Annotated in this window: 430 protein-coding genes, 4 tRNA genes, 6 pseudogenes and 3 riboswitches (1 of these 443 only partly in view); of the genes and pseudogenes, 206 read left to right on the top strand and 234 right to left on the bottom strand. The window is 68.5% G+C overall.

The window, feature by feature from the left end:
• Window positions 1-146 carry the 3' end of a cation:dicarboxylate symporter family transporter gene (locus GPX89_RS33035; RefSeq protein WP_157391573.1) on the top strand. 1210 nt of this gene lie to the left of the window's left edge, so the window shows 146 of its 1356 coding nt (coding positions 1211-1356); its start codon lies beyond the left edge, outside the window; its stop codon occupies window positions 144-146.
• A gap of 80 nt (window positions 147-226) precedes the next feature.
• Here the strand turns inward: GPX89_RS33035 and GPX89_RS33030 are convergent.
• The 4 genes and pseudogenes from GPX89_RS33030 to cofD form a co-directional block, all read right to left on the bottom strand.
• Window positions 227-676, bottom strand: a pseudogene (locus tag GPX89_RS33030) (6,7-dimethyl-8-ribityllumazine synthase); the annotation flags it as partial.
• Window positions 677-750: 74 nt separating this feature from the next.
• A riboswitch (FMN riboswitch) is annotated at window positions 751-919 on the bottom strand.
• Between the two features lie 50 nt (window positions 920-969).
• On the bottom strand, window positions 970-1488 hold the full coding sequence (locus tag GPX89_RS33025; RefSeq protein WP_328602567.1) for an NUDIX hydrolase: 519 nt from the start codon (window positions 1486-1488) through the stop codon (window positions 970-972).
• Complete coding sequence (locus GPX89_RS33020) at window positions 1485-2843, bottom strand: coenzyme F420-0:L-glutamate ligase (RefSeq protein WP_157391682.1); 1359 nt, start codon at window positions 2841-2843, stop codon at window positions 1485-1487. Before GPX89_RS33020 ends, GPX89_RS33025 begins: the two co-directional genes overlap by 4 nt.
• A 2-nt stretch (window positions 2844-2845) precedes the next feature.
• Window positions 2846-3805 carry a 2-phospho-L-lactate transferase gene (cofD, locus tag GPX89_RS33015; protein WP_198347716.1) on the bottom strand — a complete coding sequence of 320 codons (960 nt, stop codon included), beginning with the start codon at window positions 3803-3805 and terminating at the stop codon, window positions 2846-2848.
• A 599-nt stretch (window positions 3806-4404) separates the two neighbouring features.
• Here cofD and GPX89_RS33010 point away from each other — a divergent pair.
• Window positions 4405-4665, top strand: coding sequence for a WhiB family transcriptional regulator (locus GPX89_RS33010; protein ID WP_198347715.1), 261 nt, complete (start codon window positions 4405-4407; stop codon window positions 4663-4665).
• Between the two features lie 48 nt (window positions 4666-4713).
• On the opposite strand, the gene GPX89_RS33005 is transcribed toward GPX89_RS33010, so the two are convergent.
• Window positions 4714-5193, bottom strand: coding sequence for a metallopeptidase family protein (locus GPX89_RS33005; protein ID WP_071812126.1), 480 nt, complete (start codon window positions 5191-5193; stop codon window positions 4714-4716).
• A 95-nt stretch (window positions 5194-5288) separates the two neighbouring features.
• Between GPX89_RS33005 and GPX89_RS33000 the strand changes: the two genes are divergently transcribed.
• The 5 genes from GPX89_RS33000 (at window position 5289) to GPX89_RS32980 (ending at window position 10609) form a co-directional block, all read left to right on the top strand.
• On the top strand, window positions 5289-5678 hold the full coding sequence (locus GPX89_RS33000; protein WP_157391680.1) for a DUF3499 domain-containing protein: 390 nt from the start codon (window positions 5289-5291) through the stop codon (window positions 5676-5678).
• 67 nt (window positions 5679-5745) lie between these two features.
• A complete protein-coding gene (locus tag GPX89_RS32995; protein ID WP_157391570.1) occupies window positions 5746-7122 on the top strand; it encodes a phosphomannomutase/phosphoglucomutase in 1377 nt (458 codons plus the stop codon).
• A 73-nt stretch (window positions 7123-7195) separates the two neighbouring features.
• On the top strand, window positions 7196-8374 hold the full coding sequence (locus tag GPX89_RS32990; RefSeq protein WP_157391569.1) for a tobH protein: 1179 nt from the start codon (window positions 7196-7198) through the stop codon (window positions 8372-8374).
• On the top strand, window positions 8374-9603 hold the full coding sequence (gene manA, locus GPX89_RS32985) for a mannose-6-phosphate isomerase, class I (RefSeq protein ID WP_328602565.1): 1230 nt from the start codon (window positions 8374-8376) through the stop codon (window positions 9601-9603). Before GPX89_RS32990 ends, manA begins: the two co-directional genes overlap by 1 nt.
• Window positions 9604-9682: 79 nt before the next feature.
• Window positions 9683-10609: a cation diffusion facilitator family transporter gene (locus GPX89_RS32980; RefSeq protein WP_157391568.1), complete on the top strand. Its 927-nt coding sequence runs from the start codon at window positions 9683-9685 to the stop codon at window positions 10607-10609.
• Here the strand turns inward: GPX89_RS32980 and GPX89_RS32975 are convergent, their stop codons facing one another.
• The 3 genes from GPX89_RS32975 to GPX89_RS32965 all read right to left on the bottom strand — a co-directional run bounded on the left by GPX89_RS32975 (window position 10610) and on the right by GPX89_RS32965 (window position 13251).
• A complete protein-coding gene (locus GPX89_RS32975; protein ID WP_157391567.1) occupies window positions 10610-11011 on the bottom strand; it encodes a DUF3052 domain-containing protein in 402 nt (133 codons plus the stop codon). It lies immediately after the preceding gene.
• Window positions 11012-11143: 132 nt separating this feature from the next.
• Window positions 11144-12625: a phytoene desaturase family protein gene (locus GPX89_RS32970; protein ID WP_157391566.1), complete on the bottom strand. Its 1482-nt coding sequence runs from the start codon at window positions 12623-12625 to the stop codon at window positions 11144-11146.
• 47 nt (window positions 12626-12672) lie between these two features.
• Window positions 12673-13251, bottom strand: coding sequence for a TetR/AcrR family transcriptional regulator (locus tag GPX89_RS32965; RefSeq protein ID WP_157391565.1), 579 nt, complete (start codon window positions 13249-13251; stop codon window positions 12673-12675).
• A 91-nt stretch (window positions 13252-13342) separates the two neighbouring features.
• Here GPX89_RS32965 and GPX89_RS32960 point away from each other — a divergent pair, with 91 nt between their 5' ends.
• Window positions 13343-13780 (top strand): DUF4267 domain-containing protein, encoded by a 438-nt coding sequence (locus GPX89_RS32960; RefSeq protein ID WP_157391564.1) that lies wholly within the window; start codon window positions 13343-13345, stop codon window positions 13778-13780.
• Between the two features lie 7 nt (window positions 13781-13787).
• Here GPX89_RS32960 and GPX89_RS32955 read toward each other — a convergent pair whose 3' ends face one another.
• The 5 genes from GPX89_RS32955 to rfbD form a co-directional block, all read right to left on the bottom strand.
• Complete coding sequence (locus GPX89_RS32955; RefSeq protein WP_198347705.1) at window positions 13788-14993, bottom strand: MFS transporter; 1206 nt, start codon at window positions 14991-14993, stop codon at window positions 13788-13790.
• A 100-nt stretch (window positions 14994-15093) separates the two neighbouring features.
• Window positions 15094-15711, bottom strand: coding sequence for a Uma2 family endonuclease (locus tag GPX89_RS32950; RefSeq protein WP_157391563.1), 618 nt, complete (start codon window positions 15709-15711; stop codon window positions 15094-15096).
• A gap of 427 nt (window positions 15712-16138) precedes the next feature.
• Window positions 16139-17230, bottom strand: coding sequence for a mannose-1-phosphate guanylyltransferase (manB, locus tag GPX89_RS32945; RefSeq protein WP_157391562.1), 1092 nt, complete (start codon window positions 17228-17230; stop codon window positions 16139-16141).
• A gap of 59 nt (window positions 17231-17289) precedes the next feature.
• On the bottom strand, window positions 17290-18210 hold the full coding sequence (locus GPX89_RS32940; RefSeq protein WP_328602564.1) for a glycosyltransferase family 2 protein: 921 nt from the start codon (window positions 18208-18210) through the stop codon (window positions 17290-17292).
• Complete coding sequence (gene rfbD, locus GPX89_RS32935; protein WP_328602563.1) at window positions 18207-19079, bottom strand: dTDP-4-dehydrorhamnose reductase; 873 nt, start codon at window positions 19077-19079, stop codon at window positions 18207-18209. The genes GPX89_RS32940 and rfbD overlap by 4 nt, the downstream gene beginning before the upstream one ends.
• A gap of 164 nt (window positions 19080-19243) precedes the next feature.
• Between rfbD and GPX89_RS32930 the strand changes: the two genes are divergently transcribed.
• The 3 genes from GPX89_RS32930 (at window position 19244) to GPX89_RS32920 (ending at window position 22821) form a co-directional block, all read left to right on the top strand.
• On the top strand, window positions 19244-20716 hold the full coding sequence (locus GPX89_RS32930) for an LCP family protein (RefSeq protein ID WP_328602579.1): 1473 nt from the start codon (window positions 19244-19246) through the stop codon (window positions 20714-20716).
• Window positions 20704-21420, top strand: coding sequence for a TIGR03089 family protein (locus GPX89_RS32925; RefSeq protein ID WP_157391561.1), 717 nt, complete (start codon window positions 20704-20706; stop codon window positions 21418-21420). The genes GPX89_RS32930 and GPX89_RS32925 overlap by 13 nt, the downstream gene beginning before the upstream one ends.
• A gap of 102 nt (window positions 21421-21522) precedes the next feature.
• Window positions 21523-22821, top strand: coding sequence for a cytochrome P450 (locus GPX89_RS32920; RefSeq protein WP_157391674.1), 1299 nt, complete (start codon window positions 21523-21525; stop codon window positions 22819-22821).
• On the opposite strand, the gene GPX89_RS32915 is transcribed toward GPX89_RS32920, so the two are convergent.
• Window positions 22815-24374, bottom strand: a complete 1560-nt coding sequence (locus tag GPX89_RS32915) for a carboxylesterase/lipase family protein (RefSeq protein WP_407939509.1) — start codon at window positions 24372-24374, stop codon at window positions 22815-22817. The genes GPX89_RS32920 and GPX89_RS32915 overlap by 7 nt on opposite strands.
• Before the next feature lie 102 nt (window positions 24375-24476).
• On the opposite strand from GPX89_RS32915, the gene GPX89_RS32910 reads away from it, so the two are divergent.
• Complete coding sequence (locus GPX89_RS32910) at window positions 24477-24698, top strand: FmdB family zinc ribbon protein (RefSeq protein WP_328602561.1); 222 nt, start codon at window positions 24477-24479, stop codon at window positions 24696-24698.
• A gap of 14 nt (window positions 24699-24712) precedes the next feature.
• Here GPX89_RS32910 and GPX89_RS32905 read toward each other — a convergent pair whose 3' ends face one another.
• Complete coding sequence (locus GPX89_RS32905) at window positions 24713-25009, bottom strand: SelT/SelW/SelH family protein (RefSeq protein WP_157391559.1); 297 nt, start codon at window positions 25007-25009, stop codon at window positions 24713-24715.
• A gap of 322 nt (window positions 25010-25331) precedes the next feature.
• Between GPX89_RS32905 and GPX89_RS44025 the strand changes: the two genes are divergently transcribed.
• The 6 genes from GPX89_RS44025 (at window position 25332) to GPX89_RS32875 (ending at window position 35766) form a co-directional block, all read left to right on the top strand.
• Window positions 25332-28433: an SWIM zinc finger family protein gene (locus GPX89_RS44025; protein WP_198347703.1), complete on the top strand. Its 3102-nt coding sequence runs from the start codon at window positions 25332-25334 to the stop codon at window positions 28431-28433.
• Between the two features lie 2 nt (window positions 28434-28435).
• Window positions 28436-29530, top strand: a complete 1095-nt coding sequence (locus GPX89_RS32895) for an ATP-binding protein (RefSeq protein WP_157391672.1) — start codon at window positions 28436-28438, stop codon at window positions 29528-29530.
• The gene (locus GPX89_RS32890; protein ID WP_235948594.1) at window positions 29527-31875 is read left to right on the top strand and encodes a DUF5682 family protein; all 2349 of its coding nucleotides are present in this window, start codon (window positions 29527-29529) and stop codon (window positions 31873-31875) included. Before GPX89_RS32895 ends, GPX89_RS32890 begins: the two co-directional genes overlap by 4 nt.
• Window positions 31872-33035: a VWA domain-containing protein gene (locus tag GPX89_RS32885; protein WP_157391558.1), complete on the top strand. Its 1164-nt coding sequence runs from the start codon at window positions 31872-31874 to the stop codon at window positions 33033-33035. The genes GPX89_RS32890 and GPX89_RS32885 overlap by 4 nt, the downstream gene beginning before the upstream one ends.
• Window positions 33036-33107: 72 nt before the next feature.
• Window positions 33108-34526: a serine/threonine-protein kinase gene (locus tag GPX89_RS46040; protein WP_328602560.1), complete on the top strand. Its 1419-nt coding sequence runs from the start codon at window positions 33108-33110 to the stop codon at window positions 34524-34526.
• 76 nt (window positions 34527-34602) lie between these two features.
• The gene (locus tag GPX89_RS32875) at window positions 34603-35766 is read left to right on the top strand and encodes a serine hydrolase domain-containing protein (RefSeq protein WP_198347702.1); all 1164 of its coding nucleotides are present in this window, start codon (window positions 34603-34605) and stop codon (window positions 35764-35766) included.
• Between the two features lie 46 nt (window positions 35767-35812).
• Here the strand turns inward: GPX89_RS32875 and GPX89_RS32870 are convergent, their stop codons facing one another.
• The 4 genes from GPX89_RS32870 to GPX89_RS32855 form a co-directional block, all read right to left on the bottom strand.
• Window positions 35813-38341, bottom strand: coding sequence for an ABC transporter permease (locus GPX89_RS32870; protein WP_198347701.1), 2529 nt, complete (start codon window positions 38339-38341; stop codon window positions 35813-35815).
• Window positions 38341-39114: an ABC transporter ATP-binding protein gene (locus GPX89_RS32865; protein WP_157391557.1), complete on the bottom strand. Its 774-nt coding sequence runs from the start codon at window positions 39112-39114 to the stop codon at window positions 38341-38343. Before GPX89_RS32865 ends, GPX89_RS32870 begins: the two co-directional genes overlap by 1 nt.
• Before the next feature lie 100 nt (window positions 39115-39214).
• Window positions 39215-40903 carry a serine/threonine-protein kinase gene (locus tag GPX89_RS32860; protein WP_157391556.1) on the bottom strand — a complete coding sequence of 563 codons (1689 nt, stop codon included), beginning with the start codon at window positions 40901-40903 and terminating at the stop codon, window positions 39215-39217.
• A 79-nt stretch (window positions 40904-40982) separates the two neighbouring features.
• Complete coding sequence (locus GPX89_RS32855; RefSeq protein ID WP_157391555.1) at window positions 40983-42842, bottom strand: serine/threonine protein kinase; 1860 nt, start codon at window positions 42840-42842, stop codon at window positions 40983-40985.
• A 224-nt stretch (window positions 42843-43066) separates the two neighbouring features.
• Between GPX89_RS32855 and GPX89_RS32850 the strand changes: the two genes are divergently transcribed.
• From GPX89_RS32850 to GPX89_RS32835, 4 genes are all read left to right on the top strand, one after another.
• Complete coding sequence (locus tag GPX89_RS32850; protein WP_157391554.1) at window positions 43067-43837, top strand: deoxyribonuclease IV; 771 nt, start codon at window positions 43067-43069, stop codon at window positions 43835-43837.
• Window positions 43838-43941: 104 nt separating this feature from the next.
• Window positions 43942-44892, top strand: coding sequence for a TauD/TfdA dioxygenase family protein (locus tag GPX89_RS32845; protein ID WP_157391553.1), 951 nt, complete (start codon window positions 43942-43944; stop codon window positions 44890-44892).
• Between the two features lie 156 nt (window positions 44893-45048).
• Entirely contained in the window at window positions 45049-46260 is a 1212-nt protein-coding gene (locus tag GPX89_RS32840; RefSeq protein ID WP_157391552.1) for a CaiB/BaiF CoA transferase family protein, read from the top strand.
• Window positions 46257-47183 carry a beta/alpha barrel domain-containing protein gene (locus tag GPX89_RS32835; protein ID WP_157391551.1) on the top strand — a complete coding sequence of 309 codons (927 nt, stop codon included), beginning with the start codon at window positions 46257-46259 and terminating at the stop codon, window positions 47181-47183. Before GPX89_RS32840 ends, GPX89_RS32835 begins: the two co-directional genes overlap by 4 nt.
• 12 nt (window positions 47184-47195) lie before the next feature.
• Here GPX89_RS32835 and GPX89_RS32830 read toward each other — a convergent pair whose 3' ends face one another.
• Window positions 47196-47444 (bottom strand): hypothetical protein, encoded by a 249-nt coding sequence (locus GPX89_RS32830; RefSeq protein WP_157391550.1) that lies wholly within the window; start codon window positions 47442-47444, stop codon window positions 47196-47198.
• Between the two features lie 303 nt (window positions 47445-47747).
• Between GPX89_RS32830 and GPX89_RS32825 the strand changes: the two genes are divergently transcribed.
• The gene (locus GPX89_RS32825; protein WP_157391549.1) at window positions 47748-48251 is read left to right on the top strand and encodes a hypothetical protein; all 504 of its coding nucleotides are present in this window, start codon (window positions 47748-47750) and stop codon (window positions 48249-48251) included.
• Between the two features lie 18 nt (window positions 48252-48269).
• Here GPX89_RS32825 and GPX89_RS32820 read toward each other — a convergent pair whose 3' ends face one another.
• From GPX89_RS32820 to GPX89_RS32810, 3 genes are all read right to left on the bottom strand, one after another.
• The gene (locus GPX89_RS32820) at window positions 48270-49346 is read right to left on the bottom strand and encodes a hypothetical protein (protein WP_157391548.1); all 1077 of its coding nucleotides are present in this window, start codon (window positions 49344-49346) and stop codon (window positions 48270-48272) included.
• 200 nt (window positions 49347-49546) lie between these two features.
• Complete coding sequence (locus tag GPX89_RS32815; RefSeq protein WP_157391547.1) at window positions 49547-50674, bottom strand: acyl-CoA dehydrogenase family protein; 1128 nt, start codon at window positions 50672-50674, stop codon at window positions 49547-49549.
• Between the two features lie 9 nt (window positions 50675-50683).
• Complete coding sequence (locus GPX89_RS32810; RefSeq protein ID WP_157391546.1) at window positions 50684-51853, bottom strand: acyl-CoA dehydrogenase family protein; 1170 nt, start codon at window positions 51851-51853, stop codon at window positions 50684-50686.
• Between the two features lie 160 nt (window positions 51854-52013).
• Between GPX89_RS32810 and GPX89_RS32805 the strand changes: the two genes are divergently transcribed.
• Entirely contained in the window at window positions 52014-52802 is a 789-nt protein-coding gene (locus GPX89_RS32805) for a hypothetical protein (protein ID WP_157391545.1), read from the top strand.
• Window positions 52803-53030: 228 nt separating this feature from the next.
• Here the strand turns inward: GPX89_RS32805 and GPX89_RS32800 are convergent, their stop codons facing one another.
• Entirely contained in the window at window positions 53031-54830 is a 1800-nt protein-coding gene (locus GPX89_RS32800) for a DEAD/DEAH box helicase (protein WP_157391544.1), read from the bottom strand.
• 242 nt (window positions 54831-55072) lie between these two features.
• Here GPX89_RS32800 and GPX89_RS32795 point away from each other — a divergent pair, with 242 nt between their 5' ends.
• Window positions 55073-55906 carry a carbon-nitrogen hydrolase family protein gene (locus GPX89_RS32795; RefSeq protein WP_157391668.1) on the top strand — a complete coding sequence of 278 codons (834 nt, stop codon included), beginning with the start codon at window positions 55073-55075 and terminating at the stop codon, window positions 55904-55906.
• Window positions 55907-56043: 137 nt separating this feature from the next.
• Complete coding sequence (locus GPX89_RS32790; protein ID WP_157391543.1) at window positions 56044-56691, top strand: phosphoribosyltransferase; 648 nt, start codon at window positions 56044-56046, stop codon at window positions 56689-56691.
• On the opposite strand, the gene GPX89_RS32785 is transcribed toward GPX89_RS32790, so the two are convergent.
• The 3 genes from GPX89_RS32785 to GPX89_RS32775 all read right to left on the bottom strand — a co-directional run bounded on the left by GPX89_RS32785 (window position 56685) and on the right by GPX89_RS32775 (window position 58872).
• A complete protein-coding gene (locus GPX89_RS32785) occupies window positions 56685-57212 on the bottom strand; it encodes a gamma carbonic anhydrase family protein (RefSeq protein WP_328602559.1) in 528 nt (175 codons plus the stop codon). The genes GPX89_RS32790 and GPX89_RS32785 overlap by 7 nt on opposite strands.
• A gap of 18 nt (window positions 57213-57230) precedes the next feature.
• The gene (locus GPX89_RS32780) at window positions 57231-57953 is read right to left on the bottom strand and encodes an alpha/beta hydrolase (protein WP_157391542.1); all 723 of its coding nucleotides are present in this window, start codon (window positions 57951-57953) and stop codon (window positions 57231-57233) included.
• A 73-nt stretch (window positions 57954-58026) separates the two neighbouring features.
• Complete coding sequence (locus GPX89_RS32775; protein ID WP_198347700.1) at window positions 58027-58872, bottom strand: class I SAM-dependent methyltransferase; 846 nt, start codon at window positions 58870-58872, stop codon at window positions 58027-58029.
• Window positions 58873-59185: 313 nt separating this feature from the next.
• Between GPX89_RS32775 and GPX89_RS32770 the strand changes: the two genes are divergently transcribed.
• A complete protein-coding gene (locus GPX89_RS32770) occupies window positions 59186-63187 on the top strand; it encodes a bifunctional RecB family nuclease/DEAD/DEAH box helicase (RefSeq protein WP_235948591.1) in 4002 nt (1333 codons plus the stop codon).
• Window positions 63188-63284: 97 nt separating this feature from the next.
• Here the strand turns inward: GPX89_RS32770 and GPX89_RS32765 are convergent, their stop codons facing one another.
• Window positions 63285-64463: an amino acid deaminase/aldolase gene (locus tag GPX89_RS32765; RefSeq protein ID WP_328602558.1), complete on the bottom strand. Its 1179-nt coding sequence runs from the start codon at window positions 64461-64463 to the stop codon at window positions 63285-63287.
• Between the two features lie 50 nt (window positions 64464-64513).
• Window positions 64514-64999 (bottom strand): TetR family transcriptional regulator, encoded by a 486-nt coding sequence (locus tag GPX89_RS32760; protein ID WP_235948587.1) that lies wholly within the window; start codon window positions 64997-64999, stop codon window positions 64514-64516.
• A gap of 384 nt (window positions 65000-65383) precedes the next feature.
• On the opposite strand from GPX89_RS32760, the gene GPX89_RS32755 reads away from it, so the two are divergent.
• Window positions 65384-66118: a tyrosine-protein phosphatase gene (locus GPX89_RS32755; RefSeq protein WP_328602557.1), complete on the top strand. Its 735-nt coding sequence runs from the start codon at window positions 65384-65386 to the stop codon at window positions 66116-66118.
• Between the two features lie 4 nt (window positions 66119-66122).
• Here the strand turns inward: GPX89_RS32755 and GPX89_RS32750 are convergent, their stop codons facing one another.
• Window positions 66123-67400: a class I adenylate-forming enzyme family protein gene (locus GPX89_RS32750; RefSeq protein ID WP_157391541.1), complete on the bottom strand. Its 1278-nt coding sequence runs from the start codon at window positions 67398-67400 to the stop codon at window positions 66123-66125.
• Between the two features lie 332 nt (window positions 67401-67732).
• Complete coding sequence (locus GPX89_RS32745) at window positions 67733-68527, bottom strand: enoyl-CoA hydratase/isomerase family protein (RefSeq protein ID WP_157391540.1); 795 nt, start codon at window positions 68525-68527, stop codon at window positions 67733-67735.
• A gap of 123 nt (window positions 68528-68650) precedes the next feature.
• On the opposite strand from GPX89_RS32745, the gene GPX89_RS32740 reads away from it, so the two are divergent.
• A complete protein-coding gene (locus GPX89_RS32740; protein WP_328602556.1) occupies window positions 68651-69676 on the top strand; it encodes a glutathione S-transferase family protein in 1026 nt (341 codons plus the stop codon).
• A gap of 5 nt (window positions 69677-69681) precedes the next feature.
• On the opposite strand, the gene GPX89_RS32735 is transcribed toward GPX89_RS32740, so the two are convergent.
• Window positions 69682-70101 carry a VOC family protein gene (locus tag GPX89_RS32735; RefSeq protein WP_157391538.1) on the bottom strand — a complete coding sequence of 140 codons (420 nt, stop codon included), beginning with the start codon at window positions 70099-70101 and terminating at the stop codon, window positions 69682-69684.
• Between the two features lie 4 nt (window positions 70102-70105).
• Window positions 70106-70945, bottom strand: coding sequence for an AraC family transcriptional regulator (locus tag GPX89_RS32730; RefSeq protein WP_328602555.1), 840 nt, complete (start codon window positions 70943-70945; stop codon window positions 70106-70108).
• Window positions 70946-71137: 192 nt separating this feature from the next.
• Between GPX89_RS32730 and GPX89_RS32725 the strand changes: the two genes are divergently transcribed.
• The 3 genes from GPX89_RS32725 to GPX89_RS32715 are packed head-to-tail and all read left to right on the top strand — an operon-like array spanning window position 71138 to window position 73639.
• Complete coding sequence (locus tag GPX89_RS32725; protein WP_157391536.1) at window positions 71138-71854, top strand: hypothetical protein; 717 nt, start codon at window positions 71138-71140, stop codon at window positions 71852-71854.
• Window positions 71851-72795, top strand: a complete 945-nt coding sequence (locus tag GPX89_RS32720; protein ID WP_328602554.1) for an ABC transporter ATP-binding protein — start codon at window positions 71851-71853, stop codon at window positions 72793-72795. Before GPX89_RS32725 ends, GPX89_RS32720 begins: the two co-directional genes overlap by 4 nt.
• 55 nt (window positions 72796-72850) lie before the next feature.
• A complete protein-coding gene (locus tag GPX89_RS32715) occupies window positions 72851-73639 on the top strand; it encodes an ABC transporter permease (protein ID WP_157391535.1) in 789 nt (262 codons plus the stop codon).
• A 1-nt stretch (window position 73640) separates the two neighbouring features.
• Here GPX89_RS32715 and GPX89_RS32710 read toward each other — a convergent pair whose 3' ends face one another.
• A complete protein-coding gene (locus tag GPX89_RS32710; RefSeq protein ID WP_157391534.1) occupies window positions 73641-74174 on the bottom strand; it encodes a VOC family protein in 534 nt (177 codons plus the stop codon).
• 183 nt (window positions 74175-74357) lie between these two features.
• On the opposite strand from GPX89_RS32710, the gene GPX89_RS32705 reads away from it, so the two are divergent.
• Together GPX89_RS32705 and GPX89_RS32700 are read left to right on the top strand one after the other, a co-directional pair.
• Entirely contained in the window at window positions 74358-78176 is a 3819-nt protein-coding gene (locus GPX89_RS32705) for an ABC transporter ATP-binding protein (protein ID WP_235948585.1), read from the top strand.
• A gap of 112 nt (window positions 78177-78288) precedes the next feature.
• Window positions 78289-82074: a multifunctional oxoglutarate decarboxylase/oxoglutarate dehydrogenase thiamine pyrophosphate-binding subunit/dihydrolipoyllysine-residue succinyltransferase subunit gene (locus GPX89_RS32700; RefSeq protein ID WP_157391533.1), complete on the top strand. Its 3786-nt coding sequence runs from the start codon at window positions 78289-78291 to the stop codon at window positions 82072-82074.
• A gap of 268 nt (window positions 82075-82342) precedes the next feature.
• Here the strand turns inward: GPX89_RS32700 and GPX89_RS32695 are convergent, their stop codons facing one another.
• Window positions 82343-82969 (bottom strand): Uma2 family endonuclease, encoded by a 627-nt coding sequence (locus tag GPX89_RS32695; protein ID WP_157391532.1) that lies wholly within the window; start codon window positions 82967-82969, stop codon window positions 82343-82345.
• A gap of 153 nt (window positions 82970-83122) precedes the next feature.
• Between GPX89_RS32695 and GPX89_RS32690 the strand changes: the two genes are divergently transcribed.
• Window positions 83123-83815 carry a PadR family transcriptional regulator gene (locus GPX89_RS32690; protein ID WP_157391531.1) on the top strand — a complete coding sequence of 231 codons (693 nt, stop codon included), beginning with the start codon at window positions 83123-83125 and terminating at the stop codon, window positions 83813-83815.
• Window positions 83816-83900: 85 nt separating this feature from the next.
• Window positions 83901-85397, top strand: a complete 1497-nt coding sequence (locus GPX89_RS32685) for a DHA2 family efflux MFS transporter permease subunit (protein ID WP_157391530.1) — start codon at window positions 83901-83903, stop codon at window positions 85395-85397.
• A gap of 78 nt (window positions 85398-85475) precedes the next feature.
• On the opposite strand, the gene GPX89_RS32680 is transcribed toward GPX89_RS32685, so the two are convergent.
• From GPX89_RS32680 to GPX89_RS32670, 3 genes are all read right to left on the bottom strand, one after another.
• Window positions 85476-86096: a Uma2 family endonuclease gene (locus GPX89_RS32680; protein WP_157391529.1), complete on the bottom strand. Its 621-nt coding sequence runs from the start codon at window positions 86094-86096 to the stop codon at window positions 85476-85478.
• 235 nt (window positions 86097-86331) lie between these two features.
• Window positions 86332-87855 (bottom strand): molybdopterin-dependent oxidoreductase, encoded by a 1524-nt coding sequence (locus tag GPX89_RS32675; protein WP_328602553.1) that lies wholly within the window; start codon window positions 87853-87855, stop codon window positions 86332-86334.
• A gap of 69 nt (window positions 87856-87924) precedes the next feature.
• Window positions 87925-89322, bottom strand: a complete 1398-nt coding sequence (locus GPX89_RS32670; RefSeq protein ID WP_157391528.1) for an MFS transporter — start codon at window positions 89320-89322, stop codon at window positions 87925-87927.
• 78 nt (window positions 89323-89400) lie between these two features.
• Here GPX89_RS32670 and GPX89_RS32665 point away from each other — a divergent pair, with 78 nt between their 5' ends.
• Window positions 89401-90294: a LysR family transcriptional regulator gene (locus tag GPX89_RS32665; RefSeq protein WP_157391527.1), complete on the top strand. Its 894-nt coding sequence runs from the start codon at window positions 89401-89403 to the stop codon at window positions 90292-90294.
• A 150-nt stretch (window positions 90295-90444) separates the two neighbouring features.
• Here the strand turns inward: GPX89_RS32665 and GPX89_RS32660 are convergent, their stop codons facing one another.
• A complete protein-coding gene (locus tag GPX89_RS32660; RefSeq protein WP_157391526.1) occupies window positions 90445-90873 on the bottom strand; it encodes a VOC family protein in 429 nt (142 codons plus the stop codon).
• Window positions 90874-90997: 124 nt separating this feature from the next.
• Complete coding sequence (locus GPX89_RS32655; protein WP_328602552.1) at window positions 90998-91558, bottom strand: CGNR zinc finger domain-containing protein; 561 nt, start codon at window positions 91556-91558, stop codon at window positions 90998-91000.
• An 88-nt stretch (window positions 91559-91646) separates the two neighbouring features.
• Here GPX89_RS32655 and GPX89_RS32650 point away from each other — a divergent pair, with 88 nt between their 5' ends.
• On the top strand, window positions 91647-92516 hold the full coding sequence (locus GPX89_RS32650) for an alpha/beta fold hydrolase (RefSeq protein ID WP_157391524.1): 870 nt from the start codon (window positions 91647-91649) through the stop codon (window positions 92514-92516).
• Between the two features lie 36 nt (window positions 92517-92552).
• Here the strand turns inward: GPX89_RS32650 and GPX89_RS32645 are convergent, their stop codons facing one another.
• The 5 genes from GPX89_RS32645 to GPX89_RS32625 all read right to left on the bottom strand — a co-directional run bounded on the left by GPX89_RS32645 (window position 92553) and on the right by GPX89_RS32625 (window position 99164).
• Window positions 92553-93713: an epoxide hydrolase family protein gene (locus GPX89_RS32645; protein ID WP_157391523.1), complete on the bottom strand. Its 1161-nt coding sequence runs from the start codon at window positions 93711-93713 to the stop codon at window positions 92553-92555.
• A gap of 175 nt (window positions 93714-93888) precedes the next feature.
• On the bottom strand, window positions 93889-95685 hold the full coding sequence (locus GPX89_RS32640) for an AMP-dependent synthetase/ligase (protein ID WP_157391522.1): 1797 nt from the start codon (window positions 95683-95685) through the stop codon (window positions 93889-93891).
• Window positions 95686-95797: 112 nt separating this feature from the next.
• The gene (locus tag GPX89_RS32635; protein WP_157391521.1) at window positions 95798-96712 is read right to left on the bottom strand and encodes an alpha/beta hydrolase; all 915 of its coding nucleotides are present in this window, start codon (window positions 96710-96712) and stop codon (window positions 95798-95800) included.
• Window positions 96713-96749: 37 nt separating this feature from the next.
• On the bottom strand, window positions 96750-97580 hold the full coding sequence (locus tag GPX89_RS32630) for an SDR family NAD(P)-dependent oxidoreductase (protein WP_328602551.1): 831 nt from the start codon (window positions 97578-97580) through the stop codon (window positions 96750-96752).
• 33 nt (window positions 97581-97613) lie between these two features.
• Window positions 97614-99164, bottom strand: a complete 1551-nt coding sequence (locus GPX89_RS32625; protein WP_157391520.1) for a flavin-containing monooxygenase — start codon at window positions 99162-99164, stop codon at window positions 97614-97616.
• 86 nt (window positions 99165-99250) lie between these two features.
• Between GPX89_RS32625 and GPX89_RS32620 the strand changes: the two genes are divergently transcribed.
• A complete protein-coding gene (locus GPX89_RS32620) occupies window positions 99251-99880 on the top strand; it encodes a TetR/AcrR family transcriptional regulator (RefSeq protein WP_328602550.1) in 630 nt (209 codons plus the stop codon).
• A gap of 267 nt (window positions 99881-100147) precedes the next feature.
• Here the strand turns inward: GPX89_RS32620 and GPX89_RS32615 are convergent, their stop codons facing one another.
• From GPX89_RS32615 to GPX89_RS32600, 4 genes are all read right to left on the bottom strand, one after another.
• Entirely contained in the window at window positions 100148-100861 is a 714-nt protein-coding gene (locus GPX89_RS32615; protein ID WP_157391519.1) for a Crp/Fnr family transcriptional regulator, read from the bottom strand.
• Window positions 100862-100942: 81 nt separating this feature from the next.
• The gene (locus GPX89_RS32610) at window positions 100943-102493 is read right to left on the bottom strand and encodes an MFS transporter (protein ID WP_157391518.1); all 1551 of its coding nucleotides are present in this window, start codon (window positions 102491-102493) and stop codon (window positions 100943-100945) included.
• Window position 102494: 1 nt separating this feature from the next.
• Window positions 102495-103007 carry a hypothetical protein gene (locus GPX89_RS32605; protein ID WP_157391517.1) on the bottom strand — a complete coding sequence of 171 codons (513 nt, stop codon included), beginning with the start codon at window positions 103005-103007 and terminating at the stop codon, window positions 102495-102497.
• A 110-nt stretch (window positions 103008-103117) separates the two neighbouring features.
• Complete coding sequence (locus GPX89_RS32600) at window positions 103118-104080, bottom strand: glycine betaine ABC transporter substrate-binding protein (RefSeq protein WP_328602549.1); 963 nt, start codon at window positions 104078-104080, stop codon at window positions 103118-103120.
• A 301-nt stretch (window positions 104081-104381) separates the two neighbouring features.
• On the opposite strand from GPX89_RS32600, the gene GPX89_RS32595 reads away from it, so the two are divergent.
• Genes GPX89_RS32595 through GPX89_RS45010 form a run of 7 tightly spaced genes read left to right on the top strand, consistent with a single transcriptional unit; the run spans window position 104382 to window position 110334 of the window.
• A complete protein-coding gene (locus GPX89_RS32595; RefSeq protein WP_157391657.1) occupies window positions 104382-105278 on the top strand; it encodes an ABC transporter substrate-binding protein in 897 nt (298 codons plus the stop codon).
• Window positions 105279-105292: 14 nt separating this feature from the next.
• Window positions 105293-106438: an ABC transporter ATP-binding protein gene (locus GPX89_RS32590; RefSeq protein ID WP_328602548.1), complete on the top strand. Its 1146-nt coding sequence runs from the start codon at window positions 105293-105295 to the stop codon at window positions 106436-106438.
• A complete protein-coding gene (locus GPX89_RS32585; protein ID WP_328602547.1) occupies window positions 106435-107076 on the top strand; it encodes an ABC transporter permease in 642 nt (213 codons plus the stop codon). Before GPX89_RS32590 ends, GPX89_RS32585 begins: the two co-directional genes overlap by 4 nt.
• Window positions 107073-107783, top strand: a complete 711-nt coding sequence (locus tag GPX89_RS32580; RefSeq protein WP_157391515.1) for an ABC transporter permease — start codon at window positions 107073-107075, stop codon at window positions 107781-107783. The genes GPX89_RS32585 and GPX89_RS32580 overlap by 4 nt, the downstream gene beginning before the upstream one ends.
• A 50-nt stretch (window positions 107784-107833) precedes the next feature.
• On the top strand, window positions 107834-108256 hold the full coding sequence (locus tag GPX89_RS32575) for a CBS domain-containing protein (RefSeq protein WP_328602546.1): 423 nt from the start codon (window positions 107834-107836) through the stop codon (window positions 108254-108256).
• Window positions 108257-108316: 60 nt separating this feature from the next.
• Window positions 108317-108988 (top strand): response regulator transcription factor, encoded by a 672-nt coding sequence (locus tag GPX89_RS32570; RefSeq protein WP_328602545.1) that lies wholly within the window; start codon window positions 108317-108319, stop codon window positions 108986-108988.
• The gene (locus GPX89_RS45010; RefSeq protein ID WP_198347699.1) at window positions 108985-110334 is read left to right on the top strand and encodes a sensor histidine kinase; all 1350 of its coding nucleotides are present in this window, start codon (window positions 108985-108987) and stop codon (window positions 110332-110334) included. Before GPX89_RS32570 ends, GPX89_RS45010 begins: the two co-directional genes overlap by 4 nt.
• Window positions 110335-110337: 3 nt before the next feature.
• Here GPX89_RS45010 and GPX89_RS32560 read toward each other — a convergent pair whose 3' ends face one another.
• On the bottom strand, window positions 110338-110781 hold the full coding sequence (locus GPX89_RS32560; protein WP_157391513.1) for a hypothetical protein: 444 nt from the start codon (window positions 110779-110781) through the stop codon (window positions 110338-110340).
• Between the two features lie 220 nt (window positions 110782-111001).
• Between GPX89_RS32560 and GPX89_RS32555 the strand changes: the two genes are divergently transcribed.
• Window positions 111002-111328, top strand: coding sequence for a hemophore-related protein (locus GPX89_RS32555; RefSeq protein WP_157391512.1), 327 nt, complete (start codon window positions 111002-111004; stop codon window positions 111326-111328).
• 191 nt (window positions 111329-111519) lie between these two features.
• On the opposite strand, the gene GPX89_RS32550 is transcribed toward GPX89_RS32555, so the two are convergent.
• Together GPX89_RS32550 and GPX89_RS46035 are read right to left on the bottom strand one after the other, a co-directional pair.
• Window positions 111520-112263, bottom strand: coding sequence for an ABC transporter permease (locus tag GPX89_RS32550; protein WP_157391511.1), 744 nt, complete (start codon window positions 112261-112263; stop codon window positions 111520-111522).
• A gap of 2 nt (window positions 112264-112265) precedes the next feature.
• The gene (locus GPX89_RS46035) at window positions 112266-112490 is read right to left on the bottom strand and encodes a hypothetical protein (RefSeq protein WP_235948583.1); all 225 of its coding nucleotides are present in this window, start codon (window positions 112488-112490) and stop codon (window positions 112266-112268) included.
• On the opposite strand from GPX89_RS46035, the gene GPX89_RS46030 reads away from it, so the two are divergent.
• From GPX89_RS46030 to GPX89_RS32535, 3 genes are all read left to right on the top strand, one after another.
• Window positions 112463-112762 (top strand): response regulator transcription factor, encoded by a 300-nt coding sequence (locus GPX89_RS46030; RefSeq protein ID WP_328602544.1) that lies wholly within the window; start codon window positions 112463-112465, stop codon window positions 112760-112762. The genes GPX89_RS46035 and GPX89_RS46030 overlap by 28 nt on opposite strands.
• A gap of 126 nt (window positions 112763-112888) precedes the next feature.
• Window positions 112889-114208, top strand: a complete 1320-nt coding sequence (gene secY, locus GPX89_RS32540) for a preprotein translocase subunit SecY (protein ID WP_328602543.1) — start codon at window positions 112889-112891, stop codon at window positions 114206-114208.
• Window positions 114209-114222: 14 nt separating this feature from the next.
• Window positions 114223-115023, top strand: a complete 801-nt coding sequence (locus GPX89_RS32535) for a LuxR C-terminal-related transcriptional regulator (RefSeq protein WP_235948581.1) — start codon at window positions 114223-114225, stop codon at window positions 115021-115023.
• Window positions 115024-115078: 55 nt separating this feature from the next.
• On the opposite strand, the gene GPX89_RS32530 is transcribed toward GPX89_RS32535, so the two are convergent.
• Window positions 115079-115291, bottom strand: coding sequence for a DUF397 domain-containing protein (locus tag GPX89_RS32530; protein WP_328602542.1), 213 nt, complete (start codon window positions 115289-115291; stop codon window positions 115079-115081).
• The gene (locus tag GPX89_RS32525; protein WP_157391509.1) at window positions 115288-116169 is read right to left on the bottom strand and encodes a helix-turn-helix domain-containing protein; all 882 of its coding nucleotides are present in this window, start codon (window positions 116167-116169) and stop codon (window positions 115288-115290) included. Before GPX89_RS32525 ends, GPX89_RS32530 begins: the two co-directional genes overlap by 4 nt.
• A 170-nt stretch (window positions 116170-116339) precedes the next feature.
• On the opposite strand from GPX89_RS32525, the gene GPX89_RS32520 reads away from it, so the two are divergent.
• The 3 genes from GPX89_RS32520 to GPX89_RS32510 are packed head-to-tail and all read left to right on the top strand — an operon-like array spanning window position 116340 to window position 117239.
• Complete coding sequence (locus GPX89_RS32520; RefSeq protein ID WP_157391508.1) at window positions 116340-116528, top strand: hypothetical protein; 189 nt, start codon at window positions 116340-116342, stop codon at window positions 116526-116528.
• Complete coding sequence (locus GPX89_RS32515) at window positions 116525-116977, top strand: hypothetical protein (protein WP_157391507.1); 453 nt, start codon at window positions 116525-116527, stop codon at window positions 116975-116977. The genes GPX89_RS32520 and GPX89_RS32515 overlap by 4 nt, the downstream gene beginning before the upstream one ends.
• Window positions 116978-116993: 16 nt before the next feature.
• On the top strand, window positions 116994-117239 hold the full coding sequence (locus tag GPX89_RS32510) for a hypothetical protein (RefSeq protein WP_157391506.1): 246 nt from the start codon (window positions 116994-116996) through the stop codon (window positions 117237-117239).
• Here the strand turns inward: GPX89_RS32510 and GPX89_RS32505 are convergent.
• Window positions 117220-117618 (bottom strand): hypothetical protein, encoded by a 399-nt coding sequence (locus GPX89_RS32505; RefSeq protein WP_157391505.1) that lies wholly within the window; start codon window positions 117616-117618, stop codon window positions 117220-117222. The genes GPX89_RS32510 and GPX89_RS32505 overlap by 20 nt on opposite strands.
• A 395-nt stretch (window positions 117619-118013) precedes the next feature.
• Here GPX89_RS32505 and GPX89_RS32500 point away from each other — a divergent pair.
• Together GPX89_RS32500 and GPX89_RS32495 are read left to right on the top strand one after the other, a co-directional pair.
• A tRNA-Arg gene (locus GPX89_RS32500) sits at window positions 118014-118086 on the top strand.
• A 199-nt stretch (window positions 118087-118285) separates the two neighbouring features.
• The gene (locus GPX89_RS32495; protein ID WP_157391504.1) at window positions 118286-118801 is read left to right on the top strand and encodes a hypothetical protein; all 516 of its coding nucleotides are present in this window, start codon (window positions 118286-118288) and stop codon (window positions 118799-118801) included.
• A gap of 160 nt (window positions 118802-118961) precedes the next feature.
• Here GPX89_RS32495 and GPX89_RS32490 read toward each other — a convergent pair whose 3' ends face one another.
• Entirely contained in the window at window positions 118962-119609 is a 648-nt protein-coding gene (locus GPX89_RS32490; RefSeq protein ID WP_235948684.1) for a maleylpyruvate isomerase family mycothiol-dependent enzyme, read from the bottom strand.
• A 142-nt stretch (window positions 119610-119751) separates the two neighbouring features.
• Here GPX89_RS32490 and GPX89_RS32485 point away from each other — a divergent pair, with 142 nt between their 5' ends.
• From GPX89_RS32485 to merB, 3 genes are read left to right on the top strand one after another with little or no spacing between them, the layout of a single operon-like run.
• Window positions 119752-120303 (top strand): phosphohydrolase, encoded by a 552-nt coding sequence (locus tag GPX89_RS32485; RefSeq protein WP_157391503.1) that lies wholly within the window; start codon window positions 119752-119754, stop codon window positions 120301-120303.
• A 44-nt stretch (window positions 120304-120347) separates the two neighbouring features.
• Entirely contained in the window at window positions 120348-120725 is a 378-nt protein-coding gene (locus tag GPX89_RS32480; RefSeq protein ID WP_157391502.1) for a hypothetical protein, read from the top strand.
• 24 nt (window positions 120726-120749) lie between these two features.
• Window positions 120750-121592: an alkylmercury lyase family protein gene (gene merB, locus GPX89_RS32475; protein ID WP_157391501.1), complete on the top strand. Its 843-nt coding sequence runs from the start codon at window positions 120750-120752 to the stop codon at window positions 121590-121592.
• A gap of 15 nt (window positions 121593-121607) precedes the next feature.
• Here merB and GPX89_RS32470 read toward each other — a convergent pair whose 3' ends face one another.
• The 3 genes from GPX89_RS32470 to GPX89_RS44015 form a co-directional block, all read right to left on the bottom strand.
• Complete coding sequence (locus GPX89_RS32470; RefSeq protein WP_157391500.1) at window positions 121608-122333, bottom strand: TetR/AcrR family transcriptional regulator; 726 nt, start codon at window positions 122331-122333, stop codon at window positions 121608-121610.
• Window positions 122334-122518: 185 nt separating this feature from the next.
• The gene (locus GPX89_RS44020; RefSeq protein WP_235948579.1) at window positions 122519-122872 is read right to left on the bottom strand and encodes a LysR substrate-binding domain-containing protein; all 354 of its coding nucleotides are present in this window, start codon (window positions 122870-122872) and stop codon (window positions 122519-122521) included.
• Complete coding sequence (locus GPX89_RS44015; protein ID WP_328602541.1) at window positions 122872-123369, bottom strand: LysR family transcriptional regulator; 498 nt, start codon at window positions 123367-123369, stop codon at window positions 122872-122874. Before GPX89_RS44015 ends, GPX89_RS44020 begins: the two co-directional genes overlap by 1 nt.
• A 103-nt stretch (window positions 123370-123472) precedes the next feature.
• Between GPX89_RS44015 and GPX89_RS32460 the strand changes: the two genes are divergently transcribed.
• Window positions 123473-124474 (top strand): substrate-binding domain-containing protein, encoded by a 1002-nt coding sequence (locus GPX89_RS32460; protein ID WP_157391499.1) that lies wholly within the window; start codon window positions 123473-123475, stop codon window positions 124472-124474.
• A 192-nt stretch (window positions 124475-124666) separates the two neighbouring features.
• On the opposite strand, the gene GPX89_RS32455 is transcribed toward GPX89_RS32460, so the two are convergent.
• Window positions 124667-124915 (bottom strand): acyl carrier protein, encoded by a 249-nt coding sequence (locus tag GPX89_RS32455; RefSeq protein ID WP_328602540.1) that lies wholly within the window; start codon window positions 124913-124915, stop codon window positions 124667-124669.
• A gap of 441 nt (window positions 124916-125356) precedes the next feature.
• Here GPX89_RS32455 and GPX89_RS32450 point away from each other — a divergent pair, with 441 nt between their 5' ends.
• Window positions 125357-125698, top strand: a complete 342-nt coding sequence (locus tag GPX89_RS32450) for an STAS domain-containing protein (protein WP_157391497.1) — start codon at window positions 125357-125359, stop codon at window positions 125696-125698.
• A gap of 329 nt (window positions 125699-126027) precedes the next feature.
• Here the strand turns inward: GPX89_RS32450 and GPX89_RS32445 are convergent, their stop codons facing one another.
• The gene (locus GPX89_RS32445; RefSeq protein ID WP_198347696.1) at window positions 126028-126363 is read right to left on the bottom strand and encodes a DUF4399 domain-containing protein; all 336 of its coding nucleotides are present in this window, start codon (window positions 126361-126363) and stop codon (window positions 126028-126030) included.
• Window positions 126364-126672: 309 nt separating this feature from the next.
• Here GPX89_RS32445 and GPX89_RS32440 point away from each other — a divergent pair, with 309 nt between their 5' ends.
• Window positions 126673-127038, top strand: a complete 366-nt coding sequence (locus GPX89_RS32440) for a hypothetical protein (protein WP_157391495.1) — start codon at window positions 126673-126675, stop codon at window positions 127036-127038.
• A 293-nt stretch (window positions 127039-127331) separates the two neighbouring features.
• Window positions 127332-127865, top strand: a complete 534-nt coding sequence (locus GPX89_RS32435) for a hypothetical protein (protein ID WP_157391494.1) — start codon at window positions 127332-127334, stop codon at window positions 127863-127865.
• Window positions 127866-127981: 116 nt separating this feature from the next.
• Here the strand turns inward: GPX89_RS32435 and GPX89_RS32430 are convergent.
• Together GPX89_RS32430 and GPX89_RS32425 are read right to left on the bottom strand one after the other, a co-directional pair.
• A pseudogene (locus tag GPX89_RS32430) lies at window positions 127982-128215 on the bottom strand (2-oxo acid dehydrogenase subunit E2); the annotation flags it as partial.
• Entirely contained in the window at window positions 128216-128737 is a 522-nt protein-coding gene (locus GPX89_RS32425) for a P-loop NTPase family protein (RefSeq protein WP_157391492.1), read from the bottom strand.
• A 208-nt stretch (window positions 128738-128945) separates the two neighbouring features.
• Here GPX89_RS32425 and GPX89_RS32420 point away from each other — a divergent pair, with 208 nt between their 5' ends.
• The 4 genes from GPX89_RS32420 (at window position 128946) to GPX89_RS32405 (ending at window position 131755) form a co-directional block, all read left to right on the top strand.
• Complete coding sequence (locus GPX89_RS32420; protein WP_157391491.1) at window positions 128946-129380, top strand: hypothetical protein; 435 nt, start codon at window positions 128946-128948, stop codon at window positions 129378-129380.
• A 182-nt stretch (window positions 129381-129562) separates the two neighbouring features.
• A complete protein-coding gene (locus GPX89_RS32415) occupies window positions 129563-130210 on the top strand; it encodes a GAD-like domain-containing protein (RefSeq protein WP_198347694.1) in 648 nt (215 codons plus the stop codon).
• Between the two features lie 340 nt (window positions 130211-130550).
• On the top strand, window positions 130551-130796 hold the full coding sequence (locus tag GPX89_RS32410; RefSeq protein ID WP_157391489.1) for a hypothetical protein: 246 nt from the start codon (window positions 130551-130553) through the stop codon (window positions 130794-130796).
• 44 nt (window positions 130797-130840) lie between these two features.
• Window positions 130841-131755: a sterol desaturase family protein gene (locus tag GPX89_RS32405; RefSeq protein WP_328602539.1), complete on the top strand. Its 915-nt coding sequence runs from the start codon at window positions 130841-130843 to the stop codon at window positions 131753-131755.
• 59 nt (window positions 131756-131814) lie between these two features.
• Here the strand turns inward: GPX89_RS32405 and GPX89_RS32400 are convergent, their stop codons facing one another.
• Complete coding sequence (locus GPX89_RS32400) at window positions 131815-132021, bottom strand: hypothetical protein (protein WP_157391488.1); 207 nt, start codon at window positions 132019-132021, stop codon at window positions 131815-131817.
• A gap of 221 nt (window positions 132022-132242) precedes the next feature.
• Between GPX89_RS32400 and GPX89_RS32395 the strand changes: the two genes are divergently transcribed.
• Both GPX89_RS32395 and GPX89_RS32390 read left to right on the top strand, forming a co-directional pair.
• Window positions 132243-132716, top strand: coding sequence for an SRPBCC family protein (locus tag GPX89_RS32395; protein WP_157391487.1), 474 nt, complete (start codon window positions 132243-132245; stop codon window positions 132714-132716).
• 200 nt (window positions 132717-132916) lie between these two features.
• Complete coding sequence (locus tag GPX89_RS32390; RefSeq protein WP_328602538.1) at window positions 132917-134086, top strand: FAD-dependent monooxygenase; 1170 nt, start codon at window positions 132917-132919, stop codon at window positions 134084-134086.
• Here GPX89_RS32390 and GPX89_RS32385 read toward each other — a convergent pair whose 3' ends face one another.
• The 8 genes from GPX89_RS32385 to GPX89_RS32350 all read right to left on the bottom strand — a co-directional run bounded on the left by GPX89_RS32385 (window position 134087) and on the right by GPX89_RS32350 (window position 142078).
• Window positions 134087-135082: an ABC transporter permease gene (locus tag GPX89_RS32385; RefSeq protein ID WP_157391486.1), complete on the bottom strand. Its 996-nt coding sequence runs from the start codon at window positions 135080-135082 to the stop codon at window positions 134087-134089.
• Complete coding sequence (locus GPX89_RS32380; RefSeq protein ID WP_157391485.1) at window positions 135079-136599, bottom strand: sugar ABC transporter ATP-binding protein; 1521 nt, start codon at window positions 136597-136599, stop codon at window positions 135079-135081. Before GPX89_RS32380 ends, GPX89_RS32385 begins: the two co-directional genes overlap by 4 nt.
• Window positions 136600-136683: 84 nt before the next feature.
• Entirely contained in the window at window positions 136684-137640 is a 957-nt protein-coding gene (locus GPX89_RS32375; protein WP_157391484.1) for a sugar ABC transporter substrate-binding protein, read from the bottom strand.
• A gap of 54 nt (window positions 137641-137694) precedes the next feature.
• Window positions 137695-138084: a D-ribose pyranase gene (rbsD, locus tag GPX89_RS32370; protein ID WP_157391483.1), complete on the bottom strand. Its 390-nt coding sequence runs from the start codon at window positions 138082-138084 to the stop codon at window positions 137695-137697.
• Complete coding sequence (locus GPX89_RS32365; protein WP_157391482.1) at window positions 138074-139045, bottom strand: ribokinase; 972 nt, start codon at window positions 139043-139045, stop codon at window positions 138074-138076. Before GPX89_RS32365 ends, rbsD begins: the two co-directional genes overlap by 11 nt.
• Window positions 139046-139097: 52 nt before the next feature.
• The gene (locus GPX89_RS32360) at window positions 139098-140129 is read right to left on the bottom strand and encodes a LacI family DNA-binding transcriptional regulator (RefSeq protein WP_157391481.1); all 1032 of its coding nucleotides are present in this window, start codon (window positions 140127-140129) and stop codon (window positions 139098-139100) included.
• Window positions 140130-140255: 126 nt separating this feature from the next.
• Window positions 140256-140915 carry a response regulator gene (locus tag GPX89_RS32355; protein WP_157391480.1) on the bottom strand — a complete coding sequence of 220 codons (660 nt, stop codon included), beginning with the start codon at window positions 140913-140915 and terminating at the stop codon, window positions 140256-140258.
• On the bottom strand, window positions 140912-142078 hold the full coding sequence (locus GPX89_RS32350; RefSeq protein WP_157391479.1) for a sensor histidine kinase: 1167 nt from the start codon (window positions 142076-142078) through the stop codon (window positions 140912-140914). Before GPX89_RS32350 ends, GPX89_RS32355 begins: the two co-directional genes overlap by 4 nt.
• Before the next feature lie 102 nt (window positions 142079-142180).
• Between GPX89_RS32350 and GPX89_RS32345 the strand changes: the two genes are divergently transcribed.
• Window positions 142181-143062 carry a sterol desaturase family protein gene (locus GPX89_RS32345; RefSeq protein ID WP_157391478.1) on the top strand — a complete coding sequence of 294 codons (882 nt, stop codon included), beginning with the start codon at window positions 142181-142183 and terminating at the stop codon, window positions 143060-143062.
• Between the two features lie 63 nt (window positions 143063-143125).
• On the opposite strand, the gene GPX89_RS32340 is transcribed toward GPX89_RS32345, so the two are convergent.
• The 4 genes from GPX89_RS32340 to GPX89_RS32325 form a co-directional block, all read right to left on the bottom strand.
• Window positions 143126-144334 carry an NAD(P)-dependent malic enzyme gene (locus GPX89_RS32340; protein ID WP_328602537.1) on the bottom strand — a complete coding sequence of 403 codons (1209 nt, stop codon included), beginning with the start codon at window positions 144332-144334 and terminating at the stop codon, window positions 143126-143128.
• Window positions 144335-144853: 519 nt separating this feature from the next.
• On the bottom strand, window positions 144854-146410 hold the full coding sequence (locus tag GPX89_RS32335) for an FAD-binding protein (protein WP_157391477.1): 1557 nt from the start codon (window positions 146408-146410) through the stop codon (window positions 144854-144856).
• 51 nt (window positions 146411-146461) lie between these two features.
• Window positions 146462-146728 (bottom strand): hypothetical protein, encoded by a 267-nt coding sequence (locus tag GPX89_RS32330; protein WP_157391476.1) that lies wholly within the window; start codon window positions 146726-146728, stop codon window positions 146462-146464.
• The gene (locus GPX89_RS32325) at window positions 146725-147579 is read right to left on the bottom strand and encodes a PHP domain-containing protein (RefSeq protein ID WP_328602536.1); all 855 of its coding nucleotides are present in this window, start codon (window positions 147577-147579) and stop codon (window positions 146725-146727) included. Before GPX89_RS32325 ends, GPX89_RS32330 begins: the two co-directional genes overlap by 4 nt.
• Window positions 147580-147640: 61 nt before the next feature.
• Between GPX89_RS32325 and corA the strand changes: the two genes are divergently transcribed.
• Both corA and GPX89_RS32315 read left to right on the top strand, forming a co-directional pair.
• Window positions 147641-148717, top strand: coding sequence for a magnesium/cobalt transporter CorA (corA, locus tag GPX89_RS32320; protein ID WP_407939507.1), 1077 nt, complete (start codon window positions 147641-147643; stop codon window positions 148715-148717).
• Window positions 148718-148796: 79 nt separating this feature from the next.
• Window positions 148797-150416, top strand: coding sequence for an alpha/beta hydrolase (locus GPX89_RS32315; protein ID WP_235948577.1), 1620 nt, complete (start codon window positions 148797-148799; stop codon window positions 150414-150416).
• Window positions 150417-150566: 150 nt separating this feature from the next.
• Here GPX89_RS32315 and GPX89_RS32310 read toward each other — a convergent pair whose 3' ends face one another.
• From GPX89_RS32310 to GPX89_RS32300, 3 genes are read right to left on the bottom strand one after another with little or no spacing between them, the layout of a single operon-like run.
• Window positions 150567-151142 (bottom strand): suppressor of fused domain protein, encoded by a 576-nt coding sequence (locus GPX89_RS32310; protein ID WP_157391473.1) that lies wholly within the window; start codon window positions 151140-151142, stop codon window positions 150567-150569.
• 4 nt (window positions 151143-151146) lie between these two features.
• Window positions 151147-151638 (bottom strand): general stress protein, encoded by a 492-nt coding sequence (locus GPX89_RS32305; RefSeq protein WP_157391472.1) that lies wholly within the window; start codon window positions 151636-151638, stop codon window positions 151147-151149.
• A 12-nt stretch (window positions 151639-151650) separates the two neighbouring features.
• The gene (locus GPX89_RS32300) at window positions 151651-152628 is read right to left on the bottom strand and encodes an HpcH/HpaI aldolase/citrate lyase family protein (protein WP_157391471.1); all 978 of its coding nucleotides are present in this window, start codon (window positions 152626-152628) and stop codon (window positions 151651-151653) included.
• A 156-nt stretch (window positions 152629-152784) separates the two neighbouring features.
• On the opposite strand from GPX89_RS32300, the gene GPX89_RS32295 reads away from it, so the two are divergent.
• The 9 genes from GPX89_RS32295 (at window position 152785) to GPX89_RS32255 (ending at window position 161192) form a co-directional block, all read left to right on the top strand.
• Complete coding sequence (locus GPX89_RS32295) at window positions 152785-154110, top strand: magnesium transporter MgtE N-terminal domain-containing protein (protein WP_157391470.1); 1326 nt, start codon at window positions 152785-152787, stop codon at window positions 154108-154110.
• Window positions 154107-154694 carry a DUF1003 domain-containing protein gene (locus GPX89_RS32290; RefSeq protein WP_157391469.1) on the top strand — a complete coding sequence of 196 codons (588 nt, stop codon included), beginning with the start codon at window positions 154107-154109 and terminating at the stop codon, window positions 154692-154694. The genes GPX89_RS32295 and GPX89_RS32290 overlap by 4 nt, the downstream gene beginning before the upstream one ends.
• 156 nt (window positions 154695-154850) lie before the next feature.
• On the top strand, window positions 154851-156287 hold the full coding sequence (locus GPX89_RS32285; RefSeq protein ID WP_328602535.1) for a lytic transglycosylase domain-containing protein: 1437 nt from the start codon (window positions 154851-154853) through the stop codon (window positions 156285-156287).
• Between the two features lie 176 nt (window positions 156288-156463).
• Window positions 156464-157327, top strand: coding sequence for a lytic transglycosylase domain-containing protein (locus GPX89_RS32280; RefSeq protein ID WP_407939512.1), 864 nt, complete (start codon window positions 156464-156466; stop codon window positions 157325-157327).
• A gap of 31 nt (window positions 157328-157358) precedes the next feature.
• Window positions 157359-158495, top strand: a complete 1137-nt coding sequence (locus GPX89_RS32275; RefSeq protein WP_157391467.1) for an Mrp/NBP35 family ATP-binding protein — start codon at window positions 157359-157361, stop codon at window positions 158493-158495.
• A 214-nt stretch (window positions 158496-158709) separates the two neighbouring features.
• On the top strand, window positions 158710-159084 hold the full coding sequence (locus tag GPX89_RS32270) for a DivIVA domain-containing protein (protein ID WP_235948575.1): 375 nt from the start codon (window positions 158710-158712) through the stop codon (window positions 159082-159084).
• Complete coding sequence (locus GPX89_RS32265; protein WP_328602534.1) at window positions 159081-159653, top strand: DNA-3-methyladenine glycosylase I; 573 nt, start codon at window positions 159081-159083, stop codon at window positions 159651-159653. Before GPX89_RS32270 ends, GPX89_RS32265 begins: the two co-directional genes overlap by 4 nt.
• 165 nt (window positions 159654-159818) lie before the next feature.
• Window positions 159819-159986 (top strand): DUF3117 domain-containing protein, encoded by a 168-nt coding sequence (locus GPX89_RS32260; protein ID WP_071343635.1) that lies wholly within the window; start codon window positions 159819-159821, stop codon window positions 159984-159986.
• A 15-nt stretch (window positions 159987-160001) separates the two neighbouring features.
• Complete coding sequence (locus tag GPX89_RS32255; RefSeq protein WP_328602533.1) at window positions 160002-161192, top strand: methyltransferase domain-containing protein; 1191 nt, start codon at window positions 160002-160004, stop codon at window positions 161190-161192.
• Here the strand turns inward: GPX89_RS32255 and GPX89_RS32250 are convergent.
• Entirely contained in the window at window positions 161177-162073 is an 897-nt protein-coding gene (locus GPX89_RS32250; RefSeq protein WP_157391466.1) for a LysR family transcriptional regulator, read from the bottom strand. The two genes, GPX89_RS32255 and GPX89_RS32250, sit on opposite strands and share 16 nt — an antisense overlap.
• A gap of 69 nt (window positions 162074-162142) precedes the next feature.
• Between GPX89_RS32250 and GPX89_RS32245 the strand changes: the two genes are divergently transcribed.
• Complete coding sequence (locus tag GPX89_RS32245; RefSeq protein ID WP_198347693.1) at window positions 162143-162652, top strand: GNAT family N-acetyltransferase; 510 nt, start codon at window positions 162143-162145, stop codon at window positions 162650-162652.
• Window positions 162653-162668: 16 nt separating this feature from the next.
• On the opposite strand, the gene glgA is transcribed toward GPX89_RS32245, so the two are convergent.
• A complete protein-coding gene (gene glgA / locus GPX89_RS32240; RefSeq protein ID WP_157391641.1) occupies window positions 162669-163838 on the bottom strand; it encodes a glycogen synthase in 1170 nt (389 codons plus the stop codon).
• A 237-nt stretch (window positions 163839-164075) separates the two neighbouring features.
• Between glgA and glgC the strand changes: the two genes are divergently transcribed.
• The 3 genes from glgC to GPX89_RS32225 all read left to right on the top strand — a co-directional run bounded on the left by glgC (window position 164076) and on the right by GPX89_RS32225 (window position 167897).
• Window positions 164076-165290 (top strand): glucose-1-phosphate adenylyltransferase, encoded by a 1215-nt coding sequence (gene glgC / locus GPX89_RS32235; RefSeq protein WP_328602532.1) that lies wholly within the window; start codon window positions 164076-164078, stop codon window positions 165288-165290.
• Window positions 165291-165430: 140 nt separating this feature from the next.
• The gene (locus GPX89_RS32230) at window positions 165431-166615 is read left to right on the top strand and encodes a DUF7373 family lipoprotein (RefSeq protein WP_157391464.1); all 1185 of its coding nucleotides are present in this window, start codon (window positions 165431-165433) and stop codon (window positions 166613-166615) included.
• Between the two features lie 70 nt (window positions 166616-166685).
• Window positions 166686-167897, top strand: coding sequence for a DUF7373 family lipoprotein (locus GPX89_RS32225; RefSeq protein WP_157391463.1), 1212 nt, complete (start codon window positions 166686-166688; stop codon window positions 167895-167897).
• A gap of 36 nt (window positions 167898-167933) precedes the next feature.
• On the opposite strand, the gene GPX89_RS32220 is transcribed toward GPX89_RS32225, so the two are convergent.
• The 5 genes from GPX89_RS32220 to GPX89_RS32200 form a co-directional block, all read right to left on the bottom strand.
• Window positions 167934-168428 (bottom strand): hypothetical protein, encoded by a 495-nt coding sequence (locus tag GPX89_RS32220; RefSeq protein ID WP_157391462.1) that lies wholly within the window; start codon window positions 168426-168428, stop codon window positions 167934-167936.
• A gap of 73 nt (window positions 168429-168501) precedes the next feature.
• Window positions 168502-168720: a hypothetical protein gene (locus GPX89_RS32215; protein ID WP_157391461.1), complete on the bottom strand. Its 219-nt coding sequence runs from the start codon at window positions 168718-168720 to the stop codon at window positions 168502-168504.
• Window positions 168721-169123: 403 nt separating this feature from the next.
• A complete protein-coding gene (locus tag GPX89_RS32210) occupies window positions 169124-170785 on the bottom strand; it encodes an ABC transporter permease (protein WP_157391460.1) in 1662 nt (553 codons plus the stop codon).
• Window positions 170782-171738: an ABC transporter ATP-binding protein gene (locus tag GPX89_RS32205; protein WP_157391459.1), complete on the bottom strand. Its 957-nt coding sequence runs from the start codon at window positions 171736-171738 to the stop codon at window positions 170782-170784. The genes GPX89_RS32210 and GPX89_RS32205 overlap by 4 nt, the downstream gene beginning before the upstream one ends.
• Window positions 171739-171771: 33 nt before the next feature.
• Window positions 171772-172425, bottom strand: a complete 654-nt coding sequence (locus GPX89_RS32200) for a TetR/AcrR family transcriptional regulator (protein ID WP_157391458.1) — start codon at window positions 172423-172425, stop codon at window positions 171772-171774.
• A gap of 263 nt (window positions 172426-172688) precedes the next feature.
• Between GPX89_RS32200 and dapE the strand changes: the two genes are divergently transcribed.
• From dapE to GPX89_RS32170, 6 genes are all read left to right on the top strand, one after another.
• Window positions 172689-173798, top strand: a complete 1110-nt coding sequence (gene dapE, locus GPX89_RS32195) for a succinyl-diaminopimelate desuccinylase (RefSeq protein WP_328602531.1) — start codon at window positions 172689-172691, stop codon at window positions 173796-173798.
• Between the two features lie 141 nt (window positions 173799-173939).
• Window positions 173940-174746: an LOG family protein gene (locus GPX89_RS32190; RefSeq protein WP_157391456.1), complete on the top strand. Its 807-nt coding sequence runs from the start codon at window positions 173940-173942 to the stop codon at window positions 174744-174746.
• Window positions 174743-175291 (top strand): LOG family protein, encoded by a 549-nt coding sequence (locus tag GPX89_RS32185; RefSeq protein ID WP_456237941.1) that lies wholly within the window; start codon window positions 174743-174745, stop codon window positions 175289-175291. The genes GPX89_RS32190 and GPX89_RS32185 overlap by 4 nt, the downstream gene beginning before the upstream one ends.
• Before the next feature lie 164 nt (window positions 175292-175455).
• Window positions 175456-177225 (top strand): long-chain-acyl-CoA synthetase, encoded by a 1770-nt coding sequence (locus GPX89_RS32180; protein WP_328602576.1) that lies wholly within the window; start codon window positions 175456-175458, stop codon window positions 177223-177225.
• A 74-nt stretch (window positions 177226-177299) separates the two neighbouring features.
• On the top strand, window positions 177300-178172 hold the full coding sequence (gene folP, locus GPX89_RS32175) for a dihydropteroate synthase (protein WP_157391455.1): 873 nt from the start codon (window positions 177300-177302) through the stop codon (window positions 178170-178172).
• Entirely contained in the window at window positions 178169-179092 is a 924-nt protein-coding gene (locus GPX89_RS32170; protein ID WP_157391454.1) for a glucosyl-3-phosphoglycerate synthase, read from the top strand. The genes folP and GPX89_RS32170 overlap by 4 nt, the downstream gene beginning before the upstream one ends.
• 115 nt (window positions 179093-179207) lie before the next feature.
• Here the strand turns inward: GPX89_RS32170 and GPX89_RS32165 are convergent, their stop codons facing one another.
• The 5 genes from GPX89_RS32165 to sigE all read right to left on the bottom strand — a co-directional run bounded on the left by GPX89_RS32165 (window position 179208) and on the right by sigE (window position 183327).
• Window positions 179208-180044 (bottom strand): hypothetical protein, encoded by an 837-nt coding sequence (locus GPX89_RS32165; protein WP_157391453.1) that lies wholly within the window; start codon window positions 180042-180044, stop codon window positions 179208-179210.
• A gap of 81 nt (window positions 180045-180125) precedes the next feature.
• Window positions 180126-180563 carry a Sec-independent protein translocase protein TatB gene (tatB, locus tag GPX89_RS32160; RefSeq protein WP_328602529.1) on the bottom strand — a complete coding sequence of 146 codons (438 nt, stop codon included), beginning with the start codon at window positions 180561-180563 and terminating at the stop codon, window positions 180126-180128.
• 70 nt (window positions 180564-180633) lie between these two features.
• The gene (locus GPX89_RS32155; protein WP_407939506.1) at window positions 180634-182205 is read right to left on the bottom strand and encodes a S1C family serine protease; all 1572 of its coding nucleotides are present in this window, start codon (window positions 182203-182205) and stop codon (window positions 180634-180636) included.
• A 10-nt stretch (window positions 182206-182215) separates the two neighbouring features.
• Window positions 182216-182554, bottom strand: coding sequence for a hypothetical protein (locus GPX89_RS32150; RefSeq protein ID WP_157391452.1), 339 nt, complete (start codon window positions 182552-182554; stop codon window positions 182216-182218).
• 68 nt (window positions 182555-182622) lie between these two features.
• A complete protein-coding gene (sigE, locus tag GPX89_RS32145) occupies window positions 182623-183327 on the bottom strand; it encodes an RNA polymerase sigma factor SigE (protein WP_235948573.1) in 705 nt (234 codons plus the stop codon).
• A gap of 234 nt (window positions 183328-183561) precedes the next feature.
• Here sigE and GPX89_RS32140 point away from each other — a divergent pair, with 234 nt between their 5' ends.
• Together GPX89_RS32140 and dapD are read left to right on the top strand one after the other, a co-directional pair.
• Entirely contained in the window at window positions 183562-184209 is a 648-nt protein-coding gene (locus GPX89_RS32140; RefSeq protein WP_328602528.1) for an O-methyltransferase, read from the top strand.
• Window positions 184210-184228: 19 nt separating this feature from the next.
• On the top strand, window positions 184229-185185 hold the full coding sequence (gene dapD / locus GPX89_RS32135) for a 2,3,4,5-tetrahydropyridine-2,6-dicarboxylate N-succinyltransferase (protein WP_328602527.1): 957 nt from the start codon (window positions 184229-184231) through the stop codon (window positions 185183-185185).
• 61 nt (window positions 185186-185246) lie between these two features.
• On the opposite strand, the gene GPX89_RS32130 is transcribed toward dapD, so the two are convergent.
• From GPX89_RS32130 to GPX89_RS32120, 3 genes are all read right to left on the bottom strand, one after another.
• The gene (locus tag GPX89_RS32130; RefSeq protein ID WP_157391451.1) at window positions 185247-185555 is read right to left on the bottom strand and encodes a hypothetical protein; all 309 of its coding nucleotides are present in this window, start codon (window positions 185553-185555) and stop codon (window positions 185247-185249) included.
• A gap of 103 nt (window positions 185556-185658) precedes the next feature.
• A complete protein-coding gene (locus tag GPX89_RS32125; RefSeq protein WP_157391450.1) occupies window positions 185659-186027 on the bottom strand; it encodes a PPOX class F420-dependent oxidoreductase in 369 nt (122 codons plus the stop codon).
• A 34-nt stretch (window positions 186028-186061) separates the two neighbouring features.
• On the bottom strand, window positions 186062-187471 hold the full coding sequence (locus tag GPX89_RS32120; protein ID WP_157391634.1) for an acyl-CoA synthetase: 1410 nt from the start codon (window positions 187469-187471) through the stop codon (window positions 186062-186064).
• A gap of 136 nt (window positions 187472-187607) precedes the next feature.
• Here GPX89_RS32120 and GPX89_RS32115 point away from each other — a divergent pair, with 136 nt between their 5' ends.
• Window positions 187608-188462, top strand: coding sequence for an oxygenase MpaB family protein (locus GPX89_RS32115; protein ID WP_157391449.1), 855 nt, complete (start codon window positions 187608-187610; stop codon window positions 188460-188462).
• 13 nt (window positions 188463-188475) lie between these two features.
• On the opposite strand, the gene GPX89_RS32110 is transcribed toward GPX89_RS32115, so the two are convergent.
• Window positions 188476-189108 (bottom strand): TetR/AcrR family transcriptional regulator, encoded by a 633-nt coding sequence (locus tag GPX89_RS32110; protein WP_157391448.1) that lies wholly within the window; start codon window positions 189106-189108, stop codon window positions 188476-188478.
• A 146-nt stretch (window positions 189109-189254) separates the two neighbouring features.
• Between GPX89_RS32110 and GPX89_RS32105 the strand changes: the two genes are divergently transcribed.
• Complete coding sequence (locus tag GPX89_RS32105; RefSeq protein ID WP_157391447.1) at window positions 189255-190118, top strand: oxygenase MpaB family protein; 864 nt, start codon at window positions 189255-189257, stop codon at window positions 190116-190118.
• A 172-nt stretch (window positions 190119-190290) separates the two neighbouring features.
• On the opposite strand, the gene GPX89_RS32100 is transcribed toward GPX89_RS32105, so the two are convergent.
• The 7 genes from GPX89_RS32100 to GPX89_RS32070 all read right to left on the bottom strand — a co-directional run bounded on the left by GPX89_RS32100 (window position 190291) and on the right by GPX89_RS32070 (window position 199178).
• Window positions 190291-191250: a proline dehydrogenase family protein gene (locus tag GPX89_RS32100; RefSeq protein ID WP_157391446.1), complete on the bottom strand. Its 960-nt coding sequence runs from the start codon at window positions 191248-191250 to the stop codon at window positions 190291-190293.
• Window positions 191247-192881, bottom strand: a complete 1635-nt coding sequence (pruA, locus tag GPX89_RS32095; RefSeq protein ID WP_157391445.1) for an L-glutamate gamma-semialdehyde dehydrogenase — start codon at window positions 192879-192881, stop codon at window positions 191247-191249. The genes GPX89_RS32100 and pruA overlap by 4 nt, the downstream gene beginning before the upstream one ends.
• Before the next feature lie 77 nt (window positions 192882-192958).
• Complete coding sequence (locus tag GPX89_RS32090; RefSeq protein ID WP_235948571.1) at window positions 192959-194497, bottom strand: GMC oxidoreductase; 1539 nt, start codon at window positions 194495-194497, stop codon at window positions 192959-192961.
• Between the two features lie 254 nt (window positions 194498-194751).
• Window positions 194752-194825: transfer RNA gene (locus GPX89_RS32085), tRNA-Asp, on the bottom strand.
• A 70-nt stretch (window positions 194826-194895) separates the two neighbouring features.
• Window positions 194896-196002 (bottom strand): succinyldiaminopimelate transaminase, encoded by a 1107-nt coding sequence (dapC, locus tag GPX89_RS32080; RefSeq protein WP_157391443.1) that lies wholly within the window; start codon window positions 196000-196002, stop codon window positions 194896-194898.
• A gap of 8 nt (window positions 196003-196010) precedes the next feature.
• Window positions 196011-196334 carry a ferredoxin gene (gene fdxA, locus GPX89_RS32075; protein WP_040812194.1) on the bottom strand — a complete coding sequence of 108 codons (324 nt, stop codon included), beginning with the start codon at window positions 196332-196334 and terminating at the stop codon, window positions 196011-196013.
• A gap of 228 nt (window positions 196335-196562) precedes the next feature.
• The gene (locus GPX89_RS32070) at window positions 196563-199178 is read right to left on the bottom strand and encodes a bifunctional FO biosynthesis protein CofGH (protein ID WP_157391442.1); all 2616 of its coding nucleotides are present in this window, start codon (window positions 199176-199178) and stop codon (window positions 196563-196565) included.
• Window positions 199179-199361: 183 nt separating this feature from the next.
• On the opposite strand from GPX89_RS32070, the gene GPX89_RS32065 reads away from it, so the two are divergent.
• The 4 genes from GPX89_RS32065 to GPX89_RS32050 all read left to right on the top strand — a co-directional run bounded on the left by GPX89_RS32065 (window position 199362) and on the right by GPX89_RS32050 (window position 205148).
• Window positions 199362-200834: a hypothetical protein gene (locus tag GPX89_RS32065; protein WP_328602526.1), complete on the top strand. Its 1473-nt coding sequence runs from the start codon at window positions 199362-199364 to the stop codon at window positions 200832-200834.
• Between the two features lie 71 nt (window positions 200835-200905).
• The gene (locus GPX89_RS32060) at window positions 200906-201412 is read left to right on the top strand and encodes a PH domain-containing protein (protein WP_235948568.1); all 507 of its coding nucleotides are present in this window, start codon (window positions 200906-200908) and stop codon (window positions 201410-201412) included.
• Window positions 201409-203118: a PH domain-containing protein gene (locus GPX89_RS32055; RefSeq protein WP_157391440.1), complete on the top strand. Its 1710-nt coding sequence runs from the start codon at window positions 201409-201411 to the stop codon at window positions 203116-203118. Before GPX89_RS32060 ends, GPX89_RS32055 begins: the two co-directional genes overlap by 4 nt.
• Window positions 203119-203192: 74 nt before the next feature.
• Window positions 203193-205148, top strand: a complete 1956-nt coding sequence (locus GPX89_RS32050) for a GMC family oxidoreductase N-terminal domain-containing protein (RefSeq protein WP_157391439.1) — start codon at window positions 203193-203195, stop codon at window positions 205146-205148.
• A gap of 19 nt (window positions 205149-205167) precedes the next feature.
• Here GPX89_RS32050 and GPX89_RS32045 read toward each other — a convergent pair whose 3' ends face one another.
• The 9 genes from GPX89_RS32045 to typA form a co-directional block, all read right to left on the bottom strand.
• Complete coding sequence (locus GPX89_RS32045) at window positions 205168-205536, bottom strand: DUF742 domain-containing protein (protein ID WP_157391438.1); 369 nt, start codon at window positions 205534-205536, stop codon at window positions 205168-205170.
• Window positions 205533-205940 (bottom strand): roadblock/LC7 domain-containing protein, encoded by a 408-nt coding sequence (locus tag GPX89_RS32040; protein WP_157391632.1) that lies wholly within the window; start codon window positions 205938-205940, stop codon window positions 205533-205535. The genes GPX89_RS32045 and GPX89_RS32040 overlap by 4 nt, the downstream gene beginning before the upstream one ends.
• A 22-nt stretch (window positions 205941-205962) precedes the next feature.
• Window positions 205963-208290 (bottom strand): sensor histidine kinase, encoded by a 2328-nt coding sequence (locus tag GPX89_RS32035; RefSeq protein ID WP_157391437.1) that lies wholly within the window; start codon window positions 208288-208290, stop codon window positions 205963-205965.
• A gap of 240 nt (window positions 208291-208530) precedes the next feature.
• Window positions 208531-209835, bottom strand: a complete 1305-nt coding sequence (locus GPX89_RS32030) for an FAD-binding oxidoreductase (RefSeq protein WP_157391436.1) — start codon at window positions 209833-209835, stop codon at window positions 208531-208533.
• Between the two features lie 104 nt (window positions 209836-209939).
• Window positions 209940-210431 carry a hypothetical protein gene (locus GPX89_RS32025; RefSeq protein ID WP_198347692.1) on the bottom strand — a complete coding sequence of 164 codons (492 nt, stop codon included), beginning with the start codon at window positions 210429-210431 and terminating at the stop codon, window positions 209940-209942.
• Window positions 210428-210589, bottom strand: a complete 162-nt coding sequence (locus GPX89_RS44010) for a hypothetical protein (protein ID WP_198347691.1) — start codon at window positions 210587-210589, stop codon at window positions 210428-210430. Before GPX89_RS44010 ends, GPX89_RS32025 begins: the two co-directional genes overlap by 4 nt.
• Before the next feature lie 10 nt (window positions 210590-210599).
• Window positions 210600-211493, bottom strand: coding sequence for an N-acetyl-1-D-myo-inositol-2-amino-2-deoxy-alpha-D-glucopyranoside deacetylase (gene mshB, locus GPX89_RS32020; RefSeq protein ID WP_328602525.1), 894 nt, complete (start codon window positions 211491-211493; stop codon window positions 210600-210602).
• On the bottom strand, window positions 211490-213214 hold the full coding sequence (locus tag GPX89_RS32015; protein ID WP_328602524.1) for an ABC transporter family substrate-binding protein: 1725 nt from the start codon (window positions 213212-213214) through the stop codon (window positions 211490-211492). Before GPX89_RS32015 ends, mshB begins: the two co-directional genes overlap by 4 nt.
• Window positions 213215-213405: 191 nt before the next feature.
• Window positions 213406-215301 (bottom strand): translational GTPase TypA, encoded by a 1896-nt coding sequence (typA, locus tag GPX89_RS32010; protein WP_328602523.1) that lies wholly within the window; start codon window positions 215299-215301, stop codon window positions 213406-213408.
• 168 nt (window positions 215302-215469) lie between these two features.
• Between typA and GPX89_RS44005 the strand changes: the two genes are divergently transcribed.
• Together GPX89_RS44005 and GPX89_RS32005 are read left to right on the top strand one after the other, a co-directional pair.
• Complete coding sequence (locus GPX89_RS44005) at window positions 215470-215646, top strand: hypothetical protein (protein WP_198347690.1); 177 nt, start codon at window positions 215470-215472, stop codon at window positions 215644-215646.
• 20 nt (window positions 215647-215666) lie between these two features.
• Window positions 215667-215960 (top strand): 4a-hydroxytetrahydrobiopterin dehydratase, encoded by a 294-nt coding sequence (locus tag GPX89_RS32005; RefSeq protein WP_157391435.1) that lies wholly within the window; start codon window positions 215667-215669, stop codon window positions 215958-215960.
• On the opposite strand, the gene GPX89_RS32000 is transcribed toward GPX89_RS32005, so the two are convergent.
• Window positions 215902-217125, bottom strand: coding sequence for a mannosyltransferase (locus GPX89_RS32000; RefSeq protein ID WP_328602522.1), 1224 nt, complete (start codon window positions 217123-217125; stop codon window positions 215902-215904). The two genes, GPX89_RS32005 and GPX89_RS32000, sit on opposite strands and share 59 nt — an antisense overlap.
• Window positions 217126-217282: 157 nt before the next feature.
• Window positions 217283-218569, bottom strand: a complete 1287-nt coding sequence (locus GPX89_RS31995) for a mannosyltransferase (protein WP_157391434.1) — start codon at window positions 218567-218569, stop codon at window positions 217283-217285.
• 232 nt (window positions 218570-218801) lie between these two features.
• Between GPX89_RS31995 and GPX89_RS31990 the strand changes: the two genes are divergently transcribed.
• Window positions 218802-219587 (top strand): Rv1157c family protein, encoded by a 786-nt coding sequence (locus tag GPX89_RS31990; protein WP_328602520.1) that lies wholly within the window; start codon window positions 218802-218804, stop codon window positions 219585-219587.
• Between the two features lie 131 nt (window positions 219588-219718).
• On the top strand, window positions 219719-220084 hold the full coding sequence (locus GPX89_RS31985) for a hypothetical protein (RefSeq protein ID WP_157391432.1): 366 nt from the start codon (window positions 219719-219721) through the stop codon (window positions 220082-220084).
• A gap of 70 nt (window positions 220085-220154) precedes the next feature.
• On the opposite strand, the gene GPX89_RS31980 is transcribed toward GPX89_RS31985, so the two are convergent.
• From GPX89_RS31980 to GPX89_RS31965, 4 genes are all read right to left on the bottom strand, one after another.
• Entirely contained in the window at window positions 220155-220883 is a 729-nt protein-coding gene (locus tag GPX89_RS31980; RefSeq protein WP_157391431.1) for a DUF1906 domain-containing protein, read from the bottom strand.
• Between the two features lie 232 nt (window positions 220884-221115).
• Window positions 221116-222342 carry a hypothetical protein gene (locus GPX89_RS31975; protein WP_157391430.1) on the bottom strand — a complete coding sequence of 409 codons (1227 nt, stop codon included), beginning with the start codon at window positions 222340-222342 and terminating at the stop codon, window positions 221116-221118.
• Between the two features lie 156 nt (window positions 222343-222498).
• A complete protein-coding gene (locus tag GPX89_RS31970) occupies window positions 222499-223155 on the bottom strand; it encodes a CHAP domain-containing protein (RefSeq protein WP_235948566.1) in 657 nt (218 codons plus the stop codon).
• Window positions 223156-223270: 115 nt separating this feature from the next.
• Window positions 223271-227386 (bottom strand): BTAD domain-containing putative transcriptional regulator, encoded by a 4116-nt coding sequence (locus tag GPX89_RS31965; protein WP_157391429.1) that lies wholly within the window; start codon window positions 227384-227386, stop codon window positions 223271-223273.
• A 148-nt stretch (window positions 227387-227534) separates the two neighbouring features.
• Here GPX89_RS31965 and GPX89_RS31960 point away from each other — a divergent pair, with 148 nt between their 5' ends.
• Window positions 227535-228011, top strand: a complete 477-nt coding sequence (locus tag GPX89_RS31960) for an MmyB family transcriptional regulator (RefSeq protein ID WP_157391428.1) — start codon at window positions 227535-227537, stop codon at window positions 228009-228011.
• A 1-nt stretch (window position 228012) separates the two neighbouring features.
• Here the strand turns inward: GPX89_RS31960 and GPX89_RS31955 are convergent, their stop codons facing one another.
• The 5 genes from GPX89_RS31955 to GPX89_RS31935 form a co-directional block, all read right to left on the bottom strand.
• Complete coding sequence (locus GPX89_RS31955; RefSeq protein WP_157391427.1) at window positions 228013-228537, bottom strand: hypothetical protein; 525 nt, start codon at window positions 228535-228537, stop codon at window positions 228013-228015.
• Window positions 228538-228656: 119 nt separating this feature from the next.
• Window positions 228657-229343 carry a GNAT family N-acetyltransferase gene (locus tag GPX89_RS31950; RefSeq protein WP_328602519.1) on the bottom strand — a complete coding sequence of 229 codons (687 nt, stop codon included), beginning with the start codon at window positions 229341-229343 and terminating at the stop codon, window positions 228657-228659.
• A gap of 316 nt (window positions 229344-229659) precedes the next feature.
• Window positions 229660-230160 carry a nucleoside deaminase gene (locus GPX89_RS31945; RefSeq protein ID WP_157391426.1) on the bottom strand — a complete coding sequence of 167 codons (501 nt, stop codon included), beginning with the start codon at window positions 230158-230160 and terminating at the stop codon, window positions 229660-229662.
• A 100-nt stretch (window positions 230161-230260) separates the two neighbouring features.
• Window positions 230261-231340 (bottom strand): redox-regulated ATPase YchF, encoded by a 1080-nt coding sequence (gene ychF / locus GPX89_RS31940; protein WP_328602518.1) that lies wholly within the window; start codon window positions 231338-231340, stop codon window positions 230261-230263.
• A gap of 73 nt (window positions 231341-231413) precedes the next feature.
• Window positions 231414-232043, bottom strand: a complete 630-nt coding sequence (locus GPX89_RS31935) for a TIGR03086 family metal-binding protein (RefSeq protein ID WP_157391425.1) — start codon at window positions 232041-232043, stop codon at window positions 231414-231416.
• A 100-nt stretch (window positions 232044-232143) separates the two neighbouring features.
• Between GPX89_RS31935 and GPX89_RS31930 the strand changes: the two genes are divergently transcribed.
• A complete protein-coding gene (locus GPX89_RS31930) occupies window positions 232144-233097 on the top strand; it encodes a helix-turn-helix transcriptional regulator (RefSeq protein ID WP_328602517.1) in 954 nt (317 codons plus the stop codon).
• A gap of 22 nt (window positions 233098-233119) precedes the next feature.
• Here the strand turns inward: GPX89_RS31930 and GPX89_RS31925 are convergent, their stop codons facing one another.
• The 5 genes from GPX89_RS31925 to GPX89_RS31905 form a co-directional block, all read right to left on the bottom strand.
• A complete protein-coding gene (locus GPX89_RS31925) occupies window positions 233120-234355 on the bottom strand; it encodes a S1 family peptidase (RefSeq protein ID WP_157391424.1) in 1236 nt (411 codons plus the stop codon).
• A gap of 78 nt (window positions 234356-234433) precedes the next feature.
• On the bottom strand, window positions 234434-235072 hold the full coding sequence (locus GPX89_RS31920; protein WP_328602516.1) for a maleylpyruvate isomerase family mycothiol-dependent enzyme: 639 nt from the start codon (window positions 235070-235072) through the stop codon (window positions 234434-234436).
• An 83-nt stretch (window positions 235073-235155) separates the two neighbouring features.
• Window positions 235156-235980 (bottom strand): carbohydrate ABC transporter permease, encoded by an 825-nt coding sequence (locus GPX89_RS31915; RefSeq protein ID WP_328602515.1) that lies wholly within the window; start codon window positions 235978-235980, stop codon window positions 235156-235158.
• On the bottom strand, window positions 235977-236873 hold the full coding sequence (locus GPX89_RS31910; protein ID WP_157391423.1) for a carbohydrate ABC transporter permease: 897 nt from the start codon (window positions 236871-236873) through the stop codon (window positions 235977-235979). Before GPX89_RS31910 ends, GPX89_RS31915 begins: the two co-directional genes overlap by 4 nt.
• Window positions 236870-238168 carry an ABC transporter substrate-binding protein gene (locus tag GPX89_RS31905; RefSeq protein WP_157391622.1) on the bottom strand — a complete coding sequence of 433 codons (1299 nt, stop codon included), beginning with the start codon at window positions 238166-238168 and terminating at the stop codon, window positions 236870-236872. Before GPX89_RS31905 ends, GPX89_RS31910 begins: the two co-directional genes overlap by 4 nt.
• 328 nt (window positions 238169-238496) lie before the next feature.
• Here GPX89_RS31905 and GPX89_RS31900 point away from each other — a divergent pair, with 328 nt between their 5' ends.
• The 5 genes from GPX89_RS31900 (at window position 238497) to GPX89_RS31880 (ending at window position 243464) form a co-directional block, all read left to right on the top strand.
• Window positions 238497-240779, top strand: coding sequence for a carbon starvation CstA family protein (locus GPX89_RS31900; protein ID WP_157391422.1), 2283 nt, complete (start codon window positions 238497-238499; stop codon window positions 240777-240779).
• A 4-nt stretch (window positions 240780-240783) separates the two neighbouring features.
• Window positions 240784-241023: a YbdD/YjiX family protein gene (locus tag GPX89_RS31895; protein ID WP_157391421.1), complete on the top strand. Its 240-nt coding sequence runs from the start codon at window positions 240784-240786 to the stop codon at window positions 241021-241023.
• A gap of 68 nt (window positions 241024-241091) precedes the next feature.
• Window positions 241092-242627: an Ada metal-binding domain-containing protein gene (locus GPX89_RS31890; protein WP_157391420.1), complete on the top strand. Its 1536-nt coding sequence runs from the start codon at window positions 241092-241094 to the stop codon at window positions 242625-242627.
• Window positions 242624-243142 (top strand): methylated-DNA--[protein]-cysteine S-methyltransferase, encoded by a 519-nt coding sequence (locus tag GPX89_RS31885; RefSeq protein WP_328602514.1) that lies wholly within the window; start codon window positions 242624-242626, stop codon window positions 243140-243142. Before GPX89_RS31890 ends, GPX89_RS31885 begins: the two co-directional genes overlap by 4 nt.
• Before the next feature lie 49 nt (window positions 243143-243191).
• Window positions 243192-243464: a DUF2277 domain-containing protein gene (locus GPX89_RS31880; protein WP_157391418.1), complete on the top strand. Its 273-nt coding sequence runs from the start codon at window positions 243192-243194 to the stop codon at window positions 243462-243464.
• A gap of 45 nt (window positions 243465-243509) precedes the next feature.
• Here GPX89_RS31880 and GPX89_RS31875 read toward each other — a convergent pair whose 3' ends face one another.
• The 3 genes and pseudogenes from GPX89_RS31875 to GPX89_RS31865 all read right to left on the bottom strand — a co-directional run.
• The gene (locus GPX89_RS31875) at window positions 243510-243842 is read right to left on the bottom strand and encodes a hypothetical protein (protein WP_157391417.1); all 333 of its coding nucleotides are present in this window, start codon (window positions 243840-243842) and stop codon (window positions 243510-243512) included.
• Between the two features lie 11 nt (window positions 243843-243853).
• A complete protein-coding gene (locus GPX89_RS45620) occupies window positions 243854-247288 on the bottom strand; it encodes an SMC family ATPase (RefSeq protein ID WP_328602513.1) in 3435 nt (1144 codons plus the stop codon).
• Between the two features lie 280 nt (window positions 247289-247568).
• Window positions 247569-248699: pseudogene (locus GPX89_RS31865) on the bottom strand (exonuclease SbcCD subunit D); the annotation flags it as partial.
• A gap of 280 nt (window positions 248700-248979) precedes the next feature.
• Between GPX89_RS31865 and GPX89_RS31860 the strand changes: the two are divergent.
• Together GPX89_RS31860 and GPX89_RS31855 are read left to right on the top strand one after the other, a co-directional pair.
• Window positions 248980-250116 (top strand): DNA recombination protein RmuC, encoded by a 1137-nt coding sequence (locus GPX89_RS31860; RefSeq protein ID WP_157391416.1) that lies wholly within the window; start codon window positions 248980-248982, stop codon window positions 250114-250116.
• 117 nt (window positions 250117-250233) lie between these two features.
• Window positions 250234-251409 carry a DUF6542 domain-containing protein gene (locus GPX89_RS31855; protein ID WP_157391415.1) on the top strand — a complete coding sequence of 392 codons (1176 nt, stop codon included), beginning with the start codon at window positions 250234-250236 and terminating at the stop codon, window positions 251407-251409.
• 187 nt (window positions 251410-251596) lie between these two features.
• Here GPX89_RS31855 and GPX89_RS31850 read toward each other — a convergent pair whose 3' ends face one another.
• Window positions 251597-252598 carry a 4-hydroxy-3-methylbut-2-enyl diphosphate reductase gene (locus tag GPX89_RS31850; protein ID WP_157391414.1) on the bottom strand — a complete coding sequence of 334 codons (1002 nt, stop codon included), beginning with the start codon at window positions 252596-252598 and terminating at the stop codon, window positions 251597-251599.
• Between the two features lie 114 nt (window positions 252599-252712).
• Here GPX89_RS31850 and GPX89_RS31845 point away from each other — a divergent pair, with 114 nt between their 5' ends.
• Entirely contained in the window at window positions 252713-253384 is a 672-nt protein-coding gene (locus GPX89_RS31845; protein ID WP_157391413.1) for a lipid droplet-associated protein, read from the top strand.
• A gap of 120 nt (window positions 253385-253504) precedes the next feature.
• On the opposite strand, the gene GPX89_RS31840 is transcribed toward GPX89_RS31845, so the two are convergent.
• Together GPX89_RS31840 and GPX89_RS31835 are read right to left on the bottom strand one after the other, a co-directional pair.
• Window positions 253505-253927 (bottom strand): limonene-1,2-epoxide hydrolase family protein, encoded by a 423-nt coding sequence (locus tag GPX89_RS31840; RefSeq protein ID WP_157391412.1) that lies wholly within the window; start codon window positions 253925-253927, stop codon window positions 253505-253507.
• Window positions 253928-254016: 89 nt separating this feature from the next.
• Entirely contained in the window at window positions 254017-254754 is a 738-nt protein-coding gene (locus tag GPX89_RS31835; RefSeq protein WP_157391411.1) for a TetR/AcrR family transcriptional regulator, read from the bottom strand.
• Between the two features lie 106 nt (window positions 254755-254860).
• On the opposite strand from GPX89_RS31835, the gene GPX89_RS31830 reads away from it, so the two are divergent.
• Window positions 254861-256045: an FAD-dependent monooxygenase gene (locus GPX89_RS31830; RefSeq protein WP_157391410.1), complete on the top strand. Its 1185-nt coding sequence runs from the start codon at window positions 254861-254863 to the stop codon at window positions 256043-256045.
• A 284-nt stretch (window positions 256046-256329) separates the two neighbouring features.
• Here the strand turns inward: GPX89_RS31830 and GPX89_RS31825 are convergent, their stop codons facing one another.
• Together GPX89_RS31825 and glpX are read right to left on the bottom strand one after the other, a co-directional pair.
• Entirely contained in the window at window positions 256330-257730 is a 1401-nt protein-coding gene (locus tag GPX89_RS31825) for a class II fumarate hydratase (protein ID WP_157391409.1), read from the bottom strand.
• Between the two features lie 146 nt (window positions 257731-257876).
• Window positions 257877-258908 (bottom strand): class II fructose-bisphosphatase, encoded by a 1032-nt coding sequence (gene glpX / locus GPX89_RS31820; protein ID WP_157391408.1) that lies wholly within the window; start codon window positions 258906-258908, stop codon window positions 257877-257879.
• Window positions 258909-259036: 128 nt separating this feature from the next.
• On the opposite strand from glpX, the gene GPX89_RS31815 reads away from it, so the two are divergent.
• Complete coding sequence (locus GPX89_RS31815) at window positions 259037-259624, top strand: DUF4245 domain-containing protein (RefSeq protein ID WP_328602512.1); 588 nt, start codon at window positions 259037-259039, stop codon at window positions 259622-259624.
• Between the two features lie 7 nt (window positions 259625-259631).
• Here the strand turns inward: GPX89_RS31815 and GPX89_RS31810 are convergent, their stop codons facing one another.
• From GPX89_RS31810 to GPX89_RS31780, 7 genes are all read right to left on the bottom strand, one after another.
• Window positions 259632-259856, bottom strand: coding sequence for an exodeoxyribonuclease VII small subunit (locus tag GPX89_RS31810; protein WP_157391406.1), 225 nt, complete (start codon window positions 259854-259856; stop codon window positions 259632-259634).
• Window positions 259853-261106, bottom strand: coding sequence for an exodeoxyribonuclease VII large subunit (gene xseA, locus GPX89_RS31805; protein ID WP_157391620.1), 1254 nt, complete (start codon window positions 261104-261106; stop codon window positions 259853-259855). Before xseA ends, GPX89_RS31810 begins: the two co-directional genes overlap by 4 nt.
• Before the next feature lie 100 nt (window positions 261107-261206).
• Entirely contained in the window at window positions 261207-261950 is a 744-nt protein-coding gene (locus tag GPX89_RS31800) for an AAA family ATPase (protein ID WP_328602511.1), read from the bottom strand.
• Window positions 261951-262139: 189 nt separating this feature from the next.
• Window positions 262140-262997 carry an acyl-ACP desaturase gene (locus GPX89_RS31795; protein WP_328602510.1) on the bottom strand — a complete coding sequence of 286 codons (858 nt, stop codon included), beginning with the start codon at window positions 262995-262997 and terminating at the stop codon, window positions 262140-262142.
• 114 nt (window positions 262998-263111) lie between these two features.
• The gene (locus GPX89_RS31790) at window positions 263112-263624 is read right to left on the bottom strand and encodes an LGFP repeat-containing protein (protein ID WP_157391405.1); all 513 of its coding nucleotides are present in this window, start codon (window positions 263622-263624) and stop codon (window positions 263112-263114) included.
• Between the two features lie 142 nt (window positions 263625-263766).
• Window positions 263767-265047 (bottom strand): PhoH family protein, encoded by a 1281-nt coding sequence (locus GPX89_RS31785; RefSeq protein WP_328602575.1) that lies wholly within the window; start codon window positions 265045-265047, stop codon window positions 263767-263769.
• 348 nt (window positions 265048-265395) lie between these two features.
• Window positions 265396-265806 (bottom strand): DUF488 domain-containing protein, encoded by a 411-nt coding sequence (locus GPX89_RS31780; RefSeq protein WP_235948564.1) that lies wholly within the window; start codon window positions 265804-265806, stop codon window positions 265396-265398.
• On the opposite strand from GPX89_RS31780, the gene GPX89_RS31775 reads away from it, so the two are divergent.
• Window positions 265805-266077: a hypothetical protein gene (locus tag GPX89_RS31775; protein ID WP_157391404.1), complete on the top strand. Its 273-nt coding sequence runs from the start codon at window positions 265805-265807 to the stop codon at window positions 266075-266077. The genes GPX89_RS31780 and GPX89_RS31775 overlap by 2 nt on opposite strands.
• Window positions 266078-266123: 46 nt before the next feature.
• Window positions 266124-266429 (top strand): glutaredoxin domain-containing protein, encoded by a 306-nt coding sequence (locus tag GPX89_RS31770; RefSeq protein WP_157391403.1) that lies wholly within the window; start codon window positions 266124-266126, stop codon window positions 266427-266429.
• A 46-nt stretch (window positions 266430-266475) separates the two neighbouring features.
• Here GPX89_RS31770 and GPX89_RS31765 read toward each other — a convergent pair whose 3' ends face one another.
• From GPX89_RS31765 to GPX89_RS31755, 3 genes are all read right to left on the bottom strand, one after another.
• Complete coding sequence (locus tag GPX89_RS31765; RefSeq protein WP_235948562.1) at window positions 266476-266853, bottom strand: type II toxin-antitoxin system VapC family toxin; 378 nt, start codon at window positions 266851-266853, stop codon at window positions 266476-266478.
• Window positions 266854-266906: 53 nt separating this feature from the next.
• Entirely contained in the window at window positions 266907-268202 is a 1296-nt protein-coding gene (gene glyA, locus GPX89_RS31760; protein WP_328602574.1) for a serine hydroxymethyltransferase, read from the bottom strand.
• Between the two features lie 104 nt (window positions 268203-268306).
• A riboswitch (ZMP/ZTP riboswitch) is annotated at window positions 268307-268391 on the bottom strand.
• Window positions 268392-268511: 120 nt separating this feature from the next.
• Window positions 268512-269714, bottom strand: a complete 1203-nt coding sequence (locus GPX89_RS31755) for a DUF885 domain-containing protein (RefSeq protein ID WP_198347689.1) — start codon at window positions 269712-269714, stop codon at window positions 268512-268514.
• A gap of 361 nt (window positions 269715-270075) precedes the next feature.
• Between GPX89_RS31755 and coaA the strand changes: the two genes are divergently transcribed.
• Window positions 270076-271008, top strand: coding sequence for a type I pantothenate kinase (coaA, locus tag GPX89_RS31750; RefSeq protein WP_157391401.1), 933 nt, complete (start codon window positions 270076-270078; stop codon window positions 271006-271008).
• Between the two features lie 16 nt (window positions 271009-271024).
• Here coaA and GPX89_RS31745 read toward each other — a convergent pair whose 3' ends face one another.
• Window positions 271025-271630 (bottom strand): hypothetical protein, encoded by a 606-nt coding sequence (locus tag GPX89_RS31745; RefSeq protein ID WP_157391400.1) that lies wholly within the window; start codon window positions 271628-271630, stop codon window positions 271025-271027.
• Between the two features lie 80 nt (window positions 271631-271710).
• A complete protein-coding gene (locus tag GPX89_RS31740) occupies window positions 271711-272490 on the bottom strand; it encodes an isoprenyl transferase (protein WP_328602509.1) in 780 nt (259 codons plus the stop codon).
• 143 nt (window positions 272491-272633) lie between these two features.
• Here GPX89_RS31740 and trhA point away from each other — a divergent pair, with 143 nt between their 5' ends.
• From trhA to GPX89_RS31725, 3 genes are all read left to right on the top strand, one after another.
• Window positions 272634-273341: a PAQR family membrane homeostasis protein TrhA gene (gene trhA / locus GPX89_RS31735; protein ID WP_157391398.1), complete on the top strand. Its 708-nt coding sequence runs from the start codon at window positions 272634-272636 to the stop codon at window positions 273339-273341.
• Window positions 273342-273437: 96 nt separating this feature from the next.
• A complete protein-coding gene (locus GPX89_RS31730) occupies window positions 273438-275009 on the top strand; it encodes an adenylate/guanylate cyclase domain-containing protein (RefSeq protein ID WP_328602508.1) in 1572 nt (523 codons plus the stop codon).
• 212 nt (window positions 275010-275221) lie between these two features.
• A complete protein-coding gene (locus GPX89_RS31725) occupies window positions 275222-275695 on the top strand; it encodes a hypothetical protein (protein WP_157391397.1) in 474 nt (157 codons plus the stop codon).
• Between the two features lie 48 nt (window positions 275696-275743).
• Here the strand turns inward: GPX89_RS31725 and GPX89_RS31720 are convergent, their stop codons facing one another.
• Both GPX89_RS31720 and GPX89_RS31715 read right to left on the bottom strand, forming a co-directional pair.
• A complete protein-coding gene (locus GPX89_RS31720) occupies window positions 275744-277801 on the bottom strand; it encodes a thioredoxin domain-containing protein (RefSeq protein WP_157391396.1) in 2058 nt (685 codons plus the stop codon).
• Window positions 277802-277852: 51 nt separating this feature from the next.
• Complete coding sequence (locus GPX89_RS31715) at window positions 277853-278746, bottom strand: LysR family transcriptional regulator (RefSeq protein ID WP_235948644.1); 894 nt, start codon at window positions 278744-278746, stop codon at window positions 277853-277855.
• 89 nt (window positions 278747-278835) lie between these two features.
• Between GPX89_RS31715 and GPX89_RS31710 the strand changes: the two genes are divergently transcribed.
• A complete protein-coding gene (locus GPX89_RS31710; protein WP_157391394.1) occupies window positions 278836-279222 on the top strand; it encodes a VOC family protein in 387 nt (128 codons plus the stop codon).
• A 293-nt stretch (window positions 279223-279515) separates the two neighbouring features.
• On the opposite strand, the gene GPX89_RS31705 is transcribed toward GPX89_RS31710, so the two are convergent.
• A complete protein-coding gene (locus GPX89_RS31705; protein WP_157391393.1) occupies window positions 279516-280268 on the bottom strand; it encodes an SDR family oxidoreductase in 753 nt (250 codons plus the stop codon).
• Window positions 280269-280368: 100 nt separating this feature from the next.
• Between GPX89_RS31705 and GPX89_RS31700 the strand changes: the two genes are divergently transcribed.
• From GPX89_RS31700 to GPX89_RS31690, 3 genes are all read left to right on the top strand, one after another.
• Window positions 280369-281322: an SGNH/GDSL hydrolase family protein gene (locus GPX89_RS31700; RefSeq protein ID WP_157391392.1), complete on the top strand. Its 954-nt coding sequence runs from the start codon at window positions 280369-280371 to the stop codon at window positions 281320-281322.
• Window positions 281323-281439: 117 nt separating this feature from the next.
• The gene (locus tag GPX89_RS31695; protein WP_157391391.1) at window positions 281440-283203 is read left to right on the top strand and encodes a hypothetical protein; all 1764 of its coding nucleotides are present in this window, start codon (window positions 281440-281442) and stop codon (window positions 283201-283203) included.
• Entirely contained in the window at window positions 283200-285017 is a 1818-nt protein-coding gene (locus GPX89_RS31690; protein ID WP_157391390.1) for a hypothetical protein, read from the top strand. Before GPX89_RS31695 ends, GPX89_RS31690 begins: the two co-directional genes overlap by 4 nt.
• Window positions 285018-285058: 41 nt before the next feature.
• On the opposite strand, the gene GPX89_RS31685 is transcribed toward GPX89_RS31690, so the two are convergent.
• The gene (locus tag GPX89_RS31685; RefSeq protein WP_157391389.1) at window positions 285059-286129 is read right to left on the bottom strand and encodes an AraC family transcriptional regulator; all 1071 of its coding nucleotides are present in this window, start codon (window positions 286127-286129) and stop codon (window positions 285059-285061) included.
• A 190-nt stretch (window positions 286130-286319) separates the two neighbouring features.
• On the opposite strand from GPX89_RS31685, the gene GPX89_RS31680 reads away from it, so the two are divergent.
• Entirely contained in the window at window positions 286320-286724 is a 405-nt protein-coding gene (locus GPX89_RS31680; RefSeq protein WP_157391388.1) for a tautomerase family protein, read from the top strand.
• On the opposite strand, the gene GPX89_RS31675 is transcribed toward GPX89_RS31680, so the two are convergent.
• From GPX89_RS31675 to GPX89_RS31660, 4 genes are all read right to left on the bottom strand, one after another.
• The gene (locus tag GPX89_RS31675; protein ID WP_157391387.1) at window positions 286682-287761 is read right to left on the bottom strand and encodes an LLM class flavin-dependent oxidoreductase; all 1080 of its coding nucleotides are present in this window, start codon (window positions 287759-287761) and stop codon (window positions 286682-286684) included. The two genes, GPX89_RS31680 and GPX89_RS31675, sit on opposite strands and share 43 nt — an antisense overlap.
• Window positions 287758-288792, bottom strand: coding sequence for a helix-turn-helix domain-containing protein (locus GPX89_RS31670; RefSeq protein ID WP_157391386.1), 1035 nt, complete (start codon window positions 288790-288792; stop codon window positions 287758-287760). The genes GPX89_RS31675 and GPX89_RS31670 overlap by 4 nt, the downstream gene beginning before the upstream one ends.
• An 85-nt stretch (window positions 288793-288877) precedes the next feature.
• Window positions 288878-290326, bottom strand: a complete 1449-nt coding sequence (locus GPX89_RS31665) for a flotillin family protein (protein WP_157391385.1) — start codon at window positions 290324-290326, stop codon at window positions 288878-288880.
• A 9-nt stretch (window positions 290327-290335) separates the two neighbouring features.
• Entirely contained in the window at window positions 290336-290545 is a 210-nt protein-coding gene (locus GPX89_RS31660) for a hypothetical protein (RefSeq protein ID WP_157391384.1), read from the bottom strand.
• A 114-nt stretch (window positions 290546-290659) separates the two neighbouring features.
• Here GPX89_RS31660 and GPX89_RS31655 point away from each other — a divergent pair, with 114 nt between their 5' ends.
• Together GPX89_RS31655 and GPX89_RS31650 are read left to right on the top strand one after the other, a co-directional pair.
• Window positions 290660-291604 (top strand): ADP-ribosylglycohydrolase family protein, encoded by a 945-nt coding sequence (locus GPX89_RS31655; RefSeq protein ID WP_235948560.1) that lies wholly within the window; start codon window positions 290660-290662, stop codon window positions 291602-291604.
• 146 nt (window positions 291605-291750) lie between these two features.
• The gene (locus GPX89_RS31650; protein ID WP_157391383.1) at window positions 291751-292641 is read left to right on the top strand and encodes a LysR family transcriptional regulator; all 891 of its coding nucleotides are present in this window, start codon (window positions 291751-291753) and stop codon (window positions 292639-292641) included.
• Between the two features lie 4 nt (window positions 292642-292645).
• On the opposite strand, the gene GPX89_RS31645 is transcribed toward GPX89_RS31650, so the two are convergent.
• Together GPX89_RS31645 and GPX89_RS31640 are read right to left on the bottom strand one after the other, a co-directional pair.
• The gene (locus GPX89_RS31645) at window positions 292646-295372 is read right to left on the bottom strand and encodes a helix-turn-helix transcriptional regulator (RefSeq protein WP_198347687.1); all 2727 of its coding nucleotides are present in this window, start codon (window positions 295370-295372) and stop codon (window positions 292646-292648) included.
• Window positions 295369-296121, bottom strand: coding sequence for a TetR/AcrR family transcriptional regulator (locus GPX89_RS31640; protein ID WP_157391382.1), 753 nt, complete (start codon window positions 296119-296121; stop codon window positions 295369-295371). Before GPX89_RS31640 ends, GPX89_RS31645 begins: the two co-directional genes overlap by 4 nt.
• A 191-nt stretch (window positions 296122-296312) precedes the next feature.
• On the opposite strand from GPX89_RS31640, the gene GPX89_RS31635 reads away from it, so the two are divergent.
• The 3 genes from GPX89_RS31635 to GPX89_RS31625 are packed head-to-tail and all read left to right on the top strand — an operon-like array spanning window position 296313 to window position 300475.
• The gene (locus tag GPX89_RS31635) at window positions 296313-296699 is read left to right on the top strand and encodes a VOC family protein (protein WP_157391381.1); all 387 of its coding nucleotides are present in this window, start codon (window positions 296313-296315) and stop codon (window positions 296697-296699) included.
• Between the two features lie 29 nt (window positions 296700-296728).
• Complete coding sequence (locus tag GPX89_RS31630) at window positions 296729-298309, top strand: MFS transporter (protein WP_157391380.1); 1581 nt, start codon at window positions 296729-296731, stop codon at window positions 298307-298309.
• A gap of 15 nt (window positions 298310-298324) precedes the next feature.
• Window positions 298325-300475, top strand: a complete 2151-nt coding sequence (locus GPX89_RS31625; protein WP_157391379.1) for an MMPL family transporter — start codon at window positions 298325-298327, stop codon at window positions 300473-300475.
• Here the strand turns inward: GPX89_RS31625 and GPX89_RS31620 are convergent.
• Window positions 300472-302304, bottom strand: a complete 1833-nt coding sequence (locus GPX89_RS31620) for a serine/threonine-protein kinase (protein WP_157391378.1) — start codon at window positions 302302-302304, stop codon at window positions 300472-300474. The genes GPX89_RS31625 and GPX89_RS31620 overlap by 4 nt on opposite strands.
• 103 nt (window positions 302305-302407) lie before the next feature.
• Here GPX89_RS31620 and GPX89_RS31615 point away from each other — a divergent pair, with 103 nt between their 5' ends.
• The 3 genes from GPX89_RS31615 (at window position 302408) to GPX89_RS31605 (ending at window position 304858) form a co-directional block, all read left to right on the top strand.
• Complete coding sequence (locus tag GPX89_RS31615; RefSeq protein ID WP_157391377.1) at window positions 302408-303106, top strand: hypothetical protein; 699 nt, start codon at window positions 302408-302410, stop codon at window positions 303104-303106.
• A 109-nt stretch (window positions 303107-303215) separates the two neighbouring features.
• The gene (locus GPX89_RS31610) at window positions 303216-303878 is read left to right on the top strand and encodes an NADPH-dependent F420 reductase (RefSeq protein WP_157391376.1); all 663 of its coding nucleotides are present in this window, start codon (window positions 303216-303218) and stop codon (window positions 303876-303878) included.
• A 41-nt stretch (window positions 303879-303919) separates the two neighbouring features.
• A complete protein-coding gene (locus GPX89_RS31605; protein WP_198347686.1) occupies window positions 303920-304858 on the top strand; it encodes a LysR family transcriptional regulator in 939 nt (312 codons plus the stop codon).
• Here the strand turns inward: GPX89_RS31605 and GPX89_RS31600 are convergent.
• Window positions 304848-306122: a helix-turn-helix domain-containing protein gene (locus tag GPX89_RS31600; RefSeq protein ID WP_328602507.1), complete on the bottom strand. Its 1275-nt coding sequence runs from the start codon at window positions 306120-306122 to the stop codon at window positions 304848-304850. The genes GPX89_RS31605 and GPX89_RS31600 overlap by 11 nt on opposite strands.
• A gap of 238 nt (window positions 306123-306360) precedes the next feature.
• Between GPX89_RS31600 and GPX89_RS31595 the strand changes: the two genes are divergently transcribed.
• The gene (locus tag GPX89_RS31595; RefSeq protein WP_157391374.1) at window positions 306361-307368 is read left to right on the top strand and encodes an AraC family transcriptional regulator ligand-binding domain-containing protein; all 1008 of its coding nucleotides are present in this window, start codon (window positions 306361-306363) and stop codon (window positions 307366-307368) included.
• 6 nt (window positions 307369-307374) lie between these two features.
• On the opposite strand, the gene GPX89_RS31590 is transcribed toward GPX89_RS31595, so the two are convergent.
• From GPX89_RS31590 to mca, 3 genes are all read right to left on the bottom strand, one after another.
• Window positions 307375-308274 (bottom strand): alpha/beta hydrolase, encoded by a 900-nt coding sequence (locus GPX89_RS31590; protein WP_157391373.1) that lies wholly within the window; start codon window positions 308272-308274, stop codon window positions 307375-307377.
• A gap of 132 nt (window positions 308275-308406) precedes the next feature.
• On the bottom strand, window positions 308407-308754 hold the full coding sequence (locus tag GPX89_RS31585; RefSeq protein WP_235948558.1) for a hypothetical protein: 348 nt from the start codon (window positions 308752-308754) through the stop codon (window positions 308407-308409).
• A complete protein-coding gene (gene mca / locus GPX89_RS31580) occupies window positions 308751-309632 on the bottom strand; it encodes a mycothiol conjugate amidase Mca (RefSeq protein WP_157391609.1) in 882 nt (293 codons plus the stop codon). Before mca ends, GPX89_RS31585 begins: the two co-directional genes overlap by 4 nt.
• A 231-nt stretch (window positions 309633-309863) precedes the next feature.
• On the opposite strand from mca, the gene GPX89_RS31575 reads away from it, so the two are divergent.
• Complete coding sequence (locus tag GPX89_RS31575) at window positions 309864-310280, top strand: DUF4307 domain-containing protein (protein ID WP_157391372.1); 417 nt, start codon at window positions 309864-309866, stop codon at window positions 310278-310280.
• 245 nt (window positions 310281-310525) lie between these two features.
• Window positions 310526-311017 carry a transcription elongation factor GreA gene (gene greA / locus GPX89_RS31570; RefSeq protein ID WP_157391371.1) on the top strand — a complete coding sequence of 164 codons (492 nt, stop codon included), beginning with the start codon at window positions 310526-310528 and terminating at the stop codon, window positions 311015-311017.
• Window positions 311018-311464: 447 nt separating this feature from the next.
• Here greA and GPX89_RS31565 read toward each other — a convergent pair whose 3' ends face one another.
• Window positions 311465-312610, bottom strand: coding sequence for a cystathionine gamma-synthase (locus GPX89_RS31565; RefSeq protein WP_157391370.1), 1146 nt, complete (start codon window positions 312608-312610; stop codon window positions 311465-311467).
• Between the two features lie 183 nt (window positions 312611-312793).
• On the opposite strand from GPX89_RS31565, the gene GPX89_RS31560 reads away from it, so the two are divergent.
• Together GPX89_RS31560 and GPX89_RS31555 are read left to right on the top strand one after the other, a co-directional pair.
• Entirely contained in the window at window positions 312794-313969 is a 1176-nt protein-coding gene (locus GPX89_RS31560) for an acyl-CoA dehydrogenase family protein (RefSeq protein WP_157391369.1), read from the top strand.
• A 73-nt stretch (window positions 313970-314042) separates the two neighbouring features.
• Window positions 314043-314387: a DUF6401 family natural product biosynthesis protein gene (locus GPX89_RS31555; RefSeq protein WP_328602506.1), complete on the top strand. Its 345-nt coding sequence runs from the start codon at window positions 314043-314045 to the stop codon at window positions 314385-314387.
• Window positions 314388-314545: 158 nt separating this feature from the next.
• On the opposite strand, the gene GPX89_RS31550 is transcribed toward GPX89_RS31555, so the two are convergent.
• Window positions 314546-315550, bottom strand: a complete 1005-nt coding sequence (locus GPX89_RS31550; protein WP_157391368.1) for a mechanosensitive ion channel family protein — start codon at window positions 315548-315550, stop codon at window positions 314546-314548.
• Between the two features lie 229 nt (window positions 315551-315779).
• The gene (locus GPX89_RS31545; RefSeq protein ID WP_157391367.1) at window positions 315780-316397 is read right to left on the bottom strand and encodes a transglycosylase SLT domain-containing protein; all 618 of its coding nucleotides are present in this window, start codon (window positions 316395-316397) and stop codon (window positions 315780-315782) included.
• 823 nt (window positions 316398-317220) lie between these two features.
• On the opposite strand from GPX89_RS31545, the gene GPX89_RS31540 reads away from it, so the two are divergent.
• Complete coding sequence (locus GPX89_RS31540) at window positions 317221-317781, top strand: DUF6529 family protein (RefSeq protein WP_157391366.1); 561 nt, start codon at window positions 317221-317223, stop codon at window positions 317779-317781.
• On the opposite strand, the gene GPX89_RS31535 is transcribed toward GPX89_RS31540, so the two are convergent.
• Together GPX89_RS31535 and GPX89_RS31530 are read right to left on the bottom strand one after the other, a co-directional pair.
• On the bottom strand, window positions 317711-318844 hold the full coding sequence (locus GPX89_RS31535; RefSeq protein ID WP_157391365.1) for an AbrB family transcriptional regulator: 1134 nt from the start codon (window positions 318842-318844) through the stop codon (window positions 317711-317713). The two genes, GPX89_RS31540 and GPX89_RS31535, sit on opposite strands and share 71 nt — an antisense overlap.
• A gap of 185 nt (window positions 318845-319029) precedes the next feature.
• Complete coding sequence (locus GPX89_RS31530) at window positions 319030-320418, bottom strand: cystathionine beta-synthase (protein ID WP_157391364.1); 1389 nt, start codon at window positions 320416-320418, stop codon at window positions 319030-319032.
• A gap of 81 nt (window positions 320419-320499) precedes the next feature.
• Between GPX89_RS31530 and GPX89_RS31525 the strand changes: the two genes are divergently transcribed.
• Window positions 320500-320964, top strand: a complete 465-nt coding sequence (locus GPX89_RS31525) for a hypothetical protein (RefSeq protein WP_157391363.1) — start codon at window positions 320500-320502, stop codon at window positions 320962-320964.
• 163 nt (window positions 320965-321127) lie between these two features.
• Complete coding sequence (locus tag GPX89_RS31520; RefSeq protein WP_157391362.1) at window positions 321128-322345, top strand: acetyl-CoA C-acetyltransferase; 1218 nt, start codon at window positions 321128-321130, stop codon at window positions 322343-322345.
• Between the two features lie 52 nt (window positions 322346-322397).
• Here the strand turns inward: GPX89_RS31520 and GPX89_RS31515 are convergent, their stop codons facing one another.
• The 6 genes from GPX89_RS31515 to GPX89_RS31490 form a co-directional block, all read right to left on the bottom strand.
• On the bottom strand, window positions 322398-322574 hold the full coding sequence (locus tag GPX89_RS31515) for a hypothetical protein (RefSeq protein WP_157391361.1): 177 nt from the start codon (window positions 322572-322574) through the stop codon (window positions 322398-322400).
• 162 nt (window positions 322575-322736) lie between these two features.
• The gene (locus tag GPX89_RS31510; RefSeq protein WP_235948628.1) at window positions 322737-323921 is read right to left on the bottom strand and encodes an MFS transporter; all 1185 of its coding nucleotides are present in this window, start codon (window positions 323919-323921) and stop codon (window positions 322737-322739) included.
• Between the two features lie 96 nt (window positions 323922-324017).
• The gene (locus GPX89_RS31505) at window positions 324018-324275 is read right to left on the bottom strand and encodes an HPr family phosphocarrier protein (RefSeq protein WP_157391359.1); all 258 of its coding nucleotides are present in this window, start codon (window positions 324273-324275) and stop codon (window positions 324018-324020) included.
• 28 nt (window positions 324276-324303) lie between these two features.
• Window positions 324304-326487 (bottom strand): PTS fructose transporter subunit IIABC, encoded by a 2184-nt coding sequence (locus tag GPX89_RS31500; RefSeq protein ID WP_157391358.1) that lies wholly within the window; start codon window positions 326485-326487, stop codon window positions 324304-324306.
• 10 nt (window positions 326488-326497) lie between these two features.
• Complete coding sequence (locus GPX89_RS31495) at window positions 326498-327460, bottom strand: 1-phosphofructokinase family hexose kinase (RefSeq protein ID WP_157391357.1); 963 nt, start codon at window positions 327458-327460, stop codon at window positions 326498-326500.
• Window positions 327457-328224 (bottom strand): DeoR/GlpR family DNA-binding transcription regulator, encoded by a 768-nt coding sequence (locus GPX89_RS31490; protein WP_157391356.1) that lies wholly within the window; start codon window positions 328222-328224, stop codon window positions 327457-327459. Before GPX89_RS31490 ends, GPX89_RS31495 begins: the two co-directional genes overlap by 4 nt.
• Before the next feature lie 146 nt (window positions 328225-328370).
• On the opposite strand from GPX89_RS31490, the gene GPX89_RS31485 reads away from it, so the two are divergent.
• Window positions 328371-330056, top strand: a complete 1686-nt coding sequence (locus tag GPX89_RS31485; RefSeq protein ID WP_157391355.1) for a phosphoenolpyruvate--protein phosphotransferase — start codon at window positions 328371-328373, stop codon at window positions 330054-330056.
• Here the strand turns inward: GPX89_RS31485 and GPX89_RS31480 are convergent.
• Window positions 330049-331356: an anaerobic C4-dicarboxylate transporter family protein gene (locus GPX89_RS31480; RefSeq protein ID WP_198347685.1), complete on the bottom strand. Its 1308-nt coding sequence runs from the start codon at window positions 331354-331356 to the stop codon at window positions 330049-330051. The two genes, GPX89_RS31485 and GPX89_RS31480, sit on opposite strands and share 8 nt — an antisense overlap.
• 179 nt (window positions 331357-331535) lie before the next feature.
• Between GPX89_RS31480 and GPX89_RS46325 the strand changes: the two are divergent.
• From GPX89_RS46325 to GPX89_RS31455, 6 genes and pseudogenes are all read left to right on the top strand, one after another.
• Window positions 331536-331859, top strand: a pseudogene (locus tag GPX89_RS46325) (cyclic nucleotide-binding domain-containing protein); the annotation flags it as partial.
• Window positions 331860-331985: 126 nt separating this feature from the next.
• Entirely contained in the window at window positions 331986-333392 is a 1407-nt protein-coding gene (aspA, locus tag GPX89_RS31475) for an aspartate ammonia-lyase (protein ID WP_407939511.1), read from the top strand.
• Window positions 333389-334174 (top strand): hypothetical protein, encoded by a 786-nt coding sequence (locus GPX89_RS31470; protein WP_328602504.1) that lies wholly within the window; start codon window positions 333389-333391, stop codon window positions 334172-334174. The genes aspA and GPX89_RS31470 overlap by 4 nt, the downstream gene beginning before the upstream one ends.
• Complete coding sequence (locus tag GPX89_RS31465; protein WP_328602503.1) at window positions 334155-336050, top strand: fumarate reductase/succinate dehydrogenase flavoprotein subunit; 1896 nt, start codon at window positions 334155-334157, stop codon at window positions 336048-336050. Before GPX89_RS31470 ends, GPX89_RS31465 begins: the two co-directional genes overlap by 20 nt.
• On the top strand, window positions 336047-336841 hold the full coding sequence (locus GPX89_RS31460) for a succinate dehydrogenase/fumarate reductase iron-sulfur subunit (protein WP_157391353.1): 795 nt from the start codon (window positions 336047-336049) through the stop codon (window positions 336839-336841). The genes GPX89_RS31465 and GPX89_RS31460 overlap by 4 nt, the downstream gene beginning before the upstream one ends.
• A gap of 66 nt (window positions 336842-336907) precedes the next feature.
• Window positions 336908-337246 (top strand): DUF1330 domain-containing protein, encoded by a 339-nt coding sequence (locus GPX89_RS31455; RefSeq protein ID WP_157391352.1) that lies wholly within the window; start codon window positions 336908-336910, stop codon window positions 337244-337246.
• A gap of 70 nt (window positions 337247-337316) precedes the next feature.
• Here GPX89_RS31455 and GPX89_RS31450 read toward each other — a convergent pair whose 3' ends face one another.
• The 4 genes from GPX89_RS31450 to GPX89_RS31435 all read right to left on the bottom strand — a co-directional run bounded on the left by GPX89_RS31450 (window position 337317) and on the right by GPX89_RS31435 (window position 341998).
• On the bottom strand, window positions 337317-338180 hold the full coding sequence (locus tag GPX89_RS31450) for a Bax inhibitor-1/YccA family protein (protein ID WP_328602502.1): 864 nt from the start codon (window positions 338178-338180) through the stop codon (window positions 337317-337319).
• A gap of 158 nt (window positions 338181-338338) precedes the next feature.
• On the bottom strand, window positions 338339-339265 hold the full coding sequence (locus GPX89_RS31445; RefSeq protein WP_328602572.1) for an LLM class F420-dependent oxidoreductase: 927 nt from the start codon (window positions 339263-339265) through the stop codon (window positions 338339-338341).
• Window positions 339266-339279: 14 nt separating this feature from the next.
• Complete coding sequence (locus GPX89_RS31440; RefSeq protein ID WP_328602501.1) at window positions 339280-340452, bottom strand: class I SAM-dependent methyltransferase; 1173 nt, start codon at window positions 340450-340452, stop codon at window positions 339280-339282.
• A gap of 118 nt (window positions 340453-340570) precedes the next feature.
• Entirely contained in the window at window positions 340571-341998 is a 1428-nt protein-coding gene (locus GPX89_RS31435) for an MDR family MFS transporter (protein WP_407939505.1), read from the bottom strand.
• 215 nt (window positions 341999-342213) lie between these two features.
• On the opposite strand from GPX89_RS31435, the gene GPX89_RS31430 reads away from it, so the two are divergent.
• Window positions 342214-342486 carry an acyl-CoA-binding protein gene (locus tag GPX89_RS31430; RefSeq protein WP_157391350.1) on the top strand — a complete coding sequence of 91 codons (273 nt, stop codon included), beginning with the start codon at window positions 342214-342216 and terminating at the stop codon, window positions 342484-342486.
• Window positions 342487-342499: 13 nt separating this feature from the next.
• Here GPX89_RS31430 and GPX89_RS31425 read toward each other — a convergent pair whose 3' ends face one another.
• A complete protein-coding gene (locus GPX89_RS31425) occupies window positions 342500-344176 on the bottom strand; it encodes a DUF885 domain-containing protein (protein WP_235948556.1) in 1677 nt (558 codons plus the stop codon).
• A 40-nt stretch (window positions 344177-344216) separates the two neighbouring features.
• Window positions 344217-345134, bottom strand: coding sequence for a ribonuclease Z (locus GPX89_RS31420; RefSeq protein ID WP_328602500.1), 918 nt, complete (start codon window positions 345132-345134; stop codon window positions 344217-344219).
• A gap of 96 nt (window positions 345135-345230) precedes the next feature.
• Between GPX89_RS31420 and GPX89_RS44980 the strand changes: the two genes are divergently transcribed.
• The gene (locus tag GPX89_RS44980; protein WP_328602499.1) at window positions 345231-345653 is read left to right on the top strand and encodes a DUF6153 family protein; all 423 of its coding nucleotides are present in this window, start codon (window positions 345231-345233) and stop codon (window positions 345651-345653) included.
• 55 nt (window positions 345654-345708) lie between these two features.
• Window positions 345709-346353, top strand: coding sequence for a DUF305 domain-containing protein (locus tag GPX89_RS31415; RefSeq protein ID WP_157391347.1), 645 nt, complete (start codon window positions 345709-345711; stop codon window positions 346351-346353).
• 109 nt (window positions 346354-346462) lie between these two features.
• On the opposite strand, the gene GPX89_RS31410 is transcribed toward GPX89_RS31415, so the two are convergent.
• On the bottom strand, window positions 346463-346750 hold the full coding sequence (locus tag GPX89_RS31410; RefSeq protein WP_157391602.1) for a hypothetical protein: 288 nt from the start codon (window positions 346748-346750) through the stop codon (window positions 346463-346465).
• 146 nt (window positions 346751-346896) lie between these two features.
• Window positions 346897-348420 carry an amino acid permease gene (locus GPX89_RS31405; RefSeq protein ID WP_328602498.1) on the bottom strand — a complete coding sequence of 508 codons (1524 nt, stop codon included), beginning with the start codon at window positions 348418-348420 and terminating at the stop codon, window positions 346897-346899.
• Window positions 348421-348705: 285 nt separating this feature from the next.
• Here GPX89_RS31405 and GPX89_RS31400 point away from each other — a divergent pair, with 285 nt between their 5' ends.
• Together GPX89_RS31400 and GPX89_RS31395 are read left to right on the top strand one after the other, a co-directional pair.
• Window positions 348706-349575, top strand: coding sequence for a hypothetical protein (locus GPX89_RS31400; RefSeq protein ID WP_157391346.1), 870 nt, complete (start codon window positions 348706-348708; stop codon window positions 349573-349575).
• A gap of 284 nt (window positions 349576-349859) precedes the next feature.
• Complete coding sequence (locus GPX89_RS31395; protein WP_157391345.1) at window positions 349860-350783, top strand: alpha/beta fold hydrolase; 924 nt, start codon at window positions 349860-349862, stop codon at window positions 350781-350783.
• On the opposite strand, the gene GPX89_RS31390 is transcribed toward GPX89_RS31395, so the two are convergent.
• Window positions 350784-351824: an NAD(P)-dependent alcohol dehydrogenase gene (locus tag GPX89_RS31390; RefSeq protein WP_157391344.1), complete on the bottom strand. Its 1041-nt coding sequence runs from the start codon at window positions 351822-351824 to the stop codon at window positions 350784-350786.
• Window positions 351825-351940: 116 nt separating this feature from the next.
• Here GPX89_RS31390 and GPX89_RS31385 point away from each other — a divergent pair, with 116 nt between their 5' ends.
• Window positions 351941-353461 carry a flavin-containing monooxygenase gene (locus tag GPX89_RS31385; protein ID WP_157391343.1) on the top strand — a complete coding sequence of 507 codons (1521 nt, stop codon included), beginning with the start codon at window positions 351941-351943 and terminating at the stop codon, window positions 353459-353461.
• On the opposite strand, the gene GPX89_RS31380 is transcribed toward GPX89_RS31385, so the two are convergent.
• The 8 genes from GPX89_RS31380 to GPX89_RS31345 all read right to left on the bottom strand — a co-directional run bounded on the left by GPX89_RS31380 (window position 353380) and on the right by GPX89_RS31345 (window position 364969).
• Window positions 353380-353754 (bottom strand): chorismate mutase, encoded by a 375-nt coding sequence (locus tag GPX89_RS31380; RefSeq protein ID WP_198347684.1) that lies wholly within the window; start codon window positions 353752-353754, stop codon window positions 353380-353382. The two genes, GPX89_RS31385 and GPX89_RS31380, sit on opposite strands and share 82 nt — an antisense overlap.
• Window positions 353755-353777: 23 nt before the next feature.
• Window positions 353778-354347: a TetR/AcrR family transcriptional regulator gene (locus GPX89_RS31375; RefSeq protein WP_157391342.1), complete on the bottom strand. Its 570-nt coding sequence runs from the start codon at window positions 354345-354347 to the stop codon at window positions 353778-353780.
• 180 nt (window positions 354348-354527) lie between these two features.
• Window positions 354528-355763 carry a cytochrome P450 gene (locus GPX89_RS31370; RefSeq protein WP_157391341.1) on the bottom strand — a complete coding sequence of 412 codons (1236 nt, stop codon included), beginning with the start codon at window positions 355761-355763 and terminating at the stop codon, window positions 354528-354530.
• Between the two features lie 48 nt (window positions 355764-355811).
• A complete protein-coding gene (locus GPX89_RS31365; protein WP_198347683.1) occupies window positions 355812-358400 on the bottom strand; it encodes an alkaline phosphatase family protein in 2589 nt (862 codons plus the stop codon).
• Window positions 358401-358538: 138 nt separating this feature from the next.
• Window positions 358539-359666: a BTAD domain-containing putative transcriptional regulator gene (locus GPX89_RS31360; RefSeq protein WP_157391339.1), complete on the bottom strand. Its 1128-nt coding sequence runs from the start codon at window positions 359664-359666 to the stop codon at window positions 358539-358541.
• 348 nt (window positions 359667-360014) lie between these two features.
• Window positions 360015-362162: an ArnT family glycosyltransferase gene (locus GPX89_RS31355; RefSeq protein ID WP_157391338.1), complete on the bottom strand. Its 2148-nt coding sequence runs from the start codon at window positions 362160-362162 to the stop codon at window positions 360015-360017.
• A 190-nt stretch (window positions 362163-362352) separates the two neighbouring features.
• The gene (locus tag GPX89_RS31350; protein WP_157391337.1) at window positions 362353-363975 is read right to left on the bottom strand and encodes an MFS transporter; all 1623 of its coding nucleotides are present in this window, start codon (window positions 363973-363975) and stop codon (window positions 362353-362355) included.
• Between the two features lie 91 nt (window positions 363976-364066).
• Entirely contained in the window at window positions 364067-364969 is a 903-nt protein-coding gene (locus GPX89_RS31345; RefSeq protein ID WP_157391336.1) for a hypothetical protein, read from the bottom strand.
• 174 nt (window positions 364970-365143) lie between these two features.
• Here GPX89_RS31345 and GPX89_RS31340 point away from each other — a divergent pair, with 174 nt between their 5' ends.
• Window positions 365144-366097 carry an LLM class flavin-dependent oxidoreductase gene (locus GPX89_RS31340; protein ID WP_157391335.1) on the top strand — a complete coding sequence of 318 codons (954 nt, stop codon included), beginning with the start codon at window positions 365144-365146 and terminating at the stop codon, window positions 366095-366097.
• Window positions 366094-367410, top strand: coding sequence for an NtaA/DmoA family FMN-dependent monooxygenase (locus tag GPX89_RS31335; protein WP_157391334.1), 1317 nt, complete (start codon window positions 366094-366096; stop codon window positions 367408-367410). The genes GPX89_RS31340 and GPX89_RS31335 overlap by 4 nt, the downstream gene beginning before the upstream one ends.
• Window positions 367411-367496: 86 nt before the next feature.
• On the opposite strand, the gene GPX89_RS31330 is transcribed toward GPX89_RS31335, so the two are convergent.
• Window positions 367497-367751 (bottom strand): hypothetical protein, encoded by a 255-nt coding sequence (locus GPX89_RS31330; RefSeq protein WP_235948554.1) that lies wholly within the window; start codon window positions 367749-367751, stop codon window positions 367497-367499.
• Between the two features lie 267 nt (window positions 367752-368018).
• Between GPX89_RS31330 and GPX89_RS31325 the strand changes: the two genes are divergently transcribed.
• From GPX89_RS31325 to GPX89_RS31305, 5 genes are all read left to right on the top strand, one after another.
• Window positions 368019-369266, top strand: coding sequence for a hypothetical protein (locus GPX89_RS31325; RefSeq protein ID WP_198347682.1), 1248 nt, complete (start codon window positions 368019-368021; stop codon window positions 369264-369266).
• Entirely contained in the window at window positions 369263-369751 is a 489-nt protein-coding gene (locus tag GPX89_RS31320; RefSeq protein WP_157391332.1) for a hypothetical protein, read from the top strand. The genes GPX89_RS31325 and GPX89_RS31320 overlap by 4 nt, the downstream gene beginning before the upstream one ends.
• Before the next feature lie 197 nt (window positions 369752-369948).
• Window positions 369949-370794 carry a universal stress protein gene (locus GPX89_RS31315; protein WP_198347681.1) on the top strand — a complete coding sequence of 282 codons (846 nt, stop codon included), beginning with the start codon at window positions 369949-369951 and terminating at the stop codon, window positions 370792-370794.
• 69 nt (window positions 370795-370863) lie between these two features.
• Window positions 370864-370937: transfer RNA gene (locus GPX89_RS31310), tRNA-Leu, on the top strand.
• A 319-nt stretch (window positions 370938-371256) separates the two neighbouring features.
• Window positions 371257-372720: an aldehyde dehydrogenase family protein gene (locus GPX89_RS31305; RefSeq protein WP_157391330.1), complete on the top strand. Its 1464-nt coding sequence runs from the start codon at window positions 371257-371259 to the stop codon at window positions 372718-372720.
• A gap of 40 nt (window positions 372721-372760) precedes the next feature.
• On the opposite strand, the gene GPX89_RS31300 is transcribed toward GPX89_RS31305, so the two are convergent.
• The 3 genes from GPX89_RS31300 to GPX89_RS31290 all read right to left on the bottom strand — a co-directional run bounded on the left by GPX89_RS31300 (window position 372761) and on the right by GPX89_RS31290 (window position 376950).
• Complete coding sequence (locus tag GPX89_RS31300; protein ID WP_207710607.1) at window positions 372761-374962, bottom strand: AfsR/SARP family transcriptional regulator; 2202 nt, start codon at window positions 374960-374962, stop codon at window positions 372761-372763.
• 66 nt (window positions 374963-375028) lie between these two features.
• The gene (locus tag GPX89_RS31295; protein ID WP_198347680.1) at window positions 375029-375424 is read right to left on the bottom strand and encodes a nuclear transport factor 2 family protein; all 396 of its coding nucleotides are present in this window, start codon (window positions 375422-375424) and stop codon (window positions 375029-375031) included.
• Window positions 375421-376950 carry an aldehyde dehydrogenase family protein gene (locus GPX89_RS31290; RefSeq protein ID WP_157391328.1) on the bottom strand — a complete coding sequence of 510 codons (1530 nt, stop codon included), beginning with the start codon at window positions 376948-376950 and terminating at the stop codon, window positions 375421-375423. The genes GPX89_RS31295 and GPX89_RS31290 overlap by 4 nt, the downstream gene beginning before the upstream one ends.
• Before the next feature lie 85 nt (window positions 376951-377035).
• On the opposite strand from GPX89_RS31290, the gene GPX89_RS31285 reads away from it, so the two are divergent.
• Window positions 377036-378349, top strand: coding sequence for an MFS transporter (locus GPX89_RS31285; protein ID WP_157391327.1), 1314 nt, complete (start codon window positions 377036-377038; stop codon window positions 378347-378349).
• A gap of 4 nt (window positions 378350-378353) precedes the next feature.
• On the opposite strand, the gene GPX89_RS31280 is transcribed toward GPX89_RS31285, so the two are convergent.
• Window positions 378354-381578, bottom strand: coding sequence for a BTAD domain-containing putative transcriptional regulator (locus GPX89_RS31280; RefSeq protein ID WP_157391326.1), 3225 nt, complete (start codon window positions 381576-381578; stop codon window positions 378354-378356).
• A gap of 148 nt (window positions 381579-381726) precedes the next feature.
• On the opposite strand from GPX89_RS31280, the gene GPX89_RS31275 reads away from it, so the two are divergent.
• A complete protein-coding gene (locus GPX89_RS31275; protein WP_328602497.1) occupies window positions 381727-382269 on the top strand; it encodes a cysteine hydrolase family protein in 543 nt (180 codons plus the stop codon).
• On the opposite strand, the gene GPX89_RS31270 is transcribed toward GPX89_RS31275, so the two are convergent.
• Window positions 382266-383027, bottom strand: coding sequence for a GntR family transcriptional regulator (locus GPX89_RS31270; RefSeq protein ID WP_207710606.1), 762 nt, complete (start codon window positions 383025-383027; stop codon window positions 382266-382268). The genes GPX89_RS31275 and GPX89_RS31270 overlap by 4 nt on opposite strands.
• Window positions 383028-383487: 460 nt before the next feature.
• Here GPX89_RS31270 and GPX89_RS44000 point away from each other — a divergent pair, with 460 nt between their 5' ends.
• Genes GPX89_RS44000 through GPX89_RS31245 form a run of 4 tightly spaced genes read left to right on the top strand, consistent with a single transcriptional unit; the run spans window position 383488 to window position 387742 of the window.
• Window positions 383488-383730 (top strand): hypothetical protein, encoded by a 243-nt coding sequence (locus GPX89_RS44000; RefSeq protein WP_198347678.1) that lies wholly within the window; start codon window positions 383488-383490, stop codon window positions 383728-383730.
• Window positions 383731-383769: 39 nt separating this feature from the next.
• Window positions 383770-384261 (top strand): MarR family winged helix-turn-helix transcriptional regulator, encoded by a 492-nt coding sequence (locus GPX89_RS31255; protein WP_157391325.1) that lies wholly within the window; start codon window positions 383770-383772, stop codon window positions 384259-384261.
• An 11-nt stretch (window positions 384262-384272) separates the two neighbouring features.
• Window positions 384273-386924 carry an MFS transporter gene (locus GPX89_RS31250; RefSeq protein ID WP_157391324.1) on the top strand — a complete coding sequence of 884 codons (2652 nt, stop codon included), beginning with the start codon at window positions 384273-384275 and terminating at the stop codon, window positions 386922-386924.
• Window positions 386921-387742: a YceI family protein gene (locus GPX89_RS31245; RefSeq protein ID WP_328602496.1), complete on the top strand. Its 822-nt coding sequence runs from the start codon at window positions 386921-386923 to the stop codon at window positions 387740-387742. The genes GPX89_RS31250 and GPX89_RS31245 overlap by 4 nt, the downstream gene beginning before the upstream one ends.
• Window positions 387743-387762: 20 nt before the next feature.
• Here GPX89_RS31245 and GPX89_RS31240 read toward each other — a convergent pair whose 3' ends face one another.
• On the bottom strand, window positions 387763-388662 hold the full coding sequence (locus tag GPX89_RS31240) for an alpha/beta hydrolase (protein ID WP_157391323.1): 900 nt from the start codon (window positions 388660-388662) through the stop codon (window positions 387763-387765).
• A gap of 222 nt (window positions 388663-388884) precedes the next feature.
• On the opposite strand from GPX89_RS31240, the gene GPX89_RS31235 reads away from it, so the two are divergent.
• From GPX89_RS31235 to GPX89_RS31220, 4 genes are all read left to right on the top strand, one after another.
• Entirely contained in the window at window positions 388885-389589 is a 705-nt protein-coding gene (locus GPX89_RS31235) for a GbsR/MarR family transcriptional regulator (RefSeq protein WP_157391322.1), read from the top strand.
• 124 nt (window positions 389590-389713) lie between these two features.
• Complete coding sequence (locus GPX89_RS31230; protein WP_235948552.1) at window positions 389714-390082, top strand: hypothetical protein; 369 nt, start codon at window positions 389714-389716, stop codon at window positions 390080-390082.
• A gap of 10 nt (window positions 390083-390092) precedes the next feature.
• Window positions 390093-390620 (top strand): hypothetical protein, encoded by a 528-nt coding sequence (locus GPX89_RS31225; protein ID WP_328602495.1) that lies wholly within the window; start codon window positions 390093-390095, stop codon window positions 390618-390620.
• An 85-nt stretch (window positions 390621-390705) separates the two neighbouring features.
• Complete coding sequence (locus GPX89_RS31220; RefSeq protein WP_157391321.1) at window positions 390706-391665, top strand: Leg1-related protein; 960 nt, start codon at window positions 390706-390708, stop codon at window positions 391663-391665.
• On the opposite strand, the gene GPX89_RS31215 is transcribed toward GPX89_RS31220, so the two are convergent.
• A complete protein-coding gene (locus tag GPX89_RS31215; protein ID WP_198347677.1) occupies window positions 391654-392541 on the bottom strand; it encodes a LysR family transcriptional regulator in 888 nt (295 codons plus the stop codon). The genes GPX89_RS31220 and GPX89_RS31215 overlap by 12 nt on opposite strands.
• Window positions 392542-392652: 111 nt before the next feature.
• On the opposite strand from GPX89_RS31215, the gene GPX89_RS31210 reads away from it, so the two are divergent.
• Complete coding sequence (locus tag GPX89_RS31210) at window positions 392653-393867, top strand: MFS transporter (RefSeq protein WP_157391319.1); 1215 nt, start codon at window positions 392653-392655, stop codon at window positions 393865-393867.
• Window positions 393868-393873: 6 nt separating this feature from the next.
• Here the strand turns inward: GPX89_RS31210 and GPX89_RS31205 are convergent, their stop codons facing one another.
• The 4 genes from GPX89_RS31205 to GPX89_RS31190 all read right to left on the bottom strand — a co-directional run bounded on the left by GPX89_RS31205 (window position 393874) and on the right by GPX89_RS31190 (window position 397057).
• Window positions 393874-394635, bottom strand: a complete 762-nt coding sequence (locus GPX89_RS31205; RefSeq protein WP_157391318.1) for an SDR family NAD(P)-dependent oxidoreductase — start codon at window positions 394633-394635, stop codon at window positions 393874-393876.
• 82 nt (window positions 394636-394717) lie between these two features.
• Window positions 394718-394942 (bottom strand): hypothetical protein, encoded by a 225-nt coding sequence (locus GPX89_RS31200; protein ID WP_157391317.1) that lies wholly within the window; start codon window positions 394940-394942, stop codon window positions 394718-394720.
• A 109-nt stretch (window positions 394943-395051) separates the two neighbouring features.
• Window positions 395052-396212 (bottom strand): acyl-CoA dehydrogenase family protein, encoded by a 1161-nt coding sequence (locus GPX89_RS31195; RefSeq protein ID WP_157391316.1) that lies wholly within the window; start codon window positions 396210-396212, stop codon window positions 395052-395054.
• Window positions 396213-396220: 8 nt separating this feature from the next.
• Entirely contained in the window at window positions 396221-397057 is an 837-nt protein-coding gene (locus GPX89_RS31190) for a CoA transferase (RefSeq protein ID WP_235948551.1), read from the bottom strand.
• Window positions 397058-397186: 129 nt separating this feature from the next.
• Between GPX89_RS31190 and GPX89_RS31185 the strand changes: the two genes are divergently transcribed.
• Together GPX89_RS31185 and GPX89_RS31180 are read left to right on the top strand one after the other, a co-directional pair.
• A complete protein-coding gene (locus GPX89_RS31185) occupies window positions 397187-397774 on the top strand; it encodes a TetR/AcrR family transcriptional regulator (protein WP_157391314.1) in 588 nt (195 codons plus the stop codon).
• Between the two features lie 150 nt (window positions 397775-397924).
• Window positions 397925-398338 (top strand): hypothetical protein, encoded by a 414-nt coding sequence (locus GPX89_RS31180; protein WP_157391313.1) that lies wholly within the window; start codon window positions 397925-397927, stop codon window positions 398336-398338.
• Between the two features lie 7 nt (window positions 398339-398345).
• Here the strand turns inward: GPX89_RS31180 and nicT are convergent, their stop codons facing one another.
• A complete protein-coding gene (gene nicT, locus GPX89_RS31175; protein WP_157391312.1) occupies window positions 398346-399467 on the bottom strand; it encodes a Nickel transporter NicT in 1122 nt (373 codons plus the stop codon).
• Window positions 399468-399730: 263 nt separating this feature from the next.
• On the opposite strand from nicT, the gene GPX89_RS44975 reads away from it, so the two are divergent.
• Together GPX89_RS44975 and GPX89_RS44970 are read left to right on the top strand one after the other, a co-directional pair.
• Window positions 399731-399940: an alpha/beta fold hydrolase gene (locus GPX89_RS44975; protein ID WP_235948549.1), complete on the top strand. Its 210-nt coding sequence runs from the start codon at window positions 399731-399733 to the stop codon at window positions 399938-399940.
• A 2-nt stretch (window positions 399941-399942) separates the two neighbouring features.
• Window positions 399943-400110 (top strand): alpha/beta fold hydrolase, encoded by a 168-nt coding sequence (locus tag GPX89_RS44970; protein WP_235948547.1) that lies wholly within the window; start codon window positions 399943-399945, stop codon window positions 400108-400110.
• A 20-nt stretch (window positions 400111-400130) separates the two neighbouring features.
• On the opposite strand, the gene GPX89_RS31165 is transcribed toward GPX89_RS44970, so the two are convergent.
• Window positions 400131-402872 carry a helix-turn-helix transcriptional regulator gene (locus GPX89_RS31165; protein WP_157391311.1) on the bottom strand — a complete coding sequence of 914 codons (2742 nt, stop codon included), beginning with the start codon at window positions 402870-402872 and terminating at the stop codon, window positions 400131-400133.
• Window positions 402873-403168: 296 nt separating this feature from the next.
• Between GPX89_RS31165 and GPX89_RS31160 the strand changes: the two genes are divergently transcribed.
• The gene (locus tag GPX89_RS31160) at window positions 403169-404677 is read left to right on the top strand and encodes an MDR family MFS transporter (protein WP_157391310.1); all 1509 of its coding nucleotides are present in this window, start codon (window positions 403169-403171) and stop codon (window positions 404675-404677) included.
• Window positions 404678-404748: 71 nt separating this feature from the next.
• Here the strand turns inward: GPX89_RS31160 and GPX89_RS31155 are convergent, their stop codons facing one another.
• Window positions 404749-405504 carry a sulfite exporter TauE/SafE family protein gene (locus GPX89_RS31155; RefSeq protein WP_328602494.1) on the bottom strand — a complete coding sequence of 252 codons (756 nt, stop codon included), beginning with the start codon at window positions 405502-405504 and terminating at the stop codon, window positions 404749-404751.
• A 172-nt stretch (window positions 405505-405676) separates the two neighbouring features.
• Here GPX89_RS31155 and GPX89_RS31150 point away from each other — a divergent pair, with 172 nt between their 5' ends.
• On the top strand, window positions 405677-406093 hold the full coding sequence (locus GPX89_RS31150; RefSeq protein WP_157391309.1) for a nuclear transport factor 2 family protein: 417 nt from the start codon (window positions 405677-405679) through the stop codon (window positions 406091-406093).
• A 31-nt stretch (window positions 406094-406124) separates the two neighbouring features.
• Here GPX89_RS31150 and GPX89_RS31145 read toward each other — a convergent pair whose 3' ends face one another.
• Complete coding sequence (locus tag GPX89_RS31145) at window positions 406125-406943, bottom strand: alpha/beta fold hydrolase (RefSeq protein WP_157391308.1); 819 nt, start codon at window positions 406941-406943, stop codon at window positions 406125-406127.
• A 163-nt stretch (window positions 406944-407106) separates the two neighbouring features.
• Here GPX89_RS31145 and GPX89_RS31140 point away from each other — a divergent pair, with 163 nt between their 5' ends.
• Complete coding sequence (locus GPX89_RS31140; RefSeq protein ID WP_157391307.1) at window positions 407107-407982, top strand: NAD-dependent epimerase/dehydratase family protein; 876 nt, start codon at window positions 407107-407109, stop codon at window positions 407980-407982.
• Window positions 407983-408030: 48 nt separating this feature from the next.
• On the opposite strand, the gene GPX89_RS31135 is transcribed toward GPX89_RS31140, so the two are convergent.
• Both GPX89_RS31135 and GPX89_RS31130 read right to left on the bottom strand, forming a co-directional pair.
• Complete coding sequence (locus GPX89_RS31135; protein WP_157391306.1) at window positions 408031-408399, bottom strand: nuclear transport factor 2 family protein; 369 nt, start codon at window positions 408397-408399, stop codon at window positions 408031-408033.
• A gap of 96 nt (window positions 408400-408495) precedes the next feature.
• Window positions 408496-410058: a phytoene desaturase family protein gene (locus GPX89_RS31130; protein WP_157391305.1), complete on the bottom strand. Its 1563-nt coding sequence runs from the start codon at window positions 410056-410058 to the stop codon at window positions 408496-408498.
• Between the two features lie 124 nt (window positions 410059-410182).
• Here GPX89_RS31130 and GPX89_RS31125 point away from each other — a divergent pair, with 124 nt between their 5' ends.
• Genes GPX89_RS31125 through GPX89_RS31115 form a run of 3 tightly spaced genes read left to right on the top strand, consistent with a single transcriptional unit; the run spans window position 410183 to window position 411632 of the window.
• Window positions 410183-410776, top strand: a complete 594-nt coding sequence (locus GPX89_RS31125) for a TetR/AcrR family transcriptional regulator (protein WP_157391304.1) — start codon at window positions 410183-410185, stop codon at window positions 410774-410776.
• 48 nt (window positions 410777-410824) lie between these two features.
• Window positions 410825-411307 carry a DUF2834 domain-containing protein gene (locus GPX89_RS31120; RefSeq protein WP_157391303.1) on the top strand — a complete coding sequence of 161 codons (483 nt, stop codon included), beginning with the start codon at window positions 410825-410827 and terminating at the stop codon, window positions 411305-411307.
• 13 nt (window positions 411308-411320) lie between these two features.
• On the top strand, window positions 411321-411632 hold the full coding sequence (locus tag GPX89_RS31115) for a YciI family protein (RefSeq protein WP_157391302.1): 312 nt from the start codon (window positions 411321-411323) through the stop codon (window positions 411630-411632).
• A gap of 10 nt (window positions 411633-411642) precedes the next feature.
• Here the strand turns inward: GPX89_RS31115 and GPX89_RS31110 are convergent, their stop codons facing one another.
• The 6 genes from GPX89_RS31110 to GPX89_RS31085 all read right to left on the bottom strand — a co-directional run bounded on the left by GPX89_RS31110 (window position 411643) and on the right by GPX89_RS31085 (window position 418107).
• Complete coding sequence (locus GPX89_RS31110) at window positions 411643-413109, bottom strand: peptide MFS transporter (RefSeq protein WP_157391301.1); 1467 nt, start codon at window positions 413107-413109, stop codon at window positions 411643-411645.
• Window positions 413110-413242: 133 nt separating this feature from the next.
• Complete coding sequence (locus tag GPX89_RS31105; protein WP_157391300.1) at window positions 413243-414256, bottom strand: Ppx/GppA phosphatase family protein; 1014 nt, start codon at window positions 414254-414256, stop codon at window positions 413243-413245.
• 427 nt (window positions 414257-414683) lie between these two features.
• Complete coding sequence (locus GPX89_RS31100; protein ID WP_328602571.1) at window positions 414684-415241, bottom strand: DUF501 domain-containing protein; 558 nt, start codon at window positions 415239-415241, stop codon at window positions 414684-414686.
• On the bottom strand, window positions 415229-415858 hold the full coding sequence (locus GPX89_RS31095; RefSeq protein WP_157391299.1) for an FtsB family cell division protein: 630 nt from the start codon (window positions 415856-415858) through the stop codon (window positions 415229-415231). Before GPX89_RS31095 ends, GPX89_RS31100 begins: the two co-directional genes overlap by 13 nt.
• Before the next feature lie 107 nt (window positions 415859-415965).
• A complete protein-coding gene (gene eno / locus GPX89_RS31090; protein ID WP_328602493.1) occupies window positions 415966-417252 on the bottom strand; it encodes a phosphopyruvate hydratase in 1287 nt (428 codons plus the stop codon).
• A 144-nt stretch (window positions 417253-417396) separates the two neighbouring features.
• Window positions 417397-418107, bottom strand: a complete 711-nt coding sequence (locus GPX89_RS31085; RefSeq protein ID WP_157391589.1) for a lytic transglycosylase domain-containing protein — start codon at window positions 418105-418107, stop codon at window positions 417397-417399.
• Window positions 418108-418317: 210 nt separating this feature from the next.
• Between GPX89_RS31085 and GPX89_RS31080 the strand changes: the two genes are divergently transcribed.
• From GPX89_RS31080 to GPX89_RS31050, 7 genes and pseudogenes are all read left to right on the top strand, one after another.
• The gene (locus tag GPX89_RS31080; RefSeq protein WP_328602492.1) at window positions 418318-419397 is read left to right on the top strand and encodes a TauD/TfdA family dioxygenase; all 1080 of its coding nucleotides are present in this window, start codon (window positions 418318-418320) and stop codon (window positions 419395-419397) included.
• Between the two features lie 23 nt (window positions 419398-419420).
• A complete protein-coding gene (locus GPX89_RS31075; protein WP_328602570.1) occupies window positions 419421-420383 on the top strand; it encodes an ornithine cyclodeaminase family protein in 963 nt (320 codons plus the stop codon).
• Between the two features lie 46 nt (window positions 420384-420429).
• Window positions 420430-421317 carry a type III PLP-dependent enzyme domain-containing protein gene (locus GPX89_RS31070; RefSeq protein ID WP_328602491.1) on the top strand — a complete coding sequence of 296 codons (888 nt, stop codon included), beginning with the start codon at window positions 420430-420432 and terminating at the stop codon, window positions 421315-421317.
• A 176-nt stretch (window positions 421318-421493) separates the two neighbouring features.
• Window positions 421494-422825, top strand: a complete 1332-nt coding sequence (locus tag GPX89_RS31065; protein WP_157391297.1) for an alanine racemase — start codon at window positions 421494-421496, stop codon at window positions 422823-422825.
• Between the two features lie 56 nt (window positions 422826-422881).
• A pseudogene (locus GPX89_RS31060) lies at window positions 422882-423925 on the top strand (PLP-dependent cysteine synthase family protein); the annotation flags it as partial.
• Window positions 423926-424266: 341 nt separating this feature from the next.
• Window positions 424267-425685 carry an MATE family efflux transporter gene (locus GPX89_RS31055; protein WP_157391295.1) on the top strand — a complete coding sequence of 473 codons (1419 nt, stop codon included), beginning with the start codon at window positions 424267-424269 and terminating at the stop codon, window positions 425683-425685.
• A gap of 155 nt (window positions 425686-425840) precedes the next feature.
• Window positions 425841-426794, top strand: a complete 954-nt coding sequence (locus GPX89_RS31050) for a phosphodiesterase (protein ID WP_328602489.1) — start codon at window positions 425841-425843, stop codon at window positions 426792-426794.
• A 58-nt stretch (window positions 426795-426852) separates the two neighbouring features.
• Here GPX89_RS31050 and GPX89_RS31045 read toward each other — a convergent pair whose 3' ends face one another.
• The 4 genes from GPX89_RS31045 to GPX89_RS31030 all read right to left on the bottom strand — a co-directional run bounded on the left by GPX89_RS31045 (window position 426853) and on the right by GPX89_RS31030 (window position 429903).
• Window positions 426853-427710, bottom strand: coding sequence for a glycosyltransferase family 2 protein (locus tag GPX89_RS31045; RefSeq protein ID WP_157391293.1), 858 nt, complete (start codon window positions 427708-427710; stop codon window positions 426853-426855).
• A gap of 99 nt (window positions 427711-427809) precedes the next feature.
• Window positions 427810-428457, bottom strand: coding sequence for a DUF4232 domain-containing protein (locus GPX89_RS31040; protein WP_157391292.1), 648 nt, complete (start codon window positions 428455-428457; stop codon window positions 427810-427812).
• Between the two features lie 173 nt (window positions 428458-428630).
• Window positions 428631-429011 (bottom strand): hypothetical protein, encoded by a 381-nt coding sequence (locus GPX89_RS31035; RefSeq protein WP_157391288.1) that lies wholly within the window; start codon window positions 429009-429011, stop codon window positions 428631-428633.
• 64 nt (window positions 429012-429075) lie between these two features.
• Window positions 429076-429903 carry a DUF4389 domain-containing protein gene (locus tag GPX89_RS31030; RefSeq protein ID WP_157391291.1) on the bottom strand — a complete coding sequence of 276 codons (828 nt, stop codon included), beginning with the start codon at window positions 429901-429903 and terminating at the stop codon, window positions 429076-429078.
• Window positions 429904-430030: 127 nt separating this feature from the next.
• A riboswitch (ZMP/ZTP riboswitch) is annotated at window positions 430031-430110 on the top strand.
• 28 nt (window positions 430111-430138) lie between these two features.
• On the opposite strand from GPX89_RS31030, the gene GPX89_RS31025 reads away from it, so the two are divergent.
• Window positions 430139-431116: a 5-aminoimidazole-4-carboxamide ribonucleotide transformylase gene (locus GPX89_RS31025; RefSeq protein ID WP_157391290.1), complete on the top strand. Its 978-nt coding sequence runs from the start codon at window positions 430139-430141 to the stop codon at window positions 431114-431116.
• 29 nt (window positions 431117-431145) lie between these two features.
• Here the strand turns inward: GPX89_RS31025 and GPX89_RS31020 are convergent, their stop codons facing one another.
• Together GPX89_RS31020 and GPX89_RS31015 are read right to left on the bottom strand one after the other, a co-directional pair.
• Window positions 431146-431598 carry a hypothetical protein gene (locus GPX89_RS31020; protein WP_157391289.1) on the bottom strand — a complete coding sequence of 151 codons (453 nt, stop codon included), beginning with the start codon at window positions 431596-431598 and terminating at the stop codon, window positions 431146-431148.
• A 200-nt stretch (window positions 431599-431798) separates the two neighbouring features.
• Window positions 431799-432179, bottom strand: a complete 381-nt coding sequence (locus GPX89_RS31015) for a hypothetical protein (RefSeq protein ID WP_157391288.1) — start codon at window positions 432177-432179, stop codon at window positions 431799-431801.
• A gap of 214 nt (window positions 432180-432393) precedes the next feature.
• Here GPX89_RS31015 and GPX89_RS31010 point away from each other — a divergent pair, with 214 nt between their 5' ends.
• The gene (locus GPX89_RS31010; RefSeq protein WP_157391287.1) at window positions 432394-433488 is read left to right on the top strand and encodes an esterase/lipase family protein; all 1095 of its coding nucleotides are present in this window, start codon (window positions 432394-432396) and stop codon (window positions 433486-433488) included.
• A gap of 45 nt (window positions 433489-433533) precedes the next feature.
• Here GPX89_RS31010 and GPX89_RS31005 read toward each other — a convergent pair whose 3' ends face one another.
• Window positions 433534-434964, bottom strand: coding sequence for a stealth family protein (locus GPX89_RS31005; protein WP_157391286.1), 1431 nt, complete (start codon window positions 434962-434964; stop codon window positions 433534-433536).
• A 560-nt stretch (window positions 434965-435524) separates the two neighbouring features.
• Here GPX89_RS31005 and GPX89_RS31000 point away from each other — a divergent pair.
• The 3 genes from GPX89_RS31000 to GPX89_RS30990 are packed head-to-tail and all read left to right on the top strand — an operon-like array spanning window position 435525 to window position 436897.
• Entirely contained in the window at window positions 435525-436013 is a 489-nt protein-coding gene (locus GPX89_RS31000; RefSeq protein WP_157391285.1) for a hypothetical protein, read from the top strand.
• A gap of 15 nt (window positions 436014-436028) precedes the next feature.
• A complete protein-coding gene (locus GPX89_RS30995) occupies window positions 436029-436604 on the top strand; it encodes a TerD family protein (protein WP_328602488.1) in 576 nt (191 codons plus the stop codon).
• Window positions 436601-436897, top strand: a complete 297-nt coding sequence (locus GPX89_RS30990) for an MTH1187 family thiamine-binding protein (protein WP_328602487.1) — start codon at window positions 436601-436603, stop codon at window positions 436895-436897. The genes GPX89_RS30995 and GPX89_RS30990 overlap by 4 nt, the downstream gene beginning before the upstream one ends.
• 1 nt (window position 436898) lies before the next feature.
• Here GPX89_RS30990 and GPX89_RS30985 read toward each other — a convergent pair whose 3' ends face one another.
• The 3 genes from GPX89_RS30985 to mfd form a co-directional block, all read right to left on the bottom strand.
• Window positions 436899-437867 (bottom strand): hypothetical protein, encoded by a 969-nt coding sequence (locus GPX89_RS30985; RefSeq protein WP_157391284.1) that lies wholly within the window; start codon window positions 437865-437867, stop codon window positions 436899-436901.
• Window positions 437868-437965: 98 nt separating this feature from the next.
• On the bottom strand, window positions 437966-438652 hold the full coding sequence (locus tag GPX89_RS30980; protein ID WP_157391585.1) for a MazG family protein: 687 nt from the start codon (window positions 438650-438652) through the stop codon (window positions 437966-437968).
• Between the two features lie 163 nt (window positions 438653-438815).
• Window positions 438816-442430: a transcription-repair coupling factor gene (mfd, locus tag GPX89_RS30975; RefSeq protein ID WP_157391283.1), complete on the bottom strand. Its 3615-nt coding sequence runs from the start codon at window positions 442428-442430 to the stop codon at window positions 438816-438818.
• Window positions 442431-442538: 108 nt separating this feature from the next.
• On the opposite strand from mfd, the gene GPX89_RS30970 reads away from it, so the two are divergent.
• Entirely contained in the window at window positions 442539-442931 is a 393-nt protein-coding gene (locus tag GPX89_RS30970; protein ID WP_157391282.1) for a DUF1801 domain-containing protein, read from the top strand.
• A 142-nt stretch (window positions 442932-443073) separates the two neighbouring features.
• Here the strand turns inward: GPX89_RS30970 and GPX89_RS30965 are convergent, their stop codons facing one another.
• A complete protein-coding gene (locus GPX89_RS30965; RefSeq protein WP_157391281.1) occupies window positions 443074-443721 on the bottom strand; it encodes a TetR/AcrR family transcriptional regulator in 648 nt (215 codons plus the stop codon).
• A 214-nt stretch (window positions 443722-443935) separates the two neighbouring features.
• Window positions 443936-444565: a TetR/AcrR family transcriptional regulator gene (locus tag GPX89_RS30960; protein WP_157391584.1), complete on the bottom strand. Its 630-nt coding sequence runs from the start codon at window positions 444563-444565 to the stop codon at window positions 443936-443938.
• A gap of 324 nt (window positions 444566-444889) precedes the next feature.
• On the opposite strand from GPX89_RS30960, the gene GPX89_RS30955 reads away from it, so the two are divergent.
• The 6 genes from GPX89_RS30955 (at window position 444890) to GPX89_RS30930 (ending at window position 449371) form a co-directional block, all read left to right on the top strand.
• A tRNA-Gln gene (locus GPX89_RS30955) sits at window positions 444890-444960 on the top strand.
• 76 nt (window positions 444961-445036) lie between these two features.
• Window positions 445037-446539, top strand: a complete 1503-nt coding sequence (gene glmU / locus GPX89_RS30950) for a bifunctional UDP-N-acetylglucosamine diphosphorylase/glucosamine-1-phosphate N-acetyltransferase GlmU (RefSeq protein WP_157391280.1) — start codon at window positions 445037-445039, stop codon at window positions 446537-446539.
• Window positions 446536-447516 carry a ribose-phosphate diphosphokinase gene (locus tag GPX89_RS30945; protein ID WP_328602486.1) on the top strand — a complete coding sequence of 327 codons (981 nt, stop codon included), beginning with the start codon at window positions 446536-446538 and terminating at the stop codon, window positions 447514-447516. Before glmU ends, GPX89_RS30945 begins: the two co-directional genes overlap by 4 nt.
• A 238-nt stretch (window positions 447517-447754) precedes the next feature.
• Window positions 447755-448087, top strand: a complete 333-nt coding sequence (locus GPX89_RS30940; RefSeq protein WP_235948545.1) for a hypothetical protein — start codon at window positions 447755-447757, stop codon at window positions 448085-448087.
• Window positions 448088-448157: 70 nt separating this feature from the next.
• Window positions 448158-448730: a DUF4190 domain-containing protein gene (locus tag GPX89_RS30935; protein WP_157391279.1), complete on the top strand. Its 573-nt coding sequence runs from the start codon at window positions 448158-448160 to the stop codon at window positions 448728-448730.
• A 2-nt stretch (window positions 448731-448732) separates the two neighbouring features.
• Window positions 448733-449371, top strand: a complete 639-nt coding sequence (locus tag GPX89_RS30930; RefSeq protein ID WP_157391278.1) for a DUF2461 domain-containing protein — start codon at window positions 448733-448735, stop codon at window positions 449369-449371.
• Between the two features lie 3 nt (window positions 449372-449374).
• Here the strand turns inward: GPX89_RS30930 and egtD are convergent, their stop codons facing one another.
• The 4 genes and pseudogenes from egtD to egtA all read right to left on the bottom strand — a co-directional run bounded on the left by egtD (window position 449375) and on the right by egtA (window position 454387).
• The gene (gene egtD / locus GPX89_RS30925) at window positions 449375-450346 is read right to left on the bottom strand and encodes an L-histidine N(alpha)-methyltransferase (protein WP_157391277.1); all 972 of its coding nucleotides are present in this window, start codon (window positions 450344-450346) and stop codon (window positions 449375-449377) included.
• A 1250-nt stretch (window positions 450347-451596) separates the two neighbouring features.
• Window positions 451597-451752, bottom strand: a pseudogene (locus GPX89_RS44960) (ergothioneine biosynthesis protein EgtC); the annotation flags it as partial.
• Window positions 451752-453080, bottom strand: coding sequence for an ergothioneine biosynthesis protein EgtB (egtB, locus tag GPX89_RS30915; RefSeq protein WP_407939510.1), 1329 nt, complete (start codon window positions 453078-453080; stop codon window positions 451752-451754). The gene egtB and the pseudogene GPX89_RS44960, both read right to left, overlap by 1 nt.
• Before the next feature lie 11 nt (window positions 453081-453091).
• Window positions 453092-454387 (bottom strand): ergothioneine biosynthesis glutamate--cysteine ligase EgtA, encoded by a 1296-nt coding sequence (gene egtA, locus GPX89_RS30910; RefSeq protein WP_157391275.1) that lies wholly within the window; start codon window positions 454385-454387, stop codon window positions 453092-453094.
• A 122-nt stretch (window positions 454388-454509) separates the two neighbouring features.
• On the opposite strand from egtA, the gene GPX89_RS30905 reads away from it, so the two are divergent.
• Window positions 454510-455682 (top strand): aminotransferase class V-fold PLP-dependent enzyme, encoded by a 1173-nt coding sequence (locus GPX89_RS30905; protein WP_157391274.1) that lies wholly within the window; start codon window positions 454510-454512, stop codon window positions 455680-455682.
• An 85-nt stretch (window positions 455683-455767) separates the two neighbouring features.
• Window positions 455768-457420 (top strand): fatty acyl-AMP ligase, encoded by a 1653-nt coding sequence (locus tag GPX89_RS30900; protein WP_328602485.1) that lies wholly within the window; start codon window positions 455768-455770, stop codon window positions 457418-457420.
• Window positions 457421-457541: 121 nt separating this feature from the next.
• Here GPX89_RS30900 and pth read toward each other — a convergent pair whose 3' ends face one another.
• Window positions 457542-458123 (bottom strand): aminoacyl-tRNA hydrolase, encoded by a 582-nt coding sequence (gene pth / locus GPX89_RS30895; RefSeq protein ID WP_157391273.1) that lies wholly within the window; start codon window positions 458121-458123, stop codon window positions 457542-457544.
• A gap of 25 nt (window positions 458124-458148) precedes the next feature.
• On the bottom strand, window positions 458149-458745 hold the full coding sequence (locus tag GPX89_RS30890; RefSeq protein WP_157391272.1) for a 50S ribosomal protein L25/general stress protein Ctc: 597 nt from the start codon (window positions 458743-458745) through the stop codon (window positions 458149-458151).
• A gap of 381 nt (window positions 458746-459126) precedes the next feature.
• On the opposite strand from GPX89_RS30890, the gene GPX89_RS30885 reads away from it, so the two are divergent.
• Window positions 459127-459576, top strand: a complete 450-nt coding sequence (locus tag GPX89_RS30885; protein WP_157391271.1) for a hypothetical protein — start codon at window positions 459127-459129, stop codon at window positions 459574-459576.
• Window positions 459577-459638: 62 nt separating this feature from the next.
• Here the strand turns inward: GPX89_RS30885 and GPX89_RS30880 are convergent, their stop codons facing one another.
• Complete coding sequence (locus tag GPX89_RS30880; RefSeq protein ID WP_157391270.1) at window positions 459639-460304, bottom strand: lysophospholipid acyltransferase family protein; 666 nt, start codon at window positions 460302-460304, stop codon at window positions 459639-459641.
• Window positions 460305-460403: 99 nt separating this feature from the next.
• Between GPX89_RS30880 and GPX89_RS30875 the strand changes: the two genes are divergently transcribed.
• Window positions 460404-460976 carry a TetR/AcrR family transcriptional regulator gene (locus GPX89_RS30875; RefSeq protein ID WP_157391269.1) on the top strand — a complete coding sequence of 191 codons (573 nt, stop codon included), beginning with the start codon at window positions 460404-460406 and terminating at the stop codon, window positions 460974-460976.
• 64 nt (window positions 460977-461040) lie between these two features.
• On the top strand, window positions 461041-461355 hold the full coding sequence (locus tag GPX89_RS30870; RefSeq protein WP_157391268.1) for a hypothetical protein: 315 nt from the start codon (window positions 461041-461043) through the stop codon (window positions 461353-461355).
• Window positions 461356-461373 lie beyond the last annotated feature (18 nt).

Here is a 461373-nt window from a genome sequence, read left to right as displayed (position 1 = left end):
TGGGCACCTGGACCAAGACCATCGATCCGGCCCGGGTGACCGCGGTCCTCAACCGCGAGATCCCCTTCGACGAGTCGACCATGGTCGACGACCACGCGGGCGCCGAGACCGGCAAGCCCGCCGACAAAGACCTGGTTCCCGCCTGACCCCAACCCCTGGGCGGAACCGGGACCGCCGGAATATTTTCCCCCCGTATATTCCGGCGGAACCCGCACAGACCCTGGTGCTAGACGTGAACAGCGTCCAGCGCCAGGGTCGCGGCGATGGCATTGGCCAGCTCCGCGCCCTTCACTTCGAAATGCCGGGTGAAGTAGGTCAGATGCTCACCGTGCTCATGGAAGTGATGCGGGGTGAGAACAGCGGAGAACACCGGCACATCGGTCTCGAGCTGGACCCGCATCAGCGCATCGACCACGGTCGAGGCCACGAAATCGTGGCGGTAGATACCGCCGTCCACGACCAGTGCGAGACCGGCGACGGCCGCGTAGCGGCCACTGTTCGCCAATCGCTTGACCTGCAAAGGAATTTCGAAAGCGCCGGGCACCTCGATCACCTCGATCTCGGCGTACCCCCGCTCGGCCAGGCCGGCCTTGGCCGCCTCGACCGCCTTGTCGACGATCTCGCTGTGCCAGCGCGCGGCGACCAGAGCGATGCGATTCGGATTGGGTGACATTGGGGATTCCTCCTGTTCGCGATGTCACCCAGGGCAAAACGCGAACAGGCCCATCCGCGCGAGCGGATACGCCGGTCCCGCGTTCTCTTTCATCCGGACTGTGACCGTCGGCTCCGGGATCACACCGGAATCTGCTCGACCCACTAGATTCTGGGAACCGTGTGGCGCTCGCGGGCTCGTGCGTTCCGGATCGGTCCGGATGCCATTACCGCCGGTGGGGAATTCCACCCCGCCCTGAGAACGTGTACTACCGGACAGTAACACGGGGCCCCAGGGCGGGGAAGGGATGGATTCACTCAGCGCAAAAGGACATCGGCATCGGCGGGCAGCCCGTCCACCGGCCACCAGGCCAGATCCGTGGACTCCGAACTGCGCACCGGCACAGCGCCTTGCGGGGCAACGATTTTGAACAGCAGATCGAGGTGGCGGGTGGGCACGCCGAGCGAGCAGGTGATCGGATGGGCCTGCGCCCCGTACAGCCCGGGCTCGAGCACCAGGCCCTCGATTCCGGACTCCTCGGTGGCCTCCCGCAGCGCGGCCGCCGCGACCGAATCGTCGGATTCCTCGCAGTGCCCGCCCAATTGGATCCACCGGCCGACTCGCGGATGCAAGGTCAGCAGCACCTGGCTCTCGTCATGGGACAGCACGATGGCCGAGGCTGTGATGTGCCCGGCCGCGTGCTCGCGCAGGCACCCGCGCGGCGCGGAACCCAGGAACGCCAGCATGGCCTCCCGGATCGACTGCTCCGGACCCGTTGCCGGATCCCAGGTTTCGAGCAGTTCGGTGGCCGACTTGTGCAGCGACTCCGCGCTCACAGCTCGACCAGCCCGATCCCGGCCTCCCGCGCCTCGCGCGGTGCGATCTCGTCGAGGGGATACCCGATGGCGATGGCGCCCAGCGGATTCCAGTCCGCCTCCAGCCCGAGCACCTCGCGGGTGACCTCCGGCGCGAAGATGGTGGACCCGATCCAGCAGCTGCCCACGCCCCGCACGGCCAGCGACACCAGCAGACCCTGCACGGCCGCGCCGACGGCCACGGTGAACATGGTCTGCTCCGCAGCGTGCCGCGTCTCGTCCGGATAGTCGTGCGCCCCGTCGGGCACACAGAACGGAATGATGATCTCCGGAGCGTCGAAGAGTATGCGCCCGCGGGCGACTCGCTTCTCGATGCTCTCGGCGGACTTCCCGTCCCCGGCCAGATCCACCCGCCACTTCTCGGCCATGGCCTCGAGCAGCTGCTCGCGCAGCCCGCGCTTGCGCACCCAGACGAACCGGACGGGCCGGGTGTGATGCGGCGCGGGAGCGGTGAGCCCGGCGGCCACCGCCTCCCGAATGAGCTCCGGCTCGACGGGGACGTCGGCGAACTGCCGCACCGAACGGCGCAGCGGCACCGCCTGTTTGCGCCCGAGCTCGAGGGACTCCTCGGTCCCCAGCCAGAACAGATCGTCCTCCCCGCGCCGTGGCAGATCCGCCGCGCTGGACCCGTCGTCGGTGTAGTCGAATCCGCGCACCACCGCGATCGGCACCCCGCCCAGCTTGCCCTTCACCAGGTCCGCGGCGGCGGCCAGTTCGTCGGCGATCGCGACCAGCGTGACGTGCAGTTCATTGCCCTGCCCGTCCACCGCGCCGTTGTAGTCGTGCAGCACCCGCAGCCCGGAAGACCCGATGGCGGCGTCGATCTGGCCGTTGCGCCAGGCCCGGCCCATGGTGTCGGTGATGACGACCGCGACCTGCACGCCCAGCCGCTCGGCGAGGGCGGCGCGCAGCGCCTTGGCGGACTCGTCCGGATCCACCGGCAGCAGCACCAGTTCGCCCCGCTCGACATTCGACCCGTCGACGCCCGAGGCCGCCTGCACGATGCCGAGCCGGTTCTCCGTTATCAGGGTGCGGTTCTTGCGCGCCAGCACCCGCACCGATTCCTCCAGCACGAGCTTCCGCCGCGCGGCGTCGCGTTCGTCCGGATCCTCCGGCGCCACGACGATGCGCCCCTCGACCTTCGACACGATCTTGCTGGTCACCACCAGCACATCCCCGTCACGCAGCCAAGACGCCTGCGCCGCAATGGCTTCGGCGAGATCGTCGCCCGGCCGGAACTCGGGCAGGCCGGTGACGGGCAGGATGCGCAGTTCGCCGCCGGCGGCGTGATCGGCGAGCGGGTTCACGGAATCCATTGTCACGGCTTGACTCCCGCGATATCCAACGCCTCGCGAACCATTTCGGCGGTGGTGGCCGGATCGGTCATGAGCAGGGGAACGGCGCGCACCTCGACACCGGGGACATCGGCGGTGTCGCCGGTGTGGATGAGCCAGCCGTCGAGGATGCCGGTGCCCGATCGCGCTCCGTAGTAGTTGCCCACGGCCTCCGCGGTCGTCTCCACGCCGATCACCGACAGGCACTCATCCGCCATGCCCCGCAACGGTTTTCCGCCGATAACGGGCGAAAGCCCCACGATCTTCGCATCCGTTGTGCGCAGTGCGCCGCGAATGCCCGGAACCGACAGGATGGCTCCGACGCTCACTACGGGGTTGGAAGGGGCCAGCAGGATCACGTCCGCCGACTCTATGATTTCCGTCACACCAGGGGCCGGTTTCGCAGCATCTGCCCCAATAGTCACGAATCCATGGGTCTCGACGTTCGCCCGGTACCGAACCCACCACTCTTGGAAATGGATCGCGCGGCGTTCGCCAGGGTTCTCCGGGTCCCCGATAACTACATGTGTTTCACAACGATCGTCGGTTGCCGGAAGCAGTTTCACGCCCGGCTGCCACCGATTGCAGAGCGCCTCGGTGACCGCCGAGAGCGGGTATCCCTGACGCAGCATTTCGGTCCGGATGAGATGGGTGGCGATATCGCGATCCCCCAGCCCGAACCAATCGGGCTGAGCGTTGTATTTCGCCAGCTCCTCCTTGGCGTGCCAGGTCTCGTTCGCGTGCCCCCAGCCGCGTTCGGGATCGATGCCGCCACCCAGGGTGTACATGCAGGTGTCCAGGTCAGGGCAGATGCGGAGCCCGTGCATCCAGACGTCGTCGCCGACATTGACGATGGCCGTGGTGTCGGCTCCGGGCAGCAGCTCGCGCACGCCCATCAGGAACCGCGCGCCGCCGACTCCGCCGACCAGTACGGCGATCCGCAGGCCGGTGCCGGGTGCGGTGTCCGCTTGTTCTCGAGTCACATCCGCACAGCCTATGCGTTCAGCCGGGGATGCCCGATAACAGATCATTTGCTATGAATTTGCTGTTTGATCTGCGGGAACACGGGTAAGAGGGGCCGGAGATGGTAACGGAATTGCTTCGGCAGCTTGACCATCGCCGCTCCCGGCGTGTCTAATCACAGGCATGTCATTCCGGGTCCGCGTGAGAGTGCAAGGCGCGGACGGGTTTTCGAACAACTGTTCGCACCGGGGTGACGCCAAGCTCGGGGATGGCCGCGGGACTACGCCGCGGTGTTGGGCCGTCGGTGGGATCGGCTCCGACGGATTAATCATTCTGCGCTAACACACAGTGAGGAGGCGGAGCGATGGCCGATGAGCTGGCCCCGTCGGGCATTCCGGGCGGTGTATCGCAAACCGATTCCACGACTGGCGCAGCACCTGACTTCTGCGCCGACGAACGGAACGGATACGAGGGGGGTGAACCGATGACGACTGCGCGGCCGGGGGGCGGACAGTGGGCGCGAGCCGCCTACCAGCCCGAACCACCGCGGCTGAGCCTGATCGTCACCGGTGGCGAGGATATGTTCGACGCTTTTTCGCGCGGCGGTCGCCAGATGACCGAAGCCGAGCAATGGCAGGAACGGGCGCTGTGCGCCCAGACCGACCCCGAGGCGTTCTTCCCCGAGAAGGGCGGCTCGACCCGGGAAGCCAAGCGCATCTGCCTGGGCTGCGAGGTCCGCGACGAGTGCCTGGAGTACGCACTCGCCAACGACGAGCGCTTCGGCATCTGGGGCGGCCTCAGCGAGCGTGAGCGCCGTCGCCTCAAGCGCGGCATCATCTGAAAGTTGTTGTAGCCGAGGGTGATTCCGGGCCGTTGCGGGCCCGGATCCTTACTCCGGTTCAGGGTCGATGATGTCGGGATCGACCCCGAGATAGGTCGCGATCTGTTGCACGAGCACCTCGCGCAGCAGGTCGACCAGATCGTCGGGATCCTGCGCCCGCAGCTCCAACGGCTTGCGGAACAACACGACTCGGGCGCGGGTAGCCATGCCGTAACGGTCCACGCCGGCCGGAATCAGCCGGGACAACGGCACCGGCCCGTCGGCCACCACCTCGTCCGGCCACGTCACCGAATCCGGGTGCAGCGGACGGATTTTCGGCACATCGTCGACGGCGATGTCGAGCTTGGTGAGCTGCTCGTGCCAGCGGCTCTCCAGCGGCGCGAACGCCTCCAGCACCAACCGGTCGAACTCCTGGCCGCGAGTGCGCCGGGCCGGGACCGTCGGCGGCAACATCGGCCCGCGCACACCCCGCCCGCGGCGGATGACCGACCGCGCGGTGGGCGGCCGCCTCTTACGTGAACGGGTCATACCTTGAATCTAACCCTTCCGGTGAGACGGGGTTCATTGCGCGTGTCTGTGTCCATGGGAGCGTGAGGGGGGTTACCCTGCATGGCGTGATCCCCATGCGTCGTTGCTGCCGACCAGGCTGCAAAAACCCGGCCGTCGCGACGCTGACCTATGTGTACTCCGACTCGATGGCAGTCGTGGGTCCGCTGGTCACGGTCGCCGAACCGCACTCCTGGGATCTGTGTGAAACGCACGCCTCCCGGATCACGGCGCCCAAGGGATGGGAGTTGGTCCGGCACGAGGGCGGGTTTTCCAGCTCCACCCCCGACGACGACGATCTGACCGCCCTGGCCGAGGCCGTGCGCGAGGCCGGATTGCGCCGCCGCACACCGGAACCCGACCCGCGCGGCTACACCGACTACGCACCGGCCCAGCCCCGCCCGACCCGGCAGGGCCGGACCGGCAGACGCGGCCACCTACGAGTCCTACCCGACCCGCCCAACTGACGTAGCCCCACAAAATATGGGCAGCGCCGAATACAGCGTGAAACGGACAGCTACTAGGGTGGTCCCCATGACAGTCGCCCGGTCCGCCGAGTCAGTTCGAGCAGTTATCAAGGCATACGACGTTCGCGGAGTGGTCGGTGAACAGATCGACGCGGACTTCGTACGGGACGTCGCCGGATCCTTCGCCCGGCTGATGCGCGCCGAAGGCGCGCAGCGCATCGTCATCGGTCACGATATGCGCGACTCCTCCCCGGGCCTGGCCGCCGCCTTCGCCGCGGGTGTGCTCGCCCAGGGCCTCGATGTCATCCACATCGGCCTGGCCTCCACCGACGAGCTCTATTTCGCTTCCGGTCACTTGGATTGCCCCGGCGCCATGTTCACCGCGAGCCACAATCCCGCCAAGTACAACGGCATCAAGCTGTGCCGGGCCAAGGCGCTGCCGGTCGGACAGGACACCGGCCTGGCCACCATCACCGACGAGGTCATCGCCGGCGTCCCCGCCTTCGAGGGCGAGCGCGGCACCGAGACCCGCCAGGACCTGCTGCAGGCCTACGCCGACTTCCTGCACAAGCTGGTCGACCTGTCCACCTCGCGCCCGCTGCGCATCGCGGTCGACGCCGGCAACGGCATGGGCGGCTACACCGTCCCCGCCGTGCTGGGCACCCTGCCCCAGTTCACCATCGAGCCCCTGTACTTCGAACTCGACGGCAGCTTCCCCAATCACGAAGCCAATCCGCTGGATCCGAAGAACCTGGTCGATCTGCAGGACTACGTCCGCAAGACCGGCGCCGACATCGGCCTGGCCTTCGACGGCGACGCCGACCGCTGCTTCGTGGTGGACGAGAAGGGCGACCCGGTCTCCCCGAGCGCCGTCACCGGCCTGGTGGCCGAGCGCGAGCTGGCCAAGGAGCCCGGCGCCACCGTCATCCACAACCTGATCACCTCGAAGGCCGTGCCCGAGTTGGTGGCCGAGCTCGGCGGCACCCCGGTGCGCACCCGCGTCGGCCACTCGTTCATCAAGCAGCAGATGGCCGCCACCGGAGCGATCTTCGGCGGCGAGCACTCGGCGCACTACTACTTCCGCGACTTCTGGGGCGCCGACTCCGGCATGCTCGCGGCCCTGCACGTGCTGGCGGCTCTGGGCGAGAAGGACCGCCCGATGTCGGAATTGGGTTCGGCGTATGCAACATACGCGTCCTCCGGAGAGATCAACTCAACAGTGGCGGATGCCAAGGAACGCACCCAAGCGGTTCTGGAAGCGTTCGGTACCAAGGCGAAATCGGTCGATCGGCTGGACGGCGTGACGGTGCAGCTGGCCGACGGCGCGTGGTTCAACCTGCGCGCCAGCAATACCGAGCCGCTGCTGCGGCTCAATGTCGAAGCACGTTCGCAGGACGAAGTAGACGCACTCGTAACCGAGATCCTGAGCATCGTCCGCGCCTGACTGGAATAGTGGAATCACAGAGCTTGGATTCACCAGCGTCTGGTGACCCGATGAGGGGAGGTGGCAACGCCCGATGATCGCTGGGACACCAATACTCGACCTCGATGACGTCGCCTCGCTGGAGGCGGCCGACGCCGGGGGTGCTTTGCGCTCCGCAGCTTCGGGGGGCGCCCAGGTGCGGGCGACCGCCGCGGCACTGGCGGAGGATGCCTTCGGCCGGCTGACCGACTTGCGGCCGCGCAGCCTGATATTCGTTTCCGGCAGCGGCCGCGCCGCGCGGGCGGCCTCGCTGCTCATCGCCGCTCTCGGAAACAGCACCAGCATGCCGCTGGTGCAGGCGACGTCGATCCCCCCGTGGGTCGGCCCGCTGGACGTCGTGCTCGTCGCGGGCGACGACGCGGGTGACCCGCAGCTGGCGGAATCCGTGGACCGCGCCCTGCGCCGGGGTGCCGCGGTGGTCGTGGCCGCTCCCGACGAGGGCCCGATCCGGGCCGCCGCCGCGGGCCGCGCCACCATCCTCGCTCCCCGGGTGCCCGTCCTCGACCACAACCGCATGCTGCGGTATCTGGCAGCGGGCATAGCCGTGATCACCACCCTCGACCCGCACCGCGTCGGCCCCTTGGTGCCCGAATTGAACGCTCTCGCAGACCTGCTCGACGCCGAGGCGTTGCGCGACGGCCCCCAGAACGAGGTCTTCCACAATCCGGCCAAGACCCTGGCGACCCGCATGCACCAGCGCAAGCGGATGCTGCTGGCCGGTGACTCGCCCGCCGCCGCGATCGTCGCCGAACATGGTGCCGAGGTCCTGCTGGCCGCCGCCGGACAGATCGTCACCGGCGTCACCCTGTCCGAAGCCATTGCCGCACACGGCCGACTCATCGAAGCCGCGGGCGTCGCGGCGCCCGGCTTCGACCCGCTGTTCCACGACGAGGAGCTCGACGGCCCCGCACCGGTGGAACAGATCCGGATCCTGGTGGTGAGCGCCGACTCCGACGAGGTGGTCGCGCGCCGTCGCCTGGCGGTCTTCGGCTCCGACGCCGGACTCGTGGACGCCGACCTGGTGACCCTCGACGCGGAAGTCTCCACTCGCGAGGCGGGCGAAGAGACGCAACCCGCACTCGCGCCGCGGGGCAGTGAGCTCGAAAAGCTTGCGGTACTGGCACTCCGGCTGGAAATGTCCGCCGCGTATCTTCGACTACTCGGTTCCCGCCCGGCCACCGGACCGGGACACTACGACGGGGGCAATTACTAGTGCACGAACTCGTTGGTGCGCTGCGTTCCTACGCATGGGGCTCGCGCACCGCGCTCGCTCAGCTGTGCGGACGACCGGTTCCATCCGCACATCCGGAAGCGGAACTCTGGTTCGGCGCACACCCCGCCGATCCCGCGCGCGTACAGATCAACGGGCACAGCGAATCCCTGCTGGAGCTGGTCCGCGCCGACCCGCAACACGAACTCGGCCCCGTGGCGGGCGAATTCGGCGGCCGGCTGCCGTTCCTGCTGAAGATCCTGGCCGCCGAGGAACCGCTGTCGCTGCAGGCGCACCCCAGCATCGAGCAGGCGCGGGCGGGTTTCGCGCGGGAGAACCAGACCGGAGTCGCCATCGACTCCCCGATGCGCAACTACCGCGACGAGAACCACAAGCCCGAATTGGTCGTGGCGCTGAACCGTTTCGAGGCCCTGGCGGGTTTCCGCGACCCCCGCCGGACCGTGCGCCTGCTCAACGCCCTCGACGTCCCCGAGCTGAGCCAGTACGCCGAACTGCTGGCCGCCCAGCCCGACTCGGCCGGTCTGCGCACCCTGTTCACCACCTGGATCGCACTCCCCCAGGCGAGCCTGAGCACCCTGCTCCCCAAGGTCCTCGACGGCTGCGTGCGCTATCTGTCCGAGGCCCGAACCGGTACCACCGGCAAGGATTTCGTCCCTGAGATCCGCACCGCACTGGAACTCGCCGAGGCCTACCCCGGCGACGCCGGAGTACTCGCGGCGCTGCTGCTCAACCGCATCACCCTGGAGCCCGGCGAGGGCTTGTTCCTGGACGCCGGGAACCTGCACGCGTATCTGCGCGGCGTGGGCGTGGAGATCATGGCCAACTCCGACAATGTGCTCCGCGGCGGCCTGACCCCCAAGCACGTCGATGTCCCCGAGCTGCTGCGCGTCCTGGACTTCGAACCCCTGGATCTGCCGATCGTCACCCCCGAGCAGACCTCCGACAGCGTCTTCCGCTATCACACCCCCGCCCCCGAATTCGCGCTCAGCCGTTTCGAACTGGCCGAGCACGCGGAGCCGGTTCCGGTGGTGCAGACCGGCCCCGTCATCGCCCTGGTGACCCACGGCCGGGTGAAGATGTTCCAGGGCAATCACGACCTGATCGTGGAATGCGGTCACGCGGCCTGGATCTCGGCCGCCGACGGCGGTATCCGGGCCCAGTCCGTCGACGGCCCCGCACAACTGTTCTGCGCCGCGGTAGGCGAGGAGTAGCGACCGAACTGTAGGCTCTCCCGTTCAAGCACGTTTAGGACAAAACGGACATTGATCGATACGGGAAGGGGCGGTTTCTTTGTCTGCGGGCGGCGGTAAGAAGGCCATCCTGGCGGCGCTCAGCGCGAACGCCGGAATCGCGGCGGCCAAATTCGTCGGAGCGGCCATCACCGGCTCGGCCTCCATGCTGGCCGAGGCGGTGCACTCGATGGCCGACACCTCCAACCAGGCGCTGCTCCTGCTGGGTCAGCGCCGAGCCGAGCAGGAAGCCGACCAACTCCACCCCTTCGGCTACGGCCGCAACCGCTACTTCTACTCCTTCGTGGTCGCCCTGGTGATCTTCGCCCTCGGCTCGCTCTACGCGATCTGGGAAGGCATCCACAAGATCCAGCACCCCGAAGAACTCTCCAATCCGATCGTCGCCATCGCCATCCTGGGCCTGGCGATCCTGCTGGAGGGCTACAGCTTCACCACCGCCATGCGCGAATCCACCCCGCTCAAGGGCAATGCCAGCTGGTGGCGCTTCATCCGCAACTCGCGCAACCCCGAACTGCCGGTGGTGCTGCTGGAGGACTCCGGCGCCCTCATCGGCCTGATCTTCGCGTTCGCCGCCATCACCCTGACCATGGTCACCGGCGAACCGATCTGGGACGGCGTGGGCACCCTGGCCATCGGAATCCTGCTGGGCGCCATCGCGGTAATCCTGATCATCGAGATGCAGAGCCTGCTGATCGGCGAGGGCGCGACCCCCGATGAGGATCGCAAGATCCGCGATTCCCTGGTCGACGGCACCCGCATCGACCGGGTCATCCACCTCCGCACCCAGTACCTCGGCCCCGAGGAGATGCTGGTGGCCGCAAAGGTTTCCATCGTCCCCGGCCTCGAGATCACCGATATCGCCACGGCCATCGACGACGCCGAATCCCGCATCCGAACCCAGGTCCCCGCAGCCCGGGTCATCTACATCGAACCGGACCTGTACCGGACCCAGCCCGCCGAACTGTAGTCAGCGATCGGCGCGGCGGACCACGAAGCGCAGTCCCGACCACGAATCGTCGATCGCGGCGACCTTGTTGTCGACCAGGCCCTGCGCCAGCCCGTACTCGCGCACGGCGTTCTCACCGAGATCGGTGGGGACGCCGCTGGATTTCTTCAACCAGGCCAGCCACAGTCCGCCGTCGACGGCCAGGCGCCCGCGCCACCCGGTGAAACGGCGCGCCAGGGTGGCCCGGTCGGGACAGAATCCCAGAATCACGTCGTAGGGACCGGCGGCCGCACGACGGTGCACCTCCGTGCCGGCGGGCAGCTCCCCGAGGTCGAAATCCGCAGGGGCACCGGCCAACAGCACCCGGAACTCGGGCTTGATGCCGAGCTTGCGCGGCAGTGGTGTGCCCGAATAACCGGCCATGCCGGGAGCGTAGCAGCGGCGTGCGGGGCCGATGGGCATGTCCGAACCCCTCCCACCCGCACGCGAGAAGCGCGGGCCGCCGAAGGCCACCGATGTGGCCACCGCGCCCGCGGATTCGGTGACGCGAGGCGCTCAGATGCGCCAGTGGTCGGTGAGGAGTTCGAGCGGTTCGGTCAGGACGCCGAACTCCTTGCGCAGTGCGTGGCGAGCGGCGTAATAGCCGTTCATGCCGTGTACACCCGGTCCCGGCGGCGTCGCGGCGGAACACAGGTACACGCCGGACAACGGAGTCGCGTACGGATTCCAGCGCGGCACCGGACGAAAGACGGTCTGCCGAGCCGTCACCTCGCCCGCCGAGATGTCGCCGCCGATGTAGTTGGGATTGTGGGCGGGCATGGTGGCCGCCGTGCGGACATGGGTGGCCAGGATCAGATCGCGGAAGCCCGGTGCGAAGCGTTCGATCTGGGCGGTGACGGCTTCGGTCATGTCCTCGGTGGAGCCGTTGGGCACGTGGGTGTAGGTGTAGAAGGTGTGCTTGCCCGCGGGCGCACGGGTGGGGTCCACGACGCCGGGCTGGATCGCGAGAACGTAGGGGCTGTCGGCGAGTCTTCCCGCGGCAACGGCCTTTTCGGCGGCGACGGCTTCGGCGCGGCTGCCGATCACGTGCACGGTGCCCGCCCGGTCGACCCCGTGCGCCTGCCAGGGCACCGGTCCCGACAGCGCGAAGTCGACCTTGCAGGCCGCGCCCCCGTACCGGAACCTGTTGAGCGCGAAGTTGTATCGCGCCGGGAGCGTGGCGATGCGCTGCAGTTCGGCCGGTGCGATATCGAGCAGAACCGCTCGGACATCGGCGAAATCGTCCAGCGAATCCACTCGGTGTCCCGTGAAGATACGCCCGCCGTGCGTCTTCAGATCGTCGGCCAGGGCATCGACGATGGCCTGGCTGCCCCCGCGCGGGACCGGCCAGCCGCGCACGTGGGCGAGCGTGCCCAGCAGCAGCGAGACCCCCGCGCCGGGAATGCTGCGCGGCGGACGGATGGCGTGCGCGGCCACACCGGTCAACAGGGCGGGCGCGACGTCCTCGCGAAACCGCATGTCCCACAGCGGTGTCGACTGTTCGATGAGGCGGCGCAGCAGGCGCAGTTCGATGCCGGGGTCCGCGCGCAGCACCCCGGTCGGGTCGATGGGCGGCGGGCGCAGGTCCGACATGATCAGCGCGACCAGGTCCTCCCATTTCCGCACCAGCGGTCCGAACAGCCGGTTCCAGGCCCGGCCGTCGCGGCCCAGCCCGTCGACGGTCTGCCCGAGGTCGCGCCAGGCCAACCCCGCACGCCCGCCATCGAGGGGATGCGCGTAGGACACCTGCGGGGTGAGCAGTTCGACCCCGTGGGCCTTCAGGTCGAAGGCCCGGAAGAACGGCGAGGCCACCGCCATGGGATGCGCCCCCGCGCACAGGTCGTGGTGGAACCCGGGCAGCGTCACCTCCCCCGTGCGGCACCCGCCGCCGACGGTGTCGGCGGCCTCGTACACCTCCACGTCGAGCCCCGCGCGCGCCAGGATCACCGCCGCCGCAAGCCCGTTGGGACCCGATCCGACCACCACAGCGTCAGCCATGGATTCAGAGTAGGCCCGCGCCGCCGCACGGCGGCGCAACCGTGGGATCAGTCACCGCGAACCCATTGGGCGACCAGTACTTCCATTCGCTGGGCGCGAAAGTCGGGCCGCAGCCGACCTCCTCGGTCCAGGGTGGCCAGCCCGTGCAGGGTGCTCCAGGCGACCTCGGTGAAGGTTTCGACATCGTGCGGCGGCGCGAACGGCGCGAAGGTGAGCAGCAGTTCCAGGAACGCGTCCTTCAACTCCTGCGGCGCCTCCGGGCCGAACTTCAGGTCCGTGCGCAGCAGGAACAGGGCGTCGTAGAGCGCGGCGCTGTCGCGGGCGAAGTCGAGATAGCCCTGGATGACCGCCCGCAGCCCCTGTTCGGGCGTGTCCGCGGATTCGCGCAGCTCCCGGATGACCGTGGTCAATTCGGCGGCGGCGACCAGGGCGACGGCCGAGACGATGGCGTCCTTGCCCGCGAAATGGCTGTACAGCACGGGCTGGCTGTATTCGATGCGGTCCGCGAGTTTGCGGACCGTCACCGCGTCCCAGCCGTCGGTCTCGGCGATCTCGCGGGCGGTGTCGACGATGCGCTGCCGGCGTTCGGCGCGCTCTCGTTCCTTACGGGTCTGGATGGCGCTCATGACGAAAACTCTAGCACCGCTAGACAAGCTATCCATGCATGAGTTAGCGTTGCTTCATCAGTTAGCAACGCTAGATTATGGAGTGGAAATCATGGCCACCTCACGCCTCGCCTCCCGCATCGCCACCGGTCTCGCCCTCGCCGGAGCCGGCTTCATCAGCTACATCGGCGTCCGGTACCTGTCCGACCCGCAGGCCATGGCACCCACCTTCGGCTTTCGCGCCTACCCGACCGGCGAAGCCGCCGACTTCCTGAGCGTGAAGGGCGGCCGCGATGTCGCGGCGGGCCTGCTCATCGTGGCCCTGCTCGCCACCCGCCAGCGCTACGCCCTCGGCATCGCCATGCTGGTGCAGTCGGTCATCCCGGCCAACGACATGCTGAGCATCCTGCGCCACCACGGTTCCACCACAACGGCCTTCGGCGTCCACGGCCTCACCGCCGCACTGGTCGCCTTCACCGGACTCCTGCTGATCCGCGAGGGCCGGACCGCCGAAATCACCGCTCCCGCCGCAACTCCCGTCACCGTGTGAGGGATTCTCACGCTGGGAGGTTCCGGACGTCGGGCACCAGCAATGGCACGAGCGACGCCAGGGCGAACGCGATTCCACCGGCCAACGCGACGGGGTACGCACCGAACCGGCCGGACAGCGGGCCCACCGCCAGCTGCCCGGCCGGAATCGCGATGTAGGACAGCAGATCACCGTAGGCGGAGACGCGGGAGAGCATCGCGCGCGGAACGTGCTGTTGCACCGAGACTTCCCAGGCGATATCGAGGGCGGTGAATCCCATCCCCGCCACGAACGCGCATCCCAGCACCGTCGGCAGCCCCGCACCGAATCCCAGGGCCAGCAGCCCGAATCCGCCGAACACACCCAGTAACTGCCCGGCGCGCAACAGGTATCGGAAGGCGAACCGGTACATCAGCGCGCTCATGACGAGTAATCCGACCGCTCGCACCCCGAGCACCAGTCCCCACGCCGCGTCTCCGGACCGCTGCCGGGTCAGGGCCGGGCCCAGGATCTGCCAGATTCCCGTATAGAGCAGGTTGATCAGGCAGAACGCCACCGTGGTCACCCACACCCAGCGGATCCCCCGAAACGTCCGCCACCCGGCTCGCAGCTCCGGCCACAGACCCGGGCCCCGCGAGATCCGCGAGCCCCGGTCCAATCGCAGACCGGCGAGCAGCGCTGCCGCGACGAGAAAACTCGCCGCGTCCACCGCGATCGCCCAGCCCCCGCCGACCGTGGCCACCAGCACCCCCGCCAGGGTCGGCCCGAGAATCTTGGTGGCATTCCGTGTCCCCGCCAGCAGCGAATTCGCCCGCTGCAGGGCAGCTTCCGCGACCAACTCCGGCACGATCCCCCGCAGCGCCGGACCGGCGAACGCACCCGCCGCCCCATTGACGAGTTCCAGCCCGGCGATCACCAACAGCCCGTAATGCCCGCTGATCAACACCCCCGCCACCGCGCCCTGCGTCACCCCCTGAACCAGATTGGCCCCCAACAACACCGCCCGCCGCGACACCCGATCCGCCACCACCCCACCGACCAGCAGCAGCCCGATATGCGGAATCACCTGCGCCGCAAGCACGATCCCGAGATCCCCCGGCCGCCCCGAGGTATCCAGCACGGCAAGCGCCAGCGCCACCGGCGTCATCGCACTCCCTGCCAGCGAGACGGCTCGGATCACGAGGAATCGGCGGAACAGCGGCGGCAAGCGGACAGAGGTGTCGGCCGAAGTCACCGTCTGATCATCCGGACCAAGGACCGTGTTGCCAACCGAGTTCCGCCAGAACGGACCGCGTAGCCGATCCGCTCGTACCCGAGCCTCGAACGATCCGAAGCTACTTGTCGCGACCGCCCTTCGGACGAGCGGCCTCGGTGAGATCCAAGGTGATCGGGAAAGGGACACTGACCTGGAGCCGGTCGTGGAAGATGCCGGCCGGCTCGTACACCTTTGTTGCCGGGTCCAGTTCGTACACGTATACAACGGCCCGACCGTCGCAGTTCTCGATCCGCCAGAAGTGCGGGATTTCTGCCTCGGCGTAAAGCAGGGGCTTCCGCTTCCGGTCGCGCTCAATGGAATCCGGCGATACGACCTCGACGGCGAGCAGCACATCGACAGGCAGAAACGAAGTCTGTTGCGGGCCGTTCACCGAATCGGCCGTGACGATGAGTATGTCGGGTTCGGGCCGCTGCCGGGGGCTCAGCGTGACCGACATTTCCCGGCAGACAAGTAGGTGGTCGGGAGCCTGCGCAGTCAGTTCGCGATCGAGAAATCCGATGACCCACATATGGAACATCGCCTGCGGACTCACGAAAACGAGGCTCCCGTCGATCAACTCGGTGTGCCTGGGCAGATCACGCATATGGTCGAGGTCTTCCGCGAAATACCCGCCCGGGGGTGGCACCGGCCAGTCCGGCACAGGGCGATCACCCCTCGGCATCGGATCGGCGGTCATCTGTCCTCACTCCACGTAGGTGATCGGGTGACGCGACAATTATGGCAGCTCAGCGGACATACCGATTCGATACCACCGACTGCCGTGCTGTCCCGGGCGCTCGCAGCACACAGCCCCGCCCCTGGGCCGATCCGCTCGCTGTGCTGCACAGCGCGAATACACCGGCGAACCCATGGCCTTCCGACACCACGCTCGGCCGGCCACGCTGCTGGACATCTCGCCGGGTACGGTCAGCGCGCACCCGGCCTGTTGCGCGATGCGGGGGATCGTCGCCGGCGCTCGCACGGGCACGAATGTCGTGCCGCCTCACATCGCGCGGCGAATCACTATTGGCGGCACTCGATTACGACACCGTGCTCGATTACCGGTATCGAGCGGACGAAACGGCCGCCCATCCGGAGGGATGAACGGCCGTCTCGAGGGCTGGCTAGACGTCGGTGGAGAAGCGGATGCCGCCGTCCGGGATGTCTACGCCGGGCCAGATGCGGGCGCCGCGTAGTAGTTCGCAGCGGGCGCCGACGTTGGCGCCGTCGCCGATCACGGCGTCGCGGACGAGGGCTCGGGGGCCGATGCGGGCGCCGAAGCCGATGATCGAACGTTCCACGGTGGCACCGGCTTCCACGCGGGCACCGTCGAAGAGGATGGCGCCGTCGAGGCGGGCGCCGGCGCCGACCTCGGCGCCGCGGCCGACGACGGTGCCGCCGATGAGCAGTGCGCCGGGGGCGACACCCGCGCCGGGGTGGACGAGGGATTCGCCGCGTTGGCCGGGCAGGGCCGGGGACGGGGCGATGCCGCGGACCAGGTCCGCGGAGCCGCGCACGAAGTCCTCCGGGGTGCCCATGTCACGCCAGTAGGAGGTGTCGACGTGGCCCTGGATGTGCGCGCCCTCGGCCAGCAGCGACGGGAAGGTCTCCCGTTCGACCGAGACCGCGCGGCCCGCGGGGATCTTCTCGATGTACTCGCGGCGGAAGACGTAGCAGCCCGCGTTGATCTGGTCGGTCGGCGGATCCTGGGTCTTCTCCAGGAACGCGGTGACCCGGCCGTTCTCGTCGGTGGGCACGCAGCCGAAGGCGCGGGGATCGCTGACCCGCACCAGGTGCAGGGTCACGTCCGCGCCGGAGGCGTGGTGGGTCTCGAGGACCCCGCCCAGATCCGTGCCCCCCAGCACATCGCCGTTGAACACCATGACGGTGTCCGCCCGCAGCTTGGGCAGCACGTTGCGGATGCCGCCGCCGGTGCCCAGCGGTTCGGTCTCGGTGACGTACTCGAGCTCGAGTCCGAGTTCGGAGCCGTCACCGAAGTGCTCCTCGAACACCTCGGCCTTGTACGAGGTGCCCAGCACCACGTGCGTGATCCCGGCGTCGGCGATGCGGGCGAGCAGATGCTGCAGGAACGGCAGTCCGGCCGTGGGCAGCATCGGCTTGGGGGCGGACAAGGTCAACGGACGCAGACGGGTGCCCTGGCCTCCTACCAGGATCACCGCGTCCGTAGACCCGGCGGTACTACCGCTGTTCGCCATTTTCTCCCCTGTGTCAGGTTGTCAGGAATGCGCGCCCGCGATGCTAACCGTGCTTGAAGTTAAACACCGTTGTTTCGATCACGTTCGCGCAGTGCGGATCGAACCGCAAGCCTGCAACGAATCGCAAGTCCAGCCTTCAGCGCGACTCGAAGCGGAGCCTGCCACCAGTGCGGATGCCGGTCGGCCTGGAAACGATAGGCGCTGGCGTGATGCGCCGGGAGCATGGTTTCCGGGTGACGACCCGCGGCGTGCCCCTTGGCGTGCGTGACCTCCGCGGACGGCACGAACACATTGTGCCAGCCCGCCCTGCCCATGCGGTCACCGAAGTCCACGTCCTCCATGTACATGAAGTAGCGCGAATCGAATCCCTCGATGGAATCGAAGGCCGCGCGTCGCACCAGCAGGCACGAACCCGACAGCCAGCCCACCGAGCGCTCGGAAACCGCCTCGTTGTCCTGGCGGTAGCGCAGCGTCCACGGGTTCTTGGGCCAGATGGTCCCGAGGATGGCGTGGCCCGCGCCGTCGGCGATGCCCGGCACCGAGCGCGCCGAGGGGTAGCGGCTGCCGTCCGGCTCGAGCACCATCGGGCCCAGCGCGCCCGCGCGCGGCCAGCGGCGGGCGGCGGCCAGCAGTTCGTCGATGGAGTCGGTGCCCCAGCGCACGTCCGGGTTGGCGATCACGATGAATTCGATGTCCGGGTCGATCTCCGCGACCGCGCGGTTGATGGCCCCGCCGTATCCGATATTGCCGCCGGTGCGCAGCAGCCGCACGTGGGCGTTGGCCTCTGCGGCCAGTTCCGGGGTGCCGTCGACCGAGCCGTTGTCGGCCAGGATGACCTGCGGCTTCTCACTGGTCGCGGTGGTCAGCGTGCTGATGAAGTGTTCCAGGTGCTCGCCGGGCGAGTAGGTCACCGTGACGACTGCCAGCTGCGGTTTTTTCGCCGCGGCGGGGGGCTGTCCGACAGAATCCGAGGGGCTCACGGGGGCCCAGGATAGTCGGAGATGGCTATCAGTGCGTCGTTCAGTGCCAGCTTCCAGTGCCGCAGCGGCGACAGGCCCGCGGCGGCCCACGAATTGCCCGAAAGGACCGAATATGCCGGGCGCGGAGCGGGTCTCGGGAAATCCTCGGTGCCGCAAGGCCGTACGCGGGCGGGGTCCGCGCCGAGGCCGGTGAAGACCGCCTGGGCAAGATCGAACCAACTGGCTTGTCCGGCATTGGTGGCGTGCAGGATTCGCGGGGCAGCGGGCTTGGCAGCCAGCTCGAGCAGGCCCGCCGCGAGATCCGGGGCGTAGGTGGGTGAGCCGATCTGATCGTTCACGACGGTGATGGTGTCGCGTTCGCGTTCCAGGCGGCGCATGGTGGCGACGAAGTCGGCGCCCGTTCCGGTGTAGACCCAGGCCGTGCGGACGATGTGCGCGTCCGGGGCGAACTCCAGAACCGCTTGCTCCCCCGCGAGTTTCGAGCGGCCGTAGACCGTCGACGGACCGGTCGGATCGTCCGGTTCGTAGGGCTGGGACGCGGTCCCGGGGAACACATAGTCGGTGGAGACGTGAACGAGCCGCGCGCCCGCCTCCGCGCAGACGCGGGCGAGCACACCCGGCCCGGTGGCATTGATGGCGAAGGCGGCCGCCTCCTCGGTTTCGGCCCGATCGACGGCGGTGTAGGCCGCGCAGTTGATCAGCACGTCCCCCTCGCCCACGACCTTGCGCACACCCTCCGGATCGGTGATGTCGAGATCGGTGTGGGACAGCCCACGTGCCCCCGGCGCCAGCGCCATGACCGCTCGACCGAGCTGGCCGCCGGCTCCGGTCACCAAAAGCCTGGTCGGACTCGTGTTGTCGGCACTCACGGCTGCAAGTGTGGCACGGGTGCGCGGTGGTATCCGGGCGACGTCGCACGACTCACGGAGCCCGCGCTACTGCAACATGCTGGTTAACGCCACTAGCCTGCAGAGTGGGGGAAATCCCGCGCTTTCGAAAGGACGATCGGTTGCCGGACAGTTCCTGGGCATCCGTGCCGCTCTCGTCGCGCCGCTCGCGTTTCCCGGTCACCCCGGGTCGCGTGCTGGCGGCGGCGGTCGCGGCGCTGGTACTGGTGGTGACCGGGCTGGGCTGGCACAGCGTGGATCAGCTGGTGTCCAGTATCGAGCGGATCGGCAATCTCGGGCTGGGCGGCGGCAAGTCCGATGGGGCGACCGACATCCTGATGGTCGGCATCGACTCGCGCACCGACGCGCACGGGAATCCGCTCACCCAGGACGAATTGGCCATGCTGCACGCGGGCGACGACGGCGAGGGCGGGCTCAATACCGACACCATCGTGCTCATCCGGGTGCCCAATGACGGCAGTTCGGCCACGGCGATCTCGATTCCGCGCGACTCGTACGTGGACATTCCGGGGCTGGGGATGGGAAAGATCAATTCGGCCTTCGGTGTCACCAAGTTCACCACCCAGCAGAAGCTGATCGACCAGGGCGTCTCCCCCGCCGAGGCGGACCGCCGCTCGACGCAGGCCGGGCGGCAGGCACTGGTGAAGTCGGTGGCCAACCTCACCGGGATCACCGTCGATCACTACGCCGAGGTCGGGCTGCTGGGCTTCGTGCTGCTCACCGATGCCGTCGGCGGCGTCGAGGTGTGCCTGAACAACCCGGTGGACGAACCGCTGTCGGGCGCGGACTTTCCGGCCGGGCCGCAGAAGCTCAATGGCGCACAGGCTTTGAGCTTCGTGCGCCAGCGCCACGAGCTGCCGCGCGGCGATATCGACCGCATCGTGCGCCAGCAGGTGTACATGGCGCAGCTGGTGCATCAGGTGCTCAGCGCCAAGGTGCTGACCAGCCCGTCCCGGCTGCAGGATCTCAGCAATGCCGTGGGCCGCACGGTGGTGCTCGACGACGGCTGGGACGTGCTCGGCTTCCTGCACGAGCTGCAGGACCTCTCCGGCGGGCAGGTGAAGTTCGAGACCATTCCGGTCAAGGATCTCAACGGCTGGACCGACAACGGCGAATCGGTCGTGCGGGTGGATCCGCCGGCGGTGCAGAAGTTCGTGGCCAAGGCGGTCGGCGACGACGAGGGCGAGGGTGACGGCGGGATCGATCCGTCCATGGTCACCGTCGACGTGTACAACGCCTCGGGTACCGGCGGGCTGGCCGGACAGGCCGCACAAGCGTTGACGGCCAAGGGATTCCGTACCGGGACAGTGGACAACTGGATCGGCGGGCCGGTGCAGAGCAGCCGGGTGCTGGCGGCGTCGGCGGGTTCGGAAAAGGCGCGCGCGGTGGCGCAGGCGCTGGGCGGATTGCCGGTGATGGCCGAGCCGGGACTCCCCGAGGGGGCGGTCCGGGTGGTGCTGGCGAGTGACTATTCTGGTCCGGGTTCGGCGACGGGCAGTAGTACGTTCGACTTCTCCGGAGGTGGTTCGACCGCGACCCCGGTGCCGCCCGCCCCACCCATCGACGCCGGTACGAACGGACCGAAATGCGTGAACTGAACGAGACCCTCACCGAAGCGGTACTCGACCCCATCCTCGCCCGTGATCCCGCGGGACCGCGCATCACCTTCTACGACGACGCCACCGGCGCGCGGATCGAGCTATCCGCGCTGACGCTGGCCAACTGGGCGGCCAAGACCGCCAATATGATTCGCGACGAGTTCGGGCTGTCCTCCGGGGCGCGGGTGGCGGTGCTGCTGCCGGCGCACTGGCAGACCGCGGCCGTGCTGCTGGGCTGCTGGTGGGCGGGCGTCGAGGTGGTGCTGCACGCCGATCCGGACGCGGAGCTGGCGCTGGTGACCGCGGACCGGATCGACGAGGCCGACGGGATCGCGGAGGTGGCGGCGCTGTCGCTGGATCCGATGGGGATGCCGGTGAAGAACCTTCCGGTCGGTATCACTGATTACGCGACCTCGGTGCGAGTGCACGGAGACCAGTTCCGGCCGGGCGGCATCGGCTGCGCGCTGGACGGATCGTCGGTGTCGGAAGTGCTGGAACGCGCCCGTAAATCCGCGGCGCGACAGGGGTTCACCAGCGAGGACCGGGTGCTCTCGACCGGCTCGTGGGACACCCCGGACGAATTGATCGACGGGTTCGTGGCGGTGCTGGCCGCGGGCGCGTCGCTGGTGCAGGTGGCCAATCAGGATCCGGGCGGGCGGGAACGCCGCATCGCCTCGGAAAGGGTCACCGTCCAGCGTTCTTGACTCCTACCCGGGTAGGAGACCGGGTTCCCTCCGCGGGATGTTCCTCCCCCGCAACGGCTTCCGTACCGTGGAAGCATCCGACGACGAGGGAGTCTGGCGATGATGAGTCCACGGTATTGGACACGCTGGGTGGTCGAACAGGGTGGGGCGCGGTGGTTCCTGCGGCTGCAGGCTCGCGGCGACAACCCGTTCGCGCGGTTGATCACCACACCGGAGGCGCTACGGGACCCCTACCCGCAGATCGAGGCGATCCGGGCGCGGGGACGCCTGGTGCACAGCGCCTACTTCTCGGCGACCACGGACTACGATCTCATTCGAACCATGCTGCGCGACAACAGATTCGGTTCGTTCGGCCCCGACGGCCTGGATATGCCGCAGTGGCTGCGCAACAGCATGAAGAAGGCGCCGACCCCACCCAATCCGGTGGAGCCGCCGTCCATGCTGATGATGGATCCGCCCGAGCACACGCGGCTGCGCAAGTCGGTGTCGGCGGCGTTCACCCCGCGCGCCATCGGGCGGCTGCGCGACCGGGTGGAGTCGGTGACCGCCGAACTGCTGAACGCGCTACCGCCGGACGGCTCGGCCGATCTGATCGAGAACTTCGCCCAGCAGGTGCCGATCGCCATCATCGCCGAGATGCTGGGCTTCCCCCAGGACAAGCGCGACGAGTTCCTGGCCTGGGGTGACGCCGGCAGTCCGCTGCTCGATATCGGCATCTCGTGGCGGACCTGGCGCGACGCCTATCTGGCCATGGGCGTCATGGACCGCTATCTGGACGGGCATCTGGCGCAACTGCGGAGCGAGCCGGGCGAGGACATTCTCAGCAGCCTGGTCACCGCGGGCGATCTGGACGACCGGGAGCTGAAGGCCACCGCGAGCCTGCTCATGGGCGCGGGCTTCGAGACCACGGTCAATCTGATCGGCAACGGCATCGTCCAATTGCTGTCGCATCCGGAGCAATTGGCCAAACTGCGCGAGGACCCGGAGCTGTGGCCGCAGGCCGTGGACGAGATCCTGCGCTTCGATCCGCCGGTGACCATGACCGCGCGTATCGCACTGTGCGACGCGGAGATCGGGGGCTTCACGCTACCGGCGGGCACCGTGATCGTGATGTCGCTGGCCGGGGCCAATCGTGATCCCGACAAGTTCGAGGACCCCAACCGGTTCGACATCACGCGGTCGAATGCCAAGGAGCACTTGACGTTCTCCAGCGGCATCCACACCTGCCTGGGCGCGAGCCTGGCGCGGATGGAGGGCGTGTACGCGCTGCGGTCCCTGTTCGACAACTTCCCGAACCTGGCGCTGTCCGGTGCGCCGCAGCGCCGTCCGCTCTACACCCTGCACGGCTACGCGCACATGCCCGCCCGGCTCGGGCAGCGCGCGACCGCGGTCGTTCAGTAGAACCCGACGACGTCGTCGCCCCAGATGCTGTTGCGGTCGTGGTCGGGATCGTCGACCAGGCGGTCCACGGCGTCGATGACCAGGGTGGTCCGGGTGGCGGCGCTGTAGGGGCGCCAGTGCTTGGACCCGTCGATGGCGGCCGGGACGCCGTAGCCGGCGAAGGCCAGCCAGCGGCGCATCATGCGGCCCGAAACCTTCTGCGCCGCGGCGCGTCCGCCGAGCCAGAAGGTCGGGTCGTAGTCGAAGGAGCCGAAATTGCCGAAGACATAAGGCAATTCGGTGGCGTGCCCCGCGCCGACCCGGGCCGCCTTGAGCATCGGGGTGGCGTGGTCGAAGCGGTACATCCAGGTCGGCGAGTGCGCGGAATGGGCGTCGGCCACCCAGTGCGAGGGCATGCGGAAGGCGGCGTCGGTGGACATGGTGAGCGCGCCGCGCGGCGTGCTGGATTCGTAGGCCGCCGCGATCTGGGCCAGCCGCTCCGGCGACAGACCCGGATGCTCGGCCGCCACCCCGCGCAGCATGCCGTTCACCGCGTCGGGGGTGACGGGCATGATGGGCGAACGGAACAGCCGGAACAGCGACGCCTCGTCCTTGTTGGTGCCGATGATCAGCGGCACCCGATGCGAACGGCCTTGCTGGAAGCGCTCACTCGGATAGGCGGGCAGCAGGTTGCCGTCCACCACGGGCGCCGCGGCCAGGCGGCCGGGTTCGCGCAGCGGCACCTCGTCGAGCAGGGTGCCCGCGGCGGTGATCATGCGCTCGACGGGCATGGTGAGCAGCTCGGCCGAGCGGTCGGGGGTGAGTTCGAGCAGTTCCAGGTACCGTTTGGCGACCACGGCGGCGCGTTCGGGGCCGAAAACCGTGGTGGCGGGCGGGGATTGGGCGATAGCGCGGTGGAACAGGCCCGCCGAGAGCGGCGAGGTGAGCAGGGCGGTCACGCAGCCCGCGCCCGAGGATTCGCCGAAGAGCGTGACATTGCCGGGGTCGCCGCCGAAGGCCGCGATATTGTCGCGCACCCACTGCAGCGCGGCGATCTGATCGTGCAAGCCCAGATTCGGGGTGAAATCGTCGCCGAGCGAGGACAAGTCCAGGAAGCCGAGCGCGCCCAGCCGGTAGTTCACGCCGACCACGATCACCTCGCCGACCTCGGCCAGGCGCTTGCCGTCGTAGATGGCCTGGGCGGCGGTGCCCAGGCAGAACGCGCCGCCGTGCAGCCACACCATGACCGGGCGCGGTTCATCGGAGGGGTCGGCGGGAGCCCAGACATTGAGCCAGAGGCAGTCCTCGCCCATCCGCAGGCTGCCGTCCACCGGGGTGAAGCCGGGAGATTGCGGTGCGACATCGCCGAAGTCGTCGCAGGCCCGGACGCCGGTCCAGGATTGCGGGGGCTGCGGCAGCCGGAATCGACCCGGCCCGCCGGTGCTCGCACCGTAGGGAATGCCGCGCCACACGGCGACCCGCCCGTCCATGGAACCGGACACTTCGCCGTACACGGTCCGCGCCACCGGCGCGCCGTCACGTTCCGACAGCGTGTCGAAGAACCGAGTGCTCACTCCAGACCTCCTCGTACTCCGTAAATCGAGGGTACCGAGTGACCGGGGCCCGCCCGCGCGATAGCGGTCAGCGTGCCGTGCCCCGTCGTTTAGGCTGTGGGCGTGCCGAGTTACGCGTATCGGTGCCGCGAGTGCGGCGATACCTTCGAGAAGACCCGCCCGATGGCCGAGGCGTCCGCGCCCACGGCGTGCCCGGCCGGGCATGACGACACGGTCAAGCTGCTGACCACGTTCGGGACGGTGACGCGCGGTGGTTCCGCGCCCGCGGCCGCTCCCGCGCCCTCGGGTGGCGGCGGATGCTGCGGCGGTGGCTGCTGCGGCTAGCCGGGCGGCAGCCGCTACGGACCCTCGGCCGGTGACGCCTCCTGCTTGTCCGCATGCCCCAGGGATCGGCCCGGCGCCACGCGGTCGCGGACGCGTTGCTTGAGGATCGCGATATCGGGGAATCCGCCGTCGGCCTTGCGTTCCCAGACCTGGTCGCCGTCGACGGTGATGCGGAAGACGCCGCCCTCGCCCGGGACCAGCGCCACCTCGGACAGATCGGTGGTGAAGGTGGTGAGCAATTCCTGGGCCATCCAACTCGCACGGAGCAGCCAGCGGCACTGGGTGCAGTACTCGATCGCGACGCGGGGCATGTCCGCGACCTTACCGCCGGCTGCCGCGCGCCTATGAGAACAGTTGGAACAAGCCGATCACATCGCTGCCGAGACCGAGAATGCCCTGGGCGAAGGACGAGCCCAGGCTCAGGGCGTTGAGAATGAAATTCAGCGGGTTGTTCACGTCCAGCTCCTTCGATCGTGTGATGTCCGGGCTACACGCAGTCAACTGTAGGTCGGCAATGAGCTGGTGATCGGCCAGAACGCCAGCGACAGAACGATTTTCACATCACGATTCAGGGTGGGCCGGATGTGTCGGTGCCCTCGGATACAACTTTCCTCAACCGAGGAAGGGGGATGCATGACCACCGCTTGGACCGCCGATCACATCGGCTCGCTCGCGCCGGACGCCGCGTCGCTGACCGCCGCCCGCAAGCTGCGCGGCAAGTGGAGCGGCACCGGGATGCACGAGACCGCGCTGTGGGGGCTGTGCCAGGGCAGCGGCGGCAATCCGTACCAGACCGTGGTGGATCTGACGGGGCCCGCGTACAGGTGCACCTGCCCGAGTCGCAAGTTTCCGTGCAAACACGCGCTGTCATTGCTGTTGTCCTGGAGTGCGGGCGAGGTCGCCGCGGCAGCCGAGGTCGCGGATTTCGCGGCCGACTGGCTGACCGGGCGCGCCACCCGGGCAGCTGAGAAGGCCGAGTCCGGAGCGGAGTCCGCCCGCGCCGCCGAGGCGGCCCGGCCCGAAGCGAGACCGGCCCGGGCCACCGGGGCCACCGCGGACCAGCGCCGCGCCCGCGTCACCGCCGGGCTGGCCGACCTGAGCACCTGGCTCACCGACCAGGTGCGCACCGGCCTCGCGCAGTCGGACCGCTCCGCGCACGCCTTCGAAACCGTGGCCGCCCGCATGGTCGACGCACAGGCCCCCGCCATCGCCTCGACCCTGCGCCGGTTGCCGCTCGCCACCATCCGTTCCGACTGGCCCCGGCTACTGCTGCGCGAGTACGCCCGCCTGCATCTGCTGGCCACCGCCCACACCCGCCTCGACGACCTCTCCCCCGGCCTGCGTGCCAGCGTCCGCACCCACATCGGCTACCCCACCCCGGTGGAGACGGTCCGCGCCGAGCCCGCCGTCCGCGACCGCTGGCAGGTCCTCGGCCTGCGCACCACCTCCGAGGACGGCCTCTACACCCGCCGAGTCTGGTTGCGCGGCCGCACTTCCGGCCGCTGGGCCCTGCTGGTCGACCACCACTACGGCAGCCCCGCGTTTCCCCATGACACTCCGGCCCCGGGATTCCAGGTGGACGCGGACCTCCACTTCTACCCGGCCGCCGCACCCCTGCGCGCCATCTGGGGCAGACGACACGAAGACATCCCGGAGCCCTTCACCACGATTCCGCTGCGCACCACCATTGAGACCGTCGCCCGCGGCGGGAGTGCTGTAGCGGGAGATGTGACAGTCCACACCAGGCACACCGGCAGCGGTGCGGACGAGAACCGCACGGCTGCAACCGGTCCTGCGGGCGGACCGACCGACGTCGGCGGAGCCGCCGCGACAGCCCACTCGTCCGTGCGGGTCGGCGGTGCCGCATCCGCCCGTTCCGACGGCATCGAAGCAGCGCTTGTCGAGCACGCACGGGCTCTTGGTGCCGATCCGTTTCTGCGGTCGTGGCCGGTGCTGCTGGCCGACGTGGTGCCGGTTCGCGGTGAAAAGGGTTGGTATGTGGTGGAATCCGGCGGGGACGCCCTGCCTGTTTCGATCGCCGAGGGCGAGCCGTGGCGATTGCTCGGGCTCTCGGGCGGGCATCCGATCACCGTGATCGGCGAGTGGACCGTGGACGGGCTGGTGCCCGTCGCGGCGCTGGACGCCGGGTCGATGGTGGATGTCGGTGTGGGACAGGGCAGCCCGATTCCGGTGCGCGGCGGCGTCGAGGACGGCGGGAGCGCCGAGCAGGTTTCGGCGGCGCTCGTCGGCACGGCGCGGCGTCCGGCTCATCCGGCCGGGTTGGCCGAGCCGGTCGTCGAAGCCGTCTCCGGTCGGACCGGCGATTCGGCCGCGGTACTGCTGGAATCCATTGCGCTGCAGGACTGTTTCGCGCGCGGTGGCGTGGTCACGACGTCCGCCGAGCGCGGCGAGGTCGCGGCGGACGACGGGCGACCACTGCTGCCGGTCGCGGCCGGCGCCCGGCTGATCGACATGCTGGCCGACAATTCGCCGTTTCTGGACGAGTGGTTCGCGCTCGTCGGGCCACGGAACTTCCGCGCTCCGGACGGCTCGGTCAGTGTGCTGCTGGATCGCGCGAAAGCGCTTGCCTCGCATCGCGAATCGCTGCTTCGGCTGGCCGGGGCGCGCGGCCGGTGGCTGGCCGCGCAGCATCCGGGGTGGAAGTCGCTGGTGCGGGCGGCCGCCGAGGACGAGAGCGTGTGGTCGCACGGTCGAGCGGCGGAGCGGCGTGGGTGGCTGACCCAGCTGCGGCACCGGGATCCGGCGGCGGCCCGGGCGGCGCTGGCCGGTTCGTGGGCGCAGGAGTCCGGACCGGGCAAGGCCGAACTGCTCGCCGTGCTGGCCGATGGCCTCTCGATCGGGGACGAGGCGCTGCTGGAGGCGGCGCTCGACGATCGGCGGGCCGAGGTGCGGCGGCTGGCGGCGGATCTGCTGGGGCGGTTGCCGGATTCGGCGTTCGCGGCGCGGATGGCGCGCCGGGCCGCCGCCTGGTTGAGTTTCGGGCCGCGGCCGGTGCGACCGCAGTTGGTCACCACCGGGCCCGGGGTGCTGGATGACGCGGCTCGGCGCGACGGCGTGGGAGATGCGTTCGGCTACACCGCTTATCGGGCGGACGGTGCGCCGGATCTGGCCACCGAATGGCTGCACCGGGTGGTAGCGGGGACGCCGCTGAGCCATTGGGAGCGCATTCTCGGATCGCCGGAGGAGGCCGTGCGGGTCTCCATGTCGGAGAGCGTGCGCGGCCCCATGTTCGCGGGCTGGACCGACGCCGCGCTGGCGCAACGGAATTCGGAGTGGGCCGCGGCCCTGTTCGGCGTGATGTCGGGCGCCGACGCCCGCGATGCCGACAGCGAGAAGCTGCGCGAACTGTTCGCGTTGCAGCCCGAGACGGCGCAGATCCGCCACCTGCGCGGGCTGGATTCCAGCTGGCTGGCCGAGATCGAATCGCTGCTGCGCGCCATGCCGCATCCGTGGCCCGGGCCGATGGCCGAGCACGTGTTGCGGCTGCTGCTCGAGCGCGCGCAGCTGTGCGCGGACCGGCCGGGCGCGCCCAGCCTGGTGCCCGGCTCGTATCGGACGCTGTTCCGCGCGGCGTCCACCCATTTCCCGCCCCAGGTGGCCGGGATGGTGGCGGGCGTGGCCCGCCGGTGCGGTGACCCCTACTGGGAGCAGGCCTTCGACCAGCTCGCCCATGACCTCATTGAACGCACGACGATGCTCGAGGAGCTGCAGTGACCATGACTCAGGAACGCGACGCCCTGCTGCGCCCGCACGCCGAACAGGCCTTCGCCGACGAGCTGAAGGCGCTGGCCGCCGCCGACGACCGGCCGCGCCCGCCCTCCTGGAAGCTGTCGCCGTGGGCGGTGGTCACCTATCTGCTGGGTGGCACGCTGTCCGACGGAACGGTCATCACGCCCAAGTACGTGGGCCCGCGCCGGCTCATGGAGGTCGCGGTGGCGACGCTGGCCACCGACCGCGCGCTGCTGCTGATCGGCGTTCCGGGCACCGCGAAGACCTGGGTGTCGGAACATCTTTCGGCGGCCGTCGCCGGGCATTCCACGCTGCTGGTGCAGGGCACCTCCGGCACCGCCGAGGAGGCCATCCGCTACGGCTGGAACTACGCGCGACTGCTGGCCGAGGGTCCCAGCGAGGCGGCACTGGTGCCCTCGCCCATCATGACCGCCATGCGCCTGGGCTCGATCGCGCGGCTCGAGGAGCTCACCCGCATCCCCTCGGATGTGCAGGACGCGCTGATCACGGTGCTGTCGGAGAAGACGCTGCCGGTGCCGGAACTCGGCACGGAGGTGCAGGCGGCCAAGGGCTTCAATGTGATCGCCACCGCCAATGACCGCGACCGGGGCGTCAACGAACTGTCCTCGGCGCTGCGACGGCGCTTCAATACCGTGGTGCTGCCGCTGCCGGCGGGCGAGGACGAAGAGGTCGCCATCGTGACCCGCCGCGTCGAACAGCTCGGCACCGCACTGGAATTGCCTTTCGTGCCCGCCGCGGCCGAGGAGATCCGGCGCGTGGTGCGGGTGTTCCGCGAGCTGCGCTCGGGCATGACCGAGGACGGGCGCACCAAGCTCAAGTCCCCGTCGGGCACGCTGTCGACCGCCGAGGCGATCTCGGTGATCACCAATGGCATCGCGCTCGCCGCCCACTTCGGTGACGGGGTGCTGCGCCCCGCCGATATCGCGGGCGCGGTGCTGGGCGCGGTCGTCAAGGATCCGGTTGCCGACCAAGTGGTTTGGACCGAATACCTGGAGGCCGTGGTCCGTCAGCGCCCGGACTGGGCCGACTTCTACCGCGCCTGCCGCGAGGTGCACGAATGACCGAGACCGCGGCCTCCGCCGATCTCGCCGTTCCGTCCGGCATCACCGTCTCGACCGGCACGGCGATCGCACCCGAGACACGGGTGTTCGGGATCCGCCACCACGGGCCGGGTTCGGCGCGGTCGCTGGGACTGGCGCTGGCGCGATTCCAGCCCGACGCCATCTTGATCGAGGGCCCGGCGGATGCCGATCCGCTCGTCGGTTACGTCGCCGCCGAAGGCATGTCACCGCCGGTGGCCCTGCTCGCCTATCAGCCCGACAGCCCGGCCAAGGCCGCCTTCTGGCCCTTCGCGACGTTCTCCCCCGAGTGGGTGGCGCTGCGATATGCGGCCGAGCATGGTGTGGCCGTGGGGTTCTGCGATCTGCCCGCCTCGGTCTGCCTGGCCGTGACGGAGGAGCCGGGTGACCGGACCGACCCGCTGGGCATCCTGGCTTCGGCCGCCGGATATGACGACGCCGAGCGCTGGTGGGACGCCATCGTCGAATCCTCCTCGGACGCCGATATTTTCGCCGCGGTCAACGAGGCCATGGCGGTATTGCGCGAGCATGCCGAGCACCCGGATGACGACGGCCCGGAATCCGAATCCGCTGTCCCGGCCGGGGAGTCCGGGACGGCGGAGACGGAGAGCAGCTCGGCCGCCACGGCGAGGATCGTGGTGGACGCGCACACGCTGCGGCGTGAGGCGCACATGCGGCAGGTGATGCGAAAAGCCTTGAAGGACGGCGCGCGCCGGCTGGCCGTGGTGTGCGGTGCGTGGCACGCGCCGGCGCTGGAGGGCAAGCTGGGCCCGGCCGCCCCGGACGCCCGGCTGCTCAAGGGCATGCCGAAGGGCAAGGCCACGCTCACCTGGGTGCCGTGGACGCATTCGCGGTTGGCGAGCTCCTCCGGCTATGGCGCGGGCGTCACCTCGCCGGGCTGGTACCACCACCTGTTCACCGAGACCGAGCAGCCGATCGCGCGCTGGCTGACCAAGGTGGCGGGCACGCTGCGGACGCACGATCTGCCGGTGTCGAGTGCGCACATCATCGAATCCGTGCGGCTGGCCGAGACTCTCGCGATGCTGCGGGAGCGGCCGCTGGCGGGGTTGTCGGAGGTCACCGAGGCCACGCGGGCGGTGCTGTGCGACGGTGACGAGACCATGCTGCGCCTGGTCAGCACCGAACTCGTGGTGGGCGAGGCGATGGGCTCCGTGCCCGAGGGGACGCCGACCGTGCCGCTCGAGGCGGATCTGCGCGCACAGATCAGGACGCTGCGCTTGAAGCAGCAGGCACTGGAACGCACGCTGGATCTGGATCTGCGGACCGACGGCGGGCTGGCGAGATCGCATCTGCTGCACCGGCTTCGGCTGCTGGATATCGGATGGGGGCGACTGACCGACAGCCAGGTGCGCGGTACCGGCACCTTCCGGGAGACGTGGACGCTGCGGTGGCGGCCGGAGCTCGCCATCGCGATCGTGGAGGCCTCGCGCTGGGGTACGACGCTGCGTTCGGCGGCCGAGGCGAAGGTGCTCGACCTCGCCGCCGACACGAACGCCACGGTCGGCAAGGTGGCGAACATGCTGGAGGAGGCGCTGCTGGCCGATCTCGGCGGAGCCACCGACGGGCTGATCGCGCGGCTGGAATCGGTTGCGGCGCTGGATCACGACGTCACGCATCTGCTGTCGGCGCTACCCGGGCTGCTGCGGATCGCGCGGTACGGCGATGTCCGCGGCACCGACAGCGCGGCCCTGACGCGGGTCGCGGACAGCCTGCTGGTGCGCAGTTGCGCCGGATTGCCCGGCGCGGTCACGGGTTTGGACACCGACTCGGCCACCGCGCTGCGCACACAGATCGACGCCGTGCATCTGGCGCTGTCGGCCCGCGACGACGAATGGGCCACCGGGACGTGGCTGTCCACCCTGCAGACCCTGGCCGACCGGGACGATGTGCACGGTGGAATCGTGGGGCGGGCCGTGCGTCTGCTCTGCGACGCCGAGCGCATCGACGCGGAGGAATCCGGCCGCCGACTATCGGCGGCCCTGTCCGTCGGCCGCACCGCTCCCGACAAGGCAGCCTGGATCGACGGGTTCCTGGGCGGGCGCGGGCTGCTGCTGGTCCACGACCGGAACCTGTTGTCGCTCATCGACGACTGGCTGTGTGGACTCGACGAGGCGCAGTTCGTCGCCACCCTGCCGCTGCTGCGCCGCACCTTCGGCGCGTTCGAATCCGGTGAGCGGCAGGCCATCGGGCAGGCCGTTCGAAACGGCGGGCCGACAACGCCGGCGGGCAGCGGCACCGAATACGACGCCGACCGCGGCACGCTGGCGATGCGGGCGGCCGCGGAGATTCTTGGAGTCTTGCGATGAACGAGATGAACGAGGCGCAGGCGCGGCGCTGGCGGCTGGTGCTCGGGAGCGCGGGTGAGGAGGGGCTCGGCGGCGGCGGGCTCCCGGGTGCCGATGATCAGGCCATGGATCGGGCGTTGGGAGCGCTCTACGACTCCGGTGGGCAGGGTGGATCCGGCCGCCGGTCGGGCGGGCTCGGGGGTTCCGCGCCGCAGGTGTCGCGGTGGCTCGGCGATATTCGCCGCTACTTCCCGTCGACCGTGGTGGAGGTGATGCAGCGCGACGCCGTCGATCGGCTCAACCTCACCGAATTGCTGCTGGAGCCCGAGCTTTTGGAGGCGGTCGAACCGGATGTGCATCTGGTCGGCACGCTGTTGAGCCTGAACCGGGTCATGCCCGAGACCACGAAGGCGACCGCGCGCACGGTGGTGGAGCAGGTGGTCAAGGAGATCGAGCGGCGCATCGCGGCGCAGACGGTCGCGGCCGTGGGCGGGGCGTTGAACCGCGCGGCGCGGGTGTCGCGGCCGAAACTGCGAGATATCGACTGGGACCGGACGATTCGCAAGAACCTGGCGAATTATCTGCCGGAGCATCGGACGGTGGTGCCGGAGCGCCTGGTCGGGTACGGGCGCAAGGCGCAGGCGGTCGAGCGGGATGTGGTGCTGGCCATCGATCAGTCGGGGTCCATGGCGTCCAGCGTCGTTTACGCGTCGGTGTTCGGCGCGGTGCTGGCGTCCATGCGGTCGCTGCGCACCTCGCTGGTGGTCTTCGACACCGCCGTGGTCGATCTGACCGAGAAGCTGGCCGATCCGGTGGAGGTGCTGTTCGGCACGCAACTGGGCGGGGGGACCGATATCAATCGGGCCATCGCCTATTCGCAGTCGCTGATCACGCGGCCGGCCGATTCGCTGTTCGTGCTGATATCGGACCTGTACGAGGGCGGGGTGCGCGCGGAGATGTTGCGTCGCATACGCGCCATGAAGGAGTCCGGGGTTCAGGTGGTGGTGCTGCTGGCGCTGTCCGACGAGGGCGCTCCCGCCTACGACCGGGACAATGCGGCGGCGCTGGCCGCGCTGGGTGTGCCCGCTTTCGCCTGCACGCCCGACCGGTTCCCGGATCTGCTGGCGGTGGCGCTGGACCGCGGTGACGTGCAGGCTTGGGCGCATCTCAACGCGGGGTGACGCCAACTCGGCGACAATTGAGCGTCATCGGGCACTGATAGGCTGCCCTGCGGGTTTTGTCTAGTGGCAGATTTGAGTTTCGGGAAGCGGGTGCTCGGTTTGCGCTCAGGTGATGTGTTCGCCGGCTACGTCATCGAACGCGAGCTCGGCCGCGGCGGCATGGGCTCGGTGTATCTGGCCAAGCATCCGCGCCTGCCGCGCATGACGGCGCTCAAGCTGCTGAATCAGGAGATGTTCTCCGACGACGAGATTCGCGCGCGGTTCATTCGCGAGGCCGATCTGGTCGCCCGGCTGGACCACCCGAATATCGTCACCGTCTACGACCGCGGTGACGAGGGCGAACAGCTGTGGATCTCGATGCAGTACATCGACGGCATCAACGCGTCCTCGATCAGTCCCGGAACCCTGCCGCCGCTACGCGCCGCCCAGATCATCGGCGAGACCGCCAAGGCCCTCGACTACGCCCACGGGCTGGGCGTCCTGCACCGTGACGTCAAGCCCGCCAATATCCTGCTGGCCCGCTCCTCCTCCAAAACCGGCGCGGGCGAACGCGTCTACCTGACCGACTTCGGCATCGCCCGCCTGCGCGACGACACCGGTCACCTCACCCAGACCGGCACGGTCACCGCCACCCTCGCCTACGCCTCCCCCGAGCAGCTCACCGGCGCGTCCCTCGACGGCCGCTCCGACCAGTACTCGCTGGCCTGCACCCTGTTCCAACTCCTCACCGGCGCGGTCCCTTTCGAGGGCACCAGCCCCGCCGCCGTGATCCGCGGCCACCTCCAGCAACCGCCGCCGCCGGCCAGCCCGCTGCGCCAGAACCTTCCCCGCGCCATCGACGCGGTGCTCGCCAAGGCCCTTTCCAAGCGCCCCGCCGACCGCTACCGCTCCTGCGTCGAATTCGCGACGGCCGCCGAACGCGCCCTGCAATCCCCCAACCCGGTCGCCCCGCCCCGCCCGCCGACCCCCGCGCACCCGCAGCCGGTCGTCGCCCCGCGCCCGCCCACCCCGGCCCGCCCGCAGCCGGTGATCCAGCAGCCGCCCACCCCGACGCCCTCGACCCCACGTCCCCTGGTCGGCCCGGGCCCGTCGTATCCGAACCAGGGTCCGGCCTACACCAACCCCGCCCGGCCCGGCCCGGCCTTCCCGAACCAGCCGGTGTCGACCCCCGCGTACCCGAACCAGCCCGCGCCCCAGACCTTCACGAACCAGACGCCGACCTACAGCCCACCCCCCACGTACCCTCCCCGCACCACCCCGCCCCCGACTTACACTCCCCCGCAGAAGAATTCGAACACCACCGCCTGGCTGATCGCCGCCATCGTCGTGGTCCTGGTCATCGTCATCATCGTGGTCGCGGTGATCATCAAGTCCAGCAAGTCCAAGGCCGACTCCCCCCAACACCCCGACACCGTGGTGACCCTCGCCTTCCCGGACTACCTGGCCCCGGGCAACACCGCAGGCGAGAAGCCCTTCACCATCACCCTCTGAATCAGGGAAATCCCCCGGACCGATACCGGGGGTTCGCCGGATTATGCCTGCGGGCGCGGCGAATTAGCGTTCGAGGATGATTTCGAGTCTGCGTGGACGGGTCGCCGTCGCGGTCGGCGTCACCGCGCTGATGGCGGGCGTGGTGGGTTGCGGTGCGGACCGATCCGGCGGGGGCTCGCCCGGGGAGCGGTTGCGGCAGGACGTGGAGAAGCTGCATGCGCTGGGAATCAGCGGAGTGCAGGCTCGCGTCATCGGAGTCGACGGTAGGGAATCGGTGGCCGTCGCGGGGAGCGCGGACTCGAGTACGGGAAGTCCGGTCGATCCGGACGGGTACTTCCGGATGGCCAGTACGTCCAAGACCCTGGTCGCCACCGTGGTGCTGCAACTGGCAGCCGAGGGCAAGCTCGGGTTGGCGGATACGGCCGAGCGGTGGCTGCCGGGTGTGGTGCGGGGGAACGGGAACGACGGTTCGCGGATCAGTATTCGGCAGTTGCTTCAGCACACTGCGGGAATTCACGATGATCTGCCGGGGTACACCACGGCCGAGGAGTACTACCGGCAGCGGTTCGACATCTACGATTCCGAGCAGCTGGTGGCTCGGGCGATGACGCACGAGCCCGACTTCGCGCCCGGAACGGGCTGGGCTTATGCCAATACCGACTATGTCCTGCTCGGCATGATAGTCCGGCAGGTCACCGGGCGCCCGGTCCACCAGGAGATCGAGGAGCGCATCCTGAAACCGATCGGCCTCGAGCAGACCCGGTGGGGCGGCACCTCGCCCGGCCTGCCGGAGCCGCACGCGCGGGCCTATCAGTTCTTCGGACCCGATTCGCAGGTGGATGTCACCGAGCAGGTTCCCGTTGACCCCGAAGTCCTTTCGTGGGTCACGACCACGCACGACGAGAACGTATTCTTCCGCGCCCTGCTCTCGGGTCGACTGCTGCCGGCGCCGCAGCTGACCGAGATGAAGAACACCGTCCCGGTCGCCGGGGGGCTCGAAACGTTCTGGCCCGGTGGACGATACGGGCTCGGCCTCGCCGAACGCCCGCTGAGCTGTGGCGGAAGCTACTGGGGGCACGAGGGCGGCGACGGCGGTTACATCACGCTGAACGGGGTCACCGGTGACGGCCGGCGGAGCGTTGTGGTTTCGATGTCGGAGGCGCTCGGCGATACGCCCGAACACATACTGGCCCAGGAGAACTCGGCGAGCGCGCTGATCGACCACGCGCTGTGCGATTGAGGCCGGGGATCCGGGGCGGGCGGCCGGACGCCCCGGATCATCCGATCTACAGGTCGGCGATGGCCGCCAGTGGGGGTGTGCGGGCGGCCCGCACCGCGGGCCACAGCGCGGCCAGCACGCCGACCACGCCGGAGGCCAGCAGCATCAGCACGATCTGGGTCCACGGGACCGCGATTGTCGCGATACCCAGTTCCGCAAGGGTTTTCAGGAATCCGACGCCCAGGCCGATGCCCAGGATCACGCCGACCACCGCACCGAAGATGGCGATCAGCATGGATTCCAGGTAGATGCTGCGACGCACCTGGGGCCGTTGCATACCCACCGCGCGGAGCATGCCGATCTCGCGGCGGCGTTCCACGACCGAGAGCGCGAGGGTGTTGACGATGCCGAGAATGGCGATCACCACCGCCAGCGCCAGCAGGCCGTAGAGGATGGCCAGCAGGGTGTCGATCTGCTTGCCCTCCGCGCCCTTGAAGTCGTTGTGGTCCTGGACCTGAACGATCACGTACTGCTCGGTGGCCTTCTCCAGACTGGTGCGCATGGCCGGGAGGTCGGCGCCGGGCTGGGCGGCGATCAGGACCAGGAAGCTGCTCTGGTAGCTGACCGGGACGGCCTTCTGGTACAGGGCCATGGAGGTGACCATGTTCTGCAGCAGCTGGGTGTCCTTGTAGATGCCCGCGACGTTCACGGTGTACTTCTTGTAGTCCAGTCCGGTGACCGGGACCGACTCGCCGACCTTCCAACCGTGGTCGGAGGCAAAGGTTTCCGAGACCATGATGTCGTCGTCACCGAGCTGGTCGGTGCCCTGCTCCACGGTGTAGTTCATCACCTTGGACATCTGGCCCTCGGGCGCGGTGCCGATCACCTGCTTGTCGTCGACCTTCAGCGCGACACCGTGAAAGGCCACCACATCCTTGACCTGCGGCACCTGCTTGACGGTGTCGGTGGCCGCCAGCGGGACGCCGATGATCCCGCCGGGCGGGCCCGCCAGGATGTAGTCGGCCTTCACGCCCTTGTCGACCAGATCGCTGACGCTGGCCTTGGCCGAGGAACCGAGCATGCCGATCGCCGAGACCAGCATCAGGCCCAGGGTCAGCGCGAAAGCGGTGGCGGCGGTGCGGCGCGGATTGCGAATCGCGTTGTTGCGCGCCATCTTCCCGACCGGGCCGAACGGCCGCACCAGCACGCTCAGCCCCGCGATCACCGGCCGCGAGAGCGCGGGCGAGGCGAACAGCACCGCGAGAATCAAAGCGGCCGCACCGATTCCGACCACCGCGGCCGCACTGCCGCCGGTACCGCGCGCCCCGAGAACGACCAGGACCACGCCCGCCACCGCCAGCACGGCGCCGATGATGGTGCGCACCCGCAGCGACTCACCCGACGAATTCGATTCCGAGCGCATGGCTTCCACCGGCGGCACCTTGGCGGCCCGCCGCGCGGGCGCGTACGCGCTCAGCACCGTCACGATGGTGCCGACGCCCAGGGCGACCAGCACCGTGCGCGGCTCCAGCGACATGGTGCCGGTGGGCAGACCCAGCTTGAACGCATTGAGCAGCCCGGACAGCCCGAACGCCAGGCCCACACCGGCCGCGAGACCCAGTGCGCTGCCGATCAATCCGACGATCAGCGACTCGCCGACCACCGACCGCGAGATCTGCCGGCGACTCGCGCCGACCGCCCGCAGCAGCGCCAGCTCACGCAGGCGCTGGGCCACCAGCATCGAGAAGGTGTTGTAGATGATGAACGTGCCCACGATCAGCGCGATGGAGCCGAACGCGAGCAGGAAGTAGTTGATGAACTTCAACGCATTGCCCAGCTGCGCCTTGAAATCGTCGCGCACCTGCTCGGCGTCCTGCACCTTGTAGTCGGGCAGCGCGGCCTTGATCTGATCGCGCAGATCATCGGCCTTGATGCCGGGCTGGGCGGCGATGTCGACGTAGGCGACGTGCTGTCCGTCGGTGAACAGCTGCCGCGCCTGGGAATCGTCGAACTGCAATCCGATGAAGCCGCCGGTATTGCCCGCCTGCGGGTCGTAGATGCCCGAGACGGTGACGTCGATATTGCCCTTGGACGGCACCAGCACCTTGGTGTGATCGCCGACCTTCAGACCCGCCCGATCCGCGCCGCCCTTGTTGATGGCGATCTCACCGGGCTTCGAGGGCGGCGCGCCCTCGGCGAACTTGTCCGGCTCGGCCACCGACTTACCCGGCGGCAGATACGACTGCCCCATGGTCGGCGCGCCGCCGGTCTGCACGGCGTGCCCATCCTTCAACAGCACCACCGGGCCGTTGACGCCGGGCGCGACGGTCTTCACACCGTCCATGTGGGAGATCTTGTCCACGATGTCGTTCGGCACGCCGACCGACTGCTGCCCCTTGGTCGTGACGCGCACGTCCACGCCCTTGGCCTGGGTGGCGAAAATGCCGTTGAAGGTGCTCTGCAGCGTGTCGGTGAAGATGAAAGACCCTGAGATGAAGGCGGTTCCGAGCACCACCGACAACACCGTCAAGATCAGGCGCACCTTGTGCGCGGCGAGATTGCGCAAGGCGACCTTGCGCATCGGCGAGGCAGACATCAGAGCGTCTCCAGCGACTTCATCTTGTCGAGCACGGATTCGGCGGTGGGCTCGCGCAATTCGTCGACGATCTTGCCGTCGGCGAGGAACACCACCCGGTCGGCGTAGGACGCCGCGCGCGGATCGTGGGTCACGATGACCACCGTCTGACCGAATTCGTCGACCGCGGCCCGCAGGATGTTGAGCACCTCGCCGGAGGAGTGCGAGTCCAGGTTGCCGGTCGGCTCGTCACCGAAGATGATGTCCGGCTTGCCCGCCAGTGCGCGGGCGCAGGCCACGCGCTGCTGCTGACCGCCGGACAGCTCGCTGGGGCGGTGGGTGAGCCGGTCGCCCAGGCCCAGCCGCTTGACCACGGAGGACAGCCACTCCTCGTCGGGCTTGCGGCCCGCGATGTCCAGCGGCAGCGTGATGTTCTCCAGCGCGGTCAGGGTGGGGACCAGATTGAACGCCTGGAAGACGAAGCCGATGCGGTCGCGGCGCAGCGCGGTGATCTGCTTGTCCGAGAGCCGGGTCAGATCGGTGTCACCGATGTGGACCGATCCCCCGGTGGCCGAGTCCAGACCGGCCAGGCAGTGCATGAGCGTCGACTTGCCCGAGCCGGAGGGGCCCATGATGGCGGTGAACTCGCCCTTCGCGAACTCGGCCGTCACCCCGGCCAGGGCATGGACCTGCGTGTCGCCCGAACCGTAGATCTTCACAAGATCGGTCGCGCGGGCGGCGACCGGGACCGTGCCCTGCTCGAGGGTGACGGATTCCGAGACGTTCGAAGTCATGATGTCCAGTGTGTCGAGGTTCGAGGGGTCGTGCCATCCGGGAAGTCCCTGAAGACTGTCTCCTCACAGACTCCACACAAATCCCCCGCACGGACAGCCCTCAATTGATGGGGGCGGACTTCCACCACTCCAGCAACTGGTCGTCGGTGACCAGGAGCCCTGTGGTGTACATGAGGAAGGCGTGTTTGCCCTCCCGCGCGTGGAACTCCGTCACCAGCCGCGGGCGCAGCAGGGCGCTACCGCTGATCTGGTAGTTCGTGTACTTGGTGCCGTGCAGCTTGATATCGGACTTGGTATAGCCGGACAGGGCGTTGAGCGCCTCCTCGGCGTCGGCGGCCGAGCGGTACATGACGAAACGGTAGGTCGGATGGCCGACCCCGGTGCAGTTCCAGGCGATCTCCCAGGCGCCCAGATCCGGATCGCCGGACCCGGTCTCGGGCGGCGGCGAGGCGGGCTGATAGGTCGTGCACGTCGCACCCTGGTAGCCGACGCCGGTATTGGTGTCGGAGCTCGGGTCGGCCTGGGGCAGCATCTGCGGAAAGCGCTGGCTGAGGATCTGGGCGGCCGCGCCGGAGTTCTCGGGCAGGCCCGCCGCGGGTCCGGTCGTCTCGGTCGGTGTGATCGTGTCCTCGGTGGTCGGGGTGGGCTCCTCGGAGGTGATCGCGGGCGTGTGGGAGGTCCCCTTCTCATCGAGCACGGAGACGATGACGGCGACCGCCGCCAGCGGCAGCACCACCAGGGCCGCCACGCCCAGCAGGCAGCCGCGCAGCTTGGAACGCTTCTTGCGCGGTCGCGGCGGCGCCGTTCGCGGCGCGGCCGCCGCGGGCGCCGGCGCCTGCGCTCGCGCGGTGTAGCGGGAGGTGCCGGAAGGCCGCTGCCCCGGAACGGGATTCGGCTCGAAGCGGGTGGTCGCCGCGGGCGGCGCGAACGGCGCGTGCGGCACCACCTGCGTCACCCCGGCCGGGTTCTCCAGCGCCTGCTGAGCGGCATCGGTGAACTCCGTGCACGAATCGAACCGGCCCTCGGGATGTTTCGCGAGCGCACGGGCCAGGACCGCGTCCAGCGCCTGCGGCAGACCCGCCCGCAACGCGCTGACCGGCGGCGGCGCCTGGTTGAGATGACCGTGGATGATGCCCACCGGATGCTCGGCCGCGAACGGCACATCGCCGGTGAGCAGCCGGAACAGGCTGCACGCCAAGGAGTACTGGTCCGAGCGCGGGTCCAGCGGCTGCCCGGAGAGCTGTTCGGGCGAGGCGTAGGTCAGCGTCGCGGTGAACGAACCGGTCTGGGTGAGCTTGGTGGCGTCGTCGCGCAGTCGGGCAATGCCGAAGTCCGCCAGGAAGACTCGCTCCTCGGCGTCGATGCGCTCGAGCAGGATGTTGGCGGGCTTCACGTCTCGGTGCAGCACGCCGCGGCGGTGCGCGAAATCCAGGGCGCGCGCGGTCTCGGCGATGATCCGGATGGCTTGGCGCGGAGGCAGATTCGCCGCCTCCAACTGCGAGGCGTCGGGACCGTCGATGTAGCGCATGGCGATCCAGGGCTGCGCGTCGTCGATGCCGCGGTCGTAGACGGGCACGATGTTCGGATGCTCGAGCCGCGCGATCAGGTCGCCCTCGCGCTCGAACCGCCGACGTACCTCGATATCGCCGAACAGATCGCGGCTGAGCAGCTTCAGCGCGATGAGCCGGGGTAGGCGGGGATGCCGTGCCAGATACACCGATCCCATGCCGCCACGGCCGAGTTCGCGTTCGATCTCATAACCGGCGAACCTTTCCCCAGCGCGCAGCAAACTAAACCCTTTCGACCCGGACTCCTACGGTTCGCGACCCTACGTGCCCGCCGCGAGGCTGTCATCCGACCAGGTCAGCTCAGGTGAGCGGCGCGTTCTTCCACCACTTCAGGACCGAGTCCATGCTGCCCGCGATGCCGTCGGTGTACATCAGGTACTGGGCCCGGCCGCTGTCGCCGGTGAAGGCGGTCACCATGCGCGGGTGGTCACCGGTGTACTGGTAGTTGGTGTCGGACTTGCCGCCGTTGGAATCCTGCGACTTGGTGTCCGGGGTGAGACCGCTGAGCACCGACTGCACCTTGTCGGCCGAGGTGTAGGCGTAGATCCGGAAGAAGGGGTCCTTGCTGTCGTTGCCGCCGTAGCAGCGCCACTGCACCTTGAAGTCGCCGAAGTCCGGGGTGCCGTCGGTCGAGTCGGAGTCGATCGGCGAACTCGGCACCCAGCAGGTCGCGCCGTTGTAGCCCTTGCCATCCTCGGTGGCGGGCAACAACTTCGGGAATTCCTTCGAGACCGCGGCCTGGTCGATCTGTTTGTTTCCGGCCACGGGAACCTGAGCCGAGGACGTCGCCGCCGCGCCCTTGGTGGTGGCGGACTTGCCCTTGCCCGAGGCGGCCACCACCGCGACGATCACGATGATCAGCACCAGCACCGCGGCGATGATCCCGATGATCAGACCGGTGTTCGATTTGTTCGGCGGTGCGGACCGATGCGCGCCCATGGGCGCCACCGGCGGACGCTGCGGCTGGACCGGAGCCTGGTAGGCGTAGGACGGCGGCTGGGTGTACTGGTTGGTGCCGCGGCCGGTGTAGTTGCCGGTCACCGGCTTCGGCGGGGCCGGATTCACCGGATTGGCCTGCGGCGGAACCGGATACGGCATGGCCGGGCCGGTCTGCGGGCGCGGCGCGGCGGTCGGCATGGGCGCGCCGGTCTGCGGCCTCCCGGTCGGCATAGGCCCGCCGGTCGGCATCGGGCCACCGGTCGGCAGCCGTCCACCCGTGGGCATCGAGCCGCCGCCGGTGTACATCGGCATGCCGCCGCCGGTCATCGGCGGGGCCACCGGCATGGGTGGTGCGGTCCGGCCGACCAGCGGCATGGCGGGCGCGCTCGGGTGCGCGAGCGCACGCCGGGCCGCGGCCGCGAAGTCGCTGCAGCTGGCGAAGCGGTCCTCGGGGCGCTTGGCCATGGCTTTGGCGATCACCATGTCCAGCGCCGGCGGCAGACCGGCGCGCGCACTGCCCAAAGGCGGTGGCGGGCTTTGCAAATGGCCCTGGATGACGGCGGCCGGGTTGGTCGCCGAGAACGGGCCGTTGCCGGTGAACAGCCAGAACAGGGTGCAGGCCAGCGAATACTGGTCGGAGCGGCCGTCCAGCGCGGAGCCGGTCAGCTGCTCGGGCGAGGCGTAGGCCAGGGTCGCGGTGAACGTGCCCGTCTGGGTGAGGTGACCGCTGTCGTCGCGCAGCCGCGCGATGCCGAAGTCGGTCAGGTACACCCGCTCGCCCTTACCGCCGGTGGAGCGGGCCAGCAGGATATTGGCGGGCTTCACGTCCCGGTGCAGCACCTCGTTGCGGTGCGCGTAGTCCAGGGCGTCGGCCATCTCGGCGACGATCTGCACGGCGCGCTCCGGCGGCAGCGACTGCGGATTCACGCTGGCGGCGTCGATCCCGTCGATGTACTGCATGGAGATCCACAGCTGGCCGTCCTCGAGCCCGCGGTCGTAGACGGTGACGATGTTGTGGTGGTCCAGCTGCGCGACCAGGTCGGCCTCGCGCTCGAAGCGGGCGCGGACCTCCTTGTCGAAGACCATCTCCCGATTCAGCAGCTTGAGCGCCGTCATCCGCGGCAGCCGCGGATGCTTGGCCAGGTACACCGAACCCATGCCACCCCGGCCGAGCTGCCGTTCGATGACATACCCAGCAAAAACGTCACCTTCGGACAGCATGACGATCTCCCACTTTCCACTCCGCGGCCGGGACCCACCAGCGCGCGAGGTACAACAGACGATCGGCAGGATCGTGCAGGGCCGATCCGAAAAACACCGAAACCTTAACCGATTCGCGGCCTACCGAACTATCTACGCACGGACCGCTAACGCAACACTGAACGTTTGCTTGTCGTCGCCGCTGACCCGCGGTGCCTGTCGGAGGGCAGGGATAGGCTGGGCCAATGCGTATTGGAGCTCACGTCCGTGAGGACAGCGACCCGATCGGCTTCGGCGAGAAGCTGGGGGCCGATGTCATTCAGATGTTCGTGGTTGATCCGCAGAGCTGGGACAAGCCGAAGCCGCATCCGCTCGCCGAGGAGATCAAGGCCAGCGAGATCGACGTGGTCGTGCACTCGTCCTATCAGATCAATGTGGCCAGTCTGAACAACCGGCTGCGCATGCCGTCGCGCAACGCGGTGGCGCAGCAGGCGAAGGCGGCGGCCGAGCTCGGGGCGTTCGGGCTGGTCGTGCACGGCGGGCACGTGCGCTCCGATGCCGAGATGGTGGAGGGCTTCGTCAACTGGCGCAAGCTGTTCGAACGGCAGCAGGACAAGGGCGGGTTCGCGGTGCCCATCCTGATCGAGAACACCGCCGGCGGAAATCACGCCATGGCACGGTATTTCGACGATATCGGGCGGCTGTGGGACGCGGTCGGCGACTTCGGGGCCGGATTCTGCCTCGACACCTGCCACGCGTGGGCGGGCGGCGAGGAACTGGTCGGGATCGTGGAGCGGATCAAGGCGATCACCGGGCGCATCGATCTGGTGCACCTGAACTCGTCGCGGGACGCCTTCGATTCCGGCGCGGACCGGCACGCGAACTTCTCCGACGGCACCATCGATCCGCAACTGCTGGCGGAGGTGTGCCGCACGGCGGGCGCCCCGGTCATCCTGGAAACGCCCGCCGAGGGCGTCGCCGAGGACCTGGCCTACCTGAGGGAACACGTCGGCTGAGCCGTTTCGATCCGGCTGATCCTGAACCTGTTTCGACGGAAGGTTCGCTGATGTCCTGATGGGGGCCCGAATCCGGGCCCTTCCATCCGGGCGAAAGGCATTGCATGTCCGTCGATTACGCAACTTCCAACATCACTGTCGTGCGGCTGGGCAGCAAGATCGGCGCGCGAATCGACGGCGTCCGACTGGGCGGCGACCTGGACTCGGTGACCGTCCAGGCCATCCAGGACGCGCTGCACGAGCACAAGGTGATCTTCTTCCGCGGCCAGGAGCACCTGACCGAGGACGGCCAGTACGAATTCGCGCAACTGCTGGGCACGCCCACCACTCCGCACCCGACGGTCACCTCCAAGGGCGTCAAGACGCTGCCCATCGACTCCGAGTACGGCCGCGCCAACAGCTGGCACACCGACGTCACCTTCGTGGACCGCATTCCGAAGGCGTCGATCCTGCGCGCGGTGCACCTGCCGCCCTACGGCGGTTCCACCACGTGGGCTTCGACCGTCGCCGCTTACGACTCGCTGCCCGCCCCGCTCGAGGCCCTCGTGGAGAACCTGCGCGCCCGCCACACCAACGCCTACGACTACGCCGCCGACCGCACCGAGGCCGCACGCGGCGAGAACTCGCAGGTGACCGCGAACATCAAGGCGTACCGCGAGGAATTCGAGTCCACCTACTACGAAACCGAACACCCGGTCGTCCGCGTCCACCCCGTCACCGGCGAACGCGCCCTGCTCCTGGGCCATTTCGTGAAGAACTTCGTCGGCTTCTCCGCCGCCGAATCCCAAGCTCTGTTCCAACTCCTCCAGAACCGCGTCACCCGCCTGGAGAACACCACCCGCTGGAACTGGCAACTCGGCGACGTAGCGATCTGGGACAACCGCGCCACCCAGCACTACGCCATCGACGACTACGACGGCCAGCCCCGCCGCCTCACCCGCATCACCCTCGCCGGCGACGTCCCGGTCGGAGTCCGCGGCGACGTCAGCGAGATCATCTCCGGTAACGCCGAGCACTACTCGATCATCGAAGAGGTCGTGACCCGCGCGGCCTGAATCCCAGCGCGAACCAGCGCGATTCGAAACGTGGGCGGGTGTCAGCCACTCACCCGCTCCGGCCGGTGCGACGGACCCTCTCTCGACCGTCGCACCGGCTTTCGTCATTCCGGGAGGGCCATCACGACGCCGGGCCCGGTAGGCCAGACTGGGGGCATGGAGATTCGGCCGCTGGATGGCGTGCGGGTGTTGGAGCTGGGTAACTACGTCGCGGCCCCGACGGCCGGGCGGATACTCGGGGACTTCGGGGCCGAGGTCATCAAGGTGGAGCGGCCGAAGACCGGTGATGAACTGCGGAATTGGCGGTTGTACGGCGGGGACACGTCGATGTTGTACCGGACCATCAACCGGAACAAGAAATCGATCACCCTCGATCTGCGGACCGAGGCCGGGCGCGGGATCGTGCTGGATCTGATCGCGAAGTGCGATGTGCTGCTGGAGAACTTCCGGCCCGGGATGCTCGAGAAGTGGGGGCTGGGTCCGGAGGTCTTGAACGAGGCCAATCCGAATCTGGTGATCACCCGGATCTCCGCATACGGACAGACCGGTCCCCTCTCGCAACGCCCGGGATTCGCGGCAGTGGCCGAGGCGGTCGGCGGACTGCGCGAATTGGTCGGTGATCCGGACCGGCCGCCGGTGCGGGTGGGGGTCTCCATCGGCGACTCGATCGCCGGAATCTACGCCGCCTTCGGCACCGTCATGGCGTTGTTCCAGCGCGAGCGGGTCGAGCGGGTTCCCTTGGAACAGCGCGTCATCGACGTGGCGCTCAACGAATCCATCCTGTCGGTCATGGAATCGCTGGTCCCGGACTACCTGGCCTACGGCATCAACCGCGAACGCGTCGGCGGCCGCATGGAGGGCATCGCGCCGAGCAACGCCTACCCGACCAGCGACGGCTACAGCATCATCATCGGCGGCAACGGCGATGCCATCTTCCAGCGGTACATGCAGGTCATCGAACGCCCCGACCTCGCCGCGGATCCGGAACTCCAGGACAATGCCGGGCGCTGGCGCAATCGCGAACGCCTCGACGCCTCGATCGCGGAGTGGACGCGAACGCACACCCGTGAGGAGGCGTTGAAGGTGCTGGAGGCGGCCGCCATCCCGTGCGGCCCCATCTACACCGCCGCCGACATCGTCGCCGACGAGCAGTACAAGGCGCGCAACATGATCCAGCCGTTCCAGATGGACGTGGGTGAGCCGGAACCCAAGGAGGTCGGTTTCGCCGGCATCGTGCCGGTCATCGGCGGGCAGTCGCTGCCCATCCGCAATGTCGGCCCGGACCTGGGCGAGCACACTCGCGAAGTCCTGTCCGGCCTGCTCGGCCTGACCGACTCCGACATCGATGCGCTGGAGGCGAACTCATGATCCTGCGGGATGTCACGCTGCGCGACGGGCTGCAGCTCACCGGCAAGGTGCTGCCGACCGAGCGCAAAGTTCAGATCGCCAGACAGTTGCTGGCACTGGGCGTCCCCGAGTTGGAGATCGGCTCGATGGCGCGGCCGGACCTGGTGCCGCCCATGGCCAACACCCTCGAACTGGTCGCGCAGCTGACTCCCGAGGAGCTCGAGCGCTGCTGGGTGTGGGTGGCAACGCCGCGGCATGTGGCCAAGGCCGCCGAGGCCGGGGTGCGCAACTTCCAATACTGCTTCTCGGTCTCGGACGCGCACAACAAAGCCAATATCGGGCGCACCACCGAGGACAGCCTGGCCGCCATGCCCGAGGCCGTCCGCTTCGCGCACGAGGCGGGCGGGCGCATTCAGCTGTGCCTGGCAACGGCTTTCACCTGCCCGTTCGACGGGCCCGTCGATCCCGCGCGGGTGCTGGCCATCGCCGCCGACGCGCGCGCCGAGGGGGCGGCGGACATCGTCATCGCCGATACGCTCGGCCAGGCGTACCCGGGTCAGGTCGCGGCGCTGATCGGCGCGGCGGCCGCGACCGGGCGCTGGGGAACGCCCGAGCACCGCATCGTCTTCCACGGGCACGACACTTGGGGCATGGGTGTCGCGAATTCCCTCGCGGCCCTGAACGCGGGTGCGGCGGTGGTGGACGGATCGCTCGGCGGACTGGGTGGCTGCCCGTTCGCTCCGGGGGCATCGGGCAACACCTCGAGCGAGGATCTGCTGTTCGCCACCCGGCCGGAATGGTTTACGCCGCCCGTATTGTCGGACCTGGTAAAAATTTCCGAAGATTTGCTGACAGAACTCGGCGAACCCAACCGTTCACGCACGGCCGAGGGCGCGCACTCCAAAGCCGCGGCCTTCGAATGGGTAATCGGCGCGAGCGAATAAATTCGCGGAATATTAGCCAGCGTGCGCGTCGGCGCGCAGCTTGAGCAAAACCAGGCCCGCGGTGCAGGCGAGAATCAGTCCCGCGACGGTGATTTCGACCCGTAGTTCGGCGATGCCGAGAACCGCGCCGGTGAGTCCTCCCAGGAAGATCAGCCAGGCGACGACGCGGGCCAGGATTGCCGACATCCGCGACGCCCCGGGGGCGGCGGGCTCTCCGGCGCGCAGAGAGGCGCGCAGCGGAGAGGTCGAGAATGCACCCATCATCCACTCCTCGATGACGCCCGCCGGGTCTCGCGATTCTTCGGCGCGTCCCTCGGCAAATTTCGAGCGTCTCACGTGTAACTTTGGACACACATTACGGCTCGGCAACGGAAAGTCCATAGGACACGTATGCAAAACGCGCCGACTTTACTAATTCGTAATCCGAATCATGGCTGTTTGAGATATTTTCGAGGTCTGGGTATTTGCCTGCGCGGAGGCGTTATCGAACCGACCACCCGCCTGGCCCAACCTCTAAGCCTCCGTTAAGGTGAGCCCACTCGACACGAATCAGGAGTGCCACCAATGGATCGCAGCAACGCCGGCGCGGACGAGCGCCCGGTAACCCCGCTGCGTCACCTGCCCAAGCCTGTGCAAGGTGCCGCCGCGGCGATCGGCGCGGTCTCGGCCGGCCTGATCCTGCTCGGCGCCTGCGGCCTCGGCCACAACGACACCTACGTGGCGCCCCCGCCGATCAACGCCGATCTCCAAGCAGCCCCGGAGACTTCGACCAAATCCGGCACCAGCACGCCCGCCGTCGTCATCCCGCCCTCCCCCACCTGGCGAGTAGCCGCGGACCAGCCCTCCCGCCGCGCCCCCATCTCCACCGTCACCGCCACCCCGGACGACCCCGCCGACCCCAGCGCCAGCGGCCGCCCCACCACCTCGCGCCCGACCACCACCACGCGAACCACCGAAAGTCCGCGCCCCACAACCGAACCCCCGGCCACCACCGTCCCCGAGACCACGCTGCCCCCGTCGGCCGCCCCGACCACGGACCACGCGGCCTCGGACAACTCCGACGGCTAGGCCACCGGCCCGGTTCGTCTACCAGTCGCCGTCGTCGACCGGTTTGCCCTTCTTGTCGCCGAGGTGGTGGATCTGGGCGGAGGTCGGGTTCTGCCAGGGGTCGTGGTCGTCGCCGAGCCAGTCGCCTACCGGGGTGACGGTGGCCAGGGAGTCGGCCGGGGCGAGATCGGTTGCGTCCGAGTCGAAGTAGTCGAACCAGGGTAGGCCCGCGGCGGTGTAGGCCGCGCGGTCGACCGGGGACGGGGGTGGGGCCTCGCCGGTGATGCGGCGCCAGTCGGGTGGGGTTACCAGGTGGACGAAGAGGCGGGCGGAGGGCTGGACCGACCAATCATGCAGGGGGCGATCGTCTTTGTAGATCTCCTGGCGCATGGTGCCGCCGACGCCCAGGCCCATGGCGGTGGCTTGCCGTCGGGCCCGCGGCCGTGCGCCGGGTCGCGGGCTGGGCGGGAGACTGCCCGCCGCCGGCGGCGGTGCGCCGAAGACCGGGGACGGGGCGGAGAGCGGCGCGGATACGGTGATGGCGCGGACGCGTTCCGCCTCCGCCCTGCGGCGCTCTTCCTCCGCCTTGCGCCAGCGGGCGAGTTCGGTGTCGTTCAGCGCGAAGTTCTGGAGTTGGATGCCGCCCCAGGTCTCCTCGCCGGTGACCTGTCCTTCGACGGTCGCGCCCAATCCCAGTGGGACCGAGACGAATTGGCGGATGGTGCCCCGGCCGGAGTTGATGCCGTCCAGCCACGGCTGCTTGGGCAGGACCACGTAGTTCTGCGGGTCACGACCGAGCCGATCGCTCCAGGGCTTGCCCGAGACCGCGCAGACCTTGCCCACGCCGATCTGCAGTGCCGCGGGTTCCTTCGTGGCGAACGACAGCCACATCGCCTCCCGCAGATACATGGGCAGCATGACGCCGCCGCGTTTCGCCCATTCTTCCGGGACCGAATCCGCGTAATCCGCGACCCGCCGCACCGGAAACTCACCGAGCCCCGGCGGCAGGGCATGCGTCCCCTGCTCGGGCAGCCGCAGCGTGCGAATGAACCGCACCCCCACCCCGTCGGGAAGCATCAGGGTGTTCCCGTCCAGCCGTACTGTCTCTCCTCCCATCCTTCGACCCTACGCTCGCCAATCACCCTGCCCCCACCCAATTTCTCCCCCGCCTCTCCGCACCTTCAGCGGACAACCGAGTGCCTGGACCGCCGTGCAGCCGTGCCGGCGGTCCAGTGACGAACCTATTTCGGACCTGCCCGGTGAGTTACCCCGGTCGGCACGAGATCAGTCGTCGCGGTGAGATACGAACGGGCTCACTAGAACTCGACGAGGGTGTAGTCCGCGACGCGGTCGGTGAGGACGCGCAGGTGCTCCAGATCGCTGCCCAGGGTGCGGGCGATGGCGGTCAGGCGGGCCACGTAGTGGCTCACCGGATACTCGGTCGTGATGCCGATACCGCCGTGCATCTGGATGGACTCCTGGCCGATGTGGCGCGCCGAGCGGCCCACCTGCAGGCGGGCGCGCGCGGCGGCCACCTGATCGGCCGAGCCGTCGGCCACCGCGGCGGTGGCGTACAGGCTCATGCTGCGGGCCAGTTCCAGCGAGACGTACATGTTCGCGGCCCGCTGCGACAGCGTCTGGAACTTCGACAGCGTGACCCCGAACTGCTTGCGCGTGTTCAGATATTCGGTGGTCAGGCGCAGCGCCTCTGCCATCGCGCCGAGGGACTCCGCGCACAGGCTCGCGTGCGCGGCCAGCGTCACCGCGTCCACCGCAGGCTGGGCGTCGCCGCCGTCGCCGAGGAGTTCGGCTGCGGCGGAGGCGAATTCGATCTGTGCGCCACGGCGCTCGTCGAAGGTCCGGTACGCCGTGCGGGTGACGCCCTCGGCATCGGCCGCGATCAGGAACAGCCCGATCCCACCGCCGGGCAGGGCGGCGCTGACCACGAGCTGGTCGGCGCAGTCGCCGTGCGGGACCGGGTTCTTGACGCCGGTGAGGCGGTAGGCGTCGCCGTCGAGCACCGCAGTGGTGGCCAGTTCGGTTACGGGCCAGCGGCTTCCGGGCTCGGCGTGCGCGAAGGCGAGCAGGGTCTCGCCGCCGACCAGGGCGGGCAGTACCCGCTCCCGCTGCGCGGCGGTCCCGGCCCGCGCGACCAGCCCGCCGGGGATGAGCACGGCGTCCAGGACGGGTTCGGGCGCGTTGCGGCGGCCGATCTCCTCCATGACCACCATGGTCTCGACCGGTCCCGCGCCGACGCCGCCGTCCTCCTCGCTGAAAGCCAGTCCCAGCACGCCCAGTTCGGCGAGCTGCCGCCAGACGTCGCGGCTCCAGCCGAGCTCGGTGTCGGTGACCTTCAGCAGCTTCTCCGGGTCGTAGGCGCGGCCCAGCAGGTCCCGGACCGTGTCACGCAGCATGACCTGTTCATCGGTGAGTTCGAAATCCATGGCGGCGGCTCACAATCCGAGGATGGTGGAGGCGATGATGGTGCGCTGCACCTCGCTGGAGCCTCCGTAGATGGTGGTTTTGCGGTAGTTGAGATAGCCGGGGCCGCTGCGCTGCGCCCAGCCGGGCGAGGCGATATCGTCGGCGTTCACCGGCAGCGCGTCGGGCCCGGCGATGTCCAGCAGCAGTTCGGTGACGGCCTGCTGCAGTTCGGAACCGCGCAGCTTGAGCACCGAGGACGCCGGATTCGGCTTGTCGCCGGTGGAATTGGACACCACGCGCATGAGCGTGAGCTCCAGCGCCAGCAGCTCGTTCTCGATCTCGGCCACCCGCGACGCGAACACCGGATCCTCGAGCAGCGTGCCGCTGCCCGAACGGATCTGCGCCGCATACTCTTTCGCGACGCCCAGCTTCACCTTGGTGCGGCCCACGCCGGTGATGCCGGTGCGCTCGTTGCCGAGCAGGAACTTGGCGTAGGTCCAGCCCATGTTCTCCTCGCCGACCAGCTGGTCGGCGGGCACCCGGACATTCTCGAAGAAGACCTCGTTGACCTCGTGGTGGCCGTCGATGAGCTTGATCGGCCGGATGGTCACGCCGGGGGTCTTCACATCGAAGAGCAGCATCGAGATGCCCGCCTGCTTCTTGGCGGCCGGATCGGTGCGGACCAGGCAGAAGATCCAGTCGGCGTACTGCGCCAGCGTGGTCCAGATCTTCTGGCCGTTGACGATGTAGGAGTCGCCGTCGCGTACCGCGGTGGTGCGCAGCGAGGCCAGGTCCGAACCCGCGTCCGGCTCGGAGAAGCCCTGGCACCACCAGATGTCGAGGTTGGCGGTCGGCGGCAGGAAGCGCTGCTTGAGCTCCTCGGAACCGAACTGGGCGATCACCGGCCCGATCATCTGGGCGTTGAAGGTGAGCGGCTCGGGCACGGAGGCCAGCTGCATCTCGTCTTCCCAGAGGTGGCGCTGCATGGGCGTCCAGTCCTGGCCGCCCCACTGGACCGGCCATTTGGGCACGGCCAGACCGTTCTCGTTGAGGATGCGGTGGGTGGTGACGATGTCATCGCGAGAGAGTTCGAGGCCGTATTTCACGCGGTCGCGGATCTCCGCCGGGATCTTGGTCCGGTAGAACTCGCGCAGTTCATCCCGGAATTTCACCTCATCGGGTGATAGGGCCAGCTTCATTGCTTCTCCCGAGCGTCGCTGTGATGTCGCCAATAAACCTACCCCCCGGTAATGAATCGGGTGTCGGCCGGATCACACCGACCGGACGGCTCGCCGAAGCGGCTCTCGAGCAGAGCTGGTACGTTGCCGGGGAATCCGTATCCGATGAGGAGCAGCACGAGTGAACGGTTGGACCCAGTCCCGGCGCGCCCTCGCGGTCGCGGCCCTTACCGCCACGGCGGCCCTCGGCGCGACCGCCACCGCCACCGCCGATCAGCCGAAGACGCCCGTCGAGATCGGCATCGACCAGCTCACCCAAGCCGTCGGCGACGACGCGGCGGGCAAGACCGCGGTCGCCGACATCGCCCGCGCCGATCAGCTGGTCGCCGCCGCGAAGCTGGAAAATGTTCAGTTCACGTCGTTCTGGTACCAGGCGCCCACCCTCGGCTGCGGCTTCAACATGCCCTTCAGCCTGACCAACGCCATGGCGGTCACCGGCATCTCGGGCGGCACGACGTCGCTGCCGCCCGGCAATGTCAGCTTCCAGGCGATGGCGCAGCAGAACGGTTTCCCGCTCGCCTCCGGCCTGAGCGTGGCCTGGCTGAACGTGAACAACGGCCGCAGCGGCATCACCGCCCTGGACGACCAGACCGAATACAACCTCCCGGCGCTGTCCAAGACCGTCGACACCGGCGCGGGCAATGTCATCGCCTCGCTGTGGGGCACCATCGACTACCCGGCCGCCCGCTGCGTGGTCACGCCGACGGTGGGCCTGTTCACGGTGAGCGACGCCCCGGCCGTCCAGCCGACGATCCCCGCCACGCCGGATCCCAACGCGCCCACCACTTCCGGCGCGCCGACCACCCCGGCCCAGGCTCCCGACAACTCCGGCCAGGGCAGCCCAGCGACCACCACCACGGCCCCCGCCGCTCCGAACCCCGACGCCGGTTCGGTCACCCCGGCCAACTGAGCTCACCCCGTTGTTCCGGCGCGTTCTCGGCCGTAATCCATTCGGCTGCAATGAATCCCGGTCACAATCACGCCCGGATGACAGCGCTCCAGCCCAGATGACGGGCAATCCGGCCGGATAGCGGACGGTCGACCGCGCTACCAGGGCATCAACGACCGACCGCGATCCTCGAAAACACAACGCCCGCATTCCTGGAGGAATGCGGGCGTTGATGCGTCTGCGGCCGGCTCAGGAGCGCGGCTTGCGGCGCTCGTAACGCGGCTTGCTGTCGCGGAACTCGCGGCGGGGGGCACCGCGGCTCATCGAACGTCCTCCGGGCGGGCCCTGATCCAGCTGCAGCTGGATCAGCTGACCGCTGATCCGGGTGCGACTCAGGGCATTCAGCGTCTCGTCCGACAGATCGGCGGGCAGCTCCACCAGCGAGTGGTCGGGCCGGATGCTGATGTGCCCGAAGTCGCTGCGGCGTAGGCCGCCCTCATTGGCGATGGCGCCGACGATGGCGCCGGGCGCGACCTTGTGCCGCTTGCCCACCGCGATCCGGTAGGTGACCAGCTCGGCACCGGTCTGGCGGTGGTGCGACGGTTCGCGGCGCTCGCGCGGACCACGGTCGTCGAAGGCGCGCGGCGCCCGATCGCGATCACGGCGCTCGCGCGGCGTGGGCTCCGGATCGGGTTCCATGAAGAAGGTGTCGCCCTCGTGCCCGCCGACCGCCAGTGCCGCCGCGATATCCACCAGCGGAATATTGTGCTCCCGCTCGTATTCCTCGATGAGCTTGCGGAACAGCGGCACATTGGCCGAGGCCAGGTTCTCGGTGATCATGTCGCCGAACTTCTGCACCCGCTGCGCGTTCACGTCCTCGACGCTGGGCAGCTGCATCTCGGTGACCTGCTGGCGGGTGGCGCGCTCGATCGCGTCGAGCAGGCGGCGCTCGCGCGGGGCCACGAACAGCAGGGCGGTGCCGCTGCGGCCCGCGCGGCCGGTGCGGCCGATGCGGTGCACGTACGACTCGGTGTCGTGCGGGATGTCGTAGTTCACGACGTGCGAGATGCGGTCCACGTCCAGGCCGCGGGCGGCCACGTCGGTGGCGACCAGGATGTCGAGCACGCCCGACTTGAGCTGGCCGATGGTCCGCTCCCGCTGCGCCTGCGCGATGTCGCCGTTGATGGCGGCCGCGGAATACCCACGCGCGCGCAGCTTTTCGGCCAGCTCCTCGGTGGCCTGCTTGGTGCGCACGAACATGATGATGGCCTCGAAGGGCTCCACCTCGAGGATGCGGGTCAGCGCGTCCAGCTTGCGCTGATGCGACACCTGCACCCAGCGCTGGGTGATGTTGGTGTTGGTGGAGGTCTTGGTCTTGACCGTGATCTCGACCGGATCCTTCAGGTACTGCTTGGAGATCTTGCGGATGGCGGTCGGCATGGTGGCCGAGAACAGCGCGACCTGCTTCTGCTCGGGCGTGTCACGCAGGATGCGCTCGACGTCCTCCTGGAAGCCCATCTTGAGCATCTCGTCGGCCTCGTCGAGCACCAGGTACTGCAGCTCCGACAGGTCGAGGGTGCCGCGCTCGAGGTGATCGATGACGCGACCCGGGGTGCCGACCACCACCTGGGCGCCACGCCGCAGACCCGACAGCTGCACCGCGTAGTTCTGGCCGCCGTAGATCGGCAGCACGTGGGTGCCCGGCATGTGGGTGGCGTACCGGCCGAACGCCTCGGCCACCTGGATGGCCAGTTCGCGAGTCGGGGCCAGCACCAAGGCCTTCGGCGCCTTGCCGCCGCCGTGCATGCCCTGCAGCACGGGGATGGCGAACGCGGCGGTCTTACCGGTGCCCGTCTGCGCCAGGCCGACCACGTCGTGGCCGTCCAGCAGCGGCGGAATCGTCGCGGCCTGAATAGGCGACGGCGATTCGTAGCCGACATCGGCGACGGCGCGCAGAATGCGCTCGTCGAGGCCGAGATCGGCGAAGGACGGGCCGGAAACGTCCCTCTCGTCGTCAGTGGGAGCGCTGTCGGCCGGTGAGGTACTCATTGCCAGGGATTTTACTGCCTGCTAGCTGCGGGCTTGACCATCGGGTGAATACCCTGGGAGTCGTGCAATCGGACAACCCGCCCGCGCCCGCCGTCCCGACGCCCCCGAGTTCGATCTCCGGACTCGGAAATTCCGACCCCGCACCCGTCCGCAACTACGTCACCGGAGCCCTGGCCACCGCCGATGCGGGCAGCTCCGGAACGGTCGCGACGGCCGTGCCCGAGGCCGCCACCGCGGCCGAGCTGCCCGCCGGGACCGAGCCGGACGGATCGGTGGATGTGGCGGTGGTGCAGTTCGATCCGTACACCGACACCGTGGCCAATCTCACCGCGCTGCGCGCGGAGGTCAAGGCCGCCAGCGAACTCGGAGCGAAGGTGGTGGTCGCGCCCGAGTATTCGATGTTCGCGACCAAACGCCTCGATGAGCGGGTGCTGGCCGCGGCCGAACCGCTGACCGGTCCGTTCGTCACCGGATTGCGGGGCATCGCAGCCGAATTCGGGGTGCACGTGGTCGCGGGCGTGGTGGAGTCCGGCGGACCGGATCAGCCGGCCGGGCACGTTTACAACACCCTCGTCGCCGCCACCCCCGACGCCGAGTTCGCGGCCGTCTACCGCAAGGTGCACCTCTACGACGCCTTCGGCTCCCGCGAATCCGATCTGCTCATCCCCGGCCCGCTCGACCAGTCCCAGACCTTCACCGTCGATGGCGTGGTGTTCGGCATGCAGACCTGCTTCGATCTGCGCTTCCCCGAGGGCATTCGCCGCCTGGCCGCCGCGGGCGCGCACGTGCTGCTGCTGCCCGCGCAGTGGATTCCCGGTCCCGGCAAGGTCGATCAGTGGACCACGCTGCTGCGCGCGCGGGCCATCGAGAACACCATGTACGTGGCCGCCGCCGACCAGGCCGCCCCGCGCGGCGCGGGCACCTCGATGATCGTCTCCCCCACCGGCGCGGTGCTGGCCGAACTCGGCGACCAGCCGGGCATCGCCACCGCCCACGTGGATCTGCACCACCTCACCGAGGTCCGCACCACCAACCCCAGCCTGGCCCTGCGTAGATACACGATCCGCGGCGAATAGCCACCGGTATCCCGACAAGCGCCCGCTATTTGTCCGGTCACTCCGGCATGCATTTGGCCGGAATCTCCCTTTGATCGGTGGATTCCGGCCAAAAGCGCGCCGGAATGACGAAGGCACGACGCCTAGACTGAAGAGCGATGATCTACCCGGATCGGGGGGCTGCCGGACGCGCACTGGGTGACAAACTCTCGCACCTGCGCGCGGCGGATCCCCTGGTGCTCGGGCTGCCCAGGGGCGGGGTTCCGGTGGCCGCGGAGGTCCGCGACACGATCGGCGGGGATCTGGATGTGCTGTTGGTGCGCAAGCTCGGGGTGCCGTGGCAGCCGGAGCTGGCCATGGGCGCCATCGGCGAGGACGACGTGCGGGTGCTCAACTACGACGTCGTGCGGCATACGGGAGTGACGGCCGAGCAACTGGCCGCCACCGAGGATCTCGAGCGGATCGAGCTGGAACGACGGCGGCGAGTGCTGCGCGCGGAGCCGCCGATTCCCTTGAAGGACCGGACCGTGGTGATCGTGGACGACGGGATGGCCACCGGCGCGACCGTGGCCGCCGCGTGCGAGATCGCGCGCCTGCACGAACCGCGCCGCGTGGTGGTGGCGGTGCCGGTGTCCTCGATCGAAGCGCTGCACCGGATCCGGTCGCTGGCCGACGAGGTGGTGTGCCCGCTGGTGCCGCGCTCGCTGGGCGGGGTCGGCGGGGCCTACCGGGACTTCCATCAGCTCACCGACGCGGAAGTGGTGGAACTGTTGCGCCCCACCGCTTCCCGGGATCCGGATCAGTGAACCTCGGTGATGCCCTTGCGATGCCGCTGCGCGAGTTCGGCGTAGATGCCCGGGTTCATCTTCACCCACATCTCGGCCGCGGTGCCTTCGAGCGGCTTCTTGACCTCGGCGGGTGAGCCCGCGGCCAGCACGCCGTCCGGGATCTCCTGTCCCGGCCCGACCAGCGAGTGCGCGGCGATCATGACGCCGCTGCCGATCTTGGCCAGATCCAGCACCGTGGAGCCGTTGCCCACAATCGATTCCGCGCCCAGCGTGGCCCCGTGGAACACCACCGAGTGCGCGATGGTGGAGCCCGCGCCGATCTCCACGGTGACGTCCTGCGGTACGTGGATCACGGCGTTGTCCTGCACGTTCGCGCGTTCGCGAAGGATGATGGGCGCGAAGTCGGCCCGCAGCACCGCGCCGTACCAGACCGAGGCGCCCGCCTCGACTCGCACATCGCCGATCAGGGTCGCGGTGGGCGCGATGAACGCGGTCGGATCGACCGTGGGGCGCTTACCTTCGAATTCGTAGAGGGGCACGCCCTCCACCGTAAGTGGTCACACCAGGGTGCGGGCGTGCACGAATTCGACGATCTGCGAGGTCACTTCGGCGTGCACGGGCTCGTGCAGCAGATCGTGACCGGCGTTCGGGTAGGTGTGGAACCGCGCCCCGACCTGGGCCGACCACTCTCGCACCGGGTCGAGCGGGGCGCGGCGATCGTCCGCCCCGTGCACGACCAGCACCGGCAGCCCCTCGGGCAGCCGCGGTCCCGGCCAGTCCGAGTCCTGCTCGGTCGCCACGGCCGCACGCGATCGCGAACCGATATGGGCGCGAACACGATTGGAGCCGTCGGCGCCGCGCGCGGACTTCGGGGCCTTGCCCTCGAGGACCGCCTTCGGCGTGCCGGACAGCACCAATCCCGGGTACTCGCCCGGCGTCGCCTCGCGCAGCACGGCCAGCGTGGTGGCCGCACCCAGCGAGTGGCCCATCAGGAACGGGGTGGAATTCGATTGCGCGCGAACCTGACCCAGGAACATCCGGGCATCGTCGGCCAGTTCGTAGATGGTGCCCGGCCGCTCCGGGTCCCCTTCGCTGAGACCGTGCCCGGAGGTGTCCAGGGCCCAGAGTTCGATGCCGTGGGCGGCCAGGGCCCTGGCGAACCGGTGGTAGTGCGCGCTGTGCTGGCCGATTCCGGGTAGCAGAGCCAGAGCAGCCTGCGCGTTGTCGAGCTGCCATCGTCGGTAGTGAAGGCGGCCGCGAGCGCCCGCGAGGTAGAGCATCGGCAGATTGTGACAGACCGGAAGCCCCCGTGGGGGAGCTCCGATCAGGCGACTGGCGAGTAATTGCCGAAAGTCACACGACCTCGGCGCGCAGGATGTGCGGGCCGGGCCGTTCCGGCGCGGTCGGCGTGCCCAGGTAGCGGGCGAAGGTGGCGACCGGGCCGAGATCCTCGACCACCGCGAGGCCCGCTTCCTTCAGCTCGGCGGCGATCTCCTCGGGGGTGAAGCGGCTGATCCAGCTCTCCCCGATGGCGGCCAGTCGACGGTCACGCTCCTCGGCGACGGCGCGCTCCTCGGCGGTCTGCGGGCCGAGCGGTTCGCCGTAGTCGAGGACCAGTTCGCTGCCGGGTGCGAGACGGCCGAGGGTGTTCAGGGTGGCCGCGATGGCGGGGCGGGTCAGATAGATGGTGACACCCAGCCAGATGACGAACGCCGGTTGCGAGGCGTCGAAATCGCCTGCGGCCAGCACGTCTTCGAGGGTGTCGCGCTCGAAGTCCGCGCCCAGATAGGTCACCGACGCCGGAACGCCGATGCCGGTGTCGGCCAGCAGCTGCCGCTTCCAGGACTGGGTGGCCGGGTGGTCGACCTCGAAGACGCGCAGGCTGGAATGCGGATTGCGGTAGGCGAAGGTGTCCAGGCCCGCGCCGAGGATGATCGCCTGCCGGATGCCCGCGCGGTAGGCGTCGGCGAGCGCGTCCTCGGTGTAGCGCGACCGCGCGGCGATGAACAGGCGCAGGCGGCGGCGCGCGGCGTCGTCCTCGCGGGCGGCGGTCGGCGACCGGTCGGCCGACTCGGCGAGGGGTGTGAGGACCGCCACCGCCAACGGGTCGCGGAAGATGCTGGCACCGTCCAGTTTCTGATGGTCGGCGCGGTGGCGGGCAGCGCCGAGAGCGGTTCGGCTCGGTTCACCGTTCTGCACGAAAGGACTCCCTTCAACCCCTCCACACTAGGGGCGACACGCCGGGATGGCGATGCGATTTGCGGCTCACGACCGGCGGCTGAACCGATAACGGTTCACATACCGCGTGCGAGTCGCGTTGTCTCCCAACATCGCCCGCAAACGCGCGCTGACGTGGGCCGGTCACGGCCGCTCCGGCCCGGCGTCGGGGCCGGACCTGGCGACACATCACACCGCCCGCAGTCATTACGCTATGGCGCGACTCGGCCACGCGACCACGCCTGCGGCCGGGTGCGGGTGTCGGCGGAGGAGAGGCACAGGAGGGCCGCGATTGATGCTGTTCGGTGATCGTGTCGTGTGCAGCACCGGTGACCTGGTGACGGCGGCGCGCTGTGAGTTCGCGCTGCTGCGCGCGCTCGACGCCGAACTGGGACTGGTGGCGCCGGTCGACGTCCAGTCACCCGGCGCGCTCACCCGCACCCCGGATCCGGCCGTCGAGCACCGCCTCGCCGATCTGCGCGATCGCTACGCCCCCGCGGTCACCCGCATCCGCCTATCCGCGCCCGCAGCGGCCGCGCTCGGGCGGACGGCGCCGGGTCCGCGCCGCCGCGATCTCGCGACGATCGGACTATCGGGCGAATCCGGCACGGCCGCATCCAATTCCGCGGGTCCGTGGTCCGGTGCGGACGGAGGTCCGCGGATCGGCGCCCCCGGGGCCGGCGCGGACGGATCGGCCGCGGTGCTGCCCGAGGAGTTGCGCGCGGCCGCGCTCGCCGGGCTGCGAGCCGCCCACGAGGAGACCCTGGCGGCACTGCGCTCGGACGCGGAGGCCGTCGCGGGCGCGATCGTGTTCGACGGGGACTTCGTGGCTCGCTGCGAATTCCTGGTCCGCGATCACTCGCCGGAGACACACGACTACGTGGTCACCGGGGTCGCGGGCAAGCGCGACCGGCTGGCGACCCTGATGGGCCTCGCAGCGACGGCCGAAGCCCTGCGGCGCAACGGTTTCCGCGCCGCACCGCACGCGCGAATCTGGGAGGACGGGGTCGCGGTGACCCACCCGCTCGCGGACATGGCGGTGGTCTACCAGGCGCGCCGGGCCCGCCTGAACCTCATCGTCGACGCCAAACTGGGCGAACTATTGCCGGTGCAGTGGGGCGATCGCCGATTCCTGGTCTGCGGCCACTGCCCCACCTGCACCGCCGAACTCGAGGCCCGCCGCGACCTGCTGCTGGTCGCGGGCATGCGCCCCGCAACCCGAGCCCATCTGCGCGACGCGGGCATCACCACCCTCGACCGCCTGGCCGTGGCCGAGGCCACCGTCCCGGGCATCCCCTCCGCCACCCTCACCACCCTCCGCCGCCAGGCCGAGGTCCAGATCCTGCGCGAACGCACCGGCCGCCCGGTCCACGCCCTGCTCGACCCATCCGCTCTCGCCGCCCTGGCAGCGCCCACCCGCGGCGATCTGTTCGTCAGCGTCGGCCCGGCATCCGGCACCGGAACCTCGTGCGCCGCAGGGGACCTGATCGTGCGCGTAGGGTCCGCCGCGCCCACGGATCGCCCTGCCCCGATTCCGCCGCATACCGTCGGCGAGCAGCGACCATCCGCCGGAAACTCCAGTGCGGCAGTGATGCTCGGCGAAGACGGCGTCGCCGAGCCGAGCTCGGCCGCTGTGCCCGAGTTCGCCGCGGACCGCGAAGCCGCCGTCGCGAGCGCGCCCGGCGACGACCCGGGCGAAGCCGATCTCACGGACGACCCGGGTTCCCTTGCGGCAGGACACCTCGTCACCGGGCCCCTTCGAGTCGTATCATCGGCCGCCGAGTTCGCCGTCGAGGCACCCGGCATGGACATCGCATGCGAGGCAGCGGATTTCGTTCCCGGATCGAATATCCCTGCGGCACATCAGGTTGATGGCGCGCCTCGGTCGGCTACCGAGTCCCTGGACAGCACACCCGAAGGTCACGCCGAGCCGGGCCGCCGAGCCGCGGTGGTCGTGGCCGCACCCGGACCGATTCCGGGGGTGAGCACGGTGGCGCTGGGGTTCGTGCCGAGCCCCGCGACGCCGATGCCGGAGCGCACCTTCGTGATTCGCACCGAGGACCGGGACGCGCTGGGACGCGCGGCGTGCCCGCGCCGCCGCGACGACGCCGACGCACTGCTGGAGTTCCTCATCGAACGGCAGCGTGAATGCCCGGACCTGCGGATCCACCACTATCGCGGGGACCTGCGCGAATTGCTGAACGCCGTCGGCGAGCGGGATTCCGAGGGTGAGGATGTGGTGGCGGAACTGCTGCCCGCGCTGGTCGATCTGTATCCGGTGGTGCGGGCGGCGCTGGTCGTGGGCGAGCGTTCCTATGACCTGCATCAGTTGCCGCCGAATCAGGAGGAGAGCGACAGCGGGGCGCAAGCCGTGCTGCGGCTGCGGGATTGGCTGCTGGAGTTGGCGGCCGAGCACGGGGTGCGGCCCGGTCGGCGCTGGACCTACGACTACGCCGAGACCGGGCCCGACGAGATCGAAGCGGCGCTAAGGGAATTCGCCGAGAGCGACGGGGAGCGTCGCGGCGAGGCACAGGAGGCGGCCGGGCTGGCGGCGGCGGCGCTGGGGTATCACCGGCGCGAACGGCGGCCGCTGCGCTGGGCGCACGACGATCGGCTCGATCATCCGGTGGCCGAATGGGCCGATACCGCAGGAGTTCTCGTCGCCGACTCGGGTTCGGTGGACACCGACTGGCACAGCACGGGGCAGCGGCCCATGCGCCGGTATCTGACCCTGAGCGGGCGATTGGGAACCGGCAACGCGCCGCCACCCGGAACGCCGGTACTCACCCTCTACGACCGCCCCGCGCCGGGCATGACCGCCGACCCGGGCGTCCGCGCGATCGCACACGCCACGGTGCTCGGCTGCGCGCTGGACACCACGTTCGAGGACGTCATGCGGGTGGTGGAGATGCTGCCCGAGGGCTGCGAGCCCTACGACGAGCTGCCCACCGCCATCGCGCCCTGCCCGCCCGGCCACGACGTGCACCTGGCGGATGCGTTGGAGGACACCGCGCATCAGCTCCTGGTGACCCTGCCGCAGGTGCCCGAGACCGCCGTTTTCGACATCCTGTGCCGTCGCTCGCCCCGGCTGCGCTCCGGCGCCGCGCTGCCCGAGGTGTTCGGCGATCACGCCGCCGCCGTCACCGCGGCCGTGCTCGCACTCGACGATTCGTATGTGGCCGTGCAGGGCCCGCCCGGCACCGGCAAGACCGACACCACCGCCCGCGCCGTGGAAAGGCTTGTCACCCGGTACAAATGGCGCGTCGGCGTGATCGCGCGCTCGCACCAGGTGGTCGAGCACCTGCTCGACGCCATCGTGGCGGTGGGCGTGCTGCCGGAGCTGGTGGCCAAGGCCGATGCCCGATCGGTGTCCCCCGAATGGCTGCCCATCGAGGCGTCGCGCTATCCCCGGTTCCTCGACAATGCCGTGAACGGCTGTGTGGTGGGCGGACTTTCGAGCGACTTCGCCGATCCGGAGCGCATCGCGCGCGACAGCCTGGACCTGCTGGTCATCGTGGACGCCGGCAAGTTCCCGCTGGCCGAGGCGATGGCCGTGGCGGTGTCGGCCCGCAATCTGCTGCTGGTCGGCGATCCGGCGCCCGCGGCGGGGCGCGGCCTGCACCCCGAGCCCATCGCCGAATCCGTGCTGGGCCGCCTGCTCGGCGCGCACCGCACCCTGCCCGCCGCCTACGGCTACTTCCTGGACCGCACCTGGCGCATGCACCCGCGCATGTGCGGCCCGGTGTCGCGGCTGCGCTACGACAATCGGCTGCGCTCCAACGAAACCGTCACCCTGGCACGGGAACTCGACGGCATCGAGCCGGGCGTGCGCACCGTCTCGGTGGAACATCACGGCAACGGCACCGAGTCCGCCGAGGAGGCACGGGAGATCGTGCGCCAGGTGCGGACGCTGCTCGGATTGCCCTGGCACACCGGCGCGCTCACCCGCCGCCTGCACCCGCACGACATTCTGGTGGTCGCGCCCTATCACGCCCAGGTGGCGCGCATCCGAACCCTGTTATCGCGGGCCCGGATCGAGGACGTCCTGGTCGGCACCCCCGACCACTTCCAGGGCCGGGAGGCGGCGGTGGTGCTGGTCTCCATGACCACCTCCGCCCCCGAGGACGCCCCGCACGGCATCGGCGCGCTGCTGTCACGGCACTGGCTCACCAGCGCGATCTCGCGCGCCATGTGGTCGGCGATCATCGTGCGCTCGCCGCTGCTGACCGAATACCTCCCGGCCACCACGGCCGAGCTGTCCGACCTCGCCGCGGTCCTCCAACTCGACCGGGTGTAGTCGCCCCCGCCATTGATCGTCGTTCCGGCGTGCATGTGGCCGGAAACCACTGCGGCAAGGCAGATCCCGGTCGAAGACGCGCGGAGATGACGGAAAGTCAGCCGAAGCAGTGGCCTTCGCCGCGGTAGGTCGGCACCGTGGTGCGCGAGCCGTCCCCGTCGACGAGGTGGACCTCGTTGAACCGCTCGCAGAGTTCGCCCGCCTTGGCGTGCCGGAACCAGACGCGGTCGCCGATGGCCAGGCCGTCCGCGCCGGTCAGCGGGGTCTGCACCTCGCCCGCGCCCTCGGTGCCGATCAGCTTCAAGCCCCTGGGCCACACCGGCTTCGGGACCCGGGACGCACCGGTGGGCCCGGAGGCGATGTAGCCGCCGGAGAAGACGGTGGCGATGCCCGGCGCGGGCCGGCGCAGCACCGGGGTGGCGAAGTACATGGACGGGCGCGGGGCCAGATTGCGGTAGCCGTCGAACAGCGTCGGCAGGTAGAGGCCCGAGCCCGCGGTCACCTCGGTGACGTCCGGATCGCCGATGCTGACCTCGATGGACCCGGTCCCGCCGCTGTTGACCAGCTCGAGTTCACCGACCTTCGACCGCACCGCGTCCAGCACCGTGCGCCGGCGCTTGCCGATCTCGTCCGCCGAGAGCTTCTTCACCAGGCGCACAGCGGGATTGGTGTCGGGCAGGCCCGCGATCTGCGCCTCGTAGGTCATCATGCCCACGACTCGGAAACCGCGGGAACGGGTTTCGGCGGCCAGCCGGGCGGCCTGCTCGGGCGTGCGGATCGGTGAGCGGCGCACACCCAGGTGCAGCGGTCCGATGCGCAGGGAGGCGTCGACGTCCAGACACACACGGGGAGCGACCTTTTCGCTACCGACGGCGGCGCGGATCAGGTCCAGCTGATCGGTGTCGTCGACCATCAGCGTGATGGAGTCCAGCAGCAGCGGGTCGGCGGCCAGTTCGGCCAGCGCGTGCCGGTCTGCCGTGGGATAGCCGATCAGCACATCGCGCGCACCCTCGCGCACCAGCCAGATGGCTTCGCGCAGTGAGTAACCCATGATGCCCGCGAACCCGCCGGAGGCGGTCAGCTTGGGGCCCAGCACTTCTTCGAGCACCGCGCGGCAGCGCACGGATTTGCTGGCCACCCGGATCGGCACGCCGCGGGCGCGGCTCACCAGATCGGCGGCATTGGCGCGCAGGGCGGTCATGTCGACCGCGGCCAGTGGGGGTTCCAGGTCGGCGGTGGCCGCGTGCAGCCCGCTGATCGGCGACGATTCGATCACCTGACCATTCGACCACGAACCTGGTCACTCGTCCAGCATTTGCGATCGTTTCAGGGTAGGTCGACAGCCTTCGTGGACAGATACGACACCAGATCGTCGAGCACGACGAGGGAGATCTCGTCGTTGCAGTCGGCGAGCCAGCGCAGCACCATGCCCTGGATGACGGCCAGCAGATAGGCGGCGATGGCGTCGACCGGTTCCAGCCACTGGGTGCCCGAGCGGCTGGCACACAGGTCCAGGAACGCGGTGACGTCGGCATCCAGACCCTGGAACATGGCCGAAGCGACCGGGTCCGGGACGCAGGCCGCCTGGTTCTCCCAGCGCTGCCGCAGCACGGCCAGAGTGGATTCGTAGGCGCGAATCTGCCGGTCCGGCGAGGCTTTCAAGATCGGCCACAGCGTGCTGACACCCGCGTGCAGCAGGACGCGCAACGCTCGATTACCGCTGAAGTCGAGCGACCCGGCCGTCTTTTCGATGGCCTCGATCATGGCCGGACGAAGTCCGACCTGGGTGATGATTTCTCCACTTGCGCTCAACGACGACTCCCTTTGGCGAAAGAACTCGCGCAATGCGTCCCGGGACCGAAGTCGCCAGGAGCTTGCACGGCTCGCTCAACGGGTTGCAGATCGGCGCTGATCTCCGCCCAGTACACCGGCGTACCCGTTCAACGGGTATCGATGTTACGTCGTTTTCTGGCTCCGCAACCAGCTTTGATAGCCGATTCCGTACCTCAAGAATGTTTCGTTACCTAATTGGAACGGGCCCGCGATCAGACGGGAATGATCAAATTGAACGATCGCCTGGTAAAGCCGTTGTTAGGACCAATCGGTATATTACGGACGGGTGTGCCGCGAAACATAGCGTGTGTGCGCGAGCCCACACGGCCGGTGCCTTTGCGCGCCGGTCGATAGCCTGTGCGGGTGACTTCTGCGCGCCACGACCAATTCCTGATCTCCGGCACCTTCAATTTCCGCGATCTGGGCGGTGCCCGCACCACCGACGGACGCAAGGTCAGAGAGGGCGTCCTGCTACGGTCGGCCCAGCTCAGCCGTGTCGACGCCGCCGGTCTGAGCACCCTGGCCGCACTCGGGGTCACCGACGTGCACGATCTGCGCGGCTTCGCCGAAATCGACTTCATCGGCCACGACGCGGTGCCCGAGGGCGTTCGCGTGAAGGTCACGCCCTTCGACTCCCGCATGGGCGAGACCCCGCCGCACGAGGCGCGGCGCTCCGCCACCGCCCACGGGCACATGCTCGAGGTCTACCGACTCTTCCCTGCGCTGCCCGAGGCGCACGCCGCCATCAAGTCCCTGGCCGACTCGGTGCTGACCGGCACGGCGCTGGTGCACTGCGCCGCGGGCAAGGACCGCACCGGCTGGGCCATCGCCACCCTGCTGCGCATCGTCGATGTCACCGAAGAGGACATCTACGCCGACTACCTGCTCAGCAATGACGCCGTGCCCGCCCTGCGCGCCCTCATGACCGCCGAGAGCAACGAGGAGCTGTCCGACGACCTGCTCGGGGTGAAGCCCGAATACCTGGAGTCGGCGACCAATTCGATGCTGGCCATGTACGGCGACCTCGAGGGCTACCTCGCCGAGATCGGCGTCACCGCCGAGCTGCGCGACGCGCTGCGGGCCCGCCTGCTCGACTAGCCCGTCAGTCCGCCAGGGCCTGACGGACCAGGCCGTCGCCGTCGATGCTCACCTGGTTCCCGGTGTGGAACCAGGTACCGGTGAAGCGGGACTCGGTGGTCTGCGGATCGTTCCAATAGCGCGAGGCGACATTGGGCCCGCGACAGAGCAGTTCGCCGTGGCCGGTGGCCGCGCCCGGACCCCACAGGGCGAGTTCGGTACCGCCGAAGGCGAATCCGAGGACGTCGCGGCCGGATGCCGTGTCGTCGAAGGCCAGAGCCGTGTCATCGCGCGCCAGGCCGATGCCCGAGGTCTCGGTCGCGCCCCACACCGACCACTGGCGGGCCTCCGGGAACACCTCGCGCAGCCTGACCGAGACCGCCTCGCAGGCGGCCGGATCCGCGGCGGCCAGCTCGGCCCGGTGCCCGGCGCTGCACACCTGCCGCACCCGCTCCACGCGCAGCCCGGCCAGGCCCGGCAGCAGCCCGGCGAAGATGCGCGGGGTCGCCGAGACCATGTCGATGCGTTCGGAGACAAGGGCTTCCGGCACCGCGGCGCGGTCCGGGGCGAGCACCACGGTGCCGCCGACCGCGAAGGTGGGCAGCAGCTGGTCGACGCAGCCGCTGGCGTGCGCGAGCGGCAGCAGCAGCAGATTGCGCAGCCCGTCGGTGGGCAGTTCCAGTGCGCCCACCACGGAACGGATCGCGGAGAGCAGGTTCTCGTTGGTCAGCTCCACACCGCGCGGGCCCGCCTCGGGGCCGGGGCTGGTGTAGCAGAGCAGGGCCAGTTCGCCGAGGGACGCGCCGTCGTCGATGAAGGCCGCGGCGTCGGGCAGGGCCTCGCCGAAGCCGGCCGCGCGGCCGCCGCCGTCGAGGATGAAATCGGCGCTGGCATCGTGGATCACGCGCTCCGCCACCGCGTCCGGGAGGCCGTCGTGCACCAGCACCGGCACCGCGCCGCACAGCAGCGCGCCCAGGAACGCCTGCACCCAGCGCGCGCCGACCGGCATGCGCACCGCCACCCGGTCGCCGTAGCCGATGCCGTGTTCCTGCAGCCCGCCCGCGATGCGCGAGGCCGAGTACCAGAGTTCGCGGTAGGTGAGCCGGGGGCCGCCGATCTCCACCACGGCCTCACGGGCGGCGAAGGTGTGCACCTGGATGTCGAGGAGTTCGGTGAGCGCGGGCGTGAGGTTGCCGTAGCGCAGGATGCCGTCCGCGGCGCGCGCCAGCGGGTTGTCGCACCAGCTGCTCTCGCGCAAACGAGCGGCGTGGGTGTGCGGGTATTCCACGAGTAACTGCGACATCGTCCCTCCGAGTGCCTCGTAAGCCCTGCCAGGCATGAGTGACTATATGATGCAGATCACAGCCATGGGCGGATTGTCGGCAAACGGATGTCAGGGTTTGACGCAACGGAAACAGATCACCGCCCGGTCGAGCCGGTGTTCCCCCTGGCGAGCCTGCGGAAACGTCGGATTCGCGGTGCCTTTCGCATCGGCACACCGGTTTTCGTGGCCGAGCGGTTTCGATTACCCCCCAATCCCCCACTCGTGCAGGTAGCGGCGCTGACACGCCCGAACGCAGCCGACACACCCGGGCGCGGGGCGCGACCGGGCGATCGACTCGCGGGGTTTGCGCGCTACTTGCCTGTGTACGTGGCCTTTCCGGGACCAACCTCGAGGAAGCTCCGCACCGCGTTCTTCAGGTCCTCGCTGCCGAACAGTTGCCCCGACACCTCCGGGGTCACCGAATCCGCGTGCGCCACACCGCCGGAACGCCAGGCCTCGATGATCTGCTTGGTCGCGGCGTGCGCGCGGGTCGGGCCGTCGGCCAGCTTGGCCAGCAGGGCGCGGGCCGCGGTGTCGACATCCTCGTGCACGGCGTTGACCACACCCCAGTCGGCCATGGTCGCGGCGTCGTAGAGATCGGCGGTCATGACGAACTCCCGGGCGCGACCCGATCCGGCGCGCTCGGCCAGCCGCTGCGGTCCGCCCATGGACGGGGTCAGGCCCACCACGGTCTCCACCAGACCGAACTTGGCCTTGGGCGCGGCGAGGATGATGTCGCAGGCCAGCGCCATTTCGAAGGCCGCGGTCAGGGTCAGCGAGTGCGCCGAGAAGATGACCGGGCAGGGCAGCGCCTCGATCGGGTGGATGATCCGGGCGAACAGGGTCTGCCACAGCTGTGCGCCCTCCTGCTCGGACAGACCGTCGAAGACGTGCACGTCCACACCGCCGGAAACCAACTTGCCGTCGGCCCGGATCAGCAGCGCCCGCGGCGGATTCTCCGACAGCTCCTCGAGATCGGCGGACAGCGCGTCGAGCAGAGCCTTGTCGAAGAGGTTCAGCGGCGGGTGGTCGATGGTGAGGATCGCCGCGTCCGCGCCGCCGGCGGTGACGGTGCGTTCCAGGCGGGTGGGCTTCGAGTCAGTCATGGGGCTGAATGTATGCGGCCGCTCACTTTTTCAAAAGGCCGAACACAGGACCATCTGCCCCGGTTGGGGATGGCCCGAAGGTTCGCGGCCAAGCGCGGGGAGGCGGAGGGCAGAATAGATCAGGTGACCACGTCGAAATCCGAGCCGGGTTCCTATGTCGAGCCGGGCGAATTCAAGCGGGACACGAACTACATAGAAACGCGGATAACCGCGGACGGGCGGGACGGATATCCCGTCGAACCCGGGAGGTATCGCCTCGTCGCGGCCCGCGCCTGCCCGTGGGCCAACCGCACGCTGATCGTGCGGCGGCTGCTCGGGCTGGAATCGGCGCTGTCCCTGGGCCTGTGCGGGCCCACCCACGACAAGCGCAGCTGGACCTTCGATCTGGATCCCGGCGAGGTGGATCCGGTGCTGGGCATCCACTTCCTGCAGGACGCGTACTTCAAGCGGTTCCCCGACTATCCGCGCGGTATCACCGTGCCCGCCATCGTGGACGAGCGCACCGGCGCGGTGGTCACCAACGACTACGCGCGGATGACCCTCGACTTCTCCACCGAGTGGACCGAGTTCCACCGGCCGGGCGCGCCGAAGCTGTATCCGGAAGACCTTCGGGCCGAGATCGATTCGGTGAACCGCCGGGTCTACACCGAGGTCAACAACGGCGTGTACCGGTGCGGTTTCGCGGGCGGCCAGGACGCCTACGACGCCGCCTACGATCGGCTGTTCACCGCCCTCGACTGGCTGTCGGAACGGCTGGCCACCCAGCGATACCTGGTCGGGGACACCATCACCGAGGCCGATGTCCGGCTGTTCACCACGCTGGCGCGGTTCGATCCGGTGTATCACGGGCATTTCAAGTGCAATCGGCAGAAGCTGACCGAGATGCCGGTGCTGTGGGCCTACGCCCGCGATCTGTATCAGACCCCGGGCTTCGGCGACACCGTGGACTTCGTGCAGATCAAGCAGCACTACTACATCGTCCACACCGACATCAATCCGACGCGCGTCGTCCCCAAGGGGCCCGAGCTCGGCAACTGGCTGACCCCGCACGGCCGGGAAGCCTTGGGCGGCAGGCCCTTCGGCGACGGCACACCGCCGCCCCCGCCGCTCGAGGCCGAGCGTGTACCCGCCGGGCACACCGCGGCCTGAACGATCTATTCGCCTGCCGTGCCCGCGTATGTGCCGAAGCTCCAGTAGACGCCTTCGGGGTCACGGCAGGTGAAACCCCTTGATTCGTAATCGGTTTCGTCGCGCAGTTCGCGGGTGATGTTCGCGCCCGCGGCCTGCGCGCGGGCGTACAGCGCGTCCGGGTCGTCGACGACGATGTAGGCGGAGCCGACGCCGGGCGGCTGACAGTCCAGCGCCATGCCGTCGCGGGCCTGGCCGAGCATGACGCCGCCGCCTCCGGGCCACGCGAGTTCGGCGTGGTGGACGACGTCGCCCTCGGTGTAGCAGGCTCTGGTCTCGAAGCCGAAAGCCTGCTCCAGGAACGTGATCGCGGCCGTCGCGTCGCGGTAGACCAGGGTCGGCCAGACGACGGTGCCGGTCTTTACGGGTGTGGTCGTTTCGCTCATGCCCTCACCCTTCCGCGTCGGCCCCTTGTCGGTCTTGGACGAATGGGAACTCCTCGCGCTCGCGCCACACCGAGGGCGGCATGCCCGCCAGCTCACGCCACTCGCGGGCCATGTGCGCCTGGTCGTAGTACCCGGCGACGGCGGCCACCTCGGCCAGCGGCGGCAGGATCGCCTCGCGCAGCAGCCGGTGCGAGCGCTCGAAGCGGGACAGGCGGGCGGCGTCCTTGGGGGTGATCCCGAATTCGGCGTTGAAACGATTGCCGAGATGTCTTCGGCTCCAGCCGATCTCGTCGGCCACGGCGGCGACCCGCACGGCCGGGTCGGGACCGGCCAGCAGCGTCCACGCGTGGGCGAGTTCGGCGTCCAGGTGGACCGGGTTCACCTGCCGCAGCAGGATTTCGTCGATGATCGCGAAGCGTTCCGGCCAGGACGACGGCACCGACAGCCGTTCGCGCAGTTCGATCGCGCGGGGCCCGAGCACATCGGCCAGGTCCACGATCCAGGCCCCGAGGGCCGCCGCCGGCACGCCGAACAGGGCCCGGCAGCCCATCGGCGTCAGGCTGAGCTGCACTCCGTGCTGGAACCCGTTGTGCGCGATCACCGCCGGCCGCACGGACAGGCCACTGGCCAGCATGTCCCAGCGCCCGCCGGGCTGGCCGGGGTGCGAGGACACCGGCACGTCGATCGGCTCGTCGATGGTGACGATCACCGTCAGCCCGTTGCCGGGCATGCCGACGTGCTCGCCCGGCGCGAATCCGCGCAGCAGATAGCCCGAGTACCCGTGGACGTACGGGCGCAGTCGCGGATCGGGAACCCCGGACGCGCCTTCGGACACGCCTGCCACGCCGTCCACCCTAATAGGCGCTGTCGGCGTAGCCGTCCTGAATCCGCGCATGGCCGGAGCGAATGCGGAGGTACGCCTAGGCCGATCTCGCGTGGCACGCGCCCTTCCCATCCGGAACCGGTCTATCTCGCGAATCGTTGTCCGAGTGCCATAGAGTTCGGTCCGGAGGACCGCACAAGTAAGGGGTTGTCGATGTTCAAGGCCGGGCTCGAGAAGGCGGTTGTCTCACTGCTCGACAACGGGGCCCAGGTGCAGGCTCCGGCTGTCGCCAAGTACGTGGCCAAGCTGCGCGATTCCCATCCCGGTGAATCGCCCGCGCAGATCATCGCGCGCCTCGAGAAGCTGTATCTCAATACCGTGACCGCCTCGGGCACGGCGGTCGGCGCGACCGCGGCGGTGCCGGGCGTCGGCACGGTCGCGTCGCTGTCGGCCATGACCGCCGAGACCGCGTTCTTCCTGGAGGCGTCCGCGGTCTTCACCCTCGCCGTGGCGGCCGTGCACGGTGTCGCGCCCGACGACAAGGAGCGCCGCCGCGCCCTGGTGCTGGCCGTGGTGCTCGGTGAATCCGGCATGGAGATCGTGCAGAAGGGCGTCGGATCCTCCGCCAAGAACTGGGGCGGACTGCTCGCGGGCAAGATCCCCGGCATCAACGCCATGAACGACTCCCTGCTCAAGAAGTTCCTGGTGCAGTTCATCGCCAAACGCGGCGCACTCATGGTCGGCAAGGTGATTCCGGCCGGAATCGGTGCCGCCATCGGCGGATTCGGCAACCGGGCGCTGGGCCACGGCGTGGTCGACAATGCCCGCAAGGCCTTCGGCGCACCGCCGCTGACCTTCCCCCAGCCGCTGGTCATCGACGCCGACCCGCTGCCCGCGGTCGAGGCCCCGGCCTGGAACCGGCAGCCGTGACGCGGCCGCTCGCCTTCGCCGCCGGAGGGCTGACCAAGACCTTCGAGACCGTGACCGCGGTCGACGACGTGAGTTTCGTGGTGCCCGCGGGCAAGGTGGCCGCGCTGGTCGGGCCGCACGGCGCGGGCAAGACCACGCTGCTGCGCATGCTGCTCGGGCAGCTGACGCCGACGTCGGGGACCGCGAGCGTGGGCGGGCCCGGCACGGGAGTCCGGGCCGGACAGCGGGCCGTGGGCGCCATGCTGACCCCGCGCGGACTGCACCCCGCCCGCAAGGTGTACGCGCAGCTGCGCGTGTTCGCTTCCGCCGCGGGGGTTTCCGACGAGCGGGTGGACGAGCTGCTGGCCCTCACCCGGCTCACCGAGGTCGCCGGCCAGCGCATCGGCACCCTGCCGGAGGGCGTGAGAACCCGGCTGGCCCTGGCCGTCGCGCTGCTCGGCGACCCGCCGCTGCTGGTGCTCGACGACCCCGCCGCCGGACTCGATGTGCGCGAAACCGCCTGGCTCAACGACTATCTGCGCGGCCACGCCCGCCGCGGCGGCACCGCGCTGCTGACCTCGCGGACGCTGAGCACCGTGCTGCCCATCGCCGACGAGCTCATCGTGCTCGAGCGGGGCCGCGTCGCCTACCAGGGCAGCCCGGCCCGGCTGCGGCGCAGCCACCCGGATCGCCTGCTGGTCAAGGCGTCCAGCCCGATCGCCCTGGCCACCACGCTGGCCGCGCAGGGTTTCACCGACGCGGTCATGCGCCCCGACGGCCGGCTGGCGGTCGCGGAAGCCTCACTGACGCAACTGGAATCGGCGGCCTCCACCGCCCGCGTCCAGCTCACCGAGATCACCCAGGAACACATCCACCCCGACCAGGTGCTGGCCGCGCTGACCAATACCGGTTCCCCGGCCCCGGCCTATCCGCAGTCGGCGGTCTACGGGACCTACCGGTGATCTCACCGCGCCGCGACGATGTCCGCGGCACAGCTCGTCATCGAAAGGACGCTGCATGAACCTGACGGTGCCGCCGGTGGTGGCTCGGGCCGCGAATTCCGAAGTGCGCAAGGTGACTTCGGTGCGGTTGAACTGGCTCATCGGCGGCGGGGTGATCGCGGCGGGCGTGGTCGCCTTCGTGGCGCTGGGCCTGGGATTCCAGCCCGGCGGGGAACACCGGGAGGGGTTCAGCACCGGAGCGGGATGGGCGGCGCTGCTGACCACCTGGGTGCTGGTGCTGACCGTCGCCGCGGCGGCCGCGTTCGGGGCGCTGGGCTCGGCCACCGAGTTCAAGTCCGGCTCGATGGCGGTGAGCGTGCTGTTCACCCCCGACCGGACCCTGCTGCTCGGGTCGAAACTGGCGGTGGCGGGCGCGTTCTCGCTGGGCACCGTGCTGGCGATGGAGGTGCTGGGCGGGGCGGCCATGCGGATCGCGGGCGGTTCCCGGGTGCCCATGGACGGCGGCTTCTTCGGGGTGCTCGCCGGGGTGGCGCTGGCGGCGCTGTGCTGGGCCGTGATCGGGACCGCGCTGGGCTTCGTGCTGCGCTCACCGACGCAGGCGCTGGCGGCGGTGCTGGGCTGGGCGGTGCTGGAGCCGCTCATCTGGATCACCGCGCGCGCCATCGGATTCGGCGGGCTGGCGGCCATCCTGCCGGTGTCCGCGACGGTCGGGGCCATCAGCGGCGGGCGCTACGCCAAGAGCGCGCTCATCGCGCCGACACCGGCCGCCATGGCGCTGCTGGTGATCTGGACCGCCGCGGCGGGCGCGGCGGGCTGGTGGTTCTTCACCCGCCGCGACATCTAGGTCAGCCGCGCCCGGCGAACAGCCGACGCCACACCTCGTGATCGGTGCGCGGGCCGCCCAGGGTGTCCGCGCCGTACTTCGCGATGAGACCGGGCAGATCCAGGGGCACGCTGGGCGCGGTCATGGCGGCCATCTCGGACTCGACCGCGGAGTCGGGAACCAGCCAGCAGACCTCGAATTCGATGCCGTCGGGATCGGCGGCGTAGAGGGCCTTGGTGGAGGCGTGGTCGGACGCGCCGGTCAGGGCGTCCGCCGCCACCAGAGCGTCGCGGACGCGCTGCAATTCGCTCAGCGTGTCCACCTCCCAGGCCAGGTGGTAGAGGCCGACGCGGCCGGTGCGGTGCGGGACCGACGGGTCCGGTGACCGGAACAGGCCGAGGTCGTGATCGTTCGCCGACCCCGCGGCCTGCAGGAACACCGCGCCCGGAAACGCGCCGGGCAGTCGCCGGAAGCCCAGCACGTCGCAGTAGAAGGCAGCGGAGCGCTCCTCATCGGAGACGAACAGAACCGCGTGATTGAGACGCTGAATCGGCATGCCTCCAGCCGACCACGCCGCTGTGCAGTGCACAAGGTGTCGTCGTGCGGTGCACAAGGTGTCGTCGTGCGGTGCACAAGGTGTCGTCGTGCGGTGCAGAAGGTGTCGTCCCACCCCGGCACACTGGGTAGACGACACGAAGGCGGGAACAAAGCGGGGGTGGGGAGACTTGTGTTCTCCGGAATGAGTTCGATGGATGTGGAAACCGAACCCGGCTGGCTGCGCCGGCTCTGGCGGCGCTGCGCCGGGCACCCGTGGATGCTGGCCGGAATGGGCCTGGCGATCGTGCTGGGCGCGGTCGTCGAGGTGACCGGGCCGCTGCTGGCCAAGCACGCCCTCGACGGGGCGACCGCCGGGAACACCGGGATCATCGCCGCCATGGCCGGGGCGCTCGGCGTCCTCGCGGTCGGCCGGTTCCTGGCCTCGTTCGGACGGCGCATGCTGGCCGGGCGTCTGGCCCTCGACGTGCAGCACGAATTGCGGGTGGATCTGCTGGGCGCGCTGCAGCGCCTCGACGGTCCCGGACAGGACGCGCTGCGCACCGGGCAGGTGATCTCGCGGTCCATCAGCGACCTGACCCTGGTGCAGGGACTGCTGGCCATGGGCCCCTGGTCGTCGGTGGCGGCGCTGCAGTTCGTGCTGGCCGCGGGCGTGATGCTGTGGCTCTCACCGCCTTTGGCGCTGGCGGCGCTGCTGGTGGTGCCGGTGCTGGCGCTGGTCGTCTACCGGGTGCGGCCGCGGCTGTACGCGGCCACCTGGACAGCGCAGCAGCGGGCCGCCGATCTGGCCCAGCATGTCGAGGAGACCGTCACCGGCGTGCGCGTGGTGAAGGGCTTCGGGCAGGAAGCCCGCATGGTCGATCTGCTGGAGACGCACGGGCGCAAGCTGTACGCCGACCGCATGCGCGCGGCCCGCATCGACGCCCGCTTCAGCCCGACGCTGTCGTCGATTCCGCAGGCCGGTCTGGTCGCGGTGATCGCGGTGGGCGGGCTGCTGGCCTTCCACGGCAGCATCGGGCTCGGCACCTTCCTGGCCTTCGTGGCCTACGTGTCCACCATGACCAACTCGACGCGCATCGTGTCCTACGTGGTGGTGATGGCGCAGCTGACCCGCGCGGCCGCCGAACGCGTCAACCAGGTCATCGACAGCGCGCCCGAACGCATCGATCCGGAGCATCCGGCGGCCGTGCCGGACGGGCCGCTCGGCATCGACATCGAGGGGCTGCGGTTCGGATTCGAGCCCGGGCGACCGGTGCTGAACGACTTCACGCTGCGGGTCGAGCCCGGCGAGACGGTCGCCATCATCGGTCCCGCGGGCTCGGGCAAGTCCACCCTGAGCCTGCTGCTCCCCCGCTTCTACACCCCCGAGTCGGGCCGGATCAGCCTGTACGGCAAGGACTCCCGCACCGACATCGCCGACCTGCGGGCCGCCGACCTGCGCGCGGCCGTCGGCGTGGTCTTCGACGAAGCCTTCCTGCTCTCCGACACCATCGCCGCCAATATCGCGCTGGGCCGCCCCGACGCGAGCGAGGCGGAGATCCACGCGGCGGCGAAGCAGGCCGCGGCCGACGAGTTCATCAACGCCCTGCCCGACGGCTACGACACCGTGGTCGGCGAGCGCGGGCTGACGCTCTCGGGCGGCCAGCGCCAGCGCATCGCCCTGGCCCGCGCCCTGCTGGCGGACCCGCGCATCCTGGTCCTCGACGACGCCACCTCCGCGGTGGACGCCGTCACCGAGGCCGCCATCTTCGCCGCGCTGCCCACCGATTCCGGGCGCACGACACTGATCCTGGCCCACCGCGAGTCCACCCTCGCCCACGCCGACCGCGTGATCCGCCTCCCCGCACCGGGTTCGGACGCCGACCTCGACCTCGCCGCCGACCCCCGTCTTCGGGACGCCGACCTCCGTCATCCCGGCGTGCTTGTGGCCGGGATCCATCCGACGAGTGTGGATTCCGGCCAAACCCGTGCCGGGATGACGAGTGGGACGCCTGCCGGAATGACGAGCGAGTCCGACGAGCCGGATCGGGATACGCCGGAGGAGGTTCGGCGGGTGCTGGGCGATCTGCCGCCGGCCACCGAGCAGCCCCGCCTCGACGCGGCCGAACTGCGCGAACCGGATCCCGGATTCCGCCTGCGGCACGCGCTGCGGCTGGTGAAATGGCTGGTCGCCGGCACCATGCTGCTGCTGGCCACGAATGCGCTTGTCGGCGTGGGCTTCCCGTCCATCGTGCGGTACGCGGTCGACTCCGGCGTCGGCAGGCACGACGGCGCGGCGCTGGTGCGGGCCACCGTGATCGGCACACTGCTGGTCGCGATCGGCTGGCTGGTCGCCGCGACCTCCCTGCTGTGGAGCAACCGGGCCGGCGAGCGGGTGCTGTTCGGGCTGCGGGTGCGCAGCTACGCCCACCTGCAGCGGCTCGGACTCGACTTCTACGAGCGGGAACTGTCCGGCCGCATCATGACCCGGATGACCACCGACATCGACGCGCTGTCCACCTTCATGCAGACCGGACTGCCGGACGCGCTGGTCGCGCTGCTGACGGTCGCCGGTATCGCGGTCGCGCTGGCGGTCATCGACATTCAGCTGGCGCTGGTCGTCTTCGTGACGCTGCCGCCGCTGCTGATCGCCACCTGGTGGTTCCGCAAGGTGTCCGACACCGCCTACAGTGCCGCGCGCGAGCATTCGGCCACCGTGAACGCCGACTTCGCCGAGAACGTCTCGGGACTGCGGGTCGTCCAGGCGAATCGGCACGAGGCCCGGTCCGCCGAACGGTTCGCCGGCTACTCCGACGACTTCCGGGTCAGCCGGATGCGGGCGCAGCGGGCCATCGCCACCTTCTTCGCCTTCGTGGGCATGTGGGCGGATCTGGCGCTGGCGTCGGTGGTGTTCACCGGCGCCTGGGCGGTGGCGCACGGGTCCACGACGGCGGGCACGCTGGTGGCGTTCGTGCTCTACCTGCAGCTGCTGTTCGGCCCGATCATGCAGCTCTCGCAGCTGTTCGACGGATATCAGCAGGCGCGAGTCGGGTTGCGGCGCATCGGGGAACTGCTGCGCACGCCCTCGTCCATCGCGCCCGATCCCGCCGACCCGGCCGTCATCGACGGGCAGCTGCGCGGCGAGGTCGTCTTCGACGACGTGCGCTTCCAGTACCCGAGCGCGGTCCGGCCCGCGCTCGACGGGGTCAGCCTGACCATTCCGGCGGGCGGCAGCCTGGCGCTGGTAGGTGAGACCGGCGCGGGCAAGTCGACCATCGTGAAGCTGCTGGCCCGGCTCTACGACATGCCGCGAGAACCGGTGTCAGGTGACCGGAATCACGAAATTCCGGTGGATGTCGCCGGGGTCGCCATAGCGGAAACACATGGAACCGGCCACAATCCGGGCGGTACCGGCGCAATCCGCGTGGACGGCGTGGATATTCGCGACTATCGCCTCACCGAGTTCCGTTCCCGGCTGGGCGTGGTGCCTCAGGAAGCTCACTTGTTCACCGGCGACATCGCCAGCAACATTGCATTTGGCAAACCTTTTGCGAGTCCCGCGGAGATCGAGGCGGCGGCCGCGGCCGTCGGTGCGTTGGCAACCATCCAGGCAATGCCCGGTGGCATGCGGCAACCGGTCGGGGAACGCGGGCGCGGACTCTCGGCCGGGCAACGTCAGCTCATCGCGCTGGCCCGCGCCGAGCTGGTCCGGCCCGATCTGCTGCTGCTGGATGAGGCCACCGCCGTGCTGGACCCGGCGGCCGAGGCATCGGTGCTGGTCGCGAGCGAATCCGTGACACGCGGGCGGACCTCGGTGATCGTCGCGCACCGGCTCGCCACGGCCGCGCAGGCCGATCGGATCGCCGTCGTCGAGCAGGGGCGCATCAGCGAAATCGGGGCACACGAAGAACTTCTCGCGGCGCGCGGCGCGTACTACCGGCTGTGGGCTGCGGCCCAGGCGATGGAAGGAATATTCTCGGGCGAGGACGAGTCGTCACGAGAGAATGTGTCCGCTCGGTGGTAGCCATGCCCAAAGGCGAACAGGGGTGGGCATATCCTCAGTGGGGGCGCATCGGCGCGCATCCGCCGATTACCCGTGCCGGGCACGTCACAAACGTCGCAGCGCGAAGAACGAAATGAGGCGAACACCTGCTGTGAGCAGCTCAACAGACCAGTTCGGACAGAACCAGTGGCTTGTCGACGAGATGTACCAGAAGTACAAGCAAGACCCCTCGTCCGTCGACGAAAGCTGGCACGAGTTCCTGGCGGATTACACCCCCGCCGAGACCACTGCCGACTCTGGTAACAACAGCCAGGCGGTCACCGCCGTCGCTCCGGCCCCCGCCGCAGTGCCTACGGCCCCCGGACCCGCCCAGTCCCCCGCCGTGAATTCCACCCCTGTAGCTTCCCCCGCTCCGGTCGTCCCCGCGCCCGCCCCGGCTCCCGCTCAGGTTCGAGCCCCCCAGACCACCCCCGCGCCCGCGTCGAACGCGGCCCCGACCTCCGGCGGTCCGAAGCCCGCCACCGAGGACGAGACCAAGGTGCTGCGCGGCCCCGCCGCCGCCATCGTCAAGAACATGTCGGCGTCGCTGGCGATCCCCACCGCCACCTCGGTGCGCGCCATCCCGGCCAAGCTGATGATCGACAACCGTCTGGTCATCAACAACCACCTCGCCCGTACCCGCGGCGGCAAGATCTCCTTCACCCACCTGCTGGGTTACGCGATCGTGCAGGCCATCAAGGTCTTCCCGAACATGAACCGGCACTTCGCCGAGGTCGACGGGAAGCCCAACGCGGTCACTCCGGCGCACACCAACCTCGGCCTGGCCATCGACCTGAAGGGCAAGGACGGCAACCGTTCGCTCGCGGTCGCGGCCATCAAGAACACCGAGGGCATGACCTTCGCGCAGTTCCACACCGCGTACGAGGACGTCGTCCGTCGCGCCCGTGACGGCAAGCTGACCAACGACGACTTCGCCGGTGTCACCATCTCGCTGACCAACCCGGGCACCATCGGCACCAACCACTCGGTGCCGCGCCTGATGCAGGGTCAGGGCGCGATCATCGGCGCGGGCGCCATGGAGTACCCGGCCGAGTTCCAGGGCATGAGCGACGCGCAGCTCGCGGAGCTGGGCATCGGCAAGCTGATGACCCTGACCTCGACCTACGACCACCGCATCATCCAGGGCGCGGAGTCCGGCGACTTCCTGCGCACCGTGCACAACCTGCTGATCTCCGACGAGTTCTACGACGAGATCTTCCACGGCATGGGTGTCCCCTACGAGCCGGTGCGCTGGCGCAAGGACATTCAGGAACGCGGCATCGACAAGTCGACCCGCGTCCAGGAGATGATCAACGCCTACCGCAGCCGCGGCCACCTGATGGCCGACACCGACCCGCTGCGGCTGGTGAAGGACAAGTTCCGCTCGCACCCCGACCTGGATGTCACCCAGCACGGCCTGACCCTGTGGGACTTGGACCGCGAATTCAATGTCGCGGGCTTCCACGGCCAGGAGCGCATGAAGCTGCGCGACGTGCTGTCCATCCTGCGCGACGCCTACGCCCGCCACGTGGGTGTGGAGTACACCCACATCCTGGATCCCGAGCAGCTCAAGTGGATTCAGGAGCGCGTGGAGCAGAAGCACGCGAAGCCGTCCGTCGCCGAGATGAAGTACATCATGTCCCGGCTCAACGCGGCCGAGGCGTTCGAGACCTTCCTGCAGACCAAATACGTCGGCCAGAAGCGCTTCTCGCTCGAGGGCGCCGAGTCGGTCATCCCGATGATGGACGCCGTCATCGACCAGTGCGCCGAGTACGCCCTCGACGAGGTCATCATCGGCATGCCGCACCGCGGCCGCCTGAACGTGCTGGCCAACATCGTCGGCAAGCCCTACTCGAAGATTTTCACCGAGTTCGAGGGCAACATGAACCCGGCCGCCACCCACGGCTCCGGCGACGTGAAGTACCACCTGGGCGCGCGCGGCACCTACCTGCAGATGTTCGGCGACAACGAGATCGAGGTCTCGCTGACCGCCAACCCCTCACACCTCGAGGCCGTGGACCCGGTGCTCGAGGGTCTGGTGCGCGCCAAGCAGGATCTGCTCACCAAGGAAGACATCGTCACCCTGGGTGAGGAGAACCGCTCGTTCTCGGTCGTGCCGCTCATGCTGCACGGTGACGCGGCGTTCGCCGGTCAGGGCATCGTCGCGGAGACGCTGAACCTGTCGGGCCTGCGCGGCTACCGCACCGGCGGCACCGTGCACATCGTGGTGAACAACCAGATCGGCTTCACCACCGCGCCGGAGTACTCGCGCTCCACCGAATACTCCACCGACATCGCGAAGTTCATCGGCGCGCCGATCTTCCACGTGAACGGCGATGACCCGGAAGCCTGTGTGTGGGTGGCCAAGCTGGCCGTCGACTACCGGCAGAAGTTCCAGCGCGACGTCGTGATCGACATGATCTGCTACCGCCGCCGCGGCCACAACGAGGGCGACGACCCGTCGATGACCCAGCCGGGCATGTACGACGTGATCGACACCAAGCGTTCGGTCCGCAAGGCGTACACCGAGTCGCTGATCGGCCGTGGCGACATCTCCATGAAGGAAGCCGAAGACGCCCTGCGCGACTACCAGGGTCAGCTCGAGCGGATCTTCAACGAGGTGCGCGAGCTCGAGAAGTTCCCGCCGGAGGCGTCGGAGTCGATCGAGGAAGAGCAGCAGCTGCCGCCGAACCTCATCACCGCCGTGGACAAGACGGTGCTGCAGCGCATCGGCGACGCGTTCGTGAACGTGCCCGAGGGCTTCACCGTGCACCCGCGTGTCAAGCCGGTGCTGGAGAAGCGCCGCGAGATGGCCTACGAGGGCAAGGTCGACTGGGCCATGGCCGAGCTGCTGGCCTTCGGCACGCTCATCGACGAGGGCAAGGCCGTCCGCCTGACCGGTCAGGACTCGCGCCGCGGCACCTTCTCGCAGCGGCACTCGGTGATCATCGACCGCAAGAACGGCAACGAGTACACCCCGCTGCACAACATCGGGTCCAAGAACCCGGGTTGGTTCGCGGTGCACGACTCGGCGCTGTCCGAATATGCCGCTGTCGGTTTCGAATACGGCTACTCGCTGGGCAACCCGGACGCACTCGTCCTGTGGGAGGCGCAGTTCGGTGACTTCGTCAACGGCGCGCAGTCCATCATCGACGAGTTCATCTCCTCCGGTGAGGCCAAGTGGGGTCAGCTCTCCGAGGTCGTGCTGCTGCTGCCGCACGGTCACGAGGGCCAGGGCCCGGACCACACCTCGGGTCGTATCGAGCGCTTCCTGCAGCTGTGCGCCGAGGGTTCGATGACGGTGGCGGTTCCCTCCACCCCGTCGAACTACTTCCACCTGCTGCGCCGCCACGCCCTGGACGGCATCCGCCGCCCGCTGGTGGTCTTCACCCCGAAGTCCATGCTGCGCAACAAGGCTGTCGTTTCCGAGGTCGAGGACTTCACCGACAACAAGTTCCGCACCGTGCTCGAGGAGCCCACCTACGAGTCGGGCAACGGCGACCGGTCCAAGGTCAAGCGCGTGCTGCTCACCAGCGGCAAGATCTACTACGAGCTGGTGGCCGAGAAGAACAAGAACAACCGCGACGACGTGGCCATCGTGCGCGTCGAGCAGCTGTACCCGATTCCGAAGTTCCGCCTCAACGAGGCCCTGGAGCAGTACCCCAACGCCACCGATCTGGCGTGGGTCCAGGAGGAACCGGCGAACCAGGGCGCCTGGCCGTTCTTCGGCCTGAACCTGCCGGAGATCCTCCCGGGTCGCTTCGGCAAGCTGCGCCGCATCTCCCGTCGCGCCATGTCGGCCCCGTCCTCGGGTTCGTCCAAGGTGCACGCCGTGGAACAGGCGGAGATCGTCAACGAGGCTTTCGCCCCGACCGTCTGATCACCGAATCCCAGTGCGGGGCCGGATCTCTCACCGAGATCCGGCCCCGCGCCGTTTCACCCGAGGCGATAGCTGCTGTAGTCATCCAGCGGCCGGAAGCCGAAGCGCTGATAGAAGGCTGTGCTGGTGCGACGGGCCGGTCCGCGAAGAGCATGATGCGGCTTGCGCCGGTAGCTTGGGCGAGACGGGCAGGTAGAGGTGGTCGCGGCACCGTGAAACCCTTGACGCGCAGCGGTTTCGGGATGCAGACGTGTGCGGACCGTAGCCGTCAGCGCGTCAACACGCTGAGCCGACTCCAATCGATCGTGATCTCCATGGGCAGTTCGACCACAGCCGGCTGCTCCTCCGGAACGAGCTTCCGAAACGGCCGATACTGTTCGAGCACGTGGTCGAGCACATAGATCTCGATCATCTGTACGCGATTGTCGCCGAGTGTGACGATCCAATACCAGGGAATACCAGCCCTGGCGTATTCCGCCTTCTTCACCACGAGATCGACGTTCTCGGTTCCGGGCGAGAGGATTTCGATGGCCAGCTTCACCAGGGACGCGGGGAGTGGACGAAGTTCGTCGGGCGCACAGTCGAAAACAGCCACATCCGGGCGTCTGATCGTAGTTCGCGGCATTTCCCACAGCAGCACATCGAAGTCGGTATTCAAGTCCAGACAATCACCGTGGTACTGGTCGATGTAGGCGGCCACGGCCGCATCGAGCATCTCCGCAAGCCTACGTTGGGCGGTCTGATGCTGCCGGATTGGCGATTCCGCCCGCACTGCCTGGCCGTTCTCGACCTCGACCAAACGACAGAACTCTTCGGGCAGCTTCTTCCAGATCTCGACCGTAATCGGCTCGGGCTGGAGATTTTCCTCCCGCGCCCATTGGAACACTTCAGACATGGTGCGCTCCTCGCCCAGCCCGCTGATGACAGCACGATCCTATAGCGCAAATCCGGCGGCTGGACTGACCGCGGTGATGTGGTCGCGGGGTTGTGCAAGGCATGTTCCGCGTCGTATATTCCACGTGGAATATTTGGCACGGAGGAGGCGGCGATGATCGGAAAGCAGGCGGTACCCACGCTGACGCCCTTGGCGATCGCGGTGCTGGCCCTGCTCGAAGAACGCCCGATGCATCCGTACGAGATGTATCAGGTGGCCCTGCACCGGCACGAGGACGAACTGGTCAAGATCAAACCCGGTTCGCTGTACCACACCGTGGCCCGGCTGGCCGAGCAGCGACTGGTCGTCGCCGAAGGCACCGACCGGGCCGGGAATCGGCCGGAACGAACCACCTATCGGATCGAACCCGCAGGTCGGGAAGCCTTGCGCAGCCGGGTCGCGGAGATCCTGCGGCAGCCGGTGAACGAGTACCCGATTTTTCCGGTGGCCCTGGCCGAGGCGCACAATCTTCCCGTGGACGATGTCGTCGCGCTCGTGCGCGAACGCGTCACCTGGATCGAGAGCCGGATCGCCGAGCTCGACGCGCTCCGCGGGATGGTCCTGTCCCGGCAGGTGCCGCGGCGCTTCTGGATCGAGGTCGAATACATCCGTGCGCTCCAGGCCGCGGAGGCCCAATGGCTGCACGGCTTCATCGCCGAACTGCAGAGCGGTGAGCTGGATTGGGAGGACTTCTGCGCCGACACCGGCGAGCGCCGCATCCGGCCCGCCGAGACGATGGGCTCCGACTGGGCCGCGGGCCTCACCGAAGAGGACATCGCCACCGTCCGGAGGGGTGGTGCCCGATAACTCACCACCGCCCCAGCGGTTCGCCCCTCACATTCTTTCCCGGTAGCCGCCCGCGGCCGCCCTTCCGAGACAGGAATCGGAATTCATGAACACTCAACGCAATCCGTGGCTGGGGCTATACGCCCTGGTCGTCGGGTTCTTCATGATCCTGCTGGATATGACCATCGTCGCGGTGGCCAATCCGGCGATCATGAAGGATCTCAACGCCGATGTCTCCCAGGTCATCTGGGTCACCTCGGCCTACCTGTTGACCTACGCGGTGCCGCTGCTGGTGACCGGCCGGCTCGGAGACCGCTTCGGCCCCAAGAACATCTATCTGATCGGCCTGACCGTCTTCACCCTGGCCTCGCTGTGGTGCGCCGAGTCGACCAGCATCAATATGCTGATCGCGGCCCGCGCCGTGCAGGGCCTGGGCGCGGCGCTCATGACGCCGCAGACCATGGCCGTCATCATGCGGACCTTCCCGCCGGACAAGCGCGGCGCGGCCATGGGCCTGTGGGGCGGCGTGGCCGGACTGGCCACCCTGGTCGGCCCGATCCTGGGCGGCGTGCTGGTGGACTGGCAGGGCTGGCAGTGGATCTTCTACGTGAACGTGCCGATCGGCATCGTCGCCTTCGGGTTGGCGTTCTGGCTGGTCCCGTCGCTGCCCACGCACGAGCACAAGTTCGACCTGGTCGGTGTGGCGCTCTCGGCGATCGGCATGTTCCTGCTGGTCTTCGGTATTCAGGAAGGCAACACCCACCACTGGGACGCCTGGATCTGGGCGATGATCGTCGCCGGTCTGGTGGTGCTGGGGCTGTTCGTGGTCAATCAGGCGCGCAATACCGGTGAGCCGCTGGTGCCGCTGAGCCTGTTCAAGGACCGCAACTTCGCGCTGGGCAATGTGGCCATCGCGTCCATGGGCGCGGCGGTGACGGGCGTGTTCGTGCCCGCCTACTTCTACCTGCAGCAGGTGCACGGGCTGACGCCGACCCGCTCGGCCCTGGTGTTCGCGCCGATGGCCATCCTGACCGGTATCTTCGCGCCGATCATCGGCAAGATCTCGGACAAGACGCCGCCGCGCATCATCCCGACCATCGGCTTCGCACTCTTCTCGGCGACGCTGTTCGGCTTCGCCGCGCTCATGAAGCCGGACGGCTCGATCGCGATCTTCATGATCGTCGGCGGCCTCGCGGGTATCGCCAATGCCTGCATCTGGGCGCCGCTGGGCACCACCGCCACCCACAACCTGCCGGTACAGCAGGCCGGTGCGGGCGCGGGCATCTACAACACCACCCGTCAGGTCGGCTCGGTGCTGGGTTCGGCCGCCATCTCCGCGCTGCTGACGGCGCGCATCTCGGCGCAGGGCCTGCAGAGCGGTCCGATCGGCGAGGGCGCGGGCGGCAAGAGCCTGCACGATCTGCCCGCGCTGGTGCGTGATCCGCTCCTGGAGAAGATCAGCACCGCGCTGAGCCAGTCCATGTATCTGCCCGCGCTGATCCTGTTGATCGGCGTCGTCGCCTCGGCGCTGTTCATCGGGTACGGCAAGTCGGCGGGCGGCCCGGCCAACGATATGGCCAAGGCCGATATCGGGGCGCACTGATCAGAGTCCGATCGGGACGTACTGATCGAAAAGCGCTGTCCGCCGGGCTCTCCCGGTGGGCAGCGCTTCGTCGTTTCGTCAGAGGATCAGGCCGATGAGGCGGGTCCAGTCGATGCGGATCTCGATGGGCATGTCCATCACGGTCTCGCCCACGAAGGGATCCAGGCGGCGGTGCGGCCGATAGTGGCCGAGCACCAGGACGTGGGTCTGGATGGCGTGCACCCGGTCCCGATCCATGTAGACCAGCCAGTACCAAGGGATTCCGGCCAGCGCGTACTCGGCCTGTTTGTCGGCGGTGTCAACGCGTTCGGTGGCCGGGGACACCACCTCGATGGCGATCTTCACCCGCGGGGCCTGCAGGGGCCCGACATCGGCTGGGGCGCAGGCGAACAGGACCACGTCCGGGCGGCGGACGGTGAGCCGCGGGTGTTCCCACAGCAGCACGTCCTGGTCGACGCCCACGTAGAGCCAGCCGTCGTTGTATCGGCTCATGTGGGTTTCGGCGGCCGCCTCGAGCATGGAGGCCAGGCGGCGCGCGGCATTGCGATGCGGTAGCGGTGGCGTTTCGGCGCGCACCACATCGCCGTTCACGACCTCGACGAGTCGGCAGAAGTCGCGGGGCAGCTTCTTCCAGACGTCGAGCGTGATCGGTTCGGGCTGCAGGTTTTCCGCCCGCGCCCATTCGAGTACTCCGGACATGCGCGCTCCCTCGACTCCTGGCTCGGGCGGGCTGGGCGACGACTGCCGCGCCGATACTAAACCGCGCGCGCCGACAAAAAGGCCGTTCGGAACTTTCGCCCGCGCAGCATCGGCGCGCCGCGGCCCGCACCGTCATCCCGGCGTGTTCTCGGCCGGGATCCACGCCAGGGTGGTGGATTCCGGCCGCACGCATGCCGGAATGACGGCGGATGCCTGTGTTCCGGCGGGGCGAGGGTCAGCCGATTCGCACTGTGAGCGAGGGATATCCGGTCGCGCCGTCGGGCACGACGTCCTGATCCTGGTCGGTCTGGGTCTCCCCCGTGCCGTCGGTGGCGCGGGCGCGGATGGTGTGCGGGCCGTTGCCGGTGGCGTCCCAGTCGAAGGCCCACTGCACCCAGGTGTCGATGGAGGGGGCCACGGCCAGCCGCGCGGGCTGCCAGTCCCCTTGGTCGATGCGGACTTCCACGCCCTTGATCCCGCGATGCTGGGCCCAGGCCACGCCCGCGATGGTGATCTTGCCGGGCGCGTGGGTGCCCCCGCGCGGCGTGTCGATGCGGCATTCGGTCTTGATCGGCCCCTTGGCCGACCAGCCGCGCTTGGTCCAGAACGCCTCGGCGCGATCGAATCTGGTGATCTCCAGTTCGGTCACCCACTTGGTGGCCGACACGTAGCCGTAGAGGCCGGGCACCACCAGCCGGGCGGGATAGCCGTGCGCGGTGGGCAGCGGTTCGCCGTTCATGCCGACGGCCAGCATGGCGTCGCGGCCGTCCAGCAGCACGGCCAGCGGGCTGCCCGCGGTGAAGCCGTCGGCGCTGCGGGACAGGACCATGTCGGCGTCGGGATGCGGTCCGGCCGCGTTGATCAGTTCGTCGAGCCGGTACCCGAGCCAGCGGGCGTTGCCGATCAGGTCGCCGCCGACGGGATTGGAGACGCAGCACAGGGTGACCAGGCGCTCGATGGGCGTCTTGGCGGTGAGATCGGCGTAGCTCAAACGGATTTCGCGGTCGACCATGCCGTGGATGCGCAGTGACCAGTCGTCCTTGCTGACCTGCGGAACGGTGAGCGCGGTGTCGATGCGGTAGAAGCCGGAGTTCGAGGTGAGGTAGGGCGTCAGACCCGGAATCTTCAGATCCGCACCGGGTTCCACCGACGGTTCGGGACCGGTCGGCGTCGGCAGTTGCACATCGGCGCGCTCGGCCGAGACATCGCGCGAGCGCAGTCCGATGATGCGTCCGGCCACCCCGCCGACCAGCGCCAGCCCGCCCGCGATGGCCAGACCGCGCATCACCTGGCGGCGTTCGGTCGGAAGGTCGTCGGCGGCCACCTCATCGAGGGCGGTGATCTTCTCGATCAGACTGCGCAGCATCAGGATTCCGGCCACCACGCCGATCAGCGACGGCAGCGCCCAGGTCCACGCGGCATTCGGCCGCCCCAGCGCCGCCACGGTGGACAGCAGACCGAAGACCGCGAACAGCGCCGACCCGAAGGGCCGCCGCACCTGCTCGACCAGTCCGGCCGCTACCGCCAGCGCGACGGCGACCACACCCATCGAGACGAACAGCAACAGCTTGTCGTTCGTCCCGACCAGTCCGATAACCCATTCCCGGAACCCGTCCGGCGTATGGTCGACGATCCATCCGCCCACCGCCTCCAGTGGCGTGCTGTCCGGGCTGACCAGCAACGACACCAATTCGGCCACGCCGAGCGTGACCCCGCCGGCGACCACACCGCCGGCCATCCGTACTCCACGATCGGCCACAAACCGACCCTACTGCGAGGGCCGGCCCGTGAACCGGTTCGAAGAATTACGGAAGCATGACACCCGGTTTCACCGCGCCTCGACCCGCAGGGCGAGCGCCGCGATCACGGCCATGACCAGCAGCGAGCCGCCCGCGACCGCGAAAGCGTGGTGCAGACCGGCCATGCTCAACACGGGCCCGGAGTAGGCCAGCGCCCCCAGCACGGCGACCCCGAGCACCTGGCCGACCTGCCGCAGGGCGTTGTGGATCGAGGACGCCATCCCAGCGCGATGCGGGTGCACGGCGGCGAGCGCGGTCGCTGTCATCGGGGTCAGACACAGTCCGAGGCCGAAGCCGCCCACCGCGAGGATCCACCAGAGGGAGCCGATGCCGGAGTCCGACCGCATACTCAGCAGGCCCACGACGGCCAGACCGCCGAGCGCCAGTCCCGTCACCATGGGCAATCGCGGTCCGCACCGGCCGACGAGTCGCCCGGAGATCGGGGTCGCGAGCGCGAACGCCACACCGACGGAGCAGACGTCGAGTCCGGCTCGGATCGCCGAATGTCCCTGCACCTGCTGAAAATACGCGCTCAGGTAGACGATCAGTCCAACGAAGGCGAAGAAGGCCACGGCCCCGGCCAGATTCGCGGCGGCGAAGGCGCGATTGCCGAACAGAGCAAGGTCCACCAGCGGATCACTGTGCCGCCGTTCCCAACCCACGAAAACCAGCCCGGCAAGGATGGCAAGCGCGAACGCACCCAGAATCGTCGCGGAGGTCCAACCCTGCTCGCGGCCTTCGATCAATCCGAAGGACAGCGCGGCCACCGCCGTCGCGGTCAAAACCGCACCCTGCCAATCGAATCGACCGGCCGCCAGGGTGCGTGGCAAGCGCGGCACTATGTGTGCGGCCACCGTCGCGAACACCGCGACCAGCGGCACATTCAACAGCAGGACCCACCGCCAGCCCAGCCCGGTGACGACAACACCGCCCAGGATCGGTCCCACGGCCAGTGCCAGACCGGACGAGGTCGACCACGCCCCGATCGCGACCGCCCGCTCACGCTCGTTCGGGAAGGCGGAGCGAACGACCGCGAGGCTGGTGGGCACCAGCAACGCAGGGCCGATGCCCTGAATGACGCGGCCCACCAACAGCATCGGGATGTTCGATGCCAAGCCCGCGATCAGTGCGCCGAGGGCGAAGGTCGCCATACCGGTGAGGAAGATGCCCTTGCGGCCGTAACGGTCGCCGAGTCCGCCGCTGAGCATGAGCAGGCTGGCGTAGACCAGGACATAGGAATTGACGATCCACTCGGTGGCCGTGGCATCGGCGTGCAGTTCACGGCCGATGGTCGGCAGCGCCACGCTGATCACCGTGGTGGACAGCACCGCCAGGAATTGGCCGCCTGTGACGGCCACCAGCGTGATCCAGGGATTGCTCGGGGTGGTGGCGGATTCGGGACGGGAAGAAAGGTGCAACGCGGTCATGTCTCGAACGGTAGAACCGTAGACTGATACCTTCCACGACCAAAAGAGCTATACAGAAATGCCTTTGAGGTTATGAGCATGGACCTGCTACAGCTCCGCTACTTCCGGATGGTGGCGCGCACCGAGAACATCAGCCGAGTGGCCGAGGAGCTACGGGTGGCGCAGCCGTCCCTGAGCCGGACCATCACCCGGTTGGAGTCCGATCTGGGTGTGCCGCTCTTCGATCGAGAGGGCAGGCGACTGCGGTTGAACCAGTTCGGGAAGGCGTTCCTCACGCGCGTGGATCGCGCCCTGGACGAACTCGAGGACGGGCGCAGAGAATTGGCGGATCTGGCCGGACTGGAGCGAGGCGGAGTAGCGATCGGAGCGGAGAATCTGAAGCTCCTGCATCCAGTTGTCGCAAATTTCGTAGGGGCGCATCCCGGTGCCCGCGTGCGACTGTTCTCCGGCACCACGGCCGACGTGACCGCCCGGGTGGTCGCCGGAGAGCTCGACCTCGGAGTGATCTCACAATCGCGGAGCACTCCCGGCCTCGGCGGGCAAGAGTTGCTGGACGAGGAAGTACTGCTGGCCGTAGCGCCGAATCACCCACTGGCACAGCGGGGCCGAGTGGCCGTTACCGAGCTGGCAAGCGAACCCTTCATCACGACCTCGCCCGACTATTGGCAGCGCACCGTGCTCGATCGTGTCTTCAGCCGCGCGGGACTGCGCCCGATGATCGTGTGCGAGGGCGATGATCCCACGGCGGTGCGCAGCCTGATCGCCACCGGCTTCGGCATCGGCCTGCTCCCGGCCCTGGCGCGCGACTACCCCGGTCCAGACGTGGCATGGCTTCATCTGGATGAGGTCTACTGCCGTCGCACCCTGCATCTCGTCTGGCGCACAGATGCGTATCTCTCATTGGCCGCCAGGCGCTTTCGTGACCTGACGGCCGAGACATTCGCACACAACATTCCCAGCGTGCCGGAGTGAATCACTGCGACACGGGGTGCCCATTTCCAGTTGACGGTGCGGCGTCCACGTGAACGGCGGCCGGAATGGCCCGCGAGCCCTCGTCGATCGGGCAGGGCCACGGCGTGCTCGAATCGCCTCGGCCGCAGGCTCGAATCGGGCCGTAGTGCCTCACATTTGGGCGTTGCCGGTGTAGTTGATCATCCACGGCACCGAGAACTTGTCGGTGAGCATGCCGAATGCCTCGGCCCACGCGACCGGGCCGAAGGCCATCTCGATCTTGCCGTCGGCGGAGAGTTCGGTGAAGAGGCGCTCGGCTTCGGCGGCGGAGTCGGCCTCGAGCTGGACGGTGAAGCCGGGCTTGGAGTTGTCGATCTCGGCGCCGGGCGGGCAGTCGGAGGCCATGAGGATATTGGTGGCGCTCAGCGGCAGTTGGGCGTTGGCGATCCGGTCGAGGACGTCCTCGGGCATGTCGGGCGGGGTCTCGCCCATGTCACGGAAGCGGGTGATGCTCGCCTCGACGCCGAAGACGGACTGGTAGAAGGTGACGGCTTCACCGGCGTTGCCGTTGAACAGCAGGTACGGGTTCACAGCGGGCATGGGTTCCTCCTGGATCGGTGGTGGCGGGTGCTGGGCACCCACAGGTAGGACGCGGGGGCCGCACGAAAATCATCGGCCGCCACGCGAGAGGTCCGGGGCGGAACACGCGAGAGAGCTTCGCGGATCAGTCGGCCGCCTTGTGGCGGTGGTAGTAGCGGGCCACGCGAACCCGGTTGCCACAGCGCTCGGGTGAGCACCACTGGCGGCGGGGGTGGGCCGGCAGGAACAGCATGACGCAGTCGTCGGCGCCGCACTTCTTGACGCGGCGCACGGCCGGATCGGTGAGCAGGGTCGCGGCGGCGTCGGCCAGGTGCGCGGCCAGCCGAGCCCCGGGTGCCCCGATGCGGGCCGGGGTCTCGGTGACCGTGTCGCCGTTCCAGTCCAGGCGGCGGACGGCGGGGGCGGCCGTCTGGGCGTCGGTGAGTCCGCGCAGCGCCGCGGCCGGGGGCCGACGGCCGCCGAACAGCGCGTCGAGTATCGAGGCGGTGTGCTCGCGCACGGCGTGGACGGCGGCCAGGTCGCCGCCGGTGAGGTGCGACGGGGGCGGTTCGGGCAGCCGGTCGGCCTCGAGGCGCAGCCAATCCGCCAGCCGCTCGGGGGTTTCCAGCAGATCGGCGCCGAGGGGCCTGGTGTTCACCAGGTCCAGGGCGAGGGGCTCGCCGATCAGCGGTTCGAGATCAGCCACGGCACTAATGCTACACCAGGCCATTGACACATTAGTGAGTGCTACCGTAAACCTAATGCAACATCACCACCAGAAAGCATGTGAAGTTATGAGGGAACTTCCCCTGGTACAGCACCGCCGCCTGCAGGTCGACGGCGTCGAGGTCTTCTATCGCGAATCCGTCCCCGCCCGCGCCGATGCGCCGGTCCTGTTGCTGCTGCACGGTTTTCCCACCGCGTCCCACCAGTTCCGCCGCCTCATCGACGCTCTCGGCGACCGGTTCCGGCTGATCGCCCCGGACTATCCGGGCTTCGGAAACACCGTCGCCCCAGCGGATTTCGACTACAGCTTCGATCATCTGGCCGACATCACCGAGGGTTTCGTCCAGCGGCTGGGCCTGACCAGGTTCGCCGTGTACATGTTCGACTTCGGCGCGCCCGTCGGCCTGCGCCTGGCGACCCGGCATCCCGATTGGATCACCGGTCTCGTCGTCCAGAACGGCAATGCCTACGAAGCCGGATTGTCCGAGGCCGCACAGGGTTTCGTCGCGCTGCGTCCCGACCACGAGGGCGACGAGGACGTCGTGCGCGGACTCCTCACCCTCGAGGGCACCCGCGGCCAATACGAGACCGGCGTCGCCGATCCGACGCTGCTCGACCCCGACGCATGGACGCTCGATCAGCACTACCTGGATCTCCCGGGCCGCAAGCAAGCCCAGGTCGCCCTGGCCTTCGATTACAAGTCGAATGTCGCGCGCTACCCCGAATGGCGTTCCTGGCTAAGGAAATACGCTCCGCCGACGCTCATCGCCTGGGGCGCGAACGACCCCTTCTTCCCCGCGTCGGGCGCGCACGCCTATCTGGCGGACCTACCCGAAGCCGAACTGCACCTGTTCGATACCGGCCACTTCGCGCTGGAAACGCATCTGTCCGATATCGCACCGCTCATCGCCGATTTCCTGGATCGGCTGCCCGCATGACGATGGGCCCTGCCGGAGCAGGGCCCATCCGGGCGATCAGTTGTCCAGTGCCGCAAAGAATTCGCGGATGTCACCGGTGAGCAGCTCGGGCACCTCCAGCGCCGGGAAGTGGCCGCCGGAGTAGAACTCCGACCAGTGCACGATGTTGTGGGCCTTCTCCGCGAAGCGGCGGATGGCGAAGTCGGCGGTGGTGAACACCGCGACGCCGGTCGGCACGGTGCCCCGCGGCTTGGGCGCGAACATCGTGTGGTCGTGGAACCGCTCGTAGTAGTAGTCGGCCACGCTGCGCGCGGTTTCGGTGAGCCAGTAGATCGCCACGGTGGTCAGGATCTTGTCGCGGTCGATCGCGTCCTCGGGCAGCTCTCGGCTCGCATCGGTCCATGCCTGGTACTTCTCCACGATCCAACCCAGTTGTCCCGCAGGCGAATCCGCCAGCAGCTGGGCCAGCGTGTTCGGCCGCGAACCGGCCAGGTTCATGTAGGCCGACCCGTCGTCCTGGAACTGCTTCATGGCCGCCAGCCGCGCCCGCTCGGCCTCGGTGAGCGCGGCCATGTCGGCCGGATCGCCGGTCGGGAAGGTGACCAGCGCGTTGACGTGCACGCCCAGCACCCGCTCGGGGAAGTCGCGGCCCAGCCGGGGCGCGACGAACGCGCCGTGGTCGCCGCCGTGCACCCCGAACCGCTCATAGCCCAGGCGGGTCATGAGTTCGGCCAGCGCGGCCGCGACTCTGCCGTCGTGCCAGCCGGTTTCGGTGAGCGGACCGGAAAAGCCGTGGCCGGGCAGGGCCGGGATGACCAGGTGGAAGGCCGGTGCCTCGGGCTCGCCGTGCGCGGCGGGGTCGGTCAGTGGCGCGATCATGTCGAGGAAGTCGGCCGGGGTGCCGGGCCAGCCGTGGATCAGCAGGAGCGGAGTCGCGTCTTCCCGCTCCGAGCGGATGTGCAGGAAGTGCAGGTTCTGCCCGTCGATGGTGGTGGTGAACTGCGGACGGGCGTTGAGCTCGGCTTCGATTGCGCGCCAATCGAACTTCTCGGCCCAGTACCCGGCGAGCTCACGCAGGTAGGTGGTGGGGACCCCGCGCTCCCAGCCGGTGCCGGGGACCTCGTCGATCCAGCGGGTGCGGGTCAGGCGGTTCCGCAGATCGTCCAGGTCGGCCTGCGGGATGTCGATGCGGAAGGGGCGGATCTCGTTGCTGCTCATGAGATAAATGGTTCCGGTAAAGACCGGGCCCCCACATCACGAGGATTCGTTATTTATGGCCTGCACCAGGCCATTACCCGGAAACGGGGGAGGGCCCGCGGATGTCCGCGGGCCCTCCCTATGAACCTATTGGGGGTTCGGGGGCCCGGCCCCCGAACCGACCTGTGCAACTCCGTCAGGAGTTGTAGATCGCGTCCACGTCGGCGGCGTACTTCTTCATCACCACGGCGCGCTTGAGCGACAGCTTCGGCGTCAGCTCCCCGCCCTCTTCGGTCCAGTCGACCGGCAGGATGCGGATCTTCTTGATCGCCTCGGCATGCGAGACCAGCTTGTTGGTGGCCGCGACCGCGTCATTGATCTCGGCGACCAGGGCCGGGTTCTCGATGACGTGCTCGATCGGGGTGTCCGCGCCGATTCCATTGCGCTCCAGCCAACCCGGCAGGGTGTCCTGGTCGAGGGTGATGAGCGCGCCGATGAACGGCTGCCCGTCACCGACCACCATGACCTGGCTGATCAGCGGGTGCTGGCGCAGCGAGTCCTCGAGCATGGTCGGGGAGACGTTCTTGCCGCCCGCGGTGACCAGGATTTCCTTCTTGCGGCCGGTGATGGAGATGAAGCCGTTGTCGTCGATGGCGCCCAGGTCGCCGGTCTTGAACCAGCCGTCGGCGTCGAAGGCGTCCTTGGTGGCGTCGTCGTTCTTCCAGTAGCCCGCGAATACGACCCCGCCGCGAATGAGCAGCTCGCCGTCGTCGGCGACCTTCGCGCCGTGGCCCGGCAGCGGGCGGCCGACCGAGCCGACCTTGATGTGCTTCGGGGTGTTGACGCTGACGGCCGCGGTGGACTCGGTCAGGCCGTAGCCCTCGTAGATGGTGACGCCCGCGCCGCGGAAGTAGTGGCCCAGGCGCGAACCCAGCGGTCCGCCGCCGGAGACGGCCGACTCGCACTGACCGCCCATGGCCTCGCGCAGCTTGCTGAAGACCAGCTTGTCCAGCACGGTGTGCTGCAGCTTGAGCAGCAGGCCGGGGCCGCCGGTCTCGAGCGACTGGCTGTACTGGATGGCGATCTCGGTGGCGTAGTCGAAGATCTTGCCCTTGCCGCCGTCGTGCGCCTTCTGCTTGGCGCCGTTGAACACCTTCTCGAACACGCGCGGCACCGAGAGGATGAAGTTCGGCTTGTACTGCCCGAACTGCTCGACCAGGGTGGACCAGTCGGAGGTGTGGGCGACGGTGACGCCGGCGTCGAAGGCGGCCAGCGCGACCGCGCGGGCGAAGACGTGGGCCAGCGGCAGGAACAGCAGCGACTTGCGGCCGGGGCGCAGGAACTCGCTCATGGCGGAGCGGTCGGCGGCCGACTCGGCGTACAGGTTCGAGTGCGAGAGCATGACGCCCTTGGGGCGGCCGGTGGTACCGGAGGTGTAGATGAGGGTCGCCGGGGAGGCGGCCTTCACCTGGCCGCGGCGCTCGTGCACGAGCGCGTCGTCGAGGTCCGTGCCGCGGGCGATCAGGTCGGCGATCGCGCCCTTGTCGATCTGCAGGGTCTCCTTCAGATCCGGCAGTCCGCCTTCGATTTCCGCGACGGTGGCCCGGTGCTTGTCGTTCTGGACGACGATCAGCTTGGTGCCGGAGTCGGACAGGATCCAGCGCACCTGCTCGGCGGAGGAGCTGTCGAAGATGGCGACGGTGCAGCCGCCGGCGGCCCAGATCGCGAAGTCGAGCACGACCCACTCGTAGCTGGTGGCGGCCATGATGGCGACGCGGTCGCCGAGTTCGATCCCCGAGGCGATGAGGCCCTTGGCAACGTCGGTGACGGCCTTGGCGAATTCGGTCGCCGTGACGTCGTTCCAGCCGCCCTTACCGTCCGGGGTGTTGAAGACGACCAGGTTGGGCGTCTGCTCCGCATGCCGGAACGCACCGTCCGACATGTTGGCGTTTTCCGGAATGGTGTAGGTAGCCGGGACTTCGAACTCTCGCATCGCTGCCCTTCCACAGTGGGTTTACTCGCGGGTAATTTACGCCACGCTCACAGGTAACTCCCGGCGGACCGCCTGAACCGGTTCCCGCACCGTCCCGCGTTGTGTCTTGTCCCTATCCTATTGACCGGCTTTGGGCTGGTCGCAGGGCCTTGCGCAAGAACTCACCGAGCTCGGTGGTCACCTGTGCGGCCGGGCCGACCAGACCGGCCTGCAACTGGGCTACATGCCAGAGACCCTCGGTCTCGCTGAACTCGGTCGGCACGCCCGCGGCCCGCAGTCGCGCGACCAGCCGCGTGCACTGGTCGTGCAGCAGTTCGTCCACGTCGGCCTGGATGTAGGTGGGCGGCAGTCCGCGCAATTCGCCGAGCAGCGGCGCGTAGCCGGTGTCGCGGCCGTCGCCGCCGCCGAGGTAGGCCGCCGCGCAGGCCCGCGACCAGGGCTTGGTGAGCACCAGATCGCTGTCACGGACGGGCACCTCATTGGGATCGCCCCAGGGCGCGATCAGCCCGAGCGCGGCGGGAACCATGCCGTGCACGTCGCGCAGCCGCTGGGCCAGCGCGAGCGAGAGCCCGCCACCGGCCGAATCGCCGGCCACCGCAATGCGTTCCGGCCGATACCCGGAGGCGACCAGTTCCAGGAAGGCCGTCTCGGCGTCGTCCAGGGCCGCCGGGTAGGGGTGTTCGGGGGCCAGCCGATAGTCGGGAACCTGGACGGCGCAACCGGTTTCGCGCGCCAGGTAACCCGCCAGCGGCCGGTGCGTGACCGGCGAGCCGACGGTGTAGCCGCCGCCGTGCAGGTACAGCACGGTGGCGGAGTCGGAGACCGGTCCCACCGTCACGCGTTCGGCCGGGCGGCCGCCCAGCCGGACGCGTTCGGCGTGCAGGCCGCGCGGCCCGGGCTGGGCCACCGCGCCCCAATCCATCAGTGCCCGTTGGACACCGAACGGCAGCCGGCTGTTGAGCATGATCCGGAAGACCGGCTTCAGCGTGGCGCGGACGAGGGGCAACGGCAGTGTCACATCGGGCATGTCCAGGTGTCCTTGATCGGGCGCGGTGTTCGGTTGTCTACGGCAGGAAGCGCTTCTGCACCACGGCGGAGATCCGCTGGTAGTACGAGGCGGTGGTGCGCACGAACAGGTCCAGGGCCTTGGCCTCCCAGCCGATGAGCACCCGACCGTGGCCCTTGCGGACCGCTTCGGTAATGGTCTGCGCGGCCATTTCCGGGGTGTGCATGGCCAGCTTGGCGTCGAAGAGGGCGGCCAGGTTCTTCTGGTCGAGGCCCTCGGCGACGGTGGCGTTGCGGGCCACGGCGGTCTTGATGCCGCCGGGGTGCACGCAGGTGACCTTGACCGGCTTGCCGCTCATCAGCATTTCCTGGCGCAGCGCCTCGGTGAAGCCGCGCACCGCGAATTTGGCGGCGTTGTAGGCGCTCTGGCCGGGGACGGCGATCAGGCCGAAGAGGCTGGAGATGTTCACGACGTGGCCCGCACCGGATTCGATGAGGTAGGGCAGGAACGCCTTGGTGCCGTTGACGACGCCCCAGAAGTCGACGTCCATGATGCGCTCGACGTCCTTGAAGGAGGTCTCGAGCACGTCGCCGTGGTGGGCGATACCGGCATTGTTGTAGATCTGGTTGACCTTGCCGAAGTGCTTGTTCACCTCGTCGGCGTAGAGCAGCACCGACTCGCGCTCGGCCACGTTCAGCCGGTCGGACTTGATCTTGACGCCGAACTTCTCACAGCGCCGGACGGTTTCGGCCAGGCCCTCGGTGTCGATGTCGGACAGCGCCAGGTGCGCGCCGCGCCCGGCCAGGTTCTCCGCGAGCGCCCGGCCGATGCCGGAACCGGCTCCGGTGATCACGCAGACCTTGTCCTTGAAGTAAGCATCGTTGCTCACGGTTACCGCTTTCGGTTGGGTGATGGAGGGTGACTAAACGGCCTGTGCGACAGGCTCGGTGGTCGTGTCGTAGGCCGAGACGTCGAAGTTCTCGAGCAGACTACGGAACCGGAAGGTGAAGTCCGGCCACAGCGTGGTGTTGTTGCCGTGCTTGTCGAGATACCAGGAGGCGCAGCCCCCGGTGCTCCACACCGCGCCCTCCAGCTTGCGCTGCAGCTCGACATTGAACTCGTCCTGCACGTCCTTGCGCACCTCGACGGTGCGCAGGCCCAGCTTGTCGAACTGCGCGACCGCGTCGGCGATGTAGTTGATCTGCGATTCGATCATGAACACCATCGAGGTGTGGCCCAGGCCCACGTTCGGGCCCAGCATGAAGAACATGTTCGGGTAGTTGTGGATGCTCGAGCCCTTGTAACCCTGCTGGCCGATGGCGTCGAAAACCTCTGCCAGGGTACGGCCGTCGCGTCCGGAGACGGTGTCGTAGACCGGCGAGTCTGTGACGTGGAAGCCGGTGGCCACGATGATGGCGTCGACCTCGCGCTCCTCGCCGTCCTTGGTGACGATCGAGTTGGCGCGGATCTCCTTGATGCCGTCGGTGACGACATCGACGTTGTCGCGGCTCAGGGCCGGGTAGTACTCGTTGGAGATCAGCATGCGCTTGCAGCCGATGCGGAAGTTCGGGGTCACCTTGCGGCGCAACTCGGGATCGCGCACCTCGGCGAACAGCTTGGCGCGCGCCACCGCCTCGAGCGCGAGCATGGCGGGCGGGAACTTGGCCAGGCCGACCACCTGGGTCTCGCGCGCGGCGTAGATGCCGGCGCGGTAGAGCGCGCGCAGGGCCGGAATGTGCTTGAGCGCGAACTTCTCCGGGCCGAAGTACTCGCGGTCGCCGCGGGGCAGCAGCCAGGGCGCGGTGCGCTGGTACACGTCCAGCCGCGCGACCTTGGGCGCGATGGCCGGGACGATCTGGATGGCGGAGGCGCCGGTGCCGATGACGGCGACGCGCTTGCCGGTCAGGTCGGAGTCGTGGTCCCAGCGGGCGGAGTGGAAGATCTCGCCCTGGAAGTCGTTGATGCCCTTGATGTCCGGCAGGTTCGGCTCGCAGAGCGCGCCGACGGCGGAGACCAGGATGTCGGCGGTGAACGCGCCCCGGCTGGTCTGGATCTCCCAGCGGGCGTCGGCGGCGTTCCACTGCGCGCCGGTCATCTCGCAGTTGAAGATGTGCTTGTCGCGCACGCCGTACTTGTCGGCGACGCCCTGGATGTAGCGCTGGATCTCCGGCTGCTTGGAGAACGAGCGCGACCACTCCGGGTTGAGCGCGAAGGAGTACGAGTACAGCTGCGAGGGCACGTCGCAGGCCGCGCCCGGGTAGGTGTTGTCGCGCCAGGTGCCGCCGACGTCGTTCCCGCGCTCGAGCACGAGGTAGTCGGCGCGTCCCTGCTGGCTCAGCCGGATGGCGAGCCCGAGGCCCGAGAACCCGCTGCCCACGATGATCACATGGGCGTGCTTGGCCTCTCGAGCAACGCCGTCGGCGTCCCGAGCAGCGCCGTTGCGGACAGCTTTGTCTGTAACCTTGCGACTCATATACGCGAGAGTAGGGTCTTATTGAGCATGAGTCAATACTATTGACTCGTGTTCAGTAAAGTGGACCCGTGACCAAGGAGCGCAGCGTGAGCAGACCGGATACCGGATCCTCGGCCAAGCGCGTGCGCCTGAGTCCGGCCGAGCGCCGCCAACAGCTCATCACGCTCGGGGTGGAGATGCTGCGCGAATGCGATCTCGAGGACATCTCCGTCACCGAGATCGCCGATCGCGCGGGCATCTCCCGCGGCCTGCTGTTCCACTACTTCTCTTCGAAGCAGGATTTCCAGATCGCGATCCTGCGCGAGGCCAATGCCGAGTTCCTGGCCCGCACCGCTCCCGACCGCGATCTGGACCTGTTCTCCATGCTGCGCGACGCGGTCGAGCGCTACATCGACTACGTGAGCGAGAACAGCTCCGCCTATCACGCCCTGCTGCGCGGCCCGGTCAGCGCGCGCCCGGAGATGGCCGAGCTGGTGGCCAACGCCCGCCAGGCCACCGCGGAACGCATCCTCTCCGAGGCGCCCATCCCGGTCGAGGACCCCGACCGCCCCCGCCTGGCCCTGGCCGTGCGCGGCTGGATCGCCTTCGTGGAGGAGGTCGTGCTCACCTGGCTGCGCGAGGAGCCCATCACCCGCGAGGCCCTCGTCGACATGCTGGTCGCATCGCTGCCGGCGCTGGCGCTGAACGCGGATCTGGCAGCGGCGCTGCAGCAGTGACGCTCTCGGCCATGGCGATGTCGTCGAGCGGCCACTCCCCCGTGACCGCGGCCGCGATGAGCGCGGCGGCGAGCGTGCTGTGCGTGCCGATCAGCGTTCGATACAGCTGATCGACCGTCGCGCACCCGGACTGTGGTTCGAATGTGGTCATCGGTCCCTCCCCCGTGGTTCTGCTGGTGGAAGACCCGAGCTTGCCATCGGGAATTTCCGGGAACACCTGAAAAATCAGTGGTCCCGGAAACTTTCAGCCAATCCTTGTGAAAGGTTCTACGCCAGGTCTGCGAAGGCGTGCAGTCCGTCCAGGTCGGTGACGATGAGCTGCCGATGGCGATTGGCCGGCCGGCTCACCAGCTCGAGTTTCCGCAGCCGCGACAGCGCCAGCCCGAGCGCGTCCTCCTTGGCCCCGATGAGATCGCCGAGTTCGGCCACCGACAGCTTCACCGTGATCACCCACCCCTGCTCGGTGCTGCAGCCGTGTGCGGCAACCAGTTCCAGCAGCACCCGGGCGAGCCGGACCGGGACCCCGTAGCCCGCGAAGTCGAGCCGCCGCTGATCCGACCAGGCCAGCCGGGACACGATGGTGCGGCACAGGGCCTGCCAGGCATCGGGGTGATCGTCGAGGAAGTCGAGGAACAGTCCGCCCGGGATCTTGTGCGCCAGGGTCCGCGAGCAGGCGGTGGCGGTGGCCGAGCGCATCGAATTCGGTTCCAGCGCACCCAGTTCGCCCACCACGTCCCCGCTGACCAGGATGGCGAACAGGGTCCGGTCGCCATTGTGATCGCCCGCGGTGATCTTCACGCACGCCGACGTGGTGGCCTCGGCCGCGCGCAGCAGATACACGCTCGAGCCCTCCCGCCCCTGGCGCATCAGCACCTCGCCCGGCTCGTACAGCACCGGACGTCCCAGCTCGAGCAGCCGCGCGCGCGACGCCGGACTCAGCCGCGCCATCAGCGTCCCCGCCGGCCAGTCTTGTTGCACCACGGTCGTATCCAGTCATCGTCGATGGAAAACCGTCCCCGAACGCTCAACAGTAGACCGCGGCGGCGCCGGCGCGGCGGCGGACTAGGTCTCGAACTCGTAGCCGGAGTGGTCGCCGCGGGAGGAGACGGCGGTGATGACCGCGGCCAGCAGGATCATGACGGCCGAAACCGCCAGGGCCACGTCGAGACCGCGATGGAAGGCGGCGTAGGTGGCGTTGATGACATTGTTGACGATGGGGCCGTAGGCGGCCGAGGCCGCGGCGTCGCCGCCGGTGGGTACCTTTCCGGTTTCGATGGCGTCGATGACGATGGTCTGGAAGTTCGCGGGGATGCCGAGCTGGTTCAGGCGGTCGGTGAGATCGGAGTTCAGGAACGAATTCACCAGGGAGCCGAGGGCGGCCACGCCCACCACCGCGCCGACCTGGCGCATGGTGTTGGTGGCCGCGGCGGCCATGCCGGAGTGCTCGGGGGGAACGCCGGACAGCACGGCCGAGGTCAGCGGCACCACGGCGATGCCGAAACCCAGTCCGGCGAGCGCGAGCGCCAAGGCCAGCGCGCCGAATTCCGGTGAGACGCCCAGCATTTCGCGGGTCAGCAGGATTCCGGCGGCGCCGAGGACGCACCCGGTGATCATGGGTGTGCGCGAACCGCGCTGCGCCACCCAGAATCCCGCGTACAGCGCGCCCACGATGATGGCGACGGCCATGGGCGCGAACACTTCCGCGGTGCGCCAGCCCGAATAGCCCACCACCTCTTGCAGATACAGCGCGGTGAAGAAGAAGATCGAGAAGATTCCGAAGTAGACGGCGAAGGCGACGATCAAAGCGCTGCGCACCATCGGCCGCTTCAGGTAGCGGAAGTCGAACATCGGGTTGCGGGCCCGCGCCTCGACGGTCACGAACGCGGCGAGGGCGAGTCCGCCGATGACGAACAGCGTGATCACCGCGGGCGCGTCGTAGCCCGACTCCTCCCCGGCGATGCCCGCGTAGATCACGCAGCCCAGAAACGCGGAGCCGGTGACGAATCCGGCCAGGTCGACCGGACCCGGTTGCGGGTCGGCCGATTCCGGCACGTACCGCAGTGCGGCGGCCAGCACCACCGCGGCGACGGCCAGGTTGAACCAGAACACCGAACGCCAGCCGAAGGCCCCGACCAGCACTCCGCCGAGCACCGGCCCCAGCGCCAGGGCCAGTCCCGACACCGCCGCCCAAGCGCCCAGCGCGCGTGCGCGTTCCGCGCGATCGGGGAACAGCTGCCGGATGACCGACAGCGTGCCGGGCTCGGACGCCGCCGCCCCCAGCCCCATGACCGCGCGCCCCGCGATGAGCACCGCCACCGTGGGCGCGAGCGCCGAAAGCACCGATCCCGCCGCGAAAACCGCGAGCCCGGCCACCATCACACCCTTGCGCCCCCACCGGTCCCCGAGCGATCCGGCGGTCAGCATGAGGCTGGCGAACACCAGCGTGTAGGCGTTCACCACCCACTGCAGTGACACCACGCCCGCGTGCAGATCGGACTGGATGTCCCCGAGGGTGACGCTGACGACCGTGGTGTCCAGGAACGTCACGAACAGCACCGCCGTGACCGTGACCAGGGCGATGCGCGGCCGCGCGGCCGTCCCGAGCGCCCGCATGTCAGCTGGTCGGCGTGACCGACCCGGCCGCACAGGGCGCGGGCGGTTTACCCTGCGTCTCGAGCGAGAGCAGCGCGCAGAAGGTGGCCGCCGCGACCTTCCACGCGCCGGTGACGCGCACCGCGCTGCCCTGCTGATCGACGAGTGCCGGGGTGCCGTTCAGCGACACCGTGAACACCACGTCGGCGTGATCGGCGTCGGCGGGCTTCACGCTCGACACGTCGGCCTTGGTGCCCTTGGCCAGCGGCGAATCCGCTTGTCCCCGAATGGTATCGGCGAAAGCCTGCCCGTTCTCCAGCACCGCGATCTTCTGATCGGCCGACGTGCTCCCGTCGAAGAACTTCTGATAGACGTCGGTGACCGCCTGGGTGAGCGCGGTATCCGAGCCGCCGGCGGTGGTGGCGCTGACGTGCGTGGTGGTGGGTTCCTTGGCCGAGACTCCGCAGGCGGCGAGCACGGCCGCCGTAAGCGCGCACAGCGCAAGGGATTCGAGTACCGGAATCCGATTCGACATGCCTCGGCCTCCTAGGGCGACGGAACGGCATGAACGACAAATCAGACTACTCGTCCCGTCCCGGCGCCGGACCGGGATCGGTCACCGGCGCACAACGCCGGGACATCGATTCACAGCGCGTGCGCGTCGAGCCAGACCCGGGCCACCGATGCGGGGATCGCGCCCTGATCACGCACCTGGTGGATCATGTCGGCCAGATCGGTGGTGGTGAGTTCGCCCGCCACGTAATTGAGTTTGCGGATCTGCTGGTCGGTGAGGGCGGCCTTGCGCATGACCGGCAGCACGCTGGCGGCGCGGAAGGCGTAGTCGGGATCGGCGAGCGCGGCCAGGTCCGCGCCGCCGTCCGGCAGGAACGACGGCGGTCCGGCCAGCACCGCGAGCTGGATCTCCCCGTCGGAGAGCGCCTTTCGCAGCGTGGCGTCCGTCGTGAAGGTCAGCGCGTGCGCGAATTCGCAGTGGTACACGCTGCGCAGGGGATTCAGTACGTCGCGCAGGGGATCGAGCGGCGCGCGCAGTGCGTCCAGTGGCGGGCCGGTGGTGATGCCGATGGTGAGGTCACCGCACCGCGGTCCCAGCTCCTTCAGCGACGAGGGGAAGTCCGCGGGCCGGGTCGCCGCCGCGACCACCGTCTGCCGCAGATCGGTGCCGTCGGCCGGATCGGAGTCGATCACGCCTTCCGGAAGCGCCTTGGACAGCGCCGCATTGACGCCGTCGACCGCGCCGCCGTCGGCGCCGGTGGTCGTCTCCGGCTTGGTGACGGTCGCGGTCGGGTCCAGGGCGCTAAGCAGATCCCCGCTGACATCGCCGTACAACGCGATGGTGTCCGAGTCGAGCCCGGCGAGCAGATCCTTGCGGTCCCCCATTCGCGTCTTGGTCTGCGTGTGCAGCCCGGTCCGCGCCAGTGCGCCCGCGTAGATCTCGGCGATCATCATGGACTCGGCCGAATCCCCCGCGCCGACGGTCAATACCGGCCCGGAGTCATGGCCGCCGCAGGCGACGGCGACCGCCGCGACCACGACGACCAGCAGTGGACGCGAGAGGCGGCGCACGAGGGAGGCTGTTCCGGCGGACACCCGCAACAGTCTGCCGCAGCCTGATCCCAGTGCTTCCGCAGGGTGGAAACAGCCGCGAAGATGGCTCGGCCGCATCCGCCAGATCGCGAAACCGACCCGAGGTAGGCAACGTTCGCGGAACAGAGCGGGCAATATGGACAGTTAGGTCTGTTTCGGGGTGGTTCCTTTCGCCCCGCCCGCCGCAGGCACCCCGCTCGGAAGGACGACAGTGCACTCGCTCATCACCACGCGCGCCGACGGCAGGCGCACCGCCCGGACCGTATTCAGGATTCTCGCCGCCTCGGTGGCGCTGGCCGCGGCCATGGCGTTGTCCGCCTGTGGCGGCAGCAAGTCCAACCCGCTCGGCGGCGGGGGCGACTGCGGCGGCGACACCAACAAGATCACCGTCGGCTCGGCCAACTTCCCGGAGTCCGAGACCGTCGCCGATGTCTACGCGGAAGCCCTGCGCGCCAATGGTTTCAGCATCGACACCAAGCTCAATATCGGCAGCCGCGAAGCGTACGTGCCCGCGCTGAAGGACTGCTCCATCGGCCTCATCCCCGATTACACCGGCAATCTGCTGCAGTACCTGGACAAGTCGAGCACCGCCACCTCGCCCGACGAGGTGAACGCCGCGCTGACCAAGGCGCTGGGCGACAAGCTCGCCATCGGCACCCCCGCGCCCGGTGAGGACTCCGACGCGGTCGTGGTCACCAAGGCCACCGCCGACAAGTGGAATCTGAAGTCCATCGCCGATCTGGCCTCGCACTCGGCGGAGGTGAAACTGGCCGCGCCCGCGGAGTTCTCCGAGCGTCCGGGCGGCCTGCCCGGTCTGAAGAAGAACTACGGCCTGGACATCTCCTCGGCCAACTTCGTGCCGATCGCGGACGGCGGCGGCCCCGCCACCGTGAAGGCGTTGGTCGACGGCCAGGTCACCGCCGCCGACATCTTCACCACCTCCCCGGCCATCACCGCCAACAACCTGGTGGTGCTGACCGATCCCAAGCACAACTTCCCGCCGCAGAACGTGGTGCCGCTCTACAACGCCGCCAAGAAGAGCGACAAGCTGACCAAGGTGCTCGACGCGGTCTCCGCGAAACTGAGCACGGCCGAACTGATCTCGCTGAACACCGCGGTGTCCGGCGCCAGCAAGACCGAGCCCGCCGCGGCCGCCAAGCAGTGGGTCAGCGCGCAGGGGCTCGACAAGCCGGTCTCGTAAGGGAGGGGAACACGGTGTCCGACATCGAATTCAATGCCGTCAGCAAGACGTACCCGGACGGCACCACCGCCGTCCACCACCTCGATCTGCGCATCGAATCCGGGTCGTTCACCGTGTTCGTCGGGCCGTCCGGCTGCGGCAAGACCACCTCCATGCGCATGATCAACCGCATGATCAGCCCGACCGCGGGCTCGATCGTCGTTGACGGGCAGGATATTTCGCGGGCCGACAAGGTCAAACTGCGCCTTCGGATCGGCTATGTGATCCAGAACGCGGGTCTGCTGCCGCACCGCACCGTGGTCGACAATGTGGCCACCGTGCCGGTGCTGCTCGGGCAGTCCCGCCGCGCGGCCCGGCTGGCGGCCCTGGAGGTCATGGACCGCGTCGGGCTGGATCGTGGTCTGGCGCAACGCTATCCGGCGCAACTCTCGGGTGGCCAGCAGCAGCGCGTCGGTGTCGCCCGAGCGCTGGCCGCGGACCCGCCGATCCTGCTCATGGACGAACCCTTCAGCGCCGTCGACCCGGTGGTGCGCACCGAACTGCAGGCCGAGATGCTGCGTCTGCAGGCCGAACTGCACAAGACCATCGTCTTCGTCACCCACGACATCGACGAGGCCATCAAGCTCGGTGACCACATCGCCGTCTTCGGCCCCGGCGGCTACCTGCAGCAGTACGACGTACCGCAGACCGTACTCGCCCAGCCCGCCACCGATTTCGTGGCCGGATTCGTCGGCCGCGACCGCGGCTACCGGGAGCTGTCCTTCCGCCCCGCCGACGCCGTTCCGCTGCACGAGCTTTCGACGGTCACCCCGGAGGAGGTGCCCCGCATCCGCCTCGAGAAGGGCGAATGGCGGCTCGTGGTCGACGAGGCGAAGAAGCCCATGGGCTGGATCGACACCACCGGTGTGGAGGGCGTCCGCGCCGGGCATCCGCTCGCCGACAGCGTGGCCGCGGGCGGCTCGCTGTTCCCGCTGGACGGCGACCTGCGCCAGGCTCTCGACGCCGCCATCTCCTCGCCCTCGGAAATCGGTGTGGCCGTGGATACCTCGGGCGCGGTCCTGGGCGCCATCTATGCCCGGGACGTCCTCGAACAACTGCACCGCCAGCGCACCGACGAGGACGCCGAACGCAACCGGGTCTTCTTCGAGGAGTCGAAGTGAGGTATCTCCTCGACAATTTCGACGAGATCGCCGGGTACGCGCGCACCCATCTGTATCTGGCGCTGGTGCCGCTGCTGCTCGGGCTCGTCATCGCGGTGCCGGTGGGAGCGCTGGTGCATCGGGCGCGCGGGCTGCGGCGGGCGACCACGATTGCCGCCAGCGTCGCCTACACGATTCCGTCGCTGGCGCTGTTCGTGATCCTGCCGCCGCTGCTGAACATCGGGGTCATCGATCCGCTGAATGTGGTGATCGCCCTGACCATCTACTCGGTGGCGCTGCTGGTCACGGCCGTACCGACCGCGCTGGATTCGGTGCCCGCCGACACTCTCGACGCCGCCGACGCCATCGGCTACACCCGGTTGCGCCGGGTGCTGACCGTCGACTTTCCGCTCGCCCTGCCGGTTTTCGTCGCCAACCTGCGCGTCGTGGCGGTCACCAATATCTCGATGGTGACCGTGGGCGCGCTGATCGGGGTCGGCGGCCTGGGCAAGCTGTTCACGCAGGGGTATCAGCGCGACTATCCGGACGAGATCATCGCGGGCATCATCGTGGTGCTGGTACTGGCCCTGGTCGTGGACCGATTGCTGTACGTGCTGGGCAGATTCGCGACGCCCTGGCTGAAAGGGCGTGCGGCATGAGCCTTTTCCTCGACGCCTGGCACTTCCTCACCGACGGCTCGAATTGGTCCGGCCCCACCGGAATCGGGCGGCGGCTGCTCGAGCATCTCTACTACAGCCTGCTGGCCGTGGGGTTCTCGGCGGTGATCGCGGTGCCGATCGGACTGTTGATCGGTCACACCCGGCGCGGTTCGGCGCTCATCGTGGGCTTCGCCAACTCCATGCGCGCGCTGCCGACCCTGGGTGTGCTCACCTTCGTGGTGCTGCTGCTCGGCCTGGGCCTGACACCACCGCTGCTGGCCCTGCTGACCGTCGGGATGCCGCCGCTGCTGGCGGGCGCCTACGCGGGCATCGCGAATGTGGACCCGACCGTGGTGGACGCGTCGCGGGCCATGGGCATGAGCGAGCCCCGGGTGCTGTTCCAGGTGGAGCTGCCCAACTCGCTGCCGGTGCTGTTGAGCGGGCTACGCGCGGCCACCCTGCAGGTGGTGGCGACCGCGACCATTGCCGCCTACGTGAATCTGGGCGGGCTGGGTCGCTACATCTTCGACGGGATCAGCCTCTACCGCTACGACAAGGTGCTGGTCGGCGCGATCCTGGTGGCCGCGCTGGCGCTGGCTCTGGACGGGCTGCTGGCCTTCGCGGTGTGGCTGAGCGTGCCCGGCACCGGCCGGCTGCGCCGGGTCACGGGGCGGGTTCGAAACGCACGCATTGACCTTCCGGTGTGATCGGGGTCACGATGTCTCGTGGCACACCCATCCGAGACAGGAGGCTCGCAGTGAAGGCTCGCGACATCATGCACCGGAGTGCGGAATGCATCCCCGCCGATGAAACCCTCGATCGCGCCGCCCAGCTCATGCGCAATATGGATGTCGGCGCGCTGCCGATCTGCGACGGCGAAAAACTGATCGGCATGCTCACCGACCGCGACATCGTGGTGCACTGCGTCGCCATGGGCCACGACCCCAGCCGGGTCCGCGCCGGTGACCTGGCCCAGGGCCGCTGCTGGTCGGTGGACGTGGACACCGAGATGAATACCGTCCTCGACGTCATGGAGCAGAACCAGATCAAGCGCATGCCGGTGCTCGATATGCGCAAGAACAATCAGCTGGTCGGCATGATCTGCGAGTCCGACCTGGCCAAGAACCTCAGCGACAAGCAGCTGGCCGAATTCATCACCGCCGTCGCGGTACCGCACTAGCGCCGGTCGCGGCGTCCCGGTTCGCAGCGGTTTCACAGGGACGGACCGCATGATTGCCGGGTGCAACCGGGACGCATTCTTGTGATCGAAGACGCCGAGGCCATCCGGGCCGCGGTGGGAGCCGGGCTGTCCGCCGCCGGGCACGAGGTGCTCGCGCGCGCGGACGGCGGCCTCCTCGAACAGGACCTCGCCCAGTTCCGGCCCGACGTCGTGGTCCTCGATGTCATGCTTCCCGGCCGGGACGGGTTCGCGCTGCTGGAGTCGGTGCGGGCGCGCTGCGGGGCGGGTGTGGTCATGCTCACCGCCCGCGACGGCATCGAGGACCGGGTGCGCGGACTGCGCGCCGGGTCCGACGACTATGTGGTCAAACCCTTCGACCTCACCGAACTGGTGGCGCGGGTGGAGGCGCTGCTGCGGCGCATGGGAAAACTGCAGAGCCGCATCGTGATCGGTGATGTCGAGGTGGACCTGGACGCGGGCGGCGCACGCCGGGCCGGGCACGAGCTCACCCTCACCGCGACCGAGTTCAAGCTGCTGGCGTACCTGGCGGCGCAGCGGGACCGGGTGGTCACCAAGACCCAGATCCTCACCGCCGTCTGGGGATACGAGGACTACGACCCGAATCTGGTCGAGGTGCACGTGAGCGCGCTGCGCCGCAAGCTCGAGGAGCGTGGGGAGCGGGTGGTGCACACGGTGCGCGGGCTCGGGTACACGCTGCGGGCGCCACGGTGAAGACGGTGTCGCTGCGCGGCCGGGTGACCCTCACGGCCGCACTGGTTTCCGGGATCACGCTGGTGGTGGTCGCGCTGCTGGTGCACGCGCTGTTCGGGGTGGTGGTGACCCGCAGCGAGAGCACGGTGCTGACCGATCGGGTGCAGCTGGCCAAACAGCTTTCCCAGGAAGGGGTTTCGCCGGAGGATCTGGTGGCCCGGGTCGACACGCATTCGGTGCGGGCGCGGCTGGTGCTCGCCGACGGCCACACCTACGGCAGCCTGGACCACCGCCTCGCCGAGGACAGCACCACCAAGACCCGCTTCGTCCGGCTGAGCGGGCCGGGCACCCTCGACGATGCCCGGCTGACGCTGCAGATCGATACCCCGCTGCTGGCCCGCGTGCAGTCGCGCCTGGGATTGCTGCTGATACTGGCCACGACCGCTGCGCTCGCCGTGATAGTCGTCGGCCTGTGGCTGCTCGTGCGCCGGGCCCTCGCCCCGCTGGACACCATGACCCGCCTGGCCCGGGATATCGCGCACGGCCATCTCGGACGCCGCCTCGAGCCCGACCGCACCGATACCGAATTAGGCCGCACCGCAGCCGCTTTCGACGAAATGCTGGATGCCCTCGAGGGCGCGCTCCGCGACACCGCCGCCGCCGAGGCCCGCGCCCGCGCCTCCGAACAGCAGATCCGCGTCTTCGTCGGCGACGCCGCCCACGAACTGCGCACCCCCATCACCGGTGTCCGCTCGCTGGCCGAGGCCGTCTTCCACCAGCCCGCCGACACCGATCCCGAGGACCGCCAGCGCATGCTGCTGCTGCTGGTCCGCGAAACCCAGCGCGCGGGCCGCCTGGTCGACGACCTGCTCGACCTGGCCCGCATCGACGCCGGACTCCAATTGCGCCGCGAGCCCGTGGATCTCCATGCCCTCGCGTCCACTCATCTCGAGCGCATGCGAATGCTGCACCCGCACACCGAGTTCCAGCTCATAGGCGACCCCGTGACGGTCTCCGCCGACCCGGAGCGCGTCACCCAGATCCTCACCAACCTGCTCACCAACGCCTGCCAGGCCATGAAGGACCACGGCCGGATCACGGTGAGCCTGAACGCCTTCCCCGACGCCGTCGACCTCCTCGTCGCCGACACCGGTCCCGGCATCCCACCCGAAGACCGCGACCGTATCTTCGACCGCCTCGTCCGCCTGGACCACGCCCGCGACACCCGCCCCGACGGCTCGGGTCTGGGCCTGGCCATCGCCCGCGGCCTGGCCCGAGCCCACGGCGGCGACTTGACCTGCGCCGCCCCCGGACCCGGCGAGTCCGGAGCCGTCTTCGTGCTCCGCCTGCCGGTCACGCCACGCTGAAACTCAGCTCGGGCAGACGGCGTCCAGCGCCTTGGCGGTGGTCTGCAGCGGACCGCTCGACAGGGTGACGAGGTTGTCGTCGGGGGCGGTCTTGATCTGGTCCAGGACCTGGACATAGGCGCGCAGGGCGGATTTGACCTTGGGGTCGGTGACCTGGTCGACCATGGGGGTCAGGGTGGCGTCCTGGGTTCCCATGGCGGTGCGGATCTGGTCGGCGGAGGGGTGTTCGTTGCCGTTGAACGGGTCGTCGGGGACGGCGGCCAGGATGTCCTTGCAGCCGACGGCCTTGGCGTTCGCGGCGGCCACCGTGGTGGTCTTCGCGGGCTGCGCGGCATCGCCGCTGCTCTTACCGGAGCTGGATCCACAGCCTGTGACCAGCAAGCCGACGGTCGCCACCAGCGCGACCGGAACGGCGCGCGAAACCGCCCGCGACACATGGAACTTCATGATTCAACCTTCCGAGTTCTCGCCCCCTGCCCGCCGATCATGGTGTGGCCTCGATAACGTCCGCCTCATCGCTGATCATTTCCGCGTCATCGCGCCGCCATCGTCCCTGTTCACGGGACCTGAAGATCGACTGAAGAAGGCCGGTGGATTCAGCCCGTCTTCAGGCGGCGCGGGCAGATTCGGTGGGGACCCATCCCACCGCAGGAAGTTGACAACGAGCATGAAGCGCACCCTCGCCGCCACCCTCGCCGGAGCCGCCGGCATCGCCGCCATCGCCTTCGCCGGAACCGGCATGGCCTCCGCCGACACCCCGGACTGCAGCCCGGCCGCCCGCGTCGCCGCCCACCAGGACGCGAAGCCGAAGGTGCAGGCCTACCTGGCCGCGAATCCCGACCTGAAGGCCGAACTCGTCAAGATCAAGGGCCTGCCCAAGGACCAGCGCAAGGCGGAATGGACCACCTACAAGCAGGCCCACCCCGACCAGATCAAGGGCCTGCGCGACGCCCGCTCCGCGGTGATCGCCTTCCGCCAGGCCTGCCACAAGTAACCCCGGCCCCGCGCATCTCGCCCCGCGAACGCCCGGCCCCGAGCTCACCCCCTCGCCCGCTCGAAGGCCGTGCGACTGCCCTCGCGAGTCGCGCTGCGCGGCCCTGACCGGAGGGCACCGATCCCGCGATCGGTGCCCTCCGGTCGTCTCGTTCCCCTTCCGCAGGGCTCATCGGAACCCATTCCGGAGAATCAGAAATCCTTGCGGCGCAGGATTTCCCATCCAGCCCAGAGCGACGCGGCGGCCCAGAGTGCGGTGACCGCGAGACCGGTCCAGGGGCCGAGGGCTCCGGACGGGTTGTGCACGAGGGCTTGCCTGCCCGCACGGTCGGGGAGGAATTGGACCAGGCCGTTGTGGCGGGTGACATCGCCGAGGGTGAAGGACAGCAGTAGGACGACCGGGACGAGGATTCCCATGGCGGCCATGGCGTTTCGGAAGACCGTGGCCAGGCCCGCCGCGAACAGCGCGATCAGGGACAGGTAGATCGCGCAACCGATGATCGCACGCCAGGCCGCCGGATCGTCGGCCCGTATCCGGTCGGATCCGAGGAGGGGTTGCCCGCCGAAGAAGCACAGAGCAGCGGTCACCAGTCCGGCCGCCATCGTGGCCGCGCCGATCACCGCCAGGTTCGCCCCGTACACCAGGCCCCGGCGCGGCACCGCGGTGAACCAGACACGGGTGCCGCCGTACCGGAATTGCGCTGCCGCGCAGACTGATCCGACGCAGATGGCGGCGAGCTGGCCGAAGTTGATGCCGTAGAACGAGGTCAGCAGCGCGTCGAAGCCGGGTTTGCCCGCATCGTGCCTGCCGATACTCGCCGCACCGGCCAACGAGAATCCCACGGTGGACACGACCAGCAGCGCGAGCAGGCCGCCCAGCACCGGCAGGGACCGGGCCTTGATCCACTCGGAGCGCAGTACCGCTGTGAAACGCATTGTCACATCACCCTTTCCGATGCCGGACCCGCCACGGCGGAGGCGGCGAATTCGGCGGCATCCGCCGTCAGCGCGAGATACGCCTGCTCCAAAGTTCCTGTCTCGTCGGCGAGTTCGAGTACCGGCACCCCGGCGCCCACCAGCAGTGGCCCGATCGATTCGACCCGCGCCCCCGAGACGTACCAGAATCGCCAATACGGTGCGAACCGTCGCGGGCGGGGACTCACTGCTGTACCCCGCCGCGGTCCGTGCGCTCGCCACCGGTCGCGGGAACCCCACCGCCCGTGCGCAACTCGCGCGCGCCGCCCTGACCGACCGCGAGGAAGCCGTTCTGCTGCTGATGGCTCGCGGACTGTCCAATCGGGAGATCGCCCACCAACTCCACATCGGGTCCGAGACCGTCAAGACACATGTCAGCGGTGTCCTCACCAAACTCGGTGCGCGCGACCGCACCCAGGCGGTGATTCTGGCCTACGAATCCGGCTTCCTGGAGCGTTGATTCCCTCTATCGGGGGAGGACGGATTACGTCTCGCGGGCGACGTGGAGGCACGGCCGGGATCCGTAGCGTCTGTGGTCCACGGGGCGGGAGGACCTGGCCCGCAATCACATTCGCCAGGAGGATCGGTGCTCTCCGCCCTTGTTCCGGCTCTGCGGACCCCTGACCTACGACGCAAGATCCTGTTCACGCTCGGGCTGATCGCGTTGTTCCGGCTGGGCACGGCGCTGCCGTCGCCCGGTGTGGATTTCAAGTCCGTCCGGACCTGTGTGGGAGTCGTGTCCGGGGGCGAATCGGCCGGGATCTACCAGCTGATCGATCTGTTCTCCGGCGGCGCGATGCTGCACCTGTCGGTGTTCGCGGTCGGCGTGATGCCCTTCATCACGGCGAGCATCATCACCCAGTTGCTGACCATCGTGATCCCGCGCTTCGAGGAACTCCGAAACGAAGGTCAATCCGGGCAAGCCAAGATCACGCAGTACACCCGGTACGTCGCGATGGCGCTGGCGGTCCTGCAAGCCACCACCCTGGTCGCGCTCGCCGCCCGCAGGCAGCTGCTGCGGGGCTGCGACAAGGACATCCTGGCCGACGCCTCGATCTTCGGGGTGATCATCATCGTGCTGGTCATGACCGCGGGCGCGGCCCTGGTCATGTGGTTCGGCGAGCAGATCACCGAGCGCGGCATCGGTAACGGCATGTCGCTGTTGATCTTCGCGGGTATCGCGGCGCGCATTCCGGCGCAGGGCAGGCAGCTCTACGAGAGCCGCGGCGTGATCGCCACCGTTCTGGTCGGCCTCGCCACAGTGGCGATACTCGTCGGCGTGATCTTCGTCGAGCAGGGCCAGCGCCGGATTCCGGTGCAGTACGCCAAGCGTGTGGTCGGTCGCAAGATGTACGGGGGGTCCTCGACGTATCTGCCGTTGAAGGTGAACCAGGCCGGTGTCATCCCGGTCATCTTCGCCTCGTCGCTGTTGTATCTGCCGAACCTGTTGGCGCAGTTGACCCAGAAGTCCTCGGGGAACCCGGCCAAGTGGCAGGAGTTGATCCAGAAGTATCTGGTCAATCCGTCCAACCCGGTCTATGTGGGCATCTATTTCGCGTTGATCGTGTTCTTCACCTACTTCTATGTCGCGATCACCTTCAACCCGGAGGAGCGCGCGGACGAGATGAAGAAGTTCGGCGGCTTCATCCCCGGCTACCGTCCGGGCAAGCCGACCGCGGACTACCTGAACTTCGTGCTGAGCCGGATCACCCTCCCCGGCTCCATTTACCTCGGTGCCGTGGCCGTGCTGCCGAACCTGCTGCTGCACTCGGGTTCCGGCGGACCCGCCCAGAACCTGGTGTTCGGCGGCACGTCGGTGCTGATCATGGTGAGTGTCGGTCTCGATACCGTGAAACAGATCGAGAGCCAGCTGATGAACAAGAACTACCAGGGTTTCCTACGCTGAAGCAGACTGTGCACATGGCGATCACTCCGAAACACCCGCTGCTGCTGCGGCTCGTGTCCACGCTCGTGCTCGCGATCAGCGCCACCATGCTGTCGGCGGGCACCGCGCACGCCGTCGCCCCGGTCACCGGGCGCAGCGCCACGGTGGGCGTCGACCCGCGCGACTCGACGACCTCGGTGCTGCTCGCCAACGGGCACGCCATCTTCCGTTCGGGCCTGCGCTCGGTCATCGACACCCAGCCGGACCTGCGCTGCGTCGCCGAGGTCGGCGACGGGGCCGCCGCCATCGGCGAAATACGAAGGCTGCGACCCGAAGTCGCCATCCTCGACCTCGACATGCCCGGACTGGGCGACCCGGCCACCATCGAGACGGTCGCGGAACTCGGCGGCACCAGCCGAATCCTCACCCTCGCCGCCGACGACACCGACGAAAACCTCTACCGCGCACTACGCCTGGGCGCGTGCGGCTTCCTCACCAAGTCCATGCCGTCCCAGGACCTCGTCGCCGCCATCCGCACGGCTGCCCACCACGACGCCTTGATCGATCCCCGCCGCACCCGCCGCCTCGTCACCCGCCTCACCCACGGCATCGACCCCTTCCCCGCCGCACCCGAACTCGCCGCCCTCACCCCGCGCGAACATCAGGTCCTACTCCTGATGGCGAAGGCCGCCACCAACCCCGAGATCGCCACCACCCTCGGCGTGGGCGAACAAACAGTCAAAACCCACGTCTCCAACATCCTCGCCAAACTAGGCGTCCGCGACCGCGTCCAAGCCGTCGTCTACGCCCACACCCGCCGCATAGTCCCGCAGTAGCCCCAAACGCCGGAGGGTACCGATTCATCCCGATCGGTACCGCCCGGCCATCCGCTCACCCGCGCGACAGGTCGAACTCCCCCGCAATCACCGCGCCCACGAACGCATCCCACTGACCGGCACTGAAAACATGCGCAGGCCCACCGGGATTCTTCGAATCCCGTACCCCGACCCTGCCCCCACCCAGGAACGCGGCCTCGACACACTCCTTGCTGCCGCCGCTTCTGCTGCTCTTGAACCAATGTGCCCTGTTCAGTTCGTAATTCACGCGTTGTACTCCCTTGCTATCTCGCGCACCAGATCCCTGCTGCTCGACTCATCCAGCGCGGCCCGCTGAAGAAGTCTGTACGCCTCGACGTAGCGGTCGACGACATCATGCTTCTCCGAGTACATGTCGCTCGAGTAGCCCTCGCTGTAGATCGTGGTGGGCGCGACGGGCTGGCCACGTCCGTCCGGTCCGAAATCGATGATCACGAATGGTCCGGTCTGATCTCCGGTCGGCATCCCGGCGGAGAACGGAAGGATGCGGAGGGTCACGTTCGGCAAAGTACTTGCGTCGGCGAGACGTTTGAGTTGATCCGCCATAATTTTCGGCCCGCCGATCACCCTGCGCAACGCAGTTTCTCCGAGCACCATGTTCAGCTGGGGCTTCTTGAGATTGTGCGTGAGGATGCGCTGTCGCCTCGCCTTGAGCTCCAATCGCCCTGCGAGAGCGGCCTCTCCATCTTCGGGGTTTGCGGTGTAGGCCAGCACGCGCGCATAGGAACGAGTCTGAAGCAGGCCCGGGATGAGGTCCGGCTGATAGGTCCTCAGCACCGTGGCCGCGGACTCCATATCCACATAGATACGGAAGTCCTCTGGGAGAACGCCACTGAACTCGTGCCACCAGGATTTCCCGGCCGCGGTCTCCGCCAGACCCCGCAGATGCGCGGCCTGGCGATCGTCGATCTGGTACAGGCGGATCAGGAGGTCCAGATCGGGACGTCGGATCTTCGCCACCTCTCCCGCCTCGTGCCGCTGGAGCTTGCTCTTGCTCCAGTCCATCTGCCTGCCAGCCTGTTCCAGAGTGAACCCGGCTTCCTCGCGGGCCGACTTCAGGTATCGCCCGAGCTGGCGGCGAGTGAGGGTGCTTTCTGTTTCGGACATGTGTCTTCCCGTTCTCGGGTCATCATGTTTCCCGCTCCGCGACGATCGCAATTCCCGGAGCGGGAAAAGTATCCCACGTTCCGAGGGTCGAATGCTGGTGAAACAGTGCAGAAATCCGAATTCCCGCTTTTCGCTTCCCAACTTCCACACCGTCTCGATGCACTGGACCCATGACAACCCAACAGGTAGGCAGCCCAAGGCCGTCCTGGGTCGACGACGACTGTCAGGACGGGTCGATTCACCCCATCACCCACGTGCGCGCCGAAGGCATCCTGGCCATCCACGCCACCTGCGAACCGCCGTGCCCGCGCGCGCAGAGTGCCCGCAGGTATCTCGAGAACAGCGGCACGCGGACATGATCGGCGAGAGCCCGGTCGAACGGCGGGTGTGGCTGTACCGCGAGCTCTACGGTCTCCCCTGCCGGATATCGGGTATCCGAATCATCCTGTCCACCAACGATGTCTGGGCGATCACCGCGCCCCGCGACATGGCGGCCCGGATCGACGATGCGCTGTTCCAGCGCAAACAGGTAGCGCCGATCCTGGACACGGGCACCCCCTACCCCCTGATCCTCCTGGCCGCACCGAGCCCCCTGGACCCCAGCCGCTTCACCACCGATCTACGCCTCCGCTCCCATTGCGAATTCCTCTCGGAGGGAACGCAAATCACCCTCCCCTCCGCCCTACCCACCCCGCAACCGGCCCCGCACTGGTTCAGATACCCCCACACAGAAAAGCTCCCACCCATCACCGCGGTCCTCCGAGCGATCCACATCGCCCTCCGAAACCTCCCCACCCCACCCCGCTGACCCACGAGAGGCAGCCATGCTCACCGCAATCATCGCCACCGCAACAACTCTGCTCTCCCTCCCCTGGCCCAACCGCCTGCTCCCGAACCCCCACCCCTCCCCACATTCGGTCGCCGCCATCCAAGCCCGCATCGCCTGCGAACAACGCATGGCCACCGCCTCCACCCGCGAGGCCACCCGCCTGTCGACCATCGCCGCAAATCTCCGCGCAACCCGATCATGGGCCCAACCGCGCCGCTCGGTCATTTCACCTGCACTGTGACCTTCCACTGCTTGGCGACCGAAGGGCACTCGCGACCTTTGTCGGGCCTGCACTGCGGTTGTGCGGTGATCGTGGTCGTGCCGTCGTTTTCTGCTTGGAGAACAGCTGAGGCGTCGCCGTTCGGTGCCGTGCGGCTCGCGGTCCGGCTCAGTACCGTTGAGTCGCTGGACACCGGAGGCTGCCATGTGTATGTGAGTCCGTTTTCGTGGAAGCTGGTGAGTCGGACCTCGATGTCGTCGCCGAGTGATGCGGTCACCGACCGGCCGTCGTCGGAGTTGGTGAGCGCAATATGCTGCGCCGACGCCGGGGCGGAGACCGCCATCGACGTCAGGGTCAACGCCAGGATCACTGGAGCGGCAAAGTACACGCGAATCTTCACGGTCTCTCCCTCGGTTGTTCCGCCCGGAGGCCAACGGCAGACTCCTCGAGTGATCGCTGGCCGTAGAAGTCGGTGCGCGCTGGTACTGCTGCCTTGCATTCGATACCAGCACCATCTCGAATGGAAGTAACCACGCGGGTGTGTGCCCCACCGGATCGTCAGCGCAGATCCGCCGCGCCTCTCGGGATCAGGAACCAACAGCGAACATCCACTGCTCGGCAGGACGCTGCGTCCAGTCGGCGCCGGAGGCGGTGGGCCGGAGATCAAAATCGGTCGGCCCCAGCGATCTTCAGGGCCGACCGCGTGCCCGCTTCGAACCGCGCGAGAAGCGACAGGAGAGCGGACACCCTCGCCCTGTTCCTCCCCAGAGAAGCAGGTATGTTTCTGATGGGGCTGCCCCCGTAGCTCAGGGGATAGAGCGACGCTCTTCTAAAGCGTTGGCCGCAGGTTCGAATCCTGCCGGGGGCACTGCATGAACAGGCACTCGCTCGAATCGGCTGTTGACCCCGATTCGCAGATTGGCTCGCGCTGCAAGGAATCGCGGGTGCATGCACTCAGATCGCTCGAGCCGCTTGATCTTCCACCACGCTGCCCCGGGCCGTCTCGATCCGCGCGGCATGAGCGTGCGAATCTATTGAGTATCACCCCATGCTCGTCGGAGGTTGACATGTCCGTCGTACCTTCGGTTATCAGTGCAGTGGCAGCATCGCTGGCAGCTGCCTTTGCTGGCGCGACTCTCTACATATCGGGCCGTCGCGAGAACCGAAAGTGGTTGCGAGAGGCACTTATTGATGCCTACGTGGAATACCTCGACGCCAGTTTCGCCAGCCGCGGCGCGTATGCGCGCATCGCCCGAGTCGACGGCTACGACGCCGGCACATGCACGGAGATGCAAGCGCGAACCGATGAGGCGTACTGCGCCCAGGCCGTCGTGCTCACTCGCCTTCGCCTGATCGCACCAGGAAAAGTCGTGTCGGCCGCCGAAGCACTACACCTCGCCGACGGTGCCGTCATGCGCACCACCTTCGAGCGAGAGCGACCACCGATCGACGATGACGAATGGGCCGCGGCCAGAGACAAACAACACGTTGCCCAGGAGCACTTCATCCGCGTGACAAGACAATCATTGCGGCTCGGTCAAGCCAGCCCCGTCATGCGAGGTTTCGAGTTTCCAGGCCCGTGAGATCAGAACCGTCAGCGCACACTTCTCGGCAGGACAAGACGCCCGGCCGACCTCGGACCCACACCGCCACTTGATCTTCCACCCCGAGACGTTGGCCGGTTCGGTCAGCGCGCCTCGCCCGTGGCCGCACCGCGACCGCAGCGGCGACGGCCCCACCTGATCACCTACGGCGCAGCCGCTGACGAATGATAGCGACCCCGGCTCCACTCAGGTCCGCGAGCGCGGCGGCGCGCCCGGCCACGGCCATCATGATGGCCTCGCCGGGGCCATGGATCTGCGGTCCGTCGCCGTGGTCCCAGTCGACATCGGTGGCCGTGAGGCGTAATCCACGCGTGAGCCGCCCGGTCCGCAGGAAAGGGTCGGGGTGACGCAGCACGGTCAGCAGGTGCGGGGCGGGGATCACCCTGGCGAGCCCGAGCGGTCGCCGGATGTCCTGGTGATGAATCATTGTGTCAGCCAGCGCGATTCGCGGTGCGGTCCGCAGCGCGAAGCCTCGCGTGGGGGTGGATTCGTAGGCGATGAGCAGTTCGTCGATCGTCATGGCAGTGCCGCGGCGGACATAGAGTGCGTTGAGCCGGTCGGGTGAGCCACCGACGCGGAGCGTCTCTCGCAGGTACGTCATCGGCGGAGTGGCCTCGTAGAGCAGGTGGGCGACCACGTCCCGGATGCGCCAACCAGCGCACAGTGATTCGGCCTCCCACTGGTCGGGGGTCAGGGTGCGCAGCAGTTCGGCCAGCTCACGCCGCTCGCGCACGACCATCGCACGGGTGGCGAGCTTCGCCGGAGCCGTGCCGACGTGCTCCGGCATCCCCGCAATCCACTCCATTCGCCATCCTCCCTGTCCAGAGCGGGCCGCCCGAGAAGTGCGTCCCGGGATGCTTGACACCACTTACACAAATGCGAACACTGATCACTATACGATCAACGTCCACTATTTGCGAGGTGTGAGCATGAACCGGCAGATCGAGTCGCTGGTCACCGACCGTCTCGACACCTGGGCGGGCGACCTGGGCGAGGATCGCGAGATGTACACCAACCATGTGCTGCGGGTGCTGTCGTTCTGCGACTTGCAGGCCGGGAGCGCCCCGGGCAGCGTGGACGCTCCGAGCTCGCGAGAGGAGTTCCGCACCGCGGCGGTGTTCCACGACCTGGGGGTGTGGACGGCGCATACCTTCGACTATCTCGCGCCCTCGATCTCCCTGGCGTGCGACTGGCTGGTGCGCCACGGACAGCATCGATTGATGCCGATCGTCGCGGCGATGATCGATGACCACCACAAGATTCGACCGATAGACGGCCCTTACCCGGAAGCCGAGGTCTTCCGCCGCGCCGATCTTGTCGACGTCAGCGCGGGACTGATCCGGTTCGGGATCGCGCGCGCCGACTACCGCCAGGTGGTGAACCGGTATCCGGATGCCGGATTTCGACGCCGGCTCGCGCGACTGGGCACACAGCGGCTACGCAGCCACCCGTGGTCGCCACTGCCGATGCTCAAGTGGTAGCCCAGCCCAAGCACTTCACCCGTCCCTCGATCAAGGAGCAAATGATGCCCGAATCCCCTGTTCTCGCGACCGCGCTCGGTGCGACGCGCGTAGCGCTGGGCCTCGGCTACATGTTCGCGCCGAAAGCGGTGAGCCGCGCGACCTTCGGCAACGACATCGACGGTCCGGAGTTGCGCGTCACCAACCGCATGCTGGGCTCCCGCGAAGTGCTTATCGGCGCGGCCACCATCACTGCCGCCCAGACGAATTCGCGCCACCTCGGGCGAATCCTGCTGGGCGCGGCGGCCGGTGACGCCTGGGATGCCTTGGCGGTGCTATCCACCAAGGGCACCACCTCGCACGCCAAGTGGGCCGTGGGCGCGGTCGCGTTGACAGCCGCAGCGGTGGGCGCGTTCACCGGTTCGACCACACGACCCGAATAGACGACCCGCCCCGAGAGGAAAACCATGACAGAGCTCACAACCCGGGCCCGGATACTGCGGCGCCGGATCATGGAACAAGTCCGCGGCGAGGGCACCGCGCCGACAATCGCCGAACTGCGTGGCGAATTCGCGCTGACACCCGAGGAGATCTCGGCGGATCTGCGCGCTCTCGAAGGGGCGATCTGCGTCGCTCTTCAGGATCACGAGCACGCCGACAGTCCGAGCTTCCAGGACGAGCCGCTGGCGGGTGCGCAACCGCCGCTGGGTGAGATCGTCTACGCCCGCCCGTTCGCGACCTTCGCGAATCACTACCGGGTCAGCGTCGACGGCGAACAGAAGTGGTTCGCCGAATGCGCCGTGGAAGCGTGCGCGATCTCCGGCCAGTTCCCCGGTTCCGACGTAGTGGTCGAATCCCGGTGCCGCCAAACCGGTGTGCCGATCCGGCTGGTCGGCCGCGACGGGGTGCTGCTGGACTACTCACCCCGGACGCTGCGCGTGCATCTGGGCTATCCGCTGCGAGAAATGCCTTACCGGGTGGTGGGCTGGTGCGATTACAACAGCTTCTTCGCGTCGGAGGAAGCGGCCGAGGCATGGCGGCGCGAGCACCCGGAGGTGCAGGGCGTGACGCGAGCACCGGAGCAGATGTCGAGGCTGATCACCGAACTCCTCGGGCGCGGCCGACTCGACGACGGCTACCAGCCGGAATTCCCGGTGCTGACACTCGCCCGCAAATTGTCCCGGTTCGGCTTGACGCGCCCGTCCCGCTTCGGTTTTCCCGTGGTCGACCCGTTCTGGCGACCGACGGTCCGCATGGTCGTCGACTGGCGTCGACGCCTCGGCAATTTCCTGCGATTCCGGCTGGGCTGACGAGCGGCTCGGCACTCACCGCCGCGGTGCGAGCTGAAATCCCATGCCGCGCATCACCGTGGTGACGTGCGCTTCGAAGAGCCGATCGGGGTCGGCGACCAGCGTGCACAGACTGCCGAACACCTCGGCGGCCACGAACCCCAGGATCGAGGACCATGCGTTCACGACAATGCCCGGGACAGGGGAATCGGGCAGCTCCCCGGCCCCGTAGATCGCGACGAGCGTCGGGCCTGCCGCGAGCGGCGGCACATCGGAGCGTGCGGGATCGGCGATACCAGCCGCGATCGCCGACACATAGATCGCGGCGACGGCCTGCACGACCCGCCCGGCCGCGACACCGGTGTCCTCGACCTGCGCCTGATACCCCGGAATCGGCGTGCCGTTGATGAGCGCGAAATCCGACGGCTCGGCCAACGCCCAGGCGCGCAATGCGCCGCAGGCGGCCCGCCATTGCGCGGCCGGATCCGACTGGGCGGCTTGCACTGCCACGCCCAGCGCGTCGGCCAGGTCGTCGTAGGCGTCCACGCACAGCGCGGTGATGAGCGCGGACTGGTTGTCGAAATACCGGAACAATGCCGCTGGAGCCATCCGCATGTCCCTGGCGATGCCGCGCAACGACAGTCCCCCGGTGCCGCGCTCGGCCAACTGCCGGCGGGCGAGTGACTTGATCTCGGCCGTCGTCGCCGCACGCCGCTCGGCACGCCTGGTCACCCCGCCACCAGACCCGGACCCGGCGGTCATCGACACCTCTTTCCTCACCCGGCCCCCGCAGAGCACAAAGTGATCGGCGATTACTTCGCGAACACCACGACAATAGCGGGACGGCGAACCGCCGCCGGTTACAGCCCGGGCTGATCATGCGCGTCGAACCGCTGCAGAAGATCGCGCCCGGTGCTCTCGGTCGATGGTGTGACAGGGTGTCGGGCTCAGCTGTGGTCGTTTTCGGCCACCTGGACGAAGCTGCGGATGAGCGGGTTGCGTGCGGTTTTCAGCCATGCCACGACGAGGCGGCTCGGTGGGCGGTCGCGGAACGGGACGGCGACGAGTCCGGAGGGTAGCGGCTGGTAGAGCGGGGCGAGCGCCGACGTTCCGTTCCACAGGACCGCTTGTAGGCATTCCTGGATGGTCCGCATGACCGGTAACGAGCTGTCGTGCGGTCCGCAGGTCCAGTACGCGGTCCACACCGGATCGGTGCCGTCGGGCAGCCGGACCCATCGGCGGCCGGTCAGGTCGGTCGCCGACACCGAAGCGTGCCGCGCGAGCGGGTCGTCGTCGCGCATCACCACACCGACGGGAACCGAGCGCAGCACGCGCATGTCGATCCCAGTGTCGTCGAAGGGGTTCGGGTCAGCGTCACCTCGACCAGTCCGGTGCGCAGCCCGGCCGTCGGATCGCCGAGATCGGCTTCGTGAATGCCGACGTTCACGTGTGGATGGTGTGCCCGGAACAGCGAGACGACCTTGCCACCGACATGCGCGGCCGTGTCCGCCAGCGTTCCGATCGTGAGGGTCGCCACCCCTGCCGCGGTGGCCACCCGGTTGCGGAGCCGGTCGGCTCGTTCCAGCACCGCGGCCGCCTCGTCGTACATCACCGCTCCGGCGGGCGTGAGGGTGACGCCCTTGGGGGTGCGCTCGAACAGGATGACGCCGAGTTCGTCCTCGAGCTCCCGGATCGCCCGGCTCAGCGGCGGTTGCGTCATGTGCAGGCGGCTCGCCGCCCGGCCGATGTGGCGCTCCCGCGCCACTGCCAGGAAGTACCGGAGCGAGCGAAGGTCCACCGCAACACGATACCCGTGGAGTATCGGGTGTGCGGAGACGGTCTTGGACGGCAGGTCCGTGTCGGCGGACGATCGAAAGTAGAAGGCCGACAAGGAGTTCGACATGACCGACCCCGCTCTCACCATCGGATGTTTCCGATACGACACGACAGCAGCGCTGTTCGACGGCAGCGTCACCGTCGACGGTGTCGACGTGACGATGCACACCGCGACCACCCTGCCGGAGATCTTCGACCGGGTGATCCGAGGAAACGAGTTCGACGTCGCCGAACTCGGGCTCACGTTCTATCTGCGACTGCTGGAAACCGGCCTGCCGTATGTGGCGTTGCCGATCTTCCCGAACCGCGTGTTCCGGCACTCCTGCGTTTTCGTCAACGTCCACAGCGGGATCGCGCTGCCGACCGATCTGGCCGGACGGACCATCGGCGAATTCGGTACCTATGGCCAGGACTCCGGCGTGTGGGCCAAGGGGATCCTGACCGACGAGTACGGGTTCGAGCCCGGCAAGAACCGCTGGGTGATCGGCGGACTCGAACATCCCTCGGCCCCTTTCGATTTCATCCCACACCCGCACCCCGCGGACGTCGAGGTGACTGCTGCCCCCGAAGGGGCAACGCTGAGCGCGATGCTCGATGCGGGCGAGATCGACGCCCTGTTCTCGGCGAACGTCCCGCAGTGCGCGCTCGACGGATCCCCGAACGTCGCCCGGTTGTTCCCCGATTTCGAGCCGCTGGAACGCGACTACCACCGGCGAACCGGAGTTTTTCCGATCATGCACACCGTCGTCGTCCGGCGGGACCTGGTCGGCGAACACCCGGACCTTGTGCGTGAGGTCTACCGCGCCTTCACTCGGGCGAAGAACGACGCCGCCGACCGATACCGCCGCAACCGCAGGCTGTACGAGGTCCAGACCATGGTGCCGTGGATGAACGCCTTGGTCGAACGCAATGACGAACAATTCGACCAGGACTGGTGGCCCTACGGCATCGCGGCCAACCGCACCGCCGTCGAGACCTACCTGCGGTACCACTACGAACAGGGCCTGTCCTCCCGCCGTTGGCGGATCGAGGACGTCTTCGCCCCGGAACTGCTCGATGTCACGTAATCGGCAGGGGGTGCGTTCGGGTCGACGCCGAGGGCGGTGGGCTCGAGATCAAAACCGGTAGGCCCCAGCGATCTTCCGGGCCGACCGTTTGGCCGCTTCGAACCGCGCGGCTCGCGGCATTTCCGTGTATTCCCAGTCAGGGGCAGGCCCACTTGACCTTGAAGGCCAGGTGGGTCTGCATATTCCTTGTGGCTATGTCTGGTTCTTAAGGATGTAACCGGCCAGATCGCCTACGGTTTGGAGGGTCTTGACGCTCTCCTCGGGGATTTCGACATCGAAGCGGTCCACCGCTGCCGCAACGACTTCGGCCATGGTGGACTCGTCGATGTCAAGGTCGTAGGTGAAGGATTTGTCGAGCGTGACTTCCTCGATCGGGATGCCCGTTGTCTCGTTGACGATCTCGGCGAGTCCCTTGAGAATTTCCTCTTGTGTTGCCGCCACGGCGCTCTCCTCATTGGTGAAGTGCTGCAAGATATCCCACACATGTTGACCGAGGCGCAGCGCCGACGCACTGGGTCCTGCGGTGCAACGTAGTGAACTGCGCGACACTCGGCATGTGCGGACATCTCAACGGCCCCGGGAGCCCCGGGGCCGTTGATCTTCAGCTAGTCCACGCGACCCACCTCGGACCGCGCACCATGCGGCATGACAGCGCGTTCGGCAGACCGTGCGGCCTGGTCAATCTGAACGATTCGTCATCTGCGGGGCGGAACAAGTAATGATCTTCATCGCCGGTTTGTCGTTTGGCTGCTGCCCTAGCGGGAACTCGAAAGGCAAGGGTTGAGCCCTCCAGCCTGAGTCCGGTGGCGGACTCCGCCGTGGCATCGCGGTCATGGGGTCGAAGCTGCTCCGTCAGCGCCCATGAAAGCCCTGGTTCCCATCATGATCACTTCCCGATCTGCGCGCGACCAGCTCTCGGCCGCCGCGATATCCAGCAACCAACCCCCTCGCTGCGCCTTCACCGGCGAACTCGACATCTGCAACTGCGACAGCTTCCGCGCACAGCTGTCGGACTCGCTGCCCATCGGTGGAGCCTTGGTCGTCGACCTGCACGCGGTCACGTTTTTCAGCCTCAGCTCGCTGCAAGTGCTACTCGAGGTCCAGCGGCTCGCCGAAGTCCGCCAGTGCGATCTGTTGGTCGTCGGCTCACGCTGCGTCGACCGGGTCTTGGACGTGGCGGAAGTGGCAGCCGAGTTCACTCTGCTGCACTACATCCCGAACTGACGGTGGTCGGTGTTGCCCGCCCCGGGCGTTGTGCGGGAGAAGCCGCCAGGCAGGGTGGGCGGGCAACACCCTATCGACGCATCCGGTCTCTGTCCCATCGGCACCGACATCGACCGTCTACCCGCCTTCGCGCTCGATAATCGTTCGCCAGGCGCTGATTTCGAAGGGGCTGAGGGGTATTCAGCCGCGCCGTGCCTTTTCCCCGACCGAGCTCGGTCAGGCGCGACCGGTATGCGGCATTTGCGGATGTTCCGGGCGTGCGAACGCCCCGAGATGCCCTTTCGGGGCGTTGGTCTTCCGCTACGCCGCGCTGGTCGCTGCGGACAGAGCTACTGCACTCTGACGGAGATGGTGTTGCTCAGTTCGGGTCCGAACGAGCGGTGGGCACCGTCGCCGAACTGCAGGGTCAGAGTGTGCTGACCCTGACCGAGCTGGATTTCGGTCGTGGTCTGCATTTTCCCGAAATCCGGTGAAGATTCGGTCGTCGGGATGACGTCCCCCCTGGGGACCGGTTTGCCGTCGATGATGAGGTGAAAATGTCCGGAGTCGGGCGTCATGTCACCGGCTGGCCTGAGCTGCATGCCCTCGAGCCCGAACTTCACGGACACTGGGCTGGCGACCGTGGCACCGTCGGCCGGTTCGATGATATACACGCGCGCGTCCATCTGAATCTCCTCAACTGACGTGACATCAGATTCCGGCCCAAGCCTCACCAGCATGCTGGCTAGATGAATTTTACTCTGCAAGAACATCTTTCACGGAGCAATCCGAATGCTGCTGGCAGGCGTGCTGCTTGCCCTCAGATGTACGCCCGATCGAGGGGCAGACTCATGCGATGTCATCGGCAGTTCAGTGCCTTCGCAGGGTGGACACTCGACGATTGTCGTCCGAGGGGTGAAACCCGTTGTGCGCCGGTAACGTCGGGCGTCATGAGCACGTTCCCCGACCGCGCGTGACTGGTCGCCAGTGTCGCATTGACGAAGTACATGCTGGACGACCTCGACCCCGACGAACCCCGGTGGGAGGAACACTATTCGAGTCTGAGACAAGGGCTTGACGCCAATTTCTCGATGGGTGCCATTACGGGTGTCAATTTCGGCGACGACGACGTTCTCGCCGAGGTGGAGAGGGCGTACAACGCTCTGGTGGCAGAACGAGCCTTTGCTCCCTCGGTGCGCCACACCGACGAGCAGCTCGCCGCCGGCATCGCTCGGGCGCAGGAACTCATAGACGGCCACTGCGGCGCACCCGACTGTGAATCATGGTGTCACCGACTGCGTGGGCGCATCGGGCTGTTGACGGCGTTGCAACGCGTCCGGGCGAATCCGAAAGGCGAGTAACTCGAAAGCCCCCAAACGCCTTGCATGCACCGAGGCCCCGTTCAATCGGCTGGATACAGCGGCCGGCGAGCTAGAACAGCAGGTGTCCGAGATCAATGGCGTAAGCCCCGAGCATCGATCTCTCGGCCCGTCTGCCTTCGCCCCGCCTGCGCTGACCGGTCCGGTCAGCGCGCCATGCGGCATTTCCGGATGCGGCTTTTGTCGCCAGATCTGAGCGTTGCACTCCGAGAACCAGCACGCGAACCCTCCACGGTGATCGGAACACATAACCGCTGGAGCAAGCGGAGGACACCATGACCGACGATCGGCCCGCAGACGCCTTCGTATCAGTTCACGGTGGGGCGTTTCAGGTCTACGACAAGGCTCTCGAGGAGAGTATGTCCGCGCTGATCGCGAGCATCCTGGGCCGACCCGAGATCTACTGCTTCGCGGGTGACTGGCGGGGAGTGCAGTACCTGCTGCCCGATCGTGAATCCAGCAGCGCAGCCGATGCCGTGGTCGAGATGTTCGACGCCTCCTCCATGCGATGCGAATCGTTGACCACGTTCGGGAAGCTGATGGCCGCGGTACACACCGGGCAGATAGCAAAGGCGGTCGGTGCCACCGAGTTCGAACGGTGGCGTGCCGATCACGATGCCGCAGAGCTTGCGCCGGGCACATGTGTCTCGCCCAGGCGGTATGCGTTTCTCGGCGGCGACGGTGAGCTGAGTAGCCGCCCCATGTCTGTGCAGGTACATGTAGGGCTGGCGGCCAAGTTGAGGTGGAAGATGCAACAGCTGGGCTTGAAGCCGGGCGATCGATTACCTGCGGATTTCTTTCAGCCCTGAACCCGAACCGGCTCCGCCCGTCGATCTTTCACGAACTCATCTGGCCGCTTCGAACAGCGCGACCAGCGGCAGAATACTGCGTTCGGCTGAGCCACCGGTGTCGCTGATATCCGCTGCTACAGACCCAGGTCTGCCTCGAACGCAGCTTGCTCAAGCCGATGTTTGATGTCGGCCATGAAGAGATCTGCGTCCGGTCTGCTGATGAATCGACGGTCATAGGTCAGCGGGAGAGAAGCCATGGAGCGGATCCCGATGAACTCGTCTCCGTTTTCGGTGATCACTATGGGCCGCTTGACGATCGCGCCGACACCGAGCATCGCTGCCTGCGGGGGCAGGAGGACGCGAAGGTCTCAACCCTTGACAGCCTCGGCGATCCGGCATGCCGCCTGGGCAGGTGTGAGGTGTGAGGTGTCGACGACCTCGGCCTCACGATGTAGCCACGTGCGGGCTGCCTCGGCGTACGGCTCCAGATATTTGAGCCGGAACGCAGAGGGGCCGAGAAGGGTGTCCCCCTCGATGCGTCCGCGGAGGGTGTCCTGGTCGGCGTGGAGGACGAAATGCCTTACCGGGATCGAGTATTGGGCCAGGCCCGTGCTGATCTCGCGCCAGTACTGCTCGACCAGGACCGTCATCGGCATCACCAGGATGCCGCCGGTGTAGTCGAGTATGCGGCGGGCAGTCTCGACCACAAGCGGCCTCCACGGCGGCCAATGCTGGAAGTTGTCTGTCTCGGGCAGCCCCGGCGTGATGTCCATCAGCGTTTCGCCGACCTTCTCCGCGTCGAACACCCGCGAGTCCGGGATCAGTTGCTGCACAAATGCACTGGTCGTTGTCTTGCCAGCGCCGTGGGTGCCATTAAGCCAAACGATCATGGGCCCAACGTTAATGCCATGACGGCGGTCCACTGTGCGGAGCTGCCGGTTCGTCACCTCACGGCCAAGCACAAGGTTCGCCGTGGAGTGGCTGGATAACCCACTGCACGTTGATCTTCCGAGGCCCGGTACTGGCCGTTCCGAACCGCGCGGGATGCGGCATTTCCGGATGTTGGCGTCTGATCGGTTCCCGATCTAGTTTCGGCACATGGACACCATGGTCGAGTCTGCTCCCTACACGAAGAACTGCATCAAGTGTGGAGCACCGGCCGATGCCACCGTGGTCGAGGTTCTCACGGGCGGGAGGCATCAGTGGGACCTTCACGGAACCTGCCCGAACTGCGGAAATGAGTGGTACGAGTGTGATTTCGAGGCGCCACCGGCGAGTGTTCGCGCGGCGATTCTTGCGGCCAACGGCCCCAGCATGCTCGACCTCATGGCCGGGAGCGCCTCGCCAGCCGTGGTGATGCGCGTGCTGCGCCAGGTCCGGTCACTCTCGCTGTCGCAAGCGCGGGCCATGGCCGATGACCTTCTGCGCATTGGACTTCGAGGGACTTTGGTGGAGATGGAGTCTCTTGCACGCCCGCTTCGCGCGGTCGGTGCTGTCGTCAGTATTCGGGCGAGCAGCGCAGATGACCTCTGAGTCCATGTCTTATCGAGGATATCGCCCGGCTACATGGCCGCTTCGAACCGAGCGATCAGCGGCAGGATGTTGGAGCAGGCGAGTGCAGTCAGCAGCGGGTACAGAGCTACTTGGCTGTTCGGGTTACATTGGGGCGCTGCCTTGTTCGGCAGAACTGAATGCCAGGTGATGCGAGGTAGTTGGTGTCTTTTCCGATCACAGAGGTCACCGAGACGTGGGGACGCCCGACCACGACGACCGCTGTTCCGGCGGAGCGGTTCGAGCAGTACGGGGAGCGCGTTCCTGGTTATCTGCTCGATCTCTGGCGCGAGCTGGGGTTCGCGGGGTTTCGTCATGGGCTGTTGTGGCTCTGTGACCCGGAACAGTGGCAGCCGGTCGTTGATGCTTGGACCGATGACTTGGACCTACCGTTCCGCACGGACACGTGGATCGCGGTGAGCCGCTCCGCGTTCGGTGCGATGTCGCTGTGGGGTCAGCGCACCGGAATGAGTCTGACGATCAGGCCGTGGTACGGCTGGATATCGCCTTTCGACAACTCCGCGGACATGGAAGAGCCGTTCGACCGCGACGTGCAGATTCTGTCGTCGTTGGTGGCAGATGCCTACGATGACGCGCTCGATCTCGACGCAGATGATGACAAACCGCTGTTCAAGCGGGTGCTGAAACGCTTGGGGCCGGTTGGGCCGGACACGATGTACGGATTCGTTCCCGCGATCGGGCTGGGTGGGGCAATGATGCCGGAGCGTGTCGAAATCGTTGATGCTGCGGTGCATTTGCAGCTACTGCGGCAGACGACGCCGAGGACCATCCTGAACAACCCCTACCTCTAGGCGCCCAGCGCGCTGGCGAGGTCGCGCTCATCGGCAGTAGGGGACGTTCTGCGGCGCACCAGGTTCCGGCGGCGTCGACTGCGGTGGCTGTTTCGGTCAGTATGAGCAGCGGCCGGTGTTGATGGTTCGGGCATCAGTGCGGCTACCTCGATCAGTGGCGGAGGATCCGGCTTCGGCACGTGCATTCCACCACTCGGCGCCCCGGGCGGGAGCGCGCCGATCCGGTTCCTGGCGTGGGAATCCGGCGCCCCAGGAATTGTGGGCAGACGATCTGAAACAGACGTAGTTCAGAGTTGTTAGCCTCGAGACCTCGCACCACCCGCCACCAAAGGAGCCTCGAGTGTCCACAGTCGATGCCAGAACCAAGTTCCGTGGAACACTCGCTGTCGCAGCGCTTCTCACCGGATTGGCCGCTGCCAAGGGTGTGGCGCACGCCGTGCCGGCCGCTCCGCAGCCCGTCGCCGCGACCGGCTCGTCCGACCAGGCCACGGGGTCGGCGCAGAGCGGGGTCGGATCCTTGATCTCCATCCTCGAAGCCATCCTCGGGCTTGGATATCCCACGGGTCATGGGTCCGGCGTCCAATAGTCGAATTCCCAACGCTGTCAGATGAATTCGGACTAAGACTCACGGTGGATTTCAGTCGTATCCTCCTCTTCGCGGTGCCCGTGAACCTGCTGGCCATGACCGTCGAATGGGCGGCCTGGCGGCGCAGCGCGGACGGGGATCGGAAGCGTGGGTTCTATGCTCCGGATACCGCGAACAGCTTGGTAATCGGCCTGATCAGCAAAGCGACCGTGCCACTGGAGAACCTGTTCGTCCCGTTCTCCTTCCTCCTGGTGACCGCCGCGCTGACCCCGTTCCACCTCCCCGTCGACCGCTGGTGGACCTGGGTGATCGGCATGCTGGCCACCGATTTCTGCTACTACTGGGGCCACCGCGCCGAACACCGCATCCGCATCCTCTGGACCGCGCACAGCGTGCACCATTCCAGCGAGCAGTTCAATATGTCGACGGCCCTGCGAATGCCCGCGCTGATGCCGTTCGCGACCTTCCTCTACAACGCGGCCTACATCCCCGCCGCCCTGATCGGCGTCCCCCCGCTGATCATCATGTTCGCTCTGGTGGTCACCTCGATGTTCCAGTGGCCCTTGCACACCCAACGCGTCGGCTTCCTCCCCGCGCCCGTCGAATACGTCTTCAACTCCCCCTCCCACCATCGGGTCCATCACGGCGCCGACAACCCTTACCTGGACAAGAACTACGGCGGAATCCTGATCATCTGGGACCGCCTGTTCGGCACCTACGCCCACGAATCCGCGCCCGTCACCTACGGCCTCACCAAGAACATCAACACGTTCAACCCGATCAAAACCAACTTCCACGAATTGCTGGCCATGCTCACCGACATCAGCGGGGCCCGCGGCGCCCGCCCCGTCCTGCGCGCCGTCTTCGGCCCGCCCACCACCTCGGCCGGATTGTCCGCGGCCAAGACGGAACCCGGCGGCAAAGAACGCTGCCGACCTCAGATCGACACCACCACTTGATCTTCCGCCCCAACCGGTCGCCAGTTTCCGCAAATCTCCACTCGGCGTGCAGGTTGCGCTTACGACAGGTGCATCAGGTTGCCGGAGATCGTGAGCAGACTCTTGCCGAGCTTCACGACGGGAATACCGACGGGCGCCAGGATGATGGTGGCGGACAAGATGATCCCCACCAGCCAGACCAGTCCCGCCACGATACCCAGCACCGCGCCGAGCACGGCTCCGAGGATGCCCAACACCGCACCCAATAGTTTGTTCAAAGCTCCCATGATGACCTCCTGAGTCATTCCGGGAATAACCCGCCGAGCGCATCACATGCAGCGAGGTCGGCGTTCCGAGGCCAGACCACGCCAGACAATGCGGGCGGCATGGTCGCGCCGAGAATGCGGAGACCATTTCCACTGTGGACAACACAAGGTGACCGAGCCGATGATTTTCAGCGCCAGCGGCCGTCGAAGATCATAAAGTTACGCGTGGACAGGAGTACGACATGACCGACACCCTCACCCTCGAGCGCACCTACCCGACATCGGCCGAGCGGATCTGGACCCTCTGGACGACCGCCGAGGGGATCCCCGCCTGGTGGGCCCCGGACGGTTTCGAGGTGCATGTCGATGAGATCGACGTACGGATCGGAGGCGGACTGGTCTACACGATGACCGCCACAGGCCCCGAGCAGATCGCATTCATGAACTCCGCGGGTATGCCGCTGTCGACACAATCACGGAAAACCTTCACCGAGGTCGAGCCGATCCGGCGACTGGCCTACACCTCGCACATCGACTTCGTTCCCGGCCATGAGGCCTACGACCACCTCACCGTGGTCGACATCGCCCCGATAACCGGCGGCGTGCAGGTCACCATGACCATCGAGCCGATGCATGACGAGGAATGGACCCAGCGGATCGTTGCCGGCCGCGCCAACGAGCTGGACAATCTCGGCAAAGTCGTTGCCGCTGAATAGTTTCCGCAGGCTTCCGTGACGCAGGGTTGCATCGATCGTCGAGGTCGGGATTCACCGGCGGAGCCGCGTGGGCGTGATCTCGAGCGGACCGATGAATTTCGGGCGGGTTGGGCGTCGACATCTCTGGATGCACCGATAGTGGTGGGTCAGGGTAGACGAATCGGTCCGGGCGGTGGTCCGGCGGGCGAACGGGAGGCGCGGTGAGTGGAACGCGAGTGTTGGTGGTGGGGGCCAGTATTGCGGGGCCGGCGGTGGCGCATTGGTTGCGGCGGTGGGGGGCCGCGGTGACCGTGGTGGAGCGGGCGCCGGGGTTGCGGCCGGGTGGGCAGGCGGTGGATGCGCGGGGGATGACGAAAGAGGTCATTCGGCGGATGGGGTTGGATGCGGCCGTGCGGGCGGAGCGGACGGAGACCGCGGGGGCGTACACCGTGGACTCGGAGGGGAAGGTGCTGGAGACCTTCAGCGTCGAGGACGACGGGGGTGACGGGTATATCGCGGATATCGAGATTTTGCGCGGGGACCTGTCTCGGGTGCTGTACGAGGACACTCGCGAGGAGGTCGAGTACCTCTTCGGGGATCGGATCGCTGAGCTGAGTCAGGACGCGGACGGCGTCGACGTGGTGTTCGAGAGCGGCGGGCGACGGCGGTTCGAGCTGGTGATCGGGGCCGATGGGCTGCATTCGTCCTTGCGGGAGATGGTGTTCGGGCCGCGGGAGAAGTTCATCCGGCATCTCGGGCTGGTGCTGGCCTTCTACACCGTGCCCAACGAATTCGGGCTGGAGCGGTGGCTCATCGACTTCCAGGAGTCCGGGCGGTCGGCCGGGCTGCGACCGCTGCGGGACGCCACCAAGGCGATGGCCATGTTCTCCTTCGCCTCACCCGACGTCGATATCGACTATCGCGACATCGAAGGCCAGAAGCGCCTGCTGCGTGAGCAGATGGCCGGTATGGGCTGGCAGGCCCCGGCCATCCTCGCCCACCTCGACGACACCCCGGACTTCTACCTCGACCAGGTCGCCCAGGTGGTGATGGACCGCTGGTCGAGCGGGCGGGTGGCGCTGCTCGGGGACGCGGCGTTCAGCTCGTCGCCGATGTCCGGTCAGGGCACCGGGCTCGCCCTGGTCGGCGCGTATCTGCTGGCCGGCGAACTGGCCGCCGCCGGGTGGGATCCGGAAGCCGGGTTCGCCGCCTACGAGGCGAAGATGCGTTCGTTCGTCGAGGCCAACCAGGAGATCGGCCGCTTGCACGCACTCAGCAAGGAGGTCCCGGCCCCGGACGCCGAGCCCGCCGCCGAGCCCGAGTGGGACATGGACCTCATCGACCGCGCCCTCAACGGCATCGAGCTGCCCGACTACGCGGACCTGGACTGATCAAGCGGACAATCGGGTCATGAGCTGCTTGCGGTAGGCGTCGAGAACGACGGCGACGATGATCACCGCGCCGGTCACCATGGTCCGCTGGAAATCCGAAACACCCATCAGCAGTAGGCCGTTGGTGAGCACGCCCAAGAGACACGCCCCCAGCAGGGTGCCGATCACCGAGCCGCGGCCGCCCGAGAGGCTGGCGCCGCCGATCACCACGGCGGCGATGGCGTTGAGCTCGTAGCCCTGTCCGAGAATCGGGCTGGCCACGCCGAGCCGGGCCATGTAGATCACCGCGGCCACGCCGACGCACACTCCGCCGATGACGAAGCAGACGACCTTGATGAGGCTGGTGCGATGCCCGGACAATCGCACCGCTTCCTCGTTGTTTCCGGTCGCGTACACGAGACGCCCGAAAACGGTGCGGGACAACACGAACCAAGCCAGCGCGACGATGAGCAACGCCACCACGAACACGGCGGGCACACCCGCGAAGGTCCGGGTTCCGAAGGTGGTCAACCCTTTCGGCAGATCGTAGATCGTGCGCGCGTCGGTGTACTGCTCGGCCGCGCCACGCGCGACATAGAGCATGCCGAGGGTGACGATGAACGACGGCACCTTCCAGCGTTCGGTGACGAAGCCGCTGATCAGCCCGCACAGCGCGCCGATGAGCAAGCTGAGCCCGATGGCGAGCGGAACAGACGACGAGCCGGCGCCTTCCATCGCCTTGCCCGCCACCACCGCGCACAGGGCAATGACCGAGCCGACCGACAGATCGATGCCGCCCACCAGGATCACGAAGGTCATCCCCACGGCGAGAATCGTGTTCAGGGTGATCTGGGTCATGATGTCGCGCAGATTGCCCGAGGTCGCGAAATGCGGTGCGGCGGCGAGGAAGAACCCCGCCAGCGCCACCAGGGCCACGCCGATACCGGCTTCTCCGAGGACCTGACCGGCCACCCGGCCCGCTCGCGAGTCGGCTCGCGCCGTGGTGAGAGATGTCATGCTGCACTGCCGTTCTTCAGATAGCCGGAGTAGGCGAGATTGAGAATGTGTTCGGCGTCGAAATCGGGCCGGGCGACCTCGCCGGTGATCCGCCCGGCCGAGAACACGATGATGCGATCGCAGATGCCGATCAGTTCGGGCAGGTCGGAGGAGACGATCAGCACGCCCTTGCCCGCATCGGCCAGATCCAGCATGAGCTGGTGGATTTCGTAGCGGGCGCCCACGTCGATGCCGCGGGTGGGCTCGTCGACGATCAGCACGTCGGTGTCGGCCGCCAGCCAGCGGCCCAGCACGACCTTCTGCTGATTGCCGCCCGAGAGCGCGCGCACCGCCTGCTCGGGCCCGGTCGCCTTGATCCGCAGCTTCTCGAAAAGACCTGCCGCCAGGGCGGTTTCGGCCCGACGCCGCAGCAGCCCGGCCCGGCTGACCCGGTCCAGACCGGCCAGGCTCACATTGGCGGCGATCGACAGGTCCAGTACCAGCCCCTGGGCCTTGCGGTCCTCGGTGAGGAAGCTGACGCCGCTGCGCACCGCGTCACGCGGACTCGTGATCCGCGCGACCCGGCCGTGCACCGCGACGGTGCCGCCGGCGGGCCGGTCCGCACCGAAGATGGCCCGCATCGCCTCGGTGCGCCCGGAACCCACGAGCCCGGCCACGCCGACGACCTCGCCGGCCCGCACCGTCAGCGAGATCGGCGGCGTGCGCGGGGTGACCCGCAGCTCGCTGACCCGCAGCAGCTCCGCGCCGCGCGGACGCTCGACGACCGGCGGATACTCCGCGGCCAGATCACGCCCGACCATCATCCGGACCAGGCCGGGGATGTCCAGGTCGGCGATCTCGCGGGCGGCGACGCTGGTTCCGTTGCGCAGCACCGTGACCCGATCCCCGATCTCGAAGATCTCGTCGAGGTGATGCGAGATGAAGATGATGGCGACACCGTCTTCCTTGAGCTGCCGCATCACCTTGAACAGGTTCGCCGTCTCGCGCGGCGTCAGCGTGGCGGTCGGCTCGTCCATGATCAGCAGCCGGCATTCGGTGGACAGCGCCTTGGCGATCTCGACCAGCTGCATCTGCGCGATACCGAGGCGGCCGACCACCGTCTCCGGCGATACGTCGAGGCCCACCTGCTCGAGCAGCGCCTTGGCGCGCACCCGCATGCCACGCCGGTCGACGATGCCGAAGCGGCGCGGCAAGTGTTGCAGGAAAAGGTTTTCCGCGACGGTCAACGTCGGCAGCAACGCCAATTCCTGGTGCACCACCTGGATTCCGGCGCGCAGCGCGTCGGCCGCGGCGACGGGCCGGTGCTCGGCGCCGCCGAGGGTCATCCGTCCCGCGTCGGGTTGCTCCACGCCCGCAAGGCATTTGACCAGGGTCGACTTGCCCGCGCCGTTCTCGCCGATCAACACGTGGATCTCACCGGCGGTGACGCTCAGATCCACGCCGTCCAGGGCCGTGACGCCCGGATAACGCTTGGTCAAGCCGCTGACCTCCAGCAGCACACCGGATTCGGGCTTCATATCTGCTCCCACTACTCTCGGGATGTACCGGGGTGGAATCGCTTGGACCGATTCCACCCCGGTCGTCGTATGGGTCGGGGCCCCTCACGCTCCGGCGGTCACGACGTTCATCCGGGTCTTCTGCCAGCCGGTCACCGGCTGCCCGCCGATCAGCTTCATGGCCACATCGATGCCGTCACCGGCCTGCTCGGAGCCGAACTGGTCGAGGGTCGCCAGCATCGGGCCGCTCTGCAGGAACGGCTTCGCGGCCGGAATGTTGTCGACCGAGACGACTTTCACGTTCGCGTGCCGCTCCTGGATCACCTTGATCACGCCCAGCGCCATCGAATCATTGGAGGCCATCACGCCCTGCAGGTCCGGGTGGGCGGTCAGCAGGTTCCCGAAAACCGTGTACGCCTCGTCGGTTTCCCAGTGCGCGGTCTTGGAGTCCAGCAGCGTCAGCTTCGATTCCGCGACGGTGTCGTCGAAACCGTTCTTGCGTTGCTTCGCGTTGTCGGCCCCGGGATTGCCCTCCAGGATCACGACCTTGCCGCCCGCGCCGAGGGATTTGGCCAGCACGTCGCCGACCTGCTTCGCTCCGGCCCGATTGTCCGGGCCGACGAGCGGCACGTCGACACCGGCGGACTTCAAGGCATCGGGATCGAGCGCGACATCGATATTGACGACCTTGATTCCGGCTTTGCTCGCCTTGACCACCGACTGCACCAGCGCCTTCGAATCGGCGGGCGCGATGACGATGGCCTGCACCTGCTGGGTGATGCACTTGTCGACCAGGGCGATCTGCCCGTCGACATCGGTCTCGTTCTGGATGCCCGCGGTCTTCAGATCGAGGTTCCCGAGCTGGTCGGCGTGATCCTTGGCGCCCTTCTGCATCTGCTGGAAGTACTCGTTGGCGAGCGACTTCATGATCAGGCAGACGGCGGGCTTGCCATTGGCGTTCGCGGACGGGCCGGAGGAGCTCTGCTCGGTGCCGCAGGCGCTGAGGGTCACCGTGGTCGCGGCGGCGATGACGGCCAGGACAGTCCTTGTGCTTCTTCGCATTTCGGTGTTCTTTCTATTTTTCCAACTGGAGATCGAAGCTGTCGCCGGTAGCCGTCAAAAGGGGACGCCGGCGTGAAGTACGACATTCGCGTAGGGGGTGTCCGCACCGGTCCGGACGATCACCCGCGCGTGCGCGGTGCGCCGCTTGAGCTCCTCGTGCGTCAGGGCCGTGATCGGGATGCCGGCGAGCGCGGCGGCCATGCCGTCGAGCGTCGCCTCGTCGGTGAGTTCGGTTGCCCGGGTGGCGCTTTCGAAGACCCCCTCGGCGAGAATCAGGCGCAGCACCGGCAGGAATCCCGGCTCACCGCGCCGCCAGAGCAGGTCGATCTGTTCGACACCGGGCGGCACGGGCAGGCCCGCGTCGGCGACCACGATCGTGTCGGTGTGACCCAGACCGGTGAGGATCTGCATGAGCCGCGGATGCCAGAGACCGTCAGCACGCATGGCCGCTCCCCCGGGCAGTCGCGGTGCGCAGCAGGTCGTCGATCTCCGCGCCGGTCGGGGCCGCGGTCTGCGCACCCCGGCGCGTGGTGGCCAAAGCCCCTGCGGCACAGGCATATCTGACCGCCGAACGCAGATCGTCGCGAGTGGTCACCCGATGCACGGTGAGCGCGGCGCAGAAGGCGTCGCCCGCCCCGACCGCATCGACGGCCTCGACCGCGAACCCGGCGAAGGCGTCCGGATCACCGTCCGCGTCGGCGAATACCGCTCCCCGCGAACCGAGGGTGACGACGACCTCGCGCGGCCCCAGGGCACGCAGCGCCGAGGCCAGCGTCGACGGATCGAACCCGCGCCGGGCATCACCCCCGGCCGCCAGCAGGCCCGCCGCCTCGCCCTCGTTGACGATCAGAATATCGGTGCCGCTGATGAGTTCGAGCAGTTCCGGACCGATGTCGGCGGGCAGCGGGGCCGCGTTGAGCACCACGAGGGTGCCCGCGGCACGGGCCGCGCGCGCCGCCGCGAGACAGGCCGCGATCGGCACTTCGAGCTGCAGCAGCAGGGCATCCGCCGCCGCGATCCGCGCCGCCTGCCCGGCGACCTCGTCGGTGTCGAGCAGCCCGTTCGCCCCCGGCGAGATCGTGATCATGTTCTCGCCCGTGGAATCGATGACGATCAGCGCGGAACCGGTAGCCGCGGCACCGATTCCCAGCGCCGAATCGTCGACCCCGGCCCGCCGGAGCGCGGCCCGCAACTCGGCCCCGAACTCGTCGGCGCCGACCCGGCCGATCAATGCCGTTCGCGCGCCCAGCCTTCGAGCCGCCACCGCCTGATTGGCGCCTTTCCCTCCGGACCCACGCCGCAGGTCTCCACCGGAGACCGTCTGGCCCGGCGCGGGCAGACTGCGGACCCGGACCGAAAGATCCATGTTCACACTGCCGACCACGATCACTTCTGGCTCACGCATCGATGCTTTCCTGAAATCCCTTGGCTTTCCCGAAATAACTTGCAGAACAGCGCTATTCGATGGCCGAGTCGCCCCCGAGCGGATCCGGGCAGCCGCACGATCCACGCGCCACGAGCGTCGTCTCGTGCACGATCCGGTCCGGCGCGAGCGCCGGATCGGCGATCTTGGCCAGCAGCCATTCGACCGCCGAGCGGCCCAGACTCTCGAACGGCTGCCGCATGGTGGTGAGCGCCGGAACGGTGTAGGCGCTGCCCTCGATACCGTCGAACGCGCAGATCGCGAGGTCCCGCGGCACGCTCAGGCCGAGCTCGGCGGCGGCGCGCAGCACGCCGAGCGCCTGCTCGTCGCTCGCCACGAACAGCGCCTGCGGCCGATCCGGCCGGGCCAGCAGCTCGCGGCCCGCGCGATACCCGTAGGCCCGCCCGAACGGCGCGTGCACGAGCATGCCGTCCTCCGGGTCGATGCCCGCATCGGCGAGCGCGCGGCGCCATCCCGCGACGCGGTCGGCCGTCGGATGGATGCCCTCGAGGCCCGCGATGCAGCCGATTCGCCGCAATCCGTGCCCCAGTAGATGTTTCGTCGCCGCGTACGCGCCGCCCTCGTTGTCCACCACGACGTGCGTCGCACCGGGCAGTTCCAGTTCGCGGTCCAGTACCAGTCGCGGAACCACGGTCCCGGCCAGCTCGTCCACCCAGCTGCTCGCACCGTGCGCGGGAGCCACGATCAGCCCGTCCACCTGACGGTCGATCAGGATCCGGATGTAGGTGGCTTCGCGCTCGTCGTTGTCCATGGCATTGCCCAGTAGCAGGGTGTAGCCCGCCTCGAACGCGACATCCTCGATGGCCCTTGCCAGTTCGGCGAAGAACGGATTGGAGTTGTCCGGTACCACCAGCCCGAGCGTCATGGTCCGCGCCGTCTTCAGCGATCGCGCCACCGCGTTGGGCCGGTACCCCAACTCGTTGACGGCCGCCAGGATCCGGTCCCGCGTCGCCGGCGCGACCCGCCGGGGTCCGCCGTTGAGCACATAACTGACCATCGCCTCGGACGTGCCCGCCAACCGCGCAACATCGCGCCGCGTAACCATCTCAACCTCAATCAACTCGTGTTGAATCAACTCGTGTTGATTGAGGAGTATGCAGTGGGTCACATTCAACTGACAAGGAAACGTTCGATAACGTTTCGATAACGTCCGGCCGGGCGGCCCGAAGGGTCAGTGCGGCCGATCGAGTGGGGCGAGGCCGTTCTTGTGGGCATAGACCACCGCGTGGATGCGATCTCGCACACCGAGTTTGGCGAGGACACGGGAGACATGGGTCTTGACGGTCTCCTCCCCCACACCCAGGGCGGCGGCGATCTCGCCGTTGCTGCGGGCGTCGGCCAGCAGCAGCAGAACCTCACGTTCGCGCGCGGTCAGCTGGGCCAGTTCGGGCGGCTCGACGGGCGGGGCTATACCGATCGCGAAACGTGCCGCGAGCCTTCGGGTCATGGACGGGTCGATGACGGCGTCACCGCGGACGGCCACCCGGATGGCGGCGACGAGTTCTTCCGGCGGAAGGCTTTTCAGCAGGAAGCCGCTGGCGCCGGCGGACAGCGCGCGATGCAGGTTGGCCTCGCTGTCGTAGGTGGTGAGGACCAGGACCCGGGTGCCGCCCGCCGCCACGATGGCCTCGGTGGCGGCCAGGCCGTCGAGCTTGGGCATGCGGACATCGAGGATCGCCACATCCGGGTGGGTGCGCGCGGCCGCCTCGATGGCGGACCGGCCGTCGCCGACCTCGGCCACGCATTCCAGGTCGGGATGGGCGTCGACCACCGCGCGCAGGCCGGAGCGGAAGACGGTGTGGTCGTCGGCGATCAGGATGGTGATGCTCATACGGCTCCGATCGGCACGGAAACGCTGATCTCCCAGCGGGTTCCGGCGGGATCGGCACCGTATTCCACGGTGCCGTCGAACAATTCGACCCGGCGGCGGATGCCGTCCAGACCGCGGTGCACTTCCCCGCTCGCCGCGCCCGGATCGGCGATCGGATTGGACTCACGGATCTCGACACGGCCCGGCCGGTAACCGATCTCCAGTTCCGCCGGGTTCCGGCCGTGCCGCAGGGCGTTGGTCAGCAGCTCCTGGACCACCCGGTAGAGCATGACGTCCAGCGATTCCGGCAGCACCGGCGCGTCGCCCGAAATCGTCACGCGCACAGTCGATCCGGCGTCCCGCACCCGCTGCACCAGATCCTCGATATCGGCGAGCCCGGGTTGCCGCTGCCCCTCGTCGTCGCGCCCGTGCAGCAGATCCAGCTGCCGGCGCAGATCGACCATGGCGGCCCGGCTGCTCGACTCCACCGCCGTCACCGACTTGGCCGCTGATTCGGAATCACTGCGGGACAATGCCATTCGTGCCACCCCCGCATGAATCCCGATGGCGCTCACGTGATGTGAGATGACGTCGTGCAGATCCCGCGCGATCGCCTCGCGCTCATCGGCCAGCGCCCGGTCCAGCGCCGCCCGATGCTCCTGCCGCCGCAGCCGTTCCCGCTGCTCCAACTCCGCGACATAGGCCCCGCGCGCGGCCGTGTACCGGCCCACCAGCCAGGGCACCACGCCCGCGCCCATCGCCGCGATCACCAGCCGCACCGGATCGCGGCTGCCCGTCATCATCACCGCCATCAGGTTGACCGTCAGCGCACCGCCCGCGAGCAGCAGCATGGTCAGCACCGAGACCAGCCCGCTCAGCCACGCACCCGCCTGATACCCGGCCACCAGGAAGCCGACGTCGAAAACCCTTGTGCTGACCCCGTAGTGGTGGGCGAACAGTGACACCGACACCTTCACCACGACCTGAGCCACCGCGACCGCCGCCGCGGTGGCCGCCGGTGCGGCCAGCGCCAGGTCCGCGGCCACCGTGGCCAGCGTCAGCACGGCGGCCAGCGCGGGTGCGGCGCCGAAGGCCCCGCACAGCACCATCTGTGTACTGTCCAGCGCCGCCGCCACGGCAGCCACCAGCAGCGACTGCCGGGCCAGTGACCTGGTCACATCCATGGCCGCACGGTACCCCGCAGACCCTTCGTCCCCCGTGTGGGGGACGCGAAATCCCTCGTCAGCGCGACGCCGGTGACCCGAGCCGGAACTAGCGTCGAGTTCATGAATGCCGACCTGTTCGTCTACGCCCTACCGGCGTTCGCGGTGCTGATGCTGATCGAGTGGATCGACAACCGGCGCGACCCGGACCGCCCGGCCAATGGCATCGACCGGCGCGACACCACCTCGAACATCGCCACCTTCGTCCTGGGCCGGGTCGCGAAACCGCTTTTGGCGCAGGTGATCCCGTTCTCCGGGGTGGTGCTGGCGGCGCACTTCACCCCGCTGCACCTCTCGCCGAAGCACTGGTGGGTGTGGGTGGCGGGCCTGATCGTCACCGACTTCTGCTACTACTGGGCGCACCGCGCCGATCACCGCATCCGGCTGCTGTGGACCTCGCACAGCGTCCACCACTCCAGCCGGTTCTTCAATTTCTCCACCGCCATCCGCCTGCCCTGGGCGCATCCGGCCGCCAATATCCTGCGCGGGCTGTGCTGGGTGCCCGCGGCGCTGCTCGGCTTCCCGGCGTGGATGGTGTTCGCGCTGCAGTCGCTCGGGTTGCTCTACCAGTTCCCCATCCACACGCAGCGTGTCAAGACCATGTGGCGGCCCGTCGAATACCTGTTCAACACCCCGGCCCACCACCGTGTGCATCACGGCTCCAACCAGCCGTATCTGGACACCAATTACGGTGGCGTCCTGATCATCTGGGACCGCGTGTTCGGCAGCTTCGCCGCCGAATCCGAGCCGATTCGCTACGGATTGACCAAGGACATCGGCACCGACAATCCGATCAAGGTCAATTACACCGAGCTGGTGGATTTGGTCCGCGATGTCCGCGCCGCGAAGACCTGGCGCGGCCGCGTGGGATATATCTTCGGCCCGCCCGGCTGGAGCGAGAATCCGGCCGCACCCGAGCTCGAAAAGGCTTCGGCCGCAGCCTAGTCCGATATGCGAAAGGGGCGCTCCGCCGTAAGACGGAGCGCCCCTTTCCTGCTCAGCGAGCGATTACGCGACACCCTCGGCGCGGGCGGCGTTGCCGACGGCCTCGGCGACGGCCGGGGCCACGCGCGGGTCCAGCGGGCTCGGGATGATCTTGTCCGCGGACAGCTCACCGGCCACCACGTTGAAGATCGCCTCGGCCGCGGCCACCTTCATGCCCTCGGTGATGCGGCGCGCGCCGGCATCCAGCGCGCCCTTGAAGACGCCCGGGAAGGCCAGCACGTTGTTGAGCTGGTTCGGGAAGTCGCTGCGGCCGGTGGCCACGATGGCCGCGTACTTCTTGGCCACGTCCGGGTGGATCTCCGGGTTCGGGTTCGACATGGCGAACACGATCGACTCCGGAGCCATGGACGCGATGAGCTCCTCGGCGATGGTGCCCGCCGACAGACCCAGGAACACGTCCGCGCCCGCGAGCGCCTCGGCGGGACCGCCGGTGACATTGCGCGGGTTGGTGCGCTCGGCCAGCGCGGTCTTGTACTCGTTCAGGTCGCCGCGGTCCTTGCTCACGATGCCCTTGGAGTCGAGCACGATGATGTCGGAAACGCCCGCGGCCAGCAGGATGTCGGTGCACGCGACACCGGCGGCGCCGGCGCCCGACACCACGACCTTCAGACCGGACATGTCACGACCCTGGACCGCGACCGCGCCCTTCAGGCCCGCGAGCACCACGATGGCGGTGCCGTGCTGGTCATCGTGCATGACCGGGCAGTCCAGCGCCTCGATGACGCGCTTCTCGATCTCGAAGCAGCGCGGCGCGGAGATGTCCTCCAGGTTGACCGCGCCGAAGCTCGGGCGCAGGCGGATCAGGGTCTCGACGATCTCGTCGGGGTCCTTGGTGTCCAGCACGAGCGGGATCGAATCCAGCCCGGCGAACTTCTTGAACAGCGCCGCCTTGCCCTCCATCACCGGCAGCGAGGCGCGGGCGCCGATGTCGCCCAGGCCCAGCACCGCGGTGCCGTCGGAGACGACCACGACCAGGCGCTCGGCCCAGGTGTAGGTCTTGGCGAGGGACTCGTCCTCGGCAATGCCGAGGCACACCTTCGCCACACCCGGGGTGTAGGCGATGGAGAGATCGCGCTGGGTCTCCAGCGGAGCGGTGAGTTCGACCGAGAGCTTGCCGCCAAGGTGCCCGGCGAAAATTTCTTCGTTGGTGATGTCGGACAGGTTCGCCCCATTGGACGCGGGGGCCTCGGTGGCATTCACTGCTTCAGTCACGGGTGACACGATTTCACTCCTGATCGGTTCGGACTCAACCGTTTGACGGTTACCGTTCGGTAATAGCTGAATTTATGGTTTCGGTGCTCATATATCTTTTGCCACAGTCGCGTTCAGCGACGTCGACACCACTTCCGAGCCACTTCGCAGAAACCCTGCCACCTCATCGTGGCTTCGAGCACAAAGTATTACGGCATTGCGGGAAGTGTGTCGCGGCAGCGCAGATCGTCGAGCGAGAACCGGAGGGGTGTGTCCGATACAGCGGGGTGTCTCTGTGAACCCACGAGTCGGGGTTCGCGATCACCGAGTGTTCCGGGCCGGGCGGTGGCGGCGGCCAGGATCGGATCATTCTGCCAGTCGCTGCGACGGCCTGCCAAATCGCCCCCGGGTCCGTCGCGTCGCCTCGTCATCGTTGAAGGGTAAGGCAGCCGAATCACACCGGGGTGAACGAAAACTCGCTGGTCGGAACCTGAACTCGGAGAACTGTCACAACGCGGTCGCGGGCGGCGCTGTGAGCTGTCAAGCCGGGCGGGCGCCCACGGTTGTGAGGTCGGGCCGGACCCAGACGTTTTCGAGTCCGCCTGACAGTAGACGTACCCGCCAGTCACTTACCGCGCCGGGGTGGTCGGTGCGCCGGTGCATGCCCCGGGTCTCGGTGCGGGCCAGCGCCGAGTACTTGGTCCAGCGGGCCACCGCCAGCAGCGCGGCGGCCTGACGGGCGCGCAGGCGGTCGGGTCCCTTACCGCCCAGCGCCAATTCGACGCCGGGCCACATGCCGTCCAGTTCACCGATGCTGTCGCGCAGGCTGCCGTCGCTGCGCCAGTAGCTGCGCCGCAGCGGCAGGGTGTGCTCCTGGACCAGGCCGACCACCGCGCGCGGATCGAGCCGGGCCTTGTCGCCCAGCCCCGCGCCCGGCACCGGGCGCGCCTTGCCGATCTTGCGCCGGGCCGCCGCGAACCCGGCCGCGCCCGCGCCCGCCCAGACGCCGGAGGAGATGGCCCAGGCGCCGTTCTGGCCGCCGAAGCCGCTGACCGCTCCGGTGACCGGCTCGCGGGTGGTGACGTCGCCCGCGCCGTAGAGGCCGGGAACCGTGGTGGCGCAATCGGATCCGGTCAGCCGCAGCCCGCCGGTCCCGCGCACCGTGCCCTGCAGCACCGCGCACAGCGGCACCCGCCCGGACACGCCGGGCCCCAGCCGCCGCATCTCCTCCCGCACCGCGTCGGGCAGCTCGTCGAGGGCGGCGTAGACGCGGCGGCCGTCGGCGATGGCGGCGAAAGCCTCTGCCCGCGAACCGCATCCCTGCCCCCACAGCACCGCGCGCGACTCGTCGTAGAGGGTGGCGAAATGCATGACCTGGTCGGAGGCGAAGACCGCGGCCACCGGCCGGCCACCCAACTGGGGCGAATCGGCCACCGGGGCCAGCGAATACGCGTTGGAGAATTCCATGCCCGACAGTTCGGCCCCCGCCTCCGCGCCCATCAGCAGGCCGTCGCCGGTGTCCACATCCGTGCCCGCGCCGCCGGACAGGAAGGCGCAGCCGCCGGTGGCCAGCACCACCGCGCGCGCCCGCACGCTCCAGCCCCGGAACTCGCCGTGCAACGCCACGCCCGACGCGCCGGACACCACGCCGTCGCCGTCGGTCATCAACTGCAGGGCCGGGTGGTGGTCGAGAATCCGCACCCCGGCGACCACCATGCTGCGCCGCAGCCGCCCGAGATATTTCGCGCCGTCGAGATAGACCCGCGCCGGGCGCTCCGCGTGCTCACCCTGGAAGCGGAAACCGCCCTGGACCAATTGGCCGACACGCCGGTGCGTCTCCTCCAGCACCCGGTACATCCAGTCCGGATCACCCAGCCCGCCCCCGTGCGCGAGGGTCTGGCGTACGGCCTCCTCGCGCGCCTCGCCCGCGGGCAGGTTCCACAGGGTGACCCCGCCCCGCGCGGTCGGGCCGCTGGTTCCGCAGCGGGCCTTGTCGGCGACCAGCACCCGCGCGCCCGCGGCGGCCGCGGCAAGGGCGGCCCAGGCTCCGGCCGGGCCACCTCCCAGCACCAGCACATCGGCGTCGAATTCGGTCATATCGACAAATGTTCGACGACAGTTCAACTACTCGCAACCGTTATGCGTATTTCAATTCCACCACTGCGCCCAGAGCAGATATCCGGCTATCCCGAAAACAACCAGGCATCCGAAAAAAGCGGCGAAACCCTGACGCTTATCCGCGTATACCTGGGCGCCGACAACTCCCACGGCCGCCGCCACATGCCATGTCACATCCAGCCATCCGGGGCCCGGAAACCCGCGCTCAACACCCATGATGGCAGCGCCCGCGACCGTGGCCGCCAGCACCGCGGTGCCCCCCGCGACGATTCCGCTCAGACCCCGGAGCACCCTCATACGCTGATCACCGGGACACCGCTGGCTTTGCCCACGATTTCCTCGAATTGCGTTGGGTCGGTGGTGAATTCACCGAGCTGAATGGTCTTGTTGGTACCGTGGTAGTCCGAGGAGCCGGTGGTGAGCAAACCCAGCTCGTCCGCCAGCCGGGCCAGCACCTCGCGGTCGGCGGCACTGTGATCGGGATGGTCGAGTTCCAGACCACCCAGCCCGATCTCGGCCAGCTCCCGAATGTGGTCCAGCGCGAGCAGCCGACCGCGCTTGCGGGCCCGAGCATGCGCTACCACGCTCACCCCGCCCGCCGACGCCACCATCTCGACCGCGCGACGCAGCGGCGTGTCGGCCTTCTCGACGTAGTAGCGGCCGTGCGGGGCGAGCAGATCCTGGAAGGCCGCGTCGACCGTCGGCACGACCCCGGCCTTCACGAGGGCGCGGGCCAGATGCGGACGACCCGCCGAAAGGCCCACCGAGGCCATCACTTCGTCCGGATCGATGGGCAGCCCGTCCGCGGCCATCTGCTCGGCCATGGAGCGCAGCCGCACCACGCGCTCGGCGCGCAGGCGCTCACGCTCCTGCGCGAAGGACTCGTCGGCGGGGTCGAACAGATAGGCCAGCAGGTGCACCGGCACCGGGTACCCGTCCTCCCCGAGCCCCACACACGACATCTCCATGCCGCGCACCAGGGTCAGACCCGGCGGCAACGCGTCGACCGCCTCGGCCCAGCCGGAGGTGGTGTCATGGTCGGTCAGGGCCACCACGTCGAGGCCCGCGGCGGCGGCCTTCGCGATCAGTTCGGCCGGGGTGTCCGTGCCGTCGGACGCGGTGGAATGGGTGTGGAGATCGATGCGCACGCCCCCTATATTGCCTGCGCGGCGGACGATCACCGGGGGCGGGACGATTAACATCGTTGATGTGTCCTCGAATTCGCCGCTGCCGTCCTTCCACTGGCCCGGACGGACCGGCTCCGCACCGGACGCACCCGCGCCCGCGCGGCCGGGCAGGATCGTCGACTGCGCGGTCTACGTCGACGGACAACGACTGTGGGATCAATGCACCTACAAGAACGCGCTGGCCGAGGTGCGGGACCGCAAGGAGGGCTTCGTCTGGCTCGGACTGCTCGAGCCCGGCGTCGAACTGATGTCGGATGTGGCGCGGACCTTCGGCCTGCACGCGCTCGCCGTCGAGGACGCCGTGAAGGCGCACCAGCGCCCCAAACTCGAACGCTACGACGACATCCTGTTCCTGGTGCTGCGCACCGTGCGCTACCACGAGCACGAACTCGACAGCGTCGCCGAGATCGTGGACACCGGCGAGATCATGGTCTTCGCCGGACCGAACTTCGCGATCACCGTGCGACACGGCGACCATACCGAATTGGCCGGTGTCCGAAAGGATCTGGAGGCCGATCCGAAACAGCTGGCGCTGGGACCGGGCGCGGTGCTGCACGCGGTCGCCGACCGGGTGGTCGACACCTACGTGTCCGTCACCGCGGCCATCGAGGAGGACGTGGACGCCATGGAGGAGGCCGTCTTCACCCCCGCGAACAAGCTCCGGATCGAGGCCATCTATCAGCTCAAACGCGAAGTGGTGGAACTGCGCCGGGCGGTCAAGCCGCTGCAGGTGCCGTTGCAGGTGCTCACCCAGGACACGAGTCTGCCGCTGCCCAAGGAGATCCGGCGCTACCTGCGCGACGTCACCGACCATCACACCGCGGTGACCGAGCAGATCCTCGACTTCAACGAATCACTGTCCGCGCTCATCAATGCCGCGCTGGCCAAGGTGAGCGTGCAGCAGAACACCGATATGCGCAAGATCTCCGCCTACGCCGCCATGGCCGCGGTGCCGACCATGATCGCGGGCATCTACGGCATGAATTTCACGCACATGCCCGAACTTTCGTGGACCTACGGCTACCCCGTCGTGATCGCGCTCATGGTGGCGCTGTGCGGAATGCTCTACGCGTTCTTCCATCGCAACGACTGGCTGTGAGCAGCCCATCCCACCAGCGGCGTTGCTGAGCGCCTCGACACGCGCACCACCGGGTTGCTATCAATTCCGAGTGCTCGCGATGAGGAACTCGGCGCTGCGCCGCCGGATGGGTTGGTGGACAGCAATATTCGGGCTGCTGCTAGCCGTGCCGGTGCCCGCCTCGGCCGATCCGATCGACTCCTATGCCGACGCCCTCGCCGACGCCGCACCGGCTCCCGCCCTGCAATGGTCGGACTGCGATTCCGGATTCTCCTGTGCCACAGCGCGAGTGCCGCTGGACTACACGCATCCCGAGGCCCGTTCGATCGACCTGGCGGTGATCAAACTTCCCGCCGCCGATCCGGCCCGCAAGATCGGCACCCTCTTCGTCAACTTCGGCGGCCCCGGCCGCTCCGGCGTGCAGCGCCTGCGGCAGCGGGCACAGTGGCCGTGGCTGTTCTCCGACGCCCTGCGCGAGCGCTTCGACCTGGTGTCCTGGGACGGTCGTGGCGTCGCGAACAGCGCACCGGTGCACTGCTTTCCGGACGCGACCGGACAACAGCAGTTCTTCGCCACCTACCCGGCCATGCCCGGGACACCCGGCACCGAACCGCCGTTCTTCGCCGCCGCGAAGACCCTCGCCGACGGCTGCGCGCAACGCGCCGCCGACCTGCTGCCATACCTGTCCACCGAGAACAGCGCCCGCGATCTGGACCTGCTGCGCCGGGCCGTCGGCGACGACAAGCTGACCTACCACGGCATTTCGTACGGCACCTACCTGGGCGCGCTGTACGCCAACATGTTTCCCGGCCGGGTACGCGCCATCGCCTTGGACGGGTCGATGGACTTCCGTGGCAACGCGTCCGGGCCCGACGGCACCGACCAGCCCCTCGACACCCGCCAGGACGTGGCGACCGGCATCGCGGGCACCTTCGACGCCATGCTCGACGCCTGCGTGGCAGCCGGGCCGGAATGCGCCTTCTCCGAAGGGGATCCGCGCGAGAAGTGGCGACTGATCCTGGAACGGGTACGCCGCGAACCGATCTCCTGGGACGGCAAGCGCTACGACTACGGCACCGTCGTCGCGGCGGCGGGCGAGCTCGCCGATCCGACGGGCTGGTCGTACGTCGCCGCCACCCTGCAACACCTCTACGAGTTGCGGGACACGCCCTACCTGCCGACCGATGCGCTGGCCGAGGCCGCGGCGCTGGTGCGGCAGGTCGGCGAGATCGGCACCGGCAGCGCGGCGGGCCTGGGCGGCACCGGCGCGAACACCTACGACGACAACTACACCGAAGCCTTCTACGGCGTCCAATGCGCCGACAGCCGGGTACCGCGCGAGCCCGCCCGCTACAGCGCACTCGCCGCGAGCGAGGATCAGCGCGTGCCGGTCTTCGGCCGCCTCGGCGTCTTCGACACGCTCGCCTGCGCCTACTGGCCATCGGCGGCGGTGCGGCCCTACACCGGACCGTTGAACCGCAAGACCGCCCCGATCCTGATCATCAACAGCCGCAACGACCCCGCCACGCCGCTGGCCGGAGCCGTCGCCGGCGCGGCGGAACTGGCCGACGCCCACCTGCTGGTGGTCGAAGGCGCCGGACACAGCAGCATGTACGTGCACAGCACCTGCGCCGAGGCCGCCAAACGCGAATACCTCACCGAGGGAACACTTCCGGCCGCCAATGCGACCTGCCCGATCGACGGCAACCCCTTCGGCTGAGTGCACCGCACCCATCGCGGGTCACCCCTTCGTCACCTCGGGGCACGAGCCGGAACGGGGCCACCGCATCGTTGACCACCACCCGGGCCGGTCACCGGCGCCGGAGGCGCATCGGGTGTTCGCGAGCAGGCCGAACGGTTCGGCGGACGGCTACAGCTGGGCGGCAGCGCGTTCGGGATCGCGCACATCGATCCCCGCCTCGGTCCAGGCGTCGCGCAGCGCGGCCGCACCGCGAATGCGGACCCACGCCGCCTCGGTAGCGGTGATCGGCACGACCGCCAGGAATCTCACGGGCTCGGCGGGTTCCGGGAGTTTCACTTCCGGAATCTCACTCTCACCCAGCAGCACCGCAGTGAAGGGCGCGTTGGCCCACAACGGTTCTCCCAGGTCCAGCAGCGCATCCGCCTGCAGCACAACACCTTCCACCGACGGAGCCGCCACCAGCACGCCCAGGGTGCGGGTCAGCCCCGAACCGGCCCCCGCGCCGCCGCGCAGCGTGAGCACCAGCTCCGCGCGCGGCCCGCGCACCGGGTCGGCCAGCGCGGCCGCCGGATCCGTCATCGGATGCCGGGAGCCGCCCAGCGTGGCGTAGTGCACGAACTCGCCGTCCGGGATGCGCAGGATGTCGATGGGCTCCAAGCCCAGGAACGTCACCGACGCCGCGTCCGCGGACTCCACCCCGAAATGACCGAGCACCCCGGCTCGGACGTTGTCCAGAACATCCATGGATCTAGATGGCCAGCCTGGCGAGCATGTCCCGCGCCTGCTCGGCGGTCTTGGGATCGCACAGCACGTCGTAGCGCCCGGCCACGAGCTGCATGGTGGAGGCGAAGTCGCGCTGGCCGCGGGTGGCCGCGTACGGGATGGTCGCGGAGATCAGACCGAAGATGATGCCGCCGACCAGGCCCACCGCCAGCGGGCCGAGGGCCCCGCCCGAGGTGAACATGCTCAGCAGCAGACCCAGGAACAGACCCAGCCAGGCGCCCGAAACCATGCCGCCGCCAATGACTTTGCCCCAGGTCAACCGGTACAGCACGCGCTCGACCTGCATGAGGTCCACGCCGACGATGGTCACGCCCTCGACCGGGAACTGATTGTCGGCCAGATAGTCGACCGCCCGCTGCGCCTCCGCATAGGTCGGGTAGGAGCCGATCGGCCAGCCCGACGGTGGCGTCGGGAGGCCCGGGCGGCCCCGGTTCGCATTCCCCATGGGATTTGTCATGACTCCATCATGCTATTTCGCGTCCACCTTCGGTGCTTCGAAACGCGTGGTACGCGCCATTCCCGCAGCTCGGCCCTTATCGGCTATGACCTGCGCCATCTTCGCGCTGGCCTCGTCGATCATCTCGTCGCCGAGCATGACCGCACCGCGCGCCCCGCCCTCGACCGAGGTGTGGAAGGCGTACGCGTCCAGGATCTCCTCGGCCCGGTCGTAATCGGCCTGACGTGGGCTGAAGATCTCGTTGCAGGCGGTGATCTGATCCGGGTGCAGCACCCATTTGCCGTCGAAACCCAGTGCGGCCGTGCGGGATGCGTTGCGGCGGAAACCGTCGATATCGCGGACCGCCAGGTAGGGCCCGTCGATGGCCTGCAGCCCGTGAGCCCGCGCGGCCAGCAAGATCGTCATATAGATGTGGTGATACGCGTCACCCGGCTCGTAGCCCTCGGGCTGCTCCCCGACGACCAGCGTGCGCATGTTGATCGACGCCATGAAGTCGGCGGGCCCGAACACCAGCGTCTGTACCCGGGGACTCGCGGTGGCGATGGCGTCGATATTGCGCAGCCCGAGCGCGTTCTCGATCTGCGGCTCGATGCCGATCCGCCCGACCCCGAGGCCGTTGGCCTTCTCCAGCTGGGTCAGCAGCAGGTCCAGGGCCTGCACCTGGCCCGCGTCCACGACCTTGGGCAGCAGGATGGCGTCGATCTCCGAGCCCGCGCCCTCCACCACCGTGATGACATCGGCGTAGGTGTACTCGGTGCTCCAATCGTTGACCCGCACAACGCGAATCTGACCGTTCCAGCCGCCGGAGTTCAGCGCCGCCACGATATTGGCCCGCGCCGCCGCCTTGGCCGCGGGCGCGACCGCGTCCTCGAGGTCCAGGAACACCTCGTCGGCGGCCAGCCCCTTGGCTTTCTCGATCATGCGCGGGTTGCTGCCGGGCACGGCCAGCACCGATCGGCGCACAGTCTTGGTGGACCCGGCGGATGTCATGGCTCACTCCTCGTCATATTCAGCGTGCTCGGGGCATATTCAGCGTGCTCGGGGCCGCTACGTGGTTACGCAAGGTGCCTCCTTCGGGGCCTGACCGATCACACTGGCACGTGGCGCGACAATTCGGACGCGCTCCACCCACTAGCCTTACCAAACATGGCAGCGACGAAGGTTTTCGCCGCCCGGTTGGCGGGCTTGGTAGTACTGGGACCGGACGGCGAGTCTATCGGCCGCGTCCGCGACATCGTGATCTCTATTCGCTATGACCGCCAGCAGCCGCGGGTCCTGGGGGTGCTGGTCGAACTGCCCACCCGGAAGCGGATTTTCGTGCCCATGCTGCGGGTGCAGTCCATCGAGCCGGGCGCGGTCACGCTCACCACCGGCACCATCAGCGTGCGCCGCTTCGAGCAGCGGCCGGGCGAGTTGCTGGCCGTCGCGCAGATTCTCGACTCCACGGTCCGGGTCAACGACCCGGAACTGTCGCATCTGATCGACGCCGACGTGGTGGTGGTCGACCTGGGTATCGAGCAGGGACGCACCCGGGACTGGGTGGTCTCGCGGGTCGCGGTGCGCGAACGCCGCCGCCTCAGCGTCGGTTTCGGCCGGCGCGGCGCGGTGCACGTGGTCGACTGGGCGCAGGTGCGCGGCCTGACCCAGACCGAGCTCAATATGCCCGGCCAGGACGTCACCCAGCTGCTCGGCCAGTTCGAGGGCATGCGGCCCGCGGACGTCGCCCACATGCTGCGCGAGCTGCCGGTCAAGCGCCGCATCGAGGTCGCCGCCGCCTTCGACGACGAACGGCTGGCCGACGTGGTCCAGGAGCTGCCCGAGAACGACCAGGTGGAACTGCTCGAGCAGCTGGGCGTGGAACGCGCCGCCGACCTGCTCGAGGCCATGGACCCCGACGACGCGGCCGACCTGCTGGGCGAGCTGCCCGAGGGCGAGGCGGAATCGCTGCTGGCGCTGATGGATCCGGAGGACTCCGAGCCGGTGCGCCGCCTGCTCGAGCACGCCCCCTACACCGCCGGTGGTCTGATGACCCCGGACGCGATCGTGCTGACCGCCTCCACCACGGTCGCCGAGGCGCTCGCCCGCATCCGCGACCCCGAGCTCACCCCGGCTCTGGCCTCGATGGCGTTCGTGGTGCGCCCGCCCACCGCCACACCGACCGGTCGCTACCTCGGTTGTGTGCATTTCCAACAATTGCTGCGCGAGCCGCCCGCGAACCTGGTCGGCGGCATCGTCGACACCGATCTGGTGCAGTTGCGCCCCGAGGCCCCGCTCACCGCGGTGACCCGCTATTTCGCCACCTACAACCTGGTGTGCGGACCGGTGGTCGACGCGGAGAATCATCTATTGGGCGCGGTCACCGTCGATGACGTGCTCGACCACCTGCTGCCCGAGGATTGGCGCGAGCAGGACGAAGACCATCACGACGTGCACGGCTTGCCCGTGATCGAGGGGACGGGAGGCCGCTCATGAGCGAACGGCTCGAGAAACTCAGCGCCCGCCAGCGTTTGGAGACGCCGGTCGAGAGCCGCTTCCGCAAGCTGGATTTCGATCCCGAGGCCATGGCGCGCACCAGCGAGAACATCGCGCGCTTCCTGGGCACGGGCCGCTACCTGGTGATCCAGACCGTCATCGTGGTGGTGTGGATCCTGCTCAACGTCTTCGCGCTGCGCCTGCAGTGGGATCCCTACCCGTTCATCCTGCTCAACCTGGCGTTCTCCACCCAGGCCGCCTACGCCGCACCGCTGATCCTGCTGGCGCAGAACCGGCAGGACAACCGCGACCGGGTCTCGCTGGAGGAGGACCGCACGCGGGCGGCCCAGACGAAAGCCGACACCGAATTCCTGGCGCGTGAACTCGCCGCGCTGCGGCTGGCCGTGGGCGAGGTCGCCACGCGCGACTACGTGCGCCGGGAACTGGACGACATCAAGGAATCCCTGCTCAGATTGGAGAAACTGGCTGTCGACGGCGAGGTCGTCCGGGCCAAGAAAGCAAAGAAGGGTACCGATCGGAAGGGGCCCGAGGTCGCGATTTCGGCACAAAAAGATGGCGACTGACCACAGAAGTTGTACCGAAGAAGCTGACTCATGGGTAACCTGGATCACGTTGTTCCGAGCGACCGACCCAGACACTGCCGCAGTATGAGTGTCACCCCCGGGAACCGGCCGCACGACTGAGGGGATTGTGTGGTGGCGAAGAGAATATCTGCTCCGGTGACAGCGTCGGCCCTGTTGATAGCGAGCCTGGTCACCGCCGGTTCGGCCACCAATACGACCGTTCACGTCGCCGCCCCGAAGGCCGCGCCGGACGCGTTGCTGGCGGCCGCCTCCGCACGCGACGCGAGCATGAGCACGCCCACGGATACGCCCGCGGATCAGGCCGTCGGCCTGGTTCCGGCGGCTCCGGAGGCTCCCCGCAAACTCAGCGCAATGACCCCGCCCGCGGACGGCAATCCACTCTTCGCCGGCACCGTCCCCCTGCACGACATCGCGCTGCCCGGCGGCAGCGGCGTGCTGGGCATTCCGGAGATCGTGCTGGCCGCCTACCGCAATGCCGAACTGGCACTGCAGTCCTCGGACCCCAACTGCCACCTGCCTTGGTATCTGCTGGCCGGCATCGGGCGCATCGAGTCCAACCACGCCGACAACGGCCGCACCGACGCGGCGGGCACCACCGTCACGCCCATCTACGGTCCGGCACTCGACGGGACACTGCCGGGCAACGAGATCATCAAGGCCGCCGACGGCAATTTCGTGCGCGCCGTCGGGCCCATGCAGTTCCTGCCCAGCACCTGGTCGGTGTACGCGGCCAACGGAAAGGGCAGCGGCACACCGGATCCCAACAATGTCTTCGATGCCGCGCTGGCGGCGGGCAAGTACCTGTGCTCGGGCGGCATGGATCTGTCCGATCCGCAGCAGCAGCTGCGCGCGGTGCTGCGCTACAACAATTCGGTCTCCTACGCGGCCAATGTGCTCAGCTGGGCCAACGCGTACAAGACCGGCGGCACGCCGCAGCAGGTGAGCATCTCGCCGGATCTGGTTGGCAACAACTATGTTCCGGTCAGCGGGCCCGATATCACGGTGGCCTCCACCACGATTCCGGCCACCACCGAGAACGACGCCACCCAGCAGACCACCACGACCACGTCGCCGACGCCGACCCAGGTGATGATCACCATTCCGGGTCTGCCGCCGATCCCGTGCGGCATCTTCTGCCCGGCTCCGGCCCAGCCCGCGAATCCCTGTGAGCAGGTGTCGGTTCCGGGCCATCCGGATCAGAAGCTGCCGGAGAGCGGTCAGCCCGGCGAGCAGGTGTTCGGGTCCGACGGCCAGCCGATCCTGAACTCCGACGGCACGCCCGTCCTCTTCGGCCCCGACGGCAAGCCGGCGGTCAAGGATCTGACGGTCGCCGGGTGCAATACGCAGGCGGGACAACAGGATCAGCAGCCGCAGGATCAGGCCCAGCCCGCCGTCCAGCAACCGCAGGATCAGCAAACCGTCACGCCCACCAAGACGCCCGAGGCGCAGCCGATGGCGCCGGCGGACGACACTCCCGCCACCGCCGACACCACCACTCCGGCACCGGGTATCACGCTGCCGTTCGGCATCACGATTCCGCTTCCCGCGCCGGCTCCAGCGCCCGCCCCGTAACGAATGTGTGATTCGCGAGTTTCGGGGCGACGCTCCGGAACTCGCGTTTGACTAGGCATTCCTTCAAAACCTGAGAGTTGGTCACGAAGGGGTAACAAGAAGGTCTCGGATGAGGTAACGTGGCCTTACTGCATCACCCCCGGTAACAACCGATGGCAATGGAGGGTCACCACACAGTGGGTCGTCACCGTAAACCCCCGGTCCTGAAAGTTCGTCGTGGATCGGTCATCGCGTTAACCGGGCTGGTGCCCGCGGGTCTGGCCACAGTTACCGGAGCGGGCGACGGCAGCATCGTCGACAAGCTCACGGCCACCGTTCAGCAACACTCGAACGACGCCGAGGAACAACTACCCAGACCCGAGGCGGTCGCCCCGGCCGCCGCCCCGGAACCCCTGTTGCACGAGGCCAAACAGGTTGCGCCCGTTGGCCCTCCGGAAGTGAAGAGCGTCGCGCAGCCCGATGGCCGGGTGCCCTCGGCGCGCCCCGCCGGACCGCTCGGCATGCCGGGCGTGGCGTTCGACGCCTACCAGAACGCGGAAAAGGTTCTGGCCGTGGAGAATCCGACCTGCAATATGCCGTGGAACATGCTGGCCGGAATCGGCCGCGTCGAATCCACCCATGGCTTCGGCAAGATCGACGACAACGGCTACCCGCTGCAGAACGTCTACGGTCCGGTCCTGGACGGAAGCCTGTACGGCAACAACGTGGTCGCGACCTCCGACGGCGGCGACCTCGACGGCCTGTCCGGAAGTTACCGCCGCGCCGTGGGTCCCATGCAGTTCCTGCCCGAGACCTGGCGCAAGTACGCGGCCGACGGCAACGGCGACGGCATCGCCGATCCGCAGAACATGTACGACGCCGCGCTGACCGCGGGCAAGTACCTCTGCTCGGGCGGCCTCGACATGCGCGATCCGGGCCAGCAGACCCGGGCCATCCTCCGCTACAACAACTCCATGGCCTACGTCGCGAACGTGATGGCGTGGGAGACCGCCTACGGCTCCGGCGTCTCGCCCGCGGCGGCCGCTCTCCCCCGCATCTGAACCGCGCCGAGCGCGCTCCTAGACTGGCCGCATGCCAGTGGTAACGGAATCGGATGTGCGGGGCGCGCTCGCGAAGGTGAACGACCCGGAGATCCGGAAGCCGATCACCGAGCTGGGCATGGTGAAGAGCGTCGAGGTCGACGCGGATAGCGGTGTCCACGTTGTGATCTACCTGACGACGTCGGCCTGCCCGATGAAAACCGCCATCCAGGAACGGGTCACGAAGGCCGTGGCCGACGTGCCCGGGGTCGGCGCGATCACGGTCGAGCTGGACGTCATGAACGACGAGCAGCGCACCGAACTGCGCCGCAAGCTGCGCGGCGACGCCGCCGAACCGGTCATCCCCTTCGCCCAGCCCGGCTCCCTGACCCGCGTCTACGCGGTCGCCTCCGGCAAGGGCGGGGTCGGAAAGTCTTCCGTCACCGTGAATCTCGCGGCCGCCATGGCCGCCAAGGGCCTCTCGGTCGGCGTTCTCGACGCCGACATCTACGGCCACTCCGTGCCCCGCATGCTGGGCACCGACCAGCGGCCCACCCAGGTCGAGCGCATGATCATGCCGCCCATCGCGCACGACGTGAAGGTCATCTCGATCTCCATGTTCACCCAGGGCAACACCCCGGTGGTGTGGCGCGGCCCGATGCTGCACCGCGCGCTGCAGCAGTTCCTGGCCGACGTCTTCTGGGGCGACCTCGACATCCTGCTGCTGGACCTGCCGCCGGGCACCGGCGACGTGGCCATCTCGCTGGCCCAGCTGATCCCGAACGCGGAGATCCTGGTCGTCACCACCCCGCAGCTGGCCGCGGCCGAGGTGGCCGAGCGCGCGGGCTCCATCGCTCTGCAGACCCGCCAGCGCATCGCCGGTGTCATCGAGAACATGTCGTGGCTGGACCTGCCCGACGGCTCCCGTATGGAGCTCTACGGCTCCGGTGGCGGGCAGACCGTGGCCGAGAACCTGACCCGCGCGATCGGTGCGAATGTGCCGCTGCTGGGCCAGATCCCGATCGAGCAGGGACTGCGCGAGGCGGGCGACGAGGGCACCCCGATCGTCCTGCGCGCCCCGGAGAGCGCCTCCGGCAAGGCCCTGCTCGACATCGCCGACAAGCTGGCGGTCCGCCGCCGCGGCCTCGCGGGCATGTCCCTGTCCATCGACACCACCCGCCACCTGTAAGAGACATAAAAGGCGACAACTGATTTCGAACCCGAGGGGGTAACTCGCCGGGTACGTCCAAAATCGGGTCGGCTCCCACCCGCCGGCACGGGTTGCCCACGGGCGACGGCTCTCTGCCGCCCGCCAAAGGCTCGGGGAGGCGGGTCGATTCGAGGGCCGGTTTCCGCCAGGGTGCGGGAGGACCCGAAGGCCCGCTCCACCTAAGCTCGACGGCATGCTCACGATGCTGCTGTACGTGCTGATCGTCGGATTGGTCGCCGCGCTGCTGTTCCTGGTGGCCAGTGCGATCTTCGGGCGGTCCGAGGAGCTCGGGCCGCTACCGGAGGGGACGACCGTCACCGTGCTGCCCGCGGCCGGGATCAGCGGCGGCGATGTGCGCGCGCTGCGCTTCCAGCAGGTGTTCCGCGGCTACAAGGCGGGCGAGGTGGACTGGGCGCTGACCCGGCTCGCCGCCCGCATCGACGAACTCGAGACACAGCTGGCCGCCGTGACCGCCGTGCAGCCCGATGGCGAGGCTCCCATTCCGGCGGTGCTGCCCGGAGAATCCGCCACCCCGGCCGCGGCCGGCGACGAACCGGCCGCGCGGTGACCGCCGAATCCGACGGCGACGGCCGTATTCGGTGCGGATGGTCGGAGGGCTCCCAGCTTTATCGGGATTACCACGATCAGGAGTGGGGACAGCCGCTGCACGGCGATGACGCGCTATTCGAGCGAATGTGCCTGGAGGCGTTTCAGTCGGGTTTGGCGTGGATCACGATTTTGCGCAAGCGGCCCGCCTTCCGCGCGGCATTCGAGGGCTTCGCGATCGAGCGCGTCGCGCAGTTCGGCGACGACGATGTGGAACGCCTCATGGCGGATTCGGGCATTGTTCGCAATCGTGCCAAAATACTGGCCAGCGTCCACAATGCGCGGGTTGCCCGGGACCTCGGGGAGAGCCTCGACACACTGCTCTGGACCTATGCTCCCGCGCCGCGCAAGCGGCCCCGGAGCATGTCCGATGTGCCCGCTGTCACAGCCGAATCCACCGCTCTCGCAAAAGAACTCAAGCGGCGCGGGTTCAAATTCGTGGGACCCACGACCGCCTACGCACTCATGCAGGCGACAGGGATGGTAGACGATCACATCGCCGATTGCTGGGTGAATGTGCGTACTCGCTGAACGCCACGACGGTCGGTTTTTGGAACTCAGGTACCCGCCCCGATCCGCGATAGGGAAGAATGGGCTAGGTGTAGCCCGCCACATACCGGCGGGCTGCCTGGTTGGTGACAACTGGAGTTCCATGAAAGTGCGCAGCAGACCGCGCAGATCTGGAGGGAGCAGAGGATGGCGGCCATGAAGCCCCGCACCGGGGACGGTCCCCTCGAGGCAACCAAGGAAGGGCGTGGAATCGTCATGCGGGTTCCACTCGAGGGTGGCGGGCGTCTGGTCGTCGAGCTCACGCCGGAAGAGGCCGCGGCACTCGGCAAAGAGCTCACCGAAGTCACCGCTTAGTACCCTGACCTGCCCGTGCCGGTGAGCCGCCGCACCGAACCGGTGAACCGGCTCACCGGCGCCTCGGTGAATACCCGTACTCCTCCCTTCGGCCAGGCCGAGCCCTCCCCCGCGGAGCGACTCCTCGCCTGCGCCGATCTTTTGGCCTGCCCGCAGTGCGGCCACCCCCTCGCGGCTCCCGCCGCCGACCCCGCCATCGGCGACCCTCCCGGGCCCACCCGAACCTTGTGCTGCCCGCGAGGCCACGCCTTCGACCTGGCCAAACAGGGCTACGTCAGCCTCCTCACCGGCGCCTCGACCAAGATGACCGGCGACACCCCGCCCATGCTCGACGCCCGCGCCGCCTTCCAAGCCGCCGGCCACTTCGCCCCGATCGCCGAGGCCCTGGCTCGCGCCGTCGCCGCCTCCCTCCCCGGACACTCCCGCACCACAACCGACCTCCCTACAGCGGTATTCGGAGCGGACCCCACCCCGGCTGCCACCCCCGTCGCCCAGGTCCCCCACCATTTCCCGGCGCGCGCCGGAGTCATCGCGCCCGGTTCCTCCGTATCGGCGTCCTCGTCGACTCGACTCACCGCCACGCTGCTCTCGTCGACCGCCCGGGCTCGCGCGGTGGCCGACCGATCGGCGTCCGCGGGCGCGGCGGTGCTCGAGATCGGTGCGGGGACCGGGTACTACCTGGCGGCGGTGCTCGATGCCGTGCCAGCGGTGAGGGGGATCGCGCTGGATGTGTCCAAAGCGGCGGCGCGGCGGGCGGCTCGCGCGCACAGCCGGGCCGGGTCGGTGCTGGCGGACGCGTGGCGGGGACTGCCCGTGCGGGATGCGGCGGTGGATGCGGTGGTGTGCGTGTTCGCGCCGCGCAATGCCGAGGAGGTCGCGCGGGTACTGACGCCGGGCGGGCGGTTCGTGGTGGTGACGCCGACCTCGCGGCATCTGGCGGAACTGATCGGACCGCTCGACATGGTGAGCGTGGACGAAGCGAAAGAGGATCGGCTGGCCGAATCGCTCGGAGGGCGGTTCGACTTGGTGGCGCGGGAGCGGGTCGAGTACGCGATGGGTCTCTCGCGCGCGGACGTGGCGAATGTGGTGGCCATGGGGCCGTCGGCGTTTCATGACGCCGAGCGGCGGGCCGAGCGGATTGCGGGACTGCCGGATTCGATGCCGGTGACCGCGTCGGTGAGCGTGGCGACCTACCGGGTGCGCTGATTCGGGAGCAGTTCGAGCAGGTTGCGGACCAGGGGGCGGTCCTCGCCTTCCCGGGTCGCGATATAGATCGTGGTGTCGGCGTCGGTGCCCGCGACGGGGATGATGCGGGCCGAGGCGGGGGCGGTGAAGGTGGCGCTGCGCGGGGCGATGGTGACGCCGAGGCCCGCGGCCACCAGGTAGAGGATGATCGTCCAGTTGGTGGCTTCCTGGACTATGCGGGGGCGGCGGCCGGATTCCAGGAGTGGGGCGAGGTTCTTCTCGTGGGCCAATTCGCCCGCGGTGCGGGGGAAGAAGACCAGGGGGTGGTCGGCCAGTTCGGCGCCGGTGATGGAGTCCCGGTCGGCCAGCGGGTGGTCGGCGGGGAGGATCGCCATGAAGGGCTCGGTCATCAGCGGGACCGTGACCGTGCCGGGCCGGGCGTCGGGGTCGCGGACGATGGCCATGTCGAGGGTGCCGTTGGCGAGGCGTTCCATGAGGTGGCTGGTGAAGCCCTCGACCAGGTCGACGTCGACGAGGGGGAAGCGGTCGCGGAATTCGCGGACGCCGCGCAGGGGTTCGAGGGGCAGCACCGAGGGGACGAAGCCGAGGTGGAGGGTGCCCTGGCTGCCCTGGCCGATGCGGGAGACCTCGGCGAGGTCGCGTTCGGCGTGGCCGAGCAGGGCGGTGGCGCGCTCGCGCAGCACGACCCCGGCGGGGGTGAGCGCGACGGTGCGCGAGGTGCGGTCGAAGAGCCGGGTGCCGAGCAGCGTTTCGAGGCGCTGGATCTGCTGGGTGAGGGCGGGCTGGGCGATGTGCAGGCGGGCGGCGGCGCGGCCGAAGTGCAGTTCGTCGGCCACGGCCAGGAAATAGCGCAGGTGCCGTAGCTCCACACCGGGGTTCATAAGTCGATCATATCGATCGCAGATATCAAGTATTGGACGTTATGATTCGATGTCCGAGATGCTTTCAGGGTGACTCAGCAGACGGAAGCCCGCGCACCCGAAGCCAATTCGATCGTGGTCGCGCCGATGTCCTCGCCCGCCGACGCCCGCGCATTCCGGGACCTCAATCTGGAGTGGATCGAGAAGTTCTTCTCGGTCGAGCCCGCCGACCTCGCCACCCTCGACAACCCGCAGGCCATTGTGGACGGCGGCGGCGAGGTGCTGATCGCGCGTCTCGGCGATGTCCCCGTCGGCTGTGTCGCGCTGGTGCAGGAGCATCCGGGCGTCTTCGAACTGTCGAAAATGGCCGTGTCGCCGCGCTTTCAGGGCCACGGCATCGGCCGCAAGCTGCTGGAGACGGCCATCGAGCGGGTGCCCGCGCTGGGTGCGAAGGAATTCTTCCTGGCCAGCAATGCCCGCCTGGCCAGCGCCGTGCACCTCTACGAGTCCCTGGGCTTCGTGCACGTCCCGCCGTCGGAGCTGCCGCCCAGCCCCTACGACCGGGCCGACGTGTTCATGCGGTACCCCCTGACCGCGTGAACCCGACCGTGTTCGGCTATCCCTTGCGGACCCGGTCGTAGACGGCCGCCGTCTCGGCGGCGATCCGGTTCCAGTCGAACGCGCCGATGGCCCGGTCGCGGCCCGCCACACCCATCGCGGCGGCCGTGACCGGGTCTGCGGCAACGGTGTTGACCGCGCGGGCCAGGGCGCGCTCGTACTCGTGGGGCGCGGTCTCGTCGTAGTGGACCAGGCGACCGGTCTCACCGTGCACGACGACCTCCGGAATCCCGCCCACATCCGAGGCCACCACCGCGGTCCCGCAGGCCATGGCCTCCAGATTCACGATGCCCAGCGGCTCGTACACCGACGGGCACACGAAAACCGTTGCGGCGGCGAGCACCTGGCGCACCAGCTCGGTAGGCAGCATCTCCTTGATCCAGAAGACGCCGTCGCGTTCGGCCCGCAGCACCCGGACGGCGCGCGCCACCTCTTCCTCCATGGCGGGGGTGTCGGCGGCTCCGGCCAGCAGCACCAGCTGGATGTCCGGATCCAGGTGGCGGGCGGCGGCCAGCAGATGCGAGACGCCCTTCTGCCGGGTGATGCGTCCGACGAACGCCGCCACCGGCCGCTCCTGCGACACCCCGAGTTCGCCGAGCACATCGCGCGATCCGAGCGCCGGGCCGCCGGGGTGCCAGACCGAGGCGTCGATCCCGTTGTGCACCACATGGACTTTCGCCGGATCGATATCCGGATAGGCGGCCACGACATCCGCGCGCATGCCCTCGCTCACCGCGATCACGGCGTCGGCGTGGGTCATCGCATTGTGTTCCGACCAGGACGAGAGCCGGTATCCCCCGCCCAGCTGCTCGGCCTTCCACGGCCGCCGCGGTTCCAGCGAATGCGCGGTCAGCACATGCGGAATCCCGTACAGCTCCGCCGCGAGATGCCCGGCCAGCCCGGTGTACCAGGTATGCGAGTGCACCACGTCCGCGAAGCTCGCCGCATCGGCCATCCGCAGCTGCGCCGACATCATCTGCAGCGCGGAATTGGCGGCGTAGAGCATCGGATCCGGTTGGTGCACCACGGCATCCGCGCGCGGCACACCCATGCAGTGCACGGTCACATCGCACAGCGCGCGCAACCTGGGCACCAGTTCGGTGACGTGCACACCCGCCCCGCCGTACACCTCCGGCGGGTATTCGCGGGTCATCATGGCCACTCGCAGTCCGCGAGCTGCTGTGTCCAACTTGCCTCCGCTTCGCTCCGGCTGGTTCGCGGCCCCGCAAGCTCGGGCCGCGAACGATCGGGGTTTGCACCCAAGGTCGTTCACCGCGATGCAGGCACCGGATCCAAGGTAGACGTTTGCTGCGGAGCCAACCAATCGGCGTGGCCCGCAAGATCGCGATGAACACGGCACATGCTGGACATTCGAGGTTCTCCTGCACCCGGTAGTTTCAGGGGTGTGAGGAGCCAGCCGCACGTACTAGGGATCGTGCTCGCCGGTGGCGAGGGCAAGCGACTCTTTCCGCTGACGAAGGACCGCGCCAAGCCCGCGGTGCCCTTCGGGGGCGCGTACCGGCTCGTCGATTTCGTGCTGTCCAACCTGGTGAATGCCGGATATCTCAAGATTTGTGTGCTGACGCAGTACAAGTCGCATTCGCTGGACCGCCACATCTCGCAGACCTGGCGGCTGTCGGGGTTCGGCGGCGAATACATCACCCCGGTGCCGGCGCAGCAGCGGCTGGGCCCGCGCTGGTACACCGGCAGCGCGGACGCGATCATGCAGTCGCTGAACCTGATCTACGACGAGGACCCCGAGTACATCGTGGTGTTCGGCGCGGACCACGTGTACCGAATGGATCCGGAACAGATGGTGCAGGCGCACATCGAGTCCGGGGCGGGCGTGACGGTGGCGGGCATCCGGGTGCCGCGCAGCAGCGCGAGCGCCTTCGGCTGCATCGATTCCGACGAATCCGGCCGCATCGTCGGCTTTCTGGAGAAGCCCGTGCACCCGCCGGGCACTCCCGACGACCCGAACGTCACCTTCGCCTCCATGGGCAACTACGTGTTCACCACCAAGGTGCTGGTGGACGCCATCCGCGCCGACGCCGACGACAACGACTCCGACCACGACATGGGCGGCGACATCATCCCGGGCCTGGTGCGCGGCGGCGCGGCGGCGGTCTACGACTTCTCCACCAATATCGTCCCCGGCGCGACCGAGCGCAGCCGCGGATACTGGCGTGACGTGGGGACCATCGACGCCTTCTACGAGGCGCACATGGACCTGGTCTCGGTGGACCCGGTGTTCGACCTCTACAACAAGCACTGGCCGATTCGCGGTGCGGCCGAGAACCTTCCGCCTGCCAAGTTCGGCCGCGGCGGACTGGCCCAGGAGTCCATCGTGGGCGCGGGCAGCATCCTGTCGGCGGCGACCGTGCGCAATTCGGTGCTGTTCTCGAACGTTCTGGTCGAGGACGGCGCGACGGTGGAGGGCAGCGTGCTCATGCCGGGCGCCCGCATCGGCCGCGGCGCCGTCGTCCGGCACGCCATCCTGGACAAGAACGTGGTGGTGTCGGAGGGCGAGATCATCGGCGTCGATCTCGAACGCGACCGGGAGCGCTTCGCGGTCAGCAACGGCGGCGTGGTGACCGTGGGCAAGGGCATCTGGGTGTAGCCGGGGCACGCCGTCCCGCCCGGCGACACGGGCGAAGGGTGGACAGTCGGCTCACCTCGGCCGGAAAATCTGTGGTGCATCTGGAGCGCCGCCGGAGCCCGATCAGAAGATCGGAGTCGGCCGCGCGGGGAGGGAGCATCATGGGCCGCCCGGCACGTGTCGTCACCGTCATCAGCTGTCTGGCCCTGACCGCGCTCTCGGCGGGCTGCGGCAGGTCGGGCACCGCGGTTCCCGGCGAGATGGATGTCCGTGGCCTGGACACCGGGTCCTATCCGGTGAGCCGCTACGCCTACGACGACAACAACGGCGGCAAGGGCAACACCCTCGAGGGCATCCGCATGACCGCGGCCGTCGCGCCCACCGTGCGGATCGACCCGAGCCTGAAGGTCGGCCGCGGCGGTGAACCGCTGACCAGCGTCGACGATGTGGTGAACCAGAGCCACCTGGCGGCCGTGTCCAGGACCGTGCTGAACAATCGCGGCTTCGTGGCCGGTTTCGCGGCCAGCGGCTCGGACCGTGAGGACATCGGCAACAATCCCGATCCCGCGGGCACCACCATCACCACCCGGGTGCTGCGCTTCCCCTCGGCCGACAATGCCAAGCTGGCGGCCCGGGAACTCGAGGACGCCGATTTCAATGTCGCGTTGAACGTGAACAAGAAGCTCACGCTGCCCGACTATCCCGACGCCTACGCGCACTGGCGGCCGGGCGTCGCGAATGTCGGTATCACCATGGCGCGCAAGGACTTCGTGGTCTCGCTGTTCATCATTCGCCCGCGCGCCGACCAGCAGGATCTGCTGACCTGGGCCAAGAAGAGCCTCGACGCCGAGATCCCGGTGCTGGACGCCTTCGCCGAGACCCCGAGCGACCGGATCGCCCAGCTGCCGGTCGATCCCGATCGGCTGCTGGCCCGCACCCTGGTGGCCGACCGCGCCGGCAAGGGCGTCGATCCGGACAATTTCGCCGTCTATCCGGGCATCTGGCTGGTCCTGCCCGCCGAGGACATGGGGATCTTCACCAAGCTGGTGGCCGACCACGGCGTCGACGAAATGTCGGTCGCCGACGCCAATTTCGTGATCCGCCTGCGCGACGGGAGCACCGGCGGCGATTTCGTGAACAGCATGATCAGCAACCTGCGGGAGACACCGGCCGCCGCGCCGGACAAGGTGCCCGACGTCAAGTGCGTGCATCGCACCTCGAACCAGGCGCCCAACCGCTGCTATGTCCGATATAAGCGGTATGTCGGCGTGGTGAGTGGCACCAGCGACGCCGAAGTGCAGAATAAAGCGGTTGCGCAGTACGCACTGCTGGCCAATAGCCTATAGCTCGAAACCTGGACAGTTCGGCCGTACACGGCCGAAAATTCAAGGGTTCGACTGTGCGGGAGGGAACACCATGGGCCGGAGAGCCAGGGGCACAACGATTGTCGCGGCCAGCTGCCTGGCGGTCGCCGGACTGTTGAGCGGTTGCGGGCAGTCCGGGCATGCCGTCGCGGGTGAGCTGGATGTCCGCACACTGGATGTCGGCGGCAACTCGGTCGATCGCTTCCAGTACGACACCTCCTCGGGCGGGCACGGCGACGTCCTCGAAGGCATCCGGATGTCGGCGGCGGTCGCGCCGAGCATGAAGATCGATCCGAGCCTGAATGTCGGCCGCGGCAGCTTCGTGCACACCAAGATCTCGGATCTGGTCAAGTACGACGGCCTGCCGGATGTGGCCAAGCCGATCCTGGAGAAGCGCGGTTTCATCGTCGACTACGCGACCAGTGGATCCGACCGCCCGGACCCCAAGGGCAGCAATCAGGCCGACCCGAACTCCAACTCGGTGACCATGGTCCTGATGCGCTTCCCGTCCAATGACGCCGCCAAGCTCGCCGCGCGCGAGATGGAGGACGCCGATTTCGCGGTGGCGCTGCAGCAGAACCAGAAGGTGACCCTGCCCGAGTATCCCGACGCGCTGGCCCACTATCGGCCGGGTGTGAACAATATCGGCGTGCGCATGGCGCGCAAGGATTTCGTGCTCTCCATCTTCGCCGGGCGGCCCAGCGCAGATCAACGCGATCTGCAGAGCCTGGTGAAGAAGACCCTGGACGCGGAGGTGCCCGCCATCGACGCCTTCCAGGAAACCCCCGCCGACAAACTGGACACCCTGAAACCGGATCCCGACGGCATGCTCGCGCGCGTGCTGGTCGACAAGCGGGACGCGAGCCGCGCACCCGATCCCGACAATTTCGTGGCCTGGGACGCGAATTGGATCCTCGACACCTCGCCCGACCAGGCCACCCGCAAGGCCCTGCTCGACAAGACCGGCACCGACGCCTTCGGCTACGTCGACTCCAACGAGATCTACCGGGCCCGTGACGCCGCCGCCGGGCAGGATCTGATCAGCGGGCTCATCACGATTCTGGGCAGCGACTTCGCCACCGATTCCGCGCCGGACAAGGTGCCCGGCACCAAGTGCGGTCACTGGACCGATTCCAAGGCCGACGACGCCTATCGCTGCTATGTCGGCTATCGGCGGTACGTCGGTGTCGTCTATGCCGCCGATCTCGCGGGCGCGCAGCGCAAGGCGACGGCGCAGTACGCCCTGCTGGCCAACAGCATGTAGCGAAGCCCCTGCGGCACAGCGGAATTCGCAGCGCCGTCAGAATCTGACGGCGTCCGCGTCCAGCAGTCGCCACGCGGCCGGTCGAGCGGCCGGCCGGTGCGCGGGCTCCCCGCACACCACGTCGTCCTCGGCGCAGCGGCGGCATTCGGAATCCGCTGCCGCCCATCGGCTTTCGTCGGCACCCCGCCGGGCGGCGGGCGCGCTCCGCGACACCGCGTGCGGCGCCCGGGTGAGCCCGCTGCGCGGCGAGCTGTCGTCCCGGAACCAGTAGTCGCGAAAACCGAACGGCTGCAACAGCGCCCGCAGGAATTCGGCGCCGTCGGCGGGCAGCACGGTGCGGTTCTCACCCGGCAGGTCGACGCCCTGGTGGTACCAGACCCGCGCGACCAGTCCTTCCACCGGGTCGACCGCCCGGAACGTGGCGTGACCGTCGGCGGCCAGCCGGAATTCGGCGATGCGCCGCCACTGCCCGGCATCGCGGAAGTACAACCCGACCACGGCCGGGATCCGCTGCCCCATGGGAACCCCCACTCGTCGAACTATTCTCGTGGAGTATCCGCACGCACGCCCCGGAAACCTCGCGGTATCGATTACCGGGAACCGATCAGTTCGGATATCCGGGAACCGGATGACGCGCACCGCAGAACGGTTCACAGGTGCTGGTGGTCGTCGGCACGTAATGCGACGCCCTGTCATCGAATCGGGCCCCGCTGACCAGTAGCAATACCAGCAACGCCGCAAAGATGATGAGGCCGAAGAAGATCAGCGTCGGCCACAGCCATCCCGCGGGCAGATGAATCCCGAGGGCAAGCCCCTCGTACATATCCCCCACCTCCTGGTGAAAATCGATTCCCTTACTGGGTTACCACCCCCGCACACCCGAATCCACCCCTCACCACTGCCCCTCCACCGCCCTCCCGGCCCGACCACCGCACCCCCGCCGGCAACTCGCAATTCGCTCCGCCACCACCGAATTCACTCCCGCACCACCCGTATCGGTTGCACCGCGGGCCGAACGGCCGGAGCCGCCACCCGGCGAATGCCCACCGCCGACCGCCGACCGGAATCAGCCCATCACGTGATTCGCAGCATCATCGGCGGTTTCCGCCACCGGCAAGATCACGAAGCCGACTGCCTCACAGCGCTTTCGGAGCCCCGGACCGCGCCTCACACCCGCGAACGGCCGCCCCGGATGATCCGGGGCGGCCGTTCGCCGAGGTTTCGCCTCAGGCGGAGTGGAGATCGCGGCGGCGGAATGCGATGAGCCCCACCGTGAGCAAGGCCACGTCCACCACCAGCAGGATGATCAGCGGGGTCGCGGTGAACGCCGCGCCCGGCACCTTCGGCGCGTGCTCGAAGGGGTTCAGGTCGCGGAACCATTGGGGGGAACCGGCGAGCGAACCGAGCAGGAAGACGGCGACCGCGGCGGACAGCAGACCCCATGCGACGTTGGTGAAGCGCGGCAGCAGGCCGAACAGTACGACGGTGAGCCCCACGAAGGTCCACACCGCGGGCACCTGGACCAGCGCGGCACCCATCGTCCACCCCACCTTGCCGCCGACGTCACCCGCCGCGCGCCCGTAGATCAGGCCCGCGAGCAGACCCGAAACCGCCAGCGCCAGTACCGGTCCGAGCAGCGCGAAGGTCAGATGCGAAGCCGCCCAGCGGATTCGGGAGACCTTGCCGGTGAGCACCGCCTCCGCGTGCGCGGTGCTCTCCTCGGTGTGCAGCCGCAGCGCCGCCGACACCGCGTAAGCCGCCGCACCCACCGCGACCATGGTGAACGCATAACTGATCAGCGACTTCTCCAGCGATGCCGAACCGCCCATGCGGGTGATCAGATCCCGGATGGTCTGGCTGCTGCCCAGCTGATCGCCGACACCGTGGGTGATACTGCCGATCATCAACCCGTACAACCCGAGTCCGACGGTCCAGGTCAGCAGCGTCCCGCGCTGCAGCCGCCAGGCCAGCCCCAGCGGACCGCCCAGCGTGCGCCCGGCGACCAGCGCGCCGGGTCGCTCGGCGATCAGACCGGCACCGGTATCACGGTGCGCCAGTAGGTAGTACGCGACGACGGTGAGCACGGTGGCCGTGAGCACGTGCAGCCCCAGCACCGCGAAGCGGTCGCCCGCGAACGGCCGTACCTGCAGCGACCAGCCCTGCGGGGCCATCCAGGTGAGCGGGCTGGTCGGCCCCGCCCCGGAGCGCACGTCACCGACGGCGCGCAGGGTGTAGGTCACGCCCAGCACCGCGAAGGCGATCACGCGCGCGGTGCGCGCATTGGCGGACAGCTGTGCGGCGACCGCCGCCACCGAGGCGAACACGATGCCCGACCCGGCCAGCGCCAGCCCGAAGGCCAGCGATCCCGCCTTCGGCACGGAAGTGCTCGCGATGTCGGCGTATCCGATCAATCCGGTGAGCAGGGCCCCACCGTAGGCCACGATCAGCGCCGCGGTCAGTCCGGCGAACCGCCCGACCCGGGTGGAGGCCAGCAGCTCGGTGCGCCCTGTCTCCTCGTCGGCGCGGGTGTGCCGGACGACGGTGAGAATGGTGGCCATGGCGATGAGCGTGTAGAACATCCCCGCCTTCCAGATGCCCGCCGCGCCCAGGCTGTTGTCGTTGTAGACCGGCCCGTACATGGCCAGCTCGGCCGGATTGGACAGCACTCCGGCGGCGAAGTCGTGGTAGTCGGAGGGCTGGTGGTAGAGCTTCTGGATACTCTTGACGTACACGCTGCCCAGCGGCAATGACAGCACCAGGATCCACAGCGGCAGCACGATCCGGTCACGCCGCAGATACAGCCGCAGCAGCTTCCAGGTTCCGGTGAAATCCGCCGCGAATGCCGGTGTTTCGAAGGTGCGCGGTGCGGCGGCGGTGACGGCGGTCATTTCGACACCTTCTCCCGCCGGGGAGCCTGCGCGGCGCCGTCGCCGGCCGGTGATCCGCCGTCGAGTGAATAGTGGCGCAGGAACAGCTCTTCCAGCGTCGGCGGCTGGCTGACCAGGCTGCGCACCCCGGCGTCGCCGAGTACCCGGATGAGCTCGCCGAGGTGTTCGCTGTCCACCTGGCAGTGCAGGGTGCGGCCGTCGACGCTGACGTCCTCCACGCCGGGAATCCGGCTGAGATCCCCTGGGCTGCCGATCATCTCGGCCGTGATGGAGGTGCGTGACAGGTGCCGCATCTCGGCCAGGGTGCCGGTCTCGACGGTCCTGCCCTCCCGGATGATGGTGACCCGTTTGCACAGTCTTTCCACCTCGGACAGAATGTGGCTGGACAGCAGCACCGTGGTGCCGCGCGCCACCGCCTCGGCGACGCATTCGTTGAATACCTGCTCCATCAGCGGATCCAGCCCGGAGGTCGGCTCGTCCAGCAGCAGCAGTCGCGCGTTCGACGAGAACGCCGACACCAGAGCGACTTTCTGCCGATTGCCCTTGGAGTAGGTGCGCGCCTTCTTGCTCGGATCCAGTTCGAAGCGCTGGATCAGCTCCGCGCGGCGCTCCTGGTCGATGCCGCCGCGCATGCGCGCCAGCAAGTCGATGGTCTCGCCGCCGGACAGCGACGGCCACAGCGTGACATCGCCGGGGACATAGGCGATGTCACGGTGCAACTCGACCGCGTCGGTCCATGGATCCCGGCCCAGCACCACGGCTTCGCCCGAGGTGCGCGACAGGATGCCCAGCAGGATGCGGATGGTGGTGGACTTTCCGGCCCCGTTCGGGCCGAGGAAGCCGTGCACCTCGCCCTCGGCGACCTCGAGGTCGAGGCCGTCCAGGGCATGCACCTGCCCGAAGTTCTTGTGCAGATCCCGGACTTCGATCACCGGGTTGGCAGGGACGTTCATCGAATCTCCTTGGAGGAAAACGACGTTGGTGGGTTATTGCTCGGTCTGTGCTGTCTGTGCCGTCTGTGCGGCCAGCGTGTCCAGCGCGGTGGAATCGGTGAGCAGTCCGTTGGTGTAGATCTCCAACGCGGGCAGCATCATCCGTTCGGCGTATTCGCGCAGTGCCTTGCGGAAGTCCAGGGGCTCGGCCTGTTCGGTGGCGTAGAGCTGCAGGAACATCATCATGCCGCCGCCGTTGTTGGTGGCGATGTAGCGCGCCATGGCGGGCACGTCGCGCATCGGTTTGATGCTGCCGCCCGCGATGCCGGCCCGCAGGTACTGCTCGGTGTCGTCGACCATGTGCTCGAAGAAGGTCCGCATCAACGGCCCGCCCGCCTGGAAGCTGCGCACGATGTAGGCCATGACGGGCGCGAACGCCTCGATCTCGCCCAGTTGCCGCATGAGTCCGCCCGGCGTGGGGTTGTCGATGTACTCCATCTTCGCGGTCCACACGATCTCCCGGACCCGGTCGTCGCACGCCTCCCGCAGCCCTTCCTTGGAGCCGAAGTGGTGGTTGACCAGACCGGGCGAGACGCCCGCCGCGGCCGCGATGGCGCGCACGCCGACCCCGAAGCCTTGCTCCCCGAACACGGTGATCGCGGCATCGCGAATCCGGGCCCGGGTCGTCAGATCGTCGGTTGAACGCATGTTTAATAGATTAAACACACGTTCAAGCACGGGGCAAGGGCCCTACGGCACGAGGCTCGAGGATTTACGGAATCGCGACCTCGGGACCTTCGAACCCGGCAACCGTCCGCGCGCGGAAAGCCGACCGGCGACAACTATCCCCACGCGGACCATCCGCGCGTGGAGCAGTTGCCGGGTGATTTCAGACCGCACCCGGTGCCGATTTGTGCCAACGCAACCACCGTGCCGAGAACGGAGGCCGTCCCTCCTTTAGGGTGGATCAAGTGACCCCTCTCGATCTGAGTGCCGACCCCATTTCACTCACCGCCGCGCTCGTGGACATTCCGAGCGTGTCCAAGGACGAGAAGGTCATCGCGGACATCGTCGAACGGGCCCTGCGCGAGCAGACCACCGGCTTCGAGATCCTGCGGCACGGCAATACCGTGCTGGCGCGCACCAATCGCGGCCTGCCCACCCGGGTCATCCTCGCCGGGCACCTGGACACCGTGCCGATCGCCGAGAATGTGCCCAGCCGCTTCCAGACGACCGCGGACGGCGAACGGCAGCTGTGGGGTTGCGGCACCGTCGATATGAAGTCCGGCGACGCGGTCTTCCTGCACCTGGCCGCCACCGTGGCCGACCCCGTGCACGATCTGACGCTCATCTTCTACGACTGCGAGGAGATCGCCGCCGAGTTCAACGGCCTGGGCCGCATCGAACGCGAACTGCCGCAATGGCTCGAGGGCGACCTCGCCATTCTCGGCGAGCCGTCGGGGGGCTGGATCGAGGCGGGCTGCCAGGGCACCCTGCGGGTGCGCCTGACCACCGCCGGCGTGCGCGCCCACACCGCGCGAGCCTGGCTGGGCGACAACGCGATTCACCGCCTCGCCCCGATCCTGGAACGGCTGGCCGACTATCGGGCGCGCGAGGTCGAGATCGACGGCTGCACCTACCGCGAGGGCCTCTCGGCCGTGCGCGTCGAGGGCGGCGTCGCCGGCAATGTGGTGCCGGACGTGGCCTCGGTGGACGTGAACTTCCGCTTCGCCCCCGACCGCACCCTGGACCAGGCCACCGAGCACGTGCGCGAGGTATTCGCCGGTCTGGAACTGGATTTCGAGCGCACCGACGGCGCGCCCGGCGCCCTGCCCGGCCTGTCCAACCCGGCCGCCAAGGACCTCATCGAGATCGTGCACGCGCACGGCTCCGGCGGCGTCCGCGCCAAGTACGGCTGGACCGATGTCTCGCGATTCGCCGCGCGCGGCATCCCGGCCGTCAACTTCGGCCCCGGCGACCCGAATCTGGCCCACAAGCGCGACGAGCACCTGCCGGTGGATCAGATCACCCAGGTGACGTCGATGCTCCGTAGCTATCTGACCGGCAACAAATCTGATTAGCCCGAAGGTTCGCGGCGCGTCTCGTTCTGGACCGAGCGGAGCGGGGGAGCGCAGCGGAGGAGCGGAGGGAGGGAAGAACGAGACCTCCAGCGCCGCGAACCCGCCCGGAGCGAAGCGGAGGGCAGAAGGGATACTGCCTGCATGTCTGCTGAATCCGATTACGACGAGGCGCGTTCGCCCAAGACGCCACGATTTCGCGGACCGATCATGCTGCGGCGTGATCGCAAGAAGGGGATAGGGACCACCGATCAGCATCTGCTCGACGAGCGCGGTCCGGTGGACTGGGTGCACACCGACCCTTGGCGCGTGCTGCGCATCCAGGCCGAATTCATCGAGGGCTTCGGCGCTTTGGCGGAGGTGCCGCGCGCGGTCTCGGTCTTCGGCTCGGCCCGCACCCCCGCCGACTCGGCCGAGTACCACGCCGGGATGGCGATCGGAAGCGCCTTGGCCAAGGCGGGTTTCTCGGTGATCACCGGCGGCGGGCCGGGAGCCATGGAGGCCGCCAACCGGGGCGCGTCCGAGGCGGGCGGCTATTCGATCGGCCTGGGCATCGAGCTGCCGTTCGAGCAGCACCTCAACGAGTGGGTCGATCTCGGCATCAACTTCCGGTACTTCTTCGCGCGCAAGACCATGTTCGTCAAGTACTCCCAGGCCTTCGTCTGCATGCCGGGCGGCTTCGGCACCCTCGACGAGCTCTTCGAGGCGCTGACCCTGGTGCAGACCCACAAGATCACCCGATTCCCGATCATTCTGTTCGGCACCAAATACTGGGCGGGACTGATGGATTGGATCCGAGACTCGCTGCTCGGCTCGGCCAAGATCGCGCCCGGTGACATGGGCCTGCTGCACGTCACCGACAGCGTGGACGAGGTGGTGCGGATCGTGACCGAGGCCGCGCGAGCCCGCCAGGAATCCGACGACGACGGCGTGGTGGAGGACCAGTGGTGAGCGAACCGTATGCGGTCTGCGTGTATTGCTCTGCCTCCGTGGACGATCCGCGAGCACTGGAGCTGGCCGCCCGGGTCGGCACCGAGATCGGCCGTCGCGGTTGGCATTTGGTCTCCGGCGGCGGCAATGTCTCCATGATGGGCGCGGTCGCGCACGCCGCCCGCGCGGCCGGGGCCAAGACCATCGGCGTGATCCCGAAGAAGCTGGTGCACCGCGAGGTCGCCGACACCGACGCCGACGAGCTGATCGTCACCGACTCCATGCGCGAGCGCAAACAGATCATGGACGACCGGGCCGACGCCTTCCTGACCCTGCCCGGCGGCATCGGCACCCTCGAGGAGCTCTTCGAAACCTGGACCGGCGCCTACCTGGGCGTGCACGAGAAGCCGGTGGTGGTGCTCGATCCCCAGGACCATTACGCGGGCCTGTTCGCGTGGGTCGGGGAGCTGCGCAAGCGCGGCTACGCGGGCCCCGAGGCGCTGGAGAAGGTGCTCGTGACCGCGGATTTCGAGGCCGCGTTCGCGGCGCTGCGCCCGAGTTTCTGAACCGCCGGGGCGGGTATATCCGCCCCGACCCTTGACCGATCGCGCCGACCTCGCCATGATTCCAGGCGAGATAAGTGATACCAGCTGGTTTCACTCGACAAGATGCGGCCGATCGGCAAGGGTGGGCGTACGGCGTGAGCAAGACCCGTGAGGAGCACAGCGAAGTGAATACGGATGCCCGTTCGACCGTGAGCCTGTTCGATCTGGCCCGCAGTCTGCCCGGCATGGCCACGCAGGCCCCCGGCATGATCCGCAATGCCGTGCACATGCTGGTGCGCTCCGGCGACAAGGCGTCCATCGGACTGTTCTTCCAACGCGGCGCGGCCAAGCACCCCGACCGGCCCTTCCTGAGATTCGAAGGCCGCCAGTACACCTGGGGCGAGGCCAATGCCGAGGTCAACCGGTACGCGAATGTGCTTGCGGCACACGGCGTCGAGCGCGGCGACGTGGTCGGCATCCTGCTGTCCAACCGCCCTGAGGCGCTGTTCACCGTGCTCGCCACCGTGAAACTCGGCGCCACCGCGGGCCTGCTCAACCACAATCAGCGAGATGCGGTGCTGCAGCACAGCTTCGGGCTGCTGAACTCGGTGCTCGACGTGATCGGCGAGGAGTGCGCCGAGGGCTTCGGGACGCTCACCGAGCCCCGGCCCGCCGTCCTGTGGTCCGAGGACCTGGCCGCCCGGGCCCGCACCATGGAGTCCGCCGATCCGGTTGTAACGGAGGAGATCACGGCCAGGGAACGCGCCTACCTGATCTTCACCTCCGGCACCACCGGCCTGCCCAAGGCCAGCGTCATGACCCACCAGCGCTGGACCAAGTCCATGGCCGGAATCGGCGGGCTGGGCGTGCGGCTCACCGGCAAGGACACCCTGTACTGCTGCCTGCCGCTGTACCACAACAACGCCCTCACCGTGGCGCTGTCCTCGGTCATCGCCGGCGGCGCGACATTCGCTCTGGGGCGCAAATTCTCGGCCACCCGCTTCTGGGACGAGGCGATCGACAACCGGGCCACCGCCTTCGTCTATATCGGCGAGCTGTGCCGCTACCTGCTCAACCAGCCCGCCAAGCGCACCGACCGCTCCCACACCGTCCGGCTGTGCGTCGGCAACGGACTGCGGCCCGAGCTGTGGGACGAGTTCCAGAGCCGCTTCGGCATTAAGCGAATCGTCGAGTTCTACGGCGCCAGTGAGGGAAACGTCGCCTTCATCAACGCGTTCGGCCTCGACAAGACCGCGGGCTTCACCCCGCTGCCCTTCGCGATCGTCGAGTACGACGACGCCACCGGCAAGGCGCTGCGCCACCCGGACGGCCGGCTGCGCCGGGTCCGGCCCGGCGGGATCGGCCTGCTGCTGGCCAAGGTCACCAACAGCTCCCCCTTCGACGGCTACACCGACGCCGCGGCCACCGAATCCAAGCTCGTCCGTGACGGTTTCAAGCCGGGCGACTGCTGGTTCGACACCGGCGACCTGGTGCGCGACCAGCGCTTCGGCCACATCGCCTTCGTCGACCGCCTCGGCGACACCTTCCGCTGGAAGGGTGAGAACGTGGCCACCACCGAGGTCGAGGGCGCCTTCGGCGGCATCGACTCCGTCACGCAGGCGGTCGTTTTCGGCGTCGACATCCCCGGCGCCGACGGCAAGGCCGGCATGGCCGCGGTGACCCTGCACGAGGGCGCGGCCTTCGACGGCAAGGTCGCCGCCAAGGCCCTCTACGACCGCCTCCCGACCTACGCCGTCCCGCTGTTCATCCGCGTGGTCCCCGAACTCGAGCAGACCTCCACCTTCAAGAGCCGCAAGGTCGAACTCCGCAAGCAGGGCTACACGCCGGACGACCACAGCGCCCTCTACGTCCTCGCGGGCCGCGCCGACGGCTACGTCCCCGCCTATCCCGACTACGCCGCCGAGGTGGCCGCCGGGCGGGCTCCCGGCAACTGAACAGCAGCCGGTCGGGACACAGTTCCGGTCGGCTGCCCAGCAGCCTCGCCACAGCCCTCGGTACAGTCGAGGGCATGTGTGCGCCGTTGCCGACATTGTGCGGAAAGCCGGTGGCGACGGATCGGGCGCTCGTCATGGCGATCGTGAACCGGACGCCGGACTCCTTCTATGACAAGGGCGCGACGTTCAGCGACGAAGCCGCCATGAACGCCGTGGACCGGGCGGTCGCCGAGGGCGCGGATCTGGTCGATATCGGCGGGGTGAAGGCGGGGCCGGGTTCGGAGGTGGACGCCGCCGAGGAGTCCCGGCGAGTGGTCCCGTTCGTCGCGGCCATCCGCGAGCGCCATCCGGACCTGCTCATCAGCGTGGACACCTGGCGGGCCGACGTGGCCCGGGCCGCGGTCGCCGAGGGCGCGGATCTGATCAACGACACCTGGGCGGGAGCAGATCCGGAGCTAGTCGGCGTGGCCGCCGAATTGGGCGTAGGAATCGTGTGCTCCCACACCGGGGGTGCGATTCCGCGCACCCGTCCGCACCGGGTCCGGTACGCCGATGTGGTGGCACAGGTCACAGAGACGGTGGTGGCCGCCGCCGAAAATGCTGCGGCGGCAGGGGTGGCCAAGGACTCGATTTTGATCGACCCGACCCATGATTTCGGCAAAAACACCTATCACGGGCTCGAATTGTTGCGTGCGATAGACGTTCTTGTGAAAAGCGGATGGCCCGTCTTGATGGCGCTGAGTAATAAGGATTTCATCGGAGAGACCCTTGGTGTCGAGCTGACCGAACGATTGGAGGGCACATTGGCAGCGACTGCATGGTCGGCCGCCGCGGGTGCCCGCGTCTTCCGAGTGCACGAGGTGGCTCACACGCGCCGGGTGGTGGACATGATCGCCGCCATCCAGGGTCTCCGCCCGCCAGCCCGTACTTTGCGAGGTCTCGCATGAAAACAGACTGGGTGACAACCAACACCTTCGACCGCCCCGAGTGGACCATCGACGAACTGATCGCGGCCAAGGGTGACCGCACGGTTTCGGTGGTACTGCCGGCGCTGAACGAACAGGACACGGTGGCCGCGGTGGTGGCCAGCATCCGGCCCCTGCTCGGCACGCTGGTGGACGAACTCGTGGTCCTGGACTCCGGGTCCACCGACGCCACCGCCGCCCGCGCACAGGCCGCCGGAGCGCGCGTGGTGAGCCGCGAGCAAGCCGTCCCCGAACTCGACCCCGTCCCGGGCAAGGGCGAGTGCCTGTGGCGCTCGCTGGCCGTCACCACCGGCGACATCATCGCCTTCGTGGACTCCGACCTCATCGACCCGGACCCGAGCTTCGTGCCCAAGCTGCTGGGCCCGCTGCTCACCGTGGACGGCATGCATCTGGTCAAGGCCTACTACCGCCGCCCGCTGCGCACCGGCGAGGCCGTCGAGCACCACGGCGGCGGCCGCGTCACCGAGCTGGTGGCCCGCCCGCTGCTGGCCGCCCTGCGCCCGGAACTCTCGAATGTGCTGCAGCCCTTGGGCGGCGAGTACGCGGGCACCCGGGAGCTGCTCACCGCGGTGCCCTTCGCCCCCGGCTACGGCGTCGAAATCGGTCTGCTGCTCGACACTTACGACATGCTGGGCCTGCCCAGCATCGGCCAGGTCAACCTCGGCGTCCGCCAGCACCGCAACCGCCCGCTGGCCGACCTCGGCGTCATGAGCCGCCAGATCCTGGGCACCGTCCTGGGCCGCAGCGGCATTCAGGACTCCGGCGCGGCCCTGACCCAATTCCCGATGGTCGCAGGCGAATTCATCGCGCACGCCACCGAGGTCTCGCTCGCGGACCGCCCGCCCATGAACACCCTGCGCCCGGAGGAAGCGGCGGCCTGACCGCTCACCGCGGCCGGGCCTCCTCGCGAGGCCCACTCGTCATTCCGGCGTGCTTTGGCCGGAATCCACTGCGGTGGTGTGGATCCCGGCCAAGAACATGCCGGGACGACGAGGGCTAGCGATCGTGGCGGTAAATGGGCGTGAGCAGGTCCGCCTCGATCGGTTCGCCCGTGGACCGGTCGTAGCGGACGCCCACGACGGCCGAGAACGGGTGGGTGCCCGCGCGCTCGTGCAGGGTCGCCAGTCTCGTTGCCAGCAACCGGATCGCGCCCAGCGAGGCGGGCGGGTGCAGGCCGTCGATGACCAGGACGCTGCCCTTGCCGTCGGGGCGGGGCAGGCGGGCCAGGTAGGCGATGTCGTAGGGCTCGGTGCCGCCCGGCCGGTAGACGCGGCGGGCGGCACGGTCCTCGATGCCGCGGCGCACCCGGCCCGCACGGGCCACGGTGCGACGCAGGCGCGGGTCCGCGGCCACCAAATAGCGCAGGCTGGGCGACAATTCGGGCCCGCCGAGCACGATCAGCCCGTCGCGGTCGAGGTCCAGCGGGCGGCCGGGTAGGAACCGCTGGACATTGGCGGTGAAGCCCAGTTCACGCAGCAGCTCGACCAGCCGGTGCGGCGCGGCCGGGTCCGGTGCGCCCACCAGGGCGATCGAACGGGTCGTGCTGCGGACATCCGGGGTGAGGATGGTGAGCGGGCCATGACCGAAGAACAAACCCTCCGGTACCGGTCCCTGTGTGCTCACCTGGTGAATGCGGGCGCGGGAAAGTCCCGCGGCCGCACCGATTCTCGCGAACGTCCAGCCCTCGGCATGTAGTTCACGGATGACGGCGCGGCGGATGCGAGTCAGCTCATTGATCTGCTGCTGCGCAGCGGCCACGCCTTCGGTGGCGGCTTTCAGGCGTTCGACCTTGTCCTCGATCGCGAATACCCGGGCCACCTCGTCGGCCGACATGTGCGCAGTCTAGATAGCTGGACAGCATCATGCGTCAAGTCCGCTCGACAGATTTGATCTCGGGTCGCGCCCGGACCGTTGCTAAGTGGCGTCGGGGTCCACCGGCGGACGCTCGTTGCGCTCCAGCGGTTTTTGTTCCTTCGGCATCGAAATCGGGCCGGATCCGGTGTTGACGGAACCGTTTCCGCTGTTCGCGGAGCTGACCGGCTTGTCGAAATTGGTCAGGTCATTGAAGCTGTTCAGGATCGAGTCGTCCCCGTCGAGCAGATGTTTCGTGACCATCGACCGAGGATTCATACTGCGCAGTTCGTTCAACTGCTCCAACGGTTTCCGGATCTCGTCGAATTCCGGCCCCAGCTCATTGCGCAATTGCTGAGTTGCGCCAGTGGCGTAATCGCGCGCCTGCTTCAACGCGTGAGCAGTCCAGCGAACGGCGCCGGGCAGTCGCTCCGGGCCGAGAATGACAAGTGCGGCGACGAGCAGAATCAACATCTCGCCCCAGCCGATATTGCTGAACACGGATCCAGGTTACCTTCGTCCGATTCCGGCGTTTTCGCCGCCGCACCTGCGTTGAATCACTGTTTACCGATTAGTCGGATTCCAGCGTGACGGGTACATCCACCTCACGCCCGTCGCGAATCAGGCGCACGGTCACCGTCTGCCCGATCTCGTGCGACTGCACCGCGACCGTCAACTCCTCCGGCCCCGACACATCCCGATCGCCGACCTTCACGATGACATCGCCCTCGACGATGCCCGCCTTGGCCGCCGGGCTCCCGGCCTGCACATCGGCCACCGCCGCACCGCTCATCACGTCATTGGCGACGATCTTGGTCTTGGCGCTCACGCCCAGCCGCGGATGATGCACCGACCCGTCGCGGATCAGCGCCTGCGAGATGCGCTTGACCTGATCCACCGGAATCGCGAAGCCCAGACCCACCGAACCGCCGCTCTCGGACTTGATGGCCGAGTTGATGCCGATCAGCCGGCCCTGCATATCCACCAGCGCGCCACCGGAGTTGCCGTGGTTGATGGCGGCGTCGGTCTGCACGGCATCGAGGGTGGCGTCGGTGTCGGTGCCCTCGCCGCCCACCTTCACCGGCCGGTGCAGCGCGGACACGATGCCGGAGGTGACCGTCTTCTCCAGGCCCAGCGGCGAACCCAGCGCCACCACGTCGTCACCGACCTGCACATCGCCGGAGTTGCCGAGCTGGATCACCGCCAGGTTCTTCACATCGACCTTGAGCACCGCCAGGTCCGATTTGGTGTCGCGGCCCACGATCTGGGTCGGCACCCGCTGACCGTCGGAGAAGACCACGTCCAGCTTGGCCTTGCCAGACTTGTCGTTGGCGGCAAGGGAGATCACGTGATTGTTGGTGACGATGTAGCCCGCCCCGTCGATCACCACGCCCGAACCCGTGGACCCGGTGTCGCCCAGCCACGCGCGCACGGTGACCACCGCGGGCATGACGGCGTTGACCACCTTGGTGAGCTGGTTGTGCGGCTGGCCGCCCGAGGGCGCCGACTGCAGCGCCACCTTGCGCGAGGTCAGCGCGGAGGCCGACGAGCCGGTGAACGCCCCGACGAACCCGCCGATCAGGCCGATGACCGCCGCGATGACCGCCAGCAGGGTCAGCGCCTTCCAGGACACCCGGCCGCCGAAGAGCACCTCGCGCGCACCGAGCTTGGGTCCGGTGACGAGCGGCTGCGGCCGGGCCTGGGCCACGGCCGGAGTACCGAGGCGTGCGGCCGAATTCGGGTCCCGCCACGGATCGGCGGGCGCGGCCGGGGCAGCCGACTCGGCGCCGGCCTCCGGATCCCGCTGCAGCAGTTCGGCCGAACCCTCCGGACGGCCGAACGCCTCCGCCAGCACCGCGTCCGGCGGGCGATTCTGAATCTCGGACTCCCCCTGCACCGCCGCGGCCACGGATCCGGCCGGTCGCGCGGCGAACGATCCGCGCTGCCCGTTCGGGCGACGGAAGGCGCGTGCGGTGTGATTGTCGACATGCGGGCGCAGGACCGGGCGCGGCCCCAGCACCGGTGCGTCCGACGGCCTCAGGTTCCCCCGATCGGCCGCCGAATCGGATTCCCCTGACAACGGTGAATTCGCCGCGGGCCCGCCATCTTCGGCCGGGCCCGTGTTCTTCGATTCGGTGGTCACGCTATGGACTCTACTTGCGCCACCACGAGGTCCACCGCCTGCTGTCGAACGAATCCTGATGGTTGCTCGCGCATTCCTGAATGAGCGAACGCGGAATCCGGCTCAGGGTGTCGTGCAGACTCAGCGGTGCGGAGATCTGATCCGAGGACTGCCGCAGCGCGATTCGTGCCTGCTGCTGGGCGTCGACTTCGGCCGCGCACTCGCGGCACACGGAAATGTGGTGGGCGGCACGCAGATATGCGTTCATCCGCAATTCGCCGTCCACGTAGGCGGCGATGGCCTCACTGGCCAAATGCTCGGTGGGGGCGAAACGCGGGGGACGACGGTGCTGTCGGTCCTCGCCACTCATACGCTGCACACCCTTCCGGACGAATCGAGCTGTTCGGGCGCACGGCCCGCGAGCACAGAGCTCGCGGGTCACCCGACCTTTTCGGTGGCGGCGAAACGCCGCTCCACACCATTATGCTCGAGGTGTTCACGCAGTGCCTGGCGTCCACGATGGATGCGGCTGCGCACGGTGCCCAGTTTGACGCCCAGCGTCGCGCCGATCTCCTCGTACGACAGACCTTCGATGTCACAGAGCACGACCGCGGCACGGAACTCCGGGGCCAGCGAATCCAGCGCGGACTGCAGGTCCGGATCCAGATTGGCGTCGTGATAGGCCTGCTCGGGGCCGGGGCCCTCGGACGGGACGCGGTCGTAGTCCTCCGGCAGCGCCTCCATGCGGATGCGGTTGCGCCGGCGGACCATGTCCAGGAACAGGTTGGTGGTGATGCGGTGCAGCCAGCCCTCGAAGGTGCCGGGCTGGTAGTTCTGCAGGGAGCGGAAGACCCGGATGAAGGTTTCCTGGGTCAGATCCTCGGCGTCCTGCGGATCACCGGTGAGGCGGTAGGCCAGCCGGTACACGCGGTCGGCGTGCTCGCGGACCAGTTCGTCCCAGGTCGGCATGACCGAGCGGTCACCGGTGGCGTCGAAGGCGGCGGTCCCGGTCAGGGCCTCCTCCTCGGCGGAAGTCGGGGTGAAGTCACCGTCCAGCGGGGTGCTCTGTGGAGTCACAGTGCTGTCCAGCGACTTGATCTGCGGGTGCAGAGTGTTGGCGTGTTCACGCGCCGCGTCGACCATGTGGATGGGATTACCTCCTACTCGGGACCGAGAGCGTCGTTATCGGTGACAACCAATCGGTTGATTCGGCTGTTCCCGATCCCCGGCTCGCGGTCGCTGGCCTGGCGTGAGGCTTACTCTCGTCGGTCGTGATGAGGCATCCGTATGCGGAGGCTGAGGGACACCTGAGAAAAATCGCCACACCGGCCGGTCGACGCCACGCCTTACCGGTGTATCGCCGTTAGCCTCTACTTCGTGAGCCAGACTCCCGCGGCACCGAACCTGCAGCGCAACCTCGCCTACGTGGAGGAATCCGTCGCCGAGGACGACATCCTCGTCGGCGCGCGCGAACGCGCCCTCGAACTCGGCGCGGCCCCGGTCGCGCCCGCGGTCGGCGCGCTGCTCAGCATGTACGCCCAATTGCTCGGGGCGCGGGCCGTGGTCGAGGTCGGCACCGGGGCCGGGGTGAGCGGGCTGTGGCTGCTGGACGGCATGCGCGAGGACGGCACGCTGACCACCATCGACTCCGAGCCCGAGCATCAGCGCGCGGCCCGGGAGGCGTTCCGGTCGGCCGAGATCGCGCCGGCGCGGACCCGGCTCATCAACGGACGGGCCCTGGATGTGTTGCCGCGCTTGGCCGATGGGGCCTACGACCTGGTGTTCATCGATGCCGCGCCGCTCGAGCATCCGCAGTACGTGATGCAGGCCGTGCGCCTGCTACGCGAGGGCGGGGCGATCCTGTTGCACAACGCGCTGCTCGGCGGGCGGGTCCCCGATCCGGCGCAGCGTGATCCGCAGACCATGGCGGTGCGGGCCGCGACCCGGGCCATCGCCGAGGACCCCGACCTCACCAGCGTGTTGATCCCGGTCGGCGACGGGCTGCTGTGCGCGGCCCGCGGCTGAGTCGGTAACGTAAGGGCACGTGAGTACTCAGGGAGCTTCAGCAGTCGGCCTCGCCACCATCACCGCGAACGGGACGGTGCTCGACACCTGGTATCCCTACCCGGAACTGGGTGAATTCAGCGATACCGGCTCCAAGCGGCTGGATCCCTCCGACGTCGAGTACGCCAAGTTCGCCGATTCCGTCGGCGTCGACGAGGCCCGCCGGGTCGAGGTGGTCGTGGTCCGCACCACCATCGCCGACCTGTCCGCCGCGCCGGTCGACACCCACGACGTCTGGCTGCGCCTGCAGTTGCTCTCGCACCGCCTGGTCCGCCCGCACGGTCTGAGCCTGGACGGGCAGTTCGGTCTGCTCGCCAATGTGGTGTGGACCAACCATGGCCCGTGCTCGGGCGAGGAGTTCGAACTCACCCGCATGAAGCTGCGTGCCCGCGGCCCGGTCACCGTCTACGGCGTGGACAAGTTCCCGCGCATGGTCGACTATGTGCTGCCGTCGGGCGTGCGCATCGCCGACGCCGACCGCGTGCGCCTGGGCGCGCACCTGGCCCCGGGCACCACGGTCATGCACGAGGGCTTCGTCAACTTCAATGCCGGCACGCTCGGCAATTCCATGGTGGAAGGCCGTATTTCGGCCGGCGTGGTGGTCGGTGACGGCTCCGACGTCGGCGGCGGCGCGTCCATCATGGGCACCCTGTCCGGCGGCGGCAAGCAGGTCATCTCACTGGGCGAGCGCTGCCTGCTGGGCGCGAACTCGGGCCTGGGCATCTCGCTGGGCGATGACTGCGTGGTCGAGGCGGGCCTGTACGTGACCGCGGGCACCAAGGTGACCGGGCCGGACGGCACGGTCGTCAAGGCCGGCGAGCTGTCGGGGCAGTCCAACCTGCTGTTCATCCGCAACTCGGTGACCGGCGCGGTCGAGGTCAAGGCCCGCAAGGGCACCGGCGTCGAGCTCAACGCGGCGCTGCACGCGAACGACTGAACCCCGAAACCACGAAAACCCCTGTCGGCCTTGCGCCGCAGGGGTTTTCGCCACTTCGGGCTCAGTGGTACAGCGAGCACAACGGATTGGCGGATCCGTCGTAGACCGGGAACGTCGGCGTGTTGCACTGGCCCGACCCGGTCTGGAACGCCTTGATCAGATTCGACGAACCGGCCGCCGACGGGTCGAAGGACCCGAACGCCCCGGTGTTCACCGACCCGGTGCCGGTGGTGTTGGGCGCCGCGACCGGATCGGCGTTCTGCCCCATCGGGGTGAGGGGCAGCGCGTCGGCGCTCGCCACGGCGGCGGGCGCGAGCAGACCGGCGAAGACGGCGGCAGCCGCCACGGTGTTACGCAGAGCGGTAGGCATCGAGCGAATCTCCTTGGAAGCACTGAACTTTCGTCTCCAAGAAACTAGAGGTTCGCTGGACCCACCACGAGACCCCGAAACCTCCGGCACCGGAACTCCGGTGTCAGATGCCGAAGGCGATGATCCGCTCGGGGGTGATTCGGATGAGCTCCGGGGACAGGCCGGGGTAGAAGGGTTCGACGTCACGCAATGCCTGTGCGGTGCCCCGGATTTCGAGCATGCGCACCTCCCATGGCTGGACGGATTTGATGTCGTCCACCACGAAGGAGACCCGTTCCTCCTTGACGAGGTTGCGGAACTTCTGGCTCGCGCCCAGATCGCGGCCACCGATGTCGATGGTGCCCAGCGCCGCGTTGAAGCGGAACCCGACGGGGTTGTTCTGGGGCGAGCCGTCGGGGCGGATGGTGGCCAGCCGCCCCAGTCGCTGGCTGTTCAGGTACTCGATCTGGGCGGGCGACAGAGATGCGGTCATGACCACCACGCTAGGACCTCGACCGCACTCGAGGTCAAGCCAGCAGTTTCTTCTGGACCTTGCCCATGGCGTTGCGGGGCAGGGATTCGACCACGCGCACCTCGCGCGGGCGCTTGTGCGCCGAGAGTTCGCCCGCCACATGGGCGATGAGCGATTCGGTGACCGACTCCCCCGCACCCGCCCGGAGCACGACGTAGGCGACGATGCGCTGGCCGAGGTCCTCGTCGGGCACGCCGATCACCGCGGTCTCGGCCACCGCCGGATGCCCGAGCAGCGAGGTCTCGATCTCGCCCGCGCCGATGCGGTAGCCACCGGACTTGATCAGGTCCACCGATTCCCGGCCCACGATGCGGTGGAAGCCCTCGGCGTCGATGACGGCCACGTCACCGGTCTTGAACCAGCCGTCGGCGGTGAAGTTCTCGGCGGTGACCTCCGGCTTGCCCAGATAGCCGTCGAACAGCATGGGGCCGCGAACCTGCAGGCCGCCGACACTTTCCCCGTCGTGCGGCACCGGCGCGCCGGACTCGTCGCGCAGCCTGGTCTCGACGCCGGCGACCGGCAGCCCGACCCAGCCGGGGCGGCGCTCGCCGTCGGGCCGGGTGGAAAGGGTGATCATGGTTTCGCTCATGCCGTAGCGCTCGATCGGGGCGTGCCCGGTGAGCTCGGCCAGCCGCTCGAAGGCCGGCACGGGCAGCGGCGCGCTGCCGGAGATCAGGATCCGCGCCTTCGCCAGTTCCCTTGCGGCCGAGGGCTCTTCGACGACCCGCGACCAGACGGTCGGCACGCCGAAGTACATGGTGCCGTGAGCCGCGGCGTACGCCTTCGGGGTCGGCTTGCCGGTGTGCACGAGCGGGCTGCCGACCCGCAGCGGACCGAGCACACCGAGGATCAGGCCGTGCACGTGGAACAGCGGAAGACCGTGCACCAGAACGTCTTTGTGGGTCCACTGCCACGCCTGCGCCAGGGCGTCCAGGCCCGCGGCGATGGCGTCGCGGCTGAGCATCACGCCCTTCGGCGCACCGGTGGTCCCGGAGGTGTAGAGAACGAAAGCCGTTGACTTGCCGGATGGTTCGGCGTACCGATGCCAGGACCGCGCATGCTTGCGCACCGGGATCACCGGCAGCTCGGAGCCCTCCGCGGCCTGGCCCAGCCAGGCCTGCGCGCCCGAATCCTTCAGGATGTGAGCCAGTTCCGCGCTGCCGGCGTCCGGCGGGACCGGGACCACGGTCACCCCGGCGAGGAGGCAGCCGACCACCGCGAGCACGGTGGTGACGGTCGGTTCGGCCAGCACCGCCACCCGCCGGGCCTGCGCGACGCGTTCGGCGACGGAGGTGGCCGCGCCGAGCAGATCGCTGCGCGACAGCGTCTCCCCGTCGATGGTGACGGCATTCGGGATATCGTCTCCGGCGGCAATGGCGGCCGGGTTCAGCGAGCTCAGCAACAGCGGCGACACGCGCGTCACGCTACCCGAGGCCCCGGGACAACGAATCGGGTGCGAACCCGCCAAGTCGGTTGACAGGCGACCCGAGTGGGTAAGAAAGTTTCTGTATAACCTTCTCACTCAGAGGATGTGGTCGACGATGACCAGGCCGCTTCACGATCCGTTCGACATCGGCGCTCCCGAACCCGAGATCGATATCCGGCAGTACCTCGACGGCGCGGCCGGATTCTTCGGCGCGGCGGCCAATGTGATCATGCAACTATCCAACCGTCCGGTCGGCTACGGCGTGGTGGAGAGCCCGGTGGAGTCCGGGAACGTCATGATCCATCCGATCAAGCGGCTGCGCACCACCCTCACCTATCTGGCCGTCGCGCTGCTCGGCACCGAGGAGGACCGCGCCGCCTACCGCGAAGCCGTCGATTCCGTGCACAAGTACGTCCGCTCACGCGCGGGAAGCACGGTGAAGTACAACGCCTTCGACCCCAAACTCCAGCTGTGGGTGGCGGCCTGCCTCTACTGGGGCGCACGCGACCTCTACGAGCGCATGCACGGCCCGATGGACGAGTACGACGCCGACGCCTTCTACCGGCATGCCGCCCGCATGGGCACCACCCTGCAAGTGCGCCCGGACATGTGGCCGACGGATCGCGTTGCCTTCGACCGCTATTGGGAGGAGAACCTCGCCCGCACCCGCATCGATCCGAAGATCAAGGCGTACTTCGAGGATCTCATCGACCTGAGGATGCTGCCCCGGCCGCTGCAGCTGACCTTCGGCCCCCTGCATCGCTTCTTCGTGACCGGCCTGCTGCCGCAGCACCTTCGGGACGAGATGGGCATGACCTGGACGCCACGTCAGGACCGGCTGCTCGCCCGCATGCTGCGGGTGGTCGGCGCGGCGGAGAGCGTGGTGCCCGCGCCGGTGCGCGCCTTCCCGCTCAATGTCTATCTGATGGACATGCGGCTGCGCCGCAGGCTCGGCCTGCGGTTGGTGTGAGAAGCCCTGCCGCTCAGTGGATTCGGAAGCCGGGGACGACGTGATCGCGGGCGAACTGCCGCAGTGCGACCGGATCGTCGAGCGGGATGACCGTCTGCGGAGTCAGCGCCAGGGACAGCGCGGCGCGGGCGATCATCTCGGCCAGCGGTAGCGGGTCGTACTGCGGCACTTTGCCTTCGGCCTGCAACCGGGCGATGAACTCGGCGAGATAGTCACGGCCGAGCTCGATGACCGGCGCGCCCTGCACGGTCAGGTAAGGCAGCACGATCTCCGGTTCGGTCTTGAGCAGCCGTCCCAGCAGCTGGTTTCCGCGCAGTCCCTCGATGAAGGCGATGAACAGCGCGATGATCTGGTCCTCGGCGCTGGCATCGGCTTCGATGGGCCCCTGCACGGCGGCATCGATCTCGTCGACGAGCTGGCGAGCCTGCCGCAGCCCGACGGCCTGGATGAGATCGTTCTTGCCGGCGAAGCGCCGGTAGAGGGTGGCCAGCGAGAGCCCGCCGCGCCGGGCGACCTCGACCATGCTGGTGCGTTTGATGCCGAAGTCCAGGAAGGCCATGAGCGCGGCGTCGAGAACCTTGGCCTGATTACGGTCCTCAGGGCCGGATCCGCGGACGAGCGGCAGCAGTTTGGCCAGTTTGGCCATGGTCCGAGCCCTTTCCGGTGAGATCGAGAGACTGAGGCACTAATCTTCGCACATTGACAGCCGCATGCCACGATGAGAAGGTGATCGTAAATCTTTCTCACACTCTCCTCATCGGCGAGGAGTGACGACGAGGAGCCGAGTCAACGATGACCGCACCGCTTCGCAAGTTCGAGTACGAGCCAGTCGGCCCCGAGCCGATGACCACCGAGCAAGTTCGCGAGTATATCGACGGAATCGGGGCGTTCCTCGGCGGTGCGGCCAACGTGATCATGCAGCTGTCGCTGACCCCGGTCGCCTACGGCGTGATGGAATCCGACGTGCACAGCGGCTCGATCATGGTGCGCCCCATCAAGCGGCTGCGCACCACCCTCACCTATCTGGCCGTCGCCATGATCGGCGACGAGGACGACCGCCGCGACTACCGCGAGGCCGTCAACGGCTCGCACCGCACCATTCACACCAAGCCCGGCAGCCCGGTCAAGTACAACGCCTTCGACCCGAAACTCCAGCTGTGGGTGGCGGCCTGCATCTACTGGGGCTTCGACGACATCCTCCACCGCATGCGCGGGCCGATGGATCCCGCGGTGGCCGAGGCCTTCTACCGCCACTGCGCGCGCCTGGGCACCACCCTGCAGATGCGCGCGGAGATGTGGCCCGCGACCCGCGACGAGTTCTACGTCTACTGGGAAGAGAACCTCGCCACCAAGACCATCGACGAGGCCACCCGCACCTACTTCAACGCCCTCACCGATCTGAAGATGCTGCCCTGGCCGCTGCAGGTCACCCTCGGCGGCCTGCACCGCTTCATCGTGACGGCGCTGCTGCCGCCGCATCTGCGCGCCCAGATGGGCATGTCCTGGACCGCCCGCGACGAGCGCGTCTTCGGCGGCTTCCTGCGCCTCATCTCCGCCGTGTGGACCCGCATGCCCACCCCGATCCGCCTGTTCCCCTTCAATTTCTACCTCGCCGACATGCGCCTGCGCCGCCGCCTCGGCCGCCCGCTGGTCTGACCGAACTCTCGAACCTTCAGGGGTCACACCCCTGAAACCCTTGAGCGGCGGGCGAGGACTCCCGGCCCGCCGCACGACCTTCGATCGCGGCCGACCAGGGTGCGACCAACCCCCAAGGTCTCGCCTCTGAACCCCGGTGGGCGGGGTGGGCTCTCGGTCCGCCGCACGAGCTTCAGGCGCGGTCCGTGAGGGCTCGGAGGAAGAAGGCCAGGTTGGCGGGGCGTTCGGCGAGGCGGCGCATGAGGTAGCCGTACCACTGGGTGCCGTAGGGGATGTAGACGCGCAGGGCATGGCCTTCGGAGACCAGGCGGCGTTGTTCGTCGTCGCGGATGCCGTAGAGCATCTGGAACTCGTAATCGCCCGGGCTGTGGTTGTTCTCGGAGGCCAGGGTCAAGGCGGCGGCGATCATGGCCGGGTCGTGGGAGGCGATCATCGGGTACCAGGCGTCGCGCATGAGGACGTCCAGGCAGCGCAGGTAGGAGGCGTCGACCTCGGCGCGGCGGCGGTAGGCGACGGTCGCGGGTTCCTGATACGCGCCCTTGCACAGGCGGATTCGGGTGCCGTCGGTGGCCAGGTCGCGGGCATTGTCCTCGGCCTGGCGCAGGTAGGTCTGCAAAGCCACCGCGAGCCAAGGGAATTCGGCGCGCGCCAGCCGGACCGCGTCCAGGGTGTCCTCGGTGGTGGTGTGGTCCTCGGCGTCGACGGTCACCCAGACGTGGCGTTCGACGGCCTTGGTGCACAGCTTGTGCAGATTCTCCGCGGCGATGGCCGGGCCGTCCTGCCCCAGCGACTGGCCCAGCGCCGACAGCTTGAGCGAGACCTCCACCCGGGGGATCTCGGAGTGCGCGCCGGGTACCGCGTGGTCGACCTCGGCGAGGTCGTCGATGAGCGAAAGATATTCCGTCACCGCGGCATCGGCCTGGGCGCGGTCGGTGGTGTACTCGCCGAGGAAGTCGACGCTGACCGAGCGGCCGCTCTCCAGCAGCGCGGTCGCCACCGGGACCAGGTCGGCGCGGGCCTCCCCGGCCACGAAGCGCCGGACCACGGCCGCGGTGACCGGGACCCGGGTGATGGCGTCCTTCAGCTTGGACGATCCGGCCGCCGCCAGGATCGCCGGACGTAGCGGGTTCATCGCACCTCCATGTGGGGGTAGCGGTAATCGGTGGGGGGAACGAAGGTTTCCTTCAAGGTCCGGGGCGCGACCCAGCGCAGCAGGTTGAGGTAGGAGCCCGCCTTGTCGTCGGTTCCGGAGGCGCGCGCGCCGCCGAAGGGCTGCTGGCCGACGACCGCGCCGGTGGGCTTGTCATTGATGTAGAAGTTGCCGGCGGCGAATCGCAGTGCGGTCGAGGCGGATTCCACGGCCTGGCGGTCGCGGGCGAAGATCGCGCCGGTCAGGGCGTAGGGCGAGGTGGAGTCCACGATGTCGAGGATGTCGGCGAAGGAGTCCGGGGCGCTGTCGTCGTAGACGTAGACCGACAGGATCGGGCCGAAGTACTCGGTGGCGAAGGCCTCGTCGCCGGGGTCGTCACCGAGCAGGACCGTGGGGCGCACGAACCAGCCCTCGCTGTCGTCGCACCCGCCGCCCACGATGTCGATTCCGGCGCCCTTGGCCCGATCGATGGCCGCCTCGCATTTCAGGTAGGCGCGGCTGTCGATCACGGCCCCACCGAAATTCGACAGGTCGGCGACGTCACCGTAGGTCAGCGACTCCACTTCGGACAGGAAGTCCTCCCCCATCCGCTGCCACACCGACTTGGCGATGTAGGCCCGCGACGCGGCCGAGCACTTCTGCCCCTGATACTCGTAGGCCCCGCGAATCATGGCCGTACGCAAGGCATCCGGATCGGCGGAGGGGTGAGCGAGAATGAAGTCCTTGCCGCCGGTCTCCCCTACCAGTCGCGGATATCCGTGGTAGCGGCCGATATTCGAGCCCACGCTCTGCCACAGGTACTGGAAGGTGCGGGTGGATCCGGTGAAGTGGATGCCCGCCAGCTTCGGATCGGCCAGCACGACCTCCGAGAGCTTCGCGCCGTCGCCGGTCACCATATTGATGACGCCGGGCGGCAGGCCCGCCTCTTCCAGCAACAGCATCGTGTAGTACGCCGAAAGCTGCTGTGTCGGCGAAGGTTTCCAGACCACGGTATTGCCCATCAGGGCGGGTGCGGTCGGCAGGTTCCCGGCGATGGCGGTGAAGTTGAACGGCGTGATGGCGTAGACGAAGCCTTCCAGCGGCCGGTAGTCCATCCGATTCCACACCCCCGCAGCCGATTCCGGCTGTTCCCGCAGAATCCGCCGGGCGAACGCGACATTGAACCGCCAGAAGTCGACCAGTTCGCAGGGCGCGTCGATTTCGGCCTGCTGCACCGTCTTCGACTGCCCGAGCATGGTGGCGGCGGCGATGGTCTCGCGCCAGGGCCCGGCGAGCAGGTCGGCGGCCCGCAGCAGGACCGCGGCCCGTTCCTCGAAGGGCAGGGCCCGCCAGCCGGGCGCGGCGGCCGTGGCGGCGGCGACGGCCGCGCGCGCTTCGTCGTGAGTGGTATTGGTGTAGGTCCCGAGTACGTGCCGATGCCGGTGCGGCATCGTGATGTTGAGCCGTTCGCCGCCGCCGGGCTGATGCTTGCCGCCGATCACGAGCGGCACGTCGACGGATTCGGCGGAGAGATCGGCGAGCTTGCCGGTCAGCAGCTCGCGTTCGCGGCTGCCCGGAGCGTAGGTGTGCACCGGTTCATTGGCGGGAGCAGGGACAACCGTGACAGCGTCCATATCCCAGGCTAACGCGATAGCCCGGGCCGGGCCGGAACGAACACGCTCCGACCCCGCCCTTCATCGGAAAATCTCCGTCACTTGAAGTCGTTGGCGATGATGTTCTCGATATTGCGTTCGGCCAACGCGGTGATGGTGACGAACGGGTTGACGGTGGTGAGACCCGGGATCAGCGAGCCGTCGATGACGTACAGGCCCGGGTACGGGGTGAGCCGCCCGTAGTTGTCGGTGGACACGTTGATCACGCAGCCGCCCAGCGGGTGGTAGGCGAAATCGTCACCCCAGGTCTTGTATTCGCCGAACAGGTCGGTCCGGTAGATGGTGGCCTGTTTGGTGTTGATCGGGTCGAAGATGCGCTTGGCGCAGTCGATACTGGGCTGGTTCCAGGCGGTCTGCCAGTTCAGGTCCACGCCACCGGAACCCGAGTTGTAGGAGAAGGTGCCGCGGTTCGGGTTCTTGGTGATGGCCAGGTACAGGCTGGCGAAGGTCTCGATGCCCGCCGGGAACGGCGAGATCTCCGCGAACGCCGGACCGCCGCTGTCGGCCCAGTTGTCGATGCCGAGGGTCGGAATGCAGGACTGCAGGCTGCCGGTGGCGTCCCAGGCCTGGTTCTGCCGGGCCACCATGACATTGCCGTTGTTGCCCCAGCCGGTGCCGACCGAGTCGGGCAGGTTGGGCAGCTTGCCGGTGGCCTTCTGGGTGACCAGCAATTTGCTGGTGCCCACGCTGCCCGCCGCGAAGAAGACCTTCTGCGCCGTAACGGTTTTCGTCTTGACGGTATTGCCGCTGGTGTCTATCTGGTTCATGACCACCGAGAACCCGCCGCCATTGGCGGGCGAGACCGCGGTGACGTTGTGCTGCGGCACGATGGTCACCTTGCCGGTGCCCGAGGCCGCCGCCAGATACGTCTTGTCGAGGGAGTTCTTGCCGTAGTTGTTGCCGTAGATGACCTCGGCGTTGAGCGCCGATCGCGTCGCGGTGCCGGCCTGCTCCTGCTTCATGTAGTTGAAGTCGTAGACGTTCGGCACGAAAGTCGTCGAAAACCCGGAAGCCTCGGCCGTTTTCTTCCCGACCCGTGCGAACTGGTAGCAGTCGGCGGACTGCCACCAGGTCTGGTCGACGTTGTTCACCTTCAGCCCGGCATTGGCCCGCGGATAGTAGGTGCTGTACATCGAGGCCGCGTCCACCGACGGCAGGATGCTCGCGAAGTTCTCCTGCTTGGGCGTCACCGCCATGCCGCCGTTGACCAGCGAGCCGCCGCCGACGCCGCGGCCCTGGTAGATCCGAATCCCGCTGAACTGCTCGGCGTCCAGGACGCCGGTGTAGTTGGAGATGGCCTTGTCGTAGGGCGCGCCCATGAAGTGGTTGATGGGCTGGACGGTCTCGGTGCGCAGCCAGAAGGACCGGCCGTCCGGGTTGAGCATGTTGCAGAAGACCTTGCCGTCCGAGCCGGGCTGGGTCCAGGACATGCCCTTCTCGACCATGACGACGCTCTGCCCGGCCTGGGCCAGCCGCAGGGCCGCGACCGCGCCGCCGTAGCCGGTGCCGATGACCAGGATCGGCATGGTGTCGCCGTCATTGATCGAGCCGGTGGGTAGGGCCCGCGCCGATGGCATCTTCGGTAGTAGCGCAGCCGCCCCCAGAATGACACCTGTTGCAGCTAGGAACCCGCGTCGGCTGACATTACTGCCGAAGACACTCTTACCGGGGGTTTCATAAGATGGACCACGCACTGAAAGACTCCTCATCGAGTTGCGATGAGAACCTGTTATAGGCGTTGTGAAAGACCTACGGGTCAGTTTCGGGAAAGATCGAGTTCAGAAAAAGAAAAAGCCCTCCGAGAGGAGGGCTTGAACTTCGATACAGAGAGCGACCCTGACGGGACTCGAACCCGCGACCTCCGCCGTGACAGGGCGGCGCGCTAACCAACTGCGCCACAGGGCCTTGCATGGAACCAGGCCACCGGGCCTCGCAACGTCGTAGACGGTATCACGGGCCCGGTGGTAACGGAAAATCAGCTGGTCAGGCGATCAGCGGCCGCGGCGATGCGCTCGTCGGTGGCGGTAAGGGCAATGCGCACATGCTGATTGCCGCGCGGGCCGTAGAACTCGCCCGGGGCCGCCAGGATGCCGCGCTCGGCCAGCCAATCCAGGGTCGTGCGACACGGCTCGCCGCGCGTGGACCAGAGGTACAGGCCCGCGTCGGAGTCGTCGATACGGAAACCCGCACGCTCCAGGGCATCTCGCAGCACCACCCGCCGCGCGCGGTAGCGGTCCTTTTGCTCGACCTCGTGGGTGTCGTCGCCGAGGGCCGCGGTCATGGCCGCCTGGATCGGGTACGGCAGCATCATGCCCGAGTGCTTGCGCACCTCGAGCAACTCCGCCACCAGCTCCGGGTCACCGGTCACGAAACCGGCCCGGTAGCTCGCCAGATTCGAGGTCTTGGACAGCGAATGGATGGCCAGCAAGCCGGTGTGGTCGCGACCGCACACCTCGGGATCGAGGATGGACACCGCGTCGCGGCCCCAGTCCAGGCCGAGGTAGCACTCGTCGGAGGCGACGATGGCCCCGCGTTCGCGGGCGAAGCGCACCACCTTGCGCAGGTGGTCGACGCCCAGCACCTTGCCGGTCGGGTTGGACGGCGAGTTGAGGAAGATCAGCGCCGGCCGCTCGGGACCGAGCTGGACCGTCGAGTCGGCACGCAGGTAGCGCGCGCCGGCGAGCAGCGCGCCCACCTCGTAGGTCGGGTAGGCGACCTCCGGGATGACGACCAGATCCGAGGCCCCCAGGCCCAGCAGCCGCGGCAGCCCCGCGATCAGCTCCTTGGTGCCGATGGCGGGCAGCACGGCGGCCGGGTCCACCCCGGTGATCCCGAATCGCCGCTTCAGCGCCGCGACAACGGCTTCGCGCAATTCGGGCGTGCCGTGCGTGGTCGGATACCCGGGCACCTCCGCCACCGACGAGAGTGCCTCGCGGATCAGCGGATCCACCGGATCGACCGGTGTCCCGACCGAGAGGTCGACGATGCCGTCCGGATGCGAAGCGGCCTTCGCCTTCACGGAAGCGATGGTGTCCCAGGGGAAATCGGGTAGCAGAGCGCTGACCCGGCCACGCGCGGTCAAATCTCGTCCTACTCGCTGGCCATCGGCGGTAGCGCGGCGATGAACGGCGGGTCGTAGTCGACCTTGCCGACCTTGGTGGCGCCGCCCGGGGAGCCCAGGTCGTCGAAGAAGTCGACGTTGGCGTTCACGTAACCGGCCCACTGATCCGGGGTGTCGTCTTCGTAGAAGATGGCTTCCACCGGGCAGACCGGTTCACACGCACCACAGTCCACGCACTCGTCCGGTTGGATGTACAGCATGCGGCCGCCCTCGTAGATGCAGTCCACGGGGCATTCCTCGATGCACGCCTTGTCCTTCACGTCAACGCACGGTTCAGCGATGATGTACGGCACTGCCGCTCTCCTAGTCTGTCCTCACATGCGGGATGAACTCCGCCCGGCGAAAACCCTATACTCCCCCGCCTCCCCGAGACTTCAGCGGGCGGCTCGGAGCCGCTCACCGTTGGCAACCCGTACAGGCGGCGGGGAGCCGAACCGATTTTGGACGTACCCGGTGAGGTACCCCCGGCGCAGCGAAATCAGTTGTCACGTTCCGAACGCTGCGAGTTGGTTCGGCATCCCTCAGCTTCCCAGCAGCGTCGCTGAGAGCTGGGAGCGTACCCGGTTCGGCGCCACACCGTAGGTGGTGGTGCGCTGCCTTACCGGGCGGCCGATACCCGACGCGATCTCCGTCAGTTCCTCGACCGTTTTGGCGGAGCCGTGCTCGGATCCGGCCATGCGGGAGATGGTCTCCTCCATGAGCGTGCCGCCGAGGTCGTTGGCACCACCATTCAGCATCAACTGGGTTCCCTTGATACCAAGTTTGACCCAGCTGGTCTGAATATTCTCGATTCGGCCGTGCAACATGATTCGGGCCAGGGCGTGCGCGGCGCGGTTGTCGCGCACGGTCGGGCCCGGGCGGGAGGCGCCGGCGAGGTAGAGCGGGGCGGACTGGTGCACGAAGGGCAGCAGCACGAATTCGGTGAAACCGCCCGTCTCGTCCTGGATTCCGCGCAGCACGTTCAGGTGGCCGACCCAGTGCTTCGGGTTGTCCACGTGCCCGTACATCATGGTCGAGCTGGAGCGGATGCCCAGCTTGTGCGCGGTGGTGATGACGTCGATCCAGGCCGAGGTGGGCAGCTTGCCCTTGGTGAGCACCCAGCGCACCTCGTCGTCGAGGATCTCGGCGGCCGTGCCCGGAATCGAGCCCAGCCCGGCCTCTTTCAGCGCCGCGAGCCAGTCGTGCACGGACTGGCCGCCGCGGGACGCGCCGTTCACGATCTCCATCGGGCTGAAGGCGTGCACGTGCATCTCGGGCACGCGCTCCTTGATGGCCCGCACCAGATCCGCATAGCCGGTGACCGGTAGCTCGGGGTCGATGCCGCCCTGCATGCAGATCTCCGTCGCGCCCTCGACCCACGCCTCCCAGGCGCGGTCGGCGACCTCGGACGGGCTCAGGCTGAAGGCGTCGGCGTCGCCCTTGCGCTGTGCGAACGCGCAGAAGCGGCAGCCGGTGTAGCAGATATTGGTGAAGTTGATGTTCCGGTTGACGATGTAGGTGACGTCGTCGCCCACGGTGTCGCGGCGCAGCTGATCGGCCAGCGCGGTGATGGCCTCGAGCGCGGGGCCGTCGGCGGTGGCCAGCGCCAGGTACTGGTCGTCGGACAGCCCGGCCGGGTTCTTCTCGGCCGCGCGCAGCGCGGCCATCACGTCGGCGTCGAAGCGCTCGGGCGCGGCGGCGGCCAGCTCGTGCACCTGCTCGCGAATGCTCTCCCAGTCGCCGAAGGCTCCCAGCGAATCATCGGCAATGCCGGAGTCGCTGCGGGATTCGGTGAGCCGGCCCTCGGAGTCGATGGCGGTGTTGAGATCGATGCGGCCGACGGATTCCCAGTCGTGGTCGGGCTCCTGCCAGGGCAGGCCGGACGGCTTCACGTCGGCGGCCAGGCCGGTCTTCGGATCCATCAGGGCGGCAACGTGTTTGGAGACACGCGGATCGATCCACGGATGCCCGGCCAGCACGTACTTCGGGTGTGCGGTGATGCGCTCGGTGAGCACGTAACCGGCCTCGGCGGTGACCTGCGCGAGGGTCTCCAGATTCGGCCAGGGCCGTTCCGGATTCACGTGGTCGGGGGTCAGCGGGGACACCCCGCCCCAGTCGTCGATGCCCGCCGCGATGAGCGCCCGGCATTCGTCCAGCGACACCAGGTTCGGCGGGGCCTGGATGCGCATCTTCGGTCCGAGCAGCAATCGGGCCACCGCGATGGTGGCCCGGAACTCCTCCAGATCGGCGTCCGGGGTGTCGCGCATGGCGGTGTTCTGCTTGGCCAGGAAGTTCTGCACGATGACTTCCTGCACGTGGCCGAACGCCTTGTGCACCTTGCGGATCGCGAGGATGGACTCGGCGCGCTCGGTCAGGTTCTCGCCGATCCCGACCAGGATGCCGGTGGTGAACGGCACCGATAGCCGACCGGCATCGGTCAGCGCGCGCAGGCGCACGGCCGGGTCCTTGTCCGGCGAACCGTAGTGCGCCTGACCGGGTTCGGTGAACAGCCGGGTCGAGGTGGTCTCGAGCATCATGCCCATGGACGGCGCGACCGGCTTGAGCCGCGAGAGCTCCTCCCAGCTCATCACGCCCGGATTCAGGTGCGGCAGCAGGCCCGTCTCCTCCAGCACGCGAATCGCCATGGCGCGCACGTAGTCCAGGGTGGAGTCGTAGCCGCGCTCGTCGAGCCACTGCCGGGCCTCGGGCCAGCGCTCCTCCGGGCGGTCGCCGAGGGTGAAAAGCGCTTCCTTGCAACCGAGTTCGGCGCCCTGACGGGCGACCTCGAGAATCTCGTCGGGCTCCATGTACATGCCCTTGCCCTGCGCCCGCAGCTTGCCGGGCACGGTGACGAAGGTGCAGTAGTGGCACTTGTCGCGACACAGATGCGTAATGGGGATGAACACTTTGCGGGAGTAGGTGATCGGGAGCGTCTCCCCCGCGTACCCTGTTTCGCGCAGCCCGGCGTCGCGCACCCGCGCGGCCGAGGCGGTCAGATCCTCGAGCTGCGCGCCCCGCGCGTGGAGCAGCACCACGGCCTCGTCGAGGTTGAGCGTCGCGCCGTCCCGAGCCCGGCGCAGCGCCCGGCGCATGGCCGAGTCACTCGGCGGGGCGGGCGGCACGCTCGGGTTCGCTAGATCCGTCACGCCATCGATCATGCGCCATCCATCCGACTTATCCGACTCGGGTGCCATGGAACGGGCAAACCGTCCTCCCCGTGCCGTTATTCCGAGCCCACGATGCGAGTATTCGTACTCACTGAGATCAACTGTTCAAATTTCAGTCGCGGTGAAATAGCCTCGCGGGCGTTCGCTTCACAGAAGAAGTAGGGAGAGACCTTCGTGCTCGCGAGAATCCGCCGCGCCGCCGTCGTCGCGGGGCTGTCCGCCACCGCCCTGCTGACCATCGCCACCAGCACCGCAGCCGCGTTCGGGCCCCTGCCGCCGGCCAATCCGTATCTGGGACCGGTGGGCACCGCGACCATGCACGGCGACTCCGAGGCCTCCGACACCACCCCGCTGCCCGGTGTCGGCACCGGCGGCGTCGATGCCGACTTCCACGAGCAGGGCGCGGCCTGCCCGACCATCCTGCAAGGGGCCGACGGCTTCCCGCAGGCGCTGTGCACCAAGATCACCGACCGCGCGCCGGAAGTGCTGCTGCTGGACCCGGGCAGCGGCAATACCCTCGCCAAACTCGACCTCACCAAGGGCAGCCTGCTCGGCGGGGTCTACGCCTACCTCGACAACAACGACCGGATGGTCACCGTCGACGGCTCCGGCAGCCTGCTGCGCATCGGGCACCAGCGCGGCGCGGACGGCTCGTGGTCGCTGTCGATCGCCTCGAAAACCGATGTGACGCAGGCGGTTGCCGGGCACTGCGGCGGCGGCACCTGCGACGAGGTCAGTTCGGTCTCCCCCGACTACCAGGGCCGGGTGTGGTTCGCCACCGACAATGCCGCGGCCGGGTTCGTGAACCCCGACGGCTCCGCGCGCTCGATCGTGCTCGCGCCCGGCGAGCTGGTGGCCAACAGCATCGCCACCGCGCCCGAGGGCATGGCGGTGGCCACCGACCACGCGCTGTACCTGCTGAACGTGGATGCGAGCGGCAACCCGCAGATCGTGTGGCGGCAGGGCTACGACCGCGGGCCGGCCCGCAAGCCCGGCCAACTGAGCTGGGGCACCGGGGCGACGCCGACCTTCTTCGGCCCCGGCGACGGCACCGAGTACCTGGCCATCACCGACAACGCGTCGCCCAAGGAGAACCTGCTCGTCTACAACTCCGCCACCGGTCAGCAGATCTGCTCGGTGCCCGCGATCGACGGGACCGAGAACTCGCCCATCGGCTCGGGCAACAGCGTGTTCGTGGCCAGCAGCTACGGCTACCCGTATCCGGCGCTGCCCGCCGACGCCGGGCCCAGTCAGCCCGCGAGCGCGCCGATTTCGGGCGGCATGACCCGCATCGACGTGACGGGCTCGGGCTGCACCGTGGTCTGGACCAATACCGTGCCGTCCTCGGCGGTGCCGCGGCTGTCCGTCCCGGACGGCAAGATCTACACCTTCACCCGGCACTCCCTGCTGGGCAGCGGCAGCGGTGCGCTGGGCAGCGGCAGCAGCAGTCTCGGCAGCGGCAGCGCGGGCGTGACCGACAACTACTCCTTCGCGGTGATCGACGCCAACACCGGTCACCTCGACACCGAGCAGTTCGTCGGCGCGACAACTGTGAACGACACTCTGCAGATGGTCGGCACCATCGCGCCGGGCCGAATCCAGTACCAGGGCACCACGACCGGCCTGTACCGCATCACGCCCAAGTAGTGGAACCGGGGCGTCCAGTCCTGGTCCATATCAACCGCCTCCGGGGGCGGATTCGTGCAAGCATGGGCAGCATGTCCCAGCCCCTCGCCCCCGGCGGCATCCTGGCCGACCCGTCGCGGCGTCCCAGCCCGCGCGCCAAACTGCTGTGGGCGCTCAGCGCCGCATTGTCCTGGGTGGTGCCGGTCGCGGGGCTGGGGATCTGGGCGCTGTTCGACAGCAATCGGCGCGGTGTCCAGGCACTCGTACTCGGGATCGTGCTGCTGGCAGCGGTATTCAGCATCGCGGTGATACCGCTGTGGCGGTACGCGGTCCACCGCTGGGAGATCACCGACGAGGCCGTCTACACCCGCACCGGCTGGTTCACCCAGGAGAGCCGGGTCGCGCCCATCACCCGCGTGCAGACCGTGGACACCTACCGGGGACCGCTGGAGCGGCTGCTGGGGCTGGCCACCGTCACCGTCACCACCGCCTCCTCGGCGGGGGCGGTGCACATCAGCGCGCTGGCGCTGGCCGACGCGCGCGACACCGTCGCGCAGCTGACCGCGATCGCCGCACAGCATCGGGGGGATGCCACATGAGCCAGGCCAACGATCCGGACACGTTCCCGGATTCGTATCCGACCGAAGTGCTTTCGCCGGTCACGCCGGGACCGATCGGACCGGCCGCCGCGAGCTGGCAGCGGCTCGACAAACGCATGCTGCTGGTCCACCCGGTCACCGAGCTCGTCCGCTACATCCCGGTACTGATCGCCACCCTGGTCGCGGGCGCGCGCAGCGACAACCCCATGTGGAGCCTGGCCGTGGTGGCGGTCATCGTGGCGTTCGCGCTCACCCGCTGGTTCACCACCACCTACCGGATCACCCCCGAGAACGTCGAGCTGCGCACGGGACTGCTGCAGCGCAAGCGACTCTCGGTGCCGCGCAACCGGGTTCGCTCGGTCGATGTCCAGGCCGACCTGCTGCACCGGGCGCTCGGACTGGCCGTGCTGTCCATCGGCACCGGGCAGCACGCGGACAAGAAGGACCAGTTCAAACTGGACTCGCTCGACGCCAAGCTGGTGCCGGACCTGCGGCTGGCCCTGCTCGCGCATACCGGGGCGAGCGCGGAATCGGTCGAGTCTCGGGCCCTGACGCCCGACAGCACCGCGTCCGACGCCGAGGCGAGTCGCCCGGCGGCGGAAATCGCGCACTGGCAACCGGATTGGGTGCGCTACGCGCCGCTGTCGCTGACCGGCTTCGCGATCGTCGCGCCCGTCGTGGGTCTGGCCTTCCAGTACGGCTTCGCCCAGGTCTTCCTGAAATCCGGGACCGTCCAGGATGTCGGGCATCGCGGTGCCACCGTCATCGCCGGGGTGATCGCCCTGCTGGTCGTGATCCTGGTCGTGGTCGTCAGCCTCGCCGCCTGCGCCCGCTACCTGATGACCTGGTTCGGTCTGAACGTCCACGACGACGGCAAGACGCTGACCGTCCGGCACGGCCTGTTCACCACGCGTCAAACGACTCTCGACCTCGCCCGCCTGCGCGGCGCGACCGTCAACGAGCCGCTGCTGCTGCGCCTGGCCGGGGCCGCCGAGCTCGAAGCCATCATGGTGGGCACCAGTCCCCGCCAGAAGATACTGCCGCAGGCCCCGCGCGCCGCGGTCGATGAGACGCTGGCCCATCTCCTGGACGCCACCCCTCGTCATTCGGGCGCGCTTGCGCCCGGAATCCACCCCGCCCCTGCGGATTCCGGCCGGAAGCCGGCCTGGATGGCGGAGGGAATCGCCACCCCGCCGCCGGTCACCGTGCCGTTGGTTACCCACGGGCGGGCCGCCCTGCGCCGCCGCTTCACCCGCACGCTCGGACCGCTGGCGGCCATCGCCGTCGTCCTGCTCGCGATATCCCTTGCGGGCGCGGATATTCCGTCCTGGGTCTGGATCGTGCTCGCCCTCGCCGTGCCGATCGCGGCGGCGCTGGCGTGGGACCGGTATCGCGGACTCGGCCATGCCGTGCTCGCGGCGGCGAACGGCCATCCCGCGTGGCTGGTCACCCGCCACGGCTGCCTCGACCGCGACCGCGACTGCCTCGAGGCCCCCGGCATCATCGGCTGGACCGTGCGGCAGACCTTCTTCCAGCGCCGGGCGGGCGTGGCCACCGTCGTCGCCGCCTCGGCCGCGGGCAAGAAGCGGTACGCGGTGATCGACCTGCCGGTCGAGCGGGCCTGGGAACTGATCGAGGCGGTTACCCCGGGGCAGCTGGGATGTAATCGCGAATTCCGCAGCGAATCACAAACTTCCACCAGCTAGTGGCCACATAAAGTAAGCGCAGATTCGGTTCGCCGTGGTAAAAATCACCGAGCATTACGAAGGGTGGATTCGGCATGGAACCAACAGCCGGGCATTGCGCGGCCCTGGGCATGATCTGCGATACGTTCGTTCCCGGCGACGGGCTGACGCTGCCGGCGGCGAGCGAGCTCGGCGCGGTCGACACGATCTTCCAGATCCTGGGCCGCAACCCGCGCGAGGCCGACAAGAAGCAGCTGGCAATGCTGCTGGGACTGTGGGACTCCCGCCTCACCGGGCTGCTGACCGGCAGCGGGCTCCGCCGCTTCTCGACGCTGACCCAGCAGCAGCGCGAGGCCGCGCTGGTCCGGCTCGGCGATTCCCGCCTCGCACCCGTGCGGGCCATCTTCCAGGCGCTGAAAGGCGCTGCGCTGCTGGCCTACAACGTCACGCCCGGCCCCTCCGGCGCCAACCCGCTGTGGAAGGAGATCGGCTACCCGGGCCCGACCGGACCGCTGGCCACCGCGCCGAAACCGGCGCTGCAGCCCCTGCGCTTCACCGAATCGACCACGCTCACTTGCGATGTGGTGATCGTCGGCTCGGGCGCGGGCGGTGGAACGGCCGCCACGGTGCTGGCCGCGGCCGGGCTCGACGTGGTGGTGCTGGAGCGCGGAAACTATTACGACGACCAGGATTTCGGCACGGGTGAGCTGGCCGGGCTGACGAGCCTGTACGCCCCCGGCCCGGCCGGTTCGGCCGAGGGCCAGATCACGCTGGTCTCCGGCACCTGCCTGGGCGGCGGCACCGTCGTCAACTGGAGCACCTCGCTGCCGACCCCCGACGCGGTCCGGCAGGAGTGGGCCGAGCTGGGCACACCCCAGTTCGCGACGGACGAATACGGCGACGCGCTGCGCGTCGTCTCGCAACGCCTCGGGGTCAATGACCGGCACTCGCCGCTGTCCCCGCGCGACGAGATCCTCGACCGCGGCGCGCGGGCGCTGGGCTGGGACGTGGACACGCTGCCCCGCAATGTCAGCGATGCCTGCGACGCCGGAATCGAGTGCGGGCGTTGCGGTTACGGCTGCCGCCTGGGGGCCAAGCAGTCGGTCACCAAGACCTGGCTGGCCGATGCCGCCGCCAAGGGCGCGCGGCTGGTGGTGGACGCGAACGTCCGGCGCATCGAAGTGAAGAACGGACGGGCCGAGGCGGTTTCGGCGCTCACCTCCGACGGCACGGAGATCACGGTCCGGGCCAAGGCGGTCGTGGTCGCCGCGGGCGCCATCCAGACGCCCGCCCTGCTGCGGCGATCGGGCCTGCGCAACAAGAACATCGGCCGCTACCTGCGGTTGCATCCGGCCGCCGCGGTCTTCGGCGTCTTCGACGAGGAGATCCGGCCCTGGGAGGGCGCGCTGCAGTCCCGCATCAGCCGCCACCACGCGAACCTGGACGGCAAGGGCTACGGCGTCATCTACGAGACCGGGCCCACCCATCCCGGCCTGGCCACCGGCTTCATGAGCTGGCGGGGCGCGGACGCCCACCGGGCCGCCATGCTCGACTTCGCGCGGTCCAACGCCATCGGCATCATCACCCGCGACCGCGACCCGGGCACCGTGAGCATCGACGGCAGCGGTGAGCCGATCGTGAAGTACCGGCTCTCCGACTACGACGCCGCCCACCTGCACACCGGAATCGTCGGCGCGGCACGGATTCTCGAGGCCGCCGGGGCGCGGCGCATCTTCTCCGGGCATCAGGCCGGGGTGTCCTACGAGCCGGGCGTGCGCGGCTCGGTCGCGGAGTTCGACGCCGCCGCGAAGGCGGCCGGTTACGGGCCGGGACAGTGCGCGATGGGCGCGCTGCACATCATGGGCTCGGCGCGCATGGGCGGATCGGCGGAGCTGTCGGCCACCAACCCCGACGGCGCGACCTGGGACGTGGCCAATATCGTCGTCGCGGACGGTTCCAGCTTCCCCACCGCCCCCGGCGTCAATCCGATGGTGTCCATCGAGGCCATCGCCTACATGAACGCGACAAGGCTTGCGGCCCAGCTGAGTTGAGACCCGCGGGTATCCGGTCTCAGAGCGACCGGATACCCGCCAGCACGGCCTGCAGCACGCCCAGATCGGAGCCGCCGGAGGCGACGGGCAGATGACGGAAGGCCAGCCGCCCGTCGTCGATGAGGTCGCCGATCAGCACCTTGGTCACGGTCAGCGGCAGCCGCAGGTGGGCCGATATCTCCGCCACCGACAAGGGATTTCGGCACAGTCGCACGATCACGGCGTACTCCGGCTCGGTCCGCCGCAGACCGATGCCGCGCCCGGAATCCACCACCATGGTGTCCAGCTGCAATTCGGGGCGGTCGGCTCCGCGGCCGCGGGTCACGGCATAGAGACGGACCAGCGGACCCGCGTCCTCCTCGTACCAGTGTTCGCGCGGACCGGTCATGGTTGTTGCGCACCGCCGCGCGCGTCGACGCCCAGGTGGGTGCCGACGCGCTGCACGGTCTGGTTCATCTCGTAGGCCACCAGCCCCAGATCCGCGGTGTCCGACGCCAGGAGCGCCAGGCAGGCATTGGTGCCCGCGGCGGTGATGAACAGCACCGCCTCGTCGAGCTCCACCACCGTCTGGTGCACGCCGCCGGCCCGGAAATGCTGACCGGCGCTGCGGGCGAGGCTGTGCAGGGCCGAGGCCATCGCGCCGAAACGCTCCGCGTCCGAACGCTCCTGCCCGGAGGAGGCGCCGAGCAGCAGGCCGTCGGTGGACAGCAGCACCGCCGACCGCGCCCGAGGCAGCCCGTTGATCAGATCGTCGAGGAGCCAGCCGAGGTCGATTCGCTGGGAAGTGGTCATCATCGCCTTCTCGTCGAGCGGGTTATTGCGGGGGGTTCGAATCGGATTCGGGGACCGGGCGGCGACCCTGGCGGGTGCCCTCCGAGATCGCGCTCATCCGGCTGCGCGCCTCGTCGGCGCTGCGCGGACGGGCCGCGGCGGCGGGCACGTCGGCCGCGGGCATCGGCTCGACCGGCGACGGCTCGATCGAAACCCGCTGGCGGCGAGGCAGATCCGGACGGACGCCATTGCCCTGGGGCGCGAACAAGCGGCCGGGTGTCCGGATTTCGGTGACGGGGATGCTCGGCTCCCGGATCACGCCCTGCGGCGCGAACCGCCGGACCGCCGGTTCCGGCTCCGCATCGGCCGGGCGGACCAGCGGCCGCCCGAACAGCTCGGGTTCGGGCTCCTCCCCGGGTTCGGCCGTCCCCGCGAATTCGACCGTGCCCGCCGTGACCAGCAGCGCGGTCGGGATCAGCACCACGGCCTGTGTCCCGCCGAACACCGATTCCGACAGCCGCACCGAGATGCCGTGCCGCCCGGACAGTTTCGCGACCACGAACAGCCCGAGCCGGGCATCCCCGGACAGGGCCGCGACACTGAAATCGGGCGGCGCGGCCAGCAGCGCGTTGCGCTTCGCGTACTCGTCCTCCGACATGCCGAGCCCCTGGTCGGTGATCTCCACCGCCACCCCGCGGCCGACCACCACGGCCGACACGGTGACCGGCGACTCCGGCGGCGAGCAGGCCGTCGCATTGTCCATCAGCTCGGCCAGCAGGTGGATCACGTCGGCGACGGCATGGCTGGCGACGTACTGCTCGGGCATGCGGCCGGTTTCGATCCGGGTGTAGTCCAGGCTCTCCGCGACCGAACCGCGGACCAGATCCACCAGCGCCACCGGATTGCGCCAGCGGCGACCCGGCTGCTCGCCGCCCAGAATGACCAGGTTCTCGGCGCTGCGCCGGGCCCGGGTCGCGAGATGGTCCAGCTGGAACAGCAATTCGAGCTGATCGGCATTGCGTTCCTCGCGCTCGGCGCGATCGAGCAGGGCCAGCTGGCGGTGCACCACCACCTGGCTGCGATGCGCGATATTGAGGAAGACCGCATTGATGCCGGCGTGCGTGCGCGCCTCGGCCGCCGCGGCGGTGAGCGCCGCCGAATGCGCGCGGTTGAACGCCGCCGCCACCTGACCCAGCTCGTCGGTGCCGAAGTCGAGTCGAGAGACCTCGGCCGGGTCCACGGTCTCGCCGGTGCCCATCCGGGTGATCAGCGCGGGGAGGCGCTCATCGGCCAATTCCAAAGTGTCGCGCCGCAATCGGCGCATGCGGCCGATGAAGCGATTGGCCAGTACCAGCGCCGCCAGGAAGGCGATGGTCGCGATCGCGGCGACGGCCGCACCGCCCATGATCGAGTTGCGGGTGGCGTCCTCGCCCTGCTGGCGCGCGATGACGTGGGCGTCGCGGCTCTGGTCCTCCCACAGCTTCTGCAGCGCGCCGCCCACCTGCGCGGACGAAAGCTGCCAGGCGCCGAGGGAGACGGGCAGCGACGCCGGTTTCGACCGGGAATCGCGCGACTTGCTCGTACCGTCGTCGCCGTCGGACACCGGACCGCGCACTTCGATCGCGTCCTGCATGGCGGTGACCTGCTGCCAGTCCGCGCCCGAGGTGATCGCGGTCAGCTGGGCCAGCCGCCGGCCCTTCAATACGGTTGCGGCATAGGCCACCTGGCCGCGGAACTCGCCGACCCGGTGCCCGAACTCCAGCAGCTGCGCCGGGGACAGCTCGCCCGTGGTCAGGGCCACCGCGCCCAGGGTGTCGGCCTGCGAGAGCGCCTCGGCGGCCCGCAACGGCTCCACGCCGTAACCCAGTTCGATGCCGATCCTGGCCTCCGGCGCGACCCGGGCCGCCAGCATGGACGCCGAGATGATGGTGCCGATCACCTGGGTGAAGAAGCCGAAGGCCTGATCGGCGGGCAGCTGGCGCGAATCCACCCCGGCGCGCATGGTGGTCACCATGCCGAAAAGCTTGTTGTAGCCCTCGATATCGGCCGCGGACCCGTCCGGATTGAGGGCGCGGGCCGCATCACCCTTGGCGATCACCGCGGCCAGCGCCGCATCCGACTGCTTGCGCGCGCCGGCCAGCGCGTCGCCCGCGTCCGCGTCGCCCGCCAGCGCCAGCACCGAGAGCCGCCGCTCCTCCTGGAAGGCCGACACCATGAGGATGGCCGGGGTGGTGGTGCTGCTGGCCAGTTCGGCCCACTGTTTCGCGGCCCGAGCGGATTTCACCAGATAGACGGCCGCACCACCGCCGATCAACAGCAGGGTGACGCTGGAGATGAGCACGATCGAGAGCAGTCGGGCCCGGACGCTCAACCAGCCACGGACCCCACCCCCACCCGAACCAGGCTGCCACCCAACCGATTCGCGGAGATTCCGCCAACTACTCACTGCAAATCTTCCCGCTACTGAACGCCGGGGCGCCCCACCTCGTGGCGTAGTACCGAAATGAGCGCTACGCCACGTTTACTCCCTCCGGAGAATAACGGAAAGATCCCGAACGAACTACAGGTTGACAACGCCTGGCGGAAAGTGCGGCACGAGAACCGCTGCGGCTCAGCCCAGCACCGGGTAGTTGGAGCGAATCACGGTGCGCGGGTCACGGTCCCGCTTGATCGCGCGCAGCCGGTCGAGGGTCGCCGCGTCGAACGCGTCGGCCGCCGACTCTCCGGGAGCCAGGAAGGTGAACGGCTTCTTTCCGGTGATGTGATCGCCGAGCTCGGCGGTGAGGCCGGTCAGCTTGGCCTGCACCGCCTCCCGCAGCTGCGGCAGGCCGATACCCAGCGTGGACACGAGGTAGGACTCGGACAGGGCGCCGCGCGCACCGGCCGCGGGACGGGCCAGCGCGCCGCCGAGGTGGCGGACCTGAATGCTGGTGATCGGGGCCAGGGTGGTATCGAGAATGATCTTCTCGGCCGCGGGGGTCAGCTCGGCCAGCAGCTCACCGCGGGTCATGGCCAGGCTGGGATCGGTGGGCTCGGTGGTGATGTCGCCGAGATCGGCCACCGACATGACGGTCCGCTTGTCGGCGACCGCGCCGCCGATGGCGTCCAGCACGGATACCAGCGCCCGGCCCCGCTCGGGATCACCCAGGTAGGCGAGATCCAGGCCGACCATCTCCGGGGCCTGCGGGAACTGGAAGCGGCTGAACCACACCGAGAGCTCTTCGGGAGCCTGAGAAGTCAACTCGCGGAAGGCATCCCACACCTGCGGCAAACGGTCAGCGGTCCACATGACGCGGCCGCCGTAGAGGCCGGGCGCGGGGAACAGCTCGAACTCGAGGCCCGTCACGACCGCGAAATCGCCACCGCCGCCGGACAATGCCCAGAACAGATCCGGATCGCTGTCCGCGGTCACCCGCGCCGGACGGCCCTGCGCGTCCACGATCTCGAAGGCGCGCACCGCATTCGAGGCCCAGCCGTACTTGCGGCCGAACCAGCTCTTGCCGCCGCCCAGCGTGTATCCGGCCACGCCGACCACCGGATTGCTGCCCGCCAGACCGGTCAGCCCGTACTCGGCCGCGGCCGCCTGCACCCGACCCCAGCGCACCCCCGCGCCGACCCGCGCCACCCGCGCCACCGGATCGATCTCGAGCCGATCCAACGCCCCGGTGCGCAGCAGGATCGCGTTCTCCACCCCGCCGGAAGCACCGTGCCCGGTCGGCTGGGTCACCACCGATCGGCCCTGATCCCCCGCGAAGCGCACCGCGGCCGCCACGTCCTCGACCTCCGCGGCCTCGACCACGGCCGCCACCGGCTGCGTCACCGCGATGCTCCACGGCCGCGCCGCCTGCTCGAAGTCCGCGTCGCCGGACTCCAGGACGCGGCCCCGGACGGTGTTGCGCAGTTCGTCGAATCCCATCGTGTCCCTCGCTCCTGATCGTGATTGCTGTTCAGCAAGGGGACGAGACAGGACCGCGAAGTGTGACACCGCTGCGGGAGATCAATTCTCGGGGGCGGCGCGGATCACGCGCCGGCGAGCCTCGCGGTGGCGCGGTAGTAGAGGTACATGCCCGACGGCAGCAGGCCGCAGATGAGCAGCAGCATGGTCGGCCAGTCGCCCATCAGCAGGGCGTAACCGCTGGGGCTGAAGCCGGCGCAGACCAGGAAGCCGACGGCCCACACCAGAATCGGCAGCGCCATCACCCCGATCCGCTTGGTCACCACACCCATGCCGGCCACCAGCAGCACGTTCACCACCGCGGCGGCCAGGACCGTGAAGGGCAGCGGGATCGCGCCGGCCGTCATGGTCGACGCCAGCGGTCCGGAGGCCATCACCGGCGTCGGTTCCGGCAGGTGGGCTTGCCCGGCGTAGAGGGGCAGGAACAGCACCTCGAGCCCGAGCGTGATCACGGCGTCGATCAGCAACAGCCCGGCGATCACCGCGTTGAGCACGGTGCGGGCCGGTCCGGTCGCCGCGATCGCATCGCCCACCCGGGCGCCGACGGCCGCCGTCACGGCACCGGCGGGAATCCGAGCAGCGTCAGCAGCTGACTCTGCATGTCCACGAACCCGTACAGCACCGACAGGTACAGCTCGTGCTGCCACTCGAAGTACGGGCGCTGGCTCTCCACGAACGCCGCTATCGCATTCTGCAGGTCCCAGTTGTAGTTCATGACTCAGTCCTCATTCCAGCCCGGCGAAGAGATCGTGTTCACGGCCGTCGGGGCCCAGCGGGCCACGCTCACCGCGCACCAAAATGTAATGCTCTTCCGGTAATACCGGCTGGGCAATGTCGTTGGAAAGCGCGAATTCGCGCCCCGAGGGCGCCACCGTCACCTGGGTGGCGTGCGCCCGCAGCGCGGCGCGCTTGGCGGCCAGCGCATCCGAGACATCCACCGTGGTGGTCACGGATTCGGCCGGGACACAAGCCAATTCGCCCGCATGCGGCAGCCGCCAGCCCCGCGGCAGCGCGCCGGGCAACTGGTCGACGGTGCGGCGCTTGAGCGCCTCGGTGTGCATGGCCAGCACCGCGCCGTCGGTGACCGTCCAGTACACCTTGGGCACCGTCCAGCCCCAGTCCGCGGCGGCGTGGACCGCGGCCATGGTGATCTCGTGCGCGCGAATGTGATCCGGATGCCCGTAACCGCCGTGCGGGTCGTAACCGACCACCACGCGCGGGCGCAGCTCCAGGATCACCTGCACCAGCGCGTCGGTCGCGGCGTCACCGGAATTGACGAAGGCCCGGGGATTGCGCGCCGACGGCGTCCCGGCCATCCCCGAGTCGCGCCAGCGGCCCGCCCCGCCCAGGAAGTGCGGCGGATCGGCGTCCAATTCGGCCAGGGCCCTGGTCAATTCGAGAATCCGGTAGCCGCCCAGCTGATCGGCCTGCCCGGCCACCAGGTGCGCGTACTCGTCCCCGATGACCTCGCCCTCCTCGCCGAGCGTGCAGGTCACCACGGTGACCGGGACGCCCCGCTTGCGGTAGTGGGCGATGGTGCCGCCGGTGGTGATGGACTCGTCGTCCGGATGCGCGTGCACCAGCAGCAGACCGTGTGTCCGAACGCCCGCGGGAATCACGGCAACCTCCGCCAGTTCGCGGCATCGGCGAAGATGCCGACCTGGATGGCCCCGCTCAGCGACGCCCCGTCCACCCGCGGACCGGCCGCGGCGACCTGGGTGTCCTGCATGATCGGCAGCACCGTGGCCAGGTCCCACAGCTTGGGTTCGGCGTCACCGATCACCTTGCCCACATCGATGCCGCGCAGAGCGGTGTCGATGGCGGGCTGCAGCGTCGGATCACACACGCCCGACAGATTGGACGGTGACTTCTTCGCACCGTCCACCACCGTCGAGTCGTTGCCGTCGCCGGGCAGCGGCAGCGGCGCGCAGCCGTAGCGCGACGCCAGCACGGTCGCCGGGTCCTGGCCGGTGCGCTCCCAGCCGACCACGGCGTCCACGCCCGCGTCGGTCAGTTCCTTGCTGTAGAGCTGCGAGGCCGGCACGCTGCGCACGATCACATCGATTCCGGCGCTGCGCAATTGGTCCGCGGCGGTATTGGCCACCGCCAGCGCGGTGGTGTCGCCGTCCACCGCGCCCAGCCGAACGGTCAGCGACTTGCCGTTCTTGGCCAGCGGACGCGGTTGCGGCGCGGGCGAAGTCGCCGACTGGGTGGCGGGAGCCTCTGCCGCCCGGGCGAATCCGGCCTCGGCCAGCAACCCGAACGCCTCCTCCTGGTTCGGACGCGGCGGCTCGGTCGCGACATAGCCCGGGTCGGAGGGCGCGAGCACCTGCGCCCGCGCGGGCTCCACCCAGCTGCCGGTCTGCGCGCCGACCGTGGCCAGCAGCACGGGATCCAGCAGGGCCAGCACCGCACGGCGCACCCGCACATCGGCGAGATCCCCGCTGCGGCCGTTGAGCACCAGCTGCATTTCCCGGGCCTGCGCCATCACGGCCGTGCGCACCGAGGGAATCGCCCCCAGCTGCGCCTGCAGCGCCACCCCGCCGTGCACCAGCGCCATCTGCGCGTCCCCGGTCCGCAGCGACTCGGCCACCTGCGCGGGAGTTCCGCCGCGCCGCAACAGGATCTGATCCGGCACCGCCGGCTGACCCCAGTAGCGGTCATTGCGCTCGAGCAGGATCTCCTCGCGGCCGCGATCGGTCTGCTTGATCTTGAACTGGCCGCCCGAGATCCGGATCGTGTCGATGAGGCCCTGCTCGAAACCGGAGTCCTTCATCAGATGCTGGGGCAGCAGATCCGAGAACAGTTGCCGCCAGGCCGGATACGGCTCGGTCATGGTGACCGTCACCGTCTTGCCGCCCGTCGACGAACTGATATCGGAGATCAGCCGATAGCCCGCGGGATCCACCACGCCGGGCTGCGTGATCATCTGCTGCCAGAGGTACTTGAAGTCCTCCGCCGCGATGGGCACGCCGTCGGACCAGTTGGCGTCCTTGTTGATCTGGTAGGTGATGGTGAACGGTTCCTGCGACGTCACGTCCGCCGACACCATCAGCGTCGGATCCAGATTCCAATCGGTGCCGCCCGGCACGCCCGGAGTCGGAAACGGCCGGAACGGGCTCGGCAGCACCATCGACGCCACCGCGGCGGTCGCGGGCGACTGCTGCGACCGCAGATGCGGATTGAACCCGATCCCGATGTCGTCCACCGCCACCGTGACCGAGTTCTTGCCCGGCTTGGCGGGCTGGGTCTTCGGACTGTCCGTGGACTCGATGGGCGGCGGCGGATTCGCGGTGCAGCCGGTCGCGACCGTCAAGAGGGCCGCCACCAACACAAACACCGCGCGCCACGATGCGCGCTTCCGCGCCCCCGTTCTCACTGTGCGCACTCTACTGGATCCCCTTCGCGCGACCCGGCGACCGCCGCACGGCCGCCCGCAGAGACTGAACCGCCCACCCGGCAGGGCCGGGTGGGCGGTTGGGGATTCAGGGGTGAAACCCCCTGAGAGCCCCGAGAGTTGGGGATTGCCCCTTACTGGGCAGCCCGGTCCCGCGCCTTGCGGCGGGAGATCTCGCGCTGGCGGTCGTTGGCGTTCAGGGTGACCTTGCGCACGCGCACGATCTCCGGGGTGACCTCGACGCACTCGTCGTCGGTGCAGAACTCCATCGCGCCCTCGAGATCCAGCTGCAGCGGCTTGGCCAGGGTCTCGAGCACGTCACCGGTGGCCGACCGCATGTTGGTCAGCTTCTTCTCACGGGTGACGTTGATGTCGAGGTCCTCGGCACGCGGGTTGATGCCGACCACGTGGCCCTCGTAGGTGTCGGCGCCCGGCTCCACGAAGAACTGGCCGCGGTCGGCCAGCTGGATCATGGCGAACGGGGTGACCGAACCGGCACGGTCGGAGACCAGCGAACCGGTGTGGCGGGCGCGGATCTCGCCCGCCCACGGGGCGTAGCCGTCGAACACGGCGTTGGCGATGCCGGTGCCGCGGGTCTCGGTGAGGAAGTCGGTGCGGAAACCGATCAGACCGCGCGAGGGGACGATGAACTCCATGCGCACCCACCCGGCGGAGTGGTTGCTCATCTGGACCATCTTGCCCTTGCGGGCGGCCAGCAGCTGGGTCACGGCGCCGAGGTACTCGTCGGGGCAGTCGATGGTCAGCTCTTCGAACGGCTCGTGGGTCTTGCCGTCGACCATCTTGGTGACCACCTGCGGCTTGCCGACGGTCAGCTCGAAGCCCTCGCGGCGCATCTGCTCGACCAGGATGGCCAGCGCCAGCTCACCACGGCCCTGCACCTCCCAGGCGTCCGGGCGGCCGATGTCGAGCACGCGCAGCGACACGTTGCCGACCAGTTCCTGGTCCAGGCGCGACTTCACCATGCGGGCGGTCAGCTTGTGGCCCGAGACCCGGCCGACCAGCGGCGAGGTGTTGGTGCCGATGGTGACCGAGATGGCGGGCTCGTCGACGGTGATGCGCGGCAGCGCGACCGGGTTGTCGACGTCGGCGAGGGTGTCGCCGATCATGATGTCCGGGATGCCCGCGATGGCGGCGATGTCACCGGCCACGGCATCCTCGGCGGGCTGACGCTCGACGCCGATGGTCTTGAGCAGCTCGGTGATGCGCACGCTCTTGACGCCGTCACCGTGCATCCACGCGACGGTCTGACCCTTCTTCAGGGTGCCGTTGTGGATGCGCACCAGGCCGATACGACCCAGGAACGGGGAGGCGTCGAGGTTGGTGACATGGGCCTGCAGGGTGGCGTTCGGGTCGCCCTTGGGAGCCGGGACGTACTTCATGAGGACCTCGAACAGCTCGTCGAGGTTCTCGGCGGCGGGCACCTGGCCGTTCTCGGGGCGGCTGGTCGAGGCGACGCCCGCGCGGCCGGAGGCGTAGAGCACCGGCAGGTCCAGGGCCAGCTCGGCGGCCTCGGAGGCCTCGTCGTCGAGGTCGGAGGCCAGGTCCAGCAGCAGGTCGTGCGACTCCTCGACGACCTCCTCGATGCGGGCGTCCGGGCGGTCGGTCTTGTTGACCACCAGGATGACCGGCAGCGAGGCCGCGAGGGCCTTGCGCAGCACGAAGCGGGTCTGCGGCAGCGGACCCTCGGACGCGTCGACGAGCAGCACGACGCCGTCCACCATGGACAGACCGCGCTCGACCTCACCACCGAAGTCGGCGTGGCCGGGGGTGTCGATGACATTGATGACGGTGACCGAACCATCGGCGTTGTGCCGGTGAACAGCGGTGTTCTTGGCGAGAATGGTGATGCCCTTCTCGCGCTCGAGGTCACCGGAGTCCATCACTCGGTCGACGAGTTCGGCGCGTTCGGCGAACGCGCCGGATTGCCGGAGCATGGCGTCGACCAGTGTTGTCTTGCCGTGGTCGACGTGCGCCACGATGGCGACGTTGCGGAACTCGACAGACGACACGTTTGATTCCTCCTGGTGAAAAGTCTGATGCCGACCCGGGTGGGTCTCATGCGTGGGTAGGCCAACTTCGAGACATGGCGAACTCCACCGGGCATGCGGCGAGCTACACATTACCGTCCGGCCGAAATCACACGTTGAATGGGCTGAGGTTAGGTTAAGCTAACCAACATGGGCAAGGTGAAGGCGAAGGACGTCTCGGGTCTCGAGCCGAAGAAGAAGTGCTGCCGCAAGAAGACGCGGTGCGTGAAATGCCCTGTCGTGATCATGCGCATGAAAAAGGCCGAGGCCCAGGGCTGTCGCGGCAAGGAGCTCAAGAAGTGCCTCAAACTCGCGCGGGCGGCCTGAATCCGGAGTAGACCGGGTCTATGAGTCCCGCGAAGCTCTCCGACGACGACATCGCCAAGGCCCTCACCGAACTGCCCGAATGGACCCGCGAGGGCGACACCATCACCCGCACCATCGAGGCCGCCTCTTTCCTTTCCGGCATCGAACTGGTGCGCCGGGTGGCCAGCGCGGCCGAAGCCGCCAACCACCATCCCGACATCGATATCCGCTGGCGGCGGGTCACTTTCACACTGTCGACCCACGACGCCGGCGGCCTCACGCCACTGGATACGGCTCTCGCTCGAGAGATCGATCGGCTGCACGCACAGGGCTGACCCGGCGACCCACCACGATCATCCAGCCGAACAGCACCAGCACCCCGATCGAGTTCGCCGCACCCAACCAGGACAGGAACCACGGACGCGAGATATCCCACATCGATTTCTGAATCGTGCCGAGCACGAACGGAATCCCGATGACGGTATTGAACATCCAGTACGCGAACATCAGGCGCGCGCCGAACGCCTCGCGCAGGGGGCCGTAGCGCAGCCACAGCACCAGCGGCACCAGGCAGATCCAGTGGTGTGACCAGGAGATCGGGGCCACCATCATGCCGAACAGCTGCACGATGAGCAGCAGACCCAGCCGGTCGCCGGAACGCAGCGCGCGCCAGGCGAAGAAGGCCAGCACGGCCGTGACCAGCACCGCCGACTTCCACAGCAGCCCGGAGCCGATGTCGTGTCCGGCGATGCGGCTGAGCGCGCCGCGCAGCGATTGATTGATCACCGAGCCGACCGGGCCGATGCGATGCGGGTCGTTGATCAGCTCCCCGTAGAACCGGTGGGTCTCCTTGGGCGTGAGCAGATACGTCAGGCCCATGGTTCCGAAGAAGGCCGCCGCCGAGGCGACCACCGCGAACCACTGCCGGCGTGCCACGAAATACAGCCCGGTCACCGCCGGCGTCAGCTTGATGCCCGCGCCCAGGCCGACCAGCAGACCCGACACCCACCATCGGGTGCTGCGCGCCGCCAGCATGGCCAGCAGCACGATGAAGACGTTGACCTGGCCGTAGTCGAGCGTCGATCGCACCGGTTCCAGCCACATGCCGCCCGCGGTCCAGGCCACCGCGGCCGTGCGCCAGGACTGTTCGCGCATGGCCGCGCGGCCCACGATCATCTCGAACGCGATCCACACGATGCCGAACAGTGCGGCCGTGGTCGCGAGGATCCAGCCGACGGCCACGAGATCGAACGGCAGGAAGTGCAGCGGATACAGCAGCAGCGCCGCGAACGGTGGATAGGTGAACGGCAGCGGAAATTGTGGGGAACGACTGGAATCGGTCCAGTCGTAGAGGGTTCCGTCGAACAGGTGCGCGGAACCTTCCACATAGACGTGCAGGTCCACCAGGATCAACTTGCTGGGGAAGAACAGCGCCCATGCCAGGCGACCCAGTACCGAGATGCCCAATGCTGCGGCAGCCAGGTAGAAACGACGATTCACGGCACGAACTTTCGGTCGGATGGATCTCACCGACCGGAAAATCTCGGCTGGCGAAGCGGCTTGCGGAGTGTCGACAAGCGTAGCCACACAATGGAATATCCCGCGCTACCCCAATATTCAGGGCACCCCCGCGGCACTACTTATATCACCGGTCGAATCACCGGCCGGACGGCACATGGTCACGTGACCGATTCACCGACCGATCCGTCGCGGGCCGCCCGGCCCGAATGATCCAGACGAACAGGGCGAGCACGCCGAACACGTCGACCGCGCCCAGCCAGGACAGGATGCCCGGCCGCGAGATGGTCCAGATCGAGCTCTGGAAGAAGCCCAGCACCCAGGGCACGCCGATGAGCGTCACCGCGAGCCAGTAACCGGCCAGCACACGCGCACCCGCGGCCTCCCGCAGCGGGCCGTAGAGCAGCCACAGAATGACCGGGAGCAACCAGATCCAGTGGTGCGACCAGGAGATCGGCGAGACCATCAGCCCGAACAGCTCGACGATGATCAGCGTGCCGAGCCGGTCGTCGGAAGCCAGTGCGCGCCACGCGAAGAACGCGAGCACGGCCGTCAGCAGGGCCGCCGCCATCCAGATCGGCCCGGACACCACGTCGTAGCCGAGCAGGCGGCTGAGTGCGCCGCGCAGCGACTGATTGCTCGACGAGGCCACCGGTCCGATGCGATGCGCGTCGCCGAGCAACTCCCGGAAGTACTTGTTGGTCTCGCCGGGGGTCAGCAGATAGGTCAGGCCGATGGTTCCGAAGAAGACCAGCGCCGACCAGATCGCCGTGATCCAGCGCTTGCGCGCCGCGAAGTACAGCCCGGTCACGGCCGGCGTCAGCTTGACGCCCGCGGCCACGCCGACCAGCGTGCCCGAGACCCACCAGGGGGTGCTGCGCACCGCGAGCATGGCCAGCAGCACCAGGAACACATTGACCTGGCCGTAGTCGAAGGTGGACCGCACCGGCTCGAGCCACATGCCGACGGCCGTCCACGCGAGCGCGGCCGTGCGCCAGGACTGTTCGCGCATGGCCGCGCGGCCCGCGATCATCTCCAGCGCGCACCACACCACGCCGAACAGGGCCGCCACCGTGGCCAGCAGCCAACCGATGGCGACCACGCCGAAGGGCAGGAAGTGCAGCGGGTAGAAGACCAGCGCCGCGAAGGGCGGGTAGGTGAAGGGCAGCGGAAAGTCCGGGGTCTTACTGGAATCGGTGTAGTCGTAGAGGTGCCCGCTGCCGAAGTTCGCGGACCCGTCCACGTAGACGTGCAGGTCCACGAAGTTCATGCCGTTGGGCAGCAACAGGACCCACGCCAGCCGGGCCAGCACCGAAATACCCAGTGCCGCGACGGCGAGTTGACGGTGTCTGTTCACGAGACGTGTCGATTCACGGCACTGTCTTTCGGCTCGGGGCGGGCTACAACGGCACGACGGCCGCGACAAGCCTAGTCGCCACGGCGAATCTGCCGCACCGCCAGGACCTTCAGCTGTAACATTTGCATCACTGACCACATCAGTAACACATGATCTGGTCGCTCGTTCGGATACCGTCAGCTGATCTAGTTCGCCAAGATCGCGCCGTGGCTGTACAACAAGGCAGCCCGGTCCCTAGAGTGGCGCGGAGCGATGGCTCCATCGCCGCTAGATGTCCCTGAAGGTAAGGACGGCTACACCAGTGCTTCGCACCCGAGGATCGCGATTCGCTCTGTCCGCGCTGGCCGTGGCGGCCTGCGCCACCGTCGTCGTGCCGACGGCCTACGCCAAGCCCGCGCCGGTTTCGCAGACGACCACGACGATTCCGATGATCCCCGAAGGGGTTCCGGTCGATGCCCTCGCCTCGCTGGTGCCCGCCATCATCGGCGCCGCCACCGGCCCGGCCGACATCGCCGATCCCGGCCCGAAGAACGCCATCCTCGCCCAGGCCAAGCAGCTGCTGGAGAACAGCAACCTGCCCGATCAGGTGAAGACCACCCTGCTCGCGGTCATCACCTTCCTCGACGGCAGCGGCGGTGGCGGCCCGGACATCCCGAAGGACGGCCCGGTCATCGCCCAGTTCCTGTGGCCGACCATCGGCAAGGGCTGCATCTCCTCCTCCGCCGACTCGGTGGGCACCGCGCTGGCCGTCCCCGGCCCCGCCCAGCTGCCCCCGCCCGGACCCGCGCAGGGCCAGGCCGGTTTCGTGTTCACCGCGCTGGGCACCAAGCAGCCCACCGACATTCAGACCACCCCGATGACGGTGCAGTGGCTGAACCTGGACACCCGCGCCACCGGCACCATGAACCTGACCAACGAGCAGCACATCAACCCGGACGGCCCGGCCACCCTGTCGGCCATCGCCAACACCGGCACCGGTCGCGTGGTCGCCGTCGTCTCGGGCTCGCTGACGACGCAGGCCGACCCGGAGTCGCAGCCGATCACCTGCTCGTTCCTGCCCACGATCGGTTTCTTCACCGTCACGTAGGCGACCACCCGCGTTCTCGAAGGGCTCCCCGGCTTCCGGGGAGCCCTTCGTCATTCCGGCAGGTAGTGGATTCCGGCCAAGGACACGCCGGAATGACGGGTCGGTCCGCGTCGCTGTGGTAGACCGAGGACATGGCCGCTGTGACTCACCCTGTGCGGGGACTGCATTCGCGCCGATCGATCCTCTCGATTCGCTCGGAGGGATCGATCCTGTCGATCGGCTCGGCCTATTCGATCCTGTCCATCGGCAGCGTGGGTTCGGTGCTGTCGATCGGGTCGGTGGGCTCCTTCGGCTCCATCATTTCCTCGGCCTCCTTCGGAAGCCTCGGCTCCGCCTTCTCGGGCGTATCCCGCTGGTCCCTGTTCTCCTGGGCCGGGGATCGTCAGGCGTTCGGCGACGGCCGCGACGAGGACAAGGCCGATCCGCATTTCACGCTGCGAGTGGTCCCGGAAGAACCCGACCTGGCCCTCGACCCGACCTGCCACTGCCAGACCTGACCCGCTCCCCCTTCATCATCGTGCCGCGCTGCCGGAGGCAGCGGGGCACGAGAGCTTCGAGAGTCGGGACTTACCACCATTGGCCGTACTGCGCGGCCAGGACATTGTTGACGTCCACCGAGATGCCACCCACCTCGCGCTTGTCGATTTCGAACTGGTGCAGGTGGGCGGAGGGGTGGACGTAGCCCTTCGGCGTGCCCCAATTGTGTTGCCAGTAGAACGAACCCAGCCCGGCGTCGCGAATGTTGTCGATGGTCGGTGAATTGGCGTAGACACCTACCCGGTCGCGCCCCAGCACCGTTTCCCAGCCGCGCAGATACGGCTCGATCATGGACTCGAAGTCCTCATCGCTGGGGTTGTCGTCGATCGAGGCATAGATCGGCGCGCTGTCGGGGCCACCGGCGGCCTTGTGCAGGATCAATCCCCGTGCGGCGTGCTTCAATCCGGCCTCGAGACCACCGCGCCAGTCGGCGGTCGGGCCCTTGCCGAACTGGTAGCAGGAGACCACGGACAGGCCCGCGGCGCGCAGGGCGTCGACCTCGCGGGCCAGCAGCGGTTTGCCCGCCATCCATTCCGCGCCGGGCCGCCGGTCCGAGACGTAGCGGATCACGCCGATATGGCCGTCGTCGCTGATGGATTGGGCGGAGGGAACACCGCCGGCGTAGTCGAGCAGGGTGCCGAGCGCCTGCTTCTTCGCCTGCGCGGTGGCGGGAGGGAGGGTCAGTCCGGCGGTGATTCCGGCGGCGAGAACCGTTGCGCCGGATAGGAAGTTCCGTCGATTGACATGGACAGGACGCATCTCTGGGCTCCTTCACGCGCACTCACTGGTCGAACATGTCGATCACAAAAGCGGCGTGCCCGGCGCACCTTCCCCGATGAACAACAAGATCATCCGTGCGCCGGGAGCCCTGAACGTGCCCTCATTTCACCATATTCACATTGGAATCGCCAGGCTCATCGAGCACAGCGGCACCATATGTCACATGCAGGCGAAACCGGGCAGTGCCGGGAAAAGAGCGAACCTGCAGCTATCAGACCCGCGTGGCGTTCAGTCGCGCGCCCACATCGATGGTCCGGCGCGACACGTCGGCCACCTCGGTGCGCACGACACGCGCCACCTGTGACGCGATCTGCTTGCGCATACCGGCGATCTTGCCGAGCGCGGCCGCCCGCCAGCCCTCGGCCGTCATGTCCAGGTCGATGTCGCCGGCCCGCGGCGGCACCGCGTCGATCACGATCAGCAGGGGTTCCGCGGCGCGCGCGGTGAGCGCCACCGGCACCTGGACCTCGGCGCGGTAGCGGTTGGTCTTGAGCACGTCGACCGAGATGTCCAGGCTCACCGGAATGGTCAGGTCGAAGCGGACCAGCGCGGGATCGTGGTTGCCCGATTCCGCCGCGGCCGCGAGGGCCGCCGCCGATTCGGCTGCGGTCTTGGGCAATTCGGCGATCCGCGGCTCGGGCGGCGGCGTGGCCGTCACCGGCCCGGCCTCGGCCACCTTGGGCAGGCGCACACTGCCCTGCACCATGACCTCGGCCTTGTTGCCCGGCCCTGTGCGCATGGGCCCGACCTCGATGGTCTTGCCCGCCATGGACTCCACCACCTCCCGCACCCGTTCCGCGGTGACGATGCGGGCGAAGAAGCGCCGCCCGAACTCGTCGTAGCCGATCCAGTCGTGGGTGGGCCGGCCCGTGTAGGGCGAGCGGGTGTTGTTGAGAATCGCCTCGACGTCGAAGGTGCGGGCCCGCTGCGAATCCGGGTCGGCCAGAATGCCGTTGATGCGGCTCGCGACCTCGCGCTGCACCAGCTGCGCGATCGGGTTCAACAGCAGTTCCCACGCCGTGCCGATGGCCTGCGCGCGCATGACGAAGCTGACGTCGCGGCCGGTGACCGGGGGAATGTCGATGACGATGAGCAGTGGGTCGGCGGTGCGGGCGTGCATGGTGAGGTCGATCTCCACGACCGCTTCCAGCCGCAGGCGCTGCCCGCCGAGGGTGACGTCGACCCGCAGTTTCACCGGGAGCATGACGTCGAAGTGCACGTGCGGCCCGCGCCGGATGACGGTCGGTTTGCCGATGCTGCCCTTGGCCACGAAGCGGGCGAGTCCGGCGGGCCCGATTCCGAAGGGGCCGATGGTGATACCGCGCCCGGCCACACTGGAGACCGCGGATTCGATCCGGGATTCCGTCACCGCCGCCGCCACGAAACGTTCGCCGAATTCGGCGTAATCGATCCAGGTCGGTTCGTCGGACGACGTCATCCAGCTTCTTTCGTCGGGCGGGGACCCCTGTCCTGCCGATGAGGGGGCAGCAGGACAGGGATCAATCGACGACGCTGCCGGGCGCCGTCGAAACCATCGTAAGCGGAAGATGCGCCCTGGAGTACACCCCGCCCCGCGTGTTTCCAGAATGTGGAATCAGCGTGTTCCCAATCGCCCGAATCCGACCAGCCCCGATGTGCCGGATGGGCGGAATTTGTGGATGGCGACACCACCGGATTCTCCGGCCTCATTGCCACCCACCGTGGTGATGGTATCGGAATCTACGGCGATCACAATATTCGTGTGCTGATGGAAGACACTGGAATCCGCGTACATCACCACGTCGCCGACCCGCGGTAGATATCCGTTGTTCGCCTGCTCGAAACGGTGCTGTCCCCGGAAGTACTCCTCCAACGTGTACACGCCGGGAATCCGCCAGGATCCGGAATTCGGATTGCTGAAAGGTTGTTCGGCCTCGCGCATGACCCAGCTGACGAAGTCGGCGCACCACGGTTCGGCAATGCCCTCGGAGTATTTGTCCCGACCGCTCTGTTCGTCGAATTGCTGTCGCAGCACGTCCACCACCTTGGACTGCTCCGAGCTCAACGCCGTGGAATCGACGTCCGGAAAATCGTGCAGCAGATGCCCATCCATCGCTCGCGGGCCGTAGGGCTCCTCGTGCCGATGTTGCCACCAGCGCACGCCGAACAATCCCCCGACGCTCAGCGCCGAAATCACCACCAGCGCAACGACTCCCACCAGCATCCGACGGCGGCGTCGGGTCCGTGGTCTGCGCTCCGGCTCGCCTGTCATCCGGTCCTCCCCTTCCGGCCGTCCATCGGCCCTATCAGGTAGGACGTCGCCGCGGACCGGACAGTTCCGATCGCCGGAGATCTTCACAATATCTCCACGATCGGCGCCGGAACCTTCACGATCTGCGCACCAACCGGCTGCGGCCGGCCGGACCCAATCGGCTGGCCTGCATGAGGCCGACGCCCGGGGGCGCGAGTTCGACCAGTTCGGACTGCACCCGGGCCTGCAGGGCCTCGGCCGCGGCGCGGTGCGCGGCAGCCTGCGGGTGGTCTCCGAGATAGCCGGCCAGCTCGGCGAGCACGTAGTCCATGGGTCCGAAGACCGAGGCGCCGGTCTCGAGCCCGCAGATGGTGCCGGCGTAGGGCAGCAGCTGCCGATAGACGGTCACCGCCATGACGGGATCGTCGAAGGCGATGGCGAGGCGGGCCTTGACCGCGGTGAAGGTGGACCAGAACTGCGGGGCGGGCGTGGGCGCGGCGGCCAGCACGCGGCGGGCCTCCTCCACGCGGCCCGAATGCACCAGGGCCAGCGCGTACCCGTGCACGAACAGCTCGGGTTTGAGGGCGGTGCGCTCGCGCAGATCGTTCACGTATTCGGACATGTCGTTGCGCAGCCAGCCGATGGAGACCGCGACGCCCACGTGCAGCGCGTTGGGATCGCGGGTCGGTTCGGCCGCGCCCTCGCCGGAGTGCGCCACCAGCTCGTCGAGATCCGCCGAGCCCTCGCCGAGCAGGCGCTGCACCTCGTCCATGTTGCCGCGCAACAGTTCCAGCACCATGCCGAAGGGCGCGATGGCGTCGAGCAGATGCCGTAGCTGTCCGTCGGTGGCGTATTCGCTGGCACTGCGAGCGTGTTCGGCGGCGGCGACCAGATCGGCGTCGGCCAGGGTGGCGCGGAACAGCAGATAGTGCGCGAGCGCGCGGAATTCGGTGAGCTCGGCCTCGGTCGACACCCGGAGCAGTTGCGCCGCATATCTTCTCAGGTCATGGGCGCGCAGGAATCCGCCGGCCGCGAAGGCCGCGAACGCCTGGGCGTTGAGGACCGTGCACACCAGATCCGGATCGCCGAGCGGCTCGGCCAGCGCCATGGCCGCCGCCGCGATGATCCGCGCCACCGAGGGATCCTCGATGGCCCGATCGAAAACGGCGGTGACCTGCAACTGAATCCGAGTCCGCACCGGCAGCCCGGTATCGGCCGAGGCGGTCCGCAGCGGTTCCCGAATCCGCGGATCCGGCGTGTGCCAATCGTGCACCGACCAGATCAACGGCGTCGGCCAGCAGGTCGCCGCATGCGCTAACAGCCCTGTCCCCCCGAGGGATTCGGCCAGATCCAACGCCTGTTCCCGCGCGGCCCGCGCCGCGATGTGCTGTCCGTCGTAGGCCAGCGCCACCACCAGCTCGCACCGCGCCTCCAGCACGGCCAGCCGATCCGCGAGCGCGGCCCCGGCCTCCGAATGCCCGGCCAGCTCGTGCAGCGCCAGCACCGACCGCCACCGCCGCACGGCATCGGCCCGCATCCGCCGCTCCACGCACCGCCGGGCGGCCGCCCGCACGTAAGGCAATGCCACGGTGGCGTTTTCGGTATCGGCCCCCAGGGCCGCATGATGCGCCAGCGCGTCGATGTCCCGCCCCCGCGGCACCACGACGTCGCCACGCCCGGATTCGGTTCCCGAGAAAGCGAACCGGGGCTGCCACCCCGCCGAGGAGCCGCCCGTCCCCCGGCCTGTCGCACCCGCGGCAGCCCGCGCGCCCACCACACCCGAAGCCCTCACGCCTGCACTGCCCGAAGCAACCGCGCCTATTGTGCCCGTCGCACCCACGTCCGTCGCGCCCGAAGCCGTCGCACCGGCGGCTGTCGCGCCCGCCGCTGTCGCGCTCGTCATCCCGGCATGCTTCTGGCTGGGATCCCTACCAGCGCCGTGGATTCCGACCGGGGGCGCGCCGGTATGACGAGGAGCGGCCCCCGCAGCGCCGTCGCCGGCGGGGGCGTCGGCGCGGTCGAGCGGTTGGGCGGTCGCGTCCGGGCCACGGTGGGTCGGCGGATCACCGCCTTCCGGTTCAGGCGGGGCCACTTTGCCGGAAGCGACGATCTCGTCGGCCGCGACGTCCGACCTGGTCCGCCCGGTCTGCGGTTCGGCGGCGACCTCGTCGGCCCCGCGCAGGGCGGCCAGCGCGCGGTCGGCGCGCTGCGGGACCCCCGGCCGCGGCGATCCGAGCAGTGCCGCGACCAGGTAGTCGGCTCCCCACAGGGCGTCGAGCGTCCGATTCCCCACGCCCGCAGCGGCTTCCACCGCTGCCGAGGGAGTGCCGCCCGCGCGGGTTCCGGGTCGTTCGGCGTCGTGCGCCGGGTGGCTCGCACCCGGCGTGCGGCGGTCGGCGTCCGGGTCGCGGCGCAGGTATTCGAAAGCGGCCCAGTGCATTCGGGTGCGGCGCAGGGTGGGGAGGTCGAGGTAGACGGCTTCGCGGACCAGGGCGTGGTCGAAGATGACCCGGCCGGCGCGGTCGGTGCGGAGCAGGCGGGCCGACTCGGCGGTGGCGATGAGGTCGATGACGGCATCGGCGGGTCGGTCCACCGAGGCGGCGAGGGTGGCCATGTCGCTGTCCTCGCCCCAGACCGAGAGGTGGCGCAGCAGGTCGACCACATCCGGCGGGAGCTGGGCGATCCGGCGGCCCAGCAGATCGCGGACGCTGTCGGGCAGGGCGTCGGTGGTGCCCTGGGTGGCAACGAGTTTGGCCAGTTCGCGCACGAACAGCGGGTTGCCGCCGGTGCGGCGGCGCAGCAGTTCGACGGTGCGGTCGTCGAGATCGGTGAGCCCGGCGGCGGCCGCGGCGCGGCGCGTGCCGGCCATGTCGAGGCCGTCGAGGTCGATGCGGTCGGCGGTGAACAGCGCCAGGGCCGCGGCGGTGTCGCGGACGCCGGGGCCCGCCTCGGTGCCGCGCAGGGTCGCGACGATCAGAATCGGGCTGTCGCGCAGCCAGTTCACGACCTGGCGCAGCACCTGCAGCGTGGCGGTGTCCGCGCCGTGCACGTCCTCGAGCACGATGGCGATGGGCGACCCGGCCGAGCGTTCCCGGCAGGACCGGACCACGCGCCGCGCCAGCGTGAAAGCGTCAGCGGCGGTGAAGGTTTCGGGATCGGCGGCGTCGAGGCCGGTCAGCACCTCGGCCCAGGCCCAGGCGGGCGGCGCGGACTCGACCTCCGGGCAGCGGCCGAAGACGGTGGTCCAGCCGCGATCGCCCAGGTGCCCGGTGATCGCGGTGGCGAGGGTGGTCTTGCCGGCTCCGGCCTCACCGGAGAGCCACACCAGCCGCGCGTGCCCGGCGAGCGCGGATTCGGCGGCGGCCAGCAGGGCCTCGCGCTGCGGCGCGTATCCGGTGTCCGGCAAGGGTTCCGGGTCCGGTCGCGGTGCGGGCTCGGGGGGCCGCACAGGTGCGGGCGGGGCCGCGGTCTCGGTGTCCACCGAATGGGTGAGGATGGCGGTCTCCAGATCCCGCAGTCCCGGACCGGGATCCACGCCGAATTCCAGGGTCAGGAATTCGCGGCTGCGGCGCACGGTGGCGAGCGCGTCCAGCGACTGTCCCAGTCGGTACTGCGCGACGGCCAGCAGCCGCGCGCACTCCTCCCGCCCCGGATGCTCCTCCAGAATGGGACGCAACTCCAGCACCACCTCGGCGGGCCGGTTCATCTCCAGCGCCGCCTGGGCGCGCAGTTCCGCCGCGGTCAGGCGCAGGGCCTGCAGGCGGGCGGCCTCCTGTGCCGCCCAGGGCATTCCGGGAAAGGATTCGAAGGCCCCGCCGTGCCAGCAGCCCAGCGCGGCGTCCAGTACCCGCACCTGCTCGAGCGGTTCGGGCCGCCCGGCGGGGTCGCGCATGGCGGCCTCGTGCCCGTGCAGCAACTGTTCGAAGTGCCAGGAATCCACTTGGGACGGCTCGAGATTGAGCGCATAACCGTGCGATTCGGAGACGATGATCCGCGACTGCGCCCGCCGCGGCCGGTCCGGCTCGAAGACCCGGCGCAGATTGTGGATGTACACCTGCAGCGCGGCAACGGCTTTGGCGGGCGGGTCACCGTGCCAGAGATCGTCGATGAGCCGTTCGGTCGGCACCACCCGGCCGCCCGCCGCGACCAGCCGTCCCAGCACCGCGCACTGCATGGGCGCGCCCGGAGGCACGCGTGATCCGTCGATGCTGATGTGCAGTGGGCCCAGCACCCCGATGCGTATGAGCGCCATGTCGCTGTGCGACCCCCGTACCCACTTCGAATAAAACCAAACAGGATCCTCTCAATATGACAGAAATTCTGTGGGAGTACCCAGTCTTGTGATCCGGCTTAACTCGATACGAAGACGCTCCGAAGAGTTGTCCCGCACACTGCCCAGGGTGTTCGACTCCACTCCGCCGCCGGACGCCGATCTCACGGTGTTGCACAGCCTTCCGCATCCGGCCTGCCTGCACGACGGCGGCTACGACGTGGTCGCCGCGAACGAGACCTTCGCGAAGCTGTTCCCCGGCACCGGCCCGGGCGCGAATCTCATGACCGCGATCCTGCTGGAACCCATGGCCCGCTACCGACTCGGCGACTGGGAAGCCGAAGCGCAGGTGATGGTTTCGACCTTCCGGGCCGCCACTCCGGAGTTGAACCCGGAGCGGGTCGAGGAGATCGTCAATCTGGCCCGGCGCTCCCCGGACTGGGATCGGCTGTGGGCCGCCGAGGCGCCGCCGCTGGATCCGCGCGAGCGCACGGTGCTGATGAACGATCCGGTGACGCGCAAGGAGCGCCGGATGTATGTGCAGACCTTCGAGTTCCGCTCACCACGGCGGCCGTGGTGGCTGCTGACCGTGGTGCCGTTCGACTGATTCAGGCCTGGGCGGCGGGCACTTCGAACCAGCCGTCCTCCGGTTCGGCGTAACCGTGGTACATGAGCGGGATGCGCCGGTCCACGCCGAAGTGGCGGTACACCGCGAGCATGGCCGCGCGCACGGCATGGTCGTGGAAGTCGTCGATGCGCCGCGGGCCCAGCCAGTGTTCGGGGAGCAGGGCCAGGCGGGTCATCTCGTCCGGGTCGTCCAGGTCCAGTCCGATCGGACCGGGGTCGGCGATGAAGTGATCGTGCAGCACCGCGTGGGTGACGTGCGGATCGTGCCGTCCGGGTCCGAAGGCGAGGAAGCGGGTGCGGATGGCGGGTGAGCCGTGCGCCTGCAACCAGTCCACGAGATGCGGGTTGGGGCGCGGAATCGACCTGGCGGACAGGGGAGTCTGCTCGACGAGGTGCAGGACGCTGGCGCCGCGGACGCGGGGTTCGGGCACGAGGAAGAGGCTGAGCACAGGAGATCCGGATACTCGGTCCGAGAGGCAGACCTTCGTGCGCATGGGGTCGGGCATGCGCCGCTCCTTACGAGGGAGGGGTGGCTGGCTTCGTGCACCGAATTATAGTCGCGAAACATCAATCGGACCGACCGGTCTTCCGGTCGATCCGATTGCGGCGCCGCGGGTCAGCTCGCTCAGGCCCCGACCAGTCGGCTGCGGTTGCGCTGCCGGGTGGGCTGCGCCGCCAGCTGACCCTCGATGGTGGCCCGGACAGTCGGCCACTCCTCGTCCAGGATCGAGTAGAAGGCGGTGCTGCGCACCTCGCCGTCGAGCCCGCGCGAATGCGCCCGCCGCACCCCGTCGCTGGTGGCGCCGAGCCGCTCGATCGCCATGCGGGAGCGCAGGTTTCGCACATCCGCCCGCATGGCGATGCGCTTGACCCGCCACACCTCGAAGGCGTGCTGCAACAACAGCAGCTTGGACTCCAGGTTGATGCCCGCGCCGCGCGCCTCCCGGGACAGCCAGGTGTTCCCGATCTCGGCGGCATCGGGCACCGCGAGCAGCGGATCCCCGGTGGGCGTGCCGTGCACCAGCGGCCAGACCACCGGACCCTGCCAATAGTCGAAGCGCGTGAACCGGGTCGAGCCCAACAATCGGCCACTGGCGACGGCGATGATGGCGAACGCCAGCGAGGTGCCCGAGGCATGCCCGGACAACGCTTGGGCGACATATTCCAGCGACTCGTCCACACCGTGTGGGACAGGCGTGAACGCATAGTCATCACGGTTCCCCGCAGCAGCCTCCGCAAGCCCCGTGGCATGCTGCGGCGCAAGGGGTTCCAGCCGTACCAGACGGCCGGTCAGAGTTACGGGTACGGGCACGTTCCCTCGATCTTTCAAGTCGGTCGGGGGCTCGCGTCAGGCAGTGGCCGCCCCGGTCAGACGCTCCGGAATCGACGAACCAGCCCTGGCGCGCCAGTAGCAGCATCGGATAGTGGGATGAACGATAGCGGAACACCAGCGCACCGCGCCGCAGGCGGCATGTAAATTTCGTGCGCATTACCGCGCGTCGCACGGGCGTTTCACAGGTGTCGTTCAGCCGTTATCCGGTGGGGCATCCGCTACCACCCGGCGACCCCTCCCGGGAATGGCCGGAAATGCGAATACCTATGCGCTGGAAGGTATTACTACGCCGCTCTCAGTCCCAGAAGCCGTCGTGCACCGCACGGGCCTGGGCGAGCTCCACCGGACCGACGACCGCCGTCGCGCGCTGCCCCGCGGCGAACACCTCGCGGCACGGCAGCGCCATGGTCGGGTTCTCGGGATTCGCGCCGGTCAAGGCCAGCAGCTGGTCCTCGCCGAGGGCGTACACCACCCGCCCGATATTCCCCCAGTAGATCGCCCCGGCGCACATCGCACAGGGCTCGGTACTCGTGTAAAGCGTGCAGCCACGCAGAAACTCGGGCTCATAGGCGGCCGTCGCCGCCCGCACCAGATTCGTCTCCGCGTGACCGGTCGCGTCGCGCCCCTTGGTCACCGTGTTCTCGGCCTCCAGCAACACCGCCCCGTCGGGCCCGGCGAGCAGCGCGCCGAAAGGATGATTCCCGCCTTCTCTCGACCGCCGCGCAATGGCCACGGCCGCCAGCAGATTCCGGCGATCGAGGTCGCTCACGCCACCCGCCTCCTGCCCGATGCTCATGGCGGAATCATCCCCCGACTCAGACGCCGACGCGAACCCGCCCGCGAAACGCGTGAGACCCACCCGGATCCGGGTGGGTCTCACGCATTTACGCCTCGAATCAGACGTTGAAGCGGAACTCGACGACGTCGCCGTCGGCCATCACGTAGTCCTTGCCTTCCATGCGGACCTTGCCCGCGGCCTTGGCGGCGGCCATGGAGCCGGCCTCGACGAGGTCGGTGAAGGCGACGATCTCGGCCTTGATGAAGCCGCGCTCGAAGTCGGTGTGGATGACGCCTGCCGCCTTGGGGGCGGTGTCGCCCTGGTGGATGGTCCAGGCGCGGGCTTCCTTCGGGCCGGCGGTGAGGTAGGTCTGCAGGCCGAGGGTGTGGAAGCCGGCGCGGGCCAGGGCGTGCAGGCCGGGCTCGGTCTGGCCGATGGACTCGAGGAGTTCGAGGGCGGATTCGTCGTCGAGCTCGAGGAGTTCGGCCTCGACCTTGGCGTCGAGGAAGACGGCGTCGGCCGGGGCGACGGCGGCCTTCAACTCGGCCTTCTTGGCCTCGTCGGTGAGGATCGACTCGTCGGCGTTGAAGACATAGAGGAACGGCTTGATGGTGAGCAGCGAGAGTTCCTTCAGCAGCTCGGTGTCCACCTGCGTACGGGCGGCGAAGAGGGTCTTGCCGCTGTTGAGGATCTCCTGCGCCTGCTTGGCGGCGTCGGCGACCGGCTTGCGGTCCTTCTTGACCTTGGCTTCCTTCTCGAGCCGGACCACGGCCTTCTCGAGGGTCTGCAGGTCGGCGAGGATGAGCTCGGTCTCGATGACCTCGATATCGGACAGCGGATCGACCTTGCCGTCGACGTGGATCACGTCGTCATCGGCGAAGACGCGCACGACCTGGCAGATGGCGTCGGCCTCACGGATATTGGCGAGGAACTTGTTGCCCAGGCCCGCGCCCTCGGACGCGCCCTTCACGATGCCCGCGATATCGACGAACGACACCACCGCGGGCACCAGGCGCTCGGACCCGAAGATCTCGGCCAGCTTGTTCAACCTCGGGTCCGGCAGCGGCACCACGCCGACATTCGGCTCGATGGTGGCGAACGGGTAGTTCGCGGCCAGCACGTCATTGCGCGTCAAGGCGTTGAACAGCGTCGACTTTCCGACGTTGGGCAGGCCGACGATTCCGAGGGTGAGACTCACGAGAGAGGGAGTCTACCCGGACCGCCGACCCGCCCCGTAACCCCAGGTCCGGGGGTCGGGTTCGGTGTGCCCGTCAGGCGCGGGGGTCGCGGCCGAGGTAGGTGAGCAGTTCGTCGGCGACCGGGGTGTCGCTTGCGGGGACGCCCGCCACGACCGCGGCGAATACGCCGTAGTCGCGCAGCGGTTCGATGCTGCCGCGGGCGGCGGTGAGCAGGTGCCCGGCGAGCTCCTCGGTGAGCGGCGAGGGCTGACCGGTGCCGATGGCGATGTCCCAGGCGTGCGCGGCGGCGTCGAGCGCGCACAGGACCGCGGCCACCGGGGTGGGAAGCTCGCCGTGCGGCAGCGGGGTCGGGACGGATTCGGTGTCGTCGGAGACGGTGGCCCAGGCCGTGGCGGTGGGTTCGATTGCGGCGGAGACGAACTCGGCCACCGAGCCGTCGATGCCGCCGGACGGCTCGAACGGGTTGTAGGCCGGGCCGTCGCCGATGCCGAGGAACTTGGCGTACGCGAGCTGGTCGCCTGCCGCGTGCTGGATCACCTGCGCCACAGTCCATTCCGAGCAGGGAGTGGAGTTGTCCAACTGGTCCGCTCGGACCGCCGCGACCGCCTCGGTGAGGGCCCGGTGCGAGGCGGCGAGCACATCGCGCCAGACCGGGGCGAGGGCGGCGGCGGGGGTGATGTCGGTCTGCGGGTTGGTGCTCATTGTTCTTACCTCTCAGGTCGTTTCGATCCGTTGAGACAAAGGTATGACCCGATTAGGCTAGATTCCTTCCTAATAATCCGGCCGACGGAAAGGGTGCGGTGTGACCTCGACCACAACCCGCCTGCTGCGCCTGCTGTCCCTGCTCCAGGACCGCACCCACACCGGCCGTGAACTGGCCGAACGCCTCTCGGTCACCGACCGCACCCTGCGCCAGGACGTCGCCCGACTGCGCGAACTCGGCTATCCCGTGCACGCCGAGCGCGGCCCGATCGGCGGCTATCGCCTCGGCCAGGGCGCGACCATGCCCCCGTTGCTGCTCGACGACGACGAAGCCGTAGCGGTCGCGGTGGCCATGAACATCGCCGCCGACGGCAGCACCGGGATCGCGGACATCCAGGCGAATCTCGAACGCGCCCAGTCGAAGATGGACCGCATCCTCCCGAAACGCCTGCACCGCAAGGTGACCGCCCTGCGCGCGGTCACCGACATCGGCCCCGCCGTCACCGGCTCCCGCGAACCCGACGCCCCCGTCCCCGCCGAAACCCTCGCCACCCTGGCCACCGCCATCCGCGCCACCACCACGATCCGCGCCGGCACCCGCGACCTCGAGCCCTACCGCCTGATCAGCTGGCAGCGCCGCTGGTACCTGGTCGCCTACTCCCTCGAAACCCACACCTGGCAAGCCCTTCCCGTCGCCTCGCTACCCGAGATCCGCCCGGCCGACCGCCATTTCGCCCCGCGCCCCCTCCCGGACTCCGACCTGGTCGCCTTCGTGCTGCGCGAAATAGCCTCCACCGGTTGGCAAGTCCACGCCCGGGTCACCATCCTGGCCCCCGCCGAAACCGTCATATCCCGCATCAACCCCACCGTCGGTGTGGTGGAACCGGTGGACGATTCCAGCTGCCTGCTCCTGACCGGCGCCGACCGCCTGGAAACCATCGCCGTCTACCTGAGCATGCTCATGATGGACTTCCGCGTGGACGATCCCCCCGAACTGGTCGCCCACATCCGCACCCTGGCCCGCCGCTACGCGGCCGCCACGCCGCACGACTGATCCTGGTGGATTCCGGGTGATCTCAATTGGTTCGGATCTGGAGGCCGGGGTTCTCGGCGACCACGTCGGCCATCGATTGGGCGATCATCGTGAGTTGGGGGTGTGCTCGGAATATGGTGTCGGCGAGGGGTGAGATCCGCTCGAAATCGGCGCGGCTGCCGCCGGCGAGGATGCGGCGCACGATCTCCTTCAAAGGTGAGGGCAGGGGTGGCGTCTGCACTGCGTCGGGCTTGTCGGTGGGGAATCGGGTTGGGTCGTCGGTGTAGCCGCCCCGGCTGACTATGCCCATCGCGAGGGTGCCCGAGACCAGGGCGCCGCCGCTGTCGCCGGGCAGGGACAGTGCGGTGTGGGTGAAGCGGATGGGTGGGCGTTGCGGGTCGGGCTGGTCGACTTCGAGGATGACGCCGCAGGTGAATCCGGTGGTCGCCCCGGACTTGCAGACGGGTTCACCGACCACGGGAACACCCACGCCGGTTATCGGAAGCGTCCCGCTCGACGTGCGAACCAGGTTGTTGCGGAAGGAATCCCGAGCGTCATCGGCGATCCGCACGACGGCGTAGTCCCGCACCCCGTCCATCACCGATTCCTCGAACGAACCGTTCTGCGCGCCGATCTTCAGATCCGACGTGAGCTCATGGGTTCCCCGATCCCCACCGGCCGGACGATCCTCCTGCCCGGTGGCGGCATCGCAATGGCCCGCGGTCACCGCTGCCGGATTCCCCTCGGCATCAAGGGCATTGAACGCCCACGAACAAGCCGACCCGTTGTCGACCACATAGCGGTCACCCCCGGTGACCTGTGGCGCGAACGAATTCGCGACCGGCCCCGCGACGAGGGAAATGTCGCCCGGCTCAACGCCACCGGCGTCCTCACCGCCCACGTCCTCACCACCCGCGTCGGCGAGGGTGAAGCCCGCCGCGCGAACCGCGGCACGGGCACCGTCGTCCCCGGGCTGGACCGCGACCTCCGCAGTCCCCCGCCCATCCAGCCATGACCCCCTCACCGCGCCGGGGTGGCGATCTCGCATCTCCGCCGCGAACACCGACAACCGCTGTGCCGAATCCACCCGCCGCAGATACTCCCCCGCGTCCAGCCCCAGATCCCGCCCGATCGCCGCGACCAGCCCAGCGGGCAGCTCGGCCGTGTTCTCGACGCGACCATCTGCCGCGCGCCCGGTCACCGGCACCACCGACATCAACCCGACAACCGCCGCAACGAGCAGGCACGCCCGCCCGGCCTGCCACCGCAAGTTGGCCATACGAACAAGTTAGCGGCCCGCGACCCCGAAAAGTGCTATCCCGCAATCAAAGGCGCGTTGAGCCCGGGACCGGACCGCCTACAGGCGATCCCGGAGGGTGGACAGGCCGGTGCCGGTGAGGTCGTCGCAATAGGCGGATCGTCCGGCCATGGCCATGACCAGGGCCACGGTGGGACCACTGACGAGGGGCCCGCTGCCGGTGCTGAACGGGCCATCGTTCGCTTCGAGGCGCAAGCCTTCGATCACGGTGTGACTCGCGACGGTGAAATCTCGGCTCGCATAGAAGTGCGCGACTGCCGTCTGAGCCTCGATGGAAGGCGTGCGCGCGATCCCCAAAGGCCGCCGAATATCTTGGCCATGCACGATCACCTCGCCGAGCCAGGCCGCCGTGTGACCGGAGGGTGCGACGGTGCCGGGAATGATCGCCCGGAACCGAGCCAGGGTTTCGGCGGGGTTCGCGCCGCGATGGCGGGCTACCTGACGGGCGTTGTGTTCGTCGAAGTCGAAGCGGGCCCGCAGGACGCTGAGCAGCCAGCGCATACGGCCGTTGCTCGCGCCCGCGGTGAGGTGCGCGACCGCCTCTTCCACTGTCCAATTTCCGCACAGCGACTGTTCGGACCATTGACCGTCGGTCAGGTCGGCGAGATCGTCGGCCAATGCCGCGCGTTCAGCCTGGATCATCGTCCACAGCTCATCGCGGGAAACAACGTCCGGCACTCGAAAACCTCCCAGCTCGACGGCACGGCAGCACGGCCGTTCATGTCGGTAGACGGCAACGGTCGGCGAAACTCATCGGTCGGTCAACGGCCGCCGAGGCCGGAGAGGGCGATGCCTCGGATGAAGGCGCGTTGGGCGACGGCGTAGATGAGGAGGAGCGGGAGGAGGATTATCGTCGCGGCGGCCATGAGGAGGGGCCAGTTGGTGGTGTATTGGCCTTGGAGGCGGACCAGGCCGAGGGTGGCGGTGGCGTAGTCGTTGCGTTGGATCATGATCAGGGGCCAGAGGAAGTCGTTCCAGACCGTGATCCAGGTGAGGACCGCCAGGACCATGATGGCGGGGCGGGTGTGGGGTAGCAGGACTCGCCAATAGGTCTGCCAGGGGGTGCAGCCGTCGAGGATGGCGGCTTCCTCCAGTTCCATTGGGAGGGTGCGGAAGAACTGGCGCATGAGGTAGGTGCCGAAGGCGCTGCCGAAGAGGCCGGGGACGATCATGGACCAGGGGGTGTCCATCCAGCCGAAGGCTCGCATCAACAGGAACTGGGGGATGACGGTGACGGTCAGGGGGACCATGAGGGTGGCGAGGTAGCCGAGGAAGAGGGCCTCGCGGCCGGGGAAGCGGAGGCGGGCGAAGGCGTAGCCCGCCAAGGAACAGAAGAAGACTTGACCGGCGGTGACACACGCCGCGTAGACGACGGTGTTCAGGAGCATGCGGCCGAGGGGGATGACGTCGAAAGCCTCACGGTAGTTGGACCATTGGGGGTGGGCGGGAACAGGCGCGGCGTCGAGCACTTCGCCCTCGGACTTCAGGGAGGCCGACACCGACCACAGGATCGGGGTCAGGGCACACCAGGCCACCAGGATCAGGGCCAGGTAGGTCAGCAGGCCGGCGGTCAGGCGTTTGCTCACAGGTCGGCCTCCGCACGGCGGGACAGCCACTGCTGGATCAGGGTGAAGGCCAGCAGGATCGCGAAGATCACCCAGGCCAGGGCGGACGCGTAGCCGACCTCGTAGAAGCGGAAGGCATTCTGGAACAGCATGATTCCGAGCACGTAGGTGCCGGTCTCGGGGCCGCCGTTGCTGCCGGTGAGAGCGTAGGCCTGGTCGAAGACCTGGACCGAATTGATGACGGTGATGACCAGGACGAAGGACAGCGCGCCGCGGATCAGGGGAACGGTGATCGACAGCAAGCGGCGGAAGGAGCCCGCACCGTCGATTTTCGCTGCCTCGTACAGGTTTTCGGGGACACCCTGCATGGCGGCGAGGAGGATGACGGTGGCGAAGGGAACGGACTTCCACACCGTGACCAGGCTCAGGGACACCATGGCCCACTGCGGGTCGGTCAGCCACGGCACCGGCCCGAGCCCGACCCAGCCCAGCAGGATGTTGGCCAGGCCGTCGTCGCTGGCGAAGATGAAGCGGAAGACCACCGCCATCGCCACTGTCGACGCCACCAGCGGGAGGAAGGCCAGCGTCCGGAAAATGCCGATGCCACGCAGTTTCCGGTTCAGCAGCGCCGCCACCGCGAGGCTGATCACCACCGTCGGCACGAGCGTGAGCACGGTGAACACCGCCGTATTGCGCAGCGCGATATAGAACAACGGATCATCGGAGAACAGCCGCCGATAGTTCGCGATCCCCACGAATCGGGGTGGACTGAACAGATCCCAGGAATGGAAGCTCAGATACAGCGAAAACCCCAGCGGGAACAGCAGAAACACCAGGATCGCCGCCAGATTCGGTGCTACGAACAGCTTTCCGGCGCGCGCCCGCCGCCGCTCCAACGCCGACCCGCCGCTCATACCGCCGCCCGCAGCAGCCGATCGATATCGGAAGTGGTCTGCCCGCCCAGCGATTCCGCCGTGGCCGCCCCACGCAGCACCCGATTGCATCCGCGTTCCAGCAGCGCCTCGACCTTGCCCCACACCGGGGTGACGGCGAGCTGCCGCGAATGCTCCGGTCCCTCGGTGAACACCTCGAGATTGCGCAGTCCGGGATGCGCCGCGGCGAATCCGGCCGAGCGCATGGCCGACCGCAGCACCGGCACGAACAGCCCGGACTCCGCGATGATGGCCTGCCCCTCGGGGCCGGTCGCGAATTTCACGAATTCCCACGCCTGTTCGCGTCGCGGACTCGCCGCCGCGATGGCCAGTCCGGTGCTCCCGATATCGGTGATCGCCCCGGGCCCGCCGTGCGGCCCGACCGGCAGCACCGTCACATCGACGTCGAGATCCTCGCGTCCGGCGAATTCCGAGTACAGCCAGTGCCCGCCCATGAGCATGGCCGCCCGCCCGCTCCGGAACAGGTCCTGCGCCGAAACCGACTGCCGGTCACCGACACTGGGCGCGACCCGATGCCGCACAGCGAGGTCGGCATAGAACTGCAGACCGGCCGCGAACCGCGGGTCCCCCAGATTGGTGCGCGTGGGCCGCACCGGCGGGCTGAACCATTCCGAACCGTTGTTCATGCCGAAGCAGGCGGCGGAGAAGTACGGCACCCACGCGTCGACGAACCCCCACTGCCGCGTGCGCCCCTCGGAGTCGCGATGGGTCAGGGCCTGGGCCGCCGCGAGGAACTCGTCGAACGACCAGGCCCGCGACCAGCTCGCGGGCGCCCGAATCCCCGCCTCGGCGAACAGCTTCCGGTTGTAGTAGAGAAACACCCCCGACCACTGCTCGGGCAGCGCGTACTGCCCGCCGTCCCAGACGAAGGTGTCGCGCAGCGCGGCATACCCGTCGGCCCGCAGCGCGGTCGCGTAATCCGGTTCCCGATCCAGGAATTCGCGCAGGTCGACCAGCACACCCCGATCCGCGAGCCCGGCGTACAGCAGCTCCCACGCCATCAGCACGTCCGGACATTTCCCGCCCGCACAGTAGGTCAGCATCTGCTGCAACGGATCCGGCCCCGACATGATGGTGCGGATCCTGATATCCGGCCGCCGCCGCTGGAATTCGTCGATGATGCGCAGCCGCGCCCGCGCCTCCTCGGGCCGTGCCTGGAAGAAGAAGGTGACCGCGTCGTCGTCCCGGTCCGCACAGGCCCCCGCGGTCAGCAGCGTGGCCAAGGCGGCCGAGCGCAGCAGGGTACGCCGATCCATTCCGCCGGGCCGGGCCGCCGATTCGCTCGCCAAAGATATATCTCCGTGAACTAAACGAACTTAAAGACCGCAGTGATCTAGATCTCGAACCAGCATGGCAGCATACGGGGAGCAACCTGCGAGACGTGGAGAACACGCGCACTCGCGGCACGACGCCGGACCCGCACCACCCCCGCCACGCCCGGCTCAGCGTCCTCCGGGCCACCCGTACCCGGCGGTATGGCACATGAATGAACGCCCGGTCAAAGGCGGTTCAGATGCGTACCGGTTGGGCTACGTTGAGACCAGTTCAGTGAGAAACCGCAGTACCGCACGGGAGAGTAGTCGCATGGCGACCATCGAATATCTCCGGACGGACCCCGACCTGCCTCCGGTAGGCGTCGTGGACCGGACGCCCATGTCGCCCTTGAAGAAGGGCATCTTCCTCGCCATCGCCGTTGTCGGTGCGATCGCCTGGGCCATTCTCGCTTTCATGCGCGGGGAGAACGTCAACGCGGTGTGGATCGTGGTGGCCGCGATCTGCACCTATGTGCTCGCCTACCAGTTCTACTCCAGGCTGATCGAGCACAAGATCACCAAACCGCGTGACGACGTCGCCACTCCGGCCGAGGCCATGGAGAACGGCCGCGACTACATGCCGATGGACCGCCGCGTCCTGTTCGGCCACCACTTCGCCGCCATCGCGGGCGCGGGCCCGCTGGTCGGACCGGTGCTGGCCGCCCAGATGGGCTACCTGCCCGGCACGATCTGGATCATCGTCGGCGTGGTGCTGGCCGGTGCGGTGCAGGACTACCTGGTGCTGTGGGCGTCGGTGAAGCGCCGCGGCCGCACCCTCGGCCAGATGGCGCGTGAGGAACTGGGCGTGGTCGGCGGTATCGCGGCCATCGTCGCGGTGCTGGTGATCATGATGATCCTGCTCGCCGTGCTCGGCATCGTGGTCGTGAACGCCCTTGCGGCGACGACGAATCCGAAGACGGGCGTGCTCGAGGGCGGCAGCCCGTGGGGCGTGTTCTCCATCGCGATGACCATCCCGATCGCCCTGTTCATGGGCCTGTACCTGCGCTTCATCCGCCCCGGCAAGGTCGGCGAGGTGTCGGTCATCGGCTTCGCGCTGCTGCTGCTCGCCATCCTGCTCGGCAATCCGGTGTCCCACTCCGGTTGGGGCCAGGACTGGTTCACGCTCTCGGCGACCACCATCTCCTGGATGCTGATCATCTACGGCTTCGTCGCCTCGGTGCTGCCGGTGTGGATGCTGCTCGCCCCGCGCGACTACCTGTCCACCTTCATGAAGATCGGCACCATCGCCCTGCTGGCGGTCGGCGTGCTGGTGACCATGCCGGTGCTGCGGGCCCCCGCGGTCTCCCAGTTCGCGCACAGCAGCAATGGCCCGGCCTTCCCGGGCAGCCTGTTCCCGTTCCTGTTCATCACCATCGCCTGTGGAGCGCTGTCCGGATTCCACGCGCTGGTGTCCTCGGGCACCACCCCGAAGCTGCTCGAGAAGCAGGCGCAGGCCCGGATGATCGGCTACGGCGGCATGCTGATGGAGTCGTTCGTGGCGGTCATGGCGATCATCGCGGCGTCGATCCTGGACCAGCACCTGTACTTCGCCGTCAACAGCGGCGGGCTCACCAGCGCGGGCGCGGCGGCCGACAAGGTCAACGGCCTCGGCCTGGGCGGCACCCCGATCGACGCGAAGTTCCTGAACGACACCGCGCAGAGCGTCGGTGAGACCAAGGTCTACTCCCGAGCCGGTGGCGCTCCCACCCTCGCGCTCGGCATGACCGAGATCATGCACAAGTTCATCGGCGGCAACAGCCTCAAGGCGTTCTGGTACCACTTCGCCATCATGTTCGAGGCGCTGTTCATCCTCACCACCATCGACGCGGGCACCCGGGTCGCGCGGTTCATGGTCTCCGACGCCCTCGGAAACCTGCCCGGCGCCAAGAAGTTCAAGGACCCGTCGTGGTGGCCGGGCGTGTTCATCTGCTCCGCCATCGTGGTCGCCGCATGGGGTTCGGTGCTGCTCATGGGCGTCACCGATCCGCTGGGCGGCATCAACACCCTCTACCCGCTGTTCGGCATCTCCAACCAGCTGCTGGCCGCCATCGCACTGACCGTCGTGCTGGTGATCGTGGTGAAGAAGGGCCTGCTGAAGTGGGCGTGGATCCCCGCGCTGCCGCTGGCCTGGGATCTCATCGTGACCATGACCGCGTCGTTCCAGAAGATCTTCTCCGGCGACAAGAACATCGGTTACTGGACACAGCACCACAACTTCGTCGTCGCCCGCGACGCCGGGAAGGTGCTGCCGCCGGCCAAGAACATGGCCGACATGAACAAGGTCGTCCACAACACCTTCATCCAGGGCACGCTGTCGATCGTGTTCGCGGTGCTGGTGCTGATCGTGGCGCTGGTGGCGGTGTGGGTGATCGTGAAGGCCATCCGCGACGGCGGCGGCGAGACCACCGAATCGCCGGAGGAGCCCTCGAAGATCTTCGGCCCCAGCGGGTTCCTCCCCAGCAAGGCGGAGAAGGAAGTCCAGCAGGAATGGGACACCTTGATCGCCGAGGGCAAGATCCGCGCGCCCGGCGCGGCGGGCGTGCTGAGTCACTGACGCCATGAGTACCCACGATGCCCCGCCGACCGCAGGACCCCTGCGGTCGGCGGGGCTCGCCCTTCTCCAGGCCCTCAAAGCCATTGTCTGGTGGTTCAACTCGATCCTCGGGGGCAACGACTACCGGCGCTACGTTCAGCACCTCGAACTGCACCACCCGGGCTGCGAGATCCCGACCGAACGGGATTACTGGCGCGACCGCCACGCCGCCGCGACCCGGAATCCGGGCAATCGCTGCTGCTAGACCGGGGTGGCGGTTTTCCGCCGACGGTCATGGCGGATTTCCGCTAGCGGCCGGAGCTCACGACTGACATGGTGGACAGCGTGAGTGCGAACGACTTGGATTTCGAGCGTTGCTATCGCGCCGTCGCGACCCGGGACGCCCGGTTCGACGGGCATTTCGTGACCGCGGTGCGCACTACCGGGATCTATTGCCGCCCTTCCTGTCCGGCGATCACGCCCAAACGGACCAACGTCACCTTCCTGCCGACCGCGGCCGCCGCGCAGCAGCACGGCTTCCGCGCCTGCCGGCGTTGCCTGCCCGACGCCGCGCCCGGATCGCCGCTGTGGAACACCCGCGCCGACCTGGCCTCCCGGGCCATGCGATTGATCGGCGACGGCGTCATCGAACGCGGCGGCGTGCCCGCGCTGGCCGACGCCCTCGGCTACTCCCAGCGGCAGCTGACCCGGGTGCTGACCAGTGAACTCGGCGCGGGCCCACTGGCTTTGGCGCGGGCGCACCGCGCGCACACCGCGCGACTGCTCATCCAGACCACCCGGCTGTCCATGTCCGACATCGCCTTCGCGGCCGGATTCGCCAGCATCCGGCAGTTCAACGACACCGTGCGCGAGGTGTTCGCGGTCAGCCCGACGACCCTGCGCGAGGAATCCCGCCGCCGCAACGGCGACACACTCCCGGCCGGCAACGGGCTGCTCACGCTGCGACTCCCCTACCGTGAGCCGCTCGACCAGTCGTGGCTGGAATGGTTCCTGGCCTCGCACACCGTCCCCGGGCTCGAGCTGTGGGAGAACGGCGTCTACACGCGCAGCCTGCGAACTCCGCACGGCCACACCACCGTTCGGCTGTCCATCCAGCCCGGCCACGTGCGCGCCTCGCTGAACCTGCAGGACATGCGCGATCTCGCGCCCACCGTGGCGCGACTACGCCACTTCCTGGATCTGGACGCCGATCCCGTCGGCATCGACGAGGCGCTGACCGCGGGCATGGCGGGAAGCCCACTGCACCCGCATGTTTCGGGCGACGACCCCGGCATCACCCTGCCTCCCGGGATCCGGGTACCAGGGTGCCTCGACGGTCCGGAACTGTTGCTGCGCACCATGATCGGGCAGCAGATCTCGGTGGCGGCCGCGAACACCCACACCGCGCGGCTGGTACAGGGCCTGGGCGAGGCCATCGCCGGGCCGATCCCGCACCTGTTCCCGACCGCCGAGGCCATTGCCGAGCGCGGTTCGGAGGTGCTGACCGGGCCCTCGCGGCGCGTGGACGCCATTGTCGGCGCGGCCAAGGCGCTGGCCGGCGGCGATCTCGTGCTGCACTCCGGCCGCACCGCGGGCGATCTGCGCCGCGACCTGCTCGCCCTGGACGGGGTCGGGCCCTGGACCGCCGACTACGTCACCATGCGCCTGCTCGCCGACCCGGACGTGCTCCTGCACTCCGACCTGGTCGTCCGCCGCGGCGCGGGACTGCTGGGCATCGACCTCGCCGACGCCGAACGCTTCTCGCCATGGCGCTCCTACCTCACCATGCACCTGTGGAAATACGCCCTCGCCCATCCGGCCGAGGGTGGCCCCAAGACATCCGCCCCGACCCGGAGGACACCGCAGTGAGCTCCGAAAACCACACCACCACCGCGGATTTCGCCACCACGGACACGCCCGCGGGTCCGTTCACCGCCCTCGTGGACGCCGACGGCGCGGTCCTGGCCTCCGGCTGGATCGCCGACCCGGAGGCCCTGCGGGCCCTCGTCCACCCCAGCCTCCGGCCCGGCGGCCTGCGCGAACGCGACACGCTGGGGCCGGTGTCGCGGGCGATCGCCGCCTATCACGAGGGCGATCTCACCGCGATCGACGCCATCGCCGTCCGCCAGGTCTCGGGACCGTTCCTCACCCAGGCCTGGGAGACGCTGCGCAAGGTCCCGGCCGGGACCCCGATCACCTACACCGAGTTCGCGGCCCTCTCCGGGCGCCCGGCCGCGACCCGCGCCGCCGCCAATGCCTGCGCCCGCAACGCGGCCGCCCTGTTCATCCCCTGCCACCGCGTCCTGCGCACCGACGGCGCCCTCGGCGGCTTCCGCTACGGCCTGCCGATCAAACGCTGGCTCCTGGACCACGAGACCGCCTGAGCGCGGTTCCCGCCCGACCGCGTCGGTGCCCGGGCGTACCGTGGCAGCCATGTGCCGCAATATCCACACCCTGCACAACTTCGAGCCGCCGGCCACCCCGGACGAGGTGCACGCGGCCGCCCTGCAATACGTCCGCAAGATCAGCGGAACCACCAAGCCCTCCCAGGCCAACCAGCCCGCCTTCGACCTGGCGGTGGAAGAGATCGCCGCCGCGACCACCCGCCTGCTGGCGGGCCTCACCACCAACGCCCCGCCCAAGGACCGCGAGGTCGAGGCCGCCAAGGCCCGAGCCCGCGCCCAGATCCGCTATACCCCGCGCTGACCAGTGCCTGACCGAGCCTGCGGTGCCCGCCGCCATGATGCGGCGTCACTCAGGGTGCGGGCTCGTAAGAAGGTTCGCCACGTCCGCGAGCACGAAGGCGATGAAGGTCCCGATCACGACGATCCCCAGCGCTGTCACGGTCTTCGTCACGATGATGACCACCCACCGTTCCACGGCCGTGAGATCGGCGCGCTCCAGCTTCGGCATCGGTGCGAGCACCGCGGCGAGGGCCACCGACGCGAACCCGAGCGGAACCGGCAGGAATGCCCGGAGCGAATTCGTGTTCCACGCGGCGACGAAGCCGACGAGCACCAGCAGCCAACCGCCGCGGCCGAGCAGCTTCCGGGCCTTGTCGCCGCGGCCCCCGACCGAGTTCACAGTACGAAATTCTATGCGCTGACCGAGGTTTCGAGGCGGGAGCCGGTGCGGCCGCGGATGACGTGGAGGCGGCTGGGGATGCGCTGGCGCATTTCGTCGACGTGGCTGACGACGCCGACGACGCGGCCGCCGGAGCGGAGTTCGTCGAGGACGCCCATGACGGCGTCGAGGGTGTCGGCGTCGAGGCTGCCGAAACCCTCGTCGATGAACAGGGTGTCCATGACCAGGCCGCCGGATTCGGCCGAGACCACGTCGGCCAGACCGAGCGCCAGGGCCAGGGAGGCCATGAAGGTCTCGCCGCCGGAGAGGGTCTTGGCGGGCCGGACCGCGCCGGTGTAGTCGTCACGGATGTCGAGACCCAGGCCGCCACGGCGGCCGCGCGGGCCCGCGACATCGGTGTGGACGAATTCGTAACGGCCGCCGGACATTCGGCGCAGGCGCACCGAACCGGCCAGGGCCACCTCCTCGAGGCGGGCCGCCAGCACGTAGGAGCGCAGGGACATGCGGCGGCTGTTCTCGCCGCGACCGGCCACCACCTCGGCGAGGCGCGCCAACTCGTCGTGGGCGCGCTGCAGCGGAGCGATATGGTCCACGGCCGCCCAGAGCTGGGAGCAGAGCTTCTCGAGATCGTCGACCCGGCGAGTGGCCTCGGCGTGCGCGGCGACCGCCCGGTTCAGCTCCGATTCCGCCTGTGCCACGGCACTTTCCAGCTGACCGAGATCAACCGGTTCGGTCTCACCGGCCGCCTGGATCTCCGGCTCGGCCAGGACCGCCTCGGCGTGCGCCCGCGCCCGGTCGGCGGCCACGAGCTCCTCCTCGATGGCCGACTGCTGCGCGGCGGTCCGCGACGCGGCGTCGACCGCGCGGGCGTATTCCCCGAGCACACCGTAGTCGGGGCCGGACTCCCCCATCACCGGCGGCGCGGACTGCACCAATCCCGCGTCATAGGAAAGCTTCTCGACCCGCACCGCGGCCGCCGCGACCTGCTCGCGCGCGGTGGCGGCCTCGACTCGTGCGGCACGAACGGCCGTGGCTTCCTCGATCAGCGCCGCCAGCCGGGCCCGCCGCCGCTCGACGGTCCCGTCCGCCCCGGCCGCCGCCAGCAGCCGCTCGGTGAGCTCGGCCAGCCGCCGATCCGTGGCGACGATCCGCTCCAGCGTCGCGCTGCCCCGGCTCTCGCACTCGCGCACCTCGTCCTGCACCCGCGCCTGTTCGGCCCGCAGCGCGTTCAGCTCGGCGGTCAACCCGTCGACGAGCCCCGCGACCCGCTTGGCCTCGGCGAACCTGCGAGTCGAATCATCCAGCGCGACAGCCAGTTCCGCCTTGTCGGCATCACCACCCCGCTCGACCAGCACCTCGATGGCCCGCTCCAGCTCGGCCACCGCCTGCCCGGCATGCTCCCGTTCCGCCTCCGCCTTGCGCTCGGCGGCCAGCGCCTTGTCCTCGTCCTGCTTGGACACCGCGTGGTCGGTCGGCCGCGCCGGATCCGGATGCGCCACGGACCCGCACACCGAGCACGGCTTCCCGTCCTCCAGCGCCCCCGCCAGCTCCGCCGCCATCCCGGCCATGCGCTGCTCGCGCAGCGCCTGCGTCCGCTTCCACGCCTCGGCGTGCGCGACCCGCTTGCGCTCGAAGTCGGCCCCCGCCCGCGTCAGCTCCCCACGCCGCTGTTCCAACTCCACCGCCGCCTGAGCCGACGTCCGCAGCCGTAGACACTCGGCCTCGAGTCCCGGCAGCGCGGCCGCCGCATCCGCGGCCCCGCGCAACCGAACTTCAACCCCGGCAACCGCTTCCGGCAGCTCCGCGAGCCGCACGGCCAGCTTCGCCGCCCGCCCGTCCAGATCCCGCTGCTCGGCCCGCAACCCGGCCAGCTCCCGAGTCAACCGGGTCGCCGACTCCGCGTCGGCTCGCACCTCATCGAGCGCGCCCATCTGCGCACTCCAGCCCCGCACCGCGCCTTCGAGGCCGGGCGTGCCCGCCGACGGCGAGCACTGGACCCACGAATTACCCTCGGCGGCAGGAGAACCGCTCGTCCGGTGACCGGTCGGGTACGACGCGAGTCCCGCCCCGCCCCGGGGCGCACCGTCTGCGGCGACATCCCCGCGCCGCTGTGCTCCCTCGGTGGCGCTCGGGTCGTCGGAGCCGCCGTCCGGCCTGCTCGAGCCCATTCCGACAGGACCGTCCGCTCGCTCCGGCGCATCATTCGGGTCGCGGTCGTCGTCGAGGCCCCCGGAGCTGCCCGCATCCGCCATACCGCCCGGCTCGGCCATCGGCTCGGCGCGGTTGATCCCGGCGTCGACGATGTCGGCGAGGTCCGCGGCCAGGTCGGTGCCCGCCAGTTCGGCCGCTGCGAGATCGGCTGCCGCCCAGAGCGTTCCGGGGAGTTCGGCGCTGGCGGGTTCGAGGAGGCGGTCGGCGAGTTGTTCGGCGGTGCGGGTGGCGTCGTCGGTTCGGCGGCGGAGGGTGACGGCGGCGGCGCGGGCCTCGGCGAGGGCGGTGGCGACCGGCTCGGCGCGACGGGACCGGTCGAGCTCGGTCTGGCGGGCGGCGCGGTGGTCGGCGGTGGCGGTGAAGTCGGCCAGTTGGGCGCGGGCCGCGGTGCGGCGGCGGTGCAGGTCGTGGCGACGGCGTTCGGCCTCGGCGGCGGTGCGGAGCCGGGACGAGTCCTTTTGGCGCTGAGCGAGTTCGGTGGCGGTGTCCGCGGTGTGGGTGCGGGCGGCGGCCAGCAACGACTGCGACCAGCCGACCGATTCGAGGGAACTCGCGGTTTCGGTGACGGGCAGGCCCGCCGCGGTGCCGACCTGGGCGATGAGGCGGTCGATCCCGTGGCGGCGGGTGTCGAGGTCGGCGGTGCTCGCCCGGCGCTTGTCGGTCAGCCACTGTTCGGCGGTACCGAAACGTTCGGTGTCGAAGAGCTTTTCGAGGAGCTTCTCGCGATCCTCGTTGTCGGCCCGCAGGAATCGCGCGAAGTCACCCTGCGGCAGCAACACCACCTGGAAGAACTGGTCGGCGCTCATGCCGAGCAGACGCAGCACCTCGTCCCCGATGTCGGGGATGCGGGACAGGTGCTGGCCGCGCCCGTCGAGCCACTCCAGGGTGGCGGACGCGTTCTCCTTCACCCAGCCCGATTTGGCGCGCTTGCTGGGCCGCTGGAACTCCGGCGACCGGATCAACCGCAGCCGCCGGCCACCCACCGTGGCCTCCAGCAGCACCCGCGGCGCAGTCTGCTCGTCGGCGTGATCGGAGTGCAGCCTCTTGCCCTCCTCGCGCGCGCCGGGCACCTTCCCGTACAGCGCGAACGCGATGGCGTCGAGCACCGTGGTCTTCCCGGCCCCGGTCTGCCCGTGCAGCAGGAACAGCCCATCCGCCCCGAGCTCGTCGAAATCCACCACGGCCGTCTCGGCGAACGGCCCGAACGCCGTCAGCTCCAGCCGATGCAGCCGCACCCCGCGCCCCCTTCCCTCAACGCCGCACTCACGCGGTCATCCCGCCGACCGCTCCATCCGATTCACCTGGTTCCAAGCCGAACTCGGCCACGTCGAACAGCCCCAGCGCCGCATCGGCCTCCGCCGCGTCCGCGCCGCGCACCGAACCGTCGAATCCGGCCGCACTGACGACTCGCGCCGCCTCCGAAGCGGCCGCGGGTAGTTCCTCCACGGAATCGCCGCCGGTCGGCACGATGGCCGCCTCGGCATCGCGGTGCGCGGAAATCCGCTGTGGACCGTCCTTTTCGCGGGTGGCGACCGAGAGCGCGCGTTCGAGCCAGGTCATCTCGCCGGCCGTGGGCGTGCCGCGGACATCGGTGAGGAAGCTCTGGGCGATCTCGGTGTCGCGGCGGCCGTGCACGCGCTCGCGGTAGCGCAGTTCCGGGTTGCCCTCGGGGCGTTGCCATTCCACGTGAACGGCATGCGGGAAGCGCTCGCGCAGGCGGCGCAGCGCGTCCACCGGTCGCGCCTGATCGGTGAGGGTGGCGGAGACGTAGTCGGATTCGGCCCCGGCGTGATCCGGCGACTCCAGAAGGTCTTCCAGGGGGCCGACGAGTTGGGACAGGCCACGGACCACCGGCAGCTCATGGCGCTGGACTCCCGCCAGACCCGTGGCATCCAGGTCGATGATCCACACCGCCTTGCGGTGCGAGCGCTCGCCGAACGAATACGGCAGGGGCGAGCCGGAATACCGGACCGAATCCGAGAGGGTCTGCGGCGAGTGCAGGTGGCCGAGCGCCACGTAGTCGATGCCGTCGAAGGCCGACTGCGGCACGGTCTCCACACCGCCGACCGAGATGGACCGCTCCGAGCCGGTGGCTTCCCCGCCCACCACGAAGGCGTGCGCCAGGACCACCGACCGCGCCCCCGGGCGCTGCGCCAGTTCGGCACGCACCCGGCTCATGGCGGCATCCAGGATCTCGGCGTGTGAACGCGCCTGCGGCACGCCCAATTCCACCCGCGTGATCTCGGGCTCCAGGTATGGAATGCCGTAAAAGGCAATTTCACCGAACTCGTCCGACAGCACCACCGGCCGCGCCACATCAGCGATCCGGCAGCGCAAATGCAATCCGCCCGCCGCCGCGAAACTCCCGAGCGCCCCGAGCCGGGTCGGCGAGTCGTGATTGCCGGACGTGGCGACAATCACCGCGCCCGCTGCCCGAATTGCCTCGAATCCCCGATTGCACACCGCAATCGCATCCGCACTGGGAATGGAACGGTCGTACACATCCCCCGGCAGCACGACCACGTCCGCCCCCTCGGCCGCCACCAATTCCGCGATGGCCCGCAACGAGCACTCCTGATCGGCCAACAGGTCGACACCATGAAAGGTGCGCCCGATATGCCAGTCGGAGGTGTGCAGGATCCGCATGCCGAAGAACGCTAGGCGATTGCCCCGACAGCTTTCCCGATGCCCCGGCGAGTCGTCTCAAACCCGCCGATGTATATCGGGTCTGCCCAGGTGTCGTTCGCGTATGCCAGCGCGACAACTGATCTCGTGACGTTCGGGGTGACTCCCCGGGTACGCCCGAAATCGGTTCGGCACCCAACCGCCGGCACGGATGCGAACCCGGCTACGGCTCTCAGTCGTCCGCTGAAGTTTCGGAGAGGCGGCACAGTTTTGTCGGTGGGGTACGGCACTATCTCGTGCCATGACCGCACCGATGCTGTTCGCGCTGCTGTTGGTGTTCGTTTCGGGGCTGGCCCTGGGCTGGCTGGGGCATGCCGCGCGGGCGGGGCAGCGGGCGGCGGTGGCCGAAGCGAGATTGGCGGCCATGCGGGACAACGAGCGGTTGTTGCGGCAGTCGCTCGGGGCGGCCAGTGAGGATGCGGCGCGGCGGCAGTCGCATGCGATCGGGACCTTGGTCGAGCCGCTGCGGGAGGCGGTGGGCAATTTGAACCGCCATATCCAGGAGGTCGAGCACAACCGCATCAACGCGTATTCCGGCCTGCGCGAACAGGTCGCGGGGATGCAGCGGACCTCGCATCAGTTGTCCACGCAGACCGGTCAATTGGTGGCCGCGCTACGGGCGCCGCAGGTGCGCGGCCGCTGGGGCGAGATCCAGCTGGAGCGGGTGGTGGAGCTGGCGGGCATGGCCCGGCACTGCGATTTCGACACCCAGGTGACCCGGCGCGGCGACACCGTCGTCCGCCCGGACATGGTGGTGCGGCTGTCCGGCGGCCGCACGATCGTGGTGGACGCAAAGGTGCCCTGCACCGCCTATCTGGACGCCGCCGCCACCGAGGACCCGCGCGAGCGCGAGGGCCACCTGACCCGGCACGCCCGGCATCTGCGCACTCATGTGGATCAGCTCTCCGCCAAGGAGTACTGGGCGGCCTTCGATCCGTCCCCGGAGTTCGTGGTGCTGTTCGTGCCCGGCGATCCGTTCCTGGACGCGGCGCTGACCACCGATGCCGGCTTGCTCGAATACGCCTTCGGTCGCAATGTGGTCCTGGCGACGCCCACCACACTCATGGCCCTGCTGCGCACGGTCGCGCTGGGCTGGCGGCAGGAGGCGATCTCGCAGGACATGGCCGTGGTCCAGCAGCTGGGTCGTGAGCTCTACACCCGGCTCGGCACGACGGGCCGCCATCTGGACCGGCTCGGCGCACAGCTCGGCAAGGCGGTCGACGCGTTCAATCACACGGTCTCCTCGGTGGAGTCCCGGGTGATGGTGACCGCGCGCAAGCTGCACGATCTGGAGATCGCCGATGCGCCGGTCCCGGATATCCAACGGGTCGAGTCGTGGCCGCGAGCGGTGGGGTTCGCCGACGGGGGTGATGCCTGAGCAACCACTTGGTACTAAGGCCCCGATGCCATAGCTATCGTCGAGTTCATGCGATTCCGCATACCCGCGTGATGTCGCCTGCCTCGCGAAACACCGGCATGCCTTAGTGTGCTTGACGTGGCAGTTACCCAACGCGAGCGAACCGAGGTGCCCCCGTCGCACCGTTCGATCCTGCCGTCGGTTCCCGGCGTCCCCGCCGGAGCCGCCGTCTTGATCGCTGTGACGTGCAGCTTCATCGGGTTCCTGATCGACGCGCACGGCGGTGACGACCTCACGGGCACCTTCGCGACCTGCTACGTGATCGGCTGCGTCCTGGCCGTCCTGATCGTCCGCTACCGCGGACTGTTCACCACCCTGGTGCTGCCGCCGCTGCTGTTGTTCCTCGCGGTGCCGCTGTTCTACCAACTCCTATTGGGGTCCGCCGGCAGTCTCAAGCTGAAGGACATCCTGCTGAATCTGGCCATCCCCCTGGTGAACCGATTCCCCACCATGGCCTTGGCCACCGTGCTGGTGCTGATCATCGGCGCGGTCCGCATCGCACTGCACCGCCGCGAGTCCAAGGCCGACGCGAGCGGTGAACCGGGCCGGGCCCGTGCCCGCGCCACCCGCGCGGGCAGCGCTCGCGCCCAGCGCACCCGCCCCGCCGATCCCAAGGACCCGGCCAGACGCCGCTCCCGTTCCTCCGCGGACACCGCCGAGGCCGACGCCACACCCGAATCCGACGCCGCCCGCCCGGGCCGCCGCGCCGCCGGCCGGGTCGCCTCCGGACCGCCCCGCGTGGGCGCGAACCGGCAACCGGGCGAGGGTCGCCGCCGACGCGCCCAGGAGCCGGATCAGGCCGCCGCGGAGCGCACTTCGGCCGCGCCCGAGGGCGGCCGCCGCCGACGCGCCCAGAACCCCGAGCAGACCGCCGCCCCGGAGGGTCGCCGCCGCGCCCAGTACGGCGAGAACCCCCGCGCGGGCGAGCGCCGCGCCGCGTCGGGCGAGCAGCAGCCGCGCACCGGTGAACGTCGTGCCGTCCCGACCGGCGAGCGCCGAGCCGTCCCGGCCGACCGTCGCACGCCGCCGCCCGCGGCGGAGGCCGCGCCCGAGGGCGGCCGCCGCCGACGCGCCCAGAGCCCCGAGCAGGCCGCCGGTCGCGGCACCGAGCGGCACGCCGCCCCCGAGCGCAATCCGGCCCAGGCCCCGGCCGAGGGCGGCCGTCGGCGCCGTCCCCAGCCGAGTGAACTGCCGCCGCATCCCCGCCCGAATGTGCGCTATCGCGAACGCGACTCGGGCCGCATCGAGCGCTGAGCGCGCCAGTGAGAACCGCTGATTCGGGGTATTGACAGAAACGGCCGGGAATCCGGCTCGGCGACATGCGAGCGACATGAGCCGTAGATTTCCGGCAATCCCTACATTCAGTGCGAAATAACCGCATCCGAATAGCAATTCGCGCCCTCCACAACGAATGCGGAGGGCGCGAATGCGTTTCGGAAGTTTATGCCCGCGCGGCGCGCAGCTCTCGCGGCAGCGAGAAGACCAGCGTCTCATTGGCCGTGGTGACGGGCACCACCGAGCCGAAACCGTGCTCGGCCAACAGTTCCAGCACACCCTCCACGAGGATCTCCGGAACCGACGCGCCCGAGGTGACGCCGACCGTGCGCACGCCCTCCAGCCACGCGGTGTCGACCTCGCGGGCGAAGTCGACCAGGTGCGCGGCCCGCGCCCCCGCGCTGAGCGCGACCTCGACCAGCCGCACCGAGTTCGAGGAGTTGCGCGAACCGACCACGATCACCAGGTCGCATTCGGGCGCCATCGCCTTCACCGCGGTCTGGCGGTTGGAGGTGGCATAGCAGATGTCGTCGCTCGGCGGATCCTGCAGCTTCGGGAAGCGCTGACGCAGGCGGTTGACCGTCTCCATGGTCTCGTCCACCGACAGCGTGGTCTGCGAGAGCCAGATCACCTTGTTCTCATCGCGCACGGTGACGTTGTCGACGGCGTCCGGGCCGTCCACCAGCTGCACGTGCTCGGGGGCCTCACCGGCGGTGCCCTCGACCTCCTCGTGGCCCTCGTGGCCGATGAGCAGGATGTCGAAGTCGTCGCGGGCGAAGCGCTTGGCCTCCTGGTGCACCTTGGTCACCAGCGGGCAGGTGGCGTCGATGGTGTGCAGGTTCCGTTCGGCGGCGGACTCGTGCACCGCGGGCGAGACGCCGTGCGCGGAGAACACCACGAGCGCGCCCTCGGGCACCTCGTCGGTCTCGTCGACGAAGATCACACCGCGCTCGCGCAGCGTTTCCACCACGTGCCGGTTGTGCACGATTTCCTTGCGGACATAGATAGGGGCGCCGTGCTTTTCGAGCGCCTTCTCCACTGTTTCAACCGCCCGGTCCACACCGGCGCAGTAGCCGCGCGGTTCGGCGAGGAGCACTCGCTTGGGCGCGTCGACATCACCCGCCGCGGACCGGACGATTCCGACGTTCAAAGGGATAGCCGAGGACATGACGCCAAGAATACTTGTGGCCCTCGGCCCGCATTCGCGCGGAGGCTAGGGTCACAATCACTTTTTGTGCGCTCTCACCTTTGCATCACACGGCGTTTCGGGCAGGCTAGGGGCATGTTCCGACCTCCGTTCCTGGCCCGGGTCGCCGCCGGGGCTGCCGTCTATGCCCTCGAGGAAACTCGTCGGCTACCGACCACCGCAATCAATTTCCCGATCACCGCGATCAGCCAGATGCTGCAGACCACCATGCACCTCCAGCAGTTCGTGACCAGCCTCGCCCTCAAGGGCGACGAGGTCTTCGACCGGCTGATCAACCAGCCCGAAGAGCAGCCCGCGTGGGCCACCTTCGACGAAGACGAAACCGACGAGCAAACGCCGAGCTTCGCCTCCGAATCGGTACGGCAGAGCCGTTTCGACCTCTTCACCGACCCGGAACCGGTCATCGAGGAGCCCGAGCCGGTCGTGGCCGAAGCGGCCGAGCCGGTCGCCACCGAGTCGGCCGCGCAGGAGGCAGCCGAACCGGAGGCCACCGAAACCCCGGCCCCCGCACCGGTTTCCAAGGCCGCGACCAACGGTCACAACGGAAACGGCAGCGCGATCGCCGAGCCCGAGGTCGCGACCCGCTTCGGCTACTCCGACCTGAGCATCGCCCAGCTGCGCGCGCGCCTGCGCCAGCTGTCGCTCGAGGATCTGGCGGCCCTGCTCGCCTACGAGCAGGAGACCCAGGACCGCGCCCCGTTCGTCACCATGCTGACGAACCGCATCGCGACGGTTCGGGCCAAGTAGCGAGACCTCACGACCAATGCCGGTCGCCCGGGTCTCGACCCGGTCGGCCGGCGTATCTCGTTTCACGGGATTCGCGCGCGTGGGCGCCGTGCGAGTCCCGTGCCACGGGCCGGGTGGGGGTCAGCGGGGCAGGACCGCGCGGAACAGACCGGTCACGGTGCCGCGCAGGAAGTTCTCCCAGCTGAAGTGGTCGTGCCACAGGGTGATTCGGCCGTCACGGAATTCGAAGGTGCCGCACACCCAGAAGGAGATCTCGATCGGGCCCATGCGGAGGTAGTCGGTGCGTTCGGTGAGGACCGTGCCGTCCTCGGCGGCGGCGATGTGGTGCATGTCGGCGCGGAAACCGAAGCGCGGGTTGTTGAGCTGGGTGAGGACCCAGCGGACGCGGTCCACGCCGCGGATGTCGGGGAGCGAGGTGTTCTTCCAGACGATGCCCGGATCGACCAGATCCAGGGCCTCGTCCACGATTTTCATCTCCATGGCCGCGAAGAACTCGCGCACGGTGGTGACCGGATCCTGCTTCAGCTCGGGTAGTTCGGACATGAGCCGAGCGTATTCGAATTGCATCGCGTAGCGATTCCGAATCGGGGCGGTGGTGGGGCGACGGGTGGGCCCGGCCCGCCGAGAAGGGATCAGGCGGACTCGCGGCGGGTGGCGATGAGGGCGGCCAGGCCGTCGAGGATGCGGTCGATGCCGTAGGTGAGGGCATCGCCGTCCTCTGGGTCGGGCTTGGCGCCCATGGTCGCCGCGAGGGCCGCGATCGCGTGCGGGAAACGCTCGGCCTGGGCGGTGAGCACCGCGCCGAGTTCCCGGGCGAGCTGTTCCTCGGCGGGATCGTCGCCGACGAAGGTCGTGGTCTGCTGTGCCACCGCGCGGGCGTGACTGAGCAGCAGCACGACGGTGTCGAACTGTTCGGGCCCGCTCAGCCCCGTGTCGGCGAGCACGCTCAAGGCCCGGTCCAGCCAGGCCAGTTCGTTGGGTCCCATCGGGCGGATGCCGATCGCCACCTCGTTGGACCACGGGTGCGCCCGCACCCGCTCGTAGAAGGTCTCGGCCCAGGGGCGCAGGTAGGACCGCCACGGCTCCGGCGAATCAGCTTGGGCGGCACCGATTTCCGGTGGCACGCCGAGTGCGCTGTCGAGCATGAGCGCGGTGAGCTCGGTCCGGCCCGGGATATAGCGGTAGAGCGCCATCTTGGCGCAGCCGACGCGTTCGGCCAGCCGCGCCATGGACAGGTTGCCCAGTCCTTCGGCGTCGGCGAGGTCGATGGCCTCGCCGACGATGCGCTCCAGCGTGAGCGACGGTTTCGGCCCACGCTTCGGGCGGTCGGGCGTGCCCCAGAGCAGTTCGAGAGTGGTCGGTGCCGGCATGGTCGCCATCCTTCCGGATTTCAGGGTTGACATGAAACTGCGTCCACCATACGCTCTTAATCATCAACAGCGTCCGATGGACGCAGTTACCGAAGGGGTTATCGAAATGCGCAACACCACCGTCCTCATCTCCGGAGCCAGCGTCGCCGGACCCGCCCTCGCCTACTGGCTGAACCGCTACGGCTTCCAGGTCACCGTGGTCGAGAAGGCGCCCGCGCTGCGCACCGGCGGCCAGGCCGTCGACTTCACCGGCGAGACCCATATGACCGTGCTCGAGCGCATGGGCGTACTCGAGGACATCAAGCGCCGCCAGACCGGCAAGACCGACTGGGTCTTCGTCGACGAGAGCGGCACCGAACAGGCCGTCATGGCCGGCGAATTCCTCGGCGGCGACATCGAGATCCTGCGCGGCGACCTGGCCGAGATCCTCGTCGGCCGGACCGCCCGGGAGTGCGAATACCTCTTCGGCGACACCGTCACCGGGCTGCGGGAGACCGCCGACGGGGTGGTCGTGGACTTCCAGCACGGACCGACCCGCGTCTTCGATCTGGTCTTCGGCTGCGACGGCATCCACTCACGGGTACGGAAGCTGGCCTTCGGCCCGGAATCGGACTACGTGACGCACGACGGCTACTACTACGCCATCGCGGGCAAGTCGGTCTGGGCGGACATGCCGGAGGGCGATCGGGGACGTGCGCGCTCCCTGGGACACAACACCCCCGGACACCTCGCGATGACGGGCGGAAACAAGGCCGCGCAGTTCTACCTGTTCAGCTCGCCCGAACTCGATTACTCCCGCGACGATTTCGATCAGCAGCGCGCGATCGTGGCCGAGCACTTCACCGGAATGGGCTGGGAGGTGCCGCGCATGCTGGCCGAACTCCCCCACCAGGACGACTTCTACCTGGACGCCATCGCGAAGGTGAAGATGAAGAACTTCACGAACGGGCGCGTGGCGCTGGTGGGCGACGCGGCTCACGGGCACACGCTCAACGGCTTCGGCACGGGATCGGCGATTATCGGCGCGTACGTGCTGGCCGGTGAACTGGCCGCGGCCGACGGTGACTACACCGTGGCGTTCGCTCGCTACGAGGAGATCATGAAGCGGCTGCTGCGCAAGACCGACGAAGCGGCCCCGGGTCGATTCCTCGCACCGCGCACGGCACGTGGCCTGCGGATGCGCAACTGGTTCGTGCGCTCACGCGGCTTCAAGATGATGGCGAAGTGGGCCGAGAACGCGAAGAACGATATCGATCTGAAGAACTACCCGGAATTGGTGGGTTCGAACTGAATCGCGGGCAGTGCTGGATGCGGACGTGGGTATGACGGCCAGTTGCCGTCATACCCACCGACCACATTATTCAAACGATGACGCCCAGCGTTGTCAGAGCGGCGACCAGACCCGTGAAACCAAGGGCGGCGAGTGTGATTGCAAGACCGATCAACATTGTTCTTTCCTTCCTGGATATCCGCGATGTGCGGACACTCAGGTAATCGACCAGCAACCGTGATCCGTTTCACAGCCTGTTTGGAAAAGAAAAAATTGGCAGCTGACCGGCGCTCCGCCGATTATTACTACTTCGAGTCGTCGACTTTCGCCATGGAGAGGACGTCGAGTCGGCGATCGAGCTCCTCGATCGACAGATTGTCGCTGATCAGCCCGCGATCGATGACCGTCTGCCGGATTGTCTTCTTCTCCTTCAGAGCCTGCTTGGCCACGGCCGCGGCCTCCTCGTAACCGATCGCCGAATTCAACGGCGTCACGATGGACGGGGACGATTCAGCCAGCTGCCGCAGGTGCTCGACATTCGCGACCAGCCCCACGACGCACTTATCGGCGAACAATCGGGAAACATTGGCCAGCAGTCGAATCGACTCCAGCACATTCCGGGCCATAACCGGGATATAGACATTCAATTCGAAAGCGCCGTTGCCGCCGCCCCAGGCAATGGCCGCGTCATTTCCGATAACCTGCGCGGCCACCTGGGTAACCGCCTCCGGGAGAACGGGATTCACTTTCCCCGGCATGATGGAAGAACCGGGTTGCAGATCGGGCAGCTGCAATTCGCCCAATCCGGTGAGCGGGCCCGAGCCCATCCATCGAATATCGTTGGCAATCTTGGTGAGACTGATGGCCACCGTGCGCAGCGCGCCGGACAGCTCGACCAAGCCGTCACGGGCCGCCTGCGCCTCGAAATGGTCGCGCGCCTCGGACAAATGGTCCAGGCCGGTCGCGTTGGCAAGCTCCGCAACGACTTTCGCGCCGAAGCCGGTGGGCGCGTTGAGGCCGGTGCCGACCGCGGTGCCGCCGATGGCCAGCTCGCCCACCCGCGGCAGCGTGGCCAGCAGGCGTTCGATGCCCGCGCTCACCTGCCGGGTGTAGCCGCCGAACTCCTGGCCCAGGGTCACCGGGACCGCGTCCATCAGGTGGGTGCGGCCGGACTTGACCACCGTGCGCCACTCCTGGGACTTGTCCAGCAGCGCCAGCCGCAGGTGATCCAGCGCGGGGATCAGATCCTTGACCACGGCCTCGGTGGCCGCGAGATGCGTTGCGGTGGGGAAGGTGTCGTTGGACGACTGTGACATGTTCACGTCGTCGTTGGGGTGCACGGTGACGCCGTCGCGGGCGGCGATGCTGGCGATCACCTCGTTGGCGTTCATGTTCGAGCTGGTGCCGGAACCGGTCTGGAAGACGTCGATCGGGAACTGGTCGTCGTGGCGGCCGTCGGCGATCTCCTCGGCCGCGGCGATGATGGCCTCCGCCTTGGCCTTGTCCAGCAGTCCCAGGTCCCGGTTCACCGCGGCGGTGGCCGCCTTCAACAGGCCGAGCGCGCGGATCTGCGCGCGCTCCAGGCCCCGTCCGCTGATCGGGAAGTTCTCCACGGCGCGTTGCGTCTGCGCTCGCCACAGGGCATCGACGGGGACGCGAACCTCACCCATCGTGTCGTGCTCGATCCGGTACTCGGTGTCGGTCATGAAATCGACCCTATGCCCGTACCGGACCCTGCGGGGGTGCCACGCCTGAGGGAATCAGCACACCGCGCACCGGGAATAGGAGTCCGCGATAAGCAACCGCCCCGGCGGATGTATCCACCGGGGCGGCAGTCTGTTTCGCCTTACCGTCAGGGCAGCGGCGGGGTGGCGTGCTCGTCGCCGACGAAGTCGACCGAGGCGTATTCCTTCAGCTTGGTCAGGCGGTGGTACGCGTCGATCATGCGCACGGTGCCGGACTTGGCGCGCATGACGATCGACTGGGTGTAGGCGCCGCCGCCGTAGTAGCGGACGCCCTTGAGCAGGTCACCGTCGGTGACGCCGGTGGCGCTGAAGAAGACGTCGTCGCCCGAGACCAGGTCGTTGGTGCCGAGGATGCGGTCCAGGTCGTGGCCGGCGTCGATGGCCTTCTGCTTCTCTTCGTCGTCCTTGGGGGCGAGCTTGCCCTGCAGCGCGCCGCCCAGGCAGCGCATGGCGGCCGCCGCGATGATGCCCTCGGGGGTGCCGCCGATACCGATGAGCATGTCGACGCCGGATTCCGGACGGGCGCAGGCGATGGCGCCGGCGACGTCACCGTCGGAGATGAGGCGGATGCGGGCGCCCGCGTCACGCACCTGCTTCATGTGCTCGGCGTGCCGGGGGCGGTCCAGGATGCAGACCGTGAGGTCGGAGACCGCGGAGTTCTTGGCCTTGGCGACGCGGCGTAGGTTCTCCGCGATCGGGGCCGATAGGTCGATGACGTCGGCGGCGTCCGGGCCGACGGCGATCTTCTCCATGTAGAACACGGCCGAGGGATCGAACATGGCGCCGCGCTCGGCGACCGCCAGCACGGAGATCGCGCCCGGGGAGCCCTTCGACATCAGGGTGGTGCCGTCGATCGGGTCGACCGCGAAATCCAGTTCCGCGCCGGTGCCGTCGCCGACCAGCTCACCGTTGTAGAGCATGGGCGCTTCGTCCTTCTCGCCCTCACCGATCACCACGATGCCGCGCATGGACACGGTCGCCACCAGCTGCCGCATGGCATCCACGGCCGCGCCGTCGCCGCCCTCTTTGTCACCCCGGCCGACCCAGCGGCCCGCGGCCATGGCCCCTGCCTCGGTGACGCGGACCAACTCGAGAGCTAGGTTGCGGTCCGGCGCCTCTCGGCGGCTGGATGCGGTCATGACGGGAGCCTCCTTGGTTGTTTACTGCTGCGTGAATTGTCGCATTGCGCCCGAGGGGTCCCGGCACGTACTTACGTTTCCCGCGACCGTGAGCTCGGTCGCACCTGTGCCCCATGGATACTGGGTGCGTGTCGTACCAAAAGCCGCGCAGTCAGAACGACTACAAGGACCTGATCTGGTCTCTTGCTCCGCTGGTGCTGATCTGCCTGGTCATCGCGGGCATCGCGAGTCAGTGTTCGTTCTCGACGGGCGGCCCCAAGCAGGGCAAGATCCCGGATTTCAACGCGAAGGCCGCGCTCACCGACGACGCGCACCTGATGAGCTTCCCGATCCGGCTGCCCGCGCTGCCGGATACCGATCCGAACAAGTGGACCCCGAACTCGGGCAGTCACGACACCATCACCGGCAACGGCGGCGGCGACACCAGCACCGTCGGGTACATCACCCCCGAGGGCACCTACATGCAGCTGACGCAGTCGAACGCGACCGTCGAAGCGCTCGCCAAGAAGTACGCGCCCTCGCACAGCAGCACCGCGACCGGCACCCAGCAGCACGGCGGCCACATGTGGAGCATCTACGCCGAGCAGGGCGCCGAACCCGCCTGGATCACCGACTTCGGCGATGTGCGGGTTCTCATCAAGGGTGCGGGCAACGGCGCGGCCTTCGACACCCTGGCCACCGCGGTCGGCCAGGCCCAGCCGCTGCCCCGCGACTGATTCCGGGTCATTCCTCCGAGGTGCGGTGCGCCAGAGCGTCTTCGACGCGCTTGCGAGCGCCGGCCAGATGCTGTTCGCAGCGGGTGGCCAACGCCTCGCCGCGCTCCCACAGGGCCAGCGAGTCGTCCAGGTCCATGCCGCCCTGCTCGAGCATCTTGACGACATTGACCAGTTCGTCGCGAGCGCGCTCGTAACCCAGGGTGGCGATCTCGGAGCGGTCGTCGTCGTTCATTCGGAGTCCTCTCGGGTGGGGCGGGGGGCCTGAGATCGGGTGGGGCGGGGAACCAGGGATTGGGCGCCGAGGGCGGCGGCGGAGATCGCACCGTCGGCCACTCGGATGCGGAGCTGGGTGCCGGGCGGGGAGTCCTCGATGGCGCGAACCACCTCGCGCTCCTTGCCGTTGACCCGTTGCACCACCGCGTAACCGCGGGCCAGGGTGGCGGCCGGGCCTACGGCGGAGAGCTTTTCGCGCAGGTGGCGGGTGGTGGTGGATTCATTGGTGAGCAGATGGGTGACCGCGCGCTCAGCCGAGGTGCGCAGGCGCTCGATCTCGTCGTGGCGCTGGTCCAGCAGGCGCAGCGGGTCGGCGAGGACCGGGCGCGACCGCAGCTGCGCCAGGGCGCGGGATTCGCGGTCGACCCAGCCGCGCAGGGCCGCGGCGGCGCGGGACCGGAGTTCCTGCAGCAGCGCGGTTTCGGCGGCGGCGTCGGGAACGATGCGCTTGGCGGCATCGGTGGGGGTGGCCGCGCGCAGGTCCGCGACATAGTCCGAGATCGGATTGTCGGGTTCGTGGCCGATGGCGCTGACGATCGGGGTGGTGGCGGAAACGATCGCGCGGCACAGGGTCTCGTCGGAGAACGGCAGCAGATCCTCGACGCTGCCGCCGCCGCGCGCCAGCACGATCACGTCCACGTCCGGATTCGCGTCCAGGGCGGCGATGGCCTCCAGGATCTGCGGCACCGCGGTCGGACCCTGCACGGCGGTATTGCGGATCTCGAAGCGCACCGCGGGCCAGCGCTGGGTCGCGACGGTGACCACGTCGTGTTCGGCGGCGCTGGCGCGGCCGGTGATCAGGCCGATCCGATTGGGCAGGAACGGGATCGGCCGCTTGAGCCGCGGATCGAACAGGCCCTCGGCGGACAGCAGCGCCTTCAACCGCTCGATGCGGGCCAGCAGCTCGCCGATGCCCACCGGCCGAATCTCGGTGACCCGCAACGACACGGTGCCGCGCCCGGTGAAGAACGAGAGCTTGCCGTACACGACGACCCGGCTGCCCTCCTGCAGCGGCACCGCCGAATTGCGTAGCAGCTCCGGATCACACGTCACCGACAGCGACATGTCCGCCGCGGTGTCCCGCAGCACCAGGAACGCCGTCCGCGTTCCCGGCCGCACGTTCATCTGGGTGATCTGCCCCTCCACCCACACCGCGCCGAGCCGGTCGATCCACTGCGCCACCTTCACGGCGATGGTCCGCACCGGCATCGGATTCTCGGCGGTCGAGCTCGGCGGCCGCGCGGGCGTATCGGTGGTCACCACACCGATTCTTGCAGTGCCCACCGACGCCGCTCGGTCGGTGGTCGGATTAGTCGAGCAGTTCGTCGAGGTATCGGCCGGGATTGTCGAGGAAGGCGCGGGTGATGCGGTAGTGCTCGGTGTCCTCGTATTCGACGAGTTCGTAACCGTCCGGGCCGATTTGATAGATCCAGGCGTCCGGGTAGGACATGAGGATCGGTGAGTGGGTGGCGATCAGGAATTGGGATCGGGCGCGCACGAGTTCGTGCATGCGGGCGATCATCGCCAGCTGACGGCTCGGCGACAGCGCGGCTTCGGGCTCGTCGAGGACGTAGAAGCCGTGCCCGCCGAAGCGGTGCATCATCAACGCGAAGAACGACTCGCCGTGTGACTGTTCGTGGAGCGAGACGCCGCCGTAGGAGTTGATCACGGGCGGGCCGAAGCTCGGCGCCCGGTCCATCTCCTCGATATTGGTGGCGACGTTGAAGAAGCTCTCCGCGCGCAGGAAGAAGCCGTCGCGCGGCTTGTCCGTGGACTTCACCAGGCGCAGATGATCGTGGAGGGCCGAGTGCGAGCCGCGGGTCGAGAAGTTGAAGTTCTTGGTGCCGCCTTCCGGGTTGAAGCCCCAGTTCGTGGCGATGGCTTCGAGCAATGTCGACTTGCCGCTGCCGTTCTCGCCGACGAGGAAGGTCACCCGCGGATGCAGCTCCAGCTCCGACAGCCCGCTCACCACCGGCAGTGAGAACGGATATTCGTCGAAGGACGGCACGCTGCGCCGGTCGAGGACGGCCCGCCGGACATAGGTCGCGCTCACCGGCGCGGCCTGTCCGCCGGGTGCTCTGTGCTCATGCGGCCAGTGTGCCCGAAGGTAGCCGACGCCCGCCTCCGGGTTTCCCCCGATCGCGGTCCGGACAGCACGACGCCCGCCGCGTATTCGCGGCGGGCGTCGGCATCGAACCACGCACGGGGGCCCGGGTATGGGCTCGAGAGCGCGGGGTTTGGTTCAGGGCTTCAGGTGAGCGAGTTCGGCTCGGGCCGCCTCGCCCGCCTCACCGAAGTCGGTGCGGGTGAAGATGTTCCACCGCTCGAGCAGCGGGGTGAAGACGAGTTCGGGTTCGCGGGCCGGATCGTAGATGCCGGCTTCGGCGAGGACCTCGTCGCTGGTGCGGCCGTCGGCGAGCTCGACCGTGGGGACGTGGAAGTCCGCGATGCGGTCGGCGATGGCGCGCACGGTCTGGTCGGGGGCCAGGTCGAGGGCGGCCGCGATCAGGTTGGCGAAGAAGACGGTCTGGAGTTCGTCGTCCGCGGCGAGGCGGTCGGCGATGGTGGCGACGATCACGTTGTCGGCCAGGCGCGCGGTGCTGCGGTGCCGGACCGCGGCGGCGGCCTCTTCGAAGGCGGCCGCGGCGAGCACGTCGAGCAGGTGCATGGGCGGGCGGCGGAAGCCGGCGGTCATGTGCGCCATGCGCATCCGCTCCAGCGCGATCGGGTCGACGGCGCGGGTCACCATGAGGTAGTTGCGGATGAGGATCTCGTGCCGGTTCTCCTCCGCGGTCCAGCGGCCGACCCAGCGCCACCACTGGCCGGTGCGCAGGTACTTGCCGAGTTCGCGGTGGTAGGCGGGCAGATTGTCGGCGATCAGCACGCTCACCGTGAGCGCGGTCTTGGTGACCTCGCTGAGCTCGGATTGCGCCGGGTCCCAATCGGTTCCGCCGAGGAACGCGAAGTTGCGGCCGTCGTCCCACGGCACATAGTCGTGGGGCTGCCACTCCGGGGCGGCGGCGATATGCCGCGTGAGGTTCGCCTCCACCTCGCCCTCGAGCGATTCCAGCAAATCCCGATCGGCCAAAACGTTCTGCACGCGAACAACCTAGCGGCATTCGAGCAAATGTGGGGACCTTCGCACGCTATTCGAATCCGCTATCACGCGGGGAGGGCCCGGGGCGCACGGACAGAGCGCCCCGGACCGCTCGAGCTACTTCTCGGTGACGGTGGTCTTGCCGTCGACCCAGGTGATGGTGCCGCCGCTGAACTCGCTCTGCTTGCCACCGGTGATGTCGGTCTCGTCGGAGGTCGGGTAGCCGAGCTTGCCGCTCGCGCCGCCCTGTTCCTCCCAGGCCTTGCGGATCTCGCCCCACACCACGTGGGTGCCGTGGGTCGGGCTGGAGTAGATCGCCCCGCCGTCGAATTCCTGAACCGAGCCGCCGTCGGGCGCGTCCTTGGCCGCGCCGGTGGGCATGCCGAGCGGGCTGGCGGCCCCGCCCATCTGGTTGTACTTGTCCAGAATCCCTCCGGCGACGGCGATTTCACCGTTCGGGGTGGAGATCTTGGTTTCCGGGGTGTGGGTTTCGGTGACCTGAGCGGTCGTCGTCGTGGACGAGGCTGAGTCCTTGTCCTTGTCCTTGTTCTTGTCGCAACCCGCGCCGAGTGCGGTCACGACCGCGAGCGCCGCGATGATGCCGGCCGTGCGTCGAACGAAGTGGTGCATTTTCCATCCTCCCGAGATAGCGGTCGAGCTGGAAATTTCACCGAAAACTACCCCGCCCCCTGCGCGTTGAAACACACGCCGAGCAAACGCCCGGCCGGAGGGCGAGTCGCTCTCCGGCCGGGCGGGTCCTACCTGATGGGCCTCAGGAGTTGGGCCCGAACTCCTCCAGCATCTCGGTGACCAGTGCCGCGATCGGCGACCGCTCGCTACGGGTGAGCGTCACGTGGGCGAACAACGGGTGCCCCTTGAGCTTTTCGATCACGGCCGCCACGCCGTCGTGCCGTCCGACCCGCAGGTTGTCGCGCTGGGCGACATCGTGGGTGAGCACCACCCGCGACCCGCTGCCCAGACGGCTGAGCACCGTGAGCAGCACATTGCGTTCCAGCGACTGCGCCTCGTCCACGATCACGAAGGAGTCGTGCAGCGAACGTCCGCGAATGTGGGTGAGCGGCAACACTTCCAGCATGCCGCGCGCCTGCACCTCCTCCATCACCTCCGGGCTGGCGAGCCCTTCGAGGGTGTCGAAGACGGCCTGCGCCCACGGTCCCATCTTCTCGGATTCGGAGCCCGGCAGATAGCCGAGCTCCTGTCCGCCCACCGCGTAGAGCGGCCGGAACACCACCACCTTCCGATGCGTGCGCCGTTCGAGGACGGCCTCGAGTCCGGCGGTCAGCGCGAGCGCCGACTTGCCGGTGCCGGCCCGTCCACCGAGGGAGATGATGCCGACGCTCTCGTCCAGCAGCAGATCCAGCGCGATGCGCTGTTCGGCCGAGCGCCCGTGCAGCCCGAAGGCCTCCCGGTCGCCGCGGACCAGCTGCACCCGCTTGTCCGGCGTCACCCGGGCGAGTGCGCTGCCGCGTGGGCTGAGCATGCGGATTCCGGTGTGGCAGAGCATGTCCCGGGCCTCGTCGAGATCGATGATCGATTCGGCGTAGAGCTTGTCGACCGTCGCGGTGGATACTTCGAGCTCCACCATGCCGGTCCACCCGGAGGTGACCACGTCCTGCGCGTGGTACTCCTCGGCCCGCAGGCCCACCGCGCTCGCCTTGACGCGCAGCGGAATGTCCTTGGACACCAGGACGACCCGCTGTCCTTCGGCGGCCAGGTTGAGCGCGCAGGCCAGGATGCGGGAATCGTTGCTGTCCGTGCGGAATCCGGCGGGCAGAACGGTGGGGTCGGTGTGGTTCAACTCCACCTGGAGTGTCCCGCCCTGGGTGCCGACCGACACCCGCTGATCGAGCCGACCGTGTGCCAGACGCATGTCGTCCAGCATGCGCAGTGCCTCGCGAGCGAACCAGCCGAGTTCGTGGTGATGGCGTTTGGCCTCGAGTTCGCTGATGACCACCAGCGGCAGCACCACATGGTGCTCGCCGAAGCGGATCAGCGCCCAAGGATCGGACAGCAACACCGACGTGTCGACCACAAATGTTTTCGGTCCGGAATCGGACGACTGCGAGGCGCGAACTCCCCGTGTCGTGGGCCGCGGGCTCTGGTCGGAGTCCGCGTCCCTGCTGGGAGCGTTGACGGAGCGTGCATCAGTCACGGTGGGCTCCTTTGCCACTCGCGCGACACCGCGCGAGCGTTCTCGCTGGGCCGGTCAGCCTTGGGGTCGTACGACCCGAGGGCCGGGTGCCGGCCCCCTCGCACTGAGTTGCTCAGTCACGATCAGGACCTCCCGTACGAACCACACCTACGCGGCCCGCACCCCCGACGCTACCGCCGAAATCGCGAATCGGCTTCCGGACTGTCGGGCACGTTGGTGAAGATCGCGTTAACGCCTGTCCGCCTTGGGTGTTTCGCGCAATTCTTCGAGGAGTACCGGGACATGGCTGTACTCGGGTTCCTTCGTGGCCGTGACCAGCGTCAACGGTCCTTCGGCGGCCTCACGGCGCAGGCGCGCCAAACCCTGCTGATGCTCGTCGTCTCCGAGTTCGATTCGATACTTCCGTTCGAACTCCGCGCGGCGTGTCCGCGGGTCCGCGTGATACCACTTCCGAAGATCGTTCGAGGGCGTCACGTCCTTGGCCCACTCGTCGATGCCCGCCGCCTGTTTGCTGACGCCGCGCGGCCAGAGCCGATCGACCAGCACCCGGCGGCCGTCGGCCGCGTCGGGGGCGTCGTACACGCGCTTGACCCGGTACCTCGGTTGCTGTGCCACGCCCTCCATTACAGTCGAGACCATGGCCGAAACCACGGATCTCGAGAGCCTGCCCACCAAGGATCTGCACGATCGTGCGGTGAAACTGGCGGCCCGGCACGGCGACATCAAGTTCCTCTGGGAGCTGCTCAAGGCGATCCCGGGCGCCGAGGTCGCGGCGGGCAATCAGGGCGAGGGCGAGGTCGACATCTGGAACACCGCGGCCCTGCTCGACGACTACGTCCACGCCGGTGAGGGCAAGGTCGGCGAGGCGCTGCGCCCGATGTACGTGGACTACCTGCACAAGCACGCCTGATTCGCCTATCCGGCACGGGGTTTCGCCGCGGACGTAAACTCCCGACATGACCGACGCCGTGCCGGAACTGGTCGTCTATCGACGCCCCGGCTGCCCTTACTGCATGCGCCTGCGCAATTCGCTCAACCGGCACGGCATCGTGCACCGGGAAGTGAACATCTGGGAGAACCCCGACGCCGCGGCCTTCGTCCGCTCGGTCGCCGACGGGAACGAGACGGTGCCGACCGTCGTGCTGCGCGACGGCTCGACCGAACGCAACTGGGTCAACCCCGACCCGAAACAGTTGATCGCCACCGTGTCCGCCGACACACCACAGCTCACCGGTGGCCCTCGCAAGCTCTGGTCCTTCTAACTCTGGGAATACCGTCCTACCGACCCGCCGCCGCGGTGGATGGACCTCACACCGGTACGACCGTCAGCAGTGGTTCCAGACCTTTGAAATCGTCGGCATTACGGGTGAACAGGGGTAGGTCGTTCGCAGAGGCGATGGCGGCGATCATCAAGTCCATCTTGCGCGGTTGGGGGCTACGGCCCAATGCGACAACGAGTTTCGACATCGACGTGAATCGCCGAGCGGACGCGGTGCAGAAAGGCAGCGCGTCGAAGCTGTGCTCGATCGCTGGTAGCCGCTCCGTACGCAGGGCGAGCAACTGGGGTGTGCCCGCCACAGCTATCCCCAAACCGAGCTCGGCCAGGGTCACGGTGCTGATGCGCGGCCGCACGGGCAGTGCCGAATCCTCGACGCGGTCGATATCGATGAGAACGCACCTATCCAACAGGCCCGCCGCGATCGTGAGATCGCGGCGGGCCTGTTGGGGTTTCGGGTGGATCAGCCCAGCAGGCGCCAGTCCTCGAGGCCGTCGTAGAGCGGGAAGTCCTGGGCCAGGGTGGAGACCCGCTGGCGCAGGGAGTCCAGGTCGGCGGAGCCGGTGAGGGCGGCGGCGATGATGTCGGCGACCTCGGTGAACTGCTCGTCGCCGAAGCCGCGGGTGGCCAGCGCCGGGGTGCCGATGCGCAGGCCGGAGGTGACCATCGGCGGGCGCGGGTCGAACGGAACGGCGTTGCGGTTCACCGTGATTCCGATTTCGTGCAGGAGGTCCTCGCCCTGCTGGCCGTCGAGCTGCGAGTTGCGCAGGTCGACCAAGACCAGGTGCACATCGGTGCCGCCGGTGAGGACGGTGATGCCCTTGGCCTTGGCGTCGGGCTGGGTCAGGCGCTCGGCGAGGATCTTGGCGCCGGAGATGGTGCGCGCCTGCCGCTCGGCGAACTCGGCGCCGGCGGCGATCTTGAAGGCCACGGCCTTGGCGGCGATGGCGTGCATGAGCGGACCGCCCTGCTGGCCCGGGAACACCGCGGAGTTCAGCTTCTTGGCGAACTCCTCCTTGGCCAGGATCAGGCCGGAGCGGGGACCGCCCAGGGTCTTGTGCACGGTGGAGGACACGACGTGCGCGTGCGGGACCGGCGACGGGTGCAGGCCGGCGGCGACGAGTCCGGCGAAGTGCGCCATGTCGACCCACAGGTACGCGCCGACCTCGTCGGCGATCTCACGGAAGGCCGCGAAGTCCAGCTGCCGCGGGTACGCCGACCAACCGGCGACGATCACCTTCGGGCGGGTGTCGCGGGCGATCTTGCGGACCTCTTCCATGTCCACGCGGTGGTCTTCCTTGGACACGCCGTAGGCGTGCACCTCGTACAGCTTGCCCGAGAAGTTCAGGCGCATGCCGTGAGTCAGGTGGCCGCCGTGCGCGAGGTCCAGGCCGAGCAGCTTCTCGCCGGGGCTCATCAGCGCCGACAGCACCGCGGCATTGGCCTGCGCGCCGGAATGCGGCTGGACATTGGCGAATTCGGCGCCGAACAGCTCCTTGACGCGGGCGCGCGCCAGATCCTCGACGATGTCGACGTTTTCGCAACCGCCGTAGTAGCGGCGACCCGGGTAGCCCTCGGCGTACTTGTTGGTGAGCACGCTGCCCTGCGCCTGCAGCACCGCGCGCGGCACGAAGTTCTCCGAGGCGATCATCTCGAGGGTGTCGCGCTGGCGAGCGAGCTCCCCTCCCATCGCGGCGGCGACCTCGGGATCGAGTTCGGCGAGGGACTGGCTGTTCACAGAGGCGCTCGTCTGGGTCACGCCGCCGAGTCTATTGGCCGAAGCGGCCGCACCGAACTGGGGGTTAGATGTGTCGCTCATGGCGCACCTCCGTCTTCCGGGTACCCCGAATGATGTCGGGGATCGCCAGGCACCCAGGCGCGCGGTGCCGGACTTCGGTGCTTCCCGGTGGTTGCTTCCACCTCGAGTGCGCCAGTCGCGGTCCGGTCATCCTATCGTGCACTGCCGGCGTAGCCGCCCGCAGTCTGCGCATGGCCGGAGCGAATGCGGAGGTTCCGCGTATCCCGGAAAAGTATCGACGGGACCACCGGCGGTCCGGAGTGGACCGGGTCACATGCGCCGGATCGCGCCCGGGGTCAAGGGTTCGTCCAGCAGACGACGGAAACGCTCGGACCGATCCGCGGCATCCACCGCTTTGTCCAGCCATCCGCCGAGCAGCCGGTAGCCCTCCACATACGTGGAGATATAGGCCCGCCACAACGACGAGGACAGGAAGCGCAGTGACTGCACGGCCCGCTCCGGCGTGATCAGACTCCAGCGCTGCAGGAACTCCGCCACCTCGGTGGAGTCGCGCCGGCGGTCGTGCAGCAGCAGCGCGGCGTCCTGGCGCACGCTCAGCAGGTTCGCGGACGCGGTCGAAATCTTCTCGGCGCGTTCACCATCGAAGCGCAGCCCGAGGTCGGCGTAGATCTCCTGCGCCCAGCGCCCCCAGCCCGGACCCACGATCGACTTCAGGGCCAGGTCGGCCAGCCCCTCCGCCATCAGGCACTGCGGCGTATTCACCACGAACAGCGTCTGCTCGTCCTGCCCGGCCCCCACCAGCCCGGCCTCCTTGCGGCAGTGCTCGGTGTGATGGCCCGGGTACGACTCGTGCGCGATCAGGTGCGGCAACTGCGACATGTGCTGCTTGAGATCGGAGTTGATGGCCACCCGGGACTGGTAGTTGCCCAGGTAGTAGTTGAAGCCCGACCACGGCTTGTCGCCCACCACTTCGTATTCCACGTGCTCGTTGTCGGGCAGCGGATAGCGGTCGCGGACGAGTTCGCGCAGGGCGCTGGAGAACGCGGCCACGCATTCCTTCAGACGCTCGGGCGGAATCTCGTCGTTGCGGCGGTGCGCGGTGATGCGGTCGAGGAGTTCGCCGTCTCCGGGCAGCACCTCGTCCAGCTGCCGGTGCGCCTCGCGGTAGTCCTCGGTGTCGCCGGGCGCGATGTCCACGTCGAAGTACGCGCGCACCTCGTCGATGAAGTTGATGTCCTCCCCGGCGAATTTGCGACCGGAGCATTCGAGGGCGCGCAGGTGCGCCTCCAGGAATTCGACTCGCTCGGCCGAGAGCCCGGCGTCGGGAAGTTCCTTGCGCAGCGCGGCGGCCCGGTGCGCGAGATCGCGCGGGTCCGGCGCGGGCGCGTTCTCGACCTCGCGCCGCAGGGCCGGGTCACCGGTGAAGGCGTCCACGAATCCCTCTTCGAGCCGGTCGAATGCCAGCCCGAGCCGCAGATATTCGGTGACCAGAGGATGCGCTGCTCTGCTCAATTTGCCCTCCGCTTCGCTCCGGGCGGGTTCGCGGCCCTGGAGGTCTCGATTCTTCCCTCCCTCCGCTCCTCCGCTTCGCTCGCCCGCTCCACTCAGTCCAGAATCGAGACGGGCCGCGAACCATTATGGCCTCATCGGCGGGGATCAGCCTGGCGCACAGCCTCACTGGCCACCCCTGGGTGCTGTGATGTGGCCTATCCCACTCTGGTTACTCGCGAGTAGCAATACCTGGTGTTCACCCGGATGTTGAGGCCGAGCACAATTCGGCTATGCGTGGAGTGTTGGCCGGATCGCCGGGCACGGCGACGATGCGGCTTTCCGAGAGCTGTTGTCGCGGCGCGCGAATGTGGGGACACGAGTAATGGCACGAATGAGCGAGCCCAGCCCCTACGTGGAATTCGACCGCAAGCAGTGGCGCACCCTGCGCAAGTCGACTCCCCTGGTGCTCACCGAGGAAGAACTGATCGGGCTGCGCGGCCTGGGTGAGCAGATCGACCTCGAGGAGGTCGCCGAGGTCTACCTGCCGCTGGCGCGTCTCATTCATCTGCAGGTAGCCGCCAGGCAGCGCCTGTTCGCCGCCACCGCCACCTTCCTCGGCGAGACCCATCCCGACCGTCAGGTGCCGTTCGTCATCGGCGTGGCGGGCTCGGTCGCGGTCGGCAAGTCCACCACCGCCCGTGTGCTGCAGGCGCTGCTGGCGCGCTGGGACCACCATCCGCGGGTGGATCTGGTCACCACCGACGGATTCCTGTATCCGACAGCCGAACTCACCCGGCGCGGGATCATGCACCGCAAGGGCTTCCCGGAGTCCTACGACCGGCGCAAGTTGCTGCGCTTCGTCACCGAGGTGAAATCCGGTGCGCACGAGGTGTGCGCGCCCGTGTACTCGCACATCGCCTACGACATCGTGCCCGGCGAGCACCACTGCGTGCGCCAGCCCGACATTCTCATCGTCGAGGGCCTGAACGTGCTGCAGACCGGTCCCCGGCTGATGGTCTCGGACCTGTTCGACTTCTCGGTCTACGTCGACGCCCGCATCGAGGACATCGAGAACTGGTACGTGCAGCGCTTCCTGTCCCTGCAGAAGACCGCCTTCCAGGACCCGAATTCGCACTTCCACCACTACGCGAACTTCAACGAGCAGGAAGCCGTCAACCAGGCCAAGGAAATCTGGCACAACATCAACCGGCCGAACCTGGTGGAGAACATCCTGCCGACCCGCCCGCGCGCGACCCTGGTGCTGCGCAAGGACTCCGACCACTCCATCAACCGGCTGCGGCTCAGAAAACTCTGAATCCCGATCGAGTGGGTCAGAGCTTCCAGGCCGCGTCCAATCGGCCCGCCACATCGATATCGGTGGCCGCCTGGATATGGGGTTTGCAGATCTCGGTCGCGATGTAGCGCGAGACGAAGCGGCGGATCTCGTGGTCGACGCTGGCCAGGATGCGCAGGAGTTCACCGCGCCGGGTCGCGCTGGCGACATTGATGCGCACATTGCTGGGTTGCGGCTCGTCGATTTCGATGAGCACCCGGAGTGGTTCGGCGGTGCGGACAGTCAGATGCAGGTGAATGGTGCCGTCCACGCGGAAGGGATAGCGATCGACCGCGAGATCGATGAGCAGATCGACCTTGAGCGGGATCACCAGGTCGAAGGAAATGATGTCCTCGACTTCACGATTCAGCCTCGGCTGCCCCAGCCGCACGGTGGCCGAGAGTTTCGCGAGCTTGCCCGGCCCGGCCCCGATCGGCCCGAATTCGAAGGCCTCCCCGGTGAGTTTCTCGAACGCCCCGGCTATCCGTTCGGTGGAGGCCGCGTACTCGAGAAAACGGCGGCCGAACTCCTCGTAACTGACGTACGGCACCGCCGCGACCTGGGTTTCCGCGGGGCCACCCTGCCCCTCGTACAGCTCGCTCATGCAATCCGACGGTACGCGAGCAAGGTTACGGCGAACCCGGAACACATTGCACTGCAACGGAACCGTTGGTTCGCCGTGTTCTAGACCCCGAAGCGGCGATGCCGGGCCGCGTAATCACGCAGCGCCCGCAGGAAATCCACGCGCCGGAATTCCGGCCAATAGGCTTCGGTGAACCAGATCTCGGAATAGGCGCTCTGCCACAACAGGAATCCGGAGAGCCGCTGCTCGCCGGAGGTGCGGATGACGAGGTCGGGATCGGGCTGCCCGGAGGTGTAGAGGTGCTGGCCGATGGCGTCCACGGTGATGGACTGGACCAGGTCCTCGCCGGTCTCCCCGGCGTCCATCTCCTGGCGGACCAGCGAGCGCACCGCGTCGGCGATCTCCTGGCGGCCGCCGTAGCCGATGGCGACATTGACGTGCACGCCGGTGCGGCCCTCGGTGGACTTGGCGGCCTCGCTGAGCCGGCGCGCCATCTCCGGCGGCAGCTGGTCGAGCGCGCCGACGATGCGGACGCTCCAATTCTGTTCCGGCGCAGACAGTTCGTCGACGACGTCGGTGATCACCTCGAAGAGGGTCTCCAGCTCGTCGGAGTCGCGCCGCAGGTTCTCGGTGGAGAGCAGATAGAGGGTCACCATCTCGATGCCCGCTTCGCCGCACCAGCCGACCAGTTCGGCGATCTTCAGCGCACCGACCCGATGGCCGTGGCTGATATCGCTGAAACCGTTCTCCCGCGCCCAGCGCCGGTTGCCATCACACATCACCGCGACGTGCCGGGGATGTTGTTTGCCCGCCAGCTGCTGGGCCAGCCGCTTCTCGTATATGCGATATGGGAGCCCACGCACCTGACTCGCAACCTTCACGGCCGCAACCCTACGCCCCCGCAAGGATCAGCGGAGCGACCGGGACAGAAGACCGAAACGCCGGAGCCGGTTGGTGACGACACCCACTCGACGGGTGCACCCACGCCAACCTACGGTACCGTAGGTTACTGAGGAGGAAAGTTATGGCCGAGGCAGTACAGCCCGTCGATCCGGCGGTGGGTCTGATCGAAACCGTCCGGGAAGAGCTGACGCTCATCAAGCCCCGCATGCGCGGGTGGATCCACGCCTGGGCGGTCGGCGTGGCCGCGATCGCGGTGGTGGTGCTGGTCTCGGTCGCGGCCACGGTGTCGGCGACCGCGGCCTGGTCGACCCTCGTCTACGGCATCACCGTGTGCGGGGTGTTCGGCGTCAGCGCGACCTACCACCGGGTGAACTGGCGAACCGCTCGCGCCCGCATGTGGATGAAGCGGGCGGACCACTCGATGATCTTCCTGTTCATCGCGGGCAGCTACACGCCGTTCGCGCTGCTCGGCGTGCGCGGCAATGCCGGAACCGTCCTGCTGTCGATCGTCTGGGCGGGCGCGCTGGCCGGTGTCGCGCTGAAGATGCTGTGGCCCACCGCTCCTCGCTGGGTCGGGGTGCCGCTGTATCTGCTGCTGGGCTGGGCCATCGTCCCGGTGGCCGGAACCCTCATCGGCAATGTCGGCTGGACGCCGGTGATCCTGCTGCTCGCGGGCGGCATCGCCTACAGCGTGGGCGGGATCCTCTACGCCTCGCGCTGGCCGGACCCGTGGCCGGAGGTCTTCGGGCATCACGAGTTCTTCCACGCCGCAACGGTGGTCGCGGCGTTGTGCCACTACGTCGCGATCTGGTTCGTGCTGTTGAGTTGATCCGCTTGTTGATCCGCTTGTTGATCCGCTTGTTGATCTCCGAGTAATTACCCACAAACGTGCAATCCCGGCCGAAAGGTCTCTAGAGTCTGCGACGTGACCAGCAGACTCATCCTGTGGGCGCTGCGTGCGCGTGGGGGTCTGTCGGCTGTCGTCATGGCGTGCAACCTCGGCGGTCTCGCGGTGATCACCACCGAACTGTTCCTGAGCGGCTTCCTGAGCCGGCTCGGATCGGATTGGATGCGCACGTTCGTCTACGTGTCGATCTATCCGACGATCGGCGCGCTGGTCGGCATCGCCCTCGCGGTGCGGGACCGCCGGCACTACTTCGGCTGGCTGGACCAGCGCCGCCCGCCCACCGAGCGCGAGGCGAAACGGCTGCTGCAGCTGCCGCTCTCGATCACCGCGCGGGCGCTGGCGATCTGGCTGCCCGGTGTGTTCATCGCGGCGGCGATCTTCTCGCACGCCACCGAGGAACGCAGCTTTCCGGTCGTGCTGTCGATGTTCACCCTCGGTGGGCTGGAGTCGGCGGCGCTGACCTTCCTGATCGTGGACCGGCTCATCCGGCCGACCATTCCGGTCGTGGCCGAGGTGCTCGACGAGACCGCGCACTGGAGCAATACGGTGCTGGCGCGGGTGCTGGTCACCTTCGCGGTGGCCGGCGCGGTGCCGCTGTTCATGTTGATCACCGTGCTGGCGGATCCGTCGACCGACAGCCAGGACCGGATCCGGACCGGCATCTACATGGCCATCGTCGGGCTGTCGGCGGGTGTGGTGGCGACCGCTGCGCTGGCCCGGGCGGTGGCCACGCCCATGCACACGCTGCGCGACGCCCTGGACCGGATCGCGCACGGCGATCTCGACGCCCGCGTGACCATCAACAGCACCAGCGAGATCGGGCGGCTCGAGCATTCGGTGAACGAGCTGGCCGCCAATCTCAGTGAGCGCGAGCGCATGCGCACGGTGTTCGGTCGGCACGTCGGGACCGAGGTGGCCGAGCGGGCGCTGTCGGGCAGCCCCAGCCTCACCGGCGACATGCGGGTGGTGACAGCGCTTTTCGTGGATGTGACCGGGTCGGTCGCGATGGCCACCGAGCTAGCGCCGCACGACTTCGTGGCCAAGCTGAACCGGCTGCTGTCCACGGTGGTGGCGGCCACCGAGGACAACCACGGCCTGGTCAACAAGTTCGAAGGCGATGCGGCGCTGTGCATTTTCGGCGCGCCCATCGCACTGGACGACAATGCGACGCCCGCCCTGATCGCCGCTCGGCGCATCCGGGACGAGGTGGAAATCCTCGGCGAACTCGAGGTCGGCATCGGCATCGCGCGCGGGCTGGTGTTCGCCGGTGACGTCGGCACCGACACCCGGCTGGAGTTCACCGTCATCGGTGACGCGGTGAACGAGGCGGCGCGCCTCACCACCGAGGCCAAACAGGTGCCGCGGCGAATCCTGGCCAGTCAGGCCGTCATAGACGCCGCCTGCGACGCCGAGCGCACGCGCTGGACCCACTTCGACACTCTCCAGCTCCGCGGCCGCAAAGAGCCCACTCCCTGCTGGACCGACGTCCCGTCGCCAGCCCACCGCAACGGCAGTGCCCCGCGGGCCGACCGGCCGTCGGCCGCACCCCTACCCCAGGAACCCGCGGCCGACCGGGCCGCCGATCGCTAATCATCAAGCCGCTCGAAAATGGTTCGCGCACCCGGCGAGACCTGCGGATATTTCGACGGAAAAGGTGAACTGAACACCTCCCGGACTGTAAGACCACCCGCCCCCGGCAGCAACGCATTAACCACTCACTTCCCGGTGTAGTACCTGAGGACCGGTGCGATGTCGTACTCGCGGGTGATCCGGAATCGGGCGCGGAGCCGGACAGTAAGGGCATGACGGAAATCGGGGCGTTCGAACGGACTTCGGCGGCGGTGTGGGCGCGACCGGAGCGGGCGGTGCTGGCGTACCGGGCGGTGGTGATCGCACTGATCGCCGGAGTGGCCGAGACCTTGGGACGCGCGGCGATCGCCCTGGACGACTCCGGCGTGACGGTGTCCGGGCTGGCGATCGGCTTGGCGGTCCGGGCGGCGATCTACGTGGCGGTATTCGCGCTCGCGGCCCGAATGCTGGCCGGAAGCCTATGGGCGCGAGGGATTCTCGTGGTCGGGCTGAGCACCGTGGGCCTGGCCTCGCTGGTGCTCGAACCGATGGGCGCGATGCTGGCGGCCCGGCACCTCAGCGACGTCTTCTCGGGCTGGACCCCGAATGCGGTGCTACTCGGCCTGTTTCGAGCAGTCCACGTCATCGCGGTCCTGATCGCCGTCCCCGCCGCCATCCTGGCCGGGCCCCGCACAGATCGCCCGTGACGCGGTCGCCCGGCAGACCGGCGGCGGATCTGCCGAGCGCACCGGAGGTCAGGCCGAGGGCGGCGGGAGCAGACCGGCGCGGACGTCCTCGATGGTGGTGACGGGGAGGTCGCAGACCGAGCCTCGGCAGATGTAGGCGGCGGAGGTGTTTCGGACCGGCGGGCGGTCGGCCAGCAGGGGCTGGGAGTCGGTGGGGCCGGACACGACGACGGAGCCGCCGGGTGCGGCGACGCGGGCGGCGGCCGCCAGCGTTGCCGCCCAACCGGATTCACCGTCCGGGCCGTCGGAGACGGCCACCTGGATCGGGCCGCGGATCGCGGCCTCGGCGACGGCGAGCCAGTGTCCCGCCGAGCGCGGTGCGCGGGCCAGCACGACCGCGCCGCGGGACAGGGTCAGGTCGGCCAGTTCCCGGTAGCGGGCTGCCTGTCCGGTGTCGCTGATCGCGGCGGCGGTGAGCAGTGCTTCGGCGAGGACCGAAGTGCCGGAAGGGGTTGCGCCGTCGAGCGGGTCGCGGGGGCGGGTGAGCAGGGTTTCGGCGTCGTCGGCGGTGTCGAACCAGCTGCCGGGGGTTTCCGGGTCGGCGAAATGGGTGATCGCCGCGTCGAGCAGGCGCTGCGCCTCGGCCAGCCAGTCGCCGGGCGCGGTCTGGTGCAGGGCGAGCAGCCCGAGCGCGAGCCAGGCGTAATCCTCGAGCACGCCGGGGGCCGAGCCGGGCGCGCCACCCAGCGAGGCGCGGCAGACCCGGCCGTCGGCGACATGGGTGTCGATCAGGAAGCGCGCGCAGGATACGGCGGCGGCGATCCATTCCGGATGACCGTGCGCGGCACCGGCTTCCACGAGTGCGACGATGGCCATCCCGTTCCAGGCGGTGACGACCTTGTCGTCGCGCTCCGGCTGCGGCCGGCGAGAACGAGCCTCGGAGAGGCGGGCCCGAATCCGCTCGAACCGTTCATCGTCGGCCGGGTTCGGATCGGCATACCTGGTCAGCACCGACGTGCCGTGTTCGAACGTGCCGGCCGTGGTGACGCCGAAAAGCTCTGCGGCCCAGGCACCGTCGATCGCGCCCAGTTCACCGTTCAGTTCGCCGGGATTCCACACGTACGTCGCGCCTTCCACGCCGGGCTGCCCCGGTTCCAGGTGCGTGTCGGCATCCAGCGCCGACGCGAACGCTCCCTGCGCGGTCCCCAGATCCGTGAGCAGGAATTCCACGGTCTCCCGAGTCACCCTCCGCGCCAGCGCTTCCGCGCTCGACCCGCGCCGGGCGAGGTGCGCATAGACCCGCAGCAACTGCGCGTTGTCATAGAGCATCTTCTCGAAGTGCGGCACCACCCACGCGGCATCCACCGAGTACCGAGCGAACCCACCCCGCAACTGGTCGTAGATCCCGCCCCTGGCCATGGCCTCGCAGGTGAACGAAACAGCCTGCAACACACCGAGATCCCCGGTCAGCTCATAATGCCGCAGCAGCCCCTCCAGCAACGCCGACGGCGGGAACTTCGGCGCACCCCCGAACCCCCCGTGCTGCGCGTCCACATCCTTCAACACCGCACTGACCGCATGCTGAACCAATTCCGCCCCGACCGGGATCTCCCCGTCCGGCAACCCCGCGGTCTGCTGCCGCAACGCCTCCCCCACCTGCGCCGCCGCGGTATTCACCTCATCCCGCCGATTCCGCCACGTCTCGTTCACCGCCGTCAACAACTGCGTGAACGACGGCATCCCGTGCCGAGGCGTCTTCGGGTAATACGTCCCGCAATAGAACGGCTCCCCCTCCGGCGTCAGGAAACAGGTCATGGGCCACCCGCCCTGCCCCGTCATCGCCACCGTCGCATTCATGTACACCGCATCCAGATCGGGCCGCTCCTCCCGATCCACCTTGATGCACACAAAGTTCGCGTTCATCACCTCCGCGGTCGCCGCATCCTCGAACGACTCGTGCGCCATCACATGACACCAGTGGCAACTCGCGTACCCGATCGACAACAAGATCGGCACATCCCGCGCCGCCGCCTCCGCCAGCGCCTCGGCATCCCACTCCCGCCAATGCACCGGGTTATCGGCATGTTGACGCAGGTAAGGCGATGTCGCAGCGGCCAATCGGTTCATGAACCCAGCCTTGCACACGACGCAGCCCGCCGCACGAGCCCACGCCCGGGGTCAGTTCTCGTCGGTGATCTCGCGGATGCCGATGTCGCGGGCGGTGTCGGCGAAGGCTCGGACGGCGGCGGTCTCGGTGTCGGTGAGCCAGATGAGGGTCCACTCCGTGACGGGGGCGTCGGTGATGGGGATGTAGGTGATGTTGGGCGGGGTGTAGGTCCAGGCGACGTGAGCGTTCATCGGGGAGACCACGGCGCCGGACATGATCAGGGGCAGGATTTCGAAGAAGGAGGCGGCTTCGGGGCCGCGGGCGATGGGGATGCCGCCGGGGGTGGCGGCGGGGAGCATGCCTTCGATCCAGTACTGCGGCACATTGCCCACGCTGGGGAAGACGCACTCGGCCAGGTCTTCCATGGTGAGTGCTGAGCGGGTGGCGATTTCGGCGGTGGCGGCCGCGGCCAACACGCGGCCCTCGGTCATCACCACCGGTCCCACGGTGAGGTCGGGTTCGCGGACGGGCAGCCAGATCAGGGCGAGGTCGACGGCCTTGGCGCGCAGCGCGGTGAAGGGTTCGCTGTGCGGGAAGTCGACCAATTCGACTGTGCAGTCGGGGTATCGGTCGTTGAAGGCCTCGATCACGGGGTTCAGATACAGGCCCAGGATGCTCATGACGGCCACCCGGAGGGTGCCCTGAACGCTGCGGCTCGCGGCGCGGGCCCGGGTGATGCCGCTGTCGATGAGATCTTGCGCCTGCTTGAGGTCTTCGTAGAGCCGGCGGCCGATGGGCGTCAAAGAGACCGAGCGAGACGTGCGTTCGAAGAGCGTGGCCTGGACCCGCCGCTCCTGCTTCTTGATCGCCTGGCTGACCCGCGCCGGCGTGATCTGGAGCTTTTCGGCCGTCCGGCCGAAATGCAGCTCCTCGGCCAAGGTTATGAAGATCTCGATGTCCCGCATTTCCACGCCGTGATCGTAAACCTCTGGGTTAACGAGCGTTTCGATCTTGATCATTGATCCGGCACCCGCGAGCTTCGAAGCTTGAGGTCATGAGGATTCTCGGCGCGTCGATCACCCTGGCCGTTTCCGATCCGGCGGCATCGAGCGGGTTCTTCTGCACCCATCTGGGATTTCGCGCGACCGTGATCGACGAGGTGTCGATCTGCCTCGAACGCGACGACCTGGATGTGGAAATCGTCTTGCGCCGATCGGAATCGAAAGCGCAGGCCGATCCGGAGGGCGGTGAGACGCCCGGGGTGCGGATGGGGTTCGAGGTCACCGACCTCGCCGTCGAGCAGGACCGGTTGTTCGAAGAGGGCGCGTCGATCAGCACCCCGCTGCACCGCGAGGCGGGAGGACTGCTGCGACTACGGCTGACGGACCCGAACCGGGTCGACGTCGAACTGACCCAATGGACTCCTCCGGCGGGCTGCTGAACGCCGGGCCCGCCTCGGGGTTTATTGCCGGCCCCGGGAACGGGGCCGACGCACACTCCCCGTCAGCGGTGCTCGGTCCTCAGGAAGGACGATCCGGTGCTCGCGATATTGAAGCCCTGCGAGAAGAGATTGAAGAGCACGCCGATGATCCCACCCATTTTGACCTGTGTTCCTAACCTTCGATGTATGGTCGGAAGTTTTCCGACGACAAACCGATATCACACAGACGAGTCGGCCTGCACCCAGGTATTCACCCTGTGACCGATCGGATGACCGATCCGAGCCGCCTCCGGCTAGCCCTGGACCGTGGGCAGCACAACGAGATCGGCGATATTCACCCGGCGCGGCAGGGCCGTGCTGAAGGCGATGATGTCGGCGATGTCGGTGGCGGGCAGGCTCTGATTCCGTTCGCGCCATTCGGCCAGCGCCTCGAACTGCCCGCGGTCCTCCATGGTGTCGCCGAGTTCGGTTGTCACCAGGCCGGGTTCGAGGTTGTGGACGCGCAGGCCGCGGGGTCCGAACTCGGCGCGCAGAATGCGGCTCAGGTGGGAGACGGCCGCCTTGGTCGCGCCGTAGACGCCGTAGTTGGCGAAGACGACGTGCGCGCCGATGGAACTGACGTGCACCAGATCGGCGGTCCGGCCCTCGGCGGCGGCCGCCAGCAGATCGTCGGCGAAGGCGCGGCTGGTGTAGAGCAGGCCGTTGACGTTGGTGGAGATCATCTGATCCCACTCGGCGGTGTCGGAGGTGTCGAAGGGAGCTGGCAGCATCACCCCGGCATTGGCCACGACCAGGTCGGGGCGGCCGAGTTCGCCGCGCACGGTCCGCGCGGCGGCCAGCACCGAATCCTGCAGGCGCACATCGGCTTCGACGGCGAGTCCGGAGATCTCGGCCGCCAGTTCCTTGATCCGGTCGACCCGGCGGGCCAGCAGGGCCACCCGGGCGCCGTCGGCGGCCAGACGGCGGGCGGTGGCGGCGCCGATGCCGCTGGAGGCTCCGGTAACCACGGCAATGCGATCGGCCAGTGGGGCGTTCACGACAGTCATGCGGGCGATGGTCGGCGATCGCACTGTCAATCGGCTGTCACCCGACTGTCAGCTGAGCTACGCTCTGCCGACCCACCCGGTTGACGCACCGTCATTTCACATGAGAACGAGGACAATGAGCCGCCTGCTATCCGCCGTCGCGATGGTCTTCGGAGGGGCGGTGGTCCTGGGCGGTCTCACCGCCCCGGTCGCCGGTGCCGACACCGATCCGGGGCAATCGGATTCCGGCAGGTCGCTGGTCGTCATGGGCGACTCGAACACCGCGAACGCCACCCTGGCCACCATGCAGGCGCAGCCGACCGGAGTGGCCTGCACGCATCTGCCCACCTCCTGGCCGACCCAGCTGGCGCAGCGAATGGGCTTGTCCCGGAACAACGATGTCGAGGACGTGTCCTGCGTCGGCGCCTACATGTGGCGACACGGCGAAGACCACTACTGGACCGCCCTGACCGAGGCCCGGCAGGCCGCCGCGGACGGCGCGTTCGGACCCCGGACCAAAGCCGTGCTGCTGCAGTTCGGTTTGAACGATGCCTGGGGCGCCGACCACGGCGCGCAGGGTGCGCTGGTGCCGTGCATGCTGAACGTCCTGCACGGCTGCAGCACCGACGACGCGGCCTCCGACGGCAACCCGCCGACCCTGCTCACCGGCCAGGACTACGTCGACCACCTGCGCGACATCGTCACCTACATCCGCTATTACGCCCCCAACGCGCGCATCGTCCTGGTCGGATACCAAGAACTGCACACCCCCGGAGACCAGGCGGTCTGCATGGGCGTGCTGGGCGTCCCGGTCACCATTCCCCGGGCGGGCGCCATCACCGACGTCTTCGACAGTCTCCGCGAAGCCCCGCGCGCGGCCGCCGCCCGGCTCGGCGTCGAGTACTTCGACACCGCCGCGGTGACCGCGGGCCATGGATTGTGTTCGCCCGAGCCGTGGTTGAACGGCGTCTTCACCCCGGGCCCGGATTTCCTGGGCCAGCCCGGCCACCCGACCCTGCAGGGCGACACCGCCGTATCCCAAGCCCTGCAACAGTTCCTGAGCACCCCCCGCTAGACCGGGCCGGCACCGCGACCCCCTCGGCGTACAGCGACATTTGCCCAAATGACGCCGGCGAATATCGGTGATTTGTGAATGGATCACCCGGCCACCACGCTGGAAGGCTCCCTTCCCATGAACAGTGTGGTTCGGTCGGCGGCCCTGCGCCGACGTGGTTCGACGGCGATGCTTGCCTCAGCGTTGCTGACTGCGGGGATGATGCATTCCGGGGTGGCCGCGGCCGATCCCGAACCGGTGAGCGCGGCGACCGACCGCCAGGAACAGGCCCTGTCGACCCGCGACGGGATCGCGGTGTCGTACGTCAGCTTCGCGCTGCCGCTGCCCGCGGACGCGCCACCGCACCCTGCGAATTGCGACCGCGTCGGATTCCTGCGGTACCGCCCGGTGGACGGGCCCGAAACCTCCGCGGACGCCGACCATATCGTCATTCAGGAACAGGGCCTCGGCGGCGGGGCGATGAATTCCGACAGCGTCGCCTTCAATACCGTGCACTCGGCGCGGGCGCTGGGGCAGCGGATCGAGTTCTGGGCGCTGGCGCGGCGCAGCGCCTGCCTCGACGAGAACGAGGGCTTCGACTACGCGTTGCGCAGCGGCGACTATCTCGACGCCGTCGATTACTACTTCAATGGAAAACCGCTCGACGGCAAGGTCTTTCCCGGCTTCCGAACCTCCGCCGATCTCGCGGTGCTGGATTCGATGGGCCTCGAGCGCATCGTGCGCGACCAGTACGAGATCATGCTCCACGAGGTGCCCGAGCAGGCGCAGCGGCAGCGACGCTTCGTCTGCACCGGAATCTCGCTGGGCGGCTTGGTGACCGGCTTCTTCTCCGACTGGGACTTCGACGGCCGCCCGGGAGCCGACCAGTGCGCCGCCTTCGCCGCCCAGGACTCGATGATCACCTCCGACGCGGCCGCCATCCAGAACACGCCGATTCTGCACGACATCACCAATGCCGTTGTCGGCCCGGCGGATACGGTGGTGCAGGCCGGATTCCGCGCGGGCGTCATGCCGCGCGTCTTCGGACCGGTCCCGGTCCTGGGCACCCGATCGTTCATGCTGCTGCGCCTGGCCGGGCTGGCCGCGCACCTGGATCCGGACGGCGAGAGCCACCTGCTCGCCCACCTCCCCCACGACCTCGAGCTGGACACGACGCTGAACTACCTGTTCGCGCCGACCTGGTCCGCGTTCGCCACCAACGGCGACGACGGCACCGGCACCATCCGTGATTTCCGGTTCACCAATACCGCGCTGCTGGGCGTGCTCATCGACAACAACTCCACGAATTTCACGCTGTTCCAACAGGGTGTGGGCGCGCTGAGCGGCGGTCCGGTGCAGGAGAAGACCTTCCCCAATCCCGGATCCCTCACGCAGCTACCGCTTTTCGGCAGCTTCCTGAAGTTCGGGGCGGGCACCCAGACCCGCGTCGCGCCGACCGATCACACCGTGCTCTACGGCTGGCGCAACTACGACGACACCGCCGGTGTCCCGTTCACCGCGCCCGGCCACGAGGTCGCCGACATCCGCGACGCCGCCCGGCAATTGGCCGCCGGAGCGCCGTATGCCTACTGGGAGACCTACTTCCCGCTGCGCGCGGTCGTCGACATCGGCGCCGGGTACGGCGGTGCGCGCAGCGGTGAGATGGCCGGTCTCCGCTATCACGGCATGAGCCGCACCAAGCCCAATTACGTTGCCTGGGCGGGCGACAGCGGCGTGCAGGCCACCGCCGGGACCTTCTTCCCGCCGCCCGCCACGGCGACGGTGGTCGCACTGCCCGGATACAACCACGTCGACACCATCGCGGCCGCGGCCGTGCAGAACGACGGAACCCCCGACCACAGCGGCGAAACCCTCGCCCGGTTCATCGGGACCCTGCGATGAGGCGGGCCGCGCTCGCCGCGCTGACCTGTTGCACCGCAATGGTTCTGGCCGCCGCCGTGCTACCTGTCGCGACGGCCGAGCCCGTCCGGCTCCCGGTCCCCGACCGCGAGATCTCCACCCCTGTCACCGGGGATCCCGGCCTGGGCGACGACGTCGAGGCGACCTACGTGCGGCTGCACTATCCCAGCCCGTATTCGACCATGGCCCACCCGGAAGCCTGCGACTGGATCGGCTACGTGCGCTACCGCTCCAAGCAGGGCCCGGCCGACAGCGCCGACGCCGACGCGGTGCTGACCGTGCAGCCCGGAACCTATTCCGGCGCGGGCAATCTCGACATCCAGGGTCCGCAGGTGGTGCGCAAGGCCGCCGCGCAGGGCAAGCACGTCGAATACATTTCCCTGGACCGGCGCTCCAACTGCGCCGAGGACCGCACCGGCTGGCAGGCCGCCCAGGCCGCCGGGGACTATCACGTGGCCGCGGACTACTACTTCCACGGCGCGCGGATCGACGGGCACACGTACCAGTACCAAACTCCCGAATCCCTCAGCTACTTGGGCGAATACGGGCTCTCGCTCACCCTCGACGACTGGCGCGCGGTCATCGAGCACCTGATGCCGGACCCGGCGCGGCGCACCCGCAGCTTCTGCGGCGGCCACTCGCTGGGCGCGTTCCTCACCGGTCCGATGATGGCGTGGAACTTCGCCGGTGATCCGGCGGCCGCCGACTACGCCGGGTTCAACCTGTGCGGCGGCGGGCTCATCCCCGAGGACGGTTTCGCCATGACCGATCCGGCCGGATTCTCGGGCACCGGCGTGCTGGATCAGGTGCTCTCGGCCGCGGGCGGGCTGGTGAAGAACGCCGTGAACACGCTCATGACCAACGGCTTGGGAGTGGGCCAGCTGCCGGTCATCTCGGCCTCGGAGGTGATGAACACCTACTACCTGGCGGCCATGGCGGCCGATCAGCGGCCCGACGACGAGAGCGACCTGAGGAACCTCGTCCCGCGCGACCTGCGCACCGAACCGTGGATGCGGCTGTTCTACGGCAAGGACTACCTCGACCTGTTCACCGGCGCGAACCTGCCCGACGACTTCCGGGTCACCAACACCACCCGGCTGGGCATGTACTTCGACCAGAACTCCGCCGAATACGTGCTGCAGGCCGGACTCGGGTTCTACGACTGCCCGGTCCAGGGCAAGACGTATCCGATCCCCAACGGTCTGGCCTCGGTGCCGATCCTCGGGCCGACGCTGTTCGTGATCCCGCTGCGCGTCGGCTACGGCCAGAACTACACCCCCGCCGATCACGGAACCCTGTGCGGCTGGCGGAATTACGATCAGGTGCCGCCGTCGAGCATCGACGGTCCGGTCCTGGGCCACGGCCCGGCTACCGATCAGGACCACGAGGTCACCGATATCCGGCAGTTCGCGCACGCCATGAATCCGGGCTGGCAGCAGGTCGGCTACTTCGAGGAGTACACGCCGCTGCGCCTGATCACCGACACCGTGTTCGCGCTCGGCCTGGGCCGGGACGGGGACCTGGCGAAACTCACCTATCGCTCGGGCGGCATCCTGAACTTCCTGCTGCACGGCGACCGCTGGCAGAGCACGCCCGCCGGGCAACGCAATCTGACTCTGCTCAGCGGTGATTCGCCGGTGCAGAACGCGGGCCTGGCCGGATTGCTGCCCTACAACGCGAAATTCATCCCGGGGTACCGGCACTACGACGTGGTGACCGCCGCGGAGAAGCAGAACAGCGGCCTGCCCGAGCCCGCGAGCTCCTACATCGCGAACTTCATGATCCAGGGATTGTGACGGGTCGTCTCCCCGGCCGTCGGGGGACCGGGGAGACGTCCTCAGTTCGCGATGGCCCGGCGGAAACCGGCCGGGGACTGGCCGGTCCAGCGGCGGAAGGCGCGAGCCAGGACCCGGTGGTCGCGGTAGCCGAGCTGCAGGGCGATCGACTGGATCGAGTCGCTGCCGTTGCGCAGCAGGGCGATGGCCAGGTCGCGGCGGACGGTCTCCAGTTCGACGCGCCAGGTCGTGCGGTGGTCGGCGAGGCGTCGCTGCAGGGTGCGCTCGCTGACGCCGAGCCGCTTGGCGACCTCGTCCAGCCGCGCGCCGCCGGTGGCGCGATCCGAGAGCCGGGCGCGCAGCACTCGCCGGAAGGCTTCCAGCCACGGCGGCTCGGGATCGCCCGACTCGAGCATCCGTTCGGCGTGCTCGCGCAGAATGCCCTGCAGCAGCGGATCGTTCGGGCGGACGGGGGCGCCGGTGCCGAGGAAGGTGATGGCGTCGCGGGGCTGGTCGAAGTGGATGTTCCCGGTGCCGAGGGCGCGCACCAGGTAGCCGCGGTCCGCCGGTGCGGAGTGCGAGAACTCCACCCGCACCGGGATACCCGCGTCGCCGAAGCCCGCCACGGCGCGGCGCGCGGTCACCACCGCGGCGAACTCCCGCACCAGCGCGTCGAGCGGCTCCCGGTGCGGCAGATCGAAATACCGTGCGGTGAGCAGTGATCCGTCTTCGATCACCTCGAGACCGACCTTGGGATCGCAGATGGTGGTGTTGAATCGCGCGGCCTCGCGCAGGCCGTCGGCCAGGGTCGGCGCATTGCTGATCAGGTAGTCCCAGACATAGAGGCGACCGTGTTCGGCCCGGTCGGCGGCCAGCACTCCGGCCCGGGGCCCGGCCAGGGTGTACAGCAGACCCCAGAGCCTGGACACGTCCCCGACCGGTATCCGGAAGGAGCGGTCCCGCAGCAGTTCGGGATCCCAGCCCAGCAACTGCGCGATCCGATCCGTACCCGCCCCCGCCGACAGCGCCGCGTCCACCAGGATTCCCGCGATATGCGACGAGACGGTGCTCGCTGAAGTCGAGACGGTGCTGACCGGAGTCGAGACAGTGCTCGCTGGAGTCGAAACGGACATCTCATCACCTCTATAAGGGAAAGTTCCTCGTTCGCCCGTTAACTCGAACCGTTCAGTCCGTATTCCGCACCGGCTTTCCGCGATGGCGTCTTAAGTCCCCCACCCGTCGGATTTCGTCCCATCCGAGGTGGCGCCGGCTCCGTAGATTCGGAACCGTCACCCGTTCCTCCGTCGAAATGGACACCCTGCCATGCCCTTCGCGCGAATCACCGTCGCGGCCGCGGACCTCCCGACCGAGACCGGCGCCCGGCTCGCCACCGAGATCACCGAGCTGCTCGACAAGGTCCTGCTGAAGGACGCCGCGCACGCGGTGGTCCACCTCAACCTGACCGCCCCGGACCGCTGGTTCGTCGGCGGGGAACGGCTCGCGGACGCCACCGGCGCCCACCTCGAGGTGAGCATCACGGCCGGCACCAACACCACCGCGGAGAAGACCGAATTCGTCGAGCGCGCATACGAAGTGCTGGCCCGCAACCTCGGCCTGCTGCCCGCGGCGGTATACGTCGCCCTCTACGAACTCGACGGCGAGAGCTACGGCTACAACGGCGTCACTCAGCTGGCGCGATTGCGCGCCAACCCCTCCGGCCGGGACTGAAGGCCGCGCACGGCGGGCGCGATCTCCTCGCCGAGCCGGTGCACGGATTCCTCGACCGCGGCCCGGGGCAGCCCGCCCCAATCGACGAGCGCCTGCACCCGGTCGAATCCCACGGCATCGTGCAGATCGGCCAGTTTGGCCGCGACGTACTCGCTGGTCCCGATCATCAGATGGCCTCCGGCCCGCATCCCGTCCTGGAATCGCTGCGGCGACACGACGAATCCGCCGCCGCCGGGATGCTTGGGCCGCAGGAAGTCGTGGTAGTAGGGGTAGGTCTCGGCGGCGGCCGTCATGGTCGGCGCGCCGAAATAGTGCAGCGCCACACCCAATCGCAGCGAGTCGGTGTGGCCCGCCTGCTCCCCGGCCTCGCGATAGATCTGCGCCATCGCCCGCAGCCGGTCGGGCGAGCCGCCGATGTAGCCGAGAATCATCGGCAGGCCCAGGGTTCCGGCCCGCGCGGCGCTGGCCGGTGTGCCGCCGACGCCGAGCCACACGGGCAGCGGTTCCTGCACCGCGCGCGGGGTGACCGCGGCGTCGTTCAGTTCGGGCCGGAACTCGCCCTTCCAGGAGATCACCGGCTCGGCGCGGAGCCGCAGCAGCAGTTCCAGTTTCTCGGTGAAGAGCTCGTCGTAGCGGTTCATGTCCGCGCCGAACAGCGTGAACGGTTCGGGATAGGCGCTGCGGCCCGCGGTGATCTCGGCGCGGCCCGCGCTCAGCAGGTCGAGCGTGGCGAAGTCCTGATAGACCCGGACCGGGTCGAGCGCGCCGAGCGTGGTGACCGAACTGGTCAGGCGAATCCGGCTGGTACGGGACGCGATCGCGGCCAGCACGACGGCGGGCGACGACACCGCGAAATCCTGATTGTGATGCTCGCCCAACCCGAAGTGGTCGAACCCCAGCCGATCCGCGAGCACGCCGAGCCCCACGATCTGTTCGGTCCGTTCGGCGGCCGTGCGCGCACTGCCGTCCACGGTGACCGGCTGCAGGTCGGCCAGCGAGGCTATGCCGATGTCGATCCCGCTCGTCTCGGTGGTCATGGTCGTTCCTTCTCTGTGTAGGCGGTCCGCGACTGCCGACGGAACTCGTCGGGTCCCAGTCCGGTCCAGCGTTGAAAGGCGCGGCGCAGAGCGCGCGCGTCGGCGTATCCCAGTCGCGGGGCGATCGATTGGACCGACAGCCCGGTATCGCGGATCAGCGCCACGGCCTGCTCGTGCCGCACCGACTCCACCTCCGCGCGCCAGCCGGTACCCAGTTCCTCCAGACGGCGCTGCAGCGTGCGGGGACTCATCGCCAATCGCCGGGCCGCACCGTCGAGGCTGAGGTCCCCGTCGCGCAGGCAGGCGGCGATGACGGCACGCATCGACTCCTGTTCGCTCGGAACGGCGCGGGAGCCGGCCAGCACCAGTTCGGCGTAGTGCCGCAACATGTTTCCCACATGCGGGTCCGCCCCGGTCGGCAGGGCGGCCGCGTCGAGAAAGGTGATCTGCGCGTGGTCGGCGCCGAAATCTATGCGGCGGGTGCCGAATTCGTCGATCAGGTGCGGATAGCGCGCCGACTCGCGGTGGGTGAAGGCGACCCGCACCGGGACCAGCGGCGTGCGCGTGGCCTCGCGGATCCGGCGCAGCATCATCGAGAGCATGAACTCCTCGATGGGAGCCAGCACCGCCACCGGCTCGATCGGCGCGGATTCCCGAACCGTCAGCAGCCCACCGCTTTCCACCACCTCCCAGCCCACGCCCGGATCGGTCACCACCCCGCGCAGCGCGACCACGGTGCGCAGGCTCTCGGCCAGGGTCGGCGCGCTGGTGAACAGGTAGTCCCACACGTGCAGCCCGCCCCGGTCCGCGGCGGCGGTGGCCAGCAGTCCCGACCCGGGGCCGACCACCGTGTCGATCAATTCCCAAGCCCGCCAGGCCCAGATCGTCGGCACCCGCAGCAGCTCCTCGTGCAGCATGGCCGGATCGATCGCCGGATCCAGCGCCGCCAGCTGGGCCGGTGTGACGCCGACGCGCACCGCGGTGGCCCGGATCAGCCCCGCGATGCGCGTCGGAATGGTGCCTTCGATCACCAGATCGAGCCTAGGGCTCGAAAAACCCTGGAAATCAGTCGATGTGGCGGGAATTGTCCCCCTACGGCGGACTCGGTCCCCCGGGCTACGGGGTGTGCGCCACCTCGCCGTTGGTCGCGGCCTCGGCCTTGAGCGCGGGCATCAGGGATTCACGCGCCATCGAGGTGAGGGTGCCTGCCTGCTGGATGATCTCCGCCAGCGCCGAGGTCACGCCCTGGGCGCCGTTGAGCACGGTGAACGAGCCGATGTGCTCGAACGGCTTGGCCGCGGCGGCAACGATTTCCGGCAGGTTCTCGGCGACCTGCTGGGCGATCACCGCCTCCTGGTTCTTGCTCATGGCCTCGGCCCGCTGCTGGATACCGGCCGCCTCGGCCGCCATCCGGGCACGCACCGATTCGGCTTCGGCCAGACCGCGCGCCTGGATGGCGTCGGCCTCGGCCTGACCGTTGAGCCGGGTCGCCTCGGCCTGCGCGGCGGCCCGCACCTTGATCGCCTCGGCCTCGGCCAGGGCCTGCATCTTCGTCTGTGCCGCCGCGGCTTCCGCGCGCAGGCGGGTTTCCTGCGCGTCGGCCTCGGCCTGGCTGATGCGGGCGTCGCGGGTCGCGGTGGCCAAGGTGGTCTGCCGGTACGCCTCGGCGTCGGCCGGCTTGCGGACCTCGACCTGCAGCTGCTGTTCCTTCTGCTGGGCCTCGAGCTGGGCGACCTTGGTCGCGACCTCGACCACCGCCTGGCGGGCGGTCGCCTCGGCCAGCGGGCCCTGCTGCTGCGATTCCTTGGTGGCCCGGTCCACCTCGGCCTGGTACCCGGCCTTCTTGATCTGGGTGTCGCGCACCGCCAGCGCGACCTGCGCCTGGGCGGCCTGCTCCTGCGCGATGGCCTCGCGTTCGGCATTGGCGCGGGCGATGCGAGCGTGCTGCTCGACCTCCACCTGATGCGGAACCGCCAGGTTGGCAATGTAATTCGACTCGCTGGCGATGGACTGGATCTGGAAGGAGTCGATCACCAGGCCGAAGGACTCCATCTCGTGCGAGCAGCGGTCCCGCACCTGTTCGGAGAACTTGTCCTGGTCACTGATCATGTCCTCGACGGTCATCGAGCCCGCGATGGCGCGCAGGTGACCGATGAACACGTTCTGGACCTTGGTCTCGAGCTCGTCGGCGGGCCGGTCCAGGAAGCGGCGCGCGGCATTGGCGATCGAGGCGTAATCGTCGCCGACCTTGTACATCACCACACCGGTGAGCGCGAGGTTGATCTTCTGGCGGCTCACACAGGGCACCACGATCTGGGATTCGTGCGCCTCCAGCGAGATTCGCCGCACCTTGGTCAAGCCGGGGGCTACCAGGCAGCCGCGGCCGGTGACGATGCGGAATCCCATGCTGTCCCCGGACCCGCCCGGTCCGGATCCGGCGCGGAAGCCGGAGATGATCAGCGCCTCATCGGGTTCGGCGACCCGCCACGACATTCGGAACAGGGTCACCAGCAATGCCGGCAAAAGGACTGCGGCCCCGACCACGACAAAGACCAGGACGTCCACGATGCACCTTCATTTCACGAGAACGACTTCGACGGTTCGACCGCCCAGGCTGTCCACGACCAGCACCTGAGCGTGTTTGGGAATCGTCGTTTCACCGTCGGCGGCGCGGGCCAGGAACCGTTCGGTCCCGAACCGCACCTCGATCACGACCTCACCGAGGTGGCCCGGCGTGATCGCGGCCGTCACCCGCGCGTATTTGCCGATCACGTCCGCCGCCATCACTTCCACCCCCGCTACCGCAGATCTTCGACATTCCCACGCTAACCCTGGTCAGGGGCCCTGACGATTCCCTTACGAAATACTTGCGGGGTCCGCTGGCTACGATCGGACCCGATGCATACCGACCTGATGCTCGACGCGCTGAACGGGCTGTCCGTAGGGGACGCGGTGGGAGCGGAGTTCCCCGTCCTGCGCCGCCCGCTCGCCGACCTGGCCGCCGGTGACCTCCCGCCCGGCCGGTGGGAGTGGACCGACGACACCGAGATGGCCTGCTCGGTCGCCGCCGAACTGCTCGAATACGGTGCGATAGACCAGGATCGGCTGGTCGCCGCCTTCGCCGAACGGATCGACCAGCGCCGCGACTACGGCTTCATGACCGTCGACTCCCTCGGGCGCATCCGCCGGGGCATGCCCTGGCGCGAGGTGGCGACCGCCGCGTTCGGTGGCCAGGGTTCCTGCGGCAACGGCGCGGCCATGCGGGTCGCGCCGCTCGGGGCCTATTTCGCCGGAGACCCGGAAAAGGCTGCCGCCCAAGCGATCCTGTCGGCCCAGGTGACGCATGCGCATCCGGAAGGCGTCATCGGCGCGGTCGCGGTGGCACTCGCGGCCGCCGAGGCCGCCCGGGCCCGGCTCACCGGAATCCGGCCCGCGCCCCAGCAGTTCCTCGACACTGTCCTCGACCGCCTCGACGGCGGCGAGACGACCCGCCTGATCCACCGCGCCCGCGCACTGCTCGGCGCCTCCGCCGAACAGGCCGCCCACGAACTCGGCAACGGCGTGGCGGTCACCGCGCAGGACACCGTCCCGTTCGCACTCTGGACCGCCGCAACACATCTCGGCGATTACCGGGCCGCCGTGGCCACCTGCATCTCCGTGGGCGGCGACACCGACACCACCGCGGCGATCACCGGCGGCATCGTCGCCACCTTCACCGCCGGCCCGCCACCATCCTGGCTGACCACACGAGAAGCCCTGCCCGCCTGGGTCGAACAGGCCCGGCAGCGACAGCACACGCCCGCCACCCCCAGCCGCCTGCGACGCTGGCTGTCCCGCTCGTAGCGACCCGGCGTCGGTGCGCCGCACCAGCGCCCAATGCAGCAGCGAGCCCAGCGGATAGGGGAACTGGTCCGATATCGAAGGGCGTCCCGAATCGGTAGGGTCGAATCCCGCTGTGCGTTCGGGCATGTGCGCGGGAAGGGGATCTCATGGAGCTACGAGACATCGAGATCTTTCTCGTTCTCGCCGAGGAGCTGCATTTCAGCCGCACGGCCGAACGATTGCATGTCTCTCCGGCCCGCATCAGCCAGGCGATCAAGAAGCAGGAGCGGATGATCGGGGCCGACCTGTTCGAACGCACCAGCCGCAGTGTGCGATTGACGGAGGTGGGCAGGGAGCTCCAGAAGAATCTGCACCCAGCCTATCGCGACCTGCACGAGAGCATCGCCAAGGCGCGGCTGTCGGTACAGGGGAAGACGAGCGTGCTGCGGATCGGGACCATGAACGCCAACGGTTATGAGCTGCGGGCGTTCTGGGAGGAATTCCGGAAACGGCATCCGCGCTGGGGATTGCAGCTGCGGCACGCGGAATTCATTCACCCGTTCGCGACATTGCGCAGCGGTGCGATCGACGGCCTGATCGCCTGGCTTCCCATCGAGGAACCCGATCTCACCGTCGGCCCGGTGCTCTTCACCGAGGGGCGCGATCTGTTGGTGCCCGTCGAACATCCTTTGGCACAGGAGAGCACGGCCACCTTCGAGGCGCTCTCGGGAACCCCGGTCGCCACCTCGGGGACCTTCGTGCCCGAATACTGGGAAAACGAAATGACCCCCTTCTACACCCCGCGCGGACACCGCCTCGACAAAGTCGTCACCGTCACCACCTCCGAGCAGGTCCTCTCCGAGATCGCCCATGGCGTCATGATCCACGCCATGCCCATGCACCGCCGCCACTTCATGAGCCGCCCCGACCTCGCTTCCGTCCCCATCACCGATCTGCCGCTGCTGCGCTGGGCGCTGATCTGGCGTTCCGACGCCGAGGACGACCGCATCCGGGCGCTGGCCGCGGTCATCCGCGACCTCGGCCCGGCCGCCCTGTAGGACGTCAGTCGACCGTCGCGTCCCGGGCGAAGCGGGACAGCTCCATGCGGCTGGTGACGCCGAGCTTGGGAAAGGCCCGATACAAGTGGTGGCCAACGGTTTTGGGGCTCAGGAACAGGCGGGCGGCGATTTCCTTGTTGGTGGCGCCCGCGGCGGCCAGGCGCACGACCTGAAGTTCCTGCGGGGTGAGGGTGGCGGTCAGGTCGGTGATCGGGGCGGCGTCGATGCTCTCGCCGGTGGCGCGCAGTTCGGCGCGAGCGCGGTCGGCCCACAGGGTCGCGCCCAGCCGGTCGAAGATCTCGACCGCCCGGCGCAATTGGGTGCGCGCGTCGGCCCGCCGCCGTTCGCGGCGCAGCCATTCGCCGTAGAGCAGGGCGGTGCGCGCGTAGTCGTACCAGAGCGCCTCTGCCGCTTGCAGTTTCAGAGCTCGCTCATAGTCCCCACCGTCGCCGTGCAGTGCGGCCCGGCCGCGCAGCGCGATCGCCTCGGCGAACGGGGTGCCCAGGGCGCGCGCCCACCGCTCGATCTCGTCCATGGCGGCCGCCGCGCGTTCGGGACGGCGCAGGCGCGCGGCGGCTTCGACCAGGTCGCGCAGCAGGTGAATCCAGTGGCCGCGCACCCGATCCGGGGTTCGATACAGCGCCTCGAGCCGCTCGAGGGCCGTCTCGTAGCGGCCCAGCCCGAGATCCAGCAGGCCCAGCGCCCACTGGCAATGGGTGATGTCGATGAAGTTGAAATCGCCCGACGCGGAACGCAATCCACGCTCGGCCAGCTCCCGGCAGGTCTGCTCGTCGCCGCGAATCGCCGCCAGCACGGCGAGCAGGCACTCGGCGTGGGTGGCCCGGCTCTGCTGATCGATATCGCGCGCGATGCGCACCCCCTCGTTCAGGGCCGTCTCGGCTTCGCGCAGCCGCCCCAGCATGAGCTCGGCATTGCCCAGGAACACCGTCGCGACCGGGAACCAGCCGATCATTCCGCGCGACCGCACCTCCTCCACCAGCCGGAAGGTGATTTCGCGGGCATCGGCGGTGTCACCGATGAGCAGGGCCTGCCCGGCCAGCGTCATGAGCAGCGACGGTTCGTCCACACCCATGGTGCGGCTCACCGCGACATTGGACCGGATGAGCGCGATGCCGGTCTCGTGATCGCCCGAGGACAGCGACAGCGGCCCGTCCATGGCGCCCTCCAGCCACGGCCGCGCCTCCTCGGGAAGTGTCAACTCGCCCAACCGGATTCGCGCCTGCCGTATCCCGCGCAGGTCGCCCTGGGTGAACGAGGCCCGACCGGCCTGGATCAGCATGATGGCCGCCCGCTCGGGATCGGCCGCACCGGCTCCCGCGGCGGCCGCCATCCACAGGTCGTGGGCGCGGCCCAGCGCACCGTCATCGAAGGCCATGAGGGCGCGCGCCGCGTCGAGCCGGGCGCGCGAAATCGGTGCCAGCGGCAATCGTTCGGCGGCCTGTGCGAGTCGCACGGCCCGCTCGGACCGGCCCGCCTCGGCCGCCCATTCGGCGGCCAGGACCAGCCGGCCGGCGCGGCGCTCCGGATCGGGAGTGAGTTGCGCCGCGCGCTCCATGGCCGCCGCGGCGGCGGAGTACCCGGCGCGTTCCCGCGCGTGCTCGGCCGCGGTTTCCATTGCGGCCGCGGTGTTCTCGTCGGCGCCGGTGGCGATCGCGGCCAGATGCCAGGCGCGCCGGTCGGGCTCGTTCCGCAGGGCCGCGCCGAGCGCGGCGTGGACCGCGCGCCGGGCGGTGAAACCGGCGCTGTGGTAGGCGGCGGCGCGCTGCAGCGGGTGCCGGAAGCGGACACCGGCGTGGTCGACCACGACCATGCCCGAGCATTCCGCGTCCGCGAGCGCCTCCTCGGTGAGTTCCAGTTCGGCGAGGGCGCGCAGTACCAGGCCGAGATCGCCGGTCTCCTCCGCCGCGACGACCAGCAGCGCCCGGCGGACCGCCTCGGGCAATCCGGCGATGCGCTGTTCGAATCCGGCGCGCAGGCGGTCCGGCAGCGGCAGCGGGCCCACATGCGGGGCGTCCGGGGCCATGCGCGGAAGCTCCCGCAGCGCCAGCGGATTCCCCATGGCCTCGGCCAGCACCCGTTCCAGCGCTTCGGTTTCCAGCTCCGGCCAGCTGTCACGCAGCAGCAGCCGCGCGGCGGCATCGGTCAGCGGCTCGGGATGCAGGGTGGGAACGCCGGGGACGGTGAATCCGCCGCGCGTGCCGAACAGCAGCACCACGCCCTCCGCCCCGAGCCGCCGGGCGGCGAAGCGCAGGGCGTCGGCCGTCGCCTGGTCGAGCCAGTGCGCGTCGTCGATCAGGCACAGCACGGGTCCCGCCGCGGACAGCTCGGACAGCAGCGACAAGGTGGCCAGCCCCACCTGGAATCGATCCACCGGCCCGGACGGCGGTGACAGTCCGATCGCGGTGCGCAGCGCGTCCGCCTGCGGATCCGGCAGGGTGTCGATCGGCAATCCGGCCGTGCCGCCGGGTACCGAGCCGAGCAGGCATTGCAGTCCCGCGAACAGCAATTCGGACTCGGTTTCGACTCCGGCGCAGCGCAGCACCTGCCAGCCCGTGCCCGTCAGGCGGGCGGCCCGGTCGAGCAGCGCGGTCTTGCCCTCCCCCGCGTCGCCGGTCAGCACCAGCGCGCCGCTGAGCCCGGTCTCGGCCTTCCGGAGCAGCGTGTCGATCCGCCCGAGCTCGAGTTCGCGCCCGTACAGCGGGCCGCTCACCGCGCCGGACCCGTCAGCCTGGTCTGCAGGCCGTCCAGCAGGCGGTCCAGCCCGTACCGGAACTTGGCGTCGCGCACCGCGCACAGATCGGTCTCGGCCCGCGCCTCGATCGATTCCGACCGTGCCGCAATGGATTCCGCGACCCGGGGGTGCGCGCTGATCGCGCGCTCGAACACCGGCCACAGCTCGTCCACCAATTCCTGCTCGGATTTGCCGCAGCGCGCGACCTTGGTGAGCCAGGACGCCTCGGCGGCGCTCATCCCGACCACGTAACCGAGCACCGTCGAGATCCCGATATTGATCTCCGCCATCGGGAAACCGGCGGCGAGGAAGACCTCGACCAGACTGTTGTTGAGCCGCAGCATATTCGGCCCCAGGTAGTACAGCCCCACCCCGGGCAGGGCGGCGGCGATCCAGCCGTGCCGCACCACCATCGACCGCATGCTCTGCGCGTAACCGGTCAGCGCCGCCCGCCAGCCTTCCGGGTTGTCGCATTGCGGCACTTCGATTTCGGCGTAGACCAGGTCCACCGCCAGTTCGAGCAGCTCGTCGCGATTGGCGACGTGCCGGTACATCGATGTCGCGCCCGCGCCCAGCCGCGCGCCCAGGGCGCGCATGGTCAGCGCCTCGATCCCCTCGGCGTCCATGAGCGAAACCGCCTCGGCCACAATGCGTTCCACCGACAGCCCGGGCCGCTCACGACGCGGCCGCCGGGCCCACACCGTGGGAGCGGGCGATGTCTCGGTCATCCGGGTCCTCCTCCCTCCGAGCCAGGGTAGTGCACAGTGTTCGCATATGCGAACGCTGTGCGCATCAGCGGATCGTAAACACCTGGGTTAACCGATCTTTCGATCTTCGTCATTGTTCCCACCTGCGAAAACTCCGATTCTGAGTGAGCCGCCCGAACCGGGCGCCACACCACACAGGAGGGCACGATGACATGAAGATCCTCGGCGCGGAGATCACTCTGACGGTCACGGACCCCCGCGAATCCAGCCGGTTCTTCTGCACCCACCTCGGCTTCCGCGAGTCGATCTCGGATGCGGACTTCGCCTGCCTCGAACGCGATGACGCCGACGTGGCGATCGTGCTGGTGCGCCGCGACCCGGAAGCACCGCCCCCGGCGACGGGCCCCGGGCCGACCGGGGTGCTGGTCTCGTTCGACGTCGCCGACATCGCCGCCGAAAGCGACCGGCTCAGCGAGGAAGGCGCACCCGTCACCGCACCCCTGCACCGCGCACCCGCCGGCCGCTGGCTGCTGCGCCTCACCGACCCCAACCGGGTCGACGTGCAACTGACGCAATGGGCGCCGCCCGCGGGCGCCTGACGAAACCCACTGCTCGAAAAGAGAATTCGATGGAAACCCGAACAACTCCGGGCGCGGCCGCCGACGCGGCCGCCCCGGAACGCAATCCCAGACGCTGGTGGATCCTGCTGGCACTGTGCCTGGCCACCCTCATCCTGGTCATCGACAATATGGCGCTGTCGGTGGCCGTCCCCGCCCTGGCCTCGGATCTGAACGCGAGCGCCCAGGACATCCAGTGGATCCTGGACTCCTACATGCTGGTGTTCGCGGGCCTGCTGCTCACCACCGGAAGTCTCGCGGATCGTTTCGGGCGCAAGCGGATCATGACCATCGGGCTGGCGCTGTTCGGGGCGGCCTCGGTGGTGGCGACCGTGGCCGCGAATCCACTGGAGCTCGTCGCGGCGCGGATCGTCATGGGTATCGGTGGCGCGCTCATCATGCCCGCGGGCCTGTCGATCCTGCTCAACCTCTTCGACGACGAGGAACGACACCAGGCCATGTCCGCCGCGGGCGGGGTGAGCATGCTCGGGCTCATCGGCAGCCCGGTGCTCGGCGGCGTGCTGATCGATCAATTCTGGTGGGGCGCGGTCTTTCTCATCAATATCCCGATCGTCGTGATCGCGCTGATCGCCACGGTGGTCCTGGTGCCCGAGTCGCGCGGTCCGTGGCAGCGGCCCGATCCGCTCGGCGCGGTGCTGTCCGCGGTCGGCATGGCGGCGCTGGTGTGGACGATCATCGAACTGCCCGACGGCGGGCTGGGCCGCGCGAGCACCGTCGCGGCGCTGATCGTCGCGATCGTCAGCCTGGTCGCGTTCCTGGTGTGGGAATCGCGGATCGAGCATCCGATGGTGCCGTTGAAGCTGTTCCGCGATCGCGACTTCGCCGGTGGCAGTGTGTCGCTCACGCTGGTGCAGATCGGCAACGGCGGCCTGCTGCTGGTGCTCACGCAGTATCTGCAGTTCGGGCTGGGTTATTCGCCCTTGAAGGCGGGAATCGCGTTCCTGCCCATGGCGGTCGCCGCGCTGGTGGCCAGCGGTGCGGGCGCGGGCCTGGGCCCGAAGCTCGGCAATCGCGCGCTGGCGGTGATCGGTCTGCTGATCATGGCGGCCGGGGCGCTGGTCCTGACCTCGCTCACCGCCGACAGCGGCTTCGGCATGGTCGCGGTGGCGCTGGTCGTGTTCGGCCTCGGCGGCGGCCTGGCCATGCCCGCGGCGATCTCGGCCATCCTCGGCTCGGTCCCGCCGGAGCAGGCCGGTGTCGGCTCGGCGCTCAACGACACCATCCAGCAGGCCGGCGCCGCGCTGGGGGTCGCGGTGCTGGGCAGCATTCTGGCCACGGCCTATTCGCACAAGATGCCGGATTCGGCGTCGGCGACGGCCCGCAACTCGATCGGCGACGCGCTCGCCGAGGCGGCGCGGACCGGCGACACCGGTCTGGTGCACGCCGCGCGGACGGCCTTCGCGGGAGCCATGTCGGTCACCTTCGGCGTGAGCGCGCTGGGTGTGCTGGCCGCCGCGATCCTCACCCTCGTCGCCCTGCGCGGCCGACCGGCCGAGCCGGTGTCAGCGGCGTGTCAGGCCGATATCAGCGCGGCCGAAGACAGTCATCCCCAGTCGGTAGTCGAAGTCTAGAAAAGGAAGATCCCAATGTTCGCTCTACTCGGGCGCATTGCCGTCAACCACCCGTGGAAGGTGATAGCCCTCTGGGTGCTCGCCGCCATCGCGGTGGTGGGGCTCGCGCCGAAACTCTCCCCCACGACAGACCAATCCGCCTTCCTGCCTTCGCATTACGAGTCCATTCAGGCGATGGATCTGCAACAGAGGGCATTTCCCGCCGACTCGACCCCCGCCGCGCTGATCGTGGTGGAGCGCACCGACGGCGCGGCGCTGACCGCGGCCGACACGGCCACCACCGCCGCCGTCGCGGGTGATCTCACCGGGCTGAACGTCAAGGGCGTCACCGGCATTCAGGTCACGCCCCCGTCGGACAACCGTCTGATCCAGGTCATCGCGGTGCAGATGACCAAGGTGACCGATCCCAACGACAAATTGCAGACCGATGCGGTGAAGGCGCTGCGCGACGAGCTGAAGAAGAAGGTCGACGGCACCGAGCTGAAGGCCGGCATCACCGGTACCGCGGCCCAGACGCTGGACCAGACCGAATCCGCCACCAAGGGCATGGCCATCATCGGCATCGCCACGGTGGTCCTGATCCTGGTGCTGCTGCTGATCATCTTCCGCAGCCCGGTCATCGCGCTGCTGCCGATCATCACCATCGGCGCGGTCTCGAGCACCGTCGGCGGCCTGATCGCCATGGTGGCCAAGGCGTTCGACCTGAAGGTCGACAGCTCGGTCAGCTCGCTGCTCACCGTCGTATTGTTCGGTGTCGGAACCGATTACATCCTGTTCCTGATGTTCCGCTACCGGGAGCGCCTGCGCGCCGGTGAGGACCCCAAGACCGCCATGATCAGCGCGGTGACCCGGGTGGGCGAGGCCATCACCTCCGCCGCGGGCGCGGTGATCATCGCCTTCATGGCGCTCACGCTGTCCACCCTCGGCATGTTCCGGGCCCTGGGCCCGGCGCTGGCCATCGCCGTCGCGGTGACCGCGCTCGCCGGTCTGACCCTGGTCCCGGCCATCGTCTCCAAGCTGGGCACCAAGGTGTTCTGGCCCTCCAAGGCGTGGCAGCGCGAGCCCAAGAGCCTGCTGTTCGCCGCGCTCGGACGCGGTCTCGGGAAGCGCCCCGGCCTGTTCGCCCTTGCCTCCGGCGCGGTGCTGGTGGCCCTGACCGTCGCCGGGCTCGGCTTCCACCCCACCTTCGACATGAGCTCCGGCTCCACCACCGACACGGCCGAATCCTCGGTCTACGGCAAGGAACTGCTGAAGGGCATGCCCGCCGGTGCGACCCAGCCGTCGCTGGTCTACCTGCGCTCGGACGCTCCGCTGGGCCAGGCGCAGCTGGGCACGTACCGCGCCGCGCTCGCGGGCACGCACGGTGTCGGTCAGGTCGGGGATCCGCGCCTGTCCGAGGACGGCACCGTGGCCGAATTCCAGGTGACGCTGTCCGATCAGCCGGAATCCGACTCGGCCCTCGCGACGGTGCGCGGCCCGCTGCGCGATGTGGCGCACACCGCGGCCCCGCCCGGTTCGGTCGCCTACGTCGGCGGATTGACCTCCGTCTTCGTCGATTTCAAGGCCGCGATGGAGCACGACTACAAGGTCGTCTTCCCGGTGGCGGCCCTGCTCATCGCCCTGGTGCTCGCCCTGCTGCTGCGCAGCGTCGTCGCACCCTGGTACCTGATGGCGTCGGTCGGCCTCGGCTTCGGAGCCACCCTCGGCGCGGCGGTCCTGGTCTTCCAGCACGCCCAGCACAATTCGGGTCTGATCTTCACCCTGCCGATCATCATGTACATGTTCGTCGTCGCCCTGGGCACCGACTACAACATCCTCATGGTCGCCCGGTTGCGTGAAGAGTCCAAGCAGGGCAACGATCCCCGCACCGCCGCGGCCCTGAGCCTGCGTCACACCGGCCCCACCATCGCCGCCGCCGGCGTCATCCTCGCGGGCACCTTCGCCTCGATGATGCTCGCCGGCAACACGATCATGTCCCAGATGGGCTTCGCCATCTCGGTCGGCATCGCCATCTCGGCCTTCGTCATGGCGATGTTCTTCACCCCGGCCGTCACCGCCCTGCTGGGCCGCGCGGCCTGGTGGCCGAGCCGCACCGGCCGCCGCGACGATTCGCAGTGGTACGACGAATCCGAGTGGCGGACAGAGCAGTACAGCTACCGGGCCTAGTCCCGCAGCCGTCCGGATCTGGCCAGCGCGACGGCGTTGACCACGATCGAGCCGAGCAGGCTGACGGCGAAGACGACAGCCGGTGTGGAAGCGGAGTTGGTCACCGCTGCCACACCGGCATCGTCGATGTTCTGCCCCTGGGAGTAGAGGAAGAAGCAGATGGCCAGGCCGCCGAGCGCCCAGCCCAGGGTGAGAGCGCGGAAGACGGTGCGCGGGTGCAGGAACGAGGTGAGGGCGGGCAGGGCCGTCAGGGCGACGGCCGAACCGATGAGCCAGGTGTAGTCGTTGCGCAGGAAGTGCCAGACGTCCTCCGCGGGCAGCCGCACGAAACCCAGGGACACGCAGCCGAGCAGCGAGAGCAGCAGGGTGACGATCGAGAACGGGTCGCGCGGGAAATGGAATTCGAGATGCAGCGAGTCGCCGAGCATGAGCGCGACGGCCGCGAGCACCCCGGCCAGCACCAGCGCTCCGCATCCGAGCACCGTCAGCCGTTCCCCCGACGCACCCCGGATCGTGTCCCCGACCAAGGTGTAGCCATCGCGGGTCCAGATGCTGTTCAGCCGCATCAGCACCGCGGCGCTCCACGCGCCGGCCAGCGACACCCCGATGATCAGGAATGCGCAGATCTCGCGCGGCAATCCGGGGCACAAGACCCGCACACCCGCGAGCGAACCCACGAACCAGCCCGCCACTGCCAGGCACACCGGGAACAAATAGCCTTTGTAGAGCATCGGATCGATGGCTCGGTCGACCTCGTTGTAGTGCACGAACGGCGCCATGAGAGCGGCTATGAGCAGGACCGCGCCGATGATCGACGCCAATCCGGCCAGCAGCGTGACGAAGTCCATGATCCGCTCGCGCAATCCGCCGGGCGGTGGCTTCGGAGGCCGTGCCCGCGTCGGCGGCTCCGAGCGAACCGTGGGCTCCGAGTGGACATTCCGGGCGAGGCCGCCACCGGCCGACGGTGCGGGCGCGGCGAGTGCGGAGCGGGCGGCGTTCGCGAAGGCGGTGCAATCGGGATAACGATCATCGGGCTCTTTGGCCATGGCCCTGGCGACCACGTCGTCCAGGGCCGGCGGCAGCTCCGGCACCAGCTCGGAGGGCCGCGGCGGCGGTGCGGTGAGGTGGGCCGAGATGACGGCGGCCTGATCCGAGCGCGGGAACGGCGTTCGGCCCGTGAGGATCTCGAAGAACGTGCAGCCCAGCGAATAGATGTCGGCCCGGTGGTCGGCCGGGGTCTCGCCGAATCGCTCCGGCGCGGCATAGGCGACCGTCGCGGTGGTGCCGGTGAGGGTCAGGGTGTCGTCGAAGGCGCGGGCGATGCCGAAATCGGTGAGCACCGCGCGCCCGCCCTCCCGATCGGACAGATCGACCAGGATGTTCGCCGGCTTCACATCGCGATGCAGCACGCCCTCGCGATGGGCGTAGTCCAGCGCGTTGCCCGCGTCGGCGATCAACCGCACCGCATCCGGTGCGGGCAGCCGCCCGCCCGCCTCCTCCATCAGCGCGGTGACATCCCCGCCGTTGATGTATCGCATGCACAGCCAGGGGATTTCGTCCTCGGGCGCACTGCGGTCGTAGATCGGCACGATGTCGGGATGCTCCAGGCGCGCCGCCAGCGCGGCCTCCCGGTCGAAGCGCGCGCGGCCCCGCGAATCCAGCGGCCCCGCGGCCATGCCGCCGAACACCTTCAAGGCGACATCCCGTTCCAGGCGCGGATGCCGGGCCAGGTACACCACCCCCATGCCGCCCGCCCCGAGGACCCGCTCGATCCTGAATCCAGCGAAATCCGCCCCCGGATCGAGCCGTACCACCGATGCCCCTGTCACTTCGTGTCATCCGACAAGCCGAATTCCCGTATACCAGCCCATCATCCGTCACGCCACCGGACCGTCCCGCCGCGCCTCTTGCGCGGGCGCGCATGATTGACGGATGCTCCCCACCGACCACCTGGACCGGGCCGACCGCCGACCGGCCGTGATCGACACGCCGCTGGGCATTGTCGGGTTCTCCGTCGCGCTCGGCTCCGAGGTGCTGCCGGCGGCGCCGGATACCGTGTGGCGCTTGCCGAACGGCTCGCAGCTGCACCGCTGGCGGCGCCCCAGCGCCACGGTCGATCTGCTGATCGGCAGCGTGGATCTGCCCGCCTGGGACGGCGGTGCGGCGGTTCCGATGTGGGCCACCGTCTGGCAGGTGTCGGCGCAGAGCGCGGTCCCCGGACTGGTGCTCGCGGCGGATATGAGCGATCTGCCCGCCGGCGCGCGCGGCGGCCCCGACACCGGCGAATGCCTCGCCGCCGTGAGCGTCGAGAACGAGCACTTCATGGTGTCGGTCGGCGGCGCGGACACCGAACTCCTGGCCATGCAGGCCGCGGACGGCCGCCTGCTGCCCGCCGATTGGGCGGACGTGCTGCCCACCGACGGGAACGACCTCGGCGAATACGGTGTGCGCTACCAGGATCCGGCCGGCATCGCCTGGCACCTGCCCGGCCTGGCCACCGGGGAGGTGGCACGACTGTGCGTCGCGACCGCCTGGTGCCCCCGCGACGACGACCGGCCCGCCGCCTGGTTCGCCGTCGATATCCCCCTCGACACCGCCTACCTGCACCTGACCTCCGATCACCGCCCCTGATCCGCGAGGGCGGCGCTGACACATTCGGTTCCCTCATTGACACGGAAGGGCCTCGCGCCCGGCGCGGGATTCGGCGAAGCTGAACGAAGTCGTCAGTCAGGAGGCATTCGTGAAGATCGGAATCATCGGAGCCGGGCATATCGGGGGAAATGTCGCGCGGCAGGCGGTGCGGGCCGGACACGAGGTGGTCGTCAGCTTCTCGCGTGATCCGGAAACCTTGCGGGCCTTCGCCGCCGAGCTGGGCGGGCAGGCCGTCGCGGGCACCCCGCGCGAGGCGGTGACCGGGGCGGAGCTCACGGTGCTGTCGGTGCCGTGGAGCATCGTCGATATCGCGCTGGAACAGGCGGGATCCCTCGACGGCACACTGATGGTGGACACCACCAACCACTTCGGCCCCGGTCCCGGCCCCGTCGCGGGGCAGACCTCGGCGGCGTTCAACGCCGCCCGCATGCCCGGCGCCCGCTACACCAAGTCCTTCAACACGCTCACCGCCGGATTCCAGGCGCAGGTGGTGGATCGACCCGTGGAAGACCGTGTCGTGCAATGGATCTGCGGCGACGACCCGTCCGCCAAGGAGCTGCTCGCCGCGTTCATCGACAGCCTGGGCTACCTGCCGATCGATCTGGGCGGCCTCGCCGACTGCGCGGTCATGGAATCGCCGCGGCGGCCCGGCTCGGTGTACGGCGAGGAATACCGCCGCGCCGACGCCGAGGCCGTGGTGGCGGCCGTACGCGCCGGGCAGCCCATTCCCCCGACCCCGTCCTACAGCTGAAAACCGCTGTGCAGAACGCGAATTCCGGTCCGGCGGGCAGCTTGCGCACCGTAGTGCCGGACGCGGGCGCGTGGCGGGACGCGCCGCTGGACTTCACCGCGCTGCGCGCGTTCCTCACCTTGTCCGAGGAATTGCATTTCGGGCGGACCGCGCAGCGGCTGTCGCTGTCACAGCCGCGCGTGAGCCAGCTGATCCGCGAGATGGAGCGGCAGATCGGCGGCGCGCTGTTCGTGCGCACCAGCCGCCGCGTGCGACTCACCACGCTCGGTGACGATCTGCTGCGCGACATCATGCCCGCCGTGGACCGCATCGACCGCGCGCTGGTCGCGGCCCGCGCCACCACCCGCGGGCTGCGCATCGGATTCCTCGGCCAGTTCGCCAGCACCCTCGACGCGGCGATCGCCGAATCACGCAGGCGGGAGCCGGATTTCGCGATCACCATGACACAGCTGCAGTGCCAGGACCTCTTCGGCGCGCTGCGGCGGCGCGAGCTCGACATGCAGGTGTCCCTGTGTCCGGTGCGGCAGGACGACCTCGTGGCGGGCCCCGTGGTCGGGGAGTATCCGCGGGCGGTCGCCATCGCCCGCGCTCACCCGCTGGCGACGCGACGCGAACTGACGCTCGAGGATCTCGGCGACATCGCGGCGGTGGCCCCGGCGCCCGATACGCCGCCGGAGCTGGTCCGGTCCTACTGGCCGCCCGAGCGCACCCCCTCGGGTCGGCGCATCCATTTCGCCGGACCGGCGCGCACCGAGGCGGAAATGCTGGGCACGGTCGCGCAGGGCGGGGCGGTGTACCTCACCTCGACCGCCATGGCCACCCACTTCACCCATCCGGCGGTGACCTATCTGCCGTTCGCCGGTCTGCCGCCGGTGCGCGCGATCCTGGTGTGGCACCAGGACACTCGTTGCGCCAAGGTGCGGGAGTTCGCGACGCTGGCCGAACACGCCTACCACGCGAATCGGCCCGTCACCCCGTGACCCGGGAGTCCGTCCCGGCCAGCGCGCGCACGGCCGGACTCGCCGCGCTGCGCACGAATTCGCAGTCGGCGAAGCGCTCCGCGCCGAGGGTGACGGTGAGTTCCACGGTGTCGAGGATCCGGTAGGGCCGGTTGTCGATGAGCGAGCCCAGCACCCGGCGCAGTCGCGACACCTCGGCCCGCACCGTGACCGCGTGATCGGCATCCCCGTAGAGCGCCTCGCTCAACTCGGTGACCGACATGCCCGCGCGTCCGGCCCGGTGCAACAGCAGCAGGATCTCGGCATGCCGGGCCGACAACCCGGTGCGCCAACCGGATTCGGGTCCGGTCACGATGACCGTCGGCACTCCCGAGAGCTCGAGCTCCAGCCGGATGCACGAGGAGTCGGCGCGCTGGCGGACCAGCCAGCCGTCGCCGAAGCGTTCCGGAACACACAGCCCGACACCGGGCACGTGCAGGGCGCGTTCACCGCGCGGGGCGGCAATGCGCCGGGTCGGCGCCACCCCCGAGGCGTGCGCGACCCACCCGTGCTCGTCGACCAGCAGCACCGGGCCGGTGCTCGAGGCGATGGCGGGTCCGGCGGCGGTGCGCAGCCGCTCCAGCTGATCCCGGTGCAGCGACTGCAGTTTCGATTCCGCCAACCGCGCGACCGTGGTGACCAGCGCCGTGATCGCCGGATGCAGGGTCAGCGCCGGACCACTGAGATCGATCACGCCGAGCAGCTCGCCGGTGCGCGGATCGTGGATCGGCGCGGCCGTGCAGTACCAGCCGTGCTGGGACTGCTCGTAGTGCTCGCCCGAGAACAGTTGCACGGGAGCCGCCTCCGCGAGCGCGGTGCCGATGCCATTGGTGCCCACCGTGGCCTCGGTCCAGACCGCGCCCTCCCGGAACCCGACGGCATCGGCCTGCAGCTTCACCCGCGTCGACCCCGACCGCCACAACACCACGCCCTCGGCGTCGGTCAGCACCACGATGAGCTGCGGATCCTCGGTGATCGACCGCAGCACCTGCACGATCTCCTCGAACACCGCCGCCAGCGGCGACCGCCGCCGCCGCTCGATCTCCTCGATCGACAACAGCATCCGGCTGTTCACCAGATCCGCGGTAAGCCCCGCCTCCCGCATCCGCGACCACGAGCGGGCGACCATCGGCCGCGGGCGCAGCGGGGTCTGACTCCCGCTGAGCACCGCGTCGTGCATGCGAATCAGCTCGCGAGCGTAGGTGGGTAGATCCGTCCCAGGCCGGATCGCACTGAAATCACCCACGGTTGTCCATTTTGCCCTCGAATTACGAACCAATTAGTCCATTTTGCTGGCCCGGGCCACGCATGTCGAATGCAACGCGATGCAACCCTTGCACCGCACATCGCCGCGCGGTTCGCTTGGAGGCCCCGACGACCTCCCCCGCGGCCCCCTCCCCCACTCTCGCTCCACCTCTAGGATTTCCAATGTCTGGCTCCCTCACCGGTATACAAGCCATGGACGACATCTCCGGAGATTCGCGATGACCCGGCCCGAGAACGAGTGCGGTCCGGCGGTTACCGCGCACCTGCCGGCGTACGTTCTGGACAACTCCGGGGTTTGCGACCAGACTCGGCATCGGCTGGCCATCGCCTCCGACCTGCCGAATTGGACGCTCTCCGAACCGGAGTCGATGGTGCCCAGCGACCGCTACCTGCGGTTGTGGGAACTGGTCGAGCACGAGACCGGCGATGCCGCGATCGCGGTCCGGGCGGCTCGCGCATACACGCCCGGCCAGCTCGGCATCATCGATTATCTGCTGCTCACCGCGCCGACCCTCGGTGCGGGACTGGCATTGTCGAGCCGGTTCATGGAGGCGTGCTCGACGAACTTCGAACTCACCGCCAGCGCGGACGAGGACCCCGACGGCAACACCACGATCGACACCGTGCTCAAACACGGCGGCGGTCGCGGCTGCGAGCTGACCATGCAGACCGGGTTGGGCGGACTCATCGTGAAAATGCGCAAAGCCACCGGGCGGCACGTGGTTCCGCAGGAGGTGCATCTGCGGCAGCGGCCCGCGTGCGGCGCCGAGCTGACCGAGCTCATCGAACTGTTCGGCACCCGCCGCATCGAATTCGGCGCGGCGACCAACCGCGTCGTCGTCCCCAACGCGGACCTGGCCGCGCCGCTGCTGCGCGCGGACCCGGTCCTCAACGGCATCCTCACCCAGCGCGCGGAGATGATGGCCCCGCCCCGGGTCCTCACCTGGTCCGACCGTCTGCAGCAGGAACTTTCGCAGATGCTCGACGACGACGGCCCGATCACCATCGACACCGTCGCCCGCCGCCTGCTGACCGGCCGCCGCACCCTGCAACGGCGCCTGGCCGAGGAGGACACCTCATGGCGCAACGAACTCGAACGCGCCCGCCGCCGCCAGATCACCGACCAGCCCGCCGACATCACCCAAGCCGAACGCGCCCGCCGCATCGGCTACGCGGACGCCCGCTCGCTACGCCGCGCCCAGGTCCGCTGGCGCACCGTCAGCTGATCGCCGTCAGCCGAGGTGCTTGCGCAGGAACTCGGCGATCTCATCGGTGGCCGCGGCGGCCTCGGGGGTCTCACGCATGCTCACATAGAAATGCGGCAGCCCGTCACCGACATTCAGCGTCACCTCTACGCCCGCGGTCCGTGCCGAGGCGGCGAATCGCTCGGAGTCGCTGAGCACGAGCTCCGCCGAGCCGACCTGGACGAGCAGCGGCGGCAGACCGGTGAGATCGCCGAAAAGCGGTGAGGCGGCCGGGTTTCGGGGATCCGCGCCCGCCAGGTATTCCGCGCTTATGCCATTGATCATGGCCGGGGTGAAGATCGGGTCCTGCCCATCCCGCTCGGTCATCGACGCACCGGAGCCGGTCAAGTCCGTCACAGCCGACAGCAGCACCGCCGCCGCGGGCAGCTCCGCACCCGCGTCACGCAGGGCGAGCAGCAGGCTCGCGATCAGGTTGGCGCCCGCCGAATCACCGGCCAGCGCAATCGAACTCGCGGGCAGCCCCTGCTCCTCGCGGAGCCAGCGCCACAGCGCGCCGATGTCCTCCCCCGCCGCCGGGAACGGATGCTCGGGAACCAGCCGGTATTCCGGGAACAACACCCGCACCCCGGCCGCCCGGCCCAGCCGCGCCGCGAGCTCACCGTGGCTGGCCAGCGAGCCGAGGGTGAACCCACCGCCGTGCACGTACACCAGCACCCGATCCGTCGCGACGCCCGGCGCGTCCACCCAGTACGCGGGCACCCCCGCGGCCGAAACCTCGCTCACCCGGACATCTTCGGGAAGGTCGTAGCGTTTGCCCGCGGGCAGGAAATTCGCCCGCATCTCCTCGATGGACGGCCGCGTCGCCGGCCGGTTCGCCCGCCGCCGTTCGAAACCCGCGATGAACTCCTGCATTTCCCGGCTCGGCATGGGACTCTCCTTCGGCTCCACCGTCTTTGATCTCGAGGTCGAGAACCGGCTGTCCCGCATTCCTATTCCGCCTGCCGTCACATACGACACGACCCCGATCCAACGGACCGGGGTCGTGAAATGCCGAGGAGCTCAGACGTTGCCGTTGGCGGCCTCGGGTTTGGAGCCGTTGGCGGCCTCGGGTTTGGAGCCGTTGGCGGCCTCGGGTTTGGAGCCGCTGGCGGCCTCGGGACCGTCCCCGTCCTCGTCCCCGCGGGAGGCCACGCCGTGCTCGGTGCCCTCGTCGGCCTCCTGATCCGGCTCCGGATGCTCCGGGTCGAAGCTGGCGGGCAGCTTCTTGATGTGCTTGTTCATATTGATGATGAGCACGATCGTGCCCGCCAGCAGCACCAGCACGATGACCAGACCCAGCGGCGAGGCCTTGCCGAATTCGGGGCCGGTGGGCGAATTGGTGCCCTGGGCGAGCAGCGTCATGATCATCGGTCGGCGTCCTCGGTGTCTACATCGTCGATACCCGCGAACAGGTCGGTCTCCGGGATCGCGGTCTTGACCCGCGTCTTGGCCAGCTCGAATTCCTCGGTGGGCCACAGCCGCTGCTGCATCTCCAGCGGCACCGCGAAGAACGCGCCATTGGGGTCGATCTGGGTGGCGTGAGCGCGCAGGGCGTCGTCACGCTGGGCGAAGTACTTGGCGCACTCGACCTGGGTGGTGACCCGGCCCATGATGTCGCCGCGCTCGGCCGCGTACTTGCGCATGCGGTCCATCCACTCCTGCATGGGGAAGGGCTCGCCGATGCGCTCGTACTCGTCGGCGAAGACCTCCAGGCGGGCGAGGCTGAAGCCGTGGTTGTAGTACAGCTTCAGCGGCTGCCAGGGCTCGCCCGCGTCGGGGAAGCGCTCCGGATCGCCGGCGGCCTCGAAGGCCGCGACCGAAACCTTGTGGCACATGATGTGATCGGGATGGGGGTAGCCGCCCATCTCGTCGTAGGTGGTCATGACGTGCGGCCGGAACTCGCGCACCACGCGCACCAGCGCCTCGGTGGCCTCCTCCAGGGGCACCAGCGCGAAGCAGCCCTCGGGCAGCGGCGGCAGCGGATCACCCTCGGGCAGACCGGAATCCACGTATCCGAGCCAGGTCTGTGAGACGCCCAGCGCCTCGGCGGCGGCCGCCATCTCCTCGCGGCGGACCTCGGCGATGCGGTCCTTGACGCCGGGGGTGTCCATGGCGGGGTTCAGAATGTCGCCGCGTTCCCCGCCGGTGAGGGTGACGACCAGCACCTCGTTGCCTTCGGCGGCGTAGCGCGCGGTGGTGGCCGCGCCCTTGCTGGATTCGTCGTCGGGATGCGCGTGCACCGCCATGAGGCGAAGACCACTCACTTCTCGTTCACCTCACCGATCACGTTTTTCACCTCGTAGCTGTTCAGCTGCATCCAACTCGGCACGTGCAGGGGCCCTGCGTGGTTACGCAAGCTGCCTCCTTCGGACCCTGACCGCCCGTGCCAGGTCCAGGCACGGGCGTCAGATATGCATTCCCTATAGTTCCATCCGATCGTTGTTTGTTCCGACCTACCCCCCGGGAGCGTCCCCGACATGAGTGAAAGACCGGCCGACCGGTACGGGATCGCGCCTCGGAAGCAGCGCCGCTGGCTGCCCTGGGCCCTCGGGGCGGTCGTCATCCTCGCCGGACTCGGGGTCTCCTACCTGGGGTATCGCACCTACGGGCCGCAGGCCATCGAACCGGATCGGATCGGCTACACGATCGTCGACGACTCCACGGTCAGCGTGGATTTCAAAGTGACGCGCAAGGATCCGGGCACCCCGGTCGTCTGCTTCGTGCGCGCCATGGACGGCGACACCGACGAGGTCGGCCGCCGCGAGATCCTGGTCCCCGGCTCCGACTCCGGCACCGTCCGCGTCGTCACCGAGATCAAGACCACCCGCCGCGCGGGCGCGGGCAATGTCTACGGCTGCACCGACCATGTGCCGGCCTACCTGCGCGCCGGGTGAAAAGTCCGGTCCGCGACCCGCTTTGACGCTTCTACCTGCGCCTTTCCGAATCGTGCTAAAATGACGCGATACACGGTTCCGGAGTTCGGAGCCGTGTTTGCTGCATTGACGGCCGGCGCTGTCGGGACTCTCCCCAGGGATCGCTCTGGCTGTCCACGTTGCCGCGTGCCCATCTCCGGATGGCCGCGGTAGCGGGAATCAGGGAATCCCGGCTTGCCGGGGACAACTACTAGGGAGTGATCGAGATGACTGAGACCGTGACTTGGCTGACCCCGGAGTCGCACGAGAGGCTCACGAGCGAACTCGGCGCGCTCATCGCCAACCGTCCCGTCATCGCGGCCGAAATCAACGAGCGGCGTGAAGAGGGCGACCTCAAGGAAAACGGCGGTTACCATGCGGCGCGTGAGGAGCAGGGCCAGCAGGAGGCGCGCATTCGCCAGCTGCAGGAACTGCTGAACAACGCCAAGGTCGGCGTCGCACCCACCAAGTCCGGCATCGCCCTGCCCGGCTCGGTCGTCAAGGTCTATTACGACGGCGACGAGACCGACACCGAAACCTTCCTCATCGCCACCCGCGAAGAGGGCCTCGGCAGCGCGGACCTCGAGACCTACTCCCCCAACTCCCCGTTGGGCGGCGCGCTCATCGACGCCAAGGTCGGCGACACCCGCGAATACACCCTTCCCAATGGCAAGACCATGAAGGTGACCCTCGTCTCCGCGGAGCCGTACCACAGCTAGCAAGGACCTCCCGTCACGCAGCGGCCCCGGTCCTGAAGGACTCGGGGCCGAATTCCTTGACGGGGACCAACCGGTCGCGAATACAAACGAAGCGCCGCATTGCTCCGCCTCTCCGCCGTTTCAGCGGACGGCAAAGGGCCGTAGACGGTCCCACATCCGTGCCGGCGGTGGGGAGCCACACCGATTTTGGCCGCACCCGGCGAGTTACCCGGGACCTTGCGAGATCAGTTGTCGCGTTCCGATCAACGAAGAAGCGCCGCACCAATTCTGGTGCGGCGCTTCTTTTTCGCTGGGGCCCGATCGGGCTCGACGCCCAGAACAATGGCATCGAGCCCCGCACCCTGGGGCCAACGGCGAAGCCCTGGCACACCTGGGTGTTTGGGGGCGAGGCCCCCAAGATTGCTCCTGGGGGTTCGGGTGCGAAGCCCCTGAGAGAGCTCCTGCGAGTCAGGAAAGCGCTTGCTCGATGTCGGCCAGCAGGTCGCTGATGTCCTCGATGCCGACCGAGAGGCGGACCAGGTCGGCGGGGACCTCGAGGGCCGAGCCCGCGGTGGAGGCGTGGGTCATCGCGCCCGGGTGCTCGATCAGGGATTCCACGCCGCCGAGGGATTCGGCCAGGGTGAAGATCTTGGTCTTGGAGCAGAACTCCAGCGCCTCTTCCTTGCCGCCGTGGACGCGGACCGAGATCATGCCGCCGAAGCGGCGCATCTGCTTCTGGGCGACGGTGTGGCCCGGGTGCTCGGGCAGGCCGGGGTAGATGACCTGCGCGATCTTCGGGTGGTTGGTCAGGAACTCGGCGATGGTCTCGGCGTTGTCGCAGTGCCGGTCCATGCGCAGGGCCAGGGTCTTGATGCCGCGCATGGTGAGGAAGGCGTCCATCGGGCCGGGGACCGCGCCCGCGCCGTTCTGCAGGAACGCGAACTTGGTGTCCAGCTCCTGGTCGTTGGTGATGAGCGCGCCGCCCACCACGTCGGAGTGCCCGCCCAGGTACTTGGTGGTCGAGTGCAGCACGATGTCCGCGCCCAGCAGCAGCGGCTGCTGCAGGTAGGGCGAGGCGAAGGTGTTGTCCACCACCAGCTTCGCGCCACCGGCGTGCGCGACCTGCGCGAGCGCCGCGATATCGCCGACGTTCAGCAGCGGGTTGGTGGGCGTCTCGACCCAGACCAGCTTGGTGTTCGGGCGCATGGCCGCGGCGACCGCGTCCACGTCCGACACCGGAGCGACCGAGTACTCGATCCCCCACTGGGTGAACACCTTGTCGATGAGCCGGAAGGTGCCGCCGTAGGCGTCGTTCGGAATCACCATGTGGTCACCGGGACGCAGGTTCGCGCGGATCGCACAGTCGGTGGCCGCCATACCCGAGGCGAAAGCCCGCCCGTAGGTGCCGGATTCGAGCGCCGCCAGGTTCGCCTCCAGCGCGGTCCGGGTCGGATTCCCGGTGCGCGCGTACTCGTACCCGCCGCGCATCCCGCCGACGCCGTCCTGCGCGAAGGTCGAACTCGCGTAGATCGGCACGTTCACCGCACCGGTCTGAGGGTCCGGATCGAACCCGGCGTGCACCGCCCGTGTGGAGAAACCCAGCTGCTCGCTCATGCGAACAGCCTAAGTAGGCTGCCGCTTCGCCCCCGCCCCGGGGGCAGCGGTCCACCCGCGGCGCACCGATGCTCCCGAGCTGCGAGCCCGCCGCCGCCGAGCTCCCGCACCCGTGAAGAACTGGTCAGCCCCGTTCGGCGCGGGCGTTGTCCGAGCACCGAGAGCGGTCCTATCGTGGGGCGCATGGTCACCGCAGATGAGCTCTTCGCCATCGATTCACTCCTGAACGACGAGGAGCGCGCGATCCGGGACACGGTGCGTGCGTTCGCGGCGGAACGATTGCGGCCGCACGTGGCGGAATGGTTCGAGGCGGGCACGTTCCCCGCGCGGGAATTGGCTCCGGAGTTGGGCAAACTCGGCCTGCTCGGCATGCATCTGGAGGGCTACGGCTGCGCGGGTACCTCCGCGACCGCCTACGGACTGGCCTGTCTCGAACTCGAGGCCGTGGATTCCGGTGTGCGGAGCATGGTTTCGGTGCAGGGGTCGCTGGCGATGACCGCGATCCACAAGTACGGGTCGGAGGAACAGAAGCTGCGCTGGCTGCCGGAGATGGCGGCCGGACGGGTGATCGGCTGCTTCGGGCTGACCGAACCGGACTTCGGTTCGAACCCCGGCGGGATGCGGACCCGCGCCCGGCGCGACGGGGACGACTGGGTGCTCGACGGGTCGAAGATGTGGATCACCAACGGGTCCGTGGCCGATGTCGCCATCGTCTGGGCACAGTCGCGCGAGGGTGAGCGGGACGTGATCCGCGGCTTCGTGGTGCCCACGGACACACCGGGATTCAGCGCCCGCGAGATGAAGCACAAACTCTCCCTGCGCGCCTCGATCACCGCGGAACTGTCTCTGGACGGCGTCCGCCTGCCCGCCGACGCCCAGCTCCCCGAGGCCCGCGGCCTGGCCGCGCCCCTGGGCTGCCTGTCCGAGGCCAGGTTCGGCATCATCTTCGGCGCTCTCGGCGCGGCCCGCGACTGCCTTTCCGCCGCAATCGATTACGCCCGCACCCGCGAGGTATTCGACAAACCGCTGGCGGCCTATCAGCTCACCCAGGCCAAGCTCGCGGACATGGCGCTGGAACTCGGCAAGGGGCAACTGCTGGCCGTGCACCTCGGACGGTTGAAGGACCGCCACGAGATCACCAACGAGCAGATCAGCTCGGGCAAGCTGAACAGCACCCGCGAGGCAATCAAGATCGCCCGCGAGTGCCGGACCATCCTGGGCGCGAACGGGATCACCCTCGAGTACCCGGTCTTGCGGCACGCCAACAATCTGGAATCGGTGCTGACCTACGAGGGCACCGCCGAGGTGCATCAACTGGTCCTCGGCGAAGCCCTCACCGGCTCCAAAGCCTTCCGCTGACCAGCACTTCCGACAATTGCGTGATATGTCACAGCGGGTCCGCCGGGCACCGGTCGATTGCTAGCATCGCCACGTGTTTGTGCCCGGCTCCGCGTTGCTCGTCGTCTCGGCGCGTAAGACCCTGAATCGCCTGCAGCGCACCCACGGAGCCCCCGCCGCCGAAGCGGCCGCGGTCTTCCCGGGCGTGGCCGCCGCGATAGACCAGCATGCCGCCGCCGTCCGCGACATTCTCGACCTGGGAGTGGAGAACTCCAGCCTGGTCCCGGCCAGCGTCCTGCTCGCCGGCTACGCCCGAGGCATCCTCGACGACCTCCGCGACGCCGAAGCCGAACTCCCCTTCTCCCTCCTCGACTGGCAAGACGCCGGCTGGCTCCACCTCCGCCTGGCCGCCGTCTGCTCCCTGGCCCGCCCCTCCTGATCACATCGAGATCAACATGCACTCAGGTGCGCGAAGCGGACAAAACCCGCCCCTCATTGCATGTTGATCTTGAAAACCCATGAGAACAGCCCCGGGATGGGAATCCACGGGGCTGTTCTTGTCTCTTTTTCCAGGCACGCCGGGACACATGAGCGGTACTAGATCATCCCTCCCGGAGCCCCGGGCTCCTGCCCACCGGGCCGCGAAGGATGCTGACCGGGAGGCATGGGCTGCCCACCCTGCGGAGGCGTCTGCCCACCTTGCTGCGGCATCTGCCCGTACCCGCCCTGCTGCCCGTAACCCCTTTGTCCATAACCCATCTGCTGCCCGCCCTCCGGCTCCGCCCACTTCCCCGGAGGCATCTGCCCGGCCATCATCGGCTGCCCCATCATGGCCGCCCGCTGCGCCATCATCGCTTCCTGCTGCTGCCGCTGCCGCGCGGCGTCCTCCCGCCCGCGCTGATACGCCTGCGCATGCCCCTTCACCTCGGGCATCTCCCCTTCGATGGTGTCCAGCCACCCTTCCCAGCGCTGCTGCATGGGCCGGATCAACCCGCCACCGAACCCGACGATGAGCACGCCGCCGATGGTCGCCAGCACCGTGATCAGAATCGGCATGGTGACCGACGTCCCGACCCCGATCTGATTGAGCGCCGCGATGATGCCGATCCCCCAGATGAACACGGCCGCAACACGTCCCAGCATCCGCCCGTATTCCAGCCCCGCCAGCATGTTCGACACCATGTCCTGCACGACCCGCGCGATCGCCCCCGCGATGCACACGATGACGATGCCCACCGCCAGCCGCGGCAGCCAGGCCACGATCCCGTTCAGCATGGTGGACACCGGATTCGGCCCGAATACCCCGAACCCGAGCTGCAGGGTGATCAACAGGACCGCGTAGTAGGCCAGTTTGGCGATGATTCCCGTGGCGTCGTAGCGCCCGCGGGCGAGCATGTCCTTGATCCCGCCGCGCTCGACGAGCCGATCGAACCCGACCCGGTTCAGGATCCTGGTCACCAGCCGGGCCACGATCTTGGCCACGAACCAGCCGATGAGCAGAATGACAAGGAAGCCAACGAACTTCGGCACCCAGGTGGCGACGGAGCTCCACGCGTCGGAGAGCCCCTTCTGGATATCGATAGCCAATACCGAGGTGTGCATGACCCCGTCCCTTCGCTATCCGTTCCGGCCGAGTTGCCGAAACTGCTCCAAGGGGTCGTTATACGCCTTGTTGATCTTCGAGTTGGAAAGTTTGCGAAAGTGTTGCCAAATCGAGTGCCAGTGATTAGCCGAACATTCGCAAATGCGCGATGGCCCACCCCTCATCAGGTAGGCCATCGCAATATTCATCCGGTTCTCACCGGCGCGTCCGTTCGAGTGCCGCAGCGACTCAGTAAGCGCTGGAGACGTTGTCCATCGAGCCGTAGCGGTGCGCCGCATAGTTGCACGCGGCCACGATGTTGGCGACCGGGTCCCAGATGTTCGTGGAGGTGCCCTCGACGTGGTACGCGTTGAAGGTCGGGTCGATCACCTGGAGCAGGCCCTTGGACGGGATGCCCATGGCCGCGTTGGAGTCGTACAGGTTGATCGCCTGCGGGTTGCCGCTGGATTCGCGCTGAATGTTGCGCATGATGCCGTCGTAGCTACCCGGGATGCCGTGCTGGGCCATGATGTCCAGCGCCTGGCGGATCCAGCCGTCGAGGTTGTCGGCGTAGACCGGCGCGGGCGCGGGAGCCGGCATGGGCGCCGGAGCCGGGGCGACGACGGCGGGGGCGGGCTGCTCGTTGGCGGGCACCGCCGGTGCGGCCGGTGCGGCCTGGACAGCCGGAGCGGCCCGGACGGCAGCCGCGATGGTCTGCTGCAGCGAAGTCGGCTTCACGTCGCCGCTGGCGGCGCCGGCGGCGGTGATGAGGGAGCCGAAGACTCCGAGAGCCAGAGCGGCGGTGCCGGCCGTACGAGCGGCGGCAACCACCCTGCTACGTCTGGCAGGGTCACTGAGAGCAGTCATAACATTCGTGGGCATGGCGAATTTGGATTCCTGTTCGGTTTCGGGCTCGCAGGCCTGAAGAAGGCAGCGCGCGGCTACGCGGGCGTCTCACGACGCCCACTCGCCCGCTGCGGGCTGTTGTGGTTGCTGTTGTGAAACCCGGTACGGGTCAATGGAATTGGCGCGCTCCGCGGAGAGCGGCGTGGACATTCGCGGCCTCCCGGCCGCGGTGCCTCATCGCACCGATGTGGTGATCACGTTCCGCATGTGTGTTCACATCTCCTTGCGCCATTCAGACTCACGGTCTGTTTCCGACAAGGTCACAGCTTGATTGCGCATTGTTAACACAGCCTGAATCAAAGGTGAACAGACGGTGAACTGACCCGAGGGGCAACTTCGGGACCTGCATTAATACAAGCGCTGACCTGGCCATTCAATTCGAAACACAAAGTGTTTCAGATCACAGAGAAATTTAGCCTCAAGATCGCGATATGTCGTGATTTGCCCGATTTCCCGACGATTCATCGGCGTTTCGCATTTCAAAAGTAACGCTGCAGCTAATCACATTTATTCACTCAAATCTCAAAAATCACATTAGTCACATTAGCCACAGACGTTGATCATATTGCTGTGTAACGCACCCGGAAAACGCGTTGGCCTGCAGCTATGCCACAAATTGAGGCCCCTCTCCGAGGGCCGGGGAGGACACCAGCCCGGCAGACTCGGCCCGCCCGCGACTCCATGGCAGCGGCAACCCCCTTCGCACCTGTAACCCCTTGCCGTATCTCCAGCGTCCCCCTCCGCCGATATCACTCACGCGCGATGACCAGAAAACCGAGTCGAAATGTCCTTGCTGACAGACGTTGTCACCGTTTCTCGGCGCAACCTGATCGTGGTGCCGGTGCTGCTCGCCGGCGCCGCGGTCGCGGTGGCGCTCGGGATGGCCGGAACCCACTTCTGGCCCGGCACCCAGCCCCTGCCCACCTGGGGCTTCTCCGCCCCGCAGACCTTCAAGGCCTATCTCAGCAGTGCCGTGCTGGTACTGATCGTCGGCCAATTGCTCACGGCCGTATGGATTTACCGATTCCACGCACCGAAGCCGGTGCACGTGTTCCATCGATTGTCCGGCGCGCTGGCGTTCCTGCTCAGTCTGCCCGTGGCCTTCTACTGCCTCTACAGCTTCGGCTTCCAGTTCGGCACCGGCGCGACCAGGCGGGTCATGGCGCATTCCCTTGCGGGCGTGGTCTTCTACGGCGCCTTCGCCTCGAAAATGCTGACGCTGCGGCTGAAGCGGACGCCGGGCTGGCTGCTGCCGGTGCTGGGCGGGCTGGTGTTCACGAGCTTCGTGCTGGCGTGGGCGCTGGCGGCGCTGTGGTGGTTCCGTACCGTCGGATTCGCGAGATGAGCAGCGGCAGCAGGGCCATCATGACCAGCAGGCGGATGGTCTGGACGCCGGTGATGAGCGGCAGGTCGGCGTTCATCGTGTCGGCCGTCGCGAGAACCGCGTTGATGCCGCCGGGCGTGGTCGCCAGGTACAGGTCCGACATCTCCAGATCCACCAGACAGGCCAGCCCCAAAGCCATTCCGGCCACTACCGCCGAGAGCGCCAGCACCGCGGCGGTCATGGCGGGCAGCATGCGCGCCATCTCCTTGACCACCTCACGGCTGAACCGGGTGCCGACCTCGAATCCGATGAGCACGAACAGCAGATCCTTGAACAGGTGCGTCGGCGCATAGCCGTGGCTGAGGCCGAGCGCGGTCACCACCGCCGTGATCAGCATCGGTCCCAGCAGCGCGGCGTTCGGCAGGCGCAGCCATCTACCGGCGCGAATCCCGATGAGGCACAACACGATCGCTATCGACAGTCCGGCGAGCTGGTCGCCGCGGCCGACGATCATCCAGTACGGGAGCGTGGGATCGGTGACCGAGCCGCCGAGAGTGGCTGGGCCGTAACGGATTCCCTCCTCGTCGTCGAGCAGCGCCGCGACGGCCGGTGCGCTGAGCGCGACCAGCGCCACCCGCAGATACTGCATGAAGGCGACCCGGCGCGGATCCGCGTCCAGTTCGTCGGCCGCCGCCACCACCGCCGCCGAACCACCGGCCAGCAGGCCCAGCGTCGCGGTCGGGATGTCCACCTTGGTGGCCCGCGAGAAGACCAGTGCGACACCGATACTCACGATCACGGTCGCGGCGGTCACGGCCAGGACCGGCAGCAGACCCCAACCGATCGAGGTCAGCAGGGAGACCTGCAGATAGCTGCCCATCAGCACGCCCAGCATGCCCTGCACACCGAGATTCACCCCGCGCGGCAGCGGGGCGGGCAGTCGGCCCGCGATCGCCAGTCCGGCGCCGACCACGATGGCGAGAATCATTTGGGGTGCGGGGAATCCGATCCGGTCCAGCAGCGCGGCGCCACCGAGCACCGCGCCCAGCAGGGCGATCCACACGGCCACCTGTCTCGGATTCATACACATCGATGGTGCCCGGCGCGGATGAACCTCCGGTAACACGCCAGTTATCCCAGGTCTCTCGGCGCTGTGATGTGGGATTCAGTACCAGATGCGCTTGTCGCAGGCCATAGATCACATCGGTGAAAGCACACCGCCCGCCGGATCCGGATCGGATCCGACGGGCGGCAACTATGTGGCTCGGGTCAGGCCAGGACGCCCGTGCTCAGATGGCCGAGCAGGTCGTGGCGGGTGATGACGCCGACCGGCTTGCCGTCCTCGACGACCATGAGGGCGTCGGTGGACTCGAGCAGCTTGGTGGCCGCCGAAACCGGCTCGCCCGCGCCGATGAGCGGGAAGGCGGGGCTCATGTGCTTGGAGACCGGGTCGGTGAGCTTGGCGCGGCCCTCGAAGATGGCCGAGAGCAGATCGCGCTCGTTGACCGAACCGGCGACCTCGCCCGCCATGACCGGAGGCTCCGCGCCGACGACCGGCATCTGCGAGACGCCGTACTCGTGCAGGATCTCGATGGCGTCGCGCAGGGTCTCCTGCGGGTGGGTGTGCACCAGATCGGGCAGCTCACCGGACTTGCCGCGCAGCACCTCTCCCACGTGAACCTCGTCGGTCTTGCCGTCCAGGCGCGAGCGCAGGAAGCCGTAGGAGCTCATCCACTGGTCGTTGAAGATCTTGGACAGGTAGCCGCGGCCGCCGTCGGGCAGCAGCACGACCACCACGGCGTCGGGGTCGCGCTCGGCGACCTTGAGCGCCGCGACCACGGCCATGCCGCAGGAGCCGCCGACCAGCAGGCCCTCCTCGCGGGCCAGGCGGCGGGTCATCTCGAAGGAGTCCGCGTCGGACACGGCGATGATCTCGTCGGGGATGGCCGGGTCGTAGGCGGTGGGCCAGAAGTCCTCGCCGACGCCCTCGACCAGATACGGGCGGCCGGTGCCGCCGGAGTAGACCGAGCCCTCCGGGTCCGCACCGACGATCTTGACCTTGCCGCCGGAGATCTCCTTGAGGTAGCGGCCGGTGCCGGTGATGGTGCCGCCGGTGCCGACGCCCGCCACGAAGTGGGTGATCTTGCCTTCGGTGTCGCGCCAGATCTCGGGACCGGTGGTCTCGTAATGGGATTCGGGGCCGCCCGGGTTGGAGTACTGGTCCGGCTTCCACGCGCCCGGGATCTCGCGCACCAGGCGGTCGGAGACGTTGTAGTAGCTGTCCGGGTCCTCGGGCGCGACGGCGGTCGGGCAGACCACGACCTCGGCGCCGTAGGCGCGCAGCACGTTCCGCTTGTCCTCACTGACCTTGTCCGGGCAGACGAACACGCACTTGTAGCCGCGCTGCTGCGCGACCAGGGCGAGGCCCACACCGGTATTGCCGGAGGTCGGTTCGACGATCGTGCCGCCGGGCTTCAGCAGCCCGGCCTTCTCGGCGGCGTCGATCATCTTGACGGCGATGCGGTCCTTCGAGCTGCCGCCCGGGTTGAGGTACTCGACCTTCGCCGCCACCAGTCCCGAGTTCGGACCCACCACGGAGTTCAACCGAACGAGCGGGGTGTTTCCGATCAGATCGACGACATGGTTAGCGATGCGCATACCCCTCATCGTTGCAGAAAGGTGACACGCGGCTTCGCCCACGTCGGACATATCACGATTGCCGGAAATTACCATCGGCCCATGAGGATGCCGCCGAGCCTGTCCGCCGCCTCCCTACTACTCCCCTTCGGCACCGCGACCATGATCGTCGCCGCCGCGCCCGCCGACGCCGCGACGGTCGAATTTCCGCAGGTCCAGAGCATGTATCACGATGCGGCACTGTGCGGCGGCAATATTCGCTCCTGGGCCGACACCGATCCGAGGTGGCCGGGGCGGGCCATCATCAGCGTGCAGGCGCTGCCGGTCGGCGGGTTCGATCCGGGCGAGTACAGCTTCGCCCCGATGTGCGAGACCACCGCCACGGTCGCCTGGCGCAACACCGATACCGGTGCGGCGGGCGAATATCGAGTAGACATCCTCGCGGGGTTCTACGGCAGTGAGCACTACGCCCTGTTCCAGGACACCGGGCCGGGGCACATCGTGGTCAACGTGTTCACGGACATGCCGAACATCCCCGCGCAGAGCGCATTCGACGTCCCCGCCTGATTCCCGACTCGTGCCGCGTTGCCACAGGCAGCGCGGCACGAGAGCTGCGAGAGGTGCGAAATCCCACAGTTCAGTAGATGGGATGCGGGCATACCGGGTGTTTGACCGAAAACACACCCGTCGTAAATTCGAAGAGGATCACCCCAGCAAAAAAGGAGTCCTCATGGCTGAGGCCGTCATCGTTTCGTACGCCCGCTCGCCCATCGGCCGCGCAGGCAAGGGTTCTCTGGTGAGCATGCGCCCGGACGACCTGGCCGCCCAGATGGTGCAGGCCGCCCTGGACAAGGTTCCGGGTCTCGCCGTGAGCGATGTCAACGACCTGCTGCTCGGCTGCGGCCAGCCCGCCGGTGAGGGCGGCTTCAATATGGCTCGCGCCGTGGCGGTTCAGCTGGGCTACGACTACCTGCCCGGCGTCACCGTCAACCGCTACTGCTCCTCGTCGCTGATGACCACCCGCATGGCGTTCCACGCCATCAAGGCGGGCGAGGGCGACGTGTTCATCTCGGCCGGTGTCGAGACCGTCTCGCGCTTCCCGAAGGGCACCGCCGACGGCTGGCCCGACACCCACAACCCGCTCTTCGCCGAGGCCGAGGCCCGCACCGCGGCGACCAAGGCGTCCAACGCGACCTGGACCGACCCGCGCGAGAACGACATCCTCCCCGACGTCTACATCGCCATGGGCGAGACCGCGGAGAACGTCGCCACCTTCACCGGCATCTCCCGCGAGGACCAGGACCGCTGGGGCGTGCGCTCGCAGAACCGCGCCGAGGAGGCCATCAAGTCCGGCTTCTTCGAGCGGGAGATCACCCCGGTCACCTTGCCCGACGGCACCATCGTCACCACCGACGACGGCCCGCGCGCCGGCACCACCTACGAGAAGATCTCGCAGCTGAAGCCGGTCTTCCGCGAGAACGGCACCATCACCGCCGGCAACGCCTGTCCGCTGAACGACGGCGCGGCCGCCCTGGTCGTCATGTCCGACACCAAGGCTCGCGAACTCGGCCTGACCCCGCTGGCCCGCATCGTGGCCACCGGCGTCTCCGGCCTCTCCCCCGAGATCATGGGCCTCGGCCCGATCCAGGCCGTCCGCAACACCCTGCAGACCGCGGGCATGACCATCGACGACCTCGACCTGTACGAGATCAACGAGGCCTTCGCCGTCCAGGTCCTGGGCTCCGCCCGCGAACTGAACATGGACGAGGACAAGCTGAACGTCTCCGGCGGCGCCATCGCCCTCGGCCACCCCTTCGGCATGACCGGCGCCCGCATCACCGCCACCCTCATCAACAACCTCCAGACCCACGACAAGCAGTTCGGTCTGGAGACCATGTGCGTCGGTGGCGGCCAGGGCATGGCGATGATCATCGAGCGCCTCAGCTGACAGCTCGAAACCGATTGGGCCGCACGACCTTCACGGTCGTGCGGCCCTTTCTTTACATGGGATCCGGCTGGCACTCACCGCAGCCCGGGAGCGGCTGATCCTGCCCGGCGGTGGTGTGCGCGGCAATCGGCGTGCTGCCGACGGCGGCTTGGGCGACCGGGGCGAGAACCACGCCGCCGCTGACGGCAGCGACCGCGACGGCGTACGCGGTGGCCTTCGAGAACTTCACAGGGACTCCTTTCACCGGACCGCGATCGCGATCCGACAGCGAGAATCCCTCCGCGAGGCAGCCGGCAACCACCCTCCTTCACAAGTTGCCAACGCTCTCCACATCGATCTTTACAGCTTCTATTCCCTACTGGCACAACATGATTGGGAAATGATGAGATAATTATCGGCCAGTGGCCACCGAGAACACCCACGCGACGGTGGCGATGACGGCCAGGGCGCTGCCGCCGAGGATGAAGCCGAGCGCGGGGGCGGACGCTATCAGCACGGGAATGATTGCCATGCCCGCGGTTCCGGCCGCGCGCATAACGGTGTTGTTGACGGTGAGCAGGCGCAACCGTGCGGCTTGGGGATACGCGGCGAACTGGGTTCCCAGTGTGATCGCGATGAACGGCGTGATGATCCCGGACAGGGCCGCGAACAGCAGCACCAGCGCGAGGGTATGGGACGCCCCGGTCGCGATCAGCGCGAGTCCGGCTGCGGCCCAGGACAGGCAGAATCGCCGAAGAAAGGCCGGGGTGGGCCGAATTCTGGCGGTGATGAGGTTGCCCGCGAGTCCGGCCGCGCCGGTCGTGGTGAGCACCCAGCCGTATGCCGAAGGGCCCGCGCCGATCTGGTGCACCAGCAGCAGGGGCAGGCCGATCGCCGGTAACGCGTTCAGGAACAGTCCCGCGGCATGAACGACGAAAGCGACTCCGAGAGTCGGCTGTTCACGCACGAGCACGCGCACCGACGCCGGTTGCGCCGACGGCTGTGAGGCCGCCGTCGTGGGTCGACGCGCACCGGTGACGGTCGCCAGATACAGCAATGCGGCCACCGAGATCGCGAATGTCATAGCGTCCACGATGAACAACGTTGGTACCGGCACCACCAGGAGTAAGACACCGGCGAGGGCCGGACCCGCAATGCGGGCGATGCGGCCGTTGAGGTCCATGGCCGCGACCAGGGTGGGGCGCTCTGCCTCGTCAACCAGATCCGGCACCAACGCGCCGAGGGAGGGATCGAATATCGCGGCCAGCGCACCGAGCAGTGCGGCGGTGGCGAGCATCGCCACCGTGCCGCCCAGCGTCCACAGCAGCGGTATCGCGGCGACGAGCAGGATTCGCCCGCCGTCGATGGTGGCGAGAGTGCGGAATTCGGCGCAGCGTTGGAGTAGGTGTGCGCCGAAGGCGCCGATCACGATGAATGGCACCGATTCCGCGATCGCGACCGCGCCCATGGCAATGGGGCCGGATCGTTCGAGGGCCAGCCACATGACGGCCAGGCCGTAAAACCGGTCGCCCAGGACGGACAGCAGTTGCGCCGACCAGATCGCGAGGATTCGAGGACGGCGCAACAGCGTGAGCATCGGCACAGCGCGGCACGGTATCTCGAGGGTGTGACAAGGAGTGCCTGGGCTGAGGGCTGAATCCGGTTGGGCCGCGGGGATTTCCGCGGCGTCGGGTCAGGCGTCCAGGTCGGAGCGGACCAGGTCGGCGATTTTGTCCAGGGCGGCCTGATCGTCGCTGGTGACGATGACTTCGGTGCCCTTGGTGGCGCCCAGGGTCATGAGCATGAGGGCGGAGGCGGCATTGACCGGGGTACCGCCGACGAGGGACAGGGTCACGGGGACGCCTGCGGCGGCGGCCGCTTCGGCGATGAGGGCGGCGGGGCGGGCGTGCAGGCCGACGGATGAACCGACAACTGCGGTGGTGCTGGGCATATCGACTCCTTGGTGTGGGAGGGGTTGGTTAAACGGTGGCGAGCGAGGCGGTGGATTCGGTAGGGACGGATGTCCTGCGGAGTTGCTTCGCGGCGGTGACGCAGAGCGCACCGACCGCGGTGCCCGCGGCGAGGGCGAGGAGGAATCCGGCGATACCGCCGACGGCGAAGAAGACGAAGATGCCACCGTGCGGTGCGCTCAGGGTGGTGCCGAAGGCCATGACCAGGGCCCCGGTGACCGCACCGCCCGCCATCATCGAGGGGATGACGCGCAGCGGGTCGGCCGCGGCGAAGGGGATCGCGCCCTCGGAGATGAACGAGGCACCGAGCAGCCAGGCGGCCTTGCCGTTCTCGCGTTCCGCCGTGGTGAACAGCTTCGGCCGCACCGTCGTCGCGAGCGCCATGGCCAGCGGCGGCACCATGCCCGCCGCCATGACCGCGGCCATGATTTTCAGGGAGGCCGTGTCATTGACGTTGAGTCCGGCGACGGCGAAGGCGTAGGCGGCCTTGTTGACCGGTCCGCCCAGGTCGAAGCACATCATGAGGCCGAGGATGATGCCGAGCAGGATGGCCGAGGTGCCCGAGAGGCTGTTGAGCCAGTGGGTGAGCCCACTGGTGACGGCCGCGAGCGGCTTGCCCAGGAAGATGAACATGATCAGGCCGACGACCAGCGACGCGAACAGCGGGATGACCACTACCGGCATGAGGCCCCGAGCCCATTGCGGCACACCGAGTTTGGCGATCCACAAGGCCGCGAAGCCCGCGATGAGACCGCCGACCAGACCGCCGAGGAAGCCCGCGCCGACGAACACCGCGACCGCACCCGCCGTGAAACCCGGTGCGAGACCGGGCCGGTCGGCGATGGCGTAGGCGATGTATCCGGCCAGTGCAGGCACCAGGAAACTGAAAGCGAGCGAACCGATCTGGAACAGCACCGCGCCCAGGTAGGTGGCCAGGCCGCCCGCCGGGAGGTCGGTGAGCGAGTTGTCCAGCACAATGGTTTTCGCGCTGCCCGCGATCTCGTACCCGCCGAACAGGAACCCGAGCGCGATGAGCAGGCCACCCGCCGCGACGAACGGAATCATGTAGCTGACGCCGGTCAGCAGGATCTGCCGTAGTCGCGTGCCCCAGCCCAGTGATCCGGAATCCGCTGTGGCGAAAGAGCTCTCGGTGCGTCCAGCACCGGCCACGCGGGGTGCGGCGGGATCGTCCGCCGCCCGCAGCGCCTCGGCGACCATCACATCGGGCTCATTGATGGCCCGCTTGACCCCGGATTCGACGACGGGCTTGCCGGCGAACCGCTCTCGCCCCTTCACCCCGACATCGGTGGCGAAAATGACCGCGTCCGCGAGATCGATCTCGGCGGCGCTCAACGGCGTGCTGCCGCTGGATCCCTGCGTCTCGACCCGCACCGTGATCCCGGCCCGGTCCCCGGCGGCGACCAGCGAATCCGCTGCCATATAGGTGTGTGCGATCCCCGTGGGGCACGCGGTCACCGCGACGACCGTCCGCCGTAGTCCGGATGCGGCAGCGCCAGATTCGGACGGCAAGCCGGCATCGGGAGCGGCCGGGCCGGAACTGGACGCTGATGCGGCGGCGCCGGCCGCGAATACCGCGCTCGCTCCAGGTGCGGAGGTCGCCCCGGGCCTCGAGGCCGCCTCCGGCGTCGGCGTCGCGCCGGACGCAGCAGTCGACGCAGGCGCGGAGATCGGCGTGGTCTTCTCTGGCGCGCGGCTCCCGGCGGGCGTGGAGGTCTGTGCGGGATCGACGACATGCTGGACCAGGCCGACAATTTCGGCGGGGGTGGTGGCGGAGCGGAGCGCGGCCAGGAACTCGGGCTTGACGAGCGCACGGGCCAGGGCCGAGAGCAGTTTCATGTGTTCCGCGCCCGCGCCCTCGGGGGCGGCGATGAGGAAGACGAGATCGGCCGGGCCGTCCGGCGCCCCGAAGTCGACCTTGCGTTCGAGACGGGCGAAGCCCAGCGAAGGCGTGAGGGCGGAGCCACTGCGGCAGTGCGGGATGGCGATGCCGCCGGGAAGTCCGGTGGCGGACTGGCTTTCGCGGGTCAGGGCCGCGTCACGCAGCGCCACCGCGGAGGTGGCGCGCCCCGCGTCGGCGAGACGCTGGGCCAGCGCCTCGATCACGTCGGATTTCTCGGCGCCGAGGTCGGCGTCGAGGGCTACCAGGTCGCTGGTGATGATCGGGTCGGACATCGCGGGTCCTTCAGTGGTGGGGCTGGAAATCCAGGGCCGTGATCCGCACGGCGGTCGGGTCGGTGTGGTGCGGGCCGGGCAATCCCGTCCCCGGCAGAGCGGCGGCGGCGCTGCCGTAGGCGACGGCGTGGCGCAAGCGGTCCTGCGGTGTGGCTCGATCCAGGTCGGCGAGCAGGTATCCGGCGAGCGCGGAATCGCCCGCGCCCACGGTGCTGCGCGCCTTGATGGCCGGTGCGGTGGCGTGCCATGCCCCGTCGGCGGTGACCAGCACCGCCCCGGCCGCGCCGAGGGTGGCGAGCACGGTCTCGACGCCGCGCGCCACGAGCACCGCCGCCGCCCGGGCCGCCGCGTTGGGATCGTGCAGTTCGTCCGGGTCGCCCCCGGTGAGCTGGGCGAGCTCTTCGGCATTGGGCTTGATCAAATGCGGTGCGGCGGAGTCGAAATGCTCGGCCAGCGCCAGCAGCGGGCCGTCGGAGGTATCGACCGCGACCCTGATCCCGCCGTCCGGGCCACGCAGCCCGCGCACCAGCTCCACATACCAGTCCGTCGGCACCGCGGGCGGCAGCGAGCCGGACAGCACCACCCAGGAGGCGTCGCGCGAGAGCTCGACCAGCAAGTCCGCCAATGCGTTTCGTTCGACGGCCGTCAGCGGCGTACCGGGTTCGTTGATCTTCGTGGTGGTGCCGTCGGCCTCGGTGAGCGTCAGGTTGGTGCGCGCCGGACCACCGCACGGCACCGCCCGGTAGTCGAGGCCCGTCTCGGTGAGCGCGCGCAGCAAGGGGTCACCCGGGCTGCCGGGCAGCACCGCGACCGTCCGCGCGCCCGAGCCCGCCACGACACGAGAAACATTGACGCCCTTGCCCCCCGGATAGGAGGTAGCCGCGCGAGCGCGCTGCAGGTCGCCGCGTCGCAGCGGTTCGGACAGCGCCACGGTGTGGTCGATGCTGGGATTGGCCGTCAACGTCACGATCATGCGGTCACCACCTCGATGCCGTACTCGGACAGTTCATTTCGCACTGCGGGCAGTAGTTCGTCATCACTAACCAGGACGTCGATGTCCGCGATCTCCGCGAACCGGACCAGGTCCTCGCGCCCGATCTTGGTGGAGTCGGCGACCACCACGACGCGATGCGCGCCCGCGACCATCGCCCGCTTGACCGCCGCCTCATCGGGGTCCGGCGTGGACAGCCCGTGCCCGACGGTGAGCGCGTTGGTGCCGATGAAGGCCACATCGACGCGCAGATCGCCGAGCACGCGCAGGGTGTCCGCGCCGACGGCGGCCTGGGTGACACCGCGGACGCGCCCGCCCAGCAGGTGCAGCCGGACTCCGGCGGTACCGCTGAGCCGGGTCGCGATGGGGAGCGAGTTGGTCACGGCCACCAGTTCGCGATCGGCGGGCAGCTGCGCCGCGATCCGGCCCGTGGTGGTCCCGGCGTCGAAGACCACGCTGCCGCCGGTCGGCGGCAGAAATGCCAAGGCGGCCTTGGCGATCCGATCCTTTTCCGTGGCCCGCGTGTGCTCGCGTTCGCCGGTGCCGAGCTCGATGGCGGTGAGGGCGGCGGCGGGTACCGCGCCGCCGTGCACCCGGCGGACCAGGCCCATGCGGTCGAGGGCGGCCAGGTCGCGGCGCACGGTCTCGGTGGTCACCTCGAACTGTTCGGCCAGATCGATCACCGATACGCGGCCGCGTTGCCCGATCAGCGAGGCGATGGACTGCTGCCGCTCCTCGGCGTACATCCGAACCTCCGTGTTCGTTGTTGGCTTATGTTGTTTTATGCCCGAATGTGTTGCTTTGTCAAGGTCTGCGCGTAGCCTGGATCACAGTGCGCAGGTCAACGGCATGGTGTCGATCGGGCGCGACAAAGGCGTGAAGGAGAGGTCTCATGACGCGATCGCTGCAGGAAAACGTGGATTCCATCGTGCTCACCGGCACCCCGGCGGTACCCGGGGTGGTCGCGGCTCCCGCGATTCGGCCGGTGCCGAGGATCCGCATCCAGGACGAGACGGCGAGAGTCCCGGAGTCCGATCGGGCATCGCAGTCCGAGGCACTCCGGCACGCGGCGGCGACGGTCGCGCAGCGTTTGCGAGAGCGCGCCGCGAGGGCGACCGGCGCGGCCGCGGAGGTGCTGTCGGCGAATGCCGCCATGGCCGCCGATCCGGGCTGGCGGCAAGCCGCCGAGGCTTTCCTCGCCGAGGGCCGATCCGCCGCCGCGGCGGCGGTGGGCGCGACCGAGCAGTTCGCGGCGATGTTCGCCGGGCTGGGTGGCCTGATGGCCGAGCGGGTCACCGATCTGCGGGATGTGTGCGACCGGATCGTGGCCGAGCTGACGGGCGCGCCCGAGCCCGGAATACCCACTCCGGCAGGCCCTTCCATCCTGCTCGCCGACGACCTCGCACCCGCCGATACCGCCGGTCTGGACCCGGATCTCATTGTCGGGCTTGCCATGTCGCTCGGCGGACCGACCAGCCACACCGCCATCATCGCCCGTCAGCTCGGAATCCCGTGCGTGGTCGCGGTCGGCGGGCTCGACGAGGTGCCCGCCGGAACCGACGTCCTGCTCGACGGCGGCGCGGGCCGGGTGCTGACCCACCCGGCGCCCGAGGCCGCGGCCGCCGCCGTCGCGGGCTATCGCGCCGTGGCCGAGCGGGCCGCCCGCTGGACCGGGCCGGGCGCCACCGCCGACGGCCATCGCGTCGAGGTGCTCGCCAATGTGCAGGATGGGGCCGGGGCGCGCGCCGCACGCGAGCGCTCCGCGGAGGGCATCGGCCTGTTCCGCACCGAATTGTGTTTCCTGGACCGCGAATCCGAGCCGACGATCGCCGAGCAGGCCGCGCTGTACGGCGCGGTGCTCGACGCCTACCCGGCGGGCAAGGTCGTGATCCGTACGCTCGACGCGGGTTCGGACAAGCCGCTGCGCTTCGCGGCGCACGCGGAGGAGGCCAATCCCGCGCTGGGCGTGCGCGGCATCCGGATCACCGAGCAGGACACCGGCATCCTGGACCGCCAGCTGGACGCCGTGGTCGCGGCGGCGAACGGCTGCCGTCACGCCCCCTGGGTCATGGCGCCCATGATTTCCACGGTGGCGGAGGCGAAGTCGTTCGCGGCGCGGGTCCGCGCCCGGGGCCTGACACCCGGCGTCATGATCGAAGTTCCCGCTGCCGCGCTGATGGCGGCGGAGATCCTGCGATACGTCGACTTCGTCTCGATCGGCACCAACGACCTGGCGCAGTACACCATGGCCGCCGACCGCATGTCCGCGCGGCTGGCCGCCTTCACCGATCCCTGGCAGCCCGCCGTGCTGCGGCTGGTGGCCGCCACCGCCGCGGCCGGTCGGACGCTCGGGAAGCCGGTGGGCGTCTGCGGCGAAGCCGCCGCCGAACCCCTGTTGGCCTGTGTGCTGGCCGGTTTCGGCGTCACGTCGCTGTCCGCGGCCGCTTCGGCGGTGAGCGCGGTCGGCGCACAGCTGGCCGCCGTCACCATGGCCGATTGCCGCCGCGCCGCCGAGGCCGTGCTGTCCGCCACAGACCCGCGATCGGCCCGTCGCGCAGCCGCCGACATACTCAACTGACAAGGGCCGCAAGCGGATACCCGACTGCGACGGCCACGGCGGTGGTGACGATGCCCGGCAGCATGAAGCTGTGGTTCAGCACCAGCTTCCCGAATCTCGTTGTGCCGGAGTGGTCGAAGTTCACCGCGGCGATGCTGGTCGGGTAGACGGGCAGGATGAACAGCGCGCACAGCGCCGGAAGCATGGCGACCAGGTGCGGGGCCGAGATGCCCAGGGCCAGGCCGAGCGGAAGCATGATCTTGGTCGCCGACGCCTGGCTCAGCACCAGGGCCGAGACCAGAGCGAGGACGACCGCGAACAGCCAGGTGTGCTGTTTGGCCAGGTCGCCGAGGCTACCGACGATGAGGTCCTGGTTGGATTTGATGAAACTGTCGCCGAGCCAGGCCAATCCGAAGACGCCGACCAGCGCGACCAGGCCCGCCTTGGCGACCGGGGTCCCGGGAATCTTGGGAGCCGAGACCTTGCACACCAGCATGATGACCGCTGCGGTCGAAAGCATCAGAACCTCGATGGTCTCGGGCATGCTCAGGGCCTTGCCGTCCGCGCCCGGGGGCCGCAGATCCGGGAACGCGCCCGAGATGACCACGGCGATCACGCCGATGAGGAAGATCAGCGCGGAAAGCTTTGCACCGCGCGGAAGTACGGGCCGATCGGCCGGATTCGCATTGACGGGCTGGATCTCTCCGGCCGCGAGCCGACGCTGGTACTCGGGATCGTCGGCGAGGTCCTTGCCGCGGCGCCACACCGACAGCGACCCCGCGACCAGGCCGATCAGCACCGACGGAACCGTGACGGCCAGGATCTTGACCATGCTCCACCCGTCCGGACCGAGGACCACGACCGCGGCGGCCATGGCGGCCGAGACCGGGCTGGACACAATGGCCGACTGACTCGCGATGGCGGCCATGGAGATCGGGCGCTCCGGCCGGATCCCGCCCTCGCGCGCCACCTCGTGGATGACGGGCAGCAGCGGATAGAGCAGGTGGCCCGTGCCCGCGCCGATCGTGAACAGGAACACCACCACCGGCGCGACGAACGTGATGCGCTTGGGATTCTTGCGAATCATGCGTTCGGCGATGCGGACCATGTAGTCGACACCGCCGGCCGCCTCCATGGTGGCCGCCGCGACGACCACCGCCAGGATGATGAGCAGCACGTCCACCGGCGGGGACGTGGGTGCGACCCGGAACACGGTGGCGAGGGCGACCACGCCGACCGCACCCCATACGCCGAGCCCGATGCCGCCCACGCGCGATCCGATCAGGATCGCGGCGAGTACCACCGCTAACTCGAGAAGCATCTGAATCATCGAATGAACCGCCTCAAACTTTATCTCTATCTGTCATGAGTCGCGGGACAAACGCCCTGACTATAGGCTTCGACTCGAAATGACAGATCGATTTGATCAATAATTTTGCTGACGGTTTGCTCCCGTTGAAAGAGATTAGCCCCATCGAATCAGGAGTCAACGTGGACACCATGTCCGACATGATCGAGACCACATCGATCGCCACCGGGATCGACGTCGCGGATCTACAGGCCCTCACGGCGGTCGCTCAATACCGCGAATACCCTGCGGGAGCAGTGGTTTTCCACGAGTCCACGCCGCGCGACTGGTTCGGCATCGTGCTGCGCGGGCGGATCGAGATGGTCACCGGACTCACCGGGCACGAGACCGAGCTCGGCACAGTCCGTGCGGGCGGGATGATTTCGGAGATGACGCTGCTCGACGGCGGCACCCACATGGCCACCGCGCGCACCGCGGGCGGCGCGGTAATCCTCATCGTCACCCGCGAGGCCATCGAGGAGCTGTCGGCCCACGAGCCCGAGCGCTACCACCGCATCGTGGCCCGCGTCGCCCAGTTGGTGGCCGCTCGCCTGCAGTCGGTGTCGAGTCGACTGGCGGAGGCGGCGCTCGCGCAGCACGCGGTGGGCGGCATTCGGCGCGAACATGATTCGCTCGGCGAGCGGGAGATCCCCGCCGAGGCGTACTACGGCGTGCAGACCCTGCGCGCCATCGAGAACTTCCAGATCTCGGGCATCAAGCTGCGCAAGTTCGGGCACCTGGTGAATGCGCTGGCTTATGTGAAAAAGGCTGCCGCACTGGCCAATTACGAGCTCGGCGCGCTGGATGTCGAGAAGGCCGAGGCCATCACCCTGGCCTGCGACGAGATCCTGACCGGAAAGCTGCACGGCGACTTCGTCGTCGACATGGTGCAAGGCGGCGCGGGCACCTCGACCAATATGAACGCCAACGAGGTCATCGCCAACCGCGGCCTCGAGCTCATGGGACACGGCAAGGGCCAGTATCAGTTCCTGCACCCCAACGACGATGTGAACTGCTCGCAGTCGACCAATGACGTGTACCCGACCGCGGTCAAGCTGGGCGTGTACCTGTCGCTGAACGACGCCGCCGAGGCGATGGCCGAACTGCAGAAGGCGTTGCAGGCCAAGGCCGCCGAGTTCAGCGACGTCCTCAAGATGGGCCGCACCCAGCTGCAGGACGCGGTCCCCATGACCCTGGGCCAGGAGTTCGGGGCGTACGGCGTCATGGTGGGTGAGGCCATCGCGCATCTGCGGCGCATCTCCGAGGACCTGCTGGTGACGAACATGGGCGCGACCGCCATCGGGACCGGCATCACCTCACCGCCCGGTTACGCCGAACTGTGCGCGGCCAAGCTGGCCGACGTCACCGGCCTGCCGATCCGCTCGGCCGACAATCTCGTCGAGGCGACCCAGGATTCGGGCGACTTCGTGGCTGTCTCGGCGACCATGAAGCGCGCCGCGGTGCAGCTGTCGAAGATCTGCAACGATCTGCGGCTGCTGTCCATGGGTCCGCGCGCGGGCCTGGCGGAGATCAATCTGCCCGCCATGCAACCGGGTTCGTCGATCATGCCCGGCAAGGTCAACCCGGTCATCCCGGAGGTCGTCAGCCAGGTCTGCTTCCAGCTCATCGGCTACGACATGACCGTCACCATGGCCGCCGAGGCCAGCCAGCTCGAGCTGAACATGGCCGAGCCGATCATGGCCTACGACCTGCTCATGGGCACCCTCATGCTGCGCAATGCCGCCGTGACGCTGACCAACCGGTGCATCACCGGCATCACCGCCAATCGCGAGCGCTGCCAGGAGCTGGTCAACAACAGCATCGGCCTGGTGACCGCGCTGGTGCCCGCGCTCGGCTACGAGGTGGCGGCCGCGATTGCCAAGGAAGCCTTGAAAACCGGCGGCAGCGTCTACGACCTGGTGCTCGAGCGCGGTGTGCTGACCAAGGCCGCCCTGGACGAGCTGCTGAGCCCCGAGAAGATGACCGCACCCCGGGCCCGCACGCTGTGACCACCACCCCCGAGCGTGAACGCACACGCGCGCAGATCCCGCAACGCACACTGCGACTGGACAATTGGCTGGCGCAGCCGATCGTGACGGCGTCCATCCTGACGGCGTTCATCGTCTACGCGGCGTACGTCATCCTGGCCAACGACCATTACGCGTCCGGCCCGTACCTCTCGCCGTTCTACTCCCCCAACCTGACCGATGTCGGCATGCACGGCTGGGGCTGGGTGAGCTGGCCGGCCTGGATCACCCCCTCGATCCTGATCATCTGGATTCCCATGGGATTCCGGTTCACCTGCTACTACTACCGCAAGGCCTACTACCGGGCCTTCTGGCAGTCGCCGACCGCGTGCGCGGTGAGCGAACCGCACAAGAAGTACACCGGTGAGTCGCGCTTCCCGCTCGTGTTCATCCAGAACATGCACCGCTATTTCTTCTGGCTGGCAGCGCTTTTGAACGTGGTGCTGACCTATGACGCCGTGATCGCCTTCCGCGACTACGACGGCCGTTGGGGCCACATGGGACTGGGTACGGTCGTGCTGATCGTCAATGCGGCGCTGCTGTGGATGTACACCCTGTCCTGTCACGCCTGCCGGCATGCCATCGGCGGCCGGCTCAAGCACTTCTCGAACCATCCGATCCGGTACCGGCTGTGGACCTGGGTGAGCCTGATCAACCCGCACCACCAGCGCATGGCGTGGATCTCGCTGATCTGGGTGGCGTTCACGGACGTCTACGTCCGCCTGCTCTCGATGGGAGTCATCAGTGACATCAGATTCTTTTGACCGGTACGAGTACGACGTGGTCGTGATCGGCGCGGGCGGCGCGGGACTGCGTGCGGCCATCGAGGCCCGCAGTCGCGGCCTGCGCACCGCCGTCATCACCAAAACCCTGCTCGGCAAGGCGCATACGGTCATGGCCGAGGGCGGCGCGGCCGCGGCCATGGGCAATGGCAACCCGAAGGACAACTGGCAGGTGCACTTCCGAGACACCATGCGCGGCGGCAAGTTCCTCAACGACTGGCGCATGGCCGAGCTGCACGCCAAGGAGGCCCCCACCCGCATCTGGGAGCTCGAGCACTGGGGCGCGCTGTTTGACCGCACCGCGGAGGGCCTGATCTCCCAGCGCAACTTCGGCGGGCACGAGTACCCGCGCCTGGCGCATGTCGGCGACCGCACCGGACTCGAGGTGATCCGCACCCTGCAGCAGCGCCTGGTCGCCCTCCAGCGTGCCGACGCCGAGGAGTTCGGCGACCCCGAGGCCAGGCTGAAGGTCTTCGACGAGACCACCATCACCCGCCTGCTCACCGACGACGGCCGGGTGTCCGGCGCGTTCGGATACGTCAGGCAGACCGGCGAATTCGTGGTGCTCGCCGCCCCGACCGTCATTCTCGCGACCGGCGGTCTGGGCAAGATGTACACCGTCACCTCCAACTCCTGGGATTACACCGCCGACGGCCACGCCCTGGCCCTGCGCGCGGGTGCGGAGCTGGTGAACATGGAGTTCATCCAGTTCCACCCCACCGGCATGGTGTGGCCGCCGTCGGTGCGCGGCGTGCTGGTCACCGAGGGCGTGCGCGGCGATGGCGGCGTGCTGCGCAACAGCGAGAGCCGCCGCTTCATGTTCGACTACGTGCCCGAGGTGTTCCGGTCCATCTACGCCGAGACCGAGGCCGAGGCCGATCGCTGGTACGCCGATCCCGAGAACAACAGGCGGCCACCGGAACTGCTGCCCCGCGACGAGGTGGCCCGCGCCATCAACTCCGAGGTGAAGGCCGGACGGGGTTCACCGCACGGTGGCGTGTTCCTCGACGTCTCGACCCGCATGTCACCGGAGGAGATCCGCCGGCGACTGCCCGCCATGCACCACCAGTTCGCCGAACTGGCCGGGGTGGACATCACGCGGGAGCCGATGGAGGTCGGTCCGACCGCGCACTACGTCATGGGCGGCATGCGCGTCGACGCCGACACCACGGCCACCACCCTGCCCGGCCTGTTCGCCGCGGGCGAGTGCGCCAGCGGCATGCACGGCTCCAACCGCCTCGGCGGCAACTCGCTGTCGGACCTGTTCATCTTCGGGGCGCGCGCCGGGGCCGGAGCGGCCGAATATCTTGCGCTGCTGGGCGATTCCAGGCCGGCCGTGCACGAGACCGCGGTCGCGGACGCGCTGGCCGAGGCTCTCGCACCCTATGACCGCGAGGACGGCGAGAACCCGTACGAGGTGCATCAGGCGCTGCAGCGGGTGATGACCGAGCTGGTCGGCATCGTCCGCGACGGCGACGAGCTGGCCAAGGCGCTCGGCGAGCTCGAGCTGCTGCGCGAGCGCGCGGAACACGTTCGGGTGGAGGGCGATCGGCTGTACCACACCGGCTGGCACCTCACCTTCGACCTGCGCAATATGGCCCTCATCGCCGAATGCGTGGCGCGATCGGCGCTGGAGCGCAACGAATCTCGCGGCGGACACACGCGCGGCGACTTCCCCGCCATGGATCCGTCCTGGCGTGGCGTGGTGCTGACCTGCCGCGATCACGACGGCCGGGTACACCTGTCGCGACGCGTCATGCCGCCCATGCGCGCGGACCTGGTGGCCCTGTTCGAGCCGGACGAGCTGCGCAAGTACTTCACCGAATCCGAACTGGCCCAGCTGGGAGTGGCCCGATGAAAAAGACAGTGACCGTGCGGGTCTGGCGCGGGGACGGCGGCCGCGGCGCGCTCGAGGACTATCGGGTCGAGGTGAGCGAGGGCGAGGTCGTACTCGATGTCGTGCACCGTCTGCAGGCCACCCAGTGTCCCGACCTGTCGGTGCGCTGGAACTGCAAGGCCGGCAAGTGCGGCTCGTGCTCGGCCGAGATCAACGGCTTTCCGAAGCTCATGTGCATGAGCCAGGCCGCGCAGGCCGTGGTCGGCGACGCCATCACCATCACCCCGCTGCGGGCCTTCCCGGTCATCCGCGACCTGGTCACCGATGTGTCGTTCAACTACATCAAGGCCCGCGAGGTGCCGCCTTTCCAACCCGCGGCGGGCACGCGACCCGGCGAGTACCGGATGATGCAGGAGGACGTGCAGCGCAGCCAGGAATTCCGCAAATGCATCGAATGCTTCCTGTGCCAGAACACCTGTCACGCCATTCGAGACCATGAGGAGAACATGACCGCCTTCGCGGGTCCGCGTTTCCTCATGCGGGTGGCGGAATTGCAGATGCATCCCGCCGACGTGCTGGACCGGCGCGCACTGGCGCAGGACGAGCTGGGCCTGGGCTACTGCAATATCACCAAATGCTGCACCGAGGTCTGCCCCGAATATATCAAGATCACCGACAATGCCCTGATTCCACTGAAGGAGCAGGTGATTTCGCGCAAGTACGATCCGCTGGTCTGGCTGGGCAGCAAGCTGCTGCGCCGGGAACACCTGGAGGCCAGGCATATTCCGGGCACCGCTTTACCCGACAGGTAATCGCTTTCGTTCCCGAGACCGGGAAATATCGAGGGCACCAAGGAAAAACAAGGTCTGGAGCCCGAAATGCCTGCCTACGCCACCGCCATCCTGTGGAACGTGGATGTCAATGCCGAGATCGTCGAGTACCTCGAGCGCATCGACGGCACCCTCGCGCCCTTCGGCGGCAAGTTCATCGTCCACGGCGGCGCGCAGCACGTGTTCGAGGGGCCGAAGGACGCGAACATCATCGTCATCGAATTCCCGGACTACGAGGCGGCTTCGGACTGGTACCACTCCCCCGCCTACCAGGAGATCGTGCACCTGCGGACCGACAATGCCGCGGGCATCGGAATTCTCGCCCCGCACTGTGGCGAGGACCATGTGGCAACCGACGTTTTGAAGGGAGTCGCTATCGAACGATGAGCTCTCAGGCTTGGCTACAAAAAAGTGGGCGGGCACCGGAATCCGGTGCCCGCCCACTCTGTACGAATTACTACCGGTCCTGGAAGTAGCTCAGCAGGCGCAGGATCTCGAGGTACAGCCAGACCAGGGTGACGGTCAGGCCGAACGCCACGCCCCAGGCCGCCTTCTCCGGAGCCTGGGCCCGGATGAGCTGGTCGGCGGCGTCGAAGTCGAGCAGGAAGCTGAAGGCCGCGACGCCGATCACGACGAGGCTGAAGATGATCGACAGGGTGCCGCCGTCACGCAGGCCGAAACCGCCCGGGGTGAAGAAGGCCGCGATCAGGTTGCCGAGCATCAGCACCAGGATGCCGATCATGGCGCCGACGATCATGCGGGTGAAGCGCGGGGTGACGCGGATCGCACCGGTCTTGTAGACCACGAGCATGCCGAAGAACACACCGAAGGTGCCGAGCACCGCCTGCGCGATCAGGCCGGAACCGCCCACGCCGCCGAAGGCGACATTGGTGAACAGGAACGAGAACGCGCCCAGGAACAGGCCCTCCAGCGCGGCGTAGCTGAGCACCAGCGCCGGGTTGTCCTGCTTGCGGCCGAAGCTGATGACCATGGCCAGCGCGAAGCCGCCCAGACCGCCGAGCGCGACGAACAGCATCGCCAGGCTGTGGTTGGAGGCGGTGAGCGCGTAGGAGAGGATCGCGCCCAGCGCGGTGACACCGAGGGTGATGCCGGTCTTCTGCACCACGTCGTCGATGGTCATCGGGCGGGTGGTGGGGACCGCGGGCTGGTAGGGCTGCTGATAGCCGCCCGGGTACTGCGGGGGCTGCTGACCATACGGGTTGTTCGGGAACTGACCGGCTCCAGGTGCCTGGCCGAAGCCAGCGTAGCCGCCCTGCTGCGGCTGCAAGTTCCGGAAGACCGGGTTGGATGTGGAGCGCACTGTGCGTCCCTTTCTGGAGTCGCGGCTCACGTAGGTCGTGGCCTGTGAAGCTACTCGTCCAACGCGTTCCGGGGGTTCGGAGTTCCCGAACCCCCATAGATCGGACTAACTGGACTTTACCTGAGCTTTACTGAACGCGCCGCCCCGTTCCGGGCGCGTCAGCCCAGCTGACTCATCACGCGCTGGGCGATCAACTCCAGGTGATCCAGGTCCGAAAGGTCCAGCATCTGCAGGTAGATGCGGCTCGTACCAGCGATTTCCGCGTAGCGGCCGATCTTGTCGACCACCTCGTCCGGGCTGCCCGCCAGACCGTTGGCCTTCAGCTCGTCCACCTCGCGGCCGATCGCCGCCGCGCGCTTCGCCACCTCGGCGTCCGACGCGCCGACACACGCGACCAGGGCGTTGGAGAAGGTGATGTCGAGCGGATCGCGCCCGGCGTCCTTGGCGGCCACGCGGACTCGCTCGAACTGCTCGGCACTGGCCTCGGCGGACTGGAAAGGGGCATTGAACTCGGTGGCGTACCGGGCGGCCAGGCGCGGGGTGCGCTTGGCGCCCATGCCGCCCATGATCAGCGGCATGCGCGCCTGGGCGGGCTTGGGCAGCGCCGGGGAATCGGTGAGCGTGTAGTGCTCGCCGGAGAAGGAGAACGTCTCGCCGACCGGCGTCGACCACAGGCCGGTGACGATGGCCAGCTGCTCCTCGAAGCGGGGGAACTTCGCGGCCGGGAACGGAATGCCGTACGCCTTGTGCTCGGCCTCGAACCAGCCCGCGCCGAAGCCGAATTCGACGCGGCCGCCGGACATGGCGTCGACCTGCGCCACCTCGATGGCCAGCACGCCCGGATGACGGAAGGTCGCCGAGGTGACCAGGGTGCCCAGCCGGATGCGGCGGGTCTCGCGGGCCAGCCCGGCCAGGGTGATCCAGGCGTCGGTGGGGCCGGGCAGGCCGTCGGCGTCGCCCATCTTCAGGTAGTGGTCGGAGCGGAAGAAGGCGTCGTAGCCGAGGTCCTCGGCGGTCTTGGCGACGGTGCGCAGGGTGTCGTAGGACGCGCCCTGCTGGGGTTCGGTGAAGACTCGAAGATCGATTCGTCCCATGAGCCCTATTGTTCGGCGTCGTGCAGACCGCGCACCGACCGGGTCACGGTGAACTTGCGATTGCGGCCCATCACATCGGTTTTGCCGACCATGCGCTCCATGACGCCCCGATAGTTGAGGTGCGTGTTGTAGACGGTCCACAGCTCGCCGCCGGGTCGCAGCACGCGACCGGTCTGCTGGAACATCTTGATGGCCGAGCCGGTGTGCACGGCCGCGCCGACGTGGAAGGGCGGATTGCACAGCACCAGATCGGCGCTGTTGTCCGGGGCGCTGGACATGGCGTCGTCCTGCAGCACCGTAATGCGGTCGGCCACACCGTTGGCGGCGGCGGTGGCGCGGGTGGAGGCCACCGCGGCGGCGGACTGGTCGGTCGCGGTCACCCGGATGCCGGGGCGCGCCTTGGCCAGGGCCGCCGCGAGAATGCCGGTGCCGCAACCGAGATCGATGGCGTCACGGGCGTCGGGCTTCATGCGCTCGAGGTAGTCGAGCAGGAAACGGGTGCCGATGTCCAGGCGCGGGCCCGAGAAGGCCGCGCCGTGCGCGACCACGTCCAGGTCGCGGTCGTCGAGCCGGTTGCGCACCGGGAAGCGCGGCTCGCCAATCGATTTCGGGTCCGAGGCCAGCAGGATCCGGGACTTCTGGCGGCCGCGGCTGGCGCGCACCGAGCCGAAGGACTCGGCGAGCACCTCGTTCATGGCGGGGGTCAGGTATTTGTCGCGGCCGCCCGCGAAGACCTCGACCTCGGGCGCGGCGAAGCGGGCGATGGCCTCGGCGGTCTCGGCCAGGCCGGACAGGGCGCGCGGCAGCCGCCACAGCACCACCCGCACGTCACCGAGTAATTCCGGGCCCAATTCGTGCGTGGTGAAGCGATCAGTAAATCCGACAATTCGGGCATTGTTGGCGAGCGCCAATTCGCCCGTTAGCAAATCCTGATGCACTCGCACGCCGTGCAGGTCGTGCGCGGCGATCGCGCCCAGGGTCAGCGCGCCGTAACCGTCGTCGATCACGGCGACCCGGCCACCGCGGCCGAGCCGCGAATCGATACCGCCGGCCGCGGTCAGCGAATCGGCGGCGACATCCAGCATGAGCCGGTCCGCGGCATCGACCGCGAACAGGTTCACCGCTTCTACATCCGGATACCGCCGCAATCGGCGCAAGACGTCCTCGACCTCAACCACACCTACAGTGTGCTAGATCATTGCCGCGCTATTCCATTCGGCTCCTCGCCACGGATATTCCGGAATTGAATGAGCCCGGCGATAATCAGCGATCCCGCAAAACATATGCGGACAGCCTTCACGCCGAAGCGTTTACCGGATTGCCCTCGCTTCGCCGGGGCATGACCGCGGCGGCGCCGATGAGCACCACCGCCATGGCGGCCACCCCGAGGAAGACCAGGTGCACCGCGGGCGCGAGCGCGGCCGCCGCCGGATGCTCGACCTTGCCCAGCCGGGCATTGACCAGCGCACCGAACACCGCGACACCGACCGCGCTGCCGATCGACCGCGCGAAGATGTTCGTCGCGGTCACCACGCCGCGCTCGGACCACTCGGCACTGGCCTGCGCGGCGATCAAGGTCGGACTGGCGACCAGGCCCATTCCCATGCCGACGACGAAACAGCCGATCGCCACCTGCAGCAGGGTCGAATCCTCGTCCACCAGCAGCAGCGAGGCCGCGCCCAGCACCGCGAGCACGCTGCCGATCAGTGCCGTGGACCGAAAGCCTATCCGCAGGTACACCTTTCCGGCCTGCGAGGCCGTCACCGGCCAGCCCAGCGTCAACGCCCCGGCGGTGAGACCGGCCAGCAGTGCCCCGCTGCCCAGCACGCCCTGCGCGAAGGTCGGCACATAGGAGGTCAGGCCCAGCAGAATCGCGCCGACCAGCAGCGAGGCCAGACTGCTCGCCACCACGATCCGGCGATGGAAAACCCACAGCGGCAGAATCGGATTCGCCGCCCGCCGTTCCACCAGCGCGAACCCCGCCAGCACGATCGCGCCGCCGGCGAACAGCGCCAGACTCGCCGGCGAGTTCCAGGCCCACGCCTGCCCGCCCTCGAGCAGCGCCAGAATCAGCGCGCCCGCACCGACGGTGAGCAGTCCCGCACCGAGATAGTCGATCCGATGGCTCTGCCGCGGAGCGCTTTCGGTGAACTTGCGCAGGATCATCCACGCCGCCAACGCCGCCAACGGCAGGTTGATCAGGAAAATCCACCGCCAGCTGATGTATTCGGAGAACACCCCGCCCAGCAGCGGCCCGAGCACCGACGACGCCGCCCACACGCTCGCCAGATACGCCTGCACCTTGGCCCGCTCCTGCACGGTGTAGATATCCCCCGCGATGGTCATCGAGATCGGGCTCACCGCCCCCGCCCCGATCCCCTGCACCGCCCGAAACGCGATCAGCCCGATCATGCTGGTGGCCAGCCCGCACAACAGCGACCCCACCGCGAACACCCCGATCCCGAACAGCATCACCGGCTTCCGCCCCACCATGTCGGCGAGCTTGCCGTAGATCGGCACGGTCACCGCCTGCGCCAGCAGATAGATGCTGAAAAGCCAAGGGAACTGCGCAAACCCACCGAGCTGATCGGTGATCGTCAGCACCGCCGTCGCAATGATGGTGGAATCCAAGGCCACCAACGACGTCGACAACATGATCGCCGCGAGAATCGGCCCCCGCTCCGACCGGAGCCCGATCGACAACTTCACATCCGTAGCCGTCACCCGCGACCCCTCCCGTTAGCCCAACTCACTATCTGAGTCGAACACACGGGAGGAGCGGCTATTCCCGTGACCTCGAGCCGGAGGCCAACTGGCGTATCCCGTCCGATTCCGGCTGGTTGCGTGAAATTGTCTGTCGCCGAGGCATCCTCGTGCCACCATCATGAGGTTCTTCGACGTGTAGCGCAGGATCCACCCTCACAAGGAGCTGATCAGCGATGACGACGGGTCTCGACAATGCTGAATTCGGACAGTTGGCGGAACGGGTCAAGAACCTCGGGACCAATCCGGGCAACGACCGGCTGTTGCAGTTGTACTCGCACTTCAAGCAGGCGACCGTGGGCGACAACACCACCGACTCGCCCGGGATGTTCGACTTCACCGCCAAGGCGAAGTGGCACGCGTGGAACGACTTGAAGGGGATGTCGAAGGAAGCGGCCACCACCGAGTACATCCGGATCGCGAAAGACACGCTCGCCAACTGCTCGTGATGTGCGCGAAAGGCTAGAGTGAGGCGGCCAGGTCGCGCAGGACGGGGAGGCTGACCGAGCCGGAGCCCAGGATCTTGTCGTGGAAGGCCTTGATGTCGAAGGCGTTTCCGAGGCGGGTGGTGACTTCGGCGCGCTGACGGCGGATTTCGAGTTGGCCGACCTTGTAGGCGACGGCCTGGCCGGGCATGGCTATGTAGCGGTCGATTTCGGCGCGGATCTCGTCGATGCCGACCGGGACGGTGGCGTGCATGAAGTCGATGGCTTGTTGGCGGGTCCAGCCCTTGGCGTGCAGGCCGGTGTCGACGACCAGGCGGCAGGAGCGCCAGGAGTCGGCGGCGAGCATGCCGATGCGGGTGAGATCGTCGGGGTACAAGCCCATTTCGTCGGCGAGGCGTTCGGTGTAGAGCGCCCAGCCTTCGACGAAGGCGGTGTTGGAGAAGGACATTCGCTGGAAGCTCGGGAGATGGTCGAGTTCGGTGGCGATGGTGAGCTGGAGATGGTGGCCGGGGATGGCCTCGTGGTACGCGACAGCCGCAGTCTCGTAGCGGTTGCGGGTCTTGGGTTCTCGCAGATTGACGTAGTACGCGCCCGGGCGTGACCCGTCGGCGGCGGGGGTGAAGTAGTAGGCCGCCGGGGCATCGGCCGCCAGGAAGTCCGGGACCGGGTAGATCTCGCATTCCTGCCGCGGCAACCGGCCGAACCAGTTGCCCATTTCCGCCTTGGCCGCGGCCAGGCAGGCACGGGCGTCGGCCATGATCTCCTCGCCGTCGCTGTAGCGCAGCGCGGTGTCCTCACGCAGGCGGGCGAAGACGGCGGCCTGCTCGGCAGGCCCGAACAGGCGGCCGCCGACCTCCTCGTATTCGGCTCGCAGCCGGTCCAATTCGTCCAGGCCGAGCTGATGGATCTCGTCCGCGCCGAGGTCGGGCAGCGTGGTGTGGCGGTGCAGCAGACGGCGGTAGATATCCGCACCGTCGTCGCCGAGCCAGCACAGGCCGGGCTTGTCGTCGGGGCGGGCGGCGGGCTCGAGTTCGGTGGCGAGCACCTCCCGGTAGGCGGCGAAGGCGGGACGGATGACATCCCGGGTGACCTCGGTCAGCTCTGCGCGCCAAGCGGTTTCACCGTCCCAGCCTTCCGGGCCCGCCATCGTGACGAACGGATCGGAGGCCAGGTCGGAGGCCAGATACCCGTCGAGCTGGTTGAGCGAGCGCTCGATGGTGATGTGCGTGGGCGTGCGCCCGGCCGCCAGCCCCGCCCGGAACCGCTCCACGGCCTGGCTCATCAGCGTCCCGAACTGCCGGTAGCGCTGCACGAGCCGCCGCGCGTTCTCCGGTTCGGGCGCGTTGACCTGGGGAGCCGCCGTCAACATGTCGGCGTGCACGCCGGTCATCTGGTCCGAGGCCATCTCGACCGGACGCCATTCCAGATGCGCGACGGCCGAGGCCAATTCGGTGCGCAGCAGGCTGCGGGTGGTCCGATCCTCGACGTTCAACCGCGCCGGATCGAGGGCGTCCACCTCGGCGAGCAGCCCCCGCCACGTGCCCAGTAGCCGTTCCTCGGCCCCGGCGGACAGGTCCTCGATCCGATCATCGAAGCGCCTGTCCCCCAACAGCGTTGCCGAACTGGGAGAGGACTCCAGCATGGCATCCCAATAGCGGTCGGCGAGTCCGGTGAGTTCCTCGTGGGCATCCATGCCGACCATCATGCCGAGCGGCCGGCCATCGTGCCGGGAATCAGCGGCGCGGCGGCAGCGGAATGCGCATGAGGTCCTCGGCCACCACGATCTCGCCGTCGAACTGAGCGCGGGCGTCGGCCAGGTGCTGGTCCAGGGTGCGGTAGCGCTGGGAGTAGTGGGTCAGGACCAGGGTCCGCACACCGGATTCGGCCGCGACCCGGGCGGCCTGACCGGCGGTGAGGTGTCCGTATTCGACGGCCAGCTGCTCGTCGGCGTCGACGAAGGTGGACTCGATGACGAGCATGTCGACATCGCGGGCCAGGTCGTAGACGCCGTCGCAGAGGCGGGTGTCCATGACGAAGGCGAAGCTCTGGCCGGGGCGGTCCTCACTGACCTCGTCGAGAGTGATGGTGCGCCCGCCGATCTCGACCTCGCCGCGGCGCTGCAACTCGCCGACCACCGGGCCCGACAGGCCCAGCTCGCGCAGTCGCTCGGGCACGAAGCGGCGGCTGTCCGGCTCGTCGAGGCGGTAGCCGAAGGTCTCCACCGGATGCGAGAGGCGGGCCGCCCGCAGGGTGAATCCGGCTCCGGGCGGCGGCAATTCACCATTGTCGGTGATCGGATGCGGTTCCAGTTCGACCTGGCGGTTGTGCGCGGACGAATCGATGAGCCGCTCGTAGAAGACCTCACCCGAGGCCGGGAAGTACACGCCCACCGGGTGCAGCGCGCCGTCGAGGCTGATGCGGCCCAGCACCCCGGGCAGGCCGAAGCAGTGGTCGCCGTGGAAGTGGGTGATGCAGATGCGGGTGATCCCGCTGGCGGCCACGCCCGCGAAGCTCATCTGTCGCTGGGTGCCCTCCCCCGGGTCGAACAGCAGCCCCTCCCGGTCCCAGCGCAGCAGGTAGCCGTTGTGATTGCGCTGCTTGGTCGGTACTTGGCTGGCCGTTCCAAGGATGACCAGTTCGCGCTGTGACACGGCCGCCAGGCTACCGTCCGGGTCGGTGATCCTCGCGGTGGCAAGCCGGGCGCGTCCCCTCGGATACGGATAGGGGGTATTCGGTAGGATGGCCGCGTGATCGAACAGCAGTCGCGAGGCACCCGGTTCATCCGGGCCTTCGGGCTGCTCGCGCTGATGGCCGGGATCGTGGCCATGCACGCGCTCGTGCTGGGCATGAGCCACGGGGACGCCGAGCACGCGATGGCCTCCCCGTCGCACGCGATGAGCGCTTCGGCCGCGATGGCCTCGGACCCGAGCCACCACATGTCCGCGCCCGGCTGCGGCGGCGACTGCGGGAACGGCCACGCCGGCATGCACGGCTGCCTGTTCGTGCTCTCGGCACTGCTGCTCGGACTCGGGTTGGCCCTGCTGGCCTGGGTCGGGATCGGATCGCGCGACGCCCGCACCGCGGCGATGCGCCGACCGCGCACGCATCACGCGCGCCCACCACCGTGGACGGTGCTGTCCCTGGCCGAATTGGCGATTCTGCGGATCTGATGGGCGGCCGCATGCCCATTTCCCGATTCGTCAGCAATTCCCAAGGAGTTCAACCATGTTCAGCACCCGTGCCAAGCTCGCCCTGATCGCCGGTTCCGCTGCCGCCGCCCTGCTGGTCGCAGGCTGTTCGAGCAGCAGCGACACCTCGAAGGCCGCGACGACGTCCACCACCATGTCCATGGATCACGGCAGCATGCCCAGCATGGATCACGGCGCCACCACCTCGGCGCAGGCCGCCACCCGCACCGATTTCAACGACGCCGACGTGACCTTCCTGGACATGATGTACCCGCATCACGCCCAGGCGGTCGAGATGGCGAAGCTGGTGCCGACCCGCTCGCAGAACCAGCAGCTGATCACCCTGGCCAAGGCCGTGGAGCAGGCGCAGTCCCCGGAGATGCAGCAGATCACCACGCTGCTGGGGAGTTTCGGCAAGCCCGCGCCCGCGGCGGAGATGAACCACGATATGCCGGGCATCATGACGAAGGACCAGATGGCCAAGCTGGAGGCGGCGTCCGGCGCCGAGTTCGACAAGATGTGGATGCAGATGATGATCGAGCATCACAAGGGCGCCATCGACATGGCGAATACCGAACTGGCGCAGGGCGCCAACGCCGACTCCAAGGCTCTGGCGCAGTCCATCGTGACCGCGCAGCAGAAGGAGATCGACCAGATGAACGGCATGCTCGGCCAGAGCTGACCCCGAGCCGCGAGCGGGCGCGCCGCTTCCGGCGCGCCCGCGCGCGATCTGGGGTTCCGGGGCGAAGCCCGGCCGCGGGGAGGCGGAGGCCCGAGTTACGAGAGTTGTCTCAGCTCCCGATCACAGAATTCATGATCGTTCCGGCGCTGGTGGCGGTGGCGCCGCCGATCATGGCTCCGGCCACCATCTTCGGTGATTCGAGCCCGCCGCCGCTCCACTTCTCCCACGCGAACCGGCCGCCGCCGTAGGTGATGGCGGTGACGCCGGACAGCATGACGAACCAGTCGAAGTAGCGGACCAGCTTCATCAGCTTGTCCGCCACCGGCGGCGTCTCCGGGGTGGGGTTGCCGATCTGCGCGACAACCGTGTTGTAGGCGTCATGCACTGCGAGGAGCATGCTCACGATCGGTTCCTCTCGGGATGCTGAATCGGTGCTGGTGGCGCGGATCTTGTGGCACAACTCTCACTATTCAGAGCAATTGAACCGCATTCGCGGGGTGTCATAGCGACGACACACCACCGGCACCGAACTCGAGCAGCCGATCAGCTACTGGTTTTGTCTCCACGCAGCGCCAGCAGCGAGTGCCGGCGGCCGTAGGCGAAGTACACGACCATGCCGATCGCCATCCAGATGACGAACCGCAGCCAGGTCTCCACCGACAGGTTGAACATCAGCCACGCGCACGCGATCACCGACAGGATCGGGACGAACGGCACCAGCGGAACCCGGAAGCCGCGCTTCAGGTCCGGGCGCGACTTGCGCAGCACGACCACGCCGATGGACACCAGCACGAACGCGAACAGCGTGCCGATATTGACCATTTCTTCGAGGGTGCCGAAGTCCACGAAACCGGCCAGCACCGCGCAGATGACGCCGACGATGGCGGTGATCCGCACCGGGGTGCCCTTGGGCCCGGTGTGGGCCAGCTTGCGCGGCATCAGGCCGTCGCGGGACATGGCGAACAGCACGCGGGTCTGGCCCAGGAACAGCACCATGACGACCGTGGTCAGACCGGCCAGCGCGCCGATGGAGATGAGGTTCTTGGCCCAGGTGACGCCGTGCAGCGCGAAAGCCGTTGCGAGCGTGGCATCGTCGCCCTGCAGGTCCTTGTAGGAGACCATGCCGGTGAGCACCAGCGAGACCGCCACGTACAGCACGGTCACGATGGCGAGCGAACCCAGGATGCCGCGCGGAACGTTGCGCTGCGGGTCCTTGGTCTCCTCGGCGGCGGTGGCGACCACGTCGAAGCCGATGAAGGCGAAGAACACGATCGAGGCCGCGGCCAGCAGGCCGTACCAGCCGAAGTGGCTGTTGCCGCCGCCGGTGACCAGCTGGAACAGGGTCTGCTGCAGCGTGTGCGAGCCGCCGGTATCGGTGTTGGGCACCGATGCCGGGACGAACGGCTTCAGGTTCGAGGCCTTGAAGTAGGTCGCGCCGACCACGACCACCAGCGCGATGACGGCCAGCTTGATGGCGACCGCCACGGCCGAGACGCGCGAGGACAGCTTGGTGCCCGCGGCCAGCAGCACGCCGAGGATGGCGATCAGCAGCACCGCGCCCCAATCGAATTTGACCGACCCGAAGTGCCAGATGGGCTGATGCCCGCCCATGACCGTGCCCAGGTACTGCGACCAGCCCTTGGCCACGACCGAAGTGCCGAGCGCGAATTCGAGGATGAGGTCCCAGCCGATGATCCAGGCGACGAGCTCGCCGAAGGTGGCGTAGGAGAAGGTGTACGCGCTACCGGCGACCGGCACGGTCGAGGCGAATTCGGCGTAGCAGAGCGCGGCCAGGCCGCAGGCCACGGCGGCGAACACGAAGGCCAGCGAGACCGCGGGGCCGGCCATGTTGCCCGCGGTGCGCGCGGTGAGGGTGAAGATACCCGCGCCGACCACGACCGCGACGCCGAAGACCGTGAGGTCCCACGAGGTCAGGTCCTTGCGCAGCTTGGCATCGGGATCGTCGGTGTCCCGGATGGACTGTTCGACGCTCTTGGTGCGGAACAGTCCGGTGGTGCGGCCGGCGGCGGGACCGGTAGCGCCCCGCTGGGAGTCCGAAATCGCCACTGTCTCTCCTATATTTGGCTTCTCGGCAACAATGCAGTTCTCACCGGTCAGCCACAGTTCAGCTCCCGGTCGGTGCACTTTCGCTGGTGGCCTGCAGAAAGACTCGCTGGGTCCAGCCCCGTCACTGCGATCGGACCCCGGTCGGGGTCCGAGTTATCGGCGTCACACGAAACCGTATCACCAGCTGGTACGTACCAGTTCAGCAACCGTCTGGACAATGTTCACCGGCCCGCGTGCCGCGTCGACGCCACGCCGAGGACCGGCGGGTCGGATTAATGTTTCGGTATGGCTTTCGGGGGAGCACCCACCGGTGATCCGGGTGCGCTCGATCAGGTGCTCGCGCGAGCGCACGGTGTGCGGGTCCGGGAGATGCCCGGGGATTCGGTGCCGCTGCTGGTGGAACGCGATCCGGTTGCCGTCCAGGCGCTGCGCGAGGCCCTGCACATCGCCGACTTGCCCGGATTCGTCTGCATGTGCCAGGGCTCGGTCGCCCTGGACTTCCTCGACGCCGCCGACCGCCAGCTCACCACCGTGACCCTGCACCACGGCTATTCGGTCCGCTGGGAGGGCTGGCGTGAGGACGCCCTGCTGGCCGACGGCGTTCGCTCGCTGGAATGGCTCGCGGTGCGCGGCGTTTCGGCGCCCCTGCGCGAATTCCGCGCCGACGAACAACGCCGCGCCGAAAGCGACCGCATCGCCCGCGAATGGGCGGCCGAAATCCCCGAGGCCCTCGCACCCCACACCGAGTTGTTCCTCGAAACCTCCCGCACCGGCCACGACCTGACCGAGCCCCAGATCCTCGAACTCCGCACCGTGCTCCTCGCCGCCCACCCCGACCCCGTCGACCGCATCCTCCGCCTGTGCGCCTGGTTCGGCGCGGGCACCGGCGCCTATTCGGGTTACCCGATGCACGAAGACATCCCCCAACACTTCCTCGACCTCGAAACCCCCACCGATTTCGCCGCCGCGATAGAACTCTCCGACACCCCCGCCACCACCGGCGCAGTCCGCTACCTCCTCAGCTGGGACACCCGAAAACGCCTCCCCCGCCTACTCTCCGCCCTCTCCCCCACTTCCCGCCGCAAGATCATCCTCCACGCCCGAGACGCCGAATCCCGCCGCTGGCTCCAACGCAGAATCGCCGGGCTGCAGTGAGATTCACCCGACGGGCTTTGCGGGAATCAACTCCTCACCACAGAATCGCCGCACCACTTCGCCATCACTGAGGCCGGAATTGTCATGGTCGCCTTCATCATCGGCCTTCATCATCGGCCCGGCAGGTGGGGTCGCCGGTATTCCTCGACGTCTTGATGATTCCGGCGATCGCGTGCAACCTCGTCCAGCCGAATCCTCCCCATGGGAGTCGCGATAGCGGTCATCACACGGCTTCGGCTTCCACGGTCTTCATGGCACCCCATGGGGGAGATTAGCCTGGGGGCATGGTCGAGTTTCCCGAGAGCAACGTGGGGCCGAAGTTCAAGGGCAAGCGGGTCGGGTACTTCCGTGAGACGGCGGGGTATCGGCGGTATGCGGGGGCGTATCGGGATGGGTTCGGGATGCTGCCGAGCGTGCGCGAGACGATCAATGTGCCAACCAGTTTCGGGGATGTGCGGGCTTATCGGTTCGGGGAGGGCGGGGCGACGCCGCTGCTGCTGTTGCCGGGGCGGCAGGCTGCGACGCCGATGTGGGCGGCGAATCTGCCGGGGTTGATGGCGGTGCGGCCGGTGATCACGGTGGATCTGCTCGGCGAGCCGGGGTTGAGTGTGCAGAGCAAGCCGCTGACCGATGAGGTGGATCAGGCGGCGTGGCTGTCGGAGGCGTTGGCGGAGTTGGAATCTCGGCCGGTGCATCTGCTGGGCGTGTCGATCGGCGGGTGGGCGGCGGTGAATCTGGCGGTGCACCATCCGGATCGGGTGGCGTCGTTGAGCATTCTGGATTCGCCGTTCGTGTTCGGCGGGGTGACCTGGAAGATGATCACAGTGTCGCTGGGGTCGGTGCTGCCCGGGATGCCGGACGCCTGGCGCAACAAGTTGTTGAGCTGGATCTCCGGCGGGGTGTCGGCACCGGAGGAGCTGCCCGAGGGGCGGCTGATCGCCTCCGGCATGAAGGATTTCGCGGCGTACCTGCCGATGACGAAAAAGCCGACCAAGGAACAGCTTTCGACGCTCGGGATGCCGATCCTCGGCATCTACGGCGGGCGCAGCATCGTGCAGAACGCGCGCAGGACCGTGGACAAGGCGCGAAAGCTGTTGCCCGGCGGGCAGTTCGAGGTGTGGCCGGAAGCCTCGCACGCCATCAACGGCGAGTTCCCGGACGAGATCGCCGCCCGGGTCGCGAAGTTCCTGGGCGAGATCGACGCCTGATCAGGGCACCAGCACCGCGCGGCCGCGGATGTGGCCCGCGTCCAGGCGGCGCAGGGCCTCGGGCCCGTCGGCCAGGTCGAAGCGTTCGACCTCCATGTGCAGCTTGCCCGCCTGCGCCAGGGCGACACAGGCGTGCAGGTCACTTCGCGTGCCGCCCAGCGACTTTCGCACCGTCGCACCCCACGGCCAGCCGGGCCCACCCGCGGGCCCGGCGGTGATCTCCGGCGCGCCGCCGCCGAGTCCGACCATGCGGTAGGCCCCGTTGGGAGCCACGGTCTCACAGGCCAGCCTGGCGGTGGCGTCCACTCCCGCGAAGTCGAAGACGGCGTCCGCGCCGCGGCCGTCGGTGAGATCGAGGATCTCCTTGGCGGCGTCGGGCCCGGACAGGATGCCCAGTGCCGCACCGCAATCCGCGGCCAGGTCCAGCTTCTCCTGCGCCTGGTCCACCGCGATCACCCGCACCCCGGAGATGGCGTTGAGGATCTGCACGCCCACGTGCCCGAGCCCGCCGATGCCGATGGCCACGGCGGTTCCGCCGGGCCGCAAGGCTTCTCGCGCGCCGTTGATGGCGTGGTAGGCGGTCAGCGCCGCATCGGCGACCGGCGCGGCCTGCAGGAAGTCGAGATCGCCGATCGGCACGAAAGCGCTCGCCGGGATGCGCACGTACTCCGACATGCCGCCGTCCATGGTGAGCCCCGGGCAGGGCGGCATGGCGACGCGGCCGGCGGCCAGGCAGACGTTCTCGTTGCCGCTCACGCATTCGCGGCAGACGCCGCAGGTCCAGAACAGGTAGACCACGCCGCGCTCGCCGATCTCGCGGCCGTTCACGTCCGAGCCGATGGCCTCGACGGTGCCCGCGATCTCGTGGCCGAGGGTGAGCGGTTCCTCGCGCAGCTGGATCGGGAAGTTGACCAGGGTCAGATCGGAGTGGCAGACACCCGCGGCGCCGACCTTGACGAGCAGGTCGGTGGGGCCGATGTCCGGGACGGGAATGTCGTTGATCTGCACCTTCTCCGGACCGATCCACTGCAGTGCGCGCATCGTGCTTCCTTGCCTTCTGCCTCTGATCTGACGTGCCACGAGCTTGTGACCTGGCGCACACGGTAGCACTCGCTTTACACTGCGTCTAGCGAATGACGGAGGGTCTAGCGATAAATATGAACACACCTCGGATCGCCATCGTGGGTGCCGGAATCTCCGGAATCTGCCTCGGAGTCGCCCTGCGGCAGGCCGGGTTCACCGACTTCGTCCTCTTCGAGAAGGCCCACGATTACGGCGGCACCTGGCGGGACAACAGCTATCCGGGGCTGGTCTGCGATGTGCCCTCGCGGTACTACCAGTTCACCTTCGCCAGGAATCCCGCCTGGACACGGCTGTATTCGGCGGGACCGGAGATCAAGGACTATCTGGTCCGGGTGGCGCACGAGCACCGGCTGCCCGCGCGCACCCGATTCGGCACCGAGGTGACGGGCGCGGAGTTCGAGGGGACCGGCTGGCGCGTCAGCACCTCGGACGGCAAGACCGAGCGCTTCGACTTCCTCATGTGCGCAACGGGATTCCTGCACCACCCGAATCGGCCCGACATCGCGGGCCTGGACGAGTTCGGCGGCACGCTCATGCACTCGTCGCGCTGGCGGCACGATGTCGAGCTGACCGGCAAGCGGGTCGGGGTGATCGGCACCGGATCCACCGGCACCCAGCTGGTGAGCGCGCTGGCGGGTGCGGTGCCCGAAGTCGTGCTGTTCCAACGGACTCCGCAGTGGATCCTGCCGACGGTCAACCGGGCCTACACTCCGGTGGCGAAAACGCTGTACCGGCTGGCCCCGGCACTGGGCGTGCTGCCTTACTCGGGCAATCGCGCCGCCTTCGCGGTGTTCTCGCAGGGGCTGGTGCATCCCGGCCGGGTGCGGCGGCTCATCCAGTGGGTGGTGGAGCGAAACCTGCGCTCGGTCAAGGACCCCGAGCTGCGCCGCAAACTGACGCCGGACTATCAGGCCATGTGCAAGCGGCTGGTGGTGTCGGACCGCTTCTACCAGGCCGTGCAGCGCCCCGACGTCACGCTGGAGACCGACGGCATCGACCACGTCGAGAAGCGCGGCGTGGTCACCGTCTCGGGCCGCCTGCACGAACTCGACATCCTGGTGCTGGCAACGGGATTCGACTCACAGGCGTTCATGCGCCCGATGGCGATCACCGGCGCGGGCGGCCGCACCCTGGATCGGGCCTGGGCACAGGGTCCGCGCGCCTTCGAGGGCGTGATGATGCCGGACTTTCCGAATCTGTTCATGCTCGTCGGCCCGCACAGTCCCTTCGCCAACCATCCCCTGACCGCGGTCGCCGAGGCACAGTCCGCGCGCATCGTCGGCTGGTTGCGACGGTGGCGGGCAGGCGAATTCGCGACCGTAGCGCCGACCCACGCCGCCACCGACCGCTACAACGCGCGCATGCGGGCCGCCGCCCCGAGCACGGTGTGGACCACCGGTTGCACCAGCTGGTATCTGGGCAAGGACGGACTGCCCGCCTTGTGGCCGTGGACCCCGGGCCGCTACGAGAAGCTGATCCGCAGCGCCCCGGATCCGGTCGATTACGACCTGGGTCAGCGCGCCGAGAGCCGAACCGAGCCCGTGGAATCGCCGTCGAGACCGGTCGACTCGGCGGCATCCCCGCCGGAACCCTGACTCCCCCGTTGCCGGGTGGCGTGCTCGTCCAGCTCCAGATTGATGAAGGCACCGATCATGGCCCGCCACACCGCTTCGGCGACAGCGGGTTCGAGACCCGCCGCGGTGGCGCGATCCCGGGCCAGCTCCACCACCTGCTCCACACGGCCGGGGGCGCGGACGGCCTGTTCGTCGGTTTTGAAGATCGCGGCGGTGCGGACCAACCGCTGCCGGTCGGCCAGCAGCCTGATCAACTCGTCGTCGAGGGCATCGATGCGGGCGCGAACTTCGGTGAGCGACTGCGGAGCTGACACGATCGTCGACCCTAGCCGCAGACTCACACGACGGCGCGGGTGACCACCGGGACGACGAATTCCTCGAGCATGGCGCGCTCTTCGGCGTCGTCGCGGCCGGGCGCGGCGAGGAAGGAGACGATGATGCGGGTGAGCCAGCGGGCCAGGCGGCTGCGTTCGGGGTCGGTGAGGGCGTCGGTCGTGAACAGGCCCCCCGCAATGGATTCGATGACGTCGGAGTCCTGGCTGATGCGACCGGCCGGGCCGGATTCGCCGGGCCGGAACCAGGCGATGAGCATGGGGTCGGCGCGGACCGCGTGAATCGCGCCGAGCATGGCGGTGACGACCCGCTCGCCCGGATCCTCGATCGACCCGACCTGTTGGAAGATGCCCGCGGCGATGCGGCGGGTGGCGCGGTGCACGAAGGCCAGCCGGACGGCCTGCCGGTTCTCGAAGTACCGATACAGGGTGGCCCGCGAGCACCCCGCCGCCTTGGCGATGTCGCCCATGCCGACGGCGGTCACGCCCCGCTCTGCGAACAGGCGCGCGGCCGCGTCCAAAATGCGCTCGGCGGCCAGATCGGCGCGATCATCGGCCAGCCAGTCTCGGCTCATGCTGCGTCCTTTCGCTATCCACCGACCACACTCTGCCCGCGCACCATGCGGGTGTCGCAACCGGGCCGACATCAGGTGGCCGAGCGACCGCCCGCCCGCGTCGACCCACGGATCGGGCGGTGACTCCCGTACCGTCCTGCCCGCTCGCCGGGAGACCAGCCGCGGCCCCTCGGGCGCAACTCAGCCCTGCGCGCGGAACGGCACCGAGACCGGCCAGCGGACGTAGTTGCCGTGGGACCACTGGACGTTGTCGAGGTCGACGGTGAAATCGGGGCAGCGGGAGAGCAATTCCTCGAGGGCTACGCGGGCCTGCATGCGGGCGGCGGCCGCGCCGAGGCAGTGGTGGTGGCCGTGGCTGAAGGTCATGATGCGCTTGGGATTGCGACGCACGTCGAGTTCGGCGGCGGTGGGGCCGAATTCGCGTTCGTCGCGGTTGGCCGAGCCGTAGAGGAGCAGCACCTTGCGGCCCGCGGGGATGGTGACGCCGTGCAGTTCCACGTCGCGGGTCGTAGCCCGCGCCAGGCCCTGCACCGGGGAGGTCATGCGGAGGAATTCCTCGATGGCGTCGGGGATGAGGGCCGGATTCTCCACCAGGATGCGGTGCTGGTCCGGGTTGGCGGTGAGCAATTGCACCGCGCCGCCGAGGTTTCCGGTGGTGGTGTCGTTACCGCCGGTGATCATGGTGAACGCGAAGCCGAGGATCGCCACGATGCCCTCGTTGTCGCCGTCCGCGCCGAGGCCGGAGGCGAGCAGGTGGGAGATGGTGTCGTCGCCGGGTTCGGCGCGCCGCCGCTCGATGAGCTCGGCGAAGTAGGCGGCCAGTTCACCGACCGCGGTGAAACCGTCCTGCCCGCCCGCGGCCAGGCCCGCGCCCTCGACCGCGCCGCCCACGATGCGCTCGGTCCAGCCGTCGAACTTGCCCCAATCCTGTTCTGGCACACCGAGATAGTGGGCCACGACCATGGTGGGCAGCGGCTTGAACAGGTCCTTGACGATGTCGCCCGCGCCCTCGGCGCGCAACCGCTCGATGCGCTCGACGATGAACTTGCGCACCGCGGGCTCCACCGAATTCACCTGGCGTGGCGTGAATCCCGGCGATACTCGCCGGCGGAAGTCGGTGTGCTCGGGCGGATCCATGAAGACGAACGGCTTCACCGGCCCGAGGATCGCGGACACCAGGTCGGCGTAGTCGACGGTCAGCCCGGAGGCTGAGGAGAAGGTTTCGGGGTCCCGCGCGGCCGCGTATACGTCCGCGTGACGGGAGAGCACGTAGAAGTCGTCGGATTCGTGGCCGTCCGGGATCACCCGGTGGACCGGATCATGGTCGCGCAGTTGGGAATACATGGGATAGGGATCGCGCCAGGTCTCCCCGGACCGCAGCTCGAATCGCACCGCATGAGACGCCGTTGAACTCATGAATCGACGGTAAGACAAAATGCCAATTCTGTCTAGAACGGGTTTCAGCTACAGCACGCGGAACCGCACGGGACGAGCCAGCGGGCGACCCGCGTCATCGAGGTGCTGCAGCAGGTAGGTCCCACTGGTCAGCCCGGTCGACGGGAAGATCACCTGGTCGCGTGCGACCCCCTGGGACAACGGCAGGGTGCCCGCCGCCGAGGTCGCCGCCACGGTCCGGATGTGCCCGCCCGGGTCCGGACGGACCTCGAGCCGGTGCGCGGCCACCGCGCCGGCCAGGCTGTAGCTGACGACCAGATCCCGGCCGGGCTCGTACATGGATCGATCCAGCAGCAGGCGATCGAAGGGGGCGGCGTCGTCGGCTGTCATCCCCGGCGCGCCCGTCTCCACGAATCCTCTTGTTCTGCACAGGAATCCCGCATCAGCGTCGGCCGTCACGCTGAAGTCGTACCAGCCCCCACCTTCGGCGTCACTGTCGCAGGCCATGTCTCGCCGCTCGGTCGCGCCCGCACCGACCTCGATGATCCAGGGGCCATCGGCGCGGTAGGCGTTGGACACGACCAGTATCGAAACCGGTTGCACCCCACCGTTCTCGAACGACCAGCCGAGTGCTCGTTTACCCGAGGTCGCCGCCGTGGCGGTGACTCGCAGTGCGCCGCAGGGGCCTTGGAGATCACCGGCGAAGCGCCGCTGGAAGCCGTCGGGACCGTAGACGCTGTAGTCGTAGCGCCCGTTCACCGCGGGCAGGTCGCGCGCGACCGTGCCGCCCCCGGCCACGTCGACCAGGGTCGGCGTGTAGTCGGCGACGAAGGCGTTCGGATGAATCCGGCAGTGCACGGCCCCGATGCCGCCGTTCTCGAGGGTGAGCGTGACCCCGCCCCGGTCATTGGGCGCGCACCGTGCCTGCGGCCGATACGGCAGCGGCACCCGCGCCTTGCGCCCGGTCTGCTGCTTCGGCATCCGTGCCACGAACGGAAGTGGTTGCGGCGCACCGGTCATCGACTGTTCGGCGCGCGGCGCGGCGGCGGGCACGATGAGCGTGCGCCGCGCGCCGAAGTCGAACAGCGAGGACAGATCGCCGCACATCTGCCGCCGCCAGGGGCTGATATTCGGTTCGGCCACACCGGTGACGCGCTCGAGGAACTTCAATACCGAGGTGTGGTCGAACAATTCGGAGCAGACCGCCTGCTTGCTCCACGGCGACACGATGATCGCCGGTGTCCGCGCCCCGAGGCCGACATTGTGGCCGCCGAAGTACTCACCGGCCGTGCCGGGCGGTGGGGTCGGCGCGGGAACGTGGTCGAAATAGCCGTCGTTCTCGTCGTAATTGAGGATGAAGACGGTCTTGGCGAAGACCTCGGGATGTTCGGCCAGCGCCTCCAGCACCCCGTGGACCAGGGCCTGGCCATTGCGCGGCCCCATGACCGGGTGTTCGCAGTCGACATAGGGCGCGACGATCCACGACACCCTGGGTAGCCGGCCCGTCGCGACGTCGGTGCGGAAGGACTCGACCAGCGTTCCGGTCCGCGCCCGCAGCAAGCCCTTCTCCACCAGTGCCCGCTGCCGCGGCGTCAGCTCGTCCATGCCGCGCTTCAGCGCGGCGGCGTAGGCGGGCTCGCGGCTCGGATCCCGTTGCAGGTCATCGTAATAACGGAAGAAGTTCTCGAAGGCGAGCGTGCCGCCGCCATTGGTGTACTTCAACGCCGCGCGCGCGGCCTCGCGGAAGGACGCGAAGAAGTCCAGCGCGTTGTCGGTGTAGTTGTCCCACTCCTGATAGACGCGCCAGCCGATGCCGCGCTCCTCGAGCCGCTCGGCGTAGGTGGTCCAGGGCAGGCCGAAGATCACCTCGTTGACGTAGCGCCCGGCGTCGGGGCCGAGCAACGCGTCGTAGAGGAAGAGGTTGCCGGTGGGCGGGGCGATGAGCCCGGCCAGCGCCTGGTCGAGCGCCCGCGGCAGGGCGCTGGTCAGGCCGTGCACCATGCCCAGCACGGCGTCCACGATGCCGGTGACCGGCAGGCTGCGCATCCAGCGCAGCTTCATGTCGTCGGCGAACAGCGAGGTCTGCAGGGATTCCGCGTAGTTGTCCAGGGCCAGCGGGTTTTTCACGGTGCCGCTGAACAGGTACATGCGGTTGGGGTCGGTGGGCCCGTTGACCGAGCAGTGGTAGCCGTCGCAGAGCGTGAACGCCTCGGCGAGCTGGTAGTAGAAGGCGAGGCTGTCGCGGTCGTAGCCGACCATGGTGCCCTCGCCCTTGGCGGCGATCCAGCGGTCGTGCCGCCCGGACGCGAAAGCCTCATGGCCGGTACCGGTTCCGTGATCGGTGCCGTCGATGTTCTGCAGCGTGGTGAGGTAAGGCAGCACGGTGCGCCCGCCGTCGGGCTGGTGGAAGACCGAGCGTCCGGTGGACAGTTGGAGCGCGTTGAGGTCGGCGTAGCCGCGCACTCCGGCCATGCCGCCGTAGTAGTGGTCGAAGGATCGGTTCTCCTGCATGAGGATCACCACATGCTCGATGCGGTCCCACCCGCCGGGTGGGGCCGGTTCGGCCCAGGCCTGGACCAGGCTCGGCGGGAGCATCGACATGGCTCCGGCCGCACCACCCAGCTGCGCGGCGTGCTTCAGAAAGCGCCTCCGATCCATGATCTCCCCTGTGAGCATAGGAACGGCTATCACTGAGGATCGCCGACCGAGCTTGGGGGTCCGTGGCGGTGAGGGGGTTCACTGATGAAGGGTCAGTTAATCATTGGCTCCGGACGTCGCGGATCGGTCACGCGGGGTTCACTCCTGTTCACGTACAAGAACGAATACCAGCTCGGTGTCGCCGATGCGGAGCAGCGCGCCGTCGGAGAGCAGACCGCTGTCGAGCACGCGCGCGCCATTGATGTAGACGCCGTTGGAAGAGTTCAGATCCTTGAGCACCCAGGTGTGGCCATTGTCGATGATGAGCGCGTGGTGGCGGCTGACCCGGCCGTCGGGCAGCGCGACATCGTTGTCGGACAGGCGTCCGATGCGGGTGGTGGAGCCGACCACCGGGTAGATGTGGCCGAAGCGGTCGCGCAGCAGGGCCTGGGGTTCGTGCCAGCTGCGGTCCACGATGGTGGTGGCGCGGGTGGCCGAGGCCGCGCCGACCGCGCGCACGCTGAGCGGATCCTGGCGCAGGATGCGCGATTCCAGCTCCCGGATGCGGTGGCCCGGATCGATGCCGAGTTCGTCGGCGAGGATGGCGCGCAGGCGGCGGGCCGCCTCCAGGGCGTCGGATTGGCGGCCGGTCATGTAGAGCGCGGTGATCAACTGCTCCCAGAGTGATTCCCGCAGTGGATGATCGCGGACCAGCAGGTTCAGTTCGGAGACCACGTTCTCGGCGCGACCCTGGGCGATATCGGCCTCGGCGCGGGCCTCGATGACGCCGATGCGCTCGTCGTCGAGGGCGACCGCGTAGGCGTCGGCGAAGCCGAGCCCGCGCAGGTCCGAGAGGACCGGGCCGCGCCACTGGGCCAGCGCGTCGGACAGGACCTCGGTGGCGGCGGCGAAGCGTCCGGCGGCGAGGGCGCGCAGGCCGTTCTCGCGGCGGGCGCGGAAGCGGAAGACGTCGCAGGCGGCGTCCTCGACCACGATCCGGTAGCCGGTGCCCATGTGCTGGAGCATGTTCCGGGCGTCGATGCCGCCGTCGCGCAGGGGCTTGCGGAGGTTGGAGACGATCGCGTGGAGGCTGACGCGGACGTCGGGCGGCGGATTGTCCTCCCAGACGGCGCTCGCGAGCGACTCGACCGATACCGGCCGGTTGGCATTGATCGTGAGATACGCCAGTACCGCACGCTGCTTGGGACCGCCCAGCTGCTGCTCCACCCCACCGATGGTCAGCTGTACCGGCCCGAGCACCCCCACCTGCGCCCGCACCTCACCCATCGCCGACCTCCCGCCGAGCTCCGGCCCACTCGACCGCGATCCACCCGGCCGCGGTTGCCGCCCGTCACTGTAACTATCCACGGCCATCGCGCCCCTCGCATCCGACGATTCCTCCACCGAACTGGTCGGTCCCCGATCCGCTTTCGTTGCACCCGCCCCGAATCCCGGTGAGCGTGCGCTGGTGAACGCGATGGGCAACGGCCCGGTGGGGGCGCGGTCATCCCGGCGGGTTCCGGCCGGAATCCGCCGCGGGGCGATGGATTCCGGCCGAAGTCATGCCGAGGTGATGAGCGGAAGCATGCCGATACGTCCGGTGCGGGCGGCCTGCCGCGCGGGTCCTTGCGGCGGTTAGGGATTCAGGTTGTAGACCTCGACGGTGCCGATCTTGGCGGCGGGGTAGTTGGCCTTGACCCAGGCGGCGATCTGGGATGAGGAGGACTGGGGGTCGGAGTTGTTCCAGCCGCCGTTCTGTTGCGGGGCGCCGCCCTGATCCTGCGGGGCGTTGCCACCGCCCTGTTGCGGGGTGCGGCCCTCGCCCGAGCGGGGGGTGCGGCCCGGCTGCGGAGTGCCGGACTGGGTGTTGTGCGGTTCGCCGGATTGCGGGGTGTTGTTCTGGCGGTCGCGGATCAGGTAGTAGCCGATCTGGTGGTCGGCGACGTACTGCTGGAATTGGGCAAGGCTCGGCGAGGGGTCGCGGCCGCTGAAGCCGCCGACGGCGAGCAGCGCCTTGCCGGTGGTCAATTCGAGGGTGCTGACATCCTGCGCGCCCTGCGCGGCGGCGGCCCAGCGGGCGTCGCTGCCATTGATCAGATCGATGATCGCGGGGTCGACCGCGCTGCCGCCGTCACGGCCGCCACCGCCGCCGCGACCGCTGCGGGACGGACCGGCGGTCGGACTGCCGCCATTGTGCGGCTGGGCGACGGTCTCGAGGGTGTACGCGGTCGGGCCGAGCAGACCGGCGACGAGCGCGAAAACGCCGATGGCGAGCGAGAATCGGGGCAGTTTCGGCGCGATCAGCAGCGCCGCGGCCGCGAGCACGGCCAGCGCCACCAGGGTCCAGCGCAGCCACGGGAGCCACTCGGGGGTGCGGTGCAGCAGCGCGAAGGACCAGACGCCGGTGGCCAGGGACATCACCGCGAGGGTGACGCGCGCCGCCGGATGTGCACGACGCCACCACAACTGGGTCGCGCCGATGCCGATCAGCGCCGCCATCGCGGGTACCAGCTCCATGGAGTAGTAGGAGTGGAAGCTGCGGCTCATGGTGCTGAGCACGACGCCGGTCACCAGCAGCCAGCCGCCGAACAGCAGCAGTCCGGCGCGGACGCGGTCGGTGCGCGGAAGCCGGCGGGTCAGCCAGAGCCCGGCGAGGAGCGCGATCAGGGCGGCGGGCAGCAGCCACGAGAATTCGGTCGCGAGCTCGCCGCTGAACAGCCGGGTGAGGCCCGGCTGGGATCCGAAGCCGCCGAAGCCGCCGCGGGGCATCTGGTCGGCGGCGTGCTGGACCGGGTCGGGCACGGCCGTAGGATTCGGCCGGGGCCCACCGCCACTGTGATTGCCGAAGACGCGGCCGAGGCCGTTGTAGTCGACGGCCAGTTCCCACAGGCTGTTGCTGGTGGAACCGCCGATGTAGGGCCGGGATCCGGCGGGCCACAGCGCGACCAGCGCCACGTACCAGCCCGAGGACACCACCAGCGCGACGCCCGCGGCCGCCAATTGCCCGATGCGCGTGCGCCATCCGGCCGCGCCCGCCACCAGCACCACCAGCGCGAGGCCCGGCAGCACCAGGAAGGCCTGCATCATCTTGGCGAGGAAGCCGAAGCCCATGAGCACGCCCGCGCCGACCAGCCAGCCGGTGCTCGACGACCAGAAGCGTTCCCCGCCCGCGTCAAGGGACCGGACCGTGCAATACGCGGCGGCCACCAGGAGCAGGAGCATGAGGGCGTCGGGGTTGTTGAAGCGGAACATCATGGCCGCCACCGGAGTCACGGCCAGCGCCGCGCCCGCGATGAGACCCGCGGCCGGTCCGGCCCAGCGCCGCACCGCGGCGATGAGCAGCGCCACCGAGGCCACACCCATCAGTGCTTGCGGCGCGAACATGGACCACGCGTCGAATCCGAAGATCCGGCCCGACAGGCCCATTACCCACATGGCGGCGGGCGGCTTGTCGACGGTGATGGAGTTCTGCGGATCCAGCGAGGCGAACAGCAGCGCCTTCCAGCTCTGCGTGCCGGACTGGACGGCGGCGGCGTAATAGCCGTTGCCCCAGCCCGCGCCGCCGAGGCCCCACAGGTAGACGACGGCGGTGGCGATCAGCAGCGAGAGGGTGAGCGGCCGCTCCCAGCGCGGTTGCCCGGGTGGTACGAGCAGCGTCGACCACCGGGATACGCGGTTCGTCTCCGACGAAGCCGCGTCGGTGCCCACGGACGTGTTGCCGTTGGCGTCCCCGGACGCGTTGCCGCTGGCCGCATCGCCCGCGACGCCGGTGATGGTCGACATGCCACCCGCCTTTCCTGTGTCCCCAACCAATTCCCACTTGACTCTGCGGAGCCTAGGAGCCGGGATTCCCACCGAGCTTCACGTGCGCTGGGAGTTGTCTGTGAGAGACCGGTTCATGCCTCTGAACTGGGAGAACAGCAGATAGGGCACCCGCCCGGGGTGCCCTATCGGAGTGTCGGCCGGAGCCGTTTCAGTGCTGGTGTGCCAGCTGGACCGGGCCGCCCTCGAACGGTTCGGGAGCGATGACCCGGTCCAGTCCGAGCGAGATCAGAGTGAGCGCCAGGCCCGCCACGGCGATGCTGCCGCCCACCCAGTTCACCGAGGTCACGCCCAGCCCGCCGTCGATGGCCGCGCCACCGAGCCAGATTCCCAGCGCCGACCCGAGGGTGAAGGCCGAGATATTGGCGGCCGACGCGATATCCGGCGCGTCCCCGGCCTTCTGCATGACCCGCAGCTGCAGCGGCGCCACCACCGAGAACGCGGCCACTCCGTAGGCGAGCAGACCCAGCGCCGCGGTGACCGGATTGTGGATGAGCAGGGTCAGCGCGAACAGCGTCACCGCCAGCGACCCGACCGAAACCACCAGTGCCAGGCGCAGATTCCGATCCGCCAGCTTCCCGCCGAGCTGATTGCCCGCGAACAGGCCCGCGCCGAAGATCAGGAACATCGGTGTCACCCACTGCTTTCCGAGGCCGGTGGCCTCGGTCAGCTGCGGCGCGAGATACACGTAGCTCGTGAATACCCCGCCGTACCCCAGCAAGGTGGTCAGCAACCCGATCCACACCGCGGGCCGCCGCAACGCCCGCAGCTGGTCCGGCAACGGCGCGCTGCCTCCCCCTGCCATGTGCATCCGAGCGTGCGCATCCAATTCCGTCTCGTCAGCCGACCCGGCGCCGTGCGAGTGACCGTGGACGTTCGAGTCCGCCGCGGCCACCCCGGCCGAATGATCATGACCCGCACCGCTTCCCGGCTGGGCGTGCATGTGTTGTCCGAAGTCCGCCGCCGCGTGACCGACAGCCTCGGCGGTGGCATGAGAGTGGTTGTGGGCGTGCGACTCCACCGAAGCCTGTGAGGGAGCATGGGCCACGCCTGCCACACCACTCCCCGACTCGGCGTGCGAGTATCCGCCCGGGGTCGCCGCCACCACCGCGATGGCGGCGTGAGCGTGGCCGTGCGATTCCGCCGCCGCTGCGGCGTGGCCGTCGGCGTGGGCATGATCGTGCGTGCCGTCGGCTACCGTGCGGGCGCGTTCGCGGCCGATTGTCCTGGGGATCAGCAGGATCAGGCCGAGGGCGGCGAGGAGGCCGAAGAGGACCAGGGTGCCGAAGGTGGCTCGCCAGCCGAGGGCCCTGCCGACGGCCGCGCCGATGGGGGCGCCGAGAATGGTTGCGGCGGTGGAGCCCGCGAAGACCGTTGCGATCGCGCGGCCCTGTTTGCCCTTCGAGACCAGTTCGGCGGCGAAGAGGGCCGCGATGCCAAAGAAGGCGCCGTGGGCGAGGGCCGCGATGACGCGGCCGCTGAGGATCACGTCGTAGGTGGGGCCGAGCAGGGAGAGGGTGTTGCCGACCAGGAAGACGCCGGTGGTGGCCAGGAGCATGAAGCGGCGGCTGACGCGGCCGCCGATGGCGGTGAACAGGGGCGCGCCGATCGCGACGCCCAGAGCGTAGGCGCTCTCGAATCGGCCTACGGCGCCGAGGGATACATGGAGGGAGTCGGCTATCTCCTCCACCACGCCGGCGACGACGAATTCGTCGGCGCCCATGGCGAAGGCGGCGATGACCAGGGCCCAGACGGCCAGGGGCAGGGTGCGCACGGTAAACACTTCCTTGGATTTGTCGAGGGTGGATCACGGCTGCGGTGACATCGACAGGCGCACATGGCGTCTCCGTTCGGTCGGGGTGGAATCAGTTGGCGGGCAGGGTGAAAGCGGCGGTGCGGACCCGGTCGCCGTGCTCGAAGTCCAGGAACAGGCGGTAGGTGCCGCGGCCGGGAACCGCGGTGTGGAAGGCGACCTCGGGGCCGGGCGCGGTGACGCCGTCGCCGGGCTCGCCGTTCGGGTGCACGTGGACGTAGGCCAGATCGCCGGCGCGGATGATCACCAGGTGGCCGTAGGCGGCCAGGTAGGGCTGCAGGTCGGTGACGAGTTCGCCGTCCTTGCGCACGGTGAGGGTGAGCAGGCTGCCGTCGCCCTGCACCAGATCGCCGTCCAGGGCGACCTCGTAGCCGTCGACGGTGAAGGTGCGCGCCGGGGCGGGAGCGGCCTGGGGCCGGTAGTCGCCCGCGATGGCGAAATCCGCACCGAGAGTGATGGTCTTGCCGAGGGCGGTCGGCGCGATGTCGGTGAAGGCCCGGTATGCGCCCGCCTCGGGGAGGTTGAGCCGTACCGACCAGGTGCCGTCGGCGGCCCGCTCCGGGTGGACGTGCCAGAAGCCGGTCAGCTCGCGCCCCACGACGATCAGGTGCAGTTCCTTGTCGTGGATGCCGTCGAAGTCGGTGACGGCCGCGCCGTCCGGGCCCACGATGCGGAAGCGGAACTCGGTTTCGCCTGCGGCCACGACATTCTCGGCGAGTTCGAGGGTGTAGCCGTCCTGGGTGATCTGCAGGCCGCCCGGCAGACCGCCGCCGTGCGCGTGACCGCCGTGCGCCGCGTGCGCGCCATGAGCGTCGTGCCCGCCATGAGCGGCGTGCCCGGCGTGGGCGTCGTGCCCGGCATGCGCCGCGTGTGCGGCGTGATCCGCGTGCGCGTGGTGAGCGTGATCTCCGTGAGCGGCGTGGTTCTCGTGTCCGGTGTGCGCCTGGGTGGTCATTTTCTCGTCCCTCTCAACTGCTTTCGGTGCCTTACGGAAGATCAAGTTAATACCCCCCAGGGGTATCTACAAGGGGCGAAGTAGTGAACTGGGTCACTGCGCCGTTCCCCCGGATTCGGATCACCGTGACGGCAACGGTGGCCCGCCGGAAGCGGTTCGACGATCGTCCAACCTATGGCGAGCGAGACAGACTATCGAACGGGCCTGTTCGCGTTGGGAATCGAACTCGACGACACAGGTCTGCCACCGGTCGAATGGCGGGCGCGAGTACACGCGGCCGAGAACGCGGGCTTCACCTTCGCGACCGTCGGCGATTCCCTCGATCCACCGGGCCCCGGCTCGGGCGGACGGCTGGACGCCACCGTCCGCGCCGGTTTCGTCGCGGCCACCACCAGCACCCTCGGACTGGTCCCGGCGATCGCGGCGACCTACGCCGAGCCGTTCCACCTGTCGTCCCAGCTGGCCACGCTGGACTACGCCTCGCGCGGGCGGGCGGGCTGGCTGGCCGTCGACGATCCCGATGCGGCGCGCGCCTGGGGAGCCACCCCGCGCACCACCGCGGCCGAGCTCCGGCGCGAGCGCACCGATGCCATCGAAGTCGCACGGCGACTGTGGGATTCGTGGGAAGACGACGCGGTGATCCGCGACTACGCCGCCGGGAAGTTCCTCGACCGCGACAAGCTGCACCACATCGACTTCATCGGTGAGACCTTCTCCGTGAAGGGTCCGTCCATCGTGCCCAGGCCCCCGCAGGGTCAGATTGTCGTCTTCGGCTACGACGCGGAATCCGAGGGCCTCGATGTGGCCCTGGTCCGGGACCGGGCCGACATCGAAACCGCACGGGCGGCGGGTGTTCCACGCGTACTGCTGGATCTCGACATCACCCTCGACAGCCCCGCCACGATCACCGACCTGATCGCGCTGCTCACCGATCTCGCCCCGATCGCCGACGGTGTCCGCCTGCGCCCGGCCGCCCTCGACGAGGACCTTCCCGTCCTCTCTCGCCACGTCCTGCCCGCCCTGCTGCGTGCCGGACTCGCCCATCGCCCGGTCCCGGGTTCGACGCTGCGCGCGAATCTGGGCCTGCCCCGCCCCGCCAACCGCTACGCCAAGGAGCCGACCCGATGACCGAGGTCCCCTTCCCCGACGCCCAGGTGCATTTCGGCGTCTTCTTCCAGGGCGTCAATCACCACACCATCTGGTCGGATCCCAGCAGCGGTTCGCAGATCGACTTCGAGACCTTCCGGCACGTCGCCACCACCGCCGAGCGCGGACTGTTCGACGCCTTCTTCCTGGGCGAGGGCCTGCGGCTGCGGGAACAGGACGGGCAGCTACTGGACACCGATATCGCCGGAAGACCCGACGCCATCACGCAATTGGCGGCGCTGGCCGGGATCACCCGCCGAATCGGGCTGGTGGCGACACAGAACGCCACCTACAACGAACCCGCCGATCTGGCACGGCGGCTGGCGAGCCTGGATGTGCTCTCGGGCGGGCGCGCGGGCTGGAACGTGGTGACCACCGACAATGCCTGGACCGGTGAGAATTTCCGGCGCGGCGGCTATCTCGAGCACGCGTTGCGATACGAGCGCGCGGCCGACTTCCTGAGTCTGGCCCGCGAAATCTGGGATGCCTGGTCCGACACCGAGGTGCGCACGGTCGAACGCGAGAGCGCGCAGTTCCGGGTGGCGATCACGCCGACGGTGCCGCGCAGCGCGCAGGGACACCCGGTGATCTTCCAGGCCGGCGTCTCCCCCGCCGGACGCGATTTCGCGGCGGCGCAGGCCGAGGTCATCTTCTCCCCCTTCGGAACTCATTTCGATCCGGCGCTCGAGTTCGCGAACGATATCCGCGCCCGCCTGGTCGCGGCGGGCCGTCCGGCCGACGATATTCGTATCCTGCCGGGAACCCAGATCGTGCTGGCCGAGCACGCGTCCGAGGTCGAGGAGAAGCGGCGCTGGGTGCTGGGTCAGCAGATCACCGGCGCGACGGCGCTCTCGCTGGCGGGTCAGGTATGGGGTCGGGACCTGTCGCATCTGGATCCGGACGGCCCGCTGCCCGCGGAAGATCCTGAGCCGTCGGTGATCTCGTCCACGCGCGGCTCCCAGCGTGACGGGCAGGACCGCTCGGCGATCGTGGCGCAGTGGCGCGCGCTCGCGGACACCGAGCGGCTGACGCTGCGGCAGGTGGCCATCGAGACCACGGCCCGTTTCGGTTTCGCCGGGACGCCGGGGCAGGTGGCCGACGAACTGACCCGTTGGGTGCGGCACGGCGCGAGCGACGGCTTCAATATCACCCCGTACCAAGTGCCGACCGGTCTGGACGACATCGTGAATCTGCTGATTCCCGAACTCCAGGAACGCGGTTCGTACCGGTCCACCTATACAGGGACGACACTGCGCGAACATCTCGGACTGCGCGCACCGCTGACCCGCCGCTGAGCCGCGCGCCCGACCGAGTGTTTCCCGGCTGATTCACTGCCCGCACCCCTCGCGGCGGGTGGCGGATCGCCCCGGGCAATCTCCCGCTACGCCTGGAACCGCTCCGGCAGGTTTCCCGCGGCGTAGCGGGCGTAGGTGTTCTCCGGTGTCACCGTGATGATGTCGGTGACCTCCACCAATTCCGCCGGTACGCAGCCTCCTTCGAAGTGATCGACGCTGGGCACGATGACCGCCTCCAGTGCGAGCCGCGAGACCAGCACCCGCAGCCGATGGACCGGTCGGTCGGTCCAAGGGCCGAAGACCACGGTCCGGCGCAGGTCATAGCCTAGACGCTGGGCCAATATTCGAATCCGGGCCTCATCCCATTGCTGACGTTCGCCGGATATGTCGCTCCGCAACCATCCGATCGCATGGGGTTCCGATGTCATGGCTATCCCTCGAGGGTTTCCGCTGCCGGCGACTGTGCCGACTTCAACGTTGGTCCGCGGGGCCCGATTGATCGACGGCGTGCAATGGGGAAAGTATGGGGCAAATCGGGGTCACGACGGCGCGGCAAATCCGTGGAAAGCCTATTCTCGGAAGGAGGTCCAGCAGAGAGGCCGCATGCCGTGACCGGACGGAACGAGCTGCTCATCGAGGCTCGGCTGCGCATGGAATCCCCCGGAGCGCCGGGTCAATCGATGACCCGCAGAGAGTTGGCGGACGCCGTCAACGACCACGTCTTCCGAGCCACCAGCAAGCGGGGGGCCGTCGACGAACGACACGTCGGCAAGTGGGAGCGAGGCGAAACGACATGGCCCAGAAAGCATTACCGGGCCGCGCTACGGGCGGTCCTGAATGTGGCGACGGATGCCGAACTCGGCTTCCGCACGCCGCATCGCGCGGTGGATGACGAGGCCGTGAACCGCAAGCAGTTTCTTTCCAGCGCACTCGTGGTGAGCGCGAGTGTGGTGCTGTCGAATTCCGCGCCAACCGAATCCGAGCTCATCGACACCATGGCCGGTCCGACCTCGAACTACCGGCGGATGGAATCCTCGGTGCCCTCCGACCGCCTGGCGCCGGTGGTGGACGCGCACCTGACCCTGGTCGCGGGTGTGGTCCGGGACCGGCTGCGCACCTCCGGAGGATTCCGGGCGCTGTCCGAAATCGCCGGGCTGGCAGCGTGGTTGGCCGCCGACCGCGGGGACGATGCGGCGGCGCGGCGGCGCTACGTGGAGGCCATCCGGCACGCGGAGCGAACGCACCATCCGCTGCTGGTGTCGTACATGACGGCCAGCCTCGGGCACTACGCGGTCGAAATGGGCGACGGCCGAGCGGGTTTGACCTTGCTGCGCACCGCCGCCTCGCAACTGGGACCCGAGACTCCCGACAGCGCCGGGGCGTGGATGTCCTCCCTGCTGGCCGTCGCCTACGCGGCCACCGGGGACCGCGCCGGTGCGCTCGGGGCGCTGCGCCGGGCCGAGCGGCTGGTGGACCGGCAGCGCGGAGAACCGCAGTGGCCGTGGGTGTTCGTCTTCGACGGGCCCAAGGCGGCGCGGTATCAGGCCAGCGCCCTCACCCGGCTGGGCGACAATCGCGCGGCGCACGTCGCCTTCGAGAACGCGGACGCCTCGCTGACGGCCGAGAAGCCGCGCGCGCTGGCCAAGGTCGAGCACGCCCAGGTGCTGGCCCGCTCCGGCGACATCGAGGGCGGCTGCGCGCTCGCGGCCGAGGCGCTGCTGGTCGGGCTCACCTATCACAGCGAGCGAATAACCCGGCTGGCCAGGGCATTCCGCGCCGACCTGCCCGCGCGTACCGTCGAGGCCAGGGCACTCGACGAGGCCCTCGCGACCCTCTACGGACGAGACGATCAATGACGAGCGTCGCCATCACCGGGCATCGGGGGCTGCCCGCGCAGACGCTCGCCCAGGTGGATCGGGCGCTGCGCCTCGAGGTCGCCCTGCGTATCCGCCCGGGAGGGCCGATCCCGATCGGCGTGAGTTGCCTTGCCGACGGCCCGGATTCACTGTTCGCCCAGGCGATCCTGGATGCCGGCGGCCGCTTGATCGCGGTGGTTCCGGCCCGCCGCTACCGGGCCAGCCTGCCCGCCGCCCACCACCCGGTCTACGACCGCCTGGTCGCGGCGGCCGACCGGGTCATCGAGCTGAACCGCGAGCAGTCCGACCCGCAGGCGCATCAGGCCGGAAGCCTGCGCATGCTCGACGAGGCCGACGAACTGCTGGCGGTCTGGGACGGTCTGCCCGCCCGCGGCTTCGGCGGCACCGCCGACGTGGTGGCCACCGCCCGCGAGCGCGGAATGCCGGTGACGGTGATCTGGCCGGAGGGGGCCGAGCGGCCCTGAACTTGACCTCAACCTTGATTCAGGTACCAGGATGTGTCGTGCGGGCTGGCGACAGCCCCTGCCGCGGCCCCGCCGAGTCCCGTACACCCCTCGGCGAGGCCGCGGGCGTTTTCGCGCCACCGGGGCGTAGGGTCGGTAGCGACCGCTCAGCTATCCCGCAGCCGCACCGCATGATTCACGGTGGGAGAGGACTCAGCATGTCGATCGGGGAAGCCGTCGTCGTGGCCGTGGACGAATCGGCCGGTTCCGCGGTGGCCTGGGCCGCCCACACCGCCGCCCTGCACCGCGCGCCCCTGCACCTGCTGCGGATTCTCGAGGTCACGCCCGATCAGGGCCTGGGCCTCGGCACCACGATCACCACCGAGGACTACTCGCGCTTCGAGGAACACGGCAACTGGCTGCTGGAAACCGCGGCCGCGGAGGCCGCGAAATCCGACCCGGGCCTGACCATCACCACCGAACTGGCGACCGGCGCGGTCATCCCCGCCCTGCTCGAACGCACCCACGAGGCCCGCATGCTGGTCGGCGGCGCGCGCGGCGGCGGCGCCCTGCGCCGGGCCCTGCTCGGCTCGGTCAGCTCCGTGCTCGCCCGCCGCTCCCACTGCCCGTTCGTCGTGGTCCGCGACGGCGTCCCGCTACCTCCCGATCTCGCGACCCGACCCATCCTGGTCGGCGTGGACGGCACCAAGATCAGCGAGCCCGCCATCGCGGCGGCCCTGGACGAGGCGTCGGCACGCGGCGTCGACGTCATCGCCCTGCACGCCGAAGGCTCCTCCGACGACCCCGAAATGGACGCCCTCGACGACTACGTCCTCGCCGAGAGCCTCGCCGGCTGGCAGGAGCGCTACCCCAACGTCCGCATCGACCGCGAAACCACCCACGACCGCCCCGAACGCTCCCTGCTCGAACTCTCCACCGCCACCCAGCTTCTCGTGGTCGGCACCCGAGGCCGAGGCGGCTTCACCTCGAAGGTCTTCGGCTCCACCAGCCAATCCCTGCTGCTCTCCGTCCAGACCCCCATCATGATCGCCCCCACCCCCTGACCACCATGAACCCCCCACCCAAATACCTGCTACCAGCACGACCGTACGGCTCGGTAGTCTGACCCAGACGCCCCCGTAGCCCAATTGGCAGAGGCAGCGGACTTAAAATCCGCCCAGTGTCGGTTCGAACCCGACCGGGGGCACTAGGAAACTGCTGGTAAATCAACCTCGGGCGTGTCCTTCGGCTCACCGCATCGCCGGGCGAAGCCGAGCCGCATCGATGTCGGACACGTCAGTCGGCACTTGGCGGACAGCCGAGTCATCGTGCGCATCGCGGGTGTCACCGGTGTCGGTCTCGTCCCAGACCGGCTCAGCACCGGCACCAATCCTCGCCGCCCGGCCCCGGGGCGGCGCTGTCGGGCGCTGACAGCGCGGTATCAGCGAGGGTGGCGATCCTTGGCCCAGCTGGGCTGGCCGAGCAATACACGATGCCGACAAGTACTGCGACACACAAGGATTGCCATGACAACATCTATCAGCACCGCCGAGGCGTATGTCGACGGCCGTTGGATCACGGGTGCGGGTGAGCCGATAACCACGATCAATCCGGCGACCGGACGCCAGGTGGCAGTGACCCCGGCGGCGGCGCCTGCCCAGGTCGGCGCCGCGGTCGCCGCGGCTCGGCGCGCTTTTGACGGGGGCGAGTGGAGTCGGCTCGGCCCCGCCGACCGCGGCAGGCTGCTGCATCGTCTCGCGGACCTGCTCGAGGAGCACCGCGACGAACTGGTCCGGCTGGCGGCCACCGAGCTCGGTACCCCGGTGAGCAGCGGGCCTGTCCAGCACGTGGATCTGCCGGTGAAGTACTTGCGCTGGTTCGCGGCGGCCGCGGCACAGGGCCCGCGGGACGGATACGAACAGCCATTGCCGCTGGACCACGATCCGGTCACCAATAGCAGCATGCTGCTTCGAGAACCGGCCGGGGTCGTGGCCGCCATCGTCGCCTACAACGCGCCGATCACGATGTCCGCCTTGAAGATCGGCGGCGCCTTGGCCGCCGGCTGCTCCACGGTTCTGGTCACGTCGCCGAAGGCGATCCTGCTGACCTCGGCGTTCGTGCGTTTGGTCGAGCAGGCCGGATTCCCCCGTGGCGCAGTCAATTTGGTCTTCGGCCCACCGGAGGTCACCACCGGGGTCGTGCAGGCGCCCGAGGTCGACATGGTGAGTTTCACCGGTTCCCCCGCCGTCGGCAGCATCATCATGACGCTGGCCGCGCCGACCCTGAAAAAGGTAGTCCTCGAACTCGGCGGCAAGTCGCCCAATATCGTGCTGCCCGGCACCGATCTGAGCCGGGCGGTACCGGCCTCGGCCCTGCGGTTCACCCGCAACAGCGGGCAGGCGTGCGGCGCCACCACTCGAACCCTGGTGCCGCAGGCCGATTTCGACGAATACGTCGAGCGATCGGGCCAGTTCCTGCGGAGCCTGACAGTCGGCGACCCGCTGTCGCACGACACGGTGCTCGGACCGCTGATCACCGACGAGCACCGCGTCGACGTGGAGGGCTTCCTCGCCCGCGCTCGCGCGGCCGGTGCGCAGATCCCCGTCGGCGGCGGCCGCCCGGCCGGGCTCGAGGACGGCTTCTACCTCGAAGCGACGCTGGTGACCGGCGTGCCCAATACGGCGGAGATCGCCCAGGAGGAGCTCTTCGCGCCGGTGGGCGTGGTGATGCCGTACGCCGACATCGACGAGGCGGTCCGTATGGCGAACGACGTCAAATACGCTCTCAATGCCAATGTCTGGGGACCGACGGCCGAGGCGATCGCCTTCGGCCGCCGGATCCGTTCGGGCACCGTCACCGTCAACGGCGGCGCCGGTATGCGGGCCGACGCCCCGTGGGGCGGGCCGGGCTACAGCGGCATCGGCCGGGAGGGCGGCGAAGAGGGATTCCGCGAATTCTTCGAGGTCAAGCACATGCAGTGGCCCTTGTGATCGATGATGCGACGCCGGCACCCGGCGACGGCGTGCCGGTTCAGGACCCGCGCGGACAGGGCGCGAATCTGATCGCCAGCAGCGCCAGCACCCGGGGTTGCCGGGTCAGCGCCTCGTTGCGCAGCCCGCACAGCAGCCAATGCCGGGCGAGGCCGGCGTACAGACCGAGCGCGCGCTCGCGATCGCCGGCGCGCAGTGTCCATTCCAGGGCGGCTTGACAATTGGCGTATTCGACGGTGAGCAGGTCCGCGGCTCCCCGGTGCCGCTCGTCGAGCGACAGCGGTGCCGCGTCCCGCATGAGAGCGAGGAAATGGTCTGCGTGCGCGGCCGCCATGCGTCGGCTCTCGCCGGCCGCCTCCAGTTCCGCCGCCGCGTAAGCGCGGATCGTTTCCACCATCCGGTATCGCCTGCCGTCGAACTCGACAAGGGATTTGGCGACCAGCGCGGTGAGAACTTGCACGGTGTCCTCGCCTCCGCATACCGCACCGATGGCGTCGAGTTCGGCACCATCGGCGAAAACCGCCAGCCTGCGCGCCAATTCGGCCTCCGCGTCGCTGAGCAGGTTCCAGCTCCAGGACACCGCGGCGTGCAGCGTGCGATGGCGAGGTGCCCCATTCCGGCCGAGCGAGTCCAGCAGGCGGAACCGGTGGGGCAGCCGCTCGGCCAGCTGCCGGACCGGCAGGGCGTGCAGGCGGGCCGCGGCGAGTTCGATCGCCAGCGGCAGTCCGTCGAGGCGGCGCACGACGGTGACGACATCGGCGCACTCGGCGTCGGTCAGCAAAAAATCCGGCCGCACCGCGCGGGTGCGGTCCACGAACAATCGGACCGCGGCTGACTCGGCGGCCGTCTCCACCGGTGCTCCGGGCTCCGGAAGCGCCAAAGTCTTGACCGGGTACAACTTCTCACCGTCGATGCCGAGCGGCTCGCGACTGGTGGCGAGCACGGTCAGCAGGGGGAAGTGCCGCAGCAGGAAGGCGGTCAACTCGGCGGCCGCGTCGATTACGTGCTCACAGTTGTCCAGGATCAGCAGCATCCGAGCGTGCCCCATGGATCGGTGCAGTACCGCGCGCCAGTCGGCGGCATCGCCGGATCCGCCGAGCCCCAGAGCGGACAGCAGGGCGGCGGGAACCGAGGACGGTGTCGACGCGTCTTCCTCGCGCTGGGGCGCGACGCTCGCGAGGTCGGCGAAAACGCAGCCATCGGGCCAATCCGACTGCGCCGCAGCGAGTTCGGTCGCGAGCCGGGTCTTGCCAACGCCGCCGGTCCCGGTCAGCGTAACCAGCGCGGAACAGCGGAGCATCCGGGTCAGCCGGTCCAGATCACGTTCCCGGTCGACGAAGCTGGTCCACCGGCGTGGCACCGCCTGCGCCCCCGCGCGGGACACCGGCCCCGCCGCGGCCCGCGATTCAACCGCGGACTCCGGTACTGGCCGAGCCGAATCCTGTTGTATCCGTAGCGAATCCCGCGGGAGCCGCTGCGGTCCGGGCGGCTCCGGCGGGGACGACGGAGTCGCTTCGTCGGTGTCGATCGAGGTCAGCGCCGCGTGCAGGGCCGGGCCGGGTTGGACGCCGAGTTCCCGGCGCACCAGTTCGGCCGTGTGCCGGTAGACGTCGAAGGCCTCCGATTTCCGGCCCGACGCCGCGAGCGCGGTGATGCGGCGAGCCGCCAGCGTCTCCCGGAAAGGGTGCGCCATCGAGTGCTGTGCCAGGTCGGACAGCGCCTCCTCGGCCCGCCCGAGCGCCGAGAGCAGATCGGCGCGCAGCTCGATCGCCGCCAGCCGCCGCTCGGTCAGCTCGGCGACCAGCGAGCGCATGGCGGCCGAGGCGACCACCCCGGTGAGCGCGTCCGAACGCCATTGCGCCAGAGCCAGTTCCACGGCCCGGACGGCGGGCTCGGCCTGCCCGGCCGATCCCAGCCGCCGAGCCTCGACGACCAGTTGCTCGAATCGGCATACATCGACCGCGGCCGGCTCGACCGCCAGCAGATAGCCCGCTCCGTCCTTGACCACGCGATCCGCGCCGACCGCCGCGCGCAGTCGGCTCACCAGAGCCTGTACCGCGTTCTCGACTCCCGTCGGCGGGTCCACGTCCCAGATCCCGTCGATCAGCGGCCCGGTCGGCACCACCGCCCCGGCGCGAAGAGCGAGCAGCGCCAGCAAGGTTCGCAATCGCGGCCCGGTGATCGCGAGCTCGCGCCCGTCATCCGTGCTCACCGAAACCGGGCCGAGCACCCTCACCTGCACCACATGACACCTCCACGTGACCTTCCGCCCATGATGGCCGGAACGAACGGTCGCCGTCGAACGAATTCACACCACCGGGTGGCCGCCGACGGCCACGGCGGGCACCCGTTCGCGCACCTGCCAATGCTCGACGATCAGGTCCCCGAGGACGCGGAACACATCCACGACCGCCGTGCCGCGATCCTCGGGTCCGGTGGTGAACAGACTGTGCGCGAACACCAGATCCCCGGCGGCGGCGATGCGACGCAGCTCCCACCGCGCGCGCGGGAACCGCTGCCGCACACCGCGGATCAGCTCGACCAAGGCCCGCCGACCGTCGGGCAGACTCGGATTGTGCTCGACCAGACCACCGGCGACGAAGCGATCGGCCAGATCGACACGCCCCTGGTTCCACACCAGTTCGAGATAGTCGACGACGAGCGCGTCCATCCCGGCGCGACCGAGCCCCGGTCGGGTGATCAAGCGCCGGTCTCGATCATGACGGTCTTCTGCTCGGTGTAGGCCTCGAGCGCGGTGCGTCCGCCCTCCCGGCCCAGGCCAGAGGTCTTGTATCCGCCGATCGGGGCATTGGGCATGAAGGTGTAGCCGTTGATGCCGATCGCTCCGGCGCGGATGCGCCGCGCCAGCCGGAAGGCCCGTGCGATGTCCGTGGTGTAAATGCCCGCGGCGAGGCCGTATTCGGTGTCGTTGGCGAGCCGGGCCGCCTCGTCCTCGTCGGTGAACGGGATGACGGCCAGCACCGGGCCGAAGATCTCCTCCTGCGCCAGCCGGATGCGATTGTCGACCTGGGTGAAGATGGTCGGGTTCAGATAGTTGCCGGCGCTCAGCGCATCGCCGGGCCGGTCCCCGCCGAGCAGCAGGTGCGCGCCGTCCGCGGTGCCGGATTCGACGTAGTCCAGGACCTTCACCAGCTGCTGCTTGTTGATCAGCGGTGAGGCGTTGGTGGCCGGGTCGAACGGGTCGCCGTAGCGCACCGATGCGGCGATCTCCCGTGCGCCGTCGAGGAATTCGTCATAACAGTCGACATGCACGAGGGCCCGGGTCTGGGCGGTGCACTGTTGTCCGGACATGCCCAGCGCGATCATGCGCATCACCGCCTTCCCGGCTTCGCGGACGTCCGCGTCGGGGAAGACCAGGCTGGGGCTCTTGCCGCCGAGTTCGAGGGTGACCCGTTTGATGTCGCGCCCGCTGGCCTCGAGAATGCGCCCGCCGACCCCGCGGCTGCCGGTGAAACTGATCTTGTCGACGCCGGGATGGGTGATCAGCGCCTGTCCGGACGTGGCCCCGACACCGGTGACGAGATTGAAAACGCCCGGCGGCAAGTCCAATTGATCGATCAGTTCGGTGATCGCGAGACTGCTCAGGCTGGCGTATTCGGAGGGTTTGAGCACGACCGTGCACCCGGCGGCCAGCGCGGGCGCGACCTTGTTGGCCAACTGCAGCACCGGCGCGTTCCAGGGCACGATGGCCCCGACCACGCCGACCGGTTCGCGGAAACTCAGGTACTGCAGGTCACTTCGCTCGGTGTACTGCGGGTAGGTCTCCCCGCCGAGCTTGTCGATCCAGCCGAGATGATGGTCGAACACGTCCGCGGCGACCCCGGCCGAGAGCCGGTACTGGCTGGTGAAGGAGATCGGCATGCCGTTCTCGAGCGTCTGGATCCGGCTCAGCCGCGGTGCGGCCTCGCGCAGCAATCCGATCAGGGGTTCGAGGATCGCCTTGCGTTCCTTGGCCCGCAGCCGCGGCCACGGGCCCTCGTCGAAGGCTTGCCGCGCCGCGCTGACAGCCCGGTCGACATCGGTGGCCGAGGCGTCGGCGATGGTGGTGACCTCTTCGTTGGTCACCGGGCTGAGGTGCTGCCAGCGCGCGTCGGAATCCGAATCGCACCACCGGCCTCCGATGTAGAGGCGTCCCGGGTTGACCTCCAGGACATCCCGGTACGGAAGGACGGACAGCGTGAACCGGCTGGCATTGTCGGTATTCGTCATACCGAACACACTCATCGGCCCCGCGGACACCGCACTGGTACGCGGCGACAGTCCGATATCAGCAGCCGCGATCAGTCTTGCGCGCATGGTGAACAATTCGATCCGTCCCGGCCCCGGCGGCGCCGCCCATCCGGCGAGCTACCACCTGCCGCGCCCAGCGGCGTTCTGGCTCTTGGTGGCCGCACTGGCCCTGATGCTGTTCGCTTCCTCGGCGCCGTCCCCGCTGTATCCCGTCTATCAGCAGCAGTGGCATTACTCCGCACTGGTCTCGACGGGCGTGTACGCGACCAATGTGCTCGCGCTGCTGGTCACCTTGCTGGTCGCCGGGTCGCTGTCCGATCATGTCGGGCGGCGGCCGGTACTGTTCACGGCCGCGGTGGCCGCGCTGGCGGGAACGCTGATCTTCGCCGAAGCGCGCTCGGTGACATGGCTTTTCCTCGCCCGCGGGATTCAGGGCATCGCGGCCGGGCTGTCCACCGGAGCGATCAGCGCGGCACTGATCGACTTGCAGCCGTCGGGCTCGCGGCTGGGGGTGCTGATGTCCAGCATCGCCGCCGGGGCCGGCTCGGCAGCGGGCGCGATGTCGTGCGGACTGCTGGTGGCGTTCGCGCCCGCGCCCACGCACTTGGTGTTCTGGCTGTTGGCCGCCGCCTACGCCGTCCTGATCATGGGCGTCACCGTGATGCCCGAGACGGTCGCGCCCGACGGCCGAGCCTTGGGCTCGCTGATACCGAAAGTGTCGGTACCGCAATCGGTCCGGTCGGTCTTCCAGACGCTGCTGCCGTCCATTGTCGCTACCTGGGCGCTGGGCGGCCTGTACCTGTCGCTCGGCGGGGCGCTCATGCGCACGCAATTCCAGCTGACCAGTCCGCTGGCCGGCGGCCTGGTGATCCTCGCGCTGCAGGGCGCTTCGCTGACCGCCGCCGTACTGACCCGAGAATGGACCATCGACCGGTTGCTGCGCGGCGGCCCGACCTTCCTGATCACCGGTGTCGCCGTTGCTCTGACCGGCGTCGCCACCCGTGAGGTGTGGCTGTTCCTCATCGGCAGCAGTATCGCCGGAATCGGCTGCGGGCCAACCTTTACCGGCATTCTGCGGATGCTCACCGGGTTGACCGAGGCCGACCGCCGCGCGGAGGTGATCACGGCGACCTATGTCGCGGCCTATCTCGCGTTCAGCCTGCCCGCCGTGCTGGCCGGACTGTGCCTGAGCCGATTCGACCTGCCCACCACCGCGTTCGGCTACGGAGTGATCGTGCTCGTCCTCGAACTCGTCGCCGTCCTCAGCAGCCGCCGCCACCACGGCGCGCTGAACACCCTCACCGCGGCCCCGCCGTGTCCCGCGCCGTGTCCGGGCACGGTCGCGGCCAACCCGCGCGTCGTCGCCGCGCACGCCTGATCGGTTATGCGGCAGGTGATCTCGAGACGGCCAGCGCGGTGTGCTCGACCTCGACCAGCAGCGGCTCCAGCACGGCGTCCTCGTACTCCCCCGCGATCGCCTCGAACACGTCGTCGCCGAGCGCATTCCGAGTCGCCGCGAGCGCACGCGAGATGTCGGGCCCGAGCACGGTGCGGCCCTCCTCCCGATACCCCCGCAGCACCACCCCGAGTACGCGCGCGGCGTTTTCGGGCAGGCCGGCCGCCAGCGCCGTCAGGACATGCGCGAACGCCACATCCAACAGCATCAGCGGGGACGCGTAGGCGGCGTATTCGCGGGAGATCCTCAGCTGTCGCACGGCATCGTCGAGCCGTTGCGCCTCGGCCAGCACGGCCGCGAAGATGGCACGCCATCGCGCCGGCACATACATTCTCGGGACACGTTGATGAGTTCCGATCACCGGTTCGGGGATCACAGCCCGCTCGAAGAGCTCGACCGCACGGTCGACTCGCCCCTCCCGCCACGCCAGATAGCCCTGGTTCACATACCGGATGCTCATCGATTCGTCGGTCAGTTCCATCGGGTCGAACTGCTCGGCGCACGCGAGATAGCCGACGGCGCCCGCGATATCACCGTCCTCGAGATGCAGGTTCGCGGCGCCGAGCAAGAAGTTGTGCCGGGTGTCGGGACTGAGCTCGTCGGCCACCAGTTCCAGTCCACGGCTGATCAACGTTGTGGCGCAGCCGATTCCATGCCATTTGCTGCGCATGAGCGCGAGTTCGAACAGGGCCCCGCACAGCGTGCGCGGGTCGCCCGCGCTGCTCAGACAATCCACGGCCGCTTCCAGATCGGTGAAGATGCTCTCGATCGGCTTGGCATCGACGTCCTCGTAGGCCCGCAGAACCAGCACTTGGCCGCGCAATGCACCGTCCTCGGCGGTCGCACAGCGCTCGAGCAGGCTCCGATCGCCGCGGTAGTACTCCCGCAGGGCCAATGTCAGAACGAAGAACGGATGGACGCCACGCGGTTCGGTCATCGCCGCCCGGATCAGCCGTTCGAATTCCGCGGAGGTGTCGGCGATCCACTCCGGCAGGACGGTCACCGCTCGCGACTGGATTTGCTCGACGTAGCGGCATGTCAGAAACGATCCCGTGCAGCCGGACGGTATCTCACCGCCGGTGACGTCGAGCACCGCGGATTGCCAGGTCGACAGGTGGGTTCGCTGGCCGCGCAACAGCCAGTACCAGGCCAGCTCACCGAACAGCCGCACCGCGAATTCCGGCACCCGATGCCGGACCGACCAATCCAGTGCCGCTTCACAATTGCCGTGTTCGGTGGCGAATCGATGCATCCACTCGGACTGGGCGGGTCCGCGCAACTCTCGCGCGCCGACCTCGATGAAGTCGGCGAACCATGCCGCGTGTGCGCGCTCCCACCGCTCCGCCTCGCCCATACGCGCCAACTCCTCCGCCGCGTAGGCGCGAATGGTGTCGAGCATCCGATAGCGCCGACCGTCGAATTCCACCAATGACATCGCGACCAATTCGGCCAGCCGCCCGGCGACGGTCTCGAGGTCGTCGATGTCGATTCCGCACACACCGATGACCGCCTCCAGGGTCGCACCACCGGCGAAAACCGAAAAGCGGCGCGCCAGCTCGGCTTCCGCGGCGGACAGCAGTTCCCAGCTCCAGGCGACCATCGCCCGCAGCGAGCGATGCCGGGCGGGCGCCTGGCGGGATCCGTTGGCCAGCAGGCCGAAACGATCGTCGAGCCAGCCGGAGAGTGTTTGCGGTGACAGACCGTGCAACCGGGCCGCGGCGAGCTCGAGCGCCAGCGGCACCCCGTCGAGACTGCGCACGATGGCCGCGACAGCACGGCAATTGTCCTCGGACAGTTCGAAATCCGGGCGCACCGCGGTCGCGCGATCCAGGAACAGTCGAACGGCGGCGCAGGTGGAGGCATCGTCGACGGCCGCCTCCGTCGCGGGTACCGGCAGCGCGGGCACGGGATGGAGCTGCTCGCAATCCAGCGCCAGCAGCTGACGACTGGTCGCGAGGACCGTCAGCAGGGGAAGCCGATCGAGCAGACCGACCACCACATCGGCCACCGCGGTGATCACATGCTCGCAGTTGTCCAGGATGAGCAGCATCCGTTGCTGCCGGAGCGTCCGCACCAGCAGATCGATCCAGTTCCCGCCGGGCTCCTCGCTGATCACGCCCGGTGCGACGGCGGCGAAAACCGCTGCCGCGACGGCATTCCGGACCATGGCGCCCGAGCGGTCCGGCGTGACCGCCGACAGATCCGCGAATCCATAGCCATCCGGCCACTGTTCGCGAGCCGCGAGCACCAGTTCGGCGGCAAGCCTGGTCTTGCCGATCCCGCCGGGTCCGACCAGCGTCACCAGCCGGTGCCGCTGGAGCAATGCCGCGACCTCGGAGACCTCCGTGTCACGTCCGACGAAGCTGGTCAGCCGCCGCGGCGGCGCCTGCGCATGCCGGGCGACACGCTGCGGTTCGGACGGCGGGTCGAGTTCCGCGACCGCACGGCGCAGGATTGCCGACGGTTCGACGCCGCGCTCGGTGCACAGCAGCCGCTCGGTGCGACGGAACGCCTGCAGCGCATCGGAGGTGCGCCCGGCCGCGCCGAGCGCGGTCACCAGGCGCGCCGCCAGCGACTCCCGGAACGGGTGCGCGGCCGCCTCGGCGGCGAGGGCTCGCACCACCTCCGCGGCCCGCCCGAGTTCGACGCAGGCGTCGGCGTGCAATTCGACCGCCGTCAGTCGCTGCTCCGCCAGCACTTCGGCCGCGGCCCACAGCGTTTCGGTCTCCGCGACCTCACGCAGCGCCGGTCCGCGCCACAGTCCGAGCATCCGATCCAGCGCCGCCACGGCATCGTCCGGCCGCCCCTGCGACAGCGCCAGGCGCCCTATGTCGAGCAATCGCGCGAACCGGATCGCATCCACCGCCTCGGGCTCGACCGCCAGCACATAACCCGGCTCCGCCCATTCGACGACATCCCGCCCGGTGATCGCCCGCAACCGCCTCACCAAGGTGTGCAACGAGTTCTCTGGCGAAGCGGGCATCTTCTCCCCCCACACCGCATCGATCAGCCGTGAGACGGGGACCACCTTCCCGGCATCGAGCGCGAGCACCGCCAGCAGAGCCGCCAGCCGCCTCCCCCGCACCCCGGCGAACTCCCCATCGCCGGAGACCACCTCCACCTCTTCCCCCAGGAGCCTTATCCGAATCAAGCTGGGCCACCCCTCTGTTCCCGTTCGCCGAAGGTCGTGATGATCATTCGGGGAGTTGATATCTCAATTGGCCAGTGTTGCAGTCTTAGCTGTCATACGACTGTCATCGCTGTGACGACGGTCGCTTCACCTCTTGACGGGAGACTTCGTGACCACGGCATTGCTCATCGGCGACCTCCAGCGGGGGATCACGAGCGGTTACCCCTTCGCACGCGAGGTCGTGCCGCCGCTCGCCGCCATGCTTCCCCGCGCTCGTGCGGCCGGCGTCCTCGTGGTGTTCGTGCACTTCGCCGTTCGCCGCAACGGGGCCGACTTACCGCCAGGCAACGCGCTTTTCAGGACCTTCTACGAGGCCGGGGACACCTTCCACGAGGGCTCGGACGGCACCGAACTCGAATTGCCCGTCGCCACCACGGACGTCGTCGTGCTGAAGCGCCGGGCCAGCGCGTTCGCGGGCACGGATCTCGACCTCGTACTCCGCGCCGGCGGCGTCGACAGTGTCGCGGTCGCCGGCGTCGCGACCAGCGCCATGGTCGCCGCGACCTGCTACGACGCGGCGGATCGCGGCTATCGGGTGACGGTGCTGCGGGACGGCTGCGCCGACGGCGACCCGGAAATGCACGACTTCTTCGTCGACAAGGTCTTCCCCAGCCGGGGATTCGAGGTCGTGTCCTGCGCGGAGTGGCGCTAAGGCCGTGCCGGTAGTTCGATGGGCGCCCGGCTCACCGACGAACTCCTCGACAACACCTGCAGGATGTCGAGACGCACACGCTCGCAACGCTCGTGCGTCGTGTCGTAGGCGCCGTCGGCGTCCCGCTCGCGGATCCGTTCGACGATGGATTTCAGTTCGCCGGGCGGGCTGGCGATATCGGGGGCGATCAGGGTGGCCATCCGCAGCACTCGCTCCAGCTCGTCGATCACCTCGACGATCGCCTTGGCGAGCCGATCGTTGCCGCCGGCATTGGCGATGATGCCCTCGAACTCGATCCCGGCGCGCAGCGAATCCTCCAGTCCCGCTTCGCCCGCCGCGCGCGCGAAGGGCACCTCGGCCAGAGCGTCGAGCCGCTCCAGCGCCGCCGCGCCGACCCCGGTGCGGGCCGCCACGCGGGCCGCCGCGCTGGACAGCACCGTCCGCAGGGCGCAGAGATCGTCGGTGTCCTGCAGCGTGATCGGGCTGACCACGTAGCCCGCGCGCGGCAGCGCGGTCACCAGCCCGTCCCGGCGCAACCGCGCCAGCGCCTCGCGCACCGGCGTCTTGCTGGTCTGCCGCTGCTGGGTGAGCGACGCCTCGGTGAACCCGCTGCCGGGCGGCAGGGTCAGATCGATGATCTGGCGTCTGATGCCCCGGTACGCCTGGCCGGTCCGGTCGAGGCCGGTCTCGTCCTGGCCGACCAGAAGCAATGCGGGGATATGCGGCGTCCCCGCGATCACGCTGTGAATATCCGACACCGGGCAAGTATGTCAGTGCGAGTCATTGATATGGCAGGAGATGCCCTACCGGTGGCCGGGCCGGTGGCGCCGTGCGGCGCGACGACCACGTCGCCGCCATCATCGCGGACAGTAGGCGCAGATCACATTCGACCGCCGATGTGAGTCGGTGTCGGGAGGATGTGCCGTCGATCCCATCGCATTGTCGGCCGGAGGTAGGCGAACCTACGCTCGATATTGGCCTTTTCACTTCCGAACGACGAAGGGCGGAACATCATGACAACGCTCATTCTCGTGGGCATCGTGACAGTGGGCGTCTTCGCGTACTTCCACACCGACGACAATATGGACTTCCGCGCCCGCGAAATCGCCGAATACCGCAGCCGCAAGTAGCGGGCGAAAGCGCCTCGGCGCGTGAAGGTGCTGAGCATGACAGCGGGCACGCCGGTGGGACCATCACCAGCGTGCCCGCTGTCGCGTCGTGGTCGGTGTCGCCGACGATGAAACGCACAGTGCCGGAGATGATGTAGAAGCCTTCGTCGTACCGGGCGGTGCCGCCGACCCCGGCATCGAGCGGCTGGCCACCGCCTACCGCCGCACACATCCCGAGGTCGACATCCGCATCCGCGACACCGACCCCCTTGATCCGATCCTTCGCCGGGGCGGCAACGCCCGCATACCGCGATCCCTCACCCGCGCATGTATAGTTGGCCACAGCAAGTAGTTGTATGCGCTAATTAAATAGTTCGTAAAGGAATCGATCATGGCGGCCGCAGCCCGTGATCCCAGTGCCACAACCGAACTCGACGACGCCGACCGACTCGGCACCCAATTGGTTCGACTGCTTCGAGCTGTCGGGCGGGCAAAGCATCGCGTCATCAAGCACGGACCGGAAGGTCTGGACCAGCTCGCTTACGCCATGCTGTTCTGCCTCGTCCACGACGGCCCGCAACGCACCGGGAAACTCGCAGAGACACTGCATGCCGAGATCTCGAGCATCAGCAGACAGACCCGCAGCCTGGTGGGTCACGGTCTGGTGGAGCGCGGGGCCGACCCGATCGACGGCCGCGCGTGCGTCCTGCACGCGACACCCGAGGGTGAGCGGATCTTCACGGAGAACCGCAGGCTACGCAATCTCTGGCTGGCACAGTTGCTCGCCGGTTGGTCACCGGCCGATCGCGAGACGCTGACCCGGCTGCTCGAGCGCCTGGCGGGCGACATCGAGCACACGACCGCAGCAACCGATACGAAATAAGGCTTCCAGACATGACTTCTGCGACCATCGAGGCACCACCGGGCTCGGCAGGCGAGGCACCGGCGAGGCTGTCCCACCGGCAGATCCTCACCATCCTGTCCGGCCTGTTGCTCGGCATGTTCCTCGCCGCGCTCGACCAGAACATCGTCAGCGTCGCGATCGTGCGAATCGCCAACAGCCTGCACGGATTCGATCAGCAGGCCTGGGCCACCACGGCGTATCTGATCACCGCCACGATCAGCACCCCGCTCTACGGAAAATTGGCGGACATCTACGGGCGCAAGTACTTCTACCTCACCGCCATCGCGCTGTTCGTCATCGGCTCCGCGGCGTGCACCTTCGCCACCTCGATGTACGAACTGGCCGGGTTCCGCGCCTTCCAGGGACTCGGCGCGGGCGGTCTGATGTCGCTGGCCATGACCATCATCGGCGATATCGTGCCGCCCCGCGAAAGGTCGCGCTACCAGGGCTATTTCATGATGGTCTTCGGCATCGCCACGGTGCTGGGACCCGTCCTGGGCGGCTGGTTCTCCGGCTTCGACCACCTGTGGGGCCTCGAGGGCTGGCGCTGGGTGTTCCTGGTCAACGTGCCGATCGGCATCGTCGCGCTGGGCGTCGTCGCCCGCGTGCTCAACCTGCCGCACCACCGGCAGCAGGTCCGCGTCGACTGGGGCGGCGCCGTGGCGCTGGCCGTCTGCGTGGTGCCGCTGCTCATCGTCGCCGAACAGGGCCGCGGCTGGGGCTGGGGTTCGGGCAAGGCGATCCTCTGCTACGCCATCGGCGCGGTCGGGCTCGTGCTGTTCATCGGCATCGAATACCTGATGAAGGACGCCGCGCTGATTCCGTTGCGGCTGTTCAGGAATTCCACCTTCACGGTGTGCATCGTGGGCGGGTTCATCGTCGGTATCGCCATGTTCGGCGCCATCTCCATGGTTCCGCTGTACATGCAGGTGGTGCGCGGGTTCTCCCCCACCAAGGCGGGTCTGCTGATGCTGCCGCTGGTGGCGGGCATCATGACCGGATCGCTGATCTCGGGCCAGGTCACCAAGCGCACCGGGCGCTACAAGATCCTGCCGGTCCTCGGCACCTTCGTGATCGCCTGCGGCGCAGCGCTGTACGCGACCGTGCACTACGACGCCCCGCTGTGGCAGCCGCTGGTGTACGCGGGCATCATCGGCCTCGGGCTCGGCGGCTGCATGCAGACGCTGATCATCGCGGTCCAGAATGCCGGTCCCCGTTCGGATATGGGCGTGTCGACCGCGGCCGCGACCTTCTTCCGGCAGGTCGGCGGCACCCTGGGTGTCGCGGTGTTCCTGACGATCCTGTTCAACCTGCTGCCGCACAAGATCACCGACGCCTTCGGCGGGCACCTGCCGCCCGGACTCAGCGCCGGCGCGCTCGACACCCTGCAATCGAATACCGCCGGGATCGCGGCCCTTCCGCAGCAGGTGCGCGACCCCATCCTGATCGGATTCACCAACTCGATGCAGGCCGTGTTCTGGGCCGCCGCGGGTGTGGCGCTGGTGGCGTTCGTGGTGCTGCTGTTCATGAAGGAGATTCCGCTGCAGGACATCGCGGCGCCGAAGCCCGAAGCCGCGAAGGCTCCGGCCGATGACGCCGACTGGGGCGAGGAACAGGTGTGGGAGGGCGCCGCGGAGGCGATCTCGCAGCCCGTTCCCGTGCTGGCCGCCGCCGCGGCCGGACGCCATGCCGCGGCGGCCAACGGCCACATCGCGACCAACGGTCATCTCGGCGCGGTCGAGGGACTCCCGGCCGAGGGGCCGAGCGGGTCGACCAACGGTAATGGCATGCAAGGAGTTTCGGCAGCAGGAGGGGCGATGATCGCGGCATCGGACGACGCGCACGGCGGGCCCGCCATCGAGGGCCGGATCATCCAGGAGGACGGGCGGCCGGTGCCCGGCGTGGCGCTGACGCTCATCGACCAGCGCGGGCACCAGGTTTCGCGGGCGCTGGGCGGCGAGGGCGGCGACTTTCGCATCGAAATGCCCACTGCCGGAAAGTATGTGCTGATCGCCTCGGCGAGCGGGCACCTGCCCGCGGCGGTGAACGTCACCGTCGACGAGCGCGCGCAGCGGCTGGACCTCACGCTGGAGGGTTCGGGCGAGTTGTCGGGCACCGTGCGCGCCGCCGGTCGCGGTGAACCGCTGGCCGGCGTCACCATCACGCTGACCGACACACGGGGCGAGGTCGTCGGCGCGGCCGTCACCGGAACCGACGGCGGCTACGTGTGCCACGGCGTGGTGTCGGGCACCTACACGCTCGTCGCCGCGGCCGAGCATCTGCGGCCCACCGCCGCCACCCTGGTGGTACCGGACAGCGGGCTGCTGCGCTACGACCTCGAACTGACGGCCATGGCCATGCTCACCGGAACCGTTGTCGCCGAGGGGCAGTCGGTGCCGAACGCGCTCGTCACCGTGCTCGACGCGACCGGGACAGCGGTCGGCACCGTGCACACCGACGCGGACGGTCGCTACGCGCTGACCGACCTCGTCGAGGGCGAGTACACGATCGTCGCCCGCGGCTATCCGCCGGTGGCCGGCCGGGTCGCGGTCAGCGCCGGACAGGTCGACCACGACATCGAACTCGGTTACGACCTCGACGACGCGACGGCCGAGCTCGAACAGTCCACGGACCGGCCGTGAACGGGCTCACCGCCGATATTCGCAGCGCCGAGGGCTGGCCCATTCCCGGAGCCGTCCTGACGGTCACGGATCTGCGGGGTCAGCAGCTCGCCCACACGACCTCGGACCAGACCGGGGCGGCGGCCACCGCGCCGCTGCCCGCGGGCACGCACACCGCGGTGGTGACCGCTCCCGGCCACCACCCGGTGGCCCGGGTCGTGCGCGTCTCCGCCGCGGGCGCGGGCGCGCTCGGCGAGATCCGGCTGGAACGGGAGGCGGGCGCGGTGCCGGCACCGCCGCCCGGCCCGTGGACCATCGACCCGATGCATTCCACGGTGCAGGCCACCGCGCGGCACCTCGGCATCGCCAGCATCAAGGCCCGCTTCGCCGAGGTCGGCGGCCGCCTCGACGTCGGCGAGATCTTCGAGCAATCAACAGGATTCGCCGAGATCAAGGCGGCCACCGTCGACACCGGCATCGGCATGCGCGACGACCACCTCCGCTCCGCCGACTTCCTCGATGTCGACCGCTACCCGTTGATCACCTTCACCGGCAGCGGTTTCCGCCGCACCGGCGGCGACACCTGGCTCATGCCCGGCGATCTCACCCTGCACGGCCAGACCCGCCGCATCGACCTCACCGTCACCTACGGCGGCTACGGCCCCGACCCCTGGGGCGGGGTCCGCGCCGCCTTCCACGCCGAAACCCTGCTGCACCGCGACGATTTCGCGATCGACTACAACGCGGTGGTCCGAGCCGGCATCGCCGCCGTCGGCACCACGGTGAAGATCGAACTCGACATGGAACTCGTCCAGGGCGACCGGCTACCGGCGATGTAGCCCGAGCAGTCGTCGCGGGTTCATACCAGGCGGTCGAGGATGGCTGCCAGGGCGCGAGGTTGCAGGATCACGCCGACGTGGCCGGCCGCCAGGTCGTGGACGTCGAAGGGGTTGTTCGGGGTGAGGCGGTCGGCGTCGTCGATCATTTTGGTCGCCAGCGCCGGAGGGATGACGTTGTCGCGGGTGAGCCGGATATAGGTGCGGGGTATTCGTCCCCAGGTGTCGGCTTCGACTCGGGCGTCGGCGAGGCTGGTGTGGGCGCTGTCTTCGGGTTGCATGCCGTAGTTGATGACCGTCAAGGTCTGTTCCAGGGTGGCCTCGGGCATGTTGGTCTGCCGAAAGTCCTCCAATGCCAGGGGATCCGAGGAACGGAGGTTGAATCGGATCAGGCCGCGGGTTACCGGTTCCATTCCCAGGAACAGCGAGTGCTCGGGGTTCGGGATCGGCACGTCTTTCAGGGCCTCGGGTGTCCGGCTCAGTGCCGTCGCGCTGGGTGCGTCCGGCGTGGATGGGCAGAACGCGGAGAGGTAGACGAGGCGGTGGATGGCATCGGGTATGGCGTTGCCCACCAGACCGATGGTCACGCCGCCGAGGCTGTGTCCCACCAGGATGACGGGTCCGTGTCGACGTACCTTCTGCACCACCTCGATCACGTGGGATACGTTGTCTTGCACGGTGATTGCTGACATCGGAGATGATGAGGCGACGAAGGCCGCGATGCCCTGGGCCTGGTAGGTCAGCGGTATCGAGGCGTCGAGTCCGTGCCCGGGTAGATCGACCGGCAGGCTGCGATGGCCGAGCAAGGCGAGCTCACGAACGACGGGTGCCCAATAGAAGCTATTGCCGTTCAGGCCGTGTACGAACACGAATGTCGGAGTGGCGGTTGCTGTTTCGGCATCGTGGCGGGCGAGATCGGGCATCGGGTTCCTCCCAGAGTGCAACGTTCAGTCTGAGCCGAACGGTAGATACCTTTCGCCGATGTTCAATGGAAGTATTTGCGGAAACGACGATTTGCACAGCTAGAGTCGATATCGACAATGCAATGACCGTGCCGTGAAATGCAAGGGCGAGCAGTCGATTTGCAATGAGATGCCGCCGAATGCATGCCGGCGCGGAACGATGATGCCGAAGGGGAGCCACCCATGCCGGGAGCCCGACTCACCCTGCAGGAGCGGGAATGCATCGCCGCCGGACTGGCCGAAGGGCTGGGATACACCGATATCGCACGCCAGCTCGCGCGCCCGGCCTCGACGGTCAGTCGCGAGGTGACCCGCAACGGTGGCCCGAATCGGTATCGCGCCGACCGGGCACACCGGGCTACGGCTACGCGATCGCGACGCGGCAAACCGACCACGCCCCCGCGATCGACGCCGACCACCGGGTCCGACCATGACGATGCCGTGCGCGCCTTCACAACCCGGTTCACCGAACTGTTCGTATTCGACGGGATGCCGCGAATGCAGGCGCGAGTGCTAACCTGCTTGCACCTCACCGACTCCGGCAGCCTTACCGCCGCCGAATTGGTGCATCGCCTCGGCGTGAGCCCGGCGTCGATCTCGACGGCCATCCGCGCACTCGAACAGCGGGATCTCGTTCGGCGGGAGCGTGATTCGCCGCGCCGTGACCGCTACTACATCGATGATCGAACCTGGTATCGCACCACGCTCAACCTTGCCCGCGCCTCCGAGGCGAAGGTCGAGGCGGCGCGCAGTGGGGCCGCAATCCTCGGGGCGACGACCCCCGCGGGTCTCCGCCTGACCGAAATCGGGCGATACCTCGATTACCTCGGCCACGAGATGGTTCAGGCGGTCGAGCGGTGGCACGCAGATCAACGGCACCCGGGCTGAACCGCACTCGTCACCCGACAGATCCCTGCATGTCTCAGACAGCCCGAGACCTCCTTCAGCTCTTATGGCAGACTGACCCAGACGTGAAATGCCCGAGCGCGACGGAGTCAGACAGGAGCGGGACATGGGTGTGAGGAAGCGGAAGCGGCAGGCCGCGCAGGCGCTGGTCGCCGGCAAGACGCCGAAGAATCCGGTGGTCATCAATGCCCGCACGCCCGACAGCACCACGGCCAGGTTGTTCGGACTCGGATTGGCCGGGACGGGGGCGGCGCACTTCACCGCACCGCGGGCGTTCGATCAATTGACCGCGACCGCGTTTCCGCGATCGACACGCAGTTGGACCTATCGCAACGGCGCCACCGAACTGTTCCTCGGCCTGGCCATCACCTTCCGCCGCACCCGAGTACTCGGTGCGGTCGGCCTGCTGGCCTACGTGGGTTTCCTCGGTAGCCGGTTGGCCACGAACATCGGGGCATCGAACGACCGGACATAAGGAAACCGCAGTGCGACATGTCATCACGGCGCATCCGATCGTCGACACCGTCCTCGACCGATACCGCGATCAACTCGGCCCGCAACTGCCCGCCTATCGACATCACGTTCTGCGCGGGCTCAACTACCAGCGAGACCTGTTGGGCGCGAACACGGTTCCGGACACCGCGGCCTTGGCGTGGGCGGTGCACGATCTCGGGGTCTGGACAGCGAACACCTTCGACTACCTCGAGCCCTCCGCGGCGCTCGCCGCGGAGTTCACCGGCGAATTCGGTATCACGGACCTGGATACCGTTCAGCGGCTGGTCATGGACCACCACCGCCTCCGGCCCGTCGACGACCCGCTCATCGAGACCTTCCGGCGGGCCGACCGCACCGACGCCTCCCGCGGTCTGATCCGCGGCGGGGTCAGCCGCGCCATGATCCGCGCCACGGTCGACGCGCTCCCCTACGCCGGATTCCATTCGATCCTGCTCCGCCGCGGCACGTCCCACGCACTCGCCCACCCGACCAATCCGCTCCCGATGCTCCGCTGGTAGGTCCGGAGCCGATAACGGGTAGCGGCCGCGACCGAGGTGACATGCTGATGCGACGAAGGCCCGCGGTACCGGAAGGAGCGCAGGAATGCCCGCACACGTCGACCACCCGGCCGAATTGGCCGAATTGGATCTGTATGCCGTCTGGACCGCGGCTCCGCCGCTGGAATCCAGCTTCGACCCGTTCGGTTTCGATCAGCGCATGGCCGCGTACCGGCAACTGATCGACGCGACCAACCGGAGCGGGTTGTTCGGACCCGACAATCGCGGAAATCTGCTGTGGGGACTGATGTTTCAGCTGCAGTGGCAGTTCCGCACCGGCCGACTCGGCGCGGAGGGCCGCCGTATCGACCCGGATGCCGCGTGGGGATACGGCAACTACGCGCTCAGTGTCGTGCCGTGGCTGGGCGCCGTGGACGCCGGTACGGTCGCGGACCTGGAACTGATCGGCCCACCCCAGCCCAGCCGCTTCGACTACGCGCACGGCATGGGACCCGCCCGCGTCGTCCCGCCGGAATTCCGAGCGGGCGTGCGTGATTGGCGCGACTACTTCCGCCTGCTGGCGTCGTCGCAGCCCGGCTCCGACGACGAGCCGCTGCGGCTGGCGCTCTGGAAAGCCCACAAAAGCTGCCTGGACGCGGTGGCCCGCCGCCTCGCCGATATCGACCCCGGCGCGTATTCCACCGACGAACTGACGTTCCTCCGCGGCTGGTGCCGAATGGTCGACTACCTGTGGGCCGCCGCATGGCACACCGACTTCGACTTCATGGTCACCCACGGCCTGGACGTCCTCCCGGAACGCCTCCTCCACAACGCCGACGATCTGACAGATCTCCCGGACACCGTGCGCCGCAATGTCTCCAACGTCCGCAAACTGGCCGACACCCCCACCTGGCGCTACACGATCGACCTCTTCCTGTGGCGCCGCGTAATGCGCACCCGCCCGGCACGCGAAGAGGTACTGGCCATGCTCGACGTCGTATTCAATCCCTCCGCCACCACCGGAGCGGACCGCCTCCGCGCCCTGCGCTACCTCTTACAGCCGTGAATCGAATCGGTCCCAGTGGGCGAGGAATGCGGAGAGCGCCCTGGAGCGGACATGGCGGTGCCAGACAAGCACTTTCGCCAGATCCAGGGGCGGATCGAATCCACGCACGGTGAGGTCGTCGCCGCTGGACAGGCCGTGATCCGAGGCCGCGGTGATCGCGACACCGAGCCCTTGGCGGGCCAGGGCGCGATGGAGCGCGGGATCGTTTGTGGCGCAGATAGTACGGGTCGTGGCGCCGTGGTCATCGAGGTAGCGGGTGATGTGCGGCAGGACCCCACTGGTCTCGTTGTAGGTGATGATCGCGGCACCGGCCAGTTCGGAAACCGGCCGACGGTCCGGCAATAAGTCTGCGTCCGTCCGCTTCTCGAGGGTGACGATCTCCTCCCGGTGTACGACCCGGTGGGACAGGTGACCGGGCAAACCGTCGACCGGTATGGCGATGACCGCGGCGTCGAGCTGTCGCTCCGATACGCGCGCGCCGAGTTCGGTGCTGGTGCCTCCCAGGATGGTGAGGACGACATCCGGATGGGCGGTGGCGAAGTCGGTGAGCACCCGGGCGGTCGCGTTCGTATCGATGCCGTCGACCAGACCGATGCGCATCTCGCCGGTGAGACTCCCTGCACGGTAGGCGAATTCATCCTTGGCCGCCGCCACGGCGGCCAGGGCCGCGCGGGCGTGCGGCAACAATGCGTACCCGGCCGCGGTGAGCCGGACCTGACGCGGTCGCCTTTCGAACAGCGCCTCCCCCAATTCTCTTTCCAGCCCTTGGATCTGCTGACTCAGGGACGGCTGCGCGACATGGCAGCGTTCCGCTGCCCGGGTGAACGATGCCGTCTCGGCAACCGCGACGAAATAGCCGAGGGTCCTGATATCCATCGGCCCACTATAGGTTGATCCTATGACACCGAGTTGATCTAGATCTTGGACCGATTCCCGATGATGGACGAGGGTTGACAACATTCAGCCACGCAACCGAAGGAATCAGCGATGTCCTCAGCGCTGCAGCCACTTTCACCGGTCGGGGATCCGAACGAGCCCACTGCGCACGGGATCGGTCAGTCGACCTTGCGAGCGATCGGCTTCCTGTCGTTCTACGACCGCTTCGCCACGGCGCCGATGATCGTGTCGATCGCGAGTCAGCGGCACATCGAATTCGCCAGTGCGGCAATGCTGGTGACGGTCTATGCCCTCTGCTACGCCATCGGGCAGCCCGTGTGGGGAATCGTCAGCGACCGGGTCGGACGGCTGCGCGTCATCCGCATCGCCCTGATCGGAGCTATCGCTTTCAGCCTGGCGACCGTCGCGAGTCCCACTTTCACCGTGCTGCTGGTCAGCCGAGCCGGCTGTGGACTGTTCGTCGGCGCACTGTTTCCCGCCGTTCTCACGCTGATCGGCGACCGGCACGTTGGAGTCGCGCGTGTGCGCGAGGTGTCAGCGGTGCAGACCTTCACCGCGTTGGGAACCACGCTGGCGACCCTGACCGCGGGTGCACTCTGCACGTGGACCGACTGGCGGATCCCGTTCGCGGCCACCGCCGTCGGAGCGCTCGTACTGTTGCGGATCTCGAAAGGCATGCCGGAACCGGTGGCACGCGACCTGGGTGGTGGCCGTGACCTTCGTGCGGCCTTCGGGTACCGGCCGGTTCTGCTCTACGTCCTCGGGATCGTTGAGGGCGCGCTGCTGCTGGGCATCTTCACCTTCATCGCCCCCGCGATCGAGCACACCGGTAGGTCAACGGTGGCCGCGGGTGCGTTGGCCGCCACCTACGGGGTCGGGATCATTGCGGGATCGCGGCTCGTGCGCGCGGTGTCGACCCGCATCGCTCTCTCCGGCCTCATCGCCGTCGGCGGTTGCCTGCTCGTGCTCGCCCTGCTCGTCGCCGCGGCCGGAGCGGCCTCCGCCCTTGCCCTCACCGTCGCGGCGATCATGATCGGGTTGTCGAATTCGTTTCTGCACGGCTCGTTGCAGACGTGGGCGACCTCGGTGGCGCCGGCGGCCCGGGCCACCACGGTGTCGTTCTTCGTCGGCTCGGTCTTCCTGGGCAGCTCCCTCGCCACCAGCCTGGCGAGCCCCTTCGTGAGCCGGGATCTGCCGGCGGTGTTCCTGGTTTCCGCCGGCCTCGCGGCCGTTCTGACCGTCATCGCCGCACCGTTGCGGGCTCGATGGGCAACGGTCCGTGTCCGTACCCGAGCCGCTCGGTGACGTCGCTCAGGTTCGTAGGTAGGAGGCGCCGTTGAGGTCGAGGATGGCGCCGGAGGCCCAGGTGGAGTGCGGGGAGGCGAGGTAGAGGACGGCGGCGGCGATTTCGGCGGGGGTGCCGACGCGGCCGAACGGGCTCTGGGCTCGGACCGAATCGCCCTCGGGGGAGGCGAGTTTGGCGTCCTGGCGTTCGGTGCCGACGAAGCCGGGGGCGACCGAGGTGACGCTGATGCCGTGCGGGGCGAGCGCGATGGCCATGGATTGGCCGAACGCCTGCAATGCCGCCTTGCTCGCGCCGTAGGCGGGGAAGTCGGGTTCGCCTCGGAAGGCGCCGCGCGAGCCGATATTGACGATCCGGCCGGGTGCGCCGCGCTCGATCAGGTGATGGGCGACGGCGTAGGTCAGATGGACCGGGCCGAGCAGGTTGATGTCGAGCATGCGCCGCCAAACCTGTTGCCACTGCGCCGCTTCCACCTCGGCGATGCGGTGGACGGTGTCGCCGGAGGTGGCCAGTGCCGCATTGTTGACCAGCACGTCGACCCCGCCCAGCGCCGCCACGGCCTCGTCGACGATCCGCTGGGCCGCATCGGGATCGGCGAGATCACCGCCCACGATCGCGTGCCCGCTCCCGGGCAGCGCTCGCACGGTCTGCTCCGCCGCACCCCGGTCGTGCCCGTAATGCACCGCCACCCGATCCCCGGCTTCGGCGAACGCCGCCGCGACCGCCCGGCCGATCCCACGCGAGCCTCCGGTCACCAGCACCCCACGCATGACGAAACTCCTCACTCGGTTCCCTGTCCGCTCCCCTCCCATCCTTACAGTGCGGGCACCGATGTCCGGCGGGGAAGGTGGGTCAGCGGCGGGTGCGGCGGGTGAGCAGGCCGATGATCCATCCGATCAGGAGGGTGGCCGAGAGGACCACCCACATCGGCGAGGTGACCGTGATGAGCAGGAATTCGATATCGACCTTGTGACGGTTCTCGATGATGAACGCGAGTACCAGCACGGTCAGCGCGATCGCCAGCCATTGCTTGGGTGAGATGCGGGCCAGTACCGATGGTTTCGACGGTTCGGTCATGGTTCGACCCTCTCAGCCGATCCCGCCGCTGCCGGGTATTGAATGTCGGCGAATCCGCGGTCTTTGCCCGTTCGTTATTCAGCGGCGGATCGGCACGATCGGGCCCGCGTCACAGCGAGCGGGAGATGATCTCCTTCATGATCTCGCTGGTGCCGCCGTAGATGCGGTTCACCCGCGAGCCCGTGTACATCTGCGCGATCGGGTATTCCATCATGTAGCCGTAGCCGCCGAACAGCTGCAGGCACTTGTCGACCACCTTGTCGGCGGTCTCGGCCGCGAACAGCTTGGCCATGGACGCGGTGGACGGATCGTTCTTGCCGTCGATGTACTGCTGAATCGCGTAGTCGACAAGGGTTTTGATGGCCAGCGCCTCGGTCTTGACCTCGGCGAGGGTGAAGGCATTGTGCTGGAACTTGCCGATCGGACGCCCGAACGCCTCCCGCTCCTTGGAGTAGCGCAGCGCCTCGAGCACCGCCGACTCGGCCAGCGCCGAGCACAGGCTGGCGATGATCAGCCGCTCGCGCGCCAACTGCTCCATGAGCTGGTAGAAGCCCAGGCCCTCCTGCGGACCGAGCAGATTCGCGACCGGCACCCGCATGTCGGAGAAGAAGAGCTCACGGGTGTCCTGACCGTGCTGGCCCATCTTCTCGAGCACCCGCCCGCGTTCGAAGCCCGCCAGCTCCTTGGTCTCGGCCACGATGAGCGAGACGCCCGCCGCGCCCTTGCTCGGGTCGGTCTTGGCCACGATCACCAGCAGATCGCAGTGAGTTCCGTTGGAGATGAACGTCTTCGAGCCGTTGATGACGTAGTGGTCGCCCTCGCGCACCGCCGTCGTGCGCACCGACTGCAGATCGGATCCGGTGCCCGGCTCGGTCATGGCGATGGCCAGCACCAGCTCACCGCTGATGATGCCCGGCAGCCACTTCGCCCGCTGCTGCTCGTTGCCGTAGTGGTACACGTAGTGCGACACGATCGGCGAGTGCACCGAGAAGCCGAAGGCATTGTCGTGCGCGTAGATCAACTCTTCCTGCACCACCGCCTGCATACCGAAATCGCCTGCCGCGCCGCCGAATTCCTCCGGCAGATCCAGGCCGAGCAGCCCGGCGTCACCGGCCTTGTTCCAGAACTCGCGATCGACCATGTGCTGCTTGCTCCAGCGCTCGCGGTTCGGCGGGATCTCCTTGCGGAAGAACTCCGCGGCGTGCTTGCGCAGCTCGCGGTGCTCGTCGGTCTCCCAGGTGGGGCGGTAGTCGGGGAAGAGTTCGGACATCGTTGTTCCTACTTTCCGGTGGAGGGGGTGCGCACCCCGTTGAGCGGGAGGTCGTGTGCCGCGGCGAGGGCCTCGAGTTCGGCAACGGTCTTGTCGGCGAAGGCTTTCCGGAACGCGTCGTGGGTGCCGTCGGCCCCGAAGACCGCCAGGGCGCCCATGAAGAAGTGCGGTTCCACGGCGCCCAGCGCGACATACCCGTCCGCGCATTCGTAGATGCCGTAGCCGGGAAACGCGCCGCCCAGAATCGCGTCCGGACCCATGAGCCGGTAGCGAACCGCGTCACCGGCGCGTTCGGCGGCCTCTTCCAGCGCGACGCGATACGGCTGCCCCACACCGGTTCTCGACCGGGCGACCAGCGCGGCGAGAGCGGTGGAGACCGCACGCTCCGCACCGAGCATGTCGGCGACCGGCACCGTGGGCATGTGCGGCGGCGTGAGCGTGGCGTGCACGGCCTGATAGTTCAGGTCGTGACCGGGTACCTCGGGATCATCCGCGTGCCCGACGATTTCGACGAGCGAGAGCCGCGGAAAGCGTTCCTGCGGTTGCGCCAGGCCGAGTTTCGCGAGCGCGCTCGGCCGCATCGAGGTGATCAGCAGGTCCGCCGTCTCCAGCAACTCGTCGAGCTTGCCGCGATCGGCGTCCTGCTTGATGTCCAGCGTGACGACGGTCTGGGCGGCGACGAGCGCCCCGTACCAGTCGGCCGCGGCCGCGGCGAGCGGGTCACCGGCGGGCGGCTCGACCTTGGTGACCGTAGCGCCGAGCTCGGCCAACCGTGCCGCGGCCAGCGGGCCGGGCAGGTTGACGGCCAGCGACACCACCTCGACACCGTCCAGGGGGCGCGTCATTGAAACCTCCATGCCAGCGAACGGTACAGATGTATTGTTACTGGGTCAATCGTAACCCTTCCTAGGCATACGACCAGCAATTACTACGCGACGTAGACTGACCCGACACCACCGACAAGTCGAGGGGCGATGCTGAATCCACGGGCGACCAATGACGACCTGACCGCGAAGGCGCGCATCCGCAACGCGGCCATGGACCTGTTCGCCCAATACGGCGAGTCCCGGGTCTCGTTGCGCGCGGTCGCCGCCGAGGCGGGTGTCACCCTGGGCCTGGTCCAACATCACTTCAAGACCAAGGCGGGCCTGCGCGACGCGGTCGACCAACTGGTGAGCGAGTACTTCTACCAGGCCGTGCACTCGGTGCCGAACACCGGAACGTCCGGCGAAGTGGCCGCCGCCCGCGACGAAGCCGTCCGCGAAATGCTGCGCGAGAACCCCGCCGTCGTGAACTACATCCGCCGCGCCATCCTCGAGCCCGACCCCGCCCAGTCCCAATTCCTCGAGCGCCTGGTCGAACTCGTCCGCAGCGAAGTCCTGTTCCTCCGCGAAGCCGGCCTGGCCTCCACCACTCGCCGCGAATCCACCCAGGTGGTATCGGTCCTGGTCCGCCAACTCGGCGAACTCCTCCTCGCCCCCATGATCGATTCCGTCTGGGAAATGGTCGACCGAGGCGGCGACACCCCCAAGCCCCGATTGACCATCACCGTCGAGGAGTGAGCGGCACCGAAATCGCTGGGCTGATCACAGATTTGTGACGGTTTGCGAAAGTTCGTTGCGGTTGGTTTTTATCGGCTACTGTCGCTCCCGATGCACCGTTGATCTCTGAAAACTGTGCAGGCCAACGGCATTGAAGGCGCAGGAGACACCGTGCGGACACGCGATCTCATCACCACCCTCGGCGCGCTCGCCGCTGCCGCGGTTCTCGCCACCGGGACGGCGAATGCCGCACCCGCGCTCACCGTCGAGAGCGCCATGGAATCCAATGGCAATGCCGTGATCGGGGTTTCGTATGCGTGCACCGCGGGCATGGGTGCGGAACTCTCGGTGACGGTGCGGGAGAACCGGTATCTCGGTTCCGGGGTGAACGGGACCGCGCTCGCCCCGGCGATCTGCATCGGGCAGCCCCAATTGGCCACCGTCACCGTGAATCCCGTGCAGCTGTTCGGCGAATTGGCCGAGTTCCAGTCCGGGTCGCTCACCGACATCACCGTCACGGTGCTGGACCTGGCGCTGAAATCGCCTGTCACGACCACGAAGAAGCGATTCGACCACCTCGGCTGAGGCAGGTTCACTCCGTCGGGCCGGTGGCCCAGCGTTGTTCGAGCTTGGCCCAGCGCCAGTAGGCGATGGCGATGATCCAGGCGAGAACGAACAGGCCCACGATGCCGAAACCGACATTGTTCAAGTTGATTCCGGCGATCCAGTCGGTGACCGGGTTGACGAAGTCGGCGTCGTTGTGGAGCACCGTGATCAATTCGATGGAGCCGACGACGAGGGCGACCGCGATCGACAGCGCCGTGATGGTGAGGTTGTAGTAGATCTTGCGGATCGGTTCGGAGAACGCCCAGTCGTAGGCCACGTTCATGAACAGGCCGTCGAGGGTGTCCATCAGGCTCATACCGGCGGCGAACAGCAAGGGCAGCACCACGATCGCATACCAGGGCAGTCCGGCGGCGGCGCCGGAACCGGCGAGCGCCAGCAGCGCGACCTCGGTGGCGGTGTCGAAGCCCAGACCGAACAGGATGCCCACCGGGTAGACCTGGGCCGGCCGCCGCACCGCCCGCATGACCGGCCCGAGCATCCGGGCCAGCACGCCGCGCGCCTGCAGGGCGGCCTCCAGCTCCTCGGCGTCGAACTCGCCCCGGCGGGTACGCCGGAACACCCGCCAGATGCCGATCAGCGCAACCACATTGAGCAGGCCGATCAGATACAGGAACGAGCCCGAGGCGATCGTGGACACCATGCCCAGGGTCTTGCGGGTCGGCGAATCGTCGTCGACCAGTTCCCCCACCACCCGCGCCCCGGCCACCACCAGCGCCGCCAGCACGAACACGATCGTCGCGTGGCCCATGGCGAACCAGAAGCCCACCGATTTGGGCCGCTGCCCGTCGGCCATCAGCTTGCGGGTCGTATTGTCGATGGCCGCAATGTGATCGGCGTCGAAGGCGTGCCGCAGCCCGAACGCGTAGGCGGTGAATCCCAGCCCGACCCCGAACACCTGGGAACCGAGCTGATAGCTGTGCGGGGCCACCGCGCCGAACAGCAGCCCGAACGCCGTCACGTGAATGGCCGCGACCACCCCCAGCAGCACCCCCGCCTCGATCCAGTCCTTGCGGGTCCAATCGTGGAGCACATGCCGCAGGCGGCGACGGGCCGGGACGGCGGAATCGGGGCGGGGATCCACAGACATGTGTGCGAAGACCTTCTCGGGGAAACCGCGTCCCCGCGCGTAGGGCTGTGGCGAGGCGAGGTCTGACTCCCCGACCGCGGTGAGCGGCCCGGACACAGTGGCGCGACCGTCCCGGATTTGCACCGGATTCCCAACATCGTCACAAGATGTTCGCCCGACTATACAGAGACCGGTCGACGGTACTCGAGCACGACGGAATCCGGGGACTGCCGAGCTCAACAACGTTCTTCTCATCGAGTTCGGAACAGCGAAAGAAGCCTCCGATGTTCTTCACCGCCCCCACCGACGGCACCCAGCTCGCATACGAGGACTATGGCACCGGCCCGGTCATCGTGTTCGTCGCGGGCGCCATGCTGCCCTCCGACATGTGGGAGTACCAGATCCCCTTCTTCGCCGACCGCGGCTACCGCTGCGTCGCCCTGGACCGGCGCGGGCACGGCCGCTCGGCGGCGGCATCACCGTTCCCACCCTGATCGTGCACGGCGACGCCGACTTCTCCGCGCCGATCGACATCACCGGACGCCGCACCGTCGAGCTGGTGCCGGGCGCGACCTACCGCGAGTACCCCACGGCCGGGCACGGCCTGTACGCCACGCACGCCGAGCAGCTCAACAACGACCTGCTCGACTTCATCAAGGCGTGAGCGGACGCCGGACAGGGCTGTCAGAGCTGGGCGACAACGTCTTTCAGCTCCCCCCGCGAGGTGACACCGAGCTTCGGATACGCCTTGTAGAGGTGATAGCCCACCGTGCGGTGACTCAGGAACAACTGCGCGGCGATGTCCCGGTTGGACAAACCCCGGGCGGCCAGCCGGACGATCTGCAATTCCTGCGGGGTCAGTCCGGTGCCATCGCCGCGGGCCGGAGCGGGATCGGTCTCGGGCGCACCGGCGGCGCTCAGCTCGTGGCGGGCGCGCCGCGCCCACGGATCCAGCCCCAGGCGCTCGAAGATCTCGAGGGCCTCGTGCAGGTGGGTGCGGGCCTCGGACTTGCGCCGGGCGCGACGCAGCCATTCGCCGTAGAGCAGTGCGGTGCGGGCGAATTCGATGGGGCGGGTCTCGCGATCGTGGATCTCGAGCGCCCGCGCGTAGAACTCTTCGGCCCGCGTGTCGTCCAGCAGCGCCCGGCACCGCAGCACCAGGGCATCGGCCCACGGCTGTGCCACCGACTCGGCCCACCCCTCGAAATTGGCGAAGGGCTCCGCGGCACGGTCCGCGGCTCCGATGCGGACCGCGGCCTCGACCAGATCGGGGATCGAACGGGTAGCGCAAATGTGGTGGTTGAACGGTGATTTCGTCAATCGCTCGAAGCGTGACAGCGCAGCTTCCGCGCGACCGGTCCCCAGCTCGAGCAAGCCCAGCGACCAGTGCGCCCACGGTGCGCCCGGCGCGGTCGCTCCCGGGGTGTCACCGGTGAGTCCGAGTTCGGCGTGCGCGCGGCACTCGTCCTCATCACCTCGGAGCGCGTCCAAATGCGCCAGGACACTGCTGAGTTGACGCACCCACTGCTGCTGACCGGTGTCGCGGGCCAGATCGCGGGCCTCGACGGTGGCCGCGCGCGCGTCACGCAGCCGGCCCGTGAAGATGTCGGCTTCGGCCGCGAAGAACAGCACCGTCGGCAGCCGCCCCGCCGCACCGGCCGTTCGATGCCCGGCCGCCAGGGACAGCGCCAGATCGAAGGCCGGGCCGTCCTGTCCGCGAGCGAGGGCCAAGCCGCACAGGATGGATCGAACCTGATCGGAAGCCTCCCCCCGGGAACGGATTTCGCCGAGGATGTCGGCCAGCGCCAAGGGCCGTCCCGGACCCCGGTCGAAGAGTTGGCCGATGAACCGCACGACCGGCGATACCGGCAACTCCTCCGAGAGTTTCAGGTTCGCAAGGTTTTTCAGCACCTCCCGCAGCTCGGCCTCGCCGAGGTACCACCCGGTGTGCACGGCCTGCACCAGCATGTCGGCCGCCTGCGCCGGTTCCGTGGACGCGATGGTCGCGGCGGCGTCGATCAACAGCCGATGCGCCTCGGGGAACTCGCCCCGCCAGAAGCGGGCCAGCGCCTGCACCTGGGACAGGCTGGCGCGCAACGACTCCGAGTCCACCTCGCGAGCCGTGCGGCGGGCCAGGTCCGCGGCCCGATCCAGATCACCGGACTCCAGCGCCGCCTGCGCCGCCAGCGCGCTGCGGTGCAACCGATCCTCCGGACCGGTGCTGAGCCGGGCCGCCCGATCATAGGCCGCGGCGGCCGCCTTGAACCCGCCGCGCTCGCGCGCGCGAACGGCATTGCGCTCCAGGGCATCCGCCAACTCGGCGTCGGGACCGACGGCCGCCGCCGCGCGATGCCAGGCCCGGCGATCCGCCTGCTCGGGCGAGTCCAGCGCCTCGGCCAGCGCCCGATGCACGGCCATCCGCGCGGCCAGCGGGGCACGCTGGTAGACCGCCGCCCGAATCAGCGGGTGGCGGAAGGTGATCGGCAGCTCGGTCCCCGCGCCGGCCTGCAGCAGGCCGGCCGCTTCCGCGGGCCCGAGGTCGTCGACCCCCACGCCCAGCGCGGCGGCGGCGCGCAGGATGACGGCGGGGTCGCAGCTCTCGTCGATGGCCATCACCGTCAGCAGGGTTCTGGTCGGTTCGGGCAGTCGGCTGATCCGGCCATGGAAGGCCAGGCGCAGCCGATCGGTCAGCGGTAGCGCGCCGGTGGACAGGTCGGCGGTGGGTTCGGCCGCCATGGCCAGTGGCAGCTCGCGCAGGGCCAGCGGGTTGCCGCGCGCCTCGGCCAGCAGCCGGTAGCGCACGGCGGGGGTGAGCGCGTGCTCGTCGAGCAGGGCCGCCGAGGCTTCGGGTGTCAATCCGGTCAGCGGTACCTCGGGCAGACCGGTCGCTTCGAACGAGCCCTCGCCATCCCGAACGCCGAAGAGCAGGGCGACGCCCTCGGCGTGCAGCCGCCGGGCCGCGAACAGCAGTGCGTCCTGCGAGGCGCGGTCCAGCCACTGCGCGTCGTCGACGACCACCAGCAGCCCGGTCCCGTCGGCGTAGTCGGTGAGCAGCGACAGCACGGCCAGACCGGTCAGCATGGGCTCACCGCCGCCCGCACCCAGACCCAGCGCACCGCTCAGCGCCACGCGCTGCGGTTCGGGCAGCCCGGCGAGGCGATCCAACGCGGGGCGCAGCAACATCTGCAGTCCGGCGAACGGCAATTCGGCCTCGACCTCGATGCCGGTGCCGCGCAGCAGCCGCAGCCCGCCCACCCGCGCGGCGGCGAAATCCAGCAGCGCGGTCTTGCCGATGCCGGGCTCACCCCGCAGCACCAGCGCCCCGCTGCGGCCCTCGCGCGCGCCCTCGATCAATCCGCTGAGTGTTTCCTGCTCCCGCTCGCGACCCCGGAGCGGCGGAACCTGTTCGGCCACGGTCGTTCTCATACCTTCCATCGGTGTCCATCATGGCCGGTGCCGGATACCTCTCGAGTGACCTGGCTCACCAAACGATCTTCATGACTGTGATAAGTGCTGGTGAGAGCGCATTTTCGCGAGTTCTTTCCAGCCTGAAGTACCGGTTAATGGGATGAAATCTGTCGGACCCCGCCGGAATACTGATTCGCGACCGATGAGTTGTGCGTTCTGTCCCCGTCTCTACCGATGTGGCTCCGGTACAGCGCAGTCGCCGACCATCGAGCCCGCTCAACCCCTCGATCTCGAATTACACCGGAGGTTTTCCGATGCCCGACCTATCCGCTAGCTCCACCAAGCAGCGGACGCCAACCGTCATCCGGTTGCTGGTGCTCGCGACCTTCACGGTGATCCTCAACGAGACCATCATGATCAACGCGATCCCACGGCTGAAGACGGATCTGAACGTGTCCGCCGAGACCGCGCCCTGGGTGTCCACCGTCTTCATGCTGACCATGGCGGCGGTCATCCCCGTCACCGGCTGGTTCCTGCAGCGGGTCACCACCCGCCAGGCGTATGCCCTCGCCATGGGCGTCTTCCTCGTCGGTACCGCGATCGCCGCGATCGCGCCGACTTTCGCGGTTCTGCTGATCAGCCGCGTCGTCCAGGCCGGCGGCACCGCCGTCATGATGCCGCTGCTGATGACGACTCTGATGACGGTCGTCTCCGAAGAGGACCGCGGCCGGGTCATGGGCAATGTCACCCTGGCCATCTCGGTGGCTCCGGCCATGGGCCCGGTCATCTCCGGCCTGGTGCTCCAGATCGGTTCCTGGCGTTGGCTGTTCGCGCTGGTGCTGCCCATCGCCGGTGCGGTGACCGTGTTCGGCCTGCGCAAGCTGGAGAATGTCGGTGACCCGCAAGCGGGTTCGATCGACTGGTTCAGTGTGGCGTTCGCGGCCTTCGGTTTCGGTGGCCTGGTGTACGGGCTGAGCAAGTTCGGCGAGGGCAGCGCGACCACTCCCGCGCTGATCATCGCCGGTGGCGTCGCCCTGATCGCGATCTTCGTGTTCCGCCAGCTGTCCCTGCAGCGCAAGGGCTCCCCGCTGATGGACCTGCGAATCCTGTTGGCCCCCACCTACACCAAGTCGCTGGTGCTGATGGCGGTGGCCTTCCTGGCCATGATGGGTTCGATGATCCTGCTGCCGCTGTACCTGCAGAACCTGCGTGGGCTGAGCCCGCTGCAGACCGGTCTGCTGGTGATGCCCGGCGGTCTGGCCATGGGTCTGCTCGGTCCGACCGTCGGCAAGATCTTCGACCGGTTCGGCGGCCGGGTCCTGGTGATTCCGGGCGCGATCGGCATTACCGCCGCCCTGGCGGGCTTCACCCAGCTGTCGCTGACCTCGCCGTACGTGGTGCTGGTCGCGCTGCACGTGCTGCTCATGGTGTCGCTGGCCGGGGCTTTCACGCCGGTCTTCACCCTGGGTCTGGGCGCGCTGCCGATGCATCTGTACTCCTACGGCAGTTCGATGCTGGCGACGCTGCAGCAGGTGGCCGCCGCCTTCGGCACGGCGCTGGTGGTGACGGTCATGACCTCTCGGACCAACCACCTGGTCGGGAGCGGTTCCAACCCGCTGGACGCCTCGCTGTCCGGTATGCGGCTGGCCTTCCTGGTCTCCGCGGGCCTGTCGGTCGTGGTGATCCTGATGGCGGTGCTGCTGCCCAACCGCTCGGCCGCGACCGCGCACGGGGCCGAGATCCCCGACGTGGTGCACGACGCCGAGATCCCGGATGTGGTGGACGAAGCCGAGTTCTCCGATGTGGAGCTGGTCAAGGACTGACCATCCCGCAGTCGAAAGCGCCCGTGGCCCAAGGCCATGGGCGCTTTCGCGTGCTCGGGCGGTTCCGGTTCTCAGACCGCGAATTTCACCGCGAGCGCGATGCCGCACCCGGCGGCGATGACCCGCAGGCTGTTGCTGGGCAGCCGCCTCGCCACCACCGGTCCGACTCGCCCGCCCAGCAGGAAGCCCAGGGCGAGCGGTACCACGAAGGCCCAGTGCACCGGGCCGTAGAACGCGAATCCGATTGCCGCCGCGCCGTTCGCGCACATGGAGGTGACGCTCTTGACCGCATTGGCGCGCTGCGGCGACCACTCCGGGTACATGGCCGAGATGATGGCGAGGATCAGGATCCCGCCCGCCGCACCGAAATACCCGGCGTAGACGGCGGACGCGAACAGCAGCGTCCCCAACAGTCCGGTCCGCCAGGCTTTTCCGGCGTCGCTCGTGTGCTGCCACCGCCGGGTCAGGGTCGGCTGCGCCAGGAGGAACACCGAGGCCCCGCCGATCAGGAACGGCACCACGACCTGAAAGGTCGATGCGGGCGCGACCAGCAACAGCACCGCGCCGATGGCACCGCCGACGGCCGCGAGCGCCCCGAGCCGCAGCACCGTGCGCCGCGTCCCCGCCAGCTCCTGCCGCGATCCCGCCGCCGCCCCGACCCCGGTGAAGATGAGGGCCACCGTATTGGTGACATTCGCCGCGACCGGCATCAACCCCATGCCGAGCAGCGCCGGATAGGACACCAGCGACGCCAGACTGACCAGCACACTGACCAATCCGGCCGCGAAACCGACAGCAATCAGCTCGACCGCCTCGACGACGGTCACCGCCGCTCACCGGGCCGGAGACAACAAAACCCAGCGCTCACCCGGACATCCTACGAATTCGCCCGACGCCGCCCCGCAGGCCACCCCTCCCGGCGAGCGATAACGCTTCCTTATCGCTGTGTGCGCCGACTGCTCATTGGTCGGCCCCGCGATTTCCGGTGAACTGAATCCCATGAGCACCACAGCCGAAACCCGCACCGTCATCGAGAACTACATCCGCGCCCTGCAGGCCGGTGAGGCGGTCGACCGCCGCACCGAATTCTTCACCCCCGACGCCACCTGGACCCTGGCCGGCGACCTCCCCACCTCGGGTACCTGGGTCGGCCCCGACCAGATCTTCCACGGCTTCCTCCCCGCCATGCTCGAGCGCTTCGACCTCACCGAGCCCATCAGCCAGGAGGTCCGCACCGTCCTCGCCGACGGCGACCACGCCGTCGCCGAATGGACCACCCGGGCCACCACCACCGCGGGCGAGCCCTACGTCAACGATGTGATCATCGCCTTCCGAGTGGAGAAGGGCCGCATCGCCGAGGCCCGCGAACAATTCGACACCGCCTACGCCCGCCGACTCCTGTTCCCCGCCAACTGAATCGGCCGCCCCACCGGCCCGGCGTCCGCGGTCAGGACTTGATGAAGTCGAGGATGTCGGCGTTCACCTGGGCGGCGTGGCTGGAGTACAGGCCGTGGCCCGCGTCGAGGTACTCCTTCAGCACGGCGTTCGGGGTCATTTCGACGGTCCGGCGGCTGGTGAGGTCGATCGGCATCTGCTGGTCCTGCACGCCGTGCAGCAGTAGGACGGGGACCGTCAGGGCGGCGAGGTCGGCGCGGCAGTCGGTGTGGGCGGTCTCGCGCTGGACCTCGATGGTGGAGACGATGGAGGTGCTCAAGGAGCGCCGGATCTCGGTGTCGATGGTCGCCGGGGTCACCCGGGTGCCCATGTGAGTGGCGAAGTAGCTCTGCGACAGGTCGGTGAACCACCGCGCGCGATCGGTTTTCAGGTCGGTGAGCGTGGCCTCGATGAGTTCGCCGGGGATCCCGATCGGGTTGTCCTCGGTCTGGAGCAGGAACGGAACCGTGGCCGCCAGCATGGCGACTCGCTGCACCCGGTCCGCGCCGTGGCGCGCGAGGTAGCGGACCACCTCGGCGCCGCCGCCGGAATGCGAGACCAGGATGACGTCACGCAGATCGAGGTGCTCGATCAGGCCGGCGAGATCGTCTGCGCGGGTGTCGGTGTCGTAGCCGGAGGTGGGGCGGTCCGAGCGGCCGTGGCCGCGGCGGTCGAGCAGGACGCAGCGGTAGCCGTGGTCGAGAAAGAACGGGACCTGGCGCTCCCACATGTCGGAGGGCAGGCTCCAGCCGGCCACGAAGACGATCGGGGTGCCGGTGCCGTAGTCCTCATAGGCGAGGGTGGTGCCGTCGGTGGGGGTTGTGAAATACATCGTGATTCCCTTTGTTGCTTACTGTCGACCGCTGGCCGCCAAGTGAATTCGGCGCGCCGGGCAGTCCGGTGGCAATCGGCTGCCAGCGGGATGCCAGCGCGTCGTGGAACGGTCCAGTGCCGGAGGTTCCGGCCGTCGCGGCCGGCGGGTAGAAGGAGATGTCATGCGAGTACTGGTTCTCGGAGCAGCGGGCTATGTGGGTTCCGTTGTCGCCGAGCGTCTTTCCGATCGCGGGCACCAGGTCGTCGCGCTCGTCAGGCCGGGCCGGGAGGCGACGGCGGGTGAATACGAGTCGCGCACCGGGGATCTCACCGATCCCGCGTCGCTGACCGCCGCGGTCACCGCCGATATCGATGCCGTGGTCGATCTGGCCACGCCGACCGGTGACGCGTCCGTGGACGCCGCCGCCATCACCGCGCTCACCGATCCGCTGCGCGGCACCGGCAAGCCCTTCGTGTACACGAGTGGCGTCTGGGTGCTCGGCGCGACGAACGGCACCGTCGCCGACGAGACGACCCCGACGAATCCGATTCCGATCGTCGGCTACCGCCCCGATATCGAACGGCAGGTCCTCGGCCTGGCAGAGGCGGGCGTCCGCGCCGCGGTGGTCCGGCCCGGCATCGTGCACGGCCGCAATGGCGGAATCCCCGCGCTGCTGGTCGATCTCGCCCGCAAGCAGGAGGCGCCCGTGGTCGTCGCCGATCCCGCGGTGGTGTGGCCCACCGTTCACATCGACGATCTGGCCGATCTTTTCGTGAAGGTCGTGGAGCAGGCCCAGGCCGGGACGGTCTGGCACGGCATCGGCGAGGCCGCGGTCTCGGTCCGGGACCTGGCTGCCGCCGCCGCGCAGGCCGCCGGGGTCTCCGGTGACCCGAAGGTCTGGCCGCTGGCCGAGGCTCGGGCCGAACTGGGTGCCCCGTTCGCCGACGCCCTCGCCCTCAGCCAGTCCGTCACCGGCGACGCGGCCCGCGCGCGGTTGCGGTGGGAGCCCAAGGGCCCCAGCGCGATCGACGATCTCGCCACCGGCTCGTACCGCTGACCCCCGGGCGGGAACCGGTCCACCGGTTCCCGCCCGCATGAGGGCGATTCAGAGTCCGGCCGGGACCTGGTCGAGGAACCCGTAGACGCGCTGGATGCGTCCGTCCTCGGCGAGGGCGGCGACATCGAAGCCGATGACCAGCGGTTCCGCGCCCGGAGCACCCAGGTGCCAGGTGAATCGGACAATGTGGTGGTTGGTGTCGACCGGTGCGCCGAGGCTGAATTCCAGGCCCGCGAACTGCCCCTGGACGGCGGCGATGGTGGCGTCGAGTCCGGCGTGGCCGGTGACCGACACCAGCGGGTCGGTGTACTCGGCATCCTCGGTGAAGAGCTCGGCCACCAGGTCCGCGCGGGTGTTCGCGTCGGTGGTGTTCCAGGCGGTCAGGTAGCGCTGGACCAGCTCGTTCATGTCGCTCATGGTGTTCTCCTCGGTGGTTCGAACTTGATGAGAAGAACGTTATTGAGCCGGGCGCGGCCCGGAATCTGTCGTGCTTAAGTACTGACGACCGGTCCGCTACGCACGGTCGCCGAGGGCCTGGTGGGCGGCGTTGTAGCCGGGGATGAACGACACCGCCGGACCACCGTGGCAGCCCGCGCTGCCGAGATACAGTCCCGTCACCGGCAACGGCTGGTCACGAAATCCGCCGGGGCCGGGCCGATTCGGTCCCATCTGCTCGGGGTGGACCAGACCGTGGCAGTAGTCGCCCCCGGGCGCGCCGAACATGAGCCGCATGTGGCGCGGGGTGAAGACGATGTGCCGGGAGATGAGGCTGCGGAAATTCGGTGCGAGGCCGGCGATTCGGTCGATGACCCGCTCGGCCATATCGTGCTCCGGCCCGCCGCGACGCGAGCGGTCCCCGGCGATGGGCAGCCACAGCGCGAACACGGAAGCGACGTGTTTGCCCTCCGGCGCGACCTGCGGATCATTGACCGAGGGCAGCTGCAGGACCAGCGCGGGCTCCTCGGGCACGATCCCGCGGCGACAGTCCTCCCATTGCCGCTGCAACTGCTCGGGCGTGCTGAACAGGCCGATCGCCGACTGCATGGTCGGATCATTGAGCAGCCCATAGGGTTCGGCGAATTCCGGCAGACCGTCGAGCGCGAAGTGCACCTGCAGATAGCTGGCGCGGTGATCCACCCGGGCGAATCGGGTCCGCAGGTCCTCGGGCACCACGGCCGGATCCAGCAGCCGTCCCACGGTCAGGTCCGGCGCGAGGCTCGACACCACGATCGGCGCGGTGATCGTCTCGCCGCCCTCGGTGGTCACCCCGCTGACCCGTCCGCCGGCGGCATCGATCCGGGCTACCGGCGTTCTCAGGCGTACCAGACCGCCCGCGGCTTCGAAGCCGTCGCGCAGATGCGCTGTCAGAGCGCCGATTCCACCGTTGATCTTGCGCATGAGAGTGCCGTTGCCTTCCGGGGTGGCGAGGCCGAAGGCCAATGACATTGCGCTGCCCGGTATTTCGGGACCACGGAAAGTCATGTTCAGCCCCAGGAAAGCCATCATGCCCCGGAGCGCCCCGTTCTTGTCGGTCGCAGGCAGGAACCGGTCCAGCACGTCCGACAGCGACCCGAACAGCATGTCGGAGATGGCCTGCCGTTCGAATTCATTTGTCGCGCAGGCATACATCTCGTCGATGGTGGGCGGTGGACGGCGCACCTCGAAGCGCCCGAGCGCGCGGCCGGGCGCCTGCGCCCAGGCGAGCAGCCCGGCCATCCCGGTCAGCACATCGCCGCCGTGCACCGAGGACACGTGGTCCATCAGCTTCATCGGGTCGGTGTAGTAGACGAACGGGGCGTCGCCCTTGCCGAGGGTCGATACCGACATCACCTCCAGGGGCACGGTCGGCACCCGGTCGAGTTCCAGTTCGGCGCTGAGCCGCGCCGAGGTGGGGAACTGCTCGGATCCAGCGATCTCGAAGCGGTAGCCGTCGATGAGCTCGACCGTGGCGGCCATGCCGCCCGAATAGTGCTTGGCCTCCAGGCACACGGTGCGTAATCCGGCCCGCTGCAACACCATTGCGGCCGTCAGCCCGTTGTGCCCGGCTCCGATCACGATCGCGTCATAGTCCGACATGAGGCGAGAGTCCCACCGGTTCAAAGGAATGTCAATGTTGACGAAATCGACTACATTTCTGGCTTGATTGACCTAAAGTGCAGCCTTATGAAGCCGACCTGACGCCCTGACCTAGGATGCGCGCATGCCTGTCACCCCGAAGCCGTCGAAGGCCGAGCGCACCCGCACCGCACTGCAGCATGCCGCCCTCGCCCGGTTTCTCGAGCAGGGTGTCGAGGCGACATCGGTGGCCGAGATCGCCGCTGACGCCGGGGTGACCGAGCGCACCTTCTACCGGCACTATCCGTCCAAACAACACATCCTGTTCTCCGACTACGACGCCCGACTCGACTGGTTCCGCCGGGCGCTGTCGGTGCGGCCGCCAGGTGAATCCATCGCCACCTCCGTGCGGATCGCCGTCGAATCCTTCCCGTACGACGATGCGCTGCAACAGATCGCGGTGCTGCGCGGCAAGCAGCTCGAACGCGACCTGGTCCGCGCCCACATCAAGACCGTGCAGGGCGAGTTCGCCCACGAGATCGAGCAGCACCTGCGCACCCGCGGCGCGGCCGATCCCGCGCCCGACACCGACTACCTGATCGCCGTTACCGCGCAGTGCATCAGCGCGGTCATGTTCACCGCCACCGAAACCTGGTTCGCCAGAGGCAATCTCGATACCGACGAGCTCTCACACCTGGTCGATCTCGGACTGCGCACCCTCAGGAACGGCATCTCCTGAGGGCGTGAAAAGAGGTCGCGGGCCGCTCACGATCCCCCCAGGACCGCCATGTACCTCATCAGCCTGATCGTCCACGCCATCCTGGGCCTCGCCATCACCGCCTGGATACTGTGGGAGAACCGTGCGCTCTACCGCGCGAAGCCGGACGGAAAACGCACCGGCGCGGTCGAAATCGCATACTGGACCATCGACATCGCCTCGGTGCTGCTCGGCTGGTACTTCAATATCCGCTTCGTGCTGGAGTATCACTCCGATGATTCGAATTCGCTGTGGGGCAACGGTTCCAGCTGGTCGCACTACATCGAGCTGATGTTCGGCAATTGGGCGGCGGACTCGGCGAGCCAGGACTACACGCTCCTCAATGTCGCGATCCTGCCCCTGATGTCGATCAGCGGCGGATTGCGCAAGGGCCTACCCAAACCCTGGCTCTTCTTTGTCGACAGCCTGTTCACGAGTGCGGTCTTCGGGTTCGTTCTCTACCTCATCACGGCCGATCGGCATACGATGAGCAATCCACGTCGGGGACGATAGTCAGGAGCTCCCCATGACCAAATTCCTGGTGCTCTACAAGGCCGGACGGTCCGCCCGTGAGCAAATGGACGAATCCACACCCGAAGCGCAAACCGCCGGCATGCAGGCTTGGATGGACTGGGCCGCCCGCGCGGAATCGGCCATCGTCGACCTGGGTTCGCCACTGGGACCGGCGTCCATGAGCGCCGACGGCGGCATCGGCGGCTTCTCGATCCTGCAGGCCGACTCCACCGAGGCGCTGAAGGACGTACTGAAGGGCCACCCGCACACCGAATCGGGTGGCACCCTCGATATCTACGAGTTCCTGGCCATGCCGGGCATGTGACCGACCGCGATCAGTGCACGCCCTCCATGTGGCGGCTGATCCACGGTGCGATCAGCCAGACGACCGCGCCGACCACCATGGTCACCAGGCCGGTGATGCCGAAGTAGGCGAGCTCATGGGAGGGGTCGTAGTACTTGGAGAGCACGCCCGACATCGAGGTGCCGATGGCGACCGAGAAGAAGTAGAGCGCCATCATCTGCGAGCGGAAGACCCTGGGGGCCAGCTTGGTCGTGACCGACAGGCCGATCGGGGACAGCATCAGCTCCGAGATCGCGAACGCGCCGAGGATGAAGAACACCAGCAGCGCCGGCACCGACTTGCCGTGCGAGCCCGAGAACAGGGTGAACAGCAGGAAGGCCGCGCCCATGCCGATCACGCCGAGCGAGAACTTGCGCGGGGTGCTCGGGGACCGGCGGCCCAGGCGGGTCCACATGATGGCGAACAGCGGAGACAGCGCGATGACCCACACCGGTTCCATGGAGCCGATCCAGTTCGAGGGCGCGTCCCACCCGAAGACGTTCCAGTCCATGCGCTCGTCGGAGTAGACCGCGAGCACGGTGAAGATCTGCTGGAACAGCGACCAGAACACCGCGTTCGCGATGAACAGCGGAATGTAGGCGCGCACCCGGGTGCGTTCGACCGCGTCGACCTTCGGGCTGGTGAGCATGAGTGCGAAGTAGGCGATCGAGGCCACCGAGACGACGACGGTGACCGAATCGGGCAGGTTCGACAGGGTGACCAGCTTGATCGCCCAGGCGATCGCGACCACCGCGACGATCGCGACGAGGGCCGCGACGGCCTTCGGAATCGCGGTGCGCGGCAACGGGTTCGGAACATCCCGGCCGTGCTCGCCGAGGTTTCGGCGGAAGACCACGTACTGGGTCAGACCGATAGCCATACCGATGGCCGCCGCACCGAAGCCGTAGTGGAAGCCCACATGGGATTGCAGCAGACCGGTGATCAGCGGACCCGCGAAGGCACCGACGTTGATGCCCAGGTAGAACAGCGTGAAGCCGCCGTCCGCGCGCGGATCGTCCTTGTCGTACAGGGTGCCGAGCAGGGCGGAGGCATTCGCCTTCAGACCGCCCGAGCCGAGCGCCACCAGCGCCAGACCCACGCCGACACCGGTGAGGCCGGGCAGAATCGCCAGTGCGATATGGCCGGCCATGACGATCACACCGCCGTAGAAGACGGTCCGCTCCGAACCGATCAGCCGGTCCGCCACCCACGCACCGAGAATCGTCGCCAGGTAGACCAGACCGCCGTACGCGCCGACGATGCCGGTGGCGGTGGCCTTCGACATCCCGAGGCCGCCGTCGGTGGCCGTGTAGTACAGGTAGTAGCCGAGAATCGTGAGCATGCCGTAGAACGAGAACCGTTCCCACAACTCGACGCCGAACAGATTCGCGATACCGATGGGGTGGCCGAACAGGGTGCGTTCGGTGGTCGGTTTCGCTGGGTTGGCTACTCCTGACATACCCGAGACCCTCCCATATTGGGCAATCTGACAGCAACCTCAGGTGTTAACCTACGTCACAATTGCTCAGGGAATGCTCAGGATGAGCTGCACGAAGGACATTCGTCCCCAATGCCGTTGCCGAGCCCTCTGATCAGGCAATGGACAGTGCGATGCCGTCCAGGATGTCGTGTTCGCTGACGATCAGTTCGCTGATGCCCGCCCGCCGCGCAAGCTCATCGGCAAGCACTTCGGCTATTACCGCGCCGCCGCCGATCACATCCACCCGGCCCGGGTGCATGGGCCCGAGCGCGGCCCGCTCGTCGTGGTTCATGCCCACCAGGCGATCACAGACCTGGCGCAGCTCGGCCAGCGGCAATCGGGTGAGATGCACCTTCTCCGAATCGTATTCGGGCAGATCCAGCGATACCGCCGCGATCGTGGTCATGGTCCCGGCCACACCCACCCAGGTGTGCGCCCGCTCGACCGGCACCACCCCGAACGCCTGCGCCAGCCGCTCCGAGGCGAAGAACCGCGCCGAGGCGACCTCCTCGCGGGTGGGCGGATTGCCGTGCAGGCACCGCTCGGTGATCCGCACGCAGCCGATATCCGCCGAGTACGCCGCCTGCACCCCGTCGGCGTCCCCGAGCACCACCTCGGTGGACCCGCCGCCCAGATCGACCACCACGAAAGGCCCTGCGGCACTGGACAGTTCACCGACCGCCCCGGCGAAGGACAGCCGCGCCTCCTCGTCGCCGGTGATCACCTCGGCCTGCGCCCCGGCCACCACCCGGCCGAGTTCGACGCCGGTCATGGTGAAGAAGTCCTCGCGGTTCGAGGCATCGCGGGTGGCGGAGGTCGCCACCATCCGCACCCGGGTGACCCCGAACTTCAGCATGAGCTCCACATAGTCGTGCAGCGCGACCCGAGTCCGTTCGATCGCCTCGGGATTCAGCGCCCCGGTGGCGTCCACGCCCTGCCCGAGCCGCACGATCCGCATCTCCCGATGCACATCGCTCAGCTGCGGCTTGCCGTCCTCGCCCCGGGTGACATCGGCGATCAGCAGTCGAATGGAATTCGTCCCGCAGTCGACCGCCGCGATCCGCTCGTGGCCTTCGGTCGGTGCGCCCGGGACCGCCGCACTCTGGGCGAACTCCGCCTCGCTCATGACTGACCTCTGAATTCGACTAGTTCTGAACACATTCCGCCGGCCTGCCGCGCTCGCCGACGAATTCGGCCGCCCGCGATCCCGGAACTCGGCCCACCGCACCGATCACGACCCCGTCATCTCGGACATCCGGCAGCCTACAGACTCCGGCGCGCCCGCGACCCTTCGCGTGGACGGATCCACCGCACCCCGGAGTCCATACCGGGCGGCCGGATCGGCCCGCGTCCTTCCCGCGCATCACCGCTGCGGGGGAACTACCGCGGTCGACGGATCCGCCTCGCTCCGGGGTCCGTACCTCGCGGCCGGGATCGGACCGCGTCCCTCGCCCATCACCGTCGCGGGGAAGATGACGCCGCGATTGTCGTTCCGAAACCATCGGCGGCGGCGCACCCTGATGCCATCGGCCACGGGTGCGAGCGGCCGCGACTCACGCGTCGGCGGCGGGTGAATCGGTGCGGTATTCCTCGGACTTGGGCCAGTCCGCCGGAATCGCGGTGCCGCGCAAGCCGTGGTCGGCGGCCAGCGCGACGGCCTCGTCGCCGAGGATGTTCAGGCCCGGGCCCTTGGCCAGGGAGTGGGCGATCAGGACGTGCAGGCACTTCACGCGGTCGGGCATGCCGCCGCCGGCGAAATCGGTGCCGAGGTCCTCGATCGCGTTGCGCTCGGACAGGTAGCTCTCGTACGCCTTGCGGTAGGAGGCGGCGAGTTCCGGGTCGCGGGTGAGGCGTTCGGACATCTCGCGCATGAGGCCCGTGGTCTCCAGGCGGCTCGCCTCGGCGGTGAGGCGCGGGTCGGTCAGGTAGTACAGGGTCGGGAAGGGGGTGCCGTCGGGCAGCTTGGGCGCGGTCTTCACGACCGCGGGCAGGCCGTCGGGGGTGTGGTACGCGATGGCCAGCACGCCGCGCGGAGTCCGCCCCAGTTGCTCGGCGACGATGGCGAGATCGCGGTCGCTGGGTTCGTGCTCGGCTGCGGTCACCTGGGTGATCCTTCCTGGGTGGGTAGTGCGGGCGGCGGTGGCGGCGGGGTGGCGGGGCCCGGTTGCGGCGACGAGATGCTGTGCCACACCTGCGTGTACCAGGGGTCGGGCGCCTTCGGCTTGGCGGCCTGGGTCGGGATGGCCGGCTGCTCCATATCGGGCAGCTGCACGATGTAGGGCGTCTCCCCCGGCATCACCAGGCGCAGGCGGTCGCGCGCCTCGGCCTTGATGTAGTTCGGATCCTGTTGCTGGGCACGGCGATCGCGCAGGGTCGCGACGTCGTCCTCCAGCTGGCGATGCTGCGCGGCCAGCTCCCGGGCGTCGGCGCGCTGGGTGAAGTAGGTGCGCAGCGGCACCGCCAGCGTGAGCGCCAGGGCGCACAGGACCGCGGCCAAGAGGACCGCGCGGCCCGTGGACAGGCCGAAGATCTTGCGTTCGTGCCGTTCGGATTTCGCCGTCGAACGGGCCGGAGTGCGGCGCTTGGCCGACTTGGTCGTGGATTTCTTTGTTGCGGTACCGGATTCACTCCGCTTACCGCCCGAGGTGCTCCGCGACCGTGCAGACGGCGACGGGCGGCGGTCGTTTCGTCCTGCCGGACTCTTGCCGCGCGCCCGTCGCTCCGTCATCTCTGCACCTCGAAATTCAGTAGAAAAGTCCCAAGCTCTCGGGGGCTCTCAGGGGGCCTGGCCCCCTGAAACCCCATGAGGTGATCGGGCTTCGACCTACCGATTATTCAGCCTTCGAACGCGAAACGCGGGAACGCCACGTCACCGGCGTAGCGAGCCGAGTCGCCCAGGGCGTCCTCGATGCGCAGCAGCTGGTTGTACTTGGCGACGCGCTCCGAGCGGGCCGGGGCGCCGGTCTTGATCTGACCGGAGCCGACGGCCACGGCCAGGTCGGCGATGGTGGTGTCCTCGGTCTCGCCGGACCGGTGCGACATCATCGTCTTGTAGCCGTTGCGGTGGGCCAGGTCGACCGCGTCCAGGGTCTCGGTCAGGGTGCCGATCTGGTTGACCTTCACCAGGAGTGCGTTGGCCGCGCCCTTGGCGATGCCCTCCTCCAGGCGCTCCGGGTTGGTGACGAACAGGTCGTCGCCGACCAGCTGCACCTTGTCGCCGATGGCGTCGGTCAGCGAGACCCAGCCGTCCCAGTCGTCCTCGGACAGCGGGTCCTCGATCGACACGATCGGGTAGTTGCCGAGCAGGCCGGCGTAGAACTCGCTCATCTCGGCGGCCGAAACCACCTTGCCCTCGAACTTGTAACCCTCACCGGTGGTGTAGAACTCGGTGGCGGCCACGTCCAGGGCCAGGGCGATCTCGCTGCCCAGCTTGAAGCCGGCCTTCTCGATCGCGGAGGCGATCAGGTCCAGGGCGGCACGGGTGTTGGCGACCGACGGCGCGAAACCGCCCTCGTCGCCCAGGCCGGTGGACAGGCCCTGAGCCTTCAGCACCGACTTCAGCGTGTGGTAGACCTCCGCACCCCAGCGCAGCGACTCCTTGAAGGTCGGCGCGCCGATGGGGGCGATCATGAACTCCTGGACGTCGACGCCGGAGTCGGCGTGCGCGCCACCGTTGAGGATGTTCATCATCGGGACCGGCAGGACGTGGGCGTTCGGGCCGCCGACGTAGCGGAACAGCTCGAGGCCCGAGGATTCGGCGGCGGCACGCGCCACCGCGAGGGAAACGCCCAGCAGGGCGTTCGCGCCCAGACGCGACTTGTCCGGGGTGCCGTCCAGATCCAGCAGGGTCTGGTCGACGGTGCGCTGCTCGACGGCGTCGAGACCGATCACGGCCGGGGCGATCTCGTCGAGGACGCCCTCGACGGCCTTCTGCACGCCCTTGCCCTGGTAGCGATCGCCACCGTCACGCAGCTCGACGGCCTCGTGCTCACCGGTGGACGCGCCGGACGGGACCGCCGCGCGGGTGAGGGTGCCGTCGTCGAGAGCGATCTCGACCTCGACAGTGGGATTGCCACGCGAATCCAGGATCTCGCGAGCTCCGACCTGTTCGATGATGGCCACGAAACGACACTCCTTCGGCTGCTGACTCGGCAGGTCGCACGGCGAACCCGTGCGTGAACGAGCCTAACGTGCCGGGATCGGGCTGACACATCCCCCCGTCGGCGTGGCCGCAAGATATAAACCTGCCCCAGCGCACGGACCGGATCAGACCTTTCGCCCCACGCTGTAGGCGGCGGCGCGGTAGCGGACGGTCTGCATATAGGTGGTCGACTGGTTGTAGGTCAGCAGCGCCTTCTGCCAACCGTCGACGGTGGTCAGATTCCCGCCCATCGCGCAGAGATAGCGAGCGGCCGTCAATGCCGCGTCGTCGATATTGTCGGCATCGATCCTGCCGTCGCCATTGGCGTCGACTCCCCAGCGCTGCCAGGTCTCCGGAATGAACTGGAACGGGCCCATCGCCTGCACGTAGACCGGATTCGCTTCCGTGGAGCCGACATCCAGGATCCGCGCCCGCCCCGGCGAACCGTCCAGCGGCAGGCCGCGAATCGGCGGCGCGACGGTGCCGTCGTCGTTCAGGCGCGACCCACCGTGCGAACCGTGGTGGCTCTCCACGCTCGCGATGCCCGCGAGAGTCGTCCATCCGATACCGCATTCGGGCTCGGACCGCGCCATGACGGCCGCCGCGTACCCGTACGCCTCCAGCGCGACCACCGGAATCCCCGTGGCCGCGTGCTGTTCCTGCGCCCACGAGTCGAGTTGAATCGCGCTGCGCCCCGGCGCATCCAGATCGATCGCCGGGGTCGGCGCGCCCGCCGGCGGCGGCATGTCGTCGGGCACGGGCGTGAGATGGTCTGCGCCGCAACCCGTCAGCAGCACGAGAGCGGCCGCCGTGCCCACCAGGCCGGCGCGGGTCATCAGGGCCCGGACAGCGGCCGTTCGGTTTCGCACCCTTCCATCTTCCAGATAATTCCGGTCGGCTAGTCTCCCGGCTGTCGTCTGATGCCGAACAGCTATCTCTCGAACACACCTTTAGGTAAGCCTTGCCAAAATTACTAGGGCAGAATACGGTCTGTGGCCGAGGCAAGATCACCATGTCACCAGCGAGCCAGGAAGGCCCTTCCTTTGGTGAAAAGCGTTCTCTCCGAACGTCAGACGCTTCACCCCTCGGACATCGAACGACGCGACCTGCCGGAATCCGCCGCCCGCGCGGTGCGACACCTCGCTGCTGAGATCGCCGTCACAGTCGGACCTTGCGCGGAGATAGCCACCACGCTCGCGCACCCGGTCCTGCTGCGCCACATCGACGCCAAGTACGGGCGGCTGCCCGACGCCGTGCACGAGGCCATGCGCGCGCCCGCCACCGACGCGGGTGTCACCGTCATCCGCCCGCTTCCGATCAGCGACGAGGAACTCGGACGCACGCCCCGCGACTGGAGCGAGGCCGCGGCCCGGGCCGGGGATCGCACACAGCACTCGGCCTCCTTCGAGCTCGACATCGCCATGCTGTTGCTGGCCCGCTGCGCCGGTGAGCCTTTCGGCTGGGAGGGGCAGCAGGGCGGGCGACTGGTCAACAACATCGTTCCGACGCCCGGGCACGAGCACGAGCAGTCGGGGGCCAGCAGCGCCACACTGCTCAGCCCGCACACCGAGGACGCCTTCCATCCCGGCCGCGCCAATCTGCTCATGCTGGGCTGCCTGCGCAATCCCGACCGGGTGGGGACCACGGTGTCCTCGGTGCGGTGCACCGAACTCGATGCGGCACAACGGGAAACACTGTCCCGCCCCACCCTGCCGATCCTGCCCGACGTCTCCTACGGCAGCGGTTTCGACGACGCGCCCGCGCCCGCGGTCGCCACCCTGGGCGACGACGGCGGGCGGCTGACGCTGCGCTTCGATCCGGCGTACACCCCGCTCGACCGCGCCGACCCCGAATTCCGGTCCGCGTACCGGCATTTGGCGGCGGAGCTCGAAAGGGTCTGCATGACCTCCGCTTTGGCCCCCGGAGAACTCCTGCTGGTGGACAATGACGTTGTGGTGCACGGGCGGGTGCCGTTCACCCCCCGCTACGACGGCACCGACCGCTGGCTCAAGCGGGTGAACATCCGGTTGCCGGAGCGTCGGCGCGATGCGGCCGAGGCCGCCGAAGACGGGTACGGCCAGCGTGTGGTGGCACCGTTCCGCACGAGCCGAGGGATCAACACGTGAATGCCCGACCTACCCCGCTGCGGGTGCTGTCCCGCAGCGACCTAGCCGACGTCCCGATCTCCCCCGCCGAGGTGGTGCGCGCCGTGGAGGACGCGTATCTCGCCTTCGCGGGCGGCGATTCGGACAATCCTCGCAAGTTGAGCGTGGCCCATCCGGACGGGTGGTCGGTGGCCTACGCCATGCTGGGCCGCGACGGCAGACGCCGGGTGGTGGCCATGAAGACCAGCTACAAGTTCGACCCGCATCACGATCGGTCGAACAAGCGGTACTTCACCACCATCTCGCTCTACGACGACGCCACGGGGTCGCCGATCGCACTGATGGACTGCGCCCGCGTCGGGGCACTGCGCACGCCGGCGGTGTCGTCGTTACTCGTGCGGGAGTGCGCGCGGCCGGGTTCGCGCAGTGTGCTGCTGATCGGCACCGGCACCCAGGGCCGCAACGCGCTCCCGCACCTGCTCGCCGCGAATCCGCATCTGAACCGGCTGATGCTGTACGGGACCCATCCGGAGGGCCTGGAGGCGGTGTATCAGCAACTGCTGCACCATCATCCGCAGGCCGAACTGGAGATCGTGAGCGACCCGCACACGGCCGCGCGCGAGGCCGATGTCATCCTCGCCACCGCGGGGCCGGGGACCCGGGTGGCCATCGAGGCCAAGGATCTCGCGCCCGGCGCGACCGTCGTCCTGGTCGGCTACGGCCTGGCCCCCTCCACGCTCACCGAGGCCGATCGGGTGGTCGCCACCAGCGCCGAGCAGATGGCCCTGACCGGCACCGACATGGCCGGTCCCGACGGCCGATTACGCCGGGTGGACGCCGAACTGCCCCAGATTCTCGACCACCGCGCGGTCGGCCGGATCACCGACGACGAGCGCATTTTCGTCTACAACAGCGGGCTGGTCCTCACCGATATCGCCGTCGCGCACGCGCTCGCCACGCGCGCCATCGCCGAGGGCCGCGGCACGGAGGTGTCGCTATGGGACTGAGGCGCGCACCTTCCGCCGGCGAAGGGAGAGCACGCTGACCGACACCGTGCAGCCACTCACCGTGCCGCCCGGCATCTCCGATATCACCGCCACCCCGATGCCCGCGCAGCGCGACAGCTGGGAACAGCAACTGCTGGATGACCCGGATCTGTTGCGCGACATGGCCGGACAGCTCGGCCGACCCTTCCACATCATGTACCCGGCTCGGGTCACGCGAAATATTCGAGGCTTCCAGCAGGTCTTCGCGCAGTCCGGCGTCACGGGCGACATCTACTACGGCAAGAAGGCCAACAAGTCGCCGAGCGTGGTCCGTGCCCGCGCCGAAACCGGTGTGGGCGTTGATGTCTCCAGCTGCGAGGAGTTCCGCGCCGCGCTGCGCGGCGGTATTCGCGGCATGGATCCGATGGTGACCGGTCCCACCAAATCCGATGAGCTGCTGCGCATGTCGGCGACCTACGGCCATCGCCTGCGGACCTCCGGCATCCGCCTGTCGATCGAGCCCGGTCGTGCGCTACTGGACCGGGTGGGCTGCACGGTCTTTCGCATCCAGGGCGTGAAAGTCCGTCTCGCACACGAGATCCCCTACATCATCCTCACCGTCGACGGCACCAGCCCGAGCCTGTCCGAGCAGTGGTTCGACAGCGAATACCTCCCGGACCCGGCATTGTGGCCGCCCTACCCCAGCACCGTCACCCCCACCTGCGTCGGCGGCTCCTCCTGCCTGGAGACCGACATGCTCTCCCGCCGCCGCATCCCCCTCCCCCGCGCCGCCATAACGGACGATCTACTCATTTACCCCAATACGGGCGGGTATCAGATGGATTCGAACGAATCGCGAGCGCACGGCCTGCCACTGCCGCCCAAGATAATCCTGCGCCATTCCACCTCGGACGGGCTATTCGACCGGGAAATCGAAGAACCCTGCGAAACGTGATCTAACACACGCATCGAAGTTACCCACCCGTACAGACACTTCCGATGATCACATAGACAAGACTCGAGTATGCCTATGCGCCCTGGAGCGCGAATCCAACGAAAGGAACTCCCCTGTCCAGCACCGGGAAAGCCTCGGCCGTTTCATGCGATTTGTCCAAAATAACCGCTCGGCCCATGCCCGCGGAGCTCATCGAGTGGGAGAAACGGCTACTGGCCGATGACGGCCCATTGCGGACCATTGCCCAATCGGTCGGAGGCCCCTTCCACGTCATGTTTCCCGACCGGATCGTCGAGAACATCAGCAAATTCAAGGACGCCTTCGAGGCCAGCGGCGTAACGGGTTTCATTTACTACGGAAAGAAGGCCAATAAATCCGCGTGTGTGATAGAAGCCTGCGCTACCGCCGGTGCGGGGGTCGATGTCGCCAGCGCCCGTGAGCTCAGCGCCGCCCTGCGCGGCGGGATCGACGGTTCCAACCTCATGGTCACCGGACCGGCCAAGTCGGACGAACTGCTCATGCTGGCCACGGAGAAGAATGCCCTGATCGCCATCGACAGCCCGAGCGAACTCGATCGGCTGAGCGAGCTCTCACACCGTCGCGGAGCCGATACTCGGGCGCGAATCGTCCTGCGGGTGCTGCCGAAGGACTCCACCAGCCGGTTCGGCATGACCGACGCGGAGCTCGACAATATTTGGGATCAGCTGGACGACGCCCCGGTTCGATTGGAGGGCTTCAGTTTCCATCTCAGCGGCTACGAGGTGGCTCCGCGCGCCGAACTGGCGCAAACACTGATCGACTGGTGCCTCAAGGCCCGCGTCAATGGACACGCTGCCAATCTCATCTCCATCGGGGGCGGTTTCAGTGTGAAGTACATTGCCGCCGAATACTGGAATTCCTTTCTCGAGCATGCCACTCCCTCCTGGTTCCACGGCGGACGCGCCCCGAGCTTGGACTCCTACTATCCCTACTACTGCAAGGCTCCCGGCCCGCAGATGCTGACCGCTATTCTCGAGCACAATGATTTGGGAGATCGCCTGCGGAAGAACGACATTCGCCTCGCGATCGAACCCGGCCGCGCACTGCTGGATCGCGCGGGCAGCACGGTGTTCCGGGTTCAGGGCACCAAAACCCGAGAGGCGCACGGCCTCCCATATGAGATCCTGACGGTCGACGGCACCAGCCTCAGCCTTTCGGAGCAGTGGTTCGATACCGAATATCTTCCGGACCCGGTTCTCTGGCCGGAGAGCGTCGGCACAATGACCCCGACCTGTATCGGCGGCGCCTCCTGCCTCGAGTCCGATATGCTCAGCTGGCGGCGTATCCCATTGCAGCGCGCCGCTGTGGTGAATGATCTTCTCGTCTACCCGAATACGGCTGGATACCAGATGGACTCCAACGAGTCGGAGTTTCACGAATTGCCAATACCGCCGAAGATCATATTGCGTGATTCGACGGCGGGGCCACAATTCGAATGGACCCCCGAGATCGACCCGCGCAAGACCTGACAGCAGCGTCACAACCCGCCCCGCGCTCCACGACGTTTCCTAAGGAGAAGCTCTCGATGCCGGTTATCGCCAGGCGCATGTCTGAGCTGATCGGACAGACCCCGCTTTTCGAGCTAGCGGTCGACCAATGTACCGGGACTCGGCTGTTCCTCAAGCTCGAGACCATGAACCCGACAGGTGCCGCCAAGATCAGGATGGCGCAGTCGATGGTGCTGGATGCCGAGCGGCGGGGGTTGTTGCGGCCGGGCGGGCACATTATCGAATCGACCTCGGGGAATACCGGTTTGGGGCTTGCCGTGGTGGCGCGGGAGCGCGGGTATCGGTTCACGGCGGTGGTGGATCATCACGCGTCCAGCGCGAAACTGAATGCCATGAGGGCCATGGGGGCCGAGTTGGAATTCGTCTCGGACGAAGGGGACGGTCTCTCGACGTCCGTTCGCGAGGAACGGGCGGCGGAGATGGCGGCGCTTGAAGGGGAGAACGCGTATTTTCCGGCGCAGCACGACAATCTGGCCAATGGGGTCGGCTATCACACGATGGCGGCGGAACTGCTGGCCGATCTGGAGCGGGTCGACATTCTGATCGGGGCGGTGGGCACCGGCGGGTCGCTGTTCGGGACCGCGCGCGGATTGCGCGATCTGGAATGCCATCCGCGGCTGGTCGGCGTCGAGCCCGAGGGATCGATCGCGTTCGGCGGTCCCGCGCACGACTATTGGCAATCCGGAACCGGTACGCCCGAGGGCGCGGTGCCCGGTGTGCACGTCGATCAGGATCTGCACCGGATCGAGGAGCGGGACCGGATCAAGGTGTCCGACGCGGACGCCTTCGCGACCGCGCGCACCCTGGCCGCGCAGCTCGGGCTGATGATCGGCGGATCCTCGGGCGGCTCGGTGTACGCCGCGCTCACCCGGCTGCACGAGTACCCGGCCCATTCGACCGTGGTCGTGATCGTCAACGACGACGGTGAGAAGTACCTCGACACCGTCTTCGACGACGAATGGATGAGCGACCGCGACCTGATCGACCAGCAACACGAGGCCGAGATCGCCGCGCTGCTGGCGCGCTACCGGCCGCCGAGCCGCCCGGATCCGCGCGAGATCGAGGTGTTGCGGCAGCTGCACTACGCGCTGCCCGACACCTTCGCCATCGAGAACGGTCTCACCGGCGCGACGCTGCACGACTACGTGGACGCGAAAGTGCCGCAGGCCAGGCTCATCCATCTGCTGCATCTGGTGGACATGCCGGTGCACGAGATCGCCTACCTGCTGGCGACGAAGAACGAGGATGACGTCTACCTGGCGCTGGAGAAGCACCGGCAGCGGCTGACGGATCTGGCGAGCATGGTCGGTCAGGTCATCGCGGGCATGCGGGCGCCGGATCAGACCCACACCATTCACGTGCCGGACACGGCCGCGCGGGAGATCGACGGGACTGCCGCGAAATGATCGGAGCGCCTCGGGTATCCGGCCGCGGGCACCGGCAATCCGATGGGCGGCAGCTGACTTCGCTGGCCACGCCGATCGCGTTGACCCAGCTTGCCCAGGTCGCGGTGTCCACCACCAATATCGCGCTGATGGGGACGCTCGGGGTGCGGCAGGTGGCGGCGGGTGGCCTGGCGCTGGTGCTGTTCAACCAGATTCGGACCATGTGCGTCGGATTGATCACCGGCACCGGCAATCAGGTGGCGACCGTGGTGAGCCGGGCCGAGAAGCAGGGGCGGCGGGCCCAGGGCGAAGTGCGTGACGTGGTGCGGTCCAGCTTTCTGATCGCGACGCTGGCCGGAGTGCTCGGCGGCGCGCTGCTCATCGGGCTCGGCTGGGCACTGCGGTGGCTGGGGCAGGATGCCGCGGTGCTGGCGGAGGCGCGGCCGATGATGGTGGCGCTCGCACCCGGTCTGGTGCCCTGCCTGTGGTTCCAGGTATTGCGGCAGTACACGGTCGGGATGCAGCGGCCGCAGGCGCTGCTGCTGGTGACGGTGGGTTCGGTCGCGCTGAATCTGGTGCTCGCGCTGGCCTTCATCCACGGCTGGGCGGGGCTGCCCGCGCTGGGATTGACCGGTGTCGGCGTGGCCACCTCGCTGGTCTTCCTGATCACCTTCGGGATGTTCTGGGCCATGGTGCGGCGCGACGCGAAACTCGGTGCGACGCTGCCGCTCCGGATGTGGCCGGTGCACGCGGCGACGGTGCGGGAGGAGCTGCGGCTGGGGACGCCGATCGCGCTCACCTACGGGTCCGAGGCGGGCATGTTCTCGGTGCTGGCGCTGGTGATGGGCGGGATCGGGGCGGCGGCCCTGGCGGCGCACAACGTGGTCTATCAGATCGTGTACATCGTGTTCCAGGTGGCGATCGGGCTCTCGCACGGAGCGTCGATCCTGGTCAGCCGGGCGATGGCACGGGACGAGTTCGGGCATGCCCGGTCGGTGGCGTGGCTGGCGCTGCGGTGCGCGGGATTGGTCGCGGGCATCACCGGTATCGCCTACGTGGTGGCGCCGGATTGGGTGCTGAAGCCGTTCCTGGCCGACAGCGACGCGGCGACCGTGGCGCTCGCGCACCGGCTGCTGTTGATCGCGATCGTGCTGCAGTTCTTCGACGCGGCCCAGAACATCGGGGTCGGTCTGCTGCGCGGGCTCAAGGACACCAAGGCCGGATTCCGGCTGTCACTGGTGGGGTACTGGATTGTGGGATTGCCCACTGCGCTGCTGCTCGCCTTCCCGGTTCATCTGGGCGCGACGGGCGTCTGGTGGGGGCTGACAGCCGGATTGGCGACCACCGCTGCCCTGATGCTGCGCCGCTACTTCACCCTGCTGCATGTGCGTGAACAGGAACATCCGCGAGTGCTGGCCGGTAGCCTCGGCCGCTAGCCCGACACCCAAAACTCACCTTCCCGCAAGCATGTCGTCACTGCACGCGGGCAACCTGAAAGAAACGGCTTTCGCTATTCTGGCGACGGAATCGGCAAAGCCCTATCGACGAGTTGGCAAGCAAGGGCGCACCACCAACGCCGGGGAGGATGTCCGTGTACATCACGCGAGTCGCCGAGTATCCCAAGCCGGACCATGTCCTGTTCCATTTCAGCGACACCCATCTGATCGCCGCCGACACCGAGCTCTACGGCGCCGTCGACGCCGAGGCGCGGCTGTCCAGCCTGCTCGGCCAGGCCGAGGCCAGCGCGATCGCGCCGACCGCCATCGTCTTCACCGGTGACCTCACCGACAAGGGCGAGCCCGGCGCGTACCGCAAGCTGCGGGATCTGGTGGAGCCGTGGGCCGAACGGATCGGCGCACCGGTCGTCTGGGTCGCGGGCAACCACGATGAGCGGGGCTCCCTACGCGAGCACCTGCTCGGCGAAAAGCCGTCCAGCGCACCGTTCGACGCCGTCCACATGTACGACGGCCTACGCATCATCGCCCTCGACACCACGGTCCCCGGCCACCATTGGGGCGAGATCACCGACGCCCAACTGTCCTGGCTGCGTGAGGTTCTCGCCGAACCGGCGCCCTTCGGCACCATCCTGGCCATGCACCACCCGCCCATCCCCTGCGTCCAGGACCTGGCCGTCCTGGTCGAACTCCGCGATCAGCGCCGCCTCGCCGACGTCCTCGACGGCACCGACGTCCGCGCCATCCTCGCCGGCCACCTGCACCTGTCGAGCACGGCCACCTTCGCGGGCATCCCCGTCTCGGTGGCCTCGGCCACCTGCTACAGCCAGGACATGGCCGCCGCCGAAGGCGGCCAGCGCGGCCGCGACGGCGCTCAGGCCTTCAACTACGTCCACATCTACCCGGACACCATCGTCCACTCGGTGGTGCCCATCGGCGCGGGCCCTACCGTGGGCAACCCCGCCGACCCTGAACAGGCCGCCAACCGCCTCGCCGACGCGGGCATCGTCATCCCCCCGGCGGCCCGCATCCCACACGTCTTGCGCCGCCGGACCGAGGCCCCCGAGTCCGACGGCGAAACAGTCCTCTGAGCGAGGCCGGGACTACTGCGACGGGAGCCGAATCCGGTTCCGCCGCATTCGAAATCGATCATGGTTCGCCCGCTGACGGCGCTCGGTCCGACGAGGTCAACGGGTAGAGGCGTTCCCGGCCCGGGTGCAGGGTGAAGCGGCGGCGCTCGAAATCCCAGAATCGGTAGATGGGCCACTGCGCGGTGTGGGTCGCCCACGCTCCCACGATGATCAGGCGATGGTAGGGCAGCACGGTGTAGCCCTGGTTGGTGATCGTGCGGAGGCCGCTCTGTTGGAATCGCCACCATTTCGCGGGGCTGGTTCTGCGGCGGCGGGCGGAAGTCCGTGCGCGCATGGTCGTCAGCTGCTCGATGGCCAGACCGGCTTTGGTCAGGCACAGGGCGAGGTCCAGATCGTCGACGATGTCGGGCCGGGTGGCGGTGGCGTCGCGCACCTGTTTCCACGCCGTGGCCCGGATGGCCATGTTCGGGCCGTGCATATTGCCCACCCGGCCGCCGAGCCGGCCGCGCCGGGCCTGCAGCCGATAGCCGAATTCGAGGAAGAAGCCCACGGGGGAATCGAAATACGTGGTGATTCCGGTGAGCGCCGCGGTTTCCGGGTGTGCGGTGAAATGACGCCGGATCACCTCCGCCCAGTCGGAATCGACAATGGTGTCGGCGTCGGTGCGGGCGATGAATTCTCCACGGGCCCGGTCGAATCCGGTGTTGCGAGCCCGCGCCACACCCCGCACGGGCTCGTCGACCACCGTCACCTTCGGGTTGGTGAGCGCGTACGCGCCGAGAATGTCACGAGTGCCGTCGGTGCTGCCATTGTCGACGACAACGATCTCGTCGACGGCGTCCTGCGCCGAGAGTCGATCGAGGGTGCGTCGAATGCATTGCGACTCGTTCAAAACCGGGATGACGACCGACAGCATGCCGATGATCCTGCGATCGCCCACCCGGGCCGACAAGCCGCGACTACTGCGGGCACACCTTCTGGTGCCCCGAGTATCAGGTTGGCGGAAAGCGCTGGGCTACTGGGTGATCGGATGGATCACCACCGAGCAGGGGTGGACGGCTCCGGTTTCCACCGGTTGGGTGGCGGTCATGTCGGGCGGGGTGACGTTGAGGGTGTGGGAGATCGGGCAGGGTCGGCCGTTGTCGGTGACGGTGTTCTCCAGGACGGCGTGGGCGGGTTGGCCGGGTTTGACGGTGATCTGTTGCGGGGTTACCCAGCTGTGGTCGGGGTTCTGGCCGAAGACCGCGCTGTACTGGGTGCGGCTGGCGTGGACGTATTTGTCACCGGGGGACCACATGTCGACGCCCGGGTAACCGACCAGCCAGCACGAGGCGTCGCCGGTGGTCTCGAAGATCAGCAGGGTGCCGTTGTAGTTCTTGTTTCCGCCGTCCAGATTCTCCGCGCGAACGTGGATCTGGCCGTTGGTGCATTCCGAGACGGGTGCGGCCGTGGGAGCCGGTGTTCCGGTCGAAGCGCCGCCGTCCCCGGCCTGCGCGCCACCATCGCCCGACTGGCCACCGCCGGTGGGTGTGCCGGTCGAGGCCGCACCTGTGGTCGGCGCCGGCGAAACCGTCACCGACACACTGCCATCCGGGGTGCATCCGGTGGTCACCGCCGTCAGGGCACCCGCGAACAACACCGCACCAAGGAATCTCTTCTTCATGCCTTGAAGCTTCGTTCGACCCACTAACCATCGACCAACAGCCGACTATCGACCCAGCTCGAGGTGCATCTCCACCCGAACGCACAGCAACGAGATCAGGGAGCTCTCGGTGAGGAAATCGGGCGGATTTCCTCGGTGAGAGCTCCCTGATGTTGGTTGGGAGATGGTGGGCGTCAGTCGATTTTGACGCTCATGCCGTAGTCGATGGTCTGGTGGCTGGGCGAGGACACCCGCAGCTGGTAGGAACCGTTGCAGGGCAGCACGACTCGCGACCACTGGCGGTCGTAGGACAGCGTGCCGGTCGGCCCGGAGATGGTGACCACCGCATCGGACCAGTTGGGGCTGGCCTCCACGATCATGACCTGACCACCGCGAGCGTCGACCTGATAGGTGTCGTGACTGAAGCCCTGCAGGTGGCCGTTCACGTACCCGTTGTCGGTGTTGTAGGCGAAATAGATCTGGTGGACGTCGTCGGCAGAGGCCGAACCCGCACCGAGAACGGTGGCGGTCGAAGCGGCGGCGAGAAGGGCGGCGGCGAGGAACTTCTTGGTCATGCGACAAGAGTCGCGGGCACCACCAATCGGATTCCAACAGCCGACTATTCGCGCATGCCAGGCGCTAGGGAGTCCCCCATTCGACGTGGTTGGTCCGGGTGGGCTCGTTGTGGTGGGAGTAGTTCGGGGAGGGGTTGAAGAAGCTCCAGAGGATGCCGACGACGAGGATCACCCATAGCAGGACGCGACCGGCCTTCGAGGTCAACAGGGGGCGCGTCGGCGAAGCGGGAGTGTAGGGCAGCGGCGGCGCGACGGCACTGGGTTCGGGCAGCGGGCCGTCGCCGAAGACCTGGGACAGATAGGTGGGTGTGAGCATCAGCCAGTAGGCGTCGACCCGGACCTGGCAGCGGAAGACGGCGGCGGTGGCCTGGAAGACCGCGGCGGGCATGCGGCCGGTGATGAGCATGATCAGCCAGATGATCGGGGAGATGACCATCCAGCCGCTGGACAGCCAGCTGGTGAGGACCAGGATCGGGAAGGCCAGGATGAAGCGGAAGAACACGGCCCAGCGGTTCAGGCGGGTCGGGGCCGGGTACAGGACCTGCACCGGATAGTTCGCGTTCACCTCGAAACTGAACGGCGGGTAGACATCCACCAGCAGGTACAGATAGGCCGTGACGCGGAAGGTGTAGGCGAGAGCGCCCCGCAGGAAGTCACCTGCCCAGGCCGGGAGCGCACCGGTGAACAGCGCCCCGAACCAGCCGAGGAAGGCGACGACCGCCAGGGCTATGCCCACGAGGGCCAGGACCACGAAGTGCGGGATGGCGAGGATGACGCGCAGCAGCACGGTCCACCGCCGATGCTGTTGCGGCGGAAACACGTCGACGCCGACGATCGGCTCGGGCATCGGCGGGTACATCGGCTGCTGCGCAGGCGGCGGGTATTCGACCATGACGCACACTCGCTTCCAGGTCCGAAAAGACGGAAAAGTGCCGTTTCCCGGCCAGCGTCCCACACGAATCGAGCAGCCCGCCGACGGCGCGCTGAACAATCCACCCCCGCGCAGCCTCGGATAGGCTGAACCCGATCGCGACTGGCGTTGCGTGGGCCAACCACGAGGAAGCGCAGTATCGGAGCGTCGTACGCCTGGGTGCTCCCCATCTCGAGACCAGAGACGGGGTACCGCAATGACCTTGCGCTACGGCATGAATCCGCACCAATCCGCCCGGGTGGCGGCCGGCGGCGACCACCTTCGAGTGCTGCACGGCTCCGCATCGATGATCAACTACCTCGACGCGCTCAATGCCTGGCAACTCGTCGCCGAGGCGAGCCGCGCCACGGGCAAGGCGTCCGCGGCGTCGTTCAAACACGTCTCCCCGGCGGGCGCGGCACTGGACGGCGAGCTCGACGAAACCATGCGTGCGAGTTGGCGATTGGGCGACGGCCCGGTCGGCCCGGTCACCGCGGCCTACGCACGGGCACGTGACGCCGACCCGCGCTCGTCCTACGGCGACATGATCGCGGTCTCGGAACCGGTCGATCACGAGCTCGCCGACCTGCTCTCCGGCGTGGTCTCCGACGGCATCATCGCCCCGGGTTACGCCCCCGGAACCGTTGCGGCGCTGGGCCGCAAGAAAGGCGGCCGATTCCTCGTCCTCGAGATCGATCCCGCCTTCCGGCCGCCCGTCCTCGAGTCCCGGACGGTCTTCGGCATCACCCTCGAACAGGACCGGGACAGTCTGCCGATCTCCGCGGATCTACTGCGCGTGGCAGACGGCGAAGCGCTCGGCGAATGCGCGACCGTCGACGCGCTGCTGGGACTGATCACCGCTCGCTACACCCAGTCCAACACCGTCGTCTTCGTCCGTGACGGTATGACCATCGGCGTGGGCGCGGGACAGCAATCCCGCATCGACTGCACCGTGCTCGCGGGGAGCAAGGCGCGTACGTGGTGGGCACGACGGCACTCCGACGCGCCTTCGGGCATCACCCTCGTCTCCGACGGGTATCTCCCGTTCCGCGACAATGTCGACGCCGCCGCCGAACTCGGGGTCGAGACGATCGTCGAGCCGGGCGGTTCCCTCCGGTCCGAGGAGGTCGCCGCGGCCTGCCGTGAGCATGGGATTACCCTCGCCCGCACCGGGGTTCGGCTCTTCCATCACTGAAAAGTGCGGTGGCCCTTCCGGTCTGGTGGTCAGTCCGGGAGGGTCGGGGCGGCGTTCTGGTGCTGGGTGGAACCGTTCTCGTCGCCGGAGTGGGATCGGCCGACCATGACTTCGCCGTCGCGGGCGACGAGTTGGCTTGCGGATTCGGGTACGGATTCCGACCAGCCGGTGTCGGTGAAGGCGACGGGGCGATCGTCGACGGAGACGGTGCCGACGAGGTATCTGGTCACGCCGGATTCGTCGCCTTGGTGTTCGCGTCCGATCAGGACTTCGCCGCGGTTGGCCACGAACCTGCTCTTGGACTCGCGGATCGGGCTGCTCCATTCGCCTTGGGACACCGCGGCGGTGAGTGCGTCCTCGCCCTCACCGAGAACCAGGCGGGCGTACCGGTATCTGGTGGTGCCGTTCTCGTCCCCTCGGTGTTCCCGCCCGACCAGCACTCGGTCGGTCGGGCACTTCCACAGGCTGTCTTTCTCCCTCATCCAATCCGACCACTGGGGGTCGACTGTCGAAAGTCGCTGGGCCATCTCGTCTTCTCCTTCGTCGCCGCCGATGGGCGGGCATTCTGTCGATAGACTGCCCAATCGAATGGCGCGATACCGCCTGCCGCCGAAAGGATCGGCGGAACGCAGAAACGTGGAGCGTGCCGGGCACGCTCCACGGTGGTTGGATCCTGGGAAATTCAGTCGATTTTGACGCTCATGCCGTAGTCGATGGTCTGGTGGCTCGGGGACGAGACCCGCAGCTGGTAGGAACCGTTGCAGGGCAGCACGACTCGCGACCACTGGCGGTCGTAGGACAGCGTGCCGGTCGGCCCGGAGATGGTGACCACCGCATCGGACCAGTTGGGGCTGGCCTCCACGATCATGACCTGACCACCGCGAGCGTCGACCTGATAGGTGTCGTGACTGAAGCCCTGCAGGTGGCCGTTCACGTACCCGTTGTCGGTGTTGTAGGCGAAATAGATCTGGTGGACGTCGTCGGCAGAGGCCGAACCCGCACCGAGAACGGTGGCGGTCGAAGCGGCGGCGAGAAGGGCGGCGGCGAGGAACTTCTTGGTCATGCCGTAAGAGTCGCGGGCACCACCAATCGGATTCCAACAGCCGACTATTGGGGCACCTCACAAGCGACATTGACGCTTTTCACACCGAGGTGATCCCGCTGTTGTAGGAACCCGGAACCTCGCCCCAAGCGCGACGAACGGCCCCGGTCAGCCCTCTACCTTCTGCATCCAGGTTCGGGCAGTGCAGCCCGGCACCTGCAGGAAGGACATCCAGATGATCATTCGCAACCGGATGCGCGTCGCCGCGGCGATCATGGGGGCGACCGCCCTCGCCCTCATGGCCGGGACCCAGACCCCCGACGCCCGAGCCGACACCCAGCCCACGATCCAGAATCTCGTCTCCGCCATCAATTCCGGCCTGACCACCGCCGGCAAGGCCCTCGCGGATACCGGCGTCTCCAGCGCACCGCACTCGACCATCCCGACCGGCAACGGCCCCGAAATGACCGACGCCATAGCCGCTTTCACCTTCTCCCTCGCCAACGAGAACATGGCCCCCGCCGGCGCCAACGACTGGAATTGCAAGCCGAGCGCCGCGCATCCCGAGCCGGTGGTATTACTGCACGGCTCCTGGATGAATGCCTACGACGGCTTCGCCCGCTTCTCCCCCGAGATCAAGAAGGCCGGATTCTGTGTCTACGCACTGAATTACGGCCAGGAGGGCCTGCTGCAACAGGGCGGCCTGGGCGCGCTGATCCCGGGCGTGAACGGCGTTGCCCCCATGGAGGACGCGGCCCAGGAGGTCGCCACCTTCATCGACAAGGTGCTGACGTCGACCGGTGCGAAGAAGGTCGACATCGTCGGACACTCCCAGGGCGGCCCGGTGGCCGATCAGTACCTGAAGTTCGACGGCGGCGCGGGCAAGGTCGATCAGCTGATCACCTTCGGAGCCACCCACCACGGCACCACTCTCGACGGCATCGCCACCCTGGGCCGACGGATCACCGACATGGGTTTCAACACACTGGGATTCAGCCAGCTGCTGGTCGGTCAGGGCCTGATCGAACAAGTCGCGGGATCCAGCTTCTACGCGACCCTCGACGCGGCCGGTGACACCGTCTCCGGCGTGCACTACACCAGCGTCGCCACCGACCACGACGAGATCTCGACCCCGTACGACGCCACCTTCCTGAAGGCCGGCTCCGGCGCGACGGTCGACAATGTGACCCTGCAGGACGGCTGCGGCATCGACCTGTCCGACCACCTGTCGATGATGTACTCCCCGCGCGCGGTATCCATCGCCCTGCACGCCCTGGACCCGGCCGGCCACCCGGACCTGGTCTGCGAATTCAACCCGTACGTGCTGTGACCCGTCCGGGTTCGGCGCGCGAGCTGCGCCGAACCCGGATCCGGTTCAGGCCGCGCCCGATTCGAAGGCCGTCATGCCCGCGATGACATCCGGCTTCTCCCACGGCGCGGGTTCCGGGAAATAGGTGTCCAGGAACTCCGAGACGGCGCGCACCCGTTCGGCCTCCGGGACCTCCGGGAAACTGCCGTCGTTGAGACAGAAGAAATCCACATTGCGACGCTTGGCCAGGCCGTCGAGCAGGGCCAGACCGGTGTACATGGTGGTGTCCACGTACCGCATCTTCGCAGCCTCCTGCGGCACCGCGCGGCCGGTGAGCAGGGCGTAGTAGTGGTACAGCGAATTCGTCACCGAGATATCGGTGGCGGCGCGGAAGCGACTCGCCCGGGTCCGCGCGAAATCGTCGGCGAAGACCTGCTCCATTTCCAGCAGCACACTGCGGCGCAAGGGCACCGGCGTGTGCTCGAGATGCCGGGTGATGACATGGCCGAAGCGCTGAGCCAGCAGTGCCCGATTGACCCGCGCCGCGTTCTCGAAGCCGCTGCGGCGTTCATTGTTGGCGCCCGGGCCGATTCGGGTGCCCGCCTCGATATAGCGGCTGATGCCCGCGGGCGTGAAGAACATGGACGGCCGCACCGGACGCGCGAAGAACATGTCGTCATTGGAGTACAGGAAATGCTCCGACAATCCCTCGATGTGCTGCAGCTGGCATTCGATCGCATGGGAATTGAACACCGGCAGGCCGCTGACATCGGAGAAATGATCCACCGCCCGGACGATGGTCACCTTCGGATCCTCGGCCAGCCAGTCCGGCACCCGGGAATCGGTGGCGATGAAGATGCGGCGAATCCACGGCGCGTTCTTGTGCACCGACCGCAGGGCATAGCGCAGCTCGTCGATCTGGCGGATGCGGGCATCGGCCTCATCGCCCTCGCCGACCACCACCTGCGCCATCATTCCCGCACGGCGAGCACGGAATTCGGGATCGCTGCCGTCCACCCAGGAGAACACGATGTCGATGTCGAAGCCGACATCGGTCGGGTGCGGGGTGAACATGCCCGCCAGGGTCGGCCAGCTGGCGTCGTAGAGCAGCACGGTCGTGGGTTCCACGTCGGCGACGTCGAACACCATGCGGGTCAAGGCATTCGGGCGCGGGCATTCGACGGTGTCACCGTGATACTCCCACAGCTCGATCTCCACGTGATGCGCCGGATCCAGATCCCGTCCGAGGCGGAAGACATTGTGCTGCTTCTCATTACAGGAGAATCCGGCTACCACCGCGGCCCCGAGCACCCGTCTGAGCGCGGCCCGATGACCGCTGTCCACGGCCAGCACCAGCCGGTGCGCGGCATCCCGCACCAGCAGGTACGGCACCTCGGCCGCGGCCAATTCGCCACGCAGATGGCGCAGATCGTCGATCACCGCGGCCGATACCACCAGGTTCGCCACGGTCGCCCGGCCCACCAACTCATCCACCATCACCGTCTCCGCTCTGTTCGCACTTCACCTCACGTCCGCCCCGCGCGCCGACACGGCCTCGCGCCGGCCCGGGCGGGGATCCCGGGGGCTGGCGCATGCCGTGAAAACTGTTGCGCAGTCAGAAGAATGGAGCGGACAGGGCAGTGCGGGGCGTGGTCCACGGTCGTCGCTGATACGGCCGGAAGCCCATTCGCACTCACCTCACTCGTTCACGTGGCGCCTGTCGCGCCGGGGTAAAAGCTGTTCGCGTTCGCCGTCGCCACGGCAGGGTCCAGGAAGCTGCTGTGGGCGGACGAGCTTCACCGGGCGGTCATCGGCCGGTTACTCGCATGACCTCGTTCAGACGAGGGACTGTAACGAATGATGCAACCGTTATCGCTTCTCGTCAATCTGTTTCCGCGCAGGTCCGGCTGTGTTTTCACAGTCGTAACCGACAAATAGGGCACAGCGCGCACACGCGGGGCGCGCCGCGGACGCCAGCGAGCCAGCGCGGCAACGGCATACACTTGCTGCAGCACAGTCCAGCCCGCTGTGCGCGACCCGATGGTGAGGTGACGCGGATGGTAGCCGACGCGCGGGAACGTCAGGAGCCCTCGACAGTGACCGAGCAGGATCACCCCGAATTGGATGTCCTACCCGACTGGCCGCTCGACACCATCGCGGTGCTGGTGACCACCGACCCCGCACCGCACGCCATCCCGGTCTCCTGGCCGGTGCGCGCCGGAGATCACCGAATTCTGCTCAGCCTCAAGTCCGATCGCGGGTCGCTGGCGCGGCTGCGGGAACGGCCGGAGGTGGCGTTGCTGATCCTCGGCGGCGGCAATGTGGCGCTGTGCGCCCGCGGCAAGGCGCGGGTGATCGCCGACCCCATGCCCGGCGCGGACGATTACGTGGCGGTCGAACTGACCGTCGAGGTGATCGACGACCATCGGCAGTCGGCCTTCGCGGTGGCCACCGGAATTCAGCGCACCGTCCTCGACGGCACCGAACTACGCTATCTGGAGAAGCGGGTCGCCGCGCTCGAAGCCATGGCGGCCGATCGAAACTGAGTCGAAGGAGACCGTGTGTCTGTCAGCCTGGCCAAGGGTGGAAATGTCTCACTGTCCAAACAAGCCCCGAACTTGACCAAGGTGGCGGTCGCGCTGGGCTGGGACGTGCGCACCACCACGGGCGCCGACTACGACCTGGATGCCAGCGCCCTGGCCTGCGGTGAGAACCAGCGGGTCCTGTCCGACGCGCACTTCATCTTCTACAACAACCTGCGCTCCCCCGAGGGCACCATCGAGCACACCGGCGACAACCTCACCGGCGCGGGCGACGGCGACGACGAGGTGATCAATGTCGACCTGGCCGCCATGCCGCCGACCATCACCAATATCTTCTTCCCGGTCTCCATCCACGAGGCCGACACCCGCCGCCAGTCCTTCGGCCAGGTCCGCAACGCCTACATCCGCGTGATCGACGCCGTCACCGGCTCCGAGCTGGCCCGCTTCGACCTCACCGAGGACGCCTCCACCGAAACCGCCATGGTCTTCGGCGAGCTCTACCGCCACGGCCCCGAGTGGAAGTTCCGCGCCATCGGCCAGGGCTACGCCTCCGGCCTGGCCGGCATCGCCCGCGACTACGGCGTGAACGTGTGATCGTCGCATTCTCCGTGACGCCCCTCGGCGTCGGCGCGGACGTCGGCCGCGCCGTCGCCGAGGCGGTCCGCATCGTCCGAGCCAGCGGCCTCCCCAACGAGACCAACGCCATGTTCACCACTCTCGAGGGCGAATGGGACGAGGTCATGGCCGTCGTCAAACAGGCCACCGACGCGGTGATGGCCGCCGCGCCCCGCTGCAGCCTCGTCATCAAGGCCGACATCCGCCCGGGCGTCACCGACGGCATGACGTCGAAGGTCGAGACCGTCGAAAGATATTTGGCCGAGGACTGATTCAGCTGATGCGCTGGCGGAGCCAGGTGGGGATCTCGTCGCCGGCGCGGGGGTAGGTGGCGAGTTCGCGGCGGCAGTCGGTGGGTTCGGGGATGGGGAGCCAGTCGGGGATTTCCTTGAACGACAAGGTGAAATCGGCTCGGGTGGAGTCGGCGCGCAGGACCACTTGGCCGCTGAGCCAGGTGCCGGTCATCTGGTCGTAGCAGACTTCCTTGAGGCGGTTGAGGAGCATGAGGACCTCCTCGGAAGGCTGGAGGTCCTCCTCGGTGGCGGCCGGGTCGAGTTGGATGCCGGCGTGGCCGTCGTCGCCGACCAGGGAGAACCAGAGGACGGCCACGCGCCAGTCCGCGGGAAGATCGTCGGCGAGGGCGCTGACCAAGGCGCTTTCGACCATGTCGCGGTCGGCGGAGGGCGGGATGGCGGAGGTCTGGGCCGGTTCGTCCGCGAGGGCCGCGACCACCAGGTCGGGATGGTGTGCGCGCATGGCCTCCACCGCGGCGGTCACCGGCACGGGTAGGCGGTCGGGGACGATGAACAGCGGGCGGTCCACGTTCTTGCGGGCCATGACATCGCCGAGCGCGTGCACACGGTCGCGGAAGGCGGCGGGATCACGCAGCACCACCTCGGCGAACCGGTCGGCCCGACCGCCCTTGCGCAGGCGGCCGATGCCAAGCAGCAGCCGCTCCACCTCCGACCACGCCACATGCGGGTAACCGCGATAGGTGAAGCCCTCCTCGGTGATCACCAGCGTGGGCTGCGGGCGAATCAGATCGTCGAGCATGGCGTACGCCCCGAACCCGAACACCCCCATGACAACACCGGCCAGTACCCGCATGACCATGTGTTCGTCGCCGTTGAACACCACGAAGCCGGGCAGCACGATCATGACCACGAAGAAGACCAGCGCGCCGATCGCACCCGCTTTCCGCGGGTAGTACTCGGTGATCGATTCGCGCCCCGAAGCATGCACCCCACAGACGCTAGCCGAAACGAGCCGAAGGCAACACCGCCGTTATCGCCCGGCATCGCTTCCGCTATGCCCGTTTCGGCCACTGCAATGGATTTCGCTCAGCCGCGCGGCCAGTACTCGCGCCAGTCCACCGCACCCAGCGCCCGCCGCTCTCCCCGCGCGATTTCGGCGGCGTCCTCGGCGGCGCGAATCCGTCCGGCGAACACGAGAGTCGCCTTCCGCAACCGTTCTTCGGCGCTGTCCGGCCCGCCGAGTTCGACCGCCCGCAGCTCGTCCGGCACCAAATCCTCCGGTAAACCAGCCTTGATACCTCGCGAGCGAACCTTCTCCGCCAACGCCAGCGCGGGCTGCGCCATCGCGATACCGTCCAGGCAGGAGCGCCGCGCCTTCTCGGCCGATTTCCGCTCCTCCCAAGCCTTTTCCTGCGCCGCGATCTTCTCGGCGACGGCGGCGTCGGGATCGATGTCGTACGCGCCGGAATCATCGTGCCCGATCAGATGCGGACTGCGATGCACCAGCTTCGCCACCAGCGCCGCGGCCACGTCGGCGACCGTGAATTCCCCTGCGGCCTCGGCGATCCGGGAGTGGAACAAGACCTGCAACAGCAGGTCCCCCAACTCCTCCTTGATCGTCCCGGCATCCCGCTCCTGAATGGCGTCCAACAGCTCGTAGGTCTCCTCGAGCAGATAGGGCCGCAGCGAATCATGCGTCTGCGTCACCTCCCACCCCCCGAAGTTCCACAGCCGATCCATGACATCGACCGCCTCGCCCAGCGCCGCCGTCATCCGCGCCGTATCCGCCGCCGCACCGGACTCTCCCGCCACCCGCCGATCCGATTCCACGCCTGCGCTGTTCCTTTCGGAGTTCGAAGTACTCACCGCGTCACGGGTGCCGCGGGCCGGGTACACACCGCCGCGGCAAGACGACGGGACACGCACCCGATCCTCATCACGGGGCCAGGGCCTCCGGTGCCACCTTGACATCCACTGCGCCCGGGGCCTTTCCGTCGAGGGCGAGGAGCAGGTCCGCGACGAACTGGATCACCTGGACATCGCGGACGCGCGCCGCGCCGACGCTGTCCTCGACACGCGGGAGGGGTAGTTGGACGATGCCGGTGGCCGCGCGGTAGGTGGCGTTCGGGTACAGGCGCTTGAGGCGCAGTTGCTTCGAGTCCGGGAGCTGGAGGGGCGACACCTTGAGAGTGGTTCCGGTGACGCCGATCTCGGCGATCGCGTATTCGCGGGCCAGCAGGCGGAGCTTGGCGACCGAGACCAGGCGGCCGACCTCGACCGGCAGCGGGCCGTAGCGGTCGACGAGTTCCTCGACCACGGCCGAGAGCGCCGAATCGTCCTGGGCCGCCGCGAGTTTGCGGTAGGCCTCGAGGCGTAGGCGGTCCGAGGCGATGTAGTCGGGCGGGATGTGGGCGTCGACCGGGAGGTCGATGCGGACCTCCTTGACCTCCTCGTCCACGGTGATGGGGCGGCCGTCGGCGGCCGCGCGATAGGCCTCGACCGCCTCGCCGACCAACCGCACGTACAGGTCGAAGCCGACACCGGCGACGTGGCCGGACTGCTCCGCGCCGAGCACGTTGCCCGCGCCGCGAATCTCCAAGTCCTTCATGGCCACCGCCATGCCCGCGCCCAGGTCGGAGTTCTGGGAGATGGTGGCGAGGCGGTCGTAGGCGGTCTCGGTGAGGGGCTTCTCCGGCGGATACAGGAAATAGGCGTAACCGCGCTCCCGGGAGCGGCCGACACGCCCGCGCAGCTGGTGCAGCTGAGAAAGGCCCAGGGCGTCGGCGCGTTCCACGATCAGGGTGTTGGCATTGGAGATGTCCAGACCGGTCTCGATGATGGTGGTGCAGACCAGCACATCGAATTCCCGCTCCCAGAAGCCCTGCACGGTCTTCTCGAGCATGTCCTCGTTCATCTGCCCGTGCGCGACCACCACCCGCGCCTCCGGCACCAGGTCGCGAATCCGCTTGGCCGCCTTGTCGATCGAGGCCACCCGGTTGTGCACGTAGAACACCTGGCCGTCGCGCAGCAGCTCACGGCGGACGGCCGCGGCCACCTGCTTGTCGTTGTACGCGCCCACATAGGTGAGCACCGGATGCCGTTCCTCGGGCGGGGTCAGGATGGTCGACATCTCGCGGATGCCCGCCAGCGACATCTCCAGGGTGCGCGGAATCGGCGTGGCGGACATGGTCAGCACGTCCACGTGCGTGCGCAGCGCCTTGATGTGCTCCTTGTGCTCGACGCCGAAGCGCTGCTCCTCGTCGATGATGACCAGTCCCAGGTCCTTCCACCGGACCCCGGTCTGCAGCAGGCGGTGCGTGCCCACCACGATGTCGACGTCCTTGGTGGTCATCCCCTCGAGGATCTCGCGCGATTCGGCCGGATCGGTGAAGCGGGACAGCCCCTTCACCACCACCGGGAATCCGGCCATGCGCTCGGTGAAGGTCTGCAGATGCTGCTGCGCCAGCAGCGTGGTCGGCACCAGCACGGCCACCTGCTTGCCGTCCTGCACCGCCTTGAAGGCCGCGCGCACCGCGATCTCGGTCTTGCCGTAGCCGACGTCACCGCAGACCACCCGGTCCATCGGCACCGTCTTCTCCATGTCCGCCTTCACCTCGGCGATGGCGGTCAGCTGATCGACGGTCTCGGTGAACGCGAACGCGTCCTCCATCTCCTGCTGCCAGGGCGTATCCGGGCCGAAGGCGTGGCCGGGCGCGGCCTGGCGCACCGCGTAGAGCTGCACCAGTTCGGTCGCGATCTCGCGAACCGCCTTGCGCGCCTTGCGTTTCGTGTTCTGCCAGTCGGATCCGCCCAGTTTGGACAGGCTCGGTAGCTCGCCGCCCACGTACCGCGACAGCTGATCGAGCGAGTCCATGGGCACGAACAGGCGGTCGCCCGGCTGGCCGCGCTTGCTGGGCGCGTACTCGATGACCAGGTATTCACGCCGCGCACCCGCCACGGTCCGCTCGATCATCTCCACGAAGCGCCCGATCCCGTGCTGATCGTGCACGACCATGTCCCCGGCGGTCAGGGCCAGCGGATCGACCTGGTTGCGGCGCTTCGCGGGCAGCCGCTTGCCCTCGCCGGGTGCGGTGACCCGGTTGCCGGTGAGGTCGGATTCCGCGATCACCACCAGCTTGGACTCGTCGAACACGATGCCGTCGTGCAGCGAACCGCACAGCACGCCGACCACGCCCGAGACCGGTTCCGCCCCGGATTCCAGCGCCCCGGCGGGCACCTCGGCATCGGCGAGGCGCTCCAGAATGCGTTGCGCCGTACCGTGTCCGGCCACCACGATGACCGCGCGCCCGCCGGTGGCGACATGCGCCCGCAGCGAGGCGAAGATGGTGGCGACCAGTTCCTCGGACCCGCGCGCGGACGCGGCGGCCAGCACCGGCAGCGCGATCTCGTCGGGATGGTCGGCGGCCAGCGGGCTCAGCGTCCACCACGGCAGCCCGCGCCGCTCGGCGTCGGCGTGCACCACGTCCAGACCCCGATAGCCGGAGGCCGCCAGATCCAGTCCGTGCGCGCCCAGCGGCGCGGCCCCGCCGAAGGAGGCCGCCGTCCACGACGCCTCCAGGAACTCCTCACCGGTGCGCACCAGGTCGGCCGCGCGGGTGCGGACCTTCTCCGGATCGCACAGCAGCACATGGGTTTCGGCGGGCAACACGTCCACCAGCAGCTGCAGCTCGCCCGGCTGCAACACCGGTAGCAGCGCCTCCATGCCGTCCACCGGGATGCCCTGCGAGATCTTCTCCAGCATCTCCACCAGGGCGGCGTCGGCCGCGTTCTCGGCGGCCACCTGGGCGGCGCGCTCGCGAAGCGCGGTGGTGAGCAACAGTTCCCGGCACGGCGGCGCGACCACCAGGTCGATGGGCACCTCGTGGATGGACCGCTGGTCCTGCACCGAGAAGGCCCGCAGTTCGGCGACCTCGTCGCCCCAGAACTCCACGCGCACCGGATGATCCGCCGTCGGCGGGAAGAGGTCCAGGATGCCGCCGCGCACCGCGAACTCGCCGCGCTTGCCGACCATGTCGACCCGCTCGTAGGCGAATTCCACCAGCCGCGACAGCAATTCGTCGAAGTCGAACTCCGCGCCCTTGGTCAGCACGATGGGCTGGATCTCCCCCAGCCCCGCCGCCATCGGCTGCATGAGCGAGCGCACCGTGGTGACCACCACCCGCAGCGGCCCCGCGAAACCCGGATCCTCCGGATGCGCCAGCCGCCGCAGCACCTGCAGCCGCCGACCGACGGTGTCCGCACCCGGCGAGAGCCGCTCGTGCGGCAGGGTCTCCCACGACGGGAACAGCGCGACGGTGTCCCCCAGGATCTCGCCGAGCTCGACGGCCAGATCATCGGCCTCGCGCCCGGTCGCGGTCACCACCAGCAGCGGCCGTTGCTCGGCGATCGTCGACGCCACGAACGGCCGCACCGCCGAGGGCGCGACCAGCATCGCCGACTCCCGCCCGATCAGGCTCCTGACCTGCTCCAAGGCTGCGTCGGCACCCGCCACCGCAGCCAGGCCAGCCAGAGGTGGACGATGGGTGGTCATGGGGCAGACTCCTCGGCGCAGATCAGCGTTTCAGACGGCCAGTCGAGTCTAGTCACCCGCAATGACAGCTTCAGCACGCAGACGTCCCGCGCGTGCTTGGATGGCGGGATGTCCTATGCGACCGATCCGCGGGTGGACTCGTACATCGACGCCCTGCCCGGCTGGCAACAGGAGATCTGCCGTCAGGTCCGCGACCTCGTGCACGAGGCGGACCCCGAGGTCGAGGAGACCATCAAGCGCACCGTCCGCCCCTACTTCGTGCTCGACGGCAATATCTGCGCCCTGCTCGCCACCAAGACGGCGGTCGACATCTTCCTCTACGACGGCGCGATCGTGCCCGACCCGGAGAGCATCATCACCGGCGGCCACGACAACAAGACCGCCCGCATGATCGCCGTCGCGGAGGGCGAAACCCTCAACGCCCCAGCCCTTCTCGCCATGTTCCGGCAGATCGTCGCCAACAACCGCGCGGGCGGCTGGCGAAAACTGAAGGGCAAGTGAACGGTAGCGGATCCCGGGCTGTCGGGGACACAAGCCCCCGACGGTCACGACACCAGTGCCCCTACACGTCCCGACACCATGCCCACGCGTCACGAGACCATGCCCCGGGCGAGGCTCGAGCCCCCGCCCTCCCAGGAGTGGGCTACTGCACGTAGCGGCGCAAGCGGCGGGCGGCGAATTCCCGGAAGTACGCGACCTTCTCCTCCGGCACGATGCTCGGCAGCAGGAAGTACCACGCCCGCTCCATGCGGGTCGCCATCTGGTCGATGGATTCGGTGCTGACGGCGACGATGTGGACGCCGGTCGTCATCTCCTGCAGGAGCAGGCCGATGGTCTCCGGGTCGAGATCCGCCTTCAGATCCCCTTGGGCGATGGCGCGTTCGGCGAGCAAACGGTGCGTCTCGCCCCAAGTCTTGGCGATATTGTCGCCGGTCGCGCCGCGGTAATCACCGATCTGATGGGTGAGTTTGAGCATCGCCCCGACCATCGGATCGTTCATCGTGAGATCGGCGACCACATAGGTGATCCCGATGCACGCCTCCAACGCCGGCACCCGCGGATCGAAGAATCCCTGGCAGGCGCTGACCAGTCGCTCGTTGCCCTGATCGACGACGGCGCGGGCCAGTTCTTCCTTGGAGCCGAAGTGAAAGTACAAGGCGCCCTTGGTTACATTGGACTGCGCGATGATCTCGGACAGGGACGCGTTCGCGTAGCCCAGTCGAAGAAAGACATCGGCCGCGCCCGCGAGCACGGAATCGCGAGTGATCTCCGCACGCGCTTGCCTAGCCATCAGATCCGCCTGTCATCAAACCAGCCATCCTGAAGTAGACCGATATCCCGAAGTTGACCGACATCACAGTTCGAACAGCACTCGAAGGATGGGTGAACCGTACCATCCGGCTGCGCGCTGCCAGCCGATTCGAGCATTCGGCCCGTCCTCCTTCGCAATTCGCTGGTTAACTGTCCAGTTCTGCCCCGCTTAGACAGACATATCAGACCAAAATTCAGACCGCAGGGTTCGATAACCCCTTGCCGCTCGGCCATTCCGACTTCAACACCGGTTCGGCCTCCAAATGGGTGAGCCCGTTCCAGCACAGATTGACCAGGTGCGCGGCCACCACTTCCTTGGACGGCTGGCGCTCGTCCAGCCACCAGGTCGCCGCCGTCGCAACCATTCCCACCAGCGCCTGCCCGTACAGCGTCGCCAAGGTCGGGTCCAGGCCGCGGCGTTCGAAATCCCCCGCCAGAATGTGCGCCACCTGATTCACGGCCTCGTTCAGCAGACTCGAGTACGTGCCCTCCGCCGCCGACACCGGCTGGTCCCGCATGAGAATCCGGAAACCGTCGGTGCGCTCCTCCATATAGGTGAGCAACGCCAGCGCCACCTGCTCGAGCCGCACCCGCGACCGGTTCTGGGTGAGCGAGGAGGTGATCATCTCCAGCAAGGTCGACATCTCGCGATCGACCACGACCGCGTACAACCCTTCCTTGCCGCCGAAGTGCTCGTACACCACCGGTTTCGACACCTGCGCCCGCGCCGCGATCTCCTCGATCGAGGTGGCGTCGTACCCGCGCTCCGCAAACAGCGCCCGCCCGATCTCGATGAGCTGCTGACGGCGCTGAGTGCCGGTCATGCGCGCCCGCGCCGGTCTGGCCCCCTCGCCCGCCGTCATCGATTCCGCCTCCCTGCTACGCCGTCAGATGCGCTACAACTGTCCCAGACTTCGCGCCGCCCAGCGGCATGGGGACCACATCTGCCCCGTTTCGCCGACGCGACAACTGATCTAGCACGATCGGGGTAACTCCTGGGGTACCGGCTGACTCGGCCGTGTCGCGAACCGCCGGTCCGCAGCGTAAGGCAATGCGTGACTAGCTGGTCGGCAAAAAACGCGGAGAGGCGGGACAGTTCGACGTAAGGCACTAGTTCATGCGAGGATCAGACCCGCATGACGCTGCAATCCGCCGTGGTGTAATGGCAGCACAACTGATTTTGGTTCAGTTTGTCCAGGTTCGAGTCCTGGCGGCGGAGCTCGCGAGCAGGGCCGATATGGTTGGCCCCGCATATTGCTTTCCAGCACACGATGACCGGCAGCCGAGGGAGATCCATGCCACAGCAGACCGCCGTCGTCGTTCTCGCCGCCGGAGCCGGAACCCGAATGCGGTCCAAGACACCCAAGGTGTTGCACCCGCTCGCCGGTCGGAGCATGCTCGCCCACGCGTTGCATGCCGCGCACGAGATCGACCCGACGTCGCTCATCACCGTGATCGGCCACGACCGCGAAGCGGTGGGCGACGCGGTCGGCAAGGTGGGTGCGGAACTGGGCCGCCAGATCACCTTGGCGGTACAGGAGGAGCAGCGCGGCACCGGGCACGCCGTGCAGTGCGCGCTCGCGGTCATGCCCGACGATTTCACCGGCGACGTCCTGGTCACCTACGCCGACGTGCCGCTGCTGGACGGGCACACCCTCAACGCGCTGCTCGACGAGCACCGCAGCTACTCCGACGGATCCGCCGTCACCGTGCTGACTTTCGAGCCCGACGACCCCAACGGCTACGGCCGCATCGTGCGCGACGCCGAGGGCCGGATGATGGAGATCGTCGAGCACGCCGACGCCACTCCGCAGCAGGCGGCCATCACCGAGGTCAACTCCGGCGTCTATGTCTTCGACGCGGCTGTGCTGCGAATCATGATCTCCCGCATCGATACCGCCAACGCGCGCCACGAGCTCTACCTCACCGATGTGCTCAAGCTGGCCCGCGAGGCCGGACACCCGGTGCACGGCGCACGGTTGCTCGATCACGCCAAGGTCACCGGCGTGAACGACCGGGTGCAGCTGGCCGGGGCCGCCCGCACCCTCAACCGCTACATCCTGGAACGGCACATGCGCGCCGGGGTCACCATCATCGATCCGGCCACCACCTGGATCGACGGCAATGTGGTGATCGGCCGCGACGCGGTCATCCGCCCGGGCGTACAACTGTTGGGCGACACCGTGATCGGTGAGGACGCCGAGATCGGACCGGACTGCACGCTGACCGACGTCACCGTCGGCGACGGCGCGAAGGTGGTCCGCACGCACGGCGAGAAGTCCAGCATCGGCCCGGGCGCGAACGTCGGACCCTTCGCCTATCTGCGGCCCGGCACCTCGCTCGGCGAGAAGGGCAAGATCGGCACCTTCGTGGAGACGAAGAACGCGACGATCGGCACCGGCTCCAAGGTCCCGCACCTCACCTATGTGGGCGACGCCACCATCGGCGAGCACAGCAATATCGGGGCATCCAGCGTTTTCGTCAATTACGACGGGGTCAAGAAGCACCACACCACGATCGGCTCGCATGTGCGCACGGGCAGCGACAATATGTTCGTCGCCCCGGTCACCGTGGGTGACGGCGCGTACTCGGGGGCGGGTACTGTACTGCGCAGAAATGTTCCACCGGGAGCGCTCGCGGTCTCGGGTGGTGCACAGCGCAACCTCGAAGGCTGGGTGCAGCGCAATCGCCCCGGCACCGATGCAGCCCGCGCGGCCGAAGTGGCCCTCGCGGAGCTCCCGGATCAACCGGGAACCACCGAGATATCCGACGAGAAAAAGGATGGCGAACGTCAGTGACCGCGTTCTCTACCGATAACCAGAAGAACCTGATGCTGTTCTCTGGGCGCGCTCATCCCGAGCTCGCCGAGGCGGTGGCCAAGGAACTCAACGTTCATGTCACCCCCCAGACCGCGCGCGACTTCGCGAACGGTGAGACCTTCGTCCGGTTCGAGGAATCGGTCCGCGGCTCCGACGCCTTCGTGCTGCAGAGCTTCCCGGCCCCGCTGAACCAGTGGGTCATGGAACACCTGATCATGATCGACGCGCTCAAGCGCGGTTCGGCCAAGCGCATCACCTCGGTGCTGCCGTTCTACCCCTACGCCCGCCAGGACAAGAAGCACCGCGGCCGCGAGCCCATCTCCGCTCGCCTGATCGCGGACCTGCTCAAGACCGCGGGCGCGGACCGCATCATCACCATCGACCTGCACACCGATCAGATCCAGGGCTTCTTCGACGGCCCGGTCGATCACATGCACGCCCAGGTGCAGCTGGCCGAGCACATCCGCAACAACTACGACCTGTCCAACATCACCGTCGTCTCCCCCGACGCCGGTCGTGTGAAGGTCGCGGAGAAGTGGGCCAACTCGCTGGCCGACGCGCCGATGGCGTTCATCCACAAGACCCGCGACCCGCTGGTCCCCAACCAGACCGTCTCCAACCGCGTGGTCGGTGAGGTCGAGGGCCGCACCTGCATCCTGATCGACGACATGATCGACACCGGTGGCACCATCGCCGGCGCGGTCAAGGTGCTCAAGGAGGCCGGTGCGGGCGACGTGGTCATCGCCGCCACCCACGGCATCCTGTCGGCCCCCGCCGCCGAGCGTCTCGCCAACTGCGGGGCCAAGGAGGTCGTGGTGACCAACACCCTGCCGATCGACGAGTCGAAGAAGTTCCCGACGCTGACCGTGCTCTCGATCGCCCCGCTGCTGGCCCAGACCATCCGCGAGGTCTTCGAAAACGGTTCCGTGACCGGCCTTTTCAACGGGAACGCATAACTGGAACTCTCGTAGGCTCTCAGGGGCTCCGCCCCTGAACCCCAGCCACGGACACCACATCTCCGACCCCGTACCACCCGAGCGCCCCTCCCGCATCAGCGGGAGGGGCGCTCGTTGTCATTGCTCCCGCGTGAAATGGGGGTGGCATTGGATGTCCGTTTCATACGACACGCGGTAGCGTTGGACGCGACTCGCGGTTTGCTACTGGTGCGCTGATTGCGCGGAGAGGTGGTGCCGAATGGCCGACCGGCCCGACCAAGACGACGCCCGGATCATGGACGAGGTCTTCGACACCGATCAGGTCTTCGACAGCGATGTCGACAATCTCGACTACGACCTCGGCGACGACGACCAGGAAGACGACATCCGCGAGTACGAGCGGTACATCGCCGATCCGCCCGAGGACCTCGTCATCCGCAATCGCGAGAACGACGACACCGGCCGCCTCGGGATAGGAGCCGAGCTGGACCAGGAGTGGACGCGGCGGCGACGGCGCGACGAGTTCGTGGCCGAGGACGACCGGCCCGCCGAGGTCGCCGCCATGGACATCGTCGACGAACCCGGCGACTGAGACTGTTTCCGCCCGCTCGGCACGGCAATACCTCTGTAGGCGTTCGAACCACCCACGAGGAGGACGCAGCATGAGCACGCCGCACGAACCCGGCCCCGGCGAATCACCCAAGCCGCCCGAGGACGGCCCCGACACACCGGATCTCACCAAACGATTCGATGGGGGCGGCGCGAGGCCGCCGGAACCCACGCGGTTCGATTCCCCACCGCCGCCTCATCCGACCGGCGGAGACTACGGGTATCAGCAGTCGCCGGTGGATCCGGGCTATCCGGCGCAGTCCGGCTATCCCACCTATCCGCAGGGCGGGGGCCAACCCTACGAACAGCAGCCCTACGAACAGCAGCCCTACGGACAGCAGCCCTATGGACAACAGCCGTACGGACAGCCCTATCCGGGCGGTCCTTATGGCGCGCCGCAGCAGTCCGGGACCCAGACCTATTCGATCATCGGTTTCGTCTGTGCGGGCATCGCGTTGCTGCTGTGCCCGCTGCTCGGCATCGTCGGCATCGTGCTGGGCATCATCGGCAACAACAAGGGCGAACCGCTGGGCAAGTGGGCCGCGATCGCCGCGGGCGTGTGCATGGTCATCGGGTTCGGAATAGGGCTGGCGGTCTACGGTTCGAACATGATGAACAATAGTTAGCCATGACCGCGTTCACCGGATTCCCGCTCGCCGGACTCGATTTCTACGAGGACCTGGAAGCCGACAACTCCAAGGCCTTCTGGAATGCCCACAAGCAGGTGTGGGAGGAGTCCGTCCGGGATCCGATGAAAGCCCTTGTCGCCGAACTGGAACCGGACTTCGGCACGGCCAAGATCTTCCGGCCGTACCGGGACGTACGGTTCGCCAAGGACAAGTCGCCCTACAAGAACCACCAGGGCGCGGTGGTGTACAGCGCCCAGTATTCGGGCTGGTACGTGCAGATCGGCGCGGCCGGGCTGCGGGTGGCGGGCGGCATGTACGCCGCCTCGCCCGCGCAGCTGACGGCGCTGCGGGTGGCCATCGACGACGAGGTGCGCGGCACCGAGCTGGAAGGGCTGATCGCGCAGCTGGTTTCGGCCGGATACGCCATCGGCGGGGACAAGCTGGCGACCAAGCCCAAGGGCTACGACATCGAGCACCCGCGCATCGAGCTGTTGCGGCACAAGTCCATTACCGCCGGACGGGACTTCGGTGCGCCCGACTGGCTGAGCACCCCGAAGGCCGCCCGGGAGATCCGGGCGGCCTGGGAGCAGATGCGGCCGCTCATCGAGTGGCTGGCGGCCGTGACGGCGCAGAAGTAGCCGCTACCTGCGTTCGGCCAGCACCAGGGCGAACCGATCGTCCGGGTCGGTCCAGATCCGCTCGGTGCTGAAACCCGCGGCGTCCAGCTCGTTTTCGAGCACCTCGCGCCGGAACTTGGCCGAGATCTCGGTGCGCAGCTGCTCGCCGGAGGCGAACTCGACGGTGAGGTCGAGTTCCGGGATGCGGACCGTCATGGCCTCGGTGGCCTCCAGCCGCATCTCGATCCACTCGTTCTCGGCATCCCAGATCGCCACGTGCGCGAACTTCTCCGGCTCGAAGTTCGCGCCCAGGCGGGTGTTGAGCACGTGCAGCACATTGCGATTGAACTCCGCGGTGACGCCGGCGGCGTCGTCGTAGGCGGGCACCAGCACCGCCGGATCGATGACCAGACCCGCGCCGAGCAGCAGCTGCTCGCCCGGTTCCAGCACATCCCGGATGCCGCGCAGGAATTCGGCGCGCTCGCTCGGCACCAGGTTCCCGATGGTGCCGCCCAGGAAGGCGACCATGCGCCGCCCGCCGCCGGGCAGGTTGTCCAGCGTGGCGGTGAAGTCGCTCACCACCCCGTGCACACCCACCCCCGGGAACTCCGACGCCACCTCGTCCGCCGCCATCCGCAGCGCCGAGACCGAGACATCCTGCGGCACATAGCTCTTCAGCGGCCCCGCGGACCGCAGCGCGTTCAACAGCAGCCGGGTCTTGGCCGCCGATCCCGCACCCAGCTCCACCAGCACCTCGGCCTGCGCGATCCGCGCGATCTCGCCGACCACCCGTTCCAGCAGCGCCCGCTCGGTCCGGGTCGGGTAGTACTCCGGCAACTCGGTGATCTTCTCGAACAGCTCGCTCCCGCGAGCGTCGTAGAACCACTTGGGCGGCAGCCACTTCGGCTCCGCCGTCAACCCGCTCCGCACGTCCTCGCGCAGCGCGGTGGTCAAATCCTCGTCGGTCAGGTGAATCTCCACCGTAGGCGTATTCATGAACCAGCCCTTCCAATCTCGATATCCAGTGGCTCCACCGAAACCCGTCCGCCCCGCACACTCACCAGCTGCCGATCCCCGATCGGCCGCCAGCGCGGGTCGTCATCGAACGGTTCCGAGGCCACCACCACGAACGCGCCGGTCTCCAGAACCGACAAAGAGTGATGCCACGTAGTGGCCCAAACCCCCACCCCATCCCCCACCAACAAGTTCAACCGCGCCTTGGGCGACCGCCGCAGCACTGCGGCCATCACCAGCCGCAACGCCTCCCCCGGAGTCATCGCCCCGGCGGCCGAAGCGCCTGCGCCCCGGCCCGATTCGCGCACGCGACCCGATCCGCCACTCCCGGCCGCCGCCGAATCGCCCGCCCCAGAGCCGGACTCGCTGCCTTCGGCGGTAGTAGCCCAACCCCAGGCCCGAATCTCCGGCGGCTCCCCCGAGCTCGAGGTGACACTCACGGTCGAGCCGAACGCCACAGCCGCACCGAACGTGTAGCTGCCGCCGGTCGCCGATCCGGCCGCCGCCGAGGTGGCACCCTCTCCGGTCGTGCCGACGCCATGCTCGCCCGCCACCTCCGAACCACGAGAGCTCGACCTGGCGCCCCGATCGTTCCCGAGATCTGCGCCTTGTCCAGGCCCGGCTGCGGCGGAATCGCCTTCGCCCGCGACCTTTTCACGCGCGCTCGCCTCCGAGGAGCGGCCGGTGCCCTCGAAAAGGCCGCGCAGAATCACCCACAGGGCGGCCGAATCCGTCAGCGATTCGGCGTCGAGCAACGGGGGCGAGCCGAATTCGGCTGCGACGTCGGTCAGGACTCGCCGCCAGTCGGGGATGGCACCGTTGTGGCTGAAGGCCCAGCGGCCGTGGGTGAACGGTGCGCAGGCCGCACGCTCCACCGGCATTCCCACTGTGGCGGAACGGATCGCGGCCAGGGCCGCGGTGGAGCGGATCTGCGGGAGCACCTCGTCCACCGCCGGGTCCGTCCAGATCGGCGACGCATTGCGGTATCTGCTGACCACCAGATCCCCTGGGTCGCCGACTGTTCCGGCCGGGTCGACCGTTGCTCCGGTGGCCAAGGGGCCTGGTCCACTGGCCGATTCCGCATGGGGCGCGGATTCCGTCCGGCTATCCGTGGACGTCGATCCCCAGGCGGACGAACCCACGGACGCCGCCGAGGGGTCGCGGGTGTCCGGTGACGCGCCGCCGTGCCAGATGACGCCAGCTCCGTGGTCCGGGTACGCGGCGTCGGGGTGGTGCCACCAGGCGACGCCGAAGCCGTCGGCGTTGATCGTTCCGCCGCCGCGCATTTCGCGGGGCGCCCAGGACTGGGTGCGCAGCGAGTGCGGGCCTCGGGTGAGGAGTTCTCCTATCGGGGTGGGTGGACCCAGGTAGGCGAGGTGGCGGCACATCAGAGGTCGTCCGCGGTGAGGGATCTGGCCAGGCGGAAGCCGGAGAAGATCTGGCGGCGGATGGGGTGATCCCAGTTGCGGAAGGTGCCCCGGGCGGCCACCTGGTCGGCGCCGAAGGAGCCGCCGCGCAGGACCTTGTAGTCGCCGCCGTAGAAGACCTCGGAGTATTCGCGGTAGGGGAAGGCCCGGAAGCCGGGGTAGGGGTCGAAACCCGAAGCGGTCCATTCCCAGACGTCGCCGATCAGCTGATGGACGCCCAGGGGCGACGCACCGGCTGGGTACGCGCCGATGTCGGCCGGTTCCAGGTGGTGCTGGCCGAGATTCGCGAGGGCCGCCGTGGGATCGCCGTCGCCCCAGGGGTATCGGCGGGAGCGCCCGGTGGCGGGGTCGAAGCGGGCGGCCTTCTCCCACTCGGCTTCGGTGGGCAGGCGTTTGCCCGCCCAGTTGGCGTAGGCCTCGGCCTCGAACCAGCAGACGTGGACCACCGGCTGGTGGGTGCGCAGGGGCTGCATGGCGCCGAAAGTCCGCCGCCACCAACGGCCTCCGCCGTCCTGTTCCCAGAACTGGGGTGCGGTCAGTCCGGCTTCGACGCGATGCGCCCAGCCGCGCTCGGACCACAGCTCGGGCCGCTCGTAGCCGCCGTCGTCGAGGAAGGCCAGGAACTGTTCGTTGGTGACGGGGGCCGCGTCGATGGCGAAGGCGTCGACGTGCACCGGGTGCGCCGGGCGCTCGTTGTCCAGCGCCCACGGATCGGTGTCGGTGCCCATGCTGAATTCCCCTGCGGGAACGACGACTTCACCGGTCACGGTCGCCGTCGCGGCCGGAGTCGGCGGCGCGGACAGCACCGCCTCGCCGGTGCGCAGCTGGTGGGTGGCCAGCATGGTCTCGTCGTGCTGCTGCTCGTGCTGGGCGATCATGCCGAAGGCGAACCCGCCCTCGACCAGGTCACCGCCGCGTAATGGGCTGCGCTCCAGCACATCCCACACCTTCTCGCGCACGGTGCCGACGTAGTCCCGCGCCTGGGCCGGGTCCAGCAGCGGCAGCGCGGGCCGGTCGGCGCGCGCGTGCTTGAAGGCGTCGTAGAGGTGATCGATGTCCTGCCGCACGGGTTCCCGCCCGCCGACGTCACGCACCAGCCACAGTTCTTCCTGGTTGCCGATGTGCGCGAGATCCCAGACCAGCGGACTCATGATCCGCGAGTGCTGGGCGACCAGTTCGGCCTCGTCCACGCACTCGGTCAAGCCGATGGTCCGGCGCCGGGCCCGTTCGAGCGTGTCCGCGATCCGCCCGCGCAACCGCTCGGTCTCCGCCCGGTCCGTGCCGGGCATCTGCTGAATTGTCATGAGAGAACTCCCGATTCGTCTTCGCCCTGCGCGGGCGGCGAGCCGCGGCGACATCGATCGGCGGCGGCGACCAGTTCCTTGGCGGCCTCCGGTGTCGCGGCGTGCGCGGTGGCCAGCTCGAGCAGCGCGACGGCGGCGGCGCGCAACTCCGGATCGTCCAGTCCGTGGCGCGCGGCCTCGGACCAGACGGCGGCGGTGGGCGCGGCCAGTGCCGTCGCCTCAGCGATCGTCCGGGGATCCGACAGCAGCGCGTCGATGGCGTGGACCGGCACCGACCACCCGTCGCCCGGCTGCGCGTCGAGGTAGCGGACCTCGAGGTGCCCGGCCGCGCGGACCGGCGGGAACAGGGTGGTGAGGTGATAGTCCAGATCCGAGCGATCCGGCCGCCGCCCGATCTCCTCGTCCAGGGCCCCGCACAGCCAATCGGCGAAGGTGGCTCCTGGCGGGGCCGCCCAGTCGGGGGTGTGGGACCGCACGCACAGCAGCGGCACGTCCAGGGCCCAGCGCGCGTACCCGGCGATGGGATCGGCCCAGTCGTGCACGGGCGGGCGGGTCCGCGGCTGGTCGAGCCGCTGCCAGGCCCGCATGCGCTGGGACGCCCAGGCACCGGGCGGGGCGGCATGCAGGTCGGGTGAGCAGGCGAAAGCAGCCAGCAGGGCGGGACCCATGACATACAGCGCGTTCCACCGGCTCGCGATCTCGGCGGGGTCGGCCCCCGCGTCGACGCTGACCTGGGTGGCGGCGGTATTGCACATCATGAGCGCGCCGAAGGGCCCGATACCGGCAAAGGATTGCTCCATGGCCCGGTAGCGCGGCAACCGCAGCACACGCGAAGGCCGCCGATTCGCATCGGCGGCCGCGGAAAAGGTTCGGATGGAGCGGGATTCGAGTAGTTCCCGCAGGCGGATCGCGTCTGATCGCAAGCGCTCGCACAGTTCGGCGGCGGAGCCGAACGGGGCACTGGACAGTTCGATCTGACCGCCGGGCTCGAGAGTGACCCGGCTGCCTCCCGGCAACGGAACGGCCGGGGAATCGGGGGAGATGGACCGCGGCGCATGCGGTCCGAGTGCGTCCGCGAGAACCGTGAGGTCCGGACGCGAGTTGGATGCCGAAGGTTCACCTTGCGCGGTGAGCCATTCGAGTTCGGCACCGATGAGCAGCGGTGGGCCCTGTTTGAAACAGACTTTCCCGACATAAGCCTCGGCGGCCGCACGCGAGGAGAACTCGCGGCCGGGCTCGGTTTCGGTCAGGCCACTTCGCAGCACATCGGTAGGTGACGCCGTGACAGCCATTGCCAACCTCCGTCTGATGCGGTCACCGCCAGGGGTCCGACGGCGACCCAAACCAGAGTAGCGAGGGAGTGTGACAAGAAATCTGACGAAATGGAGAACACCGCAACCGATATGGTCGTTTCATGCTGGACATCGCGGGGTTACGGGCGGATACGCCAGGTTGTGAAAATCAAGTATTTCTCGATAGTGCGGGCTCCTCACTGCCCCCACGGATCGTCGTCGACACCACCATCGATCACCTGCGGCGCGAGGCCGAGATCGGTGGTTACCGCGCCGCGAACGAGCGCATCGACGACCTGCACGACGTCCGGACCGCCATCGCGGAGTTGATCAACGCCGATCCCGCGGCGCTGGCCCTCAGCGACAGCGCCAGCCGTTCGTGGAGCGACTTCTTCTACTCGGTCCCGCTCTCCCCCGGCGACCGCGTCCTGATCTCCGGCGCGGACTACGGCAGCAATGCCATCGCCGCCCTGCAACGCGCCCGCCAGAGCGGCGCGACCGTGGAGGCAATTCCCAGCGACTCCAGCGGTCAGCTCGACCTCGACGCGCTCGAGGACATGCTCGACGAACGCGTGAAACTGGTGTCACTGGTTCATGTTCCGACCAACGGCGGTCTGGTGAATCCGGTCGCCGAGGCCGCCCGGCTCGCGCACCGGGTGGGCGCGCTGGTGCTGCTGGACGCCTGCCAGTCGGCCGGTCAACTGCCGCTGGACGTCGCCGAGCTCGATGTGGACGCGCTGTCCGCGACGGGGCGCAAATGGCTGCGCGGGCCGCGCGGCACCGGCTTCCTCTACGTCCGGCCGGACCTGGCGCTGAGCCTCGAACCCACCCGCCTGGACCTGCACAGCGCCGAATGGACCGCGCCCGACGACTACGTGCTGTCCCCCGACGCCAGCCGCTTCGAATTCTGGGAGCACGCCGTGGCGGCCCGCCTGGGCCTGGGCGCGGCCGTGCGCTACCTGCTCGACCTGGGCCCGGCCGCGGTCTACGCGGCCGTCGCCGAGCGCGCCGAGTACCTGCGCAAGGCCCTGCAGGAGATCCCGGGCGTGGACGTGCGCGACCGCGGCACCCAGCACGCGGGCCTCGTCTCCTTCACCGTCGACGGCCTGGAACCGGTGCAGGTGCGCGACCGCCTGGCCGCCGAGGCCATCACGGTCACGGTCAGCTTCCGCGGCTCGACCCTGCTGGATATGTCCGCGCGCGAACTGAACTCGGTGGTCCGGGCCTCCCCGCACTGCTTCGTGAGCTTCGAGGATCTGGATCGCTTCATCGGAGCGGTCCGAACCCTCGCATAACCGGCCGCATACCCCGAAAACCGTTAACAGCCTTCACTCGGCGCGGGATATTGGTGGTGCTGGTTACGCGTTTGAGGAGTCGATCGTGAGCCGCTTCACCGAGGAAATGTATGCCACCGCCCGCGTCTCGAACCGGGGGCTGGTGACCGGGGAACCGGCTGCGCCGGTGCGCCACGGCTGGGGAGAGATCCACGAGATCGCCCGTCACATGGCGGGCGGTCTGGCGGCCGCCGGGATCGGCCCGGGCGACGCGGTGGGCGTGCTGGCCGGCATGCCGGTCGACATCGCCCCGGCCTGCCAGGCGGTGTGGATGCGCGGGGCCTCGATCACCATGCTGCACCAGCCGACCCCGCGCACCGACTTGCAGGTGTGGACCCGCGACACCGAGACCGTGCTCGGCATGATCGAGGCGCGGGCGGTGATTCTGGGCGCGCCGTTCGAGATCGCGGAACCGCTGCTGCGCGAGCGCGGCATCGCGGTGATCACCATCGACGCGATGCGCGCGGGCCCACCCACGGACCCGGTGGAGACGGACGATGACGCTATCGCCCTGCAACAGTTGACGTCCGGCTCCACCGGCTCCCCCAAGGCCGTGCGGATCACGCACGGCAATTTCTACGTCAACGCCTACGCCATGTTCGACCGGGTGAAATTCCAGCTCGACGACGACGTGATGATCAGCTGGCTGCCGCTGTTCCACGACATGGGCATGGTCGGATTCCTCAGCGTGCCGATGCAATTCGGCGCGGAGGTGGTGTGCGTGACGCCGCTGGACTTCCTGACCCGCCCCATCCTGTGGGCCGAACTCATCTCGAAGTATCGGGGAACCGTCACCGCCGCACCGAATTTCGCCTATTCGCTGCTGGCCCGCCGGCTGCGCAACGCCGAGGACGGCGCGGTCGATCTGAGCAGTGTCCGCTACATGTGGAACGGCGCGGAACCCGTCGACGCCGACACCATGGACGCGCTCGCCGACGCCGGAAAACGCTTCGGCCTCAACCCGATGGCTCTGACCCCGGTCTACGGGATGGCCGAGACCACCCTGGCCGTCTCCATCCCCGACCCCGGCCTGGGTCAGGTGCTCGACGTCGTCGACGCCGATCTGCTGGAGGCGCTCGGCAAGGCGGTCCCCGTCCGGCACCCCGAAAGCCATCACGGCAATACCCGCCGCCTGCCCACCCTCGGGTACCTGGTCGACAACCTGGAGGGCCGCGTGGTCGACGCCGAACATCAGCCGCTGCCCATCCGCAGCGTCGGCGTGATCGAATTACGCGGTCCGGCAGTCACTTCCGGCTATGTCACCGTGGACGGCTTCCGCCCCGCCCAGGACGCCGAGGGCTGGCTCGACACCGGCGATATCGGCTACTTCACCGAGAACGGCCTGATCGTGGTGTGCGGCCGCATCAAGGACGTCATCATCATGGCGGGCCGCAATATCTTCCCCACCGACATCGAGCGAGCGGCCTTGCGCGTCAAGGGCGTTCGGCCCGGCAACGCGGTGGCCGTACGTCTGGACGCGGGCCAGAAACGCGAAAGCTTCGCCGTCGTGGTCGAATCCAACGATCATCAGAATCCGGACGAAGTGCGCCGCATCGAGCACGACATCGTGCACGCGGTGTTCTCGGAGGTAGGGGTCCGTCCGCGCAGCGTGACGGTATTGGGTCCGGGCGCTCTGCCCAAGACGTCCTCGGGCAAACTGCGCCGATCCGCCACGGCCGTATCCCTGCGCGACAACTGATTTCGCGCCGACCGGGGTAACTCACGGGGTACGCCCGAAATCGGTTCGGCACCAAACCGCCGGCACGGGTCAGGAACGGGCGACGGCACTGCGCCGCCCGCTGAAGTTCCGGGGAGGCGGGTCAGTGCAATTGGTTCTGCGCGGTTTCGAGACCCACGCGCAGCAATAGCTCCACCGCGTCCGCGGCCTGCTCGACGATCACCGGAACCTCTTTGCGCTCCGGCGCGGAGAAGGGCTTGAGGACGTAGTCCGCGGGGTCCTGGCGGCCCGGCGGGCGGCCGATGCCGAAGCGGACGCGCAGATAGTCCTTGGTGGTGAGGGCCTGCGAAATAGACCGCAGCCCATTGTGCCCACCCTCGCCGCCACCGCGCTTGAGGCGGATGACACCGAAATCGAGGTCGAGTTCGTCGTGGACGACGATCACCTCGGTGGCGGGGACGGAGAAGAATTTGGCCAGTGCCGCGACGGGCCGCCCGGACAGGTTCATGTAGGTGCGCGGCTTGGCCAGCAGCACCTTGCGCCCGTCCAGGCGGGCCTCGAGCAGATCCGCGCCGGACTTCTTGTGCACGGTGAAACGGCCGCCGACGCGCTCCGCGAGCACATCGGCGACCATGAAACCGACATTGTGCCGGGTGCGCTCGTATTCGGATCCGGGGTTACCCAGACCGACCACGAGCACGGGCCCGGCAGTTGCCTCGGTCATCGAGAACCGTTACAGGAGTAGGGAGTTACTCCGCGGCGGCTTCCTCGGCGGCCTCTTCGCCCGCTTCCGCGGCGGCGGCCGGGGCGGCGATGATGTTGACGATCAGGGCCTCGGGGTCGCCGGCCAGGGTGGCGCCCTTCGGCAGCGCGATCTGGCCCGCGAGGATCTGGGTGCCGGCCTCGACGCCCTCGATGGAGATCTCGATGGACTCGGGGATGTTCAGGGCGTCGGCCTCGATGGACAGCACGATGGTGTCCTGCTGGACCAGGGTGCCGGAGGCGGCGTCGCCGACCAGGGCGATGCTCACGTCGGCGGTGACCTTCTCGCCACGACGCACGATCAGCAGGTCGGCGTGCTCGATGTAGCGGCGGATCGGGTGGACGACGACCGACTTGGTCAGCGCCAGCTGCTTCTTGCCGGCGATGTCCAGGTTCAGCACGGCGTTGGTGCCGTGCTCACGCAGGATGGCCGCGAACGCCTGGGCGTTCACCGACAGGTGCTGCGGCTCCTCGTTGTGGCCGTAGAGCACGGCGGGAACATTGCCGTCGCGGCGGGTACGGCGGGCAGCGCCCTTGCCGAACTCGGTGCGTACGGTGGCTGCGAGAAGGTTGGCGTCGGACATGACTGTGTCTACTCCCTACGGCTCGTCCGGGCTGTAATGTCAGCTGGTCGCCAGGCGACGGGGCCGCCCTGGCTGTAAGTGGTCTGCTCGTCGGCGAAAGACCAACATGGACGGCCGAAATGGCCGAGCCGCGTCGATCACGGTGGACAACTGGGTGCCACACCCTCGCCGAGACAACCTGACGACTCTAACATGCGGCCGGAGGGGGCTTTCACCACCCCTCGCCACGCGCAGCTCGCGCATTGCCAGAAATTATCCAGCTATTTCCCGGCCCGCTTGTCGAAAATCTGACATACTAGCGTTTCGCATGGCTTCCTCGGGGGGAATGCCTTGCATCGTAAGGAAATACGAGTGCAAAAACCGCCAGTTGGGAAAAGATTGATGAAGAACATCCGCCGGGTTGGCCTGAGCGCCGCGGGTATCGCCGCCATCTCCGCCACCGTCGCCGCACCCTTCGCCGCGGCGGACACCACCGCCAATGGCCTGACCGTGTCGGGCAGCGGCTACACGGTCGGCGCGACCTACACGATCACCGTGAACACCGGTGCCTCCAACGTCTCCGCGAACGTGTTCGACAACAACGTCTCCGTCGGCACCGCCTCGCCGTCCGGCTCCAACACCACCGCCGCCATCTACTGGACCCCCAACTCCACGGGCACCCACCACATCACGGTGCAGCTCAACGGCAGCAGCACGGTCGTCGGCCCGGTGGACGTCACCGTCGCGGCCGCGTCGAACTCGAACACGACCAACACCGGCAGCGCCAGCTCGATCATCCCGATGCTCACCAACACCTTCGGCGGCTCGAGCGCCAACTCGCGCGTCAGCTAGCACTCGAGAACGGCCGGTCTTTCGGATGCCCGCGGGATCCGAAAGACCGGCCGTTCATCGTTCTACGCGGCGGCCCGGTTCTTGAAAGTGGTCGCGTAGCAATCGACATAGGGGCGGCCGGAGCGGCTCACGATGTCGGCCATGAGTTCATCGGTGGCCCGGCGCACGGCCTGCTGGCCCGCGGGCAGGAAATGACGCGGATGGCCGAAGGAGATGCGGACCTTGGCGGGACGCAGGAAGCGGCGATCGCGCGGGTTGACCCGGTCGGTGCCGGACAGCACGACCGGGATGACCGGGGCGCCCGTCTGCATCGCCACTCGGATCACACCGGTGCGCCCGCGATAGATGCGGCCATCGGGCGAACGTGTGCCCTCGGGGTGGATTCCCCAGATGCCGCCCGACTCCAGAATCCGCACGGCCGCCGCGAGTGAATCGGATCCCGCGCTACCGCCGGTGCGGTCGACCGGCACCTGTCCGGTGGCGTTCATGACGAAGCGATTGAGCCGCCCCCGGAATCCGCCCTCGGTGAAGTACTCCTGCTTGGCGATGAAGGTGACCTTCCGCCGCAGCACCAGGCACAGGTAGAGCGAATCCACCACGGCCAGATGGTTGGCCGCGATAATGACCGGCCCGTCGGCCGGGACGTGGTGCAGCCCTTCGATCCTCGGTCGCCCCAGCAGCCGCAGCACCGGCCCCACCATGACGTGCTTCAGCAGCCAGTACCACATATGAACCCTCCGGAGTCGCGAGCGTAGACAGTGTCTACTCGACACCCTTCCTACCCCACCCGAGTAGACAGTGTCTACCGAACCAGGAGAATGTGACGCATGACTTCGGTTGAGCCACTGCGAGAACGGCTGGTCACTGCGGGCGTCGCCATGCTCGAAGAGGTGGGCGCGGCACAGCTCGGCCTGCGGGCCATTGCCCGCGAAGCCGGGGTGTCGCACGGTGCGCCGCGGCGGTATTTCCCCACGCACAATTCGCTGCTGGCGGCGATCGCGGCGCGCGGTTACGCGGAATTGCGGGCCGAAATCGAAGCGGTGCAAGGCGATACAGCCGAAACGCGAGTGCTTCGCACATGTCTGGCGTATATAGAGTTCGCGACCGCTCGCCCGGAAATGTTCACGCTCATGTTCCGCCACGATCTACTGGAGGGCGCGGGTGAGAACCTGCGGGCGAATACGACGCTGCCGATGTTCGCGCGCTGGCGCGATCTCGTCGCCGAATGTGCGCCCGACCCCACCGGCGAACGTGCGCTGAGCCTGTGGACCCATCTGCACGGCATCGCCGTGGTGGTGGCCAATCGCAGCATCGAGGCGATCGCGCCCGGGACCGATGTCGAAGCGCTGGTGGCGCGGGCGGTGGCGGCGCAGTTGCGGGTCTGGACTCCAACACTCTGAAGCACTATCGTTTCGCATCATTCCCGACCCCAGGGAATGTCTTGCACCATAAGGAAACTGTTCTATGAAGAGCATTCGCCGCATCGGTCTGGGTGCCGTGGGCATCGCAGCCATTTCCACCGCCGTCACCCTCTCCGCCTCGTTCGCCGGTGCGGACACGGTCGGGCAGGACAACACCGCCGTCGCCATCAGCGGTACCGACTGCGGGCCGACTCCCACGCCGACCCCGACCCCCACGCCCACCCCGACGCCGAAGCCGACGCCCTCCCCGTCGGGCACCAGCAGCGGCAGCAGCTCGATCACCCCGCTGCTGAACGGTCTCACCGGGACCGGCTCGGCCGCCGCCCAGTCCGGCGGAGTGGGCGCTTCGGTGTCCTAGCGATCCGTGGCCGGTCGC

It is taken from the genome of Nocardia terrae (assembly GCF_009760405.1).
Classification (GTDB): domain Bacteria; phylum Actinomycetota; class Actinomycetes; order Mycobacteriales; family Mycobacteriaceae; genus Nocardia; species Nocardia terrae.
Note: the sequence above shows the minus strand (reverse complement) of the source record. Positions and strands in the feature narration are given on the sequence as shown.

Coding starts and splice junctions, on each gene's coding strand:
- GPX89_RS32815 (WP_157391547.1), bottom strand. CDS start 50,674: ATGGATTTCGAACTCACCGATGAACAGGTCATGCTGCGTGACACGGTC.
- GPX89_RS44020 (WP_235948579.1), bottom strand. CDS start 122,872: ATGCGCGACGACGACCCGCTCGCGCGGCACGCTTCGGTGTCGGCGACC.
- GPX89_RS32485 (WP_157391503.1), top strand. CDS start 119,752: ATGAACCGGCAGATCGAGTCGCTGGTCACCGACCGTCTCGACACCTGG.
- GPX89_RS32790 (WP_157391543.1), top strand. CDS start 56,044: ATGATCTACCCGGATCGGGGGGCTGCCGGACGCGCACTGGGTGACAAA.
- GPX89_RS30960 (WP_157391584.1), bottom strand. CDS start 444,565: ATGACCGGCACTCAGCGCCGTCAGCAGCTCATCGAGATCGGGCGGGCG.
- GPX89_RS32800 (WP_157391544.1), bottom strand. CDS start 54,830: ATGAGTACCTCACCGGCCGACAGCGCTCCCACTGACGACGAGAGGGAC.
- GPX89_RS31045 (WP_157391293.1), bottom strand. CDS start 427,710: ATGCTGTCGGTCGTCATCCCGGTTTTGAACGAGTCGCAATGCATTCGA.
- GPX89_RS31540 (WP_157391366.1), top strand. CDS start 317,221: ATGTCCTTGCTGACAGACGTTGTCACCGTTTCTCGGCGCAACCTGATC.
- GPX89_RS31235 (WP_157391322.1), top strand. CDS start 388,885: ATGCCGGGAGCCCGACTCACCCTGCAGGAGCGGGAATGCATCGCCGCC.
- GPX89_RS31560 (WP_157391369.1), top strand. CDS start 312,794: ATGGTCACCGCAGATGAGCTCTTCGCCATCGATTCACTCCTGAACGAC.
- GPX89_RS32400 (WP_157391488.1), bottom strand. CDS start 132,021: ATGGGAGCTTTGAACAAACTATTGGGTGCGGTGTTGGGCATCCTCGGA.
- GPX89_RS32375 (WP_157391484.1), bottom strand. CDS start 137,640: ATGCGAAGAAGCACAAGGACTGTCCTGGCCGTCATCGCCGCCGCGACC.
- GPX89_RS32715 (WP_157391535.1), top strand. CDS start 72,851: ATGAACCTGACGGTGCCGCCGGTGGTGGCTCGGGCCGCGAATTCCGAA.
- GPX89_RS31125 (WP_157391304.1), top strand. CDS start 410,183: ATGCCTGTCACCCCGAAGCCGTCGAAGGCCGAGCGCACCCGCACCGCA.
- GPX89_RS31415 (WP_157391347.1), top strand. CDS start 345,709: ATGTTCAGCACCCGTGCCAAGCTCGCCCTGATCGCCGGTTCCGCTGCC.
- GPX89_RS32335 (WP_157391477.1), bottom strand. CDS start 146,410: ATGACCGAATTCGACGCCGATGTGCTGGTGCTGGGAGGTGGCCCGGCC.
- GPX89_RS31710 (WP_157391394.1), top strand. CDS start 278,836: ATGAGGATTCTCGGCGCGTCGATCACCCTGGCCGTTTCCGATCCGGCG.
- GPX89_RS32920 (WP_157391674.1), top strand. CDS start 21,523: ATGAGTCCACGGTATTGGACACGCTGGGTGGTCGAACAGGGTGGGGCG.
- GPX89_RS30880 (WP_157391270.1), bottom strand. CDS start 460,304: ATGTGGTACTGGCTGCTGAAGCACGTCATGGTGGGGCCGGTGCTGCGG.
- GPX89_RS32660 (WP_157391526.1), bottom strand. CDS start 90,873: ATGCCCGCTGTGAACCCGTACCTGCTGTTCAACGGCAACGCCGGTGAA.
- GPX89_RS31545 (WP_157391367.1), bottom strand. CDS start 316,397: ATGACTGCTCTCAGTGACCCTGCCAGACGTAGCAGGGTGGTTGCCGCC.
- GPX89_RS32640 (WP_157391522.1), bottom strand. CDS start 95,685: ATGCGAGAGTTCGAAGTCCCGGCTACCTACACCATTCCGGAAAACGCC.
- GPX89_RS31635 (WP_157391381.1), top strand. CDS start 296,313: ATGAAGATCCTCGGCGCGGAGATCACTCTGACGGTCACGGACCCCCGC.
- merB (WP_157391501.1), top strand. CDS start 120,750: ATGACAGAGCTCACAACCCGGGCCCGGATACTGCGGCGCCGGATCATG.
- GPX89_RS32835 (WP_157391551.1), top strand. CDS start 46,257: ATGATCCTGCGGGATGTCACGCTGCGCGACGGGCTGCAGCTCACCGGC.
- GPX89_RS32300 (WP_157391471.1), bottom strand. CDS start 152,628: ATGACATCCGCCGGGTCCACCAAGACTGTGCGCCGATCGGTGCTGGCC.
- GPX89_RS31705 (WP_157391393.1), bottom strand. CDS start 280,268: ATGACTGTCGTGAACGCCCCACTGGCCGATCGCATTGCCGTGGTTACC.
- GPX89_RS32515 (WP_157391507.1), top strand. CDS start 116,525: ATGATCGGCGAGAGCCCGGTCGAACGGCGGGTGTGGCTGTACCGCGAG.
- GPX89_RS31160 (WP_157391310.1), top strand. CDS start 403,169: ATGCCCGACCTATCCGCTAGCTCCACCAAGCAGCGGACGCCAACCGTC.
- GPX89_RS32345 (WP_157391478.1), top strand. CDS start 142,181: ATGAATGCCGACCTGTTCGTCTACGCCCTACCGGCGTTCGCGGTGCTG.
- GPX89_RS31860 (WP_157391416.1), top strand. CDS start 248,980: ATGACCGCACCGATGCTGTTCGCGCTGCTGTTGGTGTTCGTTTCGGGG.
- GPX89_RS31985 (WP_157391432.1), top strand. CDS start 219,719: ATGGCCGCTGTGACTCACCCTGTGCGGGGACTGCATTCGCGCCGATCG.
- GPX89_RS32055 (WP_157391440.1), top strand. CDS start 201,409: ATGAGCCAGGCCAACGATCCGGACACGTTCCCGGATTCGTATCCGACC.
- GPX89_RS32555 (WP_157391512.1), top strand. CDS start 111,002: ATGAAGCGCACCCTCGCCGCCACCCTCGCCGGAGCCGCCGGCATCGCC.
- GPX89_RS31745 (WP_157391400.1), bottom strand. CDS start 271,630: ATGAGCGAGCTGTACGAGGGGCAGGGTGGCCCCGCGGAAACCCAGGTC.
- GPX89_RS31315 (WP_198347681.1), top strand. CDS start 369,949: ATGTCGATCGGGGAAGCCGTCGTCGTGGCCGTGGACGAATCGGCCGGT.
- GPX89_RS32115 (WP_157391449.1), top strand. CDS start 187,608: ATGACCAGGCCGCTTCACGATCCGTTCGACATCGGCGCTCCCGAACCC.
- GPX89_RS32310 (WP_157391473.1), bottom strand. CDS start 151,142: ATGGATGTTCTGGACAACGTCCGAGCCGGGGTGCTCGGTCATTTCGGG.
- GPX89_RS32870 (WP_198347701.1), bottom strand. CDS start 38,341: ATGTCTGCCTCGCCGATGCGCAAGGTCGCCTTGCGCAATCTCGCCGCG.
- GPX89_RS31085 (WP_157391589.1), bottom strand. CDS start 418,107: ATGACCCGCGCCGGCCTGGTGGGCACGGCGGCCGCTCTCGTGCTGCTG.
- GPX89_RS31825 (WP_157391409.1), bottom strand. CDS start 257,730: ATGACCGACACCGAGTACCGGATCGAGCACGACACGATGGGTGAGGTT.
- GPX89_RS31130 (WP_157391305.1), bottom strand. CDS start 410,058: ATGTCGGACTATGACGCGATCGTGATCGGAGCCGGGCACAACGGGCTG.
- GPX89_RS32810 (WP_157391546.1), bottom strand. CDS start 51,853: ATGAAGCTGGCCCTATCACCCGATGAGGTGAAATTCCGGGATGAACTG.
- GPX89_RS31105 (WP_157391300.1), bottom strand. CDS start 414,256: ATGAGCGAGGCGGAGTTCGCCCAGAGTGCGGCGGTCCCGGGCGCACCG.
- GPX89_RS31000 (WP_157391285.1), top strand. CDS start 435,525: ATGGTAGCCGACGCGCGGGAACGTCAGGAGCCCTCGACAGTGACCGAG.
- GPX89_RS32205 (WP_157391459.1), bottom strand. CDS start 171,738: ATGAACGTCCCTGCCAACCCGGTGATCGAAGTCCGGGATCTGCACAAG.
- GPX89_RS32820 (WP_157391548.1), bottom strand. CDS start 49,346: ATGGGAGGAGAGACAGTACGGCTGGACGGGAACACCCTGATGCTTCCC.
- GPX89_RS32770 (WP_235948591.1), top strand. CDS start 59,186: ATGCTGTTCGGTGATCGTGTCGTGTGCAGCACCGGTGACCTGGTGACG.
- GPX89_RS31850 (WP_157391414.1), bottom strand. CDS start 252,598: ATGTCCTCGGCTATCCCTTTGAACGTCGGAATCGTCCGGTCCGCGGCG.
- glmU (WP_157391280.1), top strand. CDS start 445,037: ATGCCACAGCAGACCGCCGTCGTCGTTCTCGCCGCCGGAGCCGGAACC.
- GPX89_RS31500 (WP_157391358.1), bottom strand. CDS start 326,487: ATGTCCGACCCGATCATCACCAGCGACCTGGTAGCCCTCGACGCCGAC.
- GPX89_RS33005 (WP_071812126.1), bottom strand. CDS start 5,193: ATGACCCGTTCACGTAAGAGGCGGCCGCCCACCGCGCGGTCGGTCATC.
- GPX89_RS31460 (WP_157391353.1), top strand. CDS start 336,047: ATGAAAAAGACAGTGACCGTGCGGGTCTGGCGCGGGGACGGCGGCCGC.
- GPX89_RS31005 (WP_157391286.1), bottom strand. CDS start 434,964: ATGGTGGATGAGTTGGTGGGCCGGGCGACCGTGGCGAACCTGGTGGTA.
- GPX89_RS32925 (WP_157391561.1), top strand. CDS start 20,704: ATGCGTGAACTGAACGAGACCCTCACCGAAGCGGTACTCGACCCCATC.
- GPX89_RS31355 (WP_157391338.1), bottom strand. CDS start 362,162: ATGTCGACCATCACCGGCGTCGCGGGCGATGCGGCCAGCGGCAACGCG.
- GPX89_RS32435 (WP_157391494.1), top strand. CDS start 127,332: ATGACCGACGATCGGCCCGCAGACGCCTTCGTATCAGTTCACGGTGGG.
- GPX89_RS31345 (WP_157391336.1), bottom strand. CDS start 364,969: ATGACCACCCAGGCGCACACCGGACACGAGAACCACGCCGCTCACGGA.
- GPX89_RS31775 (WP_157391404.1), top strand. CDS start 265,805: ATGGCCGAAACCACGGATCTCGAGAGCCTGCCCACCAAGGATCTGCAC.
- GPX89_RS31880 (WP_157391418.1), top strand. CDS start 243,192: ATGTGCCGCAATATCCACACCCTGCACAACTTCGAGCCGCCGGCCACC.
- GPX89_RS32200 (WP_157391458.1), bottom strand. CDS start 172,425: ATGCGTTCAACCGACGATCTGACGACCCGGGCCCGGATTCGCGATGCC.
- GPX89_RS31400 (WP_157391346.1), top strand. CDS start 348,706: ATGGCTTTCGGGGGAGCACCCACCGGTGATCCGGGTGCGCTCGATCAG.
- GPX89_RS31215 (WP_198347677.1), bottom strand. CDS start 392,541: ATGGATATCAGGACCCTCGGCTATTTCGTCGCGGTTGCCGAGACGGCA.
- GPX89_RS31425 (WP_235948556.1), bottom strand. CDS start 344,176: ATGGATGCCCACGAGGAACTCACCGGACTCGCCGACCGCTATTGGGAT.
- GPX89_RS32865 (WP_157391557.1), bottom strand. CDS start 39,114: ATGACTTCGAACGTCTCGGAATCCGTCACCCTCGAGCAGGGCACGGTC.
- GPX89_RS31240 (WP_157391323.1), bottom strand. CDS start 388,662: ATGCCCGATCTCGCCCGCCACGATGCCGAAACAGCAACCGCCACTCCG.
- GPX89_RS31390 (WP_157391344.1), bottom strand. CDS start 351,824: ATGCGCGCACTGCAGTGGATCGGTCCGGAGAAGGTGCAGATCAACGAC.
- GPX89_RS30980 (WP_157391585.1), bottom strand. CDS start 438,652: ATGACGGCGGCGCTGGGCGAGGCGGTCGATGTCATGGATCGGCTGTGG.
- GPX89_RS31845 (WP_157391413.1), top strand. CDS start 252,713: ATGTTCCGACCTCCGTTCCTGGCCCGGGTCGCCGCCGGGGCTGCCGTC.
- GPX89_RS32975 (WP_157391567.1), bottom strand. CDS start 11,011: ATGGCCGGTTATTCGGGCACACCACTGCCGCGCAAGCTCGGCATCAAG.
- GPX89_RS32105 (WP_157391447.1), top strand. CDS start 189,255: ATGACCGCACCGCTTCGCAAGTTCGAGTACGAGCCAGTCGGCCCCGAG.
- GPX89_RS31025 (WP_157391290.1), top strand. CDS start 430,139: ATGACCTTGCGCTACGGCATGAATCCGCACCAATCCGCCCGGGTGGCG.
- GPX89_RS32150 (WP_157391452.1), bottom strand. CDS start 182,554: ATGAGTGGCGAGGACCGACAGCACCGTCGTCCCCCGCGTTTCGCCCCC.
- GPX89_RS32355 (WP_157391480.1), bottom strand. CDS start 140,915: ATGAGCATCACCATCCTGATCGCCGACGACCACACCGTCTTCCGCTCC.
- GPX89_RS31715 (WP_235948644.1), bottom strand. CDS start 278,746: ATGCGGGACATCGAGATCTTCATAACCTTGGCCGAGGAGCTGCATTTC.
- GPX89_RS30905 (WP_157391274.1), top strand. CDS start 454,510: ATGCTGGACATCGCGGGGTTACGGGCGGATACGCCAGGTTGTGAAAAT.
- GPX89_RS32535 (WP_235948581.1), top strand. CDS start 114,223: ATGGCGATCACTCCGAAACACCCGCTGCTGCTGCGGCTCGTGTCCACG.
- GPX89_RS32070 (WP_157391442.1), bottom strand. CDS start 199,178: ATGATCGATGGCGTGACGGATCTAGCGAACCCGAGCGTGCCGCCCGCC.
- GPX89_RS31585 (WP_235948558.1), bottom strand. CDS start 308,754: ATGATCATGACGCTGCTCGCCCAGGGCACCAATTCGCCCACCGGCCCC.
- GPX89_RS32470 (WP_157391500.1), bottom strand. CDS start 122,333: ATGACCGCCGGGTCCGGGTCTGGTGGCGGGGTGACCAGGCGTGCCGAG.
- GPX89_RS31065 (WP_157391297.1), top strand. CDS start 421,494: ATGCCCGCGGAGCTCATCGAGTGGGAGAAACGGCTACTGGCCGATGAC.
- GPX89_RS32825 (WP_157391549.1), top strand. CDS start 47,748: ATGGATCGCAGCAACGCCGGCGCGGACGAGCGCCCGGTAACCCCGCTG.
- GPX89_RS31535 (WP_157391365.1), bottom strand. CDS start 318,844: ATGAATCCGAGACAGGTGGCCGTGTGGATCGCCCTGCTGGGCGCGGTG.
- GPX89_RS32210 (WP_157391460.1), bottom strand. CDS start 170,785: ATGACCGCCGTCACCGCCGCCGCACCGCGCACCTTCGAAACACCGGCA.
- glpX (WP_157391408.1), bottom strand. CDS start 258,908: ATGACCGCATCCAGCCGCCGAGAGGCGCCGGACCGCAACCTAGCTCTC.
- GPX89_RS31370 (WP_157391341.1), bottom strand. CDS start 355,763: ATGAGTTCAACGGCGTCTCATGCGGTGCGATTCGAGCTGCGGTCCGGG.
- GPX89_RS32745 (WP_157391540.1), bottom strand. CDS start 68,527: ATGACTGACTCGAAGCCCACCCGCCTGGAACGCACCGTCACCGCCGGC.
- GPX89_RS31770 (WP_157391403.1), top strand. CDS start 266,124: ATGACCGACGCCGTGCCGGAACTGGTCGTCTATCGACGCCCCGGCTGC.
- GPX89_RS31360 (WP_157391339.1), bottom strand. CDS start 359,666: ATGGGTGAGGTGCGGGCGCAGGTGGGGGTGCTCGGGCCGGTACAGCTG.
- GPX89_RS33000 (WP_157391680.1), top strand. CDS start 5,289: ATGCGTCGTTGCTGCCGACCAGGCTGCAAAAACCCGGCCGTCGCGACG.
- GPX89_RS31810 (WP_157391406.1), bottom strand. CDS start 259,856: ATGAACGACGACGACCGCTCCGAGATCGCCACCCTGGGTTACGAGCGC.
- GPX89_RS31550 (WP_157391368.1), bottom strand. CDS start 315,550: ATGCACACCTCGGTATTGGCTATCGATATCCAGAAGGGGCTCTCCGAC.
- GPX89_RS31285 (WP_157391327.1), top strand. CDS start 377,036: ATGGTGAACAATTCGATCCGTCCCGGCCCCGGCGGCGCCGCCCATCCG.
- GPX89_RS31410 (WP_157391602.1), bottom strand. CDS start 346,750: ATGCTCCTCGCAGTGCATGACGCCTACAACACGGTTGTCGCGCAGATC.
- GPX89_RS32480 (WP_157391502.1), top strand. CDS start 120,348: ATGCCCGAATCCCCTGTTCTCGCGACCGCGCTCGGTGCGACGCGCGTA.
- GPX89_RS32510 (WP_157391506.1), top strand. CDS start 116,994: ATGCTCACCGCAATCATCGCCACCGCAACAACTCTGCTCTCCCTCCCC.
- manB (WP_157391562.1), bottom strand. CDS start 17,230: ATGGCGAACAGCGGTAGTACCGCCGGGTCTACGGACGCGGTGATCCTG.
- GPX89_RS31955 (WP_157391427.1), bottom strand. CDS start 228,537: ATGCCCGACCCCATGCGCACGAAGGTCTGCCTCTCGGACCGAGTATCC.
- GPX89_RS31140 (WP_157391307.1), top strand. CDS start 407,107: ATGCGAGTACTGGTTCTCGGAGCAGCGGGCTATGTGGGTTCCGTTGTC.
- GPX89_RS44975 (WP_235948549.1), top strand. CDS start 399,731: ATGTTCTTCACCGCCCCCACCGACGGCACCCAGCTCGCATACGAGGAC.
- GPX89_RS31020 (WP_157391289.1), bottom strand. CDS start 431,598: ATGAGGGAGAAAGACAGCCTGTGGAAGTGCCCGACCGACCGAGTGCTG.
- GPX89_RS32650 (WP_157391524.1), top strand. CDS start 91,647: ATGAGGGAACTTCCCCTGGTACAGCACCGCCGCCTGCAGGTCGACGGC.
- GPX89_RS31055 (WP_157391295.1), top strand. CDS start 424,267: ATGATCGGAGCGCCTCGGGTATCCGGCCGCGGGCACCGGCAATCCGAT.
- GPX89_RS31220 (WP_157391321.1), top strand. CDS start 390,706: ATGCCCGCACACGTCGACCACCCGGCCGAATTGGCCGAATTGGATCTG.
- GPX89_RS31030 (WP_157391291.1), bottom strand. CDS start 429,903: ATGGTCGAATACCCGCCGCCTGCGCAGCAGCCGATGTACCCGCCGATG.
- GPX89_RS32965 (WP_157391565.1), bottom strand. CDS start 13,251: ATGAGCGCCATCCAGACCCGTAAGGAACGAGAGCGCGCCGAACGCCGG.
- GPX89_RS32685 (WP_157391530.1), top strand. CDS start 83,901: ATGAACACTCAACGCAATCCGTGGCTGGGGCTATACGCCCTGGTCGTC.
- GPX89_RS31150 (WP_157391309.1), top strand. CDS start 405,677: ATGAGCACCACAGCCGAAACCCGCACCGTCATCGAGAACTACATCCGC.
- GPX89_RS32525 (WP_157391509.1), bottom strand. CDS start 116,169: ATGTCCGAAACAGAAAGCACCCTCACTCGCCGCCAGCTCGGGCGATAC.
- GPX89_RS32875 (WP_198347702.1), top strand. CDS start 34,603: ATGATTTCGAGTCTGCGTGGACGGGTCGCCGTCGCGGTCGGCGTCACC.
- GPX89_RS31320 (WP_157391332.1), top strand. CDS start 369,263: ATGACGAGCGTCGCCATCACCGGGCATCGGGGGCTGCCCGCGCAGACG.
- GPX89_RS31250 (WP_157391324.1), top strand. CDS start 384,273: ATGACTTCTGCGACCATCGAGGCACCACCGGGCTCGGCAGGCGAGGCA.
- GPX89_RS30930 (WP_157391278.1), top strand. CDS start 448,733: ATGACCGCGTTCACCGGATTCCCGCTCGCCGGACTCGATTTCTACGAG.
- GPX89_RS31830 (WP_157391410.1), top strand. CDS start 254,861: ATGCGCAACACCACCGTCCTCATCTCCGGAGCCAGCGTCGCCGGACCC.
- GPX89_RS32420 (WP_157391491.1), top strand. CDS start 128,946: ATGGACACCATGGTCGAGTCTGCTCCCTACACGAAGAACTGCATCAAG.
- GPX89_RS31290 (WP_157391328.1), bottom strand. CDS start 376,950: ATGACGAATACCGACAATGCCAGCCGGTTCACGCTGTCCGTCCTTCCG.
- GPX89_RS31455 (WP_157391352.1), top strand. CDS start 336,908: ATGCCTGCCTACGCCACCGCCATCCTGTGGAACGTGGATGTCAATGCC.
- GPX89_RS31385 (WP_157391343.1), top strand. CDS start 351,941: ATGAACACACCTCGGATCGCCATCGTGGGTGCCGGAATCTCCGGAATC.
- GPX89_RS32520 (WP_157391508.1), top strand. CDS start 116,340: ATGACAACCCAACAGGTAGGCAGCCCAAGGCCGTCCTGGGTCGACGAC.
- GPX89_RS31780 (WP_235948564.1), bottom strand. CDS start 265,806: ATGGTCTCGACTGTAATGGAGGGCGTGGCACAGCAACCGAGGTACCGG.
- GPX89_RS32845 (WP_157391553.1), top strand. CDS start 43,942: ATGTCCGTCGATTACGCAACTTCCAACATCACTGTCGTGCGGCTGGGC.
- nicT (WP_157391312.1), bottom strand. CDS start 399,467: ATGTCTGTGGATCCCCGCCCCGATTCCGCCGTCCCGGCCCGTCGCCGC.
- GPX89_RS31335 (WP_157391334.1), top strand. CDS start 366,094: ATGACCGAGGTCCCCTTCCCCGACGCCCAGGTGCATTTCGGCGTCTTC.
- GPX89_RS32250 (WP_157391466.1), bottom strand. CDS start 162,073: ATGAACCCCGGTGTGGAGCTACGGCACCTGCGCTATTTCCTGGCCGTG.
- GPX89_RS32895 (WP_157391672.1), top strand. CDS start 28,436: ATGACTCAGGAACGCGACGCCCTGCTGCGCCCGCACGCCGAACAGGCC.
- GPX89_RS31970 (WP_235948566.1), bottom strand. CDS start 223,155: ATGACAGGCGAGCCGGAGCGCAGACCACGGACCCGACGCCGCCGTCGG.
- GPX89_RS31145 (WP_157391308.1), bottom strand. CDS start 406,943: ATGTATTTCACAACCCCCACCGACGGCACCACCCTCGCCTATGAGGAC.
- GPX89_RS32625 (WP_157391520.1), bottom strand. CDS start 99,164: ATGAGTCGCAAGGTTACAGACAAAGCTGTCCGCAACGGCGCTGCTCGG.
- GPX89_RS32595 (WP_157391657.1), top strand. CDS start 104,382: ATGGCGTTGTCCGCCTGTGGCGGCAGCAAGTCCAACCCGCTCGGCGGC.
- GPX89_RS32960 (WP_157391564.1), top strand. CDS start 13,343: ATGGCCACCTCACGCCTCGCCTCCCGCATCGCCACCGGTCTCGCCCTC.
- GPX89_RS31365 (WP_198347683.1), bottom strand. CDS start 358,400: ATGGATCGGAGGCGCTTTCTGAAGCACGCCGCGCAGCTGGGTGGTGCG.
- GPX89_RS32165 (WP_157391453.1), bottom strand. CDS start 180,044: ATGTCGGCCGACGAGGTGGCCCGGGTATTCGCGATCGAGGACAAGGTC.
- GPX89_RS32700 (WP_157391533.1), top strand. CDS start 78,289: ATGAGGCGAACACCTGCTGTGAGCAGCTCAACAGACCAGTTCGGACAG.
- GPX89_RS32005 (WP_157391435.1), top strand. CDS start 215,667: ATGAGTCCCGCGAAGCTCTCCGACGACGACATCGCCAAGGCCCTCACC.
- GPX89_RS32100 (WP_157391446.1), bottom strand. CDS start 191,250: ATGAACCCGCTACGTCCGGCGATCCTGGCGGCGGCCGGATCGTCCAAG.
- GPX89_RS32560 (WP_157391513.1), bottom strand. CDS start 110,781: ATGAAGTTCCATGTGTCGCGGGCGGTTTCGCGCGCCGTTCCGGTCGCG.
- GPX89_RS31900 (WP_157391422.1), top strand. CDS start 238,497: ATGGCGACCATCGAATATCTCCGGACGGACCCCGACCTGCCTCCGGTA.
- GPX89_RS31120 (WP_157391303.1), top strand. CDS start 410,825: ATGTACCTCATCAGCCTGATCGTCCACGCCATCCTGGGCCTCGCCATC.
- GPX89_RS31200 (WP_157391317.1), bottom strand. CDS start 394,942: ATGACCGAACCGTCGAAACCATCGGTACTGGCCCGCATCTCACCCAAG.
- GPX89_RS30875 (WP_157391269.1), top strand. CDS start 460,404: ATGACTTCGGTTGAGCCACTGCGAGAACGGCTGGTCACTGCGGGCGTC.
- GPX89_RS31165 (WP_157391311.1), bottom strand. CDS start 402,872: ATGAGAACGACCGTGGCCGAACAGGTTCCGCCGCTCCGGGGTCGCGAG.
- GPX89_RS31615 (WP_157391377.1), top strand. CDS start 302,408: ATGCTCCCCACCGACCACCTGGACCGGGCCGACCGCCGACCGGCCGTG.
- GPX89_RS31790 (WP_157391405.1), bottom strand. CDS start 263,624: ATGCACCACTTCGTTCGACGCACGGCCGGCATCATCGCGGCGCTCGCG.
- GPX89_RS31595 (WP_157391374.1), top strand. CDS start 306,361: ATGACCCGGCCCGAGAACGAGTGCGGTCCGGCGGTTACCGCGCACCTG.
- GPX89_RS31695 (WP_157391391.1), top strand. CDS start 281,440: ATGAACAGTGTGGTTCGGTCGGCGGCCCTGCGCCGACGTGGTTCGACG.
- GPX89_RS31975 (WP_157391430.1), bottom strand. CDS start 222,342: ATGACGTCGTCCGACGAACCGACCTGGATCGATTACGCCGAATTCGGC.
- GPX89_RS31110 (WP_157391301.1), bottom strand. CDS start 413,109: ATGTCAGGAGTAGCCAACCCAGCGAAACCGACCACCGAACGCACCCTG.
- GPX89_RS30885 (WP_157391271.1), top strand. CDS start 459,127: ATGAAGAACATCCGCCGGGTTGGCCTGAGCGCCGCGGGTATCGCCGCC.
- coaA (WP_157391401.1), top strand. CDS start 270,076: ATGGCACGAATGAGCGAGCCCAGCCCCTACGTGGAATTCGACCGCAAG.
- egtD (WP_157391277.1), bottom strand. CDS start 450,346: ATGAATACGCCTACGGTGGAGATTCACCTGACCGACGAGGATTTGACC.
- GPX89_RS32060 (WP_235948568.1), top strand. CDS start 200,906: ATGTCCCAGCCCCTCGCCCCCGGCGGCATCCTGGCCGACCCGTCGCGG.
- GPX89_RS31495 (WP_157391357.1), bottom strand. CDS start 327,460: ATGATCGTGACGTTGACGGCCAATCCCAGCATCGACCACACCGTGGCG.
- GPX89_RS31520 (WP_157391362.1), top strand. CDS start 321,128: ATGGCTGAGGCCGTCATCGTTTCGTACGCCCGCTCGCCCATCGGCCGC.
- GPX89_RS31530 (WP_157391364.1), bottom strand. CDS start 320,418: ATGCGCATCGCTAACCATGTCGTCGATCTGATCGGAAACACCCCGCTC.
- GPX89_RS32890 (WP_235948594.1), top strand. CDS start 29,527: ATGACCGAGACCGCGGCCTCCGCCGATCTCGCCGTTCCGTCCGGCATC.
- GPX89_RS32635 (WP_157391521.1), bottom strand. CDS start 96,712: ATGCCCGATGTGACACTGCCGTTGCCCCTCGTCCGCGCCACGCTGAAG.
- GPX89_RS32580 (WP_157391515.1), top strand. CDS start 107,073: ATGAGCCTTTTCCTCGACGCCTGGCACTTCCTCACCGACGGCTCGAAT.
- GPX89_RS32725 (WP_157391536.1), top strand. CDS start 71,138: ATGTTCAAGGCCGGGCTCGAGAAGGCGGTTGTCTCACTGCTCGACAAC.
- GPX89_RS32840 (WP_157391552.1), top strand. CDS start 45,049: ATGGAGATTCGGCCGCTGGATGGCGTGCGGGTGTTGGAGCTGGGTAAC.
- GPX89_RS32460 (WP_157391499.1), top strand. CDS start 123,473: ATGACCGACCCCGCTCTCACCATCGGATGTTTCCGATACGACACGACA.
- GPX89_RS44025 (WP_198347703.1), top strand. CDS start 25,332: ATGACCACCGCTTGGACCGCCGATCACATCGGCTCGCTCGCGCCGGAC.
- GPX89_RS31565 (WP_157391370.1), bottom strand. CDS start 312,610: ATGAGCGAGCAGCTGGGTTTCTCCACACGGGCGGTGCACGCCGGGTTC.
- GPX89_RS31505 (WP_157391359.1), bottom strand. CDS start 324,275: ATGCCCAGCACCACCGCAGTTGTCGGTTCATCCGTCGGCCTGCACGCC.
- GPX89_RS31575 (WP_157391372.1), top strand. CDS start 309,864: ATGAGTGAAAGACCGGCCGACCGGTACGGGATCGCGCCTCGGAAGCAG.
- GPX89_RS32885 (WP_157391558.1), top strand. CDS start 31,872: ATGAACGAGATGAACGAGGCGCAGGCGCGGCGCTGGCGGCTGGTGCTC.
- GPX89_RS32215 (WP_157391461.1), bottom strand. CDS start 168,720: ATGTACGAGGGGCTTGCCCTCGGGATTCATCTGCCCGCGGGATGGCTG.
- GPX89_RS32090 (WP_235948571.1), bottom strand. CDS start 194,497: ATGCCATCGGCGCGGGCCCTACCCACCGGCTCGATCAATGACGGCGAC.
- GPX89_RS44005 (WP_198347690.1), top strand. CDS start 215,470: ATGGGCAAGGTGAAGGCGAAGGACGTCTCGGGTCTCGAGCCGAAGAAG.
- GPX89_RS31965 (WP_157391429.1), bottom strand. CDS start 227,386: ATGGCGCTCATACGCATCGGGGTGCTGGGCCCACTGCACATCAGCATC.
- GPX89_RS32710 (WP_157391534.1), bottom strand. CDS start 74,174: ATGCCGATTCAGCGTCTCAATCACGCGGTTCTGTTCGTCTCCGATGAG.
- GPX89_RS31135 (WP_157391306.1), bottom strand. CDS start 408,399: ATGAGCGACATGAACGAGCTGGTCCAGCGCTACCTGACCGCCTGGAAC.
- GPX89_RS32045 (WP_157391438.1), bottom strand. CDS start 205,536: ATGACCGGTCCGCGCGAACACTGGTACGAGGAGGACGCGGGTCCGCTG.
- GPX89_RS31395 (WP_157391345.1), top strand. CDS start 349,860: ATGGTCGAGTTTCCCGAGAGCAACGTGGGGCCGAAGTTCAAGGGCAAG.
- GPX89_RS32030 (WP_157391436.1), bottom strand. CDS start 209,835: ATGGGATTCGACGAACTGCGCAACACCGTCCGGGGCCGCGTCCTGGAG.
- GPX89_RS31910 (WP_157391423.1), bottom strand. CDS start 236,873: ATGAGCGGCGGGTCGGCGTTGGAGCGGCGGCGGGCGCGCGCCGGAAAG.
- GPX89_RS31195 (WP_157391316.1), bottom strand. CDS start 396,212: ATGTCCGAACTCTTCCCCGACTACCGCCCCACCTGGGAGACCGACGAG.
- GPX89_RS31980 (WP_157391431.1), bottom strand. CDS start 220,883: ATGCGTCCTGTCCATGTCAATCGACGGAACTTCCTATCCGGCGCAACG.
- GPX89_RS31185 (WP_157391314.1), top strand. CDS start 397,187: ATGCTGAATCCACGGGCGACCAATGACGACCTGACCGCGAAGGCGCGC.
- GPX89_RS32605 (WP_157391517.1), bottom strand. CDS start 103,007: ATGTCGAATCGGATTCCGGTACTCGAATCCCTTGCGCTGTGCGCGCTT.
- GPX89_RS32690 (WP_157391531.1), top strand. CDS start 83,123: ATGATCGGAAAGCAGGCGGTACCCACGCTGACGCCCTTGGCGATCGCG.
- GPX89_RS31375 (WP_157391342.1), bottom strand. CDS start 354,347: ATGAGCCGAGACTGGCTGGCCGATGATCGCGCCGATCTGGCCGCCGAG.
- GPX89_RS32385 (WP_157391486.1), bottom strand. CDS start 135,082: ATGACATCTCTCACCACGGCGCGAGCCGACTCGCGAGCGGGCCGGGTG.
- GPX89_RS32295 (WP_157391470.1), top strand. CDS start 152,785: ATGGCAGCGACGAAGGTTTTCGCCGCCCGGTTGGCGGGCTTGGTAGTA.
- GPX89_RS31480 (WP_198347685.1), bottom strand. CDS start 331,356: ATGCTTCTCGAGTTAGCGGTGGTACTCGCCGCGATCCTGATCGGATCG.
- GPX89_RS31675 (WP_157391387.1), bottom strand. CDS start 287,761: ATGACCACCGAGACGAGCGGGATCGACATCGGCATAGCCTCGCTGGCC.
- GPX89_RS31685 (WP_157391389.1), bottom strand. CDS start 286,129: ATGTCCGTTTCGACTCCAGCGAGCACTGTCTCGACTCCGGTCAGCACC.
- GPX89_RS32830 (WP_157391550.1), bottom strand. CDS start 47,444: ATGGGTGCATTCTCGACCTCTCCGCTGCGCGCCTCTCTGCGCGCCGGA.
- GPX89_RS30870 (WP_157391268.1), top strand. CDS start 461,041: ATGAAGAGCATTCGCCGCATCGGTCTGGGTGCCGTGGGCATCGCAGCC.
- GPX89_RS32990 (WP_157391569.1), top strand. CDS start 7,196: ATGATCGCTGGGACACCAATACTCGACCTCGATGACGTCGCCTCGCTG.
- GPX89_RS31035 (WP_157391288.1), bottom strand. CDS start 429,011: ATGACCAAGAAGTTCCTCGCCGCCGCCCTTCTCGCCGCCGCTTCGACC.
- GPX89_RS31525 (WP_157391363.1), top strand. CDS start 320,500: ATGAGGATGCCGCCGAGCCTGTCCGCCGCCTCCCTACTACTCCCCTTC.
- GPX89_RS31835 (WP_157391411.1), bottom strand. CDS start 254,754: ATGCCGGCACCGACCACTCTCGAACTGCTCTGGGGCACGCCCGACCGC.
- xseA (WP_157391620.1), bottom strand. CDS start 261,106: ATGCCGGTGCGGACCATCGCCGTGAAGGTGGCGCAGTGGATCGACCGG.
- GPX89_RS32365 (WP_157391482.1), bottom strand. CDS start 139,045: ATGCGTGAGCCAGAAGTGATCGTGGTCGGCAGTGTGAACATGGATCTT.
- rbsD (WP_157391483.1), bottom strand. CDS start 138,084: ATGCGTGCTGACGGTCTCTGGCATCCGCGGCTCATGCAGATCCTCACC.
- GPX89_RS32905 (WP_157391559.1), bottom strand. CDS start 25,009: ATGCCCCGCGTCGCGATCGAGTACTGCACCCAGTGCCGCTGGCTGCTC.
- GPX89_RS30890 (WP_157391272.1), bottom strand. CDS start 458,745: ATGTCCGACGCCAACCTTCTCGCAGCCACCGTACGCACCGAGTTCGGC.
- GPX89_RS31640 (WP_157391382.1), bottom strand. CDS start 296,121: ATGACCGAGACATCGCCCGCTCCCACGGTGTGGGCCCGGCGGCCGCGT.
- GPX89_RS32780 (WP_157391542.1), bottom strand. CDS start 57,953: ATGCTCTACCTCGCGGGCGCTCGCGGCCGCCTTCACTACCGACGATGG.
- GPX89_RS32170 (WP_157391454.1), top strand. CDS start 178,169: ATGAAAACAGACTGGGTGACAACCAACACCTTCGACCGCCCCGAGTGG.
- GPX89_RS32040 (WP_157391632.1), bottom strand. CDS start 205,940: ATGACCACTTCCCAGCGAATCGACCTCGGCTGGCTCCTCGACGATCTG.
- GPX89_RS32125 (WP_157391450.1), bottom strand. CDS start 186,027: ATGACCGCATCTCTGTCGCCCGCCCAGATCGAGTACCTGAACAGCCAG.
- GPX89_RS32315 (WP_235948577.1), top strand. CDS start 148,797: ATGAGGAACTCGGCGCTGCGCCGCCGGATGGGTTGGTGGACAGCAATA.
- pth (WP_157391273.1), bottom strand. CDS start 458,123: ATGACCGAGGCAACTGCCGGGCCCGTGCTCGTGGTCGGTCTGGGTAAC.
- GPX89_RS32225 (WP_157391463.1), top strand. CDS start 166,686: ATGGGCCGGAGAGCCAGGGGCACAACGATTGTCGCGGCCAGCTGCCTG.
- GPX89_RS32995 (WP_157391570.1), top strand. CDS start 5,746: ATGACAGTCGCCCGGTCCGCCGAGTCAGTTCGAGCAGTTATCAAGGCA.
- GPX89_RS31190 (WP_235948551.1), bottom strand. CDS start 397,057: ATGACGCGCCCCCTGGACGGTGTCGAGGTGGTGTCGCTGGCCGTCAAC.
- GPX89_RS32290 (WP_157391469.1), top strand. CDS start 154,107: ATGAGCGAACGGCTCGAGAAACTCAGCGCCCGCCAGCGTTTGGAGACG.
- egtA (WP_157391275.1), bottom strand. CDS start 454,387: ATGGCTGTCACGGCGTCACCTACCGATGTGCTGCGAAGTGGCCTGACC.
- GPX89_RS32695 (WP_157391532.1), bottom strand. CDS start 82,969: ATGTCTGAAGTGTTCCAATGGGCGCGGGAGGAAAATCTCCAGCCCGAG.
- GPX89_RS32360 (WP_157391481.1), bottom strand. CDS start 140,129: ATGGTTACGCGGCGCGATGTTGCGCGGTTGGCGGGCACGTCCGAGGCG.
- GPX89_RS31010 (WP_157391287.1), top strand. CDS start 432,394: ATGATCATTCGCAACCGGATGCGCGTCGCCGCGGCGATCATGGGGGCG.
- GPX89_RS32350 (WP_157391479.1), bottom strand. CDS start 142,078: ATGGATGTGACCAGGTCACTGGCCCGGCAGTCGCTGCTGGTGGCTGCC.
- GPX89_RS44010 (WP_198347691.1), bottom strand. CDS start 210,589: ATGAACTACAACTGGGACCTGCAGAATGCGATAGCGGCGTTCGTGGAG.
- GPX89_RS32550 (WP_157391511.1), bottom strand. CDS start 112,263: ATGCGTTTCACAGCGGTACTGCGCTCCGAGTGGATCAAGGCCCGGTCC.
- GPX89_RS31625 (WP_157391379.1), top strand. CDS start 298,325: ATGTTCGCTCTACTCGGGCGCATTGCCGTCAACCACCCGTGGAAGGTG.
- GPX89_RS31205 (WP_157391318.1), bottom strand. CDS start 394,635: ATGCGTGGGGTGCTGGTGACCGGAGGCTCGCGTGGGATCGGCCGGGCG.
- GPX89_RS32705 (WP_235948585.1), top strand. CDS start 74,358: ATGAGTTCGATGGATGTGGAAACCGAACCCGGCTGGCTGCGCCGGCTC.
- GPX89_RS32395 (WP_157391487.1), top strand. CDS start 132,243: ATGACCGACACCCTCACCCTCGAGCGCACCTACCCGACATCGGCCGAG.
- GPX89_RS32305 (WP_157391472.1), bottom strand. CDS start 151,638: ATGACAAATCCCATGGGGAATGCGAACCGGGGCCGCCCGGGCCTCCCG.
- GPX89_RS32850 (WP_157391554.1), top strand. CDS start 43,067: ATGCGTATTGGAGCTCACGTCCGTGAGGACAGCGACCCGATCGGCTTC.
- GPX89_RS32425 (WP_157391492.1), bottom strand. CDS start 128,737: ATGATCGTTTGGCTTAATGGCACCCACGGCGCTGGCAAGACAACGACC.
- trhA (WP_157391398.1), top strand. CDS start 272,634: ATGGCCGAGGCAGTACAGCCCGTCGATCCGGCGGTGGGTCTGATCGAA.
- GPX89_RS32130 (WP_157391451.1), bottom strand. CDS start 185,555: ATGCCTACCGCTCTGCGTAACACCGTGGCGGCTGCCGCCGTCTTCGCC.
- GPX89_RS31700 (WP_157391392.1), top strand. CDS start 280,369: ATGAGAACGAGGACAATGAGCCGCCTGCTATCCGCCGTCGCGATGGTC.
- GPX89_RS32645 (WP_157391523.1), bottom strand. CDS start 93,713: ATGAGCAGCAACGAGATCCGCCCCTTCCGCATCGACATCCCGCAGGCC.
- GPX89_RS31890 (WP_157391420.1), top strand. CDS start 241,092: ATGGTGGACAGCGTGAGTGCGAACGACTTGGATTTCGAGCGTTGCTAT.
- folP (WP_157391455.1), top strand. CDS start 177,300: ATGTGTGCGCCGTTGCCGACATTGTGCGGAAAGCCGGTGGCGACGGAT.
- GPX89_RS31115 (WP_157391302.1), top strand. CDS start 411,321: ATGACCAAATTCCTGGTGCTCTACAAGGCCGGACGGTCCGCCCGTGAG.
- GPX89_RS31945 (WP_157391426.1), bottom strand. CDS start 230,160: ATGAGCATCGGGCAGGAGGCGGGTGGCGTGAGCGACCTCGATCGCCGG.
- GPX89_RS32855 (WP_157391555.1), bottom strand. CDS start 42,842: ATGCTGTCCGAAGGTGACGTTTTTGCTGGGTATGTCATCGAACGGCAG.
- GPX89_RS32050 (WP_157391439.1), top strand. CDS start 203,193: ATGGAACCAACAGCCGGGCATTGCGCGGCCCTGGGCATGATCTGCGAT.
- GPX89_RS31630 (WP_157391380.1), top strand. CDS start 296,729: ATGGAAACCCGAACAACTCCGGGCGCGGCCGCCGACGCGGCCGCCCCG.
- GPX89_RS31430 (WP_157391350.1), top strand. CDS start 342,214: ATGACGACGGGTCTCGACAATGCTGAATTCGGACAGTTGGCGGAACGG.
- GPX89_RS31655 (WP_235948560.1), top strand. CDS start 290,660: ATGCATACCGACCTGATGCTCGACGCGCTGAACGGGCTGTCCGTAGGG.
- GPX89_RS32260 (WP_071343635.1), top strand. CDS start 159,819: ATGGCGGCCATGAAGCCCCGCACCGGGGACGGTCCCCTCGAGGCAACC.
- GPX89_RS31340 (WP_157391335.1), top strand. CDS start 365,144: ATGGCGAGCGAGACAGACTATCGAACGGGCCTGTTCGCGTTGGGAATC.
- GPX89_RS31485 (WP_157391355.1), top strand. CDS start 328,371: ATGACGCGATCGCTGCAGGAAAACGTGGATTCCATCGTGCTCACCGGC.
- mfd (WP_157391283.1), bottom strand. CDS start 442,430: ATGACCACCCATCGTCCACCTCTGGCTGGCCTGGCTGCGGTGGCGGGT.
- GPX89_RS31040 (WP_157391292.1), bottom strand. CDS start 428,457: ATGAAGAAGAGATTCCTTGGTGCGGTGTTGTTCGCGGGTGCCCTGACG.
- GPX89_RS31305 (WP_157391330.1), top strand. CDS start 371,257: ATGACAACATCTATCAGCACCGCCGAGGCGTATGTCGACGGCCGTTGG.
- GPX89_RS31255 (WP_157391325.1), top strand. CDS start 383,770: ATGGCGGCCGCAGCCCGTGATCCCAGTGCCACAACCGAACTCGACGAC.
- GPX89_RS30940 (WP_235948545.1), top strand. CDS start 447,755: ATGGCCGACCGGCCCGACCAAGACGACGCCCGGATCATGGACGAGGTC.
- GPX89_RS32750 (WP_157391541.1), bottom strand. CDS start 67,400: ATGTCGCAGTTACTCGTGGAATACCCGCACACCCACGCCGCTCGTTTG.
- GPX89_RS32275 (WP_157391467.1), top strand. CDS start 157,359: ATGCCAGTGGTAACGGAATCGGATGTGCGGGGCGCGCTCGCGAAGGTG.
- GPX89_RS31725 (WP_157391397.1), top strand. CDS start 275,222: ATGACGGAAATCGGGGCGTTCGAACGGACTTCGGCGGCGGTGTGGGCG.
- GPX89_RS32230 (WP_157391464.1), top strand. CDS start 165,431: ATGGGCCGCCCGGCACGTGTCGTCACCGTCATCAGCTGTCTGGCCCTG.
- GPX89_RS32950 (WP_157391563.1), bottom strand. CDS start 15,711: ATGACCGCCGATCCGATGCCGAGGGGTGATCGCCCTGTGCCGGACTGG.
- GPX89_RS32735 (WP_157391538.1), bottom strand. CDS start 70,101: ATGAGCGAAACGACCACACCCGTAAAGACCGGCACCGTCGTCTGGCCG.
- GPX89_RS32680 (WP_157391529.1), bottom strand. CDS start 86,096: ATGTCCGGAGTACTCGAATGGGCGCGGGCGGAAAACCTGCAGCCCGAA.
- GPX89_RS31935 (WP_157391425.1), bottom strand. CDS start 232,043: ATGAGCACCAACCCGCAGACCGACATCACCCCCGCCGCCGCCCTCGCC.
- GPX89_RS32380 (WP_157391485.1), bottom strand. CDS start 136,599: ATGAAGCCCGAATCCGGTGTGCTGCTGGAGGTCAGCGGCTTGACCAAG.
- GPX89_RS30970 (WP_157391282.1), top strand. CDS start 442,539: ATGTCCTATGCGACCGATCCGCGGGTGGACTCGTACATCGACGCCCTG.
- GPX89_RS33020 (WP_157391682.1), bottom strand. CDS start 2,843: ATGGATTCCGTGAACCCGCTCGCCGATCACGCCGCCGGCGGCGAACTG.
- GPX89_RS32110 (WP_157391448.1), bottom strand. CDS start 189,108: ATGGCCAAACTGGCCAAACTGCTGCCGCTCGTCCGCGGATCCGGCCCT.
- GPX89_RS31015 (WP_157391288.1), bottom strand. CDS start 432,179: ATGACCAAGAAGTTCCTCGCCGCCGCCCTTCTCGCCGCCGCTTCGACC.
- pruA (WP_157391445.1), bottom strand. CDS start 192,881: ATGGACGCTGTCACGGTTGTCCCTGCTCCCGCCAATGAACCGGTGCAC.
- GPX89_RS31840 (WP_157391412.1), bottom strand. CDS start 253,927: ATGTCCGAACTACCCGAGCTGAAGCAGGATCCGGTCACCACCGTGCGC.
- GPX89_RS31690 (WP_157391390.1), top strand. CDS start 283,200: ATGAGGCGGGCCGCGCTCGCCGCGCTGACCTGTTGCACCGCAATGGTT.
- GPX89_RS32495 (WP_157391504.1), top strand. CDS start 118,286: ATGTCCGTCGTACCTTCGGTTATCAGTGCAGTGGCAGCATCGCTGGCA.
- GPX89_RS32330 (WP_157391476.1), bottom strand. CDS start 146,728: ATGAGGGTGCTCCGGGGTCTGAGCGGAATCGTCGCGGGGGGCACCGCG.
- GPX89_RS33010 (WP_198347715.1), top strand. CDS start 4,405: ATGTTCGACGCTTTTTCGCGCGGCGGTCGCCAGATGACCGAAGCCGAG.
- GPX89_RS31925 (WP_157391424.1), bottom strand. CDS start 234,355: ATGGCCAACTTGCGGTGGCAGGCCGGGCGGGCGTGCCTGCTCGTTGCG.
- GPX89_RS31680 (WP_157391388.1), top strand. CDS start 286,320: ATGCCCTTCGCGCGAATCACCGTCGCGGCCGCGGACCTCCCGACCGAG.
- GPX89_RS31590 (WP_157391373.1), bottom strand. CDS start 308,274: ATGCCGAGCCGGGAAATGCAGGAGTTCATCGCGGGTTTCGAACGGCGG.
- GPX89_RS32490 (WP_235948684.1), bottom strand. CDS start 119,609: ATGCCGGAGCACGTCGGCACGGCTCCGGCGAAGCTCGCCACCCGTGCG.
- GPX89_RS32270 (WP_235948575.1), top strand. CDS start 158,710: ATGCTCACGATGCTGCTGTACGTGCTGATCGTCGGATTGGTCGCCGCG.
- GPX89_RS31905 (WP_157391622.1), bottom strand. CDS start 238,168: ATGGATCGGCGTACCCTGCTGCGCTCGGCCGCCTTGGCCACGCTGCTG.
- GPX89_RS32190 (WP_157391456.1), top strand. CDS start 173,940: ATGTCTGCTGAATCCGATTACGACGAGGCGCGTTCGCCCAAGACGCCA.
- GPX89_RS32445 (WP_198347696.1), bottom strand. CDS start 126,363: ATGGACGCGCGCGTGTATATCATCGAACCGGCCGACGGTGCCACGGTC.
- GPX89_RS31895 (WP_157391421.1), top strand. CDS start 240,784: ATGAGTACCCACGATGCCCCGCCGACCGCAGGACCCCTGCGGTCGGCG.
- GPX89_RS32670 (WP_157391528.1), bottom strand. CDS start 89,322: ATGACCGCGTTGCACCTTTCTTCCCGTCCCGAATCCGCCACCACCCCG.
- GPX89_RS30965 (WP_157391281.1), bottom strand. CDS start 443,721: ATGGCTAGGCAAGCGCGTGCGGAGATCACTCGCGATTCCGTGCTCGCG.
- sigE (WP_235948573.1), bottom strand. CDS start 183,327: ATGGTCGACGCGGCGCGTGAACACGCCAACACTCTGCACCCGCAGATC.
- GPX89_RS31660 (WP_157391384.1), bottom strand. CDS start 290,545: ATGGCGGCGGACGTGATCGGCAAATACGCGCGGGTGACGGCCGCGATC.
- GPX89_RS32610 (WP_157391518.1), bottom strand. CDS start 102,493: ATGCGGGCGCTCGGGACGGCCGCGCGGCCGCGCATCGCCCTGGTCACG.
- GPX89_RS32970 (WP_157391566.1), bottom strand. CDS start 12,625: ATGGCTGACGCTGTGGTGGTCGGATCGGGTCCCAACGGGCTTGCGGCG.
- greA (WP_157391371.1), top strand. CDS start 310,526: ATGACTGAGACCGTGACTTGGCTGACCCCGGAGTCGCACGAGAGGCTC.
- GPX89_RS32450 (WP_157391497.1), top strand. CDS start 125,357: ATGATCACTTCCCGATCTGCGCGCGACCAGCTCTCGGCCGCCGCGATA.
- GPX89_RS31095 (WP_157391299.1), bottom strand. CDS start 415,858: ATGACGGAGCGACGGGCGCGCGGCAAGAGTCCGGCAGGACGAAACGAC.
- GPX89_RS31510 (WP_235948628.1), bottom strand. CDS start 323,921: ATGCTCACGCTGTTGCGCCGTCCTCGAATCCTCGCGATCTGGTCGGCG.
- GPX89_RS31210 (WP_157391319.1), top strand. CDS start 392,653: ATGTCCTCAGCGCTGCAGCCACTTTCACCGGTCGGGGATCCGAACGAG.
- GPX89_RS31490 (WP_157391356.1), bottom strand. CDS start 328,224: ATGTACGCCGAGGAGCGGCAGCAGTCCATCGCCTCGCTGATCGGGCAA.
- GPX89_RS31230 (WP_235948552.1), top strand. CDS start 389,714: ATGGGTGTGAGGAAGCGGAAGCGGCAGGCCGCGCAGGCGCTGGTCGCC.
- GPX89_RS32665 (WP_157391527.1), top strand. CDS start 89,401: ATGGACCTGCTACAGCTCCGCTACTTCCGGATGGTGGCGCGCACCGAG.
- mca (WP_157391609.1), bottom strand. CDS start 309,632: ATGGCGGTGCACGCGCATCCCGACGACGAATCCAGCAAGGGCGCGGCC.
- GPX89_RS31650 (WP_157391383.1), top strand. CDS start 291,751: ATGGAGCTACGAGACATCGAGATCTTTCTCGTTCTCGCCGAGGAGCTG.
- GPX89_RS31720 (WP_157391396.1), bottom strand. CDS start 277,801: ATGAACCGATTGGCCGCTGCGACATCGCCTTACCTGCGTCAACATGCC.
- egtB (WP_407939510.1), bottom strand. CDS start 453,080: ATGCCCGGCACGGACCGGGCGGAGACCGAGCGGTTGCGCGGGCGGATC.
- GPX89_RS30935 (WP_157391279.1), top strand. CDS start 448,158: ATGAGCACGCCGCACGAACCCGGCCCCGGCGAATCACCCAAGCCGCCC.